Origin of the sequence: Parazoarcus communis, from assembly GCF_003111665.1 — a bacterium.
Classification (GTDB): domain Bacteria; phylum Pseudomonadota; class Gammaproteobacteria; order Burkholderiales; family Rhodocyclaceae; genus Parazoarcus; species Parazoarcus communis_B.
The window spans coordinates 1,933,703-2,395,075 of the sequence record NZ_CP022188.1 but is presented as its reverse complement, the minus strand read 5'-3'; the positions used below and the strand labels follow the sequence as shown (position 1 = coordinate 2,395,075).

417 protein-coding genes, 5 tRNA genes, 2 other RNA genes, 2 pseudogenes and 3 riboswitches (2 of these 429 only partly in view) are annotated in these 461,373 nt (G+C 62.7%); of the genes and pseudogenes, 210 read left to right on the top strand and 216 right to left on the bottom strand.

Features of this window, described 5'->3' with window-relative positions:
- Together CEW87_RS10930 and CEW87_RS10925 are read left to right on the top strand one after the other, a co-directional pair.
- On the top strand, window positions 1-449 hold the final stretch of the coding sequence (locus CEW87_RS10930; RefSeq protein ID WP_108972974.1) for a DUF294 nucleotidyltransferase-like domain-containing protein. Its footprint begins 1,429 nt before the window's first position; the window shows 449 of its 1,878 coding nt (coding positions 1,430-1,878); its start codon lies off the left edge, out of view; the stop codon is at window positions 447-449.
- A 10-nt stretch (window positions 450-459) separates the two neighbouring features.
- On the top strand, window positions 460-1,209 hold the full coding sequence (locus CEW87_RS10925; RefSeq protein ID WP_108972973.1) for a 3'-5' exonuclease: 750 nt from the start codon (window positions 460-462) through the stop codon (window positions 1,207-1,209).
- A gap of 28 nt (window positions 1,210-1,237) precedes the next feature.
- Here CEW87_RS10925 and nirD read toward each other — a convergent pair whose 3' ends face one another.
- Genes nirD through CEW87_RS10905 form a run of 4 tightly spaced genes read right to left on the bottom strand, consistent with a single transcriptional unit; the run spans window position 1,238 to window position 5,600 of the window.
- Entirely contained in the window at window positions 1,238-1,543 is a 306-nt protein-coding gene (gene nirD / locus CEW87_RS10920) for a nitrite reductase small subunit NirD (RefSeq protein WP_108972971.1), read from the bottom strand.
- Window positions 1,515-4,016, bottom strand: coding sequence for a nitrite reductase large subunit NirB (gene nirB / locus CEW87_RS10915; protein ID WP_108972970.1), 2,502 nt, complete (start codon window positions 4,014-4,016; stop codon window positions 1,515-1,517). Before nirB ends, nirD begins: the two co-directional genes overlap by 29 nt.
- Window positions 4,017-4,027: 11 nt before the next feature.
- Entirely contained in the window at window positions 4,028-4,792 is a 765-nt protein-coding gene (gene cobA / locus CEW87_RS10910; RefSeq protein WP_108972968.1) for a uroporphyrinogen-III C-methyltransferase, read from the bottom strand.
- Window positions 4,793-4,805: 13 nt separating this feature from the next.
- On the bottom strand, window positions 4,806-5,600 hold the full coding sequence (locus CEW87_RS10905; RefSeq protein ID WP_108972966.1) for an ABC transporter ATP-binding protein: 795 nt from the start codon (window positions 5,598-5,600) through the stop codon (window positions 4,806-4,808).
- Between the two features lie 102 nt (window positions 5,601-5,702).
- Between CEW87_RS10905 and CEW87_RS10900 the strand changes: the two genes are divergently transcribed.
- Window positions 5,703-6,788 (top strand): IS5 family transposase, encoded by a 1,086-nt coding sequence (locus CEW87_RS10900; RefSeq protein WP_075146924.1) that lies wholly within the window; start codon window positions 5,703-5,705, stop codon window positions 6,786-6,788.
- Window positions 6,789-7,001: 213 nt separating this feature from the next.
- Here CEW87_RS10900 and ntrB read toward each other — a convergent pair whose 3' ends face one another.
- From ntrB to rnr, 5 genes are all read right to left on the bottom strand, one after another.
- On the bottom strand, window positions 7,002-7,922 hold the full coding sequence (gene ntrB, locus CEW87_RS10895; protein WP_108977136.1) for a nitrate ABC transporter permease: 921 nt from the start codon (window positions 7,920-7,922) through the stop codon (window positions 7,002-7,004).
- 32 nt (window positions 7,923-7,954) lie between these two features.
- On the bottom strand, window positions 7,955-9,355 hold the full coding sequence (locus CEW87_RS10890) for a CmpA/NrtA family ABC transporter substrate-binding protein (RefSeq protein WP_108972964.1): 1,401 nt from the start codon (window positions 9,353-9,355) through the stop codon (window positions 7,955-7,957).
- 420 nt (window positions 9,356-9,775) lie between these two features.
- Window positions 9,776-11,065: a nitrate regulatory protein gene (locus CEW87_RS10885; RefSeq protein ID WP_108972962.1), complete on the bottom strand. Its 1,290-nt coding sequence runs from the start codon at window positions 11,063-11,065 to the stop codon at window positions 9,776-9,778.
- A gap of 78 nt (window positions 11,066-11,143) precedes the next feature.
- Complete coding sequence (gene rlmB / locus CEW87_RS10880; RefSeq protein WP_108977134.1) at window positions 11,144-11,866, bottom strand: 23S rRNA (guanosine(2251)-2'-O)-methyltransferase RlmB; 723 nt, start codon at window positions 11,864-11,866, stop codon at window positions 11,144-11,146.
- Window positions 11,867-12,038: 172 nt separating this feature from the next.
- Window positions 12,039-14,552: a ribonuclease R gene (gene rnr / locus CEW87_RS10875; RefSeq protein WP_108972960.1), complete on the bottom strand. Its 2,514-nt coding sequence runs from the start codon at window positions 14,550-14,552 to the stop codon at window positions 12,039-12,041.
- A gap of 38 nt (window positions 14,553-14,590) precedes the next feature.
- On the opposite strand from rnr, the gene CEW87_RS10870 reads away from it, so the two are divergent.
- Window positions 14,591-14,675 (top strand) — tRNA-Leu (locus tag CEW87_RS10870).
- A 192-nt stretch (window positions 14,676-14,867) separates the two neighbouring features.
- Window positions 14,868-14,952: transfer RNA gene (locus CEW87_RS10865), tRNA-Leu, on the top strand.
- Between the two features lie 104 nt (window positions 14,953-15,056).
- Here CEW87_RS10865 and CEW87_RS10860 read toward each other — a convergent pair.
- From CEW87_RS10860 to ndk, 16 genes are all read right to left on the bottom strand, one after another.
- Window positions 15,057-16,367, bottom strand: coding sequence for an adenylosuccinate synthase (locus CEW87_RS10860; RefSeq protein ID WP_108972958.1), 1,311 nt, complete (start codon window positions 16,365-16,367; stop codon window positions 15,057-15,059).
- 4 nt (window positions 16,368-16,371) lie between these two features.
- Window positions 16,372-17,526 (bottom strand): ATP phosphoribosyltransferase regulatory subunit, encoded by a 1,155-nt coding sequence (locus CEW87_RS10855; protein WP_108972956.1) that lies wholly within the window; start codon window positions 17,524-17,526, stop codon window positions 16,372-16,374.
- 7 nt (window positions 17,527-17,533) lie between these two features.
- Window positions 17,534-17,719, bottom strand: coding sequence for a DUF2065 domain-containing protein (locus tag CEW87_RS10850; protein WP_108972954.1), 186 nt, complete (start codon window positions 17,717-17,719; stop codon window positions 17,534-17,536).
- A gap of 6 nt (window positions 17,720-17,725) precedes the next feature.
- Window positions 17,726-18,607 (bottom strand): protease modulator HflC, encoded by an 882-nt coding sequence (gene hflC / locus CEW87_RS10845; protein ID WP_108972952.1) that lies wholly within the window; start codon window positions 18,605-18,607, stop codon window positions 17,726-17,728.
- Window positions 18,607-19,866, bottom strand: coding sequence for an FtsH protease activity modulator HflK (hflK, locus tag CEW87_RS10840; protein ID WP_108972950.1), 1,260 nt, complete (start codon window positions 19,864-19,866; stop codon window positions 18,607-18,609). Before hflK ends, hflC begins: the two co-directional genes overlap by 1 nt.
- Before the next feature lie 14 nt (window positions 19,867-19,880).
- Entirely contained in the window at window positions 19,881-21,026 is a 1,146-nt protein-coding gene (gene hflX, locus CEW87_RS10835) for a ribosome rescue GTPase HflX (protein ID WP_108977132.1), read from the bottom strand.
- 54 nt (window positions 21,027-21,080) lie between these two features.
- On the bottom strand, window positions 21,081-21,326 hold the full coding sequence (gene hfq, locus CEW87_RS10830) for an RNA chaperone Hfq (protein WP_108950774.1): 246 nt from the start codon (window positions 21,324-21,326) through the stop codon (window positions 21,081-21,083).
- Between the two features lie 108 nt (window positions 21,327-21,434).
- Window positions 21,435-22,763, bottom strand: coding sequence for a ribosome biogenesis GTPase Der (der, locus tag CEW87_RS10825; RefSeq protein WP_108972948.1), 1,329 nt, complete (start codon window positions 22,761-22,763; stop codon window positions 21,435-21,437).
- Between the two features lie 15 nt (window positions 22,764-22,778).
- On the bottom strand, window positions 22,779-23,921 hold the full coding sequence (gene bamB, locus CEW87_RS10820; RefSeq protein ID WP_108972946.1) for an outer membrane protein assembly factor BamB: 1,143 nt from the start codon (window positions 23,919-23,921) through the stop codon (window positions 22,779-22,781).
- A gap of 3 nt (window positions 23,922-23,924) precedes the next feature.
- Complete coding sequence (locus CEW87_RS10815) at window positions 23,925-24,569, bottom strand: YfgM family protein (protein ID WP_108972944.1); 645 nt, start codon at window positions 24,567-24,569, stop codon at window positions 23,925-23,927.
- Window positions 24,556-25,866, bottom strand: coding sequence for a histidine--tRNA ligase (gene hisS, locus CEW87_RS10810; protein WP_108972943.1), 1,311 nt, complete (start codon window positions 25,864-25,866; stop codon window positions 24,556-24,558). Before hisS ends, CEW87_RS10815 begins: the two co-directional genes overlap by 14 nt.
- Before the next feature lie 45 nt (window positions 25,867-25,911).
- Window positions 25,912-27,159 carry a flavodoxin-dependent (E)-4-hydroxy-3-methylbut-2-enyl-diphosphate synthase gene (ispG, locus tag CEW87_RS10805; RefSeq protein ID WP_108972941.1) on the bottom strand — a complete coding sequence of 416 codons (1,248 nt, stop codon included), beginning with the start codon at window positions 27,157-27,159 and terminating at the stop codon, window positions 25,912-25,914.
- A gap of 1 nt (window position 27,160) precedes the next feature.
- Complete coding sequence (locus CEW87_RS10800) at window positions 27,161-28,099, bottom strand: RodZ domain-containing protein (protein ID WP_234421727.1); 939 nt, start codon at window positions 28,097-28,099, stop codon at window positions 27,161-27,163.
- Window positions 28,096-28,905: a type IV pilus biogenesis/stability protein PilW gene (gene pilW / locus CEW87_RS10795; protein WP_108972939.1), complete on the bottom strand. Its 810-nt coding sequence runs from the start codon at window positions 28,903-28,905 to the stop codon at window positions 28,096-28,098. Before pilW ends, CEW87_RS10800 begins: the two co-directional genes overlap by 4 nt.
- Complete coding sequence (gene rlmN, locus CEW87_RS10790; protein WP_108972937.1) at window positions 28,905-30,035, bottom strand: 23S rRNA (adenine(2503)-C(2))-methyltransferase RlmN; 1,131 nt, start codon at window positions 30,033-30,035, stop codon at window positions 28,905-28,907. Before rlmN ends, pilW begins: the two co-directional genes overlap by 1 nt.
- An 86-nt stretch (window positions 30,036-30,121) precedes the next feature.
- Window positions 30,122-30,547 carry a nucleoside-diphosphate kinase gene (gene ndk, locus CEW87_RS10785; RefSeq protein ID WP_108950766.1) on the bottom strand — a complete coding sequence of 142 codons (426 nt, stop codon included), beginning with the start codon at window positions 30,545-30,547 and terminating at the stop codon, window positions 30,122-30,124.
- Window positions 30,548-30,800: 253 nt separating this feature from the next.
- Here ndk and mbhE point away from each other — a divergent pair, with 253 nt between their 5' ends.
- The 6 genes from mbhE to mnhG are packed head-to-tail and all read left to right on the top strand — an operon-like array spanning window position 30,801 to window position 36,584.
- Window positions 30,801-33,527 (top strand): hydrogen gas-evolving membrane-bound hydrogenase subunit E, encoded by a 2,727-nt coding sequence (mbhE, locus tag CEW87_RS10780; RefSeq protein WP_108972935.1) that lies wholly within the window; start codon window positions 30,801-30,803, stop codon window positions 33,525-33,527.
- Window position 33,528: 1 nt separating this feature from the next.
- On the top strand, window positions 33,529-33,906 hold the full coding sequence (locus CEW87_RS10775) for a sodium:proton antiporter (RefSeq protein WP_108972933.1): 378 nt from the start codon (window positions 33,529-33,531) through the stop codon (window positions 33,904-33,906).
- Window positions 33,903-35,408, top strand: coding sequence for a proton-conducting transporter membrane subunit (locus CEW87_RS10770; RefSeq protein ID WP_108972932.1), 1,506 nt, complete (start codon window positions 33,903-33,905; stop codon window positions 35,406-35,408). The genes CEW87_RS10775 and CEW87_RS10770 overlap by 4 nt, the downstream gene beginning before the upstream one ends.
- A 2-nt stretch (window positions 35,409-35,410) precedes the next feature.
- Window positions 35,411-35,902, top strand: a complete 492-nt coding sequence (locus tag CEW87_RS10765) for a Na+/H+ antiporter subunit E (protein WP_108972930.1) — start codon at window positions 35,411-35,413, stop codon at window positions 35,900-35,902.
- Complete coding sequence (locus CEW87_RS10760; RefSeq protein WP_108972928.1) at window positions 35,899-36,222, top strand: monovalent cation/H+ antiporter complex subunit F; 324 nt, start codon at window positions 35,899-35,901, stop codon at window positions 36,220-36,222. Before CEW87_RS10765 ends, CEW87_RS10760 begins: the two co-directional genes overlap by 4 nt.
- Window positions 36,219-36,584: a monovalent cation/H(+) antiporter subunit G gene (mnhG, locus tag CEW87_RS10755; RefSeq protein ID WP_108972926.1), complete on the top strand. Its 366-nt coding sequence runs from the start codon at window positions 36,219-36,221 to the stop codon at window positions 36,582-36,584. The genes CEW87_RS10760 and mnhG overlap by 4 nt, the downstream gene beginning before the upstream one ends.
- 1 nt (window position 36,585) lies before the next feature.
- On the opposite strand, the gene CEW87_RS10750 is transcribed toward mnhG, so the two are convergent.
- The 6 genes from CEW87_RS10750 to CEW87_RS10725 form a co-directional block, all read right to left on the bottom strand.
- Entirely contained in the window at window positions 36,586-36,978 is a 393-nt protein-coding gene (locus tag CEW87_RS10750; protein WP_108972924.1) for a Na+/H+ antiporter subunit G, read from the bottom strand.
- Window positions 36,979-36,992: 14 nt separating this feature from the next.
- Window positions 36,993-37,262 (bottom strand): K+/H+ antiporter subunit F, encoded by a 270-nt coding sequence (locus CEW87_RS10745; RefSeq protein ID WP_108950758.1) that lies wholly within the window; start codon window positions 37,260-37,262, stop codon window positions 36,993-36,995.
- On the bottom strand, window positions 37,259-37,720 hold the full coding sequence (locus CEW87_RS10740) for a Na+/H+ antiporter subunit E (RefSeq protein ID WP_234421726.1): 462 nt from the start codon (window positions 37,718-37,720) through the stop codon (window positions 37,259-37,261). Before CEW87_RS10740 ends, CEW87_RS10745 begins: the two co-directional genes overlap by 4 nt.
- 74 nt (window positions 37,721-37,794) lie before the next feature.
- Window positions 37,795-39,324, bottom strand: a complete 1,530-nt coding sequence (locus CEW87_RS10735; protein ID WP_108972922.1) for a monovalent cation/H+ antiporter subunit D — start codon at window positions 39,322-39,324, stop codon at window positions 37,795-37,797.
- A complete protein-coding gene (locus CEW87_RS10730; RefSeq protein ID WP_108972920.1) occupies window positions 39,321-39,707 on the bottom strand; it encodes a Na+/H+ antiporter subunit C in 387 nt (128 codons plus the stop codon). Before CEW87_RS10730 ends, CEW87_RS10735 begins: the two co-directional genes overlap by 4 nt.
- A gap of 1 nt (window position 39,708) precedes the next feature.
- Window positions 39,709-42,561 carry a monovalent cation/H+ antiporter subunit A gene (locus CEW87_RS10725; RefSeq protein ID WP_108972918.1) on the bottom strand — a complete coding sequence of 951 codons (2,853 nt, stop codon included), beginning with the start codon at window positions 42,559-42,561 and terminating at the stop codon, window positions 39,709-39,711.
- 443 nt (window positions 42,562-43,004) lie between these two features.
- Here CEW87_RS10725 and CEW87_RS10720 point away from each other — a divergent pair, with 443 nt between their 5' ends.
- Entirely contained in the window at window positions 43,005-43,799 is a 795-nt protein-coding gene (locus CEW87_RS10720) for an IclR family transcriptional regulator (protein WP_108972916.1), read from the top strand.
- 37 nt (window positions 43,800-43,836) lie between these two features.
- Here CEW87_RS10720 and pbpG read toward each other — a convergent pair whose 3' ends face one another.
- The 3 genes from pbpG to CEW87_RS10705 form a co-directional block, all read right to left on the bottom strand.
- Window positions 43,837-44,880 carry a D-alanyl-D-alanine endopeptidase gene (gene pbpG / locus CEW87_RS10715; RefSeq protein ID WP_108972914.1) on the bottom strand — a complete coding sequence of 348 codons (1,044 nt, stop codon included), beginning with the start codon at window positions 44,878-44,880 and terminating at the stop codon, window positions 43,837-43,839.
- A 181-nt stretch (window positions 44,881-45,061) separates the two neighbouring features.
- Complete coding sequence (locus CEW87_RS10710) at window positions 45,062-46,210, bottom strand: patatin-like phospholipase family protein (protein ID WP_108972912.1); 1,149 nt, start codon at window positions 46,208-46,210, stop codon at window positions 45,062-45,064.
- A 64-nt stretch (window positions 46,211-46,274) separates the two neighbouring features.
- Complete coding sequence (locus tag CEW87_RS10705; protein WP_108972910.1) at window positions 46,275-48,548, bottom strand: NADP-dependent malic enzyme; 2,274 nt, start codon at window positions 48,546-48,548, stop codon at window positions 46,275-46,277.
- Window positions 48,549-48,928: 380 nt separating this feature from the next.
- Between CEW87_RS10705 and CEW87_RS10700 the strand changes: the two genes are divergently transcribed.
- Both CEW87_RS10700 and CEW87_RS10695 read left to right on the top strand, forming a co-directional pair.
- Window positions 48,929-50,776, top strand: a complete 1,848-nt coding sequence (locus CEW87_RS10700; protein WP_108972908.1) for a phosphoenolpyruvate carboxykinase (GTP) — start codon at window positions 48,929-48,931, stop codon at window positions 50,774-50,776.
- Between the two features lie 79 nt (window positions 50,777-50,855).
- Window positions 50,856-52,031 carry a pyridoxal phosphate-dependent aminotransferase gene (locus CEW87_RS10695; RefSeq protein WP_108972907.1) on the top strand — a complete coding sequence of 392 codons (1,176 nt, stop codon included), beginning with the start codon at window positions 50,856-50,858 and terminating at the stop codon, window positions 52,029-52,031.
- Window positions 52,032-52,076: 45 nt separating this feature from the next.
- On the opposite strand, the gene CEW87_RS10690 is transcribed toward CEW87_RS10695, so the two are convergent.
- Together CEW87_RS10690 and ampD are read right to left on the bottom strand one after the other, a co-directional pair.
- Entirely contained in the window at window positions 52,077-52,790 is a 714-nt protein-coding gene (locus CEW87_RS10690; protein WP_199917170.1) for a transglycosylase SLT domain-containing protein, read from the bottom strand.
- A 285-nt stretch (window positions 52,791-53,075) separates the two neighbouring features.
- Complete coding sequence (ampD, locus tag CEW87_RS10685) at window positions 53,076-53,627, bottom strand: 1,6-anhydro-N-acetylmuramyl-L-alanine amidase AmpD (protein WP_108972904.1); 552 nt, start codon at window positions 53,625-53,627, stop codon at window positions 53,076-53,078.
- Between the two features lie 193 nt (window positions 53,628-53,820).
- Here ampD and rfaE2 point away from each other — a divergent pair, with 193 nt between their 5' ends.
- The 10 genes from rfaE2 to CEW87_RS10640 all read left to right on the top strand — a co-directional run bounded on the left by rfaE2 (window position 53,821) and on the right by CEW87_RS10640 (window position 62,088).
- Entirely contained in the window at window positions 53,821-54,312 is a 492-nt protein-coding gene (gene rfaE2, locus CEW87_RS10680) for a D-glycero-beta-D-manno-heptose 1-phosphate adenylyltransferase (RefSeq protein ID WP_108972902.1), read from the top strand.
- A gap of 70 nt (window positions 54,313-54,382) precedes the next feature.
- The gene (gene recQ / locus CEW87_RS10675; RefSeq protein ID WP_108972900.1) at window positions 54,383-56,203 is read left to right on the top strand and encodes a DNA helicase RecQ; all 1,821 of its coding nucleotides are present in this window, start codon (window positions 54,383-54,385) and stop codon (window positions 56,201-56,203) included.
- Window positions 56,204-56,358: 155 nt separating this feature from the next.
- On the top strand, window positions 56,359-58,035 hold the full coding sequence (locus CEW87_RS10670) for a response regulator (RefSeq protein WP_108972898.1): 1,677 nt from the start codon (window positions 56,359-56,361) through the stop codon (window positions 58,033-58,035).
- Window positions 58,032-58,406 (top strand): ribonuclease domain-containing protein, encoded by a 375-nt coding sequence (locus CEW87_RS10665; RefSeq protein WP_108972896.1) that lies wholly within the window; start codon window positions 58,032-58,034, stop codon window positions 58,404-58,406. The genes CEW87_RS10670 and CEW87_RS10665 overlap by 4 nt, the downstream gene beginning before the upstream one ends.
- Entirely contained in the window at window positions 58,403-58,837 is a 435-nt protein-coding gene (locus CEW87_RS10660; protein ID WP_108972894.1) for a barstar family protein, read from the top strand. Before CEW87_RS10665 ends, CEW87_RS10660 begins: the two co-directional genes overlap by 4 nt.
- A gap of 150 nt (window positions 58,838-58,987) precedes the next feature.
- Window positions 58,988-59,407: an Hsp20/alpha crystallin family protein gene (locus CEW87_RS10655; RefSeq protein WP_108950742.1), complete on the top strand. Its 420-nt coding sequence runs from the start codon at window positions 58,988-58,990 to the stop codon at window positions 59,405-59,407.
- A 103-nt stretch (window positions 59,408-59,510) separates the two neighbouring features.
- Entirely contained in the window at window positions 59,511-60,413 is a 903-nt protein-coding gene (argB, locus tag CEW87_RS10650) for an acetylglutamate kinase (protein WP_108950741.1), read from the top strand.
- Window positions 60,414-60,466: 53 nt separating this feature from the next.
- Window positions 60,467-60,769, top strand: a complete 303-nt coding sequence (locus CEW87_RS10645; RefSeq protein WP_108972892.1) for a nucleotidyltransferase domain-containing protein — start codon at window positions 60,467-60,469, stop codon at window positions 60,767-60,769.
- Window positions 60,763-60,906: a hypothetical protein gene (locus CEW87_RS22415; RefSeq protein WP_159098144.1), complete on the top strand. Its 144-nt coding sequence runs from the start codon at window positions 60,763-60,765 to the stop codon at window positions 60,904-60,906. Before CEW87_RS10645 ends, CEW87_RS22415 begins: the two co-directional genes overlap by 7 nt.
- Window positions 60,907-60,909: 3 nt before the next feature.
- A complete protein-coding gene (locus CEW87_RS10640) occupies window positions 60,910-62,088 on the top strand; it encodes a right-handed parallel beta-helix repeat-containing protein (protein WP_199917169.1) in 1,179 nt (392 codons plus the stop codon).
- On the opposite strand, the gene CEW87_RS10635 is transcribed toward CEW87_RS10640, so the two are convergent.
- Entirely contained in the window at window positions 62,067-64,430 is a 2,364-nt protein-coding gene (locus CEW87_RS10635) for a hypothetical protein (protein ID WP_159098143.1), read from the bottom strand. The two genes, CEW87_RS10640 and CEW87_RS10635, sit on opposite strands and share 22 nt — an antisense overlap.
- Before the next feature lie 195 nt (window positions 64,431-64,625).
- Here CEW87_RS10635 and CEW87_RS10630 point away from each other — a divergent pair, with 195 nt between their 5' ends.
- The 9 genes from CEW87_RS10630 (at window position 64,626) to CEW87_RS10590 (ending at window position 71,773) form a co-directional block, all read left to right on the top strand.
- Entirely contained in the window at window positions 64,626-66,206 is a 1,581-nt protein-coding gene (locus CEW87_RS10630) for an acyl-CoA ligase (AMP-forming), exosortase A system-associated (protein WP_108977125.1), read from the top strand.
- Window positions 66,207-66,317: 111 nt separating this feature from the next.
- Window positions 66,318-66,665, top strand: a complete 348-nt coding sequence (locus CEW87_RS10625) for a nucleotidyltransferase domain-containing protein (protein ID WP_108972888.1) — start codon at window positions 66,318-66,320, stop codon at window positions 66,663-66,665.
- Window positions 66,666-66,770: 105 nt separating this feature from the next.
- The gene (locus CEW87_RS23015) at window positions 66,771-67,070 is read left to right on the top strand and encodes a HEPN domain-containing protein (protein WP_108972886.1); all 300 of its coding nucleotides are present in this window, start codon (window positions 66,771-66,773) and stop codon (window positions 67,068-67,070) included.
- 190 nt (window positions 67,071-67,260) lie between these two features.
- Window positions 67,261-67,515, top strand: a complete 255-nt coding sequence (locus CEW87_RS10615) for an antitoxin (protein ID WP_108972884.1) — start codon at window positions 67,261-67,263, stop codon at window positions 67,513-67,515.
- Between the two features lie 5 nt (window positions 67,516-67,520).
- The gene (locus tag CEW87_RS10610) at window positions 67,521-67,946 is read left to right on the top strand and encodes a type II toxin-antitoxin system VapC family toxin (protein ID WP_234421725.1); all 426 of its coding nucleotides are present in this window, start codon (window positions 67,521-67,523) and stop codon (window positions 67,944-67,946) included.
- A 104-nt stretch (window positions 67,947-68,050) separates the two neighbouring features.
- Window positions 68,051-69,859 carry an asparagine synthetase B family protein gene (locus CEW87_RS10605; RefSeq protein ID WP_108972881.1) on the top strand — a complete coding sequence of 603 codons (1,809 nt, stop codon included), beginning with the start codon at window positions 68,051-68,053 and terminating at the stop codon, window positions 69,857-69,859.
- A 78-nt stretch (window positions 69,860-69,937) separates the two neighbouring features.
- On the top strand, window positions 69,938-70,186 hold the full coding sequence (locus tag CEW87_RS10600; protein ID WP_108972879.1) for a type II toxin-antitoxin system Phd/YefM family antitoxin: 249 nt from the start codon (window positions 69,938-69,940) through the stop codon (window positions 70,184-70,186).
- Complete coding sequence (locus CEW87_RS10595) at window positions 70,176-70,457, top strand: type II toxin-antitoxin system RelE family toxin (RefSeq protein WP_108972877.1); 282 nt, start codon at window positions 70,176-70,178, stop codon at window positions 70,455-70,457. Before CEW87_RS10600 ends, CEW87_RS10595 begins: the two co-directional genes overlap by 11 nt.
- A gap of 77 nt (window positions 70,458-70,534) precedes the next feature.
- A complete protein-coding gene (locus CEW87_RS10590) occupies window positions 70,535-71,773 on the top strand; it encodes a pyridoxal-dependent decarboxylase, exosortase A system-associated (RefSeq protein ID WP_420094135.1) in 1,239 nt (412 codons plus the stop codon).
- Window positions 71,774-71,786: 13 nt separating this feature from the next.
- Here the strand turns inward: CEW87_RS10590 and CEW87_RS10585 are convergent, their stop codons facing one another.
- Window positions 71,787-72,035 carry an acyl carrier protein gene (locus tag CEW87_RS10585; RefSeq protein WP_108972873.1) on the bottom strand — a complete coding sequence of 83 codons (249 nt, stop codon included), beginning with the start codon at window positions 72,033-72,035 and terminating at the stop codon, window positions 71,787-71,789.
- A gap of 160 nt (window positions 72,036-72,195) precedes the next feature.
- Here CEW87_RS10585 and CEW87_RS10580 point away from each other — a divergent pair, with 160 nt between their 5' ends.
- A complete protein-coding gene (locus CEW87_RS10580) occupies window positions 72,196-72,888 on the top strand; it encodes a GNAT family N-acetyltransferase (RefSeq protein ID WP_199917168.1) in 693 nt (230 codons plus the stop codon).
- Window positions 72,889-72,966: 78 nt separating this feature from the next.
- Here the strand turns inward: CEW87_RS10580 and CEW87_RS10575 are convergent, their stop codons facing one another.
- Window positions 72,967-73,614 carry a hypothetical protein gene (locus tag CEW87_RS10575; protein WP_199917167.1) on the bottom strand — a complete coding sequence of 216 codons (648 nt, stop codon included), beginning with the start codon at window positions 73,612-73,614 and terminating at the stop codon, window positions 72,967-72,969.
- A gap of 234 nt (window positions 73,615-73,848) precedes the next feature.
- Between CEW87_RS10575 and CEW87_RS10570 the strand changes: the two genes are divergently transcribed.
- Complete coding sequence (locus CEW87_RS10570; RefSeq protein ID WP_234421723.1) at window positions 73,849-74,871, top strand: polysaccharide deacetylase family protein; 1,023 nt, start codon at window positions 73,849-73,851, stop codon at window positions 74,869-74,871.
- Between the two features lie 5 nt (window positions 74,872-74,876).
- On the top strand, window positions 74,877-76,676 hold the full coding sequence (locus CEW87_RS10565; RefSeq protein WP_159098142.1) for a hypothetical protein: 1,800 nt from the start codon (window positions 74,877-74,879) through the stop codon (window positions 76,674-76,676).
- A 21-nt stretch (window positions 76,677-76,697) separates the two neighbouring features.
- Here the strand turns inward: CEW87_RS10565 and CEW87_RS10560 are convergent, their stop codons facing one another.
- The 4 genes from CEW87_RS10560 to CEW87_RS10545 are packed head-to-tail and all read right to left on the bottom strand — an operon-like array spanning window position 76,698 to window position 80,368.
- Window positions 76,698-77,657: a glycosyltransferase family 2 protein gene (locus CEW87_RS10560; protein ID WP_108972868.1), complete on the bottom strand. Its 960-nt coding sequence runs from the start codon at window positions 77,655-77,657 to the stop codon at window positions 76,698-76,700.
- 25 nt (window positions 77,658-77,682) lie between these two features.
- Entirely contained in the window at window positions 77,683-78,627 is a 945-nt protein-coding gene (locus CEW87_RS10555) for a glycosyltransferase family 2 protein (protein ID WP_108972866.1), read from the bottom strand.
- Between the two features lie 8 nt (window positions 78,628-78,635).
- The gene (locus CEW87_RS10550; RefSeq protein ID WP_108972865.1) at window positions 78,636-79,532 is read right to left on the bottom strand and encodes a hydrolase 1, exosortase A system-associated; all 897 of its coding nucleotides are present in this window, start codon (window positions 79,530-79,532) and stop codon (window positions 78,636-78,638) included.
- Window positions 79,529-80,368: a hydrolase 2, exosortase A system-associated gene (locus CEW87_RS10545; protein WP_159098141.1), complete on the bottom strand. Its 840-nt coding sequence runs from the start codon at window positions 80,366-80,368 to the stop codon at window positions 79,529-79,531. Before CEW87_RS10545 ends, CEW87_RS10550 begins: the two co-directional genes overlap by 4 nt.
- A 520-nt stretch (window positions 80,369-80,888) precedes the next feature.
- Here CEW87_RS10545 and CEW87_RS10540 point away from each other — a divergent pair.
- Entirely contained in the window at window positions 80,889-82,346 is a 1,458-nt protein-coding gene (locus CEW87_RS10540) for a lipopolysaccharide biosynthesis protein (RefSeq protein WP_108972861.1), read from the top strand.
- Window positions 82,347-82,553: 207 nt separating this feature from the next.
- Here CEW87_RS10540 and CEW87_RS10535 read toward each other — a convergent pair whose 3' ends face one another.
- From CEW87_RS10535 to CEW87_RS10520, 3 genes are all read right to left on the bottom strand, one after another.
- Window positions 82,554-83,321 carry a class I SAM-dependent methyltransferase gene (locus tag CEW87_RS10535; RefSeq protein WP_199917166.1) on the bottom strand — a complete coding sequence of 256 codons (768 nt, stop codon included), beginning with the start codon at window positions 83,319-83,321 and terminating at the stop codon, window positions 82,554-82,556.
- 174 nt (window positions 83,322-83,495) lie between these two features.
- Window positions 83,496-84,665: a glycosyltransferase gene (locus tag CEW87_RS10530; RefSeq protein ID WP_108972859.1), complete on the bottom strand. Its 1,170-nt coding sequence runs from the start codon at window positions 84,663-84,665 to the stop codon at window positions 83,496-83,498.
- A 729-nt stretch (window positions 84,666-85,394) separates the two neighbouring features.
- Window positions 85,395-86,588, bottom strand: coding sequence for a glycosyltransferase (locus CEW87_RS10520; protein ID WP_159098140.1), 1,194 nt, complete (start codon window positions 86,586-86,588; stop codon window positions 85,395-85,397).
- 368 nt (window positions 86,589-86,956) lie between these two features.
- On the opposite strand from CEW87_RS10520, the pseudogene CEW87_RS10515 reads away from it, so the two are divergent.
- A pseudogene (locus tag CEW87_RS10515) lies at window positions 86,957-87,757 on the top strand (integrase core domain-containing protein).
- 93 nt (window positions 87,758-87,850) lie between these two features.
- Window positions 87,851-89,176, top strand: a complete 1,326-nt coding sequence (locus CEW87_RS10510; RefSeq protein ID WP_159098139.1) for a glycosyltransferase — start codon at window positions 87,851-87,853, stop codon at window positions 89,174-89,176.
- 23 nt (window positions 89,177-89,199) lie between these two features.
- Here the strand turns inward: CEW87_RS10510 and CEW87_RS10505 are convergent, their stop codons facing one another.
- The 20 genes from CEW87_RS10505 to CEW87_RS10410 all read right to left on the bottom strand — a co-directional run bounded on the left by CEW87_RS10505 (window position 89,200) and on the right by CEW87_RS10410 (window position 115,635).
- The gene (locus tag CEW87_RS10505; protein ID WP_108972852.1) at window positions 89,200-90,225 is read right to left on the bottom strand and encodes a hypothetical protein; all 1,026 of its coding nucleotides are present in this window, start codon (window positions 90,223-90,225) and stop codon (window positions 89,200-89,202) included.
- A 223-nt stretch (window positions 90,226-90,448) separates the two neighbouring features.
- Complete coding sequence (locus CEW87_RS10500) at window positions 90,449-92,005, bottom strand: polysaccharide lyase (protein WP_332871712.1); 1,557 nt, start codon at window positions 92,003-92,005, stop codon at window positions 90,449-90,451.
- A gap of 132 nt (window positions 92,006-92,137) precedes the next feature.
- Window positions 92,138-93,451, bottom strand: coding sequence for a putative O-glycosylation ligase, exosortase A system-associated (locus CEW87_RS10495; protein WP_234421722.1), 1,314 nt, complete (start codon window positions 93,449-93,451; stop codon window positions 92,138-92,140).
- A 111-nt stretch (window positions 93,452-93,562) separates the two neighbouring features.
- The gene (locus CEW87_RS10490) at window positions 93,563-94,573 is read right to left on the bottom strand and encodes a transglutaminase (RefSeq protein ID WP_108972848.1); all 1,011 of its coding nucleotides are present in this window, start codon (window positions 94,571-94,573) and stop codon (window positions 93,563-93,565) included.
- A 194-nt stretch (window positions 94,574-94,767) separates the two neighbouring features.
- Window positions 94,768-96,099 carry a glycosyltransferase family 4 protein gene (locus tag CEW87_RS10485; RefSeq protein WP_108972846.1) on the bottom strand — a complete coding sequence of 444 codons (1,332 nt, stop codon included), beginning with the start codon at window positions 96,097-96,099 and terminating at the stop codon, window positions 94,768-94,770.
- Window positions 95,996-97,312 carry a nucleotide sugar dehydrogenase gene (locus CEW87_RS10480; RefSeq protein ID WP_108972844.1) on the bottom strand — a complete coding sequence of 439 codons (1,317 nt, stop codon included), beginning with the start codon at window positions 97,310-97,312 and terminating at the stop codon, window positions 95,996-95,998. Before CEW87_RS10480 ends, CEW87_RS10485 begins: the two co-directional genes overlap by 104 nt.
- Window positions 97,309-98,520, bottom strand: coding sequence for a TIGR03087 family PEP-CTERM/XrtA system glycosyltransferase (locus CEW87_RS10475; protein WP_108972842.1), 1,212 nt, complete (start codon window positions 98,518-98,520; stop codon window positions 97,309-97,311). Before CEW87_RS10475 ends, CEW87_RS10480 begins: the two co-directional genes overlap by 4 nt.
- Window positions 98,517-100,445, bottom strand: a complete 1,929-nt coding sequence (asnB, locus tag CEW87_RS10470) for an asparagine synthase (glutamine-hydrolyzing) (protein WP_108972840.1) — start codon at window positions 100,443-100,445, stop codon at window positions 98,517-98,519. The genes CEW87_RS10475 and asnB overlap by 4 nt, the downstream gene beginning before the upstream one ends.
- 3 nt (window positions 100,446-100,448) lie before the next feature.
- Window positions 100,449-101,666 (bottom strand): TIGR04063 family PEP-CTERM/XrtA system glycosyltransferase, encoded by a 1,218-nt coding sequence (locus CEW87_RS10465; RefSeq protein ID WP_108972838.1) that lies wholly within the window; start codon window positions 101,664-101,666, stop codon window positions 100,449-100,451.
- A 3-nt stretch (window positions 101,667-101,669) separates the two neighbouring features.
- On the bottom strand, window positions 101,670-103,598 hold the full coding sequence (locus CEW87_RS10460; protein ID WP_108972836.1) for an XrtA/PEP-CTERM system amidotransferase: 1,929 nt from the start codon (window positions 103,596-103,598) through the stop codon (window positions 101,670-101,672).
- Window positions 103,599-103,613: 15 nt separating this feature from the next.
- Window positions 103,614-104,783 carry a TIGR03088 family PEP-CTERM/XrtA system glycosyltransferase gene (locus CEW87_RS10455; protein ID WP_108972834.1) on the bottom strand — a complete coding sequence of 390 codons (1,170 nt, stop codon included), beginning with the start codon at window positions 104,781-104,783 and terminating at the stop codon, window positions 103,614-103,616.
- Complete coding sequence (xrtA, locus tag CEW87_RS10450) at window positions 104,773-106,302, bottom strand: exosortase A (RefSeq protein WP_234421721.1); 1,530 nt, start codon at window positions 106,300-106,302, stop codon at window positions 104,773-104,775. The genes CEW87_RS10455 and xrtA overlap by 11 nt, the downstream gene beginning before the upstream one ends.
- Before the next feature lie 417 nt (window positions 106,303-106,719).
- Window positions 106,720-107,769 carry a FemAB family XrtA/PEP-CTERM system-associated protein gene (locus tag CEW87_RS10445; RefSeq protein ID WP_108977119.1) on the bottom strand — a complete coding sequence of 350 codons (1,050 nt, stop codon included), beginning with the start codon at window positions 107,767-107,769 and terminating at the stop codon, window positions 106,720-106,722.
- Between the two features lie 19 nt (window positions 107,770-107,788).
- Complete coding sequence (locus tag CEW87_RS10440) at window positions 107,789-108,652, bottom strand: XrtA system polysaccharide deacetylase (protein ID WP_108972830.1); 864 nt, start codon at window positions 108,650-108,652, stop codon at window positions 107,789-107,791.
- Between the two features lie 12 nt (window positions 108,653-108,664).
- The gene (gene wecB, locus CEW87_RS10435) at window positions 108,665-109,834 is read right to left on the bottom strand and encodes a non-hydrolyzing UDP-N-acetylglucosamine 2-epimerase (protein WP_420094134.1); all 1,170 of its coding nucleotides are present in this window, start codon (window positions 109,832-109,834) and stop codon (window positions 108,665-108,667) included.
- Window positions 109,827-110,903 (bottom strand): XrtA/PEP-CTERM system-associated ATPase, encoded by a 1,077-nt coding sequence (locus CEW87_RS10430; protein ID WP_108972826.1) that lies wholly within the window; start codon window positions 110,901-110,903, stop codon window positions 109,827-109,829. Before CEW87_RS10430 ends, wecB begins: the two co-directional genes overlap by 8 nt.
- Before the next feature lie 11 nt (window positions 110,904-110,914).
- Window positions 110,915-112,468 carry a TIGR03016 family PEP-CTERM system-associated outer membrane protein gene (locus tag CEW87_RS10425; protein WP_234421720.1) on the bottom strand — a complete coding sequence of 518 codons (1,554 nt, stop codon included), beginning with the start codon at window positions 112,466-112,468 and terminating at the stop codon, window positions 110,915-110,917.
- Entirely contained in the window at window positions 112,431-113,372 is a 942-nt protein-coding gene (locus CEW87_RS10420) for an XrtA-associated tyrosine autokinase (protein ID WP_108972822.1), read from the bottom strand. Before CEW87_RS10420 ends, CEW87_RS10425 begins: the two co-directional genes overlap by 38 nt.
- A gap of 12 nt (window positions 113,373-113,384) precedes the next feature.
- A complete protein-coding gene (locus CEW87_RS10415; RefSeq protein WP_108972820.1) occupies window positions 113,385-114,929 on the bottom strand; it encodes an XrtA system polysaccharide chain length determinant in 1,545 nt (514 codons plus the stop codon).
- 76 nt (window positions 114,930-115,005) lie between these two features.
- Window positions 115,006-115,635 (bottom strand): XrtA/PEP-CTERM system exopolysaccharide export protein, encoded by a 630-nt coding sequence (locus CEW87_RS10410; protein ID WP_199917164.1) that lies wholly within the window; start codon window positions 115,633-115,635, stop codon window positions 115,006-115,008.
- Window positions 115,636-115,968: 333 nt separating this feature from the next.
- Between CEW87_RS10410 and CEW87_RS10405 the strand changes: the two genes are divergently transcribed.
- The gene (locus tag CEW87_RS10405; RefSeq protein WP_108972818.1) at window positions 115,969-116,616 is read left to right on the top strand and encodes an N-acyl amino acid synthase FeeM domain-containing protein; all 648 of its coding nucleotides are present in this window, start codon (window positions 115,969-115,971) and stop codon (window positions 116,614-116,616) included.
- 31 nt (window positions 116,617-116,647) lie between these two features.
- Here the strand turns inward: CEW87_RS10405 and CEW87_RS10400 are convergent, their stop codons facing one another.
- Window positions 116,648-117,961: a DUF1302 family protein gene (locus CEW87_RS10400; RefSeq protein ID WP_108972816.1), complete on the bottom strand. Its 1,314-nt coding sequence runs from the start codon at window positions 117,959-117,961 to the stop codon at window positions 116,648-116,650.
- Between the two features lie 9 nt (window positions 117,962-117,970).
- Window positions 117,971-118,720 carry an ABC transporter ATP-binding protein gene (locus tag CEW87_RS10395; RefSeq protein ID WP_108972814.1) on the bottom strand — a complete coding sequence of 250 codons (750 nt, stop codon included), beginning with the start codon at window positions 118,718-118,720 and terminating at the stop codon, window positions 117,971-117,973.
- 43 nt (window positions 118,721-118,763) lie between these two features.
- Between CEW87_RS10395 and CEW87_RS10390 the strand changes: the two genes are divergently transcribed.
- From CEW87_RS10390 to thiC, 3 genes are all read left to right on the top strand, one after another.
- Window positions 118,764-119,555, top strand: coding sequence for an outer membrane lipoprotein-sorting protein (locus CEW87_RS10390; protein WP_108972812.1), 792 nt, complete (start codon window positions 118,764-118,766; stop codon window positions 119,553-119,555).
- A gap of 170 nt (window positions 119,556-119,725) precedes the next feature.
- Window positions 119,726-119,825, top strand: a riboswitch (TPP riboswitch).
- Window positions 119,818-120,681, top strand: coding sequence for a bifunctional hydroxymethylpyrimidine kinase/phosphomethylpyrimidine kinase (gene thiD / locus CEW87_RS10385; RefSeq protein ID WP_108972811.1), 864 nt, complete (start codon window positions 119,818-119,820; stop codon window positions 120,679-120,681). (Overlaps the previous riboswitch by 8 nt.)
- A 106-nt stretch (window positions 120,682-120,787) precedes the next feature.
- Window positions 120,788-122,716, top strand: a complete 1,929-nt coding sequence (gene thiC, locus CEW87_RS10380) for a phosphomethylpyrimidine synthase ThiC (protein WP_108972809.1) — start codon at window positions 120,788-120,790, stop codon at window positions 122,714-122,716.
- Window positions 122,717-122,870: 154 nt separating this feature from the next.
- Here thiC and CEW87_RS10375 read toward each other — a convergent pair whose 3' ends face one another.
- Complete coding sequence (locus CEW87_RS10375; RefSeq protein WP_234421719.1) at window positions 122,871-124,862, bottom strand: sigma-54-dependent Fis family transcriptional regulator; 1,992 nt, start codon at window positions 124,860-124,862, stop codon at window positions 122,871-122,873.
- A gap of 435 nt (window positions 124,863-125,297) precedes the next feature.
- Between CEW87_RS10375 and CEW87_RS10370 the strand changes: the two genes are divergently transcribed.
- The 5 genes from CEW87_RS10370 to CEW87_RS10350 all read left to right on the top strand — a co-directional run bounded on the left by CEW87_RS10370 (window position 125,298) and on the right by CEW87_RS10350 (window position 135,445).
- Window positions 125,298-127,445: a hydantoinase/oxoprolinase family protein gene (locus CEW87_RS10370; protein ID WP_108972805.1), complete on the top strand. Its 2,148-nt coding sequence runs from the start codon at window positions 125,298-125,300 to the stop codon at window positions 127,443-127,445.
- Between the two features lie 11 nt (window positions 127,446-127,456).
- Complete coding sequence (locus CEW87_RS10365; protein WP_108972803.1) at window positions 127,457-129,781, top strand: hydantoinase B/oxoprolinase family protein; 2,325 nt, start codon at window positions 127,457-127,459, stop codon at window positions 129,779-129,781.
- A 39-nt stretch (window positions 129,782-129,820) separates the two neighbouring features.
- Window positions 129,821-130,327 carry an acetone carboxylase subunit gamma gene (locus tag CEW87_RS10360; RefSeq protein ID WP_108972801.1) on the top strand — a complete coding sequence of 169 codons (507 nt, stop codon included), beginning with the start codon at window positions 129,821-129,823 and terminating at the stop codon, window positions 130,325-130,327.
- A 77-nt stretch (window positions 130,328-130,404) separates the two neighbouring features.
- On the top strand, window positions 130,405-131,799 hold the full coding sequence (locus CEW87_RS23010; RefSeq protein WP_108972799.1) for a 3-oxoacid CoA-transferase: 1,395 nt from the start codon (window positions 130,405-130,407) through the stop codon (window positions 131,797-131,799).
- A 373-nt stretch (window positions 131,800-132,172) separates the two neighbouring features.
- A complete protein-coding gene (locus CEW87_RS10350) occupies window positions 132,173-135,445 on the top strand; it encodes a DEAD/DEAH box helicase (RefSeq protein ID WP_108972798.1) in 3,273 nt (1,090 codons plus the stop codon).
- An 88-nt stretch (window positions 135,446-135,533) separates the two neighbouring features.
- On the opposite strand, the gene CEW87_RS10345 is transcribed toward CEW87_RS10350, so the two are convergent.
- The 3 genes from CEW87_RS10345 to CEW87_RS10335 all read right to left on the bottom strand — a co-directional run bounded on the left by CEW87_RS10345 (window position 135,534) and on the right by CEW87_RS10335 (window position 137,862).
- Window positions 135,534-136,190: an OmpA family protein gene (locus CEW87_RS10345; protein WP_108972796.1), complete on the bottom strand. Its 657-nt coding sequence runs from the start codon at window positions 136,188-136,190 to the stop codon at window positions 135,534-135,536.
- A 126-nt stretch (window positions 136,191-136,316) separates the two neighbouring features.
- Complete coding sequence (crcB, locus tag CEW87_RS10340; protein WP_108950698.1) at window positions 136,317-136,700, bottom strand: fluoride efflux transporter CrcB; 384 nt, start codon at window positions 136,698-136,700, stop codon at window positions 136,317-136,319.
- 31 nt (window positions 136,701-136,731) lie between these two features.
- The gene (locus CEW87_RS10335; RefSeq protein ID WP_108972794.1) at window positions 136,732-137,862 is read right to left on the bottom strand and encodes a mechanosensitive ion channel family protein; all 1,131 of its coding nucleotides are present in this window, start codon (window positions 137,860-137,862) and stop codon (window positions 136,732-136,734) included.
- 159 nt (window positions 137,863-138,021) lie between these two features.
- Between CEW87_RS10335 and CEW87_RS10330 the strand changes: the two genes are divergently transcribed.
- From CEW87_RS10330 to CEW87_RS10310, 5 genes are all read left to right on the top strand, one after another.
- The gene (locus CEW87_RS10330; protein ID WP_108972792.1) at window positions 138,022-139,758 is read left to right on the top strand and encodes a glutamine--tRNA ligase/YqeY domain fusion protein; all 1,737 of its coding nucleotides are present in this window, start codon (window positions 138,022-138,024) and stop codon (window positions 139,756-139,758) included.
- Window positions 139,759-139,873: 115 nt separating this feature from the next.
- Window positions 139,874-141,028 (top strand): efflux RND transporter periplasmic adaptor subunit, encoded by a 1,155-nt coding sequence (locus CEW87_RS10325; protein WP_108972790.1) that lies wholly within the window; start codon window positions 139,874-139,876, stop codon window positions 141,026-141,028.
- Window positions 141,029-141,047: 19 nt separating this feature from the next.
- A complete protein-coding gene (locus CEW87_RS10320) occupies window positions 141,048-141,761 on the top strand; it encodes an ABC transporter ATP-binding protein (protein ID WP_108972788.1) in 714 nt (237 codons plus the stop codon).
- Window positions 141,758-142,966: an ABC transporter permease gene (locus CEW87_RS10315; protein WP_108972787.1), complete on the top strand. Its 1,209-nt coding sequence runs from the start codon at window positions 141,758-141,760 to the stop codon at window positions 142,964-142,966. Before CEW87_RS10320 ends, CEW87_RS10315 begins: the two co-directional genes overlap by 4 nt.
- An 8-nt stretch (window positions 142,967-142,974) precedes the next feature.
- Window positions 142,975-144,174 (top strand): ABC transporter permease, encoded by a 1,200-nt coding sequence (locus CEW87_RS10310; RefSeq protein ID WP_108972785.1) that lies wholly within the window; start codon window positions 142,975-142,977, stop codon window positions 144,172-144,174.
- 619 nt (window positions 144,175-144,793) lie between these two features.
- Here CEW87_RS10310 and CEW87_RS10295 read toward each other — a convergent pair.
- Window positions 144,794-145,756, bottom strand: coding sequence for a TerC family protein (locus CEW87_RS10295; protein WP_108972781.1), 963 nt, complete (start codon window positions 145,754-145,756; stop codon window positions 144,794-144,796).
- 620 nt (window positions 145,757-146,376) lie between these two features.
- Between CEW87_RS10295 and CEW87_RS10290 the strand changes: the two genes are divergently transcribed.
- Window positions 146,377-147,693, top strand: coding sequence for a hemolysin family protein (locus CEW87_RS10290; protein WP_108972779.1), 1,317 nt, complete (start codon window positions 146,377-146,379; stop codon window positions 147,691-147,693).
- Between the two features lie 96 nt (window positions 147,694-147,789).
- Here CEW87_RS10290 and CEW87_RS22760 read toward each other — a convergent pair whose 3' ends face one another.
- The 4 genes from CEW87_RS22760 to CEW87_RS10270 all read right to left on the bottom strand — a co-directional run bounded on the left by CEW87_RS22760 (window position 147,790) and on the right by CEW87_RS10270 (window position 152,188).
- A complete protein-coding gene (locus tag CEW87_RS22760; RefSeq protein WP_234421718.1) occupies window positions 147,790-148,899 on the bottom strand; it encodes a pseudouridine synthase in 1,110 nt (369 codons plus the stop codon).
- Window positions 148,900-149,107: 208 nt separating this feature from the next.
- Entirely contained in the window at window positions 149,108-150,394 is a 1,287-nt protein-coding gene (locus CEW87_RS10280; protein WP_108972777.1) for a TRAP transporter large permease, read from the bottom strand.
- Between the two features lie 15 nt (window positions 150,395-150,409).
- A complete protein-coding gene (locus CEW87_RS10275) occupies window positions 150,410-151,114 on the bottom strand; it encodes a TRAP transporter small permease (RefSeq protein ID WP_108972775.1) in 705 nt (234 codons plus the stop codon).
- 69 nt (window positions 151,115-151,183) lie between these two features.
- Window positions 151,184-152,188 carry a TRAP transporter substrate-binding protein gene (locus tag CEW87_RS10270; protein ID WP_108972774.1) on the bottom strand — a complete coding sequence of 335 codons (1,005 nt, stop codon included), beginning with the start codon at window positions 152,186-152,188 and terminating at the stop codon, window positions 151,184-151,186.
- 234 nt (window positions 152,189-152,422) lie between these two features.
- Here CEW87_RS10270 and CEW87_RS10265 point away from each other — a divergent pair, with 234 nt between their 5' ends.
- Window positions 152,423-154,399 (top strand): sensor histidine kinase, encoded by a 1,977-nt coding sequence (locus CEW87_RS10265; protein WP_199917210.1) that lies wholly within the window; start codon window positions 152,423-152,425, stop codon window positions 154,397-154,399.
- The gene (locus CEW87_RS10260) at window positions 154,396-155,001 is read left to right on the top strand and encodes a response regulator transcription factor (protein ID WP_108972772.1); all 606 of its coding nucleotides are present in this window, start codon (window positions 154,396-154,398) and stop codon (window positions 154,999-155,001) included. Before CEW87_RS10265 ends, CEW87_RS10260 begins: the two co-directional genes overlap by 4 nt.
- On the opposite strand, the gene tilS is transcribed toward CEW87_RS10260, so the two are convergent.
- The 4 genes from tilS to CEW87_RS10240 all read right to left on the bottom strand — a co-directional run bounded on the left by tilS (window position 154,991) and on the right by CEW87_RS10240 (window position 158,503).
- The gene (gene tilS / locus CEW87_RS10255; RefSeq protein WP_234421717.1) at window positions 154,991-156,253 is read right to left on the bottom strand and encodes a tRNA lysidine(34) synthetase TilS; all 1,263 of its coding nucleotides are present in this window, start codon (window positions 156,251-156,253) and stop codon (window positions 154,991-154,993) included. The genes CEW87_RS10260 and tilS overlap by 11 nt on opposite strands.
- Window positions 156,254-156,318: 65 nt before the next feature.
- Window positions 156,319-157,284: an acetyl-CoA carboxylase carboxyltransferase subunit alpha gene (locus CEW87_RS10250; RefSeq protein WP_108972770.1), complete on the bottom strand. Its 966-nt coding sequence runs from the start codon at window positions 157,282-157,284 to the stop codon at window positions 156,319-156,321.
- 127 nt (window positions 157,285-157,411) lie between these two features.
- A complete protein-coding gene (locus tag CEW87_RS10245; protein ID WP_108972768.1) occupies window positions 157,412-158,077 on the bottom strand; it encodes a Bax inhibitor-1/YccA family protein in 666 nt (221 codons plus the stop codon).
- Window positions 158,078-158,155: 78 nt separating this feature from the next.
- Window positions 158,156-158,503 carry an HPF/RaiA family ribosome-associated protein gene (locus CEW87_RS10240; RefSeq protein WP_108972766.1) on the bottom strand — a complete coding sequence of 116 codons (348 nt, stop codon included), beginning with the start codon at window positions 158,501-158,503 and terminating at the stop codon, window positions 158,156-158,158.
- 127 nt (window positions 158,504-158,630) lie between these two features.
- On the opposite strand from CEW87_RS10240, the gene nhaR reads away from it, so the two are divergent.
- On the top strand, window positions 158,631-159,539 hold the full coding sequence (nhaR, locus tag CEW87_RS10235) for a transcriptional activator NhaR (protein WP_108972764.1): 909 nt from the start codon (window positions 158,631-158,633) through the stop codon (window positions 159,537-159,539).
- A gap of 159 nt (window positions 159,540-159,698) precedes the next feature.
- Here the strand turns inward: nhaR and CEW87_RS10230 are convergent.
- Window positions 159,699-159,785 (bottom strand) — tRNA-Leu (locus tag CEW87_RS10230).
- Between the two features lie 61 nt (window positions 159,786-159,846).
- Between CEW87_RS10230 and queA the strand changes: the two genes are divergently transcribed.
- The 5 genes from queA to secF all read left to right on the top strand — a co-directional run bounded on the left by queA (window position 159,847) and on the right by secF (window position 165,350).
- Complete coding sequence (gene queA, locus CEW87_RS10225) at window positions 159,847-160,881, top strand: tRNA preQ1(34) S-adenosylmethionine ribosyltransferase-isomerase QueA (RefSeq protein WP_108972762.1); 1,035 nt, start codon at window positions 159,847-159,849, stop codon at window positions 160,879-160,881.
- The gene (gene tgt / locus CEW87_RS10220; RefSeq protein WP_108972760.1) at window positions 160,871-161,983 is read left to right on the top strand and encodes a tRNA guanosine(34) transglycosylase Tgt; all 1,113 of its coding nucleotides are present in this window, start codon (window positions 160,871-160,873) and stop codon (window positions 161,981-161,983) included. Before queA ends, tgt begins: the two co-directional genes overlap by 11 nt.
- A 68-nt stretch (window positions 161,984-162,051) precedes the next feature.
- A complete protein-coding gene (gene yajC, locus CEW87_RS10215; RefSeq protein ID WP_108950677.1) occupies window positions 162,052-162,375 on the top strand; it encodes a preprotein translocase subunit YajC in 324 nt (107 codons plus the stop codon).
- A 153-nt stretch (window positions 162,376-162,528) separates the two neighbouring features.
- Window positions 162,529-164,394: a protein translocase subunit SecD gene (secD, locus tag CEW87_RS10210; protein ID WP_108972758.1), complete on the top strand. Its 1,866-nt coding sequence runs from the start codon at window positions 162,529-162,531 to the stop codon at window positions 164,392-164,394.
- A 23-nt stretch (window positions 164,395-164,417) separates the two neighbouring features.
- Window positions 164,418-165,350: a protein translocase subunit SecF gene (gene secF, locus CEW87_RS10205; RefSeq protein WP_108972756.1), complete on the top strand. Its 933-nt coding sequence runs from the start codon at window positions 164,418-164,420 to the stop codon at window positions 165,348-165,350.
- Window positions 165,351-165,433: 83 nt separating this feature from the next.
- On the opposite strand, the gene CEW87_RS10200 is transcribed toward secF, so the two are convergent.
- Together CEW87_RS10200 and purB are read right to left on the bottom strand one after the other, a co-directional pair.
- Window positions 165,434-165,751 (bottom strand): DUF2322 family protein, encoded by a 318-nt coding sequence (locus CEW87_RS10200; protein WP_108972754.1) that lies wholly within the window; start codon window positions 165,749-165,751, stop codon window positions 165,434-165,436.
- Between the two features lie 97 nt (window positions 165,752-165,848).
- The gene (gene purB, locus CEW87_RS10195) at window positions 165,849-167,216 is read right to left on the bottom strand and encodes an adenylosuccinate lyase (protein ID WP_108972752.1); all 1,368 of its coding nucleotides are present in this window, start codon (window positions 167,214-167,216) and stop codon (window positions 165,849-165,851) included.
- A 145-nt stretch (window positions 167,217-167,361) separates the two neighbouring features.
- On the opposite strand from purB, the gene apaG reads away from it, so the two are divergent.
- From apaG to CEW87_RS10180, 3 genes are all read left to right on the top strand, one after another.
- On the top strand, window positions 167,362-167,745 hold the full coding sequence (gene apaG / locus CEW87_RS10190) for a Co2+/Mg2+ efflux protein ApaG (protein WP_108972750.1): 384 nt from the start codon (window positions 167,362-167,364) through the stop codon (window positions 167,743-167,745).
- 172 nt (window positions 167,746-167,917) lie between these two features.
- The gene (locus tag CEW87_RS10185) at window positions 167,918-168,652 is read left to right on the top strand and encodes a DUF6781 family protein (protein ID WP_234421716.1); all 735 of its coding nucleotides are present in this window, start codon (window positions 167,918-167,920) and stop codon (window positions 168,650-168,652) included.
- The gene (locus tag CEW87_RS10180) at window positions 168,652-170,334 is read left to right on the top strand and encodes an ABC1 kinase family protein (protein ID WP_108972748.1); all 1,683 of its coding nucleotides are present in this window, start codon (window positions 168,652-168,654) and stop codon (window positions 170,332-170,334) included. Before CEW87_RS10185 ends, CEW87_RS10180 begins: the two co-directional genes overlap by 1 nt.
- Window positions 170,335-170,376: 42 nt before the next feature.
- On the opposite strand, the gene CEW87_RS10175 is transcribed toward CEW87_RS10180, so the two are convergent.
- The 3 genes from CEW87_RS10175 to secA form a co-directional block, all read right to left on the bottom strand.
- A complete protein-coding gene (locus CEW87_RS10175; RefSeq protein ID WP_108972746.1) occupies window positions 170,377-172,362 on the bottom strand; it encodes a potassium transporter Kup in 1,986 nt (661 codons plus the stop codon).
- 159 nt (window positions 172,363-172,521) lie between these two features.
- Window positions 172,522-173,760, bottom strand: coding sequence for a bifunctional glutamate N-acetyltransferase/amino-acid acetyltransferase ArgJ (argJ, locus tag CEW87_RS10170; protein WP_108972744.1), 1,239 nt, complete (start codon window positions 173,758-173,760; stop codon window positions 172,522-172,524).
- A gap of 19 nt (window positions 173,761-173,779) precedes the next feature.
- Window positions 173,780-176,503: a preprotein translocase subunit SecA gene (gene secA, locus CEW87_RS10165; protein WP_108972742.1), complete on the bottom strand. Its 2,724-nt coding sequence runs from the start codon at window positions 176,501-176,503 to the stop codon at window positions 173,780-173,782.
- A 92-nt stretch (window positions 176,504-176,595) separates the two neighbouring features.
- On the opposite strand from secA, the gene CEW87_RS10160 reads away from it, so the two are divergent.
- On the top strand, window positions 176,596-177,030 hold the full coding sequence (locus CEW87_RS10160; RefSeq protein ID WP_108972741.1) for a DciA family protein: 435 nt from the start codon (window positions 176,596-176,598) through the stop codon (window positions 177,028-177,030).
- A gap of 5 nt (window positions 177,031-177,035) precedes the next feature.
- On the opposite strand, the gene CEW87_RS10155 is transcribed toward CEW87_RS10160, so the two are convergent.
- From CEW87_RS10155 to rsmI, 21 genes are all read right to left on the bottom strand, one after another.
- Window positions 177,036-177,224, bottom strand: coding sequence for a hypothetical protein (locus CEW87_RS10155; protein WP_108972739.1), 189 nt, complete (start codon window positions 177,222-177,224; stop codon window positions 177,036-177,038).
- 9 nt (window positions 177,225-177,233) lie between these two features.
- A complete protein-coding gene (lpxC, locus tag CEW87_RS10150; protein WP_108972737.1) occupies window positions 177,234-178,157 on the bottom strand; it encodes a UDP-3-O-acyl-N-acetylglucosamine deacetylase in 924 nt (307 codons plus the stop codon).
- Window positions 178,158-178,299: 142 nt separating this feature from the next.
- On the bottom strand, window positions 178,300-179,439 hold the full coding sequence (ftsZ, locus tag CEW87_RS10145; RefSeq protein ID WP_108972735.1) for a cell division protein FtsZ: 1,140 nt from the start codon (window positions 179,437-179,439) through the stop codon (window positions 178,300-178,302).
- Between the two features lie 143 nt (window positions 179,440-179,582).
- The gene (gene ftsA, locus CEW87_RS10140; RefSeq protein WP_108972734.1) at window positions 179,583-180,812 is read right to left on the bottom strand and encodes a cell division protein FtsA; all 1,230 of its coding nucleotides are present in this window, start codon (window positions 180,810-180,812) and stop codon (window positions 179,583-179,585) included.
- Entirely contained in the window at window positions 180,809-181,654 is an 846-nt protein-coding gene (locus CEW87_RS10135) for a cell division protein FtsQ/DivIB (RefSeq protein ID WP_420094133.1), read from the bottom strand. The genes ftsA and CEW87_RS10135 overlap by 4 nt, the downstream gene beginning before the upstream one ends.
- The gene (locus CEW87_RS10130) at window positions 181,647-182,561 is read right to left on the bottom strand and encodes a D-alanine--D-alanine ligase (RefSeq protein ID WP_108972732.1); all 915 of its coding nucleotides are present in this window, start codon (window positions 182,559-182,561) and stop codon (window positions 181,647-181,649) included. The genes CEW87_RS10135 and CEW87_RS10130 overlap by 8 nt, the downstream gene beginning before the upstream one ends.
- Complete coding sequence (gene murC / locus CEW87_RS10125) at window positions 182,558-183,958, bottom strand: UDP-N-acetylmuramate--L-alanine ligase (protein ID WP_108972730.1); 1,401 nt, start codon at window positions 183,956-183,958, stop codon at window positions 182,558-182,560. Before murC ends, CEW87_RS10130 begins: the two co-directional genes overlap by 4 nt.
- Window positions 183,955-185,025 carry an undecaprenyldiphospho-muramoylpentapeptide beta-N-acetylglucosaminyltransferase gene (gene murG / locus CEW87_RS10120; RefSeq protein ID WP_108972728.1) on the bottom strand — a complete coding sequence of 357 codons (1,071 nt, stop codon included), beginning with the start codon at window positions 185,023-185,025 and terminating at the stop codon, window positions 183,955-183,957. The genes murC and murG overlap by 4 nt, the downstream gene beginning before the upstream one ends.
- Window positions 185,022-186,254 carry a putative lipid II flippase FtsW gene (ftsW, locus tag CEW87_RS10115; RefSeq protein ID WP_199917163.1) on the bottom strand — a complete coding sequence of 411 codons (1,233 nt, stop codon included), beginning with the start codon at window positions 186,252-186,254 and terminating at the stop codon, window positions 185,022-185,024. Before ftsW ends, murG begins: the two co-directional genes overlap by 4 nt.
- Entirely contained in the window at window positions 186,251-187,651 is a 1,401-nt protein-coding gene (gene murD / locus CEW87_RS10110; protein ID WP_108972726.1) for a UDP-N-acetylmuramoyl-L-alanine--D-glutamate ligase, read from the bottom strand. Before murD ends, ftsW begins: the two co-directional genes overlap by 4 nt.
- On the bottom strand, window positions 187,648-188,736 hold the full coding sequence (gene mraY, locus CEW87_RS10105; RefSeq protein ID WP_108972724.1) for a phospho-N-acetylmuramoyl-pentapeptide-transferase: 1,089 nt from the start codon (window positions 188,734-188,736) through the stop codon (window positions 187,648-187,650). The genes murD and mraY overlap by 4 nt, the downstream gene beginning before the upstream one ends.
- Window position 188,737: 1 nt before the next feature.
- Window positions 188,738-190,150 (bottom strand): UDP-N-acetylmuramoyl-tripeptide--D-alanyl-D-alanine ligase, encoded by a 1,413-nt coding sequence (locus tag CEW87_RS10100; RefSeq protein WP_108972722.1) that lies wholly within the window; start codon window positions 190,148-190,150, stop codon window positions 188,738-188,740.
- Window positions 190,147-191,646, bottom strand: a complete 1,500-nt coding sequence (locus CEW87_RS10095) for a UDP-N-acetylmuramoyl-L-alanyl-D-glutamate--2,6-diaminopimelate ligase (protein ID WP_108972720.1) — start codon at window positions 191,644-191,646, stop codon at window positions 190,147-190,149. Before CEW87_RS10095 ends, CEW87_RS10100 begins: the two co-directional genes overlap by 4 nt.
- Window positions 191,643-193,400, bottom strand: coding sequence for a peptidoglycan D,D-transpeptidase FtsI family protein (locus CEW87_RS10090; protein ID WP_108977103.1), 1,758 nt, complete (start codon window positions 193,398-193,400; stop codon window positions 191,643-191,645). Before CEW87_RS10090 ends, CEW87_RS10095 begins: the two co-directional genes overlap by 4 nt.
- Window positions 193,400-193,663, bottom strand: a complete 264-nt coding sequence (ftsL, locus tag CEW87_RS10085; protein WP_108950654.1) for a cell division protein FtsL — start codon at window positions 193,661-193,663, stop codon at window positions 193,400-193,402. The genes CEW87_RS10090 and ftsL overlap by 1 nt, the downstream gene beginning before the upstream one ends.
- The gene (gene rsmH, locus CEW87_RS10080; RefSeq protein WP_108972719.1) at window positions 193,660-194,598 is read right to left on the bottom strand and encodes a 16S rRNA (cytosine(1402)-N(4))-methyltransferase RsmH; all 939 of its coding nucleotides are present in this window, start codon (window positions 194,596-194,598) and stop codon (window positions 193,660-193,662) included. Before rsmH ends, ftsL begins: the two co-directional genes overlap by 4 nt.
- A complete protein-coding gene (gene mraZ / locus CEW87_RS10075; RefSeq protein ID WP_108950652.1) occupies window positions 194,595-195,038 on the bottom strand; it encodes a division/cell wall cluster transcriptional repressor MraZ in 444 nt (147 codons plus the stop codon). The genes rsmH and mraZ overlap by 4 nt, the downstream gene beginning before the upstream one ends.
- A 350-nt stretch (window positions 195,039-195,388) precedes the next feature.
- Window positions 195,389-195,770, bottom strand: an RNA gene (gene rnpB / locus CEW87_RS10070) — RNase P RNA component class A.
- 135 nt (window positions 195,771-195,905) lie between these two features.
- Window positions 195,906-196,340 carry a hypothetical protein gene (locus CEW87_RS10065; protein ID WP_108972717.1) on the bottom strand — a complete coding sequence of 145 codons (435 nt, stop codon included), beginning with the start codon at window positions 196,338-196,340 and terminating at the stop codon, window positions 195,906-195,908.
- A 14-nt stretch (window positions 196,341-196,354) separates the two neighbouring features.
- The gene (gene pyrC, locus CEW87_RS10060) at window positions 196,355-197,392 is read right to left on the bottom strand and encodes a dihydroorotase (RefSeq protein WP_108972715.1); all 1,038 of its coding nucleotides are present in this window, start codon (window positions 197,390-197,392) and stop codon (window positions 196,355-196,357) included.
- A 46-nt stretch (window positions 197,393-197,438) separates the two neighbouring features.
- Window positions 197,439-198,305, bottom strand: coding sequence for a 16S rRNA (cytidine(1402)-2'-O)-methyltransferase (gene rsmI, locus CEW87_RS10055; RefSeq protein WP_108972713.1), 867 nt, complete (start codon window positions 198,303-198,305; stop codon window positions 197,439-197,441).
- Between rsmI and CEW87_RS10050 the strand changes: the two genes are divergently transcribed.
- The 3 genes from CEW87_RS10050 to CEW87_RS10040 all read left to right on the top strand — a co-directional run bounded on the left by CEW87_RS10050 (window position 198,304) and on the right by CEW87_RS10040 (window position 200,080).
- Window positions 198,304-198,717 (top strand): YraN family protein, encoded by a 414-nt coding sequence (locus tag CEW87_RS10050; RefSeq protein WP_108972711.1) that lies wholly within the window; start codon window positions 198,304-198,306, stop codon window positions 198,715-198,717. The two genes, rsmI and CEW87_RS10050, sit on opposite strands and share 2 nt — an antisense overlap.
- 128 nt (window positions 198,718-198,845) lie before the next feature.
- Window positions 198,846-199,439 (top strand): phosphoheptose isomerase, encoded by a 594-nt coding sequence (locus CEW87_RS10045; RefSeq protein WP_108972709.1) that lies wholly within the window; start codon window positions 198,846-198,848, stop codon window positions 199,437-199,439.
- A complete protein-coding gene (locus tag CEW87_RS10040) occupies window positions 199,439-200,080 on the top strand; it encodes a BON domain-containing protein (protein WP_108972708.1) in 642 nt (213 codons plus the stop codon). The genes CEW87_RS10045 and CEW87_RS10040 overlap by 1 nt, the downstream gene beginning before the upstream one ends.
- A 54-nt stretch (window positions 200,081-200,134) precedes the next feature.
- On the opposite strand, the gene mpl is transcribed toward CEW87_RS10040, so the two are convergent.
- Window positions 200,135-201,484 carry a UDP-N-acetylmuramate:L-alanyl-gamma-D-glutamyl-meso-diaminopimelate ligase gene (gene mpl, locus CEW87_RS10035; protein WP_108972706.1) on the bottom strand — a complete coding sequence of 450 codons (1,350 nt, stop codon included), beginning with the start codon at window positions 201,482-201,484 and terminating at the stop codon, window positions 200,135-200,137.
- Window positions 201,485-201,641: 157 nt separating this feature from the next.
- Here mpl and CEW87_RS10030 point away from each other — a divergent pair, with 157 nt between their 5' ends.
- The 8 genes from CEW87_RS10030 (at window position 201,642) to CEW87_RS09995 (ending at window position 208,045) form a co-directional block, all read left to right on the top strand.
- Window positions 201,642-202,175 carry a hypothetical protein gene (locus CEW87_RS10030; RefSeq protein WP_420094139.1) on the top strand — a complete coding sequence of 178 codons (534 nt, stop codon included), beginning with the start codon at window positions 201,642-201,644 and terminating at the stop codon, window positions 202,173-202,175.
- 4 nt (window positions 202,176-202,179) lie between these two features.
- A complete protein-coding gene (locus tag CEW87_RS10025; protein ID WP_108972704.1) occupies window positions 202,180-202,737 on the top strand; it encodes a TlpA family protein disulfide reductase in 558 nt (185 codons plus the stop codon).
- A gap of 54 nt (window positions 202,738-202,791) precedes the next feature.
- Window positions 202,792-203,289 carry a type II 3-dehydroquinate dehydratase gene (gene aroQ, locus CEW87_RS10020; RefSeq protein ID WP_108972702.1) on the top strand — a complete coding sequence of 166 codons (498 nt, stop codon included), beginning with the start codon at window positions 202,792-202,794 and terminating at the stop codon, window positions 203,287-203,289.
- A 52-nt stretch (window positions 203,290-203,341) separates the two neighbouring features.
- On the top strand, window positions 203,342-203,791 hold the full coding sequence (gene accB / locus CEW87_RS10015; protein ID WP_108972700.1) for an acetyl-CoA carboxylase biotin carboxyl carrier protein: 450 nt from the start codon (window positions 203,342-203,344) through the stop codon (window positions 203,789-203,791).
- Between the two features lie 5 nt (window positions 203,792-203,796).
- Window positions 203,797-205,158 carry an acetyl-CoA carboxylase biotin carboxylase subunit gene (gene accC / locus CEW87_RS10010; RefSeq protein ID WP_108972698.1) on the top strand — a complete coding sequence of 454 codons (1,362 nt, stop codon included), beginning with the start codon at window positions 203,797-203,799 and terminating at the stop codon, window positions 205,156-205,158.
- A gap of 14 nt (window positions 205,159-205,172) precedes the next feature.
- Entirely contained in the window at window positions 205,173-206,057 is an 885-nt protein-coding gene (prmA, locus tag CEW87_RS10005) for a 50S ribosomal protein L11 methyltransferase (RefSeq protein ID WP_108972696.1), read from the top strand.
- 10 nt (window positions 206,058-206,067) lie between these two features.
- On the top strand, window positions 206,068-207,561 hold the full coding sequence (locus CEW87_RS22755; protein WP_234421715.1) for a DUF3426 domain-containing protein: 1,494 nt from the start codon (window positions 206,068-206,070) through the stop codon (window positions 207,559-207,561).
- An 88-nt stretch (window positions 207,562-207,649) separates the two neighbouring features.
- Window positions 207,650-208,045 (top strand): diacylglycerol kinase, encoded by a 396-nt coding sequence (locus CEW87_RS09995; protein ID WP_108972694.1) that lies wholly within the window; start codon window positions 207,650-207,652, stop codon window positions 208,043-208,045.
- A 16-nt stretch (window positions 208,046-208,061) separates the two neighbouring features.
- Here the strand turns inward: CEW87_RS09995 and CEW87_RS09990 are convergent, their stop codons facing one another.
- The 3 genes from CEW87_RS09990 to CEW87_RS09980 form a co-directional block, all read right to left on the bottom strand.
- Complete coding sequence (locus tag CEW87_RS09990; protein ID WP_108972692.1) at window positions 208,062-208,535, bottom strand: glycine zipper 2TM domain-containing protein; 474 nt, start codon at window positions 208,533-208,535, stop codon at window positions 208,062-208,064.
- A complete protein-coding gene (locus CEW87_RS09985) occupies window positions 208,526-209,464 on the bottom strand; it encodes a carbohydrate kinase family protein (protein WP_108972690.1) in 939 nt (312 codons plus the stop codon). Before CEW87_RS09985 ends, CEW87_RS09990 begins: the two co-directional genes overlap by 10 nt.
- An 81-nt stretch (window positions 209,465-209,545) precedes the next feature.
- A complete protein-coding gene (locus tag CEW87_RS09980) occupies window positions 209,546-210,772 on the bottom strand; it encodes a glycosyltransferase family 4 protein (protein ID WP_108972688.1) in 1,227 nt (408 codons plus the stop codon).
- A 57-nt stretch (window positions 210,773-210,829) separates the two neighbouring features.
- On the opposite strand from CEW87_RS09980, the gene CEW87_RS09975 reads away from it, so the two are divergent.
- Together CEW87_RS09975 and CEW87_RS09970 are read left to right on the top strand one after the other, a co-directional pair.
- A complete protein-coding gene (locus CEW87_RS09975) occupies window positions 210,830-211,435 on the top strand; it encodes a FecR family protein (RefSeq protein WP_234421714.1) in 606 nt (201 codons plus the stop codon).
- Window positions 211,432-212,061: an OmpA family protein gene (locus CEW87_RS09970; protein WP_108972684.1), complete on the top strand. Its 630-nt coding sequence runs from the start codon at window positions 211,432-211,434 to the stop codon at window positions 212,059-212,061. Before CEW87_RS09975 ends, CEW87_RS09970 begins: the two co-directional genes overlap by 4 nt.
- 74 nt (window positions 212,062-212,135) lie before the next feature.
- On the opposite strand, the gene CEW87_RS09965 is transcribed toward CEW87_RS09970, so the two are convergent.
- A complete protein-coding gene (locus tag CEW87_RS09965) occupies window positions 212,136-214,247 on the bottom strand; it encodes a CHASE2 domain-containing protein (protein ID WP_108972682.1) in 2,112 nt (703 codons plus the stop codon).
- Window positions 214,248-214,398: 151 nt separating this feature from the next.
- On the opposite strand from CEW87_RS09965, the gene CEW87_RS09960 reads away from it, so the two are divergent.
- The 21 genes from CEW87_RS09960 to CEW87_RS09865 all read left to right on the top strand — a co-directional run bounded on the left by CEW87_RS09960 (window position 214,399) and on the right by CEW87_RS09865 (window position 236,442).
- Window positions 214,399-215,082, top strand: a complete 684-nt coding sequence (locus CEW87_RS09960) for a YceH family protein (RefSeq protein WP_108972680.1) — start codon at window positions 214,399-214,401, stop codon at window positions 215,080-215,082.
- 9 nt (window positions 215,083-215,091) lie between these two features.
- Window positions 215,092-215,892 (top strand): prolipoprotein diacylglyceryl transferase, encoded by an 801-nt coding sequence (gene lgt, locus CEW87_RS09955; protein ID WP_108972678.1) that lies wholly within the window; start codon window positions 215,092-215,094, stop codon window positions 215,890-215,892.
- Window positions 215,893-215,969: 77 nt separating this feature from the next.
- Window positions 215,970-217,352, top strand: coding sequence for a malonyl-CoA decarboxylase (locus CEW87_RS09950; RefSeq protein ID WP_108972677.1), 1,383 nt, complete (start codon window positions 215,970-215,972; stop codon window positions 217,350-217,352).
- A 29-nt stretch (window positions 217,353-217,381) separates the two neighbouring features.
- Entirely contained in the window at window positions 217,382-219,823 is a 2,442-nt protein-coding gene (locus CEW87_RS09945; RefSeq protein ID WP_108972675.1) for an EAL domain-containing protein, read from the top strand.
- A complete protein-coding gene (locus CEW87_RS09940) occupies window positions 219,820-221,028 on the top strand; it encodes a hypothetical protein (RefSeq protein WP_108972674.1) in 1,209 nt (402 codons plus the stop codon). The genes CEW87_RS09945 and CEW87_RS09940 overlap by 4 nt, the downstream gene beginning before the upstream one ends.
- Window positions 221,015-221,464, top strand: coding sequence for a hypothetical protein (locus CEW87_RS09935; RefSeq protein WP_234421713.1), 450 nt, complete (start codon window positions 221,015-221,017; stop codon window positions 221,462-221,464). Before CEW87_RS09940 ends, CEW87_RS09935 begins: the two co-directional genes overlap by 14 nt.
- Window positions 221,465-221,548: 84 nt before the next feature.
- Window positions 221,549-221,803, top strand: coding sequence for a hemin uptake protein HemP (hemP, locus tag CEW87_RS22965; RefSeq protein ID WP_332871707.1), 255 nt, complete (start codon window positions 221,549-221,551; stop codon window positions 221,801-221,803).
- Window positions 221,804-221,843: 40 nt separating this feature from the next.
- Window positions 221,844-222,083: a (2Fe-2S)-binding protein gene (locus CEW87_RS09925; RefSeq protein ID WP_108972672.1), complete on the top strand. Its 240-nt coding sequence runs from the start codon at window positions 221,844-221,846 to the stop codon at window positions 222,081-222,083.
- Window positions 222,080-222,559: a bacterioferritin gene (gene bfr / locus CEW87_RS09920; protein ID WP_108972670.1), complete on the top strand. Its 480-nt coding sequence runs from the start codon at window positions 222,080-222,082 to the stop codon at window positions 222,557-222,559. Before CEW87_RS09925 ends, bfr begins: the two co-directional genes overlap by 4 nt.
- Window positions 222,560-222,603: 44 nt before the next feature.
- Window positions 222,604-222,747 (top strand): hypothetical protein, encoded by a 144-nt coding sequence (locus CEW87_RS22410; protein WP_159098137.1) that lies wholly within the window; start codon window positions 222,604-222,606, stop codon window positions 222,745-222,747.
- 138 nt (window positions 222,748-222,885) lie between these two features.
- Entirely contained in the window at window positions 222,886-223,656 is a 771-nt protein-coding gene (locus CEW87_RS09915; RefSeq protein ID WP_108972668.1) for an energy transducer TonB, read from the top strand.
- A 2-nt stretch (window positions 223,657-223,658) separates the two neighbouring features.
- Window positions 223,659-224,408: a MotA/TolQ/ExbB proton channel family protein gene (locus CEW87_RS09910; protein WP_108972666.1), complete on the top strand. Its 750-nt coding sequence runs from the start codon at window positions 223,659-223,661 to the stop codon at window positions 224,406-224,408.
- Window positions 224,408-224,824 (top strand): ExbD/TolR family protein, encoded by a 417-nt coding sequence (locus CEW87_RS09905; protein WP_108972664.1) that lies wholly within the window; start codon window positions 224,408-224,410, stop codon window positions 224,822-224,824. Before CEW87_RS09910 ends, CEW87_RS09905 begins: the two co-directional genes overlap by 1 nt.
- A gap of 172 nt (window positions 224,825-224,996) precedes the next feature.
- Window positions 224,997-226,244: an efflux RND transporter periplasmic adaptor subunit gene (locus CEW87_RS09900; protein WP_108972663.1), complete on the top strand. Its 1,248-nt coding sequence runs from the start codon at window positions 224,997-224,999 to the stop codon at window positions 226,242-226,244.
- Window positions 226,241-228,211, top strand: a complete 1,971-nt coding sequence (locus CEW87_RS09895) for a MacB family efflux pump subunit (RefSeq protein ID WP_108972661.1) — start codon at window positions 226,241-226,243, stop codon at window positions 228,209-228,211. The genes CEW87_RS09900 and CEW87_RS09895 overlap by 4 nt, the downstream gene beginning before the upstream one ends.
- 4 nt (window positions 228,212-228,215) lie before the next feature.
- Complete coding sequence (locus CEW87_RS09890) at window positions 228,216-229,634, top strand: efflux transporter outer membrane subunit (RefSeq protein ID WP_108972659.1); 1,419 nt, start codon at window positions 228,216-228,218, stop codon at window positions 229,632-229,634.
- 332 nt (window positions 229,635-229,966) lie between these two features.
- A complete protein-coding gene (locus tag CEW87_RS09885; protein ID WP_108972657.1) occupies window positions 229,967-232,219 on the top strand; it encodes a TonB-dependent receptor in 2,253 nt (750 codons plus the stop codon).
- Window positions 232,220-232,281: 62 nt separating this feature from the next.
- Window positions 232,282-233,418, top strand: a complete 1,137-nt coding sequence (locus CEW87_RS09880) for an alpha-hydroxy acid oxidase (protein WP_108977095.1) — start codon at window positions 232,282-232,284, stop codon at window positions 233,416-233,418.
- Window positions 233,412-234,092, top strand: coding sequence for a Fe2+-dependent dioxygenase (locus CEW87_RS09875; RefSeq protein WP_108972655.1), 681 nt, complete (start codon window positions 233,412-233,414; stop codon window positions 234,090-234,092). Before CEW87_RS09880 ends, CEW87_RS09875 begins: the two co-directional genes overlap by 7 nt.
- Window positions 234,093-234,208: 116 nt before the next feature.
- On the top strand, window positions 234,209-236,185 hold the full coding sequence (gene feoB, locus CEW87_RS09870) for a ferrous iron transport protein B (RefSeq protein ID WP_108972654.1): 1,977 nt from the start codon (window positions 234,209-234,211) through the stop codon (window positions 236,183-236,185).
- Between the two features lie 11 nt (window positions 236,186-236,196).
- Window positions 236,197-236,442, top strand: a complete 246-nt coding sequence (locus CEW87_RS09865) for a ferrous iron transport protein A (protein WP_108972652.1) — start codon at window positions 236,197-236,199, stop codon at window positions 236,440-236,442.
- Window positions 236,443-236,458: 16 nt separating this feature from the next.
- On the opposite strand, the gene CEW87_RS09860 is transcribed toward CEW87_RS09865, so the two are convergent.
- Entirely contained in the window at window positions 236,459-236,785 is a 327-nt protein-coding gene (locus CEW87_RS09860; RefSeq protein WP_108972650.1) for an AzlD domain-containing protein, read from the bottom strand.
- Window positions 236,782-237,486 carry an AzlC family ABC transporter permease gene (locus CEW87_RS09855; protein WP_108972649.1) on the bottom strand — a complete coding sequence of 235 codons (705 nt, stop codon included), beginning with the start codon at window positions 237,484-237,486 and terminating at the stop codon, window positions 236,782-236,784. The genes CEW87_RS09860 and CEW87_RS09855 overlap by 4 nt, the downstream gene beginning before the upstream one ends.
- Window positions 237,487-237,676: 190 nt before the next feature.
- On the opposite strand from CEW87_RS09855, the gene CEW87_RS09850 reads away from it, so the two are divergent.
- Window positions 237,677-238,078, top strand: a complete 402-nt coding sequence (locus CEW87_RS09850) for an RNA-binding S4 domain-containing protein (RefSeq protein ID WP_108972647.1) — start codon at window positions 237,677-237,679, stop codon at window positions 238,076-238,078.
- A gap of 40 nt (window positions 238,079-238,118) precedes the next feature.
- The gene (locus CEW87_RS09845) at window positions 238,119-240,038 is read left to right on the top strand and encodes a diguanylate cyclase domain-containing protein (RefSeq protein ID WP_108972645.1); all 1,920 of its coding nucleotides are present in this window, start codon (window positions 238,119-238,121) and stop codon (window positions 240,036-240,038) included.
- 17 nt (window positions 240,039-240,055) lie between these two features.
- Here the strand turns inward: CEW87_RS09845 and CEW87_RS09840 are convergent, their stop codons facing one another.
- The 4 genes from CEW87_RS09840 to CEW87_RS09825 all read right to left on the bottom strand — a co-directional run bounded on the left by CEW87_RS09840 (window position 240,056) and on the right by CEW87_RS09825 (window position 244,223).
- Window positions 240,056-240,931: an AEC family transporter gene (locus tag CEW87_RS09840; protein WP_108972643.1), complete on the bottom strand. Its 876-nt coding sequence runs from the start codon at window positions 240,929-240,931 to the stop codon at window positions 240,056-240,058.
- A gap of 166 nt (window positions 240,932-241,097) precedes the next feature.
- Window positions 241,098-242,429 carry an ATP-dependent protease ATPase subunit HslU gene (hslU, locus tag CEW87_RS09835; RefSeq protein WP_108972641.1) on the bottom strand — a complete coding sequence of 444 codons (1,332 nt, stop codon included), beginning with the start codon at window positions 242,427-242,429 and terminating at the stop codon, window positions 241,098-241,100.
- Window positions 242,430-242,448: 19 nt separating this feature from the next.
- Complete coding sequence (hslV, locus tag CEW87_RS09830; RefSeq protein WP_108951514.1) at window positions 242,449-242,985, bottom strand: ATP-dependent protease subunit HslV; 537 nt, start codon at window positions 242,983-242,985, stop codon at window positions 242,449-242,451.
- Between the two features lie 71 nt (window positions 242,986-243,056).
- Window positions 243,057-244,223 carry an STAS domain-containing protein gene (locus tag CEW87_RS09825; RefSeq protein WP_199917161.1) on the bottom strand — a complete coding sequence of 389 codons (1,167 nt, stop codon included), beginning with the start codon at window positions 244,221-244,223 and terminating at the stop codon, window positions 243,057-243,059.
- A gap of 205 nt (window positions 244,224-244,428) precedes the next feature.
- Here CEW87_RS09825 and ybgC point away from each other — a divergent pair, with 205 nt between their 5' ends.
- The 10 genes from ybgC to CEW87_RS09775 are packed head-to-tail and all read left to right on the top strand — an operon-like array spanning window position 244,429 to window position 252,076.
- Window positions 244,429-244,875: a tol-pal system-associated acyl-CoA thioesterase gene (ybgC, locus tag CEW87_RS09820; RefSeq protein ID WP_108972638.1), complete on the top strand. Its 447-nt coding sequence runs from the start codon at window positions 244,429-244,431 to the stop codon at window positions 244,873-244,875.
- Entirely contained in the window at window positions 244,872-245,546 is a 675-nt protein-coding gene (tolQ, locus tag CEW87_RS09815) for a protein TolQ (RefSeq protein WP_108972636.1), read from the top strand. Before ybgC ends, tolQ begins: the two co-directional genes overlap by 4 nt.
- A gap of 18 nt (window positions 245,547-245,564) precedes the next feature.
- Complete coding sequence (locus tag CEW87_RS09810) at window positions 245,565-245,978, top strand: ExbD/TolR family protein (RefSeq protein WP_108972635.1); 414 nt, start codon at window positions 245,565-245,567, stop codon at window positions 245,976-245,978.
- Window positions 245,975-246,910, top strand: coding sequence for an energy transducer TonB (locus tag CEW87_RS09805; protein ID WP_108972633.1), 936 nt, complete (start codon window positions 245,975-245,977; stop codon window positions 246,908-246,910). The genes CEW87_RS09810 and CEW87_RS09805 overlap by 4 nt, the downstream gene beginning before the upstream one ends.
- A 45-nt stretch (window positions 246,911-246,955) precedes the next feature.
- Window positions 246,956-248,236 carry a Tol-Pal system beta propeller repeat protein TolB gene (gene tolB, locus CEW87_RS09800; RefSeq protein ID WP_108977091.1) on the top strand — a complete coding sequence of 427 codons (1,281 nt, stop codon included), beginning with the start codon at window positions 246,956-246,958 and terminating at the stop codon, window positions 248,234-248,236.
- Window positions 248,237-248,278: 42 nt separating this feature from the next.
- The gene (pal, locus tag CEW87_RS09795) at window positions 248,279-248,800 is read left to right on the top strand and encodes a peptidoglycan-associated lipoprotein Pal (RefSeq protein WP_108950600.1); all 522 of its coding nucleotides are present in this window, start codon (window positions 248,279-248,281) and stop codon (window positions 248,798-248,800) included.
- The gene (ybgF, locus tag CEW87_RS09790; RefSeq protein ID WP_108972631.1) at window positions 248,800-249,513 is read left to right on the top strand and encodes a tol-pal system protein YbgF; all 714 of its coding nucleotides are present in this window, start codon (window positions 248,800-248,802) and stop codon (window positions 249,511-249,513) included. Before pal ends, ybgF begins: the two co-directional genes overlap by 1 nt.
- A 3-nt stretch (window positions 249,514-249,516) precedes the next feature.
- A complete protein-coding gene (gene queE, locus CEW87_RS09785; RefSeq protein ID WP_108972629.1) occupies window positions 249,517-250,185 on the top strand; it encodes a 7-carboxy-7-deazaguanine synthase QueE in 669 nt (222 codons plus the stop codon).
- 47 nt (window positions 250,186-250,232) lie between these two features.
- On the top strand, window positions 250,233-250,925 hold the full coding sequence (gene queC / locus CEW87_RS09780) for a 7-cyano-7-deazaguanine synthase QueC (RefSeq protein WP_108972627.1): 693 nt from the start codon (window positions 250,233-250,235) through the stop codon (window positions 250,923-250,925).
- 44 nt (window positions 250,926-250,969) lie between these two features.
- On the top strand, window positions 250,970-252,076 hold the full coding sequence (locus CEW87_RS09775) for a YeeE/YedE family protein (RefSeq protein WP_108972625.1): 1,107 nt from the start codon (window positions 250,970-250,972) through the stop codon (window positions 252,074-252,076).
- 83 nt (window positions 252,077-252,159) lie between these two features.
- Here CEW87_RS09775 and CEW87_RS09770 read toward each other — a convergent pair whose 3' ends face one another.
- Complete coding sequence (locus CEW87_RS09770) at window positions 252,160-253,287, bottom strand: enoyl-CoA hydratase/isomerase family protein (protein ID WP_108972624.1); 1,128 nt, start codon at window positions 253,285-253,287, stop codon at window positions 252,160-252,162.
- A 169-nt stretch (window positions 253,288-253,456) separates the two neighbouring features.
- Entirely contained in the window at window positions 253,457-254,068 is a 612-nt protein-coding gene (locus CEW87_RS09765) for a PolC-type DNA polymerase III (RefSeq protein ID WP_108972622.1), read from the bottom strand.
- 206 nt (window positions 254,069-254,274) lie between these two features.
- Here CEW87_RS09765 and CEW87_RS09760 point away from each other — a divergent pair, with 206 nt between their 5' ends.
- From CEW87_RS09760 to CEW87_RS09720, 9 genes are all read left to right on the top strand, one after another.
- Window positions 254,275-255,213, top strand: coding sequence for an MBL fold metallo-hydrolase (locus CEW87_RS09760; RefSeq protein WP_108972620.1), 939 nt, complete (start codon window positions 254,275-254,277; stop codon window positions 255,211-255,213).
- Between the two features lie 113 nt (window positions 255,214-255,326).
- Window positions 255,327-255,402: transfer RNA gene (locus CEW87_RS09755), tRNA-Lys, on the top strand.
- 454 nt (window positions 255,403-255,856) lie between these two features.
- The gene (gene infA, locus CEW87_RS09750) at window positions 255,857-256,108 is read left to right on the top strand and encodes a translation initiation factor IF-1 (RefSeq protein ID WP_108950593.1); all 252 of its coding nucleotides are present in this window, start codon (window positions 255,857-255,859) and stop codon (window positions 256,106-256,108) included.
- 57 nt (window positions 256,109-256,165) lie between these two features.
- Window positions 256,166-256,636 (top strand): YaiI/YqxD family protein, encoded by a 471-nt coding sequence (locus tag CEW87_RS09745; protein ID WP_108972618.1) that lies wholly within the window; start codon window positions 256,166-256,168, stop codon window positions 256,634-256,636.
- Window positions 256,637-256,809: 173 nt separating this feature from the next.
- Entirely contained in the window at window positions 256,810-261,453 is a 4,644-nt protein-coding gene (locus CEW87_RS09740) for a PAS domain-containing hybrid sensor histidine kinase/response regulator (RefSeq protein WP_108972616.1), read from the top strand.
- A gap of 248 nt (window positions 261,454-261,701) precedes the next feature.
- A complete protein-coding gene (locus tag CEW87_RS09735; RefSeq protein WP_159098136.1) occupies window positions 261,702-263,888 on the top strand; it encodes an EAL domain-containing protein in 2,187 nt (728 codons plus the stop codon).
- A 420-nt stretch (window positions 263,889-264,308) separates the two neighbouring features.
- Window positions 264,309-265,358 carry an ABC transporter substrate-binding protein gene (locus tag CEW87_RS09730; RefSeq protein ID WP_108972613.1) on the top strand — a complete coding sequence of 350 codons (1,050 nt, stop codon included), beginning with the start codon at window positions 264,309-264,311 and terminating at the stop codon, window positions 265,356-265,358.
- A complete protein-coding gene (locus CEW87_RS09725; protein WP_108972611.1) occupies window positions 265,355-267,073 on the top strand; it encodes a diguanylate cyclase domain-containing protein in 1,719 nt (572 codons plus the stop codon). The genes CEW87_RS09730 and CEW87_RS09725 overlap by 4 nt, the downstream gene beginning before the upstream one ends.
- A 174-nt stretch (window positions 267,074-267,247) precedes the next feature.
- Window positions 267,248-269,917 (top strand): EAL domain-containing protein, encoded by a 2,670-nt coding sequence (locus CEW87_RS09720; RefSeq protein WP_108972609.1) that lies wholly within the window; start codon window positions 267,248-267,250, stop codon window positions 269,915-269,917.
- A gap of 50 nt (window positions 269,918-269,967) precedes the next feature.
- Here the strand turns inward: CEW87_RS09720 and CEW87_RS09715 are convergent, their stop codons facing one another.
- Window positions 269,968-270,468 (bottom strand): OmpA family protein, encoded by a 501-nt coding sequence (locus CEW87_RS09715; protein WP_108972607.1) that lies wholly within the window; start codon window positions 270,466-270,468, stop codon window positions 269,968-269,970.
- 208 nt (window positions 270,469-270,676) lie between these two features.
- Here CEW87_RS09715 and lysM point away from each other — a divergent pair, with 208 nt between their 5' ends.
- From lysM to CEW87_RS09695, 4 genes are all read left to right on the top strand, one after another.
- Window positions 270,677-271,180: a peptidoglycan-binding protein LysM gene (gene lysM, locus CEW87_RS09710; protein ID WP_108972605.1), complete on the top strand. Its 504-nt coding sequence runs from the start codon at window positions 270,677-270,679 to the stop codon at window positions 271,178-271,180.
- Window positions 271,181-271,332: 152 nt separating this feature from the next.
- Window positions 271,333-271,767: an acyl-CoA thioesterase gene (locus CEW87_RS09705; protein WP_108972604.1), complete on the top strand. Its 435-nt coding sequence runs from the start codon at window positions 271,333-271,335 to the stop codon at window positions 271,765-271,767.
- Between the two features lies 1 nt (window position 271,768).
- A complete protein-coding gene (locus CEW87_RS09700; protein ID WP_108972602.1) occupies window positions 271,769-273,049 on the top strand; it encodes a TIGR03862 family flavoprotein in 1,281 nt (426 codons plus the stop codon).
- A 46-nt stretch (window positions 273,050-273,095) separates the two neighbouring features.
- The gene (locus tag CEW87_RS09695) at window positions 273,096-273,788 is read left to right on the top strand and encodes a 2'-5' RNA ligase family protein (protein WP_159098135.1); all 693 of its coding nucleotides are present in this window, start codon (window positions 273,096-273,098) and stop codon (window positions 273,786-273,788) included.
- On the opposite strand, the gene CEW87_RS09690 is transcribed toward CEW87_RS09695, so the two are convergent.
- Window positions 273,785-274,636 (bottom strand): putative RNA methyltransferase, encoded by an 852-nt coding sequence (locus tag CEW87_RS09690; RefSeq protein ID WP_108972598.1) that lies wholly within the window; start codon window positions 274,634-274,636, stop codon window positions 273,785-273,787. The genes CEW87_RS09695 and CEW87_RS09690 overlap by 4 nt on opposite strands.
- A gap of 161 nt (window positions 274,637-274,797) precedes the next feature.
- Entirely contained in the window at window positions 274,798-276,000 is a 1,203-nt protein-coding gene (locus CEW87_RS09685) for an ammonium transporter (protein WP_108972596.1), read from the bottom strand.
- Between the two features lie 226 nt (window positions 276,001-276,226).
- On the opposite strand from CEW87_RS09685, the gene yegQ reads away from it, so the two are divergent.
- On the top strand, window positions 276,227-277,603 hold the full coding sequence (gene yegQ / locus CEW87_RS09680) for a tRNA 5-hydroxyuridine modification protein YegQ (RefSeq protein ID WP_108972594.1): 1,377 nt from the start codon (window positions 276,227-276,229) through the stop codon (window positions 277,601-277,603).
- 3 nt (window positions 277,604-277,606) lie between these two features.
- On the opposite strand, the gene CEW87_RS09675 is transcribed toward yegQ, so the two are convergent.
- On the bottom strand, window positions 277,607-278,191 hold the full coding sequence (locus CEW87_RS09675; protein WP_159098134.1) for a DUF3592 domain-containing protein: 585 nt from the start codon (window positions 278,189-278,191) through the stop codon (window positions 277,607-277,609).
- 233 nt (window positions 278,192-278,424) lie between these two features.
- Here CEW87_RS09675 and CEW87_RS09670 point away from each other — a divergent pair, with 233 nt between their 5' ends.
- Window positions 278,425-278,961, top strand: a complete 537-nt coding sequence (locus tag CEW87_RS09670) for a GNAT family N-acetyltransferase (RefSeq protein ID WP_234421712.1) — start codon at window positions 278,425-278,427, stop codon at window positions 278,959-278,961.
- 82 nt (window positions 278,962-279,043) lie between these two features.
- Complete coding sequence (locus CEW87_RS09665) at window positions 279,044-280,669, top strand: ABC-F family ATPase (RefSeq protein WP_108972591.1); 1,626 nt, start codon at window positions 279,044-279,046, stop codon at window positions 280,667-280,669.
- Window positions 280,670-280,688: 19 nt separating this feature from the next.
- Here CEW87_RS09665 and CEW87_RS22935 read toward each other — a convergent pair whose 3' ends face one another.
- The 6 genes from CEW87_RS22935 to CEW87_RS09635 all read right to left on the bottom strand — a co-directional run bounded on the left by CEW87_RS22935 (window position 280,689) and on the right by CEW87_RS09635 (window position 287,921).
- The gene (locus CEW87_RS22935) at window positions 280,689-283,235 is read right to left on the bottom strand and encodes an EAL and GGDEF domain-containing protein (protein ID WP_159098133.1); all 2,547 of its coding nucleotides are present in this window, start codon (window positions 283,233-283,235) and stop codon (window positions 280,689-280,691) included.
- 14 nt (window positions 283,236-283,249) lie between these two features.
- Window positions 283,250-284,665 (bottom strand): PAS domain S-box protein, encoded by a 1,416-nt coding sequence (locus tag CEW87_RS09655; protein WP_108972587.1) that lies wholly within the window; start codon window positions 284,663-284,665, stop codon window positions 283,250-283,252.
- A 157-nt stretch (window positions 284,666-284,822) separates the two neighbouring features.
- Entirely contained in the window at window positions 284,823-285,464 is a 642-nt protein-coding gene (locus CEW87_RS09650) for a DUF47 domain-containing protein (RefSeq protein WP_108972585.1), read from the bottom strand.
- A gap of 9 nt (window positions 285,465-285,473) precedes the next feature.
- Window positions 285,474-286,508 carry an inorganic phosphate transporter gene (locus CEW87_RS09645; RefSeq protein ID WP_234421711.1) on the bottom strand — a complete coding sequence of 345 codons (1,035 nt, stop codon included), beginning with the start codon at window positions 286,506-286,508 and terminating at the stop codon, window positions 285,474-285,476.
- Between the two features lie 166 nt (window positions 286,509-286,674).
- A complete protein-coding gene (locus CEW87_RS09640) occupies window positions 286,675-287,535 on the bottom strand; it encodes an OmpA family protein (protein WP_108972582.1) in 861 nt (286 codons plus the stop codon).
- Window positions 287,535-287,921 (bottom strand): DUF4398 domain-containing protein, encoded by a 387-nt coding sequence (locus CEW87_RS09635; protein ID WP_108972580.1) that lies wholly within the window; start codon window positions 287,919-287,921, stop codon window positions 287,535-287,537. Before CEW87_RS09635 ends, CEW87_RS09640 begins: the two co-directional genes overlap by 1 nt.
- 113 nt (window positions 287,922-288,034) lie before the next feature.
- Between CEW87_RS09635 and CEW87_RS09630 the strand changes: the two genes are divergently transcribed.
- The 8 genes from CEW87_RS09630 to CEW87_RS09595 all read left to right on the top strand — a co-directional run bounded on the left by CEW87_RS09630 (window position 288,035) and on the right by CEW87_RS09595 (window position 294,095).
- On the top strand, window positions 288,035-288,967 hold the full coding sequence (locus CEW87_RS09630) for a LysR family transcriptional regulator (protein WP_108972578.1): 933 nt from the start codon (window positions 288,035-288,037) through the stop codon (window positions 288,965-288,967).
- Window positions 288,968-288,990: 23 nt separating this feature from the next.
- Window positions 288,991-289,374 (top strand): PTS sugar transporter subunit IIA, encoded by a 384-nt coding sequence (locus CEW87_RS09625; RefSeq protein WP_108972576.1) that lies wholly within the window; start codon window positions 288,991-288,993, stop codon window positions 289,372-289,374.
- A 59-nt stretch (window positions 289,375-289,433) separates the two neighbouring features.
- The gene (locus CEW87_RS09620; RefSeq protein ID WP_108950571.1) at window positions 289,434-289,703 is read left to right on the top strand and encodes an HPr family phosphocarrier protein; all 270 of its coding nucleotides are present in this window, start codon (window positions 289,434-289,436) and stop codon (window positions 289,701-289,703) included.
- A 3-nt stretch (window positions 289,704-289,706) separates the two neighbouring features.
- A complete protein-coding gene (ptsP, locus tag CEW87_RS09615) occupies window positions 289,707-291,437 on the top strand; it encodes a phosphoenolpyruvate--protein phosphotransferase (protein ID WP_108972574.1) in 1,731 nt (576 codons plus the stop codon).
- Window positions 291,438-291,553: 116 nt separating this feature from the next.
- Window positions 291,554-291,627, top strand: a tRNA-Gly gene (locus tag CEW87_RS09610).
- A gap of 240 nt (window positions 291,628-291,867) precedes the next feature.
- A complete protein-coding gene (locus CEW87_RS09605; protein ID WP_108972573.1) occupies window positions 291,868-292,335 on the top strand; it encodes a YbjN domain-containing protein in 468 nt (155 codons plus the stop codon).
- Between the two features lie 250 nt (window positions 292,336-292,585).
- Window positions 292,586-292,879: an ArsR/SmtB family transcription factor gene (locus tag CEW87_RS09600; RefSeq protein ID WP_108972571.1), complete on the top strand. Its 294-nt coding sequence runs from the start codon at window positions 292,586-292,588 to the stop codon at window positions 292,877-292,879.
- A gap of 103 nt (window positions 292,880-292,982) precedes the next feature.
- Window positions 292,983-294,095, top strand: coding sequence for an alkene reductase (locus tag CEW87_RS09595; protein WP_108972569.1), 1,113 nt, complete (start codon window positions 292,983-292,985; stop codon window positions 294,093-294,095).
- Between the two features lie 40 nt (window positions 294,096-294,135).
- On the opposite strand, the gene CEW87_RS09590 is transcribed toward CEW87_RS09595, so the two are convergent.
- From CEW87_RS09590 to CEW87_RS09565, 6 genes are all read right to left on the bottom strand, one after another.
- A complete protein-coding gene (locus CEW87_RS09590) occupies window positions 294,136-295,452 on the bottom strand; it encodes a cobyrinate a,c-diamide synthase (protein ID WP_108977087.1) in 1,317 nt (438 codons plus the stop codon).
- A gap of 67 nt (window positions 295,453-295,519) precedes the next feature.
- Window positions 295,520-296,377, bottom strand: coding sequence for a uroporphyrinogen-III C-methyltransferase (gene cobA, locus CEW87_RS09585; RefSeq protein WP_108972567.1), 858 nt, complete (start codon window positions 296,375-296,377; stop codon window positions 295,520-295,522).
- A gap of 1 nt (window position 296,378) precedes the next feature.
- Window positions 296,379-296,987 carry a cob(I)yrinic acid a,c-diamide adenosyltransferase gene (gene cobO, locus CEW87_RS09580; protein WP_108972565.1) on the bottom strand — a complete coding sequence of 203 codons (609 nt, stop codon included), beginning with the start codon at window positions 296,985-296,987 and terminating at the stop codon, window positions 296,379-296,381.
- 115 nt (window positions 296,988-297,102) lie between these two features.
- Window positions 297,103-297,903, bottom strand: coding sequence for an ABC transporter ATP-binding protein (locus tag CEW87_RS09575; protein WP_108972563.1), 801 nt, complete (start codon window positions 297,901-297,903; stop codon window positions 297,103-297,105).
- Window position 297,904: 1 nt separating this feature from the next.
- Window positions 297,905-298,885 (bottom strand): FecCD family ABC transporter permease, encoded by a 981-nt coding sequence (locus tag CEW87_RS09570; protein WP_108977085.1) that lies wholly within the window; start codon window positions 298,883-298,885, stop codon window positions 297,905-297,907.
- Between the two features lie 45 nt (window positions 298,886-298,930).
- Window positions 298,931-300,778, bottom strand: coding sequence for a TonB-dependent receptor domain-containing protein (locus CEW87_RS09565; protein ID WP_108972562.1), 1,848 nt, complete (start codon window positions 300,776-300,778; stop codon window positions 298,931-298,933).
- A 127-nt stretch (window positions 300,779-300,905) separates the two neighbouring features.
- A riboswitch (cobalamin riboswitch) is annotated at window positions 300,906-301,139 on the bottom strand.
- A gap of 68 nt (window positions 301,140-301,207) precedes the next feature.
- Between CEW87_RS09565 and cobU the strand changes: the two genes are divergently transcribed.
- The 15 genes from cobU (at window position 301,208) to CEW87_RS09490 (ending at window position 316,612) form a co-directional block, all read left to right on the top strand.
- On the top strand, window positions 301,208-301,756 hold the full coding sequence (cobU, locus tag CEW87_RS09560) for a bifunctional adenosylcobinamide kinase/adenosylcobinamide-phosphate guanylyltransferase (RefSeq protein ID WP_108972560.1): 549 nt from the start codon (window positions 301,208-301,210) through the stop codon (window positions 301,754-301,756).
- Between the two features lie 53 nt (window positions 301,757-301,809).
- On the top strand, window positions 301,810-302,847 hold the full coding sequence (gene cobT / locus CEW87_RS09555; protein ID WP_108972558.1) for a nicotinate-nucleotide--dimethylbenzimidazole phosphoribosyltransferase: 1,038 nt from the start codon (window positions 301,810-301,812) through the stop codon (window positions 302,845-302,847).
- Window positions 302,848-302,856: 9 nt separating this feature from the next.
- Window positions 302,857-303,627 carry an adenosylcobinamide-GDP ribazoletransferase gene (locus CEW87_RS09550; protein WP_108972557.1) on the top strand — a complete coding sequence of 257 codons (771 nt, stop codon included), beginning with the start codon at window positions 302,857-302,859 and terminating at the stop codon, window positions 303,625-303,627.
- On the top strand, window positions 303,612-304,166 hold the full coding sequence (gene cobC, locus CEW87_RS09545) for an alpha-ribazole phosphatase family protein (protein ID WP_108972555.1): 555 nt from the start codon (window positions 303,612-303,614) through the stop codon (window positions 304,164-304,166). Before CEW87_RS09550 ends, cobC begins: the two co-directional genes overlap by 16 nt.
- Before the next feature lie 105 nt (window positions 304,167-304,271).
- The gene (gene rfaE1, locus CEW87_RS09540) at window positions 304,272-305,222 is read left to right on the top strand and encodes a D-glycero-beta-D-manno-heptose-7-phosphate kinase (protein WP_108972553.1); all 951 of its coding nucleotides are present in this window, start codon (window positions 304,272-304,274) and stop codon (window positions 305,220-305,222) included.
- A 13-nt stretch (window positions 305,223-305,235) separates the two neighbouring features.
- Window positions 305,236-306,198 carry an ADP-glyceromanno-heptose 6-epimerase gene (rfaD, locus tag CEW87_RS09535; RefSeq protein WP_108972551.1) on the top strand — a complete coding sequence of 321 codons (963 nt, stop codon included), beginning with the start codon at window positions 305,236-305,238 and terminating at the stop codon, window positions 306,196-306,198.
- 19 nt (window positions 306,199-306,217) lie between these two features.
- Window positions 306,218-307,252, top strand: coding sequence for a lipopolysaccharide heptosyltransferase II (waaF, locus tag CEW87_RS09530; RefSeq protein WP_108972549.1), 1,035 nt, complete (start codon window positions 306,218-306,220; stop codon window positions 307,250-307,252).
- A 7-nt stretch (window positions 307,253-307,259) separates the two neighbouring features.
- Window positions 307,260-308,387 (top strand): lipopolysaccharide heptosyltransferase I, encoded by a 1,128-nt coding sequence (gene waaC, locus CEW87_RS09525; protein WP_108972547.1) that lies wholly within the window; start codon window positions 307,260-307,262, stop codon window positions 308,385-308,387.
- Window positions 308,387-309,520, top strand: a complete 1,134-nt coding sequence (locus tag CEW87_RS09520; RefSeq protein ID WP_108972545.1) for a glycosyltransferase family 4 protein — start codon at window positions 308,387-308,389, stop codon at window positions 309,518-309,520. The genes waaC and CEW87_RS09520 overlap by 1 nt, the downstream gene beginning before the upstream one ends.
- Window positions 309,517-310,356, top strand: coding sequence for a lipopolysaccharide core heptose(I) kinase RfaP (gene rfaP, locus CEW87_RS09515; protein WP_108972543.1), 840 nt, complete (start codon window positions 309,517-309,519; stop codon window positions 310,354-310,356). Before CEW87_RS09520 ends, rfaP begins: the two co-directional genes overlap by 4 nt.
- Window positions 310,353-311,102 (top strand): lipopolysaccharide kinase InaA family protein, encoded by a 750-nt coding sequence (locus tag CEW87_RS09510; protein WP_108972541.1) that lies wholly within the window; start codon window positions 310,353-310,355, stop codon window positions 311,100-311,102. Before rfaP ends, CEW87_RS09510 begins: the two co-directional genes overlap by 4 nt.
- A 7-nt stretch (window positions 311,103-311,109) precedes the next feature.
- Entirely contained in the window at window positions 311,110-312,558 is a 1,449-nt protein-coding gene (locus CEW87_RS09505; RefSeq protein ID WP_108977083.1) for a lipopolysaccharide kinase InaA family protein, read from the top strand.
- Between the two features lie 153 nt (window positions 312,559-312,711).
- Complete coding sequence (locus tag CEW87_RS09500; RefSeq protein WP_108972540.1) at window positions 312,712-314,754, top strand: LTA synthase family protein; 2,043 nt, start codon at window positions 312,712-312,714, stop codon at window positions 314,752-314,754.
- A gap of 38 nt (window positions 314,755-314,792) precedes the next feature.
- Entirely contained in the window at window positions 314,793-315,404 is a 612-nt protein-coding gene (locus CEW87_RS09495) for a toluene tolerance protein (protein ID WP_199917159.1), read from the top strand.
- A complete protein-coding gene (locus CEW87_RS09490; protein WP_108972538.1) occupies window positions 315,401-316,612 on the top strand; it encodes an O-antigen ligase family protein in 1,212 nt (403 codons plus the stop codon). Before CEW87_RS09495 ends, CEW87_RS09490 begins: the two co-directional genes overlap by 4 nt.
- A 180-nt stretch (window positions 316,613-316,792) precedes the next feature.
- Here CEW87_RS09490 and CEW87_RS09485 read toward each other — a convergent pair whose 3' ends face one another.
- From CEW87_RS09485 to CEW87_RS09455, 7 genes are all read right to left on the bottom strand, one after another.
- Window positions 316,793-317,680 (bottom strand): glycosyltransferase family 2 protein, encoded by an 888-nt coding sequence (locus CEW87_RS09485; RefSeq protein WP_108972536.1) that lies wholly within the window; start codon window positions 317,678-317,680, stop codon window positions 316,793-316,795.
- Between the two features lie 348 nt (window positions 317,681-318,028).
- Window positions 318,029-319,114 (bottom strand): IS5 family transposase, encoded by a 1,086-nt coding sequence (locus CEW87_RS09480; protein WP_108972535.1) that lies wholly within the window; start codon window positions 319,112-319,114, stop codon window positions 318,029-318,031.
- 83 nt (window positions 319,115-319,197) lie between these two features.
- Window positions 319,198-320,154: a glycosyltransferase family protein gene (locus tag CEW87_RS09475; protein WP_108972533.1), complete on the bottom strand. Its 957-nt coding sequence runs from the start codon at window positions 320,152-320,154 to the stop codon at window positions 319,198-319,200.
- A complete protein-coding gene (locus tag CEW87_RS09470; protein ID WP_108972531.1) occupies window positions 320,151-321,074 on the bottom strand; it encodes a DUF6625 family protein in 924 nt (307 codons plus the stop codon). The genes CEW87_RS09475 and CEW87_RS09470 overlap by 4 nt, the downstream gene beginning before the upstream one ends.
- Window positions 321,071-322,198 (bottom strand): glycosyltransferase, encoded by a 1,128-nt coding sequence (locus CEW87_RS09465; protein ID WP_108972530.1) that lies wholly within the window; start codon window positions 322,196-322,198, stop codon window positions 321,071-321,073. The genes CEW87_RS09470 and CEW87_RS09465 overlap by 4 nt, the downstream gene beginning before the upstream one ends.
- Window positions 322,199-322,311: 113 nt before the next feature.
- A complete protein-coding gene (msbA, locus tag CEW87_RS09460; RefSeq protein WP_108972528.1) occupies window positions 322,312-324,105 on the bottom strand; it encodes a lipid A export permease/ATP-binding protein MsbA in 1,794 nt (597 codons plus the stop codon).
- Window positions 324,106-324,277: 172 nt separating this feature from the next.
- Window positions 324,278-325,336 carry a porin gene (locus tag CEW87_RS09455; protein WP_108972527.1) on the bottom strand — a complete coding sequence of 353 codons (1,059 nt, stop codon included), beginning with the start codon at window positions 325,334-325,336 and terminating at the stop codon, window positions 324,278-324,280.
- 531 nt (window positions 325,337-325,867) lie between these two features.
- Here CEW87_RS09455 and hypF point away from each other — a divergent pair.
- Both hypF and CEW87_RS09445 read left to right on the top strand, forming a co-directional pair.
- Window positions 325,868-328,234 (top strand): carbamoyltransferase HypF, encoded by a 2,367-nt coding sequence (hypF, locus tag CEW87_RS09450; RefSeq protein ID WP_108972525.1) that lies wholly within the window; start codon window positions 325,868-325,870, stop codon window positions 328,232-328,234.
- Window positions 328,235-328,358: 124 nt separating this feature from the next.
- Window positions 328,359-329,894, top strand: a complete 1,536-nt coding sequence (locus CEW87_RS09445) for a sensor domain-containing diguanylate cyclase (protein ID WP_159098132.1) — start codon at window positions 328,359-328,361, stop codon at window positions 329,892-329,894.
- Here CEW87_RS09445 and CEW87_RS09440 read toward each other — a convergent pair whose 3' ends face one another.
- Window positions 329,895-330,392 (bottom strand): flavin reductase family protein, encoded by a 498-nt coding sequence (locus CEW87_RS09440; protein ID WP_108972521.1) that lies wholly within the window; start codon window positions 330,390-330,392, stop codon window positions 329,895-329,897.
- Between the two features lie 143 nt (window positions 330,393-330,535).
- On the opposite strand from CEW87_RS09440, the gene mutY reads away from it, so the two are divergent.
- Entirely contained in the window at window positions 330,536-331,594 is a 1,059-nt protein-coding gene (mutY, locus tag CEW87_RS09435) for an A/G-specific adenine glycosylase (protein ID WP_108972519.1), read from the top strand.
- A gap of 112 nt (window positions 331,595-331,706) precedes the next feature.
- Here mutY and trxC read toward each other — a convergent pair whose 3' ends face one another.
- From trxC to CEW87_RS09400, 7 genes are all read right to left on the bottom strand, one after another.
- Window positions 331,707-332,144 (bottom strand): thioredoxin TrxC, encoded by a 438-nt coding sequence (gene trxC / locus CEW87_RS09430; RefSeq protein WP_108972517.1) that lies wholly within the window; start codon window positions 332,142-332,144, stop codon window positions 331,707-331,709.
- A 293-nt stretch (window positions 332,145-332,437) separates the two neighbouring features.
- A complete protein-coding gene (locus CEW87_RS09425) occupies window positions 332,438-333,028 on the bottom strand; it encodes an LON peptidase substrate-binding domain-containing protein (protein ID WP_108972515.1) in 591 nt (196 codons plus the stop codon).
- Entirely contained in the window at window positions 333,025-333,648 is a 624-nt protein-coding gene (locus tag CEW87_RS09420) for a flavin prenyltransferase UbiX (RefSeq protein ID WP_108972513.1), read from the bottom strand. Before CEW87_RS09420 ends, CEW87_RS09425 begins: the two co-directional genes overlap by 4 nt.
- A gap of 16 nt (window positions 333,649-333,664) precedes the next feature.
- Window positions 333,665-334,825 (bottom strand): ABC transporter substrate-binding protein, encoded by a 1,161-nt coding sequence (locus CEW87_RS09415; RefSeq protein WP_108972512.1) that lies wholly within the window; start codon window positions 334,823-334,825, stop codon window positions 333,665-333,667.
- 64 nt (window positions 334,826-334,889) lie between these two features.
- On the bottom strand, window positions 334,890-335,858 hold the full coding sequence (locus tag CEW87_RS09410; protein ID WP_234421744.1) for a branched-chain amino acid ABC transporter permease: 969 nt from the start codon (window positions 335,856-335,858) through the stop codon (window positions 334,890-334,892).
- A gap of 2 nt (window positions 335,859-335,860) precedes the next feature.
- On the bottom strand, window positions 335,861-336,730 hold the full coding sequence (locus CEW87_RS09405; protein ID WP_108972508.1) for a branched-chain amino acid ABC transporter permease: 870 nt from the start codon (window positions 336,728-336,730) through the stop codon (window positions 335,861-335,863).
- 275 nt (window positions 336,731-337,005) lie between these two features.
- Complete coding sequence (locus CEW87_RS09400; RefSeq protein WP_108972506.1) at window positions 337,006-337,980, bottom strand: NAD(P)H-dependent flavin oxidoreductase; 975 nt, start codon at window positions 337,978-337,980, stop codon at window positions 337,006-337,008.
- A 157-nt stretch (window positions 337,981-338,137) separates the two neighbouring features.
- Here CEW87_RS09400 and CEW87_RS09395 point away from each other — a divergent pair, with 157 nt between their 5' ends.
- Together CEW87_RS09395 and mscL are read left to right on the top strand one after the other, a co-directional pair.
- Entirely contained in the window at window positions 338,138-338,758 is a 621-nt protein-coding gene (locus CEW87_RS09395; RefSeq protein WP_108972504.1) for a trimeric intracellular cation channel family protein, read from the top strand.
- 148 nt (window positions 338,759-338,906) lie between these two features.
- Window positions 338,907-339,335 (top strand): large conductance mechanosensitive channel protein MscL, encoded by a 429-nt coding sequence (mscL, locus tag CEW87_RS09390; RefSeq protein ID WP_108950529.1) that lies wholly within the window; start codon window positions 338,907-338,909, stop codon window positions 339,333-339,335.
- An 80-nt stretch (window positions 339,336-339,415) separates the two neighbouring features.
- Here mscL and CEW87_RS09385 read toward each other — a convergent pair whose 3' ends face one another.
- Entirely contained in the window at window positions 339,416-340,057 is a 642-nt protein-coding gene (locus tag CEW87_RS09385) for an MBL fold metallo-hydrolase (protein ID WP_108950528.1), read from the bottom strand.
- A 97-nt stretch (window positions 340,058-340,154) separates the two neighbouring features.
- Entirely contained in the window at window positions 340,155-340,979 is an 825-nt protein-coding gene (locus tag CEW87_RS09380; protein ID WP_108972502.1) for an extracellular solute-binding protein, read from the bottom strand.
- Between the two features lie 100 nt (window positions 340,980-341,079).
- Between CEW87_RS09380 and CEW87_RS09375 the strand changes: the two genes are divergently transcribed.
- Window positions 341,080-342,189, top strand: coding sequence for a substrate-binding domain-containing protein (locus CEW87_RS09375; RefSeq protein ID WP_108972500.1), 1,110 nt, complete (start codon window positions 341,080-341,082; stop codon window positions 342,187-342,189).
- A gap of 16 nt (window positions 342,190-342,205) precedes the next feature.
- Here CEW87_RS09375 and rhtB read toward each other — a convergent pair whose 3' ends face one another.
- On the bottom strand, window positions 342,206-342,826 hold the full coding sequence (gene rhtB / locus CEW87_RS09370; RefSeq protein ID WP_108972498.1) for a homoserine/homoserine lactone efflux protein: 621 nt from the start codon (window positions 342,824-342,826) through the stop codon (window positions 342,206-342,208).
- Between the two features lie 15 nt (window positions 342,827-342,841).
- Entirely contained in the window at window positions 342,842-343,648 is an 807-nt protein-coding gene (locus CEW87_RS09365; protein ID WP_108950524.1) for a sulfite exporter TauE/SafE family protein, read from the bottom strand.
- A gap of 170 nt (window positions 343,649-343,818) precedes the next feature.
- Here CEW87_RS09365 and CEW87_RS09360 point away from each other — a divergent pair, with 170 nt between their 5' ends.
- Window positions 343,819-345,066, top strand: a complete 1,248-nt coding sequence (locus tag CEW87_RS09360; RefSeq protein WP_108972496.1) for a DUF4118 domain-containing protein — start codon at window positions 343,819-343,821, stop codon at window positions 345,064-345,066.
- On the top strand, window positions 345,063-345,761 hold the full coding sequence (locus CEW87_RS09355; RefSeq protein WP_108950522.1) for a response regulator: 699 nt from the start codon (window positions 345,063-345,065) through the stop codon (window positions 345,759-345,761). The genes CEW87_RS09360 and CEW87_RS09355 overlap by 4 nt, the downstream gene beginning before the upstream one ends.
- 12 nt (window positions 345,762-345,773) lie before the next feature.
- Here CEW87_RS09355 and CEW87_RS09350 read toward each other — a convergent pair whose 3' ends face one another.
- Window positions 345,774-347,231: a TrkH family potassium uptake protein gene (locus CEW87_RS09350; protein WP_108972494.1), complete on the bottom strand. Its 1,458-nt coding sequence runs from the start codon at window positions 347,229-347,231 to the stop codon at window positions 345,774-345,776.
- A 277-nt stretch (window positions 347,232-347,508) separates the two neighbouring features.
- Here CEW87_RS09350 and CEW87_RS09345 point away from each other — a divergent pair, with 277 nt between their 5' ends.
- The gene (locus CEW87_RS09345; protein WP_108972492.1) at window positions 347,509-348,465 is read left to right on the top strand and encodes a TAXI family TRAP transporter solute-binding subunit; all 957 of its coding nucleotides are present in this window, start codon (window positions 347,509-347,511) and stop codon (window positions 348,463-348,465) included.
- Window positions 348,466-348,549: 84 nt separating this feature from the next.
- Window positions 348,550-350,586 carry a TRAP transporter permease gene (locus tag CEW87_RS09340; protein ID WP_108972490.1) on the top strand — a complete coding sequence of 679 codons (2,037 nt, stop codon included), beginning with the start codon at window positions 348,550-348,552 and terminating at the stop codon, window positions 350,584-350,586.
- A gap of 76 nt (window positions 350,587-350,662) precedes the next feature.
- Here CEW87_RS09340 and ssrS read toward each other — a convergent pair.
- The 4 genes from ssrS to ilvD form a co-directional block, all read right to left on the bottom strand.
- Window positions 350,663-350,846, bottom strand: a non-coding RNA gene (gene ssrS, locus CEW87_RS09335) — 6S RNA.
- A gap of 23 nt (window positions 350,847-350,869) precedes the next feature.
- Window positions 350,870-351,166 (bottom strand): cell division protein ZapA, encoded by a 297-nt coding sequence (locus CEW87_RS09330; RefSeq protein WP_108950518.1) that lies wholly within the window; start codon window positions 351,164-351,166, stop codon window positions 350,870-350,872.
- Between the two features lie 10 nt (window positions 351,167-351,176).
- Complete coding sequence (zapB, locus tag CEW87_RS09325) at window positions 351,177-351,371, bottom strand: cell division protein ZapB (protein ID WP_108950517.1); 195 nt, start codon at window positions 351,369-351,371, stop codon at window positions 351,177-351,179.
- A 93-nt stretch (window positions 351,372-351,464) separates the two neighbouring features.
- A complete protein-coding gene (ilvD, locus tag CEW87_RS09320) occupies window positions 351,465-353,315 on the bottom strand; it encodes a dihydroxy-acid dehydratase (protein WP_108972488.1) in 1,851 nt (616 codons plus the stop codon).
- 214 nt (window positions 353,316-353,529) lie between these two features.
- Here ilvD and CEW87_RS09315 point away from each other — a divergent pair, with 214 nt between their 5' ends.
- Both CEW87_RS09315 and CEW87_RS09310 read left to right on the top strand, forming a co-directional pair.
- Complete coding sequence (locus CEW87_RS09315) at window positions 353,530-354,288, top strand: GNAT family N-acetyltransferase (RefSeq protein ID WP_108972486.1); 759 nt, start codon at window positions 353,530-353,532, stop codon at window positions 354,286-354,288.
- A gap of 83 nt (window positions 354,289-354,371) precedes the next feature.
- Window positions 354,372-355,142: a lysophospholipid acyltransferase family protein gene (locus CEW87_RS09310; protein WP_420094132.1), complete on the top strand. Its 771-nt coding sequence runs from the start codon at window positions 354,372-354,374 to the stop codon at window positions 355,140-355,142.
- 21 nt (window positions 355,143-355,163) lie between these two features.
- On the opposite strand, the gene CEW87_RS09305 is transcribed toward CEW87_RS09310, so the two are convergent.
- The 4 genes from CEW87_RS09305 to CEW87_RS09290 form a co-directional block, all read right to left on the bottom strand.
- Entirely contained in the window at window positions 355,164-355,961 is a 798-nt protein-coding gene (locus CEW87_RS09305) for a symmetrical bis(5'-nucleosyl)-tetraphosphatase (RefSeq protein WP_108972484.1), read from the bottom strand.
- A gap of 97 nt (window positions 355,962-356,058) precedes the next feature.
- Complete coding sequence (locus CEW87_RS09300) at window positions 356,059-357,129, bottom strand: glycosyltransferase (RefSeq protein ID WP_108972483.1); 1,071 nt, start codon at window positions 357,127-357,129, stop codon at window positions 356,059-356,061.
- The gene (locus CEW87_RS09295; RefSeq protein ID WP_108972481.1) at window positions 357,129-358,244 is read right to left on the bottom strand and encodes a glycosyltransferase family 4 protein; all 1,116 of its coding nucleotides are present in this window, start codon (window positions 358,242-358,244) and stop codon (window positions 357,129-357,131) included. Before CEW87_RS09295 ends, CEW87_RS09300 begins: the two co-directional genes overlap by 1 nt.
- Window positions 358,241-359,332, bottom strand: coding sequence for a glycosyltransferase family 9 protein (locus tag CEW87_RS09290; RefSeq protein ID WP_234421710.1), 1,092 nt, complete (start codon window positions 359,330-359,332; stop codon window positions 358,241-358,243). Before CEW87_RS09290 ends, CEW87_RS09295 begins: the two co-directional genes overlap by 4 nt.
- 166 nt (window positions 359,333-359,498) lie before the next feature.
- On the opposite strand from CEW87_RS09290, the gene CEW87_RS09285 reads away from it, so the two are divergent.
- The 11 genes from CEW87_RS09285 to CEW87_RS09235 all read left to right on the top strand — a co-directional run bounded on the left by CEW87_RS09285 (window position 359,499) and on the right by CEW87_RS09235 (window position 371,593).
- Complete coding sequence (locus CEW87_RS09285; protein ID WP_108972479.1) at window positions 359,499-360,980, top strand: ArnT family glycosyltransferase; 1,482 nt, start codon at window positions 359,499-359,501, stop codon at window positions 360,978-360,980.
- 10 nt (window positions 360,981-360,990) lie between these two features.
- Entirely contained in the window at window positions 360,991-361,653 is a 663-nt protein-coding gene (locus CEW87_RS09280; RefSeq protein WP_108972477.1) for a tyrosine-protein phosphatase, read from the top strand.
- Complete coding sequence (msbA, locus tag CEW87_RS09275; protein ID WP_108972475.1) at window positions 361,650-363,437, top strand: lipid A export permease/ATP-binding protein MsbA; 1,788 nt, start codon at window positions 361,650-361,652, stop codon at window positions 363,435-363,437. Before CEW87_RS09280 ends, msbA (CEW87_RS09275) begins: the two co-directional genes overlap by 4 nt.
- A gap of 10 nt (window positions 363,438-363,447) precedes the next feature.
- A complete protein-coding gene (locus CEW87_RS09270) occupies window positions 363,448-364,482 on the top strand; it encodes a polysialyltransferase family glycosyltransferase (protein ID WP_108972473.1) in 1,035 nt (344 codons plus the stop codon).
- Window positions 364,483-364,491: 9 nt separating this feature from the next.
- A complete protein-coding gene (locus CEW87_RS09265) occupies window positions 364,492-365,808 on the top strand; it encodes an O-antigen ligase family protein (RefSeq protein ID WP_108972471.1) in 1,317 nt (438 codons plus the stop codon).
- Window positions 365,805-366,416 carry a glycosyltransferase family 29 protein gene (locus CEW87_RS09260; RefSeq protein WP_159098131.1) on the top strand — a complete coding sequence of 204 codons (612 nt, stop codon included), beginning with the start codon at window positions 365,805-365,807 and terminating at the stop codon, window positions 366,414-366,416. Before CEW87_RS09265 ends, CEW87_RS09260 begins: the two co-directional genes overlap by 4 nt.
- A gap of 4 nt (window positions 366,417-366,420) precedes the next feature.
- Window positions 366,421-367,440 (top strand): polysaccharide pyruvyl transferase family protein, encoded by a 1,020-nt coding sequence (locus CEW87_RS09255; RefSeq protein ID WP_108972467.1) that lies wholly within the window; start codon window positions 366,421-366,423, stop codon window positions 367,438-367,440.
- A 70-nt stretch (window positions 367,441-367,510) separates the two neighbouring features.
- On the top strand, window positions 367,511-368,557 hold the full coding sequence (locus CEW87_RS09250; protein WP_108950503.1) for a glycosyltransferase family 9 protein: 1,047 nt from the start codon (window positions 367,511-367,513) through the stop codon (window positions 368,555-368,557).
- Complete coding sequence (locus CEW87_RS09245; protein WP_108972465.1) at window positions 368,554-369,672, top strand: glycosyltransferase family 4 protein; 1,119 nt, start codon at window positions 368,554-368,556, stop codon at window positions 369,670-369,672. Before CEW87_RS09250 ends, CEW87_RS09245 begins: the two co-directional genes overlap by 4 nt.
- Before the next feature lie 90 nt (window positions 369,673-369,762).
- Complete coding sequence (locus CEW87_RS09240) at window positions 369,763-370,833, top strand: glycosyltransferase (protein WP_108972463.1); 1,071 nt, start codon at window positions 369,763-369,765, stop codon at window positions 370,831-370,833.
- Window position 370,834: 1 nt separating this feature from the next.
- Window positions 370,835-371,593, top strand: coding sequence for a polysaccharide deacetylase family protein (locus tag CEW87_RS09235; RefSeq protein ID WP_108972461.1), 759 nt, complete (start codon window positions 370,835-370,837; stop codon window positions 371,591-371,593).
- A 30-nt stretch (window positions 371,594-371,623) separates the two neighbouring features.
- Here CEW87_RS09235 and murB read toward each other — a convergent pair whose 3' ends face one another.
- The 4 genes from murB to CEW87_RS09215 form a co-directional block, all read right to left on the bottom strand.
- A complete protein-coding gene (gene murB / locus CEW87_RS09230; RefSeq protein ID WP_108972459.1) occupies window positions 371,624-372,640 on the bottom strand; it encodes a UDP-N-acetylmuramate dehydrogenase in 1,017 nt (338 codons plus the stop codon).
- 25 nt (window positions 372,641-372,665) lie between these two features.
- Window positions 372,666-373,112: a PACE efflux transporter gene (locus CEW87_RS09225; protein WP_108950498.1), complete on the bottom strand. Its 447-nt coding sequence runs from the start codon at window positions 373,110-373,112 to the stop codon at window positions 372,666-372,668.
- Between the two features lie 176 nt (window positions 373,113-373,288).
- The gene (locus CEW87_RS09220) at window positions 373,289-374,569 is read right to left on the bottom strand and encodes a tryptophan--tRNA ligase (RefSeq protein ID WP_108972458.1); all 1,281 of its coding nucleotides are present in this window, start codon (window positions 374,567-374,569) and stop codon (window positions 373,289-373,291) included.
- 103 nt (window positions 374,570-374,672) lie between these two features.
- Window positions 374,673-375,038 carry a hypothetical protein gene (locus CEW87_RS09215; protein WP_159098129.1) on the bottom strand — a complete coding sequence of 122 codons (366 nt, stop codon included), beginning with the start codon at window positions 375,036-375,038 and terminating at the stop codon, window positions 374,673-374,675.
- A 278-nt stretch (window positions 375,039-375,316) separates the two neighbouring features.
- Here CEW87_RS09215 and CEW87_RS09210 point away from each other — a divergent pair, with 278 nt between their 5' ends.
- From CEW87_RS09210 to CEW87_RS09200, 3 genes are read left to right on the top strand one after another with little or no spacing between them, the layout of a single operon-like run.
- On the top strand, window positions 375,317-376,585 hold the full coding sequence (locus CEW87_RS09210; protein WP_108972454.1) for an MFS transporter: 1,269 nt from the start codon (window positions 375,317-375,319) through the stop codon (window positions 376,583-376,585).
- A gap of 55 nt (window positions 376,586-376,640) precedes the next feature.
- Window positions 376,641-378,929 carry a glucosylglycerol-phosphate synthase gene (gene ggpS, locus CEW87_RS09205; protein ID WP_108972452.1) on the top strand — a complete coding sequence of 763 codons (2,289 nt, stop codon included), beginning with the start codon at window positions 376,641-376,643 and terminating at the stop codon, window positions 378,927-378,929.
- Window positions 378,930-378,958: 29 nt separating this feature from the next.
- Window positions 378,959-379,777, top strand: a complete 819-nt coding sequence (locus CEW87_RS09200; protein WP_108972451.1) for a mechanosensitive ion channel family protein — start codon at window positions 378,959-378,961, stop codon at window positions 379,775-379,777.
- Between the two features lie 24 nt (window positions 379,778-379,801).
- Here CEW87_RS09200 and CEW87_RS09195 read toward each other — a convergent pair whose 3' ends face one another.
- Window positions 379,802-380,983, bottom strand: a complete 1,182-nt coding sequence (locus CEW87_RS09195) for an MFS transporter (protein ID WP_108972449.1) — start codon at window positions 380,981-380,983, stop codon at window positions 379,802-379,804.
- Between the two features lie 139 nt (window positions 380,984-381,122).
- Between CEW87_RS09195 and CEW87_RS09190 the strand changes: the two genes are divergently transcribed.
- The 4 genes from CEW87_RS09190 to CEW87_RS09175 are packed head-to-tail and all read left to right on the top strand — an operon-like array spanning window position 381,123 to window position 384,269.
- A complete protein-coding gene (locus tag CEW87_RS09190) occupies window positions 381,123-381,752 on the top strand; it encodes a DOMON-like domain-containing protein (protein ID WP_234421709.1) in 630 nt (209 codons plus the stop codon).
- Window positions 381,749-382,966, top strand: coding sequence for an exo-beta-N-acetylmuramidase NamZ domain-containing protein (locus CEW87_RS09185; protein ID WP_108972447.1), 1,218 nt, complete (start codon window positions 381,749-381,751; stop codon window positions 382,964-382,966). Before CEW87_RS09190 ends, CEW87_RS09185 begins: the two co-directional genes overlap by 4 nt.
- Before the next feature lie 22 nt (window positions 382,967-382,988).
- Window positions 382,989-383,930: a ribose-phosphate diphosphokinase gene (locus tag CEW87_RS09180; protein ID WP_108972445.1), complete on the top strand. Its 942-nt coding sequence runs from the start codon at window positions 382,989-382,991 to the stop codon at window positions 383,928-383,930.
- A gap of 33 nt (window positions 383,931-383,963) precedes the next feature.
- Window positions 383,964-384,269 carry an antibiotic biosynthesis monooxygenase family protein gene (locus CEW87_RS09175; RefSeq protein WP_108972443.1) on the top strand — a complete coding sequence of 102 codons (306 nt, stop codon included), beginning with the start codon at window positions 383,964-383,966 and terminating at the stop codon, window positions 384,267-384,269.
- A 50-nt stretch (window positions 384,270-384,319) separates the two neighbouring features.
- Here the strand turns inward: CEW87_RS09175 and CEW87_RS09170 are convergent, their stop codons facing one another.
- Both CEW87_RS09170 and CEW87_RS09165 read right to left on the bottom strand, forming a co-directional pair.
- The gene (locus tag CEW87_RS09170; RefSeq protein WP_108972441.1) at window positions 384,320-384,700 is read right to left on the bottom strand and encodes a thioredoxin family protein; all 381 of its coding nucleotides are present in this window, start codon (window positions 384,698-384,700) and stop codon (window positions 384,320-384,322) included.
- Between the two features lie 254 nt (window positions 384,701-384,954).
- Window positions 384,955-385,953 (bottom strand): LysR family transcriptional regulator, encoded by a 999-nt coding sequence (locus CEW87_RS09165; RefSeq protein WP_108972440.1) that lies wholly within the window; start codon window positions 385,951-385,953, stop codon window positions 384,955-384,957.
- Between the two features lie 125 nt (window positions 385,954-386,078).
- On the opposite strand from CEW87_RS09165, the gene CEW87_RS09160 reads away from it, so the two are divergent.
- On the top strand, window positions 386,079-386,324 hold the full coding sequence (locus CEW87_RS09160; protein ID WP_108972438.1) for a hypothetical protein: 246 nt from the start codon (window positions 386,079-386,081) through the stop codon (window positions 386,322-386,324).
- 73 nt (window positions 386,325-386,397) lie between these two features.
- Here CEW87_RS09160 and sugE read toward each other — a convergent pair whose 3' ends face one another.
- Both sugE and CEW87_RS09150 read right to left on the bottom strand, forming a co-directional pair.
- Complete coding sequence (gene sugE, locus CEW87_RS09155) at window positions 386,398-386,718, bottom strand: quaternary ammonium compound efflux SMR transporter SugE (protein WP_108972436.1); 321 nt, start codon at window positions 386,716-386,718, stop codon at window positions 386,398-386,400.
- 179 nt (window positions 386,719-386,897) lie between these two features.
- Window positions 386,898-387,416, bottom strand: a complete 519-nt coding sequence (locus CEW87_RS09150; protein WP_108977072.1) for a DUF523 domain-containing protein — start codon at window positions 387,414-387,416, stop codon at window positions 386,898-386,900.
- A gap of 149 nt (window positions 387,417-387,565) precedes the next feature.
- Here CEW87_RS09150 and CEW87_RS09145 point away from each other — a divergent pair, with 149 nt between their 5' ends.
- On the top strand, window positions 387,566-387,886 hold the full coding sequence (locus CEW87_RS09145; protein WP_108972434.1) for an EthD family reductase: 321 nt from the start codon (window positions 387,566-387,568) through the stop codon (window positions 387,884-387,886).
- 186 nt (window positions 387,887-388,072) lie between these two features.
- A complete protein-coding gene (locus CEW87_RS09140; RefSeq protein WP_108972432.1) occupies window positions 388,073-389,620 on the top strand; it encodes a sodium:solute symporter family transporter in 1,548 nt (515 codons plus the stop codon).
- Between the two features lie 161 nt (window positions 389,621-389,781).
- On the opposite strand, the gene CEW87_RS09135 is transcribed toward CEW87_RS09140, so the two are convergent.
- The 6 genes from CEW87_RS09135 to CEW87_RS09110 form a co-directional block, all read right to left on the bottom strand.
- Window positions 389,782-390,198, bottom strand: coding sequence for a hypothetical protein (locus CEW87_RS09135; RefSeq protein WP_108972430.1), 417 nt, complete (start codon window positions 390,196-390,198; stop codon window positions 389,782-389,784).
- A 38-nt stretch (window positions 390,199-390,236) separates the two neighbouring features.
- Entirely contained in the window at window positions 390,237-390,551 is a 315-nt protein-coding gene (locus CEW87_RS09130) for an antibiotic biosynthesis monooxygenase family protein (RefSeq protein ID WP_108972429.1), read from the bottom strand.
- Window positions 390,552-390,625: 74 nt separating this feature from the next.
- Window positions 390,626-391,156, bottom strand: coding sequence for an RBBP9/YdeN family alpha/beta hydrolase (locus CEW87_RS09125; protein ID WP_108972427.1), 531 nt, complete (start codon window positions 391,154-391,156; stop codon window positions 390,626-390,628).
- Between the two features lie 170 nt (window positions 391,157-391,326).
- A complete protein-coding gene (locus tag CEW87_RS09120) occupies window positions 391,327-391,983 on the bottom strand; it encodes a DUF6515 family protein (RefSeq protein WP_108972425.1) in 657 nt (218 codons plus the stop codon).
- Window positions 391,984-392,006: 23 nt separating this feature from the next.
- A complete protein-coding gene (locus CEW87_RS09115; RefSeq protein WP_159098128.1) occupies window positions 392,007-392,597 on the bottom strand; it encodes a glycine zipper 2TM domain-containing protein in 591 nt (196 codons plus the stop codon).
- A 220-nt stretch (window positions 392,598-392,817) separates the two neighbouring features.
- The gene (locus CEW87_RS09110; RefSeq protein WP_108972421.1) at window positions 392,818-393,222 is read right to left on the bottom strand and encodes a DUF2784 domain-containing protein; all 405 of its coding nucleotides are present in this window, start codon (window positions 393,220-393,222) and stop codon (window positions 392,818-392,820) included.
- A 661-nt stretch (window positions 393,223-393,883) separates the two neighbouring features.
- On the opposite strand from CEW87_RS09110, the gene CEW87_RS09100 reads away from it, so the two are divergent.
- From CEW87_RS09100 to CEW87_RS09080, 5 genes are all read left to right on the top strand, one after another.
- Complete coding sequence (locus tag CEW87_RS09100) at window positions 393,884-394,492, top strand: ubiquinol-cytochrome c reductase iron-sulfur subunit (protein ID WP_108972417.1); 609 nt, start codon at window positions 393,884-393,886, stop codon at window positions 394,490-394,492.
- Window positions 394,493-394,549: 57 nt separating this feature from the next.
- Entirely contained in the window at window positions 394,550-396,271 is a 1,722-nt protein-coding gene (locus CEW87_RS09095; protein WP_108972415.1) for a methanol/ethanol family PQQ-dependent dehydrogenase, read from the top strand.
- Between the two features lie 128 nt (window positions 396,272-396,399).
- The gene (locus tag CEW87_RS09090; protein WP_108972413.1) at window positions 396,400-396,867 is read left to right on the top strand and encodes a DUF1097 domain-containing protein; all 468 of its coding nucleotides are present in this window, start codon (window positions 396,400-396,402) and stop codon (window positions 396,865-396,867) included.
- An 85-nt stretch (window positions 396,868-396,952) separates the two neighbouring features.
- Window positions 396,953-398,392, top strand: a complete 1,440-nt coding sequence (aldA, locus tag CEW87_RS09085) for an aldehyde dehydrogenase (RefSeq protein ID WP_108972411.1) — start codon at window positions 396,953-396,955, stop codon at window positions 398,390-398,392.
- 213 nt (window positions 398,393-398,605) lie between these two features.
- Window positions 398,606-400,540: a sigma-54-dependent Fis family transcriptional regulator gene (locus tag CEW87_RS09080; RefSeq protein WP_108972410.1), complete on the top strand. Its 1,935-nt coding sequence runs from the start codon at window positions 398,606-398,608 to the stop codon at window positions 400,538-400,540.
- A 191-nt stretch (window positions 400,541-400,731) separates the two neighbouring features.
- On the opposite strand, the gene CEW87_RS09075 is transcribed toward CEW87_RS09080, so the two are convergent.
- The 5 genes from CEW87_RS09075 to CEW87_RS09055 all read right to left on the bottom strand — a co-directional run bounded on the left by CEW87_RS09075 (window position 400,732) and on the right by CEW87_RS09055 (window position 403,499).
- The gene (locus CEW87_RS09075; RefSeq protein ID WP_108977070.1) at window positions 400,732-401,376 is read right to left on the bottom strand and encodes an alanyl-tRNA editing protein; all 645 of its coding nucleotides are present in this window, start codon (window positions 401,374-401,376) and stop codon (window positions 400,732-400,734) included.
- Between the two features lie 115 nt (window positions 401,377-401,491).
- Entirely contained in the window at window positions 401,492-402,019 is a 528-nt protein-coding gene (locus CEW87_RS09070) for a hypothetical protein (protein ID WP_108972408.1), read from the bottom strand.
- A gap of 48 nt (window positions 402,020-402,067) precedes the next feature.
- Window positions 402,068-402,355: a putative quinol monooxygenase gene (locus CEW87_RS09065; RefSeq protein ID WP_108972406.1), complete on the bottom strand. Its 288-nt coding sequence runs from the start codon at window positions 402,353-402,355 to the stop codon at window positions 402,068-402,070.
- A 58-nt stretch (window positions 402,356-402,413) separates the two neighbouring features.
- A complete protein-coding gene (locus tag CEW87_RS09060; protein ID WP_108972404.1) occupies window positions 402,414-402,980 on the bottom strand; it encodes a sigma-70 family RNA polymerase sigma factor in 567 nt (188 codons plus the stop codon).
- A 12-nt stretch (window positions 402,981-402,992) separates the two neighbouring features.
- Window positions 402,993-403,499: an ArsI/CadI family heavy metal resistance metalloenzyme gene (locus CEW87_RS09055; protein ID WP_108972402.1), complete on the bottom strand. Its 507-nt coding sequence runs from the start codon at window positions 403,497-403,499 to the stop codon at window positions 402,993-402,995.
- Window positions 403,500-403,521: 22 nt separating this feature from the next.
- Between CEW87_RS09055 and CEW87_RS09050 the strand changes: the two genes are divergently transcribed.
- On the top strand, window positions 403,522-404,703 hold the full coding sequence (locus tag CEW87_RS09050) for a PhnD/SsuA/transferrin family substrate-binding protein (RefSeq protein WP_159098127.1): 1,182 nt from the start codon (window positions 403,522-403,524) through the stop codon (window positions 404,701-404,703).
- A gap of 11 nt (window positions 404,704-404,714) precedes the next feature.
- Here CEW87_RS09050 and CEW87_RS09045 read toward each other — a convergent pair whose 3' ends face one another.
- Complete coding sequence (locus tag CEW87_RS09045; protein ID WP_108972398.1) at window positions 404,715-405,356, bottom strand: PEBP family protein; 642 nt, start codon at window positions 405,354-405,356, stop codon at window positions 404,715-404,717.
- 198 nt (window positions 405,357-405,554) lie between these two features.
- Window positions 405,555-406,535 carry an NAD(P)-dependent alcohol dehydrogenase gene (locus CEW87_RS09040; RefSeq protein WP_108972396.1) on the bottom strand — a complete coding sequence of 327 codons (981 nt, stop codon included), beginning with the start codon at window positions 406,533-406,535 and terminating at the stop codon, window positions 405,555-405,557.
- An 870-nt stretch (window positions 406,536-407,405) separates the two neighbouring features.
- Here CEW87_RS09040 and CEW87_RS09035 point away from each other — a divergent pair.
- Window positions 407,406-408,491 carry an IS5 family transposase gene (locus tag CEW87_RS09035; protein ID WP_075146924.1) on the top strand — a complete coding sequence of 362 codons (1,086 nt, stop codon included), beginning with the start codon at window positions 407,406-407,408 and terminating at the stop codon, window positions 408,489-408,491.
- A gap of 202 nt (window positions 408,492-408,693) precedes the next feature.
- On the opposite strand, the gene CEW87_RS22405 is transcribed toward CEW87_RS09035, so the two are convergent.
- The 6 genes from CEW87_RS22405 to CEW87_RS09020 all read right to left on the bottom strand — a co-directional run bounded on the left by CEW87_RS22405 (window position 408,694) and on the right by CEW87_RS09020 (window position 413,087).
- A complete protein-coding gene (locus tag CEW87_RS22405; protein ID WP_159098126.1) occupies window positions 408,694-409,032 on the bottom strand; it encodes a hypothetical protein in 339 nt (112 codons plus the stop codon).
- 1 nt (window position 409,033) lies between these two features.
- A complete protein-coding gene (locus tag CEW87_RS09030; RefSeq protein ID WP_108972394.1) occupies window positions 409,034-410,002 on the bottom strand; it encodes a hypothetical protein in 969 nt (322 codons plus the stop codon).
- 86 nt (window positions 410,003-410,088) lie between these two features.
- On the bottom strand, window positions 410,089-410,682 hold the full coding sequence (locus CEW87_RS09025) for a hypothetical protein (protein ID WP_159098125.1): 594 nt from the start codon (window positions 410,680-410,682) through the stop codon (window positions 410,089-410,091).
- 231 nt (window positions 410,683-410,913) lie between these two features.
- Entirely contained in the window at window positions 410,914-411,507 is a 594-nt protein-coding gene (locus CEW87_RS22400) for a hypothetical protein (RefSeq protein ID WP_159098124.1), read from the bottom strand.
- 134 nt (window positions 411,508-411,641) lie between these two features.
- On the bottom strand, window positions 411,642-411,944 hold the full coding sequence (locus tag CEW87_RS22395) for a hypothetical protein (protein ID WP_159098123.1): 303 nt from the start codon (window positions 411,942-411,944) through the stop codon (window positions 411,642-411,644).
- A 34-nt stretch (window positions 411,945-411,978) separates the two neighbouring features.
- Window positions 411,979-413,087, bottom strand: a protein-coding gene (locus CEW87_RS09020; RefSeq protein ID WP_108972390.1) for an IS3 family transposase whose coding sequence is annotated in 2 segments (ribosomal slippage) — window positions 411,979-412,829 and window positions 412,829-413,087 — 1,110 coding nt in all. Because the reading frame shifts where the segments join, the coding sequence is not laid out codon by codon here.
- A gap of 243 nt (window positions 413,088-413,330) precedes the next feature.
- Here CEW87_RS09020 and CEW87_RS09015 point away from each other — a divergent pair.
- Both CEW87_RS09015 and CEW87_RS09010 read left to right on the top strand, forming a co-directional pair.
- The gene (locus CEW87_RS09015; protein WP_108972389.1) at window positions 413,331-413,777 is read left to right on the top strand and encodes a phage integrase N-terminal SAM-like domain-containing protein; all 447 of its coding nucleotides are present in this window, start codon (window positions 413,331-413,333) and stop codon (window positions 413,775-413,777) included.
- Window positions 413,758-414,075: a CopG family transcriptional regulator gene (locus CEW87_RS09010; RefSeq protein WP_159098122.1), complete on the top strand. Its 318-nt coding sequence runs from the start codon at window positions 413,758-413,760 to the stop codon at window positions 414,073-414,075. The genes CEW87_RS09015 and CEW87_RS09010 overlap by 20 nt, the downstream gene beginning before the upstream one ends.
- Before the next feature lie 85 nt (window positions 414,076-414,160).
- On the opposite strand, the gene metH is transcribed toward CEW87_RS09010, so the two are convergent.
- The 4 genes from metH to CEW87_RS08990 all read right to left on the bottom strand — a co-directional run bounded on the left by metH (window position 414,161) and on the right by CEW87_RS08990 (window position 420,351).
- Window positions 414,161-417,847 (bottom strand): methionine synthase, encoded by a 3,687-nt coding sequence (gene metH, locus CEW87_RS09005; protein WP_108972385.1) that lies wholly within the window; start codon window positions 417,845-417,847, stop codon window positions 414,161-414,163.
- Between the two features lie 77 nt (window positions 417,848-417,924).
- A riboswitch (S-adenosyl-L-homocysteine riboswitch) is annotated at window positions 417,925-417,997 on the bottom strand.
- Between the two features lie 44 nt (window positions 417,998-418,041).
- Entirely contained in the window at window positions 418,042-418,308 is a 267-nt protein-coding gene (locus CEW87_RS09000) for a PAAR domain-containing protein (protein ID WP_108972383.1), read from the bottom strand.
- A gap of 16 nt (window positions 418,309-418,324) precedes the next feature.
- Complete coding sequence (locus tag CEW87_RS22390; protein ID WP_159098121.1) at window positions 418,325-419,635, bottom strand: hypothetical protein; 1,311 nt, start codon at window positions 419,633-419,635, stop codon at window positions 418,325-418,327.
- Between the two features lie 74 nt (window positions 419,636-419,709).
- Window positions 419,710-420,351: a hypothetical protein gene (locus CEW87_RS08990; protein WP_199917157.1), complete on the bottom strand. Its 642-nt coding sequence runs from the start codon at window positions 420,349-420,351 to the stop codon at window positions 419,710-419,712.
- A 285-nt stretch (window positions 420,352-420,636) separates the two neighbouring features.
- Here CEW87_RS08990 and CEW87_RS08985 point away from each other — a divergent pair, with 285 nt between their 5' ends.
- A complete protein-coding gene (locus tag CEW87_RS08985; protein ID WP_075146924.1) occupies window positions 420,637-421,722 on the top strand; it encodes an IS5 family transposase in 1,086 nt (361 codons plus the stop codon).
- A 128-nt stretch (window positions 421,723-421,850) separates the two neighbouring features.
- Here the strand turns inward: CEW87_RS08985 and CEW87_RS22385 are convergent, their stop codons facing one another.
- The 7 genes from CEW87_RS22385 to bamE all read right to left on the bottom strand — a co-directional run bounded on the left by CEW87_RS22385 (window position 421,851) and on the right by bamE (window position 431,434).
- Window positions 421,851-422,489, bottom strand: coding sequence for a hypothetical protein (locus CEW87_RS22385; protein ID WP_159098120.1), 639 nt, complete (start codon window positions 422,487-422,489; stop codon window positions 421,851-421,853).
- The gene (locus CEW87_RS08980; protein WP_159098119.1) at window positions 422,486-423,658 is read right to left on the bottom strand and encodes a hypothetical protein; all 1,173 of its coding nucleotides are present in this window, start codon (window positions 423,656-423,658) and stop codon (window positions 422,486-422,488) included. The genes CEW87_RS22385 and CEW87_RS08980 overlap by 4 nt, the downstream gene beginning before the upstream one ends.
- 224 nt (window positions 423,659-423,882) lie before the next feature.
- Window positions 423,883-425,334: a hypothetical protein gene (locus tag CEW87_RS08975; RefSeq protein WP_199917156.1), complete on the bottom strand. Its 1,452-nt coding sequence runs from the start codon at window positions 425,332-425,334 to the stop codon at window positions 423,883-423,885.
- Window positions 425,335-425,363: 29 nt separating this feature from the next.
- A complete protein-coding gene (locus CEW87_RS08970) occupies window positions 425,364-427,526 on the bottom strand; it encodes a hypothetical protein (protein WP_108972374.1) in 2,163 nt (720 codons plus the stop codon).
- A 12-nt stretch (window positions 427,527-427,538) separates the two neighbouring features.
- Window positions 427,539-430,187, bottom strand: coding sequence for a type VI secretion system Vgr family protein (locus CEW87_RS08965; protein WP_108972372.1), 2,649 nt, complete (start codon window positions 430,185-430,187; stop codon window positions 427,539-427,541).
- A 136-nt stretch (window positions 430,188-430,323) separates the two neighbouring features.
- The gene (locus CEW87_RS08960) at window positions 430,324-430,941 is read right to left on the bottom strand and encodes a hypothetical protein (protein WP_108972371.1); all 618 of its coding nucleotides are present in this window, start codon (window positions 430,939-430,941) and stop codon (window positions 430,324-430,326) included.
- Window positions 430,942-430,945: 4 nt separating this feature from the next.
- A complete protein-coding gene (gene bamE, locus CEW87_RS08955; RefSeq protein WP_108972370.1) occupies window positions 430,946-431,434 on the bottom strand; it encodes an outer membrane protein assembly factor BamE domain-containing protein in 489 nt (162 codons plus the stop codon).
- Between the two features lie 111 nt (window positions 431,435-431,545).
- Here bamE and CEW87_RS08950 point away from each other — a divergent pair, with 111 nt between their 5' ends.
- From CEW87_RS08950 to CEW87_RS08920, 7 genes are all read left to right on the top strand, one after another.
- A complete protein-coding gene (locus tag CEW87_RS08950) occupies window positions 431,546-432,661 on the top strand; it encodes a branched-chain amino acid ABC transporter substrate-binding protein (RefSeq protein ID WP_108972369.1) in 1,116 nt (371 codons plus the stop codon).
- Window positions 432,662-433,161: 500 nt separating this feature from the next.
- Window positions 433,162-434,277 (top strand): branched-chain amino acid ABC transporter substrate-binding protein, encoded by a 1,116-nt coding sequence (locus CEW87_RS08945; protein ID WP_108972368.1) that lies wholly within the window; start codon window positions 433,162-433,164, stop codon window positions 434,275-434,277.
- Window positions 434,278-434,408: 131 nt separating this feature from the next.
- Window positions 434,409-435,341, top strand: a complete 933-nt coding sequence (locus CEW87_RS08940; RefSeq protein WP_108972367.1) for a branched-chain amino acid ABC transporter permease — start codon at window positions 434,409-434,411, stop codon at window positions 435,339-435,341.
- 15 nt (window positions 435,342-435,356) lie between these two features.
- Window positions 435,357-436,451, top strand: coding sequence for an ABC transporter permease subunit (locus tag CEW87_RS08935; protein ID WP_108950447.1), 1,095 nt, complete (start codon window positions 435,357-435,359; stop codon window positions 436,449-436,451).
- Window positions 436,448-437,221, top strand: coding sequence for an ABC transporter ATP-binding protein (locus CEW87_RS08930; RefSeq protein WP_108972366.1), 774 nt, complete (start codon window positions 436,448-436,450; stop codon window positions 437,219-437,221). The genes CEW87_RS08935 and CEW87_RS08930 overlap by 4 nt, the downstream gene beginning before the upstream one ends.
- Window positions 437,211-437,945 (top strand): ABC transporter ATP-binding protein, encoded by a 735-nt coding sequence (locus CEW87_RS08925; protein WP_108977068.1) that lies wholly within the window; start codon window positions 437,211-437,213, stop codon window positions 437,943-437,945. Before CEW87_RS08930 ends, CEW87_RS08925 begins: the two co-directional genes overlap by 11 nt.
- A 93-nt stretch (window positions 437,946-438,038) precedes the next feature.
- Entirely contained in the window at window positions 438,039-438,431 is a 393-nt protein-coding gene (locus CEW87_RS08920) for a rhodanese-like domain-containing protein (RefSeq protein ID WP_108950445.1), read from the top strand.
- 21 nt (window positions 438,432-438,452) lie between these two features.
- Here CEW87_RS08920 and CEW87_RS08915 read toward each other — a convergent pair whose 3' ends face one another.
- Window positions 438,453-439,985: a choice-of-anchor I family protein gene (locus CEW87_RS08915; protein ID WP_108972365.1), complete on the bottom strand. Its 1,533-nt coding sequence runs from the start codon at window positions 439,983-439,985 to the stop codon at window positions 438,453-438,455.
- Between the two features lie 81 nt (window positions 439,986-440,066).
- Window positions 440,067-441,254 carry a multidrug effflux MFS transporter gene (locus CEW87_RS08910; RefSeq protein ID WP_108972364.1) on the bottom strand — a complete coding sequence of 396 codons (1,188 nt, stop codon included), beginning with the start codon at window positions 441,252-441,254 and terminating at the stop codon, window positions 440,067-440,069.
- Window positions 441,255-441,417: 163 nt separating this feature from the next.
- Here CEW87_RS08910 and CEW87_RS22735 point away from each other — a divergent pair, with 163 nt between their 5' ends.
- On the top strand, window positions 441,418-441,750 hold the full coding sequence (locus tag CEW87_RS22735; RefSeq protein WP_234421708.1) for a hypothetical protein: 333 nt from the start codon (window positions 441,418-441,420) through the stop codon (window positions 441,748-441,750).
- A gap of 38 nt (window positions 441,751-441,788) precedes the next feature.
- Here CEW87_RS22735 and CEW87_RS08900 read toward each other — a convergent pair.
- A pseudogene (locus tag CEW87_RS08900) lies at window positions 441,789-442,445 on the bottom strand (ATP-binding protein); the annotation flags it as partial.
- 255 nt (window positions 442,446-442,700) lie between these two features.
- Here CEW87_RS08900 and CEW87_RS08895 point away from each other — a divergent pair.
- The 7 genes from CEW87_RS08895 to CEW87_RS08865 all read left to right on the top strand — a co-directional run bounded on the left by CEW87_RS08895 (window position 442,701) and on the right by CEW87_RS08865 (window position 450,263).
- Window positions 442,701-443,255 (top strand): TnsA endonuclease N-terminal domain-containing protein, encoded by a 555-nt coding sequence (locus CEW87_RS08895; RefSeq protein ID WP_199917155.1) that lies wholly within the window; start codon window positions 442,701-442,703, stop codon window positions 443,253-443,255.
- Window positions 443,256-443,332: 77 nt separating this feature from the next.
- Complete coding sequence (locus tag CEW87_RS08890) at window positions 443,333-445,261, top strand: Mu transposase C-terminal domain-containing protein (protein WP_108972361.1); 1,929 nt, start codon at window positions 443,333-443,335, stop codon at window positions 445,259-445,261.
- On the top strand, window positions 445,258-446,148 hold the full coding sequence (locus tag CEW87_RS08885) for a TniB family NTP-binding protein (RefSeq protein ID WP_108972360.1): 891 nt from the start codon (window positions 445,258-445,260) through the stop codon (window positions 446,146-446,148). The genes CEW87_RS08890 and CEW87_RS08885 overlap by 4 nt, the downstream gene beginning before the upstream one ends.
- Window positions 446,106-447,236, top strand: coding sequence for a TniQ family protein (locus CEW87_RS23005; RefSeq protein ID WP_108972359.1), 1,131 nt, complete (start codon window positions 446,106-446,108; stop codon window positions 447,234-447,236). The genes CEW87_RS08885 and CEW87_RS23005 overlap by 43 nt, the downstream gene beginning before the upstream one ends.
- A 515-nt stretch (window positions 447,237-447,751) precedes the next feature.
- The gene (locus CEW87_RS08875; RefSeq protein WP_108972358.1) at window positions 447,752-448,648 is read left to right on the top strand and encodes a hypothetical protein; all 897 of its coding nucleotides are present in this window, start codon (window positions 447,752-447,754) and stop codon (window positions 448,646-448,648) included.
- Between the two features lie 71 nt (window positions 448,649-448,719).
- Window positions 448,720-449,397 (top strand): DNA adenine methylase, encoded by a 678-nt coding sequence (locus CEW87_RS08870; protein WP_108977066.1) that lies wholly within the window; start codon window positions 448,720-448,722, stop codon window positions 449,395-449,397.
- Window positions 449,385-450,263 carry a hypothetical protein gene (locus tag CEW87_RS08865; RefSeq protein ID WP_199917154.1) on the top strand — a complete coding sequence of 293 codons (879 nt, stop codon included), beginning with the start codon at window positions 449,385-449,387 and terminating at the stop codon, window positions 450,261-450,263. Before CEW87_RS08870 ends, CEW87_RS08865 begins: the two co-directional genes overlap by 13 nt.
- Here the strand turns inward: CEW87_RS08865 and CEW87_RS23000 are convergent.
- The 7 genes from CEW87_RS23000 to CEW87_RS08830 all read right to left on the bottom strand — a co-directional run bounded on the left by CEW87_RS23000 (window position 450,201) and on the right by CEW87_RS08830 (window position 459,140).
- Window positions 450,201-450,692 (bottom strand): nitroreductase family protein, encoded by a 492-nt coding sequence (locus CEW87_RS23000; RefSeq protein WP_420094131.1) that lies wholly within the window; start codon window positions 450,690-450,692, stop codon window positions 450,201-450,203. The two genes, CEW87_RS08865 and CEW87_RS23000, sit on opposite strands and share 63 nt — an antisense overlap.
- Before the next feature lie 175 nt (window positions 450,693-450,867).
- A complete protein-coding gene (locus CEW87_RS08855; protein ID WP_199917152.1) occupies window positions 450,868-451,452 on the bottom strand; it encodes a 7-cyano-7-deazaguanine synthase in 585 nt (194 codons plus the stop codon).
- Between the two features lie 8 nt (window positions 451,453-451,460).
- A complete protein-coding gene (locus CEW87_RS08850) occupies window positions 451,461-452,696 on the bottom strand; it encodes a PfkB family carbohydrate kinase (protein ID WP_108972355.1) in 1,236 nt (411 codons plus the stop codon).
- Entirely contained in the window at window positions 452,693-453,019 is a 327-nt protein-coding gene (locus tag CEW87_RS08845) for a hypothetical protein (protein WP_108972354.1), read from the bottom strand. The genes CEW87_RS08850 and CEW87_RS08845 overlap by 4 nt, the downstream gene beginning before the upstream one ends.
- A 220-nt stretch (window positions 453,020-453,239) precedes the next feature.
- On the bottom strand, window positions 453,240-455,471 hold the full coding sequence (locus CEW87_RS08840) for a DEAD/DEAH box helicase (RefSeq protein ID WP_108972353.1): 2,232 nt from the start codon (window positions 455,469-455,471) through the stop codon (window positions 453,240-453,242).
- Window positions 455,440-456,735: an ATP-binding protein gene (locus CEW87_RS08835; protein WP_108972352.1), complete on the bottom strand. Its 1,296-nt coding sequence runs from the start codon at window positions 456,733-456,735 to the stop codon at window positions 455,440-455,442. The genes CEW87_RS08840 and CEW87_RS08835 overlap by 32 nt, the downstream gene beginning before the upstream one ends.
- The gene (locus CEW87_RS08830; RefSeq protein ID WP_108972351.1) at window positions 456,732-459,140 is read right to left on the bottom strand and encodes a TerB N-terminal domain-containing protein; all 2,409 of its coding nucleotides are present in this window, start codon (window positions 459,138-459,140) and stop codon (window positions 456,732-456,734) included. Before CEW87_RS08830 ends, CEW87_RS08835 begins: the two co-directional genes overlap by 4 nt.
- Before the next feature lie 263 nt (window positions 459,141-459,403).
- On the opposite strand from CEW87_RS08830, the gene CEW87_RS22380 reads away from it, so the two are divergent.
- Window positions 459,404-459,610 carry a hypothetical protein gene (locus tag CEW87_RS22380; RefSeq protein ID WP_159098117.1) on the top strand — a complete coding sequence of 69 codons (207 nt, stop codon included), beginning with the start codon at window positions 459,404-459,406 and terminating at the stop codon, window positions 459,608-459,610.
- Between the two features lie 121 nt (window positions 459,611-459,731).
- Here CEW87_RS22380 and CEW87_RS08820 read toward each other — a convergent pair whose 3' ends face one another.
- Window positions 459,732-461,006, bottom strand: a complete 1,275-nt coding sequence (locus CEW87_RS08820; RefSeq protein ID WP_108972349.1) for a three-Cys-motif partner protein TcmP — start codon at window positions 461,004-461,006, stop codon at window positions 459,732-459,734.
- 93 nt (window positions 461,007-461,099) lie between these two features.
- On the bottom strand, window positions 461,100-461,373 hold the 3' end of the coding sequence (locus tag CEW87_RS08815; protein ID WP_108972348.1) for a DUF5131 family protein. It continues 485 nt past the right edge of the window; only the last 274 of its 759 coding nucleotides appear in the window; the start codon falls outside the window, past its right edge — the gene reads right to left on this strand; it ends in the stop codon at window positions 461,100-461,102.

Sequence of the window (461,373 nt, the reverse complement as noted above, 5' to 3'; positions counted from 1 at the left end):
TTCTCGCGTGCATGGCACGCAATGCGCTCCTGCGCACCCCGCCGCTGGGCTTCTTCAAGGACTTCGTGGTGGAATCCGACGGACGGCACAGCCGCGCGATCAATCTCAAGCGACGCGGCACGGCCCCGCTCGCCGACCTGATTCGGGTGCATTCGCTGGCCGTGGGATCGGTTGCGCTGAACTCCTTTGAACGCCTGCGCGACATCATCGAAGCCGACATCCTGCCGCGCGGACGCGGACAGGACCTCCACGACGCACTGGAATTCGTATCCATGGTGCGCATCCGCAATCAGGCGGGCGACCTCGCCGTGGGCAACGAGCCCGACAACAGCATCGAACCGGAGAGCCTCTCCGACTTCGAGCGCAAGAGCCTGCGCGATGCCTTCCTCATCCTGAGCAACGCGCAGAAATACCTGAAATTCCGCTACCAGCCCGGCCGCAGCGCTTGAGGGGGCCATCGTGCTACATCTAGGCTCACTCCAGCAGAAACAGCCCAGCGCCACGCCTGGCACAACAGTGCAGGACTGGCCGCAGCACTTTGCCGAACTGGCAGCGGCCGCGCACGACGAGCGGCTGAAGCGCTTCTACACGGCGGGCGCGGTCGCCGGCGACACACCGCTGTCGGCGGTGCCGTTGATGGCGCTTGATGTCGAGACCACCGGCCTCGATCCGGTGCGCGACGGTATTGTCAGTATCGGCCTGGTACCGATGCGCCTCGACCGCATCCTCGCCAGCCAGTCACGGCACTGGATTCTGAAGCCCCGCACGGCACTGGGTGAGGAGTCGGTGACGATTCACGGCATCACCGACTCCCAGGTCGATACCGCGCCGGACCTGATCGAGATCCTCGACGAAGTGTTGCAGCACATGGCCGGCCATGTGCTGGTGGTGCATTGCAGTGCGATCGAGCGCCAGTTTCTCAACGGCGCGCTGCGACCACGCATCGGCGAAAGGATCGAGTTCCCGGTGATCGACACCATGGAGCTTGAGGCGCGCCTTCACCGCAAGAAACGCCCTGGCCTGTTCGCACGCCTGTTCGGTCACAAACAGCGCTCCATCCGGCTTGCCGCAAGCCGCAGCCGCTACGGACTGCCGCGCTACCGGCCACACCATGCACTGACCGACGCGCTCGCCTCCGCCGAGTTGCTGCAGGCGCAGATCGCCCACCGCTTCTCACCTGAGACCCCGGTCAGCGCACTCTGGTCCTGAGGTCCACGGCACGCTGACCGGCGCAGCATCAGGTCTCCAGCCACACCTCCCCGGCTTCGATCCGCACCGGATAGTTGCGCACACAGCCCTCGTCCGGCGCACACGCATGACCGGAATCGAGTTCGATGTTCCAGTTGTGCAGCGGGCAGGTCACCTTGTGCCCATGCACGATGCCCTGCGACAGGGGACCGCCCTTGTGCGGGCAGGCATCGGCAATCGCGTACACGTTGTCGCCTTCGGCACGGAACACCGCGATGTCGCCATCGGCATGCGCGACGACGCGCGCACCGAGTGCCGGGATTTCTTCAAGAGGACACAGTTTCTGCCAGGCCATGGCGATCTCCGTTGCTGTTGTTCAGGTCGATAGTCTGGTAGTTGCGCACCAGGGGCGCGGTACGCTGCTCGGCCCAGGGATCGGGCGCGTCCTTCAGTGCAAACAGCAGGCGCTCGTACAGCGCCTTGCGGTTGGCGGCGTCTTCGACGACGCGCTTCTTCGCATGCTCGAGACCGACACGCTCGATGTAGTGGCAGGTGCGCTCAAGGTAATAGGCCTCCTCGCGGTAAAGCTGCAGGAAGGCACCGCCGTACTCCATCACCTCCTCGTCGCTGCCGACCTTGCAGAAGAACTGCGCGACCTCGGTCTTGATGCCGCCGTTGCCGGCCACATAGAGCTCGTAGCCGGAATCGACCCCGATGATGCCGACGTCCTTGATCCCGGATTCGGCGCAGTTGCGCGGGCAGCCTGACACCGCCAGCTTCACCTTGTGCGGACTCCACATGCCAAACAGCATCTTCTCCAGCTTGACCCCGAGATCCATCGCCAGTTGCGTGCCGAAGCGGCAGTGCTCCATGCCGACGCAGGTCTTCACCGTGCGCAGGCTCTTGCCGTAGGCGTGACCGGAGACCATGCCGGCTGCGTTGAGGTCGGACCAGATCAGCGGCAGGTCGGCCTTCTTCACGCCGAGCAGGTCGATGCGCTGGCCACCGGTGACCTTGACCGTCGGCACCTTGTACTTCTCGGCCGCGTCTGCGATCGCACGCAGTTCGTCCGGCGTGGTCAGCCCGCCCCACATCCGCGGCACCACCGAGTAGGTCCCGTCCTTCTGGATGTTGGCATGGGCACGTTCGTTGATGAAGCGGCTCTGCGGGTCATCCTCGGCCTCGAACGGCCAGGTTGAGATCAGGTAGTAGTTGAGCGCCGGGCGGCAGGTTGCGCAGCCGTTCGGCGTGCTCCATTCCAGCGCCCGCATGGTGTCGGGAATGCTGAGCAGCTTGTGCTGACGGATCGCCTCGCGCACTTCTCCATGCGTATGCTCGGTGCACCCGCACACCGGCTTCGCGTACTTGTCGGTGGATTGATAGGCGCCGCCGACGGTCGAGGCGAGAATCTGCTCCACCAGTCCGGTGCATGAGCCGCAGGACGACGACGCCTTGGTGTGCTTCTTCACCTCTTCGAGCGTAAACAGGCCCTTCTCGCGGATCGTCTTGACGATGGTGCCCTTGCACACCCCGTTGCAGCCGCAGATCTCGGCCGTATCGGGGAGCAGCGCGGCCTGACTCTGGCCCTGGTGGCCGGCATCGCCAAGCTGTGACTGGGTAAAGCTCTGGCCGAACATCAGGTGGTCGCGCATCGCCGACACATCCTTGCCCTCGCGCACGAGCTGGAAATACCACGCACCGTCGGCGGTGTCGCCCACCATCACCGCACCGGCGAGCTTGTCGTCCTTGAGCACCAGCTTCTTGTAGACGCCACCGGCTCGGTCATGCAGCACGATCTCGTCACAGCCGGCACCACCCTGGAAGTCGCCAGCGGAGAACACATCCACGCCTGTGACCTTGAGCTTGGTCGAAGTCACCGAGCCTTCGTAGCGGCCGATACCGAAGCCCGCCAGGTGGTTCGCGCACACCTTGGCCTGATCGAACAAGGGGGCCACCAGCCCGTAAGCGGTGCCACGATGGTTTGCGCACTCGCCCACCGCATAGACACGCGGATCGGTGACTGTCTGCAAGGTGTCGGTGACGACGATGCCACGATCACAGAGCAGACGTGCCGATTCGGCCAGGCTGGTGCTGGGACGGATACCCGCAGCCATCACCACCAGGTCGGCTGCCAGCTCGGTGCCATCCTTGAGCCGCACCGCACCCACGCGGCCGCTGTCGGCCGCCACCAATTCCGCGGTCTGCGCCTGCAGGCAGAACTTCATGCCCTTCGCTTCGAGCGAGGCCTGCAACAGGTCGGCTGCGGACTTGTCGAGCTGGCGCTCCATGATCCAGCCACCAAGGTGCACCACGGTCACCTGCATGCCGCGCAGGATCAGACCATTGGCCGCCTCAAGGCCGAGCAGCCCGGCACCGATCACCACCGCGTGCTGGTGATGCTTTGCGGCTTCGATCATGGCCTCGGTATCGGCAATGTCACGATAGGCGATGACGCCCGGCAGATCCTTGCCCGGCACCGGCAGCATGAAGGGCACCGAGCCGGTGGCCAGCAGCAGGCGGTCATACGTGACCTCAGTGCCATCATCGGCCCGTACCGTGCGCCTTGCACGGTTGACCTCGACCACCTTGCGCCCGGCATGCAGGGTGATGCCGTTTTCGCGATACCAGTCGAGATCGTTGAGCATGATGTCGGGCAGGGTCATTTCCCCGGCCAGCACCGGCGACAGCAGGATGCGGTTGTAATTGCCGTGCGGCTCGGCGCCGAACACGGTGATGTCGAAGCAGTCGGGGGCGTGCTTGAGCAACTCCTCCAGGGTTTTCACCCCCGCCATGCCGTTACCAACCATGACCAGTTTCTGTTTCTTCATGATGTACTCCTTCAGGCCGCGAGGATGCGTGCCGAAATGTCCTGGGTAGAGGTCGTCGCCACCGCCAGCGCGGCGACTTCGCCGACGACGATGATCGCGGGCGAGGCCAGCCCTTCGGCGCACACCCGTGCCGGCAGGTCGGCGAGCGTGGCCTTGACGTGGCGCTGGCCGGGCAAGGTGCCCGATGCGATCGCAGCGGCAGGCGTGTCGGGGGGCAGGCCGGCGGCAATCAGCCGTGCCACGATATTGAGCAGGCGGGACAGCCCCATGTAGATCACCAGGGTCGTGCCGCCTTGCGCCAGCGCACGCCAGTTGGGCTCGTCGCAGCCCTCGCCGGAGGTACCGGTCACCAGCGTCACGCCCTGGGTGTAGGCGCGGTGCGTCACCGGGATGCCGACCGCGGCCGGGACCGAGATCCCTGCGGTCAGCCCCGGCACGACTTCGGCTTCGATGCCGGCAGCGGCAAGTGCTTCGACTTCTTCACCGCCACGCCCGAACACGAAGGGGTCTCCCCCCTTGAGCCGCAGCACGCACTTTCCGCGACGCGCATAGCGCACCATCAGCCGATGAATGAAACCCTGCGGCGTGGATGCCTTGCCGCCACGCTTGCCCACTTTCAGCACGCGCGCGTCGGGCCTCACCATGGCGAGGATCTCGTCGGAAACGAGGTCGTCGGCGAGCACGATTTCGGCCTTCTCCGCGAGCAGCCGGGCCGCACGCAGCGTGAGCAGGTCCGCGGCACCCGGTCCGGCACCGATCAGATACACTTTTGACATGTCCGTCTCCGGGTCAGGCTGCGCGTTTGAGCTGCTTGTTGTAGAGGAACTCCATGATCGCCGCGCGGCACTCGCCGAAGTGATGATCGTGGGCCAGGGCGAGCCGTTCGCGCGGGCGCTCGATGTTCACCTCTAAGATCTCGCCGATGGTCGCCGACGGGCCGTTGGTGAGCATGATCACGCGGTCGGACAGCAGCACGGCCTCGTCGACATCGTGCGTCACCATCACCATGGTCGCCCTGGTGGCCGCGAGGATCTTCATCAGTTCATCCTGCAGATTGGCGCGGGTCAGTGCGTCGAGTGCGCCGAAGGGCTCGTCCATCAGCAGGATTCTTGGCTGCATCGACAGCGCGCGGGCAATGCCGACACGCTGCTTCATGCCACCCGAGATCTCGTTCGGATACTTGTTCTCGGCGTGCGTCAGGCCGACCAGTTCAAGCGCCTCGTGGGTACGCTCCCTGAGCTTTGCCTTGCCTTCCCTGGCCGAAAACACGCGCTCGACCGCAAGGTAGACGTTGTCGAAGCAGGTCAACCACGGCAGCAGGGAGTGGTTCTGGAACACCACCGCCCGCTCCGGCCCGGGGCCTGCGATCTCGCGGCCGTCGCACAGCATCACGCCACTGCTGGGCAGGGTGAGTCCGGCGATGAGATTGAGCAGCGTCGATTTGCCGCAGCCGGAGTGACCGATCAGGGAGATGCTCTCGCCTTCGCGGATCTCCAGATTGACGTCGCGCAGTGCGACGAACGGCCCCTTCTTGGTGTCGAAGGACTGACCGACACTTTCGATCTGTACGATACGTTTCGTCATGACGATCTCCTTAGCAGGATGTTGATTTAATAGGTTTTCCAGCATCCATGCGGGTTGTGAGGCTGATATAATTACATCTGCATTAAGAAACTGATTATTCTCATGCGCGGCATCGACCATAAACAGAACGCCCTGTTCAGCTACGTCAATATCGAAGACCGCATTGACCGGGATCATCCGTTGCGCCGGATCAAAACGCTGGCCGATATGGTTCTGCGCACGATGTCGCCGCAATTCGATGCGTTGTATGCCGATGGTGGCCGCCCGTCGATTGCACCGGAACGCTTGTTGCGGGCGTCGCTGTTGCAATGTCTGTTTTCGATTCGCTCGGAGCGTGCGCTGGTCGAGCATATCGATTTCAACATGATGTTCCGGTGGTTCGTCGGCATGACGCTGGACGAGCCGGTCTGGGATCACTCGACGTTCAGCGCCAATCGCGAGCGGCTCCTCAAGGAGAGCGTGATGCGCGAGTTCTTCGGTGGCGTGGTGGCGATCGCCGAATGGGCCGAGCTGGTGTCGGACGAGCATTTCAGTGTCGACGGCTCGCTGTTGCGGGCGTGGGCCTCGCACAAGAGCATGATGGCCCGGGACGGCTCCGACGAGCCGCCCGGACCGGATCAGGGACGCAACCCCGAGGTGGACTTTCGCGGCAAGAAGCGCTCGAACAAGACGCACGTCTCGCGCACCGACCCGCAGGCCCTGCTCGCCAGCAAGGGCGGCGGCGTGGCGTACCTGAGCTACACCACGCATGCGTTGGCCGAGAATCGTCACGGTCTGATCGTCGATGTCCACACTACGACCGCCACCGGAACCGCTGAGCGTGAGGCGGCGTTGGTGATGGCCAGGCGCAGCATCAAGCCCGGCAATTCGGCGCACAAGCCGACGCTGGCGGCCGACCGGGGGTACGACACCGCCGAGTTCATCGCCGCGCTCGAGCCGCTGGGCATTGCCCCGCATGTCGCGGCCAAGGTCAAGGGCAGCGCCGTGCCCAATGAGGTGAAGTCGTCCCCCGGTTACGCGGTCAGCCTGCGCCGACGCAAGATGATCGAAGAGGCCTTTGGCTGGGCGAAGGATATCGGCACGCTGCGCCATGCGATGGCGCGTGGGCTGGATCGAATCCGTGCGCATGCGTTGCTCAATTTCTCGGCTTATAACCTGACGAGATTGGGCAATCTGCTGGCGCCGTAATTCGCGGGCGCCCTGGCGCCCTGCGGATGGGAAACGTTGTAGTCGAAAAACCATGTCTTTGCGGCGACAGGAGCGCTGCTGATTTGCGGTAGCACAATCGACGGAAAAGTCAGCTTGAATCGGCATGATCACGGGGAAAGCGGGCGATTTTCAAAGTCGATTTTTCCCAGGGGACTGGAAACCGAAGGTGAACCCGAGATTTTCAACACCCTGTTAGCGGCTTTCGTAGCTGAAATGGCGGGCCACCATCATCAGGGCCTGCTCGAGAATCAGGCCGACGATGCCGATGATGAAGATGGCGATGATGATGTGCTCGACCTTGAGGTTGTTCCATTCATCCCATACCCAGAAGCCGATGCCGACGCCGCCAGTGAGCATTTCCGCGGCGACGATCACCAGCCAGGCGGTACCGATGGCCAGGCGCACGCCGGTGAGGATGTTGGGCAGGACTGCGGGGAAGAGGATGCGGGTGACCACCTTCCATTCAGACAGGTTCAGTACCCGGGCAACGTTCAGGTAGTCCTGCGGCACCGAGCGCACGCCCGCCGCGGTGTTCATGATCATCGGCCAGATCGAGCAGATGAAGATCACCCAGATCGCGGCAAGGTTGGCCTCCTGAAACACCAGCAGACCGATCGGCAGCCAGGCTAGCGGCGACACCGGACGCAGCAGGCCGATGACGGGTTCGGTGGCCATGTTCATGAACTTGAAGCGACCAACAATGAACCCCAGCGGGATGCCGACCACGGCGGCGAGGCCAAAACCGACACCGACCCGCCCCAGCGAATACAGCACGTTCCAGCCGATGCCCATGTCGTTGGGGCCGTTGTCATAGAACGGGTCGGCCAGCAGCTCGACTGCCGCATCCCATGTCACCAGCGGCCCGGGGAAGATGTCGATCCGGCTCGACACCGCCCACCAGATCGCGAGCAGCAGCCCCATGCCGGCGGCCATGGCCACCAGGCTGCGCGCTAACCCGGACGCCATCGGGCGAAGTCGCTCCATCAGCCCGGGCGCTGCCGGCTCGGCGACAACCGGATGAACCACCGCACGAGCCGCGGCATCCGCAGTCCCTGCCCTGCTTTCGGTCAGCTCGGCAACAGGCCGGCCGACAGTCACTGAAATCGCAGTCATGTCCTTGTCCTTTTCAGTCGTCATGCACGGAATCAGGCGTTGGCTTTGGCAAGTGCATCAAGGCTGACCTTCATCGCATGCACCTTGAAGCCCTTGAGGTAATCCACCGGCCTGGACGGGTCGAAGCTCATGCCGTCGAAGAAGCGATCCGGCCCCATCGCGATCGGCGACGTGGCCTTGTCCAGCGTCCACCCCGCTGCGTGCGAGCCTTCGGTCTTGTAATCGATGGTCGGGATGGCGATGCCCAGATCCTTGGCGGCGTCGCGGTAGATGTCGCTGCGATAGACCTGTTCGGCCACTTTCCTGAAGTTGATCGCGCTCTCGATCTGGCCCCAGCGCACCATCTGCGTGAGGAACCACACTGCATGCGAACGCCACGGGAAGGTCGCCGCGTAGCGGTAGAAGACGTTGAAGTCCGGCATCTTCTGCGGGCCCTCGGCCTTGGTGTACATCCAGGTCCCGGTCATCGAGTTCTCAACCACCGACGCCGGCGCATTGACGTAGGACTTGGCGGAGATGATCTTCACCACCTCGTTGCGGTTCTCGGGCTTGTCCATCCACTGCGCGGCCTCGATCAGGGCGCGCACCGCAGCCTTGTGCGTGTTCGGGTTCCTGTCGGCCCATTCGCGGGTGACGCCGAAGACCTTCTCCGGATTGTTGTTCCAGATCTCGTAGTTGGTGATGATCGAGCGCCCAATGCCCATCTCCACTGCGCGCTGGTTCCACGGCTCGCCCACGCAGTAGCCGACGATGTTCTTCGACTGCAGGTTGGCCACCATCTGCGGCGGCGGAATCACGATCAGGCGCACGTCCTGATCGGGATCGATGCCGGCCGAGGCCATCCAGTAGCGGATCTCGTAGTTGTGGGTGGAGACCGGGAACACCATGGCGAAGGTCATCGGCTCCCTGCCCGCCTTCTTGTCCTCGTCGATGACCTTCTTCAGCGCCAGCGCCGAGGTCGGGCGGCCCTGCATCGCGGCCGGGTCGGCGGCGAGCATGCGCTCGTAGAGTTCATTCGATACGGTGATGCCGTTGCCGTTGAGGTCCATCGAAAAGGCGGTGACGGTTTCCTGCTGGTTGGCGCCGACCCCGAGCGTGGCCGCCAGCGGCATGCCGGCCAGCATATGGGCGCCGTCCAACTCGCCCAGCGAAACCTTGTCGCGGATGTTGGCCCAGGACGCCTCCTTCGACACCTCTACATCGAGGCCGTGTTTCTTGAAGAAGCCCTTTTCCCTGGCGATCACGATCGGCGCACAGTCGGTGAGCGGGATGATGCCGAACTTCAGCGTGGTCTTCTCCAGCCCTTCCGAGCCGGCAGCCCAGACGCCGCCGGGGAAAAGGCCGGACAGCATCGCTGCGGTACCTGCTGCGGCGCCGGCCTTGATGAAACCGCGACGGGTCAACTCGGGGGTTTTGATCGTCTGCTTGCTCATCGTGAACTCCTTGATTGAATTCTGAAATGCAAAAAGGCGTCCATTCCTGCTCGGCGCTTGCTGCGCGGAGGGAATGGACGCCTTTGTCCTGTGTTCGGGATTGTGTCGAGCGCCGGACCATCGTTGATCCAGCTTTGCAGTGCCTAATGCAGTAAGCGTGCCAGTTCCACGCATGAGGCCGCAGCCCGCTAAAACACTGAGATCGGGGAAGGATCGCGGTAGCAGGCGCAATGAACTTGACGCACTGCTGCAGTGCAATGCCACGGCATCTGCACAGGCTTAGTGCAGGCGTGCGCCGTCAGCGCCCCATCGACAGAGGGGCAATCAGCGCCGCGCGGGGCATGGAGAAATCAGTCTGAAAGCTGCTGTGAAGCGAGGGGGCTCACCACGTTTGTCGGGGCCGCCTCCCGCGGGTCATGCTCAGTCGGGCTTGAGGAACTCGGCGAGAGAGAGCGTCGCCTCAGCGACATCGACAAGGCGACGATGCTGATCCATTGCGGTTTGTCGCAACAGTTTGTAGGCCTCGTCTTCGCTCAGGCCACGCCTGGACATCAGCAGGCCCTTGGCGCGCTCGACCAGCTTGCGTTCATTGAGCGCTGCACGCGCCGTATTGAGTTCATCGCTCATGTCCTGCAGCCGCTGCGACTGCAGCTGCATGAGATCGAGCACCGAGCGCCCAAGCTTGGGACTGAGTCCGTCCGCCTCCACCAGCCCGGTTGCGTCGCCCTCAGGTGTCGGTGCCGAGGTGGCGGACTTGTCGAAGAAAACCGCCAGCGGCGCCGCACTTTGTCCCCCAAGCGCCGAAAGTGCATCGAGGAAGCGCTTGTGATCGTGAAGATCGGAGCGTGCCTCGAGCAGCTTGGCTTCACACAGATGCAGCAGCGCATTGGTCGCGCAGTCTTCGACCTGGCGCATCGCATCGATCCGTGAGGTCGTGCATTCGAACCAGCGCTCGCTGGCCTCGGCCGCCACGGGGGCAGTCGACGCAGCGCAGGCGATGCGACGCATTCGCTCCACCTCGGCAATCGCGGGTGAGGTATGGGCATTGCGCCAGATCGTGCGCAAGGTCGGATCGGCAAACTCGACAAAGATCTGGAAACAACGGTCCTGGGCATCAATCAGGTGCGTGAGCCGCTGCTGCTCCGTGGCTTCGAAATGTCCGGCCGCAAAACCTGCAGCGCCGGCCGCACGCTCCTGCCCGGCCAGTTCCTTGCCCTGCATGAAGTTGAACAGGGCGACCAGTGCCCGCGACACCGCCGGGTCTGCGGCGATATCTGCTGCCTCGAACACCACCGCCATGAGACCAGCGATCAGCTCGGTAAAGCTGCGGGTGGCCTCTTCGACACCGAGCGTGCGCCCCGCCACCCGGCTGCGCAATGCCGGAAGCGCATCGAGGCCGTGCAGCACGTAGGCGATGCGACTGAACAGTCGCACGCCACCCGCCATACGTCCGGAGTCAGTATCGAGCTGGAGGAAGCGTTCGCGCGCAGCAGCTTCTGCCGCCACGCTGGCCTCGACCCGCTCCAGCCGCTGCGCGGCAAACCGACGTCCGGCCGACGCCAGATAGACGTTGGACACGCCACGCTCTTTTTGCAGCATGTGCACGAGCTCACTCACGCCCTTCACGAGACCACTGGTGATCTCAAGCTGCTCCAGGCCATGAATCTCGCAGCGTTTGGCCGCCACCAGAAAACCCAGCGCAGACTTCATCCCATCTCCTCCACGGACGCCCTATTCGCCTGACCCCGCTACCACATGAAACACCGCGGAAACACCGCGCGAGCCGACTCAGGCACCGCGCTGACGCCTTGCCTCGAACAGACAGATGCCACTGGCCACCGAGACGTTGAGGCTCTCCACCGACCCCAGCATTGGGATTTTCGCCAGCACGTCGCAGGTATCGCGAGTCAGCCGGCGCAGTCCGTCGCCTTCTGCCCCCAGCACCCAGGCCACCGGTCCCTTCTGGTCGACATCGAACACCGATTGCTCGGCTTCGCCGGCCGCACCGATGATCCAGACCCCCGCTTCCTGCATTTCGCGCAGTGCGCGGGCAAGGTTGGTGACGGTGATATAGGGCACGGTATCGGCTGCGCCACTGGCGACCTTCACCGCAGTGGCATTGAGCCCGACTGCGCGATCCTTGGGCGCAATCACCGCATGCGCACCCACTGCGTCCGCAACCCGCAGGCAGGCGCCGAGATTGTGCGGATCCTGCACACCGTCGAGTACCAGCAGCAAGGCGGGCTCATCGAGCGACTCGAGCACGTCGGCCAGCTTGAGCTCGCGATGCCGCCCATCGATACGGGCGATGACGCCCTGATGGCGGCGGGTGCCAACCATGCCGTCGAGGCGGTCCGACTCGCTCGGAATCAGGCGCACACCCTGGGCTTCGGCGAGTTGCTGTACTTCACGCGCGCGAATGTCCTGGCGCTGACTCGACAGATAGAGCTCGAACACCGCTTCCGGGTCGCGCTTCAGCTTGCCGAGTACGGCATGAAATCCATAGATCAGACGCGACGCGGGACGCCCTGCATCGGCGCTGACGTCTGCTGCGACGGCGTCATCGACCGCTGCGGTTTCGTGACGTTTCGGCTTCGGCCTGTGCTCGCCGCGCACTGGCGGGCGTGCGGCGCGCGCGCCGTCCTCGGAGGGACGTGATCGGGAGCCGGAACGGGAGGGGGGTTTAGCCACGACGCTTGCCTTTCTTCTTTGATGTTGCAGCCGCTGCTGCGGCCTTCGGTTTTGATTTACGTGCTGCGGGTGCTTCGGTGCGGGCAGCTGCCTTGGGCTTGCTGCCACGCCCGGCACGCGAAGCCGGGGCGCGCTCGGCGCCCGGACGCGGCGCCGACTCGGAGGCACTGCGGCCCTTGCGCCGGGTCGGTGCTGCGGACCCGGCATCGGCCACAGCGGCATGGTCACGGGTGGTCTTGCCACTGCGCTCGGTCGGCCGGCTTACGCCTTCGATCAGGCGGAAGTCGATCTTGTTGGTTTCCAGATCCACCCGCACCAGCTGTACCCGCACCCTGTCCGACAGCCTGAAGCGCGCGTTGGTGCGCTCTCCCGCCAGTTCGTGACGTGTCTCGTCGAAGTGGAAGTAATCACTACCGAGATCCGAGATATGCACCAGGCCCTCGATGAAGATATCGTCCAGCGCGACGAAGAGGCCGAAGGGTACCACTGCCGATACGCTGCCGGAAAATTCCTCGCCGACGCGGTCCTGCATGTAATAGCACTTGAGCCAGGACACGACATCGCGGGTCGCCTCGTCGGCACGACGCTCGGTGCTCGAGCAGTGCGCACCGATCTCGTCCCACTCGCCGGGCTGATAGCTGTCGCTCTTGAGCGCGGCCTTGATGGCACGGTGCACCAGCAGGTCGGGATAGCGCCGGATGGGCGAGGTGAAGTGGGTGTAGGCGTCGTAGGCAAGACCAAAGTGACCGAGATTGTCCGGGCTGTACACCGCCTGGCGCAGCGAGCGCAGCATCACCGTCTGCAGCAGCTGAGCATCGGGCCGTTCCTTGACCTTGTCCAGCAGGGCTGCGTAATCCTTGGCGCGAGGTTCGTCTCCGCCACCGATGCCCATGCCGAACTCCTGCAGGAATCCGCGCAGCTTTTCGAGCTTTTCCGGTGTGGGTCCTTCATGCACCCGATACAGTGCGGCCTGATTGCGCTCCTGCAGAAAATCAGACGCGCAGACGTTGGCCGCGAGCATGCATTCCTCGATCAGGCGGTGGGCGTCGTTGCGCACCTCGGGCACGATGCGCTCGATCTTGCCGCCCTCGTCGAAGATCATCCGCGTCTCGGTGGTCTCGAAGTCGATCGCACCGCGCTTGGCACGCGCCTTGAGCAGCACACGGAACAGCTTGTCGAGGTTCTGCAACTGGGGCAGCAAGCCGCCAACCTCTTCCAGCGCCGCAGCGTCCTGGTCGTACAGCGCCGCAGCGACCTTGGTATAGGTCAGGCGCGCATGAGAGAACATCACGGCCGGGTAGAAGCGATAGGCCTTGACCACCCCGGTCATCGAGATGCTCATGTCCGCGACCATGCACAGGCGCTCGACCTGAGGGTTGAGCGAACACAGTCCGTTGGAAAGCTTCTCCGGCAGCATCGGGATGACGCGCCGCGGGAAGTAGACCGAGTTGCCGCGATCGTAGGCGTCCTTGTCGAGCGCGCTGCCTGACTCGACGTAGGCGGAAACGTCGGCAATCGCCACGATCAGCCGGAAGCCGCGCCCCTGACGTTCGCAATACACCGCGTCGTCGAAGTCGCGCGCAGTCTCGCCATCGATGGTGACCAACGGCAGGCCGGTGATGTCCTCCCTGCCAACCCAGTCCTTCTTGCGCACCTTGAGCGGCAGCTTGCGCGTTTCCGCCTTGGTCTCGGACGAGAATTCATAGGGCAGGTCGTGCTTGCGCAGCGCGATCTCGATCTCCATGCCGGGGTCGGCATAGTTTCCGAGCACCTCGACCACGCGACCGATGGGCTGCGCGAACTTGGTCGGCTGCTCGATCAGTTCAACGGTCACCACCTGGCCCGGCGTCGGCTTCTTGCCGCCTGGCGCCACCAGGATGTCCTGAGCAAGACGCTTGTTCTCCGGCACCACCAGCAGGACCCCATGCTCGTTCAGCACACGGCCGACGACGCGCGCGTTGGCACGCTCGAGGATCTCGACAATCTTGCCCTCTGGCCTGCCGCGGCGGTCCTGCCCGGCAATGCGGACAATCACGCGGTCGCCATGCAGCACCTCGCGCATGTCCTTAGGTCCGAGGAAGATGTCGGGGCCGCCGTCATCACGGCGCAGGAACCCGAATCCGTCCGGGTGCCCCTCCACCTTGCCGCGGATCAGGTCGGCCTTGTCCGGGATCAGATAGGCGTCACGCCGGTTGCGCACCAGCTGACCGTCACGCTGCATCGCACGCAGACGGCGGTCGAAGTGCTCCATCTCGTCGGCGGTGATGTCGAGCGCACGGGCGAGGTCGTCGAAAGACATCGGCACGCCCTGATCAACCAGGATCTGTTCGATGTATTCGCGGCTGGGCAAGGGGAGCTCGTATTTGAGCGATTCGCGCTCGAAGAACGGGTCGGCACGACGAATTGCGCTCGGCCCCTTGGCACGACTGCTTTTGCGTCGCCCGGCCTTGGGTGCTTCAACAGCGGCTTCGGGAACGGCATTGGTTTTTTTGGTGTTTCTGGTCATTGACTTTCTTCTTTAAGTGCTTATAATGCGCGGCTCTTGCCCAGATGGCGGAATTGGTAGACGCACTAGTTTCAGGTACTAGCGCTGCGAGGCGTGGAGGTTCGAGTCCTCTTCTGGGCACCAGTTTCGCAGGAAAGCCGCTCTTCGGAGCGGCTTTTTTGTTTGTATTGTACGCAAGCGCGTACGGGAAAATCGACTGACAGCTTTGCCAGTCCGCCTCGACGTGCAATCTTCTTCGCCGAATTCACGATCCAGGAAAAAATTTCAACACTGGCCTTCCATCCACGAAAAGACCCGGCTATAATGCGCCTCCCTGCCCAGATGGCGGAATTGGTAGACGCACTAGTTTCAGGTACTAGCGCTGCGAGGCGTGGAGGTTCGAGTCCTCTTCTGGGCACCAGTTTCAAAGAAAAGCCGACCTTGTGTCGGCTTTTTTCTTTTCTGCGCACCGGAAGCAAACATCCGGTGAAGCCGGCCTTGCGGCCAGCTTCACGTTCAGCGCTTTCAGGCGCCAAAGGGATGACGGCGCAGAATGGTCTCATCACGCTCGGGGCCGGTCGAAATCACGTCAATCGGCACTTCGCAGATCTCTTCGATGCGGTGCAGATAGGCACGTGCCTCCTGCGGCAGCGCATCCCAGCTCTGAGCACCAAAAGTCGTGCCACTCCACCCTGCCATGGTTTCGTAGATCGGCTCGCAGCTGGTCACCTCTTCGGAACCCATCGGCAGCAGATCGATACGCTTTCCGTCAAGCATGTAACCGGTACACAGCTTGAGCTCCGGCAGACCGTCGAGCACATCGAGCTTGGTGATGCACAGCCCCGTCACGCCGTTAATGATGATCGAACGCTTGAGGGCAGCCAGATCGAGCCAGCCGCAACGGCGCTTGCGCCCGGTCACGGTGCCGAATTCACGCCCCTTGGTCGACATCTGCTCACCCGGCACACCCTTGGTGTCGATATCGAGCTCGGTCGGGAACGGACCACCGCCGACGCGGGTGCAATAGGCCTTGGTAATACCCAGCACATAATGCAGACGGCCCGGACCCACGCCGGAACCCGCTGCAGCCTGGCCGGCCACGCAGTTGCTCGAGGTCACGAACGGGTAAGTCCCGTGATCGATGTCGAGCAGCGTACCCTGCGCCCCTTCGAACAGCAGGCTGCCACCATTCTTGTTGACCGCATACAGCTCGGCCGAGACGTCGGCAACCATCGGCAGGATCTTCTCTGCGTCGCGCATCGCTTCGTCGAAGACGGTCTGAAAATCGACCGCATCGGCGCCGAGATGCTGGGTCAGCACGAAGTTGTGATACTCGAGATTGCTCTTGAGCTTCTCGGCGAAACGCTCACGATCGAACAGGTCGTACACCCGCAGTGCGCGGCGCGCGACCTTGTCTTCATAGGTCGGTCCGATACCCTTGCCAGTCGTGCCGATCTTGTCGCAAGCCGATTTCTTCGCCTCACGGGCGCGATCCAGCGCCGAGTGATAGCCAAGAATCAGCGGGCATCCCGGGCTGATGCGCAGGCGCTCACGCACCTTGATGCCACCGGCCTCAAGCGTTGCGATCTCGGACAGCAGGTGATGAACGTCCAGCACCACACCATTGCCGATATAACAGGCCACGCCCTCGCGCACGATGCCCGACGGCACCAGGTTGAGCTTGTATTCCTTGTCACCGATCACCAAGGTGTGACCGGCGTTGTGCCCGCCCTGGAAGCGGACCACGCCCTGGGCGTGATCGGTCAGCCAGTCAACGATCTTGCCCTTGCCCTCGTCGCCCCACTGGGTACCGACAACCACCACGTTCTTCGACATCTATTTACTCTCCCTGAAGCGGCTCGACCGTCCACCGGCCTCCCCGCATCACAAGCTGCCGGTCGCATCCGGCTTCGTTCCAGGTTCCATCGTGACCCGGCAGTGTGGTCACGACGATTTCGCCCTGCTCTCGCAGGACGGCAATTTCGGTCAGCAGCGCCGCATCCTGCGCATGCGGCGCGAGAATGGCTCCGATCGCATCGGGGTCAGGCAGACGCAAGGCCAGCTCGCGCAGATCGAGGCTGAATCCGGTCGCCGGCCGGGCGCGCCCGAAGGCTTCCGCCACACGGTCATACCGCCCGCCCAGCGCCAGCGCTGCAGGCGAACCACCACCGTAGGCCGCGAACACGACACCGCTGTGGTAATGATAGCCACGCAAATCGGCCAGATCGAAACTGATCGGCAGATCGGCTAGCGCAACGGCCAGCTGACGCAGATCGTCGAGCGCGGCAGCAATCTCTGCGTCCTTGGGCAGACGCGTAGCAGCCAGCTCAATCACTTCCGGCCCGCCGTAGAGCTCGGGCAGCATCAGCAGTGCGCTACGAACCGGCTCGGCAACATCGACCAGCATCTCGCGCAACCCGGGGACGTCCTTGCTCTGCAGAAGATCGAACAGCATCTCCTCACGCCCCGGCACCAGTCCGGCACGCCCTGCAAGCGCATGGAACAGGCCTACATGTCCAATATCGATGCGCGTCGCAGGCACATCCGCCAGGCGCATCACCTCGGCCAGCAGGCGCAACACCTCGATGTCGGCTTCGATTCCGGCGTGACCGTATAGCTCGGCGCCGAGCTGCAGCGGCTCGCGGGTCGCGGTCAGCGTCGACGGCAAGGTGTGCAGCACGCTGCCGCAGTAACACAGGCGCGTCACCCCCTGGCGATTGAGCAGATGGGAGTCGATACGCGTAACCTGAGGCGTCATGTCCGCACGCACCCCCATCGTTCTGCCCGACAATTGATCGACCAGTTGATAGGTTCGCAGACGCAGGTCACGACCGGCGCCGGTGGTAAGCGAATCGAGATACTCAAGCAGCGGCGGCATGACCTGCTGGTAACCGCGCACGCGGAAAGCGTCGAGCAGCTTGCGGCGCAGGCCCTCTAGCTTGTCGGCTTCGGACGGCAAAGCGTCCTGTATGTGATCGGGCAATACCCAGCGCATGAAAGGCTCAACCAAAGACGTACAACAGGATCAGCCCCGCCAGCATCGACGACAGACCGAAAAAGCGGATCTGACCGTCAGCCATGCGGGCGAGACGTAAAAAGGTTTCGCGCCAGGTAGCTGGCGCGACGAAAGGGACGATGCCTTCGATGATCAACATCAGCGCGAAGGCCGTCAGCAGGGTAGCACCCATTGGAGATCAGTTCCGCCCGGTCCCCTTGGAGTTCTTCATGAACTTGAAGAAATCCGAACTCGGATCGACAACCATCACGTCATCCTTGCCCGAGAAGCTGGCGCGGTAGGCCTCCAGACTGCGGTAGAAGGAGTAGAACTCCGGACTCTGACCAAAGGCTTCGGCATAGATGGCCGTCGCCTTGGCGTCACCCGCACCCTTGGTTCGCTGTGCATCACGATAGGCTTCGGCGATGATCACCTCACGCTGACGGTCTGCATCTGCACGGATCTTCTCGGCTTCGGCTGCACCCTGCGAACGCAGTTCGTTGGCGACCCGCTTCCGCTCCGCTTCCATCCGGCGATACACCGACTCAGACACTTCCGACGGCAGATCGACCCGCTTCAGACGCACGTCGATGATCTGGGCGCCGATCTTGCGCGCATCCTGGTCAGCCTTGGCCCGCATGTCTTCCATGATCTGGTCACGCGCACCGGACACCACGTCGTGCACCGTGCGCTTACCGAACTCTTCACGCAGGCCGGCATTGACGGTCTGTGTCAGTCGAATGCGGGCACGTGCTTCGTCGCCCGCCACCGACTCGTAATAGAGCCGCGGATCGATGATGCGCCACTTCACGAAGTGATCGACCAGCACGTTCTTCTTCTCGGACGTAATGAAACGCTCGGGCTCGGGCGTATCCATGGTCAGGATGCGCTTGTCGAAGTAACGCACGTTCTGGATCAGCGGCAACTTCACGTTCAGGCCAGGCTCGCTGATGACGTCCTTCACTTCACCAAGCTGAAAAACGATCGCGAACTGACGCTGATCGACCGTAAAGAGCGACATCGAGGCAACGGCTGCCACAAACAGCAGCACGCCGCCAATCAGAGACATCTTGTCACGCATCAACGCTCTCCCCGCTCACGGCTGCGCAGCAGGTCGCGACTACGCGGGTCCAGGCTGCCGGCCGGTGCATTGGTTGCTGCAGGCAGGGTCACCTGCGGGTCATTCACAACAGCAGGCACGGCATTGCCTGCCTGCTGCATGATCTTGTCCAGCGGCAGGAACAGCATGTTCCCGTTGCCCTTGGCATCGATCATGACCTTGCTGGTACTGGCCAGCACCTGCTGCATCGTTTCGAGGTACATGCGCTCACGCGTCACTTCGGGCGCACGCTTGAACTCGGTAAACACCTGATCAAAGCGACTCGCCTCACCCTCGGCATTTGCGATCACACGCTCGCGGTAGGCATCCGCCTCTTCAAGCAAGCGCGAAGCAGTACCACGGGCACGCGGAATCACGTCGTTGGCGTAGGCCTCACCTTCGTTCTTCTGCCGCTCGCGGTCCTGACCGGCCTTGACGGCATCGTCGAACGAAGCCTGAACCTGCTCGGGCGGCTGGGCGTTCTGCATCGTCACACGGCTGATCTGAATGCCGGTCTCGTAGCGATCGAGAATGCCCTGCATCAGTTCCTGGGCCGTCGCAGCGATCTCTTCACGTCCCTCGTACAGCACGAAGTCCATGCGGCTCTTGCCGACGATCTCGCGCATGCCGGTTTCCGCGACCTGCGCAACGGCCTCGTCCGGGAACCGGTTATTGAAGACGTAGTTCTCGGGACTCTTGAGCACGTACTGGACCGCGAACTGAATGCTGATGATGTTTTCGTCATCGGTCAGCATCAGTGCTTCGCGCAGTGCCTTGTTACGTTCAGAGCCGCGATAACCGACTTCCACCGTACGCACACCCGTCAAGTCGACGATCTCGTGAGTCTCGATCGGTGCCGGCAAACGCCAGCGCAGTCCAGGCTCGGTGGTTTCCGTGAACTTGCCCAGACGCAGGACCACGCCGCGCTGGTTGGCATCGACAGTGTAGAAGCCGCTCGCAAGCCATACGACCACGACCAGCGCCAACAAGGCACCGATGCCGCCACCGAACTGCTTGAATGAAAAACTTGGGAGCTGAGGGCCATCACCGCCGCCGTCGCCGCCACCGCCCGAGCCATTATTGCGCCCGTTGCGTTTGCCGCCGAACATGCCGGAAAGACGTTGATTGAAATCGCGCCAGACTTCCTCTAGATCAGGAGGTCCCTGGTTACCGCCGCGATTGCCTTCGCCGCGATCACCGTCGTTTCCGCGGTTACCCCAGCGTGGATCGTTGAGTGACATGAGAATGCCTGTTATCACTGTTGCAATGGAAAGTTATTGACGGAGTCAGCTTGCTGTTCTAGTTCGGGTGCAACTGCCTCTTGCGCGGCCTCGGCCAGCGCAGCGCGAATCAGATCCAGCCCTTCGCCGGTTCTCGCGCTCAAAAAAAAACGCCTGATTCTATCACAGTCATCCCGCTCGACTGCCGCCCCGGCGTGGGTCAGGTCGATCTTGTTCCACACCAGAATCTGCGGCACTTCAGCAGCGCCGATCTCCGACAGCACGTCGTTTACTGCCGCAATCTGTGCGTCACGGTCTTCGCTCGCCGAATCGACCACATGAAGCAGAAGATCTGCCTGGGCCGTTTCCTCGAGCGTTGCCTTGAACGCAGCAACAAGCGCATGCGGCAGGTCACGGATGAATCCGACCGTATCCGACAGCACGACGTTCCCCGTACCGACAAAAAGTCTGCGCGAAGTGGTGTCGAGCGTGGCAAAAAGCTGGTCTGCGGCATAGCCGCCGGCCTTGGTCAATGCATTGAAAAGCGTGGATTTTCCCGCGTTCGTGTACCCCACCAGGGACACCGACAGCACATCCCTGCGATCGCGCGCACGACGACGGGTGCGGCGCTGCTTCTCGATCTGCTTCAGGCGCAGCTTGAGCATTTTCACGCGGGTGCCGAGCAGGCGACGGTCGGTTTCGAGCTGAGTCTCCCCCGGTCCGCGCAATCCGATACCGCCCTTCTGCCGCTCAAGGTGGGTCCAGCCTCGCACCAGACGGGTCGCAAGGTGGCTGAGTTGCGCGAGCTCGACCTGCAGCTTGCCTTCGTGACTGCGCGCACGCATGGCAAATATGTCGAGGATCAGCGCAGTGCGATCGACGACGCGATGCTGCAGCACACGCTCGAGGTTTCTTTGCTGACCAGGCGACAGGGCGTGATTGAAGATGACGAGATCCGCCTCGTTCGCGCGCAGCGCCTCGGCGATCTCCTCGACCTTGCCGCGCCCGGCAAACAGCGCCGGATCCGGTGCCGCACGGCGACCGGTCACGACCGCCTCCACGCTGGCGCCGGCACTCATGGCCAGCAGCTTCAGCTCGGACAGTCGCTCGTCAAACGCCCCCTGGCGCAGGTCGAGTTGAACGAGAACGGCCCGTTCGCCGCTGCCGGGGCGCTCAAACATCTTGCGCAACCCCTGCGGACAGTTTCAGGCCCTTCAGCAAAAACAAAAGGGAAATCAGTTGGCGCCCTCGCCCGGCTCCTGCTGCTGAATGGTCACCGGACGGGCAGGTACGACGGTGGAGATGGCGTGCTTGTAGACCATCTGCGTGACGGTATTCTTGAGCAGGACAACGTACTGGTCGAAGGATTCGATCTGGCCCTGCAGCTTGATGCCGTTCACGAGATAGATCGAAACCGGGACATGCTCACGGCGCAGGGTGTTCAGGAACGGGTCTTGTAGAAGTTGCCCTTTATTACTCATTGTGGAACCTCGTTATTTTGTGTTTATAAGAATGTATAGGATTTATTGCTGCACCGCCACATGACAGTATGCGACCAAATCCACGTGTGGATACAAGGATTTCGCCAATCAGGCCTTGGTCGCATACGGATTGTGCGCAGTACGGAACTGGATACGCAAGGGGGTACCCTGCAGCTTGAATGCCTCCATGAAGGCGCGCTCAAGGTAGCGCACATAGGACGTCGGCAGATTCTCCAGCGAATTTCCGTGGATCACGATGATCGGCGGGTTCATGCCGCCCTGGTGGGCATAGCGCAACTTGGGCCGCGAAGTACCATGTCGCGGCGGCGCCTGCTTGGCAATTGCAGCCTGCATGATTCTGGTCAGCTGCGGCGTGGACAGGTTGGACATCGCCGCGGCATAGGCCGCATCGACCGACTTCAGCAGCGCGCCCACGCCATCGGACCTGAGCGCAGAGATCTGGTGGAACCGGGCGAACGACAGGAAGCCCAGCTTGCGCGTGATCTCCTGCTTGAGCTGGTCGCGCTGATAATCGTCGACTGCGTCCCACTTGTTGATCGCAACCACGAGGGCACGTCCGGCTTCCAGCACGAAGCCGGCGATATGCGCGTCCTGATCCGAGATATCCAGCGATGCATCCAGCACCAGCACGGCGACGTTCGCCTCCTGGATGGCCTGCAAGGTCTTGATCACCGAGAACTTTTCCACCGCCTCGAACACGCGGCCACGGCGGCGCAGACCTGCGGTATCGATCAGGGTGTAGTTCTTGCCACCGCGTTCGAACGGGATCGAGATGGCATCACGTGTGGTACCGGGCAGGTCGAACGCGATCACACGCTCTTCACCGATCAGCGTATTGACCAGCGTGGATTTGCCGACATTGGGGCGGCCGACGATGGCGACCGCCGGTCCACTGTCCTCGCTCGACTGAGGCTCATCGTCGAGCGGAAAGGGCGCGAGCACGAGGTCGATGAGCTGCTTGATGCCATCGCCATGGGCCGCGGACACCGGCAAGGGCGCACCGAAGCCGAGCGCGTGAAAATCAGCCGACGCGAGCGAACGCTCCAGCCCTTCGGCCTTGTTGACCACGAGGTGCACCGGACGCCCGGAGCGGCGCAGGCGCGCCGCGATCTGCTCGTCGTGAGGCGTACGCCCTGCGCGACCGTCCACCAGAAACAGGAGCACGTCGGCCTCGGCGATTGCCTGCTCGGCCTGCCGTGCCATCTCGTGCATGATGCCGTCCTTGGCGACCGGGTCGAAACCGGCCGTATCCACGACGAGGTAGTCACGATCGCCGACGCGCCCGATGCCGTAGTGGCGATCGCGGGTGAGGCCGGGCTGATCGGCCACCAGCGCATCACGCGTGCGGGTCAGCCGGTTGAACAGGGTCGACTTGCCCACATTGGGACGGCCGACGAGGACGATGGTAGGTTTCACTGAGCGTATTCCGACTTAACGCACGTCATAGGCGACAACATCGCCATCGCGCGTCTGAACCACAAAACCACTGCCCAGCAGTCGCAGATCGGCGACCACCGGGCTGCTGTCGGCGCGATCACGGGCCACGAAGGCACCGTCCTCACGACTGAGCAGATGGATATATCCTTGGCCATCGCCGACTACGACATAGTCGCCGACGATGAGGGGGCGCGACACCGCCCGCCGAAGCAGCGCATCCTGCTTCCACATGCTTGCACCACTATAGACATCAAGCGCATTCACCGCATCGTGGTCATCCGTAATGATCGCGAAGCGGGCATCGCGATCCATGCCGACGCTGCTGGAGAACTCACGCGACCACAGGGCGTTGCCGTTGCTGCCGTCAAAGCAGGCGGCCCGCCCCTGATAGGTTACTGCGCACACTTCACGCCGGCCGATGACCGGCGTTCCAGCCACGTCCGCAACCCGCTCGAGCTCGGTTGCGCCACGCGGTGATGCCACGCTCAGCTCCCACAGCGCGCCACCATTGGAGAGATTAACCGCCACCATCTTGCCGCCCGGGAAGCCGGCGAGCGCCACGCCGCCCTCAAGCACCACGCCTGCGTAGGAGCGCAGAGCAAGTGGGGGGTTGTTGCGCTGATAGACCCAGCGCTTGCTGCCGTCACGCGCATTGAGGGCGATCAGGCGATGATCGGAACCGCGCAACACCACCACATCGTCATTTACCGCGGGCGGCGCCAGAACTTCGGCACCAATCGGTGCGCGCCAGCGCTCCGAACCATTGGTCGCATCGTAGGCAATTGCCACGCCCGAAACCGTCACCACGACGGCAAGCTTGCCGTCGCTGCCGACGCCAGCAGACAGGTCGGTGTCGGCATCTGCACGCCACACTGCCCGCCCCGCCTCGAAGCGGGCAACATCACCGTCGGTGGCGGCTGCATAGACGCTGTCGCCCACGACGGCTGGATGGAACACATAGGGACCGGACTCGCCAATGCTCGCCTGCCAGACGACACGCAGGCCGGCGGTCGGCTTGAAGTCAACGAGTTCTGCGGGCTTGGGCGCGCTGCTTGCAAACGGATTCAGCGAAGAACAACCGGCCAGCAACGCAAATGCGCCCAACAGCGGCAAGGTGCGCAGGGATGAAAATTTCATGGCTCAACCTTCCAGCGATTCAAGTTTGATGCGCACCACCTCGCGCAGGGTCACCGCCTCTTCACCAGCGGAGGCCAGCGCATCGATCGCGGCCTGATAGGCGACGCGGGCCTCGGCCGGCTTGCCCTGTGCTGCAAGCGCGTCACCGCGGAGATCTTCGAAACGGGCCTTGTATGCACTGTCGGGAACCGGCTGCAGGCGCGCCAGGGCCTTGTCGGCCGCGTCCTGCTGCAACAGCACGGCTGCGAGGCGCAGACGCGCCAGCTCGCGCAATGCGGGGTCCTTGCCTTCGTCCGCTGCCCACTCGAGCTGCGATCGGGCATTGTCCAGATCGCCCTTGGCAAACTGCACCGAGGCAGAGAGCAAGGCACCGAGCTGCGCGTAGGCGGTGCTGCCATAGTCGCCGATCAGACGCCCGGCGGCATCACGTGCCTTCTGCGCATCCTGCTCGGCCGCAGCCTGCTGCAGGCTGTAATAGACGGCTCCGGCCTCGGCCGCAGTCTTGTTGGAATACCACTGCCAGGCCTGCCAGCCGACCGACGCCAGCGCAGCCACCACCGCAATCGTCGTTACCAGCTTGCCGTACTGCGCCCACCAGGCCTTCAGTTCGGAAATCTGTTCCTGCTCTTCCAGGTCATACACTGCCATTGTCAGCCCCTTCGTCGCCATCTTCGTTAAACAGGACCTCTGCCACTGTTTCAGCCAGCAGGTCCAGTGCTACGCGCTGCTGCGCGCCGTGTCCGCGCAAGGGCTTCACACCCACTTCACCCGCCGCAGCTTCGTCCTCGCCGATCACGAGTGCAATCGCAGCACCACTGCCATCGGCCTTCTTCATCTGCGACTTGAAACTGCCACCGCCGCAGTGCAGCGTCGCCGCAAAGCCGTGACCACGCAGCGCCTCTGCAGCCCGGAAAGCCAGGCGCCGGGCTGCGTCGCCCATGTGCACGACATAGACGTCGGGCACCACGCGCTCGGCCTCGCCGCCACATTCCTTCCACAAGGCGAGCAGGCGCTCGACCCCCATGGCGAAACCGGCCGCAGGCTGGGGTTTCCCCCCAAGCTGGCTGACCAGTCCGTCGTAGCGGCCGCCGGCACAAATGGTGCCCTGCGCGCCCAGTCGGGTGGTGACCCACTCGAACACGGTGCGATTGTAGTAATCCAAGCCCCGTACCAGCCGATGATTGATCCGGTACGGAATACCGGCATCCTTGAGCAGCACCTGCACGGCGTCGAAGTGCTCGCGCGACTCGTCGCCGAGATAATCTGCCAGCTTCGGCGCGGCCTCGACGATATCTTGCAGGTCGGGATTCTTCGTATCGAGGATACGCAGCGGATTGGAGTACAGGCGGCGCTTGCCATCCTCGTCCAGGCGATCCTGATGCTGCTCGAGGTAAGTGATCAGCGCCGCACGGTGCAGGGCCCGCTCTTCGGCCGAGCCCAGCGAGTTGATCTCGAGGCTGACGTCTTCCAGCCCGAGGTCGTCCCACAACCGGGCGCACATGATGATGTGCTCGGCATCAATATCCGGACCGGCGAAGCCCAGTGCCTCGATACCGATCTGGTGGAACTGCCGGTAACGCCCTTTCTGCGGACGTTCGTGACGGAACATCGGGCCGTGGTAGTACAGGCGCTGCGGTCCGCCGGCAGCCACCAGGTTGTGCTGGATCGCAGCGCGCACGCACGATGCGGTGCCCTCGGGGCGCAGCGTCAGGTGCTCACCATTGAGCGCGTCCTCGAACGAATACATTTCCTTCTCGACGATATCGGTCACCTCGCCGATCGCGCGCTTGAACAGCGGCGTCGGCTCGACGATCGGCATGCGGATCGGGCGGTAGCCGTAGCTGCGCAACCAGTCGCGCACGATGTCTTCGAAGTTTTCCCAGATTTCGGCCTCGTCGGGCAGGATGTCGTTCATCCCGCGTACGGCCTGCAAGGTCTGACTCATTGATGATTCTGCTTGTCGTTGTCTTGTTCTTGTCGGGGCCGGTGTTCAACCGGCCTTGCGGGTATAGCGGGTGGAGACGTAATCGTCCACGATCGCCTTGAATTCGGCAGCGATATTGTCGCCACGCAGGGTGACCGTCTTCTGCCCGTCAACAAAGACCGGGGCAGCCGGCGTTTCACCGGTACCGGGCAGCGAGATGCCGATGTTGGCATGCTTGCTCTCGCCCGGACCATTGACTACGCAGCCCATCACCGCAAGGGTCATGTTCTCGACGCCGTCGTACTGGTCACGCCAGGTCGGCATCTGCTCGCGCACGTAGTTCTGAATGCCCGATGCCAGCTCCTGGAAGAAGGTGCTGGTCGTGCGTCCGCAGCCGGGACAGGCCGTGACCATCGGCGTAAAGGCACGCAGGCCCATGGTCTGCAGGATCTCCTGAGCCACCACGACTTCCTGAGTGCGGCTGCCGCCGGGCTCGGGTGTGAGCGAGATGCGGATGGTGTCACCAATACCTTCCTGCAGCAGCACGGCCAGCGCGGCAGTGGAGCCGACGATGCCCTTGCTCCCCATGCCGGCCTCGGTCAGCCCGAGGTGCAGCGGATAGTCGCAGCGGACGGCCATGTCACGGTACACCGCAATCAGGTCCTGCACGCTCGACACCTTGGCCGACAGAATGATGCGATCCCCGGCCAGCCCATACTCCTCGGCCTTGGCGGCAGATTCGAGCGCAGACACCACGAGCGCCTCGCGCATGACCGCGCCGGCGTCGCGCGGTTCGGCACGCGTCGCGTTCTCGTCCATGATCCGCGCCAGCACCGACTGGTCGAGACTGCCCCAGTTGACGCCGATACGCACCGGCTTGTCGTACTTGCACGCAATCTCGACGATGGCAGCGAACTGCGGATCGCGCTTGCTGCCCGCACCGACGTTGCCGGGGTTGATGCGCAGCTTGGCCAGCGCCTCGGCGCAGGCAGGGTACTTCGAAAGCAGCGTATGCCCGTTGTAGTGGAAATCGCCCACCAGCGGCACATCCATGTTCAGTGCCAGCAGACGGTCACGGATATGCGGTACCGCCCGCGCCGCCTCTTCGTTATTCACCGTAATGCGGACCATCTCGGAGCCCGCGCGGGCGAGTTCGGCCACCTGCATCGCCGTACCGAGAATGTCGGCGGTGTCGGTGTTGGTCATCGACTGCACCACCACCGGCGCCCCTGCGCCCACGGCAACCTGCCCGATACGGACCAGGCGCGTATTGCGGCGTGGAGAGGGTGCGGAAATCAAACTGGATTGCGTCATGTCATTGAACCGTGAGACGGGCGACCGAAACCTTGGTGTGAGGCACGAGGTCGACCGGTTTTCCGTTGAATTCGAGCCGGACGCTGCGCGCATTGCCGATCACGAGCGCAAACGGCGGCGCCCCCTGAACCGTCCGCGAGCTTCCGGAGACCCCGATGCCCGAGAACAGGATCGCGCCGGAGGCGTCCTTCACTTCGACCCAGGATTCACCGGAAAAAACGAAGCGCAAGGGCGGCGGCACATCGGCTGCAGGCGCAGCGGCATCGACCGGTACAAGCGGAGCAGCAGCAGACACCGCAGGCGCTGCAGCAGGCGGTGCCACCGGCACAGCCAGGGCACCAGACGCCAAAGGCGTTGCGGATTCAGGCACAGGTGCAACGGTGGCTGCAGGCTCGGCAAGCGGTGGATCGACCTCGACCGCGACGGGCGCCGACGAAGCCAGCACCTCTTCAGCCTCGCTCTGCGTCATGGGCGCCATGCCAGGCTCGATGACTTCAACATCGGACTGCGTCGGCGTCTCGAACCAGCCGAAATACCCGCCGGCCGAAATCAGCACCAGCAGCAGGCCTGCAACCACCGCCGCCGGCACGACATTGAACTTGAACCCGCGATTGGCTGGCATGTCGCCTTCGGCATTCGAAACCGGCGTCAGGTCAACGGCGGCAGACGCTTCGGCGCCCACTGCGGCCAGCACCGCCTCCGGGTCCAGCCCCAGATGCCGGGCGTAGTTGCGCACGAATCCGCGCACGAATGCCGGCCCTGGCAGGATCTCGTAGTGTCCGCTCTCGATCGCAACCAACTGCCGCATTGAAAGCTTCAATGCCTGAGCGACCTCTTCAAGCGACTCGCCGCGCACTTCACGCGCCTTGCGCAGCATGGTGCCGGCAGGCGTCTGTGCGGTTTCCGTCATCGTGACGGCATCGGACTGCGTGCTACTCACTCGTACTTCCCTTGCATCATCAAGACATGTTCAGCGGAGTCGGCAAAACGGCTACGCAACTGCTCGGCATAACTGGCCTCTGCATTGCGCTCGCCAAGCTTGCGCGCGGTGCGCAAACCGAGCCAGACCGATGCAGCGCTCGACCTGAGTTGCTGGTGCAACCGGTTGAGCTGCTCGTGCGCAGCCTGATAATTGCCACGCCGATAGGCAATGGCAGCCAGCTGATAGAGCGCCTCGGCATTGGCCGGATCAGCCTGGATCGCAAGCATGAACTGCTGCTCCGCCTCCGCGTCCTTGTTCAGCCGCAGCTGGCACAGGCCTGCATTGGTGTACGGACGCGTCGGATAACGGTAGTACGGATTGCGGGCAGCGCGGGCAAATCGCTCCATCCCTTCGGCCTCACGCCCCTGCAGGCAAAGAAACCAGCCATAGCTGTTGTTGAAGTCGGGGTCGCCTGGCGCGGCATTGAGGGCCCGGGAAAAGTACTCTCCAGCCGAGCCGTTCTCGTCGATCATCATGTAGGTCAGCCCCATGAGATGAAAGGCGGGCGCATAAGCCGGGCTTTCAGCCAGAGCGAGCCTGCCCTCGTCGAGCGCGACATCATAGCGCCCGATCTCGAAATAGGCTTGACCGAGATCCACATGTACGCGAGCTCGGGCATCAGGCCCGGCAGCCGGCTGAACATCCGACATCGGACGCGACACCCCGACCGCATCGCCACTGACGCCGGAAGTCGGCGCCGTGACGCAGCCCCCGAGCCCCAGCGCCGAAACCAGCAATACCAGCGGCAACATCCTGACCGTCATCAGCGAACCTCCGTCGACTGCTTCAGGCGCACCACTGTGCGCCGGGTTTTGTCCTGAACCTGACCGGCCAACTGGCCGCAGGCAGCATCGACATCGTCACCGCGCGTCTTGCGCGTGGTGGTCACGATACCGGCATCGATCAGGATACCTGCAAAGCGCCGAATGCGGTCCGCCGGGGAGCGCAGAAAACCCGAATTGGGGAAGGGATTGAAGGGAATCAGGTTGAACTTGCATGGCACGTCACGCACCAGCGCAACAAGTTCATGTGCATGCGCATCACTGTCATTCACGCCGTCGAGCATCACGTACTCGAAGGTGACGAAGTCGCGCGGCGCACGGTCGAGATAGCGCACGCAAGCCGCCATCAGCTCGCGCAGAGGATACTTCTGGTTGATCGGCACCAGACGGTCGCGCAGCGCGTCATTGGATGCGTGCAGCGACACCGCTAGCGCAACGGGACACTCGTCGCGCAAGCGGTCCATTGCGGGCACGATACCCGAGGTCGACACCGTCACCCGCCTGCGCGAGAGGCCGTAGGCATGGTCGTCGAGCATCAGGCGCAGTGCAGTCACCACGTTATCGAAATTGGCGAGCGGTTCGCCCATGCCCATCATCACCACGTTGCTGATGATGCGGCCATTGTCCTTCTCGCCCGACTCGAGGTCGGCCGCTTCGTCGCGCGCAGCCCCGAGCAACTTGTTTGCAAGCCACAGCTGACCGATGATCTCGGCCGCGCTCAGGTTGCGGTTGAAGCCCTGCTTGCCCGTGGAGCAGAAGGCGCAATCGAGCGCACAGCCTGCCTGCGAGGAAATGCACAACGTGCCGCGGCTGGTTTCGGGAATGAACACCGTCTCCACCGCATTGGCGTTACCGACATCAAGCAACCACTTGCGCGTACCGTCGGTCGACACCGAATCGCGCACCGGCACTGGCGGCTGGATCAAGGCTACATCCTTGAGCTTGGCCCGCAGCGATTTCGCCACATCGGTCATCGCATCGAAGTCGTCGCAGCCTTCGTGATGCATCCAGCGCATCACCTGCCGCGCGCGAAACGGCTTCTCGCCCATCCCGGCAAACCAGGCGACGAGACCATCGACATCGAAATCGAGCAGATTGACCGGCTTATTCATCATTACCTCCAATGCAAACGGCCCGCCCGCGCGGTTCGCGGTGCATCACCGCGAAGCGGGCGAAGCGGGCCACAGGCATGGACCGCTTAGCGGGAGTAAACGTTCATGCCCGGGAAGAAGAAGGCGATTTCGTTCGCAGCCGTTTCCGGAGCGTCGGAACCGTGCACGGCATTGGCGTCGATCGAATCGGCGAAATCTGCACGGATGGTGCCCTTGTCGGCCTTCTTCGGGTCGGTGGCGCCCATCAGCTCACGGTTCTTGGCAATGGCGTTCTCGCCTTCCAGGGCCTGGATCATCACCGGGCCGGAAACCATGAAGGACACCAGATCCTTGAAGAAAGGACGCTCTTTGTGGACAGCGTAGAACTGGCCGGCTTCGAGCTCGGACAGGTGAACCATCTTTGCTGCGACAATCTTCAGGCCAGCTTCTTCGAAGCGGGCGTAAATCTGGCCGATCACGTTCTTGGCAACTGCGTCGGGCTTGATAATGGAAAGGGTGCGTTCGATGGCCATGGGGACAGCTCCGGTCTATGTTGAAAAAAGCCTCGCATTTTAGCAGGTTTTGCGGAACCGCCGCATGAGAGCCCGCCCACACTGCAAGCAGATGTGACGCCTGCCCAAAGGCCCGGTGACACATCCCTCCCGATAGCGGGAACCTCTCGCGATCGTCTTGGGTCATTCACCAACACTACAATCAACGGCGTGACCTGCGGCCCACCGACGACGTCGCGCCCGATGCAGAAGACTGCCCACTCATGGAGCCTCAATGCTCACCGCGCTTGCCCTGATCGGTCTGACTGCGCTTCTTGCCCCCTGGCTGGGCAAGGTGCTTGGCACGCGCGCCGGCTGGCTGCTGGCGCTTGCGCCGCTTTACGGATTCGGCTGGCTGCTGAGCCAGATCGCGGCAGTCTCCAGCGGCAATTCCGTGCTCGCATCCGTCGCCTGGATCCCTGCGCTCGACGTCACCCTGTCCTTCCGTCTCGATGGCCTGTCGATGCTGTTCGGCCTGCTGGTAACCGGGATCGGCACGCTGATTGTTCTTTATGCTGGCAGCTACCTGTCCGACCACCATCACCTCGGCCGCTTCTACGCTTTCCTGCTTGCGTTCATGGCGGCCATGCTCGGCCTGGTGCTGGCCGACGACCTGATCGCGATGTTCGTGTTCTGGGAGCTCACCAGCGTCAGCTCCTACCTGCTGATCAGCTTTCAGCACGAACGTGCAGCCTCTCGCCGCGCCGCGCTGCAGGCGCTGCTGATTACCGGCGGCGGAGGGCTCGCGCTGCTCGCCGGATTGATCCTGCTCGGCCTCGCAGCAGACGCCTGGCAGTTCTCGGCCCTGTCGGCGGCGGCGATCGAGGGGCATGCGTTCTACCCGGCCATCCTGGTGCTGGTGTTGCTGGGCTGTTTCACCAAATCCGCTCAAGTCCCCTTCCACCTGTGGCTTCCGAACGCGATGGAGGCGCCGACACCCGTTTCTGCCTACCTGCATTCAGCCACCATGGTCAAAGCAGGCGTGTATCTGCTCGCACGACTGAACCCGGTGATGGGCGGCGAGGACGGCTGGGGCACCATCCTGGTCGTGGTCGGCGCTGCCACCTCCATCGTCGGTGCCGTACTTGCGCTGCGCCAGACCGACCTCAAGCGCATCCTCGCCTACACCACGGTCACGGTCCTCGGTCAGCTCACCATGCTGATCGGCACCAATACCACCTACGGCCTTCAGGCATTCGCCATCTACCTGCTGGCGCATTCGCTTTACAAGGGGGCCCTGTTCATGGCGGTCGGTGCCGTCGACCATGCAACGGGCACCCGCGAACTGGGGCGCCTGGGCGGACTGATCAGGTTCATGCCGCTGACCGGCGCCGCGGTCGCACTGGCCGCCTTCTCCAACGCCGGCCTGCCGCCCTTTTTCGGCTTCATCGCAAAAGAGTTCAAATACACCGGGTTGATCGAGATGGGCCCGCTGGGCTGGGCAAGCACAGCAGTGATGATTGTCAGCAATGCGCTGCTGCTGGCCGCCGCGGGCCTGGTGTTCATCCGCACCTTCCTTGGCCGCCAGGGCGCTTATCCTCGCGCCCCGCACGAGGTCAGCCTGCTGATGTGGCTGGGCCCGATGCTGCTGGCGGTTGGCGGTTTCCTGCTCGGCGCCTTCAACGGTATCGCAGAGGTGTGGCTGATCGACAGTGCAGTACAGGCGGTGGCCCGCGACGCGGTTCCGGTCAAGCTGTACTTGTGGGGCGGTATCACCCCGGCGGTCGTCGCCAGCGTGATCACGGTCTCCCTCGGCGCCTTCATCTATCTGCAGCGTCGCCTGGTTCGTCACTGGCTGGCGCGCTGGCGACGTGTGTGGCTGATCAGTGGCGATCTGCTGTGGGATCGCCTGCTGAAGCGCATTTTCATCATCGCCGGAAAAGTCGCCGACCGCTTCCAGCATGGTTCATTGCGTCAACACATTGCACTTCTGGCCTTGGTGACTGCAGTGTTCGCCCTGCTCGGCACCGTGCTCGCCAGCGACCACGGTGCGCGCCTGCCTGCCACAAGCGAACTGTCCTGGCTGGCGACTGCCGGCTGCCTGCTGGCAGCGCTCGGCGCAGCAGGCGCCGCGGTGATGCGCGACCGCATCGCGCTGATCACTGCGCTCGGCGCCAGCGGGCTGGGTATCGGACTGTTCTTTCTGGCGGTTGGCGCGCCGGACGTTGCGATCACCCAGATCATGGTGGAAACACTGACCGTGATTTTTCTGGCGCTGGTGCTGAACGGTCTGCCAGCAGTGCAGATCATCGGCTGGCGCAATTCACGGCGCCGCCGCCTGCACCTGATCGTCGCCGCAGGCTTCGGCATCGCAGTGACGCTGGTCATCCTGACCGCCATCAGCCAGCCACTGCCCGAAGGCCTTGCCGCCTGGTACCTTGCAAACAGCCTGCCAAGTGGTCACGGCGCCAACGTCGTAAACGTCATCCTGGTCGATTTTCGCGCCTTCGACACGCTGGGTGAAATCCTCGTGGTTGCGCTCGCTGCGCTGGCTGCCGCACTGCTGCTGCGCCCTGACAACGATGTGCAGCGCGGCGGCGACGAGGGCAACCCGGAGTTCGGCAGCGTGATGCTGCGCCAGGGACTGCGCCCGCTCGCGGGCCTGCTGCTGCTGATTTCACTCGTGCTGCTGTGGCGCGGCCACAACCTGCCCGGCGGCGGCTTCATCGGCGGTCTGGTTGCCGTCTGTGCCGCCGTCCTCCTCGCCCTGGGTTACGGGGTCGGTTGCACGCGCCGCCTGCTGCACGTTCAGCCCAGCGTCATCACCGGATCCGGCCTGGCGCTTGCCGCGGGCGCCGGCCTGTTCGGTCTCGCCGACGGCCGGCCCTTCCTTGGCAGCGCCTGGCTGTTCCCGGGCGGACTTCCTCTGGGCAGTCCGCTGCTGTTCGATGTCGGCGTATTCCTCACGGTATTCGGCGCAGTCACCCACATGCTGTTCAGACTGATGGAAAAGGAGGTTTGAGATGGAAATCGTCGCTGCGATCACCGCCGGCCTGCTCGCCGCCATTGGTGTGTGGCTGTTGCTCGACCGCAATCTGGTCCGGGTCGTCCTGGGTATCGTGCTGCTCGGCAACAGCATCAATATTGCCGTGCTGACCGCAGGCCGGCTTGGCAACCGTACCGCAGCTTTTGTCTCTTCCAACGGCGTGCCCGAACTGGCCGCCAATCCGCTGCCCCAGGCCCTGGTGCTGACCGCGATCGTCATCGGCTTTGCCCTCTTTGTCTTCGCCCTCGCAGTGCTGCGGCGCACCTGGGAGCTGCATGGCAGCACCGCGACTGACCGCGTTACCGAGGTCGCCGAAGCCCCCTCGCCCGACCTGGACGAGAAGGCGTCGCGATGAACCCGTCTCCTCACCTGCTCCTTGTTGCCCCCCTGCTCCTGCCGCTGGGCACGCTGATCGCCTGTCTGCTGACCCGTGGCAACCACCGCGCCTGCGCCGGGCTGAGTCTGCTCGGTGCGGCCGGACTGATGGCGGTCGGACTGGCACTGGTCACATACGCCGGCCGGGGCGACATCCTGGTCAGTCAGATGGGCGGCTGGGCAGCCCCTTATGGCATCACGCTGGTGGTGGACCGACTGTCGGCAGCGATGGTTGCGATCACCGGGGTGATCGCGACGGCCACCGTGCTCTATTCGCTGGCTCATGACACCGACCCTGCACGCGGCCGTGACTTTCACCTGCTGACACATGGCCTGCTGGTCGGTGTCTGCGGCGCCTTCATTACCGGAGATGTGTTCAACCTTTACGTCTGGTTTGAGGTGCTGTTGGTCGGCTCGTTTGCGCTGATCGCCCTGGGTGGTGACAGACGTCGATTGGCGGGCACCGTGGTCTACGTGGTTCTCAACCTGATCGCCACCCTGATGTTCCTGCTCGCTGCCGGCCTTGTATATGGCAGCGCCGGCACCCTCAACATGGCCGAACTGGCGGCATTGTTCGCGGCGGGCGACACCCCACCAGGCGTGCAGGCGCCCTTGGTGCTGATGCTGCTCGCTTTTTCCATCAAGGCCGCGCTGTTTCCGGTCTTCGGCTGGTTGCCCGCGTCCTACCATGTTGCGTGGACGCCGGTATCGGCGCTCTTTGCCGGGCTGCTGACCAAGGTCGGCGTGTATGCGCTGATTCGGCTGGTCACCCTGTTGTGGCCGGACGCCGGGCTGGTGCATGAGGTGCTGCTGTGGGTGGCATGTGCAACCATGCTGATCGGAGTGCTCGGCGCTGCGGCCCAGACCGAGGTCAGGCGCATCCTTTCCTTTCACATCGTCAGCCAGGTCGGCTACATGGTGCTCGGCCTGGCGCTGGCTACACCGTTGGCGCTGGCCGGCGCGGTGTTTTACCTGATCCATCACATCGTCGTGAAGGCAAACCTGTTCTTCATCGGCGGCATCGCCGCGCGCATGACAGGCTCCGAACGCCTCCCTGCAATGGGCGGGCTCTATGCCCGCGCACCATGGCTGGCTCTGATGTTTGCCATCCCCGCACTCTCGCTAGCAGGTATTCCGCCGCTGTCGGGCTTCTGGGCAAAGTTCGTCCTGGTGCGGGCGGGTCTCGAAACCGGCGTCTGGATCGCGGTTGGCATCGCGCTGCTGACGGGCATCTTCACCCTGTTGTCGATGAGCAAGATCTGGAACGAGGCCTTCCTCAAGGCACATCCGCTGGGCGCGGCAGGCAGCCGCGCGCTTAGCGGACAGGCGCCGGCATGGTGGGCAACGGGTGGCCTGGCTGCGATCACGGTCGGTATCGGCATCGGCGCGGGACCGGTGATGGACTTCGCCAGCGCCGCCGCAGAACAACTTGCCCACCCCGCACACTACATCAGCGCCGTGCTCGGCGCGCCAGGGAGGTGATCATGGCGCTTCTTCACCTTGCCCTCGCCTTCGGGCTGGCAGCCTTCGCCGACATGCTGAGCCCGCTCGGGGTACTGGCCACCTTCATGATCGTGTTCGGCGTACTGCGACTCTCCGGCGACCTCTTTGGCATCCGTCGTTACGCTCTTCGAGTCGAGTACGGCGTCCGTTTCGTCGTCTGGTTCATCGGCGAGATATTCAAGGCCAGTTTCGATGTTGCTCGCCTTGTATTGCGCCGAAGGATGAACACCAGGCCAGCCGTGGTGGCGATCAGACTGAAGCGTGCTGACGACGGCATCGCCACACTGATAGGCGCATTGCTGACCCTGACGCCCGGCACCCTTGCGCTCGACTACGACCGCGACAGCCAGCTCATGTACGTACATGCGCTCGACGCCGATTCGCAGGACGCGGTCGAGCGAGGCGTGCGCAGGATCGAATTCCGGCTGCTGAGATGGATCGATGCGGGATCAACGACGGAGGATGGAGCATGAGCTTTGAGCTGGCCGGTGCAGCCTGGGTGATTCCACTCGCATTCGCCCTGCAGGGCGTCAGCGCTGCGCTGATACTGGCACGCCTGCTGCGAGGCCCTACCGGCCCCGACCGCGTGGTGGCAATCGATGCGCTGACCCTGCTCGGCACCGCCGCGCTTGGGCTGTTCGCGCTCCACTCGCGCCAGACGGTAATACTTGACGCCGCCGTCGTTCTGGCGCTGGTGTCCTTCATCAGCACCACTGCCTTCATGCTGATGTTCAGGACACGCGAAGCCGAGTCGCCACCAGCAGCATCGATCAAGGAGGAGCGCGACCAATGACTCAGACACTGCTCGGCATTCTGGCGAGCGGCCTCATCCTGGCCGGCGCGCTGCTTTGCCTGATCGGCGCGATTGGCCTGGTGAGGCTTCCCGACTGCTACAGCCGCATGCATTCTGCAAGCAAGGCGGGATCACTGGGGGCCGCCCTGGTACTCGTGGGCGTCGCGGCAGCCAGCAGCGGAGAGATGGCGCTCGAGGCAGTGTTCGCGGTACTGGTGCTGCTTGCCACTGCGCCACTGGCAGCACATGCCGTCTCCAGGTCTGCCCACCGTGCTGGCCACAAACCAAAGTCTGGCCCGCTTGGGGACGCCCTGGCCGATCACCAGGCAGGGCGCAGCACACCTCCGGCAACCGGGGATTGACTCAGGAGGGCTCTCGCGCGGACGCGTCAGCGGATTCCGCTGCATCGGACTTGTCGTAGGTGCTCCAGCCCTTGCCCTCAGGTTTCGGCAACAGGGCAGCACTCAGCCGGCTATGCATGTGTGCCTTGGCCAGAAAATGAGCGGTAATCGGTGCAGACAGAAAAAGGAACATCGAAATCAGCAACTCGTGTACCGAAAAACGCCCCTCTGCAGCCAGAAAATAAGCGATCGATGCCAGCAGGGCGCCGCCCACACCAAGCGTGGTGGCCTTGGTCGGCGCATGCAGACGGGTCATCAGTTCAGGCATGCGAATCATGCCCCACGACCCCACAAGCAGAAACACTGCGCCGATGACGATCAGCGCAGAAATAACGACTTCAGCCAAAATGGGCATCTCGCTGTCACTCCTTATTCGATGATGTTGCCGCGCAAGACGAACTTGGCGTAGGCAACCGTGGATACGAAGCCGTACATGGCAAAGATCAGCGCCGCCTCGAAATACACCGGGGTCGTTTCACTGATGCCATACAGAATGATCAGGGCGATGACGTTGATCACCATGGTGTCGACCACCAGCACGCGGTCCAGAATGCTGGGTCCGCGCACGACCGACCAAAGGTTCATCAGCAGCGCGAGCGAAATTGCACCGAACGCAAAGGTCAAGGCATGCTCGATCATTCGAATATCTCCAACAGCCGCGCCTCATAGCGCGTCTTGATACGCTGCACGGCAGCGTCCGGATCAGGTTCGTCCAGACAATGAACCAGAAGGTGGCGACCATCTGCGGACAAGTCGCAACTGACGGTACCTGGCGTCATCGTGACGGTGCCGGCCAGCAGCGTGATCGCCTCCGGCTGGGTCAGCTCCAAGGGCACAGAGATCCAGCGCGGCCGCAGTGACGACACCTTGGCAAACACGATCAGGCGCGCGACCTCGATATTGGCGACCACGATGTCGCCCATCACGATCAAAAAATAGCCGGCGGCCTTTCGATAATTGCGCACACGTGGCCGGTCAGGCCAGAACCCGGACGTCAGCAGCGGAAACAACACCCCAAGGAATACGCCGAGCACCACATTGCCAAGGCTGAGGCTGTTTTGCAGCAACACCCAGATCAGGATCAGCAGCAAGGTCATCAACGGGTGCGGAAGCCAGTTGAACGCTTTCGCCTGATGCGTCTGAGCCTGGTGAGCCTCCGTATCATGTTCCATCATTCGTAACCTCCAGCCTCACCCATCACCGCATCAATGTAGTACGCGGGATGATAGATCTGCTCTGCAGCCTGTTCGATCCAGGTCATCATAGGCCCGGCGAATGCGGTCAACAGCACCAGCGCCGCCAGCAGGGTGCCAATCGACACCAGTGGCAGCACCGATCGACGCTCCGCGAGCGGCGAATCCTCCGCCAGCACCTGCGCACCCGGCGCGTTCTTCCAGAACACCGCGCTGCCTGCACGTCCGAAGCCGATGATGCACAGCAGGGAAGACACCAGGATCACCGCCCAGATCAACACTGCATTGGGTGCCGCGCGTGCGCTGTCGAGGATCATCAGCTTGCCGATGAAGCCGGACAGCGGCGGCATGCCACACAGCGCGATTGCCGCGATGAAGAAGAACACCGCCAACACCCCCCGATCGGCGAACTCGGCACCGGGCGACAACCTGTCGGCACAGGCACGCCGCACCGCGACCTCTCCCGCAATCAGAAACAGCACCGCTGCGGCGAGCGTCGAGTGCATCAGGTAATACAAGGCCGCGCCGGTGGCCTGTGGCGAAAACAGCCCCACCGCAGTCATCAGGGTTCCGGTGGAGCCGATCACCGCGAAGCTGGCAAGCTGGGTCAGGCTGCGCGCCGCCAGCACACCGATCATGCCCAAAGCCAGTGTGATCAGCGCCGCCGGCAGCAGCCAGGGTTCGGCAAGCCCGGACGACAGCCCCGCCCCGTCGCCGAAGGCCAGCGGAAACAGCCGCAGGATGGAGTACGCCCCCACCTTGGTCATGATCGCAAACAAGGCCGCGACCGGCGCTGGCGCGTTGGAGTAGGCACCGGGCAGCCAGAAGTGCAGTGGCACCAGCGCAGCCTTGATGCCGAACACCATGAGCAGGAGCAGCGCGCCCGTATTGAGAATCGCGCGATCGCCCTGTGCAAGCTCCGGCACCTTGAGCGCGAGGTCCGCCATATTCAGCGTACCGGTCACGCTGTAAATGAGGCCCACGGAAATCAGGAACAGCGTCGATCCGACCAGGTTGACAACCACATACTGCACCCCGGCGCTCATGCGGTCACGGCCGCCGCCATGGACCATGAGGCCGTAAGAAGCGATCAGCAGGATCTCGAAGAATACGAAAAGATTGAAGAAGTCGCCGGTCAGGAATGCGCCGTTGATCCCCATGACCTGAAACTGCCACAGCGCATGGAAATGACGCCCCTTCGAATCCCAGCCGCCGATCGCATACAGCAGCACCAGCAGCGACAGCAGCGCAGTCAGGAGCAGCATCAGCGCGGACAGGCGATCGAGCACAAGCACGATGCCAAAAGGCGCAGGCCAGTCACCGAGCGCGTACATCTGCGGCGGCTCGGAGGACGCCGAGAGCATCAGCGCGACTGCCAGCGCAAGCTGGAGGGTGCAGGTAGCCACCGACAAGACACGCGCCAGCACAATGTCGTAGCGCGCAACCAGTACGAGCAGCGGCCCCATCAGGGCCGGCAGCAAGATGGCGAAGACGATCCACTGGCTCACCGTCCGCCCTCCGACACTTCCACCGGCGGCACCGCAGACTCACCCTGGCTTGCATGGGCCAGAGCCGCACCATCGATATGATCAGAATCATTCTCGAGATAACTGCACAGCGCCATTACCACCAGAACCGCCGTCATCCCAAATGAAATGACGATGGCAGTCAGCACCAGCGCCTGAGGCAAGGGGTCCGTGTATGACACGGCCAGACTCGAAATCACCGGGGGTGCGTTGGGCGCAAGACGCCCCATCGCGAACAGGAACACGTTGGTCGCATACGACAACAGCGCGATACCGAGCACGACAGAAAACGTGCGCGCCCGCAACAGCAGATAAACGCCAGCAGAGGTCAGGCCACCAATGGCACTCGCCACAAGAAATTCCATTTCAGTGCTCTCCAGTGGCAGGCATGACGCGCGAAGGATCGACGTCCATCGGCTCGCGATTGACCAGCAAGTGTTCGGCATGACGGCCCACGCGCGAGAGATTGGCGAGCGCGAGCATGGTTGCACCTACGACAACCAGAAACACCCCGGTATCGAAGAACATGGCAGAGGCAATGTGCAGCTCACCAAGCAGGGGCAGATCCAGGTGCCACGCCGTGCTGGTCAGGAACGGGTAGCCCACCACCAGCGAGCCCAGGCCCGTTGCCGCCGCGATCAGCACCCCAACCCCGATCAGTGCGTGATAGTCCACCTTCATGCGTTGCGCAGCCCAGCCAAAACCACTGGCCATGTACTGCACGATCAGCGCCACCGCGACCACCAGGCCGGCAATGAAGCCACCGCCAGGCACATTGTGCCCGCGCAGGAAGACATAGAAGCCGACCATCAGCGCCAGTGGGAGCATCACCCGCGTCGCGACCGCAAGCATCATCGGATGCCGGTCCGCGGCGCGCGCCTGATCGGGCTGCCAGGCCTGCAGGCGATGACCTGCAGCGCTGGTCATCAAGCCATCAAGCAGGGCAAAGATCGCGAGCGCGGCAATACCCAGCACGATGATTTCGCCAAAGGTATCGAAGCCACGGAAATCCACCAGGATGACGTTCACCACGTTGGTTCCACCGCCACCGGGGACCGCTTGCTCAAGATAGTAGCCCGACAGGGTCTCCGCATCGCGCGTGAGCACGGCCCATGCGGCCCCGCCCACACCGCCACCGGCAGCCAGCGCGAGCAGCGCATCACGCCAGCGCCTGGGCGCCGCCGACTCGCGTGGCGAACGCTTGGGCAGGAAGTTCAGGGCCAGCAACATCAGGATGACCGTCACCACTTCAACTGAAATCTGCGTGAGCGCGAGGTCGGGAGCGGAAAGATAGACGAAGCCGATCGACACGATGAGCCCGATCACGCCCACGACCACAAGCGCCTGCAGTCGCCGCTGGTGCATCACCACGACGGCCGCACACGAACCCATCAGCAGGATCCAGCCAACGACCGCGACCGGCGTTGCCGGCACCAGAACACGCTCACCAAGCGCATGGCTACTGCCGTGGAAGACGGCGAAACCGACAAGCAGCATCGCGGCCAGCATCAGGGCCAGATAGCGCTGCATGGAACCGTTGTGCAAGCCGTGCGTGATGCCTTGTGCCAGGCCGACGATGGCGGCGATGAGTTCGTCAAACACGCGCTTGGCCTGCGGATGCGGGCCCGCCTTCCACAAGGCGCGCACCTTCGGGTAGGCGCGGATCATCAGCGTGCCGACACCGATCGCAATCACGCTCATTCCCAGCGCAGCAGTAAAGCCATGCCATTGAGCGAGATGGTAATCGAGCACCTGCCCACCCGTGACCGCCCGGGACACCAGCGCCACGATCGGGCCTGCCAGCGTGTCTGGGAATAGCCCTATGAGGATGACAAGCGCAACCAGCACGGCGGGGGGCAGCCACATGCCGACAGGCGGGTCGTGCGGGCGATGGGGATAGTCATCACGAACCTTGCCCCAGAATACATGGGCAACATAGCGGAACGAATACGCGACCGAGAAACAAGCTGCCAGGGTCGCAACACTTGCCAGCACCCAGCCCTGCCCGGCCCATTCAGTGTTCGCGGCCTCGTGCAACATCATTTCCTTGGACAGGAAGCCATTGAGCAAGGGCAGACCGGCCATCGATGCGGATGCAATCATGGCCAGCGTCGCCGTGACTGGCATCAGGTTCATCAGCCCGCCAAGACGACGAATATCGCGGGTACCGGCCTCATGGTCCACAATGCCGGCGTTCATGAACAACGCAGCCTTGAAGGTGGCGTGGTTGAGGATGTGAAACACTGCCGCGGTAGCGGCCATCGGTGTGCCGAAGCCAAACAGCATCGTCACCAGTCCGAGGTGACTGACGGTCGAATACGCCAGCAGCCCCTTGAGGTCATCCTTGAATAAGGCGATGAACGCGCCCAGCAGCATCGTCACCAGCCCCGTTGTCGCAACGATGTAGAACCACTCGTCCGTACCGGACAGCACCGGCCACAAGCGTGCCATCAGGAACAGGCCGGCCTTCACCATCGTTGCCGAATGCAGATAGGCCGACACCGGCGTGGGCGCAGCCATGGCATGCGGTAGCCAGAAATGGAACGGAAACTGGGCCGACTTCGTAAAGCAACCTACCAGAATCAGCACCAGCGCCGCCAGATAGTAAGGTGATGCCTGAATCTCCTCGCTACTCTGGAGAATCACCGTCAGGTCGTAAGACCCCGCGATATCGCCGAGGATCAGCATCCCGGCAATCATCGCCAGACCACCCCCGCCCGTCACCGTCAGGGCCATCCGCGCGCCCTGCCGCCCCTCGGGCAGATGCTTCCAGTACCCGATCAGCAGGAAGGACGACAGGCTGGTCAGCTCCCAGAAGATGAGCAGGAGCAGGATGTTGTCGGACAGCACGATCCCCACCATTGCCCCCTGAAAGAGCAGCAGGTAGGTATAGAAACTGCCCATCGGATCGTCTTTCGACAGGTAGTAACGCGCATAGACGATGATCAGCATGCCAATGCCGAGAATCAGCCCGGCAAAGAAGAAGCCCAGCCCGTCGAGAAAGAAATTGACGTTGAGTCCGAGCCCGGGAAGCCACTCCCAGCCGGCATGGATCACCTCGCCGCGAAACAGCGCAGGCGCGTGCGACATGAGCCCCACGAAGGCGAGCAGGGTGGTGACAAAGGTTCCCGTCGCACAGGCATTGCGCCCGGCGCGGATCATCAGCGCAGGCAGCAGCGCGCCGATGAAGGGCAAGAGCACGATCAGGAGAAGACTCATTCCGGTTCCAGGAAAATCACTTCGGTTCCACTGCAGGGCGGATGGCGAGAGCAAAAAACAACCCGGTCCGGCCGGGCATTATTGAGCAAAAGTATATCTGCAGGTAAACGCTGCTTCCATATGGCAGCAGCGCAAATGACCACCGGACGTGCGTTGCGGTTCCCCGGCGAACCACAGATCGTGTGCGAAATGCGCCTCATCATGCCCTGTCCCCGCCTTCTCACCGGACCCTGCGGGGCCAGTTTGCAACGCAAACTTCGCTCCCGCGCGCTCCGCGGGAGCTTCCGCACCCGCCTCGGCTCGCGCGATCGAGTCGCAGCAACAGCCCGTCGCCCGGCATCACTCGTGAAGCCCCTGTTTATCAGCTTTTGCTGTTTCATTTCACTAGGCGAAATCGAGTCCCGCAGTTACCATTCACGCGTTACGCAACTCTGCAGGTCAACGTGTCCGCCAGAAAAATCGACGAAGCCCCCGCACCGGCGGAGGCCAAGAACCCCATCCAGGTGATCGAGCGCATGATGAAATTGCTCGACACGCTTGCCGAGCACGCCGATCCCGTGCCGCTCAAGTTGCTTGCACTGGAAACTGGCCTGCATCCGTCGACGGCACACCGCATCCTGGGTGCAATGACGCAAAGCGGATTCGTCGATCGCTCCGATCCCGGTGTCTATCGTCTCGGGATTCGCCTGCTGGAACTGGGCAGCCTGGTCAAGTCGCGGATTTCGCTGCGTGATACCGCCATGCCTGCAATGCTCAAGCTGCATGCAGCAACCGGCGAGAGCGTTAACCTCGGCATCCGCGCAGGTGACGAGATCGTCTATGTGGAACGCACTTCGAGCGGCCGTTCCTCGGTGCGCGTGGTGCACATCGTCGGAGCCCGTGCACCGCTGCACACTACCGCCACCGGCAAGCTCTTCCTGGTCGAAGACGGGATCGACAAGGTACGCGATTATGCGCGTCGCACCGGCCTGCCCCCGTCCACACCCGAGTCGCTGACAACGACACCGGCGCTCGAGAAGGAACTCGACAAGGTACGCCGCCATGCGGTGGCATTCGACCTCGACGAAGTCGAAGCCGGCGTGCGCTGCATCGCTGCAGGCATTCGCGACGACAGTGGCGAACTCATCGCCGGCCTGTCGCTATCGACCCCCTCGGAGCGCTTCAACCCGGACTGGGCCCCGCTGGTGCGTGAAACCGCCAACGAGATTTCCAGGTCGCTGGGCTACATCGCAAAGTAAGCATGTGCCCGCCGGAGGCTCAGGCGGGCTGCCGGCCTTACCCCTGTTTCGCCTTGGGCGCAGCAGCAACGCGCTCTGCGGCCCGGCTATCTATCCATTTGCGCACACGCTGCGCATCAGCCGTGCGGGTATAGCGCCCGACCGAATCCATCAGCACGATGACCACCGGCTGCTGGTTGATCCAGGCCTGCATGACCAGACAGCGCCCGGCCTCGGAGATATATCCCGTTTTTGAAACACTGATCTCCCAGTCGGGGTTTTTAACCAGCGAGTTGGTGTTGCCGAAACGCAGCTGACGCCCGCGCACCTCGACATAGCGCTCTGCGGTCGTCGAGAACTCACGGATCAGGGGATAGCGTGACGCAGCCGCAACCAGGCGTGCCAGGTCTCGCGGACTGGAGACGTTGGCCGGGTTCAGCCCGGTGCTGTCGTGAAACCGGGTATCGGTCATGCTCAGCAGACGCGCCTTGATGTTCATCGCGTTAACGAAGGCCGGCAGCCCGCCCGGATAGTGCCGTGCGAGCGTCGACGCTGCCCGGTTTTCCGACGACATCAGGGCGAGGCGAAGCAGCTCCTCGCGCGTCATGCGCGTACCGAGCGACAGGCGTGAGCCCGTTCCCTTGAGCTGATCGATATCTTCCTCATCGATGCTCAGCTCTTCGGACAGGCTCGGGCTGGCCTCAAGGACGACCATGGCGGTCATCAGCTTGGTGATCGACGCAATCGGCAGCACCGCGCCACCATTCTTTTCCAGCAGCACCTCACCGGTCGCCTGGTTTGCCACGTAGAAGGCGGAAGACTTGAGCAGCGGATTGCCCTTGCTGTCCAGCGCCAGCTCCGCAGACTCCTCTGCCGCCGGCGCGCTGCGTTTCGCCACAACCTTCTTGGTCGCGCGTTTCGCTGTCGACTGCTTCGCCTTGCGGGTCGACGTTTTCGCGACCGCTTTCTTCTGACTGGCCTTGCTCGACGTGACCGAGGTCGTCTTCGAAGCTGTCTTCGATGACGCGGCCAGCGCCGGACTCAGTCCGCCATGAACCAGCACCAGTGACAGTAACGCGGCAAAGAGAATTCTGGGCTTCATCGTGGGGCTCTGAACGAAAACGACGTGTACGTTAATTCTTAACGAAAATAGGGAGATATCAAGCTTTTTTGAAGTGTCTTGTGAAAAAAGCCTGATTAATTGTTACATCAACGCTCGAACACCGCGTTGAGATGACGCAATCTGAGCGTGAATTGTCGCCGTCCCGCCAAAAAGGATGTGTTCAATCCGTGACGTCCAGGCGCAGGAATGCTGCGACTTCATCGCGTCGCGCCAGTGTGTCCTGATAGCCAAGGTCCATCAGCGCGCGGGTGAAGCTCTGCTCGAACAGCAGGTAGCTCAGCAGGGTCGAACCCTCGCGCCGCATGGCCCCAAGCCCGCGCAGGACGGCACGCAACAGCGGCGGAAGGGACTCGCGATGGTGCCCGGCAATCGCATCGAGGCGCTGCGAGGGCGAGATCACCAGGGTTTCGATCGGTCTCAGACTGATGCCTGCTGCGGCGCGCTGCGCTGCATCCAATCCGCCGAGCGTCTCGTTGATGCGCTCCATCCGCTCCAGATCGACTGCAAGCCCATCGAGAAAGATGCTCGACAAGGCATGCCCGGCGATCTGCGCCGGGGACGGATAGCTCTCGGTCCGCTGCCGTCCCTCCTCCGCCAGACGCCCGGACCCGATCACCAGTATTCGGTCGGCTCCGAGGTGGATCGCCGGACTGACCGGCGCCAACTGGCGCATCGAACCATCGCCGAAATACTCGCGATTGATCTTGGCTGCGGGAAAAACAAAGGGTATGGCGCTCGACGCCAGCAGATGATCCACCCCGAGGCGCGTGCGCGTGCCGATACGTTGCGCGCGGCGCCAGGGTTGAATGGACGGATGCCCCGAGAAGAACGCCAGGCTCTCGCCTGAGGTATAACCGGAAACGGTCACACTTACGGCGTGCAGGTGCCCGGCGTCGATGGCCTGATCGATGGCGCTGAAATCGAGCGTGCGCTCCAGCAGTGCGCGCAAGGGGCTGTTGTCGAGAAGGGATCGCGGCGTCTGCCTGACCGCCCAGCCGGCAAAAAGCGCCGAGCCCCACCGTACGCCTGAGCCCAGCAGCGCTGCCGCGTCGGTACGATAGACCTGACTCGCACAGAAATTGCGCCAGATCCACGAGAGCTTGCGTACTGCAGCGTTGAAATCGGCCGAATACACGGCCAGCGCCGTCGCGTTGATGCCGCCGGCCGAGGTGCCGCAGAGGATCGGAAAGGGGTTTCCGGGACGCGCGCCGCGAATGTGACGAATGGCCTGCAGCACGCCGACCTGATAGGCCGCACGTGCGCCGCCACCCGTCAATACGAGCGCTGCCCGCCCTGTTTTCTCATCCATGCACGACCTCCCCTGAATCCATCATGGCACAGGCGCGAAGACGAGAAAACAGGCCCGGGCGGCGTCAGTCCTCCTGACCCGCTTCGACCACGGTAAGCGCAGTCATGTTGATGATCCGGCGTACGGTCGCCGATGGCGTCAGGATATGTACCGGCTTCGCCGCGCCGAGCAGGATGGGGCCGACCGTCATGCCTTCGCCAGCCGAACTCTTGAGCAGGTTGAAGGCAATGTTGGCCGCATCGAGCGTGGGGAAGATCAGCAGGTTGGCATCTTCACGCATGCGCGCGTTGGGGAAGACCTGCAGACGATGCTTGGCGTCGAGCGCCGAGTCACCGTGCATCTCGCCCTCGACCTGCAGCTCGGGGTGCTGTTCATGCAGCATGCGCAGCGCAATGCGCATCTTCTCGGCCGTCGGCGAGTCGGCGGAACCGAAGGAAGAGTGCGACAGCAGGGCAATGCGCGGCTCGACACCGAAACGCACCATTTCTTCCGCCGCCAGGCGCGTCATCTCGACCACCTGTTCGGGCGTCGGATCGTAATTGACGTAGGTATCGGCCAGGAACAGCGTACGACCGGGCAGGCTCAGCAGGTTGAGTGTGTAGCAGTGCTTGGCATCCGCGCGGCGCCCAAGCACGGTCTCGACGAAGTCGAGGTGCAGGCGATGCATGCCGTAAGTGCCACAGATCAAACCGTCGCCATAACCGAACTTGAGCAGCAGGGAGCCGATCAGGGTGGTGCGGCGACGCACTTCCTTCTTCGCGTACTCGACCGACACGCCCTTGCGCTCCATCAGCGCGTGGTAGTGCTCCCACAACTCATGGAAGCGCGGATCGGAGTCGGGGTTGACCAGCTCAAAGTCACGCTCGGCTTCGATACGCAGACCAAAGCGCTTGATGTTGTTCGTCACCACCTCCGGACGACCGATCAGGATCGGGCGTGCGAGCCCCTCATCGACCACGGTCTGCACCGCACGCAGCACCTTCTCGGACTCACCCTCGGAGAAGATGATGCGCTTGGGCGCACGCTTGGCCGCGGCGAACACGGGCTTCATGATCAGGCCGGAGTGCCATACGAAGTTGTTCAGCTGGGCGCGATAGGCGTCCCAGTCGGTGATCGGGCGGGTTGCCACGCCGGACGCCATTGCGGCTTCGGCCACGGCCGGCGCGATCTTGACGATCAGCCGGGGGTCGAACGGACGCGGAATGATGTACTCGGTGCCAAAGCCCGACACCTTCTCGCCATAGGCCGCCGCAACGATGTCGCTTTGCTCGGCACGCGCCAGTTCGGCGATCGCCTTCACCGCCGCGAGCTTCATCTCGTCGGTGATGGTGGTCGCACCAACGTCGAGCGCACCGCGGAAGATGAAGGGGAAGCACAGCACGTTGTTGACCTGGTTCGGGTAGTCCGAACGGCCGGTAGCGATGATGGCGTCATCACGCACTGCCAGCACTTCTTCGGGCAGAATCTCGGGGGTCGGATTGGCGAGCGCCAGGATCAGCGGCTTCGGCGCCATCTTCGCCACCATCTCGCGCTTGATCACGCCGCCGGCCGACAGGCCGAGCACAACGTCCGCCCCCTCGATGATCTCCGCCAGCTTGCGCGCGTCGGTCTTCTTGGCGTAACGCGCCTTGATCGGGTCCATCAGCGTGGTGCGGCCTTCATACACCACGCCCTCGATGTCGGTCACCCAGATGTTCTCGACCGGGATGCCCAGCATCACCAGCAGATCGAGGCAGGCGAGCGCAGCTGCGCCCGCACCGGAGGTGACGAGCTTGACCTTGTCGAGCGCCTTGCCCTGCATCTTGAGGCCGTTGAGGATGGCCGCACCGACGACGATTGCGGTGCCGTGCTGGTCATCGTGAAAGACCGGGATCTTCATCCGCTCGCGCAGCTTGCTCTCGATGTAGAAACACTCCGGCGCCTTGATGTCCTCGAGGTTGATGCCGCCGAAGGTGGGCTCGAGCGCTGCGATCATGTCGATCAGCTTGTCGGCGTCGGGCTCGTTGACCTCGAGGTCGAACACGTCGATCCCGGCGAATTTCTTGAACAGCACGCCCTTGCCTTCCATTACTGGCTTGGCGGCGAGCGGGCCGATGTTCCCCAGACCGAGGACGGCAGTCCCGTTGGTGATGACGCCGATCAGGTTGCTGCGCGAGGTCAGATTGGCCGCTTCGGCCGGATCCTCGACGATGGCATCGCAGGCGGCCGCTACGCCGGGCGAATACGCCAACGAGAGGTCGCGCTGGTTGGACAGCACCTTGGTGGGCGTAACCGAGATTTTTCCGGGACGCGGGTAGCGATGGTAATCAAGCGCCGCAGCGCGAATCAGTTCATCCATGATGTGTCTTCCGTCTCGTCTGTTTTGTGGTTCTTGTGGATTCTCGCGTGCAGCATCCGTCGCCGGAAAAACCCCAGCTTCGGTCACTGCGCGGGCCGCAAGCTTTCAAGCATACACCTGTGAAACGCGTTTTCACATTGCGAAAAGCATTTTCAACCGCTGGCATTTTCCGGAAAATGGGACCCGTGGCATAATGTTAGGCTTTCATCGGCTGCGGACTATCCTAGTATTTTCCGCAAGTCGTTTTGCAGGATGCATAGTGCGGCCAACCTTGACCCCTGTGCAGGCCTGACGCCCGCCGGCCGCAAGGCCTTTCGAGACCGATCGGGCTCGACCGACGGGGAACGGTTTCGCTTCAGCAAACTGGAGAGCTTTTCGCCATGAGTCAACGCTTCGCCGACGCAGCCCTGGCTGCAGCACCCGATTATGTCCGTCACGAAGGCCTGAAGAAGTGGGTCGCGGAGATCGCCACCCTCACCGAACCTGACCAGGTCGTGTGGTGCGACGGCTCCCAGGAAGAATACGACCGCCTCTGCGCTGAAATGGTCGAGTCGGGCATGCTGATCAAGCTCAACCCCGAAAAGCGCAAGAATTCATACCTCGCATTTTCCGATCCTTCGGACGTGGCACGCGTCGAAGACCGCACCTTCATCTGCTCGAAGGACAAGGGCGATGCCGGCCCCACCAACAACTGGGAAGAGCCGGCCAAGATGCGCGGCACCCTGAACGATCTGTTCAAGGGCTCGATGCACGGCCGCACCATGTACGTGGTGCCGTTCTCGATGGGGCCGCTGGGCTCGCCGATCGCCCACATTGGCATTGAGATCACCGACAGCCCTTACGTCGTGACCAACATGCGCACCATGACGCGCATGGGCAAGGGCGTTTTCGACGTACTCGGCACCAGCGGCGAGTTCGTGCCCTGCGTGCACTCGGTCGGCGCACCGATCGCCCACGGCGAGAAAGACAGCCGCTGGCCGTGCAACCCGACCACCAAGTACATCGTCCACTTCCCGGAAACCCGCGAAATCTGGTCCTACGGTTCGGGCTACGGCGGCAACGCCCTGCTGGGCAAGAAGTGCTTCGCCCTCCGCATTGCCTCGACCATGGCGCGCGACGAAGGCTGGCTGGCCGAACACATGCTGATCCTCGGCGTGGAGAGCCCCGAAGGCGAGAAGACCTATGTTGCAGCGGCCTTCCCGTCGGCCTGTGGCAAGACCAACTTTGCCATGCTGATCCCGCCCAAGAGCTTCAACGGCTGGAAGATCACCACCGTCGGCGACGATATCGCCTGGATCAAGCCCGGCAAGGATGGCAAGTTCTACGCCATCAACCCCGAAGCCGGCTTCTTCGGCGTTGCCCCAGGCACGTCCGAGAAGACCAACTTCAACGCCATGGCAACCCTGAAGGAAAACATCATCTTCACCAACGTCGCACTGACCGACGACGGTGACGTGTGGTGGGAAGGCATGAGCAAGGAAGCGCCCTCGCACCTGATCGACTGGCAGGGCAAGGACTGGACGCCGGAAATCGCCAAGGAAACCGGTCGCAAGGCCGCACACCCGAACTCGCGCTTCACCGCGCCGGCCGGTCAGTGCCCCTCGATCGACGACAACTGGGAGAACCCTGAGGGCGTGCCGATCTCGGCATTCATCTTCGGCGGCCGTCGCGCCACCACGGTGCCGCTGGTGTACCAGGCCTTCAACTGGAACTTCGGCGTGTACATGGCCGCGACCCTCGGCTCCGAAACCACCGCTGCCGCCTTCGGCGCCCAGGGCGTGGTGCGTCGCGACCCCTTCGCCATGCTGCCGTTCTGCGGTTACCACATGGGCGACTACTTCAACCACTGGCTGAAGATGGGTCACACTGTGGAGAACACGCCGAAGATCTTCTGCGTGAACTGGTTCCGCATGAACGAGAAGGGCGAATTCATGTGGCCCGGCTTCGGCGAGAACATGCGCGTACTGAAGTGGATCGTCGACCGCTGCAAGGGTCGCATCGCCGCCAAGGAGACCGCGCTGGGCTGGATGCCGCGCTTCGAGGACCTCGACTGGACCGATGCCGACGTCAGCAAGGCCGAGTTCGACGCCCTGACCGAAGTGGACACCGCCGCGTGGAAGCAGGAACTTGCGCTGCACAAGGAGTGGTTCGACAAACTCGAGGATCGCCTGCCGAAGCAGTTCATGCTCAAGCGCGAACTGTTTGAACTCGCGATGAACGCAGACTGATTCCATCCCGGCCGTCACGGCCGGCACGGACGACAAAGCGCCGATCCGTCGGCGCTTTTTTCTTTTCAAGGAACGAACGATGACGCCCCCGCAACTCGCCCGCCGAATGTCCGACATCCAGCCCTTCCATGTCATGGAGTTGCTGCGCCGCGCACGCGAACTGGAAGCTGCGGGACGGGACATCATCCACATGGAGGTCGGCGAGCCCGACTTCCCCACCCCTCAACCGATCATTGACGCGGCCAGTCGATTCATTGCCGGCGGCGACGTGCACTACACGGCCAGCCTCGGACAGCCCCGCCTGCGGGAAGCCATTTCCAGCTTCTACCGCACTCAGTTCAATGCAGAGGTCCCGCCCGCGCGCATCATCATCACCGCAGGCGCCTCAGGCGCCCTGATGCTGGCGCTGGCAGCAACAACCGACCCCGGCGACGAATGGCTGCTGCCGGACCCCGGCTACCCGTCGAACCGCCACCTGGTGAGAGCGTTCGAGGGCGTGGCAACGAGCTTGCCGGTCGATGCCGCCACCCGCTATCAGCCGACGCCCGAACAGATCAATACTGCCTGGGGACCCCGTAGCCGAGGGCTGATGGTTGCGAGCCCGTCCAACCCCACCGGCACCCTGCTGACCGGCGAAGAACTGGTGGCGCTTCATCGCAGCACCACGGCGCACGGCGGCCTGCTGCTGGTCGACGAGATCTACCAGGGGCTGACCTACGGCGTCGACAGTTCAACCGCGCTGGCACAGGCGGAACTGGCCGAGGCGGACAACGTGTTCGTGGTGAACAGCTTTTCGAAGTATTTCGGGATGACGGGCTGGCGTCTGGGCTGGATGGTGGCACCGCAGGCCTATGTGCGGGAGATCGAGAAGCTCGCGCAGCATTTCTTCATCTCGGCCTCGACCCCGGCACAGCACGCTGCACTGGCGGCATTCGAACCCGCGACACTGGAAATTCTGGAGGCGCGCCGGCTTGAATTCGGACGTCGTCGCGACGCCCTGGTGCCCGCTTTGCGGGAACTCGGCTTCAATATCGCCACCGAGCCGCAGGGGGCCTTCTACATCTATGCGGACGTATCCGCGCTGTCCTCGGACAGCGAGCAACTGGCCCGCCGCCTGATTGAAGAGGCCGGCGTGGCAGCGACGCCGGGACTGGACTTCGGCCATCACCGCCCGCGCCAGCACCTGCGCATCGCCTATACAACGCGAAGCGAGCGACTGCTTGAGGCAGTCGCTCGCATGCGTACGGTTCTTTAAGCGGCCAAGACCGCAGCCTCAGGCGGGGCGAACCCGCCTGCAGACTCAGGCAGCGCCGTCGGACTTGCGGCCAGCAGCAGTGGTAAGACGCTGCTGCATGGCCATGACCTTGCGGGCATAGGCAGCAGCGGGATCACTCAGGGCGCCACCGTAGTACTGCAGCGCGGACTTCATGCTGCCGTAGCGGCGCAGACCTTCCTGCAGCACCAGGGTGCCGACACGCACGTTCAGCTCGGGATCGAACAGCGCATCCTCGCCCCGCTCGTCACCGATCTTGTCCATGTGGAAGCGCGGGATGACCTGCATCAGGCCCTGCGCGCCCATGGAGCTCTCGGCAAAGGGGTTGAAGCTTGACTCAATCGCCATGACCGCCACGATCAGCAGCGGATCGATGCCGACATGCCGCCCCGACTCCTCTGCCGCCAGCAGCACGGGCTCGAGGGCGACGGTCGACACCTTGTAGCGCCGCGAAACCCAGTCACGTACGCGGGCCATTTCCCGCGACAGCGTGACGTCTTCTTCGACGACCTTGACGCTGACCTTCTTGGCGGCAGGCGCTGCGGCTACAACGGGGGTTTCTGCTGCGTTGGCTTCGGAAACCAATGCGTTGAAGGAAGTGGCCTGTTCGCCGTCGAGACGGCCGGAACCGATGAATACGACTGCTACCAGACCGAGCGCCAGCAAGCTGCCGTGCGCCATACGAAACAGACTTGCACTGGCAGAGCGCCAGACGCGTTCAAAAGACGTTGCGTGATTCATGGTGTCCTCCGTGCTGTGGCCGGAACACATCGCTGCCAGACTCAGGTAGGAGCCATGACGAAACCGGGAAGGTCACCCGGTGTGGGGGCGGCTTGATGGCCGGTAAGCCAGGAAGCCGTGCGAGATGTTCGGTCGCCAGTAGGTGTAAGACTAGAGCCGCAACCAGACTCCGGTCCCGCGGTGCGCACGTCCATGACTGAAGTGCCGTGTCGCATTAGCGAGCCCCGGCAACGCACCGAAAATTGATTGATTTATAACAATGCTGCAATGCAATGAGCGCGGAGTCTATTGATCTGATTGACTTTTGTCAAAACTGACCTGTTGCAGGGGCGCCACAATTCCGGCCCGAACCCAGTCAAAGCAAGGCCCCGGGTCGGTCTTGCGCCCCGGAGCGATGTCCGAATGGCCGGCAATTTCAACCCCGGGATAACGCCGCCGCAGGCGCTTCAGCAGCGCAGCAAGCACATCGTATTGCACGCTTTCGAACGCCTGGTTGTCGCAACCCTCAAGCTCGATTCCGATCGAAAAATCGTTGCAGCGTTCTCGTCCGCGCCAGTTGGACACCCCCGCGTGCCAGGCCCTGGCCTCGGTGGGAACGAACTGGATCAGCTCGCCGTCACGGCGGATGAAAAAATGCGCCGACACCCGCAAGTGACTGATCGTCGCGTAATACGGGTCTTCGTCCGGATCCAGTGAATTGGTAAACAGTTGAACCACGCCGGGGCCACCGAAACGCTCGGGCGGCAGGCTGATGGCGTGGATGACGACCAGGGAAACCCGCTCCCCCGCCGGGCGGGCGTCGAAATTGGGGGACGCGATCCGTCTCACCCCGCGCATCCAGCCTTTCACTCTGCTCACTCCCTTGTCCGCAAACACCTTGGCAGGACCGCAGGCCGCGGTCCCGGGCACAGAATTCTAGTCGATCGGCGCGCGCCGGGCGGCCCCTCCTCCACCTGACCTGGTCACCGGGTCCGTCCGGGCTGCGTCAATCGCTTACAATCGACATCCTGCTTCCCCACGTCAGACACCCATGAGCTACAGCCGCCCCGCTTTCGAATCCAAACTGTGCCCGCCCGACGCACTGGCATCGCGCTGCGCGCAGTTGCCGCAACCGCTGGTCTTTACCAACGGCTGCTTCGACATCCTGCACCGCGGCCACGTGACCTATCTTGCACAGGCGCGCGCACTGGGTGCAGCGATGGTGGTGGCACTCAACACCGACGCTTCCGTCAAGCGCCTGGGCAAGGGCGATGACCGCCCGCTCAACCCGCTGGAAGACAGGATGGCCGTCATGGCCGCACTCGAGAGCGTCGATCTCGTCACCTGGTTCGACGAGGACACGCCGATCGAGCGCATCCTTGCGGCGCACCCCGCCATTCTGGTCAAGGGTGGGGACTGGGCGCCCGCGGCCATCGTCGGCGCCCCCGAGGTGCTTGCCTGGGGCGGCAAGGTGCATTCGATTCCATTCGAAGTTGATCGCTCCACGACGGCGCTAATCGGTCGCATCCGCGACGGCGGGTGAGCCGGATGCCCGCTGCAGGCGCCAAACTGACGCCGCACTACGCCCCCCCTTGCAGCTAAAATGCCTCCCGATGCCCGCTAAATCCGCCTCCGCACTCCACATCCTCGAACACGTTTTCGGCTATACCGCCTTCCGCGGCGAACAGGAAGCCATCGTCGAGCAAGTGGCCGGCGGTGGCGACGCACTGGTGCTGATGCCCACTGGCGGCGGCAAGTCGCTGTGCTACCAGGTGCCGGCCCTGATGCGCGAAGGCACGGCCATCGTGGTGTCGCCGCTGATCGCGCTGATGCACGACCAGGTGAGTGCGCTGGTGGAGGCAGGTGTTAATGCGGCCTTCCTCAACTCCAGCCTTGACGCCGAGTCGGCGCGCGCGGTGGAGCGGGCGCTCTACGACGGCAGCCTCGATCTGCTCTACGTGGCGCCAGAGCGTCTGATGACGCCGCGCTTTCTCGATCAGCTCGACCACCTGCGCGACACCAACCGGCTTGCCCTGTTTGCCATCGACGAAGCCCATTGCGTGTCGCAGTGGGGGCATGACTTCCGCCCGGAATACCTGCAGCTCTCCATTCTGCCCGAGCGCTACCCGTCGATTCCGCGCATCGCCCTCACCGCGACCGCCGACCGTCAGACGCGCGAGGAGATCGCCACCCGGCTGCGACTGGGCGAGGCACGGCGCTTCATCTCGAGCTTCGACCGACCCAACATCCGCTACACCATCGTCGAGAAAGACGATCCGCGCCGCCAGCTGATCGGCTTCATCCGCGAGGAATACCCGTCGGACGCCGGCATCATCTACTGCCTGTCGCGGCGCAAGGTGGAGGAAACCGCAGCCTGGCTGCAGGAACAGGGCATCAACGCCCTGCCCTACCACGCTGGCCTGCCGCAGGAAGTGCGTGCCGAACACCAGAACCGCTTCCTGCGCGAAGACAGCATCGTGATGGTGGCCACGATCGCCTTCGGCATGGGCATCGACAAGCCCGACGTGCGCTTCGTCGCCCACCTCGATCTGCCACGCTCGATCGAAGGCTATTACCAGGAAACCGGACGCGCCGGGCGCGACGGCCTGCCGGCGCAGGCATGGATGGCCTGGGGTGCGCAGGACGTGGTGCAGCAGCGCCGCATGATCGACGAATCCGAGGGCAGCGAAGAGTTCAAGCGCCTGGGGCGCAACCGGCTCGAGGTGCTGGTCGGGCTGGTCGAAGCCACCACCTGCCGCCGCCAGCACCTGCTGGCCTACTTTGGCGAAAGCTCGGCCCCCTGCGGCAACTGCGACAACTGCATCAGCCCGCCCCAGACCTGGGACGCCACCGACGCCGCGCGCAAGGCCTTGTCCTGCGTCTATCGCACCGGCCAGCGCTACGGCGCCGGTCACCTGATCGACGTGCTGCGTGGCGAGAGCACCGAGAAAGTGGTGGAGCGCGGCCACGCCGACATCAGCACCTTCGGCATCGGCAGCGACCTCGACGAAAAACGCTGGCGCACTGTGTTCCGCCAACTGGTTGCGCGCGAACTGGTCGCGGTGGATCACGAGCGCTACAACGCCCTGACCCTGACCGACCTTGCCCGACCGCTGCTGCGCGGCGAGGCCGAGTTCCTGCTGCGGGTGTCGACCGAGAAAACCCGCAGCCGCAGCCGACGCAGCGCCGCCCGCCTCGACATCCCGGGCGGCATCCCGACCACCCTGTTCGACAGCCTGCGGGCGTGGCGCGCAGCGCTGGCCAAAGAACGCAACGTGCCCGCCTACGTGATCTTCCACGATGCGACCTTGCGTGAGATCGCCCTCGCCCGGCCCGACAGCATGGCCGCTCTGGGTGGCATCACCGGTATTGGCGACCGCAAGCTCGAAGCCTACGGTGAAGACATCCTGAAGGTCGTCAGCGAGACCGGTTGAAGACGCACGACGCACATCGTCGCCACCGTCGGGACGGGCGCTACGGTCTGATCAAGGTCAGTTCCGACGCAATTCGCTCAAGCTTTTGCGCCGGAATGCCGTAAGATTTCCAAGCGCATATCAACGGACCCGGGGCGCAACACGCCCCGCCATTCATGGCCTCACTGGATCAACTCAGCGTACTCGTCATCGAAAGCCAGCCCACCATGCGTGCGCAGCTCAGGACCATGCTGTCCTCGATCGGCCTTGCCGAGGTGCAGTTCGCGGTTTCAGCAGGCATGGCGGTGCGGCGCCTGCGCGAGCATCGCTACGACCTGATCCTGTGCGAATACAACCTGGGGGACGGCCAGGACGGGCAGCACCTGCTGGAAGACCTGCGCACCCACGAGATCATTCCGCTCGATACGCTGTTCGTCATGATCACGGGCGAACGCAACTACGAGCGGGTGGTGAGCACTGCCGAGCTGTCGCCCAACGACTACATCCTCAAGCCGCTTGCAGCCGAGGCCCTGCGCGCACGGCTGATGCGTGCGCTCGACAAACGTGACGCCTTCCTCCCGGCGTGGCGCCTGATGGCCATCGGCGATACGCCGGACGCGATCGCGTATTGCAAGGAGGCCGTCGACAGCTATCCGCAGCACATTGTCGACTTCATGCGCCTGCAGGCTGAGCTGCATGTGTCCTCGGGCCAGATGGCCGAGGCCGAGGCCATCTATCGCGAGATTCTCAGCGGAAAGTACATTCCCTGGGCGCGCCTCGGTCTGGCGCGCACGCTGTTCCTGAGCAAGCAATACGAGGAAGCGGACCGGATCCTGACCGAACTCATCGCCGAGAACGATCGCTTCATTGCCGCGTATGACCTGCTGGCGCGGGTACGCGAAGATACCGGCCGCCCGGAAGCTGCGCTCGACGTACTGCGCACCGCAAGCGAGCACTCGCCCTACCGGGTAACCCGTTTGCGTCACGTCGGTGCACTGGCGCTGGCGGTCAACGACCCTGCAGCAGCCGAAGAGGCCCTGGCGGAGGTCGTGCGCAAGGGCAAGTACTCGGACTTTCGCGACCCCGAAGACCACGTCCGCCTCGTGCAGGCGCAGCTTGCGCTGAACCGGGTGGACGCGGCGAGCGCAACCATCACCGACCTCGACCGCAGCATGGGCGGACAACCCAAGGCGGATCTGTGCAAGGCATTGTCGACCGCCATGCTGCACAGCCACACCGGCGACGCGGCACGCGCCCGTGAAGCCCTGCTCGGCGCGGCCAAGGCCGCCCCCGGTGCGGCAAACATGTCGGTCGGCCTGAAGCAGGAGCTCATCAAGGCCTGCTTCGATCATCAGCTCGGCGATGCAGGCGGTGAGATGGTGATGAATATCCTGCGCACCTCGGCCGACGAGCGCACGGTGGAAACCACCCGCACGCTGATGAAATCCCGAGGGCTTGAGAAGCTGTCGAAGGAAATCGAGCAACGCATTCAGACCGAAGTGAAGGAGTTGATTTCGGTCGGAGCAGAGAAGGCCCACGCCGGTGACTTCGACGGTGCTGTGGCAGAGATGATGAACGCGGCACGCAAGATGCCCGGCAACCCGCATGTGCTGTTCAACGCAGCGCTCGCCCTGCTGCGCCATATCGAGCACCGGGGCTGGAACGAGGCCTTCGCCAGGCAGGCGCGGGCACTGATCGAGCGCGCACGCAAGCTCGCGCCCACCAGCAACCGCCTGTCTGCGATCACCGAGTTCATGCACGGACTGATCAAGCGCTATGGCATCCGGCCGGAACGGGTCATGGACAGCGCCGACAAGGCGGCCCTTTTCCGCAGAGCCAACGCCCGCAAATGACGCTTACCCCATTCCTGAGCACACTGCAGCGTGCCGCGCGCATCCTGCCACTGCTGTTTCTGCTCGCAGCCTGCACGCCTACCGGGTCGAACACCGACGCGTCGGGGCTCCCGCCCGAAGCCATCACCACCCTGAGTCTCATCCAGAATGGCGGCCCCTTCCCCTACCGCAAGGACGGCACGGTCTTCCAGAACCGCGAGCGCCTGCTGCCCGATCGCCCCCGCGGCTACTATCGTGAATACACCGTTCCCACTCCGGGCGCGCGAGACCGGGGCGCCAGACGCATTGTGACCGGCGGCAAGCCACCCGAAGTGTTCTACTACACCGCAGACCATTACCGCAGCTTCCGCCGCATCGAGCCCCGCCCATGAGCACGTCCACCGCCCGGCCCCTGAACACACTCCTCGCAGACCTCTCCCGCGCCGGCGTGCGCCCCTTGCCACCGGGCAGCGCCGAACGCCTTGCCGCCGCCGCATCGCAGATCGGTTTCAATTGCGCACGCATCAATCTGGGTGACTGCGAAGACAAGGCCGCGCTGCTGACCCGCATCGCCACTGTGCTCGATTTTCCGCGCTGGTTCGGTCACAACTGGGACGCCCTTGCCGACTGCCTCGGCGACCTCGGCTGGCGCCCCGCAAAGGGCCATGTCCTGTTGCTGGAGCACGCCGGCAGTTTTCGCGAGCGTCACACCGAAGACTTCGAAACCCTGCTCTCCATCCTGCGCGAAAGCGCCGCCTTCTGGGCCGGCGAACAGATTGCCTTCTGGACCTTCGTCGACCTCTCAGGCCCGGAAGCCGCCTGAACCCGCGAGCGGCCCAGGTGTTTGCCATCCCATTGATCCGGATCGCTTTCGATCACGGCCGACACGGGACTTGAAACTGTTCGCCTCGACCCTATATTTGTTTTGAAGCCGGAGGATTCACCGGCAAACATCAAGACAAGGAGAGCGAACATGAGCAACCTTTCCCGCCGTGACCCCCTCGACGATCTTTTCCGCGGCTTCTTCGTCCGCCCGGTGGATTTCGGCAATGTCGCCAACACCGAAGCGCCGCAGATGCGCGTCGACGTCAAGGAGAACACCGAAGGCTACGAGGTCCACGCAGAACTCCCGGGCATGAAGAAGGAAGACATCCACGTCCATATCGATGGCCCGGTGGTGTCAATCAGCGCCGAGCGCAAGCAGGAAAAAGAGGTCAAGGATGGCGAGCGCGTCCTTCGCACGGAACGTTACTTCGGCAAGGTTTCGCGCAGCTTCCAGCTCGGCCAGGATGTCGATGAGGCCAAGGCCGTGGCCAAGTTCAACGATGGCGTGCTGGAACTCACGCTGCCGAAGAAGCTTGCCGCGCAGGCCAAGCGTCTGACGATCGACTGATTTACGGACCCGATCGCCTTACACAAGCGGAAGACCACGGTCTTCCGCTTTTTGTTTACACCTGCGGCCACTACAATCGGGGCATCGTTTCCGGAGAAACCCGATGTCCGCTGCCAGCATCACCGCATCCACCCCTCCCGCCCTCAAGGCCGAGATCCTTGCCGAAGCGCTGCCTTACATCAAGCGCTTCTTCGACAAGACGATCGTCATCAAATACGGCGGCAACGCCATGACCGACCCAAAGCTGAAGGACTGCTTCGCGCGCGATGTCGTCCTGCTCAAGCTCGTCGGCCTGAACCCGGTCGTGGTGCACGGCGGCGGCCCGCAGATCGAGAACCTGCTGGCCCGCGTCGGCAAGAAAGGCGAGTTCATCCAGGGCATGCGCGTCACCGACGCCGAAACCATGGAAGTGGTCGAAATGGTGCTCGGCGGTCAGGTCAACAAGGAAATCGTCAACCTGATCAACAAGCACGGCGGCAAGGCCGTCGGCCTCACGGGCAAGGACGCCAGCTTCATCCGCGCCAAGAAGCTGATGATGCAAAAGCTCGACGCCCCGCTCGGCGACCTCGTTGACGTCGGTCAGGTCGGCGAAATCACCAGCATCGACCCCAGCCTGATCTCCTTCCTCGACAAGGGCGACTTCATCCCGGTGATCGCCCCCATCGGCGTCGGTGAAGAAGGCGAAACCTACAACATCAACGCCGACGTCGTCGCCGGCAAGCTCGCCGAGATCCTGAAGGCCGAGAAGCTGATGCTTCTAACCAACACCCCGGGCGTTCTCGACAAGGCGGGCAACCTCCTCACTGGCCTCACCCCGCGCCAGATCGACGACCTCGTCGCCGACGGCACCCTGTCGGGCGGCATGCTGCCCAAGATCGGCTCGGCGCTGGACGCCGCACGCAACGGCGTGAAGTCGGTACACATCATCGACGGCCGCGTCGAACACTGCCTGCTGCTGGAAATCCTCACCGATCACGGGGTGGGGACGATGATCAAGAGCAAGTAATTGCGACTGACCACCGGGGCCAGGTCAATGCATCCCTAACAGACGACAAGACCATGCGCATTTCTTCATTGGAAACCCGGGTGATCCTGCAAACCGCCCACCAGCAGTTCGGAACAGGAGCGAGCGTCTGGCTGTTCGGGTCGAGGATTGACGACGCACGTCGCGGAGGCGACCTCGACCTGATGATCGTGGTCGACCATCCGCTCGAACACAAGTCCGCGATGGCAGCGCGATTTGCAGCCGAACTGCAGTGGCAACTTGGCGACCAGAAAATCGATGTCGTTATTGATGACGGTAACGGTTACATGCCCATTCATCAGGCTGCCAGGCAAACCGGGAAACGACTTCAATGTTGAACTACGCCCCGGAAGCCCTGCCCGCCTTTAGCCAAACTACAGCGGGCGAGTTCTCCTCCAAGTTGCTTGCGGTCGTCACCGCGATCGAGATCTGGCTCTTGGACCTGGGCGTCAACAGTGCAGAGCTCGGCGACTAATCCGTGAGCACCTCCCTGCACCCCCTCCCAGCCCTGCTTCTACCAACCCTGCTCCTGCTGAGCACTTCGCTTTGTGCCGCCGTCATCACCGTCGGCCCAAACGAGCCCATCACCCGCATCGCCGATGCCGCCCGCCTTGCCCGCGATGGCGATACGGTGCTGATCAGGGCCGGCACCTACAGCGGCGACGTGGCGGTATGGACGCAGAAGCGCCTCGAGATTCGGGGTATTGATGGGCGGCCGGTGCTGGAGGCTGACGGAAAGAGTGCCGAGGGCAAGGCGATCTGGGTGTTTCGCAACGGCGACTACCGCGTCGACAACATCGAGTTTCGTGGCACGCGGGTCGCCGATGGCAATGGTGCCGGAATCCGTTTCGAGCGCGGCACGCTGACGGTGGACAACTGCATCTTCGACGACAACCAGAACGGCATCCTTACCTCCAACTTTGACGATGCCGAACTCCACATCCGCAGCAGCGTCTTCAGCAACGCCCCCCGGGGCGGCACCAGACTCGCACACTTACTGTATGTCGGACGAATCACCCGCGTCACCATCGAAGGCAGCCGCTTTCACAACGGCTTCGAGGGGCATCTGATAAAGTCCCGCGCGCGCCACAGCGAGTTTCGCTACAACCTCATTTACGACGGCCCCGCCGGCGAAGCTTCCTACGAAATCGACCTACCCAACGCTGGCGATGCAGTGCTAATCGGCAACATCATCGGACAGAGCGCCGGCAGCCAGAATCCGGTCGTGGTGGCCTTTGGCGCCGAAGGCCCGAGCTGGCCCAATAGCCGCCTGCAGCTCTCGCACAATACTCTGATCAACGAGGGCTGGCGTCCCGCCTGGTTTGTGCGTAGCTGGCAGGACAAGCTGCCCGAAGGCACCGAAATCATCACCCGCAACAACCTCACCGTGGGCCTGGGCCCATTCACCACGGTGCTGTCCGGCGATCACCGCGGCAACTTCCCTTTGTTACCGGGCGCGCTCGACCCCGCCGTGCTTGACCTCACGCTGGGGCCATCTTCCGTGTTACGCGGCCGCGTCGAAGTCGCAGTACCGCCCCACCTTGCACCCGGTGCGGAGTTCGCTTTTCCGCGCGGCATGCGGCACTTGCCACCGCCAGAAAAATGGACTCCCGGCGCCTTTCAAAGCACCGAAACTCAGGTCGATGGCCCTATGTGACGAGCTCTTCGCAGCCCGAGCGCAAGAAACATCATCAGGAACGCGAGCAGCGTCAGACGCGGTGCGTCGAGCAAACTATCAAACGCCCCAACGGCAAAAAAGCCGGCCAGCGCACCGGCAACGGGAGGAGCCAGCACATGCATGGATGCCTGCCCAACCGTTACCCGGTAGAACGCCGCTAAGCACAGCAGACTGAAGGCCACAGCACCCAGCACGCCCTGCTCCACAAGATAATGCAGCCAGAGGTTTTTGGCATGCCACGGCAGGTGATGGCGGTCGCTACTGAAGAACCAGAAATTACTGGCCGCGGAAAAGTCACCGTTGTCGAGCAGGGACAACCCCTGAGCATCGAACATGCTGATGTCGTCCACCTCCACAACCCGACCACGACCAGCATTTGCCACCGAGAATACCGTCATCCGCGGTAGCCAACTCCCTCTACCGCCGAGCCGTTCTCCGTCGAGGGCGAGATCCAGTCGATGCCAGTCCGGCCCGACTGGAACCTTCAAGTCCTCTCCGGTGCATTCATGAGTGTAAAGAAGGTGCTTGCGACACACCTCGACATGCAGGCGGCCATCCCCATTCAGAGCGCGCGCACGCAAAGACAACATCAATGGCGCCGCCAGCCCGGGAGAAACCCGCTGGGACGCGCGGTACAACTCACCAAAGCCAAGCGTGTGCCGTGGCCCGCCCATGCGTAGAAATCGATTGCCCCCCTCGTCGACGATGTGGTGGCTGCCCGGATACATCCCGTCCGGTACCCGCCAGAAGTAGCGCTCTGCGAACTGCCCGACACCGACCCCCAGCCATTGCTCCTCCGCACTTTGCGGCAAAGAGGCTGACAAGGCCCAATGTTTCAGACGTCCGACCAGATCCTCCGACACGGTCTCGAACCGCTTGCTCGCGTAATAGCTGTTGAAAGTTACGACCACCGTGGCCAGACAACCCAGCACCAGCAATACCACCACCCATGCCTGAACCGTGGGGCGCCAGCACGCAGCAGGCCTGCCCCGGACCATGCCCAGCGGCAGCAGCAGCGCACCCGCCGCCAGCAGGGCCGGCCACAAGCCCTGCCCCTCCGACCAGTACAATGTCACCAGCACCGCATTCGCCACCAGCCACAAAAGGCAGGCTACTGCCAGGCCGCCCGCCAGTGCCAGCAAGCGCCCGACCGGCTCTGCCCTCAACATCCAGAGTAAACAAACGCCGCTCAAACCATAGGCCAGATACACGCCTTTCGGAATCCACCACATCGCCGCCACGCTGACCGTCACCCCCAGCAACGCAATCAACGCTGCATGCCCCAACGAACGCCGAGGCAGGCTCGCCACTACCGGCGCCACTGCAAATACCGCCAGGGCCACACCGAGCATCGCGCCAAGGCCGCGGTAGCCGCCAGTCTGGAACACGCCCGCAAGCAACCAGCCCACAGGCAGCAGAAAGGCGCCCCATGCCAGCATCACCAGCACGGAGACCCGAGCGCCCCCATGCTGCGCAGTGTGGCGCGCTGTCTGCAGCGCCGTCACCACAGCACCGAAAGCCAGGCCAAGATACAGCCCGCGGGAAAACGTGGTGAAACAGACGTATCCGGCCAGCAGCAGCACCGCCAGCAGCAGCGGCAACTGCGCCCGGTCCCGAACCTGCAGCACCGCCCACAGCGCAAACGGCACTGTCAACGCAAGCCAGCCATCCAGGGTTGCGCCCCCTACGTTCATCTCCCAGAACAGGGCGGTAGTGCGGTAATCGCTGGCAAAGTCGGTCAAGCCCGTAAAAACCATCCGCTCCCACACCGCAGCAAGCGACACCAGCACCAACCCCAGCAGCATGCCCGCCACAAGCGCGCGCGTTGCCTGCTCTGGCCGCGCGCGCAGAGCAAATGCAAGCAGGGGCAGGAACAGCAGCGCCCACACGAATCCCTTGGTGAGGCGTAACCCATTGAGCGGTGTTGAGTACCCTGCAAGCAATCCGGGGTCCGACGCCACCGCCAGTAAGGGTTGCCAGGCAGTCGACAGTGCGTAGCTGATCGACATCAGCCCGAGTAGCGCGTACTGCACCACGCCAAACCGCCAGACCCCGCCGCGGGGCAACACACTCGGTTTCGTGGCCTCGCGCAGGCCGCCCACCGCAAGCGCACTCAGAACCAAGGCATCGCTCTCGGTAAAGTGAATCGCGCCCGTCCACCCGGCCAGATCGGCCACCGGCAGGAGTGCAGGTACGAAGACGAGCCAAGCATCGCGTCGCACCGACATCAAGGCAAGCAGAACCAGCGCGAATGCCAGTCCAACAAGCAGGCCCAGTGGGTGGGTGACTGCAAACAGGCCCAGCGCAACAAGGGCGGCCATCGCGAGCCCTCCCCATGCACTGCGCACAGCCAGCCCCTGACCGGTGGCCGCCACGCGTTTGCCTGGGTTCATTCCGGGCCTCTCGACTGAGCAAACTTCATCATTGTTCCTGCACAAATATGTCTCAAACCGGGGCGCAACTTTGGGCTAGACTCGACCACCAGTATATTCAATCAGCACTTAATGGCACACGGCATGAACGCGACCCACCTCCTGCACCAGCTCGTTCTGGCTTCAACCCAACGCGCGCCCGACGCACCGGCCCTCACCCATGGCGCCGACACACTCAGCTTTACCCAGGTGGAAGCACGCGTCACACAATGTGCCCGCGGGCTGATTTCGCTTGGGCTAAGCCGCGCCGAACGCGTCGCTATCTACCTCGACAAGCGCATCGAAACCGTCGTCGCCACCTTCGGCATCAGTGCAGCAGGTGGCGTGTTCGTGCCGGTCAACCCGATCCTGAAGCCCGAGCAAGTGGGCTACATCATGCAAGACTGCAATGTGCGTGTGCTGGTGACCAGCCCGGAGCGCTTTGCCGCGCTCAAGGATACACTCGCCACCTGCCACGACCTCCGCCACGTCGTCCTCACCAGTGCCCCGGCCGCAATGCCCACCCTGCCTGGCGCCACGGTAACCCTCTGGTCCGAGGTAATGGCCGCACCGCCCGCTGCCGGCCACCGCGTCATCGACACCGACATGGCCGCCATTCTGTACACTTCGGGCAGCACAGGCCGACCCAAAGGCGTGGTGCTATCCCATCGCAACATGGTTGCTGGCGCCAAAAGCGTAGCCCAATACCTCGAAAACCGTCCCGGCGACACCCTGCTCGCCGCGCTGCCACTGTCTTTCGATGCGGGTTTCTCGCAACTCACCACCGCCTTCCACGCCGGCGCCCGCGTGGTGCTGCTCAACTACCTGATGCCGCGTGACGTGCTCAAGGCACTGGACAAGGAAAAGGTCACCGGCCTGACCGCGGTACCACCGCTGTGGATCCAGTTGTCGCAACTGCAATGGCCCGAGACCATTACCGAGCACCTGCGCTACATCGCCAACACCGGCGGGCGCATGCCGCTGGACACGCTCGGCAAGCTGCGCGCCGCGTTGCCGCGCACCAAACCGTTCTTGATGTATGGCCTCACCGAAGCATTTCGCGCGACCTACTTGCCCCCCGAAGAAGTGGACCGTCGCCCTGACTCCATCGGCAAGGCCATCCCCAACGCCGAAGTGCTGGTACTGCGCGAAGACGGCACCGAATGCACCGCCAACGAACCCGGCGAACTGGTACAGCGTGGTGCCCTGGTCGGCATGGGCTACTGGAACGATCCCGAGAAAACCGCCGAGCGCTACAAGCCCCTGCCCCCCGGCGTGGGCGGGCGCGAGGTCGGCCTCGTCATCCCCGAACTGGCGGTGTTCTCGGGCGACAACGTGCGCCGCGACGAAGAAGGCTTTCTGTATTTCATCGGCCGCCGTGACGAGATGATGAAAACCTCCGGCTACCGGGTCAGCCCGACCGAAGTCGAAGAGATCCTGTACGCCACGCAAATGGTCGGCGAATGCGCTGCTTTTGGCATACCCCACGACACTTTGGGCCAGGCCATTGTCGTCATCGTCAGCCCCCCGCCCGGCCGCACGATGGACCTCGTCGCCCTGCAAGCCGAATGCCGCACCCGCATGCCGGCCTACATGGTGCCTGCACGCATCGAAGTCCGCGATGGCCCGCTGCCACGCAACCCCAACGGCAAAATCGACCGCAAGACATTGGCAAGCGAGCTGTAGGGCGGGTTTCAACCCGCCGTCACGGGTGATGCGGGCACCGGTGCCCATTCCAGCGACCTGCGGCCGAATGAGCAGCCCTTCGAGAAGTAGCTTGGTCGCACCAGTGATACGATGAAATCCTCACTGAATATCGGAGTAGGCAGCATGTTGGCAAGCGAAGTCCTCGGCGAAATCTCAAAGCGCATTTCCTCCCAACTCAACCCCCACCAGATCATCCTTTTCGGCTCGCACGCCTGGGGAACACCCACGGCTGAAAGCGACATTGACCTCCTTGTCATCGTGCCAACCTCCTCCGAGACTCCGCACAGACGCGCCGTGCAGGTACATCGGGCGCTTCGCGGGTTACCGGTCGCCTGTGACGTCATCGTTCGCACGCGGGCCAAGATTGACCAGCTGAATTCCGTCAGATCATCGCTACTGTACAGGGCGCTCACAGAGGGGAAGAAGCTCAATGCCTGACCCTCGAAAGCTGGAGGCAGACGCGTGGCTGGCCCGTGCGCGCGACGACTTGGGCGCGGCGGGCAAACTCATCTCCGGCCATGACCCGTACACGGCTACCGCTTCATATCACTGCCACAAGCAGCGGAGAAAGCGCTGAAGGCGATCCTCGCGTCAAATGGAGAGACGATCCCGAAAACTCACGACCTGCGCCTTCTCATCGAACGCTGCGTTGCCTTGGATAGGTCAATGGAGCCTCTACGTAACGCCTGTGACGAACTGCCACCTTACGCCACAGAGTTTCGCTACCCAACCGACATCCCAGATCCGCCAATTTCAGAGGTCGAGAATGCCATCGCATTGGCCCGAGAGATTGTCAGCTCGGCAAGCATGGCACTGACTAACCGGTTCCCGGACCAGCGATAGGGCATGTCACTGGCTGCCACGAGCCTGAGGTACCGTCCCGGCGACCTGCGGCCGAATGAGCGGCCCTACAAGAAGCGCCGCAGATCGGGGCGTCGATAATCCGGGTAAAGGGTGAATCGGGGCCGTTGCATGGCTGCCAATATTCGTCTACCGTACATACATTAAAGTACATACAGAAAAGGAGGCAGACATGCGCACCTTGATCAGCCGAGTTTTCACCAATGGCAACAGCCAAGCGGTCCGTATTCCACTGGAGCTACGCCTCGAGTCGCGCAAAGTCGAGATCACGCGCACGCCTAACGGCGATCTGCTGATCCATCCAATCCCGTCGGATCGGGGTCAAGCCTTGCTGGAAGCACTTGACGGCTTCGACGTCGACTTCATCGCCGCACTCGAAGCCGACCGCAACGATCAACCGGAGATGCAGGACAGGGAACCGCTGTGAAGTACATGCTCGACACCAACATTCTGATCTACCTCATCAAGAACAAACCCCCGGAGGTAGCGGAGCGAGTCGACGCACTTAATGAGAGCGACGCCTTGTGCATGTCCTTTGTGACCTTCGCTGAGTTGCTCAAGGGCGCTGAACGCAGCACGCGCAAGCAAGAATCCCTTCGCAAGCTCGAACAACTCAGTCGCGAGGTCCCCGTGCAATATGAAACGAATCGCGCCCTCTCCGAACACTACGCGATTTGGTTCACCGCGCTCAAGGCTGCAGGAACGCCGATCGGGGGCAACGACCTATGGATTGCGTGTCATGCGCTCGCCGAGAATGCGACCCTGGTTACCAACAACACGCGTGAATTCGAACGTATCGCAGGCCTGCGGATCGAGAACTGGGCCGAACCCGTAGCAAAATCGGCGGCGGCCGACTGAAATCGGCCCAAGCGTTCCACCTCGCGAAAACGGAGTGCACAGTCAAGTCATGCGCCTGCCCGCCCATTCCCCTATCATGATGCCGACCCCGGCCCACCTGCCCCATGGAGTTCATTGTGCTTGAGCAGTTCAGCGGCATTCTTTGCAGCGCCCCCGACGCGCTGGCCACAGCCACTCTGTCGCCTCACCTTGCCCGCCTGAACATCCCGCTCGGCACGGTAGGCTGCAACCCCAAATTAAGCGTATTCAATGAAAGCGGCGACGTATGCCTGGCGCTTGGCGAACCCCGCTTCAGCGACCCCGCTCTGCAGGACGTCAACACCCTGCGCGGCCCGTCCGCTGCCTGGATGCAGGCATTTTGCACCCAGGGCGAGGCTGCCTTGCAGCAGGTCAGGGGCCGTTTCTGCGTAGTGCTGATCCGCAACGACGGCAGTGACGCGTTGCTGGCCACCGACCGCTTCGGCACGTGGCCGATTTGCTATGCAGCGCAAGCTGGTGCCCTGCACTTCTCCGACCGTGCCGACACCATCCCCGGCGTGACCCGGCAAGTCTCGTCGCAGGCCGTGTTCGAATACCTATTTTTTCACATGATTCCGGCCCCCACAACCATCTTCGAAGGCGTGTCGCGCTTGCCAGCCGGCCACCTGCTCAAGTGGGAGGCGGGCAGTGCACAGTGCATCTGCTGGTGGCAGCCCACCTTCGACGAGCAGCATGCACCGGACTTCACCGAAGCCAAACAGCAATTCCTGCAAATCATCCAGGACGGCGTCACCCGTGAAGCGGCCGGCCACAACGTCGGCACCTTCCTGTCTGGAGGTACCGACAGCTCAACCGTGACCGGCATGCTGTGCAAGACGCTCGGGGCGCCCGCGCACAGCTACTCTATTGGCTTTGACGCCAGCGGCTACGACGAAATGGAATACGCCCGGATCGCGGCCAAACACTTCGGCGCCGAGCACCACGAATACTACGTCACCCCCGACGACCTGCTCGACGGCATCCCCCGTGTAGCCACCCACTACGACCAACCCTTTGGCAATTCCTCAGCAGTGCCCGCGTGGATCTGCGCCTCCCGTGCGCGCGAAGACGGCATTGACAAGATTCTCGCTGGCGATGGTGGTGATGAGCTTTTTGGTGGTAACACCCGCTACGCCAAACAACGTGTGTTCGGATGGTACGACAGCGTTCCGGGCCTGCTCCGCCGTGGGCTGCTGGAGCCCGGCCTTGCCCTTCCCGGCATGGACCGCATTCCGCTCGTCAAGAAGGGGGTCAGCTATGTCGAGCAGGCTCGCGTGCCAATGCCAGACCGCATTCATATGTACAACATGCTTGTGCGACTCGGCATGGATAACGTCTTCGAACCCGACTTTCTTGCCCGGATAGACACCGACCGGCCGCAACGCGAACAGCGCGAAGTCTGGCAGGCGACCAATGCCAAGTCGCACATCAACCGCATGCTGGCTTACGACTGGAAATACACCCTTGCCGACAACGACCTGCCCAAAGTCATCGGCACCACCCAGCTTGCCGGCCTTGACGTCGACTTCCCGCTGTTGAGCGACGAACTGCTGGCGTTTTCCGCCACCCTGCCGCCGGAATGGAAGCTAAAACGCCTGACCCTGCGCTGGTTCTTCAAGGAAGCCCTGCGTGGCTTCCTGCCCGACGAAATCATCTCCAAAAAGAAGCACGGCTTCGGCCTACCCTTTGGCGTGTGGGCGTGCCAGCACGCCGGGCTCAAGGCCCTGGCCTCTGACGCCCTGAGCAGTTTTCGCGGTCGCGGCATCGTGAAGGCGGCCTTCATCGACGACCTGCTCAACATCCACCTACCCGCCCACCCCGGCTACTACGGCGAGATGGTGTGGATCCTGATGATGATGGAGTTCTGGATGCGCGAACATGAAACAAACAGGTAAACGTTCACACCGCGGCCCTCCTGTGTGATTCTTTATGAGTGCTACTATTAGCACCAGTAAAGGCATCCGGAAAAGATCATGGCGCACATTATTCTGTCACAGACTACAGCAAGTATTTCTGAGCTAAAGCGCAACCCCATGGGTACCGTCGCGGCCGGCGAAGGCTTTCCGGTCGCCATTCTCAACCGGAACGAGCCCGCCTTTTACTGCGTGCCGGCGGCAACCTACGAGGCCTTGCTCGACCGCATCGAGGACCTCGAGCTGAACGCCCTTGCCGACAGCCGGGCCGCCCAGGATGAGATCAGGGTAAGCCTGGATGAGCTATGAACTCAGCTTCAAGCGCGAAGCACTGAAAGAATGGCAAAAGCTCGATGCAACCGTCCGCGAACAGTTCAAGAGCAAGCTGGCCGAGCGGCTTGATTGCCCACGAGTGCCCAGTGCTCGCTTGCATGGACACCCCGATCGCTACAAGATCAAGCTACGTAGCGCCGGGTATCGGTTGGTGTACGAAGTACGCGACATCGAAGTCGTCGTGGTTGTTGTAGCCGTAGGCAAACGCGAGCGCGACGCAGTCTATCGGGCCGCGGCCTCCCGATAGCAGATAGCGCAACACAGGCACGCAAATGACGAGTCGCCCCAACACCCAATAATCGAAACCAGAGACCTGCCCCGCCCATGGAAACTCGCAAGCCCCCGGCCCACACCCCAATGACGCAATTCGCCTCACATGAAGGCGAACTCGTCGTTGGCGGCATTCCCCTTACCCGCCTCGCCGCACGCGTAGGCCGCACCCCCTTCTATGCGTACGACCGCAGCCTGCTAACGGCGCGTGTGCAGCAGCTGCGCGCCGCGCTGCCGCCGGCAGTAAAGCTGCACTACGCGATGAAGGCCAACCCGATGCCGGCGCTGGTGGGCCACATGGCGACCCTGGTCGATGGCATCGACGTCGCCTCCGCCGGCGAGCTGATGGTAGCGCTGGACGCGGGCGCCGATCCGCAGGAGATCAGCTTTGCCGGCCCCGGCAAGACCGAAACCGAACTGCGCCAGGCCGTCGCCGCCGGCATCCTGATCAACGTCGAATCCTTCCGCGAAGTGCCACTGCTGGCCGCCGCGGCCAAGGAGCTGGGCATGCCCGCGCGCGTCGCGGTGCGCGTGAACCCCGACTTCGAGCTCAAGTCCTCCGGCATGAAGATGGGCGGCGGGCCCAAGCAGTTTGGCGTCGATGCCGAACAGGTGCCCGAGCTGCTGGCCGCAATCGGCAAGGCCGGTCTCGTATTCGAAGGCTTCCACCTGTTTGCCGGCTCGCAGAACCTCAAGCCAGAATCCATCGTCGAAGCCCAGCAGAAGAGCTTCGCCCTGGCGTGCAAACTGGCCGAACACGCCCCCTCCCCGGTCAAGTTCCTCAACCTCGGCGGCGGCTTCGGTATTCCCTACTTCCCCGGCGAGCAGATCCTCGACCTCGCCCCGATCGGCGCCAACCTCGCCGACATCGTGGACCAGGCCCACACTGCCCTGCCGCAGGCCGAGATCGTGATCGAGCTCGGCCGTTATCTGGTGGGCGAAGCCGGGCTATACGTGAGCAGAGTGATCGACAAGAAAGTGTCGCGCGGCCAGACCTACCTCGTCACCGACGGCGGCCTGCACCACCACCTGTCAGCCTCGGGCAACTTCGGCCAGGTCATCCGCAAGAACTATCCGGCCGCCGTGGGCAACCGGATGGAAGCGGCAGACACCGAAAACGTCTCGGTGGTCGGGCCGCTGTGCACCCCGCTCGACCTGCTTGCCGACAAAATGACTTTGCCCGCCGCCGAGCCGGGCGATCTAGTGGTGATCTATCAGTCGGGCGCGTACGGGGCCAGTGCCAGTCCGCAGGGATTTCTCGGGCATCCGGCGGTAATGGAAGTGCTGGTCTGAGCCCTAGATCCGATTAAACGATTTTCCCTTCAACGAACGCCACCAGAGTCCCCACTGTGGCGAACGAGGAGCCGTCAATTTCGTCATCATCGATCACAAAACCGAAACGCTCTTCCAGCATATTTATGAGGCCCACCACCGCCATCGAATCAAGCTCGGGCACAGCGCCGAGCAGCGGGGTGTCCAGAGTGAACGCTTTAGCACGTCCGCCCAGGCTCAGCACCTCATCAATAATCGCCAGCACTTCGTTCTTGATTTCCAAAATACGCTCCTGTTCTCACTTTGTTTGCCGGACGTTCTGTCGTCCCAGGCCAGGCTAAGGGGATTCCGCCAGTATTATATGCGCCGCGGGACGAATGGCTCCTGCCGGCGTCCCATCATCTTAATGAGAACTCAGTGATCCGTGCAGGCGACACACAACCATGCCCTTAGATCGACTAAAAAACGTTTACCGCGAACTCGGCATGATTGAAGGCACGCTTTATCTTGCAACGAACGTCCTGAGGCGGGTAAGTGCCGGCCGTGCCTACATCATCCGATATCATCTGGTAGCCCAGCCCGTACCCCAAGGCAGCACCACCCTGGCGAACGCAAGCGCGAAGAGTGTTATCCGGCATGTCACCAAAGACGATCCGATCGTCGCCACCTTCCCGCGTCCGCCCGCCGTCATTGCGAAGCGTTTTGCAGACGGGGCCACCTGCCTGGTCGCCGAGGTAGGCGGGCGTTTTGCCGGATTCCTTTGGCTCGCTCACAAAGCCTACGAAGAAGACGAAGTGCGCTGCCGCTATGAACTCGTACCGCCGGAGCAATGCGCTTGGGACTACGACGTCTACGTCGAGCCCGACTTCCGGATCGGTAGGACCTTTTCGCGTCTCTGGACCGCGGCCAACACCCATCTTGCCGAACAAGGCGTGCGCTGGAGCATTTCCCGCATCTCGGCATTCAACCCCACTTCGCTCGCCGCCCATAAGCGCCTTGGGATTCGCCGTATCGACAGCGCCACCTTCATAGCGCTAGGCCGCTGGCAGATTTCACTGCTCGGGCAGCCACCCTTCTTGCACGTCAGCGGTAGTTCGCGTCGCCCGATCCTTCAGCTTCGTCCGCCAACTTCCTAGCCCAATGAGGACGGTCGTGCCCGACTCCCTAAGCGCGACTCCTGCCGATTCGATTCGTCGAGCAGCGCAAGGGAGCGGCTAGGGTTCGCGCCAGGCTCCGACGCGCTCGAGCTTGTTCTTCAGTCCGGGCAGCGGGAAGCCAAGCCTGTAAGCGGCGTGCGCGCTACTGAGTGCCTTGTCATACTGCTTCAGATCAGCGTAAGCCAAACCGAGGTTGTAGTGAACATTGGCATCTTCGCCCGCCTGTGCGAGTGCCAACTCAAGTTGTTCGACGGCCTCCTTTGGCTGGTTGCGCTTGAGCAAATATAGGCCATGTATGGTCTTGACCATCGCATCATCAGGAGCGAATCTCGCGGCGCGCTCAAACCAACATTCGACGGTAACCTCTCCACCTGGCGGTGGGTTCCGCTTAACCTTGAGCGACCAGTCACCCATCGTCTTCAGCGCCCGATGGTGGTTGGGGAAATGCCGTAACGTGTAGGCAATGTCTGCAGCTAGAACGCTCGTCGACTTGCCCCGTCGCATCATCTCCACGTCGGGGGTGAAATGAAAGCCCTCGACCGTCCTGAGCTGAACAGGGGTAGCGGTACGGTAATCAAATGGTCCAAAACTAGGCCGACTGGTAATGGGGCCACAACCCGAGCCTTGGGCGCTCGCCGTATTGACGGCGACGAGAAGGGCCGAGAAAACGAACCCCGAAAGCATGCGCCGGATACTCATCTTCATCGTCTGATCCATTCTGAGTTCAACACCAATTGCAGCGGGGATGGGTGGGTACCCGCAGAATCTTCCGGTCATCATACAATAGACGCGCACGCTTCCCAGGCACTGGCAGATAGCCGTTATCCTGATGACCCCTGCGACGGCTGACATCGAATACATTCAGAAACCTATCCCCGTCCCTCGCCGAGAACCGCATGCTTCCGTTGCGCAAACGATGCAGTGACCGGGAGGTCCGGGGTGATCACCTTGACGGACCGTTCGAAACAACGCCCAACCTTAGGTACAGTCATGACATTTTCAGGGTTTAAGACCGCCCTCTCCGTTGCGTCCCCGGGCGGCAAGCACGGCAAGCTCTCCATCCTGATCTACCACCGCGTCCTGCCGGCACCAGACCCGCTGCGCCGCGGCGATCCGGACATTGCCACCTTCCGCTGGCACACCGACCTGTTGCACCGATATTTCAACGTTCTGCCGCTACGTGAAGCGGCAAGCCGTCTAAAGGAAGGCAGCCTTCCCCCTCGTGCCGCATGTATCACGTTCGACGACGGCTATGCAGACAACTACACCCTGGCACTACCGATTCTCAAAGCTGCCGGATTGCCGGCAACTTTCTTCATAGCCACTGCCTACCTGAACGGCGGCTGCATGTTCAATGACGTCTTGATCGAAGTGGCGCGGCGCGTCCCGGCGGGCAGTTGCGATCTGTCATCCCTCGGCCTCGGCATCCGGCAGCTCCGGACGAACACCGACCGCCTGACACTCGTGAGCGACCTGATCGGGCGATTCAAGTACCAGTCGTCGGCGACACGCCTGCCCGGCGCCGAGCGCCTTGCTGCCGATATGGGCGTAGCGCTGCCCACCGACCTGATGATGACGCGAGCCCAACTACGTGCCCTTCACGCCGCAGGAATGGAGATCGGAGGGCACACGCACACCCACCCGATCCTTGCACAGCAGACGCAGGCGGACGCGGAAGCTGAAATCCGCACCGGCAAACACCAGCTTGAAACCCTGCTCGAGGCTCCAATCAGCGTCTTCGCATACCCCAACGGTCGGCCTATCAAGGATTACGCTGCCGAGCATGTCGACATGGTTTCGCGCGCCGGCTTCGAGGTCGCCGTATCAACCCGACCGGCTGCTGCCGATCGTCGGAGCGGTCTCCACGAATTGCCGCGTTTCACGCCATGGGACAGAACCCCTTCGCGTTTCGCATTACGTCTTCTGCGCAGCCTGGTCTTCCCCCACAGCGCAGGCGGATGAAGCCCATGAACACCGCGCTCGAAACACTGCTTACCGGCCTGAACGCCGCCCTTCGCAACCAGATTCGTGCAAACGATGGCCTCTTCGACCCGCTGGAGAACAAGCCCAGCCCATCAGACCATTATGGCCATGTCTGTGCAGCGCTTGCACTTGCATGCGGCGATGAAGACGATTGGAACATCGGCCGCCAAGCGCTGCTCGCCTGGCTCACGCTCGACGCGAGCAGCCTGGGGCACCTGCCCTTCAACCGGTTTGCACTGCTACTACTGCGAACCGTGCGCCAGTCGCGCGGGCTTGCTCCCGCGGACGAAGCACTGATCGATGCAGGGATTAACCGCTGCACCCTGCGTCGCAGCTACCCTTCGAACAACTGGTCGCTACTAGCTCAAGCTTGCCGACTTATCGAAGCGCCACCGGCGCGAAAAGCAACCGAAAGTCGGCGCCTTTGCACTCTGCTCGACCGCTGGACCACTCCCAAGGGCTGCTTCATCGACTTTCCCGCAAACCCGGGCAGCCGATTCTCCACCCCACTCGCATACCACCACAAAGCCCTGTTCCTTACTGCACTTGCGTGCTGGTATCACGACGATGCCGAACTGGCGCGGCACGCACGGCGCCTGCTCGACTGGCTGGTGCACTGCTGGGACCCTGCAGGCTACGCAGGTGGATTCGGCCGCAGCACGCATTCGCTGTTTGGGGATGCCTGCCTCATCGCCGGCATGATTCTGATGGGCATTGAGGATAGCGAAGAGGATCAACCCATTGCAGCACTATGTCGGCGGCTGATACGCCAGCGACGCGCGGACGGGCTCCTGTGGCTCAACCCCGCGGGAGCCGCGTCCGGGCGTGCGAGTTGGGACGCTTACATGTATTTGTCGGTTTACAACGCGTGGGCTGCAGCGGTTATCGCGATAGCGCTTCACCTACGCACTAACCGGCCATTGCCAGTCCAACTGCAACCTGCCATGTGGTCTGCCACTCGCACAGGGCTCTTTCACGACGAAGCAGCCGGTCTCGCATACCTGCGCACAAAAGACGATCTTAACGTCCTGATCTCGACGCGGGGACAGCCGCCGCAGTCGTATAACGCAGACGACGCAGAGTTCCGGTACGCTGGCGGCGTGATCGTGCATCTACGCGCGAGCGATGACCAACCGGTTGCTCAGCCAGGCATACGAATCTCGCGCCAGGAACTCCTTGAGCAACCTGCACTGGCGGGATCGATCCCTCTACTGGTCATCGAAGGCGCCTGCTTCGTACTCGACGAATTTGATGCGTGTGAACTTACGCCCCACGAGAACGGCGTCCGAATTGTGCTAACAGGGCAACCCAAAGCCCTGTTCAAACAGAATCGACAAGATATTGCGAACAAACTTCTCGCGGCCCTGGATTGGCGACTCCTCGATGGAAGGCTGGGGCGTAACGCAGTACTTCACCGAGAACAGCTGTCGACAGTCGACGCCCGGGTGCAAATCGAGTTGTCTATGATCCCTGGCGGAACAATCACGACAAGTCACCAACTCGAAATACACACACGGATTCAAATCGAGCATCTGAACCCTCACGGCCAAGCAGGTCATCGAGACTGCGGCTTGGAGCAGTATCCCGCCGCCGATATGTCCGCAAAATCAGAAGAAAAGGCGTTCCCATCGAGCATTGGTCTCGGTTCGACATTCGCGGGCGGGGCCTTCATGATCAAAGCCGGCACCCCTTACAGTGTCACCTCTATAGCGCTGTTTCCGACGCCAGAGCGGCCAAATGACAATGATTTCCTTGACCGAACTGCTTCACGAAATACCCGGTAGCGAGATCCGGTCGTACCCGACTTAGCTCCGTCTTCCACGTCGCGCTGCACTCAGTGCGCCGGTAACGCTAAAGAGCAGTAGAGGATCCGCCCGACAGATTTGGAAAAACTGCGAAAGAGGAAAATCACCGCGCCTTAAGTTTGCGATTGCGCTGCGGCAAAGCTCGACTCTCGCGCTCCTGACGGCCTGCTCAACTTTGGCCTTCGCAACAGGAAAGCTCTCCACAACTGGCCTCATGAGCAGTCTGGACCTGAGAAAATAGATCGCTCTCATCGTCGCTTCTCGACTACCCCAATCCCCTTCGCTGAAGATGTTCACGCCCTCACCAAGCAGTGCATCCACTCGGCTGGAAACCAATGTACGGGGTGACTTCGCTGCAAGCATCGTTCGGAACAACCCGTCCTCGCCGGCCGTGCGCAACGCTTTGTCGAAACGCGTCGTTCCGATCACGTCATTTCGCACCACAAATGTACTCGATGTAGAAAATGGGCCTGCCACCGTGAAATTGATGATGGGCTCCATCAGTTCGCCTGCCCACGAAGCGAACCCCGCGGGTTTGAGGGGCAACCCCTCCTTGAAAAAGTTTGCTAAATACCTGAATCCAGACCCAGCCTCTTCCGTCTCGGCCGTGTAATAGTCGAACCCATTCTCAAAAGCCGTGAGCGCAGAACCTAGGTGATAAGGCGCCCACGAATCGTCTGAATCCAGAAAAGCAATGTAGTCGGCCGCAGCAAGTGCGTCGATCCCTCTATTTCGCGCCGCCCCCGGCCCTGCGTTCTCTTGGCGAATGATCTGAACACTGAAATTACCAGGAAACTCGACCTTCTCGACCTCCGTCTCGGCCGCAATTGGCGAGGCGTCGTCGACGATTACAACAGTGACGGGCACGCCCACATCCTGCCGGGCGACCGAGTTCAGCGCGGCCGCGAGGACGCCGGCGCGTCGCTGATAGTATGGAATGACAACACCGAATACGGGCATGTTGGGCTCCCGGGTCAGGCTCGGGTCACTGGAAGATCGCCCGGGCGCCCGTCAATAGAGCATATGCCCACGATTTCAGGTGCAGGGGTTTGTCGCGTACGGCATGCTTGAACTCGTTGAATGCAGTTGCCGCGTTGCCTCGCTGCCAGAACACGTAGCCGCACATGAAATGGATCTTGTGCAGTCGGTCCTGGAACTCCCTGGGCGAAATGCACTCTCCATTGGGACTGGCCAAGCCCCACTTCGCACGCGCGCCTTCGATCACGCGAGCCGCATAGTTGTAATCGATACCGCGAGCAGTCGCACTACCGGCATGCTGCCGATAGAGTGCGTAAACGCGCGACAGGCGATGCACAACGGTTTCGTGTGAAGCACGTAGGAAATACTCGTAGTCTTGCCCCAGACGAAAGCTCTCGTCATACAAGCCGATCTTGTCGATCAGGGAACGCCGCATCACCACGGTTGTTGTCCACACAAAGTTGTCCAGTAGCAGTTTGTGGTAGACCCAGCCCGAAAGCTCTTGATCGATAGCGCCTGCGGCCATACCCCCCTGATCTGGAATCTCCAAAAGAGGGTCCGGGAATACGCCCCGGTCGTCCGATACCCAGCGAGCGAAATCCGTGCAGTTCATCCCGACTTCAGCGTACGCATTGAGATGGTCAATCTGAGCCCGAAGCTTCCCTGGCAGCCATATATCGTCAGCATCCAGAAACGCGATGAATTCACCTTGTGCTGCGCGAATGCCTGCATTCCGCGCGGTTGCTGCTCCGCCGTTCGCCTTCCGTATCAGCGTGACCTGGGGATAACGGGTCTCAACCACATCAGCTGTGTCATCCTTGGAGCCATCGTCGACAACGACAAGCTCCATCTCGGAGTAGTCCTGTGCCAGAACGCTGTCGATCGCTTCCGAAATATGCGCCCCAACGTTGTATGCGGGGATGACAACACTTACCAGACCTTTGACGCTCATACCGACCTCTAAGCTTGCAATTCAGTTATTTCCTTCTGCGCCTCTCCACCGGAAATCGACGACGCCTGCGCGCGCAGCCACTCCAGGGTCAAGAACTCAACACTGCGCTTCCACTCGCGTCTCGAAAATGTGTGGTCCGCTGCAGGTAATTCGACGAAATTCGGCCCCGGCATCACCGCCTCGTGCCACACGGGTTGAGTACGGCATAAATCGGCAAACTCCCTTGCTGTAAGGTCATTGCCACTAAGGATGACAAGGACCCGCCCCCGCATCCTGAGCCACCCGTTCCCCATCCGGTCAATGAAAGTTTGGGCCAACGTGGCTACTGATTGCCCTCCACGTCGCGGCCTGAACCGCTTCACTAACACCGAGGTCAGGCCTGCGATCGATTGACCGATCCGAATCTCACCACCGAGCAGTCGTCGCCAGAAATTGAGGGACAGTAGCTGCCCCTTGTAGTAGTGGCTCAGTTGGGCCGCTGCCAGCGAGGCCTCACTTCTCACCCAAGGATTGACCGCGATAACGCCGGAGACCCTTGCATCCCGTGGCGCATATATCAGTGCGGCTGAAGCGCCATCGCATAAACCCCACAGCACGACGTGATCCACAGTAGGGACGGCGTCGATCAAGGCGTCAATTGCGGCGCGAACGTCGTCGTCAACGCCCTCAAAACTGCGCATCGGCGCAACGCTGTCGCCGATGCCCCGGTAGTCGAAGCGCAGACATGCAAAACCTCCTTCCTGTAACGCACGCCCCAGGGAGACGAACTGGCGATGACTGCCAACACGGTACTGGGGGCCACCGACTACGACGACGACACCGACCCTGGATGGACAGTCTGGCAGATGGGCCACACCGATGAGCTGGTCGGAACCGCAGGCGAACACGACCGGACGCACACTCACAACGACACCCCCGGCTTCCGTCTCAGCGCTTGTCGAGACTGCATTAGCAGATCAGGTGCCAACTCGATCTCTTGTGTCTGCCAAAAAGATGGGCCAACGGCCGAATGAACCTGGAGACCTACGCCGGCAGCTTGCCATTCCGTCTGGAGCCGCTCCAACACCGGCGACGAGGGCATTGCCCCAGTAGGTGACACGTGAAACCAATGCACGCCCTTCGACGTTCCCGTTACGCGAAACTGCGCCGCTTCCAAACCTTGCGCAAGTCCGGGCGCAATCTCGTAGCCGGCGACCTCCACCGGTTCGCCCCTCGCCAGCCGCTTCAGAGGGGAGGTCTCTTCCGCAACGCCGGCTTTACCCACTATCTGAGCTCCCGTCCACAGCCGGAGAAACTGATGCAGGTGCTGTTTGCCGCTTGTGACCGGCTGCCAAAGCAGTAAGCCGCAGTCAAGACCGAATCGCTGTGCGGCCTCGCTGGCAAGCAGCGCCCCAAGCCGCAAACCCCATAGCCATACGGGGCCTTGACCGTGACCCTGTGCCCACTGATGAGCGCACCGAACGTCGTCAAGCCAGCCATCCCATCTCGCATCCGCAAGATCGCCCTCACTGTCGCCGCACCCACCGAGGTCAATCTGCAACACCGTCCATCCATCCTGCGCCCAGGCGTCTGCGGCCAAAGCAATCATGCGTCGCGACTTGTTCAACTCTTCAGCGAACGCAGGAACGTGAATGATCGTGCCGCAGCTACGATCGCCGCCCGCGGGGCGCCGTAGAACACAGAAGCGGAAACCCAACGGTGTTTGCAGGTGAAATGCCTCGATCTTGGTGAGCAATGCCACCTCAGCCTCCTCGGCAGACAGAAAAAGTACCCACTACAAGGTGAAGCGATGGCATACGCCCGCCTTTCTGCCCGCCCGGGGCGCGCGCTCCGCCTGCTTGCTCCAAAACGCCCGATACCTCTTGAGTGCCCAACGCTTGCTCCAAAAATAGAAAAACGCCGCCGAAGCGTCCACGTCGATTATATGTGAATGTAATCGCACGTCCCGTGACAAAGTTCGCCACAAGCTCGCAGGTCCAGCCTTGCATCTTGGGAGACGCCAAAAATCTGCTCCACATTGTCATGCACATGAACGTATATCACAGCGGAGCGGCGCCCTGCTCGGACTTGCCAACAGCAATCGCTCATGCGGTCAACACATCGACGCTTTCGCGTGCGAAACTCCGCGCAAGTGATCCCCCGGCGCCCGGCACCATCACACCAACGCAGATTTCCATCGTCGCTTCATCCCGGTACTGCCTCACAACTCCCAAGTGAACCGACTTCAGCCCTCGGTCAGAACGAGAAGCCTCTTACAACCAATGACGATCAGACGCTCCCTAGGATTCAGTGGTGCAACCCAAGCGATAAACTTTCTGCTTAGCTTCGGCAGTGTTGTCATCGTCTCTCGCCTGCTCACCCCAGAAGACATAGGGGTATTCTCAGTTTCCGTGGCCTTGCTCGGTTTCGCCCACATATTGCGGGAATTTGGAGTAACCCAATACCTGATCCAAGCGCAGGAAGTCAGCCGCGAACGGATTCGGGCAGCCTTTTCCGTCACACTTTTCAGTTCGTGGGCACTCGCCACCCTCCTTTTCGCCACCAGGAATTCAATCGCCTCGTTCTACGAACAGGATGGCGTGACTGACGTCATTGGATTGATCGCCCTTAACTTCGTCATTCTTCCATTCGGGTCGCCAGTAATGGCCCTTTTGCGCAGGGAAATGCAGTTCGGCAAGCTCGCGATCATTTCGACAGCGAATACCGCAATTCAAACTATCGTGACGGTTATGACCGCACTTAACGGCTTTGGCTATATGAGCATGGCCTGGGGCTCGATCGCGGGCATGATCAGTAACGTAATCATTGTGAGCCTAATCCGGCGAGGAGATATCATGATCTTGCCGACCCTAAAGGGCACCAAGGAAATAGTCAGCTTTGGATACAAATCCGTCGCGACGTCGCTGATCGGAGAGGTCGGATCAAGCGCTCCCGACCTCATACTCGGCCGAACTCTTGGATTTGCTGCAGTCGCTTATTACAGCCGCGCAAACAGCCTGATACAAATGGCGTTAAGCCAACTACTAAGAATAGTTCAGAGCGTTTTTCTCCCTGCGTTCGCGATGAACTTACGAAAAGGCGAGAACCCGGGATCTATGTACATCCTGGCAACAGTGCATGTAACTGGAATTACGGCACCGCTAATTGCGTTCTTAGCGCTCATGGCAGAACCGTTAATTCTGTTCGTCTTCGGTAAACAATGGGAACAGTCCGCGCACCTATCGACGCTATTCTGTTTGTACGCCCTTTTCCAAACCCCCTTCTCCTTGGCGAGCGACGCATTGATTGGCAGCGGCCGAATAGACGTCGTCCTGCGCGCTCAAACAATATTACTACCCATACGAGTCGTGGTGCTTTGCACGTCAATCTGGCTCCCGCTTGACGAAGTCGTATCACTACTGCTCGTACCGACAATTGCTTCGATAGCCATATATGCAAAAGCTCTCTCTGACGTATTCGGATTATCTTTTCGAAAGCTCTGCAAAGATCTCTCCCCAAGCTATCTTTTGATTCCAATGACTCTCGCAGCGCCGGCCATCGCCCGGCTTGCTGACGTATACATGGGTACAGGGCTATCCGAGCTTACGATACTCTTGGCGGGAGGCGCTCTTTTTGCGGCATCATGGATCATGTCTATTCGTCTTACGCGACATCCATTACAAAATGAAATCTCAAGAGCAATTTTCACCTATACGAAAAGAAAGGGCTCGAATGGTTAACCATACGAGACGTCAAGTGTCTACACACATAGTCGTAAACTTAGGGGTAACGGAACCCCTGATCGATTGACGTTTTGAGCACGATCACGCAATGCGGTCTCGGAACACCGCCCGATCATCCTCATGCAGGGCACTGCAAACGGGTAGATCAGAGCTTCCTTAGTCGCTTGCACATTCCCAGATATTGGGAGGCGCCTAGGCTTCGAGTCAGCTCATATGTAGAATGGCGCAGCCCTTTTCACAGTGTGGTCGTCTTTCGGTAGATTGTGGAACGAAGGACTTCCAGCGCTTAACAATTTCGATTTCGTCGTCTCGGTCTGCGTCATCCATTATTACGACGGCGTTAGCTGACATTCGGTGGAGCAGTCTAGCTAATGCTGGGAGACGGGCGAGAGGTGCAGTGTTCTGCGGCGGGCCGTCAACGACCAGGATATCAATCGGTTCGAGACTCGCGGGAATGGCGTCTTCCGCATACCATGGCGTGTCGGTCCGACGGGTTTCCAGTGGTGCATGTATAACGGTAGCCCATTCCTGAAGCCCATAGCTGTGAATCAAATCACGCGTTTTCGCAGCATAAGGGGCGTCGTGCTCCAGGCTATAAACGTGTCCTTTGCCGTTGAGCTGTAGGCAGCGAGCAACAACAATTGTTGAAACGCCAGAGCTGCATTCCATCACGACCGCTGGCTTACTGCGCAATACCTCGTTCGCTACAACGAGGAGGAAGTCCGGAGAACCTGCCCAGCCCCTCATTGGTGGTAGCGCGTGCGGGAGCGCCAGTGTGCGCTCGAGTGCGAGCAAGGCATGAATCTGCCCGAACAGCGATTCAGTCTCCCTCCGTGTGGCTGCAAGGTCCTGCAGTAGTGGAAACGTCGCGAGGTGAACCTTGCGCGTCTTGTACAGGATCAAGGCACTCACCGCTAGAACGACCAGCGAAAGCAGAGTAAGTAGCGACAGCCATAGGGTGAGGTGGTCCACGCAGCATCCTCCTGAATGTCAGGTTCTTGAGGCACCGGAAAGGTCGGGCAAGTGTTAGACGGACGCCAGAAGCGTAACAGAAGACCATGGACCGGATGGCATCGCGTCTCAAGTGCTTGTTCGACGCCAGCGTTGGTCCTTGGGGGCCAAGCCATCGTTGTTTGACGCAAGTGATCAAGCGCGGTACACGATCTCAGTGAGCTCGGCCACCTTGCCCCAGGGCGTCCCATCTGCAAGCACCCTGGCCGATCGACCCATCAAGCCGAGTCCTTCCTTGTCGAGCGTGCGAAGCGTACCTGCCAGGGTTTCATCGGAGCCGTAGAAGAGCACGCAATCTTCGGTTACGGCGTCGAGCACTCGCGCCTCATCAGGCAGTAGCAGGGGTTTCCCCATAGTGAGGGCGAGGGTGACAGAGCCCGAGGTCAGGGTGTTCTCGAAAGGCAGGGCCACAACATCGGCCAGCGAGAACAGGGCTGCGACGTCCTCGCTTGCGACGAAATCAAGGAGCAAGGAGATCCGCTGGTCGTCTTGAGCCAGAGACGTGATCTCGTCCCCAAACTGCTTCGAATTCGGGCGGCCGGCCACAATTAGGCGGAGATTCCGAGTGGAGATTTGACGGAATGCCTTGATCAGTTGCGGCACTCCCTTATAGGGGCGAATTGCGCCAAAGAACAGAACTACGACGCTCTGCTCGTCGATATCGAGCTGTTGCAGAAAAGCTGCGCGACGCTCAAGCGAGAAGGGATAGCACCCGTCGTAGTTCCCGTGCGGGATGATCGTGCTTTTTTCCGGCAGTTTGACCCGGTAGGCGGCCTCCACCCGCTGTCGCGCTCGTTCGCTGTGCAGGATGACGTGACTGCAGGTCCGTGCCAACACGCCCCTGGCGCGCAGTTCAGTGTTGCGGTTGGGCGTTTCGTGCGCAACAAGGTTATGGATCGTCCAGATCACGGCTATGCCCCGCAAACGGACAACCAATACATCCGCGGCCAGAAGTGCGAGTTTTGCCAAGAGCGCAAACCTGCCCTTGCTCCAGAAAATCGGCGCGATTAGCTCGTTGATCCAGTGCAAGTGCAGCACCCGTATTTTCCCTGCCCTGTTCACTGCGCTATTCAAGGCGAAATGGCCCGAGGGAAAGTCTGCAAGCTCGAGGTGAGCCCCCCGTCGCTGGAGCGATTCGACGAGCAGGTTTTGATACGGATTGCCCTCGCTCCAGTCCGGCAGGACGAGGACCTTTAGACGCCGGCGCCGGGTCGTTTCATTGGGGGCTGCCAGCTCGGCTGCTGGTTCGACTGCGGAGCACCCCGCGCAAGTTTCGGACATTCGCTTCAAGCTATCCATGTTCATTTGAATACGAGCGCTCCACTAAGGCCTTGGCTTGAGGATGAAACCGATGGTTCGCCTGACGATGGGGTCGCAAGCGAGCGTATGTTTGGACACGATTATTGCAGAAATCCAGCTGATGGCGCACAGGAGCGCCACCAAGCCGAGTAGTGCGATGTTCTGTGTCAGGGAGCCATCTGCGCGATACTGCGTGACCAGGAGCGGGCCGCCATTGCCCATCTGCTAACCTGCAGGCTCTTCCGCAACACCTTGAACTGCGCCGCAAAGTGGGTCGGCTGGCATTTCGACTTGATGTGATAGAAGCAAGGCACGGAGAGCACGAAAATCATCGCGACCTTGATCGCGAAGCTCTCGACGCCTGGAAGATCATTGCAGCTGCAACCAGCACCACTGTACGTATCGGCTGAACTATCAGCTCCGCATGGGTGGCCGAGGCTACGCGCCCACGGGCGATCAGCGTGGGCAGCACGAGACTGCAGGTTGGCGCCGAGCCCCCCCCAAGGCGGAACCGCGGCACCAGCCGAGACGCCGCATCCCATTGGGGGCCGACAGCAAGACGCAATTCAAGAGAATTGAGCGAAGCAAAGGCATAGAAGGGCCAAGCGAAGGCAGCGATCGCGCCGACCGCGTAAACGTGCCGAGCTTCCGGGGCGACGTCTTCCCGGCGTGCCTTAGCGAAGGCCGGGTAGGCGACGTTGCATGTCGCGGCCTTCGAGTCGTCAAATCATCGGGTCAGTGACGCTTGGCGACCAAATTATCGAGCTCCTCGATGAGTCGGTCTGCGAGAACACTCCGTTCATGACGCTTCAACCAGTCCTTTCGCTCGCTCTCATCTGTCGCCAGCGGCCTTGAAGAAAGACCTGACAGTGCTTCCCGTAGACGATCGATGTCGTTCTCAGGCACGACTGCACCTGCATCAAGCTCACGTACGATCGAGGCGACCTCCCCCCCTTCTCCATACACGAGAATCGGGCGACCCGAGGCAATGTAGTCAAACAGCTTTCCAGGAATATAGCGCCTGAGGGATATGGGATTAAACGCGATGAGCGCACTCGAGTCACGCATAATCTCCATCGCTTCTGGCTTGGAAACCTGATCCCGCAAGCTGATTATGTCGCTTAGATCGCTGTCGGCTATCATACGGTCGACGCTACGGTGCCGTTCCCCGACAAACTGTATCCGCAGCCGTTCCCGCCAGTTGGGATGCACCGCCAGCATTCGTCTTACAGCGGCAAGAAATCCGTCTGGCGGCGTATGCGGTCCCAACGCACCAAGGAAGGATAGCAATACGTAGTGCGGATGAACGGCCTGCGTTGCATTGGGTGCAACCTGTTTAAGGTCATCGAAGTCGAATCCGTTCGGAATGTGAACGAACTTTCGCGTGTCCGCCTCGGGAAACGCGATTTGGGCCTGCTCAATAAAGGAACGCGTGGTGAACACCACACTTGAAGCTTGCTCAAGACATTTCCTCTCCCAAAAGAAATCGCTGTTTCCCTGGCCGACGAAGTCAAAAGGACACTGAGTCCACTCGTCCCGGTAATCGAGGACTAATGGTCTCTTAAGGCGGCGCGACAAGTGCCAACCGACGACAAAATTATGAAACGGGGGGCCGGAGGCGAAAATGAGCGACGGCGTGGAGATATCATCAGCGATCGCGCGCTCCAAGGTGTCGATTACGTTTCCGAAGCCGCCATCGATATATGGGAAAAAGCGGTAACTCGGTCTCAGCGTACTCTCAGATATGCGCACCACCCGAACCGATGACGGCAGACGGTCCAGCAGGTAACGCCCAGCATGGGAGGGAACATCGGGCTCAGGTCCCGCAATGACCGTAACCTGCCAGCCGAGATCAGCTGCTCGACGGGCAAATGAAAGAGGGCGATAGACCCCCCCGGAAACAGTCGGAGGAAAAAGCCAGGCAAGCAAGAGCAGATGTCGGTTTCCTTGTTGGCCGCCTGAGGACCCAGCGCCCAGACCAGAAATCCTGAGACGTGCATATCGCGAATAGCCAGACAACGTGTCGCGTACAGTCCTGAAATGTGACAATGTAAAAAGTTTAAGTCTGGACATTTATGACGACCTTCATCCTGTTGCGTAATACTGACTAACGAGCCTCTCGCGAAAGGCGCTCTGCACGAGAATTCTCCCGGGCATGAGCCAAGGCGGCGATTGCGGGCGACCGCATCTGGCATGCGACCTAGGCCAAAAATTATACCGCTAGCCGATGGATGCTGCCCAACACGAGTTGATCCTGACCTGCTCCGGGCTTTTCGGTCCAGCTGAAACTTGCGAGGATAGCTTCCGAGAAGAAGAGGAATCCATGCGCAAGAACCGTTTTTGCAGAAGAACAGTTGGCGAAGATCCTGCGGGAGGCTGATCGTTCGCCGGTCACGGAGGTCTCGAAGAAGCACGACGTGAGCGGGCGGACAATTTACACCTGGCGAAAGCGCTTCGGCGGCATGAACTCGGACGAGGTCGAGCGACTGCGGCAGTTGGAGGCCGAGAACTCGTGACTCAAGAAGAGGCTGGCCGAGCGGGATCTGGAGATCGACGTGATGAAGGAGATCACGGCAAAGAAAAATCGGTGAGCACCTTCGCGCTCCGAGCGCAGGTGCTTTACGTGGTGAAGCCTGCCAACGGCCAGCAACTCAAGCCTGACCCTGATCCATGAGCACACCCGCGCGGCGCTGGCGATCGACGTCGTGGGCAGCATCCGCTCGGGGCGCGGCATCGAGGTCTTGAGCCGCTTGATCAGCGAGCGCGGAGCGCCGAAGGCATTCCGCTCGGACAACGGCCCGGAGTTCGTCTCGACGCGGTTGCTCCAGTGGGCGACCGATGAGCGATTGCAGATGGCGCTGTCGCAGCCGGGCGAGCCTTGGCATTACGGCGCCGACGAGAGAGTCAACGGCAGGTTTCGCGAGGAATGCCTGTGCATGAAATTCTCTCGCAACCGCCTTTAGGCGCGCGCCGCCATTAAGAAGTGGCACCGTCAATCGAATGAGGTACGACTGCATTTCGCGCTGGGCTACCTGGCCCCGGTGCAGCATGTACAGATCCAGTCAGGCAACGACCGACCGGCCATTCGGCTCAGGTAACTCGTGGTTGGAAGAATCGGGGGTGAGTCACAAATCCGGGACGATTCAAACTGGGTGCTCGGATTGCAATGACATCCGAAGATCTTCAACGCCTTGCCTGATATCATGCAAGTCCATCGCAGCCAGGAAAGTAAGATCGACTACAGCATGCATACCTTCTTGCTATTTTGTGCAACTTTGCCATTGGCCAACGGCGCTGGAATTCAGAAGCGCGCATGGTCACATCTGGAGGCACTTTCCGCGGCAGGGCAGGTTGATCTGGTGCTGCTCCTGACGCCGGCCCAGATAAGGCGAATCGAGACGTTCGACGCTATTCGCATGCACTGTCGTTCCCTGCTAGTCGTTCCGGTCGATCCGAGCAGTCGGGCCCACACGTCGAAACTGCCTGGTCTTACCTTTGCGAAGCGGTTACTTTCACTTGGCCGCCCTATGGTAACCCTGCGGAACTGCCCCGATCGCGAAAAGCTCCGCAGCCTGATTTCCAGCCATAAGTACGACCTCATTTTCTGCTTTAGACTTCGAAATTTCGAGCTGTTGATGGCATTGCTCAATGCTGAGCGAAGTAAGACTTTAAGAATTTTCGTCGACTTCGATGATATCGAATCAGTCGCACAGGAGCGTGAGCTTGCTGCAATGGGCGCCGCGGTGGGCTTCGAACAACGCTTACTTATGAAGATGGACATCGCCGAGACTGCCGCCACGGAGATGCGCGCGCTCGAGGTTGCCGCTGGCGTTAGCGTTTGCTCGACCCTCGATGCGGAGCGTCTCGGCAGCCGAGACCCCACGGCGAGAATCTGTGTTGTCCCCAACTCCTTACCTGAGCTGCGCACACTGCCTCCTCGAGGCGCATCCGGACAAATCAACCTGCTTTTCCTAGGAACGATGACGTATCAACCGAACGAGGATGCGGCTCAATTCTTTTGCGCAGAAGTCCTACCGTTGGTGCGAGCCCGCGCGCACAACAGCACCTCATTTCATCTGGAGATCGTGGGGCGCGGACCATCATCTGCAGTACAGGCCCTTGCGGACGCGCCCGACGTGACCGTGACGGGGGACGTGGATTCGGTCGAGTCCAGTTACGAGCGAGCCGATATTGTCATTGCTCCTATCCGATTTGGCGGCGGCACCCGGATCAAGATTCTCGAAGCGCTGGCATATGGCCGTCCCGTAGTATCGACTACAGTCGGAGCTGAGGGGCTGGACTTGATTCCTGAGCGAGATATTCTGATTGCCGACACTCCGGAGGCATTCGCGGATGCGTGTCTTCGATTAGCAGCAGACGAAACATTGCGAATCCGGCTTGCGCAGTCCGGGCGGAGACGATTCGAGAACCTTTACGAAGCCCGGTGCGTGCAGGAGAAGATGGTTTGCGACCTGAAGAAGCTGATCGTCACAGACTCACGCAGCACGCTTGTGTAGGGTGGCGCCCCTGGCACCCCACTTTACCCGCCTGGCAGCGCCTTTGACTTTGGAACTCTTGGTCCTCCGGACATGTTCTTGTAGAAGAAAACATTCGACTTGACACCGTTGATCAAGATGAAAACGTTATAGTTCGGTAAATAACGCCAGCGACCAAAGGTCCCTTTAAGTATCTGTGCTTCGGGCGCACCGGCCGCACTTCCAGTGCGCCACTTTTTAGATTTCAGATCGAGGATCCGTGGTGCCCCCCCCGTCCAAGCGACGAACTGATCCGCCTTGCTGTCGTACGCGAATCCCGGTGCAGGGGAATCGTAAACGTTGCCGCCGCCCGACTCGAACAACTGGTCTATGGATCGCCTGACTCTCTGTACATTGGTGTACTGGCCGCCACCTGTCGTAATCCAATCGCCAGTAACGAGTCGCCCCTGGTCGATATCCCAGACAAGCAGATCATTGCTGCCCACCGACCAGAAAAGTCGGCGGCGCGTGTCAATTTCGCCCGTCTTGCTGCGGCTCACCTCATACCGTGGCCAAAGAGGACGAAAGCTGAAGTCTATCAAGCGTGTCCATTCGTTCGTATCGACCTGATAGTGCCACAATGCCTTCGTGCTACGCGCAAGGACCGAGCCACTCGCCTGGTCATAGGCACTAGCAATGCCGTATCCCTCCGGACGCCCTTTGCTTCCGGTGTTTTGCCAGCCCCGCGTTTCAGCATTAAAAAGCCACGTGACGGAATTGCCCTGACCTCCAGGCGAGATTGCTCCACCCTGCGCAAACATATGACCCGAGTGATCGATGAACTCAAGGCCGTCATACGTGTGACGGGAGTTTGGCTGGCCATCAGGAAGGGGATCGACTCCTGACGCCTTAACCAGATCGCCTGGCGACGGATCGGTTAGTCTAGCCCAGCGGCCGTCTCTCACTTCGAAACTGTAGACCTCGTTTCCCCAGTAGTCGTTATGCCCCCCCCCCCATACATACATCGCACGTTCATTGGTGGAATATGCCGCACTGCCCCACGCCTCGATGATGCCGGCGCATCCCATCATACCGCGCACTCCGAAACGATCGGGAGCGCAAACGTCTATCATTCGAGTATTTGGAACTTCGAGCCAGGAGTCTGCAGGCATGGTGACGAGTTGCCGCTCAAACTGAGTTAAACCCACATCAGTCGTCGAAGTGTGGGAGGGTGGCTGCCCGCAGGCAACTGAAGCCAGAGCGCCAATGCCCCACAAAAGCGCACACCCAACCCTCTTAACGACCAGCCTCACGTCAGCGCGATCCCGAAAGTGGTCCAATATATTCACGCGCAATGACCAAATTATCGATGAAGAGCGCCAGGTCCTCATTCGGCGGTCTGGTACCACCGTGATACACATTCATCCATAGCATTTCGATTTTCAGGTCGGCCAGGTCTCGATAACGTAGATCCACTTTCTCGAAGGCAAGGATCCCGTCGACCCACGCACGCATCACCCCATCGTTCTTTCCCGGCGTATTCAAACGTACATACTGTTCGACACTGTACCAACGGTTCTTCTCGAGGATACCCGTCGGCCCCCTATTCCATCCCCAGATGCTGCCATAATCTTCCGGCGTATCCACGTGGTAGATATACGAGCCAATGCTTCTATGGGCAGGTCCCACAGCATCAGTCTGATGAAGACGGAAAAAAGCCCCGCGCGCTGACCATCCGTTGACACCACTGGCTTTTCGTCCTCCCCACCCTCCCCTACCGTAAGTACCGGCGAACCCGGGAAGCTTTCCACCCTCGAGCGTTGGATTCCAACTCTCACCGAAACGCAGGTAGTAACGGAAATACATTGCATCCGGTTCACCGCCGGGCTGCTGGTCAAATCGATATAGCGAGTTCAAGCCAAGAACACTGCCCTTGCGCACCGTGACCTTCAACGCCCTGGCATCAAGCGGCTCGAAACGGTTGGCCTCGTCGCGACTTATGATCTCTGCAGTGCCGTTCTTACTATGGCTCGACCACCGTGACGCCCAGTTGGCGGACTCGAAGCGTTCTGCGAAAACCACGGCCGGATGGCTTTCGATTCCTCTATCCTGGGGATAACCCGAAGCGAGCCCATTCGTTACCTTCTCAGCCTCACCGGGCAAGGTCGGTCGATAAACCCCAATAGATGTGCTGCGGTCATAGACCTTGTCAGTAGTTAGGCGCAACTCCGCCCTTATGATTCGTCGCTTATCGTTGGGGTCAAAACCAAAGATCAAGATTGCCGTGGTCGCGCCCCCTACTTGGAAAACCGGCCTCTGCCCTACACCTGCGTGCGTTGAGCAAGGAAGATGTGCGTCGGCGAGCGCATGTGTCCGGATAGTTCCACCGCCCTCACGCTCAATAACCAGTTCAGGATGCGCCGACGCGTCTCCGTTCTCACGACTGTTGAAGTTAACGGCCCCCGATAACGTTCCTGGGACGGCTCTCAACAGAATTGCTCCGGAAGGCCCTGAACCGGTTTGCCATGCCTGTGCAAGAGCGGTCACATTCCAATATGCGGCTTGACGCCCTTGCACCAGAGCCAAGCTTGCCGTCGAATAGGGTGCGTCGCCATAAGGCTTGCCATGCGCATCGGCCCAGTCCCCCCCCTTTTGCTGCCACGCCATCCGGCTGTCCGTGGCGAAGTGGCGACACGTCATGCCGCCGATCCCATCCGTCAATGGGGGTGAGCCAGAGGCCACCGAGATCAGCAAGGCGGCGCATGACATCGCTGTCCCGCGCAAAGCTCTACCTGCATCGCTTCGGTTCTCACTTACGTAGCAGCCTATCAAAGTCTGATATCTTGATTTCCACTTGGCACCGAGATTCATGAGTTGCACGGTGCACTCCATTCTAGCGTTGTCGAACCTCGAACTTCGCGTAACGCGGTGCTGTAGAACCCGACTGGCACCGACACTACGCCCGGTTCTGCATTCTTGGTGCGGTTACGGATGCGCTAAGCGCTATCTTGCAAGCTTGTCCCCAAAAAACAGAGGGAGACCTAGCACCCGCCTCGGCGAATGAAACTCCCGTTCTGACTCCCAACCTCGGCAATGCATCCAAGCCTTTGCAGCAACAGTGAGGGCCATTACGTTATAGCTCAAATCGAAGTAGGCAAGACTGAGAAACGCTCCTCCGACTGCAAACCCCACAAGTGACACCTGAACCATCGATCCCAATTCCACGCACCACTCTGTCTCTGCCTGACGTCGTCCGTGCTTTCGAAGGGCGCTCGCGGCAAACCATGTGGAGATCCACAGGCCGAGGTAAATGAACAGGCCGACGAAACCATGCTCACCAAGCATATGAAAATAAATGCTATGCGCCGATACGACGTGAGTTGGGTCCGGAGCATACATCCCATAAACATAGCTATTGTAGATACTGAAGCCACCCCCAAAGAAATTCTCCTTGGCGATATTGAAGGCCATTATCCAAGCATTGAGTCGCCCCATTGCAGATTGGTCCTCATGGGTCGATATCGTGTCCATACGCGCCCACCAATGCTCCGGCATGAACGAGAGCGCTGCCGAACCGGCGATCAGCACTATGATTCCGGTGAGTACCTTGTTTCGGCCCCGCCACCAGAGGACTGCGACCATTGCAGTAATCGCGAGCAGTCCCCCGCGGGAATGCGAGCCAAGTACAGACATGCCGCACAGGACCATTGCAACGGTCATGGCATGCTTCTGCCACACGGACGTCAGTGTCGTCTGCAGGAACCGCAGCAGCGGAATCACGACGATCAACGCCACTGCCAGCGCGTTGTTCTCTTCGATATACGACCCCAGGGGGCCATATACCCTTGAGCCGCCACCTGAGAGTAGCGTGAATATTCCGCCCTTGATGCCATAGAACGCGATCGAAAGTGCAATTACCCAAGCGAAAGCCATCATCTCGCGCTTCGTACGCACAAGCATCAAAGTGACGAGGACCATGAGGTCGATCTTCAGCACTCGTTCAAGCTGAATCATGCTGTCGGCGGGGTCGAACGCGAAAGCTGTTGTCACGCACATCCAAAGTACAAGCAGCACCAACCACCAGGCGGGTGCCCCCACGAAGGGGCTTCGCTTCTCCCGTGAGAGTAGCAAGCCCACCAGTGTGCAGCCGCCAATGAACATCGCTACGGGCGCGTAGTACATGAAGCCCCACGTCAGACGATGAGGGTTCATCATGCTGATCCACGTCCACATCATGATGCCGACGAAGGGGTGGCGAAGCGCGAGCAAGCCCCCTGGAACAACGATCAGAAGCATCAGTAAGTCACGCATCAGCATTGCCTTCCCCGGGGCCGCCCGGGACAATCTTGGTGTGGAGGCATATTGAGTTGCCTGCTCCCTCCGCGCGAGAGTCGCGAACCGGGAAGTCGGAGCTGCGGAATGGCGAGCTCATGCAAAGGCTCGAGTAGCGCGACGCCGACTCCACATCCAGAGCAGCAGCAAGACGAAACTCACCGCGCCAGAGAAAAGTATCGCGATCAGTCGCAGGCGGAGTCGCTCCATCGCCTCCCGTTGCGGCTGGTTGTCCCGATAAGCGAGTATGCGGATCTGCGGATGTACCCCGGCAACCACCCCACCAAGCTGCTCCAGCGCGCGATGTGTGTTACCTAACACCCGGACCAATGTCGAGTCGTCGTATTCGAAGACGTTGTTGCCCCACCACATGTACCACTCGGGCAATCCTCGACGGTAGTACTCAAGCGCTTTGGGTTCAAACTTGAAGCCAGGGGGAGCATCCGGGTTGACGGCCACGAGCTTCAGGTCTGGCGTGTCGCGCTGCAGTGCCTCCCGGAGCATCAGTGCCGAGAGAGGTTCCCCTGCGGCATCAGTGACGTAAAAGTTGTTGAAGACGTCGATCATGATCCAGCGGGAACGCTGGCTGTCCCAGATCTCGTTGAAAATGTGTCCACGCCCACCGAAACCGTCGAACGAAAACGCCCAGGGACGGGAGAACAGACCGGCCGCATTGGCCAGACCGGTAAAGCTGTCTGCATAGTCACCACAATAGCCCTCGCTGCTAGCCATGATTCGGCGGTAGGTGTCGGCCAGATCGGACTGAATCGGACGCCCCCGAGGCCCCGCAGAAGCGAGCAAGTGCCTGCCGATGTTTAGCGCCGTAGCCCAGTCATCATTGCTTACCCGCAGCGCGTTGACGGACACGGCTTCGTCATACAGGGGAAGCGGTGGCGCGGTCTCAAGCGCAAAACCCTGCGGTATCGTGGCAGGCGTCCAGTCGTACACAGCGGACTCGGACTGCAGCAATAGGGCATTGCGCATGCGCACCAATTCAGCAGAGTCCTTGAAATGCGGGGCAAGCGAACCGGCGAGAATCACAGTTAGGAATGCGCTGGCCCAGAAGAGGTGCTTCCACACGCGCGTGTATTTCGATTTGAAGTCCATTTTCACCCTACCCGAGTTCATGTTCGGTATCTCGCCAGCCTCCGCAGCCGGTTTGGAAGGGGGCGGCAACGATCGCCAGGCACTGCAGCCGACATGCGAACCGGTTCTTGGTGATCGCTGGAACGGGCAATAGGTCAATGAAAGCACCTTTTCAAATCCCCGATCAGAACGATTCCCGGCATATCTTAAACCCCTTACGCGTTGGCGCTTAACGCCGCGGTGAACACTTCGAGCTGCCCCCGCGTCGTTGCCCCCCAATCGAACCTCTCTGCGTAGGCGCGAGTGCGCTGGCGATCAATGTGCGAGCACAACAGCCGGCGAACCCCATCTGCCAATGCAGCGGCACTGCGCTCGTCAACCAGAACGCCTGCCTCCGGCGCGCCTACGATTTCGGGTACTCCCCAGACACGCGTCGCCACTACCGGCGTGCCACAGGCCATTGCTTCAAGCAATACGTTGGGCCAGCCCTCACGGCTGGACGCCAGGATCAATAAATCGGCCGCCGTGTAGTACTTTCGGAGCTCGGACTGCCGGATTACCCCGACAAAGCGTACCCGCGATTCCAGCAGGTAGTGCCTTACGAGCCCTTTCAGGCGCTCCTCCTCAGGCCCGTCGCCAATAATGATCAGACTCACGTCGGGCAGGTATTGCAGGGCCTCGATCGCCAGATGGTGCCCTTTCAACTCTATAAGGTTGCCTACAGACACCGCTACAGTGCCACTCAACCCCAAGCTGTTCCGGACCGATTCGCGAGGCTCCTCATGGAACAACTCGGTATCAACTCCGTTCCGCAGAACGGCGGCCGCCCCACCAGAGAATCCGAGCTGCTTCATTTCGTCCGCCAGCGCCGCGCTGACGGCTGCGTTTCTCGCAGCTTGCCGCGACGCCCAGAGAATCATCTTGCGGGGCAGATACTGGCTTGGCCAGTACGTAATGTCACTGCCACGGGCGGTGATCACCAAGGGCTTTCCCAGCCACTGTGCCAGCAGAGCAGCCGCCACCCCGTCAGGATAATAGTAGTGCGCATCGATAACGTCGAAATCAAAGCCGGAAGCGATGATGTGTCGCATCAGTGGCAAAGCCACCAGAGCCATCGACAACGGCGTCAACCGTGCCGCTGGCCCCGGTAATGCAACAAAGCGGGGGTGGTAGACGTGCACACCCCCCGAATCCTCCTCCCGGGGGATGCGCGCATACCGAGCAAGACGTCCAAACTGGCGGGAGCGAAAAGGGAACCATGGCACGGGCGCCACGACCCGCGCTTCGACCTCGCCGCTCTCAAGGAGCTTCGTCAGACGGGTCCGAATGAATATTCCGTGCCGTGGCTGCTCCTGATTTGGGAAGAGCGACGTAAAGGTCAGGACGCGTTGCACAGCAAGTTCCCTCCGCACACTTCCGTCGAGGTCTGTCCTGGAGAACCGGCTACCAGCACAGTCCTTCGACCTTCGCCCGCAGCGCGTCCGAATCCGGCAACCTGACCAGATCAAGCACTTTCTGGTCCGCCCGCGCGTGGGTGACGAGCGCATCGAAAATGGCCGAGCTGGAGACGCCGACGATGAGCATTTCGGCGCCGCCGATGAGGGCGTCGAGTTCGGCGGTGAGCAGGTCGCCGATATGCGGCAACTGGGTTTCGATGAAGCGGCGGTTGGCCCCGAGCAGGCGCGACAGTTGCACGTCGGGATCATAGATGGCCAATTGCACGCCCTTGCCGATGAGCTGCTCGGCCAGCACCACCAGAGGGCTTTCGCGCAGATCGTCGGTACCGGTCTTGAACGACAAGCCGAGCATGCCGACCTTGCGGCAGCCAGATTCAAGCACTTTGGCAATGGCACGGTCGATGTGCTGGCGGTTGGACTGCAGGATGCCGTTGAGCATGGGCAGTTCGACGTCGTGCGTCTTGGCCAAATAGCTGGTTGCGCGCAGATCCTTGGGCAGGCAGGAACCGCCAAAGGCGAATCCCGGCTTGAGGTAGGCCGGCGAAATGTTGAGCTGGGTGTCCTGACAGACCAGATCCATGACCTCGAACGCATCGACGCCGAGGGCGTCGCACAGACGCGCGGTTTCGTTCGCAAACGTGATTTTGAGGGCGTGGAAGTTATTGCAGCAGTACTTCATCATCTCGGCTGCGCGAACTGAGGTTTGCAGGAACTTGCACGGCAGATGGCCGAAAAGTTCGCGCAGGCGCTCGGCCGGATAAGGATGATTTGCGCCCACAACGGTGAATGGCGGCTTGTCGTAGTCGCGAATCGACGAGCCTTCGCGCAGGAACTCGGGCTGGAAACACAGGTGGAAGCCCTCGCCATCGCGCTTGCCGGACTCGGCCTCGATGATGGGCTTGAGTACGTCTTCGACCGTGCCGGGCACCAGGGTGGAGCGAAACACCAGGACATGCGGAGCGGTCTTGTCGGCGATCGCAAGGCCAAGATCCTTTGCCAGACGAAGTACCGCGCCCTGGTCCTGACTGCCATTGGTGGCTGAGGGGGTGCCGACACAAATCAGCGAAATGTCGCTGTCGAGCACGGCCTGACGAACATCGGTCGTCACACTGACTCGGCCGCTTGCAGCTACGCTGAGCATGAGATCAACCATGCCTTCTTCGACAACCGGCGTGGTACCCGCCTTGATGAGCGCAAGCTTGGCGGCATCGATATCAACGCCAATGACCTGATGCCCATCACGTGCAAGACAGGCGAGCGACACTGCACCAACATAGCCCAAACCGAAAATACTGATCTTCATTGACTGGTTTCCTTGTTGCCGCGAAATTCGGTCAGGCAGCGCTCAATGATGCCGTCAAGGCGTTCCATCGAACGCGGCCATGCGTGGTGCGAAAGCATGCGCTCACGCCCCGCCCGGGACAGCCGCTCGCGCTCGGCAGGCTGCTCAACCAGGCGAAGAATGGCATCAGCGTACTGCATCGGCGTGTCGGCGACGAGGAAATGCTCCTCACCCTGGGCATCAACCCCGCCAGCTGCGATGCTGCTCGACACCACGGGCACGCCCATCGCCATTGCTTCAAGAATCTTGTTCTGGGTGCCGCGCGCGATATTGAGCGGCGCGACCATCGCTGCAGAGCGCAGGATGTAGGGACGCACGTCAGGCACGGATCCGGTCACGGTGACACCGGGCAACTCACCCAGCTTGATGACTGCGGGGATGGGGTCGGCGCCCACGATCAGCAGCTTCATTTCGGGCCGTTTGGCACGAAGCAGCGGCCAGATCTGTTCGCAGAAGCGGAACATGGCCTCCTGATTCGGGTAGTAGTCCATGCGCCCGATGAAGCTGATGGTGTCCGAGTCATAGCCCTCACCATCGGGCTTGAAGAAGTCGGCATCGACGCCGTTGGGGAACCAGTCGGACGACACCCCGGTGGAGTAGGACTCCAGCGTCTCCCACTCGGCACGCGTGGTGGCGGTGCAGAGGTTGAAGAGACGGGCCAGGCGCTTCTCCTCGCGCTCCATCTTGCTGCCTTCAAGCCAGTAACCGGCCTTGAGCGGAAAAGGCTTGTAATTGACGTACTCAAGCCATTTCTGCGAATCCATGTCGCCGAAATCCAGAATCTTGGGAATGTCACGAACGTGGCTGACGTACTGCGCCACAGACGAACAATGCACGAAAATCAGGTCGAATTGCTCGGATGCAAGCAGGGCATTGACCTTGGCCGCAAGGTCGGGCGAATAGAAATAGCCCATCGACGAGGGCTCCATCGTCGGCAAGCGCGCCACCATGCGCAGCATCTGGATCGGGTTCGACACCACCCCCATTTCGAACCGCTCACAGTGGGGTGCGATCCCCCTGCCCTCTTCAGCTTCAGCCTCGGAACGCGCCAGCGAGCACACCGTTACCTGATGATTCTGCGACAGATGCCGGATCATGTTGAAGGGGCGGATCTTTCCACCGCGCTTGGGCGGAAACGGAAAGCGGTGACAGACGTAGAGAATTTTCATGCGAGATGGCTTTTGAGCTCTGCCGTGACGTCATCAACCGAATGACCATCAAGGTAGAGACGACTCCAGATTTCCAGGTTCATCAGGGCAAGCAGCGCGTCGGTGCCATCGATACGGGCAGACTCATGATCGGCCATGAGGCGGGACACCACCGCAGGATCGAACAAGCCACGGTCTCTCACGACATCGGTTGCGAGCAGCCTGCGCAGCACTGGGGCAAGCTCACGCTTGAGCCAGGCTCCCATCGGCGTGCCGAAGCCCCGCTTCTTGCGGTCGAGAATGTCCGGCGGCAGCACATCGGAGAGCGCATCCTTCATCAGATGCTTGAGACGGCCGTTCTTTACCTTCAGGGACTCGGGGATGGCTGCTGCCAACTCAACCAGCTCGCGATCGAGCAGCGGCACGCGGCATTCGAGCGATACAGCCATGCTCATCTTGTCTGTAAGCATCAACAGATCGTCAGGCAACTGGGTTTCGGCGTCGACTGCAAACATCCGGTTGAGTGCATCCTCGTCACCTGCAGCAGCGAACGCAGCAGCGAGTGCATCGCTGGACCCGTTGCGACCGCCGGTCAGCGCCGACACAGTCTCGTGGTCGAGCACCTGCAGGTAGTGACGGTAACGCTCATCCGGCGAAAGCTCGGCCGAGGCGAGAAAGCCCCGGGCCAGACGCAGGGTATTCAGCACCTTCGAATGACGGTCACTGGGCATGAGCTCGGCTGCACGCGACATCAGCCTTCTCGACCAGCGCGGCAAGCGTTCCAGTTTGCGCACATAGTGACCACCAAGATAGCGTCGGTAGCCGCCGAACAGTTCGTCGCCGCCAACCCCCGAAAGAATCACCTTGACGTCCTGACGGGCAAACTCAGACACCAGAAAGGTGGTGATGAACGCGGAATCGGAGACCGGTTCATCCATGTGCCACAGCAGCTTTGGCAGCAGACCGACCACATCCGGCTTAACGACGATCTCGCGGTGCTCGGTACCAAAGAGCCTTGCCACCTGACGGGCATAGGGCAGCTCGTTGTAGAGCTGCTCAGCCTCACCGCCCTCGAAGCCAATCGCATAAGTTCGGATCGGGTGCGAGGAATGCTTGGCCATATAGGCAACCACCGCGCTGGAATCGACGCCGCCTGACAGAAACGCGCCGATTGGCACATCGCTGACCATCTGCCGATGTACCGCAGACTCCATTCCGCTTCGGATGCGATCCACCCACTCGGCCTCGGAGACGCTGCGATCGATCGTCGCGGGCAGGCGCCAGTAACGCCACTCGCGCACCTCACCGTTCTCCACCGCCAGCAAGGTGGCCGGCGGCAGCTTGCGGATGCCGCTGAACATCGAGTGCGGCGCAGGCACGTAACCCAGGTGCAGGTAATCGCCGAGCACATCGCGATTGAGTTCGGTACGCATGCCCGGCAACTGCAGCAGGGCCTTGGCCTCGGTAGCGAAACCCAGCACGGTCGCAGACTGATGAACGTAGAGCGGCTTTACGCCGAGATGGTCACGTCCGATCAGCAAACGCTTGCGACGGGCATCCCACAGCGCGAAGTTGAACATGCCATCGAGCCGATGAACGAAGTCGTCCCCCATCTCGTCATAGAGATGCAGCAACACTTCGCTATCCGACCCGGTCTTGAAGCGATAGCCGCGGTCCTGCAGTTCGGCACGGAGCTCGCGGAAATTGTAGATCTCGCCATTGCACACGACCCAAAGCGTGTCATCCGCATTGGAGATCGGTTGGTGCCCGCCGGCAAGATCGATGATGGACAGGCGTCGCATGGCAATGCCACAGCGCCCATTGCGGTCGATATGCTGTCCTTCGTCATCGGGGCCACGATGGCGGGTAACGTCCCCCATGGCCGTGAGTTGGGCAGGATCGACGCGCTCACCGTCAAAACGATAGAAACCGTGAATGCCGCACATGGCCTATTTCACCTCGGCAAGTACAGACTCGCGGCCACGCGTTGCCAACGCCTTGCGGTAAACCTCGCGATACCGCGCCACACTGTTGGCCCAGGTCCGCTCGCGTTCGACAAAGGCGCGCGCCTGGGCACGAACAGCGGGCCACACATCCCGATGATCGAGCAAGTGCGCAATCGACTCCGCCAACGCCTCGACGCTGCCGGCCTTGAACAGGAAGCCGGTTTCACCGTGCTTCACCAGCTCACGATGACCACCGACGTCTGAGGCGACAAACATCCGTCCCTGCGCCATCGCCTCCAGCGGCTTGAGCGGCGTTACCAGCTCCGTGAGCCGAATCGGCAGGCGTGGATACGCGAGAACGTCGATGAGCTCGTAGTATTTCTGCACGCGGTTATGCGGCACCCGTCCGGTGAAGATGACGCGATCGGCCACGCCTTCACGCGCTGCCTGCTCGCGCAGGGCCTGCTCCTGTACACCACCACCGACCAGCAGCAAGCGGATGTCCGGATATCGCTCAACCAGGCTGGCAAGTGCGGAAACCAGCAGATCAAGCCCTTCGTAGCCGTAAAACGAGCCCGCAAAACCGAGTACGGTTTTCCCTTCAAGCCCGAGTTCGGCGCGCAGAGATGGATCTGCTTCAGCGCCAAACTGGAAGGCGTCGGCATCGACGGCATTGGGGATGACAGTGATGGCTTCCGGCGCCAGCCCTCGGGCCATGATGTCGCCACGCAAGCCCTCGCAGATGGTGGTGACATGGCTGGCGCGGCGCAGCGCGAAACTCTCCAGCGCCCGCGAGACGCGATAGCGCAGGCTACCCTCCGTAGTCGTGCCATGGTCCACCGCTGCGTCTTCCCACGAAGCGCGCATTTCGTACACGACCGGCAATTGTCGCTGCCGCCCGACCCAAAGGCTGGGCAGGGCATTGAGCACCGGAGAATGGGCGTGAATGAGGTCCGGGCGAAGCGCGCCCACGAGTTCGTCGATACGCGCTGCGGTAAGTCGCATCTGGACCACGAGTCCGGCGCCTTCGGGCGCCGCTGTTCTGTAAAACCGCAGCCCGTCGGCCTCTTCCTCAGCAGCCGTGGTTTGCCCCTGCTTCGGCGTCGTGAGATGAAACGTCTCCCAGCCGAGCGCATGCTGTTCGCGCAGGATGGCGGCCGTGCGAAAGGTATATCCACTATGCAGTGGAAGCGAGTGATCGAGAATGTGAAGGATGCGCATGAATCAACCCACTGCTTCGGTCGCGAGTGAGCCGGAGGCGACAATGCCCGTATTCCGCAAGAAAGCTTCGAACATCAGGATCGTCCACAGCGATGCACTGTAGTCACGCGCGCCAGACTGATGTGCGTCAACAAGATGCTGCAGGTAGCTGCGATTGAAGATGCCGGTGGCGGCAAGCGTGTCACCAAGCACCGCATCCCGCACGCGCTGTTTCAGCGGGCCTCTGAACCACCGCGCCAGCGGTACCGAAAAACCCATCTTTGGTCGATAGAGCACATCATTGGGCAACAGCGGCTCCATCGCCTTCTTGAACACGTACTTACCCTCCTGCCCTTTGATCTTGAGACCGGAAGGCAATGACCCGAGCCACTCGACCAGCTTGTGATCCATCAAGGGTTCGCGCACTTCGAGTGAATGCGCCATGCTCGCGCGGTCGACCTTGGTATTGATATCACCTACAAGATACGTTTTGGTGTCGATGTACTGGATAAGTGCCAGCGGGTCGTCAGTTTGCGCGGCATCGGCGTGGCGACGAAAGACCTCTATCGCATTGTAACCACCCAGTTTTCGCTGAAAATCCGTCGAAAACAGGCTCGCGCGCATCTCATCCCGCAGGATCGAGACGGAATGGAAGTATGCCTGCACCGAGTCACGCGCCAGCGCCTGAAAGGTCGTCTTGGCACGAAACACCCTCGGAGCCCAATCAGCCTTGGGATACATCCGCCCCAGCAGTCCGAACACCGGTTTGCGCACGCCGTGAGGCATCGCCGCGCGCATTTTTTCTTCCATCATGTGCATGCGGTAGCGGCGATAACCGCCCATGCTCTCGTCGCCGCCGTCACCGGAAAGCGCCACCGTAACGTGCTTACGTGCAAGCTGACATACCCGGTAAGTCGGGATGGCCGAGCTGTCGGCATAGGGCTCATCATAGAGCGCTGCCAAGGTATCTATCAGATCGAAATCGTCCGACTTCACAGTTTCAACGTGGTGATTGGTGTGATATCGGTCCGCGACCATTTTTGCGAAGGCGGACTCGTTGAATGCCGGATCGTCGAAGGCAATCGAACAGGTATTGACGGGCTCGTTCGACAACCCGGCCATGGTTGCGACAACCGCGCTGGAGTCGACGCCACCCGAGAGAAAGGCGCCAAGCGGTACCTCGGAAATCATGCGCAGCCGCACGGACTCACGCAGGCGCTCGGTGAGTTCGAGACTGGCTTCCTCAAGGGATAAAGGATTGTCGAGCGAGAAACGGACATCCCAGTAAACCTTGGGCGCAGGAACGGGCTGACCACGCCGGATGCACAGGCTTTCAGCCGGTTGCAGCTTGCGGGCACCCTTGAAGATCGTGCGCGGCTCGGCCACATATCCGAGCGCAAAATATTCCTCGACGGCATGCGGGTCGATGCTGCGGTCGAGCCCCGGATGCTGCATCAGCACTTTGAGCTCTGAGCCAAACACCAAAGTGCCATCATCCAGAATCGCGTAGTGGAGCGGCTTTACCCCAAGGCGATCGCGCGCCATGAAGAAGCACTGATGGTTGCGGTCCCACAGCCCGAAGGCAAACATGCCACGAAAGCGCTGCACGCAGTCCTCGCCCCACGCCTCCCAGGCATGAACGATGACTTCAGTATCGCTGCGGGTGTGAAACACATGCCCGAGCGACTCCAACTCAGGCACCAGCTCCTGGTAGTTGTAGATCTCGCCGTTAAACACGACCGCGACCGAGCCATCTTCATTGAAGAGTGGCTGCTGACCAGATGCCAGATCGATGATCGACAGACGACGGTGGCCGAGCGCAACACCAGGCTCGAGATAGAGGTCTCCCTCGTCAGGGCCTCGGTGATACTGAATGTCGTTCATCTGCTGCATGAGCGTACGATCAAAATCACGTTTGCCGCGGATGTCAAAGAGGCCAGCTATTCCGCACATCGTTAAATTCCTTTTTCAGACAGCCGCGCGACGCGCACAAGCTGCCTCAAGCTGAGACTGATAGAGCGATGCATACCGCTCCACCATGCCGTCAAGACTGAACTCAGATTCAACGCGCAGACGTCCTGCCAGACCATGCTCACGCCGCAGTGCGCCGTCCGCCGCGTACTGTGCAATGGCCTCGGACATCGCTGCAGGATCTCCCGCAGGCACCAGCGCCCCAGTCTCACCCGGCAGCACCAGTTCGGCATTGCCCCCCACATTGGTTGCAATCACCGCCAGACCGGTGGCCATGGCTTCAAGTATGGTATTGGAGATTCCTTCGGCACGCGAAGGTAGCACAAACAGATCAAGCCCCCTCATGACATCTGGCACATCGCCTCGCGTCCCTGCCAGCCAGACCTGACTCCCCACGCCTGCTCGCACGATCTCTTCCTCGACCTCTCTTCGCAGCGGTCCGTCCCCGGCAATGCATAAGCGCAATTTGTCGCTCGCCGCACCAGCTAACGAGCGACTTAGCGCAAAGGCGCGCACAAGGGTGACCTGATCCTTCACCGCCTGCAAGCGACCAACAGTACCTACAACGGTGAGATCCGAGGCATTGAAAGGGGAGCCCTCAAGCAACTCCCTGCCCTCCGTCGCTGCGTGAAAGCGTGTGGTGTCCACACCATTGCAGATCCGGGTCAGCCGGGACTCAGGCACGTGCACATGCTCAACAAGATAATCCGCAAGATGAGCCGAGAGCGCGACATAGTGACTGACGAATGGCCGGTACAGACGGCGCATCAAACGGTAACGCACCCGGGTCCCACCTGGGTCCGACACGTCCCAGCCGTGCTCTCCGTGTATCCGGACAGGAACACCTGCCGCACGCGCAGGCACGACAGCCTCAAGCGCCGCAAGATTCCGCGAGTGCACGATCGACGGCCGGTACTGCTTGAACAGACTGTAGAGCTTTGGATAGAGCTTGACCCCATGTCCCGGCGCCTTCTCCAGCGAGATGAACTCGACATCATCTCGCTGGACCCTGCTGCAGAAGCCAGGCGAACAATGTGAAAGCGCAACGACCATGTGACGAAAAAGCGCAGGATCCATGCGGTTGATCAGGTTGACGATGCCGTTCTCCAGTCCGCCCACATCGAAGCTGAACACCAGATGCATTACCAAGGGACGTTCATCGACCATCAGCGACCTTTGTCTCCACATTGGCAAACACGCGCTTAAGTGACTCACCATACGTGCTGACGAATGCCCTCAGCCGGCGAACGCCCTCCTCCTCGTCAGAGGCGGGCGTGGCAAGTACAAAAACCATGGTGGCATCCGGCCGCCCGAGCAGGCGATCCCCTGCAAGTCGGAGCTTGAGCTCCCAGTCACGCGTGACCACTTTGTCATTCACGATATACCAGTGAGCAACCAATACGCGCTCTCCCTCACCGATGATCTGTGCATTGTTCAGCACCCCGAAAGGTGTAATCAAGCCACGCATGGAGATCACATTCAGTCGATTGTTGCCGGGTGAAACAAGCCCGTTCCCCCAGGCAACCATCTCTGCGCCTTCACGCTGGTCGGCAAACAACGCCGAGTACAGCATTACCATGCCTCCCTCAGCGTCACGATAGGCGGACTCTTTCTGAGCGCGGAAACCACTGTAGTGTGGGCGGTATGCCAAAGTGGAAAGGTCACCCTCGACCCATCCATCAAGCGGCGCCGGCAACGCGTAGGAAACTTCGATTTGATCGCTGGGGGCATCGACCCGGGCACCGACAAGCGAGGTGATGGCAATCACTGCGGCGACCGGCAACAACCTCAGCCAGTAAGCCGGCATCTTTGGTGAGGCTGCGCCCTCCCCTCTCTTCGTAAGGCTCTCAGGGTCACTCCAGCGCTGCCCTATCCAGAACATCATCATAATTACAACGCCAAAGAACACCCACCCATAGATCAGATGATCAACGCCCGCAGCAAGCTCGTTGTTGGAGAGATAGCCCAGCATGACAATCATGTAGGCGCGAATCCAGTTCGCAACAATAGGCACCAGTATTGCCACCAGCATGAATAACAGCCGCTTGCGCAGCTTGGTGTAATTCAGATAAGCGTAGAGAGAGCCGACCATGAGAGAAGCGATCAGGTAACGGATGCCGCTGCACGCCTCAACCACCGACCATCGGCCGTTCGGCACAACAAAGTGCAAGCCTTCCTGATACACCGGAACACCACTCAGCCGAAGCGCCCACACGGTAAATTCGGCGGTAAAGTCCATGAGTGTCGGCAAAAGGAAATCCCCGATGGGAATGCCGAACAACAGAAAAGCGAGCGGAAACAGGAGCACACGTGACAACTGCCATCCCAGCGCGGCGACCATTCCGATGACAAGCATAAGAACGAAGCCGGCATGAGCGGCGGCGGCCACCGACACCAACTTCCCAAGCAGCCACAAGAAGCCGGCAAGCGCAGCTGGTGCAGCGAGCAATGGTATTGCCTGAGGAGTGAGGCTACCAACTCTGTCGCGCTTGCCCCACACCAGCCAGACAAACACGGGGAGCACGATCAGGCCGTGGGCATAGGTCTCGGAACGCCACCAGATCGAAGCAATTTCGACCGCTGTCGGAAAATACCAAGCCACACACCAAGTAAAGACCACTGCCAAGGTCAACGCAACGCGGACAAAAGCGGCGCGATCCTTCATGAAGGAGGTGGCAATATTCACGTTTTTACCATTTTCCACAGCTGCTCGCGCCATAAATATGCCGGAAAATAAAGGATCGGATCAGGGGCAGGGGCGAAATGCCGGCATTGTGTGCCAAGCTCCTGGATCAGAAGAAACCCAAAGCGGGCATCTGCAGAGGAACACATCGTAAGCATCGCAAAACATAACGACGCGCTCCAACACGGACGCTCGAATATATCCGAATCAGATGCATCCTGACCGTGGGCAATCTCACAGCATGGCCGCAATTCAAGGATTCGCCAAACACACCCTTCGGTCTTGATTTTGGCAGCTCAAGCCTCCGCCGCCAGAAAGATCCGCTTTACGATAAAACGCACCGGCGCAGCGTGCACGCTCTCGGCATCCGGACAACGGCTTCGCGACATACATTGCTACGATTTAATCTAACATCCAAAGTCATCCCAGATTGCGCACAATATGCGGCCCGATCGCATTCGCTACGCCAACCGGCAGACGCTTCCACATGGCGATGAAAAGCCGATACTTTGGATTCATCGGGTTGTTCTGCGGCACGCTGTCGCGCTTGTACAACTGGTATTCGTAAGATAGGGGCTGCGGCTCGAAACCCCAGTTTTTCTTGAAGCTGTAGGGGCCTGTACCCACCTTGCTGCGGCCATAGTCGAAAACCTTGTACCCACGCTCACAGGCCCGCCGCATGAGCTCCCAGTATTTGAAATCATTGGCGGCGACGTCGCGCGCGGCAAGGGCGTCTCCCGCGTAGTAGGGCAAGACCTCATCGCGGAAGTAGAAGCTGAGCACGCTCGACAGCACCTTGCCGGACCCGTCGGTGACGGTCAGGACTTCGCAATCGTCACCGAAAGTGTTCTTCAGGCACTGAAAGAAGCGCCTGGGCAGTGCCGGCGTACCGTGCCTTAGCACGTTGTCAGCATAGACAGCAAAAAAGCGCTCAACGTCCGTGTCTACATGACTGACCAGACCGTTCTTGATGCCCTTGCGCACCATCGCCCGCTGTTTGCGCGGGATCGCGAGCATGTTGTCCTCGACCTCGGGCAGGATGGCCTTGCGGAAGGTGACGTACAACTCCTGGTGCGGCCAGTCGGGGTGCCTCGGGTTCAGGTTACGGTATTCAAGATGTTGCACGCCAAGCTTGCGGGCCAGCGCATCTGCCTCGGCTTCGAGTGCGGCAAGCGCCTCGGCCTCCGAATCCGCGCTGGCAGCCACGCCACCATAGACGCAAAATGGGAGCGAGGTGAGTGCATGGCCGAAGAGCCTGCTCTTGACCTCTGCGAGCGGCAACACGCCCACGATTTCCCCAGCGCGCTCCGCGTAAAGGAAAAAACTGCGGTGCCTGAAGATCTGCTCGGTAATCTGCTGCCACGCCGACAGATGAAAGAACGTCGCCTGCGGGCAGGCCCGCACGAAGGCGTCCCAGCGCGGCGCATCTTCCGGTGCAAGCGTTTTGACGGTGATGGCTAGCCTGTCCACAATGATCACTCCCGATGACTCAGGCGGCATTGCGGAAAACCTCGTCCGCCCGTCCCCAGTTGAAGTCGCCCAGCAGTCGCTTGAGACGGTTTTCGGTTCGCGAAAGGTTTACGTAGTGTCGGAACCTCGTTTTTGCTGATGCTTCGGCCACCCGCGGCTGCTCTGGATCAACTTCCCATGGATGAAAATAGAAAATCGCAGGGCGCTTGTCATCACGATTTACGCGCGCAATCTGCCAGCGCGATACCGCGTAGGGCAAAAGACGGAAATAACCGCCGCCGCCGGCGGGCCAGTTGCGACCCAGTAAGCGCATCGTCGTAACCGGAACTTCCATCAGGCCTGACGCAAGCAGATACGGGAAGCGCGGTGCATCCGGGATCCCGTAGTGATCGTGCTTGACCGGGTACACACTGGAGCTATAGACGTAGCCGGCCTCCGCGATCGTGTCATGCGCCCAGAGATTCTGCATGCCAATCGAGAAACTGGGCGCGCGATAACCGGTAACCTTTTTTCCGGCAATGTCTTCCAGCACGGCCTTGGCAAGCGCGATATCCGCAAGAAAGGCCTTTGGCGTCATTGCACTGGCGCGCTCATGGCTGTAACCATGGCTTGCAACCTCATGCCCCCCCTCGGCAATACGCCGCACCAACTGGGGGTAGCGCTCTGCGACCCAACCCAGGGTAAAGAAGGTGGCCTTCGCACCACGCTGATCGAGCAGATCAAGAATCAGGTCGACGTTCCGCTCTACACGACAGGGCACCGCGTCCCAGTTTTTGCGCGGGAAATGCGGCGCCAGCGCCGAAACCTGAAAGTAGTCCTCAACGTCGATGGTCAGCGCATTGACAATGGCCTTTTCCGAAGCGGTGCGTGAATTCTCGCTCATACGCCCCCTTGCTCAGACCGCGGCGGGCTGAGCCGCCTCGTGCTGTTCCAGCCAGGACGACAGATGACTCGCGATTCGCTCGGCCGTATTCCCGTCCCAATGCTCCGGTACCCGGCCAGCCTTCCCGCCGCCCTTCAGAATGGCCTCAGCCGCCATGATGAGGGCTTGCGGATCAATCCCGACCAGTGTGTTCGTGCCCTGCTCGACAGTGATCGGGCGCTCAGTGTTCTCACGAATCGTCAGGCACGGGACGCCCAGCGCCGTGGTCTCTTCCTGAATGCCGCCGGAGTCGGTCAGCACCATGCGCGCACCGGACATCAAGCCGAGCATTTCGAGATAGCCCTGCGGCGGCAGGATAAGAAAACCCGGCGTATCAAGCAGGCCAAGCATGCCGAAACGCTCAAGGTTGGTGCGTGTGCGCGGATGCAATGCGAACACCAGCGGCAGTTGTTCACTGATCTTGCGCAGCGCGCCGATAATCGGGCCAAGCGTATCGGCCTGGTCGACGTTGGACGGGCGATGGAGCGTCACCACACCATAGCCATTTTCGATGCGTGCCGGATCAAGCCCCGCAGCAGCGAGCAGATCGGCAGCAGGAATCGCCTTGGGCAGGCTGGCACGCAGGCTGTCGATCATGACATTACCGACAAACACCGCCCGCTCTTCCGGGATGCCTTCACGCGCAAGGTTGGCATGCGCACTGCGCTCGGTGGTGTACAGCAGGTCCGAGATCTGGTCGGTGAGAATACGGTTGATTTCTTCCGGCATGCGCCGGTCGTTGCTGCGCAGACCCGACTCAACGTGAATCACCGGAATGTGGCGCTTCGCTGCAACCAGCGCACAGGCAAGAGTGGAGTTGACGTCGCCCACCACAAGCACGGCACGCGCACCGTACTGGTCGATGATTGGCTCGAACCGCTTCATGACCTCGGCAGTTTGAACTGCATGGGTACCTGAACCCACTGCCAGATTGACATCCGGGTCGGGCAGTTCAAGGTCGGTGAACAAACGGTCCTTCATCGCGGGATCGTAATGCTGGCCGGTGTGCACCAGCAGGGTACGAAGGACGGGTGAACCCGCCGCAAAGGCGCGAATGATCGGCGCCACCTTCATGTAGTTCGGACGGGCCCCCACCACGCAGATCACCGGTGCATCCGCCCCTGCAGACATTTGACTACTCATGTTCCTTGCCTCCTGCAGGCGGATCGCGACGGACCGCATGCAGTAATTGATTGAGAACGCCGAGCGTTGCAGCAACAGACTGCTCCAGGCCGACAAGCCTCGCCTCGAGGCGCTGAATATCGGCGTTGCTACTGAGGCTCGCGGCATGCGCGAGCAATTCGTCGCTCACCTGCAGACGATCCACTGCCAGTGTCGCCACCCCAGCCTCTCCAGCGCCACTTGGCCCCGCAGGAAGTGCAGCGGACCGTTGCGGAGTCGCAAACTCCAGTTTTAACTCTTCGATGACCTCACGGACGTCTTCCTCGCCGATACTGTGTCGCTCGGCCAGAAATGCGCCCAGCAACAGGCGGTCGCACAAGGTATTGATGCGCCTTGGAATGCCGCCCGTGTAGCCGTAAATGACATTGAAGGCATCGGCCTCGAAGATCGGGTCGTCCGTCCAGCCAACATGACGTAGCCGGTGCTCGATATACGAACGGGTTTCTTCCGAGTCGAGAGGACCAAGGTGGTACGACGCGATCACGCGCTGGCGCAACTGCTGCATCTCGGCGCTTTGCATGATGTCGCGAAACTCCGGCTGCCCGACCAGGAAGCTCTGCAGGAGTGCATGGTCCTCCAGCTGGAAATTGGACAGCATGCGCAGCTCTTCCACCGCCGACGGCGTGAGGTTCTGCGCCTCGTCGACGATCAGCAGTGCGCGCTTGCCCGCAGCGGTGGTCTGCACCAGAAAGGTCTCTAGCGCGAGCAGCAGGCCGGCCTTGTCTAGCGTGCGATTCGGAAGACCAAACGCAGTGGCGACCATGCGCAGAATTTCGCTGGCATCAATCTGGGTACTGACCAGATTGGCGGCTACGACCTTCTCTGGATCAAGATGCTCGAGCAGACTGCGCACGATCGTGGTCTTGCCTGCGCCGATCTCGCCGGTGATCACGATAAAGCCTTCGCTCTGGTGCATCCCGTACTCGAGATACGCCATCGCGCGGCGGTGCCCGCGACTGCCGAAAAAGAAGGCCGGATCGGGATTGAGCTGGAAGGGCTTGTTGCGAAATTTGAAGTAGGACTCGTACATCAGTGGGCCGATCAGAAGGTCATGCCGAGGTTGGCCGTCAGCGCATTCTCGGTGAAATCGCTCGACGCAGAACTGCCATCCGAACGCTGGTAGCGGTATGTCAGCCCGGCATTGGTCTGGGGCCCCAGTTTGGTGGTCAGCCCGACGGTCGCCGTCAAGCGCTTAGTATCAAGCCCGGTACCTGACGCACCTTGAGAGCGCGAGTGCGTTACTGCAGTATTGAGTGACGAGATACCAGAGAGCTTGTGATTGAAGGACACCGTAAGCGACGTCGTCTTGACGGTATCGGACAGGGCAAAGTCGTCCTGGGCGGACAAACCCGTAATCGAGCTCAGACGTGAACGGTCGGACTGCTGGGCCGAAACCGTAAGCGTGTTTCGAACCCCCACCAACGAAAAGGCTGCGCGCCAGGTTTTCGATACGAAGTGAGCGTTCGAGACGATGTCGCCGGTGCCGCCGGTCGCAGGGTAACCCAGCAGAATGCGCACGAAAGCCTCGCGCTGCACATCGTCGGGAATCGCCGCCACCAGCGTCGCGTCATTGAAAAACGCAAGGAATTGAGGGTCCTGATAGATGCCGCCACCCAGCGTCTGCAGCGAAGACGAAATATCCTTCACATAGCTCAGGTCCCAGGTCGAACGCTGTGCGCGATGCTTCAGGCTGAAATTGTAGCCTCGCCCGAAAACACGCTCTTCGGTCGTTCCGGAGATAGCCGTGCGCTCGGTCGGGTTCCAATCGAAGCCGGCACCATAAATGCTGCCTTTCTCATCCTCGGTGCTGGCGTAATCGTTCTTCTCGTATCCACCAATGGCGCGCAGGCGCAACTGTGGTGTCACATTGATGTAAAGCGTCGCGCGACCAATATCCTCGGTCACATCGCGACTGGTCGACGCGTCATACTCGGACTCACTGCGGCTGTAACTCAACCCCCAGCCGAACAGCCTGACTGCCGCGGGGTCACTCGCCTGCGCGGTGAGCTGATTTAACCGCTGCCCACCGACGGTCGTCCCACCGGAATCCAGCCAACTCGCCTTGTACCCTACGGAGCCTGTTGCCGTATCGCCAAGCCGAAACTCCAGTCTGGGGCCGATCGACCAGGTTCGCGTCTCGTTGCTGCTGTCGACGCTCAAGTCGTCAGTGCTGCTGCGTCCTGAAAACGCTGAAAGATTATTACGGCTGATATTGGCATTCAGGTCGACGAAAAACAGATTCTCGACGGCCTCAATCTGCCCACTGCCTTGCAAGGCAAGGTAGGAGGTGTTTCGACTGCTGTCATTCGCATAGCCCACATTCCGCAACTGCGCGCTGAGAAGGCCATTGAACCGGCCACTCTTGCGCGAAACGGTAATGCCGGGAGAGATCTCTGCGATCCAGTCGGACTCCTTGTCACTGGAAGCGCCGACGTTGTCGGTCCAGGTCAGGCGACTCTGCACAGACGGCGTCAACGTAACCGTCTGTGAAAACGCACTCGATGCACCAATTGCACCCAGCGCAAGCACCAGCAAGCGCACAGCACCTGCCGGTCGATCAGGCCGCTTCAGAACGGGGTTCTGCACCATAGCCATACCCATATCCATAGTAGGAACCCGCGGCATTCTCACGGGACTTGTTCAGCACCATCAATTTGACCGGACAGTTCTCGATCGTCGCCAGCGCCTGCTTGACCGTGGCGTGCGTGGTGCGCCCGGCTTCGACCACGATTACGACCTGCCCCATATGCGTTGCCAGCACACGGGCCTCGGTGGTGACCAGCAAGGGCGGCGAATCAAACACGATAATCCGGTCTGCATAGCGATTCGCAATCTGCTCCAGCAGACGGTTCATGGACTCTGACGCCAGCATCTCGGTCGCCCGGGGGTGAGGCATGCCGGCAGGCAGAATCGAGAGCTTTTCGATGTTGGTGCGAAGCAGGACATCGCCAAGGTCGGAAACCTCGCCCGACAGGACGTCCATCAAACCTCTTTCCGGCGGCAGACCAAGGCGGTTAAGCACCGAGGGGCGGGACACGTCGGCATCCACCAGCAATACGGTGTAGTCGAGTTCCATCGCCATGGATATCGCAAGGTTGATGGCGGTGAATGACTTTCCCTCCCCCGGCATCGCACTTGTCACCATGATCAGACTGCCATTCTCGATCTCAGCGGGCCCGCTGACCGTAGCGTTGCGCAGAAGAGGCCGCTTGATGAGACGAAACTCCTCGGCGATCGCTGCGCGCGGCACATCCGGGGTCACCATCCCCATTGCCCCAAGTCGCTGGAGATCAATCCGAACGTCACGGGACACGCTCGGGTTCGGCGTCGGCACAGGATCCGCAAGGGGAACCGACGACGATGTCCGACCAGCATCGGCCACCGGATCATGCGCCACCTCGGTCACGACTCGTTCTGCCGTCGGGGCGACCTGTTCCTCCACCCCGCTGGCCTGCTTGAGTGCATCGAGACGCTGTACTGCTTTTTCGATAAGGCTCATCAGTTCTTCCGCTTATCCCTGAATGATGTTCAGAACCACAGTGGCAATACCGATAGCTCCGACGAAGCCAGCCAGTCCGCCACCAAACGCGAACAGGCCACGCAGCCTTGCGCGCCGGCGCTCTGGGGTCGAAAGCATGGATACCGTTCCCAGCACCGGCAAGCCGGTCACCTCGCGCAAGCCACGGCCATCGACGAACGAGGGCTTGAGCTGACTCAGCAGGAAGGTAAGCGCGAGCCCGATTGCCAACCCGGCAACACCAGCAACCGGCATCAACAACAGACGGTTAGGCGCCGAAGGCTTTACCGGCAAGCTGGGCGGGTCAATCAGGCGAAACTCGGCAATACCCGACTGATTATCCATTTCCACTGCAATGTTGGCGGACTCGCGCCGCGCCACCAGGCTGTCGTAGTTCGTTTTATGAACCGCATAGTCCCGGTTGAGCTGAGTCATCTCAGCTTCTAGCTCAGGCAACATCTTGGCCGAACTCTCCAATTGGGCAAGACGGGATTCGTACTCGCTGACGCGCGCCCGCATCGACGCCACACGCGACTCGGACTCGGCCAGCGAGAGCTTCATCTGCTGGAAGACCGGGTTCGAGTTGAGAGACCCGAACTGCCCCGGCCCGGCCTTACGACGCGCTTCGACTTCTTCGAGCTTCTGCTTTTCGAGCTGTTCGATGACACGACGCGCGCCAATCACATCAGGATGCTTGTCCGTGTAGCGCTGCATCATGTCGTCAAGATTGCGCTTGAGCGCGTCAATCCGGCCGTCGATCTCCGGAATTGACACATTCGAGGCATTCGGCGTCTGCGGCAAGAGCACCGGCTCTTCCCCAACCAACTGACGCTGCATGGCATCACGGGAGTTCTCTGCCTCGCGTAACTCCAGCTTCGCCTGAGCAAGCTGCCCATTCAACTGAGCGATCTGGGTGACATAGTCACGCGCACCATCACCGAGCAGTGCCATATTCTTGAGGCGAAACTCCTTGAGGCGGTTCTCTGCATCGACGAGTTTCTGCTCGTAATTCCTGATCTGCTCCTCGATGAAGCGGCGAGCCGTATCGGAATCCTGTCGTTTCCCCCCCAGACCAGACTCGACAAACAGTGAAACCAGCGCCTGAACGATGCGTTGCGCGCGCGCTGCCTCGACATCCGCATAAGCCAGCGTAAACAGGTTGTCGCGGCCTGTACCCCGGATCTGCAGGCCTTTGGACAGCGTCGAGATCAAGGCCTCACGCTGCGCAGCATCCTTCACCCCGAGATCAAGGTCGGCCATGGTGATCAGCTTCTCGACGTTGGGCCGACTGATCAGCGTCCGGCTCAGAATCGCAATCTGCTGATCGACATTGGGCTGCACCGCGAGACCCGACATCAGGGGACGCAAGATAGACTGGGTGTCGACAAACACGCGAGCCGAGGATTCGTATTTATCGGGCATCGTGTAGATCACGACGCCGCCCACTGCACCAACGATCCAGGCCAGCGCCAACCCCCACCAGCGGAAACGCCACATGTCGCGCAGGTAACCGATAATCTGTCTTACGAGTTCTTCCATGTGTCAGTCTTGGTCACGCCCACGCCCTGCCTCCCAACAAAGGAAGGCAGGCGAGGCTGGTTGAAGGGGAAAATGATCAGAACCAGCTTTGCGGAATAATCAACACATCGCCGGGGCGCATCTCGACGTTGGCCGAGACATCGCCACGCTTGATCAAGTCCTTGATCCGCACGCTGTACTGCTTGTTGCCTTCACCGGTGCGCAGGATCGTCGCACCATTGCCGTCGGCGAACTCGGTGATTCCGCCCACGGCGATCATGACGTCGAGCAGGGTCATTTTCTGCTGGTAAGGCAGAATCTGCGGCTTGCCCGCTTCGCCCACCACACGAATCTGTTCGCTGTAGGGACCAACAAAGCCGGTAACGATGACCGTCACGACGGGTTCGCGAATGAACTTGGACAGTTCCTTCTCGATATCCCGCGCCAGCGTCGTTGCGTCCTTACCCAGCGCAGGCAGATCCTCGACCAGCGGCGTCGTGATCTTGCCGTCCGGACGCACAGGCACCGACATCGACAGCTCCGGATTGCGCCACACCACGATGTTGACTGAATCACCCGCGCCGATCACGTAATTGTAATCAGCGTCCGCAGCGGCCATCGGCGCTGGCGGAAACGAGGATGCGCACCCACCCAGCAGGCCGGCAAGCAGCGACAGACCCAGGAAACGACGGAACCCCGCCCACACGTTCGAAGCTTGTTTACTCATGGTCACCCTACCCCTATTTCTGAACGACGCCTATGATACGCCCTGAGATTTACCCACATGCTACGAAGATACGTCAGTCAGCCCGAAGGAACAATTACACAATCGCTTACAGCCTGTGATCCTGAGGACCGATAAAGTCGCTCGCATTTGCAGAAACACATCCATTCCAAATCTTTCCCCTTGCAGGGAAGCGCCGCGAATCCAAGCATGAACGCTCGTTGCAGACTGCCCTCGGAAGCAAAAACTCGTGATTCGGTGCGCTCGCCTTCCGGGCACGCAACGCAATTGGAGCGTTTGCCAAAACCGGATGATGACACAAGCGTGGAGTTCGCCATGATCCGCGACGGATATCATATCCGTTGTGCAAACGGCTTCACCGGGCTTCAGCACCACATCTCTGCGCTGATTGAGCGCATGTATTCGACGCGCGGCCTGCAGATCTACCACCCGGAACTCGCGCAGACCGAACACCAGACCACGATCGTGGCCTGCCGCGGCGACCACCTCTTTGCCACCCTCACGGTTGGCATCGATTCCGAGAACGGGTTGATGGCCGATACGCTCTACCGCCCGGAAATAGATGCTGCGCGCGCTCGCGGCGGCAGGGTCTGCGAGGTCACCCGGATGGCGATGGACCCCGAGCACAATTCCGCCGACGTCATGGCCGACCTGTTCCAGCTGGTCTACGTATTGACCCGCCGAATCTACCGGATGACCGACCTTTTCATCGAGGTTCATCCACGGCATGCGGGCTTTTACCGCCGAATGCTGGGTTATCGGGTGGTCGGAGAAGAGCGAGTCTGCCCTCGGGTTGGCGCACCCGCGGTGCTGATGCACATGTCCCAGCATGAGGTCGACGAACTCATCGCACAACATGCCGGAAAGGAAACAAGCTCGACCCGCAGTCTTTACCGGCTATTTGCACCGCCGGCTGAAATGCTCGCGCTACAGCGACAACTGACAGCGCAACTGCTGCGCTGATCTCACCGGGACGCGGCGAGATCAGCCTCGATCAGAACCAGCGACGAACTTCGAAATAGACCCTGTCGCTGTCATCAAACCGGCCAAACAGGGCGGTCGGCCGCCCTTCGAAGTGATCGACCCCCATCAATGCACGCCACTCGGGCGCGAACTTCCAGGTCAGTTTGGGGCGCAGCATGTAGTCGTTTCGGATCAGGCTCGATGCGGCCAGAAACTCGACCTCAAAATCGCTTCCGATCGTCCGCACCACCTGCAGGGTCACACCAGGCTCTTCGCGCTCAGCAAACATGCCCTTCGCGTGATCAAAATGAACCCGCGCGAAGTACTGGGCATTCACGCGCCATTCACTGCCAAACGGCACGTCGACACCGATCGCATAGTCCAGTGTAGGCGACGACTTCAGGCCATAAGTCGCTGCGGGGTCCAGCGTGTTGAAGCGCCGACCCCGGGTATAGACCGCCTCACCCTTGAGCACGAACTGCCCCATGTCCTTGCTGAACGTGCCGCCTGTCTGGTGAATGCGGTCATGCCGCAGTTCGTAGGTCGGAGTCACTGAGGTGCGATACAGCGTCGGCTCTACGTTCAGGCTGTCATAGTAGAACGCCGACAGATCCCAGCCGTCGATCAGACGCGAAGCCCGCAAACCCCAGTTGCCGTTGCGTGCGTCGTGCGCGGGGGTCTTCTCCGTCACATGCGTGCCGGACGGCACGAAGGGATAGGGATAGAAATCCGTGCCCGGTTTGCCAACGCGGTCGTAACTGGCAACAGGCACCCAAAGAAACTCGAAATGGGTCTCGCCACCGAAATACTCCGCACGCGCAGCCCACTGGGGGATCCGTATCGATTCAAATTCGGGCAGCAGGAACTCACGCATGTCCCGGGCGGAAACCACGTCAGCAAAGAAGAAACCGACCATTTCCCCCCAGATGACCTGCTGCCGGCCAAGCCGGAACTCCCAGTCGCCCACCGGCACATCAAGATAGGCCTCGCGCAGGGTCGCATCGGTACGCTGATCTCGTCTGACCGCGCCGGAGTAGTAGTTGCGCTCCAGATCGGGCGCGCCATCCGCATCGACCCGACCGGAAACCTTCCAGCGCAGACCGCTTCCGAGATTTCCACTTGCAGCCAGCTCCATGCGAGCACGCAGCTTTGACCAGTGGCCCTCGTCCGCCGAGGTATATGCGCCGCCGAACTCGGCATAGCCGCCCAGGCGGATGCCGCTCCCCTCATCCTCTTTTGGCGTTCCGACGTTGAGCAAGGCATCAAGATCGAGATCATCCGCAGCCATCACCGCCGAACTGCCGGCACACGCCGCTACAAGCAGCATTCCCTTCAACAATCGCATTCCAGGCTCCTAGACTTCGGGATCTTCTTCGCCCTGCGGGCGCTTGTCCTGCACGAATACCCACCGCCCTTCTGCACGCATGCCGAGTGCGACGATCTGACCATCAGCGATCCGGACGAGGCGGTCGGCCATGTTCATGACCTTGCGGTCGTGGGTGGAAAATACAAAGGTCGTACCGTATTTTCGGTTGATGTCCTTCATCAGCTTCAGAATGCTCGCCCCGGTCTTGCTGTCGAGGTTGGCCGTTGGCTCGTCGGCCAGCACCATCTTCGAATGCGTGGCCAGTGCGCGCGCAATCGCCACCCGCTGTCGCTGTCCGCCAGAGAGCTGATTCGGCCGATGCCCCGCGTATTTGGTGAGGCCAACCATGGCCAGATAGTGCTTCACCCGTTCCTGCCGCTCGGCCTTGCTGAGTTCAGGAAGCTGCAACAGCGGATACTCGACGTTTTCTTCTGCAGACAGCACCGGCAACAGGTTGAAGGTCTGAAAAATGAAACCGAGGGTGCGCGCACGAACGTCCGCCAGTTGATCTGGCGTCTGGCCGGAGACATCCTGCCCGTTTATGATGACCTTCCCGGTGCTCGGCGTATCGATGCAACCAATGATGTTGAGCAGGGTCGACTTGCCACTGCCCGACGGACCGGCGATGGCAAGAAAGACACCCGGCTCGATGGCCAGCGAGATGTCGGTCAAGGCCTGAACATCCTGCTCGCCGAGGCGATAGTGCTTGCTTACGTTTTCGACACGAACGAGCGGCATGGCAGGGCCACACAGTTATGAAAACGCCAAAAGGATACCACTCATGACCGATCACTTCCGATCCCGCCGGAAATTCCTCGGCATGTTCGCCAGCAGCCTGATTGCGCCTGCAATCGCACCCGCAGCATGGGCTGCCGAAGACGCGCCCGAAGCCCCTGTTGATGAGGCCGCGGTGCGCATCGTGACCAAGGCGGACGAAATCCGCTTCCCACGCGACAGTTTCCAGACCGAAATCGAAGTGCAGAACTTCAGCGACGGAGAGCCGGGCGAAACACGCAAGTTCCGCATTCTCTCGCGGGGTAATGAGAACACCATCGTACTCACGCTCGAACCCGTGTCGGAACGCGGTCAGGCCCTGCTCATGCGTGGCCGCGACCTGTGGATCTTCATGCCCAGCGTGTCGCAGCCCGTAAGGCTCTCGCTCGCGCAGCGCCTGACCGGACAGGTGGCAAACGGCGACCTGGCGCGCGCGAACTTCGCCGGCGACTACACACCGACACTCGTTGGCACGGAGAAGCTCGACGGCATCAACGCCCAGGTCCTCGACCTCACAGCGGTAGATCGTGGCGTCACCTATGCCAAGGTCAAATACTGGGTCAGCGAAAAGGACGGACGCCCGCTGAAGGCCGAGTTCTTCGCGCTTTCCGGGCGCCTGCTCAAGTCCTGCCGCTACGAGGAGTTCCGCGAACTCGCGGGCCGCGTCCGCCCAACACGACTGGTGATGGAAGACGCCCTCAAGAAAGGGGAAATCTCGGTCTTGAGCTATTCGAACATGGTTCTTCAGGATCTGCCCGAACGCCTGTTCACCCGCGAGTATCTGCGTCGTCTGAGCTAAGCGCCAAAGCCGCCGGGCTGCACGGTCGCTGGCAGCGACCTTCGCCCTTCCTCCCGGGAGAAGCCCGACACAGGCGGGTCCCCGCCCGGGGGCAGCCATTGGACTGGCTCATCTAGCCTGTCCGCCCATAGCTCATCCCTTGTCACGCCCGCCGCCATCCAGTATCGTCCGTCTGCCGTTGGGGGTGCCCGCACATTCGGTGCGTGCTGAGAGAAACCCTTCGAACCTGACCCGGCTTGTACCGGCGTAGGGAAACGCAAGCATGAAATCATCACCTGTCCGCTCCAGTTCCATTCCGAATGTCGTTTCTATCGCTGGCGTCGATCCGTCCGGCGGTGCGGGCGTGTTCGCCGACCTCAAGACATTTTCGGCGCTTGGCGCCTACGGCTGTGGTGTCGTTGCCGCGCTCACTGCACAGAACACCCAGGCCGTGACCGGCGTGCACGTGCCGCCCACCGACTTTCTGCGTCTGCAGATCGACACCCTGTTCAGTGATGTCAGCCTGCACGCCACCAAGATCGGCATGCTCGGCAGTGCTGAAGTCACTGCAACGGTTGCCGACCGTCTTGGTCATTGGCACGCAGCCAACGTGGTGCTGGATCCGGTCATGGTCGCCAAGAGCGGCGATTCGCTGCTGGCCAAGAGCGCAATCAACATGATGCGCGATGCGCTCTTTCCACAAGCCTTCATGATCACGCCCAATCTGCCCGAAGCCGGCGTGCTGCTCGAGCAGCGTGCCCCCGAATCGGTCAAGGAAATGTACCGCGCTGCCGAGCGCCTGCGCGAACTGCTGCCCTTGTCGAGCGAGCGCTGGGTGATGCTCAAGGGCGGCCACCTGCCAGGCAACGATCTGGTCGACTTGCTGTTCGATGGCGACCGGATGATTGAACTGCCTGCCCCACGCATTGAAACGAAGAACACCCACGGTACCGGCTGCACCCTGTCATCGGCAATCGCCGCCCTGCTGCCACGTCACACCGGCGGTTTCAGGCCGGTGGAGGCCGCGGTGCGACAGGCACGGCAGTGGCTGCTCGGCGCCATCGCCCATTCGGGCGAGCTCGCAGTCGGCCATGGACATGGCCCGGTACATCATTTCCACGCCATGTGGCCCAGGCCCGGCGCGTAATTCACGGGCAAACGGCAAGGACGCCGGCACGCCACACACATACAACAACCTGCCGGACACGTACTGACTCACCGGCCAACGAACCCGCCCCATCAGGAGACAAACAATGAACGCCAGCGAAAAATTCATCGCCTCGAGCGCCCACGTCGACGAAGCCGCCATCGCGCCGCTGCCAAACTCGCGCAAGGTCTACATCGCCGGCACCCGTGCCGACATTCAGGTGCCGATGCGTGAAATCAGCCAGAGCGACACGCCGGCTTCGTTTGGCGCTGAGCCGAACCCGCCGATCTACGTCTACGACTGCTCCGGCCCCTACTCTGACCCGGCAGCGAAGATCGACATCCGCTCCGGCCTGCCCGCCCTGCGCGCCGGCTGGATCGAAGAGCGTGGCGACACCGAGGTGCTGGCCGACCTGTCGTCCGAGTTCGGCCGCGTCCGCGCCGCCGACGCAAAGCTCGACGAACTGCGCTTCCCCGGCCTGCACCGCAAGCCGCGTCGCGCCAAGACGGGTGCCAATCTCAGTGGCAACGTAACGCAGATGCACTACGCCCGCCGCGGCATCATCACGCCCGAGATGGAATACATCGCCATCCGCGAGAACCTCAACCGCAAGGCCTACATCGAATCGCTCAAGGCCGCCGGCCCCACCGGCAACAAGATGGCCGCACTGCTCGGCCGGCAGCATCCGGGCCAGCACTTCGGCGCCTCGATCCCGGAAGAGATCACCCCCGAGTTCGTGCGCGACGAAGTCGCCCGCGGCCGCGCCATCATCCCCAACAACATCAACCACCCCGAGTCCGAGCCGATGATCATCGGCCGCAACTTCCTGGTGAAGATCAACGCCAACATCGGCAACTCGGCGCTGGGCTCGTCCATCTCGGAAGAAGTCGACAAGATGACCTGGGCCATCCGCTGGGGCGGCGACACGGTGATGGATCTGTCGACCGGCAAGAACATCCACGAAACCCGCGAGTGGATCATCCGCAACTCGCCGGTGCCGATCGGCACCGTGCCGATCTACCAGGCACTGGAAAAGGTCGACGGCAAGGCCGAGGACCTGACCTGGGAGATCTTCCGCGACACCCTCATCGAGCAGGCCGAACAGGGCGTGGACTACTTCACCATCCACGCCGGCGTGCTGCTGCGCTACATCCCGCTCACCGCCAACCGCATGACTGGCATCGTGTCCCGCGGCGGCTCGATCATGGCCAAGTGGTGCCTGGCGCATCACCAGGAGAGCTTCCTCTATACGCACTTCGAGGAAATCTGCGAAATCATGAAGGCCTACGACGTGGCCTTCAGCCTCGGCGACGGCCTGCGTCCGGGCTCGATCTACGACGCCAACGACGAAGCCCAGCTCGGCGAGCTCAAGACCCTGGGCGAACTCACCCAGATCGCGTGGAAGCACGACGTGCAGGTGATGATCGAAGGCCCCGGCCATGTGCCGATGCACATGATCAAGGAAAACATGGACCTGCAACTCGAGCAGTGCCATGAAGCGCCCTTCTACACCCTCGGACCGCTGACCACCGACATCGCCCCCGGCTACGACCACATCACCAGCGGCATCGGTGCGGCCACCATCGGCTGGTACGGCACCGCGATGCTGTGCTACGTGACGCCCAAGGAGCACCTCGGCCTGCCCAACAAGCAGGACGTGAAGGAAGGCATCATCACCTACAAGCTGGCCGCCCACGCCGCCGACCTCGCCAAGGGCCATCCGGGTTCGCAGATCCGCGACAACGCATTGAGCAAGGCGCGCTTCGAGTTCCGCTGGGAAGACCAGTTCAACCTCGGCCTCGACCCTGACAAGGCCAAGGAATTCCACGACGAAACCCTGCCCAAGGATTCAGCCAAGGTCGCCCATTTCTGCTCGATGTGCGGCCCCCACTTCTGCTCGATGAAGATCACTCAGGACGTGCGCGACTTCGCGGCCCAGCAGGGCATCAGCGAAATCGACGCGCTGAAGAAGGGCATGGAAGTGAAGGCAGTGGAGTTCGTGAAGAGCGGTGCAGAGGTCTATCGGAACGTGTAAGGCACGGGCTGCCACTGGCAGCTGACAGCAGCACACGAGCGGGCCCGATGCGGCCCGCTCTTTTTTTGCCTGTCATTTACCCGTTATTTCTGGCGGAGTCGGCGGGCATTCGGGCATGCCGCAGCCGCTCGCCCAAGCCGCGACGTGCCCCGCCTCAGTGCCGATGCGCCAGCCCGTCGGCTCGCCCGCGCAAAATGCCCAGTTTGACGTACAAGGTACTGCGCGAAATACCGAGCGCCCTTGCCGCCTGGGAGATGTTCCCCTTGGCATTGGATACGGCCGAAAGAATCGCCTGTTGCTCGAGATCCTCCAGGCGAGCACCATTCAGCCCCGCAGCGGGCAAGGCCGCCGGCGATGATGCTTCCCGTCCGGCCGACACCAGTTCTTCAGGCAATACGCTGCGGTCGATCAATCCGTTGTCACTCAGCGCGAACAGGCCCTCGAACACGTTCTGCAACTCGCGGACGTTCCCGGGCCAAGCGTAATGCAACAAGGCGTCGACAACATCCGGCGTGATGCGCTTGGCCGGACAGGCATACTTCTGTGCCAGACGCGCGTTCAGATGATCAACGATGCGGCTGATGTCATCCGGCCGCTCGCGCAACGCGGGAAGGCGAATGCTCGTCACGCACAGGCGGTGAAACAGGTCTTCGCGGAATCGTCCCGCCGCAACCTCACCACGCAGATCACGGTTGGTGGCCGCAATGATCCGGACGCTCACGCGACGCTCGCGCGTATCGCCGAGGCGCACGACAACGCCATCCTGCAGGACGCGCAGCAGATGGGGCTGCATGTCGAGCGGCATCTCACCAATCTCATCGAGAAACAGTATCCCACCGTCGGCGAGCTCGAACTTGCCCGGCAATCCATTGCGACGTGCGCCGGTAAAGGCCCCCTCAACGTAGCCGAACAACTCACTGGCGAGCAGTTCGCGGGTCAGCGCACCACAATTTACGGCAACAAACGGCGCGTCGGGCTTCACGCCCGCCTTGTGGATCGCCCGCGCAAACACCTCCTTGCCGACCCCGGTTTCGCCAAGCAGCATGACGGGCAGATCCAGGGGTGCCAGACGTTGCGCACGGGCCTTCGCGGCCACCAGGGCCTCGGATACGCCGATGATTTCGGCAAACGGATCTGCCTTTGGGCATGAAGCCGGTTCGCGCACCTCGCGTGCTGCCGCACTTGGCGCCTGCACACCCGCGCCATGACCAAGCGGGATGATGAGCATGGTCCCCAGCTCGCCGCTCGGCGTGCGAACGACTTGCAGCCACTCCCCGTTCAGCCAGAGCGGCATACGGACCGCACGTTCGTCGGGCGAAATATCGAGATCGAGCGCATCGACCTGGCTCCCGGTGATGGACGGCAACTGCACACCGTATTGCTCGCGTGCGAGGTGCTGCCGTCCATTGCTCTTGAGCAGCCTCCCGCGACGATCGAACACCATGACGCAGTCGCCGCCATAGCGCACAAAGCTGTCCATCGAATGCTCAAGCAGTCGGGCGTGGAGATCCCGTTCGCGACTCGCAAGAACCGCCTCGATCTGTTTTGCCGCGGCCATGACCAGACCGAGGCTGTGACCATGAAAGGTCTCCTTCACGCCCGACACGTCGACCACGCCCAGTAAGGCCGTGCCGGTCAGGTCGAGAATGGGGGCAGCCGCGCAAGTCCAGCGTTTGACGTCAAGGCAGTAATGCTCGCTGGCGTAGATCTGCACGGGCTTCAGTGCAGCGATCGCCGTGCCGATGGCGTTGGTGCCCATGACGTTCTCGACCCAGCGCCCGCCCTGCGCCAGATTGACCACCTCACCCGCATTGCGCGCCCGCGTGTCGCCATGAAGATCGATGATGGTACCGCTGGGGTCGGTCAGCATGATGATGCTGCCCGACTCGTGCAGGACCTCCTTCATCGCATCCAGCACCGGGCATGCAGCCTCATGCAGCGAACGGTGCTTCTCCCGCAACGCCCTGATCCGCGCATCGTCCGCAGCAGGCGCCCGATCTCGCGCGGGATCGACCGCTTCCGACCGGCAGCGTCGCCAGGATTCAAGAACGACATCGCGCACCGGTGCATTCTCGAGCGGATCGTTATGCACGAAGCGCTCCCAGGAGTCGGCGACCGCGCTTTCATTACCTGCACGCGGAATCATCGGATGTGATGAATGCATATTCAACGTGTTATGGCCCTGTCGTCGATGCGGGATTGGAATCTGGATAAAACTAATACCTCCACCTCAGCACGTCAAGAAAAAAACCAATGTTATCAATAATCTGTGCACCGCAACATGGCGTACGCCGAACTGTCTGAAGTCTGGACAGAAGTGTCTGACTGTCCGGAATCCGGACACTCCGGCATGCACCTCGACACACCACCCCAAGCGCCATAAAAATATTTAACCCGTTGATTTGTTTTTCTATTGAGCAGCCCCGCGTCATTTCCGGGCGCACCTGGAACGGCCCTTGCGATGTCTGGCTCAGGGGAACACCCCGGGGGCGATTGAGATGCCTTGCCGGCGAATCGAATCACCAGGCAAGGGCCGTCGGCAAAAGTCTCAAAGCCCGACATATCAATGACAGGAGGCGACATGCAAGTTCAGGACTCAACCGTACAGGTGATGGGCATCGATGCCGGTGGCACGATGACTGACACCTTCTTCGTCCGCGCCGATGGGCGCTTTGTGGTGGGCAAGGCCCAGAGCAACCCGGGGGACGAATCGCTGGCCATCTTCAACTCGTCCGAAGACGCCCTGGCCCACTGGAACCGCACGGTGGACGACGTCTATCCGGAACTTGCGACCTGCGTCTACTCCGGCACCGCAATGCTCAACCGCATCCTGATGCGCAAGGGGCTCGACGTCGGTCTGATCTGCAACCGCGGCTTTGAACAGATCCACTCCATGGGCCGGGCCCTCCAAAGCTACCTCGGCTACGCGCTGGAAGATCGCATCCACCTCAACACTCACCGCTACGACGAGCCGCTGGTACCCGTGTCCCGCACCCGCGGCGTCACCGAGCGCACCGACGTGCAGGGCAAGATCGTCATTCCGCTGCGTGAGGAAGAGGTCCGTCAGGCCACACGCGAACTGGTTGAGGCCGGCTCCCAGGCCATCGTGATCTGTCTGCTGCAGTCGCACAAGAACGAGATCAGCGAGCAGCGTGCACGCGACCTTGCCAAGGATGAGCTGCAGAAGCTCAAGGTGGACATTCCGGTTTTCGCCTCGGTGGATTACTACCCGTCGCGCAAGGAAAGCCACCGCATGAACACCACCATTCTGGAAGCTTACGGCGCCGAACCCTCGCGCCAGACGCTGAAGAAGGTGAGCGACCGCTTCAAGAAGCATGGCGCCAAGTTCGACCTGCGGGTGATGGCCACACACGGCGGCACGATCAGCTGGAAGGCCAAGGAGCTCGCCCGCACCATCGTGTCCGGCCCGATCGGCGGCGTCATCGGCTCCAAGCTGCTGGGCGAATACCTCGGTGACGAGAACATCGCCTGCTCCGACATCGGCGGCACGAGCTTCGACGTGGCGCTGATCACCAAGGGCAACTTCGCCATCAAGTCCGACCCCGACATGGCCCGCCTCGTGCTGTCGCTGCCGCTGGTCGCCATGGACTCGGTCGGTGCCGGCGCCGGCAGCTTCGTGCGTCTGGACCCGTACAGCAAATCGATCAAGCTCGGGCCCGACAGCGCCGGCTATCGCGTCGGCACCTGCTGGGCCGACAGCGGGCTGGATACGGTATCGGTGTCCGACTGCCACGTCGTACTCGGCTACCTCAACCCCGAAAACTTCCTCGGCGGTGCGATCAAGCTCGACGTGCAGCGTGCCCGCGACCACATCAAGGCGCAGATTGCCGACCCGCTCGGCCTGTCGGTCGAAGATGCGGCAGCCGGCGTCATCGAACTGCTCGACCTCACCCTGTCCGAGTACCTGCGCGCCAACATCAGCGCCAAGGGCTACAACCCGGCCGAGTTCACCTGCTTCTCCTACGGCGGCGCCGGCCCGGTGCACACCTACGGCTATACCGAAGGCGTCGGATTCAAGGATGTCGTGGTGCCCGCCTGGGCCGCCGGCTTCTCGGCCTTCGGTTGCGCCTGCGCCGACTTCGAGTACCGCTACGACAAATCGGTGGACCTCGGCGTGGCGCAGTTCGCCAGCGATACGGAAAAGGCTGCAGCCTGCGCCAGCCTGCAGGACGCCTGGGGCGAACTGGCGGTCAAGGTCATCGAGGAGTTCGTGATCAACGGCTACAAGGCCGAAGACGTGATGCTGATCCCCGGCTACAAGATGCAGTACATGGGCCAGCTCAACGACCTCGAGATCGTCTCCCCGGTCACCAGCGCAGCCACCGCAGATGACTGGAACAAGATCATCGAGACCTTCGAGACCACCTACGGCCGCGTCTATGCCAACTCCGCGCGCTCGCCTGAACTGGGCTTCTCCATCACCGGCGCGATTCTGCGCGGCATGGTTATGACGCAGAAGCCGGTGCTCCCGGAAGACCCGGATGCCGGCCCCACCCCACCGCAGGAGGCCTATCTCGGCACGCGCCCCTTCTACCGTCACAAGAAGTGGGTCGAAGCATCACTGTGGAAGATGGAATCGCTCAAGGCCGGTAACTACATCATGGGCCCCGCCATCATCGAATCCGATGCCACGACCTTCGTCGTGCCCGACGGCTTCGAAACGACGATCGACAAGCATCGCCTGTTCCACCTCAAAGAAGTCAAGTAAGGAGACAGATCATGAATATGATGAGCCACAAGGAAATCGGTGTCGGCAACCTGCTCAAGAGCGGCCTGACGCTCAAGCAGAACCGCGACGCAATCATTGCCCGCACCAAGGAGACCGGCTACTACGACGGTCTGGAGAAGCTCGAACTGCGCGACAGCGACCCGATCGGCTACGAGAAGCTGTTCTCCAAGCTGCGCGGAGGCCTGGTCCACGCCCGTGAAACCGCCAAGAAGATCGCTGCCAGCCCGATCGTCGAGCAGGAAGGCGAGCTCTGCTTCACGCTGTACAACGCCGCCGGCGACTGCATCCTGACCTCGACCGGGATCATCATCCACGTCGGGACGATGGGCGCCGCGATCAAGTACATGATCGAGAACAACTGGGAAGCCAACCCGACGATCAACCCCGGTGACATGTTCACCACCAATGACTGCGCCATCGGCAACGTGCATCCCTGCGACATCGCCACCATCGTGCCGATCTTCTGGGAAGGCAAGCTGATCGGCTGGGTGGGCGGCGTCACCCACGTCATCGACACCGGCGCGGTCACACCGGGCTCGATGTCCACCGGCCAGACCCAGCGCTTCGGCGACGGCTACATGATCACCTGTCGCAAGACCGGTGTGAATGACGAGCCGCTGCGCGACTGGCTGCATGAATCGCAGCGCTCGGTGCGCACGCCCAAGTACTGGATCCTCGACGAAAAGACCCGCATCGCCGGTTGTCACATGATCCGCGAACTGGTCGAAGACGTGATCCGCGCCGACGGACTCGACGCCTACGAGAAGTTCTCGCAGGAGGTCATCGAGGAGGGTCGCCGCGGGCTGATGAGCCGCGTCAAGGCGATGACGCTCCCGGGCAAGTATCGCAAGGTGTCCTTTGTCGATGTGCCTTTCAACCACGACGACGTCCAGGTCTCCAACGCCTTTGCCAAGCTCGACTCGATCATGCACTCGCCCTGCGAGATGACGATCAAGCCGGACGGCAAGTGGCGCCTCGACTTCGAGGGTGCGAGCCGCTGGGGCTGGCACACCTTCAATGCCCACCAGGTGGCCTTCACCTCGGGCATCTGGGTGATGATGTGTCAGACCCTGGTACCGACCCAGCGCATCAATGACGGCGCCTACTACGCCACCGAGTTCCACCTGCCCAAGGGCACCTGGTGCAACCCGGACGACCGCCGCACCGGGCACGCCTACGCCTGGCACTTCCTGGTCTCGGGCTGGGCAGCATTGTGGCGCGGCCTCGGCCAGTCCTACTTCAGCCGCGGCTATCTGGAAGAGGTCAACGCCGGCAACGCCAACACCTCCAACTGGCTGCAGGGCGGCGGCATCAACCAGGACGGCGAGATCCACGCGGTCAACAGCTTCGAGGCCTCGTCCTGCGGCACCGGCGCCTGCGCCATCAAGGACGGCCTGAACCACGCCGCCGCCATCTGGAACCCCGAAGGCGACATGGGCGACATCGAGATCTGGGAAATGGCCGAGCCATTGCTCTACCTCGGACGCAACGTCAAGGCCAACTCCGGTGGCTATGGCAAGTACCGCGGCGGTTGCGGCTTCGAGACCCTGCGCATGGTGTGGAACGCCCAGGACTGGACGATGTTCTTCATGGGCAACGGCTACATGAACAGCGACTGGGGCATGATGGGGGGCTACCCCTCGGCCACCGGCTACCGCTTCGAAGCGCACAAGACCGGGCTTGAGCAGCGCATCACCGTCGGTGACACCCTGCCGCTGGGCGGCGATATCGATCCGAGCAATCCGGACTACGAGCGCCACATCGATGCCACCGCAGTGGTCAAGCGCGACAAGCAGTGCGTCACCACCGAAGACTGCTACGACAACCACGACCTTTACCTCAACTACCTGCGTGGCGGCCCCGGCTTTGGCGATCCGATCGATCGCGAGCCCAAGGCCATCGAGAGCGACCTCAACCAGAAGTTCCTGCTCCCCGAGTACGCACAAAAGGTCTATGGCGTGGTGTTCTCGCAGGATGCCAAGGGCGTATTCACGGTCGATGCCGCAGCCACTCAGGCACGCCGTGCCGAGATGCGCAAGGAACGCCTTGCGCGTGCCCTGCCGACCCGCGAGTGGATGAAGGAAGAGCGCGAACGCATCCTCAACAAGCATGCGTCGGTGCAGGTACAGCACATGTTCGCTACCAGCTTTGCGCTGTCGGAGAAGTTCACCAAGCAGTTCAAGGACTTCTGGACCTTGCCGGCCGACTGGCAGTTGGTGGAAGACGAACTCGACGTACCGACCTACGGCTCCAAGCATCGCATGGACCTCTCACTGATGCCGGACGTCAAGACCGTTGTCCAGGTCGAAGAGTGACCTCCCAAGCAAACGACCACGATAATCAAGGAGCAATCAATGTCTACCTACACGAATGAACAGGTTTCGCACCTGGTCGACGGCTCGCTGGACTGGGAAACCACCTTCCGCATGCTGTCCATGCCCAAGGACAACAGCCGTTTCAAGCAGTACGTCGATGCCTTGCAGAAGAAGGTCACGTTCAAGGACCGCATCGTCCTGCCGCTCGGCCCGCACATGTACATCGTGCAGTCCGCCAAGAGCAAGAAGTGGCTCATCAAGTGTGATTGCGGCCACGAGTTCTGCGACTACCGCGAGAACTGGAAGATGCATGCCTCGATCTACGTGCGCGACACCGAAGAGGCCATGACCGAGGTGTATCCGAAGCTGATGGCGCCTGACACGCAGTGGCAGGTCTATCGCGAGTACTACTGCCCGACCTGCGGCGCGATGCACGACGTCGAAGCGCCCACCCCCTGGTATCCGGTGATCCACGACTTCGAGCCGGATATCGAGTCCTTCTACAAGGACTGGATCGGTTTGCCGGTACCGGAACGCGCTGACTGAGCGCTGTTCCGCGCGGGGCAGGCCACGGCCTGCCCCGTTTTTTGCCAGAGACAGGATCTGAGGGGAGTCGGAAAGACATGAACAAGGTGTATACGGATGGCGCAGCAGCCCTCGACGGACTGCTGTTCGATGGCATGACCCTGGCGTCGGGCGGCTTCGGCCTGTGCGGCATTCCAGAGAATCTCATCGACGCGGTGCTGCAGGCCGGCACCCGGGAACTGACCATTGTCGGCAACAATGCGGGCGTCGACGATTTCGGCATGGGGCCGCTGCTCAAGACGCGTCAGGTGAAAAAGGTGGTCGCGTCCTACGTCGGCGAGAACAAGGAGTTCGAACGCCAGGTGCTTGCCGGCGAACTGGAACTCGAGCTCGTTCCCCAGGGCACGCTGGCCGAACGCCTGCGCGCGGGCGGCGCCGGCATCCCGGGCTTCTACACCCGCACCGCGTACGGCACGCTCCTCGCAAAGGACAAGGAAACACGCGCCTTCGACGGACGCGAATACGTGCTCGAACCCGCCATCCAGGCCGACGTTTCCATCGTCAAGGCGTGGAAGGGCGATCGTGCCGGCAACCTGGTCTTCCGCAAAACCGCCCGCAACTTCAACCCGATGATCGCCACCTGCGGTCGCATCACCGTCGCCGAGGTCGAAGAGCTGGTCGAGCCGGGGGTGCTGGATGCGGACCAGATCCATACCCCGGGCATCTATGTCGACCGCATCATCCAGGGGCGCGACTACCAGAAGCGCATCGAATTCCGCACCACGGCCGGCGCCGCCGCACCCGGCAAGCACGACCCTGTACGCGACCGCATGGCACAGCGCGCCGCCCAGGAGTTGCGTAACGGGTTCTACGTCAATCTCGGCATCGGCATCCCGACCCTGGTCGCCAACTACATCCCTGACGGCATGCAGGTGACGCTGCAGTCGGAGAACGGCCTGCTCGGCATCGGCCCCTTCCCCGCCGCCGAGGCGCTGGACCCCGACCTGATCAACGCCGGCAAGCAGACCATCACCAGCCTGCCGGGCAGCAGCTTCTTCTCCAGCGCAGACTCCTTCGCGATGATTCGCGGCGGGCATGTAGACCTTTCCATTCTGGGCGGGCTCGAAGTGTCGGAAAACGGCGACCTGGCCAACTGGATGGTACCGGGCAAGATGGTCAAGGGCCCCGGAGGTGCAATGGACCTGGTCTCCGGCGTCGGTCGGGTAATCGTGCTGATGGAACACACGGCGCGGGACGGCTCGCCCAAGATCCTGCCCCAGTGCAGTCTGCCGCTGACCGGAAAAGGCGTGGTGGACATGATCATCACCGACTTGTGCGTCTTCCTCGTCAATCAGGCAGGCGGACTGACGCTGACCGAACTGCATCCGGGCGTGACACTCGATGAAGTGCGGGCCAAGACCGGCTGCGGGTTCGCGGTACAGACCGCGCCGGCATGGCGCCTCTCCCCCGACCTGATGGCCTGCAACGACTGAACCGCCAGGGCCGGAGCGCATCGAGCACACGCCCGATCGCTCTGACCCGTCACACCGCGTACCCCACCCCATCCGGGACAGGCCGCCCCCACAGGCGCACAGCGCAGATTTCAACCGAGGCGTGCAGTCCCGCGCAGAAGGAGCGCCGCTCCTCAAGCCCCCCTCTCCGCAGCATGCACGCCCGTCTTCGAGGCAAGGAACTGGCCCCGACACCCCGGGCCTGCGGCGCTGCAGACTCCATCGCGCGCAAATCAGCACAGCAATCACACGGCGCGGCGCCATTTACGGGTAAACTTCCGCCTTTCGCCAACGTGTCCCGGACACCTTCGACTGCCGTGCAGCCCAACCTGTCCCGCTCCCCGCAAATCGCCGCATGACCGTGTTCGATACTTTCTCTGAAGCCGACATCATCACCTGGCTCGGACAGCGCGAACTGGACAAGGGGCGTGCCTGCCTGCGTGCGACGAGCAACCTGCAACTCGAGGGCGACCTGCTTTCGGCACAGGTTCAGGGCTCTGCGCGCCAGCCCTACCGGGTGGCGATCCGGTTCAACCCGCACCCGCTGGCCGCACGCGCCTTGATGTCCACCTGCAGCTGCCCTGTGGGCGGCAGTTGCAAACACGTCGCGGCCACCCTGCTGGCGTGGCTGAACCGCCGCCAGGACCCGAATCGTCCGCGCGAGCAGGTGCTGGCCTGGGTCGAGTCCTTCCGCGCCGCCGCCGGGGTGCCCGCTGCCCCGACCGAACGACAGGCATCGACCACCCACGGCCTGCGCTACCTGGTCCGCTTCGACCCCGAAACCCGCCAGTACGCACTGAACTGTTTCAAGGTCAGACTGGACCGTCAGGGCCAGATCCGCAGTTCGGAGAACTGGAGCAACTACGAGCGGGCGCTCGATGCACCGCCCTCGTTCATCGACGACACGGATCTCGACATCCTGCGTCTGCTGTGGGCCCAGCGCCCGCGCGGCCCGCTTTTCGACAACCCGCTGCCGCTCGCCGGGCGCAACTCGCAGGCGCTGGTCGAGGCACTGGTCGAAAGCGGGCGATGCCACTTCGAAGACCTCATGAACCCGGCACTGAAGCCGGGCGCTGCCCGCCCCGGCCGCCTCGAATGGCTGACCACCACGGATGGCCGGCGTGCCCCTGCCCTGCGCGTCGAACCGCAAGCCGAACTGGTCATGCCACTGGTGCCGCCCTGGTACGTGGAGCGCAAGACCAACGAAGCCGGGCTCATCACGCTCGACGCAGCGCCCGAGCAGGTCGTCCGCCTGCTCTTGCTGCCCCCGCTCACTCCGTCGGAGTCCGAACTCGTTGCCGACACCCTGCGCGAAGTCGCGCCCGAGCTCCCCGGTCCGGCCAGCAGCGATGCCCCGGCGGTACGCGTAGGCGGTCCCGCCATCCCGGTACTGCGCATCGGCACCCTTGATGTGGCGGGCGTGAGCTTTCGCAGCTATCCGCGCTACGGCCTCGAGCACTTCGATTACGCCACCCTTGCCTTCCGCTACGGCGAACTCACCATCGACGCGCATGACAGCGCACTGCTGCACGCGCTGCCGGACGGCCGCACCGCCCGCCTCGAGCGCGATGCCGAGATCGAAGCCGCCGCAGCACGCCGCCTGGTCCGCAGCGGTCTGGCCAAGGTCCCGCCGGGCAAGGTTCATGGTGGCTACGACCTTGTGCCCGCGCACATGCTCGGGCTCTCGGACGAAGACGAGTGGGCGCAGTTCACCGCCAGCGAGCTGCCGCAACTGCGGGCCGAAGGCTGGATCATCGAGATGCCGGCGGACTTCCGTCATCACGCAGTCGATATCGACACGCTGATCCTCGACGTCGACGAAGCCGAAAGCGGCTGGCTCGACATTTCGCCGGGAATCGAGGTCGATGGCCGCCCGGTCGCGCTGGCGCCCTTGCTAACGACGCTGTTCGCGCAGGACGGACGCTGGCTGTCGGGGGCGCTGGACCAGATCGGCGACGACGAATCCATTTTCCTGCACCACGAGGAACTCGGCCGGCTGCGCATTCCGGCCCGCCGCCTCAAGCCGCTGGTGCGCGCACTGGTCGACCTCTTCGACAGCCCGGGTGAGCCCATGCGCCTGCCCGCTTTCGATGCCGGACGGCTGGCCGAACTGGAACTCCCCGGTCGCGGCGCAGAAACCCTGCTTGCACTGTCGGCACGCATGCGCAACGCCGAAGGCATCAAGAGCGTACGCGCACCGCGAGGCTTCAAGGCCGAGCTGCGCCCCTACCAGCTCGAAGGCCTGGCCTGGCTGCAGCATCTCGTGCGACACGATCTCGCGGGCATTCTTGCCGACGACATGGGTCTGGGCAAGACGGCACAGGCGCTCGCCCACCTGCTCACCGAGAAGCAGGCGGGCCGCCTCGACCAGCCCGCCCTGGTCATCCTGCCGACCTCGCTGGTGTTCAACTGGCAGGCCGAGGCCAAACGCTTTGCCCCCCGGCTCAAGGTGCTGAACCTGCACGGCGCCGATCGTCATGCACGCTTCGACGAACTCGACGGCGTCGACGTGGCACTCACGACCTATCCTTTGCTGTGGCGCGACGCCGAGGCGCTGCAGGCCCGCGAATGGAGCCTGCTGATCCTCGACGAGGCACAGACAGTCAAGAACGCAGCAAGCAAGGGCGCGCAGGTCATTCGCCAGATCCGCGCCCGGCATCGGCTCGGCCTCACCGGCACGCCGCTGGAGAACCACCTGGGTGAGTTGTGGGCGCAATTCGACTTCCTGTTGCCGGGTTTTCTCGGCGACATCAAGCAGTTCACCCGCATCTGGCGCACTCCGATCGAAAAGCACGGTGATACGGTGCGGCGCGACCTCCTCGCCGCCCGCCTGAAGCCTTTCATCCTGCGCCGGCGCAAGGAGGACGTCGCCACCGAGCTGCCGCCCAAGACCATCATCGTACGCAGCGTCGCCTTTGAAGGCGCACAGCGCGATCTGTACGAGACCGTGCGCGCAGCGATGAACGAAAAGATTCGCGGCGAGATTGCCAGCAAGGGCTTCGCCCGCAGCCAGATCGTGATTCTCGACGCCTTGCTGAAACTGCGTCAGGTCTGCTGCGACCCGCGGCTGCTGAAGTCCCCGGCCGCATCGCGCGTCACCGAGCGGGCGAAGCTCGACATGCTGATGGACATGCTGCCCGAACTCATCGATGAGGGACGACGGATTCTGGTGTTCTCGCAATTCACCCAGATGCTGTCGCTGATCGCAGCCGAGCTCGACGAGGCACAGATCGGCTGGGTCAGCCTCACCGGCGACACCCGCGATCGTCGCATCCCGGTGGAAGACTTCCAGAAGGGCCGCGCACCGGTGTTCCTGATCAGCCTGAAGGCAGGCGGCGTCGGTCTGAACCTGACCGCGGCCGACACCGTGATCCATTACGACCCGTGGTGGAACCCCGCCGCCGAAAACCAGGCAACCGACCGCGCCCACCGCATCGGACAGGACAAGCCCGTATTCGTTTTCAAGCTCATCTGTGCCGGCAGCATCGAGGAGCGCATTCTCGCCCTGCAGGACAAGAAAGCCGCGCTGGCCGCCGGCGTGCTGTCGGAAGACGGCAACGCGCTGGCCAAGTTTGGCGAGTCCGATATCGCCGCCCTGCTCGCGCCACTGCCAGCGGTCAAGGGCTAGGCCAAGGCAGCGACCAGCAAAAAGGGCCCGCCCGCAGCGACTGCGGACGGGCCCTTTGCCATTCGGTCAGACCGATGGCGGGTTACTTCTATTTCGCGGGTTCAGCGATGAAAATCTCGACCCGACGGTTCATCGCCCGGCCGGACGACGTATTGTTGTCTGCCACCGGCTCGCGCGATCCGCGGCCCTCAATGGCGATACGACTCGGCGCCACGCCACGCGCCGTCAGGTAGTCACGCGTCGCCGCGGCACGATTGACCGACAGCGGGTTGTTCACCGCATCCGAGCCCGTGCTGTCGGTGTGGCCGATGATGGTCACCGTCGTCACCGTGTACTGAGTGAGATTGGATGCCAGCCGGTCGAGCACAGGACGCAGATTGGGCTTGATGTCGTAGCGGCCGGTATCGAAGGAGATGTCACTCGGGATATCAAGCTTGAGGCGATTGTCCGAGGTCTGCATCACGCCGACGCCGGTTCCCTGACTGGCCTGCTCCATGGCCGCCTTCTGCTCCTGCATGCGCTGCGACCACAGATAGCCACCGCCCGCACCGATTGCGGCACCCGCCGCTGCGCCGATGGCAGTCGCCTCTCCGCGATTTCCCTTGCCCGAAGTTGCAGCCCCCAGCACAGCGCCGGCAACAGCACCGATGGCCGCACCGGTACCCGTGTCACGCTGGGTTTCATTCATGCCTGCGCAACCACTGACAAGTGCCACGCAAACAACGGAAGAAATAATGGTCTTCATGGTGATCGAGCCTCCTTTCTTGTTGGCGAATACTTATTGGACCACGATTCATGCCCAACAATTCTGCAGTCTTGCACGCCTGAGCACACAGACCGGAATGCAACAAAGCGTTAGCGCGACTGCAAATCAGGCCCTGATGGCGTTGAACAGACTGTAGCCCGCCCAGGTCATCAGCACCGATCCCGCGACGTGAGCGCCCAGATGCACGCCGAACCACAGCCAGGCACCCCGCTGAACCAGGTGAAAGGCCTCAGCGGAGAACGTCGAGAAGGTGGTGAGACCGCCCAGCAGGCCCGTCGTCAGCATCAACTTCACGGTCGGAGACAATGAAGGCAAGGCATGCACCATCGCAAGCGCAAGCCCCATCAGAAATCCGCCGGTGAGGTTTGCCACCAGCGTTCCCAGCGGGATTTTTGCAGACACCGGATTGAGCCACACACCCAAGCCCCACCGCAGCCACGCACCACACGCTGCACCCACACCGACTGCGGCAAACGCTGAGAAGTTCATATCGAAACCCGAAATTCGTAGTGGAAGTCCATCAACCCGCAACCGGCGCCGACGATGGCACCGACACCGTATCGACGGCCCCCTCCACATGCAGCGTGCGGGTCGGGAACGCGATCTCGGCGCCATGACGCTCGACGATTTCGGCGATTTTCAGCATCACATCCTGCTTGACCTCGTGATACGCCACCCAGGCCGTCGTCACGGTGAAGGTGTACACCATGATGTCGAGCGAAGACGCGGCAAACTGGGTGAAATTCACGATCATGGTAGGCGCCTGGTCGATGTCCGGATGCGCGCGCAGCATGGCCTTGATGTCTCTCACGATCGGCGCCACCTTGTCGATGTCGGCGTAGCGCAGCCCAACCGTTTCCTTGATGCGGCGATTGCTCATCCGCGACGGGTTTTCCACCGTGATCTGGGTAAACACCGAGTTGGGCACATACAGCGGGCGCTTGTCGAAGGTGCGGATGCGGGTCAGGCGCCAGCCGATCTCCTCCACCGTGCCTTCGATCTCCTTGTCCGGAGAGCGAATCCACTCTCCCACCACGAAGGGCCGGTCGAGATACACCATCAGTCCGCCGAAGAAGTTGGCCAGCAGATCCTTGGCTGCAAAGCCGACCGCAATGCCGCCGACACCGCCGAACGCCAGCACCCCGGATATCGAGAAGCCCAGACTCTGCAGCCCGACCAGCACGGCGGTAATCAGCACCGAGATGCGCAACAGCTTTCCGATTGCGTCCACCGTGGTGCGATCGACCGACTCGCCCTGCGCCAGGCGCTGTGCCATCACGCCGTCCTGCACATTGGAGATGAAGCGCACGAGGAACCAGGTGATGCAGCCGATGACGCCGATGGTGCGCACCGGGGCAATCGCTTCGAACAGTGCGGCGTCCGCGTGAGCCTGGACGATGCGCGCGGCAAAGGTGATGCCGACGATCCACGCCAACAGCGTGAGCGGCTTGCGCGCCGCCGAGACCAGGGCAAAGTCCCACGGCGTGGTGGTCAGGCGGGTGCGCTCTTCAAGCCGGGCCAGCACCCTGCGCAGAAAGAAGTTAGCCACCACGACCACCAGCACGACAAGGAAGACCTGCAGCACCAGTGCAAGCAGCGCATCGCCACCGGTAATCTGCTTCAGCCAGCTTTCAAGCGAATCGAGATTCATGAGTCACATACCAGGCGAAAACAGGCTCCATTGTACCCAAGCCTGATGTCACGCTCGGGACGCGATCAGGCGCCAAGGGCGGCGCATCGGCTACAATTTCGCCCAAGCCAGTAACCAACCCGGCGCATTGCGCGCCGCAACCCGGACCCGCCCCACCCGATGAATCCGAACGACACCAAGGCTGCACCCGCTCCTGCCACCAATTTCGTGCGCAACATCATCGATGAAGACATGCGCAGCGGCAAATGGGCCGGCCGCGTGGAAACCCGCTTCCCGCCCGAACCGAACGGCTACCTGCACTATGGCCACGCCAAATCGATCTGCCTGAACTTCGGCATTGCCGAAGCCTACGATGGCGCCTGCCATCTGCGCTTCGATGACACCAACCCCGAGAAGGAAGAGCAGGAGTACGTCGACTCGATCATCGAGGCCGTGCAGTGGCTCGGTTTCAAGTGGGGCGAGCATCTGTACTTTGCCTCAGACTACTTCGACATCATGTACGCCTGTGCGGAGTCGCTGATCAAGGCCGGCAAGGCCTACGTCGATTCGCAGTCAGCCGACGAGATGCGCGCCAACCGCGGCACACTCACCAAACCGGGCACCAACAGTCCGTGGCGTGACCGCAGTGTGGCAGAGAACCTCGACCTCTTCAGCCGCATGCGTGCCGGAGAGTTTGCCGAGGGCAGCCAGATCCTGCGCGCAAAGATCGACATGGCGAGCCCCAACATCAACCTGCGCGACCCGGCGATCTACCGCATCCGCAAGGCAACCCACCACCGCACGGGCGACAACTGGTGCATCTACCCGATGTACACCTTTGCCCACCCGATCGAGGACGCGATCGAAAGCGTCACCCACTCGATCTGCACCCTCGAGTTCGCCGATCAGCGCCCGTTCTATGACTGGCTGCTCGACGCACTGGCCACGGCCGGTCACTTCCCGCGTCCGCTGCCGCAGCAGATCGAGTTTGCCCGCCTCAATCTGACCTACGTCGTGCTGTCCAAGCGCAAGTTGATCCAGCTCGTAGACGAGGGTCATGTCGACGGCTGGGACGACCCGCGCCTGCCGACCCTGGTCGGTGCCCGTCGCCGCGGCTTCACCCCTGAGGGCTTCCGCCTGTTTGCCGAGCGTATCGGCGTCTCCAAGGGTGACGCATGGATCGACATGAGTGTGCTCGAGGAGTGCATGCGCGAACATCTCAACGACTCAGCCCCGCGCCGGGTCGCCGTGCTCGACCCGCTCAGGCTCGAGCTGAGCAACTACCCCGCCGGCCAGAGCGAACAGTGCCACGCCCCGAACCACCCGCTGAAGCCCGAACTGGGCAAGCGCGAGATGCCGTTTTCGCGCGAGCTGTGGATCGAGCGCGAAGATTTCATGGAAGAGCCGGTCAAGGGCTTCCACCGCCTCTACCCGGGCAACATGGTGCGGCTGCGCTATGGCTACGTCGTCAAATGCACGGGCTGCGAGAAGGATGCCGACGGCAATGTCGTCAAGGTGCTGGCCGAGTACATGCCGGACTCCAAGTCCGGCACACCGGGCGCCGACAATTACAAGGTCAAGGGCAACCTGCACTGGGTGTCTGCCGCCCACGGTTACCCGACCGAAGTCCGCATCTACGACCGCCTTTTTGCGCATCCCCATCCCGGACAGCGTCGCGAAGGCGACGCGGAGGATCTGGAGCGGAACTTCCTTGACGACATCAACCCCGACTCCAAACAGGTCATCACCGCCTGGCTCGAACCGGCGCTGCGCGGAGCACATCCTGAAGACCACTTCCAGTTCGAGCGCCACGGTTATTTCGTCGCCGACCGTCGCGACTCTGCGGATGGTGCGCCCGTGTTCAACCGCACGGTCACGCTCAAGGATTCGTGGGCCAAGGCGAACAAGAAGGGCTGACGGCCAGCACGCGGGCGCCCCGCCGGGGCGGCCGCGTGCCCATCCGTCAATTGCAGCAAGGACGGAATAACGTGCGACGCCACATGGATCATCAAGCACTGATAGACTCACTGCCATGACGCTCGCACGCCGCCTGTTCTATTTCGTCCTCGTCCTCGCGCTGCTTGGCGGCGCCATCTGGTGGCTGACGCGACCGCAACCTGTTGCCGTTGTGGTGCACGAAGTCGGTCGCGGAAAGGTCGAAGCCAGCATTGCCAATACCCGTGCCGGCGAGGTCGAGGCCTGCCAGCGCACCAAAATGTCGACCATCATTGGCGGGCGGATAGAAGACCTCCCAGTCAGGGAAGGCGATCACGTCAAGGCAGGGCAAGTGCTGATGCGCCTGTGGAACCAGGACATCGACGCCCGCCTCAGCGTCAATCGGACCCAGTTGATCACCGCAGGGCGCCGCGTCCAGGAAGCCTGCGCGCTTGCGGACAATGCCGAGCGCGAAGCAGAACGGCAGGCTGCGCTGGTCAAGCGCGGCTTCGTCTCCGCCAGCGTCGAAGACAAGGCCCGAACCGAGGCCCGGGCGCGTCGCTCGGCCTGCGCTACGGCAAGCGCCGACGTTGCCACGGTCGAGGCACAAATGGCCGCGACCGAGATCGATCGCCAGCGTACGGTGCTGATCGCCCCGTTTGACGGCACCGTCGCCAAGATCACGGGCGAACTCGGCGAGTACGCCACCCCTTCGCCCCCGGGCGTGCCCACACCACCGGCCATCGACCTCATCGACGAATCCTGCCTCTACGTCAAGGCGCCGATGGACGAAATCGACGCGCCCAAGATCCAGCCCGGGCAGGTCGTCCGCATCAGTTTCGAAGCGCTACCGGACAGAACCTTTGCCGGCAAGGTCAAGCGCATCGCGCCCTACATCACGGCAGTGGAAAAACAGGCTCGCACGGTTGAGGTCGACGTTGCCTTCGACCACCCGGAAGAAGCCCGCGGACTGCTCGTGGGCTACAGCGCCGATGTCGAGATCGTGCTCGACACCCGCGAGGACACCCTCCGCATCCCGACCGCAGCCCTGCGCGAAGGCCAGCGCGTGCTGGTCCTGGGCGACGACGGCGTGCTGAGCGAGCGGGCGCTCAAGACCGGGCTCGCCAACTGGGAGCAGACCGAGGTGCTCGAAGGGCTCGCGGCTGGCGAGCGTATCGTCACCTCGCTGGAGCGTGAGGGCGTAAAGGCGGGCGTGCAGGCTGTCGTCGACGACGATGGCAGCACCCGCTGACCACGCCGGAGGCAAAGTGATGGCGCAGATCGAGCTTGAAGGTATCGAGCGCGTCTTTACCCTGGGCGACAGTGAAGTGCATGCACTGAGCGCGGTGTCGCTCACCATCGAGGCGGGCGAGTACGTCGCGGTGATGGGGCCGTCGGGGTCGGGAAAATCCACGCTGCTGAACCTGCTCGGCCTGCTCGATCGCCCTGATGCCGGACACTACCGGCTGGAGGGGCGCGACGTCACCACCTTATCGGCAGACGAGCAGGCGACCGTGCGCCGCAACCGCATCGGCTTCGTGTTCCAGAGCTTCCACCTCGTTCCCCGCCTGACCGCAGCCGAAAACATTGCCTTGCCGCTGATGCTTGCGGGCATGCCGGCATCCGAACGCTCGACCCGCGTAGCGCGCGCGCTGAAGGATTTCGGACTTCAGCCCCGCGCCGACCACCGCCCGGAAGAGCTCTCGGGCGGCCAGCGCCAGCGCGTCGCAATCGCGCGCGCGACCATCATGCAACCGGCTGTGCTGCTGGCCGACGAGCCTACGGGCAACCTCGACCGGCATACCGGACAAGAGGTTACGGCCCTGCTCGAGGCGCTGAACGCCAGTGGCACCACGCTGATCGTTGTCACCCACGACCCCTCGATGGGCGAACGTGCGCGCCGCCGCCTGATGATGGAGGACGGCGCCGTGTGCCAGGATCTGAGCGGAGGCACTGGCATCGACCACGGGACAGAACAAGCGTGACCCCCGCCGATACCCTGCGCTTTGCCACCCGCGCGGCACTGGGCTATCCACTGCGCACCTCGCTGATGGTGCTGGCCATGGCGATCGGCGTCGCGGCAGTCGTCGTGCTGACCGCGCTTGGCGATGGCGCACGGCGTTATGTCGTGGGCGAGTTTGCCTCGCTCGGCGCCAATCTCATTATCGTCCTGCCCGGTCGCAACGAGACCGGCGGCGTCAACGCAGGCAGCTTCGTCACCAGCACCCCGCGCGACCTCACGGTAAATGACGCCGCAGCGCTGCTGCGCGCCCCGCTGGTCAGTCGCATCGCCCCACTGTCGGTCGGCAACTCCGAGATTTCGGTGGGCGGAAAGCTGCGCGACGTGATGGTGCTCGGCACCAGCGCCGACTACCTCGACATCCGCCAGTACAGTGTCGCCCAGGGTCGCTTCCTGCCCCGCGAAGACCTCGGGCGCGCGAGCGCAGTGGCTGTGATCGGAGACAAGATCCGGCGCGAACTGTTCGGCGCCGAAGCGGCGGTGGGGCGCATGGTGCGCGTCGGCGACACGCGCCTGCGCGTGATCGGCGTCATGGCCCCGGCCGGCCAGGGCCTGGGCATGACCACCGACGAACTGGTGATGGTGCCTGTCGCCACCGCGCAGGCCATGTTCAATACCAACACCCTGTTCCGCATCATGGTCGAGGCCCGCAATCGCGACGCCCTTGCCCCCGCACAGAAGCAACTCGAGGACATTCTGCGCGCCCGCCGCGACGGCGAACTCGACGTCACGCTGATTACTCAGGACGCGGTGCTCGGCACCTTCGACCGCATTCTCGGCGCCCTCACAATGGGCGTCGCCGGCATCGCCGCGATCAGCCTTGCAGTTGCCGGCATCCTGGTGATGAACGTGATGCTGGTGGCTGTCACGCAGCGCACCGGCGAAATCGGCCTGCTCAAGGCGCTAGGCGCCACCGGTCGTGACATCCGCTTTGCCTTCCTCACCGAAGCGGCACTGCTGTCGATTGCCGGTGCGCTGGTCGGCTACGGCCTCGGCCACCTCGGCGCCTGGGGCATCCGCCTGGCCTACCCGGTGCTGCCGGCGTGGCCGCCCGACTGGGCCGTCGCGGCCGGCCTCGGCACGGCGCTCAGCACCGGGCTGCTGTTCGGCGTATTGCCGGCAAAGCGGGCTGCACGCCTCGACCCCGTGCAGGCCCTGGCCAAGCGTTAGGACAGGCCATGCTCTGGCGAGACTTCTTCCAGCTCTCACTCCGTGCCCTGATTGCGCACCGCATGCGCAGCTTCCTGACCCTGCTCGGCATCGGCGTCGGCATTGCCGCAGTGATCCTGCTGACCTCGATCGGCGAGGGGCTGCATCAGTTCGTGCTCAAGGAGTTCACCCAGTTCGGCACAAATCTCATCCAGGTCACGCCGGGCCGCCAGGGCGCGCGCGGCGGACCGCCCGGCCTGCCCTCCACCACCAGGGAGCTGACGCTCGAGGATGCGGCCGCGCTCGAGCGTGCGCCCTTCGTCACCGGCGTCACCCCCAATGTGTCGGGAAACTCTGAAGTCCGCGCCAACGGCCGCGTTCGCCGCACCTACATCATGGGTGTGGGCGCAGACATGCAGAACGTGTTCTCGATGCGGGTCAAGAGCGGTCAGTTCCTGCCCCCTGACGATGCGGCCAACGCCCGTGCCTTCATCGTGCTCGGCTCCACGCTCAAGCGCGAACTCTTCGGCACCGCCAATCCGCTCGGCGAACGGGTGCAGATCGGTGGCGAACGTTACCGCGTCATCGGTGTCATGGAGAGCAAGGGACAGTTTCTCGGCATCGATCTCGACGACACGGCCTACATCCCCACGGCACGCGCGCTGTCGCTGTACAACCGTGACGGCCTGATGGAAATCAACATCACCTACGACGAAGGGGTTGCCGCGTCGCGGGTCGCCGCCGCGGTGAAGAAGATCCTGGTCACGCGCCATGGGCGTGATGACTTCACCCTCACCACCCAGGAGGACATGCTGGCCAGCCTCTCGAACATCCTCGACATCCTCACCGCAGCCGTCGGTGCCTTGGGCGGCATTTCGCTGCTGGTGGGCGGCGTTGGCATCATCACCATCATGACCATCGCAGTGGCCGAACGCACCAACGAAATCGGCCTGCTGGTTGCGCTTGGCGCGCGGCGCAGAACCATTCTCGGGCTGTTCCTTGGCGAGGCCGTGGCGCTTGCGGCGATCGGCGGCCTGTTCGGCCTCGTCATCGGCGCCGGCATTGCCCAGCTGATCGGACTTTTTGTCCCTGCCTTGCCGGTGACCACGCCCTGGCACTTTGTTTTCGTCGCCGAATCCGTGGCCGTGCTTATTGGCCTGGCCGCCGGGGTCATGCCCGCACGCCGTGCCGCAGGCATGAACGCGGTCGAAGCCCTGCGCGCGGAGTAAGCCATGCCCTCACGCCGCCTCCGCACCCTGACCGTTCTGCTCTGCCTTCTGCCAGGCACCTCGTCGATTGCCGCGCCCGCTGCCTGGCATTGGTGGCAAAGCAAGCTGGACGGACGCCTGTTTTGTGCCCAGGCCTCGCCCGGCCCGGGCTGGAACAAACTCTCGCGCCCCTATCTGGACGTGAACTGCAAGAAGCCTGCCCCGCAGCCCCCGGGCACATCGCGCCCCCGGTTTGAGCCAGGTCAACCCGAGGCGGATTCGCCGCACAGAGTTCACACCCAACGCCTAGAATGACATTGACAAAGCAGGTAGCAACTGATCCATAGAATCTAGCGCAGGAGACAATCATGAGCATATTCGACTCCCCCATCGGCCGCTGTGACGCGGTGAAGGAAATGGTCTTGCTGGATGAAACCCAAGCCGAGTGTGCATGCGAACATGAGTGCCCGCCGGGCAGGGAATGCCCGCTCGACGGTCACTTCACACCCGTAAGCGGACTATCCGAAGAAGACGCTGTGCTTCTCGCGCAGAAACCGGCAAGCCGGAAAGCCCGGACAAACTGAATCACGATGGAGCATCGCGCCGGCGCATGCGAATGAGCGAATAGCCCGCAGACCGTTCAATGGGCATGCGCTCGTTCGCGCGCCGAGTGCCACAGGCTGGCACCCACCGCCAACGCAAGCAGCACGGCGACGACCCCAAGCGACACCATTACCGGAATCTTCACCCACTCGACAATCAGCATCTTGGTGCCGATAAATATCAGGATTGCTGCCAGACCGTATTTGAGCAGCGAGAAGCGATCGCCCAGATCGGCCAGCAGGAAGTACATCGCCCGCAAACCGAGGATCGCGAACAGGTTTGAGGTCAGCACGATGAAGGGATCGGTGGTGATCGCAAAGATCGCGGGGATGCTGTCGACCGCAAAGATCACGTCGGAGATTTCCACCAGCACCAGCGCAAGCAGTAACGGGGTCGCCATGCGAACCCCATCGCGCATCACGAAGAAGCGCTCGCCCTCAAGCCGCTCGGTGATCGGGTAGTGATTGCGAATCCAGCGGATGAAGGGGTTTTTCTCCAGGTTCGGATCGTGCTCGGCGAACCACACCATTTTGATCCCGGTGATGACCAGGAAGGCGCCGAACACGTAGAGCAGCCAGTGAAACTCGGTCACGAGCCAACTACCGGCAAAAATCAGGATCGTACGCAACGCGATTGCCCCCACGATGCCATACAACAACACCCTGCGCTGCAATTCGAGCGGCACGGCGAAATAGCTGAAGATCATCATCCAGACGAAGACGTTGTCGACCGCCAGCGACTTCTCGACCAGGTAGCCGGTCAGAAATGCCACCGCCTTCTCGTTGGCAACAAGCCGACCGAGGCTGACATCGAGGTACCACCACAGCCCCGCCGCGAACAGCATTGCCGCCGACACCCAGGCGACCGACCACGCGGCAGCCTCCCTGAGTGACACACGGTGCTGTTGTCCGCCCTTGAACAGAAAGAGGTCTGCCGCCAGCATCGCCAGCACGATGACTGCAAACGCCACCCACATCCACCACGTACCGATCGATTCCACCGCTGACTCCGCACAGAAAACAAAAAGGGCCTGTTCCCGAAGGACACAGACCCTGGATGCACGCTATCCATGCACGGACCTTGCCCTCGGGCAAGGTCTCGCCTGCGACGGTATTCCGTCGCCCGAAGCACCGGGAGGCCGTCGCGAGACGAACCAGCCGTGATGACGATGCTGCGGCGTTGAAAAGCTACTCCCCTTGATTCCACGCAGTCTATATCGCGTTACGCCGAAGTCAAGGTGCCGAAGGATGGGGCAACCACATTCTTCAGGGCCGTGACAAGGATGCAGACTTGCGGCATGATCGCCGCTTCTCAACAGATCAGGGCTTGCGCGGGGTTTGACAACTCCGCACTATGAGTTGCTTCTGCCCTTCCCGTGGCCTCGTCCCCCAGTCGTCAAATAATGGCGCACCCGACGCATCCGGCCAGTGGTCCACGTCAGCCCACCCGCGCGGGGATCCTGTCCGCCCTGATGCGTCCTTCCGCGCCCCTGCGGCGCAGGCACCGACGCAGCGCTTGATGGCGACCGGCCCTGCCCTTCGCTCCACCCCATCACGAATCTTTCAGCATGCCTGCGGGCAGGGCTGCACACGTCACGACTCAGGAAACTGAAAACCTTCCATGGAAATACTCCTGCTTACCGCCCTCATCGTCGTGAACGGCCTTTTCGCAATGTCCGAAATTGCCCTGGTGACTGCACGCCGGGCGCGCCTCGCGCGTCTGGCCGAAGACGGTGACGGTTCCGCTGCCGTCGCAATGAAACTCGGCGAAGAGCCGACGCGCTTTCTGTCGACCATCCAGATCGGCATCACCTCCATCGGCATCCTCAATGGCATCGTCGGCGAAGCAGCGCTCGCGGGCCCGCTGGCAATCTGGCTGCAAACGCTCGGGATGGAGCAGCGCATGAGCGAAATCGGCTCTACCGTGCTGGTCGTGGTGGTCATTACCTATGTCTCGATCGTGGTCGGCGAGCTGGTGCCGAAACGCATCGGTCAGATCAATCCGGAGGGTATTGCCCGTCTCGTGGCGCGTCCGATGTACCTGTTGTCGATCGCCTCCCGCCCTTTCGTCCACCTGCTGGCCGGCTCCACCGCGCTGCTGCTGAGACTGATGGGACAGCGCGAGTCCGGCGGCCCCAGTGTCACGGAGGAGGAGATCCACGCAATGCTCGACGAAGGGTCGGAAGCAGGCGTGATCGAGAAAAGCGAACACGAGATGGTGCGCAACGTCTTTCGACTGGATGATCGCCAGATCGCTTCGTTGATGGTGCCGCGCTCGGACATGGTCTGGCTCGACGTTAACCGCCCGCCCGAGGAGAACATGACCCTGATGGCAGAGTCCTGCTACTCACGCTTCCCGGTGTGCCGCGGGGGCCTCGATGACATCCTCGGCATCGTCAGCTCGAAGCAGCTCTTCAACCAGATGCTGCGTGGCGCCCGGGTCGACCTCACCCATGACTTGCAGCCCCCGGTGTATGTGCCTGAGTCGCTCACCGGCATGGAACTGCTTGATCAGCTCCGCGCCTCCGGCGCGCATACGGTGTTCGTGATCGACGAATACGGCGAAGTTCAGGGCATGGTCACCCTGCATGACGTAATTGAATCGGTAACCGGAGAGTTCACGCCTCAAAACAAGGAAGAAGCCTGGGCCATGCAACGCGAGGACGGTTCCTGGCTGCTCGACGGCCTGATTCCGATTGTGGAGCTGAAGGATCGACTCGGCTTCAAGACCGTGCCAGAGGAAGAAAAGGGGCGTTATCACACCCTGTCCGGCATGGTCATGTGGCTGCTCGGACGCCTGCCCAACACAGGGGATATCGCCACCTGGGAAGGCTGGCGCCTGGAAGTGATCGACCTCGACGGCAAGCGGATCGACAAGGTACTTGCCACCGCCCTGCCAATGACCTCGCCCGACCCGAACTCGAACGAGGGCGGCTGAGCACGCTGCTCGTTCAAACAGTCAGGGACGGCAGCGGCGCCACAAGCCCGGGCGAGGCCGCCAATGCCAGCAGCCCCTCCAATCCGTGATTGCGACTCAGGCGAATGATTCGTCGTCGGACAGGTAACGCCACTGCCCGAGGGGCAGGTCGCGCAGGGCGACCTTGCCGATCCGCACCCGCTTGAGGCCCACCACATTCAGTCCCACCAGTTCGCACATGCGGCGGATCTGGCGCTTGCGCCCCTCGCGCAGCACGAATCGCAACTGGTCATCGTTGATCCACTCGACCTTCGCCTCGCGCAGCGGACGATCGTCCAGCCACAAACCATGGTTGAGCAGTGCCAGACCATTTTCGGCCAGCTGTCCCTCAACCCGCACGATGTACTCTTTTTCCACCGAAGAGTTGTCGCCGATCAGCTGACGGGCGATGCGGCCATCCTGAGTAAACACCAGCAAGCCGGTCGAGTCGATATCGAGCCGGCCGGCCGGCGCCAGCCCCTTGAACTGCGAGGGGTGAAAGCGTTGCGAAGTTTCGTGGTCATACTGGGTGTCACTGCCAATCAGTGCCATTGCCGGCTGATACCCCGGCTCGGGCTGGCCGGACACGTAGCCAACGGGCTTGTGCAGCAGAATGGTCACGCGTTGCGCTTGTTCCTGCTTGGCCTCCGGGGCCAGCGCAATGCGTGCATCAGGATCGATCCGGGTCCCGAGTTCGGACACCCGCTTGCCATCGACGAACACCCAGCCGCGCTCGATCAGCTCGTCAGCTTCACGACGCGAACAGATACCACGATCCGCCATGACCTTCGACAGGCGCAGTCCTTCTGCGGTGGACGTGCGCGGCGTCAGCGGCGGGCCGGGCGGGATGGCACGGTGCTCACGGGACGGGGTGCGATTATCGGAACGGGCACCGCTGCGACCATCATTGCGGCCATCACTTCGCGCATCGGTGCGCCCACCGCTGCGCCCTGCATCACGCGCTTCGGGCTTGCCCGCACGTCGGGGCGGATTCGCGTCCTTTGCGCGTCTGTCATCCGGGCGCGAATCGCGACCGCCACGCCCACCCTGCTCGCCTTCCTTCTTCGGCTTGCGCCGCACATCTGCGGCGTCGGCGGGTGGCGCCTCGGGTGCGGGACGATTGACCTTGAGCGTACCTGCAATGCGGGACGGGGCCGGCTGCGGCGGATTCTTGCGGACAGTATTCAAAACAGACCTCGGGCGTCGGACGACGTTTTCAGAGAAACAGGCGCAATTATGCGCCGAAGTGGGACGCAAGGCGCACGAAACGCTTCTGCGCGCTGCGATGCGGCCGTTGCGTCGGCGAGTTCGCACTGCTGCATTCAGCACGACAGCCGAACAAAAAACAAAACCCGGCACGAGGCCGGGTTCTGCAGTTTGCTTCGAACAGCACCGGTTACATCATGCCCAGTGCCTTGGGCAGGAAGGTCGAGATGCTCGGTATGTAGGTGATCATCATCAGGAACACCAGCATGGTGTACAACCACGGCATTACGGCCTTGCTCATCTCGGTCAGGCCAGCATTGGTAATGCCGCTGGCCACGAACAGGTTGAGTCCGACCGGTGGCGTAATCATGCCGATTTCCATGTTCACCGTGATCATCACGCCAAAGTGGATCGGGTCGATGCCAAGCGCCACGGCCACCGGGAACAGGATCGGCGCCAGGATCAGGATGATCGAGGACGGCTCCATCAGCGCGCCGGCTACGATCAGCAGAATGTTCACCACGATCAGGAAGCCGATCTGCCCCATGCCACTGGCAACGATCGCATCCGCCATACGCTGCGGAATCTGCTCGGAGGTGAGAATGAAAGAGAACAGGATCGCACTGGCAATGATGAACAGCAGCATCGCGCTCATGTTTGCCGAGTCGAGCAGCACCCGGGGAATCTGCTTGAAGGTCAGATCCTTGTACACGAACACCGCAATGAAGAAGGCGTACACCGCGCTCATCGCTGCCGCTTCGGTCGGAGTAAACATGCCGGAATAGATCCCCCCCATCACCACGACGATCAGCATCAGGCCCCAGAAGGCATCCTTGAAGTAGCGCAACTTCAACTTCCACGGTGCGCGGGGCAGCGTCGGGTAGTTGTTCTTCTTGGCCACATACCAGGTGCATAGACCAAGCATGAATGCCAGCAACAGACCTGGGATCACCCCCGCCATGAACAGCGCGCCGACCGACGAGTTGGTCGTCACCGCGTACATCACCATGACGATGGATGGCGGAATCAGGATACCCAGACCGCCCGCCGAAGCCACCACGCCCGCGCCGAAGCGAATCGGATAGCCCTGCTTGACCATTGCCGGAATCAGGATTGAGCCGATTGCCACCACGGTTGCCGGACTGGAGCCCGACACCGCCGCGAACAGCGCGCATGCCAATACCGCCGACATGCCCAGACCGCCGCGCAGGTGACCGACCATTGCCGTGGCAAAGTTGATCATGCGTCGTGCCACGCCGCCGTGGGTCAGGAAGTTGCCAGCGAGGATGAAGAACGGGATCGCCATGATCTCGAACTTCTCGATACCGGTGAACATTTTCAACGCCACCGCTTCGAGCGGTACATCGGTAAAGATGAACATGAAGCTCAGCACGGTGAGGCCAAGCGCCACGCCTACAGGCATGCCGATCGCCATCAGTACGACGAGCAGGCCGAAAATCGCAAGTGTATTAGTCATTCCTGCATGCTCCTGTTAGCGCTTGTCGTCGGTGTCGGGACGATCTGAACGGGGCTTGCCAGCCTGCCCGTGCTCGATATCCTCATACATCGAGATTGCTTCACCCTCGAGCAGCACGCTCTCATCCTGTTCTTCGTCCAGTCCTTCGACATGGCCGTGGTCGTGACGGGGCAGTTCGCCGGTCTGGGCAAAGCTGACCATCACCTGCAGGAAACGGAAGCACATCAGGAAGGAACCCAGCGGAACCGCGGCGTACACGATCCAGGTCGGCCATTCAAGGTCCGGGGTAGTCGGGCCTTCGTAGAAATTGCCAACATCGCTGCCGAACAGGGAGAGGGTCTCGTAGGCCATGCCGTTCTCCCAGATGAACAGCGCGCCAAACACGCCGATCAGTCCGGTAAAGATGACGCCGCACACGAGGCCGAGCTGGATCATGGCCGCACGGGGCTTGTCCGACAGCTTGTTGACGAGGATATCGACACCCACGTGGATGCCGGTGCGTACGCCATAGGCCGCACCGAACTTGGCCATCCACACGAAAAGGATGATGCAGAACTCCTGCGCCCAGCCAAAGTTCATCGACAGCAACCAGTCCTGCAGATACGGAATCTCGTAGCCGGACATGTAGCGATGAACAACCGAAATGAAGATCACCACCGTTGCCACCGCCATCAGCGACGCAATGATGATCTCTTCGAGACGATCGAGAATTTTATTCATGGGGGGTCTCCCTGCAAAAAACGCCCGTCAGGTGACGGCCTGACGGGCGCTTCCGGGTACAGAAACGAATTACAGCTTGGACGGATCGAATCCCGTTTCCTTGTAGATGGACTGGATCAGGTCAGCCCCGATACGCGACTCCATCTTCTTGTGTACCGGCGCCAGCGCCTTCTTGAAAGCCAGCTTTTCAGCCGGGGTCAGCTGATACACCTCGGTCTTGCCCGAAGCACGGACGGCAGCCAGAGCCTTGTCGTTCTCTTCCTTGGCAATCGTGTTGGCGTATTCGGTCGACTCGACCATGGCCTTCTCGAGTTCGGTGCGAACAGCAGACGGCAGCCCATCCCAGAACTTCTTGTTGGTGATCACGGCGTAACCTAGGTAACCGTGCTCGGTCAGGGTCACGTTCTTCTGCACTTCGTGCATCTTCTGCGTGTACAGGTTGGAGTGCGGGTTCTCGGTGCCATCAACCACGCCGGTCTGCAGCGCCTGATAGACCTCGGAGAATGCCATCACCTGCGGCAGCGACTTCAGTTCGCGCATCTGCTCTTCGAGCACCTTGGACGACTGAATGCGCATCTTCTTGCCCTTCAGGTCATCGGGCGTCTTGATCGGGGTGTTGGCCGAGAACGACTTGAAGCCGTTGTCCCAGAATGCCAGGCCCTTGATGCCCTTGGCCTCAAGCTTGGACAGCATCATCTGACCGACCGGGCCCGTCGTCACCTTGTGCAGGTCGGCGTAGCCGTCGAAGATGTAGGGCAGATCGAAGGCTTCGAATTCACGCACGCCGAGCGGACCGAATTTGGCCAGCGACGGGGCAAGCAGCTGGACGGCGCCAAGCTGCAGCGCTTCCATCTCTTCCTTGTCCTTGTACAGGGTGCTGTTCGCGTAAACTTCGACCTTCACTGCACCGCTGGTGTATTTTTCGGCCAGTTCCTTGAATTTCTCGGCGGCCTTGCCCTTGGGGGTATCCGTTGCCACGACGTGGCTGAACTTGATTACGATAGGATCGGCAGCAACAGCAGTTGCGGTGATGCCGGCAGCAATAAGACCCAGTAGAAGCGCACGAATTTTCATTACCCATCTCCTCCAATTGAGAAACTGACGCACTGAATGCGTTTTCGACTCGATAACGGCATGTCTTACACACCGGCATACGAGACTTCAAGGACGGCCAAACCCGCCGTAAAGTGTGAGCATACTGGTCGATCGGAAATATGATCGCAATTGTGGAATACCGCAAATCCGATGGATGCGGGCATAAACATCGTCAATGCAGCCGATTTCAAGCCAAGGTCCAACATCCGCGTAATGCTCCCCCCCTCCGACCCCCAGAACACCACGCGCAACCGCTGGATCGGTCGCCTTCCGTATTTTTTCCTCACCCTGTTCCTCGCAACCATTGTGCTGCTGGTCTGGCTCACACGGCAGTACGACGCCGAGGAGCAGCAGACGACGCTGCTCACCGATGTCCTGTGGATGGAGCAGAACCTGCGCTTTCAGCTCGATCGTAACGAGGCCCTGCTGTTGCAGATCGGCCCGGAGCTCCTGCTCAGCGCCGGGCGACCGTCGGGTCAGACCGAGGCACAATTGCGCCAGCTGATGAGCCAGGATCGCGGCATCGTCCGCGTGCTGTGGCTCGACAAGGATGGCGAGCTCAAGGGGTCCCTGCCCCCTGCTCAGGACCGCGGCCTGGTTGGCGAGGCCGACGGCGCAGTTCCCTCGGAATCGGGCATGACCCTTGCACGCGGGCTCGGACGGCCGGTCTATGGCCCGGCCTACCCGGTGGTCAACGACAGGTACCACTTCGAAGTACATGTTCCCGCGTGGTCGGACGATGCGTTTCTGGGCGTGGTCGTGGCGGTCTACTCACTCTCCGATCTTGTTTCCCGCGAATTGCCGTGGTGGTTCTCGGAGCGATACCGCGTTGCGGTGCTCGATCCGGACGGACAGGAAATTGCAGCAAAGTCCAAGATTGCACCGCTTGCTTCCCACCTGAGCTACACCACCCCCTTCGACCCCCCGGGGCGCGGCCTGATGCTGCAGATCACGGCCTACAAGGGCGAAACCCGGTGGGTGCTGGTCCTGCTGATTGCCTCCATCGTGCTCTTTGGAACCGTCATCGTATGGAGCACCTGGCAATTGCGACGCCAGCTTGCGCGCCGTCAGGCCGCCGAACAGGCATTGAGGCGGGAATCCGCGTTTCGCAAGGCCATGGAGGACTCGGTCATCACCGGACTGAGGGCGCGCGACCATGAAGGCCGCATCACCCACGTCAATCCGGCCTTCTGCCGCATGACCGGATACAGCGCCGACGAGCTGATCGGCGCCACGCCACCCATGCCTTACTGGGACCCGGACCAGATCGACCGCACACTGGAAGTTCACGACAACGTGATGTCGGCCGGCACGCCGGTGGACGGCCTCGAGGTCTCGCTGCGGCGCAAGAACGGGGAGCGCTTCGACGCCCTGATCTTCGAAGCGCCCCTGATCGATGCGGAAGGACGCGACAACGGCTGGATGGGCTCGGTACTGGACATCACCGAGCAGAAGCGGGCGCGCGAACTTGCACGCCAGCAGGAAGAACGCCTGCAGGCCACCTCGCGCCTGGTCACCATGGGTGAAATGGCCTCCACGCTGGCACACGAACTGAACCAGCCGCTGGCCGCCATTGCCAGCTACAACAGCGGCTGCATCAACCGTCTCGATGCGAGCGAGATTGATCCTGCCGAGTTGCGCGAGATCCACGAGAAGATTGGCCGCCAGGCGCGTCGTGCGGGCGAGATCATCCGCCGCGTGCATGACTTCGTGCGCCGCTCCGAACCGAAGCGTGAAACCGTCGACCTTAACGCCATCATCGTCGAGGCGGTCGGCCTCATCGAGGCTGATGCGCGCAAACGCCGGATGCGCATCACCACCGAGCTGCGACCGAACCCGCCCATGGTGACGGCAGACCCGGTCATGATCGAGCAGATCCTCGTGAACCTCGTGCGTAACGGCATGGATGCGATGCGCAGTACGCCTGCCGCATTGCGGGAAGTGCGCATCCGCACCCACAGCACCGGGAGCATGATGGAAGTACAGGTCTGCGACCGCGGTGCCGGCATTGATGCAGAGTCTGCAGCCCGCCTCTTCCAGCCCTTTTTCACCACCAAGGAGGAAGGCATGGGCATGGGACTCAACATCTGTCGCTCGATTGCCGAACTCCACCATGGCCGCCTGACGTTTGAGCCAAACCCTTCAGGCGGTACCATCTTCATCCTTTCGCTACCGGTAGAACGCCAATGACCCAGGCTTGCGCCCACATCATCGACGACGACGAAGCCATTCGCGATGCCCTGCAGTGGCAGTTCCGGACCCGCGGCGTGGCATGCCGGATATGGCCCGGCGCTGAAGCGTTTCTCGCAGCCTGGCAGCCCGAATGGCGCGGCTGCATCGTGCTCGACATCCGCATGGAGGGCATGAGCGGCCTGGAGTGCTTCGACGTGCTCATCGAACGCAACTGCACCTTGCCGGTGATCTTCATCACCGGTCACGGCGACGTACCCATGGCGGTGAGCGCACTCAAGAAAGGCGCCTTCGACTTCATCGAAAAACCGTTCAACGACAACGACCTGATCGAGCATGTGCAGCGCGCGTTCGACCGCGACGCCGCCAGCCAGCAGGCCGCAGCCGATCGCGACACGGTCGAGGCCAGACTGGCCACGCTGACGGCACGCGAACGTGAGGTCATGGAGCTGATTCTGGAAGGGAAATTCAACAAGGTCATTGCCGACGACCTATCGATCTCGATGCGCACCGTCGAGGCACACCGGTCACGGGTGTTCGACAAGATGCAGGTGCGCTCTGCGGTCGAACTGGCGCAGATGCTGACTACGCTCAGGAGCTGACCGGCACCCACTCAGGCACGAAACCCTCATCCCCGGGCGGGCAGGCAAAAGCCGCGTCGATGCCGATACCGCCGATCCAGGCCACGCTGCCGTCGACCTCCAGCACAGGCAGACGGTCGCGCATCCACGCCGGGATGCCGGCCTCCTGGCACAGATTCTTGAACGTGCGACTGGGCCGTTCCGGCGCCAGGCGCATGCGCAGGCCCGCCGAGCGCGTCACCAGACTCAGCTTCGCTGCCTGATCCAGCGCAGCACGGGCAATGCCGCGACCCTTTGCCGCGCTGAACACCACCCTGCCATCGCCCCACGGCTTCTCGACAGCCGCCGTTCCGCCCCAGTGACAAGGCGCCGGCAGGCCGCCCCCCACGGACTCCAGCCAGACCTCACCGCGGTAGGCACAGCAGGCCAGATCGCCGAGCGGAAAATAAAGCGGTCGCACTGCAGGCGCAGCACGCAGTTGGCGCAAAGCCTCCAGCAGGCGCGCACGGGAGGGGGCTGGCATGCCGCAGCGGCGGGCCTGCCAGCGCAACAGATTGGCGACCCGCGCATCAGACAGCGCAAGCACGCCATCCCGCCTCAGCATGCGGCCGCCGCAGGCGTGCTCATCGCTGGCGGCAAGCTCGTCGAGCAGATCGCTGGCTTCTCTGAAATGCGCCGCAGCCCGTGCAATCGAGGCTGAAGCTGAGGGATAGGCGGTTTCGATCGCCGGCAGAATACGATGGCGAATGTCGTTGCGCGCAAAGCGACAGTCGGTATTGCTGTCGTCCTCGACCCAGGTCAGTGCGTGCGCATGAGCCCAGTCGCGGATGTCCGCACGGCCGAAGCCCAGCATCGGGCGCAGACGCCCTGCACGACCTTCCGCTCCGGGCTCGACGGCCACCATGGCGCTCGCGCCACGCAAGCCGGTTCCACGAAAAAGGCGAAACAGAACCGTTTCAGCCTGATCGTCGCGGTGATGGCCAAACACCAGCCAGTCACACTCCACCGTCTCCAGAACGGCGTGTCGGGCCTTGCGCGCCGCAGACTCCAGCCCCTCGTGGTCGTCGCGTGCGACATCGACCGTAAACGCAATGAAGGGAATACCGCGGTGACTGCACAGTGCTGTGCAGTGTGCCTGCCAGGCGCTGGCTGCAGGGTTCAGACCATGGTTCACATGCGCCGCACACAGCGCATGGCCAAAGCGCGACTGCAAGCCCGCCAGCAGGTCCAGCAGAACGATCGAATCAACCCCGCCGGAGAGCGCACAGCACAAGCGGCTACGCGCCCCGACGCCAGCCGCCTCAAGGACGGCCGCTGCTGCCTGTAGCGGGGATGTACTCAGGCTGCCTGTTCCTTGTAGCGGCCGTAACCCATCAGCTTCTCGATCCGCTGCGCCACCAGATCGGCAGGCGTCATCGAATCGACCTGACGCAAGGCATCGGTCAGCGCGCGCTTCAGGCTCTGCGCCATCGCACGATGATCGCGGTGCGCACCACCCACGGGCTCGTTGACGATCTTGTCGATCAGGCCCAGCGACTTCAGGCGAGCAGCCGTAATACCCATGGTTTCTGCCGCTTCCGACGCCTTGTCCGCGCTCTTCCACAAGATGGAGGCGCAGCCTTCGGGGGAGATCACCGAGTAGGTGGAATACTGCAGCATCATCACCTGGTCGCCGACGGCAATCGCCAGCGCGCCACCCGAGCCGCCTTCGCCGATGATCGTGCAGATCAGCGGCACCTTGAGCTCGGCCATCACGTAGAGGTTGTGGCCGATGGCCTCGGACTGCCCACGCTCCTCGGCACCGATGCCCGGATAGGCGCCCGGTGTATCGACGAAAGTGAACACCGGCAGGCCGAATTTCTCCGCCAGCTTCATCAGCCGCATGGCCTTGCGGTAACCCTCGGGCCGCGGCATGCCGAAGTTGCGCACGATCTTTTCTTTGGTATCGCGCCCTTTCTGGTGGCCGATGACCACGCAACTCTGGCCATTGAAGCGCGCCAGACCACCCACGATTGCCTTGTCGTCGGCAAAGGCGCGATCGCCGTGCAGCTCTTCGAAATCGGTGAAGATATGCTGGACATAGTCCAGCGTGTAAGGACGCTGCGGATGGCGTGCGACCTGCGCGATCTGCCACGGCGTGAGCTTGCCGTAGAGATCCTTGGTCATCGTGTGGCTCTTGGCCTCGAGTCGGCCGATCTCCTCGGAGATGTCCACCGCAGAGTCGTCCTGCACGAAACGCAACTGTTCGATCTTGCCTTCAAGCTCGGCAATCGACTGTTCGAAGTCCAGAAAGGTGGTCTTCATGGGACCTTTCCCGTTGAAAAAAAGTCATCCATTGTAACCGCTCGCGCAGCTCTCGGCCGCAGCAAGCACAAATGCAAAGGGGCGACCCCTTTGCGGAAGTCGCCCCGGTTTGCAGTCAGCAGGCGCGTCAGTCGTTGTTCATGAAACCCAGCAGATGCAGAAGGCTGGTGAAGAGGTTGTAGATCGTCACGTACAGCGTGACCGTCGCCATCACGTAGTTGGTTTCGCCACCATGGATGATGTTGCTGGTCTCGTACAGGATCAGGCCCGACATCAGCATCACGAACATCGCCGACACGGCAAGCGACAGGCCGGGCATTTCAAAGAACACCGCGCCCAGACCCGCAAGGAAGGCAACCAGGATGCCAACCATCAGGAAGCCGCCCATGAAGGAGAAGTCCTTGCGCGTAGTCAGCGCATAGCCCGACAGGCCAAGGAAAATCGCCGCCGTGCCCCCCATCGCCTGCATCACGACCTGACTGCCGTTGGGCATGGACAGGTAGTGCGAGATGATCGGGCCAAGGGTGTAACCCATGAACCCGGTCAGCGCGAAGACGAACAGAATGCCCAGACTGCTGTTACGGAACTTGGTTGTCAGGAACAGCAGGCCGAAATAGCCGACCAGCGTCAGGATCAGGCCCGGATGCGGCAGCCCGAACGCCATCGAGGCGCCTGCAGTCACCGCCGAAAACGCCAGCGTCAGCGACAGCAGCATGTAGGTGTTGCGGATGACCTTGTTGGTCGACAGCACCGAGGCTTCCGACCGGTTCATCGAGGCAATGCGATTTTCCATCTGTGATTCTCCTTGAAACAAGCGGCAATGCCGTAGTCTAGTTTTGATTTGTTCGAAATATAAACGCTAAAAGCGTGCTCAAACGGGCGCTTCGATCAGCGCGGCGCAGCGGGTGTGATCCACGCGCCGGTTACGTCGCAGGCGCTGGGCGAGTACGCGCGAAACCCTGTCCGCCGCCTCATCGACCGCCGCCCTGACATCGAGCTGGGTGATCGCGAATACCACGTCCGGCAGGTTGCGCAAGCGCAACTGGACCACACAGCGCTTGTCCGCGCCACCCCGCGGTCCATTCACGTCGGCCACCTTGATCCGGGCCCACTGGATGTGATCCCTGAATTTGCCGACAGCAAAGCGCATCCTCCGCGCCACGTAGTCCTGCAAACCGGGAGCCGCTTCAACGCCGTCACAATGCAGATCGATTCGCATGTCTGAGTCTCCTTTGTCTGGTGCAATGACCGCCCTGCAATACACAGTTCGGATGCTAAGGCTCAGACTGTTCGATAAACTCCGGGTTCAACTGAATTTTCATCTGGTTTTATCGAACAATATACACATGATCAACTTCAAGCAGCTTCACCATTTCTGGAGCGTGGCACGTGCCGGCGGCGTGGTCAGGGCCAGCGAGCGCACCGGCCTCGCACCGCAGACGCTGTCAGGCCAGATTGCTGCCCTTGAGACCACACTCGGCGTCAACCTGTTTCGCCGCCAGGGGCGACGCCTGGTGCTGACCGAAACCGGTGACATGGTGCTCGACTACGCAGAGGAAATCTTCCGCCTCGGCACCGAACTCGAAGACGCCCTCAGCACGCGCTCGGCCGGCCGCGCACTGCCCTTCCGTGTCGGGGTCTCCGACGTTGTGCCCAAGGCAATTGCCTATGTCCTGCTCGCCCCCTCGATCGCCCTGCCCGAACCGATGCGCATCGTGTGCCGCGAAAACAAGCTCGACCAGTTGCTTGGCGAACTGGCCGTCCACAAGCTGGACGTGGTGCTGGCCGACAGCCCGCTGCCACCAAATATGGACGTGCGCGGCTACAGCCACAAGCTGGGCGAGTCGCCGGTCAGCTTCTTTGCCACGCCGGCCCTCTCGGCCAGTCTCAAAGGCCCCTTCCCCGCCTGCCTGCATGGCGCGCCCATGTTGCTGCCGGGCGCCGATGCCGCGGTACGGCGCCCCTTGTTGCGCTGGCTCGAAGATCACAAGGTGCATCCGCGAATCGTCGGAGAGTTCGACGACAGCGCACTGATGAAGGCTTTCGGGGAGGCCGGTGTCGGCATCTTTCCCTCGGCCGACCTGATTTCCGACGAGGTATGCAGGCAGCACGGCGTACAACGCCTGGGCACGGCCGACAGCGTCAGGGAATCCTTCTATGCGATTTCCGTGGAGCGCCGGCTGACGCATCCCGCAGTCCGTGCGATCAGCAATGCAGGGCCGATGCAATCGGACTCCGCCGACACGACGTCGTGAACATTCGACACGTCCCGACAGGATCATGCGCCCGCATGCGGTGTCAACCGGGGCGAACCATGCTGGAGAAGGGGGCAACGCGGGGGGAAAGGTGGCAGAGGCCAAGCCCGCCTGCGAAAGCTGCTAGAATCCGCCGCTTTCGATGCGTGCTGCCTTGCCTGGTGCCGGGAGAGGGACTCGAACCCTCACACTGTTACCAGCGGCGGATTTTGAATCCGCTGCGTCTACCGATTCCGCCATCCCGGCAGGGAAGGGCACGCATTATCACTGAACAAGACCGATTGCGGCAAGCCGTTACGGTGAATTGATGCCTCTGACCCTCAACGATTTCGATTATGAACTCCCGCCCGAGCTGATTGCGCAGGCGCCGCTGGCCGAACGCAGTGCCAGCCGCCTGCTGATCGTGGGTGAAACACTGGACGACAGGCAGTTCTCCGACCTGCCGGATTACGTGCGCCCGGGCGATCTGCTGGTGTTCAACGACACCCGCGTGCTCCACGCCCGTCTGCACGGAATAAAGGCCTCTGGCGGCCAGATCGAGGTGCTGATCGAACGCCCGATCGGCCCCCACGAGGCGCTCGCGCAGATCCGCTCGTCCAAGTCGCCCAAACCCGGCTCCACACTGCGCTTGGCAGATGCGTTCGACGTCACCGTTCTCGGACGAGTCGGCGAGTTCTTTCATCTGCGCTTCCCGGAACATGAGGATCTGGTCCAGTTGCTCGAGCGCCACGGCAAGCTTCCGCTGCCGCCGTATATTCAGCGCGCAGCCGGCGATGCCGACGAGAGTCGCTATCAGACGGTGTATGCACGTGCGCCCGGTTCGGTCGCCGCGCCCACGGCGGGGCTGCACTTCGACCAGTCCGTGCTCGATCGCGTCGCAGCGCGGGGCGCCAGTTGCGCCTGGCTGACATTGCACGTCGGTGCGGGCACTTTCCAGCCGGTCAGGGTGGACGACCTCGGGGAGCATCGCATGCACTGCGAGCGCTACGTGATTCCGCAGGAAACGGTAGATGCGATCGCCGCCACCCGCGCCGCCGGCGGGCGGGTGATCGCAGTCGGCACCACCAGCATGCGCGCGCTTGAAGCCGCTGCGCAGGAGGGCCCGCTCGCGGCAGGCAGCGGCGAGACCGAGATTTTCATCCTGCCCGGCTTCCGCTTCCGTGTCGTCGACGCCCTCGTCACCAACTTTCACCTGCCCAAATCCACCCTGCTGATGCTGGTGTCCGCCTTTGCCGGCATGGACACCATGCGGCAGGCTTATCGCCACGCGATCGCTCAAGGCTATCGCTTCTTCAGCTACGGCGATGCCATGCTTCTGACCCGGAACGACAATGCAGTTTGAACTCCTCACCACCAGCGGCAGTGCCCGCCGCGGCCGCCTGACCCTGGCTCACGGCGTAGTCGAAACCCCGGTATTCATGCCGGTCGGCACCTATGGCACGGTCAAGGCCATGACGCCGGACATGCTCAAGGACATCGGCGCGCAGATCTGCCTCGGCAACACTTTCCACCTGTGGCTGCGCCCCGGGCTGGACGTCATTGCCGCGCACGGCGGCCTGCATGGCTTCATGGGCTGGGACAAGCCCATCCTTACCGATTCAGGCGGTTTCCAGGTTTTCAGCCTCGGCGCCCTGCGCAAGATCACCGAAGAAGGCGTGAAGTTCGCCAGCCCGATCGACGGTGCCAAGCTCTTCCTCACGCCCGAGATCTCCATGCAGATCCAGCACACGCTGAACTCGGACGTGGTGATGATCTTCGACGAGTGCACGCCCTACCCCGCCACCCGCGACGAAGCCGCGAAATCGATGCGCATGTCGCAGCGCTGGGCCCGGCGCTCGCGCGACGAATTCGACCGTCTGGAGAACACCAACGCACTGTTCGGCATCGTCCAGGGCGGGATGTACGAAGACCTGCGCGACGAGTCGCTGGCCGCACTGGATGAAATCGGCTTCCACGGTTTTGCCATTGGCGGCCTGTCGGTGGGCGAGCCCAAAGAGGACATGCGCCGCATCCTCGCCCATACGGCGCCGCGCCTGCCATCCGGCAAGCCGCGCTACCTGATGGGCGTGGGCACACCGGAAGACATCGTGGAAGGCGTCGCTGCCGGCATCGACATGTTCGACTGCGTGATGCCGACCCGCAACGCCCGCAATGGCTGGCTATTCACCCGTTTTGGCGACATCAAGATCAAGAATGCCACGCACAAGCTTGATACCCGGCCACTCGACCCCACTTGCGACTGCTATACCTGCCGGAACTTCAGCAGGGCTTACCTTCACCATCTGCACCGCACCGGGGAAATTCTGGGCAGCATGCTCAACACGATTCACAATCTGCGCTATTACCAGACGCTCACCGCCGAACTCCGTGACGCCATTGCGGTCGATGGCTTCGCTGCGTTTGTCGAGCGCTTCCAACGCGATCGCAATACAGGCACCGTCTGATCCTCACCAAGGCAGCGCATGCTTCGCTGCTATAATTCAACGCTTTTTGCCAACTTTGGAGTAACAACGTGCTGATTTCCAACGCATACGCTCAGGCCGCAGGCGCCGATCCTACCGGTGGCCTGATGGGCATGCTGCCGCTGATCCTGATGTTCGTGGTGCTGTGGTTCCTGATGATTCGGCCGCAGATGAAGAAGGCCAAGGAACACAAGGCCATGGTTGAAGCGCTGGGCAAGGGTGATGAAGTCGTCACTGGCGGCGGTATCGCAGGCCGCGTCACCGAAGTGAACGACAGCTTCGTGCAGGTCGAGGTCGCGCCCAACACCGTTGTCGCCGTGCAGAAGAATGCCGTTGCCACGGTGCTGCCCAAGGGCACGCTGAAGGCACTCTGAGCATTGCCTTAGCGGAGGCGGCGCTCTGCCGCCTCCGTACCGACACTCCCGCGCTGCCGAGGCGCAGGGGATGCCTTTTACGTTGTCCGAAAGGCGGGCGCATGACCGGCCCTGATTCCGGACAGCCTCATCCTCAACGCACTGCCCTCCACAATGAATCGCTATCCACTCTGGAAGAACATCCTCATCGGGCTCGTCCTGCTATGGGGCCTGATCTACACATTGCCGAACTTCTACGGTGAGGTGCCCGCGGTTCAGGTGTCGAGCGGAAAGGCCACGCTCAAGCTTGATCCCGCCACCGTCACCGACCGCGTTGCCGAGGTGCTGCGTAGCGCCGGCATCGAGCACAACGGAATTTTCTCGGATATCTCGGGCGTTCGCGCCCGCTTTGCCAGCACCGACGTCCAGATCCGGGCCAAGGACGCCATCGAGCGCGCCTTCAACCCCGATCCGCAGGATCCGTCCTACGTTGTCGCCCTCAACCTGTTGTCGGCCTCGCCGGCCTGGCTGACCTCGATCCACGCCTTGCCGATGTATCTGGGCCTCGACCTGCGAGGCGGCGTGCACTTTCTGCTTCAGGTAGACATGCCCGGGGCACTCACCAAGCGCCTCGACTCCACCACCGGTGACCTGCGTACCCTGATGCGCGACAAGAACGTGCGCCATGCCGGCATCACCCGCGAAGGCAACACGATCCACATCCGCTTCCGCGACAGCGCGCAGCGCGACGCCGGCCGCAGCGCCATCCAGGGCAGCACGACCGACCTGCAGCTGTCCGACCGCGACGACGGCAGCGATGACCTCAAGCTGGTGGCCACGCTGACGCCTCAGGCACAGCAGACCATGCGCGACTTCGCGATCAAACAGAACATCACCACCCTGCACAACCGGATCAACGAGCTGGGCGTCGCCGAGCCGGTGATCCAGCAGCAGGGCGCAGAACGCATCGTCGTCCAGCTGCCCGGCGTGCAGGACGTGGCCAAAGCCAAAGACATCCTCGGCCGTACTGCCACCCTCGAGGTGCGCATGGTCGACGACACCCCTGGCGCGGTAGAGGACGCCATTGCCGGCAAGGTACCCTTCGGCACCGAGCTCTACACCGAGCGTGGCGGCTTGCCCCTGCTGGTGAAAAAGCAGGTGGTACTGACCGGCGACCGCCTCACCGACGCCCAGCCCGGCTTCGACGGCCAGACCAACGAAGCGGCCGTGCATCTGACACTGGATGCCGCCGGCGCCCGTATCTTCCGCGATGTCACCCGCGAAAGCATCGGCAAGCGCATGGCCATCCTGCTGATCGAAAAGGGCAAGGGCGAAGTGGTAACCGCACCGGTCATCCGCAGCGAGATTGGCGGCGGCCGGGTGCAGATTTCCGGCCGCATGACCACGGCCGAAGCCAACGACGTCGCCCTGCTGCTGCGGGCCGGCTCGCTGGCTGCACCGATGGAAATCATCGAAGAGCGCACCGTCGGCCCCAGCCTCGGCGCAGAGAACATCGCCAAGGGCTTCAACTCGACACTGTGGGGCTTCCTCGCGATTGCCGTGTTCATGTGCGCGTACTACGCACTGTTCGGCGTGGTTTCGACGATTGCGCTGGCATCCAACCTCTTGCTGCTGGTGGCCTTGCTGTCGCTGCTGCAGGCCACGCTGACCCTGCCCGGTATCGCCGCCATGGCGCTCACCCTGGGTATGGCCATCGACGCCAACGTGCTGATCAACGAGCGTATCCGCGAGGAACTGCGCAACGGCTCAAGCCCGCAGGCGGCCATTGCCGCCGGCTACGACCGCGCCTTCGACACCATTCTGGACTCCAACATCACCACCCTGATCGCCGGTATCGCACTGCTGGTATTCGGTTCCGGAGCGGTGCGCGGCTTCGCCGTGGTGCACTGTCTGGGCATCCTGACCTCGATGTTCAGCGCGGTGCTGGTGTCGCGGATGATGATCAACCTGATCTACGGTCGTCAGCGCAAGGTGGAAAAGCTGGCAATCGGCCAGGTCTGGAAGCCGGGCAATAACTGAGCGGAAGACAAGGACAAGCAATCATGGAATTTTTCCGCATCAAGAAAGACATCCCCTTCATGCGCCATGCGCTGGTGTTCAACATCATCTCGTTGATCACCTTCGTGCTGGCCGTGTTCTTTCTCGCCACCCGCGGCCTGCATCTGTCGGTCGAGTTCACCGGCGGTACGCTGATCGAGGTCAGCTACACCGAGGCGGCCCAGCTCGATCCCATCCGCCAGGCGCTGGGCAACGAGGGCTACCCGGATGCCCAGGTACAGAACTTCGGCAGTGCGCGCGACGTGCTGATTCGCATGCCAAACCGCGAAGACCTCGACACCAACCGCGTGTCGGAACGGGTCATGAGCACGCTGGCAAGCATCGACGGCCCCAAAGGCGAACTGCGCCGTGTCGAGTTCGTCGGCCCCCAGGTCGGCAAGGAACTCGCCACCGACGGTGCCATGGCGCTGCTGCTGGTGATCATCGGCATCATGCTCTACCTCGCGGCCCGCTTCGAATGGCGCTTCGCGGTGTCGGCCATCATCGCCAACCTGCACGACGTGATCATCATTCTGGGGTTCTTCGCCTTCTTCCAGTGGGAGTTCTCCCTGCCGGTGCTGGCTGCGGTGCTCGCGGTGCTGGGCTACTCGGTGAACGAATCCGTCGTGGTCTTCGACCGTGTGCGTGAAACCTTCAAGAAGAAGCGCAGCATGAGCACGCCCGACGTGCTCAACCACGCTATCACCAGCACCATCTCGCGTACCGTGATCACCCACGGCAGCACCCAGATGATGGTGCTGGCCATGCTGATATTCGGCGGCGAAACCCTGTACTACTTCGCCCTCGCGCTGACCATCGGCATCCTGTTCGGCATCTACTCCTCGGTGCTGGTCGCCAGCCCGCTGGTGATGTGGCTCGGCGTCTCGCGCGAGCAGTTCATCAAGCCGAAGAAGGAAAAGGAAGAAGCCGTCGTCTGACGCTTCCTGCAGCACACGTGACAAGGGCGCCAATTGGCGCCCTTTTTCATGCAACCGGCCCGGCAGTACCGGGCTGCGCTGCATTACACGGCAAAAACCTGCTTCACCCGCAGCGTCTCGCCGCGCTCGATCAGCCCGATCAGGCGGTCAATGTTCGGGTGCTTGCCGGGGTTCAGGCGCGCGTCCTCGGTATGCTCCGCATACAGTTCCAAGCCTTTCGCAGCGGCTTCCGGGCTGATTGCGCCGTGGATCTGCGCCAGATGGTTGTACACCGTCAGCGAGCCGCCTTGGCCGGGTTTGTTCTCGATCGTTCCAACGACTGCGTCCGCAGCGTCGATCAGATTGATTGCTGCCAGGTGGGACACCTTGGGCAACTGCTTGAGGTTGTCGGCAAAGGCCATGTTCACGCTCCCTGTTTGATGGAAAACGCCACCGTGAAGGTGGCGTTGAATGATTCTTGTCGTACCGGGGCTCAAGACCCCGGCACTTCGGCAACGCTCAGATGGCGCGGGCCAGTTCCGCGGCCTTGCCGATGTAGCTCGCCGGCGTCATCGCCAGCAGACGGTCACGCTCGCTCTGCGGAATCGCCAGCGTGGCGATGAAGGACTGCAGCGCCTCGCGGGTGATGCCCTTGCCGCGGGTCATGGCCTTGAGCTGTTCGTACGGGTTCTCGATCGCAAAACGGCGCATGACGGTCTGCACCGGCTCGGCCAGCACTTCCCAGCAGTCGTCGAGGTCGGCCGCCAAGCGGGCCGGTTCGGCTTCGAGCTTGCCCAGACCGCGCAGCGCACTGTCGATTGCCAGCACCGTATGGCCGAAGCCCACGCCCATGTTGCGCAGCACGGTGGAGTCGGTCAGGTCGCGCTGCATGCGCGAGACCGGCAGCTTCTCCGAGAAGTGACGCAGCACCGCATTGGCGATACCGAGGTTGCCCTCTGCGTTCTCGAAATCGATCGGATTGACCTTGTGCGGCATGGTTGACGAACCCACTTCGCCGTCCTTCAGACGCTGCTTGAAATAACCCAGCGAGATGTACATCCAGATGTCGCGGCAGGCGTCGATCAGGATGGTGTTCATGCGGCCGGTGGCGTCATACAGCTCGGCCATCGCGTCATGCGGCTCGATCTGGATGGTGTAGGGGTTGAACTCCAGACCCAGCGACTCGATGAAGCGGCGGTTGAAGCCCTCCCAGTCGAACTCGGGCCAGGCGGACAGGTGAGCATTGTAGTTACCCACCGCACCGTTGAACTTGGCGGTCAGCGACACCGCAGCGATCTGCGCGCGCGCGCGCATCAGCCGCGCGGCGATGTTGGCCATCTCCTTGCCCAGCGTCGTCGGGCTGGCCGGCTGGCCGTGAGTGCGCGACAGCATCGGCAGATCTGCCAGTTGATGCGCGAGCGCGCGGAAACGGGCGATCACCTTGTCGACCGCCGGCAGCAGCACCTCGTCGCGACCGGCCTTGAGCATCAGCGCATGCGAGGTGTTGTTGATGTCTTCGGAGGTGCAGGCAAAGTGGATGAACTCCGACACCTTCATCACCTCGGCGTTATGACCGAGGCGCTTCTTGAGCCAGTACTCCATGGCCTTGACGTCGTGATTGGTGGTGGCCTCGATGGCCTTCACCGCCTCGCTGTCGTCGGGGGAGAAGCCCGCCACGACGGCATCGAGTTCAGCCACGGTTGCGGCAGAGAACGGCGCGATCTCGGCGAGACCGGCATCGGCCGCCAGCGCCTTGAGCCACTCCACCTCCACCCTTACCCGATTGCGGATCAGGCCGTGTTCGGAAAAATGGTCGCGCAAGCCCCCAACCTTGCCGTGATAACGGCCATCGAGCGGGGACAGGGCAGTAAGGGCAGAAACGGACATGACAGATTTTCCGGACAAAATGTTATTTTACAGCTCTGACTCCCGTCTTGGCCCGCTTTCGGGACAAGAAAGCCGACACCATCCACCGGCGACCCGTGGCGCCTGCGCTACCTTAGCCGATGATCATTCCAGGAGAATCACGCGCGTGAGCACTTCAGACGCCTATCGTATCGCCGTCGAAGCTGTCGCCGAATTCATTCCGGCACAGTCCAATCCGGACGAGGACCACTTTGTCTTCGCCTATCACATCACCATTCGCAACACCGGCACCGTGGCAGCACGGCTGGTCAGCCGCCACTGGATCATCACCGACGGCACCGGCAAGGTTCAGGAGGTCCACGGTCAGGGCGTGATCGGCGAACAGCCGCTACTCGAACCAGGCGAAGTGTTTCGCTATTCGAGCGGATCGGTGCTCGAAACGGCCGTAGGCACGATGCACGGCAGCTACCAGATGGAAGCCACCGACGGACATCGTTTCGAAGCCGAGATCCCACCCTTCATGCTGGCGATGCCGCGCGTACTGCACTGATTCGAAAGGTGCAGACCGTGCCGCCGGGCACGATGCTCAGTACAATGGAGTCGACGCATGAACGGCCTCCGGCTTTCTGCCGCAGGCTATCAGCGGTTTGCAGCAAGGCGCCGGACAGCGCGCGGAACCTTCCGCTTCGTGGTGCCGGGCGCCCAGCAAAGGAGTCGTCACCATGAGCAAGCAATCTTCCCACACTGGCAGTGCTTCGCATTCGACTGGAGACGCGCAGGCCCCAAGACCGGCCGCCGATGAAATCGAGCGGCAGGCCCGCAGTGCGGCAGGGGGCACGCCCGCCGAAATCTCCGAACGGGTGCGCGGCATCACCCTTCAGGCCCTTGCCGATGGACATCTGGACCGCGATGCAATTCGCGCCGTGATGGATGCAGTGGTAAAGGGCGCCCAGCAAGGTGCAGCCAGCCGCGGCAGCGAAGAGGCGCAGGCGCTCCGGCAGGCCATGCAAGGGCTCGACGAGGCGCTGGCTTCTGCCGCCGAAGCCACCCAGCTTGCGCTGCAGGAAGCGGGAAAGCGCGGCGAAGCGTTCTCCCACGAGGTCCTCAAACAGACGCGCGACGAACTCTCCGCGCTGGAATCACTGTTCATCGAAACCCTGGGCAATGCGGCCCGGAGTGCCAACGGCATTGCGCGCGCGACCTTGCAGGATCTGAACGACCATGCGCGCAGCAGTGGCACCGCGGTGGGCGGGCGCATCCGCTCTGCCCTGTCCGAACTCACCCAAAGTCTGGCCGACACCGCGCGCGGACAGGTTGAAGACGGTGCGCGGATCGTGCGCAACGAAGCCGCTGTTCTCGCCGGGCTGGCGGCCGGCCTGCTGCGCGGCATTGCCGACCGCCTGCATCCGCCGACGGACAAGGGCAGCACGCCCCCTCCGCCTGACCAGAACGACTGATGTGGTCGGACGCCGTCAGCGCCGTTCGCGACCTTGGCCGCCTGCATGACATTGCAAGTGTCCTGATTCGCTACGGCTTCGGCGATCTGGTGCGTCGCATCGGCATGGCCGGCGCACTCGAGCGCGCGGGCAAGGTATTGCACTGGCGCGCCCCGGATGAACTCGCCCAGCTCGAACCGCCCGCCAGGGTGCGTCGAGCGCTCGAGGATCTTGGCCCGACCTTCGTCAAGCTCGGCCAGATCCTCGCGACCCGCGTCGACCTGTTTTCGGCTGAGTGGACGACCGAGTTCAGCAAGCTGCAGGACGCCGCCCCCGCCCTGCCCTATGCCGACATCCATGCACAACTGACCGAAGCCTTCGGTGAGGCGCCCGAGAACATCTTCCCGCGACTCGAGACCTCCCCACTGGCCGCCGCCTCCCTGGCCCAGGTGCATCGGGCCTTGCTCGCGGACGGTACGCCGGTGGTGCTTAAGGTGCGCCGTCCGGGCATCCGCCCGGTCGTGGAAGCCGATCTGCGCCTGCTGGCCCGCCTCGCCGAGATTATCGAAGCCGACGCCCCCGACCTGCGACGCTACCGGCCGCGCGATGTTGTGCGCCAGTTCACCCGCTCGCTGCGCCGCGAGATGGATTTTTCCGCCGAGGGCCGCAGCGCCGAGCGCATCGCCGCCCGCTTCGCAGACCGCCCGGAGATCGTGCTGCCGCGCATCCACTGGCAATGGACCAGCGAACAGGTCAATGTGCAGGACTGCATCGAAGGCATTCCGGGGCGCAACCTCGCCGCAGTCGATGCCACAGGGCTTGACCGCAAGCTGCTCGCCTGCCGCGGTGCCAATGCGGTGCTGCAGATGATCCTGAAGGACGGCTTCTTCCACGCCGACCCGCACCCGGGCAATCTGTTCTACCTGCGGGGAAACCGCATCGCCTTCATCGACTTCGGCATGGTTGGCAGGCTCACCGAAGAGCGTCGCTACCAGGTCGCGCGCCTGCTGCACGGCCTCGTTCGCCACGAAGCCGCTGCCGTGGCCGACATCCTGATCGACTGGAGTGGCGGCATGGAGGGCGACAGCGCACCGCTGATGGACGAGATCGACGCCTTTGTCGATCAGTACCATGGCGTGCCGCTGAAAGCGCTCGATTTCAGCGCAATGCTCAGCGACCTGATCACCATCCTGCGCGATCACGAACTGGCCCTGCCCCCGGATCTCGCGCTGCTCGTGAAGACCTTCATCACCCTCGAAGGGCTCGGTCGCCAGCTCGACCCCGAGTTCGACATGGCAGGCGAGGCCAGCCCATTTCTGGAGCAGGTGCTGATCGCACATGCGGCACCGCTCGCGCTGGCCAGGCGCGGCTGGCGCACGCTCAACGGCGCCCTTGACCTGATTGCCGGGCTTCCTCAGGACCTGCGCCAACTGCTGCGGGCATCGCGCACCGGCCGGCTGAAGGTTCAGGTCGAGGTCGTTCCGCTCAAGCAGTTCGGTGAACGGCTGGACCGCGCAATCAGCCGTCTGGCACTGAGCATCGTGACCGCGGCACTGATCATCGGCTCGGCCATCATCCTGACGGTCGATAACGATGCCGCCCTGCCCGGCGGCCTCTCGTTTGGCTGGCTCGGCTTCGGCGCGGCCGTGCTGGGCGGTGTGTGGGTCCTGATCTCGATCTGGCGCAGCGGTGGCCGACACTGAGGCCTCGTCGTCGCAGTCCGACCGCGCCCCACCGCAGCACGCTCAGAACTCGACCTGCGCCCCGAGCTCCACCACCCGGTTGGGCGGAATGCCGAAATAATCGGCCGCACTGCCGGCATTGCGAAACAGCACAATGAACAGCTTCTCCCGCCATCCGGCCATGCCCGAACTTGCGCGCGATACGAGTTTCTCGTGCCCGAGGAAAAACGAGGTGCTCATCAGATCGAATTCGAGCCCCTGCTGAGCACTCAGCGCCAGCGCCGCCGGAATGTCCGGCTCCTCCTTGAAGCCGTAGCGCACCAGCACGCGCCAGAAGCCGTAATCGAGCTGCTCCACCTCCAGGCGCCGCTCATCGGGCACCCACGGCGTGTCCGCGGTTTCCACTTTCAACAGCACCACCCGCTCGTGCAGGACCTTGTTGTGATAGAGGTTGTGCAACAGGGTTCGTGGCACGCTCTCGAGCCAGTGCGTCAGAAACACGGCCGTCCCTGGCACCCTGGGCGGCGGGTCGTTGAACAGGGACGGAATGAAGATCTCCAGACGCATCGTATCCGCACGTGAGCGCTCCTCAAGCACGGCACGACCGCGCTTCCAGGTTCTGAGCACGACGAAGATCAGCGCGCCGATCAGCAGCGGAAACCATCCACCGGCGACGATCTTGACCGCGGTGGCGGAGAAGAATGCGATGTCGACCGTGATGAATACGCCAATGAAGGCGAGCGATGTCGCGACGTTCCATCGCCACAGGGCGCGCACGACGACGAAGGCCAGGATGGTGTCGATCAGCATCGTCAGCGTGACCGCGATGCCGTAGGCGGACGCCAGCGCACTCGACGAGCGGAAGCCAACCACGAGGGCGATCACCGCACCGAGCAGCATCCAGTTGATGCCCGGCACGTAGATCTGGCCGATCTCCCGCTCCGAGGTGTGCACCATCAGCATCCGAGGCGCGTAGCCAAGCTGTATCGCCTGCCGGGTGAGCGAGAACGCCCCCGAGATCACCGCCTGACTGGCAATGATCGTTGCCAGCGCAGACAGCGCCACCATCGGATACAGCAGCTGATCGGGCACCAGCAGAAAGAAGGGATTCCGGACGTTGTCGGGATGATCGAGAATCAGCGCTCCCTGCCCCAGATAGTTCAGGTACAGGGCGGGAAAGACGACAAAGAACCAGCTCAACTTTATCGGCCGGCGGCCGAAGTGCCCCATGTCGGCATACAGGGCCTCACCACCGGTAATCGCCAGCACGACCGCGCCCAGCGCGAGCCACGCGATCAGTGGCTGAGTGGCGAAGAAGTGCGCCGCCCACCACGGACTGATGGCGCCGAGAATCTCTGGATGCAGACGAATTCCGTTGATGCCGAGCACGGCCAGCACCGCAAACCAGCACAGCATGACCGGGCCGAAAATGGCCCCGACGCTGCCGGTTCCGCGGCGCTGCATCATGAACAGCCCAATCAGCAGGACGAGTGCGATCGGGAGCACGAAGGGGCGGAACGCCGGCGTGGCAATCTCCAGCCCCTCCACTGCGGAGAGCACTGAAATGGCCGGCGTGATCATGCCGTCGCCGTAGAACAGCGCGGCACCGAACACCCCGAGCACCGACAGCCACCATGCCTTGCGCCCCGGCTTCACCGCACGCAGCGCGAGCGAAGTCAGCGCCATGATGCCGCCCTCGCCATCGTTGTCGGCACGCATGATGAAAAGCACGTACTTCGCCGAGACCACCAGCATCAGCGCCCAGAACACGAGAGACAGAATGCCGTAGACGTTTTCGGGCGTCACCGGCACGGCATGTTCGCCGTTGAAGACTTCCTTCAACGTATAGAGCGGGCTGGTGCCGATGTCACCGTAGACGATGCCGATGGCCGACACTGCAAGACCGGCGATACCCGCTCTGGGCCCATGATTTGCAGTTACAGGAGGGTGACTCTGATCTTGTGCCGACACCGTCGATCTCCGCGCGCTGCGCAATAGGCTGCTGGGGCGTGCTGTCCCGGCCTGCACGGACCACGGCAGGCGCTTCATGCACCGCAGCATTCTGCACCAAGGCGGCGGCGAGTGCGAACGTGCGCGCCTGAAGTCTGCTCTCACGTCCGCCATGGGCGGCACGCCCATGAGACATGAAAAAACCGGACAGCGCGCTCGACGCGGTGTCCGGTTTGTGTGCTGCCGATCAGGGCAGGATCAGCTGCGGTAGTCGGCGTTGATCTTTACGTAGTCGTAGGAGAAATCGCAGGTCCACACCGTGGCAGCCGCATCACCGCGGGCGAGATCGATGCGCACGATCAGTTCCGCTTCTTTCATGATCCGGGTGCCGGCTTCTTCAACATAGCTCTCAGCCCGGCCACCGTGTTCGGCGACCAGCACGGACTCTTCCGTGTTGCCGAGCCAGACGCGAAGCCTGGAGACATCGAGGTCGTCGATGCCCGCATAACCGATCGCAGCTAGAATCCGCCCGAGGTTGGGATCGGACGCAAAGAACGCGGTCTTGACCAGCGGCGAGTGCCCCACCGCATAGGCTACCTTGCGGCACTCTTCACGGCTGGCGCCGCCTTCGACGACGATGCTCATGAACTTGGTCGCGCCCTCGCCGTCGCGAACGATGGCCTGCGCAAGCCGGATCGACACGTCGACGATTGCATCGCGCAGTGCCGCGAAATCCGCCGTACTGGCGTCGGTGATCTCTGCGTTACCGGCCTGCCCCGTCGCGATCACGATGAAGGAGTCGTTGGTCGAGGTATCACCATCGATGGTGATGCTGTTGAAGGACAGATCCGCCGCTTCACGCGTCACGGTCTCCAGCAGCGGCTGACTGATCGCAGCATCGCAGGCCAGAAAGCCGAGCATGGTCGCCATATTGGGCTTGATCATGCCCGCGCCCTTGCTGATGCCGGTGAGGGTAATGGTGCGCCCGCCCACGACAACCTGCTTTGAGATGCCCTTCGCCAGGGTGTCGGTGGTCATGATGGCGTGCGCGGCATCGAACCAGCCGTCTGCGCGAAGGTCGGCCACGGCCTTCGGCAGGCCTGCCACGAGGCGGTCAACCGGCAGCGGCTCGAGAATGACTCCGGTCGAAAACGGGAGCACCTGTTCCGCACCGATATCCAGCCGCGCCGCCACCGCTTCGCACGTCGTGCGCGCGTTGGCCAGGCCCGACTCGCCGGTACCGGCATTGGCCACACCGGTGTTGATCACCAATGCACGAATGTCGCCGAGCGGCAGATGCGTCTTGCACAGCTGGACCGGCGCTGCGCAGAAACGGTTCAGCGTGAACACGCCTGCAACACGGCTGCCCGGTGCAAGTTCGATCACGGTCAGGTCGCGCCGGTTGGCCTTGCGGATACCCGCTTCGGCAACACCCAGACGCACGCCGGCGACAGCGTTCAGCTCAGCCGGGTTCGGAGTCGTCAGATTTACAGCCATGGTGTTCTCCTGGACCGGCTCAGCTCAGCTTGCCGTGACAGTGTTTGTACTTCTTGCCCGATCCGCAGGGGCATGCATCGTTGCGCCCGACCTTGGGCCCGGCCGTGGCCGGCTGCGCGGCATCGCCGCCCGCAGCGGCCTTGCCCAGTGCCTCGTCGTAATCGGCGTGGTGATACTGCACGTTCTCGACGTCTGACTGCGGTTCGGCCTCATCGAGCTGCGATTCGGTACGAATCTGCACCGTCATCAGCAGCTTGCTGACATCGGCACGGACCGCATCGAGCAGGGTCTCGAACAGCTCGAACGCTTCGCGCTTGTATTCCTGCTTGGGGTTCTTCTGTGCGTAACCGCGCAGATGGATGCCCTGACGCAGGTGATCCAGCGCCGCAAGGTGCTCCCGCCAGTGGGTATCGAGGCTTTGCAGCATCACATTGCGCTCGAACTGCTGCCACGCCACCGGATCGACCGTCGCGGTCTTGGCGGCATAGGCGGCTTCAGCCGCTTCGAGAATGCGCTTCTGAATCGCATCGTCGTCCAGGCTCGGCTCGGCCTTGATCCACTCTGCCACGTCCAGCTTGAGCTGGAAGTCGGCCGCGAGTGCCTGCTCCAGTGCGGGCACGTCCCACTGCTCTTCCACGGTGTCCAGCGGCACGTAGAGGCGGAAGGTGTCATGCACAACGCCCTGGCGCATCGCGGTGATCGTGTCGGAGATGCTCTCGCTCTCGAGCAGCTCGTTGCGCTGCTGGTAGATCACCTTGCGCTGATCGTTGGAGACGTCGTCGTACTCGAGCAGCTGCTTGCGGATATCGAAGTTGCGCTGCTCGACCTTGCGCTGCGCAGACTCCAGCGAGCGGGTGACCATCGCATGCTCGATGGCCTCGCCTTCAGGCATCTTCAGGCGGACCATGATCGCGTTCAGGCGCTCGCCGGCGAAGATCTTCATCAGCGGATCTTCAAGCGAGAGGTAGAAACGGCTCGAACCCGGGTCGCCCTGACGGCCCGAACGGCCGCGCAGCTGATTGTCGATACGACGCGACTCGTGGCGCTCGGTACCGATGATGTGAAGACCGCCCGCGGCACAGACCTGCTCATGCACCTTCTGCCACTCCGCACGCAAGGTGGCGATGCGGCCCTCCTTCTCGCTTTCCGGAATGCTCTCGTCTTCACGCAGCAAGGACACCGGCTTCTCGATATTGCCACCCAGCACGATGTCGGTACCGCGACCGGCCATGTTGGTGGCAATCGTCACCACACCGGGACGGCCGGCCTGAGCGACGATCTGGGCTTCGCTGTCGTGCTGCTTGGCATTGAGCAGCTGATGCGCAATCTTGGCCTTGTTCAGCAGGCCGGACAGGTACTCGTTGGTCTCGATCGAGGTCGTACCCACCAGCACCGGTTGCCCGCGAGTGACGCAGCCTTCGATATCGGCGATCACCGCATCCCACTTTTCCTTGGCGGTGCGATAAACCTTGTCGTTCTCGTCGCGCCGTGCGGCCGGGCGATTGGTCGGAATGACGACCGTCTCGAGACCGTAGATGGAGTGGAATTCGAAGGCTTCGGTGTCGGCCGTACCCGTCATGCCGGCGAGCTTGCCGTACATGCGGAAGTAGTTCTGGAAGGTGATCGAGGCCAGGGTCTGGTTCTCGGCCTGGATGCGCGCGCCTTCCTTAGCCTCGACGGCCTGGTGCAGACCGTCGGACCAGCGCCGGCCCGCCATCAGGCGCCCGGTGAACTCGTCGACGATGACCACTTCGCCGTTCTGGACGACGTAGTGCTGATCCTTGTGATACAGCGCGTGGGCACGCAGCGAGGCGTAGAGATGGTGCACCAGCAGGATGTTGCCCGGCTCATAGAGGCCGCTGCCTTCCGGAAGCAGGCCCGTGCGCACCAGCAGCTGCTCGGCCGTCTCGTGCCCCTGCTCGGTCAACAGCACCTGATGGGCCTTGAGGTCGACCGTGTAGTCGCCCGGCACGGTCACATCGTCGCCTTCGCCTTCCTGCTTTTTCAGCAGCGGCGCAACCTGGTTCATCTTCAGGTACAGCTCGGTGTGATCTTCGGCCTGGCCGGAGATGATCAGCGGCGTGCGCGCTTCGTCGATGAGGATGGAGTCCACTTCGTCGACAATGGCGAAGTTCAGTTTGCGCTGAACACGTTCGCCGGTGTTGTACACCATGTTGTCGCGCAGGTAGTCGAACCCGAATTCGTTATTGGTGCCGTAGGTAATATCGGACGCATAGGCCGCCTGCTTTTCCTGGTGCGACATGCGCGACAGGTTGCAGCCAGTGGTCAGCCCGAGGAAACCGAAGATCCGGCCCATCCAGTCGGCGTCGCGGCTGGCCAGGTAATCGTTGACGGTGATGACGTGCACGCCCTTGTCGGCGAGCGCATTCAGGTAGGCCGGCAGCGTGGCGACCAGAGTCTTGCCCTCGCCGGTACGCATTTCGGCAATCCTGCCGTCGTGCAGCACCATGCCGCCAATGAGCTGCACGTCGAAGTGGCGCATGCCGTGCACCCGCTTGCCCGCTTCGCGCACCACGGCGAAAGCCTCGGGAAGCAGTGCGTCGAGCGTTTCGCCGTTTGCAACGCGCTGCCTGAACTCGGCAGTCTTGCCTTTGAGTGCTTCGTCCGAAAGCGCCGAGATCTCGGGCTCCAGAGCATTGATCCGACGAACGGTCTGCGAATACTGGCGGATCAGACGGTCGTTACGTGTACCGAATAATTTCTTGAGAAGGCCGGAGAACATGAGATGGGGTCGACGTCGATTCGGCAAAGCGGCGAGTTTATCATGTCGGACTGTCCTCCCATATTTCTCCCTCATTAAGCGACCCAAAACTCATGAGCAAGCTCCTGCAACGCTACCTTGGCGCCGGCAACGCACTTGCCCGCCTGCAGGACCATGCAGCCCGGCTGCGCCGCTTGCAGACCGTCCTCGACGGCGGCCTGCCCGCCCAGTTCGCAAAAGCCTGCAGCGTGGTCAATCTGAAGGATGACGTGCTGGTGATTGCCACCCGCGGCAGCGCCCTCGCAGTGCGACTCAAGCAGATGACCCCTTCCCTGATGGATCACTTCCTGCACGCGGGCTACCCGCTGCAGTCGATCAGGATCAAGGTATCCACACCCGAGGAGACCGTCGTGCAACGCGCACCGACCGTGCGCACGGTGTCGCCGGCGGCCAAGACTCAGTTGCGGGAATTTGCTGCGACGCTGCCCGAAGACTCACCGCTGCGCGATGCGCTCGAACGGCTTGCGCGCCTCAGCAGGGAAAGCTGACAGCGTCAGATCATCGGCGCCAGAAGGCGCTCGAGGGCAAACAGGGACAGAAAGACGAAGAGCACGACCAGGCCGGCACGAAAGATCTTCCATGCCCACTGCCGATAGCGGCGATTGCCGGTAAGCAGCCACAGCAGGATGGAGCCGGCGATCCCGAGCACCAGCAGCAAACCGACGATGCGCAGCACAAGCATCGCGGCGACTCAGCTCACCAGCGCGGCATCGGCAAACTGATGCACGACCGCCGCGGGTGCTGCGGCCACTTTTTCGAAGGTCACGATTTCCCACGCCGACGCGTCTTCGAGCAGAACGCGCAGCACCTGGTTGTTCAGTGCATGCCCGGCCTTGTGCGCCGAATAGGCCGCCAGCAGCGGATGACCACACAAATAGAGGTCGCCAATGGCGTCGAGGACCTTGTGCTTGACGAACTCGTCGGCGTAGCGCAGCCCTTCGGCATTGAGCACGCGGTACTCGTCCATCACGATGGCGTTGTCCAGGCTGCCGCCAAGTGCCAGGCCATTTGCCCGCATGAATTCGACATCCTGCATGAAACCGAAGGTACGCGCCCGCGCGACATCGCGAATGTAGGAATGCTCGGCAAAGTCGATATTCACCGAAGTCGACGTGCTGTCGATCGCCGGGTGGTTGAACACAATGGAGAATTGCAGCTTGAAGCCATCGTAGGGCTCGAGGCGCACCCATTTGTCGCCTTCGCGATACTCCACGGCCTTTTTCACCCGCATGAATTTCTTGGGTGCAGCCTGCTCCTCGATGCCTGCCGACTGCAGCAGGAACACGAAAGGCCCCGAACTGCCATCGAGAATCGGAATCTCGGGCGCATCGACATCGACATGCAGGTTATCGATTCCGAGGCCGGCCAGCGCCGACATCAGGTGTTCGACCGTACCCACTTTCTCGCCGCCCTGCTCCAGCCCGGAACACATCCGGGTGTCGCACACGGCATAGGGATCGGCAGGCAGATCGAGCGGCGGGTTCAGATCGACGCGATGAAAGACGATACCGGTGTCCGGCGCTGCAGGGCGCAGCACCAGATTGACCTTGCGTCCGCCGTGGAGGCCGACGCCGGTTGCCTTGACGATCGATTTGAGAGTTCGCTGCCTGATCATGTATTTCATTCCCGTTTCACACCCGCAGTTTAGCACGCCCCAAAATCTTAGTTGCAGTGCACCAAAAGAGACGGGCACCCGCGCCCGAACCGGAGGCGGCGGTTCGCGCGTGAGTGCCCGTGCGGGCCCGCAGGAAGCGGGATCAGTCTGCCTGGCGACGCAGGAAGGCCGGGATGTCGTAGGTGCCGACACCGTTGTTGCTCATCGCATCAACGGTCGTACGACGGCCACTGCGCATCACGGCTGGTACGTCGAGATTGTTCATGTCGACACCGCTGGACGGGCCATACGTACCCGTACCCTGCACCACCTGCATCACCGGCTGACGTGCGGTAGCACGCGGCGTACCAAGACCGGTGGCGACCACGGTAATGCGGATGCGGTCTTCCATGGTCTCTTCGAACACGGTTCCGTACTTGACGAAGGCTTCCGGCGCGGCAAAGGCCTGGACCGTTTTCACCGCATCGCGCACTTCGGACATCTTGAGCGACTTGCTGGCGGTGATGTTGATCAGCACGCAACGCGCACCCGACAGCTCCGTACCTTCAAGCAGCGGCGACACGGCAGCCTGTTCGGCCGCAATTCGCGCACGATCCATCCCGGCGGCTTCTGCGGAACCCATCATCGCACGGCCCATCTCGGCCATCGCGGTGCGTACGTCCTGGAAGTCGACGTTGACCAGGCCAGGCACGTTGATGATCTCGGCGATACCGCCAACAGCCGAACGCAGCACGTTGTCAGCCGAGCGGAAGCACTCTTCGAAGCCGGCGTCGTCACCGAAGACGTCGAGCAGCTTGTCGTTGAGTACGACGATCAGCGAATCCACATGGCGGGTCAGCTCCTCGACACCGCTCTCGGCCACGCGAATGCGGTTTTCGAAATCGAAGGGTTTGGTCACCACGGCAACGGCCAGGATGCCCATTTCCTTGGCGATCTCAGCCACGACAGGCGCAGCGCCGGTACCCGTACCACCACCCATGCCGCCAGTGATGAAGCACATGTGCGCACCTTCCAGTGCGGCGGCGATTGCTTCACGCGATTCCTGTGCGGCAGCGCGCCCGGCTTCAGGCTTGGATCCTGCGCCCAGACCGGTGACACCGAGCTGGATCTTGGTCGGTGCCAAACAGCGCGACAGCGCCTGCGCATCGGTGTTTGCGGAGATGAAATCCACCCCCTTCACACCTTCACGGATCATGTGGTCGACCGCGTTACCGCCAGCGCCACCCACACCGACCACCTTGATGATCGTCCCAACCGGCTCTTTCTCAATGATTTCAAACATTTGCCTCGCCTCCTTGATAAACGGCCCTGCTGCACTCAGAACGTCCGTTTAACCCGCATTTAGTATTAACCGTAAAGTGTAATACTAAATCTAGGTATCAAAACAGACACTCATTCAAAATGACTGACTGCACCTGCAGCCGGTCAGAAATTCCGCTCGAACCATGACTTCATGCGTCCGAAAAACTGTTTCACGCCGCGCGTATCGCGCGCCTGCAAACCTCTCCTGCGCTGCGCTGCGCCTTCGATTACCAGCCCCATCGCAGCTGCATAACGTGGCTGACACACCACGTCCGCCAGACCGCCGTCGTACTGCGGCGCGCCGACCCTCACCGGCATGTGGAATACATCCTCGCCCAGCTCGACCATGCCATCCATGACGGCCGAACCACCGGTGAGGACGATGCCCGACGACAGCAGCTCTTCGTAGCCGCTGCGGCGCAGCTCTGCCTGCACGAGTTCGAAGAGTTCGGACACCCGGGGCTCGATCACGTCTGCCAGACGCTGACGCGACAGCGGGCGCGGCGGACGATCACCCACACCGGGCACTTCGATCATTTCCTCCGGGTCAGCGAGGGTGTGCATCGCCACCCCGTGGCGGATCTTGATTTCCTCGGCCTCCGAAGTCGGCGTACGCAGCGCCATTGCGATGTCGTTGGTGATCTGGTCGCCCGCGACGGGAATCACCGCCGTATGGCGGATCGCACCCTGGGTAAATACGGCGATGTCGGTCGTACCACCGCCGATATCGACCATGCACACGCCGAGTTCCTTCTCATCCTCGGTCAGCACCGCGTAGCTCGACGCCAGGGGCTGCAGGATGAGGTCCATGACCTCGAGCCCACAGCGACGTACGCACTTGACGACGTTCTGCGCGGCGGACACGGCACCGGTGACGATATGCACCTTGACCTCGAGCTTGACCCCGCTCATGCCGATCGGCTCGCGCACACCACCCTGGCCGTCGATGATGAATTCCTGGGTGAGGATATGCAGGATCTGCTGTTCGGCCGGAATCGGCATCGCACGTGCGACCTCGATCACCCGCTCCACATCCATCGGCGTCACTTCCTTGTCCTTGATCGCGACCATGCCATTGGAGTTGAAGCTCTTGATATGGCTCCCGGCGATACCGGTGTAGAGGTCGTGGATCTTGCACTCAGCCATCAGCTCGACCTCCTGGATCACCCGGGAGATCGCATCGACGGTGGCTTCGATATTGACCACCACGCCGCGCTTGAGGCCGTTGGTCGGCTGCGTGCCGAGGCCGACGACGTTGAGCCGTCCGTCTGGGCGCACCTCGGCCACCATGCAGGTGATCTTGGAGGTGCCGATATCGAGACCGACGATCAGTTCTTTGAAGTCCTTGCTCATTTCTTGCCTTTCGTTGCCTGGTTCCGGCCGACCGGCACGGCATCAATGGGAGTCAATGCAAAACCGCCCGGGTAGCGGAGATCCGCCACGGCGACCTGTAATCCAATGGAGTCCCGCACTTCGGGCCAGGCGGCGACAAAGCGCTTCAGCCTGGCCTCGAGCGGTGCGCGCTCCTGTTCGCGCCCGAGCACGATGAGCACGCCGTTATCAAGCTTGAGCTGCCATGCCTCACGCGCCGACAGCATCAACCCCTTCAGCGACGCGCCCATCGGCTTCAGCATGCCGGAGTAGGTCTCGTAGCGCGCCAGCAGCGTCGCAGCCGAACCTTGCGGGCCCGAGAACGCGGGCATGCGGGCATCGCTCGATGCGGTAAACACCTCACCCTGACGGTTGACCAGACGCGTGTCACCGCTTTCGGTCGACGTCCAGTACGCAACCGCCTGGTGCTCTTCAAGGCGCAGCTCGATGCCATCGGGCCAGCGCCGGCGCACTTCGGCACGCCGCACCCAGGGCAGCTTTTCAAACGCCGAACGCACCGAATCGAGCTCGATGGTGAAGAAGTTGCCGCGAATGGCCGTGCGCGCCACGTATTGCAGCTGCGCTTCGGTCACCTGTCCCGGCGGGGTCAGCACCACCAGTTCACGCAGCGGAAACAGCGGCCGCGACAGAAACCATGTCACCAGGGCCCAGCCCAGACCGATGGCTGCGAACAGCATCAACAGGTCGGAAAGCAGGTCGAGCAATGCCGGACGATTCCACAAGCCCCTGTCGTCGCGCGCGTTGGTCCGCTGCCCGGCCTTGCGGGCAGGTGCTGCAGCGGATCGCATGCGCGCTTCAGCCAAGGCGGGCTCCCTTCAGCAGTTCAAGGCACAGAGCCTCGAAGGAAAGGCCCGCGACACGGGCCGACATCGGCACCAGCGAGTGCCCCGTCATGCCGGGCGAGGTATTCATTTCGAGCAGGAAGGGCTTGCCGTCTTCGGTCAGGATGAGGTCGGCCCGGCCCCAGCCACGACAGCCGAGCACGCGGGCGCTCTTCATCACCAGCGCCTGGAGTGCCTGCTCCTCGGCTTCGGGCAGGCCGCAGGGGCAGTCGTAGCGGGTGACGTCGGTAAAATACTTGTTCTGATAGTCGTAGTTGCCGTCGGGCGCAACGATGCGCACCAGCGGCAGGACGCGATCCTCGAGGAAGGGCGCGGTCAGTTCCTCGCCGGAAACGAACTCTTCCGCGATCACCAGGTTGTCGTAGCGCGCGGCCAGCTCCCAGGCGGCCTTGAGCTGATCGGCTGCAACCACCTTGGTGGCGCCCATGCTCGACCCCTCATGCGCCGGCTTGACGAAGATCGGCAGCCCCAGGTCGGCGACCACCGCCGACCAGTCGGTATCTGCATCGAGAATCGCGTAGCGCGGGGTGGGCAGGCCGGCGGCCAGCCACACCATCTTGGTGCGCCACTTGTCCATCGAGATCGCGGATGCCATGACGCCGCTGCCGGTGTAGGGGATGCCCATGAGTTCGAGCGCGCCCTGAACCGTGCCATCCTCGCCCCCGCGTCCGTGCAGGGCGATGAACACGCGGTCGAAGCCTTCTTCCTTGAGGATGTGCAGATCGCGCTCGGCCGGGTCAAAAGCGTGCGCATCGACCCCGGCGGCCTGCAGCGCTGCAAGCACGGCTGCGCCCGACATCAGCGAAACCTCGCGCTCGGCGGACGAACCGCCGAACAGGACTGCAACCTTTCCGAAGCGCGCCTTCACGACTGATCCTCGCTGTTGCAAAGCTTGCCGGGTACGGCACCGATGCTGCCGGCACCCATGGTGATCACCACATCGCCGTCCTGCGCCAGATCGAGCATGGCCTGCGGCATGTCGGCGATATCCTCGATGAACACCGGCTCCACTTTTCCGGCCACACGCAGGGCACGGGCCAGACTACGCCCGTCGGCAGCCACGACCGGCGCTTCGCCCGCCGCATAGACTTCGCTCAACAGGAGCGCATCGACCGTCGATAGCACCTTCACGAAATCCTCGAAACAGTCGCGGGTGCGGGTAAAGCGATGAGGCTGGAACGCCAGCACCAGGCGCCGGTCGGGAAACGCACCACGTGCCGCAGCAATGGTTGCAGCCATCTCGACCGGGTGGTGGCCGTAGTCGTCGATGAGCGTGAAGCTGCCGCCGCTTGCGAGCGCGACTTCGCCGTAGCGCTGAAAACGGCGCCCGACGCCACGAAACTCAGAAAGCGCCTTGATGATGGACGCGTCCGGCACCTGCACTTCGGTTGCAACCGCAATCGCGGCAAGCGCGTTGAGCACGTTGTGCAAACCCGGCAGATTGAGCTCGATCGGCAGGCGCGAAGTCGTGCCGTTGACCCGAACCGCGTCGAACAGCATCCGTCCGTTCTCGGCGCGGATGTTTTCGGCGCGGATGTTGGCCGTCTCCGACAGACCGTAGCGCACCACCTGCTTCGAAACCAGCGGCATGATCGAGCGCACGTGTGGGTCGTCCTCGCACAGCACAGCCACGCCGTAGAAGGGCAGGCGCTGGAGAAAATCCACGAAGGCCTGCTTCAGGCGGGCGAAGTCATGGCCGTAGGTATCCATGTGATCGGCATCGATGTTGGTCACCACCGAGATCACCGGACTCAGCATCAGGAAGGACGCGTCCGACTCGTCGGCCTCGGCCACGAGAAAGTCACCCTTGCCCAGTCGTGCATTGGCACCTGCAGCGTTGAGGCGACCGCCGATGACGAAGGTCGGATCCATCTCGCCTTCGGCAAGAATGCTGGCAACCAGCGAGGTCGTCGTGGTCTTGCCATGCGTACCCGCAATCGCAATGCCGCTCTTGAGCCGCATCAGTTCCGCCAGCATCTGGGCACGCGGCACGACCGGAATGTGGCGCGCACGCGCAGCGATCACTTCCGGATTGTCGTTCTTGACCGCAGTGGACACGACCACCGCATCGGCCACCTCGACATTGGCCGCGTCGTGACCGAGCACGACGCGGGCCCCCGCGGCCTTCAGGCGGCGGGTGGCGGCGCTTTCGCTCAGATCCGAGCCGCTGACCCGGAACCCGAGGTTAACCAGCACTTCGGCAATGCCGCTCATGCCCGAGCCGCCAATGCCGACGAAATGAATGTTCTTTACCTTGTGCTTCATTTTTCTTCTCCGCCTGCCAGTTCCTCGCAGATACGGACTACCGCCTCGGTGGCGCGCGGCTTGGCCAGCGCCCGGGCATATTCCGCCATCTGCAGCAGGCGCGTTCGATCAAGACTGACGAGAATGCCGGCCAGTCGTTCGGCGTTGAGTTCAGTTTGCGGCAGCAGGTAGGCCGCGCCGTTCTCGGCGAGGAATCCTGCATTGCCGGTCTGGTGGTCATCGACCGCGTGCGGAAAGGGCACAAGCAGGCTCGCCGCCCCGACCGCAGCAAGTTCGGCCACGGTGAGCGCACCCGAGCGGCAGATGACCAGGTCGGCGGCAGCATATTCCTCGGCCATGTCCTGAATGAATGGACGCAGATCACCTTCGACGCCTGCGCCCGCATAGGCGGCACGCAAGGCCTCGAGCTGCTTTTCACCCGCCTGGTGCACCACGGTGGGCCGGACTGCGGCGGGAATCCGGGCAAGGGCCTGCGGCAGCGTCTCGTTGAGCACGGCAGCGCCGAGGCTGCCGCCGACCACCAGCAGGCGCAGCGCCCCTTCGCGTCCGGCAAAGCGCTCGGCAGGCGGCGCGACCGCGCTGATCTCCGTACGTACGGGGTTGCCGACCCAGCCGGCCTTCTTGAGGGCATGCGGAAAGCCTGACAGCACCTTGTCTGCGACCATTGCCAGCACCCGGTTTGCAAGACCTGCCACCGAGTTCTGTTCGTGGAGTACCAGCGGCCGTCCGAGCAGCACCGCCATCATGCCGCCGGGAAAAGTGATGTAGCCGCCCATGCCGACTACGACGTCGGGCCGGACGCGGCGCAATTCGCGCAGCGCCTGCCAGAATCCCGACAGCAGGTTAAGCGGCAGCATCAGCTTGCGCATCAGCCCCTTGCCGCGCAGCGCACCAAAACGGACCCAGGCCGTGTCGTAGCCGTAGGTCGGCACGATGCGGGCCTCCATACCGTCAGGATTACCCATCCATACGATGCGCCAGCCCTTCGCTTTCAGCGCCTCGGCCACCGCCACCCCGGGAAAAATATGTCCGCCCGTGCCGCCTGCCATCATCAACAGGGTTTTCATGACCCGCCCCCCCGTTTCATTTGCCTGACTTCCCAGTCGACCCGAAGCAGAATGGCGAGCGCCAGGCAGTTGGCTACGATGCCCGAACCACCGAAGCTCATCAGCGGCAGGGTCAGCCCCTTGGTCGGCAGCAGCCCCGTGTTCACACCCATGTTGATGAACGACTGAACGCCCATCCACAGGCCAATGCCCTGCGCCACCAGTCCGGAGAAATAGCGTTCGAGCTTGATCGCTTCGCGACCGATGACGAAAGCACGCTGAATCAGAACCGCAAACATGCCGACGACCACGACGACGCCGACAAATCCGAGCTCTTCGGCAATCACGGAGAGCAGGAAGTCGGTATGTGCTTCGGGCAGGTAGAAGAGTTTCTCGACGCTCGCGCCGAGACCGACGCCGAACCATTCGCCGCGCCCGAAGGCGATCAGCGCATGCGAAAGTTGATAGCCCTTGCCGAACGCGTCCTGCCATGGGTCCATGAAGCCGAAAATGCGCTCACGCCGATAGGGTGAAGTCCAGATCAGGATCACGAAACCGATCAGTGCCACGACGCCAAGCAGCGCGAACACACGAATATTCACCCCGCCGAGGAAGAGCACACCGAATGCAATCGCGGTGATCACCACGAAGGCGCCGAAGTCGGGCTCGCGCAGCAGCAGGAAACCGACGAACAGGATGACCATCATCATCGGCAGGAAGCCGCGCTTGAAGCTGCCCATGGCGTCGAGCTTGCGCACCGTGTAGTCCGCGGCATAGATCGCGGCAAACACCTTCATCAGCTCTGAGGGCTGCAGATTCACCGGCCCAAGCGACAGCCAGCGCTGCGCGCCATTGACCTCACGCCCAAGCCCCGGGATCAAGACCACGATCAACAGCACGACGCCACCGACGAACAGGGCGGGCGCAAGCCGCTGCCACTGCGTCATCGGCAACTGAAACGCCACCAGTCCGACACCGACGCCGACCGCAAGGAAGACCGCATGGCGCATCAGGAAGTAATGCGACTGATTGCCGGTAAACCGGCTGCCCTCGGCAATCGCGATCGAGGATGAATACACCATGACCAGGCCGAGCAGCAGCAAGCCGACAGCGGACCAGATCAGCAGCAGGTCAAGCTCGCGTGCCGGCGCCGACGGCCGCATCATGCGCGCAACCGTGCGCGCCCCTGCACTGCTGGTGCGCGGCGTGCGGGATGCGAACATTCCGGCGAGTGCGGCGGCAATCTTCATCGTGCGCTGACCCCCGGCAGTCTGCGCACGGCAGCGACGAAAACGTCGGCGCGATGCGCGTAGTTGCGGAACATGTCGAGGCTGGAGCAGGCAGGCGAGAGCAGCACGACATCACCGGGCTGCGCCAGTTGCGCCGCACGCTCGACCGCCGCATCGAGGCTGGCGGCATGCTCGAGCGCCACGCCGCATCCGGCAACGTCGCTCTCGATGCGTACTGCGTCACGTCCAATCAGCACGGCAGCGCGGACATGACGCGCAAACGGATCAGCGAGCGGCGAAAAGTCCTGCCCCTTGCCGTCACCGCCGGCGATCAGCACGACCCTGCCGGCGAGACCGTCGAGGGCGGCAACCGTGGCACCAACGTTGGTGCCCTTGGAGTCATCATAGAAACGCACGCCGTCCTCGCGTTCGGCGACCAGTTCAACCCGGTGCGGCAGGCCGCGGAAGGCGCGCAGTGCGGGCAGCAGCGCCTCAGGAGCGAGCCCGAGGCCCGCCTCGCACAAGGCCAGCGCGGCGAGCGCATTGGCCGCATTGTGACGGCCTGCAATCGGGAGCGAAGCCAGGGGCAGAAGACGCTCGTCACCGCGTACGAGCCAACATTCGCCGGCCTGCTCGAGCAGACCGTAATCGTCGGCGGACTGGGGCGCAGCAGTCGAAAAACCAATCACCCGTCGGCCAGCACGTGCCATCGCCAGCACGCGTTCGTCGTCCCGGTTGAGCACCTGGACACCCTTGCCCTCGAAGATTCTCGCCTTGGTTTCGGCGTAGGCGTCGAGGTCTGCGTAGCGGTCGAGATGGTCATCGGTCACATTGAGCACGGTCGCCGCATCCGGTTCGAGCCCCTCCATGGTCTCGATCTGGAAGCTCGACAGTTCGAGCACCCAGCATGCAGGCAGATCTTCGCCACGGTCGAGACGGTCCATCAGGACATCGAGCGCAGCCGGACTGATGTTGCCCGCTGCGACGGCATCCATGCCCGAAGCCGCTGCAAGCGCGGCAGTGAGTGCAGTCGTGGTGGTTTTGCCATTGGTCCCGGTAATGGCAAGGATGCGGGTCTCGCCCCTCACCCCGAGGTCGCGCAAGGCAGCAGCGAGCAGGCTCATCTCGCCAGTGACAGGCAGGCCGCGCCGGTAGGCTTCGGCAATGACTCCCTCGCGCGGGTCGAGCCCGGGACTGATCGCGAGCAGATCGACACCGTCGAGCACTTCGTTACCAAATGTCGCGGTGACGATCTCGGCCAGCGGCACGTCCTGCAGCAAGGCATCAAGGCCAGGCGGTCGCTCGCGGCTGTCGGCAACGCGCAGGCGTGCGCCCTGGCGCCCGCACCAGCGTGCCATCGCGAGGCCGGATTCGCCCAGCCCGAGTACCAGAACGTGCTTACCTGCGAACGTGCTCATCTCAGTTTCAGTGTCGACAAACCAAACAGCACCAGCATGATGGTGATGATCCAGAAGCGGACCACCACCTGCGTTTCCTTCCATCCACCCAGCTCGTAGTGGTGATGCAGCGGCGCCATGCGGAAGATCCGCTTGCCACCGCTGATCTTGAAGTACAGCACCTGCACCATCACCGACAGGGTTTCAGCAACGAACAGCCCGCCCATGATGAAGAGCACGATTTCCTGACGCACGATGACGGCGATGGTCCCGAGCGCCGCGCCCAGCGCCAGCGCACCGACGTCGCCCATGAACACTTCGGCCGGATAGGCGTTGAACCACAGGAAGCCGAGCCCGGCACCGCAGATCGCGCCGCAGAACACCGCGAGCTCGCCTGCACCGGCGACATAGGGCACACCGAGATACTTCGAGAAGCCGACATGCCCGGCAACATAGGCAAAGATTGCGAGTGCGCCGGCCACCATCACCGTCGGCATGATTGCGAGGCCGTCGAGGCCGTCGGTCAGGTTGACCGCGTGGCTGGTGCCATTGATGACGAAATAGGTCAGCGCGATGAAGCCGAAGATGCCCAGCGGATACGTCACGGCCTTGAAGAAGGGAACGATCAGTTCGGTTTCGGCCGGCGTGCTCGCGGTCACACCGAGAAAGATCGCCGCAGCCAGCGCAATCAGCGAGGTCCAAAGGTACTTCCAGCGACTCGCCAGCCCCTTGGGGTCACGGTGCACCACCTTGCGCCAGTCATCCACCCAGCCCACGGCGCCAAAGCCGAGCGTCACGAACAGCGTCACCCAGATGTAGCCATTGCTGAGATCGCCCCAAAGAAAGACAGTAATCGCGATCGACAGCAGGATGAGGGCGCCGCCCATTGTCGGCGTGCCGGTTTTGGTCAGGTGAGACTTGGGACCATCGTCCCGCACCGCTTGACCGATCTTCTTCGCTGCCAGCCAGCGGATCACGCCCGGCCCCGCCATCAGGGAAAGCACGAGCGCGGTCAATGCCGCCAGTACCGTGCGCAGCGTGATGTAGCCGAAGACATTGAAGCCGCGGATATCCTGACTGAGCCAGAGCGCGAGTTCGTGCAACATATTAGGAACCTGTTTCCGTACGAGGGGCGGTATTCTGCAGTGCAGCGAGCGCATCCGCCACACGTTCCATGCGCATGAAGCGCGAGCCCTTCACCAACACCACCGAATCGGCATCGAGTTGTCCAGCAAGCGCTTCGACCAGGGCCTCGACGCTGCCGAAATGGGCGCCGCCTTCGCCGAAGTTGCGCGCGGCCACCGCGCTCACATCGCCCAGTGCGTACAACCCATCGACACCTTTGCTCTTGGCATAGCCGCCGATTTCGTCGTGCACCTGAGCGCTGGTCTCGCCGATCTCGCCCATGTCACCCAGCGCCAGAAACGTATGCCCCGGCGTCAGCGCCAGGACGTCGATTCCCGCTCGCACGGAATCGGGATTGGCGTTATAGCTGTCATCCAGAATCACCGAACCGCGCGGTCCCGTGCGACGCTGCAGGCGACCTTTGGTCCCGGCAAATTCGGTCAGCCCTTCGACCACCGCATCCAGCGCTGCACCGGCCGCCAGGCAGGCCGCCGCCGCAGCAACGGCATTGCGTGCGTTGTGAAGACCCGGCACCTGCAGCGCGATCCCGACCCGCCCCTGCTGAGTATCGAGTTCGAGCTGCGATCCGAGGCCGTGGAGGGTACACCGGCCGCGCACGTCCGCTGCCTCGTCGATACCGAATGTCACAATCCTGTGACCGGCGTTGAGCTCCCGCCAGTAGTCCGCATGCGCGTCGTCGGCGTTGATGATCGCCACGCCATCGGACCTGAGCCCCTGATAGATGCTGCCTTTCTCGCGCGCAACCTCTGTCAGCGAGCCCATGCCCTGCAGGTGCGCCCGCTGTGCGTTGTTCACCACGGCCACGGTCGGACGTGCCAGGCCGGTCAGATAGGCAATCTCGCCCGGACGGTTCATCCCCATCTCGATCACGGCCGCACGATGGTGGTCACGCAGTTCAAGCAGGGTCAGCGGCAGGCCGATGTCGTTGTTCAGATTGCCCCGCGTCGCCAGCACGGCATCGCCACCCGCGCCATTCAGGGCGGCGTCGGCGCGCATGATGGCAGCACACATTTCCTTTACCGTGGTCTTGCCATTGCTGCCGGTCACACCAATCAGTGGCAGGTCGAATCCTGCACGCCAGGCGGCAGCAAGCGTGCCGAGTGCAAGCCGGGTGTCGTCCACCACCACCAGTGGCAAGGGGGCGCCCGGGTGCATTTCCGCCCAGCGCGAATCGACCAGTGCAGCGGCAGCGCCTGCGGCAGCGGCGACATCGATGAAATCGTGCCCGTCGAAGCGGTCACCGCGCAGGGCAACGAAAAGCTGCCCGACCTGCAGATTCCGGGTATCCGTTCCAACCGACTCGAAGCGCGCAGCACCGATGACCCGGGCATCCCGGGTAGCGAGGGCGCGCACCGCGTCCAGCAGTGTCATCATGTGTTGCTCCCCCCGTTCCATTCGCGCAAGGCCGCACGGGCATGTTCAAGATCGAGGAAGGGCAGGCGCGTGCCATGGACTTCCTGATAGGGTTCGTGTCCCTTTCCCGCAAGAAGGATCACATCGTCCGCGCCCGCGTCGGCGACCGCGGTCCGGATTGCCAGGGCGCGGTCAACGATGCTTTCCGCACCGGCACCTGCGCCCTCCATGATGGCGTCGATGATCTGCTGTGGATCTTCGCTACGCGGATTGTCACTGGTTACGACGACACGGTCGGCAAGCTCGCGCACCACCTCTCCCATCATCGGTCGCTTTCCGGGATCACGATCACCGCCACAGCCGAACACACAGATCAGACGCCCTCCCCGGGTACGCACCGTCCCGCGCAAGGCCTCGAGAACCTTTGCCAGTGCATCCGGCGAGTGAGCATAGTCGATCACGACCAGCGGCTCGGCCACGCCGCCGACGAGCTGCATCCGGCCCTCGGGCGGCGTCAGCCTGGCAGCCACGTGCAGCGCCTCGTCCAGCGCCACGCCGCGGGCAATCAGGGCGCCAATGACGGCAAGCAGGTTGGACACGTTGAAGGGCGCCACCATGCGCACCTGAAGGTCGAACTTGCGCCCTTCCCAGAGCACGGTGAAGCGCAGGCCGGACGCAGTGGTTTCAAGCCGGTCGCCGACGAGCACACGGGCGCCCGGCACAGCATCCGCATTCGATGCGATCCGGGTGTAGCCCAGCACACGCCGCCCCGCATCCAGCAGACGGCGCGCCTGCATCAGGCCGAAGGCGTCGTCCAGATTGATCACCGCTTCGCCAACACCTGGCAGATCGAACATGCGCGCCTTGGCAGCCGCGTAGGCATCCATCGTGCGGTGATAATCGAGATGGTCCCGCGACAGGTTGGTGAAGATTGCAACGTCGAAGCAGGCGCCATTCGCCCGCCCCTGATCGAGCCCGATCGAGGACACTTCCATGGCGGCCGCACCGGCGCCAGCCGACACGAAGCCTGCCAGCAGGCGATGCAGATCAAGCGCGTCCGGCGTCGTATTGGCACTTGCCGAAAGCTGATCGACGAAACCGCAACCCAGGGTACCGACAATGCCGCAGCGGCAGCCGAGTTCATCCAGCGCCCGCGCCAGCCACTGGCTGACCGTGGTCTTGCCATTGGTGCCCGTCACGCCGGCGAGCCAGAGTTTCTCCGAGGGACGCTCGTAGATCTCGTGCGCCAGATGTCCGGCCAGTTCGCGCAGGCCATTGACCGCGATGAGCGGGCGGGCACCCGTGGCGCACTGAAAGCCGTCACTGCCTTCGTAAAGCACAGCAGCAGCACCCGCGGCGACGGCAGAATCGATGAAACGACGTCCATCGGTCGCATAGCCCGGCCACGCGGCAAAGACATCGCCCGCGCCGACACGGCGCGAATCAGCGGTGATGCCCGTGGGCGTGACGCCCTGCTTACGCAGTTGTTCGAGGATCGTTTGGGCCTGCTCGCTCACATGCTCTCCCGCACCGCAGTCACAGCTTCGGCACCTTGCTTGCGAGCAAGCTGCAGTGGCGTGATGGGTGCGTCGGGTGCCACACCCAACGCGCGCAGAGAGCCTTCGACGATACGGGCAAAGACCGGGGCTGCAACTGCGCCACCGTAATGCGCACCGGTGGGCTCATCGATCATCACCGCGACGACCAGTCGCGGACGGGACACGGGCGCAAGGCCGACGAACGAGGAGATGTACTTCTTGACGTACTGCCCCCCCTCCAGCTTGTATGCGGTGCCGGTCTTGCCTGCAACGCGATAGCCCGGCACCTGGGCCTGGGGCGCGGTCCCTCCTGGCCCGGCAGCCAACTCGAGCATGGCCCGGACTTCTCTTGCCACCTGGGGCGAGAAAACCCGTTTCGGGGCCGCTTTGGGTGTATCGACCCGGGTCAGTGACAGCGGAAGCAGATCACCATCGCGCGCGAAAGCGAGATATGCGTGAGCAATCTGAATCAGACTGACCGAAATCCCGTGCCCATAGGACATCGTGGCCTGCTCGATCGGACGCCACGACTTGGCTGGACGCAGGCGGCCGGTCGCTTCGCCCGGAAATCCGAGGCTGAGCTGCGAGCCGAAACCCAGCCCGTCGAGCAGGCGCCACATCTCATCCGGGCTGAACTGCAGCGCCATCTTGACCGTACCGACGTTCGAAGACTTCTGGATGACCTCGGCAACCGTCAGGACGCCATGAGGATGCGCATCGCCAATCGTCGCGGTGCCGATCGTCATGCGCCCCGGGCTGGTGTCGATCTTGGTCGCGGCCTTGAACTTGCCACTCTCGAGCGCAAGCGCGGCGACGAAGGGCTTCATGACCGAACCCGGCTCGAAGGTATCGGTGAATGCCCGGTTCCGCAGCTGCGCGCCGGTCAGGTTGGCGCGATTATTCGGATTGAAGGTGGGCGCATTGGCCAGCGCCAGCACTTCGCCGGTCTGCACATCCACGACCACAACGGCACCCGCCTTGGCACGGAATTTCTGCATTGCTTCGCGCAAGGCCGAGTAGGCGAGATACTGGATCTTGCCATCCATCGCGAGCACGACGTCCTCGCCATCACGCGGCGGCCGGATGGACTCGACGTCTTCGACGACCTGCCCCCGACGATCCTTGATCACCCGCCGCGAGCCGGGCTGACCGGCGAGCTGCGCTTCGTACGCGAGTTCGATGCCTTCCTGACCGCGATCTTCGACGCTGGTGAAGCCCAGCATGTGCGCCGTCACCTCGCCTCCAGGATAGAAACGACGGTATTCACGCTGCTGATGGATACCCGAGAGCTTGAGCTCCGCAATACGCTCGGCCACATCGGGTGAGAGCTGGCGTTTCAGATAGGCGAAGTCACGCCCCGACGCCAGCTTGGCATTGAGTTCGGCAACATCCATCTCGAGCAGCTTTGCCAGCTGCCTCGCCTCGCCCGGCTCGAGATTGACGTCGGTCGGGATTGCCCACACGGAGCGCACCGGCGTACTCACGGCGAACATGTCGCCATTGCGATCTGTGATCCGCCCCCGGGTTGCCGGCACTTCAAGCACACGGGCGTAGCGCATCTCGCCCTTGGCCTGGAGGAATTCGTTGTTGATGCCTTGCAGGAAAAGCGCCCGCCCGACCAGCACCAGCATGCAGCCAAGCAGAACCATCAGCACAAAACGTGAACGCCACACGGGCAACTCGCGCTTGAGCAAGGGATTGTGATTAAAGGTGACAGTGCGCTGTTTTTGCATCATTGCGCCTCCAGCACGACAACCTGCCCCTGAACCGGCGGCCGCAGTCCGAGCCGCTCGCGCGCCAGTTTCTCCACACGCCCATGCGCCGCCCAGGTGCTCTGCTCAAGCTGCAGCTGCCCCCACTCGACCTCAAGTCCGTGCGCACGGGTCTGCTCCCGCTCAAGTGCGGAGAACAGCTTTCTGGCCTGGTGCTGCGCGGCAACGACGCCAAGCGCACTGGCCACCACGAGCGCGACGAGGAGTGCATCGAGGCGGATCACGCTGCGGCCTCCGTACGCTCGGCCACGCGCATCACCGCGCTGCGGGAGCGCGGGTTATGTGCAACCTCTTCATCCCCCGGGTGCACCGCCTTGCCGACCAGCACCAGCGGCGGCTTCGGCATGTCGGCAGCACGCACCGGCAGGCGCGCCGGCAGCTGGGGCGGACGCGAGCCGTCGCGCATGAAGCGCTTGACGATGCGGTCCTCGAGCGAATGGAAACTGATCACAGCCAGCCTGCCACCGGTCCGCAGTCGACGGACACAGACAGGCAGCACCTGCGTCAGCTCCTCAAGCTCCTGATTGATGAAAATCCGTAGAGCCTGGAAACTGCGCGTCGCTGGGTGCTTCCCCGGCTCGCGCGTGCGGACCGTTTTTTCCACGATCGCGGCAAGTTGTCCAGTGGTTTCGACAGCCCCCCCTGTCCGAGCAGCTGCAATCGCCTTTGCAATCGCATAAGCAAACCGTTCTTCTCCATAATCTCTGAGTACCTCCGTGATTTGGGCGACGGAAGCATCCGCCAGCCAGTCTGCTACGGTCTGTCCGCGACTTGTGTCCATGCGCATGTCGAGCGGCGCATCAAAGCGAAAGCTCATCCCTCGCGCGCCATCATCGAGTTGTGGAGACGACACCCCCAGGTCCATCAGCACGCCATCGACGAGCTCGATGCCGAGCTGTTCAAGCTCGACATCCAGATCGCTGAACGGGGCATGAACCAGCGTCAGTCGGTCGTCATTCATCTCCCGTCCGGCCGCAATGGCAACGAGGTCACGATCGAAGGCGATCAGGCGTCCAGCCGGGCCAAGCCGCGCAAGGATCTCGCGACTGTGCCCACCACGCCCGAAGGTGCAGTCCACGTAAATGCCGTCAGGCCGGATCGCCAGTGCATCGACGCCCTCCTGCAGCAATACGGTGATGTGCAGCGCTTTCTCGCTCATAGCGCAAGACTCTCGAAACCAGGCGGCAGCCCGGTGCCCGCCAGCGCCATCATGGCTTCCTGCTGTTTCTGCCAGCCGGCGTCGGACCAGAGTTCGAAGTGGCTGCCCTGCCCCACCAGCCAGACCTGTTTTTCGAGACGGGCGAACTGCCGCAGGGAAGGCGCAATCAGCACGCGCCCGGCGCTGTCGAGCGCCTCGTCCTGGGCAAAGCCGACGAGGAGTCGCTTCAGCTGGGCCGAGACCGGGTCGAGGCTGGGTGCACTCAAGACCTTGTCACGGATCGGCTCCCACGCAGGAACCGGGTAAACGATCAGGCAGCCGTGAGGATGGGCGGTGATGACCACCTGCCCATTCTCTACAGCAAGCGCGTCACGATGCCGCGAGGGAATCGCAAGGCGACCCTTCGCATCGAGACTCAGCGCTGCGGCTCCCTGAAACATCGCGCCCCCTGAACGGTTCGGGCGAAGCATCAAAATGACACTCCACCCCACTTTTCTCCACTTATCCCCACTGTAGAGTAAAGGCACAACCCGGTCAAGCCGACGAACGAGGGAAACTCTTTGCTACACAATGACTTAAGTCAAAGCAGGCAAGCTCAAATAAACCCTGTTAAATCAAGGCAAATAGCGCAACTTCATGCAGGAGTGCATGAACTGCGAAAGTGGGTCTGGGCAGAGTGGGGCGAAGTGGGGAAAGCCGCAGGACGCGGACGAAAAATGACCGCCGGATGACGGCATGTCGCCACTTCGGGACCGCGGCGCGTCAGCACCGGGATCGAAACATAAGGGAATTGGGAAGTTCGCCGATAAGCCGGGTTCTGTCGAACGATCCAGCGCAAACCGGATCATCGGGCAGTCATTCCTCTGGGCGACACGTTACCGTGAAGCTCTAGCAGCCTACCCGGGAGCGACGCGAGCCACGCCATTACTCCCCTATTTGGCCTTGCCCCGGATGGGGTTTACCGTGCCAGTCCTGTTGCCAGTCCTGCGGTGGGCTCTTACCCCACCCTTTCACCCTTACCTGATCTTTCTTGCGAAAGCCATCGGCGGTCTGCTCTCTGTTGCACTTTCCGTCGCCTCACGACGCCCGGCCGTTAGCCGGCATCCTGCTCTGCGGGGCCCGGACTTTCCTCCACACACCCGAAGGTGCACAGCGACTGCCTGGCGAACTTCCCGGGCGGATTATACGTGAACACCCCGCCTCGGGCGCGCCATCGGCAAAACAAGCTGCCCGACAACCCCCGGCAGGTCCGGCGCACCGGCAAGCAGCAGGCAAATTACGACGAAAGCCGTAAGCCCGCAGCCGCCTCACCCTCCAGCGGAGGGTACGGGTACAGCCTCGAACTCAGGCGCGCCATCCTTCAGGCGGAAGCGCCCCACGAGCGCACCGGGCGGCGCATCGCCGGCGTTGTCCCAATCCTGCACCTGGCACGACTCCGTGCTGGCCAGATACCACCGGGCGCCCTGATGGAGCGCCCACATCTGGTAACCCGCATCGAAGACTTCGATATCGGCCATCGTGGTACGCCCGGGATGAATGCGCACCTTCTTCTGGCATTGCGGCAGACGCGCCGCAACGATGTACTGCGTGACCTCGTCGCTCCAGAAATAGGGCTGCTCGCGCAACAAGGTCAGCGCGTGCTCCTTGCCTTCGATCGAATAGGCAACGGCACTGTTCTCGCAAGCCGCCAACAAGGGAGCCAAGGCAAGCAGGGCAATGCAGCGCAGACGTGGGAAGGACATCGGGCCAGACCTCCTCAGGGCACCAGCTTCCACGCCACGGACTCGCCCGCGCGCAGCGGAACCAGCGGGTCCGCACCAAGATAGCCATAGGACTCAGGCACCTGCCAGGTCTCGCGCTGCAGGGTGATGCGCTCGGGGTTCGGCTTGAGGCCGTAGAACGCAGGCCCATTCAGACTCGCGAAAGCCTCGAGCCGATCGAGCGCACCGGCAGCCTCAAAGACTTCCGCGTACAGTTCGATGCCCGCATGAGCCGTGTAACAGCCGGCGCACCCACACGCCGACTCCTTGGCACTGCGCGCGTGCGGCGCGGAGTCGGTGCCGAGGAAAAAGCGCGGATTACCTGAAGTCACCGCCTCGACAAGCGCCTGACGATGCGTTTCGCGCTTGAGTATCGGAAGACAATAGTGATGCGGACGGATGCCGCCGGCAAAGATGGCGTTCCGGTTGAGCAACAGGTGATGTGCGGTCACGGTCGCGCCGACATGCGCCCCGGCTGCACGCACGAACTGCGCAGCCTCGGCCGTCGTGATGTGCTCGAACACCACCTTCAACCCGGGGAAACGCCGCACCACCGGCGACAGGACGCGCTCGATGAAAACCCGCTCGCGATCGAAGACATCGACATCGCCGGCAGTCACCTCGCCATGCACGCACAACACCATGCCGCACGCTTCCATGCGCTCGAGTACCGAATAAACCTTGTCGATCGACGTCACGCCGGCATCGGAGTTGGTGGTCGCACCCGCCGGATAGAGCTTGGCCGCCACGATCGCACCACTGGCCTTGGCCCTGTCGATCTCGTCTGGCGGCATGTTGTCGGTGAGATACAGGCTCATCAGGGGCTCGAAACGCACACCTTGCGGCACTGCAGCCAGAATGCGCTCACGATAGGCCAGCGCCTGCTCCGTCGTTGTCACCGGCGGACGCAGATTGGGCATGATCAGTGCGCGGCCGAAGCGTTGCGCAGTGTGCGGCACGACGGTGGCAAGTGCATCGCCGTCGCGGACATGCAGATGCCAGTCATCCGGGCGGGTCAGGGTAATCGTGTGCATCGCTTCGCTCTGTGATCGTTTGTGAGGATTATAAGCGGGCAGAGCCTCAGCCGGCGTCCTTGAGTGCCAGCGCCCGTGCATAAAGCGCATTCTTCGGTGCGCCGGTGATCTCGGCTGCGATCCGCGCCGCCGTCTTGACCGGCAATTCGCCAAGCAGCAGGTCGAGCACGCGCTCGGCCTCCACCCCCAGGCCCTCCTGCTCAGGCGCGCCATCGACCACCAGCACGAACTCGCCGCGCACCCGGTTGCTGTCCGCCTCGAACCAGGCGACGGCCTCGCCCAGCGGCATGCGCACGATCTCCTCGTGCAGCTTCGTCATTTCACGCGCCACCAGAATCTCGCGTGCAGGCCCGAACACTGCGGCCATGTCGGTGACACACTCAAGCACCCGATGGGGCGCCTCGTAGAACACCAGCGCATCGCGATCTTCCACCAGCGCCGCCATTGATGCGCGCCGGGCGCCCGATTTGGGCGACAGGAAACCGACGAAGCGAAAACCGCCCTCCGCAAACCCGGACACCGACAGCGCCGCGATTGCGGCACAGGCCCCCGGCACCGGCACCACCGGATACCCCGCCTCCCGCACCCGGGCCACTGCCTTTGCCCCCGGATCCGACACCGCAGGCGTGCCCGCATCGGTGATGAGCGCCACATGCTGCCCGGCCGCCAGCCACTCCACCAACTGCCCGGCCGCGCGCTGCTCGTTGTGCTGATGCAGGGCAACCAACCGGGTACGGACGCCGCACGCCTCCATCAAACGCTGGCTGTGGCGCGTGTCCTCGGCCGCAATGACATCGACCGCCGCCAGGATGCCCTGAGCCCGCGCAGATATGTCACTCAGATTTCCCAGCGGGGTCGCCACTACATATAATGACGGCGTCCTGGACAGGAGCCTTGCAGAAGAGTCGGTCATGAAGAAGTCAGCAGAAGGGGGCAGGACATCGATTGTCGGTGCGCGGACGACTCCGGCGCAAGCGCGCGGGCAAATTGCCGAAGATCTCGCAGCAGCACACCTCGAACGCAACGGCCTGCAGATCCTCGCGCGCAACGTGCGCTGCCGCGGCGGCGAGGTCGACCTGATCGGACTCGAGCGCAACACGCTTGTCTTCGTCGAAGTGCGCCTGCGCGGCAACTCACGCTTCGGCGGCGCCGCAGCGAGCATTACTGCGGAGAAGCAAAGGCGCATCGTGCATGCCGCACGCTGGTGGCTGAGCGGAGGCGGCCGCAGCCATGCCAACCGCCCGTGCCGCTTTGACGCCATCCTGTTCGACGCCCCCGACGCCAACCACCTCGACTGGATCAGGGCGGCCTTCGACGCAGACTGACCCAGGCGCGCGGTAAGCCCATGTAAAAGCAGGTGCACAAAGGCGCGTTTCCCGCCATGCTAGGCAGCAGTCGGCACCCGAACGTGCGTGCTAGACTTCAACCCCCAAGGCATGACCCCGATCGAGACATGGACCTGATTGACAGAATTTCCCGCCACTTCGAGGACAGCGCGCAAACCAAGCTCGCCTCGATCGAGTGGATGGCTGCACCCATTGCGCAGGCCGTGGAGGCCATGACCGGCTGCCTGATCAACAACGGCAAGATCCTCGCCTGCGGCAACGGCGGATCGGCAGCGGATGCCCAACACTTCGCCGCCGAGCTGGTCAACCGTTTCGAGATGGAGCGCCCGCCATTGGCAGCGGTAGCACTGACCACCGACAGCTCGACCCTGACCTCGATCGGTAACGATTACGACTTCGTACAGATTTTTTCCAAGCAGGTTCGCGCACTGGGGCAGCCGGGCGACGTTCTGCTGGCGATTTCGACCAGCGGCAATTCGCCGAACGTCATCGATGCCATCAACGCCGCACATGAACGCGAAATGCGCGTCATCGCGCTGACAGGCAAGGGCGGCGGCTCGATTGCCGACCTGCTCGGTGACGACGACATTCACCTCTGCGTGCCGGCCGATCGCACCGCACGCATCCAGGAAGTCCACCTGCTCGTCCTGCACTGCCTGTGCGACGGCATCGATTGTCTGCTATTAGGAGTGGAAGACTGATGAACCCATCCCGTACCCGCCGCAAACTGCTTCTCGGCCTTTGCGCCGCCGGCACCCTGCCCTTGCTGCAAGGCTGCTTCCCGGTGGTGGCCACCGGCGTCGGCGCCGGCGCCATGATGATCGCCGACCGTCGCAGCTCCGGTGTCTACGTAGAAGACGAAGGCATCGAGTGGAAGGCAGCCAGCCGCCTGCGCGAGCAGTTCGGCACCATCAACCACATCAATGTCACGTCCTACAACCGCAACGTACTGCTCACCGGAGAGGTGCAGAACGAAACCGTACGTGCGGAAGCCGAGCGCATCATCGCTGGCGTGGAGAACGTGCGCGGCATCATCAACGAACTCGCGATCGGCCCGGCGTCGTCAATGAGCGCTCGAGCCAACGACAGCCTCATCACCTCCAACGTTAAGGCACGGTTCGTGGATGGCCAGAGCTTCTCGGCCAACCACGTCAAGGTCGTCACCGAAGCCAACGTCGTCTTCCTGATGGGCCTCGTGAAACGCAGCGAGGCCGACGCGGCCAGCGCCATCGCGAGCACCAGCCAGGGCGTGCGCAAGGTTGTGCGGGTGTTCGACTACATCAGCGACGACGAGGCTCGCCGTCTGGACGCGCCCGCGGGCAGCAAACAGAAACCGCAATAAACAGTCGCCACACACTGGACGGCTCCGCCGGAGTCGTCCAGCCGCCTGCGCATATCAATCGCGCGCAAGCCCTGTGAGCAACTTCTGGTGCACACCACCAAATCCGCCATTGCTCATGACCAGCACGTGGTCACCGGGCTGTGCTGCACGCACCACTTCAGCCACCAGTGCATCCAGGTCCTCGTGACAGGCCGCCACTTCGCCCAGCGGCGCCAGGGCGCCGGCGGCATCCCAGCCCAGGCCCTTGGTATAGCAGAACACACGGTCAGCATGCGCCAGGCTGCGCGGCAACTGATCCTTCATCACCCCCAGCTTCATCGTGTTCGAGCGCGGCTCAAGGACGGCGAGAATGCGCCCTTCGGGGTGACGCCGCCGCAGGCCTTCGACGGTCAGCGCGATCGCCGTCGGATGATGCGCAAAGTCGTCATACACGGTGACGCCTTCCACCACACCACGAACCTCGAGCCGACGCTTGATGCCCGCAAACTTCGCCAGACTGGCGATTGACTGCGCCGGCGTCACCCCGACATGGCGGGCCGCGGCTATGGCCGCAAGGGCGTTGTCGCGGTTGTGGCTGCCCGCCAGAGGCAGTTCAACCCGCCCGAGCTCGCGCCCTGCCAGCGAGAACACTGCCTCGGCGTCGGACGCGCCGACACCCGCAGACCAGCCCTCTGCGGTATTGAACCATTCAAGCTCCGACCAGCAACCACGTTCGATCACCCTGTGCAGTGCCGCCTCAGCGCCATTGGCAATGATCCGGCCGCTTGCCGGCAGTGTGCGGACCAGGTGATGAAACTGCGTTTCGATCGCAGGCAGATCGGCAAAGATGTCAGCGTGATCGAACTCGAGATTGTTGAGGATCACGGTCCGCGGGCGGTAGTGCACAAACTTGGAACGCTTGTCGCAAAAGGCGGTGTCGTATTCGTCAGCCTCGATCACGAAGAAGGGCGATTCGGTCAGCCGCGCTGACAGCCCGAAGTTCTGCGGCACCCCGCCGACCAGAAAGCCGGGGTTGAGCCCGGCATCCTCGAGGATCCATGCCAGCAGCGAGGTCGTGGTCGTCTTCCCATGCGTACCCGCCACACCGAGCACCCAGCGCCCCGCGAGCACATGCTCTGCCAGCCACTGCGGCCCCGACACATAGGGCAGGCCACGATCGAGAATCGCCTCAAGCAGCGGATTGCCGCGCGAAATGGCGTTACCGACCACGAACACGTCAGGTTCGAGCGCGAGTTGCGCCGGATCAAAGCCCTCGGTGAGTTCAATGCCCTGCTCTTCGAGCTGAGTGCTCATCGGCGGATAGACGTTGGCATCGCAACCGGTGACCCGATGACCGGCGGCACGGGCCAGCAGCGCCACCCCACCCATGAAGGTGCCGCAGATGCCGAGAATATGGATATGCATGAAGACTCCGGAAGAGCGCGAAACGAATGAAACCCGCCCGTGTAGAATGGGCCGCATTCTACCCGATGGCACCGAGCCCACAGCATCCATGCCAGCAAACGCCAACTTCCCGAAAATCGGCACCCTGCGCCGAGAAATCGCCGCACTGGCTGCCCGCATGATGGCCGAGGACGGGATCAGCGACTACGGCTTCGCCAAGCGCAAGGCTGCCAAGCAGCTCGGCGCAAGCGTTTCCGAGTCGCTCCCGAACAACGCGGAGATCGAGGCCGAACTGCGCATCTGGCAGGCGCTGTATCAGGACGATGAGCAGGCCGAGCGACTTGTAGCGATGCGCTCGGCAGCGGTGGAGATCATGCAGTTGCTGGCTGAGTTCCGCCCCTATCTGACCGGCGGCGCCCTGGACGGCACCGCAGGCCGCTACTCCGAACTGGAAATCGAGCTCTACCCCGAGAGCGCAAAGGAAGTCGAGATCTTCTTCCTCAACCAGGACCTCGCCTACGAGCACCGCGAACCGCGGCGCCCCGCCCCCGGTGCGCCAGAAGTCGTTCTCATCCTCGACTGGGACGACGTGCCGGTCAGGCTCTCAGTCTACGGCGCCGGCGCCGAGCGCAACGGTCGCCGCCCGCACCAGGAACGCGCCCGGCTGGCGCAGGTCGAAGCCCTCCTGAACAACGCTGCCGCTGCAGAATAAGGCCATGAACAGATACATCCAGTACGCCCTGATCGCTGTCGTTGCAGGCATTGCCGGTACCGCAGGCTACTTCACCAGTCGAATCGGCGACACGACCGAGACCGCCAGCACGACGGCCGCCACCGCCAGCGCCACCGAAGCGCTGCTGGCGCTGGCGCTCCCCGACACCGACGGTCACATGCAAGCGCTGGCGCAGTGGCGCGGCAAGGTCATCGTGGCCAACTTCTGGGCAACCTGGTGCCCACCCTGCCGCCGGGAAATCCCGGACTTCTCGGCAGCCAGCCGCGACTTCAGTGATGCGCCAGTGCAGTTCGTCGGACTCAGTATCGACGCGCTCGACAAGGTGAAGGCCTTCAAGGCCGAATTTGATGTGCCCTACCCGCTGCTGATCGCCTCGGCAGACGTGCTGGCACTGGGCCCAGGATTCGGCAACGCAGCACAGGGCTTGCCATTCACGGTGATCATCGACCGCAAGGGCGTCGCGCGCCATATCAAAGTCGGGACCTTGAATCAGGACGAACTCGAGCGCAAAATCCGTCCCCTGATCGACGACGAGTCCTGATCCGGCGCAGACCGCGCTGGACAAGTTGTCGTCAATTACGGCAAACTTGCCGCCATGACGCGCTCAAAACGCAGCCAAAAAGCCGAATCGCCCCCGCCGCCGCAAGCTCGAATACTGGTCCTTCATGGTCCGAATCTGAACCTGCTCGGCAGTCGCGAACCCGATATCTACGGCAAAACCACCCTGTCCGACATCCATGCAGCCATGGAGTCGCGCGCTCGTGCGGACGGCGTACTGCTCGAATCCTTCCAGAGCAATCACGAAGGTCAGCTGATCGACCGGGTGCAGGCTGCGGCAAGCGAAGGCGTCGCCTTCATCGTCATCAACCCGGCCGCTTACACACACACCAGTGTCGCACTGCGCGACGCACTGGCTGCGGTACAGATTCCCTACGTGGAAGTTCATCTATCCAACGTCCACGCTCGCGAACCGTTCCGCCAGCACTCGTATTTTTCGGACCGGGCAGTCGGAGTCGTCTGCGGCCTGGGCGCCTACGGCTACCTCGCCGCACTCGAATTCGCACTCACCCGTCTGCGGGAACACAACAACTAGCCATCCACGACGGCGTCCGCCAGCCGCGGCGTCGTTACGTACGGAGAACAGCATGGATCTGCGCAAGCTCAAGAAACTGATCGACCTCGTCCAGGAATCGGGCATTTCGGAACTCGAAGTCACCGAGGGCGAGGAAAAGGTGCGTATCGCAAAGCACCTCGCAGCCGCCCCACAGGTCGCCTACATGCAGGCGCCGACCCAGGCCGCAGCCGCAGCCCCTGTGGCTGTCGCGGTCGCAAGCGAACCGGACGCAGACGCCCTGCCCGATGGCCACGTGATCAAGTCGCCGATGGTCGGCACTTTCTACCGCGCATCGGCCCCCGGCGCCAAGCCCCTGGCTGAGGTCGGTCAGAGCATCAATGAAGGCGACCGTCTGTGCATCATCGAAGCGATGAAGCTGATGAACGAGATCGAGTGTGAAGTGAGCGGCACCGTCAAGGCGGTGCTGGTCGAGAACGGCCAGCCGGTCGAGTACGGCCAGCCCCTGTTCGTGATCGGCTGAACGCCATGTTCGAGAAGATCCTGATCGCGAACCGCGGCGAGATCGCACTGCGGGTGCTGCGCGCCTGCCGCGAACTCGGCGTCAAGACCGTCGCAGTCCACTCCGAGGCCGACACCGAAGCCAAGTACGTCAAGCTGGCGGACGAATCGGTCTGCATCGGCCCGGCGCCGTCCGGCCTGAGCTACCTCAACGTGCCGGCCATCATCTCCGCAGCGGAAGTCACCGACTCCGAAGCCATCCACCCCGGCTATGGCTTCCTGTCCGAGAACGCCGACTTTGCCGAACGCGTCGAGCAGTCGGGCTTTGTCTTCATCGGCCCACGCCCGGAGACCATCCGCCTGATGGGCGACAAGGTCTCTGCCAAGGATGCGATGAAGGTCGCTGGCGTACCGTGCGTTCCCGGCTCGGACGGTGCGCTGCCGGAAGACCCCAAGGAAATCGTCAAGATCGGCCGTGCGGTCGGCTACCCGGTCATCATCAAGGCTGCGGGCGGCGGCGGCGGTCGCGGCATGCGCGTCGTGCATACCGAGGCGGCACTGCTCAACGCGGTCACGACGACGCGCGCCGAAGCCCAGGCTGCGTTCAGCAACCCGGTGGTCTACATGGAGAAGTTCCTCGAGAACCCGCGCCATGTGGAAATCCAGATCATGGCTGACCAGCACGGTAATGCGGTCTACCTGGGTGAGCGCGACTGCTCGATGCAGCGCCGTCACCAGAAGGTGATCGAAGAAGCACCGGCGCCGGGCATCGATCGCAAGCTGATCGCCAAGATCGGCGAGCGTTGCGCCGAAGCCTGCCGCAAGATCGGCTATCGCGGCGCCGGCACGTTCGAGTTCCTGTACGAGAACGGCGAGTTCTACTTCATCGAGATGAACACCCGCGTCCAGGTCGAGCATCCGGTCACCGAGATGATTACCGGCGTGGATATCGTGCAGGCCCAGATCCGTGTCGCTGCCGGCGAGAAACTCTGGTTCCGTCAGCGTGACATCGAGTTCCGCGGCCACTCGATCGAATGCCGCATCAACGCCGAAGACCCGTTCAAGTTCACCCCTTCGCCGGGCAAGATCACGAACTGGCACACCCCCGGCGGCCCCGGCATCCGCGTCGATTCGCATGTCTACAACGGCTACACCGTTCCCTCGCACTACGACTCGATGATCGGCAAGCTGATCTCATACGGCGACACCCGCGAGCAGGCGATTCGCCGCATGCGTATCGCGCTGTCGGAGATGGCGGTCGGCGGCATCAAGACCAATATCGCGCTGCACCAGGAACTGATGCTCGATGCACGCTTCGTCGAAGGCGGCACCAGCATCCATTACCTTGAGCACAAACTCGCCGACCGTGGCGAAGTCAAATCCAGCTGAGCACGACATAAACAATGTGGACCTCGGTTACCCTGCAGGCAGATGCCAACAAGGCAGAAGCACTCTCCGACGCCCTGATGGAGGCCGGCGCCCTGTCGGTTTCCATCGAGGACGCGGATGCCGGCACTGAGGCTGAGACGCCCCAGTTCGGCGAACCCGGACACCTGCCCACCAGCTTGTGGGATCACAGCCGGGTGATTGCCCTGTTCGACCGCGATGCCGCGTTCGAGACCGTGCTCGCCGAAGCATCGAAGGCCGTCGGACTGGACGCCGTTCCACCCTATACGACGGAAGCCGTGGAAGAGCAGAACTGGGTGCAGCTGACCCAGAGCCAGTTCGACCCGATCCGGATCACCGAGCGCCTGTGGATCGTCCCTTCCTGGCACACCGCACCGGACACCGACGCAATCAACATCGAGCTCGATCCTGGCATGGCCTTCGGCACGGGCTCACACCCGACGACCCGGCTCTGCCTCGAGTGGCTGTGCGATGCAGTACAGCCCGGGCAGTCCGTACTCGACTATGGTTGTGGTTCAGGCATCCTCGGCATCGCCGCCGTTCGGCTGGGCGCAGCGGACGTACTGGGCGTAGACATTGACGAAAAGGCGGTCGAGGCTGCTCGCGACAACGCGCAGCGCAATGCGGTCGCCATGCGGCTGCAGCACTCCGGCATCGCCCTGAGTGAAACCTTCGACATCGTCGTCGCCAATATCCTGACCAACCCCCTGTGCGTCCTCGCGCCCGCCATCGCGGCGCGGGTCGCGCCGGGCGGCCGGGTTGCGCTGTCGGGTGTACTTGAGCAACAGTCAGAGCAGGTCATCGACGCCTGGGCACCGTACATCGCCCTTGAGGTAGGCGCCACCAGCGATGGCTGGGTCAGACTGGAAGGCCGGCGCTAAGCGCCCGACGATGATGCTGACCCGCTGCCCGGCGTGCCAGACCGTTTTCCGGCTGCGTGCCGAGCAACTGCGCGCGCGCCACGGCGAAGTGCGATGCGGACACTGCTTCAACCCGTTCAACTCGCTTGACCAACTCATCGCAGACCCCGGCGCGCCCCAGCCGGCACCCGCTGCAGAAGCGGCAACTGAAGACGAGCCGCCGTTCACGCCGACGCCCCATGCGCCCGCAGCAGAAGCTGAGCACCCCACAGCGGACGAGCCGGAAACGCTCGCGCCTGCGAGCGCGAATCCCGAACCCGTCGAGCTTCCGCCAGAAGACGCCGAGCCCGCGACCGTAGACGAGCCATTCACAAGCGAGTCGGGAACGGCCCCGGATGACTCAGCCGGCGACGATGCGGGCACCGGGATCCGCGCCGGGACGCCCGACACACAGCCCGCCGAGGCATCGCCGTGGAGCGATCCGGCTTTGCTCAGCAACCTCGATTTCGATATCCCTGACGACATCGTTGGTGCGGACCAGCCCCCCCGGCCGCAGGAGCGCGCTGAGCCGCGCCTCGACGAGATCGACTTCTCGAGCTTCTTCGAACCCGACAGCAACAGCCTGCAACTGCCGCCGCACGCGGACGAGCCCCGTGCAACATCCGGCCCAGGCATGGCTGCCTTTCCAGCGCTTGAACCTCATTCCGACGGCGATGAGCACAAACCGGGCTCGAACGTCGATTGGGCGGAAACCCCGGAAACAGGCGTCACATCTGGCATCGAGCCCCCCGCCACCGCTTTCACGCTTCCCGATGTGATTCGTGCCGAGCGCCGCTCGAGCGCCGACACTCGCGTCGAACCCGGAATGTCGGAACACCCCGATGCCCCCCTCACCAAACAGCCGGATCTCGATGAGCACGTCCCGCTCACCGAGTTCGAGCGCCATCGTGTCGACAACGAAGTCGACACCGATCCGGACGTGCCGGACACCCCTGCGCTCGACAACCAGCACCTCGACGCAATTTATGGCAAGCCGCCGCAGGCAAGCGGCCTCAGGCGAACACTTTGGGGGCTGGCTGTCGGCTTGCTTGCGGGCATCCTCGCAGTGCAGGCGATCTACCTGTTTCGACAGGACCTGGCACGCGCGCTCCCCGGGCTGAGACCACTGCTGGTCACGGCCTGCGAGCGCCTCGGCTGCACAATGCCCCTGCCACGCGAAGCAGCACAGATCTCGATCGACACCTCAGACCTGCAATCCGAACCCGGCCGCCCCGGCCGCTTCGTGCTGCATGCGACGGTGAAGAACCGGGCCGACTTCCTGCAGGCCTGGCCACATCTTGAACTCACCCTCACCGACGCGAATGACTCGGCACTGGTGCGCAAGGTGTTCAGCCCGGCTGAATGGGTCGCCAGCGGCCGCATCGAAGCCGGGTTTGCGCCGCGCGGCGACGCCGTGGTGAGGCTGGCCTTCGACGTGACGGCGGTCGCACCGACGGGCTACCGCGTGTATGTCTTCTATCCCTGATCCCGGCGACGCCGCTTGACCAAGTCACGGCGCAGTCATCACGCCGTGCCACACTGCCATCGCCCCCGATGCTTCCCGAAGCGAGACCATGAGCGCCCCTGAAAACACACCGCACGCCGAAAGCCCCTTCAAGGGCAAGACCGGCCTGATCCGAATCTGGAACGCACTGCGCTATTCACTCGCAGGCCTGCGCGCCGCGATCCTGCATGAAGACGCCTTTCGCCAGGAGTGCCTGCTGGCAGCCATCCTGATTCCGGCCGCATTCTTCGTGCCCACGAATGGCATCGGCAAAGCGCTGCTCATTGGCAGCACCTTGCTGGTGCTGGTGGTAGAGCTGCTGAATTCGGCGATCGAAGCAACCGTGGACCGGGTGTCTCTGGAGCGTCACCAGCTCGCAAAGCGGGCAAAGGACATTGGCAGCGCCGCCGTCCTCATCGCACTGGTCAACCTCGCAGCGGTCTGGGCGCTGGTGCTTCTCGGCTGAACCGCCGCGGGCAAGGTCAGCGGGTTACCCGGGTCGTCCCGCCATCACGCAGGATGCGCACGCGCTGACCGGGCATGAAGTTCTCGCCCTGGTCTTCCTGCACAACGGCAAGGTACTGGCCGTTATCGAGACGCACCGTCACTTCCACGCCTTGTTCGCGCGTCACGCCTTCCTCGAGCGCAGAACCGGCCAGACCGCCGGCCACCGCGCCGAGGACGGTTGCGATCGAGGCACCCCGGCCGCCACCGACCGAGCTGCCGGCAATGCCGCCCACCGCAGCACCCGCCACGGTGCCGACCGGGCTCTTGGTGCCCTCAAGCTGCACGGCGCGCACCGACTCCACAGAGCCGAACTGCACGACCATGGTGCGCCGCGCTTCGCCGCGGGAATACGTCCCGCCGCCGAGCCCCGACGCGCAGCCAGTAATCAGCAGCCCTGCGAGCAGTGCGCCGCAGACCGCACGCAGCTTCCTTCCGTTGGTCAAGTCCATAAAGTCTCTCCAAAAGCCGCCTTGTACATCGCGGCAATTTCATTGCGCGACGGGCTGTGGTTCTGCCCCCCGCGATGACCGATCTTGATCGCGCCCATGACCGCGGCAAGACGTCCCGTCCGGCTCCAGGCCCAGCCCTGGGACAAGCCATAGAGCAGCCCTGCGCGATAGGCATCGCCGCACCCGGTGGGATCCACAATGTCATTCACCTTGACCACCGGAATCCGGATGCACTCGCCGCCGGCATGAATCTCCGAACCGTCCGCACCCAGGGTCACCACCAGTGCATCCACCTCGGCGGCAAGCTGCTCGAGCGTGCGCCCGGTCTTGTCACACATCAGGCGGGCCTCATAGTCGTTGACCGTGCAATAGCGCGCCAGTTTCAGACAATGCAGCAACTCGTCGCCGGAAAGGATGGGCAAGGCCTGGCCGGGATCGAAGATGAAGGGCACACCCGCCTCGGCGAACCCATTGACGTGACGCAGCATGCCGTCACGGCCGTCAGGCGCCACAATGCCCAGCGTCGCGTCCGTGGCATCCTGCACCCGGTTGAGGTGCGAGTGCATCATCGCGCCGGGATGGAAGGCGGTGATCTGGTTGTCGTCGGTGTCGGTGGTAATGAAGGCCTGCGCGGTATAGGTACCCGGCACGTGGAGCACGTGATCCTGTCGCATTCCGAGCGACTCGAGGCGCTGCCGATAGGCCGCCACATCGTCGCCAACCGTGGCCATGATCAGCGGATCGTCACCGAGCAGGCGGAGGTTGTAAGCGATATTGCCGGCACAGCCACCGAACTCGCGACGCAGATCCGGCACCAGGAAGGACACGTTCAGGATGTGGATCTGCTCGGGCAGGATGTGGTTCTTGAAACGGTCATGAAACACCATGATGGTGTCGTAAGCCATCGAACCGCAGACGAGGATGGACATGGCAAGCCTGTAATTGAGTAAAGACCACAATTATAGGCTGCCCCCCGGAAAGCGGGCACAGCAGCACTCCGCGAGCGGTGATCAGCCAGCCAGACCGGCAACCTTCGCATCAGGCGCCATGCGTGCCTCATGCGCCACCACCACCTCTTCCATGACCGCTGCCAGCTGGCACGCGATCGCGCCCCAGTCCGCATCGATCACGCTCGCGCGTGCGTTCGCCGCCAGGCGCCGCCGAAGCCCCCCATCGCCAGCAACCCGGAGCACCGCTTCCACAAAAGCCGGCTCGTCGCCCAGCGCGGCCAGCCAGCCATTATGCCCCGTCTGCACGCGCTCGGCCGCAGCGGCATAGTCGAAACCGATGACCGGCAAGCCGCTGGCGAGCGCTTCGGTCGTCACGTTGCCGAAAGTCTCCGTCACGCTCGGCATCAGGAACAGGTCGGCCGATGCATAGTGGGCCGCCAGATCCTCGCCGGTCCGCATGCCCGCAAACACCAGGCCATCATCCCCCGACTGCAGCCCGGCGCGCGCCGGGCCGTCGCCCACGAACAGCAGGCGCACATCGGACACGCTGCCGCGCAGTGCCTCGAATGCACGCACGGCCAGCCCGAGGTTCTTTTCTGGCGCAACCCGCCCCACCACGACCAGCACCAGCGTCGTATCGCTCGCCCCCCACGCAGCCCGCAATGCGGGATCGCGGCGCAGAGGCGCAAAAAGGCGGGTGTCGACCCCGCGCGCCACGACATCCACACGACGGATGCCGCGATTCATCAACTGTCCGGCCAGCTCTGCCGTCGGGGCCAGGCAACGCTCTCCCTTGTTGTGGAAACGTCGCAGGTAGGCCTCGACCGGCTGCTTCAGCCAGCCCATGCCGTAATAGCGGCTATAACTGTGGAAGTTGGTGTGAAACTCGGTAATCACCGGCAGCCGGAGCTTGCGCGCGGCCGCGACCGCCGACCACCCCAGCGGACCTTCCGTGACCACCTGGACCACGTCCGGTCGCCGCAGCGACCACATGCGCAGCAAGGCGCTGCGGGCTGGGAGCCCCATCTTGAGGTGGTTGTATCTGGGAATCGGCAAGCCTCGCGACAACACCTCCTCAAAGCCCTCGCCGCTTACTGCATGGTCGCCGACACCCTGGCGGGGCCGGACCAGTTGCACGCGATGCCCAAGACGAAGGAGGCCATCGACCACCCGGCCTGTCGTCATCGCCACCCCATTGACTTCGGGCGGGTAGGTTTCGGTCACGACCGCAATACGCAACTGGCGTGCGGCGTGGGCAAGATGCTGGAGGGAGAGCGGCGCGTCCATGAGCGCGAATGCTGACCGTCGCAGACGACAGATGCGTGACCGCGGGATGAAGACTGGATGACCGTCCGCTCAGCGCCGCATTTCACGGCAGCACACGACACGTCATGCGGGCACATCCTGCTCATGACGAAAGGCATACAATTCAGCATCTGCATGTTGCACCGCAAACCCATAAGCGGTAAAACCAGTACCTATCCTGAAGCTATGAGCGCCATCTTGAAAACGTTCGGCCATATCCTTCTGACACTGCTCTGCCTGCTCAGTCTCAATGTTCAGGCTGACGAAGGCCCTGTCGTCGGCTACGTCAAGACGAGCTCCGGCGCCGTGGTCCTGATGAGCGCGGGACAACCTGCTACTGTCGCAGCCGGTACCCCGGTGCGGGTCGGCGACCACCTTCGCACGGCAGCGGACGGCAGCGTCGGCCTCACGCTCAAGGACAACACCATGCTTTCCCTTGGCCCCAACAGCGAACTCAGCATCGACGCATATCTTTTCGAACCTGCCCGAGAAGAGCTGCGTCTCGCCGCGCGCCTGCTGCACGGCACGCTGCACTTCATTTCCGGGGTCATTGCGAAGCTCAAGCCGGAGGCTGTGAGCATCGAAACCCCCTCCGCCACGATCGGCGTGCGCGGTACCCGTTTTGTGGTCAAGGCCGGCGAATGACAAAAGCAGAATCCATCACCAGGAACTCAAGCGCACTGCGGCTGCGCCGCATTGGCCTGAACCTCGCCTGTATCCTGCTGGCCACCGGCTGCGCCCCCAAGGCCTATATTGTCCTGCTGGAGCAGGAAGACGGCCGCACCGGCAGTGTCGTCGTCACCCATGCAGGTCGCAGCGCCAGCCTGGACAAGGCCGGGTCAGGCCTCGCCCTGAATGCAGACGGCCCAAGCCCGATAGACGTGGATCCGGCCCGGATCCAGTCCGACTTCGGCGCGGCAATGGCCGCACAGCCTTTGCCACCGCAAACCTTCGTGCTCTACTTCGACGGCGTCGGCGTCGCCTTGACGCCGGAGTCGCAGGCGAAGATCAACGATATCCGCAAGATCATGAGTACCCGGCCGGCACCCGACATCTCCATCGTCGGTCACACCGACCGCGCCGGCGATGATGCCGCCAACGAGGCCCTCGGGCTGACCCGGGCACGGGCGGTGCGCGACATGCTGTCCAGGGAGATCACCGCGGCGGTTTCGGTCGAAGTCGCCTCTCACGGCGAGCGCAATCCGCTTCTGCAGACCGCCGACGGCGTCGCCGAACCGAGAAACCGCAGGGTCGAACTGACCATCCGCTGAGCACCTCGGAGCAAGCCTCTGGCCCCTTTGCAGGCCCGACAGGCATGCAGGCGTTCATGTCCAGGCCACGCGCCTCACTTTTCCGTCAGCACAATCAGATCACCACGCTCACCATTGCGCAAGCGCCCGAGATGAAGCGCAACCAGCGGGTCGTCCGGGCGCTGCAGGTAAAGACGTTCGAATGCGGCCAGTGCGCCGTCGGCACCGACTGCGAGCAAGGCATAGGCCGCCTCGTACTCGGCATCACGCCCTCCATCGGCCGGCGATGCCGCAAACAGCGGCTCGCTCACTGCGGTCGCGCCGGAGCGCCCCTTGAGCACCAACCTTGCCGCTGGCCGGGCATGCGCTGCAGGACATTCGTCGAGGGTCGCCTGCGAAACGCAGACCAGGGTGCCGAGGTACTTGTTCGCCCCCTCAAGGCGAGAGGCCGTATTGACCGCGTCGCCCAGCGCCGAATAATCGAAAATGGTGGCGCCACCGAAGTTGCCCACGATGACTTCACCGGTATGCACCCCGATTCGCGTCTGCCCCCACTCCAGACCTTCCGCGCTGCGGGCGCGCGCAAACTCACTGGCAAAGGCCTGCATTTCGCCCGCGCAAGCAAGCGCGCGTGCGGCGTGATCGACCTGCACCAGGGGTGCCGAAAACATCACGACCACGGCATCGCCCACAATGCGGTCGAGTGTGCCCTGGTGCGCGAATGCAATCCGGATCAGGCCATCGAGATAGGCATTGATCAGGCTCACCACCTGCGCCGGATCATGGCTCTCCACCAGCGTGGTGTAATCGGCAAGATCGGTGAACACGAAGCTGCAGACCCGTCGCACACCGCCGAGCTCGAGCTCTTCCGGGTGTGAAACCAGGTAGTCGACAAGGTTGGGCGACACGTAGCGCTCGAATGCCTGCCTCACCCAGCGCTGGCGACGCTCGGTGGCGATGTGGCGCGCCACACTGGTACTGACGAAGATCAGCGCGATCAGCAATCCCGGGACCGCCGGATCAAGCAGAAGCCCATGTGCCGCATACGCATGCCAACCACCCCAGGCAAGCGCAAGCAACAGCAGCGCGGTAATCGTCGCGGACATCAGCGCACGCGCCTTGAGGGCAAGCCCACCGACCAGCCCCCCCACCACGCAAAGGGCCAGCACTTCGATCGCCATCGCATTCGCAGGCCGTTGAAGCCAGTGCCCGGCCAGTACCTGCTCGAGCGACTGGGCGTGGACTTCGACGCCGGGCACGACCTCCCCCAGGGGGCTGAAGCGAAGATCCATCAATGCCTGCGCCGAGGCCCCGATCAGCACAGGGCGCCCGCGCAAGGCCGCCAGATCGATCTCGCCATTAAGAACCTTCCATGCAGGCAGATATCGGTCGGGACGCAACTGGCCGTAATGAATCCAGAACTCCCCGGCCTCGGACACCGGGATCCGCAACAGCCCGATGCGCAGCAGCCGCCCCGCGAGCGCATCCTCCCGCAGCACAAAGCCCGACGCGCCCTGCGCCAGACGCAGCATCTCGCTGACCAGTGACGGCACCTGCCGATCGCCGAGGGCAAGCACCAGCGGCAAGCGTCGGACCACACCATCGGCATCGGGAACGAAGTTGATCGCCCCCAGCCCAGCACTCAGGCTGAGTTCCGGCAGCGGAAACAGCCCCCCGGAAAAGCGGTGGAGCCCGTCAAACACCCCGGGCCGCTCACCCGCAAAGAGCGACGGCCGGCCATCGGGCAACGTGCTCGCACCGCGCGGCCCGAGCGCGAATCCGAGCACGCTCGGTACACTGCCGAGACTGTGGGCAAAAACCTGGTCGGATGCGGTCGTGCGCGGCGCGGGCAGCTGGCCGTCGTCACCGCTCAAAGCCGTGCGGTCGGGCTCGGCAAACAGCACGTCGAAGCCGATCACGCTCGCTCCGGCTTCGCTCAGGCGCTGGGTGAGCCTGGCGAGCACCGTGCGCGACCATGGCCATTGCCCGATCCGCGCAAGGCTTTCATCGTCGATGTCGATCACCTGCACGGGCTCTGCCGGCGCCACGGCCGGATGCAGGCGCTGGTAGTGATCGAACACCGCATGGCGCAGGGACACCAGCACCGCGGGCTCGCTTACCATCAGGACAAGCCCGGCAAGCAGAACCACGAACGGGAGCAAAGCGGCAGATTTCGGCAGAATTGGGCGCAAGTCGACGGCACGCATGCGGGAAGATTCCGCATGATAGCCGGGTGCGGCGTGCCCCCGCCATGAGGCATGCCCTGCGGGCGATCAGCATGCGCTCGCACGCACGACAGGCGAGCACGTCTTGCCCCCGTCCTTTATGATCGCCCCTCCCGCCTTATACGGAGCACGCATGGACAACTCGCCGACCGCAACCGAAGCAGGCTTCGATCTTGACCCGATCGAGATCCGCGTCCTCGGAGTCCTGATTGAAAAGGCCTTCGTGACCCCCGACGCCTATCCGCTTTCGCTCAATGCGCTGCTGAGTGGCTGCAACCAGCTCACCGCACGAGAGCCGGTGATGTCACTGAGCGAGGCCGAGGTGCAGCGCGCCATCGACAGCCTCATGGAGCGTCGCCTGGTGACGCGCCGCGACCAGGCCAGCGCCAGAGTGCCAAAGTACGAGCATCAGGTCCGCCTGCGCCACTCGCTGCCACCGCCGGAACAGGCGGTCCTTGCCACGCTGTTGCTGCGCGGGGCACAGACGGCCGGCGAAGTCCGTACGCGCTGCGAGCGCCTGCATCATTTCGACGACATTTCCACCGTCGAGGCCGCGCTGGAACATCTGGCCGAGAAATACCCGGCCATGGCGGCCAGCCTGCCCAGGGCCCCCGGCACCAAGGAAACCCGTCACATGCATCTGCTTGGCGGCGACGCCCTGCTGCAGGCGGCCATCGAAGCCCAGGCCTCCGGAACGCTGAGCGCCGGCAGCTCACGAGGACGGTCTGCGGAACTTGAGGACGAGGTTCGCCGTCTGCGGGAAGAGCTCGATGCGCTCAAGCTAGAATTCTCAGACTTCCGCCGCCAGTTCGAATAAGCCCTGCCCATGCTCATCCACCCCCAGTTCGACCCGATCGCCTTCTCTCTCGGTCCCCTCAGCGTGCGCTGGTACGGATTGATGTACCTCGTATCCTTCGTGCTGTTCGTGGCCCTGGGACGAATTCATGCACGGCGACGCCCGGAGCTGGGCTGGAACGCCCAGGCCATCGACGACCTTCTGTTCTACGGCGTGCTCGGCGTCATCATCGGGGGGCGCCTGGGCGAGGTCGTCTTCTTTCAGCCCGGCTACTACCTCGCCAACCCCGCGGAGATTCTCGCGGTGTGGAAGGGCGGCATGAGTTTTCACGGGGGCTTCCTGGGCGTCCTGGTAGCCATGCTGGTGTACGGTCGCAAGCACGGCAAGGGCTTCTGGCAGGTCACCGACTTCATCGCACCGCTCGTCCCCACCGGGCTGGCGGCAGGTCGAATCGGCAACTTCATCAATGGCGAACTCTGGGGCCGGCCAATGGATGGCGAGTGGGCGTGGGGCATGGTTTTTCCCTGGGTCGACGCGCTGCCGCGGCATCCGAGCCAGCTCTACCAGGCCGCGGGCGAGGGCCTGCTGCTGTTCGTGATCCTGTGGCTCTACGCCGCAAAACCACGGCCCATGCGAGCGGTGTCTGCCGTTTTCCTGATCGGCTACGGCTGCCTGCGCTTCCTGGCCGAATTTTTCCGCACGCCAGATCCGGGCATCTTCGGTACACTCACACTTGGCATATCGACTGCTCAATGGTTGTGTCTGCCGATGATCGCGCTGGGCGCGGGACTCCTGATCCATATACGGGCAGGCAAACCGGCCCAATCGTGAGGAACTGCAGACACAGCGATCAAGCGAACGCGATATGATCCCTGCAAGAGACACCCCGGCCGGAACAAGAGAACGTCATGTCAGCGACCAGTCTGGTATCGAAAAGCCTGTCGAAAATGCGCGAAATGGTTGCCCAGGCAACCGGCAAGACGCGCGAGCCCTCCGAGAAGGTTCTCGAGCGCATTCGCCAGCAACTTGAAGAGTGTGCCGCCGGACTGGGCGGCGAGATCTCCACCCGGCAACGCGCCGCCCGGCTGGCCGAGACCTACCTCAAGCTGGACGACAGCGGCCGCATGGCCATGCTGCACATGATCGCGCTCGACTTCGGCCCCGATCCTACGGCAATTGCGGAGGCCCACGCGGCCTACCAGAAAGCCGTCGGCAGCAAGGATCAGTGGGAGGCAGAAGCGCGTCTGCGCGGTGCCATGCGCTCGCGTCGCATCCGTATCCTGACCCAGTTCAACGCCATCCCGCAGGGAGTCAAGTTTCTCGTCGACCTGCGCGCCGACCTGCTGCGCTTCCTGCCTGACAACCCGCTGCTCAAACCGCTCGACCGCGAACTCGAAGCCCGTCTGGGTGCCTGGTTCGATGTCGGCTTCCTTGAGCTCGCGCGCATCACGTGGAACTCGCCCGCAGCGCTGCTCGAGAAACTGGTCGAATACGAGGCGGTTCATGAAATCAAGTCGTGGCTCGACCTGAAGAACCGGCTCGACTCCGACCGCCGCTGTTACGGATTTTTCCATCCACGCATGCCGCTCGAGCCGCTGATCTTCGTTCAGGTCGCGCTCACCGAAGGGCTCGCCGACGACGTCCAGCAATTGCTCGACATCAACGCACCGCTGGCCGACGCCAGCAAAGCCAATACCGCGATCTTCTATTCGATCAGTGCGACCCAGGCCGGCCTGCGTGGTGTCTCTTTCGGCAACTTCCTGCTCAAGCGCGTGGTGGAAGACTTGCAGCGCGATTTTCCGAAGCTGCAACAGTTCGCCACCCTGTCGCCTGTTCCCGGCCTGGTCAAATGGGTGAACCGCAATCCCCAGGCGCTTGGCGAGGCAATCACGGCAGCAGACTGGAAACGGCTCACGGCCGCTGGGGTAGAGGATGAGAACGCGCCCGTGCTGCGCGCGCTGCTCGAAGACGGTGGCGACTGGGCCAGCAACGAACCTCTTTGTGCCGCGCTGCGCGACCCGCTGCTGCGCCTTGCCGCGCGCTACCTGTGCGAGGCACGCCGCGGTGATAAACCGGTAGACCCCGTCGCGCGCTTCCACCTTGGCAACGGTGCCCGCATCGAACGTCTCAACTGGCTCGCCGACACCGCGCCAAAGGGCCTGTCGCAGTCCTGGGGAATCATGGTGAACTATCTCTACGACCCCGATCGCATCGAATCCAACCTCGAGGCGTTTGCACGTGAAGGGCGAATCGACGCATCGGCGGCTGTCCGACGCCTGGCGAAACGCTGAAGACGCGGCCCCGGGGACACTACGTGCGCATGCCTTTCCGAAACAGTTCGATACGCACCCGGCTGCTCCTTGCGAGCACCGCGGTTCAGGTCGTCCTGTTGAGCCTGTTGCTGGCAAACAGCGTGCGCCTGATGAATGACGCCACCACCGCCAGTCTCGACACACTAGTCAGCCAGAACGCCAGCATGCTACACGCCATGGCGACAGCGTACGGTGAACAGCCCAGTTACGGGCCTTTGCAGGACACGCTAGGCGAATTGCTGGCAGACTCGGACAAGGGGCTGATCTACGTCCGCATCGGTGACTCCACCGGCAGGATACTGCTGAGCGCGGGACAGACCGGAATGCGTCTCCTGCCGCCGGCCACTGCAGCCCCGGGCGTTGGAATCGGCGAGATGCTCGACCATCCGGTGATTCACGTCCGGCGCCCACTCCTGCTTGCCCGCAACGAGGTCGGCTTCCTTCAGTTCGGCGTATCGGTATCGGTTCTGGCGAAGGCGAGACAGTCGATCATCCAGCAAGGCGCCCTGATCGCACTGGTAGAAATCGTCATCACCTTCGTCCTGCTGTCGGGCATCGGCTACCTGCTCAGCAACAAGCTGGCCCGCCTGCTCGCCGGCAGCAAGGCCATTACGGACGGATACCTCGATCATCGCCTCCCTGACGATGGCGGCGACGAGCTGGCGCGGCTCGCCAAGCATTTCAACATCATGGCCTCCACGCTGCAGCAGCGGGTGTCCGAACTGCAACAGGCGGCCGAGCGGCTGAAAACGAGCGAGCAGCGATACGCCCTGGCCATGCGCGGCGCAAACGACGGACTGTGGGACTGGGACATCAATACCAACCGCACCTATTTCGCCCCGCGCTTCTGCGAACTGATCGGCATCCCCGAAGATGACGCGGCGACCAATCCAGAACCCTTCGTATCCCGGCTGCATCCGGATGAAGTCGCCGGATACCGCGCGCGCATGATCGACCACCTGCGGGGCGACAACCCTCAGTTCATGCTCGAGCATCGCATTCGCCAGCCCGACGGCAGCTATCGCTGGATCATGACCCGCGGCGTAGCCCTGAGGGACTCGAGCGGGCGGGCAATCCGCATGGCCGGATCGATCAGCGACGTACATTTGCGCAAGCGGGCCGAAGAGCAGCTGATGCACGATGCATTGCATGATGGTCTCACCGGCCTGCCCAATCGGGCCCTGTTCATTGAGCATGTTCGGCTTGCCTTGGGGCAGCAGCGTCGCGACGAGAGCTACCGCTTCGCCGTGCTCGCGATCAACCTCGAGCGCTTCCACCTGGTCAATGACAGCTATGGCCACGCCACCGGCGATCTCCTGTTGCGCGAGGTTGCCCATCGACTGCACGACCTGCTCAGGGCAGGAGACCTGCTGGCAAGGGTTGGCGGGGATCAGTTCGCAGTGTTGCTCAACGGGCTGGAGGGCAGCACGGAAGCGCTTGAGATTGCAAAAACGATGGTCGAACTCCCCGGCTTCGACGCCCCCGGCGCAGATCGCACCCTGCATCCGAAGTGCCGCATCGGCCTGGCCATGAGCGACAACGAGCGCACCGACGGCGAAGCCCTGTTGCGCGACGCCGACAATGCCTTGCAGATCGCCAGACAAAGTGACGACTGCTCGATCAAGGTCTTCCACGCCTCGATGCACGCGCTGGCGCTCAATACGCTGCAACTGGAAACCGATCTGCGCAACGCACTGACCGCCGGGACGCTGTCAGTGCATTACCAGCCGATCATGCGCCTGATGGACCGCCGGATCAGCAGTTTCGAAGCCCTGGTGCGGTGGGAGCATCCGGTGCACGGCATGATCCCACCCTCGCAGTTCATTCCGCTCGCGGAGGCGCTCGACATGATCCACGAACTGGGCCTCCTCGTCCTGCGCCGGACCTGCGAAGACATCCTCCGCTGGCAGGTTCAAACCGGCAGTGACCAGATTCCGCCGGTAAGCGTTAACCTGTCGGCACGCCAGCTCTCGCGCAGCAATCTCGCAGACGAACTCATCGCCATCATCAAGGCCAGCAAGCTGGAACCGGAGCGGATTCGCTTCGAGGTCACCGAGAGCATTCTCGCGCGCGCCGACGGCCCGGCCAGCAACACCTTGCGCCAACTGCGAAGCGCCGGCATCAAGGTCCTGATCGACGATTTCGGCACCGGTTTCTCGGCACTCAGCTACCTGCATACGATCCCGTGCGACCTCATCAAGCTGGACGGCTCCTTCGTCGGCGCGATCACAAACGACTCACGCCTGCGTGCCATCGTCCGCCGCAGCATCGAACTTGCCCACGACCTGAACATCGGTGTCGTCGCCGAGTGCATTGAAAGCGGGGAGCAGGCCACCACGCTCAACGGCATGGGCTGCGACTTCGGTCAGGGCTACCTGTTCTCGCGCCCACTGCCTGCAGAGGAAGCCTCACGCTTCCTGACACCCGCATCCAAGGAAACCCCGCCATGACCCGACGCCTTGCGGCACTCGGTTCCGCACTCCTGCTGACGCTATCCGCGACCTTCGCTCACGCCGAGCTTCCTGGGCTTCAGCTATCGGGTTTCGGCACCCTGGGGATGGTGTTCACAGGTCAGTCCGACCTGCGTTTCACCAACTTCGGGATCGACCAGCCAGGCTCGGACAATCCGGATTTTGCCCCCGACAGCGTGCTCGGCGTGCAGGCAAACATGGTGTTTTCGCCGAGCACATCCGCCGTCCTCCAGCTGGTCAGCAGAGAGAACCCGAGGGGGAATTACGACCCGCGAGCCACCCTTGCCTTTCTGAGCCACAGCATCTCGCAGGATGCCACCGTCCGCCTCGGCCGAATGCGCATTCCCTTTTTCATGCTGTCCGATTCACTCAACATCAACATCTCCAATCCGTGGATACGCCCGCCGGCAGAAGTGTATGGCCTCAACCCATTCACAGACCTCAACGGCATTGACCTGCTGTATCGAACCCGCGTGGGTTCTGCCGACCTTGAGATCCACCCATATATGGGCCAGAGCTCAATCACGATTTACAGCAGCGGAAGTGCGCGCCTGACACGTCTGATGGGGGTCAACCTGACCCTGAGCACCGAGCAGCTGACGGTCTTCGTAGGGCATGGCGAATCGCAACTGACGCTGCACTGGGGCGATGACAATTTCACCGTCCTCGAGTCGCTGATGCCGCCCGAGGTCAACGCAAAACTCTCTGGCAACGATGGCTACACCACCTTCAGCTCCGCCGGTTTTCAGTGGGATGACAGTGAGTGGCTGCTGATCGGCGAATACGCGAAACGCACGGCCAGCCGCTACGTGAATAGCGGCCACGGCTGGCACCTGACGCTCGGCAGGCGCTTCGGCAACATCATGCCTTACGTGACCATCGCGCGTCAGACGCAAGACCGTGCTGTCGCTCAGGCCACATTCACCGACCCCTTCATTGGCCCCTATCAGACCGCGGCACTCGAGGGTTTTCTGATTTCGCGCAACGGGGCGCAGCGCAGCATCACCGTGGGCTCACGCTGGGACTTCCGCCGTGACACAGCCCTGAAGGTCGAGTTCAGCCACATTCAATCGACCGGAAACAGCTGGGGTAACAGCTTCTTCCCGCGCGGAGATCCGGCGCTTACGGAGCTCAGAAACCGTTCGGTCAACATGCTGGGTGTAGCGCTCGATGTTACGTTCTAGACGACTCCTGCTCAAACTCCTTCCGGTACTCTTCACCCTTGCGTGGACGGGCGGATCGGCATCTGCGGCAAACGCGGCCGAAATTCACCTTGTTGCAGCTCGGGGAGGACAGATTGAAAATCTCACCATCGACGAAGCCGAGCAACTCTATCTTGGACGCAAGACGACCCTCTCGAATGGCACGCCGGTCAAACTCGTCGACCTGCCCGCGGGCACGGCACGCGACCGCCTGTATCTGCTGCTGACCGGAAAGAACCCGATTCAAACCCGTGCCTACTGGTCGCGACAAGTGTTCACCGGACGCGCCCTCCCCCCGCGTGAAGCCGAGAGCCAGCAGCAGGCACGCGACTGGCTGGCGACAACGCCAGACGCGATCGGCTATCTGCCTGCGGACGTCACCGACAGCCGGTTGAGAATTCTGCTGCGCCTGCCCTGAGCAGGCTTGCCGGGCTGCGGCACGGCAGTCCCTTGCAAGCCTGCACGAAATACACCTTGACGCTGCGCTCGGTGCAATGATTTAATGCAAATCATTCTTATTTCTAAAATCAGACTCATGAACGCACGGAGTCCCTCCCGAGACGACCCTGATACAGCCAGCTTCGGCGACACGCAGGCGATGCGTGATGGCCCGGCCAGTGTCGGGAAGCCCCTGGCGCCACGGTCGATTTCGAGCAGCGAACTCCTGGGTGGGCAACTCAGCGTCACGATAGACCACGAGGGCATGTGCTACGTCCTGCGTGCAACCCGCGCAGGCAAACTGATCCTGACCAAATAGATCGCCTCGGGGCGATAGGATCCATAAACGGGGCTAGACTATGTATGTCTGTGTCTGTAACGCTGTAACTGAAAGTCATATCGAAGAGGCAGTCCGCAAGGGTGCAACGACCCTGCGACACCTGCGCCTCGAACTGGGCGTCAGCGCGGAGTGCGGGCGCTGTGCCACCTGCGCACGTGACTGCCTGCGTACGGCGCTTGACGAAACGACTGCTCAGCGCGCAGCACAAGGCACCCTTCTGCAGCGAAGCATCTTTCCATCAGCCTTGGAGGCCGTATGAAAGGCGACAAGAAAGTCATCCAGTTTCTGAACAGGCAGCTGAGCATCGAGCTCACCGCGATCAATCAGTACTTCCTGCATGCCCGGATGTACAAGAACTGGGGCCTGGGCAGGCTCGGCAAGCACGAGTACGAAGAGTCGATCGAGGAGATGAAGCATGCCGACATGCTGATCGAGCGCGTCCTCTTCCTCGAAGGACTGCCCAATATGCAGAACCTCGACAAGCTGCTGATCGGCGAAAACGTGCCCGAGTGCCTCAAGGGCGACCTCACGCTGGAATCAGGCGGGCGCGCCAACCTGATTGAAGCCATCGCCTACTGCGAATCCTGTCGGGACTATGTGTCACGCGAGATCTTCGAGCACATCCTTGAAGATACCGAAGAGCACATCGACTACCTCGAAACCCAGATCGAACTGATCGACAAGGTGGGCGTGCAGAACTATCTGCAATCCCAGATGGATCACGCTTCATCCTGAGCCTCCCGGGAACGGCCCGGGCACGTCACAAAGGAAACAACACCATGCAGTTCCTTCCGCCCCCGCACGTTCCCGAGCACGCCCCTCGCCGCAACGTGCTGCCATCGTTTCCCGCCGGTCGTTTCACGCTCTATCTGGTGGTCGCTGCTGCGCTGCTGTACTTCATGATCAGCCCCGGAATGGCTTGAACCCGCACCTCAGCCCTCAAGCGCTGTTCTCACATGCCCTAATCGGCATCAAGCCAAACGCTCCGACGTATAATGACTGCCGCATCCATCGCACTATCGCAGCCCTCCACTCCGTCTATGGCAAGACCGTCCCCGGACATGTCCCACGCAGACCGCAGACAGTCTTCAGGACACACCGTTAAACACCCGCGCGTGAGTCGCCGCGAGCGTCGTGGCCTTGCCGCCCTCGTCATTGCACTGCACGTAGGCGGCGTTCTGACGCTGGTGCGACTTGCGAGCGTGCCGCCCAAGGCGCCGGAAATTCAAAGCATAGAGATCGCCCTTATTCAGGCGCAAACACCTGCGCCGGTGCAGATTCAGCCCCCCGCACCACCGCCTCCGGCAAAAGTGACGCAGCCAGCAGAAGCACCGCCACGACCGGCACCCAGGCCTGCAGTCAAGCCCGCCCCGAAACCGGCAATCAAGCCGTCGCCCACGGCCATCGAGACGGCACCGCCCGAACCTGCGCCGCCCCCTGCCCCAACACCAGCCCCCGAAGCACTTTCGCCCCAGCCCGCAGCAGCGCCAAGCACCGCCCCCGTGAAGGCTGCCGCGCCCGCAGCAACGCCGGCTCCGGCACCGGTGACGTTGGCGCGCTTCGATGCCGACTACCTCAACAACCCTGCGCCTGCGTATCCACAGCTTTCGCGACGCATGCGCGAAGAAGGCAAGGTGCTGCTACGGGTCGTGGTGTCGGCTGACGGCACGCCCAGGCTTGTAGAGATTTCACAAGGCTCGGGCTCCGAGCGGCTGGACAAGGCGGCCCGCAGCGCAGTGGAGCGCTGGCGCTTCGTTCCCGCTCGACAGGGCGAACGTGCCATTGAGGCAGCGGTACTGGTTCCGATCATATTCAAACTCGAAGGAAACTGAGCATGGAAACCCAAGTTTTCGGACTTGCCCACCTGTGGACGCAGTCCGATCTCGCCATCCGGGCCGTTGCGGCGATCCTGTTGCTGATGTCGATCACCAGCTGGTACCTGATTCTGACCCGCGGATTACGACAGCTCCGTGCCCGCCGCAGCGAGGGCGCAGTGGATGCGTTCTGGGCGGCAGCCAACCTCAAGGCAGGTCTGCAACGCCTTGGTGAGCAGGCACCCGACTCACCGTTCGAAGCCCTCGCGCAGCAAGGCGCAGCCGCGGCAGAGCATCTGCGTCAGCACAGCCACCGGGAAACCCTCGGCGGAACGATGAACACCGACGAATTCATCACCCGCGCGCTGCGCAAGTCGATTTCGATGTCCACCTCCAGCCTTGAGTCCGGCCAGACCATGCTCGCCTCGATTGGCTCCACTGCGCCCTTCATCGGCCTGTTTGGCACGGTCTGGGGCATCTACCACGCCCTGGTCAATATTTCAGTGTCGGGCATGGCCACGCTGGACAAGGTCGCCGGCCCGGTGGGCGAAGCGCTGATCATGACGGCCTTCGGCCTCTTCGTTGCGATCCCCGCCGTCCTCGCCTACAACGCCTTCACGCGCGCCAACCGTGTCGAGCTGTCCGAGCTCGACGCCTTCGCACACGACCTGCACGCGTGGTTCTGCACCGGCGCCCGCATCGCGCCGGTCAATGGGCGCGCCCAGCCCAGAGCCGAGGCTGCACGGCTGCCATCGACGGAGGCCGCGTAATGGCCTTCGGCAGCTTCGATCAAGGTAACGAACGGATGCCGACCAGCGAGATCAACATGGTTCCGCTGATCGACGTAATGCTCGTCCTGCTGATCGTATTCATGATCACCGCACCGCTGCTGACCCACTCGGTCAAGATCGACCTGCCTCAGGCGTCCAGTGCGCCGAATACGGAGAAGCCGGACACCGTCACCCTCGCGCTTGACGCCAACGGCGGCCTGTTCTGGAACGACGAGCCTTTGCCGGACGCTGACCTGGCCCTGCGCCTGCAGGCGGCAGCTGCGCAAAGCCCTCAGCCCGAACTGCACCTGCGCGCGGATCAGAACACACGCTATCAGGTACTGGCCGAAGTGATGTCGGCAGCGCGCGAGGCCGGCATCGAGAAAATGGGTTTCATCACCGTACCGCCCAAGTAGAGGCGTGGCGCGGGCCCGCCCGCTGCTGCCGAGCCAGTCGGAGCACCGGGCCAACAGGCCGAACTGCATGCAATACAATATGGGCACAAAGGACCACATCGATGATCCTGCTCGGTGACCTTTTTGCACGCAATGCGGTCTGTTCCAGGCGAATGCCGTTTCCGGGAGTTTCATGTCAGCCTCTACCGCCCCCCGTCCCCGCAACGCGAGGGGACGGCGTACCGTGCTTCTGGCACTGCTCTGCGCCCTTGTCGCAGCCTCGATCTGGCTGTTCTGGCCGCGCCTGTTCGGCAACACCGACCCCGCGGCCGGCTATCAGTTCACGACCGTGCAGCGTGGCGACGTCGAGGATGTGGTCACCGCCACCGGCACCCTGCAGCCACGCGAATACGTGGATGTCGGCGCACAGGTCTCGGGACAGCTGAAGAAGATTCATGTCGAGGTCGGCACGGCGGTCAAGGCGGGCGACCTGCTCGCCGAAATTGACCCCACCGTCTATCTTTCGCGCGTGGATGCGGCCCGTGCCCAGTTGCGCAACCTGCGTGCCCAGCTCAAGGACCGCGAGGCCCAGCTCACGCTGGCGCAGATCCAGTTCAGGCGCCAGACGGCGCTGATGACCGAGGACGCCACCACCACCGAAGCCCTGCAGATCGCGGAAGCGTCGCTGAAGTCGAGTGCAGCGCAGCTCGAAGCCCTCCGTGCGCAGATCGAGCAGAACGAATCCACGCTGCGCGGCGACGAAGCCAACCTGCAGTACGCCCGCATCCTGTCGCCCATGACGGGAACTGTGGTGTCGATCACCGCTCGTCAGGGACAGACGCTCAATACCAACCAGTCCGCACCGGTCATCCTGCGGGTCGCCGATCTGTCGACAATGACCGTGCAGACCCAGGTTTCGGAAGCCGATATCGGCCGCCTGAAAATCGGCATGGACGCCTATTTCACAACACTGGGCAGTCAGGGCAAACGCTGGCAGGGCACGCTTGCCAGCATCGAGCCGACACCGACCGTCACCAACAACGTCGTGCTCTACAACGCCTTGTTCGACGTCCCCAACACCGATGGCCTGCTGATGACGCAGATGACCGCACAGGTGTTCTTCGTGGTCGCGCGCGCAACAGACGTGCTGCAATTGCCAATGGGCGCACTGACGCTGGACACCCCGCAGCGGCGACCATCACGCAAGGAGGCCCGGGCGGGCGGCGAGACGCCTGACACGGAAGCACAGCCGCGACGAAGCGCCACCGTACAGGTGCTCAAGGCCGACAACTCGCTGGAAGCGCGCAGCATCGAGATCGGCCTGTCCAGCCGCGTCCAGGCCCAGGTTGTCTCCGGCCTTAACGAAGGCGACAAGGTCGTTTCGGGCGCGGGAGCCGGCGCCAGCGATAGTCGCCGCCCCAGCCGCACGCCCCGTCTATGAAGCGGGAGCCCCTCGCAGCAAACGACTCGGGTGCCCGCACGGCGCAGCCCCTGATCGAGCTTGGCGGCATCACCCGCAGTTTCGTCAATGGCGAGGTCGAGACCCAGGTGCTGCACGGCATCGATCTGCAGATCTACCCCGGTGAATTCGTCGCCATCATGGGGGCATCGGGCTCGGGCAAGTCGACGCTGATGAACCTGCTCGGCTGCCTCGACCGCCCCAGCAGCGGAACCTATCGTTTCATGGGCCAGGACGTGGCCGACCTCGACCGCGACGAACTCGCCCGCCTGCGACGCGAGGCCTTCGGCTTCGTGTTCCAGAGCTACAACCTGATCGGCGGCTCATCGGCGCGCGAAAACATCGAAGTCCCAGCCATCTACTCCGGCATGCCCCCGCAGGAGCGACATGAACGGGCAGAAGCGCTGCTCACCACTCTCGGACTTGAAGGCCGCGGCCACCATCGCCCCAACCAGCTCTCGGGCGGCCAGCAGCAACGCGTATCGATCGCCCGGGCCCTGATGAACGGCGGCCGGATCATCCTCGCCGACGAACCGACCGGTGCGCTCGACAGCAAGAGCGGAGAAGAAGTGATGAAGCTCCTGCGCACGCTGTCCGCCGAGGGCCATACCATCATCCTGATCACCCACGCGCCTGAGGTTGCCGCGCTGGCCCAGCGCGTGATCGAGATCCGTGACGGACGCATCGTGTCCGACCCCGGCCCGGTGCTGCCTGCCGGCCCCGAACCCGACTTCGCCCCACATGTCGATCGCACCTCGTCAATGACCGACGTGCTCGAAGCCACCCGCACCGCCTTGCGCGCGCTGCGCAGCAACCTGTTCCGCTCTGCGCTGACCCTGCTCGGCATCGTCATCGGGGTCGCCTCGGTGATTGCCATGCTCGCCATCGGCGATGGCGCCAAGGCCAAGGTGGTGAACCAGATCAGCGCGATGGGCACCAACCTGCTCAACATCCGCCCCGGCGCACCCAATCAGCGCGGGCGGGACACTACGGCCACGCTGGTGATCGAGGATGTCCGTGCGATTTCCGACTTGCCGAATGTGCTCGCCTCGGTGCCTGAGCAGAGCACCGGCATTACCTTGCGCACTGGCAACCTAGACCATCGCACCAGCGCCAACGCCACCTCCTGGGATTACAGTTATGCCCGTAAATGGCCGGTCGCCAGCGGCACCTTCTTCAGCGCCGACGATGAAGCGCGCTACGCCGCCGTGGCCGTCATCGGCCAGACCGTGGCCAATGCCGTGTTTCCCCGCACCGACCCGGTAGGCGAATACCTGCTGGTCAATAACATCCCCTTCCAGGTCGTCGGGGTGATGACTGCGAAGGGGGCAACATCCTGGGGTGCGGATCAGGATGACATCGTGTTCGTTCCGTTCACGACCGGCAGCCTGCGCCTCACGGGCCAGCGCCACCTGCGCAACATCACCGTGGCGGTCGACGATGTCGGCGCAATCGACCAGACCCAGGCTGCGGTGCACAACCTGTTGCTCACCCGCCATGGCGTCGAGGATTTCCAGATTCGCAACATGGCCTCGATCATCGAAACCGTCTCCGCCACCCAGAACACGCTCACCATCCTGCTCGGCACCGTGGCCGCCATCTCCCTGCTGGTGGGCGGCATCGGCGTGATGAACATCATGCTGGTGTCGGTCACCGAGCGCACGCGCGAGATCGGCATCCGCATGGCCACCGGCGCACGCATGAAGAACATCCTGCAGCAGTTCCTGATCGAAGCGCTGGTCGTGTCCTCGCTCGGCGGCGCCATCGGCGTTGGTGTCGGGCTTGGCTCGGCTGCCATCATTGCGCTTTTCGACACGCCGATCGAGTACTCGCTCGCGCCGGTCGTGCTGGCCTTCGGCTGTGCCTTTGCCACCGGCCTGATCTTTGGCTACCTGCCCGCACGCAAGGCCGCGCGCCTCGACCCCGTGGTCGCGCTGGCGTCGGAATGAAACCATGACTATCACCGCCCGAATCAGGCCACTCGTCCTTGCCCTTGCCTTCGGGCTGAGCGGCTGCGCGGTCACAGAACCCGTCGTCCATCCTGACATCGCCCTGCCCGACACCTGGACCGAACCAGCGCCTGCCGCCGAGACAGCGCAAGACATCTCGAGCGACTGGTGGCTCGGCTTCGATTCGGCCCCGCTCGATGCGCTCGTGCGTGAGGCCCTGGCGGCAAGCCCGGATCTGAAAATCCAGGGCGAACGCGTCATCCAGGCCGAACTCGCGCTGCGCAGCACCGGCGCAGCCCTCTTTCCCAGCCTCGGGCTGAACGGCGGAACGGACTGGCGCCGCAGCGACAGCGGCGACCGTGGTGGCAGTGCAGTGAACGAGTCCAGGTCGTCCTCGCTCGGACTGTCGGCAAGCTACGAGATCGACCTCTGGGGCCGTGTCGCCGCCACCATCGGCAGCGCAGACGCCAGCCTTACCGCCACCCGTTACGAACTCGATGCGCTGCACCTGAGCATGGGGGCCAGTGTCGCGACCACCTACTTCCAGCTGCTTGCCACGCAGTCGCGGCTTGATATCGCACGCGCCAACCTTGCGACCGCCGAGCGCGTGCTCAAGGTCGTCGAAGCGCGCTATCGATACGGTGCCGCCTCGGCACTCGATGTCAGCCGGCAGCGCACCACGGTACTCACACAATCCGCGACCATAGGCCCGCTCGAGGTCCAGGCGCGGCAGACGGGCTCGGCACTTGCGCTCCTGCTCGGACGCACGCCGCTGAGTCTCGAGCTTGAACCCGAGTCGCTCACGACCCTGCGCATTCCGTCTGTCGCTGCGGGCCTGCCCGCCGATCTGCTGCTGCGCCGTCCCGATCTTGCAGCAGCGGAAGCCACACTGCGGGGCGCAGCCGCCGACATCGCAGCCGCCCGCGCGGCCCTGCTCCCGGCATTCAGCCTGTCGGCGGCGGGCGGACTGGCGAGCGACTTTCTGCTGTCGCTGGCCGACCCGTCCTCCACCGCCGCACTCTCCGCTTCACTGGTGCACACGGTCTTTGACGGCGGAAGGCTGCAGGCGCAGGTCGACAGCACCCGCTCGCGACAGCGCGAACTGCTCGAGCAGTACCGCAAGGCCATCCTCACGTCGCTCAAGGAGGTGGAGGATGCGCTTGGCAACACCGCCCGCGATGCCCGCCAGGAAGAAATCCAGGCGCGGATTGCTGCCGAGGCAGAACGCTCGCTGCGACTGGCCGAGTTGCGCTACCGCGAGGGCGCAGATGATCTGCTGAGCGTACTCGACGCACAGCGCACCCTGTTTTCAAGCCAGGACAGACTCGTCCAGTTGCGTCAGGCCAGGCTCACCAACGCGGTGGACCTCTACAGGGCGCTGGGCGGCGGCTGGCAGGCGCCCGAGCTGGCCAGCACGCGCTGAAGCCACTTAAAGCCTTCGACAGCCGCGAGGACTGTCGCAAAAAAACATCATAATTACATCAACAATGATAACCAGTCTCATTTGTATTGACTGATACAGTCGTTACATTGAGAATCAATCTCATCTGCACCCGCCGGTTGCCTGAGAGCCCTCAGCCACCGCGCCCGCAGAACAGCCAGCCAGTCCTCCAAGCGGATCAGCCAGCCAAACGGCCCACACGCATGCGTCAGGACGTCAGCTTTCAGGACGTCTCCGATTCATGCGATCACGCAGCCCGCCACTCAGCGCCGGCATGCGTTTCCCGCTCAGAGAAACCGAGGACAAGGCTCACGATGAAAAGCAACAGCGCGAAATTCCCCCACAGCTTCCGCAAGCCCCTGAGTTCCACAACCGGAATGACCCGCATCGCACTGGGCATCTCTACCGCGATGCTGATGCCAATGCCGTCATTCGCAGCCGATGACGCTGCGCAAAATAAAGAAGCCGAAATGCAGGCAGTACAGGTCGTCGATACCGCGATCGACCCCAACCCCAACGCGGAACCCGATGTGCCCTACAAGGCCCGGACCTCAGGCGACAAACGCCACGTCAAGCCGCTGGCAGAAACCCCGCAGACGATCACCGTGCTGACGGCGAAGCAACTGGAGGACACCGGCCGCACCGACCTGCGCGACGTGCTGCAGGCGCAGCCCGGCATTACGCTCGGCACCGGCGAGAACGGCAACGCCTTCGGCGACCGCTACATCATCCGTGGTCAGGAAGCGCGCAGCGATGTCTTCGTCGATGGCTTGCGCGATCCCGGCATGACGGTGCGCGAGAGCTTCGCCACCGAGCAGGTCGAGATCACCAAAGGCCCGAGCTCGACCTTCGCCGGTCGCGGTGCAACGGGGGGTGCGGTCAACTCGGTCACCAAGCAGGCCACGACCGACCTCGACTTCGCCAAGTTGTCCGGCGGCATCGGCACCGATGAGTATCACCGTCTCACCTTCGACGGCAACCGCGTGCTCACCGACACCATGGCCATCCGGGTGAACGTGCTCGACGCCTACCAGAAGGTGCCCGATCGCGACCCGGCAGACCGCGACCGTTCCGGCGCCGCGATCTCCTTCCTGTGGAAGCCGACCGACCAGTTCAACCTGACCGCAGACTACTATCACGCCGAAGCCAATGACTCGCCCGATCTCGGCGCCTACATTGATCGCACGACAGGCAAGGTGATCGACGACGTACCGGTCTATCTGCAGGACGAGGACTTCCTGAAATCCACGATCGACACGTACACGCTGCGGGCGAGCTATCAGGCCAGCACCGATCTGCGCATCGAGAACCTGACCCGCTATGGCACCACGGAAAACGGCTATCTCGCCACCGGCTACAACGGCACCCGTCTGAGTACCCACCAGGGCTGGCAGGACGTCGAATACTTCGCCAACAGCCTCAACATGTATCTCGATCAACAGATCGCGGGCATGAAGCACCAGTTCGTGTTCGGAGTCGAGTACTCGGACCACAGCGTCAAGAACGGGACCTACACGACGACGCCGACGACTTACACGGTTACCGGCAGCGAGACCGACTGGCAGAGCCTGATGAATCGCAGCGTGGTCAAGGGTGGCAAGGACTCGGACTGGAACGTCAGGACGGTTTCGCTCAGCGCGATGGACACCGTCGATCTGACAGACAAATGGACGGTGTTCGGCGGCCTGCGCTACGACCGCTTCGACTACAACAACACGGTGGTCGACCGAACCCTGGGCCCGATCGAGTACGAACTTGAGGACGGTCTGTGGAACGGGCACTTCGGCGTGAGCTACAAGTTCCTGCCCTACGCCAATGTGTACTTCAACTACAGCACCTCGAGCGACTTCAATGGCGGCGAGTCCGATGTCGGCGCGAGCTGCGGCTATGGCGGCATCTGCGTGCCGAGTGGCACCACGACAGAAGAGCGTCGCAACATGTTCGCCAACAGCAAGCCCGAGCTGTCGCAGAACTTCGAACTCGGCACCAAGTGGGACCTGATGGATCGCAAGCTGCTCGCCACCGCTGCCGTGTTTCGTACCGTCAAGAGCGACGTCATGGAGAACACCACGGGTAATGCGTACTCAGCCACCGGCAGCATCAACACCGGCAAGTACCGCATCCAGGGGGTCGAACTGGGGCTGACCGGCAAGTTGACCGACAAGCTCACCACCCAGTTTGGTGTTGCGGTCATGAGTTCGAAGATCCTTGAATCAGCGACTGCTGCGAACGTCGGCGAAGGCCTGAGCAACTTCCCGGAGAAGACGGCTTCGCTGCTGCTGAGCTATGCGCTCACGCCGAAATTCACCTTCGGTGGCGGCGCCACTTATTCCAGCGAGAAGTATTCAGGCGAACCGGAGTCCGTGGCGGCCACCTCGCTCGAGGTGCCGGAGTACACCGTGTATGACCTCTTCGCCAACTACAAGGTCAGCAAGCAGTTGAGCGCGCGCGTCAATATCGGCAACGTCACCGACGAGAAGTACTACACCGCAGTGTATCGATCGGGTTCGTTTGCCTACATGGGCGACCGGCGCAACGTGCGTCTGACGCTCGACTACAGCTTCTGATTCCGGGCTGATACATGGGGGAGGCCTGGTTCCTGCCGGGCTTCTCCCTTGCACACATCGCAATGAACGACACAACAGATCCGCAGGCTGCACTGAATCACATTCCCGCCGACATCCATTGCGCGCAGGACTATGAGCGCCTCGCACGCAAGCACATCGACCCGCGCGCACTGGCCTATATCGACGGCGGCAGCGGCACGGAAACAACGCTGCGCAGCAACCTCGACGCATTCTCCGGCCTCAGCCTGCGACCGCGCCTGCTGCGCGACCTGAGCGCGGGCCATACGCGACTGCGCCTGCTCGGCCGCACGCTGCTGCATCCGGTCATGCTCGCGCCGGTCGCATTTCACAGGCTTGCCCACCCCGAAGGCGAACTCGCGAGCGCAAGCGGCGCGGCCGCCATGGATGCCTGCATGGTGTGCTCCACCTTGTCCTCCGTCCGCCTGGAAGACGTCGCCGAACGGGCGGGCGCGCAGAAATGGTTTCAGCTGTATTTTCAGCCGCGGCGGGAAGTCACCCTCGATCTCGTCCGGCGCGCTGAAAGGGCTGGCTTCAGCGCGCTGATCGTCACGCTGGACGCATCGATCCAGAGCGCCAGCATCCGCGCACGCCGCGCGGGCTTCGTCATGCCGTCCGCGATTCAGCCGGTCAACCTTGCCGCTTACCCGGCGCCCCCGCAGGTTCGGTTGAACCGGGATCAAAGCATCATCTTTCAGGGCATGATGAGCGAAGCCCCGACCTGGGACGATCTGGCCTGGCTGCTCACGCACACCGCCCTGCCCGTTGTGGTCAAGGGTGTGCTCCACCCCGCGGACGCCGTTGAGCTCCGCCGCAAGGGAGTGGCTGCGCTGGTCGTCTCGAACCACGGCGGCCGCAGTCTCGATGGCGTGCCGGCCAGCCTCGTTGCCCTGCCGGAGATCCGCCGGGCGGTGGGTGAGGACTATCCCTTGTTGCTCGACAGCGGCATTCGCAGCGGCACCGACATCTTCAAGGCACTCGCACTTGGCGCCGACGCAGTGATGATCGGCCGTCTGCAGCTTCATGCGCTGGCCGTCGCCGGCGCGCTCGGCGTGGCCCACCTGATCAGGACGCTGCGCGAGGAACTCGAGGTCTGCATGGCCCTTGCCGGCTGCGCGACCCTGGACGATATCGGCCCGGACATGATTCAAGAACAGAAAGGGGCGCACCACACATGCTGATTCCGATCGAAAATGTCCTGAGCAAGGACGAAGTACTGCACTTCAGGCAGCAACTCGCCGCTGCAGACTGGCAGGATGGGGTCAAGACCGCGGGCACCCTGGCGCGCTCGGCAAAGACCAACCTCCAGCTCGAAGACGGCTCGGCACTCGCCGTTGCGCTGGGCAACCACATCCTGCGCAAGCTGGGCAACCACCCTGCCTTCATCTCCGCGGCACTCCCCCACCGCATCTTTCCACCGAAGTTCAACTGCTACCGCAACGGCGGCGCTTACGGGCTACACGTCGATAGCGCGCTGATGGCGATCGGTGGCACGGGACTCACCGTGCGCTCGGACCTGTCCGCCACGCTGTTCCTGTCCGAACCGGACGAATACGATGGCGGCGAACTGCAGATCGACGGCCCCTTCGGCGTACAGGCGGTCAAACTCGGCGCCGGCGACATGGTGCTCTATCCGTCGAGCAGCCTGCACCAGGTGACCCCGGTCACCCGCGGGGAGCGCATCGCATCCTTCTTCTGGATACAGAGCATGGTGCAGCAGCAGGACGACCGGGCCCTGCTTTACGATCTCGACCAGGCCATCCAGGGACTCACGCCACACAGTGCGACCAGTCCCGACCTGATCACGCTGACGCAGGTCTATCACAACCTGCTCCGGCGCTGGGCTGTGACCTGATACGCCAAGGGCGATAGCCATACTGCGTGCATGGATACAACAACGGTTGAGCCAGATCAAGCATTTATTAATGCGATGCATTATCATTTCCATGAACTTTCATCGCCGAGCTTCCAATGAACCAGGCCACGCTGACTGAACACGCAAGTCTTGTCGCTACCGAGTCGGGCACCACAACCCTCGCACTGGTCGGACACCCGAACGTAGGCAAATCGGTGTTGTTTCATCGGCTTACCGGCACGTACGTAAACGTCTCCAACTACCCCGGCACAACCGTCGAGGTTGCCCGCGCATCGGCCCGCTTCGATCGCGAGATGTCCTTGCTCGACACCCCCGGGGTGCTCGCCCTGCCCTCGCGCAGTGACGATGAACGAGCCACCGTGCGCGCCCTGCTGCATGAAGACCTGCGCCTGATCGTGCAGGTGGGCGACGCCAAGAACCTGCGCCGCACCCTGAACCTCACCGCCCTGCTCGCAGAACTGGGCGTGCCGATGGTGATGGCGCTGAACATGACCGACGAGGCCAGCGCACGCGGCGTGACGGTAGATGCGCCCGCACTCGCCGAGGCGCTGGGCGTACCCGTCGTGGCCACTGTCGCAACGGGCGGCGAAGGCATCGCCCCGCTCACCGAAGCACTGGTCCACGCGCGCCATCCTGCAGCCATGCTGCGTTACGACCCGGAGATCGAGGCCGTTATCGATCAGGTCACGGCCATGATCGCCACGCGCTCACCTCACCCGAGACTGGCAGCCCGCGGCCTGGCCATCCTGCTGCTAGGACACGATGCAGAAGTGCAAGCCTGGCTCGCCACCCGCCCCGAGGGAGCTGCACTGCTGGCGGAGATCGCAGCCCTCGCGCCGGCTATCGGTCGTGACTCCCTGCCGGCCCGACTCGCGCGCGAGCGCGGCCGCGCAGCTGAAGCGCTGTCACGCACCGTGTCGCAACAGGCCGCGGGCAAGGACCGCAGCCTGTCCCTGCTGATCGGACAAGTGGCCGTGCACCGGATCTGGGGCTGGCCAATGCTGCTGGCCGTGCTCTACGTGGTCTATCTGTTTGTCGGTGATTTTGGTGCCAGCACCCTGGTCGGTCTGCTCGAAGAGGACTTCTTCGGCGGCATCCTCAACCCGGCGGTCACCACCCTGGTGCAGGCCCACGTCACCATTCCGTGGGTCGCCGACCTGCTCGTGGGCGAATACGGCTTGTGGACGATGGGCATGACCTACGCGCTGGCGCTGATTCTGCCCATCGTGACCACCTTCTTCCTTGCCTTCGGCCTGCTCGAAGACTCCGGCTACTTCACCCGCCTGTCGGTCATCGCCAACCGCACCTTCGCAGCCATCGGCCTCAATGGCCGCGCAGTGCTGCCGATGGTGCTGGGCCTGGGCTGCGTGACCATGGCGACCCTGACCACCCGCATCCTGCACACGCCGCGCGAACGCCTGATCACCATCTTCCTGATGGCGCTGGCCATTCCGTGTTCGGCTCAGCTTGGCGTGGTGCTCGGTCTGCTGGGTGGCATCTCCTTCACCGCAACCGTGATCTGGGCAGGTGCGATGGTGCTGGTGCTGCTCAGCGCCGGCTGGCTTGCGGGCAAACTGGTAAAGGGCCGCCGCGTACCGCTCGTTACCGAGCTGCCGCCGATGCGCATGCCGGTGCTGGGCAATGTGCTGAAGAAAACCGGCGGCCGCCTCAAGTGGTACCTGATCGAGGTCATCCCGCTCTTTCTGCTCGGCACGCTGATCATGTTCGTGCTCGACCGCACCGGCGCCCTGCCGTGGATCATCGAGGCCGGCAAACCGCTGGTCACCGGCTGGCTCGGACTGCCACCGGAAGCCAGCGCGGCCTTCGTCATGGGCTTCCTGCGCCGCGACTTCGGCGCCACCGGCCTGTTTGCACTGAGTCACCAGCTGGACATGGTGCAGGCCGTCGTCGGCATGGTCACCATCACCCTGTTCGTGCCCTGCATCGCCAGCGTGATGATGATCGTCAAGGAGCAAGGCGTTCGCACCACCGCACTGATGCTGGCGATGATCATGCCCACCGCCTTCTTCGTCGGCGGCGTGCTCAACCACTTCCTGCGCCTCTTCTTCTGAACGAGATCGACATGAGCCCATCCCCCTCGGAGCGTATCCGCCTCACCGGCACCCCAGTTGGCCGCAAGGTCCGCGTTGCGGAATACGGCAAGGAGATCGACCCGTTGCAGGTCGAGCAGCTGCACGCTTATGGCATGTCACCGCCCCACATCATTCGCGTGACGCAGCAGCAGCCGATGACCGTGGTGTTGTGCGACCACATGGAGCTTGCGCTCGAACATGATGTCGCACGCCACGTCTGGGTCGAGGAAGCCTGAGCCTTCCCCGTTCCAGCTACCAGCCCAAGCCCTTGCGCATCAGAATCAGCAAGCCCATGCCGAAGATGAAGGGCAGCCAGGGATTACGCGAGCGCAAGGCAAAGAAGAGTACCACCAGCGCCGCGGCAAACTTCGGGTTGAAGGGCTGCAGCGCCCCTTCGTCCAGGAGGATGTCAGGTGCCACCAGTGCTGACAGCGCTGCAGCCGGCGCGTAGCGCAATGCACGATGCAATGCCTTGGGCAGGCGGGCCTTTTCCCCGAGCATGATGAAGCTGCCGCGGGTCAGAACGGTGGTGCTGCCGATGGCGATGAATGTCAGCCACAGCCAGATGCCTTCGCTCATGCGCCCGCCCTCCGCTGCTGCCAGTGCTCGGCAACGAAGCCCGATGCGATGCCGATCGCGATGCCGGCAAACAGGCCCAGCCGCAGCGGAAGCTCGCGCAGAAGCACGGCCGAAACGCCGCCAGCGAGCGCAGCAACCAGCATCGGCCGGGAACGCGCCATCGGGATCATCATCAGCATCAGGGCGATGGTCACCATGAACTCGAGCGACCAGTCGGTCGGGATCACTTCTGCGCCAAGCGTGCCCAGCAGCACAAAGGTCTGCCACAGGGACCAGGCCCATGCCGACGGCGCAATGAAATAGCCCCAGCGCCACTCGGGATCCTCACTCGCAAGCATCTTCTCCGAACCGACGGCGAATACACCATCGACCAGCAGATAGCTCGCACGCGCCCGCCGCGACCAGGCATGACCATGAAACGCGGGCGCGAGCGCGGCGCTGAAAATCACGAAGCGCAGATTGAGCACCATCGCGGTCAGAAAGATCAGCCACAGCGGCGCACCAGTTGCGATCAGGGGCAAGGTACCCAGCTGCGCCGTGCCTGCATAGACGAGCAGATTCATGCCCATTGCCTCGACCGGCGACAGGCCGATCGAACGCATCGCAATGCCGGTGACGACCGCCCACGGCACAAGGCCGAGCGACATCGGCAGAAAATCGCGCCAGCCTTCACGGGCACCAAGACGGAAAGCGGTGTTCATGTCCACATCCGGAGGAAAAGGCGCACTAGGTTAGCAGTGCCCGCCAAAGCAACCATAGACGCTTGTGCACGAATCGACCATCACACCTTGAGTAATTGCGTTTGCATGAGCGCGGGTTTGCCCTGCTTCTGTGTGCGATACTTTGCTGAGATGATCTGAACACCTGAACACCTTTTCCAAGATGCTTAACATGTCAGGCCAACCCGTCTCCGACCCCGACCGCACCCGCCTCGACAAGTGGCTGTGGGCAGCCCGCTTCTTCAAGCACCGAAGTGCTGCAACCGAAGCGGTGGAAGGCGGCAAGGTAAAATTGAACGGCGCGTCGGCCAAACCGGCCCGTGCAGTGAAGCCGGGCGACCGGATAGACATCACTCAGGCCGAAGCCACCATCTCGGTGCGTGTATGCGGCATCGCCGAAAAACGCGGCCCTGCCGAGCAGGCCCGCCTGCTGTACGAAGAGAGCGCGGAGAGCATTGCTCGCCGCGAAACCGAACGCGAGGCTCGCCGCCTCGCAGCGACACCCGGAGCAGGCCTGCACGGTCGCCCGACCAAACGGGACCGCAGGCAGATCGAGCGCTTTCAGCGCGAGTAGCAACGCTGCCCGCACAAGGAGCAGGAAGGAGCAAGGCAGCATGGCCCCCCCGTCGCCCACCGCCCGTTCGTGCGTATCGGCAATGAGCTTGCCGGCACGGCGTCGTTCCGCCCTGATCACGGCGGCCGTCGTCGCGGCGGTCATCGCCTTGCAGTGGCTGGCCCTGCAGCAGTATCAGGAGGTGGAAGCCTCACGGTCCGAACGCGCCTTCGCGCGCACGGTCGATCAGGCCACGGTTTCATTGATACAGCAGACTGTGCTCTATCAGAACGCTGTCCTGGGCCTGCGTGCCCATTACCTCGGCAGCGACGAAGTCACCGTTGCAGAGTTTGCGCGATATGCACGCGCGCTGGAGATTGAACAGGCCGTGCCCGGGTTGCGCGCATTTGCCTTCAACCGGGAAGTGAGCGAGGACGATCGCGAAGCGTATGTGAAATGGGTCAGAAAGACCCTTTCCGATTATGACCCGGCGTACGCAAGTTTTGACATCTACCCTGTCGAACCCGGCCATACGCACCACGTCGTCGAGACCATCCATCCGCCACTGGGCAATCAGCGTTCCCTGGGGTACGACCTCATGAGCAGCGACGTCCGTCGCCTCGCGATCGCCCGTGCGCGCAGCCACGGCTTCGCCGCCACGCCGCCGATCCGTCTGCAGCAGGCACCCAACGCCGTTGCAGTGCTCATACTGGCGCCGGTCAGCACACCGGGCTGGAACGGTCATTTCTCGAACCAGCAGACCGTCGCTGCATCCTTCCTCGTCAACGATCTCATCAACACCGCCATTGCACCGGCGCTGCGCCGCCGCTTCCACCTGCAGATCGTCGACCTGGGCGCCGAAGAAGGCCTGGACACCTATCCCGCGGTACTGTTCGAAGACGACGCGATCGACAACGAATCCCTGCCCTACCGGCAAACACTGCACCGGACCCACATCTACGGCGGCCGCCGCTGGGATATCCGTTTCACCCCCCGCAACGTCGAACTCAACCTGATCCCGATGCCTGTCATCGTGCTCCTCATGCTCGGAGGCGCCCTGATGGCCGGAACGATCACCCATCTTGGCCAGCAGCGCATCCGCCGCGCTGCGCGAAATCAGGCTCTCGCCGACCAGGCGCTGGACTGTGTGCTCGAGATCGATGCCGACGGCCTCGTGCGCAGTGCCGATGCGTCGACCGCCCGTATCACCGGCCTGCCGCGAGCGCAGTGGGAAGGCAGGCCGCTGTGGAACAACGTTGTCGAAGAAGACGCAGATGCGGTCAGGACAGGCTTTGGCAAGGTGGTCACGGAAGGCGCCCCGGTTGCGCTCGAGTGCCGCCTCCTGCGCCCGAACGACGAAGCACGCTGGGTCGAAATGCGCCTCGGCAACCAACTCGCCAAACGCACAATCGGTGCCGTGCTGGCGCAGGTATCGGATATCAATGCACGCAAGCAGGCCGAGGCCGAAATCGAGCGCCTGGCATTCTTCGACCCGCTGACAAAGTTGCCCAACCGGCGCCTGCTGGAACAGCGCGCCGAAATGACCTTCAGTGCGGCGCGCCGCCATCGCGGGCGTGCCGCACTGCTCGTCATCGATCTCGACGGCTTCAAGCAGATCAACGACAACGCGGGGCACGCCACGGGCGACACGGTTCTCGCCACCGTGGCGACCCGCCTGCAACTGGCCCTGCGTGACAGCGACACCGTGGCACGACTCGGGGGGGACGAATTCGTGATCCTGCTCGGTCAACCCGCAAACGAGGTGGACGTCCGTGCCGCTGCGGGTCGGCTCACGCGCGACCTGGCTCTGCCCCTGAACGTAGACGGCCGCAACTGGTTCGTCCGCGCCAGCATCGGCATGGCGATGTTCCCCGACCATGGCACGAGCTTTGCCGAACTGCTCAGTCGGGCAGACGCTGCAATGTACCGCAGCAAACGCAGCGGAAGCGGGCTCAACACCATGGCTGGCCCCATCCCCTGAGAACCGGGCTCAGGCGCTCAGACCAGCGCCAGGGCGAGAGCAACCGGCAGAAACAGCATCGAGAAGAGATTGCCGATCAGTACCATGGACGCCACTTTCTCCGGCTCCTGATGGTAGCGCTCGGCGAAGATGTAGTTCAGGACCGCCGGCGGCAGGGCGCCAAAGACCAGCAGTAGCGCCTGTTCGCGAGGCGGCAGGTCGATGAGCAGCATCACCCCCCACGCCAGCAGCATGCCGGTCACCGGCCGCACAACCGCAGCGAACACACCCAGACCGACCGAGGTGATCCGGGAATCGTTCAGCCGCACGCCAAGCGCGAACAGCATCAGCGGAATAGCGATATCGCCCAGCATCTTGATTGCCAGCATCAGCGGCGACCACACTTCGAATCCGGAAACGGCAACCGCCAGGCCGGCCATCGTCGCCAGCACGGACGGCACCCGCCAGACCGTGGCAATCCGGATGTTGTGGTCGAGAAGCCAGGCGCCAAACGAGAAGTGCAGCAGGTTCGACACCATGAACATCACCACCGCAGGTGCCAGCGCCTCGTCGCCAAAAGCCAGCACGGCAAGTGGCAGCCCCAGGTTGCCGCAGTTGTTGAACATCTGTGGCGGCACGAAGGTCTTGGCATCCACCTTTGCAATGCGGGCAGTCACCCAGCCCATCACCCCAGCGCCCAGCACCATGATCAGGGTGGCGCCGAGCAGCGGCATGTACTCGGAGATGTGAAATTCCTTGTTCGCGAGCGCGGCAAACACCAGCGCCGGCACAAACACGTCCATGTTGAGCTTGTTGGCATGGGACATGTCGGGCTTCAGCCGCTTGCCGACGAAATAACCCAGCGCGGTGATCGCAAACAGGGGGAACAGGATCGAGACGATGCGAATGAGCATGATGGCTACCGAAATTGCAGCGCGACATGCACGCCGTGTACAAACGCAGAGCCGGTCACACCCGGCCCTGAAAGATCATGATTCTGCGTCAGAACTCCGCGCCCGACACGGGTGAATGGCGACGCCATCATTCAGCATGGCTGGCGCCGGCATTCGCCGAGCGCGCTCAAAGAACGTAACGCGCGAGATCCTCCCGCTCGGCCAGAACCTCGAGTCGGGTATCGACGTAAGACGCATCAACGACCAGCGCCGTGAGCCCGATCTTGCCGGCGTCGAAGGAAACCTCTTCGAGCAGCTTTTCCATCACGGTATAGAGCCGTCGGGCACCGATGTTTTCGGTTTTTTCGTTCACCTGATAGGCAATCTCGGCCAGGCGGCGAATGCCGTCTGGCCTGAATTCAAGCGTCACTCCGTCGGTCGCGAGCAGTGCTTCGTACTGTCGGGTGAGGCAGGCATCGGTGCTGGTCAGAATGCACTCGAAGTCCTCGACCGACAACGCATCCAGTTCGACCCGGATCGGGAAGCGCCCCTGCAACTCGGGGATCAGGTCGCTCGGCCGCGACAGATGAAACGCACCGCTGGCGATGAAGAGCACATGGTCGGTCTTGACCATGCCGTACTTGGTCGAAATCGTCGTCCCTTCCACCAGGGGCAGCAAGTCGCGCTGCACACCCTGGCGCGAAACGTCCGCCCCCTGCGAGTCGGAGCGCGCGGCGATCTTGTCGATCTCATCGAGAAAGACGATGCCGTTCTGCTCGACCGCCTTCACTGCAGCGGTCTTCACCTCCTCGTCATTGACCAGGCGGGCGGCCTCTTCCTCGACCAGCAACTTGAGCGCCTCGACGATCTTGAGCTTGCGCTGCTTGCGCTTGCCGTTGCCCATGTTCTGGAACATGCCCTGAATCTGCTGGGTCAGCTCCTCCATGCCCGGCGGGGCGAAGATCTCCGCGTGCATCGGTGACGCTGCCAGTTCGATCTCGATTTCCTTGTCATCGAGCTCGCCTTCGCGCAGCTTCTTGCGGAATTTCTGCCGCGTGGTCGAATCTTGCGTTTCGGGCTCGGCATTGAATCCGGCACCGCGTGCGGGCGGCAGCAGGGCATCGAGCACCCGGTCCTCGGCGGCGTCGAGCGCACGGTCACGCACCACTCGCATCGCTTCCTCGCGTCCATCCTTGATCGCGATCTCGACCAGATCCCGGATGATCGTCTCCACGTCACGCCCGACATAGCCCACCTCGGTGAACTTGGTGGCCTCGATCTTGATGAAGGGCGCGTTGGCCAGCCGCGCCAGGCGGCGGGCGATCTCGGTCTTGCCGACGCCGGTCGGGCCGATCATGAGAATGTTCTTCGGCGTGATCTCGCTGCGCAGCGGCTCGGCCACCTGGGCGCGACGCCAGCGGTTGCGCAGTGCAATTGCCACCGACTTCTTGGCTCGATTCTGGCCGACGATGTGCTTGTCGAGTTCGGAAACGATCTCGGGTGGGGTCATCTGGGTCATGAGGGCACTCGAAAGGAGGTCAGTCCAGCACTTCGATGGTGTGGCACTGGTTGGTATAGATGCACAGGTCTCCAGCGATGGCGAGTGACTTCGCCACCACTTCCTGCGGTGTGAGTTCGGTATTTTCGATCAGACCACGCGCGGCGGCCTGCGCGTAGGCGCCGCCGCTGCCGATGGCGACGATACCCTGTTCGGGCTCAAGCACGTCACCATTGCCGGTAATCACCAGCGAATGGTCGCGGTCGGCCACCGCGAGCATGGCTTCGAGGCGGCGCAGCATGCGATCGGTGCGCCAGTCCTTGGCCAGTTCGACAGCGCTGCGCAGCAGGTTGCCCTGGTGCTTTTCCAGCTTTGCCTCGAAACGCTCGAACAATGTAAAGGCGTCTGCCGTACCGCCCGCGAAGCCCGCCAGAATGCGGCCCTGATACAGGGTACGCACCTTGCGTGCCGAGGCCTTGATGACGATATTGCCAAGGGTGACCTGGCCATCGCCGCCGAGCGCGACGCGGTTTCCGCGACGCACCGAAAGAATGGTTGTGCCGTGATACTGTTCCATCATGAATCCTTGCCGGAATTGGTGTAGGGCTTGAAGCCTGGCTGGCGAGCGTTTGCAGCCAATGGCATTGCTCAGGGGCGCAGAGTCACCTGAGCAACCTGATCGACGCTCATGACACGCAGCAGGGCACCAACCATGGCGTTCACATTCTGCATGACCACGAGTTTACCCTGAGACTGCAAGGTGGCAAGAACGTTGAACAAGGTACCGGCACCGACGAAATCGATGCGTTTGAGACGACTGCAATCCACCGTCACCACCTGAAGTCCGGACGCGTGCGCGGCGAGCTTGCGGATGGGCTCGTTCGAGGCACCCGTCAATTCGCCTTCGAAACGGAAAGCGTCCCCGCCGCGGGCTGCGGTATCGAGCACCGCAGTATCTTCCGCTGCTTTCTGCTGGGACTTGAACTCCCAGGATGGCGGCGACTCCTCAAAGGTGACGGCATAGTCGACGGCGAGATCCTCGAAACGCGCGTGCTCGCCCGTGTATTGCAGCAGCTCGAGCATCAGCAACCAGATCTCGCGATTGTCGCCGCGCCCAGGCGCCACCTGTCCCTGCAACATATTGACCAGCTGCGCTGCGTTGAGCACCGACACCCGCACCCGGTCGCTTGCCAGTTGCGTCAGGGCCTTGCTCAGCAGACCGCAGCCGGTATCGTCAACAGCGCGCAGGCGCCCGAGATCGATCCTGATCGCCCCGCTCTTGCGGCCGATCACGCAGATCTGCTGAAACTGCGGTGCGGCCTGACCAGAGAGATTGCCGGAGAGGTTGATCAGCGGCGCAACATCGCCACGCCGCGCACCCGGCTGACAGGAAAGATCCACCCACGGCGGAGGTGAACGCTCGAAGCGGGTAGCGTAATCAAGGACGCGCGACTCGAAGCGTTCGCGTTGCCCGGTGAGCCGGTACAGATCGAGCAGCATCATCCACAGGCCTTCGCCCGCCGAATTGGTGGAGTCCTCGATCACGAAGTCGAGCACGCGCTCGGCTTCAGCCACGTTACCGTTTGCGTAGAGCACCGCCGCCTCTTCATAGATGGCGCCGATGCCCGCACCCACTTCCTGCACTTCCACCATGCCAGCGCATTGCGCCAGGGCACGATTGACGTCACCACCCGAGAAATCGAGCGTAGACAGTTCGGTACGCGGAGACTGCGAGCGCCGGGCGTCCGAAGTAGCCGGCGCATGTTGCTCGCCGGGCGCGGAATTGGGTTTCTTGCCGAAAAAGGGAAGCGCCACGCCTGAATCAACCAGAATGATTGCGGGGATGCCAGTATTGACTGGCCTGAAAGCATATCACTTCAGCACAGGTGCTTGCGCAGCAGAATCTCACACCCGCCGCGGGCCCGTCCCGCCTCGCGCAGGAAACGAATGCTTACCTTTTGCAAACACCTTGCCACCAATGAACCACAATCCAGTCTGGCTGCTCGGCTAGAATGCTGCAATGCAAACGAATCATACGCCCGGCGACCCGGCGTTCCCGCCCGGTTTCGTCCTGCCTGTTCGTGTCTATTACGAAGACACCGACGCGGCAGGCGTCGTTTACTACGCCAATTACCTGCGCTTCTGTGAGCGTGCGCGCACCGAGTGGCTGCGTGCAATCGGTTTTGAACAGCAGCGCATGCTCGCTGAAGACGGTCTCGCCTTCGTCGTACGTTCGGTCAGGGCCGATTACCGCTCGCCCGCCCGACTCGACGACGCACTTACCGTTGTCAGCACAATAGATCAGCTTCGCCGCGCCAGCATCACCTTCGGGCAGAAAGTGATGCGAGGCGACACCCTCCTGTTCGATGCAGACATCCAGATTGCCTGTGTCGACTGGAACCGCAACAGGCCGGCACCGATTCCGGATGCCGTCCGCACCCAACTCGAAAAACTCCAAACAGCATGACTGTCTCCCACGACCTTTCCATTCTCAGCCTGATCAGTCAGGCCAGCGTACTCGTGCAACTGGTGATGGCGCTGCTCGCCACCGTCTCGCTGGTGTCCTGGTACTGGATTTTTCGCAAGTGGTTCCAGATCCGGGCTGCTCGCACGAAAACGGCCGAGTTCGAGCGCGACTTCTGGAGCGGCGGTGACCTCAACGGTCTGTTCCAGTCGGCTTCGGCCGGCCGCCATCACAGCGGCGGCATGGAACGCATCTTTGAATCCGGCTACCGTGAATTCACCAAGCTGCGCGCCAAGAGCCACGACCAGACAGCGACCATCGATGGCGCTCGCCGCGCGATGCGGGCAACCTACCAGCGCGAAGTCGATGACCTCGAAGCCCATCTGGCCTTTCTGGCATCTGTTGGCTCGGTGTCACCCTACATCGGCCTGCTGGGCACCGTCTGGGGCATCATGAACGCCTTCCGCGGCCTCGCCAACGTCGGCGCAGCAACGCTCACACAGGTCGCCCCCGGCATTGCCGAAGCGCTTGTCGCAACCGCGATCGGCCTGTTTGCGGCCATCCCCGCCGTCGTGGCGTACAACCGCTTCGTCCATGACATCGACCGGATCAGCATCCGTTTCGAGAGTTTCATGGAAGAGTTCTCGAACATCCTGCAGCGGCACCTGCGCTAAGCGGTCGGGAGGCAAGACATGCGCCAACGCCGCCTCATGAACCAGATCAACGTCGTGCCCTACATCGACGTGATGCTGGTGCTGCTCGTCATCTTCATGGTGACTGCGCCGATGGTACAGCCGGGCAATATCGACGTACCCTCGTCCGGCCCCCTCGCCTCGCCTCCGGCCGAGGCCATGGTGATCGAGGTCAGCAAGGATGGTTCGCTCGCACTGCGTGCAAGCAGCAGCGCGAGCTCGAAGAAGCTATCCAGCCTCGAGTTCCAGCGTGAGCTGAAGCAGGCCATCGCCAGCAATCCGGAGCAGCCCTTTCTGGTCGCAGCAAGCAGCGAACTTCAGTACCAGAAGGTGATCGACATTCTCGAAACCGCTCGCGAACTGGGCGTGAAGAAGATCAGCCTGCAGACCCAATCGGGCAACCGGGGCCAATGAACGAAGAACGTCACAGCCCGCAGGAGCAACCCGGGAAACTCGCATCGCTCACGCTGACCGTCGTGGTTCACGTGGGTCTGGCGCTGTTCCTGTTCTTCGGCATCAACTGGCAGAGCAAGCCGCCGGCATCGCTCGAGGTCGAGCTCGTCTCGGCCCCGCCCAGCCGTCCCGCGCCGCAGATCGAGCCTGCGCCGGAACCCAAGCCCGAGCCCCCGAAACCCGAACCCAAGCCCGAACCAAAACCAGAGCCAAAGCCGGTACCCAAGCCGGTGCCGCCGCCCGAGCCACCCAAACCGGTGGTCAAGCCCGAGATTGCGACCAAGGCGCCGGAAAAGAAGCCGGAGCCACCCAAACCCGAGCCCAAACCCGAACCGAAGAAGCCGGAGCCAAAGAAGCCCGAACCCAAGCCCGAGCCCAAGAAACCGGAACCGCCGAAACCCGAGCCCAAACCGGAACCGAAAAAACCCGAGCCCAAGCCAGAGCCCAAAAAGCCCGAACCCAAGGTCGAGCCGAAGAAGCCCGAGCCCCCGAAGCCGGTCGCTCCGCCAAAGGACGACTACATGGCCAAGCTGCTGGAACAGGAAAGTGACCGCGCCAAGGTCGAAGGCATGATGCGCGGAGAAGCTGCGCGCGCTGCGTCGGCGCGCACCAAGGGCGAAATCGACGCCTACCAGAACGCGATTCGCACCAAGGTCCGCGGCAATCTGCTGAGCCCACCCGGGCTGAGCGGCAACCCCGAAGCGGTATTCGAGGTGGATCAACTGCCAAGCGGCGAAGTCCTGGTCATCCGGCTGAAGCGTTCATCAGGTATTCCTGCGCTCGACGATGCGATCGAACGCGCAATCCGGCGCTCCAGTCCGCTGCCACTGCCCGCCCAAAGGGAACTTTTTCAGCGTACGCTGGAACTGAAGTTCCGTCCTCTGGATGAATAAGGTCACCCTATGGCTATAATCGACAACATTGTTGTGCACCACGTTATGACCAAAATTCTCGCCTCCTTCCGTCTGCTGCTCGCCGGAGCGCTCGCCTGCATCGCACTCGGCGCCCATGCGCAGCTCTCCATCGAGATCACCGGCGCCGGCGCTTCGCGCTTCCCGGTCATCATCCCGGTGTTCGAAAATGAAAGCAGCCTGCCGCGCGGCATCTCGGACGTCGTCCGGGCCGACCTCGAGCGCAGTGGGCTCTTCAGTCTGGTCGATATCGGCCCCCTGCCCCTGCCGGAATCACGTGTACCCGACCTTGCCGCCATGCGTGGACGGGGTGCCGATGCAGTGCTGAGCGCATCGCTGCTACCACAGTCCGACGGCCGCTACGAAGTCCGTTTCCGCCTGTTCGACACCCAGAAGCAGGTTGAACTGGGCGCGATGTCGCTGCGGATGGCGCCAGCACAGAACCGGCTCACCGGCCACCGCATCGCGGATTTCGTCTACGAGAAGCTCACCGGCCTGCCCGGTTACTTCGCCACCCGCATCGCCTACGTGGTGAAGAGCGGTGCGCGCTACGAACTGCAGATCGCCGACGCCGACGGCATGAATGCGCAGGCTGCGCTTGTGTCCCGCGAGCCCATCATCTCGCCCGCATGGTCGCCCGATGGGCAGCGTCTGGCCTACGTCTCCTTTGAGGCCAAGAAGCCCATCATCTACATCCATACCCTGGCAACCGGCCAGCGTCAGGTGGTCGCCAACTTCAAGGGCTCCAACTCCGCGCCAACCTGGTCACCCGATGGTGGTCAGCTCGCAGTCGTGCTGACCAAGGACGGACAGTCGCAGCTCTACGTGCTCAATGCCGACGGTTCGGGCGTGCGTCGCCTGGCCAGCTCGGCCGGCATCGATACAGAGCCGGCCTGGTCGCCCGACGGGCAGTGGATTTATTTCACCTCCGACCGCGGCGGCAGCCCCCAGATCTATCGCATTCCGACCGGCGGCGGCAACGCCCAGCGGGTGACCTTCGAAGGCAGCTACAACGTCACGCCGCGCCCCTCGGCCGACGGCAAGCTGCTCGCCTTCATCACCCGCAGCAACGGCAAATTTCAGGTGGCTGTGAATGACCTCGCCAGCCGCCAGACAACGATCCTCACCGATTCGGCGCGTGACGAATCTCCAAGCTTCGCGCCAAATGGCCGCATGATCCTTTACGCCACCGAAACCGGTGGGCGTGGAGTGCTTGCGGCCGTATCGTCCGATGGCCGGGTGAAGCAACGCCTTTCGGTGCAGGCCGCTGATGTGAGGGAGCCCGCATGGGGTCCCTTGCAAAGGTAACAACGCTGCTGTCCCTTGCATAATCAAATTGGAGATACATCCATGAAAAAACTGCTGTTGCCCGCTCTGCTGTCCGCCCTCCTTGCCGCCTGCTCCAGCACCGGCACCGATGCGACCGGCGCCAAGGTTGAAGATCGTACCGGCGCGGGCGCCGGTGTCGCCACCGTAACCGCACCGGGCATGTCCGGCTCCGGCATCGCTGCGCTGACCGATCCCAACAACATCCTGTCCAAGCGCAGCGTGTACTTCGACTACGACAGCTTCGTCATCAAGAGTGAAGGCAAGGCGCTGATCGAAGCGCACGCCCGCTTCCTGGTGCAGAACCCGCAGATGAAGGTGCTCCTGCAGGGCAACACCGACGAACGCGGCAGCCGTGAGTACAACCTTGCACTCGGCCAGAAGCGTGCCGACGCCGTGCGTCAGGCCCTGAGCCTGCTCGGCGCCAAGGAATCGCAGATCGAGTCCGTCAGCCTGGGCGAAGAGAAGCCGCGTTGCACCGACGCGTCGGAAGCCTGCTACGCGCAGAACCGCCGTGGCGACATCCTGTACTCGGGTGAGTTCTGATGATTCGCCTCCTGCCACTGGCGGCGCTTGTCGCACTGTCTATGGCCGGGCCCGCGCAAGCGGGCTTGTTCGACGACACTGACGCGCGTCGCCAGATCACCGAGATGCGGCAGGATCTGGAAGGCCGGATCGAAACGTCCAATCGTGGGCAGCTCGAACTGGCCAACCAGAACGAAAAGCTGCGCGCAGAAGTCGCCAAGCTGCGTGGCCAGCTCGAAGTCGTGCTCAATGAAGTCGAGTCGCTCAAGCAGCGTCAACGCGATTTCTACGTCGACCTCGATGCCCGCATGCGCGCGCTCGAAACCGCGGGCCAGACCGCACCGCAAGCAGGTGGAAACGCAGCAGAAGAAGCTGCCGAATATGAAGCCGCACTGAACCTTCTCAAGGAAGGCAAGGCGCGCGAAGCCATGACGGCTTTCGAGAGTTTCGTCGTTCGCTACCCCGACAACGCCAGCACCCCCAGTGCGCACTTCTGGGCGGGCAATGCAGCCTTGCAGAACAAGGATGCAGCAGCAGCCAGCCGGCACTTCAATACTGTGCTCGGCAAGTGGCCCAACGATGTGGTGGCGCCTGACGCCATGCTCGGCCTTGCCAACAGCCAGCAAGCCATGGGCGATCCGAAAACGTCCCAGCGCACGCTGCAGACCCTGATTGAACGTTACCCGTCGTCTAACGCCGCGCAGGCTGCGAAGCAACGGCTGGCAAAGCGCTAAGCCATGGCAGATCAGGAAAACGTCAGTCGCAGCACGACTTTGCGGCTGTCGGAAATTTTTGCTTCACTGCAGGGCGAGTCGACCCGCGTCGGCCTGCCCACTGTTTTTGTCCGCCTGACCGGTTGCCCCTTGCGCTGCACCTGGTGCGATACCGCCTATGCCTTCAAGGGCGGCGAGACCGTCAGTCTTGAATCGGTGCTCGAAGATGTGGCCAGCCACGGCCTGCACTCGGTGTGCGTCACCGGTGGCGAACCGCTGGCACAGACCGCCTGCCTTGCGCTGCTCACCGCACTGTGCGATGCCGGGCACTCGGTATCGCTTGAGACCAGCGGCGCGCTCGACATCAGCGCCGTCGACCCTCGCGTTTCGCGCATCATGGACCTCAAGGCGCCCGGCTCCGGCGAGTCTGCGAGAAACCGTTTCGAAAACATCGCACTGCTCAACGCACACGACGAGATCAAGATCGTGCTGGCCGACGAGGCCGACTACGAGTGGGCCAAGGGCAGAATTGCCGAGTACGATCTCGCCGCTCGCTGTACCGTTCTGCTCTCGCCGGTTGCCGGCAAGCTCGACCCGGCCCGGCTCGCCGAGTGGATCGTACGCGACCGCCTGCCCGTGCGCTTCCAGCTGCAACTGCACAAGGTGCTATGGCAGGACGCCCGCGGGCGCTGAACCAACGCGCCCCCGTGCGCCCCCTCTGACTAGCCCGGAGCTATTCCATGACTTCAACGCCCCGCGCCATCGTCCTGCTGTCTGGCGGGCTGGATTCCGCCACCTGCCTGGCCATCGCCCGCGAGCAGGGTTTTGAAACCTACGCCCTGTCCGTCGCCTACGGCCAGCGCCATGTCGCCGAGCTGACGGCATCGAAACGCGTCGCCGAAGCCCTTGGCGCCAGGGAGCACCGCCTCGCCCGCGTCGAACTCGGCCAGTTCGGCGGCTCGGCCCTGACCGACCCCGGCATCGCCGTGCCCGAAGACGTCGAGGCGGACGGCATCCCGGTCACCTACGTACCGGCCCGCAATACCGTCATGCTGTCGATCGCAATGGCCTGGGCCGAAGTACTCGGTGCACGCGATGTCTTCGTCGGCGTCAATGCAGTGGATTACTCCGGCTACCCGGATTGTCGTCCTGCCTTCATCGAAGCCTTTCAGGCCATGGCCAACCTCGCCACCAAGGCCGGCATCGAAGGCCATGGCCTGCGCATTCATGCCCCGCTGATGACGCTATCCAAAGCCGACATCATCCGACGCGGGACCGCGCTGGGCGTTAACTACGGGCTGACGGTGTCATGCTATCAGGCGGCAGACGACGGCCGCGCCTGCGGACGCTGCGACGCCTGCCGCCTGCGCCGTGCCGGCTTCGAAGCTGCCGGCGTTGACGACCCCACACCTTATCAACACCGAAATGGCTGATTTCAAATAGAATCGCAGCTCGTTTCCGTTCCGGTATCTGCGCCATGGAAGAAGCACCAATCGCCGTATCGACCATCGCCCTGCTCGCCTTCGCCATCGGCATCGTGTTCGGGTTCGTTGGCAACAAGACCAATTTCTGCACCCTCGGCGCAGTATCGGACATCGTCAACATGGGCGACTGGAACCGCATGCGCATGTGGATGCTGTCAATCGCGGTTGCCGTGCTCGGCACGGCAGCGCTCGGGCTGGGCGGGCTGATAGACGTATCGAAGTCGATCTACACCGGCAGTCGCCTGATCTGGCTGTCGCACATCTTCGGGGGCATCTGTTTCGGCATCGGCATGACGCTCGCGTCAGGATGCGGCAGCAAGACCCTGATCCGTATCGGCGCCGGCAACCTGAAGTCCCTTGTGGTGTTCTTCTTCGTCGCCATCGGCGCCTACATGACGCTGCGCGGGCTGTTTGGCGTATGGCGGGTGAACTTCATCGACGTGGTGGCCATCGACCTGGCGCACGCCCAGGACCTCCCTTCCTTTCTCTCCAGCGCAGGCTTCGCACCGGATGTCGCGGTCCTGCTCGCTGCCGGCGTCATCGGAGGCGGCCTGCTGCTGGCCGCACTCGCCCGGCGCGAGGCATGGCGCAGCGACGTCCTTCTCGGCGGCATTGTGATCGGTGGCCTGATCCTCGCCGGCTGGTACGTTTCCGCCCACGTCGGCTACATTGCCGAGCACCCCGAAACGCTTGAAGAAGCATTCATCGGCACCAACAGCGGCCGCGCGGAATCGCTGTCCTTTGTTGCGCCGCTCGCCTACACACTGGAGTTGCTGATGCTGTGGAGCGACACCAGCCGGGTGGTGACTTTCGGTATTGCCTGCGCGCTCGGCGTCATCGCCGGCTCCATGCTGTACGCGCTGAGCACCCGCAGTTTCCGCCTTGAAGGCTTTCGCACACCGGACGATCTCATCCGCCACCTCATCGGCGGCATTCTGATGGGCTTCGGCGGGGTCACGGCGATGGGCTGCACCATCGGCCAGGGCATCACCGGCCTGTCCACGCTGGCCATCGGCTCTTTCCTTGCGACTGCGGCCATCATTGCCGGCGCCGCGGCGACCATGAAAGTGCAGTACTGGCTGATGATGCGCGAGGCCTGATCCTCTGCCACCCTGCCTGCGCACAAGACGTGGCAGCAGGGTGCGAGCAGACGGGCAGATAGCGGCCCGTCCCGTGGCTTGCATCAAGCGAGATCGGACAGCGGATGTTCGCCCTGAAAACGGGGTCGCAGGAGCGCAGCGATTTCTTCGGCGTCGACGTCCGCGATTGAAGCGTTCTGCCAATGGGGATTCCGGTCCTTGTCCACCAGCAAGGCGCGCACACCTTCGGAGAAGTCGGGCTGCATCGTCGCCGCCAACGAGACCTGATACTCAAGACGAAACACGTCGGCGAGCGACAGATGCAAGGCGCGCTCCCACAAGGTAAAGGAAAGCACGGCCGAACTCGGTGCCCCCCGGCTGAAGGTGGCTGCGGCAGCGGCGAGCCACGGCTCGGAATCCTGACCGAGCGCCTGCAGGCGTGCCACGATCGGCGCCAGGCCGTCGTGTCCGATGAGGGCGTCGATGCGGTCGAAGTGACGACGCAACATCGACTCCGGCTTCGCCGCCCGACGACCGGACTCTTCGAGCAGATGGCTCAGTCTGCGGTGGTTCACAGCGGCATCGTCGCTCCAGCTGGTCTCACCGAAGGCGGTCAGCACCCCTGACTTGTCTTCGTGCTCGAGCATGAAGTCGGCGAGGCCGGCGAAACGTGCGTCGGCCGCATTGATCTGGGCGCCGGTCAGTGCGAGAAAGAGCCCGCTCCGCCCGGGCATGCGCCGCAGGAACCAGCTCCCGCCCACATCCGGATAGAGCCCGATGCTGATCTCAGGCATCGCCATCCTGGTCTGCATCGTCGCGACCCGGTGCGAAGCGCCCGCCATCAGCCCGATCCCGCCCCCCATGACGATGCCGTGCCCCCAGCACAGCACCGGTTTCGGACAGGTGTGAATGCGATAGTCGAGGCGATACTCGCGCTCGAAGAAGGCCGGAACGATGGCGGGCGTCTCGTGGCTGCCGGTCGCACGGGCCTCGCGGATCGCGTGATAGAGCGCCCGCACATCACCACCGGCACAGAAAGCCTTGTCACCGGCACCGTCGAGCACAATGCCGACGATCTGCGGATCGGCCACCCAGGCATCGAACTGGGGCGCGAGGCGGTCGATCATCTCGAGCGACAACGCATTGAGGGTGCCTGGCGCGTTCAGCGTGGCATGGCCGAAACGTCGGCCACAGGCAGTCGGAATTTCGCGCAGGATCACGCATTCGCTCATGTCACTACTCCGGAGTCAGGGTTGCGGCCAATCACCGGTCTTGGCCGGATGTGGCTGAAATCAACCCGTGACTATGCCACCCGACAGCGCACGATCCAAGCGCAACGCGCCCCAGACGGTCATTCGGGCGGGTCCGGAGCGCGCGGCGGATACGCGACAGCCCCTGTGCTCAGCGAGCTTGATGGCGTTCCACGCAGCGCTCCAACCCGCCACGCGCAACCTTCTGGACTGCCAGCAGGAGCGCATGATCGACCCCGGAAAGGCTGAACCGCGACTGCAACTCGTCACGCAAACGCAGGAAGAGATGCGCGGTCGCCTCCGCATCGGCCAGAGCGCGGTGATAACGGCCGGTCGCGGGCAATTGCAGCGTGCGCACGAGGGTGCCGAGCTTGTGGTTCGGCGCATCCGGGAACAGTCGCCGCGACAGCAACAGCGAGCACACGAAGTCGCCTCCGCGCTGCCGCCCCAGTTGCGCAAGTTCGGCATCCCAGAACTTGCGGTCGAAGGCCGCATTATGCGCAACCAGCGAACACTCACCGACAAAGTCAGCGACCTCACTCATCACCTGTTCCACCCGTGGCGCAGCGCGGACCATGGCATTGGTGATGCCAGTGAGGGCCTGAATCTCGTAGGGGACGTGCGCACCAGCATTCATGAGGCTCTGGTAACGATCGACGATGGCCCCGTCGCGCACGAGGACTGCGGCAATCTCGGTCGGCCGTGCTCCCAGTCCGGGAGACATGCCCGTGGTCTCGAAGTCGATGACGGCATACGTGCTCAAAGGGATCTTCCTGCTTCGGTTCATCAAAGGAGTGCATCATGCAGTGCGGCACGATACCCGCTTAGCGCTGGCGACAAAAGGCAAGCCGGTCCGCCTCCGTCACATTCACCGTCAGTGCCATCCATGCGGCGTCATGCTGCACCGCAGATCGACGCCTGTAACGCAATTCGTTAGTGTATGCAGATATTCAAATATTAGGAGCGGACATGCGCCGACTCATCACGATTCTGATCGGGACCCTGTGCCTGCTCTCAGCGCATGTCGTGCACGCCATCGACATGCGTGCAGTCAAGGTCGGCCCCCACAGCTGGTATGTCATGGGCAAGGCCGGCATGGCCTCGGCAGTCAACGAAGGCTTCATGTCCAACGCGGGCTTTGTCATCACCCCCGACGGCGTGGTGGTGTTCGATGCCCTCGGAACGCCGGCGCTGGGTGAAAGACTGATCGGCGAAATCCGCAAGCTTACCGACAAGCCGATCCGGCGCGTGGTCATCAGCCACTATCATGCCGACCACTACTACGGCCTGCAGGCATTCAAGGCCGTCGGCGCCGAGGTCTGGTCCCATCGCCGCGGCCTTGAAGCGCTCAATTCGGATGGCGCCCAGGCACGACTCGCCCAGCGTCGCGCCGACCTCTTTCCCTTCGTCGATGACAAGACCCGCCTGATCCCTGCCGATCTCTGGCTGGACGGGGACACCGCATTCGAGATGGGCGGCCTCCACTTCCGCATCACTTACGTGGGGCCTGCACATGCGCCCGACGACGTGGTGATGGAAGTCGTCGAAGACAAGATCATGTTCGCAGGCGACATGCTGTTCCGCGGACGCGTGCCTTTCGTCGGTGACGCGGACACCGCGCAGTGGTTGCGCGCACTCGATCTCCTGATCGCTGCGCGGCCTGACGCGCTGGTGCCCGGCCACGGCCCCGCTTCCACCAACCCGCAGGCCGATCTGGCGCTCACGCGCGACTACCTGATCTACCTGCGCGAATCCATGGGCAAGGCGGTGGCTGACCTCAAGTCCTTCGACGAAGCCTACGCAAGTACGGACTGGCACCAGTGGCAAAAGCTGCCAGCCTTCCGCGAGGCAAATCGCGCCAACGCCTACAACGTCTTCCTGCAGATGGAGAAAGGCTCGCTGCGCTGACGAGCTGCAAGTGCGCACCCGGATTTCTCGCACATCCCGGCCCGTCGGGGCATTTTTTCACACGTAAACTTGACTCGGAATAAACTCGCCCCTAGAATTGTTGGCTGTTCCGGGGGTCGTTAGCTCAGCTGGTAGAGCAGCGGACTTTTAATCCGTTGGTCGCGTGTTCGATCCACGCACGGCCTACCAAGTGAACCAAGGGGATAGCCGGACTGAGGTCTGGCTATTTTCTTTTCAATCCGTTGTTCGCTCCGAATGTCGGTCCATTTCTGGCGCCGGCACCATCCGCAGGACACATCATTCGCGGGGGACCGAAGCCTACTCGGACCCGGCGCCTGTGCTGCTCATCGAGCAGTCGGGCACTGCATCGCGATCATGCACATCACGGTCGCCTTTCGTGCGGCGCGCACACCGAAGTACCCAGCGCGCCGACCACCTCTGCCGCCAGGTGCGCCCGGGGTGCCAACGCAACACAAGACATTCGGCCCGCCAATCATCGTGCCGACTTTTGACAGTATGCCGCCTGCGGGACGACCCGTGGCGGCCAAGCACTGAATTGAAAGCTTGCCAAGGCGGTGGCGAGCGTGGCCAGCATCACCCGCAGCGCGGAGTGAGGTTAGCCGCACCCACTAGGAGCCTGAATATGGCCAAAGAAGAACTGATTGAAATGCACGGCACCGTCGACGAAGTCCTCCCTGACGCCCGCTACCGCGTCACGCTGGACAATGGTCACAAGCTCATCGCCTACTCGGGCGGCAAGCTGCGCAAGCACCACATCCGCATTATTGCCGGCGACAAGGTTTCGCTCGAAATGTCGCCCTATGACCTGAGCAAGGGTCGCATCACCTTCCGCCACATGCCCGGCCGTCAGCCGATGGCACCGGCGACGCGCTAAGCCGCATGCCCTGCCGGCAACGGCAGGGCCGCAACGCACGCGCCTCGCGCGCACTCCATGCATATCTGGGTCGATGCAGACGCCTGCCCGGGCGTCGTCAAGGACATTCTGTTCCGCGCCGCCGAACGCACCGGACAAGCGCTGACGCTGGTAGCCAATCAATACTTGCGCACGCCGCCATCGGCACACATTGCCATGGTTCAGGTGCCGCCCGGCTTCGATGAAGCCGACAAGTACATCGCGACCCGCGTCGAGCCTTCAGACCTCGTCATCACCGCCGACATTCCACTGGCCGCAGAAGTCGTCGCCAAGGGCGCACGCGCACTCAGTCCGCGCGGTGAGCTCTACAGCAAGGACAACATCCGCGAACTACTGGACCTGCGCAACTTCATGGACACCCTGCGCAGCACCGGCGTCGACACTGGCGGCCCCGCCGCCTTTGGTCCATCCGACCGCCAGGCCTTTGCCAACCGGCTCGACCGCATTCTCCGCGCCAAACCTGGCATGTCGACGACTCCACTCTCCTGAACGCTGAACCGCCGCCCCGGCTTTCGACACCCGGCCCGCAAAGCCAGTCACGCGTACCCCTGCCTGAACCGGGCTCCGCGCTCGCGCGCCCGCCCGGGCATTCGGCAATGGTGTCGATGTGACATTGTCCTGATACAGTTCGGGCATCCCCCCGGCATGAGACAGGCACCCGGATGTCACAGGAAACCGACAGCAATGCCCCCACCGCGCCAGGCCCGAGGCGGCAGGGCGTCTGGCCGCAGTTCCTCTCGCTCTTCCTGCCGCTGGCGCTGATCGTCGTTGTTGCCGGCGCAGCCATCGGCCTGTCCCGCCTGGATGCGGAATTCACCCGAATTCATGAAACCGAGAACCTGAATATCGGCATCGGTAGCAAGCGTCTCGAATCCTCGCTCGAGGTACCCGTCCTGCACCTGATCGGGCTAACCAGCGAACCGGCTGTGGCGCCCATTCTGGACGCCCCCACGAGCACAGATTTCAGCGCCATCGAACGCAGCTTTGTCTCTCTGATCTACCGCAACGCGGGTTACGACCAGGTGCGCTGGATCGGCCCGGACGGCGAAGAGCGCGTCAGGGTCAATGCGGAGAACGGCGGGGCCCGCATCACACCGCGCGGCGAATTGCAGAGCAAACGCGAGCTCAACTACTTCCAGGAGGCAATGCGTCTGGCCGGAGGCAACATCTACATCTCGGCGCTCGACCTCAATGTGGAACACGACGAAGTGGAGGTCCCCTACAAACCGACGCTGCGGATGGCCATCCGCCTTGCGCGCAAAAGTGGCGTCGACCAGGGAATCTTCATCATCAACATCCAGGCCCAGCTCATGCTCAATGCACTTCTGGAGAGCGTGGGCGCCGGGCGCGACCATCTGATGCTGCTCAACAGCGATGCCCACTGGCTGATCAGCCCCGACCAGGCCGACGAATGGAGCTTCATGTTCGGCCGCCAGCGGACCCTGGCCGACCGCTCACCCGACGCCTGGCAGCACATCAGTGCGGCGCTGCAAGGACAGTTCGAGAATGCAGACGGCCTGTGGACATGGGAGACCATTTCGGCAAACCGGAAGCAACCGGTCCCTGTCTTCAGTCATGAAACCTGGAAACTCGTCAGCCTGGTGCCGGCAACCCAGCTCGCAAGCCTGCGCATTCAGACCTGGACAGCGGTGTCGGCGTCGGCCCTTGTGCTGCTGAGCCTGTTCGCGTGGATGTACCTGCGCCTGCTGACAACCCAGCAGCGCCATCGGCTGGCCGAGCGCGACCTCGAGAACGCACGCTTCGAAGCCAGAAGTCAGCGCCGCTGGCGCACTCTTGCCGAATCCATGCCGCAACTGGTGTGGCGCTGCGACGCCGACGGGCTGTGCGATTACCTGAGCACCCAATGGCTGAGCTACACCGGCATCGACGAGCAAAGCCAGCTTGGAAATGGCTGGCTCAACCAGATACATCCGGACGACCGCCCGGCATTCGCCAAGGCCTGGGAAGCGTCGATGCGCACCTTACGCCCGCTCGACATCGAGTACCGCATCCGTCGCCACGACGGCACATACCGGTGGTTCACGACCCACGCCACCCCCATTGTCGATGACGACGGGCAGCTGAGCCGCTGGTACGGTTCAAACACCGACATCGAGGACATCAAGCAGTCCGAAAACCGTGCCCGCACCGACCGCAACCGCCTGCAGACGCTCTACGACACCACACCAGTCGCCTGGCGGGAAGAGGACTGGAACGCCGCGCTCGCCCACCTGGACATGCTCGCCGGGAATGGCGTCACCGACTTTCAGGCGCACTTCGAGGCGCATCCATCGTCGATCAGCCACCTGCTCGCCCAGACTCGCATCCTGAACTTCAATCAGGCAACCATGACGCTGCTGGGGGCCGACAAAACAGCCACCCTGCGCGGTCCAAGCACCGTGCTGTATGCCAGCCCCGAGGCTCGACGCGGCTTCGTGACCCTGCTGCTCGCGCTGCACCGGGGCGAGACGCTGTCCAGCCACCAGACCCAGATCACCACACTCGCCGGCACGCCGCTGGATGTGCTGGTTTCAGCATCGCAATTCGACAGCAAGGGCACGCCCGGGCGGGTATTCATCGCAACGGTAGACCTGCGCGACAGGGTGCGACTGCGCAAGGAACTCGAGCGCTATCGTGATCATCTCGAGGAGGTCGTTGCCGAGCGCACGCGTCAGCTGGCCGATGCGAACCGCTTCCTGCACACGCTTGCGGACTCGCTGCCCGGCCTGGTGGCCTACTGGGACCGGGATCTGCACTGCAGCTTTGCCAACACGGCCTTCAAGACCTGGTTCGAAGTCGACCCCGACGCAGCGCTCGGAAAGAGCATGCGCGAGGTGATGGGTGAGGCCTTCTTCGACAAGCACGAGGCGCAGGTCAGGGCCGCGCTGAAAGGTGACATCCAGCAGTTCGAACACGTCCTGCCCAAGGGCTCGGAAGACGATGTCCGTTACGCGATGACACACTACATCCCCGACCTTGCCGATGGTGTCGTGCGCGGGCTGGTGGTACTGGTCACCGACATCACGCAGATGAAGCTGACCCAGGTCGAGTTGCAACAGCTCAATGTCGCACTGGCCGAGCGCACGCGGCAGGCGGAGGATGCCAGCCACGCGAAATCGGACTTCGTCGCCAACATGAGCCATGAAGTCCGCACCCCGATGAATGCGATTCTCGGGCTCTCGCAACTGCTCGACGACACCGAGCTCAGCGCCCATCAGCGCAACTATCTGGACAAGATCCGAAGTGCGTCTCACGGCCTGATGAACGTGCTCAACGACATCCTCGACTTTTCCAAGCTCGAGGCGAGCAGGATCGAGATCGAGCACGAGCCTTTCCGCCTGGACGACGTGCTGGAGCGGGTGTCGGATCTGTTTGCAGTACCCGCATCGGAGAAAGGCCTGGAAATGGTTTTCGACGTCGCGCCTGACGTACCGGCGATGCTCGAAGGCGATGCGATGCGCCTGACCCAGGTCCTGAACAATCTGGTCGGAAACGCGATCAAGTTCACGACGAGCGGCCTCATCAGGATCCGTATCGAATGCACGATGCACAGCGACGGCAAACTCGTGCTGCGGTTCTCGGTGCAGGACACGGGAATCGGCATGACACCCGAGCAATGCGCGCAGATCTTTGCGCCCTTTACCCAGGCCGACACGTCCACCACCCGGCGCTTTGGCGGCACCGGTCTCGGGCTGTCGATCTGCAAGCGCCTGGTCGAGCTCATGGGTGGAACGATCGGCGTCGACAGCACGCAGGGCGAAGGCAGCACCTTTCATTTCACCGCGGCGCTATCCAGATCGACACGCCCTGCAGATGCCCGGCACATTCATCTGCACTGCGAACGGGTACTGGTGGTAGACGACAGCGAGAGCGTCCGCAGTGTACTGAGCGGATACCTTTCCGAATGGCAGCTTGAACCAGATACCGCAGCCAATGCTGAAACGGCGCTGCGCAAGGTGCTGGCCGCCGGCGCGGACGGGCACCCGTTCAGGCTTGCCCTGATCGACTGGAAGATGCCGGACATGGACGGTCTCGCCCTCGCGCAGGCCATCAGGCAGGCAGGCAGCGACGGAAGATTGCCGTTTACGCCAATCATCATCATGGTGACCGCCCACGACCATCCGTCCATGCCGCAAGCCACCGCAGCCGAATACACCGATGCGGTTCTGACCAAGCCCGTGACCGCGTCCCGGCTTTTCGACGTGCTTGCGAATGTCCAGATGCACGGCTTCTCCACCCCCCGCCCCTTTCCGGATACGCTGCCGGGCAGCAGCCTGTTCGAGCAGGCAGGCCCGATTCACGGCGCGCGGATTCTGGTGGCAGAAGACAACCTCACCAACCAGGAGGTTGCCGAGGCCGTTCTGTCCAAAATGGGTTTGGAGGTCACACTCGCGAACAACGGGCGCGAGGCCATCGAAAAAGGACAAAGCGGGCACTTCGATGCCATCCTGATGGACATCCAGATGCCTGAAATGGATGGCCTCGAAGCCACCCGGCAGATCCGCGCAAGCGACTGGGGCCGAACGCTGCCCATCATCGCCATGACCGCAGCGGCCTTCGACCACGACCGCAAGGCAAGCGAACAGTCAGGCATGAACGCACACATCAGCAAACCGATCGACACGCTCGTGTTGCTCAAGGTCCTGCTGCAGTGGGTCCCTGCCCGCCCGCCCGCTACCGCAGCGGCGGCCGCGCCTGCGCAAACGCCTGCAGCAACGGCCGCGCTGCCCATGCACATGGACGGCTTCGATTTCAAGGCAGCGCTGAACCGGCTGGCCCACGACAGGGCGCTGCTCGTGCGTCTGATCCGGGGCTTTTCACGCGACTTTGCGGACTGGGCGCAGCGTTTTCGCGCGGCACTCGCCGACGGTGATCTGTCAACGGCAGTGCGCCTTGCGCACACACTCAAAGGCGCGGCCGGCAACGTCGGCGCCACGCAGCTCCAGACGACCGCTGGGCAGCTCGAGGTGGCGCTGGCACAAGGCGACGCCGATGCCGCCGACAGGACGATCGACATGCTGACAAAGCTGCTGGCCACCATCGACGGCACGCTCCCGGCTCAGCACGCCCCGCAGCAGGTGGCTTGCGCCAATCCGGAGAAGGCGCTGTCCGATCTCGACCACATCGATGAGCTGCTCCGGCGCAACCGGCTGGTGCCCGAACCCCTGCTGAAGACGCTCGCATCACATCTCGGCCATGACGCGCACCACGCCCTGCTGTCCGGCCTGTTACGGCAGATCGACAACTTCGACATCGCCGCCGCACTCATCACGACGAGCGAACTCCGGGCCAGACTGACCGGATAAGCGAAGCGCCCGGCAATCAGCACATTCGAATACCAAATGTTCGCATATTTTTCGCACCAACCCACTCGATCGGCATGACGCTGAGGCAGGGCTGAAGTAACATGCAGACTGATGGATTCATGCATGCGGAATCCGTTATCCGTATCGCAGAGCAAAGCCGGACCGGGCCAAACACAATGGGCGAAACCTCGTCGAATTCCACTCTCGCAACAAAAGACTCTGCTGATACGCAGAGACCGCGCAAACCCTTGCGTCCGCTCGTCCTGCTGGTCGATGACGAAAGCAGCAACCTGCACCTCCTCATCGAGGCCTTGCGCTCCGACTACGAAGTTGCCGTTGCCAACAGCGGAAAAGCGGCGCTGCAGTTCCTCAGGGAGGGCGAGAGGCCCGCCATCATTCTGCTCGACATCATGATGCCGGAGATGGACGGCTACGAAGTTTGCCTGCACCTCAAGAGCAACCCTGAAACCCGCAGCATCCCGGTCATCTTCATCACAGCGCTGACCGACGTCGCCTCCGAAGAACACGGCTTCGAACTCGGTGCGGTGGACTACATCCACAAGCCACTTAAAGTCGCGCTGGTGCGCGCCCGGGTTCGCACCCACATGACCATGCGGGGCATGCTGGATCAGCTGTTCAACACCAATACCAGACTGAACGAGAAGATCTCCGATCTCGATCGCACCAACCGCGCGCTGGACCAGACGGCAACCGAACTGCAGTTCGCACGAAGCCGTCAGGAGCTGTTTGCCCGCATCTTCGCGAGTACGGCTGAAGGCATCATCGTGGCGAACGCCGATGGTCAGGTCGAAGCCGTCAATCGTGCGTTCATCCGCATCACGGGCTATTCATCCGAAGAAGCCGTGAATCAGGACCATTATTTCCTGAAATCCGGCCTTCACGCCGCCGACTTCTATCGCGAAATCTCGAGGCGTCTGCATGACAGCGGTCACTGGAGCGGTGAGATGCTCGACCGCCGCAAGAACGGCGAAATCTACCCTGAGCTGCGCACCATCAGTGCCGTCTACGATGACGAAGGGCGCGTCTCCCACTTCGTGTCGGTATTCAGCGATATCTCCGGCATCAAGCAGACACAGGAGCGGATCGACTTCCTCACCTGGCACGACTCGCTAACGCAGTTGCCGAACCGCATGCTGTACCTCGATCGTCTCGACATCGCCCTGCGCTCCTGCCGCAGCAGCACGACCCATACGGCGGCTATGGTGCTCGATATCGACGGTTTCAAGGCGATCAATGATGCGCAGGGGCTGCAAACCGGCGACAGCGTCTTGTGCGAGGTCGGAAGACGCATCGCAAGCGTGCTGCGTTCCGACGATACCGTAGCGCGCCTGGCCGCAGATGAGTTCGCCATTCTGCTTTTCCCGCGACAGCAGTCACTGGACGATGTCACCCGTCATTCGCTGTTAATCGCTGAAGAGCTTCGAAGCGCACTTGCGCAAGCGCTGGAATGCGGGGGCCAGACCTTCCTTCTCACCTGCAGCATCGGCATCCATATCTTTCCGGCCAACACGGACGAAACTCCGCTGCAGGTGCTGCAAAGCGCGGACACCGCCCGCCACCGCGCCATGCTCGACGGCGGGAACAGGGCAGTGTTCTTCGAAGAGTCCATGGCCCAGCAGGCACGACAGCGCTTCGAACTTGCGCAGGCCCTGCAGCTGGCGATCGAGCAGAATCAGCTGCGCCTCTACCTGCAGCCCCAGGTCAATAGCGATAGTGTCGTGGTTGGCGCCGAAGCCCTGGTGCGCTGGGAGCACCCCCAGCGCGGCCTGGTTCTCCCCGCGGAATTCATTTCGGTCGCAGAAGAGTCCCCTCTCATCGTCGCGCTCGACCGGTGGATGCTTCGCCGCACCTGTGAACTCATCGGCGAGATGCAACGCAACGCGTGCCCCCTGCGCATTTCGGTCAATATCAGTCCGCGCCATTTCATCGAGGCCAGCTTCGTCGACGATATCCGGAGGCTTCTCGAGAGCAGTACCATCAACCCGAATCTGCTGATGCTGGAAGTGACCGAAAGCCTGATGATCCGCAACATGGACGACGTCGTGGCAAAGATGAAGGCCATCAGCGCCATGGGCGTGTGCTTTTCGATCGATGACTTCGGCACCGGCTACTCGAGCCTGGCCTATCTCAAGCGCCTTCCGATTCACGAACTCAAGATCGACCAGAGCTTCATCAGGGATGCGCCCGCAGATGCCAACGATGCGCTGCTTGTTGAAATGATTCAGTCGATCGCCGGCATCCTGAATATAGAGACGGTGGCCGAAGGCGTCGAAACCCGGGAGCACAGCGAGTTTCTGACGCGCTTCCCCGGACTGATCCAGCAAGGCTATCTGCACGGACGCCCCCAGCCCGGTGCCGCCTGGGTGAAGAGCCGCCTGGAACAATCCCGCGCGACCAGCCAGACCCGGCACTGAACCCCTGCGTCCCGCGCCACACGCCGATGATGTCGCGCAGGCACCGACGCACCTTCAGCTCGCCTGGGGATACAGGACGCGCCCGATCCGAAGACGATTGGCGATACCGGCCATCTGGTCGGAGATTCCCCGGGTCGTGTCCGCCACAGCCGGGTTCTGATCCGCCGCAGCGCTCGCCCGCCCGGCTGCGCGATCGCTGCGATCAGAAGCTGGAATCCAAGATTGCGGCGAATACTCATTTTCAGGAGCTCGGACCGCCAGGGTTGTGACACGCATTGGAGGCATTCGATGGCGCTCCCGTGACTGATTTTTGGCAGGCTTGCTCGCATACACCTGCAAGACCGGCTCAGGACGGGGCGTCAGCGCGGGTGTTCTGCGCTACACTCGTTTGCGCATATCACTAAGGGCGGAATCACTCGGATGCACCGGTTTCACTGCAGCCTGCGGCAACTCGCATTGATGCTGGCCATGGTGGTCACCTCGCCCGGCATGGCAGCTGACGTGTTGCGGGTGCTCGCCTGGCCGGGCTATGCCGACCCAGACGTCGTGGAAGTTTTCGAGCGACGCACGGACAGCAGGGTCGAGGTGACCGTCATCGACTCCGACGAATCCCTGTGGCGACGGGCGAACGGGGACGGCCCAACATCTTTCGACGTCTTTGCAGTCAATACCGCTGAGTTGCAGCGCTATATCCGCCAGGGCCTCGTCCTGCCGATCGACACTGCCGCTCTCTCCAACCGCTCACGCCAGCTGCCCCGCTTTCGCGATCTCGACAACATTCCGGGCATCGTCCATGACGGCAAGGCGTATGCCATTCCATATACCTATGCCGAGATGGGGCTGATCTACGACCGCAGGCAGTTCGAAACGGCGCCGGACTCGATCAACGTCCTGTGGGATCCGCGCTACCGCGGGAGAATCCTCACCTATGACGGCGGCGCTCACAGTTTCTCCCTTGCCGCACAGTCGCTCGGGCTGCCTTCACTCTTTCAGCTCCGGGAGCAGGACTGGCCTGCTGCTGTCGAGCGCCTGATCGCCCTGCGCCGGAACGTATTGAGTTTCTACACGCAACCTCAGGAGTCGGCGGACATGTTCATCCGCCTGCGGGCAGCCCTGCTGTTTGCAAACTTCGGATCGCAGCAGCTTCAGCTGTTGCGCGCCGCAGGTGCGGACGTCGGCTACGCAATCCCGCGTGAGGGCGCACTCGCATGGCTCGACTGCTGGGCAATTCATCGCAACAGCAAAAACAGGGGGCTCGCCACGGCATGGATCAACTATCTGCTAGAGGAAGGCCCGGGCGCCGTACTCAACAATCGCCAGGGGCTTTCCAGTACGACCCGGCCCGCCAGCAGTTCCGGCAATGAGGATCGGCTGATCTGGCTCGAACCCGTCGAGAGCGCGGAGCTGCGCAATCAGCTGTGGGGGCGAATCATGTCGGGAGACCGTGCATCGAGGGTGCTCGCGCCATGAGGTTTGGCATCGCGGCACGCCTCGCCCTGCTCCTGGCGCTGGTCGGCATGCTGGCAGCGGGGCTGACCGGCTTCTATGCACACAATGCCAGCCGGGATCTCCTGATCCAGTCGGCCAAGGACGAACTTCTGACCTCGACGCAGGTACTCGCAAGCAGAATCATCGTCGCCCGTCAGGAAATCTCGCGCAACCTCAAGGTGCTGAGTACCCACCCTTCGGCCCTCGGCGCGCTCGACCCCAACGACACCGAGTCGGCCGACCAGCTGGCCACCCTGTTCAAACTCCTGATGAAGGCCAACCCGGACTACTTCCAGATCCGGCTTATTTCTGCCGCAGATTTCGGCGCGGAACGCGTCCGCATCGACCGTAGCGGCGACAGCCTGCTACGCATCGACGGCGACGACCTGCAGGAAAAAGGCCACTACGCATACGTCTTCGAATCGCTGAAGGGAGGCCCGGGCGAGACCTACCTCTCGCGCTTCGTCATCAATCACGAGCGTGGCTCACATGCGGGTCAGGAGGAGCCCACTGCCCAGCTTGCAATGCCGGTTGTAGATGCCGGCAAGGTCGCACTCGGGGTGATCGTGATCAATGTCGATCTGAACGGCGTCTTTGCACAGCTTGCTGCCGGACTGCCACCGGAGTTTCAGCTCTTTCTCGCGAACGGTCAGGGCGACTTCCTCATCCACCCCGACCGCAGCCAGACCTTCGGCTTCGACAGGGGGAGGCGCATCCTCGTACAGGACACGTTTGCGCTGACAGCCGACCTCGTTGCAGGCAAATCCGATCACGTACTCATCGAAGCCACACAGGGCAACTACGCCGACTACCCGATGGTTGCCGCCTTCATACAACAGGGCGTCGCCATCCGCTCGGACGAGCGCAATCTCATCCTGGGCCTGGCGCAGCCGCTGGCCTCGGTCCTGCACAAGGCAGACGCGCTGGGCGTCGTCATCCTGCAGATCGTGCTGGGACTTTGCCTGGTCTGCGCGCTGCTTGCAGTCCTTGTGGCGCGTGCCGTCACCCGTCCGATCAATTTGATGAGCGCAGCGGTTCAAGGCTTTTCCGACGAGCGGCAGGCGCACGGGCTCCCGCTGGAGCGGGAGGACGAAATCGGCGTGCTCGCCCGCAGCTTCAAGCAACTGCGCGATCAGATCCGCCAGCAGCTGTCAGAGCTGCACCAGAGCAGGCAGGACCTCGAGCATCTTGCGCAGCACGACCCGCTGACCGGCCTTCCCAACCGTGCGCTGTTCGCCGATCGCATGGCGCTTGCCCTTGCCGCGGTCCGCCGGGATCAGACCCGGCTGGCACTGATGTTCATCGACCTCGACGACTTCAAGCCAGTGAACGACGCACATGGACACGCCGTCGGCGACCAGTTGCTGAAAGAGATCGGCGCGCGCCTGCGCAAGTCCATCCGCGAGTCCGACACCGCCGCGCGCATCGGCGGAGACGAATTCGTTGTCCTGCTGCGGAACATTCAGAGCGCCGAGGATGCCATGGCGGTCGGAGAAAAGATCCGCATCGCAGTCGGTGCGCCATTCATCATCAACCACGCATCGATCAGCATCTCCGCCAGCATCGGCATCGCCCTCTGCCCGGAAAGCGGGCAGGACCTGATCGAACTGTCCAAGAACGCGGACAACGCCATGTACCGCGCAAAGAAGGAGGGGCGCAATACGGTGATCATCCACACCGCATCGGCCCCGGCATGAGCACCTGCAGCGCCTGCGCCTTCGATGCCCGCAGCGGGAGATTACCCATACTGCCATAGTGTGATATTTTCCCGTTCCGCACCCTAGCGCCTTCGCTATAGTGAGCCCCCTCTGCCGTCAATTGGCCCGCCACTTTTCGAGCGCCCGCCCTGCAAGCGCCCCCAAAGGCCCCCAATGATCCTAGAGCTCGTCAAAACGGCGGTTCTCCTGCTCTCACTCTGCCTGTTACAGGGCATCAACACGCGCCTGCTCGGACACCATCCGCACGCTGCACGCATCAGTGCCGGCGTCATCTATGGCGGGATCTGCGTGATCGGCATGATGACGCCCATCAACTTCAGTCCAGGGGTGATCGTCGACGGCCGCTCCGCCGTGCTCGCCATGGCGGGATTCTTCGGCGGGCCACTGGTGGGCTCGGTGGCCATGCTGATTGCCGCCGCCTATCGCACTCTTCTGGGCGGTACGGGTGCGCTGACCGGCGTCAGCATCATCTGCAGTTCAATGCTGCTCGGACTGGCCTATCGTGCCGCAGCAAGCAAGGGATGGGTATCACGCGGCCCTTCACAGTTCCTGATTTTCGGCGTCATCGTGCACCTCGTCGCATTGCTCCTGTTCGCGGGGCTGCCGGCCGAGCAGAGAAGCGCCTTCTTCGAGGCGCTTGCGCTGCCCTACCTGCTGGTACTGGCACCCGCTACGGCATTGCTGGGGATGCTGCTTCAGGATCTGGATAACCGCATTCAAACCGAACGGGCACTTGCCGGGAGCGAGGCCAGGCTGCGTGCAATCGCGCACGCCATGCCTGATCTCGTGCTGGTGCTGGATGAAGACGGTCGCTATGTTGAAGTCATCTCGCAGAATGAGCGCTTGCTCGTCGCCGATATCAACGGGCTGATCGGGAAGCGCATGCATGACGTCCTGCCGGCACAGGACGCAGACCGCTTCCTCGAACTCATCCGGCGCACACTGGATGAGGATTCGCCTAAAAGCATCGAGTACAACCTGCAAACACTTGCCGGACCGCGTACTTTCGAAGGACGCTGCCAGGTTCTCGAAACCCGACCGGAGGACAGGCCGGCAGTTCTCTTTCTCGCCCGGGACATCTCGGAGCGCGTGGCGGCCGAGCAGGAGCGTCGCATTGCGGCCATCGCCTTCGAATCGCAACAGGGCATGATCATTACCGATGCCGATACCGTCATGCTGCGCGTCAACAACGCATTCACCGACATCACCGGTTACCGCGAAGCCGAAGTAATCGGCAAGAAAACGCGCATGCTGGGTTCGGGCCGGCACAGCCTGGCCTTTTACCAGGCCATGTGGGATGAGCTGCTGGGCACGGGCACCTGGCAGGGTGAGGTCTGGAACCGGCGCAAGAATGGCGAGACCTACCCACAGGCGCTGTCAATCAATGCCGTACGCGACGAACGCGGCCAGGTAACGCATTACGTCGCGGCGCTGACCGATATCTCGCTGCGCAAGTCCACCGAAGAAGAGATCCGCACCCTTGCCTTCTTCGACCATCTCACGCAACTGCCCAACCGCAGACTGCTGATGGACAGGCTCGGGCAGGCCCTTGCCCTGAGTGCCCGCTCTTCGCGCTATGGCGCCCTGATGTTCATCGATCTCGATGACTTCCGGAACATCAACGATCTGCTCGGGCACCACAATGGCGACGTCCTGCTGCAACAGGCGGCAAAACGGCTGTGTGGCGTGGCGGGCGAGTCCAACACGGTGGCGCGCTTCGGGGGCGACGAATTCGTCGTTCTGGTGGACGAGCTCGACGGCGATGAGGATGCTGCGCGCCAGGTCGCGGAGAACATCGGCATGCGCGCACTGGCTGCGCTCAAGGCGCCCTATACGCTCGAGGGACACACCCAGCAAAGCAGCGCGAGCGTTGGCATCGCCTTGTTCCGTGACCATGAGCGCTCGGTCGAAGAGCTGATGAAACAGGCCGACCTTTCCATGAACGAAGCAAAGCACCGGGGCAAGAACCGGCTCTGCTTCTACGATCCGGTAATGCAGGAAACCGTCACCGCCCGCCTGCGTCTCGAGGAGGAGATTCGTCTCGGCACTGAAGCAGGCGAGTTTCTGGTGCTGTACCAGCCTCAGTACGACCAGCGCGGAACAATGCTCGGCGTGGAGGCGCTGGTGCGCTGGCAACACCCGAAGCGCGGATTCGTTTCGCCGGACCAGTTCATCCACGTCGCCGAGCGCGCGGGCCTGATGCCTGCACTCGGCCTGCATGTGCTGAACATTGCCTGCGATCAGCTGGCGAAGTGGGCCCGACGCCCCTCCACGCAGACGCTGAGCATTGCGGTAAACATCAGCGCCCAGCAGCTTTACAGCGATGCGTTCGTCGAGCAGGTGCTGGACGCCCTCACCCGCAGCGGCGCGCCGGCCGACCGCCTGACCCTGGAGCTCACCGAATCCCTGCTGCTCGACGACATGGAGGAAGCCATCGAGCGCATGAGCCGGCTTCGGGCCCGCGGCATCCGTTTCTCGATCGACGACTTCGGCACCGGCTATTCCTCACTGTCCTATCTGCAGCGCCTGCCGCTCGATCAGCTCAAGATCGACCGCTCGTTCGTGAAGAACCTGCCTGACAGCACCAGCGGACTTGCGATCGTAAAGGCGGTCATCGCGCTTGCCCATGCGCTGGATCTGAAGGTCATCGCAGAAGGCGTGGAGCTTGAGGCGCAAAGGGGCGTTCTGAACGACAACGGCTGTCATCATTTTCAGGGGTTTCTGTTCGCACGCCCGATGCAGATCGAGGCGGTGGAAGCGCTGTTGCAGGTGCGGGATGCGGAGGCTGCAGGCAGCAACACTGCCGCAATCATCGGGGCATAAAAAAGGGCGCCCCGAAAACAGGCGCCCTGCCCGCTTACCGCACGGCTGTATTACTGAACCCGAACCTCGACGCGACGCGCCTCGTCTGCATCACTGCCGCCGAGCGCGACAGTCGGACGACGCATCAGCACCCGCTCGGCCGGCACACCAGCCGCCAGCAGCGCCTCACGCACACCCAGTGCGCGATTCTTTGCCACTTCGGCGTTCACGTCGGCAGCGCCGGTTTCATCGTGAAACCCCGACAGCAGCACCAGCGCATCCGTGCGTGCTTCGAGTTCGCCCAGCACGGGGGCCAGCGCCTCGATAGCCTCGGCAGGCAGATCGGTCACGCCAGACTCAAAGTAAACCTTGAGCATGGGCTCACCGATTTCCTCGACCTCGGCATAAATCACTTCCATCCCGCCCTCAGACGCCTCGACAGTCGTCGGCGCAGCCCCGCTGCGGCTCATCGAATGCACGCCAAGGCCGATCACAAAGGCGATCACCAGCGCGATGACGCCGAAAAGCACCCCCATGACAACATTCAGTTCGCCGTCTTCCTGATCAAACATGCTTTACTCCCGCTCAAGTCATTGTGTTGTTTGGCAATCCGCGCGCAAGTCTAACCGATACGCGTGATCTTGCGATTCGATTTGCGCACTGCAACAGTCGAACAGTGCACAGACCGAAACATCGTTTTGTGAGAATATTTACCCGACACACATGAGGCAACTGACTTCATGTAGGGTTTGCATTTTCAATTCGCACAAGGAGATTGGCATGGGTTTGTTCAGCTTTATCAAGGATGCAGGGGAAAAGCTCTTCGGTACCGGCGAAGCCAAGGCCGCCCAGGAAGCCGCCGCGGCCGCCCCCAGCCCTGAAGCCAACGCGCTTGCCAACACCAAGGCAGCCGAGGCCATCAGCCACTACATCGACACGCTCAAGCTGCTCACGCCCGAGATTGCCATCAGCTTCGACGGCGCAAGCGCCACGGTGACGGTCAGTGGCACCACGCCGGACCAGGCAAGCAAGGAGCGCATCCTGCTGGCCGCAGGCAACGTTTCGGGCGTCGCCGAAGTCGAAGACAAGCTCACCGTGCTCAATCCCGAGCCCGAGGGCCGCTTCCATACGGTGGTGCGCGGTGACACCCTGTCCGGCATCGCCAAGACCTACTACGGCAATGCAAACAAGTACATGGTGATCTTCGAGGCCAACAAGCCGATGCTCGGCCACCCCGACAAGATCTACCCGGGTCAGATGCTGCGCATTCCGCCGCAGGCCTGAGCATTTCCACGGCCCGACGGCGGTGCTCAGCAACCGTCGGGCCGCACACCGAAGCCCGCGCCATCCCCTGCCGGGCTTGAATTGCTGCACCGCGGGCGCTACTGTCGACGACCGCCAATTTCTGCGCCCGCCTTCTGCGGAGCGAATACGACATGCCCCGCATTCAGATCGACCTCCCGGACACGCTGCCCTTTTCCTGCGAGATTCAGCTCTACCTGAGTCACATGAACTATGGCGGCCACCTCGACAACGCCCTGCTGCTCACCGTCGTCAGCGAAGCGAGGGTGCGTTACCTGAAGTCGATGGACTACACCGAACTCAGCGTCGAGGGGCTCGGCATCATCGTTGCCGACGCGGCGCTGCAGTACAAATCCGAAGCTTTCCATGGGGAAACGATGGTGGTGTCCATGGGCGCGGCCGATTTCAGCAAGTACGGCTGTGATCTGCAATGGCGCATGACCGACCTCGCCTCGGGGCGGGAGGTTGCGCGCGGCAAGACCGGCATCGTGTTCTTCGACTACACCGCGCGCAAGATTTCCCCGGTACCTGACGGCTTCCGCCGCCGCTTCCCGTCGGACCAGACCTGACATGATCAAGGCTGAAGCGCTCGTCGCCGTCATTGGTGGCGGGCCGGCCGGACTGATGGCTGCCGAGGTGCTCGCCACGCATGGCATTGCCGTCACCGTCTTCGATGCGATGCCGTCGGTGGGACGCAAGTTTCTGCTGGCCGGACGCGGCGGCCTCAACCTCACGCACAGCGAAGCCAGCGCCGACTTTCTGTCGCGTTACGGCGCGCGCTCGGGCGAACTGGCACCGATGATCGACGCCTTTGGCCCCACCGCGCTTCGCGACTGGGCCGCTGCACTCGGCATCGAAACCTTCGTCGGCAGCTCGGGACGGGTTTTCCCAAAGGAAATGAAGGCAGCGCCCCTGCTTCGCGCCTGGTTGGCCAGACTGCGCGCGAACGGGGTGAGGTTTGCCGTACGGCATCGCTGGCTCGGCTGGGGGCAGTCCCCGGACGCGTCCGCTCAGGTATTGCGCTTCGCCACACCCGACGGCGAGCGCAGTGTTACGGCCACTGCGGTCGTGCTCGCACTCGGGGGCGGCAGCTGGGCGAAGCTTGGCTCGGACGGCGCGTGGGTCGAAACCCTGCGCACACAGGGCATCGATGTGGCCGAGTTGCGGCCCGCCAACTGTGGATTCGATGTCTCCTGCGGCGACGGGCAAACTCCGGGCTGGAGCACGCACTTCCTCGAACGCTTCGGCGGAGCCCCCGTGAAGTCGCTCGCGGCGCAGTGCACCGACCCACTGGGGCGGACGCACACCCACAGCGGCGAGTGCATGATCAGCGCCACAGGTATCGAAGGCGGGCTGGTCTACGCCTTGTCGGCCCCGCTGCGCGACACGCTTGCAGCACAGGGCGAAGCCACGCTCTATCTTGACCTTGCGCCCGGACGCAGCCTGGCGCGACTGACGACCGATCTTGCCCGTCCGCGCGGCAGCCGTTCGATGGCGAGTCACCTGCAAGGTCAGGCGGGCATCAAGGGTGTCAAGGCCGGCCTGCTGCGCGAGTGCCTTTCCGCCGCCGCGTTCGCCGATCCGGCCCAGCTTGCCGCCGGCATCAAGGCGCTGCCACTGCGGCTCAGTGCAACCCGCCCCATCGACGAAGCCATCAGCACTGCGGGCGGCGTCCGCTTCGAGGGCACCGAGTCCGGCCTGATGCTGCAAGCCATGCCGGGCGTGTTCTGCGCCGGCGAGATGCTCGACTGGGAGGCGCCCACCGGTGGCTATCTGCTGACCGCCTGCTTCGCCAGCGGCAGGGCTGCCGGCCGGGGCGTCGTCGACTGGCTTGCCGGTTGCGGGCAATGAGGGGCGACGTGCACCGCGAGCATCTTTTGTCGAGCCGCCGTCCGCAGTGAACGCCCCGGCCTTTTCAGGCGCCAGCCAGACCATCCGCAATGTCAGGCGCGATTTCTCCGAGTGGCATCTTGGCCGGCCGCGCTATCTCCTGTGGGCGCTCGATGTGGATACGCCCCCGGTGCGCCAGCGCGTGCTCTCAGCACAGCGCCAGCTTTCCGGGCTTCTCCTTGACGACTACGCCCGTCAGCCGCACATCACGCTGAGCCTGTGCGGTTTCCCCAGCACCAACCCCTGCCACGCAGACGACTTTGGCGCCGAAGCCCTGCACAGGCAAATCGCCGGTCTGCAACGCATACGTCCCCGCCCTTTCGGGATCCGGATCGGGTCATTGAGCAGTTTCACCTCCGCGCCCTACCTCGAAGTCGATGACGCAGGCACGCACATTGCCAGCCTGCGCACCTGCCTGGCAGGCGGCGAGCTCAAGCATCCCGACGGCAGCTACACCCCGCACGTGACCGTCGGCCTCTATGCCGACGCGTGGCCCACCGCGCAGGTTCATGAACGACTCAGCCGCTTCGCCGACAACGCGCCCCTCGATCTGCGCATCGAGCGCATCAGCCTGTTCGGCTACCAATCGGCGGATATCGGCGGCGCATTGACGCGCATCGCTGACTATGACTTCGAGCGCGGCGTAATGCAGTGGCACGAAGCGCCTCCGTTTCAAGCCCGGACAGCGAAGCGCGCTTAGGCCGATGCGGGCCGTCGCATGAAGGCGTTGAGGCGCACATCCACCGTAACCGAGAGCGCCGTCAGCGCCGCAGCCTTTGCACGCCCTTCAGCACTCGCGCGATACAGGTGCGGCGTCATCGCCAGCAGATCGCCAATCTGCTCGCTACCCGAGAGATCCAGCCGGTAGCGGACGGTCTCGGAAGACTGTCTGACAAAGCCTTCAGGCGTCGGCATTTCGCCCGTGCGCTCAGGCTTGAGCGTCGGATAGATGATCTCGCGCAACTCCCGCAGATGGTCCGGCCCCGAATCGACCTGCAGCAGCATGCCAGCCGGCTTGAGCACACGTGCGAACTCCGGGTAGACCGGAAAACCGAACATGCACAGCACCCGGTCCAGCGTGCCCGAGAACACAGGCAGGTTGGCATTGCTGCCCACAACCCAGTTGGGCCGCTTGTCCTGCTTTGCGGCAGACAGCACCGCCCACTTTGAAATATCCAGCCCGAGCAAAGCCAGCGTCTGCCCTTCGCCGCCTGCAGCGGCCAACTGCCGCAGGTAGTAGCCTTCGCCACAGCCGGCATCGAGGCAGCTGAGCTCTGCGTTGGCAGCCACGCCCTCCAGCGCCACCCGGGCGACCGCTGCGGCGATGGGCTGATAGGGGCCGGCATTGAGAAAGCGTCGCCGCGCGGCCACCATCTCCTTGCTGTCGCCCGGATCGCGCGAACGCTTCTGCTGTACCGGCAACAAGTGCGTATAGCCCTGGCTGGCAACGTCGAAAGTGTGCCCGGCGGCGCAACGCCATGCGGAACCGTTACGGTGCAGACGGGCCCCGTCGAGCGGGCAGACCAAAGCCTGAAATGGGATGATCATGAACTGAGGCGCCCTGCGCCCGAATCTTGAGACAGGGCGCAATTCTGCTGCAAACACCGCGCCCTGTCTTCATGACATGGTTCATGGCGGGGTGCACCGGGGGCGCAACGAAACCTGTTTCGCGCCATCGACTCCGGCCCGTCGCCCCTGGCCCCCGGCCCTTACCAGTTTGACTCGCGCTCCGCCGTCGAAGTGATGCGGTGGATTGCAAGGTCTGCCCCCATGTATTCGTCCTCCTGATCCAGGCGCAACCCGAGCGTGAGCTTTAGCACGCCGTACACCAGAACGCCCCCGCCGACGGCAACCGCAATGGCGAATACCGTCATCACCAACTGCGACATGAAAGACACGCCACCGAGGCCACCGAGCGCCGTGCTGCCGAAAATACCCGCAGCGAGCCCGCCCCAGGTACCGCACAAGCCATGAAGCGGCCACACACCGAGCACGTCATCGATCTTCCAGCGATTCTGGGTGAGGGTGAACATCACCACGAACAGGGCACCGGCCACCCCGCCGACTACCAACGCACCAAGCGGGTGCATGAGGTCAGAACCCGCACAGACCGCAACCAGACCTGCAAGCGGCCCGTTGTGCACGAAACCAGGGTCGTTCCTGCCCATCAGCAGGGCTGCCAGCGTGCCGCCGACCATCGCCATCAGTGAGTTGATCGCGACCAAGCCGGTGATCTTCTCCAGGGTCTGGGCAGACATCACGTTGAAGCCGAACCAGCCCACGATCAGAATCCAGGCGCCCAGCGCCAGAAAGGGGATGGAGGACGGCGGATGCGCAGAGATGTCGCCGGTGCGCGAGTAACGGCCATGACGCGCACCCAGCAGCAGCACCGCCGGAAGCGCGATCCACCCACCCATCGCGTGCACCACCACCGAGCCGGCGAAGTCGTGAAACTCCGCACCGAAGCTTGCGGAGAGCCAAGCCTGCACACCGTACGCCTGATTCCACGCGACACCTTCGAAGAAGGGGTAGATGAAACCGACGATCAGAAAGGTGGCTGCGAGCTGCGGGTAGAACTTCGCGCGCTCCGCGATGCCGCCCGAGATGATCGCGGGAATCGCTGCGGCAAAGGTCAGCAGAAAGAAGAAGCGGGTGAGCTCGAATCCGCTTTTCTCCAGCAGGGTTTCGGCGCTGGTAAAGAAATGGACCCCGTATGCGATGCCATAGCCAATCAGGAAATAGGCCAGCGTAGATACGGCAAAGTCAGTCAGAATTTTTACCAGGGCATTGACCTGATTCTTCTTGCGCACCGTGCCTACCTCAAGGAAGGCAAACCCTGCGTGCATCGCCAACACCATGATGGCGCCCAACAAAATGAACAGGACATCGCTGCTTGATTTGAAAGCTTCCATGATCCCTCCAGACGGAATAGCGGATCGAAAGCAAGCACCGTTCCAGTGCAAACACCCCAGACACGGCGGTGCATGCGCCCCAAAACAGGTACGGAAGCCGCACACTGACCGTGCATTTCACTGCCAGACCGCCCGATTACGGTGCATCGGCGACGGCAAATCGCCTGCGGGGATGCGCCAGCAAGGGCCGATGCGTAAAATACCGCTTTGCCCTGCACCTCCAGCCATGACTGCCTCCCGCCGCCCGACCGAACTGCTTGCGCCCGCAGGCTCCCTCGACATGATGCGCACCGCCTTCGCCTATGGCGCCGATGCGGTGTATGCCGGCCAGCCGCGCTACTCGCTGCGGGTGCGCAACAACAGCTTCGACAAGCTCGATGCACTCGCGGCCGGTATTGACGAAGCACACGCTGCGGGCAAGGGCTTCTATCTGGTTGCCAACATCTATCCCCACAACGCCAAGGTTCGCACTTTCGAGCGCGACATCGCGCCCGTGATCGGCATGAAGCCCGACGCGCTGATCATGGCCGACCCCGGCCTGATGATGATGGTGCGCGAGCGCTGGCCTGACATGGCGATCCACCTCTCGGTACAGGCCAACACCACAAACTACGCGAGCGTGCGTTTCTGGCAGTCGATGGGGGTGAAGCGCATCATCCTGTCGCGCGAGCTGTCGCTGGACGAAGTCGCCGAGATTCGCGATGCCTGCCCCGAAATGGAGCTCGAAGTCTTTGTGCACGGCGCGCTGTGCATCGCCTACTCCGGCCGCTGCCTGCTGTCGGGCTATTTCAACCATCGCGACCCCAACCAGGGCAGCTGCACCAACTCCTGCCGCTGGGACTACAAGGTGCACGCGGGCACCGAGACCGCAAGCGGTGACATTCAGACCTGCAGCAGCGCCCCTGCAATGGGCAATCCGCGTGATTTCGGCACGGTGGGCACGGCACTTGGCGGCGGGCCGCGACACGCCGAGGCAAACCGGACATGGCTGCTGGAAGAGGGATCCCGCCCGGGCGAGCTGATGCCGATCGAAGAAGACGAGCACGGCACTTACATCATGAACTCGCGCGACCTGCGCGCCATCGAGCATGTACAGCGACTGGTGGACATCGGCGTCGACTCGCTCAAGATCGAAGGCCGCACCAAGAGCCCCTACTACGTTGCGCGCACCAGCCAGGGCTACCGACGTGCCATTGACGATGCCCTTGCCGGCCGGCCCTTCGACCTGCGATTGCTCGGCGAACTCGAAGGCCTTGCCAACCGCGGCTATACGGATGGCTTCTATCAGCGCCACCACACACCCGAACACCAGAATTACCTGCGGGGTCATTCGGAATCGGGACGCAGCCTGCTGGTTGGCGAAATGGTCGGTTTCGATAGCGCGCGCGGGCTGGCCGAAGTCGAGGTGAAAAACCGTTTCGGCGTCGGCGATACGCTGGAATTCGTGCAGCCTGACGGCAATTTCACCGCCACCTGCACGCACATGGAAGATGCCGATGGTGCTGCACTCGACATGGTGCCGGGCAGCGGGCGCCGCATCCGGCTCGCGCTGCCAGCCGGCGCCAATCCGGCCCAGCCCTGCTTCGTCGCGCGTTTCGTCTGATTCCTACGTCCTGGACGACCGGGCGCGTCGGGGCTTGGCCTCCTGCGCCGAACTGCCCCCGGGACTGCCCAGCGGCCGCGCCTGATTCCAGGCCACCATGCCACCGAGCAACAAAAAGCCGCCGAGCAGTGCAATCGCGACAAAGGGCAAGGCCATCGCAAGCAGCGTCCAGTTGAGCGAGCGCACAAGCACAACCTTGCCCGGATCGGCCGGATCGATCCAGGCGGTAACCGCCTGACCGACGACCATCTCTTGCAACACAGCCTTGAGCGCCCTGTGGTAACCCACCCCCTGGTGCAGGTCATAACGGGAACCGACAAAGTCTTCGGCGTCGACCGTGTAGCGATAGCGCACTTTCAGCGCCGGCAGCGGCCTGTTGTGGAGGAAGTCAGCGGACTCGATCGACGCGACTTCGAGCGTGGCAGGCACCGGCATCCACTGCCGCGTCTGCATTGCCTCGTACAGCGGCTGCACCCCGAACGAGATCGCACCGAAAATACCTGCCACCAGCAAGGCGACGCCAAACAGCGGAAAGATGAGCCTGATCCCGCCTTCGACAAGATACAACTTAAGTGAGGTTCGAGACATGTAGGCGCAGGCCGTAAGAGATTCCATATTCTATGGCCCAACGCACGATACTGAAAATGGCATATGAGCCTCGCAAGCATGCAATACGGACACAATGCTCGACAAGCTGCAGCCAGAGAGCGAGAATTTCCCGACGCAGCGCCCGCCCCTGGTCCATCGGTCGCGAGCTGCACGACCCACCTGCACCAGCGCTCACATCCGGGGCCGGCGCCCTGACGAAAAACACATACCCAATGATGCCCCGCACTCAAAACACAAGCGCTGCGACTGCACTCCATATTACCGAACTGGACCTCGCACACGCCCCCCATGCCCACGCCTTCATCGACCTGCTCGATCACTATGCGCGGGACCCGATGGGCGGCGGCAAGCCGCTGGCTGAATCGGTTCGCACCACGCTCGCCGAACGCCTGCTGCAGCGCAACGACTTCGTCGCTTTTGTTGCCTTCAGCGGCAACACGCCCTGCGGCCTGATCAACTGTTTCGAGGGCTTCTCGACCTTCACCGCAGCACCGCTGCTGAACGTGCACGACCTGGTCGTGCATGCGGACTTTCGCCGCCGCGGTGTGGGCCAGGCCCTGCTCGGCGCGGCGGAGAAGGCGGCCCGCAATCGCGGCTGCTGCAAGCTCACGCTGGAAGTGCTGTCGAACAATCACACGGCGCTTGCCACCTACGAGCGCGCAGGCTTTCGCCCCTACGTCCTCGACCCTGCGGCCGGGCATGCCCAGCTTCTGCAGAAGTGGCTCGACCCTGATACCTCATCGCCTTAGTCCGCCCCGATCCTTCGCTGCAGTGCAACCTGCCTTGCGCTATAATGCAAGGCTTTGTTTTATCTGAAAAACAGGATTTACCGTGCTCGTCGCCGCCAATATCACCATGCAGTTCGGGGCCAAGCCCCTGTTCGAGAACGTCTCCGTCAAGTTCGGCGACGGCAACCGTTACGGCCTGATCGGCGCCAACGGCGCGGGCAAGTCGACTTTCATGAAGATCCTGTGCAACGCACTCGAGCCTTCTGCCGGCAACGTGTCGAAGGATCCGCACGAGCGCATGGCCTATCTGCGCCAGGACCAGTTCGGTTATGAAGACCTGCGCGTACTCGACGTGGTGCTGATGGGGCACGAGCAGATGTGGGCGTGCATGGCCGAGAAGGATGCGATCTACGCCAACCCCGAGGCCACCGAAGACGACTACATGCGCGCCGCCGAGCTCGAAGGCAAGTTCGGCGAGTACGACGGCTACACTGCCGAAGCGCGCGCGGGCGAACTCCTGCTTGGCGTCGGCATCGGCACCGAACTGCACAACGGCCCGATGAAGAACGTCGCGCCGGGCTGGAAGCTGCGCGTGCTGCTGTGCCAGGCCCTGTTCGCCAACCCCGAGATCCTGCTGCTCGACGAACCGACCAACAACCTCGACATCAACACCATCCGCTGGCTCGAAGACGTGCTCAACAATCGTGACTGCACGATGGTGATCATCTCCCACGACCGCCACTTCCTGAACCAGGTCTGTACCCACATGGCCGACCTGGACTACGGCACCATCACCGTGTACGCCGGCAACTACGACGACTACATGGAAGCGGCGACGATCGCCCGCGAGCGTCAGTCCTCGGCCAACTCGCGCGCCAAGGACAAGATCTCCGAACTGCAGCAGTTCGTGCGCCGCTTCTCGGCCAACAAGTCCAAGGCCAAGCAGGCCACCAGCCGCCTGAAGCTGATCGACAAGCTCAAGCCCGAAGACGTCAAGCCCTCGTCGCGCCAGTACCCGTGGATCCGCTTCGACTACGACGAGAAGGACAAGCTGCACCGCCTCGCCTGCGAGGTCGACAACATCAGCTTCGCCTACGATGGCATGGACAAGCCGCTGATCAACCGCTTCTCGCTGGCGATCGATGCCGGTGACAAGGTCGGCATCATCGGCGAGAACGGCGTCGGCAAGACCACGCTGATGAAGCTGCTGATCGGTGAACTCACTCCGCAGAAGGGTGCGGTGAAATGGGCTGAGAAGGCCAAGCCCGGTTACTACGCCCAGGATCACTCGTCCGACTTTGCCAAGGACAGCAGCCTGACCGACTGGATTGCCGACTACGCCCGCATCACCGCAGACGCTGTCGGCGGCGATGTCGAGACCCTGATCCGCGGCACCCTCGGCCGCCTGCTGTTCTCCGGTGACGAAGTCAAGAAATCGGTCAAGGTGATCTCCGGTGGCGAGCAGGGGCGGATGCTGTTCGGAAAGCTGATGCTGTCGCGTCCCAACGTGCTGCTGATGGACGAACCGACCAACCACCTCGACATGGAATCGATCGAGTCGCTCAACACCGGCCTGGACAAGTTCCCCGGCACCCTGGTGTTCATCTCGCACGACCGCGAGTTCGTGTCCTCGCTGGCAACCCGCATCATCGAGGTCAAGCTCGACGGCACCATCATCGACTATCGCGGCACCTACGAAGAGTATCTGTCCAGCCAGGGCGTCGAGTAATCGCCGGGGCCGGACTCCCTTAGTCCGCCACCTTCCTGCCCTGCCCCCAGCCTGCGCGCAGGCTGGGGGCGGGCAAGGGCCTGTCATACAGATAGCCTTGCCCGATGTCGCAGCCCTCGGTTCGCAGAAATTCGCTCTGGCTTTGAGTTTCGACCCCTTCGGCAACCGTACGGAGACCGAGGTTGCGCGCCAGTGCAATCACCGCGCGAATGATCGCCTCACCGTTGGCATCGCGACCGATATCGTTCACGAACGACTGATCGACCTTCAACCGGTTGAGCGGTAGTCGCCTGAGATAAGCCAGGCTTGAATAGCCGGTTCCAAAGTCGTCAATCGCCAGCGCGACGCCCAGCGCACGAAGCCCCTCAAGAACACCCAGCGCCCGCTCGGGCTCGCGCATGATCATCGACTCGGTGACCTCGAGCTCAAGACGGTCGGCAGCAAGACCGCTGCGCCGCAGGGCGCTGTCGGTAATCTGTACGATCTGATCACGATCGATCTGACGCGCCGACAGATTGACCGCGATCAGCGGAACTTCAAATCCCTCTGTGTCCCAGGCCACCATCTGCCGGCAAGCCTCGTTCAGGACCCACTCGCCGATCTCGCCGATGATGCCCATTTCCTCGGCAAGCGGGATGAACCTGCCCGGCGAGACCAGCCCCAGCTCGGGGTGCTGCCACCGCACCAGCGCTTCGACCCCGGCCAGGCCGCCACCGGTAAAATCGATCTGTGGCTGGTAGTGCAGAACCAGTTCCTTGCGCACCACCGCCCCGCGCAAGGCGTTCTCCATGACCAGGCGCTCAAGCGCCCCGCTGGTCAGATCCTGCGAGAAGAACTGGTAAGTGTTGCGGCCCTGCGACTTGGCCTCGTACATCGCCAGGTCGGCATGCTTCAACAGCGTGTCGGCATCTTCCCCATCGTCAGGGTAGCGTGCGATGCCGATGCTTGCGGTCACGGTCAGCGCATGCCCGCCGACCGTGCGCGGTGAGGAGAAGATGTCGAGCATCTTGCGCGCGACGGTTGTCACCTGCCGCACGTCTGTCTCGTCTTCCATCAACAGTACGAACTCGTCCCCCCCCAGACGCGCAAGCGTGTCACTGGACCGGATCAGGCGGCTGATACGACTCCCGACATCAATCAGCAACTCATCGCCGACCGTATGCCCCAGCGTGTCGTTCACGCTCTTGAAACGATCGAGATCGAAGAACAGCAGGGCGAGCCCGCCATCGTCGCGCCGCGCCCGCATCAATGCATGCTCGAGCCGGTCACGCAACAGAATGCGGTTGGGCAAGCGGGTAAGCGAATCGTGGTAAGCGAGAAAGTCGATCTTCTCCTGCGCCACCTTGAGCGTGGAGATGTCGCTAAACACCGCCACATAGTGCGTAATCAGTTCGTCGCTGTCGCGCACCACGCTGATGGTCAGCCACTGCGGGTAGATTTCGCCGCTCTTGCGCCGGTTCCACAATTCGCCACGCCACTGACCGGTGGCATTCACGCTGCGCCAGATGTCGCGATAGAACTCCGCATGGTGCCTGCCGGACTTGAGAATGCGCGGATTGCCGCCGAGGACCTCATCCTTGCGATAGCCGGTAATCGTTTCGAAAGCGGGGTTCACGGTCAGGATGCAGCCCTTTGCGTCCGTCACCAGAACGCCCTCGACCGTGCTGTTGAATACGCGGTCAGCCAGGCGAAGTTCTTCGTCGGCGCGGCGACGATCCGAGATATCGCGCGCAAAACCCACCGTACCAAGCAACCCGCCGTTGCGGTCGCGCACCGGCGCCTTGTAGGTTTCAATCCAGCGCCGTTCTCCTCGGCTCGTAATCTGCTCCTCGACCGACAGGCACTTGCCACTCTCCATTACTACGCGGTCAGCATCGACATACTGCCGGGCGAGTTCTGTCGGCCACAGATCTGCATCAGTCTTGCCCTTGACCGCCTTCGGATCCGGCTCACCACATGCTTCGGCAATCTGGCGATTGACTGCCAGAAAACGACCATCACGATCCTTGAGCCAGACCAGGAACGGAAAATTGTCGATCAGCGCCTGCTGGTAGTGCAGTTGCTGCTCCAGGTTCGTGTTGAGCTCCAGAATTCTGTCATCTGCCCGCCGCTGATCCTCCAGCACGCTCAGCAACACCTTACGCGCCTGATCCGCATCCAGCAGCATCTGCGCCATTTCACCTTTTGCCTGACGCGCAGCAAGCTCGGCTTCGAGGCGCTGGGTCACGTCCAGGCATACGCCTGCCACCGCCGGAGCGCCTTCGAACTCCGCCCGGCTACCATGCACCTCCACCTGAACCTCGACGCCATCGCGACGTAGTCCGGCAAACGTGTAGTGCGATGTCTGAACCTCACCGGACAAGCGCTGCGCAACCTTGCTGAGTACCAGTCCGCGATCGCGCTCGGAGACCAGTGCGCTCATCTCTGCACCATCCATCACATCTGTGGGCGAGTCGTAACCGAACATCGCGGCAAAGGCCTGATTGACATAGCGAAAGCGCCCATCCTGGATCACGTAGATCGCAACCAGCGACTGCGCTACAACCGAACGAAACAGTGAGTCCAAATCGACATGCTTCACTATGGCTCACTCCCGTATCGTGGCGGCTCCCCAAGGCGACGCAGCAGGGCGTTGACCTCGTCCTTCAATTCGAGCACTCGTGACTCCCGCCCCAGTGTGACCGCATACCAACGCCGCATCTCCTCGACACTCGCAGCAAGCCTCGACGATTCGCGGTGGCGCTCCAGCGCAATCGAAAGCAGCTGGCTGATGCTGTCGAACTGCTGGCGTTCGTGCTCGGCCGCCTCGCGCGGCGTGCGGTAATAGGCCGCAAAAGTGCCCAGCACGCGACCATCGGTGGCAAGCAGCGGCACCGACCAGCACGCACGCAGACCGTGAGCAAGCGCAATTTCTGCGTAGTCCACCCACAGCGGACTGTGCTCGATGTCGCTGACAAATACGGATTTCGCGGTGAAGGCGGCCGTACCGCAAGAGCCTGCCGCAGGACCGATGCGCGCGCCATTGATGACCTCGCAATAAGCGTCGGGCAAGCTCGGACCAGCCCCTGTCTGCAGATGCATCCCGTCCTCGTCCATGAGCAGGATGGAGCACAGCATGTCCGGGTTTTGCTCCTCGAGCAGTGTCGTCACGTACAGCAATGTGTCACTCAGCGCTTCCCCGCGCGCAACGCGCTCCAGCGTGCTGTTTGCAAGTTCGAGCATGCGCTGTGACCGCGCGCTCGCGGTAATGTCGCTCCACACCGTGGACACGCAGCGGCGCCCGCGCAGCGCCAAGGCGCGCGCACTCACCCGTACATCGCGCAGCTCACCGCTGCGATTCCGGTACTGCGTGGTGAACACGCTCTCCCCCTGAGCGATGACCTGCCGGATATGTCTCACAAGCCGTGCCTGATCGAGAGCCGCCCCAAAATCGCTCAGATTGAGCTTGTCGAACACCTCGCGGCCATAGCCGAAATTACGATGTGCGGCTTCGTTGAACTCGAGCACGGCACCGCTATCGGCATCGAACAGCAGGATCGAATCCAAAGCCTGATTGACGATGGCACCATAGACCTCCTCACGCTCGGCGAGCCGCTCCTGAGCCTGATGCAGCGCGGTCACGTCACGTGCAACGCCCAGCACACCGAGCAGTTCCCCATCGGCACTGAACATCGGCGTCTTGACCGTTTCCAGCAGTTCGCGATGTCCGTCAGCGAAGTCGATCCAGTCACGGTGCCGCGCAGGCTCACCGCTCTGAATCACGGCGCGATCCTCGGCACGGATGGACTCGGCGAGTTCAGGACGAAGCAGGTCGTAATCGCACTTGCCGAGCACCTCTGCTTCAGGGAGCCCGAAAACCGATGCGACGCGGGCATTGCAGGCAAGGAACACCCCTTCCCTGTCCTTGAGGAAGACAAGGTCGGATGCACCCGCCAGCGAAGTCGCTAGATGTAATGCGTTGATGGGATCACCTTCGGGTGGCGCAGTGGTGTTCATGATGATTCAGGGGCCCTTCGGAGGCCATTCGGGACATCCCGGCCGCTCACCCGAGTTCGCCATAAGGCCTGATCGTGTCGTCAGCCAATTATGAAGCAATCCGCTCCAGCGTTTGTGCTCCCCGTCACGGCTGGCACTGCCCGGCCTCGAACGCAGCTCAACAAGTCTTGACGACAATGTCGTGCAGCGTGTTCGAACAATGCGCCATGCGGTCCGCCGCGTTCGAAAGGTGGCGGTAGATTTCACGCCGTTTGAACATGTTCAGGTAGTCCTCACCCTGAAATAGTTCCGCGAGCGCCTTGCGGTAGAGCTTTTCAACCTTGCGCTCAGCCTTGCGCCCGACGTCGGCGCACTCCGCACTCAGTGCGGGCTGTTTGGCCAGCACTGAGAAGCCTGTCGCCAGCGCCTTCACCCCCTGCTGCAAGGCCCGCGCCATCTCCATCGTGTAAGGGTCAGGCCCGACGCCGAGCACGTCCATCTCGTTGACGGTGCTCTTGCAGTAATTCACCACCTCGTCGAGATCCATGATCGCGCGGTAAATGTCCTCCCGGTCGAACGGCGTGGAGAACGCTTCGTTCAGGGTATGCAGATTGTGAATCTTGAGGCGGTCGGCAGCATGCTCATCGGCCTTGATCTGTTTGGCGACCGCGGGGGTCGCCTGCTCCATGAACTGCACCAGCAGGGTGACGGTATGTACCACCTGCAGCGCCTGTTCGGTGAGCAGCCGATGAAAGTCCGGCGCCTTTGGAAAGATGCGGTCGAGCACCCGAAAAACGATGGAGCGTGTCGGTTCTGTCATGTCCTGACCTCAATAAAGCAAGGGGCGCAGCAGCAGCAGCACCATGGCACCGGCTGCCGCCGAGGCCGGAATCGTGATCACCCAGGTCGCGACGATCTCGCCCGCCTTGCCCCAGCGCACGCTGCGCGGACGTTCGGACGCGCCGATCCCCATGATCGAACTGGCCACGACATGGCTTGTCGATACCGGCGCCCCCACAAGCGAGGCGGAGAGGATGACCGCGGCCGAGGTGAGTTGCGAATCGAGCGCATGCAGCGGTCGCACCTTGTACACCGCGAACCCGAGCGTGCGCACGATGCGCCAGCCGCCCGTCAGCACGCCTGCCGTCATCGCGATGGCGCACACGAGCATGACCCAGAGCGGCACGTCGAAGCTCGGAATGAAACCGCCGAGCAAGAGTACCAGCGTGAGAATGCCCATGCTCTTCTGCGCATCGTTCGCCCCGTGCGCAAACGCCAGTCCGGCGGTGGTCACATACTGGGACAGCCGCAGATGGCGGTTGAGGGTCGGTCGTGCCGCGCGGAACAGCAAGGACAGAAAACGGTGTATCAGGTAGCCAACAAAAAAACCAAGCAGTGGAGACAGGACCAGCGCCAGCAAGACCTTGGTCACCCCCGAAAGATGGCCCTCAGCCAGCGCCGAAAACCCCCACACCACGTGATCGACACCCGCCGAGCTCACAACCGCACCGACAAGCCCGCCAACCAGCGCATGGGACGAAGAAGACGGGATGCCTTTCCACCAGGTCAGCAGGTTCCACCCAATGGCGCCGATCAAGCCGGCCAGCAAGACCCCAAGAGACAACATGACCGGCACGCCCGCAAGATCAACGAAACCGCCAATCGTGTTGGCCACTGCCGTCCCCCCGAGCAGGGGTCCGAGAAACTCGAAGACTGCGACCACCGATACGGCCTGCGCCGGGCTCATCGCACGCGAGGCAATGACGGTGGCGACGACGTTTGCAGCATCATGAAAGCCATTCGTGTAGTCGAACAGCAGGACGGTCGCAACGGCGCACACGGTAATAACGAGGACAAGGTCCACCGGCACACACTCCGCGGCAAAGAGACAACAATCCGCGATGATAGGCGGATACCGGGGACAAAGCATGCGGCATTGCGCAAGGGCGGCGCTCTTAGCCCCTTGAACGCAGAAAAGCCCGACACAGCCTAATCAGGCATGTGTCGGGCTGAAGGAAAGGCTCGTGGTGTTAGCGAGCGCGTTCCGAGATGCGACCGGACTCGTCGGAGATGATGACCTCAACCCGGCGGTTGGTCTGACGCCCTTCTGCAGTGGCGTTATTCGCAATCGGGTAATCGAGACCCAGGCCACGAACCACAATCCGCGTGCTTGCAATGCCACGGTTCAACAAGGCGTAACGGACTGAATCTGCACGCTGCTCGGAAAGCTTGCGGTTATAGGCCGCCGAACCCACGCTGTCCGTATGCCCCTCGACCAGCACCGTGCGTGCCGGATGCCTGTTCATGAAGGCGGCAAGCTGATCGATGGTGCGCATCGCACCCGGCTTGAGCTCGGCCTTGCCGGTATCGAACAACACGTCGCCCAGGGTCAGCACCATGCCGCGATCGGTCGGCTTTGCCTTCAGTTCCGCCAACTGCTGCTCAAGTTCGCGGGCACGGACCCGTGCGGCCTCGGCTTCGTCCGTTCTGGCCCCAATCACCGCATCGCTGCGGACACGCTGAGCGGCGGCGACTTCTTCATCAGCCTTCGCCTGCAGTCCTTTCTCGAGCGCAATATTGACGCGCTGGCGGGCGAGATAGGCCTGGTGCTCGACCATGTCGAGCTCTCCGCCCTGGCTCATGATGCTCTCGGCCTCGCGCAGCGACTGCTCCGCACTCTTGAGCTCGACCGCTGCGCTGCGCACAACCCGCGGGTCAGCGCTTGCGCTGCGATACGCCTCGCGTGCATCGGTCAGCATGGCGTTTTCCTTGGGCATGCCGGCACAGCCAGCGACGAGCAGGAGCCCTGCAATCACACTCAGACTGCGTCGTGAGAACACCGTCGGCAGACGCGGGGCACTGTTGTTGGTCTTGTTCAGCTCAATTTTCATTATTTCGGCCTCCGATCCAGTTCGCCACGCAGGGTCTCGATGCTCTCCTGCACTTCAGTGACTGCACGCTGCGAGCGCACCGTGCGGGCTCTGGCCTCTGCCAGACGCGCATCGACAGCGGCCTGCTCTGCTAGTACCTTGGCACGCTCAAAGTCTTCGCTGCGCATGGCCGCTTCGGCCTGCGAGAGTTTTTCGCGGGCAGTCAGCAACTCCAGCGGCGCATGCGTGCGCGCACCGGCAGACTCGGCCTGCGAAAGCGATGATTGTGCGGAGGACAGCTCGGCAACCGGCGGTCCCATCTTGCTTGCACACCCGGTCACAAAGAGAACGGCCAGAACACTGGCAGCCACGGTCAGCGGGCGGTACTTCGAAACGCTCAAGCTCATAGCAACTCCTTCGCTGTTGAACGGTGAAGAACAAATTCAGCCATCATCGTATAGGGCGACAACCAACAAATAAAACGATATATTTTTGTCACTTCAACAAATAATTTTGATCAATGGACATCGACCTCCTCCGCACCTTCGTGGAAGTTCATCGTCTGCGGCACTTCGGTGCGGCGGCGGAATCGCTGCACGTCACCCAGGCCGCAGTCAGTGCACGTATCAAACAGCTTGAGGCGTTGCTTGGCGCACGTCTGTTCGATCGCACACGTCGCGACGTGCGCATCACGCCTGAAGGCCATCGCTTCCTGCATTCGGCCGACCTGATCATCTCCGAGTGGCGTCGTGCGCGTCATATCGTCGGCAAGGATGGCGTCGAAACCCCGCAACTTTCCATCGCCGGCAGCCTGCGCCTGTGGGACATCTTTCTGCAGGATGGCTGGCTGCATGCGCTGCGCCGGGCGCGTCCCGACATCGCACTGACGGTTGAAACGGGTGCGCCCGAAATCCTGATCTCGCGGCTGTTCGACGGCTTGCTCGACGTTGTGGTCATGCTCGAACCCCCGCGCATCGAACTGATGACCGAAACCCGGCTGACACAAATTGATCTTTTTCTGGTGTCCACAAGTCCAGGGCAGACCGCCACCGAGGCCCTCGGCAAGGGTTACGTGATGATCGACTGGGGGCAGGCCTTCGAGGTCGAGCACCGTGAGCGCTTTCCCGAAGCACCGGCGCCAATGACCACCGTTTCGAACTCCGCCATGGCGCTGGCCTACCTGAAAGCCATCGGAGGCGCAGCCTTCCTGCCCGGCCGTGTCATCCAGCCCGAGGTCGACGCCGGCAACCTGTTTGTCGTTAAGGACACGGTGCCGATCAGCCGCGGCGTGTATGGCATCTATCTCAACCGCAACCCCAAACTGCCTGTCATTCTTGAGGCACTGGACGTTCTGAACGCAGGCCAGAGAATCTCGGTCGCCGGCTTCGGCACCGCGGACGAAATTCTCGAAGACGCGTCGCAGGGCCACAAGCCGTCGTCTCGGATAGAATAAGGGCCGGTCAACCGGATTTCGACATGATCGGTATCTTTCTCATCACTCATGCCACGCTGGGCGAATCGCTCATTCAGTGTGCCTGCCATGTGCTCAACAAGCGCCCTGCCAATATCATTCAGCTGGGCGTGTCCGCGCAGGACGACCCGCTCGACCTGCTGCCGACCGCGCGGCAGATGGTGTCCTGGGCGGACAGCGGTCGTGGCGTGGTGATACTGACCGACATCTACGGCGCAACGCCGTCCAATATCGCGACCAAGCTCCTGAAACCCGGCGTGGTCGAGGGCGTCGCGGGCGTGAATCTGCCCATGTTGCTGCGCGTCCTGACATACCGGGAAAAAGACCTTTCCACCCTCATACAGCGTGCCATCTCGGGCGGCTGCGAGGGGGTGATGCACATGAAGTAAAGCAGCAAGTCCTGACCTCACACTACAAACCAGAAACCGGAAGTCGAGCGAGACGCAAGATGCCCAAAGCGGACGTGGAAATCATCAACAAACTTGGCCTGCATGCGCGCGCATCGGCCAAACTGACCCAACTGGCAAGCGGCTTCGGCGCCGAGGTCTGGCTGGAGCGGAACGGCCGCAGGGTCAATGCAAAGAGCATCATGGGCGTCATGATGCTCGCCGCTGCGCGGGGCGCGACGATCAGTGTCGAGACCGCCGGAGTCGACGCCGAGAACGCACTCGAACAGATCAAGGCACTGATTGCAGACCGCTTCGGCGAAGAGGAATAGACGATGGCGTTTACGCTGCACGGACTGCCCGTCTCGCAAGGTATCGCCATCGGCCAGGTGCACCTCGTGTCTCACGCGCTGCTCGAGGTCAACCACTACCACGTTCCGCCAAAACACCTGGCCGACGAACTGGCACGTCTGGACGATGCGCTTGCCACCGTGCAGGGTGAACTCATCGGACTCAAGGCCTCGGCCAGCTCGGGGGCCAGTCACAACGAAGTGGGCGCTTTTGTCGATCTGCAGCTGATGATGCTGGCCGACCCGATGCTGATCGATGCCGCACGCAAGCTGATCGAGTCGCGACGCTGCAACACCGAGTGGGCGCTGGTCCAGCAGATGGAGCTGGTCGTCGAGCAGTTCCGCCAGATCGAGGACCCCTATCTGCGCGAGCGCCAGGCCGATGTCGTACAGGTGGTCGAACGCCTGGTTAAAGTCCTGCTCGGCCACCCCGGCCACCTGCCGCCCAAACGCCGCGACGGACTGGGCACCGTGGTCGTGGCGCACGACTTGTCTCCAGCCGACACGATCGGCTTCCGCGACCACAACATCTCGGGATTCGTCACCGATGTGGGCGGCCCGACCAGCCACACCGCGATTGTCGCGCGCAGCCTGTCCATTCCCGCAGTCGTTGGCCTGCACCATATTCGCGACCTCGTGGAAGACGGCGAGCTCATCATCGTCGATGGCACCCGTGGCGTCGCCATCGTCGGTCCCGACGAAACGGTCGTGCAGGAGTACCGCCTGCGCCGCTCCGAGCTCGAACTGGAAAAATCCAAGCTCAACCGGCTCAAGGACACGCGCGCCACGACGCTCGACGGCGAAGACGTCAATCTGCTTGCCAACATCGAAGGCCCGAAGGACCTGCCACAGGTGAAGGCTGTGGGCGCCGACGGCGTCGGCCTGTATCGAACGGAGTTTCTCTTCATCGGCCGCGACACCCTGCCCGACGAGGACGAGCAGTACGAAGCCTATCGCGCCGTACTCAAGGCCATGCCCAGCAAGCCGGTGACCATCCGCACCTTCGACGTCGGCGCCGACAAGGCGCTCAATGGCAGCCACGGCCGCAACGAACCCAACCCTGCCCTGGGCCTGCGCGCGGTGCGCTACTCGCTGGCCGAGCCGAAGATGTTCCTGACCCAGTTGCGTGCGCTGCTGCGCGCTTCCGCGCACGGCAAACTGAAGATCATGGTGCCGATGCTGGCGCATGCGCACGAAATCGACCAGTGCCTGACCCTGATCGAGAAGGCCAAGACCGAGCTGCGCGCCGAAAAGGTCAAGTTCAACGAAGCCGTGCCCATCGGCGGCATGATCGAGGTGCCCGCTGCCGCACTGTCGCTTGGCATGTTCATCCGCCGCCTGTCGTTTCTCTCGATCGGCACCAACGACCTCATCCAGTACACGCTCGCCATCGACCGCTCGGACGAGTCCGTCGTCCATCTCTACGACCCCCTGCATCCGGCAGTGCTCAAGCTCATCAGCGGCACGATACAGGCCGGAGTTCGCTTCGGCATGCCGGTCTCGGTGTGTGGCGAGATGGCAGGCGACCCGGCCTATACCGAACTGCTGCTCGGCATGGGACTGCGCAACTTCTCGATGCACCCGGCGCATATCCTCGGGGTCAAGCAGCAAGTGCTGCGGGCCGATGTGGGCGAGCTCGCACCGCGAGTTCAGCGCATTCTCAAGATGGACGAACCGGCGCGCGTACGCGAGGCCGTGGAGCGCCTCGGGAGCTGACCGGGCGGCCAACTCCCCTGCATTTGCACACGCTTTCATCAGCACGATTGCGCACGGTGACGCCCGCCATTAGAATGGCGGCCTGTCCAGTGAAGGCCTCTCAGGCTTTCCTCAGCGCGGGCGTCGTATAACGGCATTACCTGAGCTTCCCAAGCTCATGACGAGGGTTCGACTCCCTTCGCCCGCTCCATCTGCAATACGTCCAGAGCACAACAGAAGCCCCCCCTGCCCGCTTTTCTGCGCAGTGAGCCAGGCATCTTCACGCATCCGTGATCGAATCCATTTCATGAGCGTGGTTATACGCCTAATATCGCTCGCGCTCTGCGCATGGGCCACCGCATGACGCGGTTGAGCCTCGTGCGCGTTTGAATGAGCGCATTCAGCACTGTGCTCGAATGCCATTGGATTTTTTGCTGAGGGAGTCACCACAATGAAGAACGTCGCGGCGCAGACACTGGCGTTTTCAAGCTTGCTCCTCGCCTGCGCAAGCCCATCGCTCGCCGCAATGATCGATGCAACCGATCCATCTCGCATCTATGAGATCGCCAGAGGTTTCGGCTCGGCCGAACTCGGCAGGGACGGGCAAGGCGACCCGCGCATCGTGGGGCGGATTGATGGCACCAAGTACGGCATCTATTTCTATGGGTGCAGGAAGGGCAAGGACTGCGACGATATCCAGTTCTCGGCGGGCTGGAGTGGCACCAAGGTGTCGCTCGAAAAGATCAACCGCTGGAACCTCGAGAAACGCTACGGCAAGGCCTATCTTGACCGCGATGGCGATCCGCGACTGGAGATGGTCGTGAATATCGACTACGGCGTCAGCACCAGAAATCTCGAAGACTCATTCAACTGGTGGACGAAGGCGATGGAGAGCTTCAAGGAAGAAGTACTCCAGTAATGCCGTCCGACTGACGCAAGGATCAGGCCGCTGGGGCGGAGCACCCGGGGCCTGAACACAAGACCCTGAGGTGCGTCGCGGATGCGGATGCGCCCACTCCTCGACGTCATCCGTCAATTCAAGCACGTGGAGAGCGCTTCACTTCTCACGCGCTTTTATATCGCAAATTCTCGATATATACTTCGAGCTTTCCAGATATAAAATTCGAGAAGATTCGATATTGGATCCAGCCTGGCGCCAAGCCCCCAACATGAACATCGACGTCATCATCAAGGCACTCGCACACCCTGTGCGGCGCGAAATCCTGCAGTGGCTGAAGGCGCCCGAAAAACACTTCGCCGAGCAAGCCCACCCCCTCGAAGTCGGGGTGTGTGCGGGCATGTTCGAGCGCTGCGGCTTGTCGCAATCCACGGTATCCACCCACCTCGCCACCCTGCAGAACGCCGGTCTGGTCAGCACGCGGCGCATCGGCCAGTGGGTGTTCTACAAACGCAACGAAGAAACGATCAGCACTTTCCTGCGCCAGATCAGCGACGAGCTCTAGGGCTTCGCCTGCTCCCAGGCCCCTGTGGCACAGCACTGAACACGCGCCCGATCATCAGCACCAGGCTCCAGAAACGCCCTTCACTACAGGACACAGACCTCCCATGCCTACCCTGTTCGACCCATTTACCGCCGGCGACATCGCGCTTTCCAACCGTATCGTCATGGCCCCGCTGACCCGCAACCGCTCACCCGGCGCAGTTCCCGGCACGATGACCGCCACCTACTACGCACAGCGCGCCAGCGCCGGCCTGCTCATCACCGAGGCGACAGCCATCACGCAGCAGGGCCAGGGCTATGCCGATGTGCCCGGCCTGTATGCGCCCGATCAGCTGGCCGGCTGGCGTCGCGTCACCGATGCGGTCCATGCCGAAGGCGGAAAAATCGTGGTGCAGATGTGGCACGTCGGACGCATTTCCCACGCCTCGCTGCAGCCCGCTGGCGGTGCGCCGGTCGCCCCCTCTGCGATCACGGCCAAAGCCAAGACCTATATCGTGAATGCGGATGGCAGCGGCGAGTTCGTTGCCACCTCTCAACCACGGGCGCTGGCGCTGGACGAGCTGGCTGGCATCGTTGAAGACTATCGGCGCGCGGCCCGCGCTGCGATCGATGCCGGCTTTGACGGAGTCGAGGTGCATGCTGCGAACGGCTATCTCATCGATCAGTTCCTGCGTTCCGGCAGCAATCAGCGCACCGACGCTTACGGCGGCAGCATCGAGAACCGCGCACGCCTGCTGGTTGAAGTCATGGAAGCGATCACCACCGAAATCGGCGCCGGCCGCACGGCCATTCGCATCTCGCCGGTCACGCCCGCCAACGACGCATCGGATCCCGATCCTCAGCCGCTGTTCGACTATGTGGTGCGACAGCTCGCAAGATGGCCGCTGTCCTACATTCACGTGATCGAGGGCGCCACCGGTGGCGCGCGTGATTTCCAGCAAGGCGACACGCCCTTCGACTACGCGGCCCTGCGCGAATCCTATGCCGAGGCTGGTGGCGCTGGCGCATGGATGGTGAATAACGGTTACGACGGCACGCTGGCAGAAACGGTCGTGGCCGATGGCCGCGCCGATCTGGTCGCCTTCGGCAAGCCCTTCATCGCCAACCCCGACCTTGTGCGCCGCCTGCGCGAACGCGCGCAGCTCAACACGCCGGACACGAAGACCTTCTATGGCGGTGGGGAAAAAGGCTACCTGGACTACCCGACGCTGCCCTGATCCCAGCACGCAGCCCGCATGGCGAACGCCTCCGGCATTCTTAGCGGAGGCCGTCAGCGCGGGCGAACAGACGCCCGACCGCCGCCGGGTTGGACGGGAAGTACAGATGCACGTACGAGGCGGTCAGCCGGGCACGACGGTAGATCGCCTCGCCCTCGCGCCCGTCCGGCGTGTGCGCACGAATCAGGGGCTGCAGCGGGGTTTCGCTCTTTGAATAGTGGAAGGTGTGCCCGGCCAGCCTGCCCTCGGGCAATTCGGCAATCTGCAGGCCGAGTGCGGCAAGCCGTTTCTGCATCACGGCGCGCCCCGGCAGCAGCCCACCGAAGGCGTGCGCCTCCTCCGCCTTGTCGACCACGGTTTCGAACAGACTCATCATGCCACCGCACTCGGCCAGCACCGGGCGGCCGGCATCGACATGTGCGTGCAGCGCCTGCCAGAACCCTCGATTGGCCGCGAGGCGCTCGCCATGCAGTTCCGGGTATCCACCCGGCAGCCACACAGCATCGCAGGCAGGTAGCCCGTCGCCCGCGAGCGGAGAAAAGAAGGCGAGCTCGGCACCCAGCGCGCGCAAGCTATCCAGATTGGCCGAATAGATGAAACCGTAGGCCGCATCGCGCGCGATCGCGACCGTATGCCCGGCAAGGACCGGCGCCACGGGGGCTGAGGGCGCAGCGGTGAAGGCGACGGCAGGCGGCAGGTCCGCTGCGCCAGTCTGCGCCAGGCTGTCGGCCAGACGATCCAATCGGGCATCGAGATCTTCGATCTCCGCCGCCTGCATCAGTCCGAGGTGGCGCTCGGGCAGGGCCGCATCGGCATCGCGCATGAGCGCGCCGAACCAGCGCATGCCCCCGGGCAAGGACGCCTCAAGCATTCCGGCGTGGCGCGGGCTGCCGACATGGTTGGCGAGTACGCCGGCAAATGGCAGGCCTGCGCGGTAGGTCGCCAGCCCATGCGCCAGCGCGCCAAAGGTCTGCGCCATCGCGCGGGCATCGATCACGGCCATGACGGGCAGTCCGAAGCGGCAGGCAATGTCCGCACCCGAGGGCGAGCCGTCGTACAGCCCCATGACGCCCTCGACCAGGATCAGATCGGCCTCACCCGCCGCGTCGTACAAACGCCGTGCGATGTCGTCCTCGCCGCACATGCCGAGATCGACGTTGTACACAGCCGCAGCGCTGGCCACGGCATGAATCTGCGGATCAAGGAAGTCAGGCCCCGACTTGAACACCCGTACCTTGCGCCCAAGGCGGCTGTGCATGCGCGCAAGCGCCGCCGTGACAGTGGTCTTGCCCTGGCCGGAGGCCGGGGCAGCGATGAATAGCGCCGGACAATGGCGGGACGTAATGGTATCGGTCATGTCGATGAACGCCACGAATGGGCGTCTGGAAGGGCTGAAAAAGATGCGCGCCGGCGTAGGCCGGGCGCTAGCGCTCGCCGTCGGGCGTTGCGGGATGCACCACCGCGCAGCCTGCGTGCGGGGGATGGGGTGTATCCGCTGCACCCTGCGGGGTGAACCATGCCAGACGCGGGTAGAGCCCGACCACTCCGCCGACCACGGTCAGCGCTGGCGGGCGGATGCCGGCCGCCTGCACCCGCTCGGTCAGCGTCGCAAGATCGGCCGTTACCACGCGCTGGGCATCGGTCGTGCCGCGCTCTATCACCCCGGCTGGCGTGTCCGCCTGCAGGCCATGAGCGACGAGCTGGTCACAGATCTCGGCCAGGCGCGAGATGCCCATGTAGATCACCAGCGTCTGCCCCGGGCGCGCAAGCATCGGCCAGTCCAGATCGAGCGCGCCATTCTTGAGAAAACCGGTGGTGAAGATCACCGATTGCGCATGATCGCGGTGGGTCAGCGGAATACCTGCATACGCCGCAATGCCGGCAGCAGCCGTGACGCCCGGCACCACCTCGACGGTAATGCCGGCCTCGACCAGCACCTCCATCTCTTCACCGCCGCGCCCGAAGATGAAGGGGTCACCGCCCTTCAGCCGCACCACCCGCTTTCCCGCCTGAGCCAGCGTCACCAGCAAGCGGTTGATTTCGTCCTGCGGCAGGGTGTGATCGGCGGCCTTCTTGCCGACATAGATGCGCTCTGCCGCCGCAGGCGCCAGAGCGACGATTGCGGGGCTGACAAGGTTGTCGAAGACCACCACATCGGCGCCCCCGACCAGGCGCGCACCGCGCAGCGTCAGCAGTTCCGGGTCACCGGGACCGGCCCCGACCAGATACACATGGCCGGGCTGGGCGCCGGCTCTCGCGCCAGGCATGACGGGCACACTCATCTCACCACTCCATGCCGGCCATCGCCTTGATGCCGGCCGCAAACGCATGCTTGACCACGGTCATGTCCGTCACCGTGTCGGCGACCGCCACCAGTTCAGGCGGCGCTGCACGGCCGGTCACCACCACGTGCTGATCGACCGGCCGGGCCATGAGGTCGGCCACCACGCTATCCACTTCAAGATAGCCGTACTTCAGCGCGATGTTGAGCTCATCGAGCACGACAAGTCCAGTCTCCGGGTCGCGCAGAAAGCGGCGAGCCTGCTCCCAGGCGGCGTGTGCCGCTGCCACGTCGCGGGCGCGATCCTGTGTTTCCCAGGTAAAACCCTCGCCCATCACATGCCAGCTCACACCCGGCTGCTGGCGGTAAAAGGCTTCCTCGCCGGTATCCGAGCGGCCCTTGATGAACTGCACCACGCCGACCTTCTGTCCATGGCCGAGCGCACGCGCAACCAGCCCGAATCCGGCGCTGGACTTGCCCTTGCCGTTGCCGGTATTGACCAGCAACACCCCGCGTTCGATCTGTGCTGCGGCGATGTGGCTGTCGACCACGTCCTTCTTGCGCGCCATGCGGGCGTTGTGGCGCGCGTCCTTGTCCTGATTCTCGCTCATCGTGTTCTCTCTCGTTCAGGGGTTCGCTGGCGTGACGGACTGCGACACGCCCATGACCTTGCCAACTGCAAAAACTGCCTCTGGCGGGCAGCATACGAATACGGCGTTCATGGCTTCAATCAGGCAGAAAGGTTACCCGCCCATCGAACTCGAAGCGCCGCAGCGGATGCCCGAAGGCATGGCTCAGGCATTCGGCCTGCAGCACGGTGTCGCGGTCGCCGGCAATCACGCCACCCTGACCATCGAGCAGGATGATGTGGTCGGCAAAGCGGGCGGCAAGATTGATGTCATGCAAGACCATGACCACCCCTCGACCCTGGTTCGCGAGCTGGCGGAACAGGGCCAGCACCGCAATCTGGTAGCGCAGGTCGAGGTGGTTGAGCGGCTCGTCGAGCAGGAACAGTTGCGGCGCCTGCGCCAGCAGTGCGGCAACGGCTACCCGCTGACGCTCCCCCCCCGACAGGGTGAGGATGTCGCGCCACTCGAAGCCGGCCAGCCCGACATCGGCAAGCGCCGCACGTGCGATGCGTTCGTCGTCCGTGCCTTCCCAGCCCCAGCGCCCGAGGTGCGGGTGACGGCCGATGAGCACGGACTCCAGGACGGACGCGGCAAAGTGGTCGGGTTGCTGCTGTGGCAGCACGCCGCGGAACCGCGCTGCATCGAGCGCGGACCACCCCGCGTAGGGCGCGCCGCCAAGGCGCACCGAGCCGACGCTGGGCTCGCGCAGTCCAGCCAAGGTATGCAGCAGCGTGGTCTTGCCCGCGCCATTGGGTCCGAGCAGCACCAGACATTCGCCCATCGCCAGCTTGAGGCTGAACTCGCAACACAGCCAGCGTTCGCCCGCCTTCAGCGCGAGCCGGTCGGCCTCGAGCAAGGGGGAGTCGAAAGCGGGCGCGGGCGCGACTGAAGTCTTCATGTCAGCGCGGATGACGTGCAAGCAGGAACAGGAACACCGGCACACCGATGAGTGCAGTCAGCACGCCCACCGGCAGTTGCTGCGGCGCCATCACCGTGCGCGCCAGCGTATCGGCCACGGTCAGCAGAATGCCCCCCGCCACTGCCGCGGTCGGCAACAGTACGCGCTGGTCGTTGCCCAGCGCGAGCCGCACCAGATGCGGCACGATCAGCCCGACGAAACCCACCGAGCCCACCTGCGTCACCGCCACCGCGGTCAGCAGCGAAGCCAGCACGTACAGCCCGAGGCGCAGGCGTTTGACGCTCACACCGAGCGCATGTGCAGTCATCTCGCCTCGTGCCAGCACGTTGAGATCACGCGCAAACGGCAGCACCGCGAGCAGGCCGATCAGCAGCACGCCCAGTGCCGGCCACGGGTTGGACGCGCCACTGGCATCGCCCATCAACCAGAACAGCATCGACTGCACCCGTGTGTCCGGTGCCAGCGCCAGCATCAGCGTTACCGCCGCGCCACAGCCTGCGGCCACGATCACACCGGTCAGCAGCAGGCGCGTCTGCGTCCAGCTGCCGTCGCCGTGCGCAAGTCCGAACACCAGCAACATGGCAATCAGGGCGCCGGCAAACGCGCCGCCATCAATCCAGATGGATGCCGCCCCCAGCGAAATGCCGGTCAGCGCACCAACCGCAGCGCCGCCGGAAATGCCGAGGATGTAGGGGTCGGCCAGGGGATTGCGCAGCAAGACCTGCATCAGCGCCCCCGCCAGCGCGAGCAGGCCGCCACACACAAAGGTGGCCACTGCGCGCGGCAGACGGAGTTCGCGAACGACGCTGGCGGACATGCCGTCGGCACCGCCCAGCGCCGCAAGCACCTCGGCGGGCGCGATGGGCAAACTGCCCGCGATCAGCGCCCACGCCAGCGTCAGCGCCGCGACCAGCACCAGCAGCGCCGCGACGACAAGCAGGCGGCGGCGCCTGCCCGTCATCAGGCAGTCCCCGCCCTTGTGCAATGCCGCGGCCACCATGCGCTGTCAGTGCAGTGCGTAGCGCAGCGAAACGAAGGCATTCGCGCCCTTCGTCCCGTAGCCCTGCGCCAGTTCGTAGTCCCTGTCGAGGATGTTGTTTGCACGCAGCTCCACACTCCAGTCGCGCGCCAGCGCGTAGTGAACATAGGCATTGAGCAAGGAATATCCGGCCAGCCGTTTGGCCGATGTGTTGCTCGCCGTTGTGTCGAAACGTCGTCCCTGCCCGGTCAGCTCCATCCCCCAGGTCCAGGCGCCCGTGCTGCGATCGATGGCAAGCGAAGCGCTTTCCTTGGCGCGGCGCCCGAGGTAATTGCCGCTATCCTTGTCCTTGGCCTCGAGAAAGTCCACGTTTGCACGCAGGCGGTAGCCGTACACCATCGTCGTCAGTCCCAGCTCCACCCCTTCCAGCGTTGCGGTGGCGACGTTGTCCGCGATGCCGGAGCTCCAGTCGATCAGGTTCTTCACCCGGTTGTTGAAATAGGTCGCGCGCACCGCGGTCGCACCACGCTCCCAGACCAGTCCGAACTCGCGATTGAGCGCCTCTTCCGGCTTGAGGTCGGCGTTTCCGCCAAAGCAGCCGTAAGAACCGAAACATGCCAGCGGGTAGTACAGATCGTTGAAGGTCGGTGCCTTGAACGCGGTGCCGATACTGCCATGCACACGCCATTCGGGCAGGAACTGATAGCCATATGCCGCCGACCCGGTGGTCTCCCCGCCGAATTGCGAATCATCGTCGTGACGGACATTGAACTGGACGCTGTGCTTGTCGAACTGACCGCCCCAGCCGAGCACCAGCGAATTGGTGTTGCGCTGCGTCTTGGCATACGCGGTGGTCGTGCTCACGTTCTGCTCGAGATACTCGTATGCGGCCAGCAGCGACCCGCCGGCCAGCGCGACATCGTTTTGCCAGGTGAACTGCGTCTGCGCCGTATCGAACTCGGATGTTGAGGTCGCGGTGGAGTGGTCATGCGAGGTGTCCGCGCTGTAGCCGACCTTGACCGTGCTGGCCCAATCGCCAGTGATCTGGTTGCGCATGTAAACGCTCGCGGTATCGGTCTGCTTATCCAGGTAGGAGTCGTAGGTCTTGCCGGCGTCGTACCAGCTGCGGCCATCGGTATGAAACACTGACAGGCCGATCTCGTCGCGCTCGCGCAAGCCCACCGTCAGCGATCCATTGACGTAATTGTTGCGGAAACCATCGTCGTCCTGATCCCTGCCTGCATAAGAGGTGGGCCTGGCATTGATACCGTCGGTGCGGTCCTCACCGACGACCAGACTGTAACGCAGGCGATCCACGCCGCCTGCGACCGTGGCCTCCAGGGAACGACTGTTTTCGGTGCCGAAGCCGATGCGAGCCGACGGCTGGAAGCCTTCCTTGCCCTTGCGGGTAAAGATCTGGATCACACCGCCGATTGCGTCCGAGCCGTACAGCGCACTTGCCGGCCCGCGCAGGATTTCGACACGATCGATCAGGGCCAGGGGAATCGTTTCCAGCGAGGGCGAACCATTGGTCGCAGACCCCACCCGCATGCCGTCGATCAGAACCAGCGTGTGACCGGAATTGGCACCGCGAATGTAGATGCTGCTGCTCGCGCCGGCGCCGCCGTTACTCACGACCTGGATGCCGGATCGCGCCGAGAGCAGCTCGACCAGGCTCGAATTACCTGCCGCGGAGATTTCCTCACGACCGATCACCTCAACGCTGGCCAGTGCTTCTGAGGCACTGACGGGCTGACGGGTGGCCGTAACAACGACCTGATCGAGTTCGGATTCGCCATGCGCGGTCTGCGCCTGGCCGAGTACGGGGTAAACGAGCGCGCACGCCGACGCGATGATGGAAAGCTGGATTTTCACTGGAAAGACTCCCTGCGCCACGGCCCGCGTCCCCGCATGCCGTAGCTGACTCGAACAAGAACATGCCGGAGAGAGAGTCGAAGAGAGCCGAAAACCGCCGCACCCGTCGCTGCCACCCCGCAGCACATTCGCCATTTCGCATTCGGGCCGGTATCCGGGCTCATGAGCTGTCTGGAGCAACATCCTCCTGACCCGACGCATCGCCTTCCCGGGCATGACCCAGTGGCTTTTCGAGGCGTCTTGCACTCACTTACCGTTGCGGGGGCAGCACAGGCATTGCACGCTTGCGGCGTGCGCACCTGTTTCCCGTTTAACCCTGTGGCGAGAGTCGCCGTCGGGCACCACGAACGCGTTGCCCCTTTCGGAGCAGAGGGGGCGGATGATACCGTGTCCAGCCATCTCGTGCACTGCAAAAAGCGAAGCATTCCAATGACCTGCGAATTCATTCTTGGCGGCGCCCGCTCGGGGAAAAGCCGTCACGCCGAGCAACGCGCCCACGACACCGGCCTGCCGGTCACCGTGATTGCCACGGCGGAAGCCGGAGACGAGGAGATGGCAGCACGCATCCGCCGCCACCAGCTCGACCGCCCGCCGCACTTCCACACCGTCGAAGCGCCCGTCCGACTGGCCGAAACGCTGAAGCACGAGGCTGCCCCCGACCGCTGCATCATCGTCGACTGCCTCACGCTGTGGCTGTCGAACCTGCTCATGGAGGCGGACACGCTTGCATCTGCGCACAGCGCAGACACCCTGCCGCTGTTCAGCCGCGAACGCGACGCGCTGCTCGCCACCCTGCCCGAGCTTCCCGGCACCATCGTGCTGGTCGCCAACGAGGTCGGTCTCGGTCTGGTGCCGGAGCACCCGCTCGGGCGCCTGTTCCGCGACGAGGCAGGACGGCTCAACCAGGCCGTTGCCGAGCGCTGCCAGCGCGTCGTCTTCGTCGCCGCCGGCTTGCCGCTGGTACTGAAGGGTGGCTGAACCGGCGTGCTAACATCCGCCGCGCTCATCCACACCCTGTTGCGAAAACACCCATGAACTTCACCATCAGCGCGCCGGATCAGACGCTCGCGCCCCGGCTGCAGCAACGCATCGACACCAAGACCAAGCCCCTCGGCGCACTCGGCCGCCTGGAAGCGCTGGCGCTGCAGATTGGCCTTGTACAGCAGACCGAAACCCCCGCCCTGAACCAGCCGCACATCATGGTTTTTGCCGGCGATCACGGCGCGGCGCGCGCAGGCGTTTCGGCCTACCCGCAGGATGTGACCTGGCAGATGGTGGAAAACTTCCTCGCCGGTGGCGCTGCAATCAACGTCTTCAGCCGGCAGATGGGGCTCGGGCTGACCGTGATCGACGCCGGCGTGAATCACGATTTCGGCAAGCGTCCCGGACTGATCGACGCCAAGATTGCGCCCGGCACCGACAATTACATCGAGCGCCCGGCGATGTCTGCTGCACAGTGCGAAGCCGCCCTGGTAAAAGGCCGTGAGCTCGCCCATGCGCTGGCCGCGAACGGCTGCAACTGCGTAGGTTTCGGCGAAATGGGCATCGGCAACACCGCCGCTGCATCACTGCTGACCCACTGCCTTGTCGCCGGCAGCGATCTTGCCACGGTGACCGGGCGCGGCACCGGACTCGACGACGCAGGCCTTGCGCGCAAACAGGTGCTGCTCAAGCAGGCACTCACCCGCGGCGGCCGCCAGCGCGACCCGCTGGTCGCCCTGGTGCAATACGGCGGCTTCGAGATCGCGATGATGGTCGGGGCGATGCTTGGCGCGGCCGAGAAGCGCATGGTGCTGCTGATCGACGGCTTCATCGTGACCTCGGCGCTGCTCGTGGCCCATGCGATTGCGCCCGCGGTCCTGCCCTACTGCGTGTTCGCCCACCGCTCGAAAGAACCCGGCCATACGCTGCAGCTCGAACACCTCGGTGTCGAACCGCTGATGGAGCTTGATCTGCGCCTGGGCGAAGGCACCGGCGCTGCGCTGGCCTACCCACTGGTGCAGGCGGCAGTGAATTTCCTCGACGAGATGGCGAGCTTCGAGTCGGCAGGCGTCAGCGCGCAGGACTGACGCCCGGCGATGCGCTACCAGCTCGAACTCTTCTTCACCGCACTCGGCTTCTTCACGCGCCTGCCGGTCCCTGCCTGGGTACCGTGGTCCACCGAGCGCCTGAATCATGCGGCGCGCTACTTCCCTCTGGTGGGCTGGGTCGTGGGCCTGATCGGGGCAGGCAGCTATCTGATCTTCGCCCTGGCGCTCCCACCCGTGCTGGCCGTGATTCTGTCGATGGCCGTCACGGTTCGTGCCACCGGCGCCTTTCACGAGGACGGCTGGGCCGACACCTGCGACGGACTTGGCGGCGGCTGGGAGAAGGCGCAGGTGCTGACGATCATGAAGGATTCGCGCATCGGCAGCTACGGCACCGTCGGCGTGGTGCTGATGCTGCTCGCCAAGGCCGCCGCCCTGTTCGAGCTCGGTGCCCATGGCGCGTCGGGTGTCGCTGCGGCCATTCTCGTCGCACACCCGCTGTCGCGCCTGTGCGCGACCAGCCTGATCCACCGCCTGCCCTACGTGCGCGAGGACGAGAGCGCGAAGTCGAAACCGCTTGCGCGCCGCATGAACGGTGCGGAGCTTCTGATCGCAGCCAGCTTCGGCCTGCTTCCGCTGATACTCCTTGGCCCGCTCGAGGCCCTGTGCGCCGTGGCTGCGGTCACGCTCGTCACCGTGTGGGCCGCACGCATGTTCGTGCGCCGACTCGGCGGCTATACCGGCGACCTCCTCGGCGCCACCCAGCAAGCCACCGAGCTTGCCTGCTACCTTGGCATTCTGAGCGCATGGAACTTCACCTGATCCGCCACCCCCGGCCCGACGTCGCGCCCGGCGTGTGCTACGGCCGGACCGACGTCGGTTTGGCCGAATCCGCCGTCGATGTCGCGACCCGGTTGCGCCCGCTCCTGCCCGAGCGCTTCGCGCTGCACGCCAGTCCGCTCAGTCGCGCCCGCCTGCTCGCCGAAGCGCTCGGCACACCGCAGATCGATGCCCGCCTGCAGGAAATGAGCTTCGGCGAATGGGAGGGGCGCCGTTTCGACGAACTCGGCACCGCCATCGACGCCTGGGCGGACGATCCGCTCGGTTTTCGCGCACCGGGCGGCGAGTCTGCCCGTGACCTGAGCTCACGTGTCCTGCCCTGGCTGGAAGAGGTGCGCAGCGCTGCGGCTGACGACCTGCCGGTGGTGACCGTCGCACATGGCGGACCGCTGCGGGTCATTGCCGGCCATCTGCTGGGCCTGCCCCCCGAACGCTGGCTGGCGCTGGACTTTGCCTGTGGCCAGGTCACGCGAATCGACGTTGAGTCGTGGGGCACGACCCTGAAGTGGTTCAATCGCTAGCCCGCGACAGCCACCCCTAAAACGAGGGGGGTGCGCGCTCGCAGTCGTCGCCTTCCGCCCTTCGTGGGATAATCCCCGTCTTTCCAACGTCTTGCCTTGCGCTTAATGCCGAACATCCTGCCCGACTTTTCCGCTGGTCGCCTCCTCGTCATCGGTGACGTCATGCTAGACCGCTACTGGCACGGCTCGACCACCCGTATCTCGCCCGAGGCGCCGGTGCCCGTGGTCAAGGTCGAAACCGACGAGTTCCGTGCCGGCGGAGCGGGCAACGTGGCCCTTAACGCGGCCTCGCTTGGCGCCTGCGCAGAACTGGTAGGCTTGGTCGGACGCGACGAACCTGCCCGCCTGCTGCGCGAGCGGCTTGAGCACGGCGGGGTGCTGTGCCGGCTGCTCGAGGCACCGCAGCACCCAACCATTACCAAGCTGCGCATCATCAGTCGCCACCAGCAACTGATCCGGCTCGACTTCGAGGACAATTTCGCAGTACTCGAATCCGCCGGTATCGAACAGGCCTTCGAGGCTGCCCTGCCGGACGCGCACGCTGTCGTGCTGTCGGACTACGGCAAAGGCACGCTTGCCCAGGTCAGCAGCCTGATTCGGCTCGCTCGCGAACGTGGGCTGCCGGTCGTGGTCGACCCCAAGGGCGCGGATTTCGGCCGCTACAGCGGTGCCACCGTAATCACGCCCAACATGACCGAGTTTGAAGCGGTGGTCGGGCACTGCAGCGACGAAGCCGCGGTGCGCAGTCGCGGTGAAGCGCTGATCGAGGCGCTCGGCCTGGAAGCCCTGCTGATCACCCGCTCCGAACGCGGCATGACGCTGCTGCAAAAAGGCCAGGCTGCGCTCGACCTGCCGACCCGTGCGCGAGACGTATTCGACGTGACCGGCGCAGGCGACACCGTGGTCGCCGTGCTCGGCACCGGCCTCGCCTGCGGACTGTCGATGGCGGACGCCACCGCACTGGCCAATACTGCTGCCGGCGTCGTCGTCGGCAAGCTCGGCACCGCCACCGTGAGTCTCGCAGAGCTCACCGCGGCGCTGACCGCAACACATTGAACTAGGAGTTCGCATGATTATCGTCACCGGCGGCGCCGGCTTCATCGGCAGCAATCTCGTTCAGGGTCTGAACGCACGGGGTATTTTCGACATCCTCGTGGTGGATGACCTCAGCGACGGTCACAAGTGTCTCAACCTCGCGGATGCCGACATCCGCGACTACATGGACAAGGACGATTTCCTCGCGCGCATCGAGGCCGGGGAGAATTTCGGCTCCATCGAGGCCGTCTTCCATGAAGGCGCCTGCTCGGCCACGACCGAGTGGGATGGCCGCTTCGTGATGAAGGTGAACTACGAATACACCAAGGCCTTGCTGGCCTGGTGCCTGGCACGCAAGATTCCACTGATCTATGCCTCGTCCGCATCGGTGTACGGCATGGGTCCCAACTTTCGCGAGGCGCGCGAGTTCGAGCAGCCTCTCAACATGTACGCCTACTCGAAGTTCCTGTTCGACTGCCACCTGCGCCCCCAGCTCGACGGTCTTGAGAGCCAGGTGGTCGGCCTGCGCTACTTCAACGTCTACGGGCCGCGCGAGCAGCACAAGGGCAGCATGGCGAGCGTGGCCTGGCACTTCAACAATCAGCTCAACGATTCCGGCCGCGTGCGACTGTTCGAGGGCTCCGACGGCTATGGCCCGGGCGAACAGCGCCGCGACTTCATTCACGTGGATGACATCGTCGCCGTCAATCTCTGGCTGCTCGACAACCCGCAGGTCTCGGGCATCTACAACCTTGGCACCGGGCGTGCGCAGAGCTTCAACGAAGTGGCACGCGCGGCCATCAAGTGGGCCCGGGCGAACGGCAGCGAAGGCGGCGGCATCGACTACATTCCCTTCCCTGAGCACCTGAAGGGCCGCTACCAGAGCTTCACCGAAGCCGACATGAGCGCACTGCGCACAGCCGGCTACGACCGCCCCTTCATGGATGTCGAGACCGGCGTGCCGCGTTACCTCGACTGGCTCGCCCGCAACGGCTGACCCGGTGAAGGCAGCAGGAATGCACAGAATTCTCGTCGTGGGTCCCTCCTGGGTGGGTGACATGGTGATGGCCCAGAGCCTGTTCGTGACGCTCAAGCGCGGCGGCCCATGCGAGATCGACGTGCTCGCCCCGGGCTGGTCGCTCCCCATTCTTGCGCGCATGCCCGAGGTGCGCCGCGGGGTGGCAATGCCGCTCGGTCATGGCGAATTCGGTCTCGGCAAGCGCTGGGCGCTGGGTCGCGAACTGGCCGCCGAAGGCTATGATCAGGCCATCCTGCTGCCCAATTCGCTGAAGTCGGCGCTGGTCCCGTTCTTTGCCCGCATCCCGCTGCGCACGGGGTTTCGCGGCGAAATGCGCTACGGTCTGCTCAATGACCTGCGCCTGCTCGACGAGACCGCGCTGCCGATGACCGTGCAGCGCTTCGTCGCCCTCGGCCGGCCGGCGGACGCTGCCGTGCCGCCCACCTTTCACAATCCGCGCCTGCTTGCCGACGCGGCCAACCAGGCCACACTGCACAGCCGGCTCGGACTCGCCGACGACCGGCCCGGCATCGCGTTCATGCCAGGCGCGGAGTACGGCCCTGCCAAGCAGTGGCCGCTGCCCCACTACGCCGCACTCGCCCGCGAACTGGTTGGCCGTGGCTACCAGGTCTGGATTCTCGGTTCGGCCAAGGATCACCCTGCCGCAGAGGAGATCGCAGCCGACACGGTCATGGTCCATAACCTGGCCGGTCGCACACAGCTGGGTGACGCAGTCGACCTCCTCGCGCTGGCCGAGGCCGCAGTAACCAACGACTCCGGCCTGATGCATGTCGCTGCGGCACTCGACGTACCGCTTGTGGCGATTTACGGTTCTTCCAGCCCCGAGCACACACCGCCCCTGTCGGCGAAGGTCTCGATCCGCAGCCTGGGGCTCGAGTGCTCGCCCTGTTTCAAGCGTGTCTGCCCGCTCGGTCACACCCGCTGCCTCGTCGACATCAGCCCGGCAAGCGTGCTGCAGGCACTCGAAACACTGGGCGCAGGTGGCGCACGCATGGCCGTCGCGGCAGACTGAGCAGCCCATGCGAATCCTGATCATCAAGACCTCTTCGCTGGGTGACATCATCCACACGCTGCCCGCGATCACCGATGCCGCCCGTGTTTTTCCGGGCATCCGCTTCGACTGGGTCGTGGAAGAATCCTTTGCCGAGATTCCGGCCTGGCACCCTGCGGTCGACCGCGTGATTCCTGTGGCGCTGCGACGCTGGCGCAAGCATCCGCTGAAAGCGCGCCAGAGCGGTGAATGGCGCGCATTTCGCCAGGCAATGTCGGTCGTCGAATACGACGCAGTAATCGACGCGCAGGGGCTGCTCAAGAGCGCCTGGCTCAGTTGCTACGCCCGTAGCCCGGTGCACGGACTGGACCGGCACTCCGCACGCGAGCCGCTCGCCAGCCTGCTCTACCGTCATCGCCATGCGGTGCCCTGGGGGCGGCATGCGGTGTTGCGCGTGCGCGAACTGTTCGCCGATGTACTTGGCTACAGCCTGCCGGCAGAGGCATACAGCGACCGCGACGGTGCCGAACCTGCGGGCGCCTCCGCCTATGGACTCGATCATGAGCGCGTGCTCGCAACGGCCACCCATCGACCGGACACAAACAAGCCCTACCTCGTCTTCCTGCACGGCACGACCTGGGCCACCAAGCACTGGCCCGAAACCTACTGGCGCCAGCTTGTTGAGCGCGCGAGCACGCATGACTGGCAGGTTCGGCTTCCCTGGGGCAGCATCACCGAACACGAGCGCGCAGACCGCATCGTTGCCGGCATTGCCGGCGCGAGCGTGCTGCCGCGACTCACGCTGACCGACCTCGCCGCCGAACTCGCCGAAGCGACCGCCTGTGTTGCGGTCGATACCGGCCTGGGCCATCTGGCTGCGGCGCTCGACGTACCCACCCTGTCACTTTTCGGCCCCACCAATCCCGGCTACACGGGGGCCTGGGGCCGCAGCCAGGTTCATATGGCCGCCGACTTCGACTGCGCTCCCTGCCTGCAGAAGGAATGCAGCTACAAACCAACAGCCGAAGACCGCAGTCGCTTCGACCTCAAAACCGAGCACCCCCTGTGTTTCACCCGGCTTGCGCCGGCGCAGGTATGGTCTGCGCTCGAAACGCTGCTCGAGCAGCGACTCGACCCCTCCAAGGACTCTGCCTGATGCAGCTTGCATTCTGTCTGTACAAATATTTCCCCTTCGGCGGCCTGCAGCGCGACTTCCTGCGCATCGCCCTTGCCTGCCAGTCCCGTGGTCACGACATCCGCGTGTACGTTCTCGAATGGGAGGGCGAAGTGCCGCCCGGATTCGACCTGATCAAGGTGCCGGTCAGCGCGATGCTCAACCACCGCCTGTACGCAAAGTTCACGCGCTGGGTCGAGGCCGATCTCGCTCGCAGGCCGGTGGACCGCGTGGTGGGATTCAACAAGATGCCGGGGCTCGACGTGTATTACGCCGCCGACCCGTGCTACGAGGAGAAGGCGCGCACCATGCGCAAGGCGCTGTATCGCTACAGCCCGCGCTACCGCCACTTCTCGGCCTATGAACGCGCGGTGTTCGCGCCCGAGAGCCACACCGAGATCCTGATGATCTCGACCACGCAGCAACCGTTGTTCAAGAAGCATTACGGCACGCCGTCCAAGCGCTTTCATCTGCTGCCACCGGGCATTGCGCCTGACCGCCGCGCGCCGGCCAACGCCAGCGAGTTGCGCGTTGCCGCGCGCGCGCGCTTCGCCTCCGAGTTCAAGCTTCAAAGCGGCGACCTGCTGCTGGTGCAGATCGGCTCGGATTTCATGCGCAAGGGACTGGATCGCAGTATCGAAGCCATGGCCTCATTGCCCGAGCCGCTCAAACGTCGCACCCGGCTGGTTGCGCTCGGCGCCGACGACCCTGCGCCGTTCATGAGCCAGGCCGCACGCCTCGGTGTCGGCGAAAGGGTGTTCATGCCCGGCGGGCGCAAGGATGTGCCCGACTTTCTGCTCGCAGCCGACCTTCTGCTCCACCCTGCCCGCCACGAGAATACCGGCACGGTGCTGCTCGAGGCGCTCGTCGCCGGCCTGCCGGTACTGGCCTCAGCCGCCTGCGGCTATGCGCACTACATCACCGATGCCGACGCCGGCAGCGTGGTCGGAGAGCCTTTCCATCAAAGCACGATGAACGACACCCTGGCGGCCATGCTGTCGACCCCGGACGCGCTCACCTGCTGGCAACACAACGCCCTCGTCTTTGCAAACAGCGCCGACCTGTACAGCCTGCCGGAACGCGCCACCGATGTCATCGTAGGCAAGCGCGGATGAATCGGCAGGAACTGCGCCCCCCGCTGACGACGCTATGGTCCGGCCGCGACCCCTTCGCGGCCGCGGCCACACTCGCGCGGGAGGCTGCAAGCGGCGACCTCGTGCGCGACGTCGAGGGCCGGCGCACGCTGCGTTTCGAAATCGACAGTCGCGGCTATTATCTGAAACTGCAGAACGGCGTCAGCTGGGGACGCATCGCCGAGGAGCTCATCCATCTGCGGCGCCCGGTGCTCGGTGCAGGAAACGAATGGGACGCGATCCGGCGTTGCCATGAGCTCGGCGTACCCACAATGACGGCCGTCGGCTTCGGCGAGCGTGGTTCAGGGCCTGCGCGGCGAGACTCGTTCATCGTCACCGAGGCGATCGAACCCGCCGTCGACCTCGATGAATTCACCCGCAACTGGCGCGAACAGGCACCACCGCCCGCCCTGAAGCACGCGCTGATCCGGGCGGTCGCGTCGATCGCACGGCGCATGCATGAAGGCGGTGTAAACCACCGCGACTTCTACCTGTGCCACTTCCTCATGCGTACCGTCCCCGAACCGTCTGCGGGCGCCCTCCAGCTCGCGCTGATCGATCTCCATCGCGCACAGCTGCGCAGCCATACACCGCGACGCTGGCGCGACAAGGACCTCGCCGGCCTGTACTTCTCGGCACTCGACATCGGGCTCACCCGCCGCGACAAGCTGCGCTTTCTGCGCGCCTATTTCCCGACGTCCCTGCGCGAAACGCTGCAGTCCGAGCGCACGTTGCTGACACAGCTCGAGCGTGAAGCAGCTCGGCTCAAGCTGCGCTTTGAGCGCAAGTTCGCTAATCGTCCGGCGTTGCAACGATGATTCGCTGGTCCCTGAACGCCGGCGCCCTCGATGCAAGCGCAGAACGCGCCTTTGCCTCGCTCGACAGCGTCTTCGCACTCGAAGGCGAGCAGGTGGCGGCCGACCCGCTCAGCCAGGTATTGCGTGTTACCGCAGGGCTCCGTCGCTACTACGTCAAGCGTTACCACGGCGCCGGCAAGAACCCGCTACGCCGCTGGCTCGGCCGCCCCAGGGTGCAAGCCGAGTGGCAGAACCTGCGCCATTTCGCCGAGTGGGGCATCCCCACCGCCACCCTGGTCGGCTGGGGCCTGGAGCGACGCAGCGGCGAGTTCCTGCGCGGTGCGCTGATTACCGCCGAACTGCCGGACACCACCGATCTCAATCAGCTCGCGCTGCGCAAGGATGCACGCCTGACCAACCCGCGCTGGGTCGCGGCGGTATCGCGTCAGCTGGCGAAGATGACGCGCACCATGCATGCCCACCGCTTCACCCACAACGATCTGAAGTGGCGCAACCTGCTGGTGGACGATGCAGCCGCACCGCGGCTGTACCTGATCGACTGCCCGTCTGGCGAGTTCTGGTGGGGCCCATTCCTGCGCTACCGGATCGTCAAGGACCTGGCCTGCCTCGACAAGGTGGCGAAGTACCACCTGACCCGCACCCAGCGCCTGCGCTTCTATCTGGACTACGCTCAGAAGGCACGACTGGATGCCGGCGACAGGAAGCGGGTGCGCCACATCCTGCGCTTCTTCGATGGCCGCGAATGAGGCTGGCATGACGGACACCCGCCCCGAGGGCACGACGCCCCTGCTCGACGCTGCCGCTCTGCAGACGGCGGGCCGCCAGCCCCCCGCTGCATTCCGCGTTCGCCTCAAGGACGGACGCGAGTTGCAGCTCATTCGCCTGCTGCGCGTGCTGCCGGGCAAACGCGTGGTGGGTGAAGCCGTGCTGGACGGCGAACATGTGCTCGCCAAGCTCTTTGTCGACAAGCGCAGCGCCCGCTACTGGTCGCGCGAGCATGCCGGCATTGCCACCCTGACCAAGGCCGGTATCCCGACGCCCGCAGCGCTGCTTGCCGAAGCGCTGCCGGAGGGCGGCCACGTTCTGCTCACCCGCTTCCTGGCTGACGCCCGCAGCCTCCTCGAAGTCTGGCAGACCCTGCCGGACATCCGCCCCGCTGCGCCGGACGCAACCGAAGTGCTCTCCCCAGCCTTTGCACTGCTGGGGCAATTGCATGCGGCCGGCCTGACGCACTCGGACCTTCATTTCGGCAACTTCCTGCAACACGAGAACCGCCTGTTGCTGATCGACGGCGATGCCGTACAGGCGCACGGCGAGCCTCCACTTCCCTCCGCCACCGCAGCGCGCGACCTTGCCATGCTGATTGCACAACTCCCGCGCACCTGGGACGGAGCGCTCGCCCCCCTGATGGAGGCTTACCGCCACAACAACCCGCACATGCCCTCGACCGCCGAGCAGGCCGGGGCACTGAAGACGGCACTGGCGTGGCGCTTGCGCGACTACCTCGACAAGACGGGGCGCGATTGTTCGCTGTTCAGTGTCACGTCCCGGTTCAGGCGCTTCGAGGCCGTGCTGCGCAGCGAGCGCAATCGCCTCGCACCGCTGCTCGACGACATCGACGCATCCATCGAAGCCGGCTCCCTGCTCAAGCGCGGCAACACCTGCACCGTTGCCAGCGTGCTGGCCCGGGCTCAGCCGGTCGTGGTAAAACGCTACAACCTCAAGAACCTGCGCCACGCCCTGTCGCGGCTGTGGCGCCCGAGCCGCGGCTGGCATTCATGGCGCGAAGGCCACCGCCTGCGCCTGTTCGGCATTCCGACCCCCACCCCGCTGGCACTCGTCGAGGAGCGCTGGGGGCCGTTGCGCGGACGCGCATGGCTGATCACCGAACACTGCCCCGGCATCGACCTGCTGACCCACCTCGACCCGGATTCCGCACCACCGCCAGCCGAAGCCAGCGCACTGCAGATCCTGTTTGCCACCCTGTACCGCGAGCGCATCAGCCACGGCGACCTCAAGGCAACGAATCTGCTGTGGGACGGCAAGGATGTTCAACTGATCGATCTCGACGCAATGCAACAGCACCGCAGCGATGCAGCCCACCAGCGCGCCTGGCAGCGTGACCGCAAGCGACTGTTGCGCAACTGGCCGCCTGACTGTGTCCTGTCTGAATGGCTTGACGCTCACCTTCCCGCAGGCTGAAGCGGGCCGCTCAGTCCGCGTCGAATGCCAGCCACGGCGCGCGCAGATGACTGCATCTCAGTACCGTCACCACACCGACGGACGCACCACGTGATCCTGTTCGGCGCGAACCGGTATTGCGCGCATGCAATGACAATTTTATAAGGCTATTCCATGTCCTGGCTTCACTCCCGGCGCATCCGCTTTCTCTTCGCAGGCGTCACGCTTTTCTTCATCCTGTTCGCCGCCCTGCGACTCGGCTTCCTCATCGCCTCCGCGGATCATGCGGCGCTGGCCGGCGAAAGTGCCGGAGTCATCCTTCAGACAATCTCGATTGGACTCCGCTTCGATCTTCGGCTCGCACTGCTGATCATGCTGCCGGTTGCATTCGCCGCATCCCTGCCGCGGGTCAATCTGGTGCGAAGCAGGTTCACCCGGGCACTGACCGGGCTCTACCTCGCACTGGCGACCCTGCTGGTGCTGCTGGTCTATGTGCTCGACTTCGGCCACTACTCCTATCTTGGCCAGCGGCTGAGCGCGACGGTCTTCCGTTTCGCCGGAAACGCGGACATCTCGACGCGCATGCTGTGGGAGAGCTACCCAGTGGTCTGGATCAGCCTCGGATGGCTCGCGCTGACAGCAGCTTTCGTCAGTCTTCTCTTCAGGGCGGCGCGCGTCACGCTGGACCGCCCACGCCGGCAACCGATCCGCCCGCTCCCCGCAATCGCCGGAATTGTCCTGGTTGCCGCACTCGGCCTTCTCGGGATGCTTGGCCGGGTAGACAACATCAACCCGGAGAACCCGGTACCGCTGCGCTGGAGCGATGCATTCTTCTCCGGCAATGCTGCAGTCGGCGCTCTCGGTCTCAACCCGGTGACCTTCATTTACGACACCCACCGGATCCCGCCCGAGAAATACGATTTGGCCGAACTCCGCCGACACTACGACACCGTCGCCCACTACCTGTCGGTCGACTCGCCAGATCCCGCGACACTGTCGATGCAGCGCACGGTCAAACCGCATGTGCACCGCCTGCCGGTCGCACAAGCACCCAACGTAGTGTTCATCATGCTCGAATCGCTTGGCGCGAGTCGCTCCGGCCTGTTCGGCAACCCGCTTGATCCCACCCCCGAGCTGGACGCCCTCGCCCGCGAAGGCTGGCTGTTCCGCAATCTCCATGTTCCGGTTACCGGCACAGCCAAGACCGTCTGGGCCAGCATCACCGGCATCCCCGATGCGGCGCGCAGCGAAAGCGCCACGCGTAACCCCTTCATCAGTTCCCAGCACTCGGTGATCAATGCCCTGAAGGGATACGAAAAGATCTATGCGGTCGGCGGCAGCGCCGGATGGGCCAACATGAACGCACTCGTCCTCGGCAGCATCGACAAGGTCAGGCTCTATGAGGAGGGCCACTGGCGCGCGCCCAACGATGACGTATGGGGCATCTCCGATCTGAACCTGTTTCGCGAAACCGATGCCATCCTGCGCGAGCAGGCGAAGAAAGGGCCGTTTTTCGCCTACATACAGACCGCAGGCAACCACAGGCCATTCACCATTCCCGAAGACAATGACGGGTTCGTTGCAAGCTCCATTCCCGATGCCGAGGCGCAGAAGGCCGGCTTCCAGAACACGGCCCAGTTCAATGCGGTCAGGCTGCTCGACCATAACGTTGGCCGCTTCATCGAGATGGCGCGCGCGAGCGGTTACTACGACAACACGATCTTCGTGCTCTTCGGTGACCATAACGGCCGCATCTCCACCCTGCCCTTCATGCCTCCTGCGTTCGAACTGCTGGGGCTGGAAAGCACGCATGTGCACGCAATGATCCATGCGCCAAAACTGATTCAGCCACGCCTCGTCGACGAGGCCGCAAGCCTCGTCGACCTGATGCCGACGGTCGCCGGCATGCTTGGACTCGAATACGGCACGGCAACCATGGGACGCGACCTTCAGTACCCGGCGCCCGAAGGCGAGCGCGCGGTACCCGTGATCCTGCGCGAAGGCGCATTCCCGGTCATCGGTGCGGTGACCCGCAAGCACCTGGTGCGGATGAACGCGGACGGGAGCAAGGCAAGCATGCACGACCTCGCCGCCGAGGCGCCCCTGAAGGATGTCTCGGCCAGCCATCCAGAGGAATTCGCGCGTCTGTCCAGACTTGCACGTGGGCTGCACGAGAGCGCACGCTTCATGATGTACGACAATGTGGTCGGCAAATGAAGCCCGGCCAAAGGCGTTCCAAGCTAACATTTCACCCCATGAGAAACCGGATTCCGCTGCAATTGCTTGGCCACGACAAGTATCTTGAGATGCGTGCCGGCGCACGCGTTGTCGAACAGGACGAGCATGGGGAAAAAGTGCTCCTGCTGCCCGACGGCACCTACTTCAAGCTCTTCAGGCGCAAGCGCGTGCTGACCTCTGCGGCGTGGAAGCCCTACGCGCAGCGTTTCGTCGAAAATGCAGCGGCACTTCACAGGCTGGGCATTCCCTGTCCGCAGGTGCTGCAACACTACCGCATCCCAGCGATCAGCCGCGATGCCGTACATTACCTTCCGCTTGAAGGCGAGACCATCAGACAGGTCATCGCAGGCGGCCTCGGCGAGGCGAGAGCCGACGCGTTAAGGCATCAGTTGCTGGAATTCATCCATCACATCCACTCGCTCGGGATATTCTTCCGCTCGGCACACCTCGGCAACATCGTGCTGACACCCGAGAACACGCTCGGCCTGATCGATATCTCGGACCTGAAGATCAGCTGGTTCGCGCTCGGCCCCTTCAGGCGCCGGCGCAACCTCCGCCATGTGCTCCGCTGTCGTGAAGATCGCGAATGGCTTCGCAAGAGTACCGATTGGGCAGAACTCGACAAATGAAAACTGAAGAAGCACGCAAGACGGCCGGCCACGCCGCATGGCGCGGCCGCATCAATGGACATCTGACCAACTGGGTACTCCCCCTTGGAATTCTGTTCCTGCTCACCAGCATGATGTGGGCAGGGGACAAGAAGCTGTTCCAGCAATTGTTCTATGTATTTCTTGCAGCCCCGGCCCTCATCCTGGCACTGAATGACCGCAGTCTCTTGACTGCGCTGCTCCGCAGCCCGGTGTTCATTGCATTTCTCTGCTTCGCAACCTATTTTTCCATCAGCATCAGCTGGTCCGGGACAGACGAAAGCGCGCTTTCGCTCCTGAAGCGGCCGCTCTATGTTCTGGGTCTGTTTTTCGGCTGCGCGGGCGTGGCGATTCACCGCCCGGCCCGATTCAAGGCCGTAATTCAACTGTCTGCCGTCATCGCAGTGATCGCAGCTGCGGTACAGATCTCAATATTCGTCATATCGGATCACGGAAGCCGCCTGCCCGGTTACGGCGCACTGTACAACCCGCTTCTGACCTCACATGTGTTCGGCTTTTTCCTGGTGCTCTGGATTGCATACTGGATTCAGAGCAAACAATTCATCCTGCCATCCGCGCTCATCGCTGTCGCTGTCATCGGCGGATTGATCCTGGCGACCGGATCCCGCACCCCCCTGCTCGCGCTCACTGCGACGATTCTGTGGCTAGCATTGCTGGGTGGCCGCCGGGGTGCATACGCCTGTGGAATTCTCATCCTGACTGGCGCAGTAATTGTCATGCTATGGCCGGAGATCGTGACTCAACGCGGCCTATCCTACAGACCTCAGATATGGGCAGAAGCCGCCCGCCAGGCACTCGAATCCCCAATGTTCGGACACGGATTCGATCATCCCTTGAGCATTATCATCAAAGGCCTCGATACAAGCTTCCGGGAGCCTCATAACATCACTTTGTCGGTTTTCTATCACGGCGGTGCGTTGGGGCTGATATTCTGGACCGCACTCTTTCTGTCAGCCCTGGCAGTGAGCTGGAAGAAGCGAAAGGAGCCTTTGGTATTCGCGCTCTCCGCGACCATCGTATATGGCCTTGCGGCCAGCATGACCGAAGGTGGCTCTTTCCTTCCGAGACCAAAGGAGCACTGGTATCTACTCTGGATTCCTTTTGCGCTGCTGACTGCAGCCACGCTAAAGAAGCGTAGCTCCATGAGCGCGCAGCGGAATGCCGTCTGAACCTCGGCGGACGCGTCGGCCGAGCAAGCGGTCTCGCGCCGCTGCCACGCCGTGGTGGTCGCGAACAGATGTGGTGCTCGGCAACGTCATTGCGGCATGTGCGCCGTGGACGCCATCGCACCTCTCATCTGCGGCGCGAATCTATCGACACATGCAAAGTCATGGGTCAAGCGCAAAAGGCTAGCGTCGCCTCTTCGGTAACACAAGACGGATGATTCCGCGCACGGTCTTTCCGTTCCATCGCCGCAGCGGCAGCTGTTTCAGCAGCTTCCACGCCAAACTTCGATCACGATTTGAACTTTTAAGAAACATCGAATTAATGAAATCGGATCGCACTTCTTCGTACAGGGGATGAGCCGAGTAGGCTTCGTATATTTTCAGAACACTCGACGTCATGAATCCAAGGTTCTTGTATGTATTGGTCTCATGTTTGCGGTAGCGGGCCAGGGGCACGCCCAAAGCGTCAATAAAATACCCCGCATGCGTAATCCTGAGTTTTATATACACATCTTCGAGGCGAATTTCCGGATCGAATCCACCGACTTCCCGAAGGACCTCGGTTCGGAACAGCAAGGTTGGCGCAGGCGTATAAGGCTTGCGCCCGAGAAACAGGTCGTCAAAGTCGAGGCGCCGGAACGGAACATCGAGTTGTTGCCGCGAAGCCGGGTAGGAACGGCCATCTGCAGACATTAACTCAATATTCCCCGCGCAGATGCCGACCTTCGGCTTCCCCTCCATATACTCAACCTGCAATGCGATTCTCTCCGGCAGCATGATGTCATCCGAACCGAATGGCGCGAAATAACAGCCTTTGGCCCGTGCGAGCGCGTCGTTGAGCGTTCGAGTCAGACCCTGATTCTGCTGCACCCGGAAGTCAAACCCGTATTCGGCCTGAAGCGCCCGTATTCTGGTGACGCTGTCATCACTCGATCCATCATCAATCACCAGCAACTCGATGAAGGGATAGGTCTGAGTCAAAACGCTCCGGATGGAATCCTCGATATATGGACCGTGGTTATACGATGAAATCACCACAGTCACGAGGGGCGCGGTCGAATGGCCCTTCATCGTGCACACCCCCTGCCTGACCGCAATTCAACCAAATGGGCTACAGCCATGCAGCCCTGCATCAATAATTGCCATGTGTCCATTACGCACTCAGATCTGTAAACCTTTGGAAGGAAGAACATCCCGGGTCATCAAACAAGCCATTTTCCCGGACGATCGTCCTCGTCCGGGAAATCTGCCTAGCAGGCCGTTGAAAAACGCATGCTGAAACCGGACTTCGCCCGCGTTTTTCGTTGCACGTCGATGTTTTTTAGGTCGGCGAGGTCAAATGCGACCGCTTTGCAGCCGAATTCGGGGCCTTTTGGTGCCCCACGCTCGCCTTTCGGCGAGCTCCGGGCGGATTTCGGCCTACACATGCTTGGCATCCCACCAACCCGTGAGGCTGCCGATGCGAACCAAGTTGTAGGTGGCGAAGCACAGCAGCGCCTGGCCGGCGAGTTTCTCGCGACCAATCAGTTTCGTTTTGCGCAGACCACCGACGGTTTTCAGCCAGCCGAAGGCTTCCTCGATGCGCTTGCGCACTTTGAGCGAGCTCTTGTAGCCGGCGTGGCGTGTCGTGCGGCCATCAAGTGCCGAGCCGGTGCGCTTGGCCGCGACGTGCGGCGTGACGCCCGCCTTGCGGCAACCGGCAACGAAGTCGTGCGTGTCGTACCCCTTGTCGGCGCCGACTGTTGCGCCGCGCCGGCACTGGCGGCGAATCATTCGCAGCGCCGCTTCGCGCTCGGCGGTGCCGTTGGCGGGCGTCGTGTCGACATCGACGACGAGGCCGTTGCGGTTCTCCATCAGGACGTGGCTCATGTGGGCGAGTCGCGCCTCGGCGCCGTGCGACTTGCGAAACAGCTGCGCGTCCGGATCGGTGCTCGACGCGTGGGTGTCGTTGATTCGCCGCTGCCCCTTGAAGTCGGCCTCCGGATTGCGTCCCGGCCCGACCGGCGGTCCGCTGCCGTCCCTCGGCTTGAAACTCTTGTGCGACGCCCACGCCTCGATCAGCGTGCCGTCGACGCTGAAGTGCTCGCTGCTGGTGAGCCTGCCCCACTGCGCAAGCGCCTTCACACGCTCGAAGAAGATCCGCGCCAAACCTTCGTTGAAGAGGCGGTCGCGGTTCTGGCTGAAGGTCGAGTGGTCCCAGATGTCGTCATCAATACCGAGACCGACGAACCAGCGATACAGCAAGTTGTAGTCGAGGCTCTCGACCAGCAGTCGCTCCGAGCGAATCGAGAACAGAATCTGCAACAACAGCGCCTTGAGCAGTCGCTCCGGCGGCACCGACGGGCGCCCGACGCGTGCGTAGATCGCATCGAACTCGTCATCCATCGAAGCGAGCACCGAATCGACCAGCATCCGCAGCTTGCGCAGCGGGTGCGAGGCCGGAACGCGCTCCTCAAGGCTCACGTAGGAGAACATCGCACTTTGCGGACTTGCTTGACCTCGCATCGGTATCAGCTGCCTCGATATGTCAGATGCCTGAATTCTACCGTCCCGCCCCTGGGTAGCGGGCGGGGTTTTTCAACGGCCTGCTAGACCCGTAGAAAAGCCCGTAAGCGCTCGAGCCGACTCATCTCCGGCTGTGCCCTCAAAGGAGCTTGCAGTGCCGCCACAACGCGAGCCCCAACACTGGAGAACGCATATTGTTGTTCAGCCAACTGCTGACCGGCATGAGCGATTCGACGTGAAAGCGCTGCATCACGCGTGAGAACAGCCAGTTTCTTCGAGAGCTCTTCCGCGGAGGTATAGAGCACGACATTTTTCATATCTTCGAGGCCTAACGCGCGATTTTCAGCTTCGCCTTGATCATATGCAAACAGAACACATCCACATGCCATTGCCTCGAAGTTCTTGATCATGTATTCGCCAATTCCGACATCAGCGCTGACGAAGTAGCGAATTCTGTTCAGCATCTGAAGATAGGCGTCGCCTGACTCTGTTCTGGTGATCAATAATTTTTCGCGACCAGCTATGCTCTGGAGCATTTCACGACGACCGTGATATACCGAACTCTTGGTGCTTCCAACAAAAGCAAGATTAATGTCTCTTTCGATGTTCAGGTTTCGCAAAACAGTCTGATCGTAGCCCTTCGAAACAAAGACAACATCATACCCTTCGTCTCGAAGACGTCTCGATACGCAATAACCAGACGTCAGCACACGCACCCATGGCATACGAGAGTAGTGTCGTGAAAATGCGCCCTGATATTTCCCGTCGAAATAGTTCTGACACGCATCATGTTCGAGAATAACGAGATTTCTGACTGTGCTTATGAACGAGGCCTGGCGTATCTCAAGCTTGAATCTAAGAAAGAAAATGATTCGATCGTACTGGGTCTGATCAACGCTGTTACGAAAGTATTTTCTCAGATTCGCCTGTTCCGACCTGTTCAGCCAGCGTACTTCACAATCGCTATGCGCCGCGATACCGTCGTAAAGCCGATCGAGAATTACTCGCTGCTCCTTTTGAACCAGCAACAGAATTTTCACTCTGAACCTCCAGTGTCGTCGGCCGACGCACTGCCTGCTGAATGGAACCCATGCAAGTCGATCATCCAGCACTTCGCTGAAGCAATCTCAGCACATGATTCGTTCGATACGCCTTCACAAATGTTCCGCATACTGTTCTTCCAAACAACAAAATGAAAGTATGGAAACGTACGCCCCACATCACGGTCATTGCTCAAGACACCGTGATCCCAGAACCAGCGTTGCGGAAATTCGAAACCACCATCGATCCACGGCACCTTCGCATTTGGGGTACTGAAAGCCTCGACGAACTCTGCCCGTCGATACCATGGGTTTGCCTGCGCGGCGAGGCGAAACAGCCAGTCGGGCCAGTTCTTGTGGCGGATGAAGATGCGGCTGAATGCGCCCTCGTCAAGCGCATGATGTTTCTGATCTGAGAACAGCGTCCGCCAGTCCCGGATGCGGAAAAAGGCCTCGCGCATGCGCTTCGTATTTCTCAGCAGACAACAATGCCCCGATACCCGACGCCGGTGGGTAGACAGCAGGTCCTTATGCGCCAGTCGCTCCGGCGTGAAGTAGGCCCGCAGGTCGCCGAACACCAGGTCGAGATCGCCGAATGCCCAGAAGTCGTAGCGACGCAGTTCCTCTTCATGGATGTAGCCAAGCGCGGGCTTCAGGTCGCAGAGCTTGTAGGGATTCTGCGGTGCAAACTCGATTCCAAGCGCGCGGGTGACCCGCGCGCAATACGCGTCGTAGCCGATATCGACGATGCGCACGTTGGGCGGACAGTGCTCGACCTGACCACAGTCGGAGAACAGTAGCCAGTCAATGCTCGGGTTCGCGCGGCAGCTCTCCAGAAAGAACGGCATCCAGAATGGCCACCGGCCAAAATAGGGGATGACGAAACACAGACTTGGCGGTGCCTGAAGCGCGGCGCTCATCCGCACACATCCCCGAGCACATCGCGCACCATGGGCAAGGCGAAAAAGCGCCGCCTAGCGGCCTCGTCCGAGAATGCTTCACGCAGGCGGGTCAGACTGGCGTGGGCGCACGCTTCCTTGCGCGACACCGACCAGCCAGCATGTTCGACCAGCAGTCGTGCGAGTTCCGCATCGTCGCCCAGCGGGAACAGGCTGCCGACCTCACCGACCACTTCCGGCGCACCGCCGCAGTTGGTGGCAATCACCGGCACACCGGCAGCCATGGCTTCAAGGAGAACCATGCCGAAAGGCTCGTGGTCCGAACTGAGCGCAAACACGTCGAAGGCGGCGAAAGCCTGCCAGGCCTGCGGCACCTGCCCCATGAAACGAACCTTGCCTGCGATGCCGAGCGATTCGACCTGCGCGCGCAAGGTCTTCTCCAGCCGTCCCTTGCCCAGGATGACGAGCTGCGCCTCCGCCGGCAGTTGCGGCAAGGCGCGGGCGAAGGCTCGCAGCAACGTGGCCTGATCCTTGTCCGGATGGAGGCGGCCGACATTGCCGACGACGAATGCATCCGCGGGCAGATCGAGGCGCTCGCGCGCAGCCTCACGCGTGATCTGCCCTGCCTGCACCGTCTCGACATCAATGCGGTTGTGCAGGGTCTCGATCCTGCTCTCGGGCCAACTCGGCACTCCACGGCGAATATCATCGCGAATCGCATCCGACACGCCAAGCAATCCGAGCCGTTTGCCAAACCAGCGTGCAAAGAGCTGGTGTGACAGGCGCTCATAATCCCCAAAGGCGTGATGCACGCCGATGACGGGGAGCTTCGTCGCCCAGCACGAAATGTAAATCGGCTTGAAACGGTGTGCGATGACCAGACGAATGTCGCGCTCCGCCACGATCTGTCGCAGGCGCCGCATCGCGTCGAGTTTCAGCCCGCGCACATCCTTGCCGTCGTAATCGAGAAAAATGACTTCGTCCGACGCCGAACCGGCCTCCACCTCGGCACTTGGGGGGTCGGTCAGATAGACGGTCGTCACTTTGTAGGGCGTGTCGCGAAACAGCGTGGCGTACTGCCGGGCCACATCCCGAAACGGACCATAATGGCAGTGACAGAACTGCAGGATTCGGGCTTCAGTCAAAACGTCTCCAGACGGCCGGCACTTGAGCGCATGAAAAATAAGGCCAGGCCGATGCGGCCCGAGCACAGCCCCGAATTATAGCCGGACGCCGGAAAAGGAATGGTCGGCGGAGGTCAGTCCCCGGCTTCATCCCTGAACTGCATCGAATGCAAGCGTGCATAGTGGCCGCCCGCCGCAAGCAGTTCGGCATGGGTGCCACGCTCCACCAGATGACCCTGGTCCATCACCAGGATCATGTCCGCACGCTCGATCGTGGACAGGCGATGTGCGATCACCAGCGTCGTCCTCCCGCGGGTGGCGTGATCGAGGGCGGCCTGAATATGACGCTCCGACTCAGTGTCGAGTGCAGAGGTTGCCTCATCCAGAATCAGGATGGGCGCATCCTTGAGCAAGGCCCTTGCAATCGCCAGGCGTTGTCGCTGGCCACCCGAGAGCGAGACGCCGTTCTCACCGATCTCGGTATCGAACCCCAAGGGCAGGCGGTCGATGAACTCGCGCGCATACGCCGCTTCAGCCGCCCTCTCCACTGCATCGCGCGGCGCGCCGGCCAGATCGCCATAGGCAATGTTGTTCGCAACCGTATCGTTGAACAGCGTGACGTGTTGTGTGACGAGCGCAATCTGCTGGCGCAGGTTACGCAATGCAAAGTTCTGCACCGCCACCCCGTCTATCAGGATGTCGCCCTCGTCATGCACGTAGAAGCGTGGAATCAGGTTGGCCAGCGTCGACTTGCCGCTGCCCGAGCGGCCCACCAGCGCCACCATCTGCCCCGGCTCGACCTCGAAGCTGATGTTGTCCAGCACCTTGCGCTCGGTGCCGGGGTAGCTGAAGCTGAGATGTTTCACGGACAGCCGCCCCTCGACCCGTGGACGGGTGAGCGTGCCCTGATCCAGCTCAGGCGCCTCATCGAGCTGACTGAAGATGCTTTCCGCCCCCGCCAGGCCCTTCTGGATCGTTGAACTGACCTCGGACAACTGCCGGATCGGCTTCGGCAGCAGACCGGCTGCGGTGATGTAGGCGACCAGCTCGCCCGCGGTGGAATCGCCGCGCAGCCACAGCACCAGGAACAGCAGCACTGCCATCGCGGAATACGTGACCAGCTGCAAGGTCGGCGTATAGGTGGCGCCAGTCTTGACCATGCGCAACTGCTTGCGGGTGTTGTCTTCGCTTGCGGCGCGGAACCGCGCCGACTCGTAGGCCTCGCCACCAAAGCTGCGCACCACCCGGTAGCCCTGAATGGTTTCCGAGGCGACATGGGTGACGTCGCCCATCGCAGCCTGAATCTTCTTCGCCTGTTTGCGGAATTTCTTGCTCGCGCTGCCGACCAGCACACCAATCACGGGCAGGATCGCCACCATCACCAGCGTGAGCTTCCAGTTCATCCACAGCAGGTAGCCGAACAGGAAGACGATGGTCAGCCCTTCGCGGATCACCACCTTGATCGCGTCAGTTGCTGCGCCTGTCACCATGGTCACGTTGAAGGTGATGCGCGAGATCAGGTGACCGGAATTGTTGCTGTCGAAATAGCGGTTGGGCAGGCGCAGCAGACTGTCGAACAAGGCCAGTCTCAGGTCATGCACCAGGCCAAGCGAAACCTGGGCGATGAAATAGTTACCAAGATAGGAGCCCAGACCCTGCCAGGCTGCGATGGCCACGATCAGCGCCGGCACGGCCTGCATCAGCGCGAGATCGCCGAGCAGCGGGATGCCGGAAAAGACGGCGAGCGCGGGGTCGTTCAAGCCATCGACAAAATACTTCAACACGCCCGCCAGCATCGGTTGCGACGAAGCGAAGATGACGAAGCCGACAATACTGATCGCAAACAAGCCGACATAAGGCCGGACATAGGTCAGCAGACGCAGGTAGATCTTAAGGCTGGAGCTTGATGTGGCGTCGGTTTGCGACATGCGGGTTCGGTCAAATCGGAGCCGTCGATGGTAGCACGATGGTCTGTCGGCATCGAAAAAGAGCAGCTTTCAAACGACTCTGACCCCTTTGATTCTGACCCCTTTGATTCTTTCGTTGACGAAAAAACGGGCGCCGAGGCGCCCGTTTTCGCTAACTCGTCGGGAGACGAGATTAGAACTTGTGCAGCAAACCAACACCAAGAGCGCGCTCGTACATGGCGCCGTTGTAGCCCGTATTGCGGCTGTTGGAGTCAATATCCATGCTGCCGTATTGAGCATAAGCCATGGTGCGCTTCGACAGATCATGCGTATAGCCAACGGCCCAGCGGGAGTCTTCAGCGTTACTACGATCATCGTCGTCCGAACGACCATACACCAAGCCAACCTTGCCAGCCGTGCTAACAGGGATCGAAGCGCCAACGAACCACTGACGAACATCGCCACCGTTGTTATCGAGCTTGTCACCACCATACGCGGCGCTGAGCTTCACAACACCGAAATCATATGCGGCAGCCACATCCCATACCTTTTCCGTCAGACCATCGACAGCCGCAACCGTCGACTGCATTTCTACTCGGTGGTAGTTCAGGCCAACGGTCAGCGGACCATTGCTATACACCGGCGAAATTGCCCAGATGCGTGCATCGCCAGCGGCGCTTTCGTTGCCGTTCGACTCTTCGCCGATACCGTTACCGGTGTAAGCCACTGTCACCTTGAAGCCACCAAAGCTAGGCGAGATGTATGCCAGGACGTTATCCAGACGGGTAACGTTCGCCCCCAGAAGGTTAGCACCTTGATTGTAGGTCAGCTGGTAGCCGGCCATCACGGACGAGCCCATCGGATCGACGCTACCAAGCAGACTATCCTGCGGCGTGGTCAGACGACCTGCAGCAACAGTACCGAAACCACCAGCAACGTAAAGATACGCATCACGGCGCGAACCGGAGGAAACTTGGTCACGTTGCTCATTACGGTCGATGTTCAGGCGGGTCTGGAAATCAAAACCGACTTTCAGGCCGTTACCCAGATCCTCAACGCCCTTGAAACCAAGGTAGCTAGGTGCATAGAGGCCTGAATCAATAGCATTGCGGCTATCAACACCACTGGTCTTCGAATCACCAAAATTGACGTAACCCATATCGATACGACCGTAGACCGTAACGTTGGACTGAGCGAAGACCGGAGCAGCCATCAGGCCAGCAACAGCCAGCGCGATCAGTTTCTTTTGCATGTGTTTCTCCTCTAGTTGAAGTTGAGAATGCAGCTTTGCTGGATCCCGACTTACCTCTCATGCGAGAAGTTGGAGTGATTTTGCGCATTGGCTGTCAGGTCACGCAAGCGTCAGCATCAAAAACCGGCGCCGGAAGCGTTTTCTTGTTGCGCAGGAGCAACACCCGGTTTTCGTGCCGGGCTGCGAAGCCTTGAAAACACTGTACTCGGGGGCTTGCGAGCCGGTGTGGTATTGAGCGCAACGCAATGTCACGGCCATGCGCCCGAATGACGATCCGATGCCCTTCAGACCTTGAGCGCCCCCGGAACCACCGCACTGCCCGTGCGGGAGCCCATCGTCGCTCCGGCATTGTCGCTCGCACATGCAGAGCCCGAGCCCTAGAATAGGACTTTCGGACGACGCGCCCCGCCGCTGTATTGCTGCCCTTTTCGTCCGGATGCAGGATTAGAATCGGGCGCATCGACGGACCGCGCACAGACTTGCGCACCAGCAGGCTTGCACCAATTGAAGCACCTTCCGGGAGTGCATGCGATGCATGAGGAGTACGGCACTTCACCACGCAACCGGCCACAACTCGAGCGGCGGCGCCTTACTGTGCGTGGCGTCGTGCAGGGTGTGGGCTTTCGCCCTTTTGTTTATCGCCTGGCACAGGAACTCGATTTGAGCGGCTGGGTGCGCAACGACGGCAGCGGCGTCGAGCTCGAGGCACAGGGGACGGCAGGCAACCTTTCGGCCCTTGTCGCTCGCCTGCATGGCGAAGCGCCGCCGCTGGCGAGCATCGAGAGACTCGACAGCAGCCTGTGCGAACTCGACCCGAATGACCGCGGCTTCACCATCAGCGCATCCCAGGGGGGCAGCGTCACGACATCGATCGCCCACGACAGCGCAGTATGCGATGAATGCCTGCATGAGCTTTTCGACCCCACCGGCCGGCGCTGGCGCCACCCTTTCATCAACTGCACCCAGTGCGGACCACGCTACACGATCACCCGCGGCCTGCCTTACGACCGCGTCAGCACCAGCATGGCTGCATTTGCGCAATGTCCGGAGTGTGCCGACGAGTACCGCAACCCGCTTCACCGGCGCTTTCATGCAGAGCCCAACGCCTGTCCCGCCTGCGGTCCCAGACTGAGCCTGCTCGAAGCCTATGGGGTTACGGTCGCAAGCCACGACCCGATCGCCGACACCTTGCTGCGCCTGCTGTGCGGCGAGATCGTTGCGGTGAAGGGCCTCGGCGGCTATCACCTGATGTGCGACGCCCGCAACCCGGAGGCAGTCGACCGGCTGCGTCAGCGCAAATCGCGCGACGACAAGCCCTTTGCGATCATGGTGGCCAATACGGCCTCGGCCCGCCACTGGGCGCAGCTCGGGGCGGTCGATGAATCGCTGCTCGGCAGTCCCGAGCGCCCTGTGGTGCTGTGCGACAAGCGCGACACAGTGGATGCAGAGCTTCACGGCGTGGCGCCGGGACTCGCCTGGATCGGCCTGATGCTGCCGTACACGCCGCTCCACTACCTGCTGTTCCACGACTTCGCTGGCCGCCCTGCGGGCACAGGCTGGCTTCGCACCGCGCAGGAACTGGCACTGGTATGCACCTCAGCCAACCCCGGCGGCGAACCCCTGGTGACAGGCGACCGCGAGGCGACGCGGCGCCTGATGGGGATCGCCGACGCCTACCTGTTCCACGACCGCGAGATCGTCGTGCGCTGCGATGACTCGGTTGTACGCAGCCTGCCCGCAGCGCGCGCGGGCGATCTCAGGATGCAGTTCGTACGCCGCTCACGCGGCTACACCCCGCGCGCCCTGAGGCTGGCGGACAAGGGCGAGCCGGTCATGGCCTTCGGCGGATTGCTCAAGAACACCTTGTGCATGACCCGCGGCGACGAGGCCTTTCTGTCGCAGCACGTCGGCGACCTCTCGTCTGCGGGCGCCTGCCAGGCCCTGGACGAAGTCGCCAGCCACCTGCAGCACATCCTCACGCTCACACCGGTGGCGGTCGCCCACGACCTCAACCCGGACTTCCCGTCGACGCTGGCCGCCGAAGCCCTGGCCGAGCGTCTGGGGATTCCGGCCTTCCCGGTACAGCATCACCATGCACATATCGCTGCGGTTCAGGCCGAACACCGCCACCAGGGCCCCATCCTCGGGCTCGCCCTGGACGGATCCGGCCTCGGCACGGACGGCAAGGCCTGGGGCGGCGAACTGCTTCAGGTCGATGGCGCGCACTTCAATCGTCTCGGCCACCTCGCCCCGTTGCGCCAGCCCGATGCCGGAAAATCGGAGCGTGAGCCCTGGCGCATGGCCTCGTCCGTGCTGCACAGACTGGGACGAGGCGACGAGATTGCCGATCGCTTTCACAACGAAGCGGCCTCCTGGCGCATGCATGAGCTGCTTGAGGCCGGCACCGGCTGCCCGCCGACAACCAGCCTCGGACGCTGGTTCGACGCTGCAGCCGGCCTGCTCGGTGTATGCGAGCGCATGGGCTATGAAGGCGAAGCCGCGATGCGGCTGGAAAGCCTTGCCACCCGCTTCGGCGGGGTGCTGCCGATGCACCAGGGCTGGCAACTGACCGACAGCGGCGATCTCGACCTGCTACCGCTGCTGTCCGCGCTGGCCGACGAGCACAACCCGGCGCGGGGCGCTTCGCTGTTCCATGCCACCCTCGCAACCGCGCTTGAGTCCTGGGTTCTGCAGGCTGTCGACACGACGGGCATTCGCAGCGTGGCCTTGTCGGGCGGATGCTTTCTCAATCGCCTGCTGTCGCGTGATCTCTCACGGCGTCTTTCGGCGCGCGGCCTGGATGTACTGGAGGCCCGCCAGGTTCCCCCCAACGACGGCGGCCTCGCACTCGGTCAGGCCCACGTCGCCCGCCACATTCTGCATCACTGCAACAGCTGACAGCCTGCGGCCGGGATCGAATCGTGCGGGGCAAACTGATCGTGACCGATCTCCTTGGCGGGCTTACTACCTGCATGTAAGGTCGTCGACCGCTTGGCATCAGCACGAGATTCAGGAGAAACACTTGGCCGTCGGTCTTTTGCGTTCGAACGCGGTACGCTGGGTATTGGGCGGTGTGGCACTACTGCTGCTTGCCGACCTGCTGCTGGTATCCGTGCTGCTGAACGACCGCGAACAGGCCCTGAACAGGGGGCGGGAAACAGCCCGAACATCTGCCTCGATCATCCTGCGTCGCGCCGAGGCCCTGTTCGATTCACTCGACCGCACGCTGTCGGGAGTTGCCGAAGTCATGACCGCGCGCGATTTGCCGCCGGCGCGGGACGACCTTTACATCCATCGGCTGCTGCTGCGGCGTCACGCCATTACCCCCGCACTGAGCTGGCTGCTGATCACGGACACCGGCGGCCTGACGGTTGCAAGCTCGCGCAGCTTCCCTGCGCCCCCGCTGCAGATCTCGGATCGGGAGTACATCCGCGCACAACACGATGACTGGTCGCTCGGAATGTACATCGGACTGCCAGTGGTTTCCCGCGCCATCGGCACCCCGGTGGTCCCGATCAGCCGCCGGCTGGAAACCGACGGCGGGCGCTTCATCGGCATCGTCGCTGCCGGACTGAAAAGCGAGTTTCTGCAAAGCCTTGTGGACGACCCTGGCCCACCCGAAGGCCTCGTCATCGGCATTTTTCGCAGTGACGGCCATGCCCTGGCCTGCCTGCCATCTCGAAGCGCCTGCCCCGACGCCCCACTGAACGTGATCAACGATGCGGACGACGAACCCGCATACAGCGCACTCGTCAGCAACATCCGCCTGATTGGCACTGGCGCCGGCGTCAGTGCCTTGCACGCTTCGCGCCTGTACGATTTCTTTGTGGTTACCGATTATCCGGCCGAGGTCCTGCTCGCCGCCTGGCGACATAACCTGCCGGCGTTTCTTGCACTCGGTCTGGGGGGCAACCTGGCCCTGATCGCGATCGGCCTGTACGCCTGGCGCCAGGTCACGCACCGCCAGCGCGCAATGGCCGAACTTGCCCACAGCAATCTGGTACTGGAAGACCGGGTCCGTGAGCGTACTGAGGCGCTTGCACGCATGGCCAATACCGACGTGCTGACCGGCCTGCCCAACCGCAGGCTGTTCATGAGCGAAGGCACCCGCCTGCTTGCCCTCGCCCGCCGCCACCATCACCCGCTCTCACTGATGATTCTGGATGCGGACCACTTCAAGCTGATCAACGACCGTCATGGTCATGCCGCCGGCGATGCCGCACTCCGCACCCTTGGCGCAGCACCCTCGGATGTGCTGCGCAGCTCCGACATCTTTGCAAGACTGGGTGGCGAAGAGTTCGCCGTCCTGCTGCCGGAAACCGGACACGAGGGCGCGCTTGAAGTGGGAGAGCGGCTACTGGATGCGTTTCGCAACAGTGTCACCGAACACGGGGGGGAACACCTGCATTTCACCGTATCCATCGGACTGGCCGAGCTTGTGCCCGGCGATACCGACCTCGAGGCCCTGCTTCATCGTGCAGACACCGCGCTGTACCGCGCCAAGCAGGAAGGACGCGACCGCCTCGTCAGCGATCGACTGACAAACAGCAGCGAATGATCAGGGGGTAAGGTGGCGATAGGCGCCACCGAAGTAGACCAGCGGGTCGGCGTCGCTGCGGTCGAAGCTCACCACCTCGCTGACGAAGATCACATGATCCCCACCCGCGTGCCGGGTGGTGTTGCGGCAGACGAAACGGGCGCAGCAGCCATGCAACAGCGGTGCACCACCCAGACCATGATCGAAGCCCAGTCCGGCGAAGCGATCCGCCATGCGGCTGGCAAAACGCTGAGACACGGCCTCCTGGTCGGCGGCCAGCACGTTGATCGCGTAGTATTCGCAGTCTTCAAACAGCTTCAGACTCGGCAGATTGCTGGACAGACTCCAGACCACCAGCGGCGGATCCAGGGACACCGAATTGAACGAGTTGACCGTAAGCCCGATCAACTCACCCGTCGGCGTGCGCATGGTCACCACGGTGATGCCGGTAGCGAAGCGGCCGAGGGCGTTGCGGAAACTGCGCGAGAAATCCTCGGCGACGGGAGCGTTCTGGGACATGGGACAGCCTCTGGCGCGGCGCCAGCCACACCCGAAAGATAGTATTCAGGCGGCGGATTATGGCCGCGCAAGCGGTATACGTCGAGTACTGCAGCGCGACATGAAACTCGATTACAACATTAAAACCGGAATTTGCACCCCACATGAGTGATTTTGCCCGTCGCCTGATCGAGTGGCAGCGCCACCACGGCCGCCATGACCTGCCCTGGCAGGGCGGACGCGACCCGTACCGCATCTGGCTGTCGGAAATCATGCTGCAACAGACCCAGGTCAGCACCGTGATTCCGTACTACACCCGATTCGTCGAGCGCTTTCCCGATGTGGCCGCGCTGGCTGCGGCACCGGTGGACGACGTCATGGCACTGTGGAGCGGCCTCGGCTACTACGCCCGCGCGCGCAACCTGCACCGGGCGGCGCAGCTGGTCATGAGCGATCACGGTGGCGTGTTCCCGCGGACCGCAGCACAAATCGTCACCCTGCCCGGCATCGGTCGTTCCACCGCGGCGGCCATTGCTGCGTTCTCAAGCGACGAGCGCGCTCCGATTCTCGACGGCAACGTCAAGCGGGTGCTGTGCCGCGTGTTCGGCATCGAGGGTTTCCCCGGCGAGAAAGCGGTCGAATCGCGCCTGTGGGCACTGGCCGAATCGCTGCTGCCGCAGGACGGCATCGGCAGCTACATCCAGGCTCAGATGGACCTCGGCGCCACCGTTTGCACTCGAGGCAAACCCGCCTGCACGCGCTGCCCGCTCGCTGACGAATGCATCGCGCGCCTCGGCAACCGGGTTGCGTCGCTGCCAACACCGAGACCCAGAAAGCAGATCCCGCGACGCAGCGTGCGCGTGGCGGTGATTGTCGACCGTGGCGCGGTCCTGCTCGAACGCCGCCCGCCCGCCGGAATATGGGGCGGTCTGCTGAGCCTGCCGGAAGTGCCCGAGCACGAGACAGAGGTCGACTGCTGGGTACGCGACCGGCTTGGCATCGACATCGGCACTGGCGTTCTGCTTGCGCCACTGACACACACGTTTACCCACTTCGTGCTCGACATTCAGCCGTGGCGGTTCGATGTCGCCGCACAAAATGTCCGTGCTGAAGAAGGCGGCAGCACGCAGTGGCTACCGCTTGCAGACACTTCCGATGCGGCCTTGCCGACACCGGTGCGCAGCATCCTGATGCAGATGGCGGCGCCGGACCTGTTTGCTTAGGAAGGCTGCGCTGGGCTCGGGGTGTGGCGCTGTTCCGATGCGAGGGTCTGGGTCACGCGGAGGCGCGGAGGCGTTTCCTGAATGAGGAAACGCCTCGCACCTGGCCCGTGGGTCATCCTGCGTGGGTGCGTGCCCAGCGCACGATGTCGGCGGCGCCCATGGCGCCTGCCTGCCGGGCGATTTCCTTGCCGTTGCTGAATAGCGCGAGCGTGGGGATGCTGCGGATATTGTATTGGGCGCCGATGGCCTGATTGGCCTCGGTATCGAGCTTCGCTACGCGGAAATCCGGTTCCAACGTTCGCGCCGCCTCGGCGTAAGCCGGCGCCATCGAACGACATGGCCCGCACCACGGCGCCCAGAAATCCACCAGCACCGGAACGTCGTTGCGCTGTATATGGCGGGAAAAGCTCGACGCGTTGAGCTCCAGAGGTGCAGCAACAAACATCGGCTTGTGGCACTGCCCACAACTCGGCTGCTCGGTCAGCCGCGCAGCAGGGACGCGGTTTACAGCGTTGCAATGGGGACAGACGAGGTGCATGGAATCTGACATGGCGATGACCCGGTGACTGGCAATGATTTCAAGGTGGAGCCAGCTATCCCAAACTTCAAGAGCCGTCAGCCCGCTCCATCCTGCGCGCCGCAAGTCTCAAGACCTGCCATCCGCAAAGTACTCTGCCGGGGCAAGTCACGCCATGAGCGCCGCCGACATCACGCTGTTGACATGTACCCACGCAGGATGCCCACATTCCAGGCGCAAGGAATCTGCCCAGCCAGTCGATTCCTCCGCGCCCTCCGCGTCTCCGCGTGCCCCAGAACCCCAACCCCGATAACCCGGACCACGGCTCAAGCCTTGCCCAGCAAGCCATGCTGCCGCAAGAACTGCTGCATGATCTCGAGCCGGCTCTGCACATCGTCGAGTTCAAGCAGACGCTGGCGCGCAAGCGCCGGGATGGGGAGCAACTCGGCGTAACGCGCCCCCACCCAAGCCGCGTCTTCGAAGTGGTGCGGTGGCGGCATGCGGTCACCCGCTTCCGCTGCCAGTACCCTGAGCAGCGGCAGTATTTCGGCCTGAGCCTCGGGCACCGGATGCACCGGCGGTTCGTCCAGCCACACCACCTCGCCATTGAGCAGACCGTCGTGCTCGACCTCGTGATCGACCACACGAAACCGCCGCGCGCCGCGCACCATGATCGACAGCACGCCCGGTTCGGCCATGTCCCAGCTTTCAATACGCGCCTCGGTGCCGACCTCGTGCGGCAGCGCGGCCTCGCCGACCTCCTGCCCCGCTGCGATCAGACAGACGCCGAAGCTGCTGCCCTCGCGCATGCAGCGGGTCACCATGTCCATGTAGCGCGCTTCGAAAATCCGCAATGGCAGCAGGCCATCGGGGAAGAGCACCGTATTGAGCGGAAACAGCGGCAGACGCTCACTCATCGGCCTTCCTCCTCTTCCCCCCAGCGCGCCATCAGGGTGTGGGCGACGCCAAGCTGATCGAGCACCCGCGCCACAACGAAATCGACCAGATCCTCAACCGTCCTGGGGTGATGATAGAAGCCCGGATTGGGCGGCAGGATGCACACACCCAGCCTTGCCAGCTTGAGCATGTTCTCAAGATGGATTGCCGAATACGGCGTCTCGCGCGGCACCAGCACCAGCTTGCGCTGCTCCTTGATGACCACATCGGCCGCGCGCTCGATCAGGCTCTGACTGAGCCCGGCTGCGATCGATGCCAGCGTCGCCATGGTGCACGGGCAGACCACCATGGCATCCGGCGGATTGGAGCCCGAGGCGGGCGGCGCAAACCACTCTTCCCTGCCAAACACCCGCAACTGCCCGGGTGCAGCGCCGAAGCGCGCGGAGAGTTCCGCTTCGACCTCGGCCGCGCGACCGGGCAGATGCCAGTCCATTTCCTGGCGCGCAACGATCTGCGCCACCTGGGAATACAGCAGCCACACCCGGCAGCCCGATTGCAGCAGGCACTCCACCAGACGCAGGCCGTACGGCATGCCGGAGGCGCCGGTGAAGGCGACGGTGATGGTGCGCGGGTTGCTCATCGAATCTGTTTCCTTGTCACTTCAGGTAGTCGCTCAGGATGACCCAGCGTCCGTCGCGGATCTGGGCCAGCCGGCCGTAGCGGTTCCCAAGGTGATCGTCGTGGCTGAAGCGATACTCGGGGCTGCCGAAGAAATCGCGCGTGGTTTTGAGTTGCTCCAGAGCAGTGACGAAGCCTTCGACCGTGAGTTCCCGCCCGGCCGCCTTTGCGCCCTGCACGAAGAGATCGGCAATGCTGTAACCCATCGCACTCCACACGTTCGGATCGACACCAAAGCGCTTGCGATAGCGCGTGATCCAGTTGCCCAGCGCACTGTTGGCACCCTCGGCATAGGGGTGCGGCAGCACGCTCACACCGTACAAGCCATCGACGGCGGCGCCACCGAGTTCGTGCGTCTGCGCCGAATAGCCGGATGCGGTCACCAGCATGTCGACCATCCAGCCGGTCTTGCGCGCTTCGCTCATGGCGGCGATGGTCTCGCGCACGACGGTTGCAAGCACCACGAAGTCGCAATCTGCACCACGCAGGCGGGCGATCTGGCTGGAGAAATCGGTGGCGCCGCGCTTGTAGCTGGTCTTCTCGACCAGGCTCTGGCCGATGCGGGCGAGCCCTGCCTCGACCCCCTTGAGGACTTCAAGACCATAGTCGTCGTCCTGATAGAGCAGGCAGGTTCGCTTGTAGCCGCGGCTTTGCACCATGTGACGCGTGGCCGCATCCATGTAGCTCTGATACGGCGCGAAGATCTGGAACTTGAGCGGATGCAGCGGGCTGTAGGTTGCCTCATGGGGCGAGAACGGGAACAGGTGCGGGCGACCGGCATCGACGATCAGCGGCATGGTGGCCATCACGACCGGCGTACCGAAGTTGGCGAGAAAGGCGAAGGCCTGATCGCGGTCGAGCAGCTTGCGCGTGGCCAGCACGGCGCGCTTGGGATCGTAGCCGGTGTCCTCGACCACCATCCGCAGCTTGCGCCCATGCACCCCGCCCGCCGCGTTGGCTTCCTCGAGGCGCAGCAGCATGCCGTCGCGCACCGGTGAGCCGAGCATCGCAGCGGGACCGGACAGATCCTGAATACTGCCAAGGACGATCTCGCGATCACTGACGCCAGGCGTGGCAGCAACGGCAAACGCGGCGGACAAGGCCAGCGCACAACCAAGAACGAAACGGGAAACAGTCATGGGCGGACCCTGAACGAAGAAGTCGGATCGCGATTATCCTTCAAGCCGGCGATAACCGCAGCCGTCAGTCTTCAGTGCCCTTGCGCACAGACGCCTGGGCGCCGCCGGAAGCCGATGCCAGACCCTGCGGCCGCAGCAGCACCATTGCCACGATCACCGCGCCAAAGAGCACGGTCTCGAGCCCGGCACTGCGGCTCCATTCGCCCGGCAGCACGTCGCGCAGCAAGGCAATCAGCTGCGGCAGACTGACGATGACGAGCGCCCCCCACAACGCACCGGACAGGTGGCGGGCGCCGCCGATGAAGACCAGCATCAGCAGTTCGAAGGAGAACATCAGCCCGAACTGCTCGGGACTGATGAAGCCGATCCAGTGCGCGTAGAGCGCGCCCGCCAGTCCGGCCAGCGCACCGCCCAGCACGAAGGCGCGCAACTTGGTCGCCGCCACGTCGATGCCGCAGGCCTCGGCCGCCGCAATCTCGTCCTCGCGCACCGCCCGCCACGCACGACCGCTGCGCCCTGCGAGCAGACGCCTGCACGCGAGCCAGGCCAGCATCAGCGCCGCGAGGCTGACCAGCATCTGCGCCAGTGGCGTATCCACCCTCATCCCGCCCCAGGCCAGGGTCGGCACGCTGAGTCCGGCGCCGCCGCGGGTGAGCGAGGTCCAGCGCACGAGCATCTCTTCCACGATGAGCGCAAAGGCCAGTGTGCTCATCGCAAAGTACAAGCCGCCGAGGCGCCGGGCGGGAAGGCTGGCCAGTGCCCCGCCGGCCGCACCAAGCGCCACCGCGGCCGGCACGGAGAGCACTGGCGGCACACCACGCATGGCGAGCAGGGTCTCCGCGTAGGCACCGAGCGCCACCAGGGCACCCTGCCCCAGCGTGATCTGCCCCGCCTGCCCGACGATGATCACCAGCCCGAGACCGGCGATCGCATAGGTTGCAACCAGCGTGGCTTGCCCGGCGGCGTAGTCGGCACCGAGCACGCTGAGCCCGAGCGCAAGAATGACTGCGATCAACAGCAATGGGCGCAGCATACTCACCGGCGCCTCCGCCATCCTGCAGCCATGCCATCGGGAAAGAGGAGCAGGGCGAGCATCAGCAGCACATAGGGCACGACATCCTTGACGCCCTCAGGGAGCACCAGACCGGCGAGCGACTCGGCCACGCCGAGAAAGACGCCCCCCACCAAGGCCCCCGGCAAGCTGGTCAGCCCGCCGAGCACCGCGGCTGGAAAGGCCTTGAGTGCAATCAGGCCCATGTTCAGATGGATGAAGGTAATCGGCGCCAGCAACAGCCCCGCAACGGCGGCAAGCGCAGCGCCAAGCGCCCAGGCCAGGGTGTGCATCGAGGCGACCGGCACCCCCATCAGCGCTGCGACGCGCGCGTTCTCCGAGCACGCGCGCAATGCCAGTCCGGCCCGGGTGTAGCGAAAGAAGATCGCCAGCACCCCAGCCAGCACCACGGTAGCCACAATCACCAGCACATGGCTCAGGGACAGCGCGAGCGCCCCGATCTGCAGCACGCTGTCAGCGAACGGAAGACGGTAGATGTCGTGACTTGCCGCCGGAACCGACGTGACCCCGCCGCGCAGCATCATGCCGAGGCCAAAGGTCAGCAGCACCGCCACCAGATGTGGCTGGCCGATCGCCCGGCGCAGGGCGAAACGCTCCAGCACCGCACCCAGCAGTGCGAGCCCCGCCACGGCAACGACCGCCGCCAGCCACAAGGGCCAGCCGGCGCCGGTGTTCAGCGCCACGGCGGCAAACGCCCCCACCATGAGCAGTTCGCCCTGCATGAAGCTCACCGTTTCGGTGGCCTTGTAGATGAGGACGAAGGAGAGCGCCACCAGTCCATACACGCAACCGATGGCAATTCCGCTGGTGAGAACCTGGATCAGGGAAAGCATGGGCGCGAAGGATAGACTATTGGGGGTGAGGCCGTACGCGTTCGCTCAACCAAAGCCGAGAATATGGCAGGCGTCGGGGTGGCCCCTTGGCGGGCTGTCGAGAGCGCCGTCGGATAAGGCACTGGGGCGGAAACACGGCGGCGCATGTCTGAGGGCGCGCAGCGACCGAGTTTGCGCCGACGCCGCCACAGTGCCTTATCCGACGGGGAGCCGAAGGCCGCGAACGTCTGCCCGCCAAGGGGCCACCCCGACGCCCCACCAGGCCAGGGAGCCTGTTACCCGCTGCAGAGTGCGTCGCTCGGTGGCTTACTGCAGGCCTCGCGATACTCGGCCGCCAGGCGTTCAACCAGCTCCGCCACAGTCGGAATGTCGTGAATGTTGGCCACCCCGTGGCCCGCACTCCAGACATCGCGCCAGGCACGCGCCTCGTCCGACAGATCGTGCAGCTTGCCCTTGCCATGCCCCGGCACCAGCTCGCTGCGCTCGAAACCCGCCTTCTCAAGACTTGGCCACAGGAAATTGGCATTGGTGCCCGAAATCACATCGGTATAGACCACCTCCGACGGCCCGCAATCCACCACCATCTGCTTGTAAGCCTCCTGCGCCAGCGCCTCGCGGGTCGCGATGAAACGCGTCCCCATGTAGGCGAAATCGGCTCCCAGCACCTCGACCGCACGGATCGAAGCGCCATCCGAAATGCTGCCGGCCGCGATCAGCACGCCATCCCAGAACTCACGGATCTCGCGGATCAGGCTCACCACGCTCTGGGTGCCGGCATGACCGCCCGCTCCGCCGGCCACCGCGATGATGCCGTCGACACCGGCCGCCGCAGCCTTCTTCGCATGGTAGGCATGCACGATGTCGGAAAACACCAGCCCGCCATAGGCGTGAACCGCCTTCACCACCTCGCCGGGATGGCCCAGGCTGGTGATCACAAAGGGCACACGGTGACGCACGATGGTCGCCAGATCCTCCTCCAGGCGCTTGTTGGACGCATGCAGGATGAGATTCACCCCGTAGGGCGCGCATGGCGCATCCGGATTATCCGCACGATGCCCGGCAAGCGCCGCATCGATCTCAGTCAGCCAGGCTTCAAGCTGCGCGGCCGGCCGAGCGTTGAGTGCGGGGAAAGTGCCGGCCACCCCGGCCTTGCAGGTCGCGATGACCAGCTCAGGGCCGGATACGAGAAACATCGGCGCGGCAATCGCGGGCACACTCATGGTGCCGCGGAAGGATGCGGGAAGTGTCATGCTGTCTCCTCATTGTTGTTGCGAGCGGGCAATCAATGCCCTTGCATGAAGCGCACTCTAGCATGTGAAGCGCGCACTTCAAACGACCGTTTGAACATGTCTGCCATCCGGCGTCCGATGGCATCCGCCGACAGGATCAGGTGCTATCCTCGGCGCCATGCAAGGTATTGAATCCCTTCTCTACGGCATCGGCATTGCCGGCGTGGCGGTCAACGCGGCCGCCGGTGTGCTCGATGCCGGGCGCAAGCCCTTCGACCTTTTCGGCATGGTCGTGGTGGCGCTGGCCGCCTCCCTGGGTGGCGGCACCTTGCGCGACGTGCTGCTCGATCGCACGGTGTTCTGGATTGCAGACCAGAGCAATCTGATCGCGGCCATCGTCGCCGGCCTCGCGACATTTCTCGTGGTGCGGGTGGTGCGCCTGCCGCCGCGCCTGTTCCTGATACCGGACGCCCTTGGCCTCGCACTCTTCACCGTCTCGGGCACCCAGGCCGCCATCACGATGGGGGCGCCATGGCTGGTGGCCAGCCTGATGGGCGTGATCACTGGCGTTTTCGGGGGCATCGTGCGCGACGTGCTGTGCAACGAAGTCCCTCTGGTATTTACCGCCGAACTGTATGCCACCGCATCGTGGGTCGGCGCCCTGCTGCTGCTCGCCCTGCTCGAAGCCGGCGTCAGCCCCGGGTGGGCTGCTCTGGCCGGCGCGACGCTGGTGCTGGTGATTCGTCTGGGTGCCATCCGCTTCAAATGGCGGTTACCAGTGTTCATTGCGAGAAGTTGAATCGCAGCGTGAAATTCGCCGCGCATCAGTAGATACCCTTCTGGCGTGCGCACGATGATCCTATTATCGTACGGGCCCAAGCCGGCTCACCGGTACATCAAGTAACAGAGCCCGGCTACGAACGGCTCGACCTGACAGGAGTTCATCCATGAGCATGATGAAGGAATTCAAGGAATTCGCCATGCGCGGCAACGTCATCGATCTCGCCGTTGGCGTGATCATTGGCGGCGCCTTCGGCAAGATCGTCGATTCGCTGGTCAAGGACATCGTGATGCCGGTCGTTGGCCGCATCGTCGGCGGCGTCGATTTCCGCCAGTTGTACATCAACCTTGGCAGCGACGTCTTCGAGACCCTGGAAGCCGCCGAAAAGGCGGGGGCACCGCTGATCAAGTACGGTAACTTCATCAACACCGCGATTGACTTCCTGATCATCGCCTTCGCCATCTTCATGGCGATCAAGGCCATCAACAAGCTCAAGCGTGCAGAGCCGCCGGCACCGCCCGCCGAGCCCGCACCCGAGCCGGAAGACATCAAGCTGCTGCGCGAGATCCGCGACTCGCTCAAGCAACGCAGCTGATCGCTGCAACATGAAAGAAGCCCCTCGTTGCGCCATGCAGGACGGCGCCACGAGGGGCTTCTTGCGTTCAGTTCAGTCGTTCAGCCGTAGGCACCGACGAACGGGTTGCTTTCGCGCTCTTCGCCAAAGGTCGAGGTTGGCCCGTGCCCCGGAACGAAAGTGATGTCGTCACCGAGCGGGAAGAGCTTGTTGCGGATGGAGCTGACCAGCGTCTGATGGTCGCCGCGCGGAAAGTCGGTGCGCCCGATCGAACCCGCGAACAGCACATCGCCGACCAGTGCGAGCTTTGATTCCGGATGCACGAACACCACGTGGCCCGGCGTGTGGCCCGGCGTGTGGATCACCTGCAGCGTCTGCTCCCCCACCGTCACGGTGTCGCCATCGTGCAGCCAGCGATCAGGCGTGAAGGTTTCAACATCGGGAAAGCCGAACATCTTGCTCTGCTGAGCCATGCCGTCGATCCAGAAGCGGTCTTCCTCCTGCGGCCCTTCGATGGGCACGCCCAGTTCGCGCGCCAGTTTTGCGGTACCGCCGGCATGATCGATATGCCCGTGCGTGATCAGGATCTTCTCGATGGTGACGCCAAGTGCGTCGGCAGCGGCATGGATGCGGTCGAGATCGCCACCGGGGTCGACCACCGCTGCCTTGCGCGTCTTGTCGCACCAGATAATGCTGCAGTTCTGCTCGAAGGGCGTTACGGGAACAATGCGGACGTCGATCATGTGGGCTGGAACATCAGTAAGAAACCGGGGCCCAATGATAACCCGTCCACTCCGCAGGGGCCGCCACGACGGGCGCGGCCGTGCGCAGAATGCGTGCTTATTGACCGGCGTTGGGGAAGAACAGCTGCTCACCCCCGATCTTGTAGCCTGCGATCTCGGCCTGACCCGCCGGCGAAACCACCCAGTCCACGAACTGCTGGGCTTCGGCAGCCTTCACGTGCGGATGCTTGGCCGGGTTGATCACCATCACCCCGTACTGGTTAAAGAGGCGGGTGTCGCCTTCGACCAGCACCTTGAGATCGGCGCGGTTCTTGAAATTGAGCCAGGTGCCACGGTCGGCCAGCACATAAGCGCCGGACGAAGCCGCCATGTTCAGCGCCGGGCCCATGCCACAGCCACACTCCTTGTAGCCGGTGCCCTTGTTCGAATCGCTGTCGGCGTCCTTCCAGTAGCGCAGTTCGGCCGCGTGGGTACCGCTCTTGTCACCGCGCGACACAAAACTGCCGTTGGCGGCAGCCAGCTTCTTCAGCGCGGCGACGATGTCCTTGCCGCGCACGCCCGCCGGATCAGCCTCCGGCCCGATCAGCACGAAGTCGTTGTACATCACCGGATAACGCTTTACGCCATAGCCTTCGGCAACGAATTTTTCCTCTGCGATCTGGTTATGCACGAACAACACGTCGGCATCGCCACGGCGCCCGGTATCGAGCGCCTGACCCGTGCCCTGGGCGACAACCTTGACCTCGATGCCGCTGGCCTTGGTGAAGGCCGGCAGCAGGTGAGAGAAAAGGCCGGACTGCTCGGTCGAGGTCGTGGAGGCCATCACGATCGACTCCGCCGAAGCGGTCGAGAATACGGACAGCAGCGCAACCAGGACACATGCCTTGCGGGTAGCGCGAAAGTTCTCGACTGATGCGTTCATACAAACTCCTCTGAGTGGGTGTTGGATCACCGGAACCGGCGACTCTTCGAGATTTCGGGTAACGTAAGCGCCCGCATGACTTCGATCAATATGAAGCGCTGTGCATAGGATCAACTTTCACTACACCCTCGGCGATGACGCCAGCCCCGCCCGCGTCCACAATCCGCTGATCGACCTCTTGCAGGCTGTGGCCGAAAGCGGCTCGATCTCGGGCGCGGCCAAACGTCTTGGTCTGTCGTACCGGCATGTCTGGGGCGAGCTCCGACGCTGGGAGGAGAGCCTCGGACACAGCATGATCGTGTGGGAGAAGGGACAGCCCGCGCGACTGACCGAATTCGGCACCAAGCTGATGTGGGCCGAACGCCAGGCCCAGGCCAGGCTGTTGCCGCAGATCGAGGCCCTGCGCGCCGATCTCGAGCGCGTCTATGCCGTGGCCTTCGACGACAGCGTCCATGTGCTGACCATGTATGCCAGCCATGACGAGGCACTTGCCGCACTGCAGGAGCAGGCACGCCAGCCCGCGCACCGACTGCATCTCGACATCCGCTTCAGCGGCAGTGTGGATGCCATTCGCGCCCTCAATGAGGGGCGCTGCCTGATGGCCGGCTTCCACACGCTGGAAGGCGCCGACACCGACAGCCTGACACGCCGCACCTACAAGCCCCTGCTGCGCCCGGGCCTGCACAAGATCATCGGTTTTGCGCGGCGGACCCAGGGCCTGATCGTCGCCCGCGGCAATCCACTGAATCTGCACTCGCTGGCCGACGTGCGCCAAAGCCGGGCCCGCTTTGCCAACCGTGCGCTAGGCACTGGCACCCGCGTGCTGCTGGACGAGCTTCTGCTACAGGCGGGTATCCCCGTGCAGGACATCAACGGCTACGACCATACCGAGCACTCCCATGCTGCGGTGGCCCAGGCCGTTGCCTCCGGCCAGGCCGACGTCGGCCTCGGCATCAAGGCCACGGCGCGTGGGCGCGGGCTGGACTTCGTGCCGCTGGCCAACGAACGCTACCACCTTGCCTGCCTCAAATCGGCACTCGATACACCGGCGGTCGCCGCACTGCTCGATCTGCTCAAGGGCAATGCATGGCAGGCCGGCCTTGGCAGGCTGGCCGGCTACCAGCCGGCACAGTCAGGTGAGGTGTTGTCGATGCGCCAGGTGCTGCCATGGTGGTCCTACCGCAGCCCGAGGCCCTCCGCCCAGGACTGAGAACGCACCCTGCGCACTAGCGACTGGACGCAGCCAGAAAGGCGCCCGCACCGACAAAGAGCCCGCCGAACACACGGTTCTGGATCCTGAGCGCGTTCGGGTTGCGCAGCAAGGGACGAAAGCGGGTCGCCAGCAGCGCATAGCAGGACATCACCACCGTATCGACCACGACCATGGTGGTGGCGATGACCAGAATCTGCGGCCACTGCGGTGCGGTGGCCACCATGAACTGCGGCACCAGCGCCGCCATGAAGACGATGGCCTTGGGATTGGTCAGGTTCACCAGCATGCCCTGCATGAACAGACCGCCCCGGGGCCGGCCGGCTGCACTGCCGGCCTCATCGAGCGCCTCCACCCTGGCGCGCCACTTGGCGACACCAAGCCACACCAGGTACACCGCCCCCAGCACCTTGACGACGAGAAAAGCCGTGCCCGATGTCGCCAGCAGGGCGCCGAGCCCAAGCGTCACCACCGCAAGCTGCAGCAGCAATGCCGCCTGCAATCCGGCGATGGACCGCAGCGCGGCGCCATACCCGTGACGCAGGCCGGTTGCCATGGACAACACCGCCCCCGGCCCGGGCGACACCGAGATCACGAGATTCGCCACCAGAAAGGGCAGCCACAGATTCCAGCTCATACCGTCACACTCCGCTCAGGCAAACAGCGAATAAAGCATCTTGGCACACAGCAGCATCAGCACGCCGGCGAAGATCTTCTTGAGCGTCGCCACCGGCAAACGGTGCGCAAATGAAGCGCCGACCGGCGCCATGAAGATGCTGACGATGCCAACCAGCACCAGTGCCGGGAGGTAGATATAGCCGAAAGACAGCGACGGCGTACCGGCGACCGACCAGCCATTGACCAGGTAACCCACCGTTCCGGCCACCGCAATCGGGAGACCGATCGCGGCCGAGGTGCCGATGGCGTGCTGAACCTTGACGTTGCACCAGGTCATGAAGGGCACCGACAGCGAACCGCCGCCGATCGCCACCAGCGCCGACACGCCGCCAATGCCCATGCCGACCGCGGTCATCCCTGCGGTACCGGGCAGATTGCGCGAGGGCTTGGGCTTGACGTTGAGCAGCATCTGGATGGACACGTAGGCCATGAAGCAGACGAAGAAGATCGCCAGCGGCACCGTATCCACCCGCGACGCGATGAAGGTACCGCCAAAAGTCCCCAGCAGGATGCCAGGGGTGATACTGCGAACGATATTCCAGTGCACTGCCCCACGCGCATGATGGGCCCGCAGGCTGGACACCGAGGTCAGCACGATGGTCGCCATCGACGTACCCAGCGCCATGTGCAGAACCTGCTCATGCGGGAAGCCCTGGGCCACGAAGAAGGTCGTCAGCATCGGCACCATGATGCCGCCGCCGCCCACGCCGAGCAGACCGGCAAAAAAACCGACAATCGCCCCCAGGCCCAGGTAGGCCACCAACCACAGATCGAATTCCATTGCACCAGACGCCCTCGCTGCGCGCGACGACGTCCGTCGCGACAAGGGCCGAATGGTGGCCAGTTAGGCGCCGGGACGCAAGAGCCACACATGCCGGACGCAAACACGCGGGGATCGGCGAGCGCGCCGCATGCACACCGGACGACCCTGCTTCGCGCTAGAGTTCGCACATGGATCAGCCCCCGCCAACCGCCCTTGCCACACCACTGCGCTGGAAGGATTATCTCTATGCCGCGATCACGGTCGGCGCGGTTGCCGGTATCGGCGCCCCCTTGCTCGGCGCATTCGACCTGGCCAACATCGCCATGCTGTTTCCGCTGGCGGTGATGTTTTCAGCGGTTCGCTTCGGCCGCGGCCCGGCGGTTCTCGCCGCCTTTCTCTCGGTGGCCTTGTTCGATTTCTTCTTCGTCCACCCGCACTTCACCCTGGCGGTGAGCGACTTGCAGTACCTGCTGACCTTCGCCGTGCTGCTGGCTGTCGCCTTGACCACCGCCGCCCTGGCCACCCGCCTCGGCCGCGAGCGCGATGATGCCGAGGCGCGGGAGCGCGAATCCCGACAGCTCTACGAAATCGCCCAGGCCCTGTCCGCTGCGGTCAATGCCGAACAGATCGGCGCCCTGCGCGCCCGCAGCATGGATGGACTGGGCCCCGACACACCGGCCTCGCTGCGGGAGACCTACGCCACGCTCTTTTCCACCGCGATCGAGCGCGAGCACTACCTCGCCGAGGCCGAGCGCAACCGGATCGAGATCGAGGCCGAGCGCATGCGCAGCGCCCTGCTGGCGACGCTGTCGCACGACCTGCGTACGCCGCTGACCGCGCTCGCCGGGCTGGCCGAAGCCCTGCCGCTGGCCGGGCCGCCGCTGCCCCCGGCACAGGCCGAGCTCGCGGACGCGATCCGCGCCGAAGCGCTGCGCACGCACGCACTCGCCCGCGACCTGCTCGACCTCGCCCGACTGCAGTCGGGTGCGGTCACCTTGCGCCGCGAGTGGCTGCCGCTGGAGGAAGTGGTCGGTGCGGCGATGCAGGCCCGCAGCAGCCTGCTGAACACGCACAGGATCGCCATCGACCTGCCCGACACCCTGCCGCTGATCGATGTTGACCCGGTCCTGATGGAGCGGGTGCTGTGCAATCTGCTGGAGAACGCCGCCCACCACACGCCGCCGGCGGGCCGGATCGACATCGCGGCCAGCGCCGATGCCGGCATGCTGAGCCTCAGCGTAAGCGACGACGGGCCCGGACTGCCGGCGGCGGGAAGCCCGCCTTCAGGCACCGGCCTTGGCCTCGCCATCGTGCGCGCGATCGTCGGCGCCCATGGCGGCCGGGTCGAGATCGACAGCCCGCCCGGTGGTGGCGCACGCGTCACGATGCGCCTGCCCCTTTCAACCCCACCTCAGCCCCCGGACAGCGAAGCGTGAAAGACGCCCTCACCCACCCGCCTGCCGTCGTGATCGTGGACGACGAGCCCGGCATTCGCCGCTTTGTACGCACCGCACTGGAGTCGGCCGGCTGCGTGGTCAGCGAAGCCGGCACCGCGGCGCGTGCGCGCATCGAACTGAACTCGCGCAAACCTGATCTGCTCATCCTCGATCTCGGCCTGCCGGACGAGGACGGGCTTGCGGTGCTCGCCGCGTTGCGGGCGTGGTCGGGCATGCCGGTGCTGGTGCTGTCCGCGCGCAGCGACGAACACGACAAGGTTGCCGCACTCGACGCAGGAGCGGACGACTACCTCACCAAACCATTCGGCATCGCCGAGCTGCTGGCCAGGGTCAGGGCCCTGCTCCGACGGTCGCTGCGCCCGTCAGAGGGCTTGTCGACCGTGAGCTTCGGCGAGATCGAGGTCGACCTCGCCCAGCGCAGCGTCACCCGCAATGGCGAGCCGGTGCGCCTGACGCCGATCGAATTCAAGCTCCTCGGCCACCTGATTGCCAACGCAGGCCGCGTCCTCACCCACCGTCAGCTGCTGGCCGCCGTATGGGGGCCGAACCATGTCGAACACAACCACTACCTGCGGGTGTACATGGGCGGATTGCGGCGCAAGCTGGAGCCGAACCCCGGCTTCCCCGCCCACATCCTGACCGAATCCGGTGTCGGTTATCGCCTGGTGCTGTAGGCAGACCGGCAGTCACCTGCGCCAGAAGGTCGGCGTCATCACCACCAGCAGGGTGAAGATCTCCAGCCGCCCGAGGATCATCGAGAAACTCAGAATCCAGGTCTGCAGGTCGCTCAGCCCCTGGTAGTTGGACGCCGGCCCCACCTCTCCCAGGCCGGGGCCTGCATTATTGAGGCAGGCCACCACGCCGGAGAATGCGGTGATGAGATCGAGGCCGGTTGCCGCAAGCAGCAGGGTGAGGCTGACGATGGTCACCATGTACATGAAGCTGAAGGCCAGCACCGCATGGAGCACCCCTTCCGAGACGGCCTGGCGCCCGAGCCGGAGCGGAAGCACCGCGCTCGGGTGCAGCGAACGCACGATCTCGCGATAGGACTGCTTGTACAGGATGATCGCCCGCATCATCTTGATGCCGCCCCCGGTCGAGCCCGAACAGGCGGCGAAGCTGCACAGAAAAAGGACGCAGATCTGCGCGAACATCGGCCACAAGGTGTAGTCGTAAGTGGCCAGACCGAGCGAAGTGGCCAGTGATATCGCATGGAAGGAGACATAGCGCAGGGTGGTGGGCATGTCCTCGTACACGTGGAACTGCATCAGATAGACCGTCAGAGCGCCGATCATGACTGCAAGCGTGCCGAAGAACCACGGCACCTCGGGGTCCTGAAGGTAGGCACCGGGACTGCGCCGCACCAGCGCAAGGTAGTGAGTGGCGAAATTCACGCCTGACAGCAGCGCAAAGCCCATGGTAACCAGCTCGATGGGCAGGCTGTCGAAGCCCCCGAGACTGGCATCACGATCGGAGAAGCCCCCCAGGCCCATGATCGAGAACGCATGGATCACCGCCTCCCACGGCTTCATGCCGGCCCACCACAGGGATAGACCGCAGGCCAGGGTCAGCAGCGCGTAGACCGTCCACAGCCCTTTTGCCGTTTCGGCAATGCGCGGCGTCAGCCCCGATTCCTTCATCGGTCCCGGCGTTTCCGCCTTGAACACCTGCCGCCCGCCGATGCCCAGCAGCGGCAGCACCGCCACCATCAGGACGATCACCCCCATGCCACCAACCCAGTGCATGAAGGTACGCCACAGGTTGATCGAGATCGGCAGGTATTCGAGCCCGGTCAGCACGGTTGCACCGGTCGTGGTCAGGCCCGAGGCGGCCTCGAAATAGGCATCGGTGAACGAGAGCGCCGGCATGTAGAGCATCAGCGGCATGGCGCCGAACACCGGCACCACGATCCATGTTGCAGCAACGAGCAGAAAACCGTCATGCACCCGGAGATCGCGTCGCCGCCTGCGGGTCGTGAGCCAGGCCAGCAGACCGCAGGCAAAGGTCACCAGCAGCGCTTCGTCGTAAGCCGTTACCGCGCCGTCACTCAGAAAATACGAGACCGCCAGCGGGAACGCCATGACCAGCCCGAACAGCATCAGGACGAGGCCAAGCGCGCCGATCACGGGAAAATAGCTGCGCATCTGATCAGTCCGGCACGCGCATGCACCCGCCAGAACACCCGAGAAAGGGTGTGAATGCTAGGGAGAAAGGCGTAAAGATGGTGTAAAGATTCCGCACCGCAACACCCACGCCGGGCGCACGCCAGGCCCCTTCAACTCCGTGTCTGTATTCGGGCAAACACGGATAGCCTCGCCTACGCATTCGAGGGCACAGTGGGCCATTGATCTCGACCCGGCGCCAGAACGGGCGACTTCGATGCATCCTTTGACATACAACAATCAAGGTAGGAGACATTCGATGAGACTGATTCGCACCCTCGGCTTGGCGGCCGGCATGATGCTTGGCGCCTCTGTTGGCGCACAAACTGCGCACGCCCAGCAATTCGTCAATGTGCTGACCGGCGGCACCAGTGGCGTGTACTACCCGCTCGGCGTCGCCCTGTCCCAGCTCTACGGCAATGCCTTGCCGAATGCAAAGGTCAGCGTGCAGTCCACCAAGGCCAGCGCGGAAAACCTCAACCTGCTCCAGGCCGGGCGCGGCGAGATTGCCTTCGCCCTCGGCGACGCAGTTTCCGATGCATGGAACGGCGTCGAGGAGGCAGGCTTCAAGACCAAGCTCAGCAAGCTGCGCGGCGTGGCTGCGATCTACCCCAACTACATCCAGATCGTCGCCGCCAGCGACTCCGGCATCAAGACCCTGGCCGACCTGAAGGGCAAGCGGGTCTCGGTCGGCGCCGCACGCTCGGGCACCGAGCTCAACGCACGTGCGATCTTCAAGGGCGCGGGCATGACGTACGACGACCTCGGCAAGGTGGAGTACCTTCCGTTCGGCGAATCGGTCGAGCTGATCAAGAACCGCCAGCTCGATGCCACGCTGCAATCGGCCGGCCTCGGCGTCGCCTCGCTGCGCGACCTCGCCAATGCGCTGCAGATCACGGTGGTCCCGGTACCGGCGGAGGTGGTCGCCAAGATCGGCGATGCAGCCTATCAGGCCAGCGTCATTCCGGCCAACACCTACCAGGGACAGACCGCTGACGTACCGACCGTGCGTATCCGCAACATCCTGGTCACCCACTCGGGCGTATCCGACGATGCCGCGTATGCAATGACGAAGACCATGTTCGAAAACCTCGACCAGCTCGTCAATGCGCACGCCGCCGCAAAGGGCATCACCAAGGAAGACGCTGCCGTCGTGCCGCTGCCGCTGCACCCGGGTGCCGAGCGTTACTACCGCGAAGTCGGCCTGCTGAAGTAATCGTCTTCGGGCTGAACCCAGCCCCGACCCTGCAGTCTGCCCGCCCCGGCGGTGCAGACTGTATCCGTCTGACCGGAGTTTCACATGTCCGAAAACAGCTCGCTCACACCCTTCGGCTGGGAGCGCGAAAAGGGCCTCCAGGCACGTGCGCTGTTCCTGATCGCAGTAGCCTTTTCGGCCTATCAGATCGTCATCGCGGCCTATCATCCACTGTCGTCCCAGGTCGTACGGGCGATACACGTCGGCTTTCTGCTGCTGATGACCTTCGCCTCGTTTCCGGTGTGGCTGCCCCGCAGGCGCAGCGTACCGTCACTGGCGTGGCTGATCGGCGCAACCGGATTCGTGCTGGCGTTCTACCACTGGATCTACGAGGGCGACCTGATCCAGCGCGCGGGAGACCCGACGCAGACCGACCTCGTGGTCGGCACAATCACCCTGATCATGGTGTTCGAAGGTGCACGGCGCATGATGGGGGCGGCACTACCGCTCATCTGCGCAACCTTCCTGGCCTATGCAGCCTTCGGCCAGTACCTCCCGGGCGACCTCGCACACAGGGGCTACGATTTCTCGCAACTGATCGAACACCTCACTTTCGGTACCGAGGGCATCTACGGCGTCCCCACCTACGTCAGCTCGACCTACATCTTCCTGTTCATCCTGTTCGGCGCCTTTCTCGAACAGGCCGGCATGATCCAGCTCTTCACCAACTTCGCGCTGGGCACCGTCGGTCACACCCGCGGCGGACCGGCCAAGGTGTCGGTGATTTCCTCCGGGCTGATGGGCACGATCAACGGCTCCGGCGTGGCCAACGTCGTCACCACCGGACAATTCACCATCCCACTGATGAAGCGCTTCGGCTACCGCCCGGAGTTTGCCGGCGGGGTGGAAGCCACTTCCAGCATGGGGGGGCAGATCATGCCGCCGGTGATGGGTGCGGTGGCCTTCATCATGGCAGAGACCATTGGCGTGGCCTATGTCGAGATTGTCACGGCCGCCATCATTCCTGCGGTGCTCTATTTCGTCACTGCCTTCTGGATGGTGCACCTGGAAGCCGGTCGCGCCGGCCTGCACGGGCTAGCGAAGAGCGAATGCCCGAACGCGTGGGAGGCCATCCGGCGCGGCTGGTATCTGCTGCTGCCGCTGGGCATTCTGGTGTGGCTGCTGTTCTCCGGATACACCCCGCTGTTTTCCGGCACCGTCGGCCTGGCGCTCACCGCAGTGCTGATTTTCGGCGCCGCGATTGCGCTCCGGCTCAAGGGCAACGCCCTGCGGGTGGCATTCTGGATCGCGCTCGGCATCGCCTGCTCCGGCTTTCTGAAGTGGGGCATCGATGCCTTTTTCGTGCTGATCGCGCTGCTGGTCCTTGTCTGCGCCTTTATCCATGGCGGACGCGAGACATTGCGACTGGCAGTGAATGCGCTGGCCGACGGCGCGCGTCATGCGCTGCCGGTAGGCGTGGCCTGCGCCCTGGTGGGCGTGATCATCGGCGTGCTGACCCTGACCGGCGCCGCAACCTCGTTTGCCAACATGATCATCACCCTCGGCGAAAACAACATGCTGTTGTCGCTGGTACTGACCATGCTGGTCTGCCTGTTGCTGGGCATGGGCATCCCGACCATCCCCAACTACATCATCACCTCGTCACTGGCCGCACCGGCCCTGCTCGAGCTGGGCGTGCCGCTGATCGTCAGCCACATGTTCGTGTTCTACTTCGGCATTCTCGCGGACCTGACGCCGCCGGTCGCACTGGCCGCGTTTGCAGCGGCGCCGATCGCTGGCGTGTCCGGCATGAAGATCGGCGTGCAGGCGGTGCGTATTGCCATGGCCGGCTTCATCATCCCCTACATGGCGGTCTACGCGCCCGAGCTGATGCTGCAGGGCGACCCGACTGTTCTGGCGGTGGTGTGGATCGTGTTCAAGGCTGTGCTGGCGATTGGCCTGTGGGGCGTCGCCTCGGTAGGCTATCTGTGGCAACCGGTGAGCTGGCCGGAGAGAGTCGGTGCGCTGCTTGCTGCAATCTGCCTTGTTGCCGCACTGCCGATCACCGACGAGATCGGCGTTGGGGCTGCTGCGCTCCTGCTCGGCCTGCAGGTCTGGCGTCGTCGCCAGCTGGCGCACTGATGGCCGGCAGGAGATGACTGACGAAAGTCATAATCTACAGACGAAAAAAGCGCAGCTTACGCTGCGCTTTTTTGTTTGGCCCCCCGCCTGTGCCGTTTCCGCCGGGCATCCTGAACCTAGGGTTCAGGGAGGTCACTTTCCTTCCGCTTCAGGCTCACCCGGCAAGGGGCGTGCACACCAGCGGCATCTATGGTCAGCAACCAAGTCTCTCGACTATTGGTTCAAGGAATCTACGACTTCAACGAACACGGCAGGGGATTGATTTTACACGCTTTTTCAAAGCTCAAAAGAGCTTGTCCTGCTGGGCCAGTACCCCGTCAAGGCGTGCTTGCATGAGTCCGATTCTACGCTTCGCGGCCGGCATGTCAAACCCGTTTCCACGTTGATGCTGAATGAACTCGTGGGCGATGTTGAGCGCGGTCATAACGGCCAGCTTTTCACCCGACGCGCTGGTCTTTCCGACCAGCTCCTTCAGTTTGCCATCGACATAGGCGACCGCTTCAACCAGACCGTCCCTGGTCTCGGCCGTGCAGGCCACGCGGTATTCCTTGCCCAGCAAGGTGATGTCCAGGGATTCCATACGGTATTCCTCAGGCTTCCGGCAGCTTTGCCAGCAGGGCTTCGAGTTTCTCGGTCGCCAGCTGCACCTTTGCCGCCAATTGATGGTTCTCGGCTTCCAGCTTGCCCACACGCGTGCGCAACTCGCGGTTCTCGCCCTTGAGTCCGCTGTACTGGCTGATGAGTTGCTCGAGTTGGGTCTCGAGCCGGGTGAGTTCTGCGTCCATGGCGTGGATGGTAGCGGGGGGAGAATGACGCGGTCAATAAGCCGGGCGAACCCGGTGCGATGAGCCCCCGAAGGGGCCCGGTTCAACGATTGCTCAACGCTGTACCTGCGTCACGTCACGCACCGCGCCGGTATCGGCCGAGGTGGTGAGCGCCGCGTAGGCCTGGAGGGCTGCGGAGACGTAACGCTCGCGGCTGACTGGTTTCCATGCCGCGCTTCCCTTCGCCTCCATTGCGGCACGGCGGGCGGCGAGGTCTTCGTCGCTGATCGCCAGTCGGATGCTGCGATTCGGGATGTCGATCTCGATCACGTCGCCGTCCTCGACCAGCGCAATCGCGCCGCCACAAGCCGCTTCGGGCGACGCGTGGCCGATCGACAGGCCCGAGGTGCCGCCCGAGAAGCGGCCGTCGGTGAGCAATGCGCATTCCTTACCGAGCCCGCGGCTCTTCAGGTAGGAGGTCGGATACAGCATCTCCTGCATGCCCGGCCCACCCTTTGGCCCCTCGTAGCGGATGATGACCACATCGCCCGCCTGCACCACTTCGCCAAGAATAGCCTCCACCGAGGCTTCCTGGCTCTCGAACACGCGGGCGCGACCGGAGAACTTCCAGATCGACTCGTCCACCCCGGCGGTCTTCACGATGCAGCCCTTCTCGGCAATGTTGCCGTAGAGCACGGCCAGTCCACCATCCTGGCTGAAAGCATTGGCCTTGCTGCGGATCACACCCTTGACGCGGTCCATGTCGAGCTCGTTCCAGCGCCGGTTCTGGCTGAAGGCGACCTGGGTCGGCACGCCGCCGGGCGCAGCGAGGAAGAAGTCGAACACCGCCTTGTCGTGAGCCTGCATGATGTCCCAGCGCGCCAGAGCATCGCCCAGTGTCTTGCTGTGAACAGTGGGCACATCGCGATGCAGCAGGCCGGCACGATCGAGTTCGCCGAGAATGCTCATGATGCCGCCGGCACGGTGCACATCCTCGATATGCACGTCCGGCACGGCGGGCGCCACCTTGCACAGGCAGGGCACGCGGCGCGAGATGCGGTCGATGTCCTTCATGGTGAAATCGATACCGGCTTCATTTGCAGCAGCCAGCAGGTGGAGGACGGTATTGGTCGACCCACCCATGGAGACATCGAGGGTGATCGCGTTTTCGAACGCCTCGAAGCTGGCGATCGAGCGCGGCAGTGCGGTGACGTCGTCCTGCTCGTAATAGCGACGGGCCAGATCGACGATGCGATGGCCGGCATCCTTGAACAGCTTTTCGCGGTCGGCGTGGGTTGCCAGCGTGGTGCCGTTCCCCGGCAGCGACAGGCCCAGCGCTTCGGTCAGGCAGTTCATCGAGTTGGCGGTAAACATGCCGGAGCACGAACCGCAGGTCGGACATGCCGAGCGCTCGATGGCGTCGACTTCTTCGTCGGAGCAGTTCTTGTCGGCCGCCTTAACCATCGCATCGACCAGGTCGAGCGAGATGACCTTGGCCTCCCACTTCACCTTGCCGGCTTCCATCGGGCCACCGGACACGAAGATGGTCGGGATGTTCAGGCGCAATGCGGCCATCAGCATGCCCGGGGTGATCTTGTCGCAGTTCGAGATGCACACGAGCGCGTCTGCGGTGTGGGCGTTGCACATGTATTCGACGCTGTCGGCGATGAGGTCGCGCGACGGCAGCGAATAGAGCATGCCGCCATGACCCATGGCGATGCCGTCATCGACCGCGATGGTATTGAATTCCTTGGCTACGCCGCCGGCCTTCTCGATCTCGCGTGCGACCAGTTGCCCCATGTCCTTCAGGTGCACATGCCCCGGCACGAACTGGGTAAAACTGTTGGCAATGGCGATGATCGGCTTTTCAAAGTCACCGTCCTTCATGCCAGTCGCGCGCCAGAGCGCGCGGGCGCCCGCCATGTTGCGGCCGGCGGTGGAGGTACGGGAACGATACTGGGGCATGACGGCGCTCCGGAAATTCTGCAGGAAAGCCGGTGATTCTAACCCCGCAATGGGCACTCCGGAACATTGCGATTGCCTGCCCGCAAGCATCCCTGCGCAAACGCCCGGCGGACAGCGGCAGAAAAGCGTCATCGCACCGTAACCCCGACGTCACTGTGTCGCAACGCAGAGTTTCGAGAATGGCAACACCCCAAACCGGAAAGGGACGCATCTCATGCTCCAGACCCGCCAGCAAGTCGCAAACCGCCCCGGGCGCAATTTTCACGTCGGGCTCGCCACCTGCGACACCGAGATTCTCGAAGCACAGAAGCTTCGCTACCGCGTATTCGCCGAAGAGATGGGCGCCCGCCTTTCCACCCGCACGCCGGGTGTTGACCGCGACATCTATGACCCCTTCTGCGAACACCTCATCGTGCGCGACGAAGACGCCGGGCGCATCGTCGGCACTTATCGCATCCTGTCGCCGTCTGCCGCGTGCAAGGTCGGCGGCTACTATTCGGAAAACGAGTTCGACCTCACCCGCCTGCAGCACCTGCGCAACCGCATCGTCGAGATCGGCCGCTCCTGCATCGACCCCGACTATCGCAGCGGCGCCGTCATCACCCTGCTGTGGTCCGGGCTCGCCCGCTACATGAAGGAGAACGGCTACGGCTATCTGATCGGCTGCGCCTCGATCAGCATGGCCGACGGCGGCCACACTGCAGCCAGTCTGTATAATCGTCTGCGTGAAACGCATCTGGCACCGCTTGAATACCGCGTATTCCCGCGGCTTGCCTTGCCGCTCGACATGCTGCGCGGCGACCTGCCGGCCGAGACGCCCCCGCTGATCAAGGGCTACCTGCGTGCAGGTGCCTGGGTGTGCGGTGACCCCGCGTGGGATCCGGACTTCAACACGGCCGACCTGCCACTGCTGATTCCGATGGACAAGGTGTCGGACAAATACGCCAAGCACTTCCTGGGACGCAAAGACTGAACACCAATATCGCCAGCGCGCCGCGCACCCCACCCGGCCACGCCGCCAGCCCAGCGCTGCTGCGTGGCTGGCGCCGTTTGCGCGTGGGCCTGCATCTGGCCCGCGGCGTGCTCACGGTCGCACTGGTCTATCCGCTCAGCCGCGACGCCACCCGTTTGCGCCTGCGTCAGCGCTGGTCGCGGCAACTGCTGAACATTCTCGGCATGAAGCTTCAGCCCGGCGGCTGCGACATCGCACCGGGCAGCATGCTGGTGGCCAACCACGTGTCGTGGATCGATATCTTCGTCATCAACGCCCTTGCGCCCTCGGCCTTCATCTCCAAGCATGAAGTCCGCGCCTGGCCGGTCATTGGCTGGCTGGCGGCAAAAAGCGAAACCGTCTTCCTGCGTCGCGGCAGCCGTGGCCACGCGAAGATCGTCAACGCAGAGATTGCGTCGCTGCTTGGCGCTGGCCGCAACGTGGCGGTGTTTCCGGAAGGCACGACGACCGACGGCAGCCATGTCCTGCACTTCCACGCTGCCCTGCTGCAACCGGCCATCGAGGCCGGACAGCCACTGCAAACGCTCGCGTTGTCCTATCACCTGGAAGACGGCAGCCCGAGCCGGGCCCCGGCCTATGACGGCGACCTCAGCCTGGGCGAATGTCTGGACAACATCCTCGCGCATCGCCACCTGGTCGCGCGCATCGCAGTCGACACGCCCCTGACGACCACCCCGGACAGCAGTCGTCGCGAACTTGCACACCAGACCCGCGAGATGATTGCGGCAAGGATCGGCGCGGACGCACAGCACGCGCCAGACGGGCAGAAAGCAGTGGTCCGCCCAAGCACATCGATGCAACCGAAAACCGCCTGACGCTCCACCGCCCCGACATACTCAGGCGGTAACCTGAAACACCTCGTCGTCGTCGAGTCGCACTGCGGTGAGCTTGCCACCCCAGACACAGCCGGAGTCGAGTGCAAGCAAGCCTTCCGTGCGGTAGAACCCGAGCGCCGACCAGTGGCCGCAGACGATTGTGTGGGTACGGTTGAAGCGCTCAGGCGCAGCAAACCACGGCACGGTACCGGCTGGCGCCTTGTGCGGAGGCCCCTTGCCACGCAGCGCCATGCGCCCGTCGGGCGTGCAGAAGCGCATGCGCGTCATCGCATTGACGATCACGCGCAGGCGCGGCCACCCCTTCAGTGACTCGTCCCAGCGGTCGGGGCGGTCACCTGCAAGGTGCAGCAGGAACTGCCTTGCATCGGGCCCCGTCAGCGCCGCACTCACTTCGGCTGCCAGCGCCTGTGCCTTGGAGACGGTCCATTGCGGCAGCAAGCCCGCATGCAGCATCGCATGATCGCCCTCGACGTGTATCAGCGGCAGGCCTGAAAGCCAGTGCAGCAACTCGTCACGGTCGGGCGCCTCGAGCACCTGGTACAGCGTATCGTCCTTGTCCCGGCGCTTGTCGCCGGCGCCGACCATCAACAGGTAGAGATCATGATTGCCAAGCACGACCGTTGCCGAGTCGCCCATCTCGCGCAAAGCGCGCAGAACCTGCACCGACTGCGGCCCGCGATTGACCAGATCGCCGACGATCCACAGGCGGTCTGCCGCGGGGTCGAACGAAATCTTCGCCAGCAAGCGCTGAAACGCGTCGTGACAGCCCTGAATATCGCCTATTGCGTACGTTGCCATCGCCCGGTGGGAGGGGGAAAAAGAGATTGGGCGAGGAGTCTACCCGACTAATGTGACAAAACTGAACTCGTTACACCGATTTAGCCCCCGCCGAAGATCAGCCCGCCCCGGTCAGCCCCGAGTAGAGCGCGCGGTACTGGTCGATAACGGCCGCCTCCGAGAAATCCCTCTGCACCCGCACAAGTCCTGCCTGCACCAGGCGCTGTCGCAGCCCCGTGTCACGGATCAATTGCTCGATACCGGCAGCCAGTGCCGCGCTGTCGTCGCAAGGCACGACCCAGGCATCCTCACCGTGGCGCGCAATCTCGCGCGCGCCCCTGAATGCAGTCGTGAGCAGGGGCTTGCCGTGGCTCCAGGCCTCGAGGATGACATTCCCGAGCGTCTCCTCGTCGCGCGACGGAAAGACCACCAGATCGGCAGCCTGATACCAGGGCGCGGGGTCGTGCTGCCACCCCGCCCAGTGGATCCGCTCGGCCACGCCGGCCTCAGCCGCCTGCTGCTGCAGGGAAAGCAGGCGTTCGCCGTCGCCCAGGATCACGAGGCGCACACGTCGCCCCGCGACCTCAGCCGGCGCGCGCCTGAGCGCATCGATCAGGAAGCGGTGGCCCTTGACCTCGACCAGGCGTCCTGCCGTCACCATCATGCAGTCGCTGTCGCTCAGGCCGATCTGCTCACGCAGCGCAATCCGCTCGGCTGCGCCCGACTCCTTCACCGGCTCGGCAAAGTTGGTGATGTGAAACACCCGGTTCGCCGGCAGCCCGCCCTTGACCATCCAGTCGCACAGCCCTCGGGTATTGCCGATCCAGGCATGCGCGTGGCGAAACGGGTCGAGCCGGTAGTAACCGCCAAGCCGCGCCACATGCACCCTGCCCCGGCCCGGCCGGATATGCGTCAGGCGGGTTGCCCGCCCCATGTAGGTCTGCACGATACGCGCGTCGCTGCCTGCAATGAGGCGCGACACCTCAACCCGGGACACGGGATCCCACACCGTGCGCAGCGGCAGTTCGTAAAAAGGCACCCCGGTCAGATGGCGCCGGGCGAGCGCCGAACCGGTGCGCACCACCGCTTCCACTTTCTCCTGGCGTCGCGTCATTGCACCAAGAAATCGCGCAAACCAGCGCTCCGCGCCGCCCATCCCGGCACTGCCGATCAGATGCAGCGTTTTCATCAAGCCGGCATGCCTGCGGGACGAAGCACCTGCTGCGAAGCCAGCACCTTGCGATAGACCGCCAGATTTCCCTCGCACATCACATCGACCGAGAACTCGCGCACCATCAGCGCGCGACCGGCCGCACCCATATGCACGCGCAGTGCCGGATCGACGAGCAGGCGGTTGATTGCCGCCGCCAGCGCCGTCACATCGCCGGACTCGATCAGCAGCCCGTTGAGGCCGTGACGCACCGCCTCGGGCACGCCGCCAGCGCGACAGGCAACAATCGGCACCGCAGCCGCCGCAGCCTGGAGCAAGGACACCCCGAGCCCTTCGAGATCGGCCGGGTGCACCAGCAAGTCAAGGCAGCCGATCACTGCCGGCAGGTTATCGACAAAGCCCATCAGGCGGACATTGCGCTGCAGACCACGCGCTGCGATCAGCTGATGCAGTTCGGCCTCGAGCGGTCCGCGACCGTAGATCAACACCTGCGCACCGGGATGGCGCACCAGCACGTCATCGAGCGCCTGCAGCAGGTGGCGATGGCCTTTGCGCGGGATCAGTTGGGCGACCATGCCGATAAGCAGCGCATCCGCTGGCAGCCCGAGTCCGGCGCGAAACGCGGCTTTGTCGTAGTCGCCCAGATAGGGGCGAGGATCGACCGCGCTGCGCACGCAACTCACCCTGCCTTCGCTCAGGCCTTCATCGATCAGCACCTTGCGAATCCCGTCCGAGATCGCAATCACATGCTCGTACATCGAATACTTGGCGTGCACCAGCCATTGCGGCTCGGGGTTATCCACCCTGCGCGACAGCACCACCGGCACCCGTCCGAGCATGGCGGCGACACCGCCCCACAGGTCGGCTCCGCGCCGGCTGTGAATATGGACGATGTCGGGCGCCTGGGCTGCGATCAGGCGCCGCAGTCGCAGCGCCATGCCGACATCGGCATCGCCCTTCATCTTCATCTCGAACACCTCCGCGTGCGGACGTGCCAGCGTTGCGATGTGCGCGCCTGTGGGACAGGCCAGCAGGTTTTCCACCCCGTGGCGCTTGAGGCCTTCCATGATGTGCAGCACCTGTTTCGCCCCGCCATACAGGTGGCGGCCGGATTCGACGTGCAGGACTTTCATGATGGAATCTCCGCATTCAGGACAATGCGCGCCTCGTCGAGAACGCGCGCGGGATCGATGTCCCGCATACAGGGAAAGGCGCCGCCGCAGGAAGGCGTGCGGCGGCAGGGAGAACACCCGAGCCCCAGCCAGATCACGCGCACATTGGCGCGACCGGCATCGAGGTAGGGGCGGGTGGAACCAAACAGGGTGACAAGCGGCCGCTTGAAGGCCACGGCCATGTGGGTCAGACCGGTATCCACGCCGATCACCAGCGCCGCGTGCTCGACAATAGCGGCGGCCTCTGCCAGCGTGGTTTCGCCGGCGAGTGCGAGCGCACCGGTGTCCTTGCCCGCAATCCGTTGCGCCGCGTCACGATCGCCCGGGCCGCCCAGCACGACCGGCCGCAACCCGAGATCCCGCTGCGCCCGACGCGCAAGCGCGTGCCATGCTTCTTCGGTCCAGTGCTTCTGCGCTCTGGTCGTAAAGGGTGCGAACACGACGTAGCACCCGGGAGCCACGCCGTGGTGCGCGAGCTTGTCCAGCGCGCGGCGCTGCACAGCCGGAGACAAGCGCAGGCGGGGATGAAAGCCGGCGGTATCGAGCCCGAGTACCTGCGCCAGATGACGATATTCCGAGCTGATCTGCCCCGGCATGCCGCCACCCGGCACCACCCGGGTCATCAGGTACTGGCTGCCTTCGCGCGAGCCCAGGCCGATGCGCTGAGGGGCGCCCGAGAGCCAGGTCAGCCAGCCGCTCTTGAGCAGACTCTGGAGGTCGATCGCGGTGTCGAACCGACCGTCCTTGAGCATGCGGGAGAACGCACGGACGCGCGCCGCCAGCGCACGGTACTGTCCGGCCTGCCAAAGACGCTTCCACTCTGTCTTGGGCCACAGGATGACTTCATCGACGCAGGGATCGGCTTCGAGCAATCCGGCCATGCCGGGCTCGACCAGCCAGGCGATGTGCGCTTCCGGGTAACGCTGACGCAAGGCGGCCAGAAAGGGGGAGGCAAAGACGATGTCGCCGATCGCCGAGGTACGCACCAGCAGGATGCGGGACATGCCGCGGCTGACCACGCTTTCCGGCAGGGCCTCGGGTGCGCTCATGGGCAGGGACGACAATCGCAGGCGGTGTACATTCCGGCGATGCTGAAGTCCCGGGATTGCAGGAAGATGGCAGTCGCGTGACGTTTCGATGCACGCCATCCCGAGCCCTCATTCCGGCCCGCACATCAACTTCGGCGCCCCTGCATTCGCGTAGAATCCCCGCCCTATGAAACCCGATCGGTATGCCGGCGCAACCCCGCAGCGCGCGTCGCTGATGTCATTCATTGCGATCGCGCTGGCGCTCAGCCTGTATCGCGTGGGCGTGATCATTCACCTCGGCCTCGACCCCTACGTCGACGAGGCTTACTACTGGGGATGGGCGCAATCACTGGACTGGGGCTATTACTCCAAGCCCCCCATGATCGCCGCGCTGATCGCCGGCTCGATCCAGCTTTTCGGCGATCACCTGCTGGCGATCAAGGCCCCGTCGCTGATCCTCTACCCGGCCACCGCAGTGGTCATTCGCCAGCTCGGCTGCACGTTGTTCGACAATCGCGTCGGCTTCTGGTCCGGGCTTGCCTTCCTGACCATGCCGCTCACCGCCACCCTGGGCCTGTTCGTCAGCACCGACGCACCGCTGCTGTTCTTCTGGGCGCTCGGCATGCTGCTGCTGTGGCGCACACTGCAGCGGGGCACGGTGCAGCAATGGGTGGGGCTCGGGGTCGTGTGCGGCCTTGGCCTGATGTCGAAATACACCATGCTCGCCTTCGTCGGCTCGGCTTTTCTCGTCCTGCTGGCCGATGCCGACGGGCGTCGTCAGCTGACGCGACCCGGCCCCTGGATTGGCGCCCTGGTCGCGCTGGCGATTCTGACTCCCAACCTGTGGTGGAACTGGCAGCACGACTTCCCGACCCTCCGCCACACGGCGGAAATCACCCGCATCGGTGTCGGCGGGCGCGGCTTGAATCTGGATGAATTCGTCGAGTTCGCCGGCGCGCAGTGGATCTCCTTCGGGCCGCTGCTGATGGCCGGCCTGCTATGGGCCTTTCTTCGCCCGCAGCCCGGCTGGGTCGAGCCACGTTTCCGCTTCCTGCTGCTGTTTTCCCTGCCACTGCTGGTGATCGTCAGCCTGCAGGCGCTCACCGGCCGTGCCAACGGCAACTGGTCGGCCCCGGTGTATGTTTCCGCCAGCGTCCTGGTGATCGCCTTTCTCGCGCAGCGGGCCAGATGGAAGCTGGCGATCATTGCAGTCGCACTCAACGCGGTGCTGGGCATCGCCGTCTATCACTGGCCGGACATCGTTCAGCTCGCGGGCAAGACGCTCAATGGCCGTAACGATCCCTACAAACGGGCGCGCGGCTGGAATGAGCTGGTCGGGCAGGTGCGCCCGCAGCTCGCAGCCCACCCCGACGCGGTGCTGGTCGGCGACGATCGCGAACTCCTGGCGCAGCTGATCTACGGCCTGCGCCCGAGCCGCTACGCACGCTGGCAGGCGGACCCGCACATCATCGACCACTACGGCCTCACCGTGCCGCTGGGCACCACATCGGGCGACCCGGTGCTGTTCGTTTCGATCAGGCCGGACATCGGTGATACCGGCGCCTGTTTCGAATCAGTTGAAAAAATCGCGGACGTCGACGTCGCGGTTTATCAGAATTTTCACAGGAGGGTGTCAATATGGCTGCTTAAGGGCTTCAAGGGCTATTGAAAAGCAGCACATGCACAACGCACTCTCAACACCTTCGCGCCGGTTCCGTACCTGGCTGGACATGCATCTGGTCGACCACGGCTGCGTACGCGCGATCTACAACAATTTCTATCCGCTCGGCGGCGACATGTATCGCTGCAGCCAGCCCAGCCCGCGCCAGATCCGCAAGTACCGCGACCGTTACGGCATCCGCAGCATCATCAACCTGCGCGGCGTGCACGACTACGGCTCGTACTTCTATGAAGAAGAAGCCTGCACGCAACTCGGCATCAGGCTGATCAGCGTCAAGCTGTATTCCCGCACCCCGCCCTCGGTGGCCGAGATACACCGCATGCGCGACATCTTTGCCGGCCTCGAGTATCCGGCCCTGATCCACTGCAAATCGGGCGCCGACCGCGCCGGGCTCGGCGCCGTGCTGTACCGCGTACTGCACCTCGGTCACCCGGTGAGCGATGCCATCAGCGAACTGTCGTGGAAGTACGGCCATTCGAAACGGGCCAAGACCGGGATCCTGGATTTCTTCTTTGCCACCTATCTGGCGTACAACGCGACCCGGCCCATCGCCTTCATCGACTGGGTTGACACCGTGTATGACGAACAGGCGCTCAAGGTGAGCTTTCGCGATGAGGGCTTTTCCAGCCTGATCGTGGACAAGGTCCTGCACCGCGAATGAAAGACTCGCTTTCGCTCTACCGCCGCCTGCTCGGCACGCTGCGCCCGTATCGCAAGGTTGTGGTGCTGTCGGTGCTGGCCATGATTGCGGCCGCCTCGCTCGAACCGGTGCTGCCCGCCCTGCTCAAGCCGCTGATCGACGAGAGCCTGATCGGCAAGAACCACACGGCACAGTGGCAGATCCCGCTGTTCCTGATGCTGGCCTTCCTCGGCAAGGGCATCGCCGAGTATGTCGCCAACGTCTCCAGCCAGTGGATCGCCAACAAGGCCATCACCGACCTGCGTCAGGCGGTGTTCCGCCACCAGCTTCACCTGCCGCTGTCCGTGCACCAGGCCGAGTCGGGCGGGCGCATGCTGTCGCGCATCCTGTACGACATCCCGCAGGTGGGTGCAGCCCTGTCGAACGCGTGGATCATCGTCATCCGCGACAGTTTCGTGATCCTCGGCCTCACCGCGTATCTGGTCTATACCGCCTGGGAGCTCACGCTGCTGATCCTGGCCATTGCACCGGTCGTGGCGTGGTTGATCCGGGTGGCGAGCCGCAAGCTGCGCGGCTCGAACCGCGACATGCAGCTGACCACCGGCAGTGTCACCGGCGCGGTGGAGGCCTCGCTGTCGGGTATCCGCGAGGTCAAGCTGTTCGGCACCCACGACTACGAGGACGAGCGCTTCGCCAGCCTTGCCGAGCGACTGCGCAAACAGACCATGCATACCGTGCGGGTGTCATCGGCCAACGCGCCGCTGGTGCAGGTCCTCGCCGCAGCGGCCGTGTCGGCGGTGATCTGGACCGCGTCTGCGCTCTCGGCGGAAAACAGGTTGAGTCCGGGCGAGTTCGTCTCCTTCGTCACCGCGATGTCGATGCTGTTCGAGCCGATCCGGCGCCTGACCAACATCAACGCGGTGATCCAGCGCGGGCTCGCCGGCGCGCAGAGCATTTTCGAACTGCTCGATACCGCCGTCGAAACAGACACGATCGACACCACCGGCGCCACGCGCCCCCGCGCACGCGGCGAACTGTGTTTCGAGCAGGTCGGGTTCGGCTACCCGGGGCAGAACGGGCTGGCCCTGGACGGCTTCGACCTGCGCGTGCATCCGGGCGAAACGATTGCGCTGGTCGGCGCATCGGGCAGCGGAAAGAGCACGCTGATCAATCTCATCGCACGCTTCTTCTCACCGCAGCACGGCCGCATCCTGCTCGACGGCGAGGCGCTCGACACGCTGCCGCTGGGCTGGCTGCGCGCGCAACTGGGCTGGGTCGGCCAGCATGTCGTGCTGTTCGACGACAGCGTCGCCGCCAACATCGCCTACGGCCAGCCGCAGACCGCGATTGCTCAGATCGAGGCCGCCGCGCGCGCAGCCCATGCGTGGGACTTCATCCAGGCCCTGCCCGAAGGTCTCGCCACCCGTATCGGCCCCAACGGCAGTCAGCTCTCGGGCGGCCAGCGCCAGCGCATCGCGATCGCCCGCGCCTTTCTGCGCAACGCCCCCATCCTGTTGCTCGACGAGGCCACCTCGGCGCTCGACAATGCGTCGGAGCGCGCGGTCAAGAACGCGCTCGACACGCTGCGCAAGGATCGCACCGTGCTCGTCGTCGCCCACCGTCTGTCGACGATTCGCGATGCGGACCGCATCGTGGTGATGGAGCACGGCAGGATCGTGGAGTCGGGCACGCACGAAGCACTGGCCGCAGCCAACGGAAGCTACGCCCGCCTGCTCGCCAGCGGTACTGACATCGCCCCCGCCACCACCGCCGAACCTGCAGCGGCACCGCAGCCGGCGCCCTGAACAGAACGCCATGCCGGGCACCACCGCACTCTACTTCGTCGCCTCACCGCTGCAATACCTGGCCGCGCGCCGCATCGCTGCCACGGCGGAAGCCGGTAGCCGCCAGGTGCTGGTCTGGTACAAGCACGGCGTCGCGTCGATCATCCAACCCGGGGAATGGGACGCGGCAAGCTACATGTCCTGGCCGCGCTGGGAGCCCCTGCCGGGCGTGTTCGGACGGCACCGCCGGCTGCGCGCCAACATCGGCCTCGTCGCCGGGCTCGTCGGCCAGTGCGACACCCTGCACATCCACAGCGCGGTGTTCGACACCGAGGCCATCAACTACTTCCTGCGGGCGCTCCCCAGGGCCTGCGGCGCACGGACGATGCGCGCACGCATCCTGCCCGACGGCATCATCAGCACCCGCCGCTACCCGCTGAGCGCAGGCAAGCGGCTGGCCCAGTACGCACGCAAACTGCGTCGACTGATCGCCCCCGAGCTCGACTACTGGTGCTTCGACGGCGACCGCATCGGTTCAGACGCGGCCTTCTGTGACCGCATCTACGTGCTGCCGGGGCTTCCGCACGAATACCCGGCGCAAAAGGTGCATGTATTGCCGCCACTGGTCGAACCGGCCGCAGGGCAATCCGGCCCGGCCGGCACTGGCCGACGTGCGCTGGTGATCGGGCAGCCGCTCACCGGCTTCGAACTCATGTCGCCGGCCGATCTCGCCGCGGTAACGGGCGAGATCCGCGCCTGGCTCGCAGACCATGGATTCGACGCCATCGATTACAAGGGGCACCCCAAGGATGCACAACGGGAACTCGCCCATCCCGACTACCGCGTCATCACCCCCGAGCAGACCCTGGAAATGTTCATGGCCGGCACGCATTACGATGCGGTTGTCGGCGTGCGCTCCTCGGCACTGCTGTTCGCCCGCCAGCTCTACCCGGCAACAACGCTGGTCGAGGCCTTCGGCTGGTCGCGTATCCGCTTCAAATCCACCGCAGAGAAGCAGGACATGGAGCGCACCTTCGCCGCGCTCGGCGTCGCCACGCATCCCTGAACATCGATCATGAACGCAGTCCTGACCCCGACGTCCCCGCGCTCTGCCGATACGCACCGAGCCCTGCGCGTGTTCTGCGATTTTGCAGTCTGGCTCACTTTTGCAGGTCTCGTCAGCCTGCGCGGTGCAGGCAGTCCGGGCACGATGGCCGCCCTGCTGGCAATCGTCGGCCTCGCGCTGCTCGTGTACCGGAAGGATGCGGACCGCAGCGATCTGAAGATGGCAGCACTGTTCCTGGTGCTGCCAGTGCACGATGTGCTCAACATGGCGCTGACCGGCTGGGACCCCGGCATGCTCGACAAGTCGGGCAGACTGGTGCTCGGCTTCCTCGTCTACTTCGCCATCAGCCGGACAGGCATCCATGCACGATCACTGCGATGGGGGGTCATCGTCGGCTGCGTCGCCGCTGCGGCGCTGGCCGCATACCAGGCGCAGGTGCTCGGCCTGGAGCGGGTCAGCGGCTTCATGAACGCCATCCCGTTCGGCAACGACGCCCTCCTTCTCGGATTTCTGGCCCTTGCCGCGTGGGTCGTGACCCCGACGGCCGAAAGAACGCCGCTGTTCCAGACCTGCACCCTGATCGCGCTCGGCTGCGGCATCTATGCCTCGTACGCGTCCGGCACCCGCGGCGGATGGGTCGTGGCGCCGGTGCTGATCTGGATTCTGAGCCTGGGTGCGAGAGACATGCGGCGCAGCCTTCGTACAGGGGTGACGATCGGCATCCTGTCGCTGCTGATCATCGGTCTGGGCCTGCTACCGGTACTGAACGAGCGCACCGCGGACGAGCTCAACAACGTCATGGCCGTCCTCACGACAACCAAAGAGGACGCGGCGTCGATGACGCTGTCGTCGATCGGCACCCGGCTCCACCTCTATCGTGTTGGCTTCGACGCCTTCATGTCCCGGCCGGTGCTCGGCATCGGCGTCGCCAACCTCGGTGATTACCTTGCAGCAAGCGCGCAGACGGGCACACTCAACCCCGCCGCCGCGCACTTCACTCACCTGCACTCAGGCATCGTGGATACCCTCGCCCGCGGAGGCCTGCTCGGGCTGGCCGCGCTGGCGTATTTCGTGATCGGTCTGGCCCGGCATTTCCACCGGGCACTCGTCACCTCGGGCGATGACCATGTGCGCTACTTTGCGCTGACCGGACTGCTGTGCATTTCTGCGGCATTCCTGTTCTCGCTGTCGAACGTGTTTTTCCCCGCCATCGTCGGCACCAACATCCTGATCATGACGCTGGCCGTACCCGCGGGCGCACTCGCCTTTCGCACCCGCCAGCTCCGATGCACAGACCGTCCGGGTGCAAAGAAAGGATCCGTATGAACACACGCGAACAGGACGGGTTTTCCGGCCTCAGGCACTACCTGGATGGCAAACGGGTGGTGGTGATCGGAAACAGCGAAAGCCAGTTCTCCCAGCACCTCGGTGCGCGCATCGACGCCTATGACGCAGTCGTGCGCATGAACCTCGGGTCGATTCGCGCCCCCGAGCATCAGGGCAGTCGCACCGATGTGGTGTTCACGTCGTCGGAGAAACTCAGCGCGGCGATGATCGACGACTGGTTCAAACCGTCCTGGGTGGTGTGGGCCACGCCAAAGCGCGACAAGATGCCCGACCTGAGCGCGCTGGGCGAGCGCCTGGTGCTGCATCCGGTGGAGATCTGGGAAGCACTTCACGCCCGCATCGAGCCCGCCCGTCCATCGACAGGGCTGATTGCACTGAACTTCCTGTTCAATCACTGCAAGTGTGCAGAGCTGGCCTTTGCCGGCTTTGACTTCTTCGCCAGCGGGACCTTCTACAACCGCAAGTTTTTCGGCCTCATCAAGCATCCGCGCAAGGCGTCGAAACCCCATGACGGCGCGGAAGAGCAACGCGTCGTCGCCGACATGATCGCCAGCGGCCGCGTGCGCAACCTCGCCCAGGCAGACTGAAACCATGACCCGCAGCTACCGCGTGGCAATCTTCAATGACACCCGCCGCACCTCGCATTACGGCTGCGAGATCGTCATGGAAACGCTGATTTCAAACTTGCGCGAGCGTGGCATCGAGCCGACGTTCTTCTGGCCGATGGGCGAGGACTGGCGCGGACGGGAAGAGGTCGCCGCCGCGCTGCGGACGGTGGATGCCGTCATCGTCAATGGCGAGGGCTCGATCCATCACAGCGCGCGCCGCGATCGCGCCCACTATCTCACCGAGATCGCAGCCTTCGCGCGCACAACGGCGAATATCCCGTCCTTCCTCATCAACAGTTCATTGTTCGAACTCGAGCCCGCAATCATCGACAATCTGCGTCACTTCGACGCCATCTATCTGCGCGAGAGTCGCTCGCTCGCTGCACTCGAGGGCAGTGGCATCGAGGCCGCAATCGTCCCCGACCTGACGCTTCTCACCCCATGCCCGAAGCCGACCGGCCCGCGCACGGGCATGCTCGGCACCGATTCGGTCAAGGCCGACCTGGCCACCCGCCTCAAACGCCTCAGCAAGGCCAGGGGATGGGATTACAGCAGGCTGACCCACGCGGCCTTCCCGAGTCGCGCCGAGCATGGCCTGCGCGAATATCTGCGCCGCTGTGCAAAGTGGCTGCACGCGGTGCTGACCGGGCGCAATACGCGCAACCGCAAGCGCTTCGTCGCCTGGCTCGCCACGCATCAACTGCTGTGCACCGGGCGCTTCCATGCCGTGACCCTGGCGCTGGCCACGCACACCCCCTTCCTCGCGCTTGCATCCAACACCCCCAAGATCTCCGGCCTGCTCGAAGATGTGTTCGGGCACGACAGCCGGGTCATTTCGCTGAGCACGCTGGAAGCCGTGTCCGACCCGTCCGCGCACATCTTCAGCGCCACGGAAGAGGTCGCACTGACGACCTTCCTCGAATCAGCCCGGATCCGCGCCGCCGCCATGTTCGACGCGATCCACAGCCGGCTCGACAGCGCTCGCGCCAGCCAGGCGCACTGACCAACAGTCCGCCCACGATAATTCAACGCCATCTTCACATTCGTGCGTGCACATTGAGTTCATGGACTCAATGGATCGCATTCTTCTCATTCGCAGCTCGGCCATCGGCGACATCGTGTTCGCCTCGCCCTTTGTTGCCGCCTTGCGCCGACGCTATCCCGCCGCACACATCGCCTGGCTGGTCGAACCGGGCCTGGACGGACTGCTCGCTGCCGACCCCTGTATCGACGAACTGATCCTGTGGCCGAAAGCCGAGTGGAAGCAGCTGTGGCGTGAGCGTCGTTTCGGCGAACTGTTTCGCCGCGTGCGTGCCTTCACCAAGGCACTCAGGGCGCGCAAGTTCGATACCGCAATCGACCTGCAGAGCCTGCTCAAGAGCGGGCTGCTGGCGTGGATGTCGGGCGCCGGACGGCGTATCGGGCTGGCCTCGCGCGAAGGCAGTCAATGGCTGATGACCGAGGTGCTGGCCGCTGGCGGGACGCCAGGCCGGGTGAGCTCGGAGTACCTGCATCTGGCGCAGCACCTGAAGCTGGACACCCGCGACTTCTTCCCGCGCCTGTTCGTCGCCACGGAGACCGAAGACAAGGCTGGCACCCTGCTCGCCACGCATGGCCTGCATGCAGGCCGCTACGCCGTCTTCGCCCCCTTCACCACCCGCCCGCAGAAACACTGGTTCGAGGATGCCTGGCTGGCGCTTGCCGCACGGGTCCGTGACGAGCTCGGCCTGACTCCGGTCATTCTCGGCGGCCCGGCCGAACGCGACGCCGCCCAACGCATGGCCGCGGCCATGCCGGGTGCCGTTTCGCTGGCGGGCATGACACGCCTTCCGGAAGCGGCGGCAATCGTCGCCCATGCGGGCCTGGTGGTCGGCGTCGACACCGGCCTCACCCACATGGGTCCGGCTTTCAACACCCCCACGGTCGCCCTGTTCGGCTCCACCCGCCCCTACCTCGACGCCGGTCGCAGCAATTCGCGGGTGATCTGGCTCGGCCTGCCGTGCTCGCCGTGTCGGCGCAACCCAAGCTGCAATGCGCGCTTCGACTGCCTGCGCGCGATCTCTCCCGAACGTGTGATGCACGAAGCCCGCTCCGTCCTTCACGAGGCGATCGCCGCATGAAAATCCTGCACATCGAAGCCGGGCGTCACCTTTACGGCGGCGCAACCCAGGTGCTCTATCTCATGGAGGGGCTCGCACGCCGCGGCGTCGAGAGCCTGCTGGCCTGCCCAACCGGCGCCGGCATCGCAACACCGGCCCGGGCCTTCGGCAAGGTGTTCGAGATGCCGATGAAGGGCGACGTGGACATCGGCCTCGTTCTGCGCCTGCGTCGCCTGATCGCAGCCGAAAAGCCCGACCTCGTGCATATTCACAGCCGACGCGGGGCCGACGTCTGGGGCGGACTCGCAGCCCTTCTCTGCGGCGTACCCTGCGTACTCTCGCGTAGGGTGGACAACCCCGAATCGCCCTGGCTTGTCGCCGCGCGCTACCCGCTGTACGACCATGTCGTCACCATCTCCGAAGGGATCCGCCAGGTCCTGCTGGCAGAGGGACTGCCCGACGCCAAGACCAGTTGCGTGCGCAGCGCAGTCAACGTCCGCCCCTATCTGCGCGACTACGACAAGGCCGCCTTTCGCGCCAGCCTCGGACTCGCCCCCGACACACCTGTACTCGGCACTGTTGCCCAGCTCATCCCGCGCAAGGGTCACCGCCACCTGCTCTCGGCCCTGCACGACGTTCTGCCCCGACATCCCGATCTGCAGGTGCTGATCTTCGGCCGCGGCCCGATGGAGAACGAATTGCGGCAGGCGATCGCCGATCAGGGGCTGGCGCGGAACGTGCGCATGATGGGCTTCGTCGACGATCTGCCAGCCGTCCTCGGCTGCCTCGATGTCCTCGCCCACCCGGCCGACATGGAAGGCCTCGGCGTCTCTTTGCTTCAGGCCTCTGCCGCGCGGGTGCCGATCGTCGCCAGCCGCGTCGGCGGCATTCCCGAAGCCGTGCGCGACGGCGAGAACGGCCTTCTGATCGCGCCGGGAGACATCTCAGAACTGGGCGTCGCGCTGAACCGTCTGCTTGACGACGCCACCCTGCGGCAGCGCATGGGCGAAGCCGGACAGGCCATGATGCTGCGGGAGTTTTCGGTGGACGCGATGTGCGACGGCAACCTGAGCGTGTATCGTTCCGTCCTCAGCCCGCAGCTCTACGGTGCCGGGTCCCGCCACCATCCAGGCTGAGCCCTGCCGCGCCATCGCTTGCGGTGCGCCAGCCTGGGCTGGCGGGCACGGGCTGATCTCGCCGCCGCCCCACCCGAGTCCGGACTTGCAATGAAATCCCTCCACATTATCGGCAGCAAGCAGATGGGCGGCGCCGAGCGCTGGTTCTCCCGCTTTCTGCCCGCCATGAGTCGTCAGGGCGAGGACGTTGCAGCCATCGTGCGCAAGGGCTCCGAGCTGGCGCAGCATCACATGGGCGCCATTCCCTTCTCCACGCTGCCGCTGCGAACGGTATGGGACCCGCTGTCGCGGATGGAGCTTGCGCGTGCCATCGAGCGCAGCGATGCACCCATCGTGCAGACCTACATGGGCCGCGCCACCCGCCTCACCCACCTTGAGCCGGGCCGGGGCAAGGTTCATGTGTCGCGCCTGGGCGGCTACTACAAGCTCGGGCCTTTCCGTCACGCCCACGCCTGGATCGGCAACACCCGCGGGCTGTGCGACTGGATGATTCAGGGCGGCCTGCCGGCGAACAGGGTATTCCACATCACAAACTTCGCCGACCCTGCGCGCGCGGTGCCCGTCACCGAGCTCGACGCGCTGCGCCGGCGCCTGGACTTGCGCAGCGACGACTGGCTGATGCTCACTGCCGGACGTCTGATCGACGTCAAGGGCCAGCGTTTTCTGCTGGAGGCAATGGCGAAGCTGCCAGCGCAGATCGAAGACCGGCGCCTGCGCCTCGTGGTGCTGGGCGACGGCGACCTGCGCGCGCCCCTCGAGCAGCAGGCCCGCCAACTCGGCATCGCCGACCGCATCATCTGGGCGGGCTGGCAGCACGACCCTGCGCCGTGGTTTCATCTCGCTGACATGGTGGTCTTCCCGTCTCGCGACGCCGAGACCCTGGGCAACGTCATCCTCGAAGCCTGGGCCTATGCCAGACCGCTCGTGGCCACGGCCTTCCGCGGCGCGCGCGAGATTGCCCGCCACGGCGAAGACGCCTGGGTCGTACCCTGTGACGACAGCGGCGCGATCGCGCACGGCATCGAGACCGTGATGCATGACGCGGGGCTGCGCGAGCAGATGGTGACGAAGGGGCTTGCCCGCATTCGCGACGACTTTTCCGAAACTGCAATCATTGCGCAGTATCGTTCGCTGTACGCCCAGTTGCTGGACAATCGCTGACATGCAGCCGCACATCAATATCCTCATGTACCACCAGGTCGGCGACTTTGCGCCGATGAAGGCGCATCAGTCCACCTACTGCAACCACCGCCGCTTTGCCGCACAGATGGCTTGGCTTTCGCGCTTCGGCTATACAGTGCTGTCGATGGACCAGGTCCTCGCATGCCTGCGCGGCGACACACCGACCCCGCCCAGAGCGGTGGCCCTGACCTTCGACGACGGCTACGAGAATTTCTACGAATACGCCTTTCCCGTGCTGCAGCGTTACGGGTTTCCGGCCATGGTGTACCTGATCGCCGACCTGCTCGGCCAGCCCTCGTCGTGGTTTGCTGCCGATGGTCGCGACACCCCGCCGCTGATGAGTGCCGCCCGCATCCTGCAACTGCGCAAGGCGGGCATCGATTTCGGCTCGCATTCCGCGACGCATCAGAAACTCGCAAAATGCGAGGACCAACGCATCATGGAAGAGGTCACGCGCTCGAAGGCGAAGCTGGAAGACCTGCTCGGCGAGTCGGTGAGGCACTTCTGCTACCCCTACGGCAGCCATGACCTGCGCGCGGTCAATGCCGTCGCGGCAGCGGGCTACCTGACGGCAACCACTTGCGCACGCGCCCCTGCCACACCGACCGACGACCCGCTGACCCTGCCGCGCAAAGCGATCTCGCACGGCGACAACCTGCTCGGCTTCCTGTGGCGGCTGCACGTCAAGAACACACCGCGCACCCCGTCAATCCGCCGCCCCGGATTCGCAAACGCATAAGTCGCAGCCCGGTCAGGCTGACGCCATCGTTCACACGAAAACCGGCTCGGGCTCCAGCATGACGCCGAAACGCGCCTGCACATCGGCCTGGATGGCCACGGCGATCCTTGCCACATCGTCCCCCCTGGCACCGCCGCGATTGACCAGCACCAGCGCCTGGCGCTCGTAACAGCCGACCGGACCTAGGTCGCGCCCCTTCCACCCGGCCTGTTCGATCAGCCAGCCGGCGGCGAGCTTGATACGGCCGTCGGCCTGCGGATAGTGCGGCAGCGTGGGATGAGCTGCGAGCAGGCGGGCGCAGCAGTCGGCCTCGACCACCGGATTTTTGAAAAAGCTGCCGGCATTGCCGATCTCGACTGGGTCGGGCAGCTTGCGCCGACGGATGGCGATCACCGCATCGGAAATATCCATTGCAGTGGGATTATCTATCCCCTTGTCGGCGAGCTCGCGCTCGACATCGGCATAACGCGTCAGTGGCGCCCAGTCACGCGCCAGGCGGAATCGGACCCGCGTCACCAGCCAGCGCCCCGGCTGCTGCTTGAACACGCTGTCGCGATAACCGAAGCGGCAGTCCGCCGCGGCGAATACGCGTTCACTTCCGTCGTCGAGGTCGATCGCATCCAGCGACTCGAAACGGTCGGCCATTTCCAGCCCATAGGCACCGATGTTCTGGATCGGTGCAGCGCCGACCGTGCCGGGAATCAGCGACAGGTTCTCCAGCCCCGGCCAGCCCTGCTCCAGCGTCCAGCGCACGAAGTCGTGCCACGGCTCGCCAGCGCCGGCTTCGACGATCCAGTGCGTCGCGTCCTCACGCACCAGTCGACGGCCGCCAATCTCCATTCGCATCACCGTGCCGGCAAAGTCGCCACGCAGGATCAGGTTGCTGCCACCGCCAAGCACCAGCCGGGGCTGTTGCGACCAACCGGGACCTGCCAGCAGTTCGCGTGCATCTTCGATCGAGCGCACGCGCACCAGACATGCAGCGCGTGCGATCAGCCCGAAGGTATTGAGTGCCGACAGATCGGCCCCGAGTGTGCGATTCGGCATTTCAGTGCTCAGGCTTCACGATTGTTCATTTATCCAGAGCGGCGGCCGGGCGCACACCGCTGATCGGAAACAGGCGGTCGTAGCCAAGATTGAAGACAAAGGCATAAACGGTGTAAGCCAGCGCGACCGCGACATCGGCAAGCAGCGCCGGCCACCATTCCAGCCCGGTCCACAGCATGAGCACCGGCAGGGTAAGCATCAACAGCCCCCCCTCGAACAGCACCGCATGCAGGCAGCGCTGGGCGAAGGGCCGGCGGTCCGCGGTGCGCCCGGTCAGGCGCCCTTCGATCCAGTCGTACGTGGTGTTGAATCCGCCATTCCAGAGTGCGGCCACGAGCGCGAGCACGGCCAGCAAGCCGGCCGAGTCGATCAGCGGCACACCGCTCGCCCACGCAAAGGGGGGGGTGACCAGCAGCAGGCCTCCGAGCTCGAAGAGCAGGATCTGCCGCAGCCGATCGCGGAACGAGCGCATTTTTGGAGGAGACACCGACACGCCGAGGCCTTTATGGAAGAGGCATGGAAGATAGGCCGCTCGCAGACGGATTGCAAACCGGCCCCGGCCTCTCCCACGTGTGGTGACACCGGGGTGACGTGTCCCCCGCAGCCGTCCTGCGCGCGCCTGCCCTCAAGTTGCGCAGCGCCGGCAACTCACTCTGCTGCGAAAGCCGCAAGCGCCTGTCCGAGTTCCTCGGCAGAAACGCCCTCGCCGAGCGCAGCCACCTCGCTCGCATCGCCGCCTTGCTTGAGGCCGGCAATGCACTGCCCTGCTTCCCGGGGCGACTCGAAGGCACGGCTCTGCAGCAGCAAGCGGCCATCGGCACTCATCAGCTTGAAGTAGAACTTTCCATCCGCCTCGCGGTACTGCTTGAACTGGGGCAGCGCCTGGGCTTTCGGACGCGCGGTGGTGGCCGCAGTGCTGACGACATCGAGCCGGCGCAAGCCGACCGCATGGCGGATCTCGGCAAGAAACGGCGTGGCGATGGCGCGGGCCTTGGCCGCCCCCTCATGCAGTTTCTCCTCGATCAGCGCCGGCTGGGCAATGAGGGTTTCGTAGCGCTCGCGCATCGGCGCCACCGCCGCTTCGATGCGCTCGAACAGCGCCTGCTTGGCTTCGCCCCAGGCAATGCCTGCGGCGAATGCGTCGCGCATGGCTGCGGCCTCGGCCGGCGTGGAAAATGCCTGATAGAGCTGGAACAGTGCCGAGCCTTCGGTTTCCTTCGGCGCGCCCGGCGCACGCGAATCGGTCACGATGGAGGCGATTGCCTTCTTCATCACCGCAGACGAGGCGAACAGCGGAATGGTGTTGTCGTAGCTCTTGCTCATCTTGCGCCCGTCGAGTCCGGGCAGCGTGGCCACCGACTCATCGATGGCGGCCTCGGGCAGCGTGAAGTGCTCGCCATACTGGTGGTTGAAGCGGGCGGCAATGTCGCGCGCCATCTCGATGTGCTGGATCTGGTCACGGCCAACCGGCACCGAGTGGGCCTTGAACATCAGGATGTCGGCAGCCATCAGCACCGGATACATGAACAGGCCCATATTGACGCCGGCGTCCGGGTCCTCGCCTTCGGCCATGTTCTTGTCGACCGCGGCCTTGTAGGCATGCGCCCGGTTGAGCAGGCCCTTGCCCGCATTGCAGGTCAGGAGCCAGGTGAGTTCGGGAATTTCCGGGATGTCCGACTGGCGGTAGAACCACACACGTTCGGTATCGAGCCCGGCAGCAAGCCAGGTGGCCGCGATCTCGAGTGTGGACCGCTGCACGCGCTCGGGGTCGGAAGTCTTGATCAGCGAATGGTAGTCGGCCAGAAAATAGAAGCTCTCGGAGCCGGGCTGGCGGCTGGCCTCGATCGCCGGACGAATCGCGCCCGCGTAGTTGCCCAGATGTGGCGTTCCGGAAGTGGTGATTCCGGTAAGGATCCGTTTTACGGCCATGATGCAGTCCGGCAAGTCAAAGGCGGGGAGTTTAGCGCCTTGGCAGCCCGGGCGGGAGACGGCATGCGTTCCAATCGCAGCCGGGCGTGGTCGGGGAGGCTGTCTATCTGCCGGGATCGGCCTCGGGCTCACCTTTGATGCCACGCACCAAAGCCTTGCTCCCGTCGCGCGCCGCATGGCCGACGGAGCGCGCGCCCTTGCCCACGGTGCTGGCCGCATCACGCGCGGCGGAACCCACGCCGCGTCCAAACTCGGCGGCGCCGTGCCCGATCTCGCGCCCGACTTCGCGCGCTTCCTGACCCACCTCGCGCAGCGTCGATCCAACGGCGTGGCCCACCTCCTCACTGGTGCTGGCCGCACCCGCAGTCGCGAACACACATCCGGCAGCCAGCATCATCGCAGCCCCCGCAAGCGCGTGCATCGCGCCCGTCAACACATTCGTGTCATCGCACTGTTTCATCATATTCATGCTCCATCTGCATGCATTGGGTCTATGCTTCGTTCACGGAGAAGCTCCCGCCACGCAGGTCCGGCTCAACGCAGCACTTTGTGGTCGAACCGGCATTGTTCAAGACTAGCGCAATGCGATCATGTTGACGGTAATCAGGCGTAAGCGTGCTCCAAGGCGTCAGGTCGCGATTTGGGCTGGCTCGTTTTGTGCAGTACAATATTTGCTCAAATTATATTTGCGCAGTCGCGCTCCTCTCCGCTTCGAAGCATGGACAGGCTTCGCGACTGCCCGCCGCGATGCTCCCTCACCTGTTACCGATTGGCTCACTGCTTGCCGGTACCGCGCTGCTGTTGCTCGGCACCGGCCTTCTCAATACCGTCATCGCACTGCGTGGCAGCCTCGAAGGCTTCTCGGATGCCACCCTGGGCCTGATTGGCTCGGCCTACTTCGTCGGCTTCTTTGTCGGCACTTTCGCTGCGCCGCCCGTCATCCGCCAGCTCGGACACATCCGGGCCTTCGCCTTCTTCTCTGCGGCCACCGCAGTGTGCGTGCTGCTGCACGCACTGCTGGTGTCTGCACCGGTGTGGATGCTGCTGCGCGTCGTCACCGGCATCACCCTGGTCGGGCTGTACATGGTGATCGAGAGCTGGCTCAACAGTCAGTCCTCCCCGGAGCAGCGCGGGAAGATCTTTGCCGTCTACATGGCGGTCAACCTCGGCGCGCTCGCCCTGGCGCAGCAGTTGTTGCGCCTTGGCTCGCCGGCCGAGTTCGGGCTGTTCGCCATCGCGTCGATCTTCGTCGTGCTGTCCTTGATGCCGGTCACCGCCACCCGTTTTTCGCCGCCCGCGCTGAAGCCGACACCGCGGCTCGGTCTTGGCCGGCTGTGGAAGGCTGCACCGGTCGCCTTTGCCGGCGCCGTGCAATCCGGGCTGGCCATGGGGGCCTTCTGGGGCATGAGCGCGGTGTACGGCGGCCGTATCGGACTCGATTCCGCCGGCGTCGCCCTGCTGATCACGGTGTCCATTCTTGGCGGTGCGCTGCTGCAGTGGCCCATCGGCCATTACTCGGACCGTGGCGACCGTCGCATCGCGCTCGCCTTGGTCGCTGCCGCGGCGAGTGCCGCCGGCGTGCTGTGGGCCGCACTGGGACAGTTTGGCGAAATGGTGCTGATCGGCGGCTTTCTGTTCGGCGCGGCCTCGTTCGCGATCTACCCGATCGTGATTGCCCACCTCATCGATCACCTCTCGCACGACGACATCCTTTCCGGCAACGCAGCCCTGCTTCTGCTGCACGGGGCCGGCGCCGCAGCGGGTCCGACCGTGGCCGGTGTGCTGATGGGCTGGCTCGGCCCGATCGCCTTGCCACTGCATTTCATCCTGATGCTCGCCCCGCTCGCGCTGTTCGCCTGGTGGCACGCACGTCATGGCAAGGACGTCATTGTCGAAGAAGCCGCGCATTTCATGCCAATGATGCGCACCTCGCCTACAGTACTGGAAATGATGACCCCGGCCGATGCGCCAGAACATGTTGCACCGGCCACAGACGAAACCACACAATCCGCATAAACCAGATCAACCAGTCGGCACCCGTGTCGGCGTTCACCCAAAAGGAGAACCGCACATGCTGCTCGCAACCGATCTCGATGGCACCTTTCTCGCTGGCCATCCCGAGAACCGTCAGCGCCTGTACCAACTGATTGCCGCCCACCCGGAGATCAAGCTTGCCTTTGTCACCGGCCGCGGCCTGGAAGTCGTGCTTCCCATTCTGTCCGACCCCACCATCCCGGTGCCGGACTACATCATCTGCGACGTCGGCGGCACCATCGTCGATGGTCACACCCGTCAGCCGGTGCAGCCGCTGCAGTCAGACATCGATTCGCGCTGGCCGGGCGAACGCGCGGTGGCCGAGGCCATGGCGCACTTCGACGGGCTCGAGCGCCAGGAAGTCCCGCAGCAGCGCCGCTGCTCCTATTTCTGCGACAGCAACGAGGTCACGACCGACATCCAGCGCATTGCCGCCCAGCTTGGCTGCCAGGTGCTGTATTCGGCCGATCGCTACCTCGACATCCTGCCGCGCGGCGTCAACAAGGGCAGCACCCTGTCGTCCCTGGTACAACACCTCGGCATCGACCGCGACGAAGTCCTGGTTGCCGGCGACACCCTGAACGACCTGTCGATGTACGAAGCGGGCTTCATCGGCGTGTGCGTTGGCGAGTCCGAACCAGCCCTGCTCGACGCCACCCGCGACCGCGCCCGGGTCATGCACGCGCATCACACCGGCTGTGGCGGCATCCTCGAAGCCATGGCGCATTTCGGTTTCCTCGGCGCCGGCGGCATCGATGCCGAAGTCGGGGCGATGGACGCTCCCGGCAAGGCAGATCTGGTCATGGTCTATCACCGCCTGCCCTACGAAGAAGTATTCGAGAACGGCAAGGCCATCCGCCGCCGCCCGACCTCGCCCAACGGCATCATCCCCACCCTGCTGTCCTTCTTCAATGGACGCAAGGGCTCGTGGGTCGCCTGGTCGGTTCATGACCGGAAGAAGGGCATTCCCTTCGAAACCCATACCGAAGTCGACCGCGAACGCTACCCCGACCTGCTCGCGGCACGCGTGGCCCTGACCAAGGACGAAGTCGATACCTTCTACAAGCGCTTCTCCAAGGAAGCCTTCTGGCCGACGCTGCACACGTTCTGGGAGCGCGCGATTTTCCGCGAGGAAGACTGGATCGTGTTCATGAAGGTCAACCGCCTGTTCGCCGAGCGCACTGCGGCCGAAGCCGCCGAGGGCGCCGTGGTCTGGATCCACGACTACAACCTGTGGATGGTGCCGGCCTACCTGCGCGAACTGCGTCCCGACCTGAAGATTGCCTTCTTCCACCACACCTATTTCCCCTCGGCCGACGTCTTCAACGTGTTGCCGTGGCGACGGGAGATCATCGGCAGCCTTCTGCAGTGTGACTACATCGGCTTTCACATCCCGCGCCAGGTCGAGAACTTCGTCGACGTGGCGCGCGGCGTGGCCCCGCTCAAGGTGCTCGAAACCAAGGCCTGCGCGCCGCGCTACCTGACATACGGCTGCGCGGTCGGACTCGATGAGGTCACCACCCAGATCGAAGTCCATGGACGCCGCATCGGCCTTGGCGCCCATCCTGTGGGGCTCGACATCGGTCGCGTGAGGGCCGCACTCGATGCCCCGGGTGCCGCCGCACGCATGGCGGCCCTGCGTCGTGACCTCTCTGGCACCCGCGTCATCCTGTCGGTGGAGCGCCTCGACTACACCAAGGGCACGCTGGAGAAGCTGGTTGCCTTCGAACGCCTGCTCGAAGAGCATCCGGAGCTGCACGGCAAAGTCTCGCTGCTCGCGGTGTGCGTACCGGCAGCCAAGGAGATGACGGTCTATGACGAGCTGCAGACTCGCATCGAGCAGGCTGTCGGCAAGGTGAACGGCCGCTTCGCCCGCGTCGGCTGGACGCCGGTGCAGTTCTTCTTCCGTCCGCTCCCCTTCGAAGAGGTGGTGAGCTGGTACGCGATGGCCGACGTGATGTGGATCACCCCCCTGCGCGACGGCCTCAACCTCGTGGCCAAGGAGTACGTCGCGGCCCAGGGGCTGACCGGTGGGCATGGCGTACTCGTGCTGTCGGAGTTCGCGGGTGCCGCAGCCGAGCTGCATGGCGCAGTGCTGACCAATCCGCACGACATCCACGACCTCATCGGCAAGCTCTACTTCGGCATTGCGATGAACCGCGCCGAGGCCGAGTCACGTCTGCGCGAACTCTTCGACATCGTTCAGCACAACGACATCCAGCGCTGGGGGCAGGACTTCCTCGACGCCGTCGTCGCGCAGCAAACGACCCAGCCACTGGACACGGACTCAGTCCTGGCCGACGATTCCGAGCCGGCTGCCGCCTGAGTTGCGGCCAGCCCTTTACAGGAGAACTCATGCTTGAAAAGTTTGCTTCGCTTGACTGGATGAACCAGTACGCCCTGCCCTGGGGCATCAACATTGCGCTCGCACTCGGCATCTTCATTGTCGGTCGCTGGATCGCACACGGCATCGTGTCGCTGGCCCGTCGCCTGCTCGGGCGCGCCGGGCTGGACGACATTCTGGTGAACTTCATCGGCTCGATCCTCAACGGTGCGCTGCTGCTGGTCGTCGTGGTCGCGTCGCTCGACCGTCTCGGCGTGGACACCACCTCGCTGATCGCACTGATTGGTGCAGCCGGCCTCGCGATTGGTCTGGCCCTGCAGGACTCGCTGAAGAACTTCGCCGCCGGCGTGATGCTGATCGTGTTCCGCCCGTTCAAGGCCGGCGATTTCGTCGAAGCCGCGGGCACCCAGGGCGTGGTGGAGAAAATCAGCATCTTCAGCTCGATCTTTCGCACCCCCGACAACCGCGAGATCATCGTGCCCAACGGCTCGATCTACGCTGACGTCATCACCAACTATTCGGCACGCGGAACGCGCCGCATCGACCTGGTGTTCGGCATCGGCTACGGCGACGACATCCGCAAGGCGCGCAGCGTGATCGAAGGCGTGCTCGCCGCAGATACGCGCCTGCTCGCCGAGCCGGCGCCCTTCATCGGCGTCGCCGAACTCGGCGCCAGCAGCGTGGACCTGCATGTCAGGCCCTGGGTCAATACTTCGGACTACTTCGCCACGATGTGCGAACTGAAGGAAAAGATAAAGATCGCCTTCGACGAGAACGGCATCTCGATTCCCTACCCGCAGATGGACGTTCACGCCCACACCGTAAGCTGACTCCTGCCACCCGGCCGCCCCCACTCAGTTCGCGGCCGGCCGGGTGCGCCACAAGGGCCGCAGCGCCAGCAGGCCGAGCACCGGCCCTGGCAGCAGCAGCCATGCAACATGCTCGCCCCACGCGGGCCACAGCCGGGTGCCGAGATCGATCGACACCATGGTCACCGCAAAGCCGATGGCGTTCTGCAAGGCCAGCGCACTGCCGACAATTGTCTGCGGACAGGCGCGCGCAGACAGCGCGGAAAAATGCGGCGAATCCGCCACCACACTCGCCCCCCACAGCAGCATCAGCGCCGCCAGCAGCAGCGGCGACGCGTTGACCGCGAACGGATAGATTGCGCAGCACGCGGCCGACAGCGCCATCGCTGCCGCGGCCACTCGCGCACTCCCCACCCGGCGGCTCACGAAGCCGCCAAATACGCAGCCGAGCGCGCCGATACCGATCACGGCAAAGGATGCGGCCGAGATCGCAGCCGGCGCCCAGCCCGCGGTGGCAGGCAGTGCCGCAAGCATCAGCGGCACGAGCGTCCAGAAAGCGTAGAGCTCCCACTGGTGGCCGAAGTAGCCCAGCGCCGACGCGCGGAAAGCCGGCTCGCGCAGCGCCATCAGCACTTCGCCAAGATGCAGCGCCGGCATCCCGGTGCGACGCACCAGGTGCGGACCGTCGCCCAGCCGCAGAATCAGCCCCGCAGCCACGACCGCGAGTACCGACGACACCAGAATCGTGGCCTGCCATCCCCAGCCCGCATCGAGCATGCGAACGCCGTGCGGCAAGGATGTGCCCAGAGTCAGCATGCCGACCAGCCACGCCAGCGCAGCCCCGGCCTGCTGCGGCACCCAGCTCACCACCAGCTTCATGCCCAGCGGATAGACGCCCGCCAGGGCCAGGCCGACGACGAAACGCAGGGCCATGCCACTGCTCATGCCCTCGGCGAACATGGCAAAACCGGCGTTGGCGAGCGCACCGATCAGTGCACAGGCGGCGAAGATCCGGCTGGCGGGAAAGCGGTCGGCAAAACCGGTGAGCGCGAAGCTCAGGGTGCCGATGATGAAGCCGAGCTGGACGGCATTGGTCAGGTGACCGATATCCGCACTGCTCAGCCCCCAGGCACGCATCAGATCGTCACCGGCACTGTTGGCTGAAAACCACAGTGAGGTGCCGAACAACTGGGCGAGAACGATGATCGCGATCGGTTTGGGGCGCATGGACGCCGAGTTTGAAGCCAGCCGCACGGCAACTCAAGCACGCATTGAGGGCGCGGGCAGTCCGCGAACGGGATACCATTACGCCTTCGACGCTTAAACGCGTGAATGGCAACCTCACCGCCCCGCACCAGACGCCCTTGTGACCAGCAAATCAAGCAGCCCTGCCCGCATCCCGACAATCACCGTCGGCCTGCGCCCCTTCCCCGGCACGCCCGCCGCCTCTTCAAACGCTGACGACGACACACCGCTGCCAGTCCGCGCCCTGCTCTGCACCATGCATGCATCGCCCGACGGCGGTGCGCGCTTCGTGTTCGAGCTCGATGCCGACCCTGCGCACGTGCGCATCCCGGCGCCAGCCGAAAGCGGCCCGGCGGACGAACTCTGGCAACACACCTGCTTCGAGGTTTTCGTTGCCGCACCCGGTGACGACGCCTACCGCGAATTTAACCTGTCGCCATCGCGGCAGTGGGCGAACTACGCCTTCACTGCTTACCGCGAACGCGACAATGCCTTCAGCCCGCCCGCCGCACCTCGTATCCAATACACGGCGCGGGCCGACGGTCTCACGCTCGAAGCCGAACTGCCGGCGTCAAGTCTGCCGGGAATCACCACCGGCACCGATCTGCGCATCGCCCTTGCCGCCGTCATCGAACTCGAAACAGGCGAACTCGAATACTGGGCACTGAAGCATCCGGCGCCAACGCCCGACTTTCACGACCGCGGCGGATTCGTGCTGACGCTGAACATGGCGGCACCGGAGGCCGCATGAACGCGGTGAAATTCGGCCTGGACCGTGTGCTCGAAGATGCCGGTCTGCGCCGCCCCCTCGCCGGTCGCCGCGTCGCACTGCTTGCTCACCCTGCCTCGGTCACCCGTGACCTCAGCCATTCGCTCGACGCCCTCGCCACCCTGCCCGACCTGAACATCACGGCCGCCTTCGGCCCCCAGCACGGTCTGCGCGGTGACAAGCAGGACAACATGGTCGAGTCGCCGGACTTCATCGATCCGGTGCATCGCATCCCGGTCTTCAGCCTCTATGGCGAAGTGCGCCGCCCCACTGCGGCAATGATGGACAGCTTCGATGTGCTGCTGGTCGACCTGCAGGATCTCGGCTGCCGCATCTACACCTTCATCACCACGCTGCGCTACGTGCTCGAAGAAGCCGCCCGCCACGGCAAGGCGGTGTGGGTGCTCGACCGCCCCAACCCTGCCGGACGACCGGTGGAAGGCACGCTGCTGCATGAGGGCTGGGAGAGCTTCGTTGGTGCCGGCCCGCTGCCGATGCGCCACGGCCTCACCATGGGCGAGATGGCGCGCTGGTTCATCGCCACGCTCGGCCTCGATGTGGAATGCGAAGTCATCACCATGCAGGGCTGGCAGCCTGAGTCCGCGCCCGGCTACGGCTGGCCGCTTGGCGAACGCAGCTGGATCAATCCCAGCCCCAACGCCCCCAACCTGTCGATGGCGCGCGCCTACGCCGGCACGGTGATGCTTGAAGGCACGACCCTGTCAGAAGGTCGCGGCACCACACGCCCGCTGGAGCTCTTTGGCGCCCCGGACATCGACGCCCGCGGCCTCATTGCGGAGATGCGCAGCTTCGCGCCCGAATGGCTGGCCGGCTGCGTGCTGCGCGAGTGCTGGTTCGAACCCACCTTCCACAAACATGCCGGCAAGCTGTGCGCCGGTGTGCAGATCCACGTCGAAGACCCCGCACATTACGATCACGCCTCCTTCCGTCCGTGGCGCGTGCAGGCGCTCGCATTCAAGGCCTTGCGCCGGTTGCAGCCCGACTACCCGCTATGGCGCGACTTTGCCTACGAATACGAGCATGACCGCCTTGCCATCGACCTGATCAATGGCAGCCCGCTGCTGCGTGAATGGGTGGACGCCCCGGCCGCTCGCGCCGAAGACCTCGACGCCCTCGCCACGGCCGACGAAGCGCGCTGGCTCGACGCCCGCGCGCCCTTCCTCCTCTACCCCTGATTACCCCTTCGGAGCCCTCGCGATGAAACACGCCCTCAAGATCTTCGCCTGCAACTCCAACGACGGCCTTGCCAGCGAGATCTGCAGCCGCCTTGGCGTGCGCCCCAGCCAGCTCGAGATTTCGCGCTTCTCCAATGACAACCTGCATGTGCAGATCCAGGAGAACGTGCGCGAGCGCGACGTGTTCGTGGTGCAGTCCTTCACCGAGCCGGTGAGCGACCACATCATGGAAATGCTGATCACGATCGACGCCCTGCGCAGCGCCTCGGCCCAGCGCATCACGGCGATCATCCCGTACTACTCGTACGCTCGTTCGGACAAGAAGGACAAGCCGCGGATCTCGATCACCGGCCGCCTGATTGCCGACATGCTGGTCACCGCCGGCGCGAACCGCGTGCTGACCATGGACCTGCACGCGGACCAGGTGCACGGCTTCTTCCGAGTACCGGTGGATCACCTCACCGCCATTCCGACCATCGCCGATCACTTCCGCCAGAACTACGATCTGGCCAACATGGTGGCGGTGGCAACCGATGCCGGCGGCGCCAAGCGCGTGGGCCGCTTCTCCGAGCGTCTGGGCATTCCGATGGCCATCATCGACAAGCGCCGCGTCAGCGACACCGACGTCAAGCAGGGCGAAGTGGTGGGCGATGTGCGTGGCCGTGACGCGGTGATCTTCGAGGACGAAATCTCCACCGGCGGCACGCTGATCTCGACCATCAACACCCTGCGCGCCGCCGGCGCCCGCAGCATTCATGCCGGTGCAGTTCATGGCGTGCTCTGTGGCCCCGCGATCGAGCGCCTGCGCGAAGCCGCGATCGACTCCATCGTGGTCACCAATACGGTCTATGTCGCGCCCGAGAAGCAACTCGACAAGCTCACCGTGCTGACCGTCGCCCCGCTGTTCGCGTCCGCCATCGAGCGCATTCACAGCGGCGAGAGCGTCGGCGCACTGTTTGAATAAATCCAGGACGGATTCGTTTCAGGAGAGCGCCCCATGTTCATTGCCATGAATCGTTTCAGGATCAAACACGGCCATGAGGAGACTTTCGTCGAGCACTGGCGGCAGCGCGAAAGCTACCTGGAAGAAGTCCCCGGCTTCGTCCGCTTCAACCTGATGCGCGGCCCGCAAACCGAGGAATACACACTGTTCGCTTCGCACACCGAGTGGGCAAGCGAGCAGGCGTTTGCGGACTGGACGCAGTCCGAGGCCTTCGCCAAGGCGCACGCCAACGCCGGCAAGAGCCCGCGCGAAATCTACATGGGGCCGCCGCAACTGGAGTTGTTCGAAGCGGTACTCTGAATGGGCGAGACAGACACCAGACCAAGCAGGGGTCTGTCTCGGCCGAAGCATCAGCCGGGCTGAGCGCCGGCTTCCTGCTGGGCAGCGATCTCGGCCCGGACCTTGTCCATGTCCAGCCCGCGCACACCGTCGATGACCTGCTGCAGGCCAGCTGCGGGCAGTGCGCCCGACTCGCGGAATACCATGACGTTGTCGCGAATCACGGCGATGGTCGGAATCGAGCGGATCTGAAAGGTCGCAGCCAGCTCCTGCTGGGCTTCAGTGTCGATCTTGCCAAACACGATGTCCGGGTTCGCCGCCGCAGCGGTTTCGTACACAGGCGCAAACCCACGACAGGGACCGCACCACTCTGCCCAGAAATCGAGGAACACGATCTCGTTGTTGGCGATGGTGTCGTTGAAGTTGTCGGCGGTAATTTCGACGCTGCTCATGCTCGTGCTCCTTTTAGTCAGGCAGGCAGGGTACATCAATGGCGAGGTGGGTGAAACGCACGGCGCATAAGGATTCGCCTATATAGCCGGTAGGCTGAATCTATTGCGCTCTGGTCCGCAGCATGATGCCCCCGAGCCATACGAACCCGAACGATCTGCCCCAGCCCCCAAAGGCACCCCGCTCACCAAGCCCCCGAACCAGCGTCAGCACGCCCGCGCAGCCCTCCAGCATGCCGAGATGATGCGATGCCCGGCTATGCGCGCGCGTCTTCCAGATGGGTTCGCATCGCCGCAAAGCTCTCCTGCCAGTAATCCAGGCACGCGCGCACCTTGGGCAGGCGGTGGCGCTCCTGCAGCATCACGGCATAGAAGGGGATGCGCTCCTGCTCGGTGTAGTCGGCAAGCACCTGTGTAAGCTGTCCCGTCCGCACCAGAGGTGAAACCAGCAGTTCGTTCAGGTGGGCGATGCCGATCCCCTGGAGCGCCAGCGCAAGCACTGTGGCCGTGCTGTCCGCCCGGGTGTGGCCCTTGACCAGCAATGTATCGACCTTGCTGTGGTCTGCGGCGCGCGTGCCCTTTTTACTGGCTTGCCAGGCAGCCCCCGTGCCGGTCCAGTCGGACGACACCAGAGATGATTTCCTGAACGGCCAGCGGTTCAGCGACTGGCTCGCGCTGTTGGCGATCAGGCGATGCGCCGCCAGGTCGGCTGGTGTGTGCGGGACGCCGAACTTCTCCAGATACGCCGGGGCTGCATAGAGATTGCGGCCGAGCTCGCCAATCTGCCGCACAACGAGACTCTCGGCATTGTCCACACCGGCGCGCATGGCGATATCGACGCCGTCGCGCACGAGGTCCGATACACGGTCATCCGTCATGATTTCGATCTGCAGACCGGGATGGCGCTCGTACAGCCCCGGCAGGCTGGGCACGATGGCCATCTGGGCAAGAATCGGGCTGACGTTGATCCTGACCAGGCCGCTCGGGCCTGCCAGCTTGCCGCTGAGTTCGCTTTCCATTTCGGCCGCGATGTCCAGCATGCGCCGTGCATGGGCAAGAAAGGTGTCGCCTTCGTCCGTCAGCGACAGACCATGCGTACTGCGGCGCAGCAGGCGCAAGGACAGCGCCGACTCCATGCGGGCGATCGCGCGCGAGACCTGGCTGACCGGCTCGTTACGCTCGCGCGCAGCGGCAGACAGCGTGCCAAGCTCGGCGACACGGACAAAGAGGGCGGCATCGTTCAGGTTGAGTTGCATGACGCGCAGTATGCATCAGCGCAGCCGGTGTTGCAGAAACTGCAATACCAATCTGCAATTCACGGGGTTTCCGTGCATCCGTTAGCACCATAAAGTGCAACTCATCCCACAAGGAGGTGCTTTCGATGAACCACACTGACGACACGATTGAAATGCTGTGGCCGGACCAGGATGCAAAACATCATGTCCACATCTACGAGCAAGTTCGCATTGAGGCAGAACGGCTCCGCCGTAAAGCGATCAACGACTTCATGAGAGTCCTGTTCGCAGCGCTCGCCGCAGGCCCGAGACAACTGGTGCGCGCCGTGCGCAACATTACGACGCGGCCCGCCGCTCGGGACGCCGGGGACACGACAGCTTGCAGGTGCTGAACCCCGGCGCCGGCGCACTCAACGCAGCATTGCGACGCAAGGCGACGCCGGGCTGAAGGCAGAATGCCAGCCTTCAGCCCGGCGTCGCCAGCTTCAAACCGATGACCCCGGCGACGATCAGCCCCAGGCTTAGCAGCCTTCCGGCACTCGCCGACTCGCCAAACAGGACGATGCCGAAAATCGCCGTGCCCACCGCACCCACGCCCACCCACACCGCGTAGGCGGTGCCAATCGGCAGCGTTTTCATCGCAATCCCAAGCATCCCCAGGCTGAGCGCGATCGCGACCAGCGTACCCACCGTCGGCCAGAAGCGCGTGAAACCCTCGGTATACTTGAGGCCAATCGCCCAGCCAATCTCGAACAATCCCGCCAGAATCAGAATCGACCACGTCATCACAAACACCTGCCATGTAGCGGGGTCGTCCCCATCACAGGATAGGGAAATGAGGTCGTCCACATTTCCATTGAAGCCTGACGCTTCGGTTCAGGTGCCGGAAAAACGGCGCCCCGAACAGATTGCACTGCAGCAATTATGTCACGCGGACGGCGTCCTGGGCCGAACACACCCTGAGCTCAGGGTTCGCCCTTCTCACCGACCCCCCGCTCAAGCTGCTCGAGCATGCGGGCTGCGTCCGCAAGCTGATGTTCGCTGAAAACGCACACGCCGGCCTGCGCCAGGCACGCCGTGGTCACGCCGACACCCGCCACCTTTGTGCCGGAGAAGTTGCCATCGTAGATCGCCCCCGAACCGCAGGACGGACTCCCCTCTTTCAGAACGGCCACCCGTATTCCCATTTCCCGAGCGTGCGCCAGCGCCCGCTCCGCGCCACGAATGAACTGCTCAGTCACGTCGCGGCCATCGACCGCAACGACGCGCGCCTCACCGTCGACCACGGCCCGCCCGCCTCCGCCACGCGTTATCTCGGCTGGCGGGCGCGGCGTCGACAACCCGCCGGCCACCTCGGGGCATACCGGCACGACACGCCCTTCATCGACCCAGCGTTTCAGCAGCGCATGGTCGCAACGGTTGTCCCCGCCGTTGTAGCGGACCGCTTCACCGAGCAGACAGGCACTGACGAGAATGAATTGCATGATCTCCAGCCCATGCCTGAAGCAGAAACGGGCAATGGCCACACGATTGGACGCCAGGAACTTTATCGTACACGATCAGTTTCCCAGCCCCCGCGGCCCAACAGAACAGAACAGAACAGAACAGAACAGAACAGAACAGAGACAAGAAGATGATCAAGGTAAGCGTGATGTACCCGAACACCCCCGGCGCCCGTTTCGACCACACGTATTACCGTGACAACCACCTGCCGCTGGTGAAATCCCTCATGGGCGAGGCGTGCAAGTTCTACACCATCGACAAGGGCCTGGCAGGCGGCGCACCGGACGAACCCGCGACCTACACCGGGATGTGCCACCTCTACTGCGATTCGGTCGAATCCTTCCAGGCCGGATTCGGTCCTCATGCCGAGCAGATCATGGCCGACATCCCGAACTACACCGATCTGACGCCAGTTCTCCAGATCAGTGAGGTCGTGGTCGGCCAGCCCTGATCGCAGTTGCCCCCTGCCCGCGCTTTCCGTAAAGCGCGGCGCGACCTGCATGGCGCTCAGCCATGCGGCTTGAGCGGGCATGTCGAATCAATGCAAGTCAGTGCGCTGGCTTGCGCGTCCGTCCGCGTTCATGGTTTCCTAAAAAAGGGCTGTCACCCCTGGCGACCACGACAACGGAATACGCGGATGAACGTCCTTCATACGACTGACTACGTGATCGTGGCGGTCTACCTCCTGGTAGTCGTCGCGGTTTGCGTGCGCGTCACGCGCAAGAACCCCGACGCAGACGAACTGTTTCTTGCCGGACGCACGCTGGGCGCAGGCGTCATCGGCCTTTCCCTGTTCGCATCGAATATCTCGTCAACAACGCTCATCGGCCTGCCGGGTGCCGCCTGGTCGACCGGCATCTCCGTGGCCAATTACGAATGGATGGCGGCGCTGGTCCTCGTGTTTACGGCGGTCTTCGTCGCGCCGGTGCTTATCGGCCGCCGCATCACGACGGTGCCCGAGCTTCTCGAACAGCGCTTCGACGCGCGCTTGCGCCGCTACCTTTCCGCCACCAGCCTGATCCTGAGTGTGCTGCTCGATACCGCGGGCAGCCTTTACGCCGGGGCGCTGGTCGTGATGCTGTTCGTGCCCGGTCTGGCGCTCGGTCCCACCTGCGCCGCCCTCGCTGTATTTGCCGGTCTCTATACGGCGGCCGGTGGTTTGCGTGCGGTGGCATACACGGACGTCCTGCAGTCGCTGGTGCTGCTGATCGGCTCGGTGATCCTGTTCGCGCTGGTTTTCGCCGAGTTCGACTATTCCTGGGCCGAGGTCACCGCGCGCGTTCCCGCCGAGAAGCTCTCCCTGATCCGCCCGCTGGACGACCCCGCCCTGCCCTGGCTTGGAACACTGCTGGGCCTGCCAATCCTGGGCTTCTACTACTGGACCATGAACCAGTACGTTTGCCAGCGCCTGCTGGGTGCGCGCGACATTGGCGTCGCCGGTCGCGGCGCGCTCATCGCGGCCGCACTCAAGCTGCTGCCGCTGTTTCTCATGGTCTTGCCCGGCGTCATGGCCGTGGCGCTGTTTGCGGACCTCGAGCGCCCGGACACCGTATTCCCGCGCCTGATCGCCGAGTTTGCGCCACCGGGACTGGCCGGACTGATGCTTGCGGGGCTGCTGGCGGCAATCATGTCGAGTGTCGACTCGGCACTCAACTCGGCCTCGACCCTGGTGATCTGCGACTTCGTGCAACCGCGCCGCCCCAAACTGGACACCAAGGCGCTCGCACGTCTGGGCCGCTACACGACCCTGGGCCTGATGATCATCGCCGCGCTGTGGGCGCCGGCCATCGATAACTTCCCGGGCCTGTTCGCCTATCTTCAGCAGGCCTTTGCCTACGTCACCCCGCCGCTCGTCGCCGTCTTTGCCGCTGGCATGCTGTCCACGCGACTTTCGGCCAATGCCGCACTGGCCGGCCTGCTCAGCGGACACGGCGTGAGTGCGGTGTGGTTCCTTGCCACCCAGCTGGGCTGGCTGGATGTGCATTTCACCATCGTCGCCTTTGTTCTGCTCGTCGTCACCCTTGTGGCATGCGCCCTGTGGCAGCTCATCCTGGGCGGCACGGTTACAGCCGGGCAGCTTGCATCGGTAGACGCCTCGCGCGTGGAACCGGCGCCGCGCATCGTACGGTGGGGCGCCGTTGCACTGACCGCAATGACCGCGCTTCTGGTCATTGCGTTCTGGTGAGCACCTGCCCGAACCGGAAGCGGGCTTTCGGTGTTTCATCTTAGGTGCTCGGTCTGCGAACGGGTAGGCGATTCCTGTGCGCGGTCAGGCGTGGCCGGAACACGTCATGTCGCGGCAGCGCAGCGCTCGCGAGCGCGCGGCACAAGCCCGGTACGCATGCTTCAGACCGGACGGCGAAGGCGGAAAAACACATAGGGTGCCACCGCGATCCAGAGCAGCAGAAAGACCCAGACCCGACCTTCAAGGACATTGTAGTTGGCGAGCAGCGCCGCCCAGGAATGCCCACCGACGTAGTGAAAGAAGATGAACTCGAACGCAATCGTCAGCGTTGCCCAGAACAGGCCAATGGCAATGGCCTCGCGAGCGCAGGAGGGTGGCGCCAGGCGGTCGACGATGCGGATCACGAGACCAAGCAGTAGCATGCCGCACGCCGTCGACACCTGATGCGCGGCGAGCGCGCTCATGTGCGTGCCATAGGTGAGATCACGGACCACGCCATTCGCAATGGACACGAGCAGCATCACGAACCAGGCGGCGAGATACTTCCAGATGTGCAGCGATGCAAGAATGGCAGGCATGATCGGAGTACGGTCAGCTCACACACGGCCCAGCCCGGTCAGATGCCGTAGTCCCGCTCGACCCTGGCCACGCGAACCTTGAACGCCGAATACCAGCGCTCGCGTCCGAGGCGCTGCGCGTCGAGATGCTCGGCGTTCTGCTTCCATTTCCGGATGGCTTCGAGGCTGCTCCAGTACGAGACGGTGATTCCGAGCCCTTCCCGCGCGCCCTCTGCGCCAAGAAACCCTTCCTGCTCCGCCGCCAGATCGAGCATCCGCTCGGCCATCGCACCATAGCCGTTGTCTCCTTCGGTCCGAAGGGAACTGAAAATGACTGCGTAGTACGGCGGGCTTGGTGTATCTGCAATTGCCATGACATCTCCCAGAGGTTGGAGCGATCGCTGGGGTGCGCGGCCCGACCTGCACCGCAGCGCCAGCCAAAACAGGCCTAGTCGCGCAGTTGGCGGAGCAGTTCGAAGCCCGCCGCCCAGTCACCGAGGCCACTTTCCGCGTTGATGTGACCGCAACTGCCGATGCGAACTGCGCTGCTGCCCCATGCCTGTGCAAGCTGTGCGGAATAGGCCGGCGTGCCATAGGGGTCATCGTCGCTGATGACCACGGTGCTGCTGAAGGCAAACGGCCTTGCCGGCGGCTCGCCGAAGCCCGACGCCTGTGCCGGAAAATCCGGGCCTTCCGGATCGGGCACCGCAACCAGCAAAGCGCCCCGGATCGGCGAATGCGGCGTCGCAGCCCAGTGCGCGATTGCAAGACAGCCGAGGCTGTGGGCGACCAGTACCACATCGGGCCCCGCGCTGCGCACAGCGTTTTCGATGGCTGCAACCCAGTCATCACAAACCGGCGCATCCCAGTCGCGCTGCTGCACACGGACAAAAGCGGGATTCGCCTGCTCCCAGCGCGACTGCCAGTGCAGCGCCCCCGAGTTTCCGTAACCGGGCAGGATGAGGACTTTTGCGGACACCACGGACTCCTTTGCCGAGCAGCTGACTTCTGACGTCGCCGAATCTATGTAAACGAATGTGCAGCGCGGGCCGGCCGCGGCCGGCCACCCCGTCAGGCCACGTTACATGGAAACGCCCCCGCAGCGGATTCTAACGCCGGAGACATCAGGCCCGCTGCGGTCCGCAGTCGCTAACGCACCGTATAGCCTCTCGCCTCCAGGCAGGCCGTCATCGCCCGTAGGTAGTCGGCGCGCAGGCTTTCTGCCTGTTCCGGCCCGACACCGCCATAGCTCAGCGTCGGATCGTAGCCGGTCTGGACACTGCCCCACTCGTGGCATTCGTAGCGGTCTGTCGCCTGCACCTTCTCTGACTGATTCATCTTCGGATACACGAACAGCCGGTCCTCCCCACCCGCGGCACGCCGCGCGTCATCCTGCCGGGGCGGCTCGACCACGACATAGCCACGGTCATGACGCGCATAGTAGGTATCGTCGTAGCGGTAGAGCGAGCGCCCGCCAATGGTCACGCTCACGAAACCATTCGGCAACACCGGCACAACGAGACCGATGGGCGGTGCGACAACCACGAAGCGCGCCCCCATCGGCCTGAACCAGTGGCCAGACGCGTAATAGAAATCGATATCACGGTGGCGAACGATGCGGTGCCCCTGCGGCAGCTTCGGCACCACGACGCCGCGCGCAAAGCGGGGATCCACCCAGCCGCCGCGACGATCGCCGTCTCCACCCCGGTGCGAAGGCTCGGCCTGCGCGATGCCGGCACCAAAAAGCAGGCCGGCGCAGATCACAGCACCCAAGAGTCGGGAAACACCTGTCAGTCTGGAAGACATGATCACTCCTTTTCCTGAACGAATTATCTGACCTGGTAGCCGCGGCCATCCAGACACGCTTCAATCGCGCGCCGATAGCGGCTTTCCTTTTCGGTATAGACCTGGTCACGCGCTGCGGCACGTTGCGCATACGGATCCTGGACGCGCTCCGCCTGCGCCTGCCGTGCCGAATCGCTGGCGGCTCCGGCGATTGCACCGACAACCGCGCCAACGACGGCGCCCTCGCCCCCATGGCGCGGCCCGGAAACCACCGCCCCCAGCACCGCGCCGGTCACTGTGCCCTGAACAACACCCGCACCGGCAGGCGGCGAAGGCTCGACCAGCGGCACCTCTGTCGGCGTCTGACTCATGGTTGCCGGATCGAAGCCCGACTGATCTACCGCCCATTGATGGCACTCATAGCGATCCCGCCGCTGCTGATCCTGGCTCTGCCCCCGCAAGGGGTAGATCACCAGATCCGTAGCCTGCCGGCGTGCAACCTGCGGCAGCGGCTCATCACCGCCAATACGATGCCCGGGCGGAGGTGCGGCACAACCACCGACCAGACCCGCCACAAGCAGCAGAAGCAAGCCGGAGCGACGAACGCCCGATCGAGTTTCAGATTTGAAAGACATCACAATTCCCCCGAAATAAGTCGCTGCGGGGAAGGTCTCTGCGGGAACTGCACGCACCTGTCTCCGACAGCGCAAGCGCTCAGATCGCACGATGACCGGCCATTGCGGACCACTCACCATCACTGCGCTGGCACTGAAGCAAGTGTCCCCCCGCGCCGCGCCGGGCGGATGTCCCCGTGTAATCACTTCGTAAGGGAATGTGTTTGAGGGATCAAAGGGGTCAGAGTCGTTTGATCTCACTTGCCGCTTGCGGCGGGTAGCGCCGCCACGCCCACGCGACAAGAAGACCAAAGCCCGTGTAGATCAAGGCGAAGACCCACAGCGGCGCCTCGTAGTACAGCACGCGCTGCACCCAGTGTTCGACGAAGCTGCGCGAGTACGCAGACTGGCCGTCTTGGGTGCGAAGCCAGGACTCAAGGATCGTCAGCGGGCAGTATTGCCCGAGCCAGGCCTGCAGGGCGACGACCACGATGGCGAGCAAGTGCGACAGGCGTAACCAGAACCCGTTTACCCACGACCACCCCGCCCTGTTCCCGATGATGATGGCCGGCAGGCCCAGCACCACGAACAGGACGACGCCGAAGTGCAGCAGAAGGACCGCGTCCGCGAGGGCTTTGTATGGCAACGGCTACTCCTGATCTGGGTCCATCGCAATGATCAGGCGAACGGCCCGACACCTCTCTCGTCCGGCTGCGGCGCCGCCTGAATGGACGGCGCCGGGCAGAGTCTTGCGATTTCGTGCAAGCGTTCTTCCTGACGCTTCTGCGGCGCCGATGCCGCGCCATTGTCGGCCCTGACGCACAGAAAGCTGTCCGTCACGGCCCAGATTGAACGCACCATTCTCATCGGGATCCCTCCGAACCGTGACCGTACGCATTGGCGATGCACCCACCGTTCAAGCGCAGCGACTGCCTGCCCACACACCACGGAGAATAGTCCCGGCTGCGTTGTGGGGCCAGACGGATTGACACGCGGTTGAAGAACCAATCGACGCTGACGTCATTGAGCTGGCCCCATTGATTCCTGCCAATGCGCCCTCGTCATCCACGATGTGTCGCACACCTGTTCCACGTCCTGTCCTGCCCCAGTTGATTGGAGCACTTTGCTGCGCTGCGTGCTGATTGGTCAAAGAGCTTGACGCAGAAAAGACGCCTTGAGCCAGAACCCTCGTGGCTGAAGGATTCCGGGCACGCCATGCACAAGTCCATTCGCATTTTCTCCGAGAGTGGCCCGTCGATTGCTATGGATGGGAAAACAAGAGCACTTTTCCACCCGAGGAGACATTGATGGAGCATGGTCAAAAGGACGGCACGGCCAGTTGCGGTGCCATGTGCAACAAGACAAGACGCACGGCACTCAAGCTGTGTGCCGGTGCAGTGGTGGGCTGGGTGACCGCGCCCCGGAACAATGCGATGGCCGATACGCCGGACAGCGATCAACTGCAGATCGGTGACCGCCTGGTGGTCGCGGATGCCGAAACCGGCGCGCACAAACCCCTCGCACTCAGCGAGCTGACGGTCGGCGGCAAGCCGGTCATTGCCTACCCCTTCGATGCGGCCAGCGGCACGATCAGGGACGGGTCGCGACTGAACCGCGTGCTGCTGCTGCGGCTCGATCCGAGTTCGCTCGATGAGCGCACCCGGGCCATGTCTGCAGACGGCGTGCTTGCCTACTCCGCCGTGTGCACCCACCAGGGGTGTGACCTGGCCGAGTACAACCCGACCGAAAACGTCCTGTTCTGCTTTTGCCATTTCTCGACCTTCCGGCCGACGCACCGCGGAGAAGTTGTCTCAGGCCCCGCGCCGCGCAATCTGCCGATGCTGCCGCTGCGCCTTGAAGGCGGTCAGCTGGTCGTCGCCGACGCCTTCACGTCACGACCCGGCGCGACGCTCTAACGCAAGCCCCCCGCTTTTTTCAGCACGATCCACCGCAAGGACTGGAGGAGACACCACATGTACAAGAACCTGAAACCCCTCGCTTTCGCACTGGCATTGGCGCCCGCAGTGGCCATGGCCGCGCTGCCGCCCTACGCGTCCGTGAGCGACAAGAGACTGGAGCAGCCCGAGGCCAATAACTGGCTGTCGTATCGGGGCAACTACGCAGGCTGGGGCTTCAGCCCCCTCAAGCAGATCACTTCGGAAAACATCAGCAAGCTGACGCTGGCCTGGTCGTATTCCACCGGGATGACCGAGGGACACCAGTCACCGCCGATGGTCAACAACGGCTATATGTACGTGACCACGCCGAACAATCAGGTCATTGCCTTCGAGGCGGCCACGGGCAAGGAGCTGTGGCGCTACAAGAAGTCGATTCCCGAGGAACTGCAGCAGCTGCACCCGACCAACCGTGGCGTGGCGCTCTATGGCGACCGGCTCTACCTGGCCACCACCGATGCCAACCTGATTGCACTCGATGCCAAGACCGGCAAGGAGATCTGGCGCACCCAGGTGGCCGACTGGAAGGCCGGCTACTACATGACGCTCGCACCGCTGGCGGCCAAGGGCAAGATCATGGTCGGCTCCTCCGGTGGCGAATACGGCATCCGGGGTTTTGTCGCGGCCTTCGATGCCGAGACCGGCAAGGAAGCCTGGCGGACCTTTACCGTGCCGGCACCGGGCGAACCCGGCGGTGAAACCTGGCCTGAGGGGACGTACAAGCATGGCGGCGGATCGGTGTGGATCACCGGCTCCTACGACAGCGACACCAACATCGCCTACTGGGGCGTGGGCAATGCCGGACCGTGGATGCCCGACACCCGGGCAGGCGACAACCTCTATGTTAACTCGACCATCGCGCTCGACGTCGATACCGGCAAGCTCAAGGGCCACCACCAGTATCACTGGAACGATGCCTGGGACTGGGACGAGGTGTCCGCACCGCTGCTGATCGACATCGATTACAAGGGACGCAAGGTGAAGTCCCTGGTCCATGCCGCACGCAACGGTTACCTGTGGCTGCTCGACCGCGAGAAAGGCGGCAAGATCGGCTTCGTCGATGCGTGGCCGTTTGTGGATCAGAACGTGTTCAAGAGCATCGATCCGAAGACGGGCCGCCCCACCTATGCAGAAGAGCACCGGCCGGGCACGGGCAAGACGGTGAGCTTCTGTCCGTCGCTGTGGGGTGGCAAGGACTGGCCGCCCGAGGCCTACAACCCGGACACCGGGCTGCTCTACATCCCCGCCAACAACCACCTGTGCTCCGAACTCACTGGAGAGCCGACCAAGTACCAGAAAGGCCAGCTCTATCTGGGCGTGTCCTTGCAGAACGTGCTCACCAACGTGCGCATGACAGAGGAGTCGCGGCAGTCGGTGGGTGAAGTCCAGGCCTGGGACCTGAAGACTGGCAAGAAGGTCTGGACCCACACTTACCCCGAGATGAACTGGGGGCCGCTGCTGACCACGGCCGGCAACCTCGTCTTCGGTGGCGGCACCAACGACCGCATGTTCCGCGCCTTCGACGCGAGCAACGGCAAGATGCTGTGGCAGTACCCGGCTCCGTCGGGTGTCACCGGCGTGCCGTCCAGCTTCGAGGTCGACGGCGAGCAGTACATCGCCGTGCAGGCCGGCTGGGGCGTCGATGCCCAGCGCATGCAGGGCGCCTTCGACGCCGTGCTGCCGCACAAGACCGTCGTTCCCCAGGGCGGCGTCGTGATGGTGTTCAAACTCGCCAAATAAGCCGCACCCCGTTCTGACGGGTACTCCCGGCCCGCCCACCCGGCGGGTCGAGAGGTCCTGTTGCCCAGACTCTGATCGAGACGGACCGGTTCGCCGGCCCGTTGCAGAACACAACAAAGGAAACAGTCATGAAACTGCTACATGCCCTTGCCCTGAGCATTGCACTGCTGGTGGCCGTGTGGGTCTACCTGAGCGTCGGTAACCCCGAGTTCCGTTTCGTCCCCTGGATCGGCTTCGTTGCCTGGGCGGCCTTCTTCGCGGCCGGCGGCGGTGCCGACGGGGTGCGCAAATCGGTCGCGGCGGGCCTGGCGGGTGCGGTGCTGACAGCGCTCACGCTGTTCGGCGTCGACGCGCTCGGTGGCGGACTGCCAACGCTGATCGTGCTGGTGGCCATCCTGGCTTTCCTGCTGGTGGCGATGGCCGACATCACCGCGCTGGCCTACACCCCCGCCGCCTTCATGGGCGCCGCGTGCTTCTTTGGCTCGGGTGCCAAGCTCGACACCAGCGCACTCTTTGTTTGCCTCACCTGGTGCCTCGGCGTCTTCTTCGGACTTGCCTCGGAGCAGGTCGGCAAGCGCCTGGCACGAGCGGCCTGAGTCCGGCCTGCATCCGGCCCGTATCCGCCCCCACCCAAGCATTCATGTAAGCCGACATGCCACACCCATTTCTCTGGAGACACAAATGACAAGACAACTCGAAAACTTCATCGACGGCCGCTTCGTCAGCGGCGACGGTCTGGAACACATCGACGTGCGCAATCCCGCCAACAACGAGCTGCTGGCCCGCGTCCCGCTGTCCGACCAGGCCGTCGTGGACGAGGCACTGCTGGCGGCGAAACGCGCACAGCCGTCCTGGGAGGCGCTGCCCGCGATCCAGCGCGCGGGCTACCTGCGCAAGATCGCCACCCTCATCCGCGCCAACGCCGCCGCCCTGGCCGACACCATCACCCGCGAACAGGGCAAGGTGCTCGGACTGGCGCAGGTGGAAGTCGCCTTCACCGCCGACTACATCGACTACATGGCCGAGTGGGCGCGCCGCATCGAGGGCGAGGTGATCCCCAGTGACCGCGCCGGCGAAAGCATCTTCCTGATGCGGCGCGCGATCGGCGTGACTGCCGGCATCCTGCCCTGGAACTTCCCCTTCTTCCTCATTGCGCGAAAGATGGCACCGGCGCTCATCACCGGCAACACCATCGTGATCAAGCCCAGCGAAGAGACGCCGATCAACGCCTACGACTTCGCCCGCCTGGTCGCGCAGGCCGAGCTGCCGCCGGGCGTGTTCAACCTGGTCGGCGGAAATGGCGCAGGCGCCGGCGCGCACCTGTCCGAGTCGCCCATGGTCAACATGATCAGCTTCACCGGCAGCGTCGCCACCGGCAAGCGCATCATGGCGGCAGCCGCCCCGAACCTGACGCGCCTCAACCTCGAGCTGGGTGGCAAGGCCCCGGCCATCGTGACCGCCCAGGCGGATCTCGACATGGCGGCCAAGGCCATCTGCGACTCGCGAGTGATCAACACCGGGCAGGTGTGCAATTGCGCGGAGCGGGTTTATGTGGAGCGCGCGGTAGCGAACGCGTTCATCGAGAAGGTGACGGCACGCATGGCAGAAGTGCGTTACGGCGACCCCCTGGCAGACCCGACGGTTCATATGGGGCCGCTGGTCAACCGCCAGGGGCTGGACAAGGTCGCGGCAATGGTCGAGCGCGCACGCGGCGCCGGCGCTGAAGTGATCCTCGGCGGCAGCGTCGCGCCGGGCGACCAGGGTTATCACTATTTGCCGACGGTGATGATCAACTGCCGTCATGACATGGAGATCATGCGTGCGGAGATCTTTGGTCCGGTGCTGCCGATCCAGGTTGTCGACAGCCTCGACGAGGCGATCGCTCTGTCCAACGACTCCGAGTTCGGCCTGACCTCGTCGATCTTCACCAGAGATCTGAAGGAAGCCATGGCCGCGTGCAACGGGCTGCGTTTCGGTGAAACCTACGTCAATCGAGAGCACTTCGAAGCCATGCAGGGCTTCCACGCAGGACGGCGGCATTCTGGCGTCGGCGGAGCTGATGGCAAACATGGCCTGCTCGAATACACCGAAACGCAGGTGGTGTACATGCAGCACGGCTAAGGCCCGAGCAGATCAAGGACCGAAGTCTCACTGAAACATCCCTTGGCGGCCGTGTACGCACGGTCGCCCTTTTTCCGTCGGACGCGATGAAGGTGCGCCATGAAGAATCACAACTTGCGACGACTGAGGGTGCTACCTAATATACCGAGCGATAATTCAAAACAAACATAACGGTCCTGGCCAAGATCCAGCGACCGAAGCGGGGAGACAAGAATGACGAACGCGTTTTCTGGCGCAGTCTGGGATGGCCGTGACTTCGCAAGTCCGGCACCTGCCAATCTGATGGCGCGGCTGGCCCGGTCACGACGGCGATCGCTCGAGAGCTATCGACTCGACGCACGGAGTCGTGCTGCTGACAATGTTCTTTCCGGTTCGCAGCTGTCCCGACTCAAGGAACGCAACGAGGCGTTGTTAAGGGTGGCGGTGCCGGGCGTCGATTGGTTGCATCGCCAGCTGGGCGATCTGGGCTACTGCCTGCTGCTGACCGATGCGAGCGGAGCCACGCTCGAGGTGCGTGCCACGGGACAGCGCGCGGTCGAATTCACCTCCGCCGGGCTACGCGCAGGGGCCTGCTGGTCCGAGGACACTCAGGGCACCTGCGGCGTGGGCACAGCCCTGGCCGATGGCGAACCCGTACTTGTTCACGGCGATCAGCACTTTCTGGTCCGGAACCATGGCATCAGCTGCTCCGCCGTGCCCTTGTTCGGCCCCGAACAGCAATTGCTCGGTGTGCTCAATGCAACTGCCTGCACCGAGGACGCGCAGAAACTCGGCCAATCCCTGGCCTACCGGCTTACCCTGCAGACTGCGGCGCGGATTGAACAATCCATGTTCATGTCGCATTTCGCCGACCACTGGATCGTCAGCGTGAAACGGCAACTCGACGACTGGGGCGCCGACCCCGACGATCTGATCGCCTTTGACGAAGGCGGACGCGTCGTCGGCGTGAGCCGCCGCTTGAAACATCGCCTCGGCAACGGGGCGTACTTCGTGGACGAAATCCTTCATCGCTCCGTGGACGGCCTGGTGGATTTCGCGCGGGCCCATCCCGGCACGCCTATGAGTCTGGATGTGGGCAGCAAGAATGAGCGGCTTACCGCACTGATCAGAGCCCCCAGAAAAGCACCAGTCCACCGGTCATTACTGGCCGCAGCCAGGCCGGACACCCGGTCGAGAGCGGATAACGACGAGATGGGCATTGAGGGGGAGCATCGGCTCGAGCTGCTCGTCAATGGCAAGGTCCCGATCCTGTTGCTCGGCGAGACCGGCTCTGGAAAGGAATTCACAGCGAAGAAAATTCATTCACGCAGCCAGCGACATGATCAGCCCTTTGTCGCCATCAACTGCGCTGCGATTCCCGAAACCCTGATCGAGAGCGAGCTCTTCGGTTACCGGGGGGGCGCTTTTACCGGCGCACACTCAAAGGGTTGCGTCGGAAAGATTGCACAAGCCGACGGCGGCATGCTGTTTCTGGATGAAATCGGCGACATGCCGCTGGCGCTGCAGACGCGCCTGCTGCGGGTGCTGGCCGAAGGCGAGGTGCTGGCGCTGGGCGCCTCCAAGCCGCAGATGGTGGATATCTCGGTAATCTGCGCGACCCACCGTGATCTGGGCGCAATGGTGCGCGAGGGGCGCTTCCGCGAAGACCTCTACTATCGCCTGAACGCAGCGACCGTCAAACTGCCACCCCTGAGGGAGCGCAAGGATATCGCCGAACTGATTCGCGGTGTGTTTGCCGAAGAATGCAAAACAGCGGGCCGTCACTTGACCATGTCGTCGGATGTGCTGGCCGGTTTGGTCGAGCACCGGTGGCCGGGCAACATCCGCGAGTTGCGCAATGTGCTGCGTTACGCGATTGCAGTCTGCCCGCAGGCAGAAATGATATGGGCGCACCTGCCAGAGAGCTTCCAGAACGAGGTATCCGACGGCGTGCCAGATCGGCGGCGGGCTCAGCTCCACGGGCATGTCGTCACCGGTCAGAGCTCCGAACGGGACGTCATCCTCAACGCAATGCAACGCACCAGCTGGTGCGTCAGCGCCGCCAGCCGCTTTCTCGGCATCTCACGCTCCACACTCTATCGTCGCCTCAGCGAGCACGGCATAGACGTCACATTCCGCCCAGGGCCATCGAATACGGCAATCTCGTAAGCCCGCCCCAGGCCCCGTTTCCTTTGCGCAGGAGAAACACCGCATCCCCAGGGGCGTCGGAAAGCAACGGCATCTGCCGTAAGACGCCCAGCCCTGGAGTCAAGCCCCGCTCTTGGGTGCGGGTTTGAACGAACGGACGGGGCACACTCCGATTGAATAGAGGACATCAAACAACAGCACCGATGAACTCTTCACGGCTCGCACAGAAAGATCTCCACCCGCTCTTTTCCCTTGCCAATGTTATTTCGCCTGAGTCTGATCTGGCCGACCTCTCCTGTTGATCGAACGTGAGTGCCGCCACACGGGACGCGGGAGAAGCCCTGGATCTCCCAGTACCTTCTTTCATTCGGAACATCATCGAAGCCGGTCGCGATCTCCCGGTTCGACGAGATGATCCGGTTCGCCATGTCGGAAAAATCGGGAAGGCGTGGAGCGATGTTCTCAGGCCACGCAAAATCGATCCGGGCTTTATCCGGCGCGATGTGAGCCCCCACCTTGCCCACGCCATCCAGCGCTCTGTAGAACAGCTCAAGAACCAGCTCTGCTGCAAAATGCAGGCGCATCAGTCGATAGCGCCGTTCCCATTCGATCTCGACGTGCACGGGCTGACCAACCTGCAGCCCGTGAGACGGCGGCAGCGTATAGACAATCCGCGCCCCCTCCTTCCGTGCCGCGAGCACCGGGTGACCTGCAATCAAACCGTGGTCGCTCTCTTGCCCACCCGAAAAGGCAAAGAAGATTGTCGACGCCAGTTCGATATCACCGCCCTTCACCGACGACACACAGGTTTGATGCGAGACCGCGTACGGGTCATCCCAGAAGACTTTCCTTGTCATACCTTCTCTGAATCGTGCTGCGTCCTGACCCCAGCGAATCAAGGAATCCACAGGGTCGATCAATGCGATCAGACCCCACTGATCGACGTTGGAACCCGCCCGCCAGAACACGAACTCATTGAGGCTTCACCCGAAGCGAGGACATGATCGCCTTGCCCGTGGGCAGCCACTTCTTCGAGTAATCCGTGGTCGTATTGAACGCGACCATCAGCATTCGGCCGCTGACCGACGTCGCGTACATGATGTTGTGAATCTTCGTGTCGATTGCCGGCGTAATCATCTCGAAGACAATGAATACGCTTCCGTTCTGCTCGATGACTTCATCCCTGATCCACTCCGCCGAGGGGTAGAGGTTGTGAAAGGATTGCGAGAGCACGACATGCGCCTCTTTCAACTCGTGCGGCTGCAAGGCGTTGTTCGTATGGTTGAACGCCAGCGTCACCCGCCCGGTGTCGTCACTCAGCACCTCGGTCGGTCGTCTTGAGCTCGGATACTTCAGTTCCAGCAGCTTCGCCGGCATCGGACCGAAATTCTCCGGCGCAAGAATCGACACCCTGCCGTTCAGCGCATCCCTGTGAACCAGGCCCGCAGCAAAAGACAGCGACGAACACCACAACGCAAAACACAGCGCAAGAAGTCTCATCGCATCGTCCTGTACACGATTTGTCACCTGCTTTGATCGGGTCGCGGCTCAGCCCCTGCCATCTGCGTCGGCGACGACGAACTCCCTTACACGAACCTCGACGATCGAATCCATGAGGGCCGCGTCGGGCCCTGATTCGCGGAACCGGGTCAGATCGTCCCGTGTTTCCCATTCTTCATAGACGTTGATTCGATTCGGGTCAATGAGGTCTGCAGACACCGCGAAATCGCGACATCCGGTCGCACATCGCGCCAGTCGGACAGCGGGCTCCGAGGCCGCGAGAAACCGATCCCGGGCCCCGTTTTTCAGGATGAGATGGCCTGCAACGATCACCATTTGCGCATCTCCTTATGTGCCCATTCAACGCAGGCACGCGAAGGGCCGGGCCCGGTGCTCACGTGCATTTCCCGCCGCAGCTCGACGACGAAATACGATGGTAATCACTGACCGTGGCGTCGGTGATCTCGACATGACAGCATGCCAGCACCTTGTCCTTGAGCATCGCACGCGCACGCGCAACCCGGCTCTTGATCGCAGACACCGACACGCCCTGCCTCTCGGCGACCGAGCGCATCGTTTCACCCTCGAAGTCGGTCGCGATCAGCGCCTCCCGGTAGCGCGGCGCAAGCTGATCCACGAAAGGGCGCAGGCAGGCCGAAAGCGCCTGATGCATTCGCATGTCGTCGAGCTCGGCACTGGGCATCTCGTCGTCGAGCGCCTCCATCGAAACGCCTGCGCTGCGGTAGTGGTCTGCAACCGCCGTTCGAGCGGCGGCATAGAGCCATCCCGTCAGGTTGTCGATGTGACGTCCGGCCTGCTGTGACGCGAGTGCCTTCACGAAAACATCCTGCAGCAAGTCCTCTGCCTGCGCGGGGTCGGGAACACGCCGGCGCAGATAGCTGCGCAGGCTTTGCCGCAAGCGGGCAAAAGCCGCGCCGAGGTCGTCATCTGCCGCTTGCATGGTTCTGCGCTCTCAGCGGCAACACGAATCCTGATTCCGCCCCGCCACACCCGGCACGCAGCAGGCAGCAGACGCTTGCGTTGCGGCGGCATCCGGCGCATCCGAGGGGGCACAGCACGCGCCCACTTGCACTGCAGCGTCTTCGCCATAGGTCGCGATGTCACCCATCGTGAAAAAGTGCTCCCACGCCACCCCCTGAGGGTCGACCGTCCAGTGCTTCTCGCTCCTGGCGTAGCAGCAGTTCGCCTCGCCCTGATCCAGCGTCATGCCGCCAGAGGCATCGTCGGCCAGCGCCTTGAGGCCCGCCAGTTCTTCCGGGGAATCGGTTTGCATGCCAAAGTGGTTAAGGCCGGTCGCGTGCCCCCGCGCAGAGATGGCGAAGTTCAGGCGTGGATCATCGAGCATCCACTTCGCGTAGTCCTGCTGCTGCTTCGACGGGCTTTGCCCGAAAAGCCTGCTGTAGAAGGCGATGCTTGTCGCGAGATCGTCGACCGCAAGGTGTACGTGAAAGCGTTTCATTTGAGACTCCCGTCAAGGTTGAGTGACGCATCGTGCCCGATGCTCCTGTATAGACGGAAAACCGGGCAAATGGTCGCAACAGGCACTGGGCACGCGCAATCAATCGACGCTGCCCCCTTGGATCCAGAATGCGATAACGTATGATGACCAGCGCATCGACTGCCGCTTTCCCGAGTCCCTCAACGGTATCAGCGCGCCGCAGCCGGACGCGGAACACATCGATGAACATGAACACCCAGGGCTTCCCGAAGCATCAGATGCTGCCCGGCTCCGCGGGAGGGTCGTCAAAAGCATGGGGCACGACGCGAAAGTGACAGACATGATCAGCTTGAATACATGCAGACGCTGGCTTGGCGTCCTCTTCCTGTGCATCGCACCGACTGTCGCGCACGCAGCACCACCCTTGCTGGCAACCGGTGTGTACATGCAGGCAATCCGCGACATTCCGCGCAAGGACGTCGAGATTACCGTGCGTTTCTGGGTCGAAGAGATTGCAAACAAGGCGGGCGTAACGATCAAACCCATCCAGCTCTACGACGACCTGAGCGACTTGAAACGTGACGTTGTCGCGGGCAAGGTCAATTACATCGTCGGCACGCCAATGGGGCTCGTGCAACACTTCTCCGACGAGGATCTGGCGGGTGGTTTTACCGGCGCAGGCGCACCAAACGACGCCCTCATCCTGGTGGTCCGGCGCGATGCCGGAATCAAGACCCCGAGAGACCTGGCGGGGCGACGCGTGCAGTTGCGCGAGCGCGACGAGCTGAGCGAAATCTACCTCAACACCCTGCTCAGGAGCAGCGGTGTTTCCCCGTCGCAGCTTGAAGCCCTATCAACACAGAAAAACGCCAACGCGCTGGTGCTGAAGCTGTTCTTCAATCAATGCGATGCCGCGCTGATCACGCGCAATGCGTTCGAGGTCGCCGCCGAGCTGAACCCGCAGATCAGGACGCACCTGCAAGTGCTCGATGCTTATTCCTTTGAAGATTACAGGGACAACATCGGCCTGTTCAGCTCAAGCGTAAGCACCGAAAACCGGGAGGCGCTGATCGCAGCTGCATTGAAGGTGGAAAACACCCCCCGCGGCCGCCAGCTCCTCGAAATATACCGGACTGACAGGCTGATACTGTCCCACGCTTCCGATCTCCACAGCTATCGTGCCCTGCTGGCCACGCACAACAAGCTCGCGAGCAACGGCCGCTGACCTCACCAGTTTCACTCGACCACCAGGCGGCAGAGCACCGTGTTGCTTTGCTCAAGATCGGGCCCCCAGATCAGCCTGGCCTCGCTTACCCAGTCGATTCGGTCATAGCCGTCCTTCGGCCTGACGTCGCTTTCGGAATAGACGCTCGCCTGCGGCCAGCCCGATGCGTCAAAGCCGGCTCGATCCCAGCCATCGGGCACCCCTTTCACCTCAAAAGCGCACGCCCCTTCGCCCGCAACGGGGTTTGCCTCGCGTGCGCAGGACTTGTCCAGTGGTGCGCTGTGAACAACCAGACAGCGCCACGCCGCGTTGCTGACTGCGACCGTCGCCCCCGAAGCATCCTTGATCTGCACGATAACGCCCCCGTCCCCCATCTGCTGCCGCCGGGTGCCGATATATTCCAGACCGGAGTCGTTCTCCTTGAAGTCCTTGGCCACAAGGCCGATGACGAAAGGCCGCGTGGCAACGAACTCAAAGCGCTCGGCATTGAACGAGCGCTCGGTCGTAATGGGCACGCTGTCCTCCGCGACTTGCACCCCGTTGATCCGCATCTCAAACCAGTTGTCGGCCCAGACGTCTGCGCGAAAGGTCTCGGCAGAGAGGGCTACTGGGGAAAGGCAGAGCAATGCGAGGGAGGCGATGGCGCGTTTCATTGGGGAATCCTTATTGAGGGTTCTCGAAGTCTAGCGTCAGTGGGGAAAACTTTCCGATGCGTAGTGCGAGTGATGTTCCGTCGGGAACAAGCGCGGACCTGTCGCGAACGAGGCCGTGCTAATGCGATCCGGCCGCCTCAGGTGAGCTGTCGTTCTCCGCAATCGAACGACTCTGACCCCTTTGATCCGCTCTAGGGTTCAATCGTCATGCTCCAGAGTGATGACGACATTTCCCTTCTTGCGTCCGGTATCGACGTAGCGGTGGGCCTCGGCGATCTGCTCGAACGGATAGCGCCGATCAATAACCGGTTTGAATTCTCCCGCCTGGGCCAACCCCGCGAGAAAACGCAAATCTTCCGTACGTACAGAGACTGGCCCGGCAAGGACCTTCTTGCTGCTCGTCATCGACACCCATGGAGCTCGAAGCATTTCGGGCAGTCCAGCCAATACCAAAAGAAGGCGTCCTCCTTCTTTCAACGAAGCCTTGCTGCGGGAGAATGGCGCCGTGCCGACGGTATCGACAATGACATCATAGGCCTCACCATTCTCCGTGAAATCCTCTTTGGTGTAGTCAACAACATGGCTGGCGCCCAGCGATCTGACCAACGCCATGTTCGCGGTGCTGCACACCCCGGTCACCTCTGCGCCGAAGTGCCTGGCAAGCTGTACCACAGCGGTGCCTACGCCTCCGGAAGCACCATTGACCAGTATTCTTTCCCCGCGTTGAAGCTCTCCTCTTCGCAAGAAATCCAACGCCGTCGTTCCGCCAAAAGACAGCGCGGCGGCTTCGTCGTAGGACAAGCTGGGCGGCTTGAGTACCACAGCACCGTCTTGCGGCATGCATTTGTACTCGGCATGACACCCCATGGCGGCATCGCTGAATGCAAACACCTCGTCGCCGATCTTGAAGTTCCTCACGTCCTTGCCGACCGACTCAATGACCCCGGCCAACTCCGACCCAAGTATCGGCTGTCTGGGTTTCGACACACCAAATACCAAACGCATGATGAGCCCGAAGCCGGCAGGCACATTGAGGCTTCGCACCCTCCAATCGCCTGATGTGACCGTGGTCGCATGAATCTTTATCAGGACTTCGTTGTTCTTGGGCGCGGGTTTTTCGACCTCCCTCAACTGAAGAACGTCGGGCGGCCCATATCGTTCATACACGATTGCTCTCATACCTTATCGCCCTCGATGGATGCCTTGAGCAGAGGTCTATCGCGTGGTCCAACGTTTGGTTAAGGGGCGGGCTTTAGCCCGTCCCGAGTGAGCGAAGCGAGCGGCCTTGAACCACTAGTTAGGCATTTGCGATATTTCATGTATAGGTAGCTAAGTACTGCAATGGCCGTGGAGAGCAATATAGATGCAACAATGTCTACCGCCTCATCTCTGCTGCCAGCAAGAGGTGAAAATTCATAGGCAGTGGCTTGTAACAAAGGCATGTAATTCAAGCCTGTCATTAGCAAACAATACACTAGGGATAGCAATGTAAAAATAATCCTTAATTTCTTTTGAATCACAAGTGAAAGCAGTATCCAGAGAAAGGCCCCGAATATTGTTGAGACAAAGGTCGGTAAAATTACATTAAAGAAATGCTCAAAGGCTACTCCGAGTACGGCCCCTAAAGGGATCTGCCAAATCCAAATTAAAATTGAAAGAAGGGCTGAGGTTAGAGATAAATATGCACCAGACCAGTAGAGCTCCTTTGAGATTACTGAGTTCAATGCATTCTTTGCGCCAGACGGGGCGCATACGACAAGACTGAAAAGCGCAATTGTAGTAACCAATAGCCAAGTGAACGATACGCCTGTCATCTTATGATCTCGGGAAAGTAGGTTGCCTAACGCCCGGCACACCGGCCGCGCGTAGCGCGGTCCGCGTGCTGCCGGTTGTTAGTTTTCGTCTCTTCTTTCTTTTGGAACATAATCCCAGTGCCTCTCCTTATAGAGAGCCCCCATTAACAGGATGTTGATTTAATAGGTTTTCCAGCATCCATGCGGGTTGTGAGGCTGATATAATTACATCTGCATTAAGAAACTGATTATTCTCATGCGCGGCATCGACCATAAACAGAACGCCCTGTTCAGCTACGTCAATATCGAAGACCGCATTGACCGGGATCATCCGTTGCGCCGGATCAAAACGCTGGCCGATATGGTTCTGCGCACGATGTCGCCGCAATTCGATGCGTTGTATGCCGATGGTGGCCGCCCGTCGATTGCACCGGAACGCTTGTTGCGGGCGTCGCTGTTGCAATGTCTGTTTTCGATTCGCTCGGAGCGTGCGCTGGTCGAGCATATCGATTTCAACATGATGTTCCGGTGGTTCGTCGGCATGACGCTGGACGAGCCGGTCTGGGATCACTCGACGTTCAGCGCCAATCGCGAGCGGCTCCTCAAGGAGAGCGTGATGCGCGAGTTCTTCGGTGGCGTGGTGGCGATCGCCGAATGGGCCGAGCTGGTGTCGGACGAGCATTTCAGTGTCGACGGCTCGCTGTTGCGGGCGTGGGCCTCGCACAAGAGCATGATGGCCCGGGACGGCTCCGACGAGCCGCCCGGACCGGATCAGGGACGCAACCCCGAGGTGGACTTTCGCGGCAAGAAGCGCTCGAACAAGACGCACGTCTCGCGCACCGACCCGCAGGCCCTGCTCGCCAGCAAGGGCGGCGGCGTGGCGTACCTGAGCTACACCACGCATGCGTTGGCCGAGAATCGTCACGGTCTGATCGTCGATGTCCACACTACGACCGCCACCGGAACCGCTGAGCGTGAGGCGGCGTTGGTGATGGCCAGGCGCAGCATCAAGCCCGGCAATTCGGCGCACAAGCCGACGCTGGCGGCCGACCGGGGGTACGACACCGCCGAGTTCATCGCCGCGCTCGAGCCGCTGGGCATTGCCCCGCATGTCGCGGCCAAGGTCAAGGGCAGCGCCGTGCCCAATGAGGTGAAGTCGTCCCCCGGTTACGCGGTCAGCCTGCGCCGACGCAAGATGATCGAAGAGGCCTTTGGCTGGGCGAAGGATATCGGCACGCTGCGCCATGCGATGGCGCGTGGGCTGGATCGAATCCGTGCGCATGCGTTGCTCAATTTCTCGGCTTATAACCTGACGAGATTGGGCAATCTGCTGGCGCCGTAATTCGCGGGCGCCCTGGCGCCCTGCGGATGGGAAACGTTGTAGTCGAAAAACCATGTCTTTGCGGCGACAGGAGCGCTGCTGATTTGCGGTAGCACAATCGACGGAAAAGTCAGCTTGAATCGGCATGATCACGGGGAAAGCGGGCGATTTTCAAAGTCGATTTTTCCCAGGGGACTGGAAACCGAAGGTGAACCCGAGATTTTCAACACCCTGTTAAGGCCCCAAACTTACCGATGCTCACTTGATCCTGTTGCGCTACTTCGACGATTGAATCGTCATAAACAGCTTCAGGTCGAGCAACCAAAATAAATGCTCCTTCCCTGATGCTGTCGGGCTTTTGAAAATAATCATCTAGGGAGTATTCATATTCGTCAGACAAATGAACAATCACTTGGCTAAACCCACCCGATCTCCTGATCAAATAGATGTAGTGTTCATCTGTTTGACTGTTATCAATGCGCTCCCAGGACAGCACTTTGGCATGTTTGTTGAGTGCACTCTCAAGATATTGGGGTATTGTGTAATGCAGATTTCTACCCAAGCTAGATCACCTTTTCGGATTTGTATATTTTCTCTAAAAACCTACCAAAGCTCTGAGCCTCTCGCTCCGAGAACACCTTTAAGTGCAACGAGAGGGAAAAATCCTTCTCAAAGGCATTTTTCAGTTCCTTTGATATTTCAGCAAACAACCTTATTTCTTCAATATCAACAAGATTGTTTTTTATGATCACATCTACGTCAGTCTTTTCTTGTCCATAGAGCGCGCTTCCAAAGATGTATACAGATTCAACTTTATCTAGATATTGAGAAAGAGATTTCTTCAGCCATTCCACATATTTTTCCATGTTATTATCATTTGAATTGGAATATTTGAAAATCAAATCCGCAAAGCTCAATGGGAACTGATCATTGCTGTAGTCAAAGTTTGGGTTGGAACAGTGATTTTTAAATGCTGCAATATGTGATTTCATCTTGCTTACAATCGGTGCTTCATTCTTCGTAAGCACTTTCACTCTGTTCAATATATTCAGTATCTCATCGTTGTTAGGTACAATCTGATCCCTTTTTAGCTGCTCCCATACTTCATAGTCTTGCCTTAAATCATCTACATTCCCGCTTTCAGAATTAGGCCCAAATGCGGTAAATACTCGGCGATTGTCGTCCATCAGAGGCCTAAGATCTTTTGCTGCGTGTCGCAAAGACTTATGCTTTTTAACAGTGCCAGGCTGACTATTTATCATTCTTATAATGAATATGATGATCGATGAAAAGATCATCACTGAACCGATGGCAATGAAAACAGCATCGGCACCCGAACTAAGGGACAACTTCACATAAGTTCCACCTGAAACCACTTCTATGGTGGAGCATAGCTGTATGATTCGCTGATACCCGGCAAGAAGCACTCCACCAGAGAGCAAAGCCCAAATAAATTTGGAATCAAAATTCTGGTTCAATATCCGATTGAGCTTTTCAAGTGCAATACCTTTGAGCGTTAATTCTTGGCCCATATGCTTCCTAAAAAACTAACGTGAAGTTGAGGCGCCTGCGCGGCTTTTCGCGCAGGTCGCCTCGAACGCAGGGTTAGACAGCGCCTTCATTCGGTGAGGCCCAAATACGAGAAGTCCGCTCCGAACTCGCTAGCTCCTGCAATCTCACGCTTGAACTCCTCGAAGACGGCAAGCATATGCACGTCTCCAATTTGAATCCTTGACGGAAGGATTCCATGCAACTGCTCAGACGTGGATTTCATCAACTCCACAAAAAGGTAGCGGAAGAATTCAGCAATCGCCCGTAGAGTCGTCTGAGAGTTAGCGTTGGACCAGAACATTGCCTTCTTCGGGATTTGTAGGCCCGACCAATGTTCACCGTCGATCGAGAACGGTACATGCCATTCATGTCCGGCGTCTTTCGGTTCCTCTACTACCGCCCCGATCGCTGCTACCTTAGGGTGGACATACTCATTTCGAGCGGTAATCAGCTCCTTCATTCTTTGAACCTCTACCCGGCCTCGATCAAGAGCGCCAAACTCGGAAAGCTGGAGATAGGTTTCGACCTTCGCCAGGGGTGAAAGCTTGTCAAGTTCTGTGCGAAGGGTTGCAGACAACTCAAGAGAATGAATTAGGCAGTTGGCTGCGCACTCAACACTAAGCGCAGCTGCAATGACAGACGCTCTTGCATAGCGGTTCATCCGAAAGGAGTCCGACTCGGCCGTAGCGCACCGATGCTGAAATGCTGCGTCAGCGAGCAGGTCGTAGAACGCTATGTAGTGAAAGGTGGCGGGAGCCCGAAGATCGCTGGTCATGTGTTGAGATGGTGTACGGGGGGGGGGGGAGCAACCTGCGCTGTCTAACGTTAAAGGTAAGGGGCGCGCCGCGTGCGGCGCGTCCAGCGACCGAAGGGAGCAACCTTGACCGCCATGTTAGGCTTTAACAACACTGACAAACGTTTTATAGATGGCATTTTGCCTTTCAGCGCCGGCTGCATAGTGCGGCAGTTCGGCCAACAGACCATCAACAAGATGAGTTGGCTCTGATAGAGGGCGGAATGCAATACCCTCCCAGGCCCGCATGCTTAAAGGTGCCATAGCCTGTAGCTGGTACTCCAAGGAGGTAAGGCTTGCAAAATATGGCTCTGCTAATGAATTACGAGGAATGGTCACGTAGCTCGCCCTGCAGTACCTGCGAATGAAGGCATTTCTCAGCTTCTTTGCCGCATCTGCATCAGCAGGGTGCTGCTCGTTGGCAGCGGCTGGATCGTCAAGCTTCTTGCAGTAGCGCCACATGCGCCCGGTGCAATAGGCTTGTGTGAACTTATGGCTCCGCCCCTCACTACCAGTAGCATGCTTGCTATAAATCCTTGTGCGAAATCCTTCGGTAGCCTTTGGTGTGCTACCAATATATCGGATCTGCCCTTCATGATCCCAAAGCGCATAAACACCAAACTCTTCCGGAAGATCAGAAAGGTTGACAGGCTTAGATTTTGTCAGCGCCTCAAAAACACTTTGAGTATCCACGATATTTCCTGGTTGCCTAACGTGGAGGCAAGCGGCCTCCGGAGCGCGCAGCGCGGAGGGAACCAAGAGCGAAGCTTTTGGCGGTCCGCTTGACCATAGTGTTAGGCGATTTTTGACGCAATATGTTTTGCACTTCAGCGTTGATACTTAGCTGACGTACCGTTTTCCCAATTAACCGAACCAGACTCAATGGGAAATACGTTGAATATTTCTTTTAGAGCCGCAGCACCTTGCAGGTGCCGTTGGTTAAAGCAAAAATCAACGGCGTCGTTGAATTTTTCAAATAACTCTTTCATATCCCACTCTTTTTGAGCCGCTTGGAGCAGCCAGTAAAGGAGGTCGGTTTCGCAGTTGACCTTCCTTAAATCAATTTCCCAATTAGGGTTTACAAGACTACGAATTTTTAAAGCTTCTGAATCGAATTGCCATTGGCTCATTATGTTGACCTGCCCCGATTCTTCGGACCACGAGTTACTTGAGACGGATGGCCTCGTGGTCGTTGCCTGACTGGTTCTGAACGTACTGCGCCGGGGTCAGGTATCCCAGCGCAGAATGCGGTCGTACTTCGTTGTAATGACGGCGCCACTGCTCGATGACGACGCGCGCCTCAAGGCGGTTGCGAAAGTATTCCATGGATAGGCACTCGTCGCGGAACTTGCCGTTGAAGCTCTCGTCGGTGCCGTTTTGCCATGGCTTGCCCGGCTGCGACAGCGCCATTTGCAATCCCTCATCGGTCGCCCACTGGAGCAACCGCGTCGAGACGAACTCCGGGCCGTTGTCCGAGCGCAATGCTTTCGGCGCTCCGCGTTCGCTGATCAAGCGGCTCAAGACATCGATGACGCGCTCCGAGCGGATGCTGCCCGCGACGTCGATCGCCAGCGCCTCGCGGGTGTGCTCGTCGATGACCGTTAGACATTTGAGCTGCTGGCCGTTCGCGCAGGTATCGAACACGAAGTCGTAAGCCCAAATCCCGTTCGCCTCCGATGCGCGCTCGACCTGATCGCGCTGACTGGCCACCCGGCGGCGCGGTCGCTTGCGCGGTACCTGCAAGCCCGCTTTGAGCCACAGCCGCCAGGTGCGGCCGATGCTCAGCCGGTGCCCGGCGCGACGAAGAAAGATGCGGATGCGTCGGTAGCCGTAGCGCGGGTACTGCGCTGCCAATCGCCGCATCTCGCCGATCAGCGGACGATCACGCTCATCGAGCCGCGACGCATAGCCAAGTGCCGAGCGCGACACGCACAACAATGCGCACGCTCGACGCTGCGAAATGCCTCGCTTCACTGCGTAAAGCACCTGCGCTCGGCGCGCGCAGGTGCTCACCATTTTTTTGCCGTGATCTCCTTCATCACGTCGATCTCCAGATCCCGCTCGGCCAGCATCTTCTTGAGTCGCGCGTTCTCGGCCTCCAGCTGCCGCAGTCGCTTGACCTCGTCCGAGCTCATGGCGCCGAAGCGCTTGCGCCACGTGTAGATCGTCTGCTCGCTCACTCCGTGCTTCTTTGAGACCTCCGCGACCGGCAAACGGTCGGCCTCCCGCAGAATCTTGACCATCTGTTCTTCTGTAAAACGGCTCTTGCGCATGGCTTCCTCTTCCTCTTGGAAGCCATCCTCTCAAGTTTCAGCTGGCCCGAAAAGCCCGGAGCAGGTCAATGTTCCCTTTTTTCTAAAGAATTGCTCAACGTGTTGTAGAGAGCAAATCTGCTGTGTAAGTTGAAAAGCGCTGTGTAAGGCCAGCGATCCGTCATGCTCATTTGTCATTTAAATCATCACCTTCCTTGCTATGCTGTTATCGCATACAGCACTTACACAGCAGACAAAGCCGTCATGCAGTCCAACAACGTATCGGCACCCCCGCCCCGTTTGCTCGATCAACTGCACGAACGCATCCGCTACAAGCACTACAGCATACGAACCGAACAGGCTTATGTCTATTGGGTTCGTGAATTCATTCGTCACCATGGGCTGCGCCATCCGGGTGAACTGGGGGCAGTCGAGGTTGAGCACTCTCTTGCATGGCTGGCCAACGACCGGCAGGTTGCTCCATCGACCCATACCCAGGCATTGTCCGCGCTGCATTTTCTTTACCGGGAAGTGCTCCGTATTGATCTACCCTGGCTGAAGGAGATTGGCCGTCCGAAGCAGCGCGAGCGCGTTCCTGTGGTGCTGTCGCAGACCGAGGTGACGCGCTTGCAATACGGTAACTGGATGCGCCTGATGGTGACACTGCGGCTGCGGGTGTTGGATCTTGCTTTTGACCGACGCCAAATTTAGCGGGAGAGCGCAGATGGGCACAACTTCACTGAAATTGCCCGACGACATAAAACAGCTTGCCGTATCCGCTGCAATGCATCAGTGGATCACGCCACACGCATTCATGGTTGAGGCGATCCGGGCCACCGCACTGGCCGCAGTGAAGCGGGCTGGGTTTGTTGCCGATGCACTTGCGCCGAGAGCCAAAACACTGGCGTCCGGCAAGGGCTGCGCTGCGGACGAGGTCAATGCCTACATCCGGGCACGCGCAGGCAAAAAGGCCCGTTCCCGTCCAGAGGCCAAGTCTTGGCGCGACTGATTCTCGCGATTCGCCACCAGCGCGAGGCTGGCTACGCCCCGCCTTAGGGCTGACGGCGCATCCAGCCTGGATGCGCCGTCTCGCTTCAAAGCAGCGGTGCCAGCCAGCGCTCCGCTTCCGTCAGGCTCATGCCGGTGCGCTTTGCCCAGTCGGCGACCTGATCGGAGCCGATCTTGCTGATCGCGAAGTAGTGGCTTTCGGGGTGGGCGAAGTAGAAGCCGGACACGGCTGCCGCGGGGGTCATGGCCATGGACTCGGTGAGCCCCATGCCGGTGTTCGCGGGCACGTCGAGCAGCTGGAACACGGCCGCCTTGACGGTGTGATCCGGACACGCGGGGTAGCCGGGCGCGGGGCGGATGCCGCGGTATTGCTCCTTGACCAGCGCGGCATTGTCCAGCGCTTCGTCGGGGGCGTAGCCCCAGTATTCCTTGCGCACACGCTCGTGCAGCCATTCGGCAGTGGCTTCGGCCAGACGGTCGGCCAGGCTCTTGAGCATGATGGCGCGGTAGTCGTCGTGGGCGGCCTCGAACTCGGCCAGCTTGTGCTCGATACCCAGACCGGCCGTGACCGCGAAGGCGCCGCACCAGTCGCGCACGCCGCTGGCCTTGGGGGCGACAAAGTCGGCCAGACACCAGTGCGGCTTGCCGGCGGGGCGTTCGTGCTGCTGGCGCAGGCCGAACCAGGTCATCATCGCTGCGTCGCGGGATTCGTCGGCATAGAGTTCGATGTCGTCACCCACGCTGTTGGCGGGGAAAAGGCCGAACACGGCCCGCGCCTGCACCCACTGACCGGCGATGATGTCTTCCAGCATGGCCTGGCCGTCCGCAAACACTTCGCGCGCGGTTTCGCCCACGATCTCGTCATCGAGAATCTTCGGGAAGCTGCCCGCCAGATCCCAGGTCTGGAAGAAGGGCGCCCAGTCGATGTACTCGCGCAGTTCGGCCAGATCGACGTCGAGCGCCACCACGCCCAGCGTGTTGGGCTCGGCCGGCACGTAGGCGGCGTCGGCCAGCGGGTTGAAGGCGTTGGCGCGCGCTGCTTCGAGGCTGACCAGTTGCACACCCTTCTTGTTAGCGTGCTGGGCGCGCAGCTTGTCGTAGTCGGCCGCGAGCTGAGACTTGAACTCGGCCGCGCCGCCTTCGGACAGCAGCGCGGTGACCACGCCGACCGCGCGCGAGGCGTCGGGCACATAGACCACCGGCTGACCGTAGTGCGGCGCGATCTTGATGGCAGTGTGAGCGCGGCTGGTGGTGGCGCCACCGATGAGCAGCGGCACGTCGAAGCCCTGACGCTGCATTTCGGCAGCGACGTGGCTCATCTCCTCCAGCGACGGGGTGATGAGGCCGGACAGGCCGATGGCCTGGGCGCCGTGTTCGCGCGCGGCGTTGAGGATCTTCTCGGTCGGCACCATTACGCCGAGGTCGATCACTTCATAGCCGTTGCAGCCGAGCACCACGCCGACGATGTTCTTGCCGATGTCGTGCACATCGCCCTTCACCGTGGCGATGACGATGCGGCCCTTGCTGGTGGAGCCGGTGCGCAGCTTTTCCGCTTCGATGTAGGGGATGAGGTGGGCGACGGCCTGCTTCATGACGCGGGCGGATTTCACCACCTGCGGCAGGAACATCTTGCCCGCGCCGAAGAGGTCGCCCACCACGTCCATGCCGGCCATCAGCGGGCCTTCGATCACGGCCAGCGGCGGCTTGCCTGCGGCTTCGAGCTTGGCGCGCACCTCTTCGGTGTCGGCCACGACGAACTCGGTGATGCCCTTGACCAGCGCGTGCGACAGGCGCTTTTCCACATCCCATTCGCGCCAGGCGAGATCCGGCCCCTTGTCCTTGACCTGGCCTTTGACCGACTGCGCGATCTCGACCAGCGCCTCGCCCGCACCGGGCTTGCGGTTGAGCACCACGTCCTCGACCGTTTCGCGCAGGGCGGGGTCGAGGTCGTCGTACACACCGAGCATGCCGGCATTGACGATACCCATCGTCAGCCCCGCCTTGACCGCGTGATACAGGAAGACGGTGTGGATGGCCTCGCGCACCGGGTCGTTGCCGCGGAAGGAGAAGGACACGTTGGAGACGCCGCCCGAGGTCTTGGCGTGCGGCAGGTTCTGTTTGATCCAGGCCACGCTCTGGATGAAGTCGACCGCGTAGTTGTCGTGCTCTTCGATACCGGTGGCGATGGCGAAGATGTTAGGGTCGAAGACGATGTCTTCCGGCGGGAAGCCGATGCCCGTGAGCAGTTTGTAGGCGCGTTCGCAGATCTCGATCTTGCGCGCGTAGGTGTCGGCCTGGCCCTTCTCGTCGAAGGCCATCACGATCACGGCGGCGCCGTAACGGCGGGCCAGCTTGGCCTGGCGCAGGAAGCTCTCCTCGCCTTCCTTCATCGAGATGGAGTTGACCACGCCCTTGCCCTGGATGCACTTCAGGCCGGCCTCGATCACGTCCCACTTGGACGAGTCGAGCATGATGGGCACGCGCGAGATGTCCGGCTCGGTGGCGATGAGCTTGAGGAAGCGCTCCATGGCGGCCATCGAATCGAGCATGGCTTCGTCCATGTTGATGTCGATGATCTGGGCACCGTTCTCCACCTGCTGGCGTGCAACCGCGAGCGCGTCGTCGAAGCGGCCTTCGAGGATCATGCGGGCGAAGGCCTTGGAGCCAGTCACGTTGGTGCGCTCGCCGACGTTCACGAACAGGCTGTCGGCGCTGACATTGAAGGGCTCGAGGCCCGACAGGCGCATCTTCTTCTCGATTTCGGGCACGACGCGCGGCGGCAGCTTGGCCACGGCCTGGGCGATGGCGGCGATGTGCGCGGGCGTGGTGCCGCAGCAGCCGCCGAGGATGTTGACCAGCCCCGACTGTGCCCACTCGACCACCGCGGTGGCGAGTTGCTCGGGCGTTTCATCGTAACCGGTGGGCGCGAGCGGGTTGGGCAGGCCGGCGTTGGGGTGGGCGGAGACGAAGGTGTCGCACACGGTGGACAGCTCATCGACGTAGGCCCGCAGCTCCTTGGCGCCGAGCGCGCAGTTGAGGCCAAATGAGATCGGCAGCGCGTGCGACAGGGAGTTCCAGAACGCTTCGGCGGTCTGCCCCGACAGGGTGCGGCCGGAGGCGTCGGTAATGGTGCCGGAGATCATCACCGGCAGACGGCGGTCGAGGTCTTCGAAGAGCTTTTCGATGGCAAAGACCGCAGCCTTGGCGTTAAGCGTGTCGAAGATGGTTTCGATCAGCAGCAGGTCGGCGCCGCCTTCCATCTGCGCTTTGGCGGCGTCATAGTAGTCGTCGACCAGGGCGTCGAAGCTGATGTTGCGGTAGCCGGGGTCGTTGACGTCGGGCGAGATCGACAGCGTGCGCGAGGTCGGCCCCAGCACGCCGGCGCAGTAACGCGGCTTAGCCGGGTTCTTCGCAGTGAATTCGTCGCACAGTTCGCGCACCAGGCGGGCGCTGGCGAAGTTGATCTCGTAGGCCAGATCGGCAAGGCCGTATTCCGCCTGCGACACCTTGGTGGCGTTGAACGAGCAGGTCTCGATGATGTCGGCGCCGGCGTCGAGATAGGCGCGGTGGATTTCGCTGACCACGTCCGGGCGCGTGAGCACCAGCAGGTCGTTGTTGCCCTTGAGGTCGCGCGGATGATCGAGGAAGCGCGTGCCGCGGTAATCCGCCTCGCCCAGCTTGTATTGCTGGATCATCGTGCCCATGGCGCCATCCAGAATCAGGATGCGTTGGGCGAGTTGCTGGCGAATTTCGTCGGAGCGGTCGGCTTGCATGGTTCTACCTCGATCTGCGGTTAATGCACAGCGGGTAGCACGGCCAAAAATAAACGGCGCGGCAAACCCGGCTGATTGGTTTGCGAGCGCCGTTGTTCAGTTGCCAAGCCTGGCCCGGCTAGATTCCGGGTCGCAACGCTCCTTGGCAAGGGGCGGATTTTACTGGGTTTTTGTCGCAGCTGTCGAGCCGGAAATCAGCCCCCTCGCCCACTGGCCGGCACCGTCGACATCAACTGCGCACCGCAACTTGTGCGGTGCCCGTCGAAAGCCACCGGCTTTCCGTCCAGCAGCACGTCCGGATCGCCCTCGGCAATCACGCAGTTGCCATGCCCCTTGCGCGGACACACACAGCGGTCGCCAAGCACCGCCACCGTGCGCCCCATGACCACTGATCTCGCGCCAGTACTTACCACCCGGCCGCCGTGGCTGGTCGGATCGCCCAGCCGAATCACACCGCGCATGTTCGCGCTCCTTTCTTCATTCCGAATACCCCTGCCTGTAGCGCGACCAATCCACATCACGCCGCAACCCCCACCACGGCAGATAGGCATTGCGCTCACCGCGGGCGCGGAACCAGTCTTTGGCGGGATCGAAGACACGGGCGCGGGCGGGTGGCGTGACGACAACAGCCGCAGCGGTATCTGGCTCCGTCGTCCCCGCCACCAGCACCGGCGTGCCCTTGTGGTGTGCGTAGGCGATGGCCAGCGCGACATTGGTCAGCGCCGTGCCGGCCCCCGTGTCGCCCATCAGCGCGGTGTTGTTGAAGCCTTGTTTGAGGATGTCGAATTCGGGCAACGGCTCGCCCAGCGCCTGCCCCAGCGTTGTGAGTCGCTTGCCGGCGGCGTCGCTCGCCTTGCCTGCATCGTGGATCAGGTAGCCGACATCGGTCAGTGGCCGACCGGCGTTGCTGGCGGCCTCGTCGACTGCTGCCCGCCACGCCTGCACCAGTCGGGGCTGACCGGCCTGGACTTCGAAGTCCTTCGCGTTGCGTGTTGCGGGGCGGCCGATCCAGGCAAGGGGCTCGCGCTCGGTGTCGAAGGTCGGGCCTGCGAGGATCAAAATCGCAATGTTTTCGCTCATCCGTTCGTCGCGGGGGTGCTCTGGCGCATCCCAGGTCATAGCCCAGACGGTTTCACTTGGGTGAGACTGGAGATAGTCGAGCGCCGCAGAAAGGGAAGTAAAACCAATGTTTGAGTTGCCTGCCGAGACACGAACATCGGGCGGAGTACTGCGACTGGAGATGGAGGGCCGCCCGCCGATCCCGAACTGGGAAATGATGGCTTTCTGCACAATGCTGGCAGCCTCTACCGGGTTCAGATCCTGTCGAGCCGGGATCGCAAGCTCAATGTGTATGCCGGCCAGTTCTCGCCAAAGCTTTTGTGACTCGGGCTGCACCGTGTAGAAATAGGTCGGGCTTGCTGCGTAGCGGTGGCGGAACGGGAGTAGTACTTCACGAACGTACCCGCCCAGGAAGCGCGTGAAAGTGACTCGACCATCCCACGTTGAAACGATTGAAGCAACGGGCTGAACGGTGGTGAATTTCTGGGACTTCGTCTTGACCTTATAGTCATCCCCGTTCGGTGCGGCTAACCGTAAAGTCCATAGCAGCTGCCACTCGGTTGGGTAGTCACGACGGACCAACGGATTTAACCACTGCACACCGACGACTTGAGCACGAAATGGTTGCGTTACCGCATCAACACTTTCAAGAGTGCTTCCCGAGGCCTTCGTAGCGTTCGTAGAGCAGGCGGCGAGACTAAGAAGCGCAACGCAGATGGTCGCAAGCATTCCCAATCGCTGTATCACAAGACCCCGCAATACCGAGGGTGCGAACGCCGTTCGATGAATTCTGGCGACGGCACTCATTCCGAATACCCCTGCCTGTAGCGCGACCAATCTACATCCCGCCTCAACCCCCACCACGGCAGATAGGCATTGCGCTCACCGCGCGCACGGAACCAGTCGTTGGCGGGGTCGAACACGCGAGCACGGGCGGGTGGCGTTACGACAACAGCCGCAGCGGTATCTGCCTCCGTCGTCCCCGCCACCAGCACCGGCGTGCCCTTGTGGTGTGCGTACGCGATGGCCAGCGCGACATTGGTCAGTGCGGTGCCAGCACCGGTATCTCCCATCAACGCGGTGTTGTTGAAGCCTTGTTTGAGGATGTCGAATTCGGGCAACGGTTCGCCCAGTGCCTGGCCCAGGGTTGCGATTCGCTTGCCGGCGGCATCGCTCGCCTTGCCTGCATCGTGGATCAGGTAGCCGACATCGGTGAGTGGCCGACCGGCGTTGTAGGCGGCCTCGTCGATTGCTGCTCGCCACGCCTGTACCAGTCGGGGCTGACCGGACTGTACTTCGAAGTCGTTCGCGTTGCGTGTTGCGGGGCGGCCGACCCAGGCAAGGGGCTCGCGCTCGGTGTCGTAGTTCGGGCCTGCGAGGATCAGCAGGGCGAAGTTCTCGCTCATGCGCTCGTCGAGCGGAAACTCGGGCGCATCCCAGTTCATTGCCCAGACGGACCCAGTCGGATGCGACTCAAGATAGTCGAGCGCAGCAGAGAGCGAAGTAAACCCCGCGTTCGCGTTTCCTGCTGTTATACGAATATCGGGCGGAGTACTACGACTGGAGAGTGACGGAGCCCCCCCGATCTCGAATTGGGAGGTGATTGTCTCCCGCATGATCGAACTTGCACTATCCGGATTAACAGGATGTTGATTTAATAGGTTTTCCAGCATCCATGCGGGTTGTGAGGCTGATATAATTACATCTGCATTAAGAAACTGATTATTCTCATGCGCGGCATCGACCATAAACAGAACGCCCTGTTCAGCTACGTCAATATCGAAGACCGCATTGACCGGGATCATCCGTTGCGCCGGATCAAAACGCTGGCCGATATGGTTCTGCGCACGATGTCGCCGCAATTCGATGCGTTGTATGCCGATGGTGGCCGCCCGTCGATTGCACCGGAACGCTTGTTGCGGGCGTCGCTGTTGCAATGTCTGTTTTCGATTCGCTCGGAGCGTGCGCTGGTCGAGCATATCGATTTCAACATGATGTTCCGGTGGTTCGTCGGCATGACGCTGGACGAGCCGGTCTGGGATCACTCGACGTTCAGCGCCAATCGCGAGCGGCTCCTCAAGGAGAGCGTGATGCGCGAGTTCTTCGGTGGCGTGGTGGCGATCGCCGAATGGGCCGAGCTGGTGTCGGACGAGCATTTCAGTGTCGACGGCTCGCTGTTGCGGGCGTGGGCCTCGCACAAGAGCATGATGGCCCGGGACGGCTCCGACGAGCCGCCCGGACCGGATCAGGGACGCAACCCCGAGGTGGACTTTCGCGGCAAGAAGCGCTCGAACAAGACGCACGTCTCGCGCACCGACCCGCAGGCCCTGCTCGCCAGCAAGGGCGGCGGCGTGGCGTACCTGAGCTACACCACGCATGCGTTGGCCGAGAATCGTCACGGTCTGATCGTCGATGTCCACACTACGACCGCCACCGGAACCGCTGAGCGTGAGGCGGCGTTGGTGATGGCCAGGCGCAGCATCAAGCCCGGCAATTCGGCGCACAAGCCGACGCTGGCGGCCGACCGGGGGTACGACACCGCCGAGTTCATCGCCGCGCTCGAGCCGCTGGGCATTGCCCCGCATGTCGCGGCCAAGGTCAAGGGCAGCGCCGTGCCCAATGAGGTGAAGTCGTCCCCCGGTTACGCGGTCAGCCTGCGCCGACGCAAGATGATCGAAGAGGCCTTTGGCTGGGCGAAGGATATCGGCACGCTGCGCCATGCGATGGCGCGTGGGCTGGATCGAATCCGTGCGCATGCGTTGCTCAATTTCTCGGCTTATAACCTGACGAGATTGGGCAATCTGCTGGCGCCGTAATTCGCGGGCGCCCTGGCGCCCTGCGGATGGGAAACGTTGTAGTCGAAAAACCATGTCTTTGCGGCGACAGGAGCGCTGCTGATTTGCGGTAGCACAATCGACGGAAAAGTCAGCTTGAATCGGCATGATCACGGGGAAAGCGGGCGATTTTCAAAGTCGATTTTTCCCAGGGGACTGGAAACCGAAGGTGAACCCGAGATTTTCAACACCCTGTTAAGATCTGGCCTATCTGGCAAAGCCAACTCGATATGAATTCCCGCCAGCTCCCTCCATTGCTTCGGTGACCTTGGCTGAACCGTATAGAAATAGGTGGGATTGCTCGCATATCGATTTCTGAAAGGGAGAAAGATTTCTTCTGTGTAAAAGAAATAGAAATCTTCAAAGGTCTTACGTTGAGGTGAATTCGACACGATTGCAGCGACAGGTTGAACCGTAGTAAATGACTTGGGCTCGGTCCTAACCATGTCGTCGTTCCTGTTCGGCGAGGCTAATTCTAAAGTCCAGAGCAACTGCCATTCGGTCGTGTAATCGCGACGAACCAGTGGATTCAGCCACTGAACGCCTACAACCTGGGCACGAAAGGGGTGGTCAAGCACCGAAGAGCCAGCAGTCGCTGCGGCAACCCGTGTCGGTCCGCCGAACGAACACCCCGTGACTAACAGAGACGTTACACCGGTCAACACAAACGACAGCCCCCATCGCCTCACCAGGTCGCGGCCCCGGACAACTTCACGTGCTGCTTGATGGATGACCTCTCCCACACTCATTCCGAATACCCCTGCCTGTAGCGCGACCAATCTACATCCCGCCTCAGCCCCCACCACGGCAGGTAGGCGTCGCGTCCGCCCCGCGCGCGGAACCAGTCTTTCGAGGGGTCGAACACGCGGGTGCGGGCGGGTGGCGTGACGACAACAGCCGCAGCGGTATCTGCCTCCGCCGTCCCGGCCACCAGCACCGACGTGCCCTTGTGGTGTGCGTACGCGACGGCCAGCGCGACATTGGTCAGCGCGGTGCCAGCACCGGTATTTCCCATCAGCGCGGTGTTGTTGAAGCCTTGTTTGAGGATGTCGAATTCGGGCAACGGTTCGCCCAGTGCCTGGCCCAGGGTTGCGATTCGCTTGCCGGCGGCATCGCTCGCCTTGCCTGCATCGTGGATCAGGTAGCCGACATCGGTGAGTGGCCGACCCGCGTTGCTGGCGGCCTCGTCGATTGCTGCCCGCCACGCCTGTACCAGTCGGGGCTGACCGGGCAGGACTTCGAAGTCCTTCACGCTGCGTTTTGCGGGGCGGCCGATCCAGGCGAGGGGCTCGCGTTCGGTGTCGAAGTTCGGGCCTGCGAGGATCAGAAGGGCAAAGTTCTCGCTCATGCGCTCGTCGAGCGGAAACTCGGGCGCATCCCAGTTCATTGCCCAGACGGACTCAGTCGGATGCGACTCAAGATAGTCGAGCGCTGCAGAGAGGGACGTGAAACCCGCGTTTGCGTTTCCTGCCGTGATCCGAACATCGGGAGGCGTATTTCGACTGGAAACCGTGGGGCGCCCTCCGATTGCGAACTGCGAAATGATGGCCTTTTGGACAATTTCCTTTGCAACCTCAGCGTTCAGGTCGGGCCGGTCTGGCAAAGCCATTTCGACATGAATGCCCGCCAACTCTCTCCACAGCTTCTGTGACTTTGGCTGGACGGTATAAAAGTAATTAGGGTTACTCGCGTATCGATTTCTGAACGGGCGAAAGATCTCATCCACATAGGAGAAGAAGAAGTCTTCAATCGTCTTATCTTTAAACATGTTTGACGCGATTGACGCTACAGGTTGAACCGTCGTGAATGACTGGGGATCGGTTCTAACCATATCGTCATTTTTGTTTGGTGACGTTACAGCCAAGGTCCATAGCAACTGCCATTCAGTCGGATAGTCACGACGGACCAAAGGATTCATCCATTGAACGCCTACGAGCTGAGCACGGAATGGTTGTGGTTGTGGTTGCGTTTCCGCCTCGGCGCTCTCAAGGGCGCTTCCCGAGGCCTTCGTAGCGTTCGTAGAGCAGGCGGCGAGACTAAGCAGCGCAACGCAGATGGTCGCAAGCATTCCCAATCGCTGTATCACAAGACCCCGCAATACCGAGGGTGCGAACGCCGTTCGATGAATTCTGGCGACGGCACTCATTCCGAATACCCCTGCCTGTAGCGCGACCAATCTACATCCCGCCTCAACCCCCACCACGGCAGATAGGCGTTGCGCTCACCCCGTGCGCGGAACCAGTCCTTGGCGGAATCGAACACGCGGGCGCGGGCGGGCGGCGTTATGACGACCGCCGCAGCGGTATCTGCCTCCGCCGTCCCCGCCACCAGCACCGGCGTGCCCTTGTGGTGTGCGTACGCGATGGCCAGCGCGACATTTGTCAGCGCCGTGCCGGCACCCGTGTCGCCCATCAGCGCGGTGTTGTTGAAGCCTTGTTTGAGGATGTCGAACTCGGGCAGCGGTTCGCCCAGCGCCTGCCCCAGGGTTGCGAGTCGCTTGCCGGCGGCGTCGCTCGCCTTGCCTGCATCGTGGATCAGGTAGCCGACATCGGTCAGTGGCCGACCGGCGTTGCTGGCGGCCTCGTCGATTGCTGCCCGCCACGCCTGTACCAGTCGGGGCTGACCGGACTGGACTTCGAAGTCCTTCGCGTTGCGTGTTGCGGGGCGGCCGATCCAGGCAAGGGGCTCGCGCTCGGTGTCGAAGGTCGGGCCTGCGAGGATCAGGAGCGCGAAGTTCTCGCTCATACGCTCGTCGAGCGGAAACTCGGGCACATCCCAGTTCATTGCCCAGACGCTCTCGTTCGGGTGAGACTCAAGGTAGGTGAGCGCGGCGTCCAGCGTATTGAAACCCACGTTCGGCCCACCTGCTGAAACACGAACATCGGGCGGGGTGTTGCGACTGGAAACGGACGGGGCGCCACCAATACTGAAGAGAGAAATTATGACGTTCCGCATGACCTCCTCCGCGTCCTTCGGCTTGAGGTCTTGACGGTCTGGCAGTCCTAGCTCGACATGAATGCCCGCCAACTCCCGCCATTTCTTCGGAGACTTGGGCTGAACCGTATAGAAATAGGTCGCGTTACTGGCGTACCGGTTGCGAAAGGGACGAACAATCTCCTCGGTATATTGCAGAAAGACACTGCGGAAGCTTTTCCTTTGTCCTATGTTTGAAACGATTGAAGCAACGGGTTGAACCGTAGTGAATGACTCGGGCTCGGTCCTTACCATGTCATCGTTCTTGTTCGGAGCAGCCGCACCCAGGGTCCATAGCAACTGCCATTCCGTAGAGTAGTCACGACGAACCAAAGGATTCATCCACTGAACGCCCACAACTTGGGCGCGGAAGGACTTGGCTGTATCCACAGCGCTTTCAGGCACCATTCCCGACTCATGCGGCCCACTGGTTGAGCACCCGGACAGGTAGAAGAACGCGCTTGCAATTAATACAGGTATCGTTATCAGGCGCACAAGAATCTCCAGTTCTGAAAGATGAGAAAAGAGTCCCGTGTCGTACTTGGTCTCGGCGTGCAAGGCGCCCCAGGTAAAGAACATGGAACAGAGAACGAAAACGGCCAGACTTTGCGCAAGCCTCATGGGCCATCGACGAACAGTCACTGCCATCGCTATCGTGGCTCCAGTGGGTCATATGCTGGATGAGTGCGCTGATCGACAATCTGTGCAGGTCTGCCGCCCTCACCTGTCTTGATCCACCTGTCGAGCCCTTCACCCTTCATTTGTCCGCTAAGAAAGTACTCAGACAGCGAACGGCTCGGATGCTCAGGATCGAGCCTGTTGGCATACCGCCAGTCGGCCTCAATGCGGAGGTCCTTCCAGTCCTCCTGCGTCAGCCGACACACCCCCACAGCCACGTCATAGGCCAGCGCCTTCTCCGCATGCATCGGGTGGGTCATGGTGGTGGAGTGGTCAGTGGCGTTCTGGTCGATCGTTTCCGTCAGGAACTGACTGATCCTTTCGGCGCGCCACTTGCGGTAGCCGTCGGACACCTCATTGGGTTCGCCAGCGTCGGGGCCGGCTTCACCGGGCACGCTGCCGTCGTCGGCCGCGCGCTTCTCGCGCCTCGCTTCCATGCGCAATCGGGCACGGTGCGCGTAGCGCAACTCGGCTTCGGTCTGCTCGGACCCACGGGGCACTACCTTCGCCTGTCCGTTTTCGTCGAGAGGCGCAGAGAAGCGATCGTAAGGGTCGTCCGGACTGAGGGGCGCCTTGGATGAATTGCGTGCAGCAGCTTCGGGATCGTGTTCTTCGTCAAAGGCATCCGAGTCCTCACCGTAACGCCGCGATTGTGGGATGAATGGTTCGGGCAGCGGGGGCGCTTCTACGGGGATTGTCCATGGACGGGGTGGATCGGCATTGATGGGCGGGTCTGCCATGCTGGTTACAAGCCATGCCAGTGGGGCACCGGCCACGGTGCCGACTTTGCCGGCCACGCTCTGGCTTGATCTAAGCCCGGATTCAACGGAGTAGCGGGCGGTCTTGGAGGCGGGAAACCAGAACCCGGCACCGGACGCGTTGCGTTCAGCATTGAGCTCCTTTCGATGTCCCCAATAGTCGTAGGTGCCCAGCTCACCCACCTTCCAACCCTGTGCAAACACCCGCTGGCTGAACACGCCGGCTCCGCCGGTCTGCGCAATCTGCTCACTGCTCAACCCCAGCCAGCCGATGCCTTTGACGGTGCTCGCCGAGATGACCTGGTCGTGGGGGTTGCAGTAGAGGGTAACCCGACCGTACGTGCTGCCGTTCAGCCCATAGCAGACGAGGTCCGTCTCGGCGGTGAAGCCCGCGCTACCGTCCTGAGGTGTCTCGTTGGCCATGGACCGATCGATGGTCTCGGGTGGCTGCTTGCACGTCTGACGGCTACGGATGATGTCAAAGAAAGACTTGAGCGTCTGGACGCGCGCCTTGCCAGTCTGGCGCCCGTACTCGCCTTTGGCATTTTGCGTGTAGCGCTGGCTGAAGTCGTCAAACCCGTTGAATGCCTCCAGGCTGTAAGGTGGGTTGGCCAGCACATAGGTGTCAGCCACCGCCCCCGTCGATTCACCCAGAAACGCCGCCGCCATGCCGATCATGTTGCCCTGGCTGTGGCAGACCACCGTGACCGGGCAATCCGGTTGTTTTCTGCGGATCGAGGCGATGAGCTTGGTCAGACGCAATGCTGCATGCACGTAGTAGGCACGATGCGGACAGCTGTAGGCATCGCGCCCCGGCACCGGATTGAGGTGTTGCGCCGTGATCCAGAAGAAAAGCCGGTCGTACAGCCCCTCGCTCCACAGGTCTGCGAGCGAGGTGCAGCCGTTGGCAAAGGGCCCGCCGCCCCAGTAGTCATGCTCGTTGAGCCAGACCTTGTCGCCCCATTCCTTGACCGACTCCATGTCGGCCTTGTAGCCCCACCGGAAACGGATGACCGGGGAGTAGTGTGGTTCGGGAGCGATGAATGTTTTGTCGCTCCGCTTGGGATGCACAAATCCCTCGCTCGTCAGCTCCGGACTGTAGAGAACCGGCTTGAGCGCGCCCGCCTCAACCCCGTCGTATTTCATCTGCGCGCTGTTTCGCGCAAGACGGTTGTTGAGCCCCTTGCACAGCCCCTCTTCTGCAGCGTCAAACCACTCGCCATCGGAGTTCACGCCATGAACGAAGATGACGACGCCCGGCAGAGGCAACTGCGTCAGAAACTCACGAACCGATTGGTCAGGCAGTGTGATGCACTCACCGATACAAAGCGGGAAGCGGGTATCGGACAGGACTGATGTGGGTGGATGGAAACTCATGAGCGCCGGCACTCAACTCGGATCGGAAGGGAAGAAGCGGGTGACGAGACGTTCGAAGCTGCTGCCATTGACGGTGGCAGTGCGCCCCTGGCTGTCGGTTGTGCCCTTGAGGACCGAGCCATCCGGTCGCTCGATCTCGAAGTGCTGCCCCTCGACCGGCGCGCCGTCGGTTGGGCGGACCAGGACGGGGGTGCGGCCAAGGTCTTCGGCGCCGAAGCGTGGGAGATCACTGGACATCGACGCCGGGCCGGACCAGTCGTGACTGGCGGCACGCACGCGCACGGTACCGGGCGCGCCGATCTCGACATTTCCGCCGGCGAGCTTGATGTAGGCACCACCCGCCACAGAAAACAGGATTTCGTCTGCCGCCATGCCGTGCAGCTGACCGCCGCTGGCTGCGAGCTTGAGATCCTTCGCCGCACTGATCCGGGTGTCGTCGTGCTGCGACTGCAAGTCCAGTTTGCCCTGGTGCGCAATAAGCTTGATGCCGCCCGACTGCGCGAACAGCGACATGCCCTGCCCTGCGTTGAGCGTGGTGCGCTCGCCGCTGGCGAACTGCAGGTGCTGGAGCGCGACGGTGTCGACGGTGCTGCCTGCATGGGTGACGACGCTGCGGGGCGAACTGACATGCACGCCCGCCGGCGCCGTGACCGCAATCAGCGGCGAACCGCCCCCGGCCCCGCCGGTCGCGGTATTTGAGCCGTTTTCCCACTGCTTGAAGTCGTCGTTCAGCTTTGCGTGCGGGCCGGGCTCGCTTGCCCCGGCCTCGTGACGTTGCGCATAGTCGCCAAGCTGACGGAACAGCTGCAGGCATTCGTCCATCAGGCTTGCGGTTTCTTCGCGCGAGAGCTGGGCACCGCTCGCGCGCAGGCGGCCAAACGCTGTGAGCAACAGCCCCTTGGCACCTCGCACCGAACCCGCGGCGTCGGAGCGAAGTTCGAAGCCCTCGCCACGCGGTTCGGCCTGGCCCTCGGCGCGCGGCGTGCACAGCCAGCCCTGATTGAGTTGCGTGCTCGCGTGTTCGGACGAGAGCTTGGTGCGGAGTTGTCCGCCCGTATCGTCAAACAGCAGTTCGCCATACCCACGCCCGCCGCCGAACTCCCGTGTCTGGATGCCTGACAAGGCGTGATTGGCGGGCAGGCTGCCTTCACCGGAGAAGCGAGGCGGCATGTGGCGCCCGTTATGGACGGCACCGATGACCATGGGACGGTCGATGTCGCCTTCGATGAAATCGACCAGCACCTCCTGCCCCACCCGTGGCAGGGTCTGCATGCCCCAGCCACTGCCGGACAGGGCGTTGGCGACCCGCAGGCGGCAGGTGTTGCGCTGCTCGCGATCCCAGTGAAACTGCACCAGTACCCGGCCATACTCGTCGACGTCGATCTCGCGCCCCTCGGCGCCGACCACCTGAGCTGTCTGCAATCCGCGCGCGACGGGTTTCGCGTGATGTGTGCTGTCGAACGCGGGGCGCCACACGACCGACTGACGCATCGCGGTAAAGCCGTTGCGGTAACCCGGTTCGAGCCCGCTCACGGCAGGCTCGCCGGCTAAATCGGACGGAAGGTTATTGCAGGCGTCGTGATCGACCGACAGCAGCAGATAGCAGCGCGCATCCTTCGAGCCGGCATCGGCATCGTCGAAATGGCCGTCGATCTCGGTCGCCGTACCTGGGACAAAAGACCTGACCGAGCCGGCCCCGTCGAAGACCTTCGCCTGCGCTTCGAACGCCTCGATACGCAATCGCGCATAACGCTCGAAATCGGCTGCCCCTGCGCCGTAGTACTGCGATTGCGGCGCGAAATCCTCGAGCGTGGAGGCCAGTGCGCTTGCGGCACCGTGCTGGTGGGTGGTCGGCACAGTTGCTGCGAGCACCCGCGTGTCCTTGTACTCCCAGCTCGTCATCGCGGTGGCACCCGGGACGATGACGCGCGCGCTCGCCCAGCGGTCGATCGCCCCCTCTTCGCCCATGGTATCGGCCGCATGAAAGCGGGTGAGCGTCTGTGGGTTCATCGGCAAGGACGACGAGTCGTCGAAAAAGACGAGGATCGTGGTGCCGACGGGCGCGTCTTCAGGCGATGGATGTTCGAAGCGGTAGCCGATGCCCTCCTCGGCGCAGAGCCGTTCGATGAACGCAAGCGGAGACTCGGCATAGAGCGCGGTGTAGCTGCGAACGGGATAGGTACTGAGCAGATCGAAACGCCACTGGAGATCGGCCATGCCGGCCTGCCAGCGCGAAAGCTCGGCGTCGATGATGTCGGGCACGCTGCGTTCGAGGTGAATCCAGGCGCTACGCGCCACGTCCAGCAAGGCAAATGCGGGGCGCAAGGTGAGGCGGTAACGGCGCCGCCCGCCATCGGCTTCACCCGGTGCGACCGCGGTCACGATGCCGTTGAACCAGCGTGCTGCGCCAAAGCCCACGCCCTCGCTCAGGCGCACGCTGGCCCGGCGCCCCAGCAGCGCCTTGGCCTCGATGTTCGCATTCAGGGCCAGACAGTCCAGATCAAATGCAGGACATTCGGAGAGCGCCTCGCGGCCGCGCAGACGCTGCACGACAAGCTGGTCGCCGGCCGGGTCGCCGTCATCGAGTTGCAGGGAAAGCAGGCGTGCGTGATCCGAATAGGGAAACAGCGCAGCAAGCACACCCGACAGCGAGGAGGTCATGACCGAAAAATACCGATGGCATTAGTTCGGGCCGATTGTAACAAAGGCGAGGCGGCCGGCAAACCCATTTTGCATATACACAGACGTGCGTCTGCCAGTTGTGTGCAGCGGCAGAATCAGGCGCTGCGGCGGGCGGTCAGCGCTTGAGTGGCGGCAGGGGCGGCGGGAGGCGCCGGCGCGGTGGCGGAAAGCCGCGATAGAACGGATCGGCGAAGGGATAGCCGAAGGGACGCACGCCCCAGGGGGCGAATACGCCGTACTCGGGTGGATACACATAGGACTGGCTGGTGCGCAGCACCTTGCCATCCATGAAATGCACATTGAACAGCGTGGCGATGCCCGGGCCGTAGTTGCGGATGTTCCAGTCCCAGACGGTTTCGCCCGACAGCGGGAAGGTCTGCTCCGAGCGATGCTGACCGAGCAGGCGCGAGACCTCGTCCGGACTCATGCCCTTGCGCACACGCGCCAGGTTGTCGTCGCTCAGCGCATCCCATTGGCGCAACACGATGCCGCCCGGGTCCACCTGAATCATCAAACAACTGTGCCCATAGGGCTGAGTGGCGTATTCCAGCGTGGTTGTGGTGTCGTCGTTCTGCCACCGCCGGCTCGGCTCGCCGCGCGCCGCCAGCGCCTCCGCCTCGGTCGTGAACGGACGTGGCGGCTCGAACGCCGCGCAGCCCGCCAGAAACACCATGCCGACCAGCAGCAGGGCACGAACCGCTTTGCGCACGATGGAGGACAGCCCGGAGTCCATGGCGTCAGCGCTTGGGTTTGGAATAGCGCCCGGTCTCGACGACCCGGCCTTCATTATTGAAGGAAACGGTGAAATAGGCCGCTTCATTGACGGTGGTGCTGCGCTCCATGAGCCACTCCCAGACGGTATGCTGCTTCAGCTGGAAGAACTGGCTGGATGCCGGCCTGCCCAGCAGCCGTCGAACGTCGTCGCCGGTCATGCCACGCTCGATGCGGGCAAAGGTCTGCTCGTTGATGCGCTGATCGATCTCACGCAGGATGCTGTCAGTGCCGATGGTGATCATGTAGCACTCCGCCCCTTCCGGCTGACGCGAGTACTCCCAGGTCACCGAACCATCGTCGTTATGCCACTCCTGCTGCGGCGGGCCAAAGCGCTCGCGCACCTCTGCCGCGGTGGACACACCGGGCTTGAGTTCGCGCACGTTCAGATAGTCACAGGCAGTAATACCGAGACTTGCCAGCAGCGCACACAGCATCGACAAAAAGCGCTTCATCCGTCCTCCCCGATCGTGCCCCAATTTTGGGCATGGGCTAGAATCACTGTTCCCGGTGCGTTTTGCAACGCCCGGACAGTGTCGATTTGCAACACTTCGGAGAATACCAATATGAAGCATACCCTTCTCGTCCTCGCGCTGGCCGGCCTCGGCATGGGTGCCGCGCAAGCACAGACAGTGGTCAAGATCGGTCACGCCGGGCCGCTGACCGGTCCGATCGCTCACATCGGCAAGGATGGCGAGTTTGGTGCGCGCCTTGCCGTGGAAGATGCCAACGCCAAGGGCGTCATGATTGGCGGCAAGAAGGTCACGTTCGAACTGGTCAGCGAAGACGACCAGGCCGATCCCCGTACCGCCACCACCGTCGCGCAACGCCTGACCGACAATGACGTCAAGGGCGTGGTCGGCCATGTCACCTCCGGCGCCTCGATTCCGGCTTCCCGCGTCTATGAGCAGGCCGGTGTACCGGTGATCACGCCTTCATCGACCAGCCCCAAGCTGACTCAGCAAGGCTACAAGGTCACCTTCCGCGTCATCGCCAATGACCTGCAGCAGGGCGCCGCAATGGCCCGCTACGCGTCCGAGATCCTCAAGGCGAAGAAGGTCGCGATCATCGATGACCGCACCGCCTATGGTCAGGGCCTGGCCGACGCCTTCACCGAAAGCCTCAAGAAATACGGCATCGAGGTGGTCGGGCGCGAGTTCACCACGGACAAGTCCACCGACTTCATGGCCATTCTTACCAAGATCAAGGGCAAGACGCCGGACGCCGTGTTCTATGGCGGCATGGACGCCCAGGGCGCACCGATGCTGCGCCAGATGCGCCAGCTCGGCATCGAAGCCAAGTACCTCGGTGGCGACGGTGTGTGCACCAGCGAGATGCTCAAGCTCGCCGGCGATGCCATGGCCGACAACGTGTATTGCAGCCAGGCCGGTATTCCGCTGGAGCAGATGCCCGGTGGCGCCGACTTCCTGAAGCGCTTCAAGGCCCGCTTCAACACCGACGTTCAGCTTTACGCGCCGTACAGCTACGACGCGGCGATGGCCATGATCGAAGCCATGAAGACGGCCGGTTCGAGCGACCCCGCAAAGTACCTGCCCGCACTGCAAAAGACCGCATTCAAGGGTGTAACCGGCGACATCGCCTTCGACAAGAACGGCGACATCAAGGACGGCGGTGTCAGCATGTACCGCTTCCAGGCCGGGAAGTGGGAAGCGCTCAAGTAAGCAGGCGAAACCCGGTGCACCTTTCCGGTGCATCGGGCGCACATGACGGAGACACAACGGGGCGCACAGGCGTCCCGTTGTGCCTCCGTCACCCATATATCTTCAAAGTGCAGACATCACTCCAGCGCGGCATGAGGGTTATCCACAATATGGCATGAATTGTGCGACGCACCAGCACCAGATCGGCTTCGCTACGCCCCATAACCACGCTAAACAGCCATTCGCCATCGGTCATCCTGACTTATGAACCGCCAGAAACCCGGCAATGCTGCAATGCACGACGCAAAATGCATCAACAGGGCAACAGCGCAAAGACGCCAGATGCGTATTTTTGTGCAGAATACGCACAGCCTGGGGCTGCCAAAGGTAATACCAGTCGTTTCCGCTACCCTTGGCAGTGCAGGTACGGCGTCGCACGCAAGCCCCGAGATGAGACCCGGAGCGCAGCACACCGATCGGACAATGTCTCGTAAACCATTGCTTTCGCTGGAGGATCAAGAATGAAGAAGACCATCGTTGCACTCGCGGTAATGGGCCTCGGCATCACGGGCGCCCACGCCCAGGAAATGGTTGTGAAACTCGGCAGCGTCGCACCGCTGACCGGCACCATTTCCCACCTCGGCAAGGACAACGAAAACGGCGCCCGTCTGGCGGTTGAAGACGCCAACGCCAAGGGCATCACGATCGGTGGCAAGAAGGTCAAGTTCGAGCTCATCGGCGAAGACGACCAGGCCGACCCGCGCACCGGCACCACGGTTGCACAGCGCCTGGTCGATGCCGGCGTGAAGGGCGTCGTGGGTCACCTGAACTCGGGCACCACGATTCCGGCCTCGCGCATTTACGACCAGGGCGGCATCCCGATGATTTCGCCGTCTGCGACCAACCCCAAGCTCACCCAGCAAGGCTACAAGGGCATCTTCCGCACCATCGCCAACGATGTGCAGCAGGGCTCGGCGCTGGGCAAGTTCATGGTCGGCCCCCTGGGCGCGAAGAAAATCGCAATTATCGATGACCGCACTGCTTATGGTCAGGGTCTGGCCGACGAAACCGAGAAGGCAGCGAAAGCCGGCGGCGCCCAGATCGTTGCGCGCGAGTTCACCACCGACAAGGCCACCGACTTCAATGCCATCCTGACCAAGATCCGCGCCACCAACCCGGACGTGATCTTCTTCGGCGGCATGGATGCGCAGGGCGGCCCGATGCTGCGCCAGCTCAAGCAGCTCGGCGTAACGGCCAAGTTCGTCACCGGAGACGGTGGCTGCAGCCCGGAGATGATCAAGCTTGCGGGTGAGGCCATCGGCAGCTCGGCCTATTGCTCGATGGCGGGCCTGCCGCTCGACAAGATGCCTGGCGGCGCCGAGTTCCGCGATCGCTTCAAGAAGCGCTTCGGCGCCGATGTGCAGATCTACTCGCCGTATGCCTACGATGCGGCCACTGCCATGATCACGGCCATGCAGAAGGCCGATTCGGTCGAGCCGAGCAAGTACCTGCCCGCGCTCAAGGCCTCGTCTGTTCCGGGCGTAACCGGCAATGTCGCGTTCGACGAGAAGGGCGACATCAAGGAAGGCGCCATCACCCTGTATCAGTTCAAGGACGGCAACTGGGTCGCGATGTAATCCCGTTCCGGGGGCGAAAGCCCCCGGTTTTCGAGGTGTAAGGCCTGCAGAGCCGCGCTGCCAGCGTTCACAGCCGCCCCGGCCTTTCAGCCCTTACCCCTTCTCTTGTCTCACCCTTCCAAAAGACCACGATGGAAACTCTCATCCAGCAAGTTCTGAATGGCCTGGTGATCGGAAGCGTCTACGCACTGATCGCGCTTGGCTACACGATGGTTTACGGCATTCTCGGCCTGATCAACTTTGCCCACGGCGACGTGCTCATGGTTGGCGCCCTGACCGCCCTGCAGACCATGATGTTCCTGATGGGCGTAGCCCCGGGCATGTCTCCGATCACGATGCTGACGATCTCGCTGATGGTGGCGATACCGGTGTGCATGATGATCGGCTACGCCATGGAACGTCTGGCCTACCGACGACTGCGCAACGCCCCGCGCCTGGCACCGCTGATCACCGCCATCGGCATGTCCTTCCTGCTGCAGACCCTGGCCATGATCATCTGGGGACGCAACTACCACACCTTCCCGCAGCTGATCTCGACCACCCCGATGCAGCCCATCGAAGGCGTGTTTGTGACCCCGGTGCAGATCTTCATCATCATCTCGTCGGCGCTGATCATGATCGGTCTCAGCCTGCTGGTGAATAAAACCCGCATCGGCCGTGCCATGCGCGCCACCGCAGAGAACCACCGCGTCGCCAGCCTGATGGGTGTCGACACCAACACCGTGATCGCGTTCACCTTCGTCATCGGTGCCGCACTGGCCGCCGTCGCCGGCGTGATGTTCGCCAGCAACTACGGCATTGCCCACTACGGCATGGGCTTCATGCCCGGCCTCAAGGCCTTTACCGCAGCTGTGCTCGGCGGCATCGGCAACCTCGGCGGCGCCATGCTCGGCGGCATTGTGCTGGGGCTGGTCGAGTCGCTCGGCGCGGGCTACATCGAGCACCTGACCTTCGGCTTCCTCAACTCGTCCTACCAGGACATCTTCGCCTTCATCATTCTGGGCCTGGTGCTGATCTTCAAGCCCACCGGCCTGCTCGGCGAACGCGTGTCGGACCGGGCATAAGGGAGGCATGCAAACATGAACGAACTCGTCTCCGCGGTGCCCTGGCTGGGCAAACGCAACCCGATGGCCGCACGCTGGCTCATCATCATCATCGCCATCGCCGCCCCCATCATCGCCATGCAGTTCGGCCGCAGCTGGGTACGCATTCTCGACTTCGCCCTGCTCTACATGATGCTGGCGCTCGGCCTCAACCTGGTGGTGGGTTTTGCCGGCCTGCTCGACCTCGGCTACATCGCGTTCTATGCGGTCGGCGCCTATACCTTTGCCTTCCTTGCCTCGCCGCACTTCGATCTGCACCTGCCGTTCTGGATCGTGCTGCCGCTGGGCGCGGCCTTTGCGGGGATGGCGGGCATCATGCTGGGCTTTCCGGTTTTGCGATTACGAGGAGACTATCTCGCCATCGTCACGCTCGGCTTCGGCGAGATCATCCGCATCTTCATGAACAACCTGAACTACCCGATCAACATCACCAACGGGCCGCAAGGCATCAACGGGCTTGATTCGATCAACCTGTTCGGCTGGGATCTGGCCCGCAACCTGCAGGTCACCGAAGACATTTCCATCCACTCGCTCTACCTCTACTACTACTTCTTCCTCGCCTGCGTGGTGGGCTCGATCATCTTCGTCCAGCGCCTGCAGATTTCGCGCGTCGGTCGTGCCTGGGCTGCGATGCGCGATGACGAGCTCGCGGCCAAGGCCATCGGCATCAACACCCGCAACATGAAGCTGCTCGCCTTCTCGCTTGGCGCCACCTTCGGCGGTGTGGCCGGCTGTCTGTTCGGTGCTTTCCAGGGCTTCGTGTCGCCGGAGTCCTTCTCGCTGATGGAATCCATCGCGGTGCTGACCATGGTGGTGTTCGGCGGCATGGGCAACATTGCCGGCGCCATCGTCGGCGCCTTCGCGCTCGCCCTGCTGCCCGAGATCCTGCGTGACGTCGCCGTGCCGCTGCAGCAGACGCTGTTCGGCCACGTCCTGCTCGACCCTGAAGTCCTTCGCATGCTGCTGCTTTCCCTTGCCATGATCCTGATGATGCTGCTGCGCCCGTCCGGTCTGATTCCGGCCCGCGCACGTTACGCCCACCCCGAAAACCTGCACCGGGACACCCAATGATTACGCTGCTAGACGCCCGCAATGTGGGCAAGCGCTTTGGCGGTCTGCAGGCGCTCACCGATGTTTCGCTGACCATCCGCAAGGGTGAGGTCTACGGCCTGATCGGCCCCAACGGTGCGGGCAAGACCACCTTCTTCAACGTGCTGACCGGCTCATACATTCCCGATGGCGGCGAATTCGTGTTCAACGGCAGCGAACTGCCTTCGGGCAAGCCGCACAAGATCGTCGGCCGCGGCATTGCCCGCACCTTTCAGAACATTCGCCTGTTCCGCGATCTCACCGCACTCGAGAACGTCATGGCCGGCCACCACATCCGCACCAAGGCGGGCGTGTGGGGCATCCTGACGCAGAACCGCTTCACCCGCGAGGAAGAGCGCCTCACCACCGAGCGTGCCTACGAGATGCTCAAGTACGTCGGCATCGAGCGCTTTTCGCAAACCGTGTCAAAGAACCTCTCTTACGGCGACCAGCGCCGACTCGAGATTGCCCGCGCCCTGGCCACCGAGCCGCAACTGCTGGCGCTGGACGAACCCGCGGCAGGCATGAACGCCACCGAAACCGCGCAGCTCAAGGTGCTGATCGAGCAGATCCGCCATGACGGGGTCACCGTGATGCTGATCGAACACGACGTGAAGCTGGTGATGGGGCTGTGCGACCGTGTCGCGGTGCTCGACTTCGGACGCAAGATCGCCGAAGACGTGCCTGCCGAAGTACAAAGGAACGAAGCCGTGATCAACGCCTACCTGGGGGGTGGCAAGCATGCAGCATAAGCCCTCCTCACCCCTGCTCCAGCTGAAGAACCTGCAGATTGCCTACGGCGGAATTCACGCGGTAAAAGGCATCGATCTCGAGCTGGCCAAGGGCGAACTGGTGTGCCTGATCGGTGCCAACGGCGCCGGCAAGACCACCACCCTGAACGCAATTGCCGGTCTGCTCCCGCTTGAAGGCGGCGACATCCTGTACAACGACGCGTCAATCAATTCCCTGCCTGCGCACAAGCGCCTGCGCCAGGGCATCGCGCTGGTGCCCGAGGGCCGTGGCATCTTCACCCGCCTGACGGTGGAAGAGAATCTGCGCATGGGCGCCTACAGCCGCAAGGACAACGACGGCATCGAGGCCGACCTGGAAAAGGTCTACACCATGCTGCCGCGGGTCAAGGAGCGCCTGGAGCAGGTCGCGGGCACGCTGTCCGGTGGCGAGCAGCAGATGGTGGCCATCGGCCGCGCCCTGCTGTCGCGCCCAAAGCTGCTGCTGCTCGACGAACCCTCGATGGGTCTCGCGCCGCTGGTGGTGGAAAAGATCTTCGAAGTCGTGCAGTCGGTCGCCAAGGAAGGCGTCACCATCCTGCTGGTGGAGCAGAACGCCAACCTGGCGCTCGAGTTTTCACAGCGCGGATACGTGATGGAATCGGGCAAGATCACCCTTACCGGCAGCGGTGACGAACTGCTGGCCGACCCCAAGGTGCGCGCAGCCTATCTCGGCGAAGCCGCCTGACGGACGCTGCGGGACGTGCAGGACACGTCCCGCTCGCCACCCGCTTCATTCGAACAACCGAATATAATTCTCCGCTAAAGGAGACAGATTCGAATGAAACACCTCAGCCCCAAAGAAGCCTTCGCCCTGCTGCAGGCCGACCCGCAAGCGCTGCTGATCGATGTGCGCAGCGAGATCGAATTCCTCTTCGTCGGTCATCCGGTGGGTGCCATCCATGTCTCGTGGAATGATGGTCCCGACTGGGAGATCAACCCGCACTTTGTCGGCGAGGTAAAGAAGCTTGCCGGACATGGCGGAGAACGCCCGGTCGTGCTGATCTGCCGCAGCGGAAACCGTTCGGAGGCGGCAGGCAACGCGCTGATCGAGGCCGGCTTTTCCAATGTATTCAATGTCAGCCACGGTTTCGAGGGCGAACTCGACGACAGCCATCACCGCAACGCGGTGAACGGCTGGCGTTTCGACGGCCTGCCCTGGCAGCAGTGCTGAGGGGGACGCAGCGCGCAGGCTTCAGCGCTTGCGCCGAATCACCCCGAGCAGGCCCAGCGCAGTCAGCACCAGCGCGACGCCGCCCGGCTCCGGCACCAGATTGATGCGGAACAACGAGGTGGTATCCGAGCCTTCACTCGACACCGCCAGGAAATAGCCGCCATCGCGGCTGAAGGCGACCAGCCCTTCCGGCGCCAGGTCGCCCGGACTGACGATGAAGTCAAGGAACCGGGACTGCAGCGGGTCGGTGATGTCGTAGATCGCAATCACTGCGGTTGCCAGCTTTTCCAGCGTACGTTCAAAGCCGATGAAGGCCAGCATCCGGCCGCCAATATCCATCAAGGCCAGCCCTTCGGGCTCCGGGCCCTTGTTGTCGCTGCGACCGTCGTCGAAGATGTCCGGAAAACGCTCGCCGAGCAGACGCTCGAAATCGTCACCACTGTCGAACACCAGATTGCCATTGGCGTCGCGGATCGAGAACGAGCGACTGCCGTATGAGTACAGCGCTTCATGCTCGCCGTTGGCGTTGAGCCCGTCGAACGGCGAGATGGTGAGACGACCGAGGTTCTCGTCCTTCTTCAGCTCGGCCGCATCCGGAAAAATGGTGGGGTCGAGCTTCACACTCTTGTCCTTGATGCGCACGTCCTCGTCACGCGTGTCGCCCTCGTTCGCCGTCACCAGATAGGTCTGCCCGCCCGCGACATAAGTGGCAATGGTGTCGGGCATGTACATGCCCTTGACCGGCACGTTGCGCACCGCGATGCTGCCGTCCTTGTCCGAGGGGTCGATCCCCTGGCCCGGCAGGCTGTAATCCTTGGTGCCGAGGCTCTTGACCTCGGTGAAGGTGTTCGTTGCAAGATCGAGAATGCCCACCGCGTTGGCTTCCTGCAGGCTCACATAGGCCTTGCTGCCATCGGCCGAAACCGCGATGTACTCGGGCTCGAGATCGACGGCGGCCGTCTTGCCGGGAAACAGCCGCACGCTGTCACTGCCAGCCACACCCGCGAAGCCCGCAGTGGCGACGACCGTGCGGCTGCTCATGTCGACGACGCTCACGCTGCCGGCCGGGTCTGCCGAGCTCGGGTCGGTCATCACTGCGCGCTCACCCTCGTTGGCGACAAGGAGACGCGAGCCGTCAGGGGTGAAGGTCACCATGTCAGGCAGCGCGCCGACCTGAATACGCTCGGCGGCGGCAAAGGTGTTGCTGTTGAAGAGTTGCACGACGCCGGGCTGGGTGTGATCGGGCGCGGCAATCGCGACCGCAGCCACGCCATTCCTGATCGCCACGCTATTGACGTCGCCCAGCGCGGAGAGATCGATGTGCTGGATCAGGCTACCGGTGCGGGCGTTGAGTACATCGACACCGGTAACACCTGCCACCCACAAGGTATCGTTGAGCGGGTCATAGGCCGGAATCTCGGCCTTCTGCCCTGCGGCATTGCCAGCCGCATGATCGTAGGACCAGACCTTTTCCCACAATACGGCCGGCGCCGCCAGCGCGGGCATGGATACGAGGCCGGCGCACAGCAGCGCGGCACGAATTGATGTACGCATTCGAATCTCCCTGTCGTTTCTGTCACCGCACTCGCAGTCAGCCTGCGAGTATCGTCACGGCGCATTACAGGGAGATAACAGTCACACAGACAGCGACCGGCGGCGCCAGGTCAGAAAGCCGATCAGGGCCAGTGCAGCGAACATGCACATGCCGGCGGCCAGCGTCACCGGTGACTTCCACAGCAGCGGCCCAAGCACCCCTGCCGTGCACGCATTCATGCCGACCTGTACGAAGCTCTGGCAGCTGGAGGCCATCCCGCGCCGTTGCGGAAACAGGTCGAGCGCAAGAATGCTCATGCTGGGCATCGCCAGTGCCATGCCCACGCCATAGATCGAAATGGGAAGAACCAGCAACAGGCGCTGCGCGGGTTCGCTTGCGGCAAGCAGCACGCTGCCCGCAGCCGCGCCGAGCATGATGGCGAAACCGACCGCAATCGCGCGCGTGGGCGACCAGTGCCCGGCCACCCGCCCGGACAGGCCGGAGCCGAACATCATCCCTACGACCACGGGCACGAAGAGCCAGGCGAAGTCCTGCGGTCCGAGCCCGAGGTGCGTCATCACGAACACCGGCGCCGACAGCACGTAAATGAAGAAACCGTTGAACATCAGCGCCACCGAAAATACGAGCAGCAGGAAGTCAGTATTGCTCAGCACGCCACGATAGGCGCGAACGAGCGAAGCCGGATGCAGCGGTTGGCGCGCCTCCTCGGACAGGGTTTCGGGCAGATAGCGCAAAGTGAGCACACTCAGCGCCACACCGAAGAAGGCGAGGAAGACGAAGATGGCGCGCCAGTCGGCCACCGCGAGCAGGAGACCACCAATCAATGGTGCAATTGCGGGCGCGATGCCGAAGATCATCATCACCTGCGACATCAGGCGCTGAGCCTGCGGGCCTTCGTGAATATCGCGAATCACCGCCCGCCCCACGACCATGCCGGCGCCACCGCACAGCCCCTGAACCGCGCGCCCTGCCCACAGCCACTCGATGCTCGGGGCGACGGCACACAACAGCGACGCGACCGCAAACAGGGCTGTCGCCCAGATCAGTACCCGCCGCCGCCCGAAGCGGTCCGCCAGCGCGCCGTGCCACAACACCATGAAGGCGAAGGTGGCCATGTAGGCGGTCAAGGTCTGCTGGACCTGGACCTGCGTCGCACCGAGCGACTCCGCCATCTGCGGGAAGGCCGGAAGGTAGGTGTCGATGGCAAACGGGCCGATCGCGGCAAGTGCGGCCAGTACCCAGGCCAGCCAGGGGGAGCTTGAGGGCATTGAGATTGTCGTTATTCGATGATCGGCCAATCGCAGGGCTCAGGGGCAGGCAGAACGGAACGCCTGCGCAACGCCCTTTCAGCACACGGGGCACCGTACGGGAAGGCGTCATGATACGCGGGGACTACCCTCTTCGCGTCAGATTGATCTGGTCTCACCCATCGTGCTCGACATCGGCAGCGACGACACCCGGCTGGTCGCGCGCGTCTCGGGCGACACTCATGTACCGCTCGAAGTCGGCCCGCCCGAACTCGACCTGGTGCTGCGCTTCCGCGCCCATGCGCTGATGCAGGCCATCGAAGTCGAAGTCTGGGAGCTGCCTGCTGCAGAACTGGGCACCTTCCTGGCGGGCATCCCCGCCCCGCTCGGACTCGGCAAGGTCACGCTCGCCGACGGTCGTCAGGAAACCGGCTTCATCTGTGAGCCCAGCGGCATCGAGGGCGCAACCGACATCAGCCATTTCGGCAGCTGGCGCCGTTATCTGGAGAACCGATAGAAACGCGGCGCCGGGTCCCGGGCGGACAGCCTCCGCGCTCAGTGCGAAGCCAGCCCCCGCCGGTACTGAATGGCTTCTGCCATGTGCGCGGCGCCGGGCTGCGCGACTTCATTCAGGTCGGCGAGCGTGCGCGCAACCCGCAGTACCCGGTGATAGGCACGTGCCGACAGATTGAGCCGGCTCATGGCCTGTGCCAGCAGGGCCGCCCCCGCCGCGTCAGGCACGCAACAGGCGTCCACCTGCGCCGGCGCAAGCGCGGCGTTCGGCATGCCCTGGCGCTCGACTTGCAACGCTCGTGCCCGAAGCACCCGGGCGCGGACAGCTGCACTCGACTCGCCGCGGGCGCCTTCGGCAAGGTCCTCGTAGGACACCGCCGGCACCTCGACCACCAGATCGATACGATCGAGCAGCGGACCGGAAAGGCGCGCGCGGTAGCGGGAGATCTGCGTCGGCGTGCAGGTGCAGGCCCGGGTCGGATGGCCTGAATAACCGCAGGGACAGGGGTTCATTGCCGCGACGAGCTGGAAGCGTGCGGGAAATTCGGCCCGCCGGCGCGCGCGCGAGACCGTGACATGTCCGGTTTCGAGCGGCTCGCGCAGCGACTCGAGCACCCTGCGATCGAACTCGGGCAGTTCGTCGAGAAACAGCACACCGTGATGCGCCAGGGACACCTCGCCGGGTTGCGGAATCGCGCCTCTGTAAGATATAGAAATATGTGCGACGATCCCAGCCGTGCTCCAATAAGTTTGCCGGTTTAGGTAACAATTATTGCGACGGAAATACTAGTAATAACTGCGACGAGGTTCATTTTGTCAACCAATAGCTGCGACATACTTCTACCCCGCCAAACACGCAAGATTCGACCGACTCGCCGTAGCGTTTCTGGGCACTACGCTTTTCGCGGTGAGTCGTCTGTAGCGTTTGAATCCACGCTTGAGCGTGACTTCCTGATGCGCACCGAATTTTTCTTGTCAGTGCTGGACGTGATCCCGCAACCCGTTGAGGTTCCCTTCACTGCGGCAAACGGCAATCGCTACACCTATACGCCAGACTTCCTCGTTTACTACCGACTTGGGGATCGTTCCTATAACCAATACCCCAAGCCGGTTCTGGTCGAAGTCAAACCAGCCGTTGCTTGGCGCAAGCACTGGCGTGAGTGGCTTCCTAAATGGAAGGCCGCATGGCGCTACGCTCAAGAACAGGGGTGGGAATTCCACATCCGCGACGAATCAAGGATCCGTGATCAGGCGCTCGACAACATCCGATTCCTTGAGCCCTACAAACGCATGCAATTTCCACCTCAAGAGAGTCAGTGGATCATTGATAACCTGCGTGAGATGGGAGCTTCGACTATCGACTATCTCATTGCTCGGCATTTCATGGGACTTTACCGAGCTGAAGGGCTAGCGCATCTCTGGCACTTGCTTGCCGTCCGGAAACTGGACTGCGATATCAACCGACCGCTCAACAACTTCACAGAGGTCTGGCTTCCTGATATCGACTAAACCATAGGCCACTTTTGGTTTGGTGAGCACGGTAAAGACGCGAAAAATCGACAGATCACTGCACTTCAGGAACAAAAATGGACGAATGTGACGACTTTGAACTACCCAACGAGGCGTTCGCTCCCAACCGAAAATCGGTCAATATTGAGGTAGGCGCATTCGTACAACGGGGCGAAACGATCTACCGTGTCACCCAGGTGCTGGACTTTGAGTCTGTCATTGGCGTGGAAGTGGAAACGGGGCGCAGCGTCCCTCTGCTGATCGGCGATCTGCGCTGCCTGCAAGACGATGCCGACCCCAAACTGGCCGTAAATCAAGATCTAGCGGAAATCGCCGATGATGACTGGCGAATCGCTCAGCAACGATTCGCTGCGATCAGTCCGCTAGTTGGCAAAACCCTATGGGGGCGTGACGAAGTTGAGCGACAAGCGAAGGCCTGCAACATCGACCCGTCGACGCTCTATCGCTGGTTGAAGCGTTACAACGCCTACGGTTCGGTCACCGCACTGATCCCAAAAAAGCGTGGCTGGCTAGAAGGAAAAAGCCGGATACCACCCCATGCTGAACAGGTCATCGAAGAGACGATCAGGGACTACTATCTCACGGTCCAGCGCCCCACTGCGAAAAAGACCATACAAGAAGTTCAGCGTCGATGTGCCGAAAGAGGTATCCAAGCACCGAATCACATGACGATTCGTTCACGCATCACGAAGCTGTCTGAAAAGGAGCGACTAAGAGGTAGAGGATTCAAAGAGAAGGCCAAAAACAAGTTTTTGCCAGCGGCCGGACGCTTTCCGAACGCCGACTATCCACTGGCAGTCGTGCAGATTGACCACACTCCCGCCGACATCATCCTAGTGGATGACGTGTTCCGCAAGCCCATCGGTCGCCCGTGGATTACGCTGGCGATGGACATAAACACGCGCATTGTGACCGGATATTACCTCTCGTTTGACCCACCCTCTGAGACATCCGTCGCCATGTGCGTCGCCCACTCAATGCTACCCAAGGATGACTGGCTGCTACTTCATACGGTCGACGCTCAGTGGCCTGTTTGGGGTAAACCGCGCACCATTCATGTCGACAATGGTGCAGATTTCCGGTCGAACAATTTTCAGCAGTCTTGCCTTGCCTACGGAATCAACCTGGAGTTTCGTCCGGTCAAGCAACCGCAGTACGGTGGCCACATCGAGCGAATGCTCGGGACGCTACTACGCGAGATTCATGGCCTTCCGGGCACCACATTCTCTTCGATCAAAGAGCGCGACGGCTACGATGCGGAGAAGCATGCAGCCATGACGAAGTCCGAGTTCGAGACTTGGCTGGTGACACTAATAAGCAAGTTTTATCATCAACGCCTACATTCCGCCATAGGGATGACGCCACTGAAAAAATGGGAAATAGGCATTTTTGGCAACGCCGAGGTACAGGGTATCGGGGTGCCACCCAAACCTACCGACCGGCTGACGGTCCTCTTGGACTTTCTTCCTGCCTTTCGTCGCACAGTGCAAACCTTCGGCGTCACGATTGACGGGGTGACCTACTACGCCGAAGCTTTACGGCCATGGATCAATTCCACGGACTCAGAAACCGGAAAGAAATTGGACCTCGTGTTTCGCCGCGATCCCAGGGACATCAGCACAATCTGGTTTTTTGATCCAACGCTCAAGCAGTATTTCAAGATCCCGTTCAGTGATCAGGCGCTGCCCGCCATGAGTATCTGGGAGTACGAGCAGGCACGAGAGAAGCTCAAGCGTGAAGGGCTGAAGAGCATCAATGAATTTGCTCTCCTGCGCGCAATCACGGAGCTGCGCTCCCAAGTGGAAGACGCCAAGGAGAAAACTAAACGGGCTCGGCGCCAGGCCCAACGGCGCAAGGAGCACGAGAAGAACATCTCACCTGCCGTGCCTCTGCCCCCGAAACAACCTTCACCAACGCAGTCTTCAGTACAGGCGTTTGCCGGTCTCGTGGATGGCGACATTGACACCTTCGGAGATATTGCATGAGCGATTACGATCACATCCACTCGGATTTTCGTCACATCATGTCGCTTTCCGATGCTGAGCGGATCGCCTTTCTGGATGAGCCTCGCTGGATAGGATACAAGAGCGCACAGCAAGTGCTTGAAACGCTTCAAGGCCTTCTGCATAAACCTGTCCGTCCCCGGATGCCTAATCTGCTACTTGTCGGCGATCCAAACAACGGAAAAACTACGGTCGTTCGTCGTTTCCAGGATGTGTGCGGACAGGGCTACGTCAATGAAGACGCTGAACCAGTGAAACCCATCATTCTTGCCGAAGCGCCGCCGAGCGCGGACGAAAAGGGCCTCTACATCTCCATCCTAGAACGCTTCTTTACGCACTACCGGGCAACTGATCCGGTGTCCAAGTTGCGCTACCAGGTCATACACTTGTTCCGGGCGTGTCATGTCAAGATGCTCATCATTGATGAGTTTCACTCATTGCTGACGGGTTCGGCAATCAAGCAACGGGAGGTCATGAATTCCATCAAGCTCCTTTGTAACGAACTTGCCATCCCCATCGTTGGGGTTGGCACTCGTGAAGCTGTTCGCGTTCTACACACTGACCCACAGCATGCGAGCCGTTTCGACGTGATCAGCCTGCCGGTATGGGAACTCAACCAAGATTTCCAACGACTTCTCGCCGGTTTCGAGAAGGTATGCCCTCTGAAAAATCCGTCGCGATTGCATCAGCCTGAACTTGCTGCCCTTCTGCATGCCATCTCTGAGGGTAACATCGGTAATCTGCATCGCCTTCTTGTTGAATGCGCTCAGGATGCGATCAAAACAGGGAGGGAGATCATTGACAAGCCCGTAATCCAAGGCAAAGCGTGGGTACGCCCCACCCGCGGCATACGAGAAATGCTCTCGTGAACGAGGGGTGGGCGCTGCCTGTTGCCTTGCAGCCAGACGAACTGTTGTCGTCTTGGCTGGCAAGGGCCGCACTCACCCAAGGCTGCGATCCGCTGGTGTTGACCGGGAGTATTTGGCCGAGCTGGCGTGTATGGGCGAGAGATCCTGATCGTGGCTTAAGCAAAGCCCAGGTTGACGCATTGGCAAGCGTATCCGGTATTGATACTTCGACGCTGCATACCACCAGCCTTCGCACAACTGCTGCAACAATCGCACGAGGGCCGCTTGAATCTTATGCAATTTGGCCGTGGATACTCGCACAAGGCACGAGAAACCGCATGCGTCACGGTGGCCTTCAATACTGCCCCATCTGCCTGAAGGAAGACGGGAAGCCATACTTCCGGCGACAGTGGCGCTTGGCATGGCACACAGGCTGCGTTAAACACGGCGTGCTTTTAGCGGACAGGTGCACTCATTGCCACGCACCACTCGAACCCCATCGGTTATCAGCCGAAGACGGGCACCTTGCCCGCTGTGCGACTTGCGTTTCGGATTTGCGCCAGGTCGATACACTCCCGGTCGTGGAGAGCGCACTCACTTTTCAGAATACCGCTGATGACGTTTTGACAACAGGGGTAGGAGTCTACGGCACCACCCAGCTTTCACCGGCTGACTGGTTTGAGCTATCACGCTATTTTTTAACGATTCTGCGTAAGGCAAGTCTCACGCAATCCGGCAAGCTACGCGCTCTCATACGTGAGCTTGGGATCAACTCCGTGCAGCTGAATCCGCCGGCAACCGGATTACCACTGGAGCTTCTGCCGGTAGGCGAACGAATGCAACTCCTCTCTGCGTTGTGGAGGCTTCTTTCAGCAGGACCAGAAGGTTTCCGTGCAGCGACACATGCAGCACTGCTCACGAGAGGCTACCTCCATCACACCAAGCAGCCCGTTCCTGCCTCAGTATTAACGCTGCTCGAATCATTGCCCGGGCAGATCGGCATCGGCAGCTATCCAGCCCGAGACAAATCTGGTGCTCCACGGTCGAAGCAGACAGTCATGAGGATGCATGCTCGCTTGCTACGTAGAATGAACGCAGCCTCTCGATGAGTACAGATCACCCACTCCAGTGCTGCGACGAATGCGGTCGGGCAATGTCGAAGGCCAGCCGTGTCCGCAACGGCCATCGTTACTGCTCTACATGCTACGCACGAGTTTTCAAGAAACGAATTTGCCCCGCTTGCGGCTTCATTGCTCGACTTCCAACTAACGACTCCCAAGCCGTTTGCCATAAATGTGAATGGGCCAAGCCCTGCGTCCGCTGCGGTAAGTCTGACTACCGAACAGGGAAGCTGACACAGTACGGCCCGGTTTGTAACACATGTGCTCCGCATTTCCGGGAGGTTGAGCCGTGCGAGGCATGCGGAGCCGGATCGCCAAGGCTAACTAGAGTGACGCGCTTTGGCCACGGGAAGCGGCTCTGCCCCCGATGTGCCGTGGCTGACTATGGGACCTGTTCAGCATGCCGCCGTCACCGTCGCCTTCAGGAGGGAGCTGACGGACGCCGGCTATGTGCAATTTGCCTAAACCAAGGCGAGGTTCCCTGTCCCGAATGCGGCGAGGTCATGCCTGCGGGACGACGAAATCGGTGCGAACGTTGCTACTGGACAAGCACGGCCCTTAAACGCATCGAGATCGATGCGGCCGCCTTCTCTTCGCCAGCCACGGCAGCGGCCTTTCGCGATTTTGGTCTGTGGCTCATCAACGCGACCGGACCGCACAAGGCCGCTCAAAAAATACACCGATACCTGCAGTTCTTTCTGAATATCAATGACCAATGGCCTTCGTGTGCCAACTATCATGCACTCTTGGATATCTTCGGTGCAGAAGGTTTGCATCTTGCGCGCCTGCCGATGCGCTGGCTTAGGGAAACGCGCGGCATCGTGGCCGACCCGGCGCTGCGAGAAGCCGATTCCGAGCGTCGCCGAATTGACGCGATTCACGCTTCTTTGCCGAAAGGAAGCAAGGGCTCCAATGCACTCGTGGCGTTCGCGAACACACTGAGGACAAGGCACGCTGAGGGGAAAACGTCACTACGCTCAATCCGACTTGCTCTGAGTCCTGCCGCATCGTTACTGAGACGCTGTGATCAAGACGGGCGAAAACTGCCCAGTCAAGCCGAATTGGATGTTTTCCTTTCGGCTTCACCGGGGCAGCTGGCAGCCATTACCGGGTTCGCTAACTTCGTGAACAACGCCTTTGGTGGCAAGCTCATACCTCGCGTTGATCAGTTGCAGATTGTCAAGGCGCGACGCTCAGCGCTGGAGGGGAAGCTAACAAACCTTCTCCGACAGGATCTTGGCACGGATGACGTGCTGAAGCGCTGGATACCTTGCGCAATGGAGTATTTCCATAATGTTCCGGCACGAGCCGTACTGACGCTGACAGAGCGCGATGTCACCCTCGATGACGCCGGTGCTGTCGTCACCTTGAAGGGCATCAAATACTGGGTACCGATATGAAATGCATCTTACTCAGAGTTCGTGTCGTTTAACGCTTGCAATCATCGTCAGAACCGACGATGATTCACGACATGAGCTATCCCGGCGGAAAAGGCAAGTGCTATCAACGGCTGATTAACTTGATGCCCCCCCATGAAACCTACATCGAGACTCACCTCGGTAGCGGCGCCGTGTTGAGGAACAAGCGACCGGCCAATACCACGATCGGCATTGACGCTGACGAGCGTGTTGTTTCAACGTGGTCGCAAAGCACCCCTATGGGGTGCAAGGTGGTTCAGGCAGATGCGGTCACTTTCCTTGAACAGTACACATTCCTTGGAAACGAACTGGTCTACGCAGATCCACCCTACGTGGCGGCCACGCGTCGTCGGACGAAGATCTACCGATACGAGTACTCGGACTTAGATCACTTTCGCCTTCTGGATGTACTCGCTACGCTGCCGTGCATGGTGATGATCTCGGGCTACGAGAGTGCTCTCTACGAACAACGACTTCGCGGGTGGCGAAGGGTGTCGTTTTCTGCCAATACGCAAAGAGGACTTCGCCAAGAATGTGTCTGGATGAATTTTCCTGAGCCCACGCAATTACACGATGCGTCTTTTTTGGGGGCGACGTTCCGCGAGCGCCAAGCCGTCAAACGACGGCACGAGAGGCTGTTTGAGCGCTTCGGTCGGATGGACCCTGTCGAGCGCGAGCACATCTTGCAGGTGCTTAACAACCGCTACAACGAAAGGGCATGTACAACATGATGCAAACTGCCGCGGTATTCACAGGCGCAGCAATCATCAAGGTCGATCTTCCCCCGCCCGATGCCGAGACACTACCTGGCGTGCCATGGGGCGCGGTCGAAGCCTTCCCTACACCCGCGTACTGGACATACCAGGTGATCGCGCGGCGGATCTGCGGCACCCCAATTCGATATCGTTTGGGAAGCACCCTTGCCGAAGAGGTAGCAGCTTGCCTACTTGGCGGGCATGGCATCCCAGCAGCGGTCGGCGTCGCCGCTTTCCAGAAGCTGAGATCGTGCGGTGCCCTTCAAGGAACACCCACCGAAGCACAGATCGGGGAGTTGCTATCGGAGCCACTCGATATCGATGGCCGCCACATTCGATATCGCTTTGTGCGGCAAAAGACGCGGTACCTGAGCGCCGCCCTTGCGCGCCTTTCAGTCGAACAGCCGCCGCTGACGAGCGGCCGGGCTCTGCGCGATTGGCTGATTCAGCTACCAGGCATCGGGTTCAAAACCGCCTCGTGGGTCGCGCGCAACTGGCTCGACGCCGACGACGTCGCCATCCTCGATATTCACATCCTCCGTGCCGGAGCACTCGCACGCTTCTTCGACGAGGACCTGAGTGTCGAGCGGAACTATCTTGAGCTGGAAGAACGCTTTCTGCGGTTCTCCAAGGCAATCGGCGTCCGCGCGTCCGAGCTAGATGCTGTGATGTGGCACGAAATGATGTCCTCTCCCCGGACGATCACTCAGCTCATGGGCGGGAAGCGAAAAGGGGTGCGCCCAAGTGAGACGACCATGGCGCCTGTATCTGATCTTCCGCTAGTCCGGCCGCGCGCCCACAAAGGCCGCTCCGACCCCCGCCAAGCCAGGCTGATCGAGTAGCCGTCCCACCCAGGGCTCGCCCGTTACGCCCAAAGGACAGTAGTTCAAGCCTATAGCCTCCGCGGCGACCGCAAGAAAACCCAGCAATACCCCTGCATCCCGCCAGACAAGACTTTCCGCAGCTTCGTATTTTGCAGCGGTCTTGCCAGGCTCTGCCGCCAAAATGAGAAGCGTTGCAGATGTTGCCGGGACGACACTGTGCATCTCGGCCAATACCCCGCTTGGCTCAAGTTGGGTAATCACCTCGTCCAAGCCGTGAGTCACTGGGTCATACCTGAGCCACCGCCCGGCCTGCGGATCGATCACCAGCAGGTGAATGGGATGAATGGCTCCTGCAGACGGGCAGGGACGATGCGACAAAGTAAATCCAAGCTCATCACCTCCTGTCCCCTGCACCTGGCAGGTCAGCCAGGTCAGTTTGCTCAACATCTCCAAGCTTAGTCGCGAGAACTCGCGCTTTGTGCGCCTCTGAAGCAATAGCTCTGCGCATGAACGACTCGATCCAGAGGAAAACACAGGGACGGGCAGAGCCATACGGGCCCCTAGCGGCCACTTCAAGGGCGCGTAGCGCTGTGGAGTTTCTCGCAGTCGGGGGCTTCCCAGATCAACCCAGTCGTCCATCAAGCTCATTGAGTACCTCGAAGTACTTGTTGCAGCCACGGCAATTGGCACAAGCAACATTCGCTTTATGGCAACTATGTGCCCAAGCGAGGAGCTCACGGGGCACGCCCGCTTCACGAACGAGTTCAACAGTCCCAAGGTGGATGGCCGGCGCGTCGACCCGTATACCTCCTTCCTGCAGCGCAACCAGGGCGTTCATCGCTTCGACAAAGTCCGAGGTGCCGTCGCGGTGGGCTGAGTCCGATTTGACCGTGCCGATCATGAGCCTCCCCACGCCAAGTGACAGCGATCTCGCCGCCGCGAACGTAATCAGGATCTGGTTCCGGTACGGCCACCAATCACTTGCTGGGGCATGGCAGTCGGCATCGGCGCCTGCCATGTCGCCGGAACCCAGCGCACGGCAGTCGATCCGCACGACATGGTGCTCAATTCCCAGTCGTCTACAGATCAACTGCGATGCGGTGATTTCGGCTTGGGCAGCCAACTGGCCATAGTCGATCGTTATCCCGATCTCGGGCCTCTTCCACCAGGCGATCGAGAGCGAGTCCATGCCGCCCGACAGGAGCAAGGCTGATCTCATAGCCTGCAAGCCGTCCAGAGCGTCTGATAGATCGAACTCACGTAGTCATCGCAGAGCAGGCAGTCCGAGCCGCCCATCATTTTCTTGTTCTCGTCGGACTCGTTCTCACAGTAGACGATGACAGGCTTGCCTTTCGCCCGCGCGTAACCGATCTCATAGACCGTGCCTGGATCCATTCCATCACCGACCGCGAAGATCAAATCGGCATCGTTGATCCCCTCAAGATCAAGGGGAACGACATCCTCGGCGCTTCCGTGTCCGACGTCATGGTAAGGCGAGAACACCTTCAACCCTGCGGCCAACAGGTCGCTTCTGGCCTGCTCGATCAGCCATAGCTGAGCAAGACTGAAAAACGGGCCGGCAAGATAAACCTTCGGGCGGTGACCTCGAGAAAACGCCTCGGATGGAACGATCGGGCTCAGAGTGAACGACTCCAGCACCGGGGGGGTCGCAAACCCACGGGTCTGGCAGTAATAGGCGGTCGCACGCGAGGCAAGGTCCGCGCTCTCTGCAGCGCTTCGTCCTTCGTGCAACCACCGATAAGCAAAGTGAGCCGCGAAGTTATCCCCGGAGCCAATCTTCCAAACCTTCTGCGACTGGTAGGCGGGAACGGTCGCCACGCCGTGTTGATCACGGACCAGAGCACCCATCGCACCGCGTTTGATCACCACGACGGCTGCACGCTGCTGTTGCATAAGATCGCCGGCCATCGTCTCTGCGGAAGCGTCCCTTGCTCCTGTTAGCAAGGCAGCCTCATGCTGGTTCAGCACAAGCGCGAGTTCGTCAGCAGTTGAGCCATTTGCGTGGAAGGATTCCGGGGCATAAGCATCTTGGGGGTCGTAGACCACCTTTTGGCCATGAACGATTGCATCTCCGTCCATCATTCCGAAACGAAGCACTCGTGAAGCAGACACCCGCAAGGCCGCCCCAACCACTCCGCGCCCCAGAATTCTCGGCGTTGCAAGGCCATGGTCGTAGTCGAAGGCTATTTCTTGAACTGAATCGTTTCTGGCGACGTGAAATCCTTCGAATGCACCCCTCGAAGCAAGCACCTCGGCAGCTGCCGGATCAAGATACGAGTGCAGCGACACCGACGCCCCCATCGATGCTATTGCGGAGGCCGCCCTGCCGGCCGATCCGTAAATCTCGCGCCAGGCTGGGCGCATGCAACGCTCCCGGTACACTCCCCCGACGACGGCGATGTCGGCGCCAGTGCCGCCTTCGCCACTCATCGTGCGCTTACCCGGACAGTCACTTGGCCGTCACTCTTCCCGATCACTGTTGCAACGTAGTTCGTGCCGTCAGCTATGCACTCTCGAAGTTTCTGAACGTCTGGCGACGCAATACCACCCGCGAGCTCACCATCGTGCATCGCAACGACTGTCGTGGTGCTCCCCACCTGCATCGTCCTCACATCCAGTTCATCGCCAACGTCAATTCTCTCCACCACCGCGGGCTTCGGAGAGTTTAACTGCGTCGTGATAACCAAGGAGTCGCAGCTACTCGCCCCGCTCGAGAAACCGATACCGCCAGAACTGCCGCTGGAACCAGACATGGGAGACTCCTTTCGCTGTTTGCTATGCCCTGGAGCATAAAGAATGCGATTAAGATATTTACATGTCAATAGAAACTAGGAGAATCTGAACTATTCAGAGCCGGAAACAATACTGAGGGCATAGACCGCGCTGCCACCACAAAGCGAGGAGCGCAAACGACAATCATCAGAGTCGGTTTAAATGGCTGACTTGGACAACCGTGCTCAGAACATCAACTGATCAGGGGCTACTTAAGGCTTGCGCGACGGTTTGTGCGCCAATAAGGTCCAAGTGCAGCGAAGCAAAGGCCCCCCGCAATAGTGGTTCGGGTAAAGCCCAGTCCCATTTCTCGCGGAGAAGGTTCTTCGCCTCCGCGAGAACCTGTATCGGGTCTGGTGCAGGCAACTCGGCAATATCCGCCAAGGCGTCCGATAGTCGGTCGGACGATATACCCGACACCGTCAATGCAACCCCCTCATTGGTAGCAGACAGCCCAACATGGGCAAGGAGCATGACAAGGCCATCGTTCACCCAATCGCCCCGCCAAGTTAGCAGCACCACGTCGTTGCCCTTGTTGAACAGCCAGTTGTTGCTGAGGTCGGCGAGTTGGTAGAACTCGCGAGCCTCATTCAATAGTGCTGCAGCACCAGCATCCAGGAATGGCACCGGGTCCGCTTCCATCAGAACCTGGCGCATTTCCTGTCGTACGACGTCATGCACCATGCATGCGCCACCATCGAATGCCGGAGGAGCTCCGCCTTTGTCCGGTGCTACGACGATTATCTTCTTCTCAGAATCGACATCGATGACACGCCAGCGTCTGCCGCCAAAGATGATGCGTTGGCTGGGTACAAGGGGATGGGAAACGGGGAGCGAGCCCAGCATCCTTCCGTCGCAGACGATGCGAAACTCCTCGTCAGAGGCGAAGGCAGCATAGAACTCGTAGTGGTTCGCCAGTTTCTCGCCGAGTTCGCCGTGTAACAAGAGACCCGAACTGTCTTGGATGAGTAGCTGCTTGTCGCCCAAATGACAAAGCAACAGAACGAAGTCGTCGCGGGTGATGTTTGAAAACGCACCATCCTTGACTAAGGTTGCCCACAGTTCTGCCGCTGTGGCGCCTCCGCGCTCAGCAATGACTGACAAAATCTGTTGAACAAGGGTCGACGCGTGCAGCCCGTCGACCCTTGGTGGCTCGAACCAGCCTCTGATGAGCAGTCGGACCATCGCTATTGATTGAACCAAGCCCTCGCGCAGGCAATCAGACAGCCCGGATTTTGACGTCAGCTCTGGTTCGATGCAGTAACCACGCAGTATGGCTGGTTCGCCTTTGCGACGTCCCGAACGGCCGAGACGTTGGCGCAGACTCGCTACGGAGGGCGGTGGACCAATCTGACAGACGCTCTTCACTGAACCGATGTCAATGCCGAGTTCGAGCGTGGTCGTACAGATGGCAGTTGCTGGCTTCGTCCCGTCCTTCAGTGCCCGTTCGGCTTCCTCGCGAAACTCCTTCGATAGGCTGCCGTGATGCGGCCAGAATTCGTTTGGGATGTTGTTTCGCTCGCAGGCCCGCCTTAGCAAGTCGGCGTAGATCTCGACCTGCCTGCGGCTGTTCGGAAACACAAGGTTGTTAGAGCCACGCAGCGCCTTATAGAGCTGTTCGGCCACCTCCAGCGTGCATCCTTTGACAAGGTCCTCCATCTCGGGATCTTCGATATTTGGATCTTCCTCGACCCGCGGTGGCTTCTCTACATAGCCCTTGATGAGCACCTTCAGCTCCTGCCCACCGCTTTTGGCAACAATCAACTCGACCGAATCTACTCCGTCGGGCCGAAGGAAGCTGGCAGCAAGCCCCATATCCCCCAGAGTCGCGGACAGGCCAACCAGAGGGAGCCGTCGCCCAACGGTTCGTTCAAGGCGGTGAAGCAACGATTGAAGCTGCTTGCCTCGCTCGGAACCGATGAAGGCGTGCAACTCGTCGATAACGACGTATCGAAGGCGGGACATCAGGCCTGGCATGGCGGAGCCCCGTCGAACGAACAGGGCCTCGAGGGACTCTGGAGTGATGAGGAGCACGCCGCGGGAGTCTTTGACGAACCTGTGCTTTTTGCTGGCCGCTATATCGCCATGCCAGGCAACAACAGGGATGTCCAACGACTCGCACAAGTCAGACAACCGGCCCCACTGGTCATTGATGAGCGCCTTAAGCGGCCCGATATAGAGCACCGAGCCAATATCTGGCTCGTGACGGAGCATATGGGTCAGGATGGGGAAGAAGGCAGCTTCGGTCTTCCCCGCTGCGGTTGCGGCAGCCACGATGACGTCGCGGTCGGCATCGATAAGAGCCGGAATCGCCTTCTCCTGCGCATCGCGCAAGGCAGTCCATCCCTCTCTCCAGATCCACCGCTGGATGCGCGCATCCAACAACTGGAAGGCCTGGGAGTCAGAGCTTGAAGCTGGCGAGTTCGTCGTCATCCTCAACCGCCGTGTCCGCGGCTCCACCCATGTCCTTCTCGACAGCGACGTGCCCAAGTAGCTCCGTCCAGTCCGCGGAGGGATTCTGCTCAAGGATGGCCAGAAGATTGATGAAGGCGGTGATGGTTGTCCGCGGCGTTCTGAAGTAAGCATCCCCAAGGCGTTGAGCGCAGTGCGCCATAAAGGCGGGAATGGCTTCATCCGGAACCAGATACTTGGCTCTGTCACCACTGGCATAGAGATGACGCAGCTTGTTGAGGAGCACGTAGAAGTCCTCGGGCGTAAGGCTCGCAAGCCGAAGAACGGGGCCCGAATAGTCCACCATGCCGGCCTTGGCGAAGGTGTTTTCTGCCAGCCGAGACTGCAGGGCAGTGTAGCTATACAGGCCACGACGCGTGTCCATCAGGAAATCGGGTGTGCCTCCAAGCACTATCCCGAGCCCTTCTGCGGAGCCCTGCAAAGAGTCGTTCAGGATGCGAAGGATCTGCTCGTAGTTGGCGTTACGCGCCTGTGTGTTGGAGAGTTTGTAGAGGTTCACCAACTCATCCAGACAGACCATCAGGCCGCTATAACCCGCAAGCCGGATAAAGCGGGCGAGCAGTTTCAGCTGGTCGTATATCGAGGCGTCGTCGATGATGGTGCGTACGCCCAATGCAGCGCGGGCGTCCGTTTTTGTGGTGAACTCCCCGCGTAGCCAACGGATAGCGTCTGACTTGAGCTGTTCGTTACCTTCGTCAAAACCTCGGCAGTACGCTGCGATGACCTCGGCGAAGTCGTAACCGTTCACCATCTCTGACAGGTGGTCTAGGCGCTCGCGCACTATCGCTTCGCTGGGTTTCCCGCTCGTCTTCGCTTCGGACTTGGCCTGCGCGATGAATTTCTCGACGATGCCGGGGAGGGCTCCCCCATCCGGTTTTGTGCGCGTGGAAACGTTCTTGGCCAATTCCGCATAGAGCGAGCGGGCTTGCCCGCCGGTCGCATGGAGTCGACGGTCTGGATTAAGATCCGCATGCATCGTGACGAGCTTCTTCTCCATCGCGATGGCACGAACAAGGTTCAAGAAGAACGTCTTTCCCGAGCCGTACTCACCTATGACGACTCTGAATCCGGAGCCAGCGTCAGCGATGCGCTCCACATCCTTCATCAGCGCCTCGAGCTCTTTCACTCGCCCGACTTGAATCAGATGTTGGCCGACCCGCGGGACGACGCCCGCGCGTAGCGATTGAATGACCGCATCACGGTCCTTCGCGCGAATTGTGCTCATACTGGTAGCGCCTCCAAGACTTCCTTGTTGATTTCAATCGGGTCGTCACCTTCTGTCAGGGGCGCATCCAGCGCATCCAGTACTGCCTCGTTGATGTGCTCTAGCGCACCATCGAGCATCAATTCCATGTCAGCCGCAGCATCTGCGAGCTCGCCACGGAGCCAAGAGGTCCTTGAGACAAGAATGCGAACAAAGGCCGAATGGTCTGCATCGAGACCAAGAATTCCGGGAGCTGCCGTGAGCTCTTCCTCTGGCGCCGCCTCCATAATCTGGGCGGGCTCGTGCGCTTCTTCATCCACAAACACCTTCGCGAGCAGTTCCGAGACTTCGGCGGTTTCCTTTTCCAGTTGTGCGATGCGAGCGGGGTCCAGGGCGAAGCCCGCTGTCGCACCGATGGCGGTCACAACAGGTGTGGCTTGCGTGGTGGATGTGGTGGGGACGACATTTGGCGCGGGGCTCGCATGCAGGTCCGAGTAAACGAGCTTGGTGTCCAGCGCCAAGGCTTTGTAGGTGCGCTCAAGAAACTTCACTTCGGCGGGGCTCACGACGCCGTCAGCTTGCGTGAGATGCGCGAGTAGGCGGCAGATTGAGCGGCGCGCGTCTTCCGACAAGGGCTCCAGCTTTTTCTTCAGGCTGGCTAGCGTCGCGGGTTGGTCGATGCCCAGGCGCAGGTGTGCTTTGAGTCGCTTCCGTTGGGTGTCGCTCAAATGAGCCCAGGCATTGATCTGCTTGGTCAGCGACATCAGTTCGTGGGCAGACGCCTCGCCATCTGCATGAACGGCCATGCAGGCCAGATCGAGGGTGACCGCCGCCGCGCGATACGCGTGTCCGGCCCGTGCGGTGCTGTCCTCCGGCAGGGTGGCGAAGAGCGCAACCCTGTCCTCGGCCTTGGGTGTGCGACTACCGGCAAGAACGTCGGGCTCCAGGCCGATGTGCAGGGATTCAAGTGCGCGGGCTAGGCCAATCACCTTGTCGCGAGACAGTGCCCCAGCGCTCTTGAGGCGGCCGGACAGCTCCCCAAACGCCATCAAGAGCATGCCGTCGCCGACGCGGCTCTTGAGGTCATCCAGTTCAGCACGAACTGGGGCAGGCCAAAGCTCGACCGGTAATTGAAGCAAGCCTTCGAGGGCTTGCGCCTTGTCGGGATTTCGTCCGATGAAGCGACTGTAGGACTCCAGGGACGTCGTGCAAGCGTCCACCAACGCCTGCAGCTTCTGGATGGGGCCCTTGACCGCCGTGACGTCTGGCAGATCGCCCACTTTTCGACGCATCTCTTGTCTTCCGAGAGCACCTGATGACGGTTGGTAGGTAACCTGGAGCTTCGTCTTATTGAGCCGGAGCACGAATCCATCGCCGAAGTCTTCAGCGTACTTGCGGTTGAAGAGAGCCTTGAACTCCGCCTCACACCGCGATACGGGGGTACGCCGGTAGATGTTGGGGTCGTTCAGCGCCCATGCTAAGGCCCATGACGCCGGAACGGGCTTCTGTGCAACCGCTAGGTGCCCGAGGCCTAGCTTCAGGCTCAGGGGCAGCTCGTAGCCGTGCTCGAGCGTCGAATTGACTGCGGGCGGGTCGGGAGTGAAGGCTTGAGTACTGTAGGTGTCGGCCTCGATGAAAGCCAGGAAATGGCTCGCATACCTGCGGAAGGAGTTGTTGTCGCCATAGATGCCAAGTAAGTGGCGCACCTCGTTCCTGATGACCTCAATCTCACCCCCCTCACTTGAACCTGAACCGAGATCGACAAGGACTCTGCGCTCTAGACCGTAGAAGAACAGGAAGACGTATCCGATGTTCGCGTCCGGCGCGCGTCGACCATCAGCCAGCCACTGAAGGTATGCACGACGAGCATCGGGAGAGATTGAAGAGTAAGAGGGCCAGTAGTCAGTGAGGCGAACCGACCAGTCGACGGGGCTACCGGTCACACCGAGTTTTGGATTAATGGCCGAAGGCTCGGTGTAACCGTAGTCATCGTGAGGGCCACTTCCGATGTAAACCATGCCTCCGGGTAGATCGAACCCTGCAACGTTCGCTTTCTCGCCGGCCGGCACCCAACGCAGGCTACTGCTGGAGACGGATGATGCCGGGACTCGGAACTCATCACTGTCGGCAGCTCCATCCATGCGGAAGCTAGCGAACCCCTCTTCCGGCCTACCGCGGATCGTCTTGAGGTCTCCTGTCGCCTGCGCCGACTCGCGCGCCCGTTGAGCAGTTCGAGACTGCGCCGTCGGCGACTCGGCTGTCGCCTTGGTCTTGTCTCCGAGTAGTTTCTTGGCGAGCCAGGCTACTAGCACAACACCTCCAATAATAAAGAGGAAGACCCAGACGTCCTTGGGTACGGACGCGATAGCCCCGATGATGATGGCTGCCATGATGAGCAGAGGACTTGACCCTGATTTCTTTGCCATGCGCGCGATGTCCCAGGCTTTTTCGATGTGCCGACCTTCCCCTGCAACCGAGCCGACGTACTATGATATTTCGGTAGCGGTGGGCGAGCAAGCAAGCAATCTGCTGGCAGATTACACACTCGGCATCGTGGTGACGCTCATTACGGAACACAGCTTGCTGTCATCTCGAACTGGAACTGCAGCAATAGGCACCATGCCGGGCAACTCAAAGAGCTGTATCCGAAAGCCATGCTCAGGATGAACGGGCCCTCATTGAGAAAATCATGCCAGAGACTCTCGATCAACCTTTCGGCATGCATCTCTTCATGTCGCTTGATCAAGGTTTCCAGAGTCACAAGCTCGATGTCGTTCCGCAGCTTTGCGAGCTTTTCAGGCTGATTCTTTGCAATTTCATTGGCATGAAGACTCAACGTACCGACAACCGCGTTCTGATCCTCCTCCGACAGTTCGCTTCTCCCCTGCGCGACTGAGGTGACCAATTTTCGATAGGGGTGTCGACCTGTGTTCGGGTCCAGTTTTGTGCGCCAAGTCGATCGGCAGAATGTTGTGTGCTGTCCCGCTCTGGACCATGTTGTCGGATGCTCAGTGCCATTATCGAGACGGAAAGAAAAAAGATCGCTGCATCGGCAAGCGCAGGACGTGGTCCGGCTTTAGTGCGGCACGGACGTTGCGCACGCCACCATCCGCCCCCACGATCTCGATCTCATTTTCGCGCACGAGTTGGAGGATCGTGCTCTCCACCATCTCCTTGGTCGCCGGTGTCGTATTGATCCTCGCGAGAAAGAAATGCTCGAAACAGATGCCACCCGGATGTTGGCCGAGCGCCTGCGGGATTTGGGTAAGCATGTCGTTTTGGCTTGCCGCCGAAGCGATGTCGTCGAACTCAAAGGCCGCCTGGGGACGCGCCTCGTTATCGATGCGTGCGGCGTAACCGGTGCTGAGCATGTCAAAACCAGCAGCACCGTAATGTATGAAATGGTTATGGTGCTGCCAATGTGCGCCGGTCATCACGTCCCTGGCCTTCCAGTGCTGTGACAAGTGCAATAGCCAGAAGTCGCCATGCCCGCGTTCTGGACGAACAAAGAAGGGGGTGAAGTAACTAGCACCCGAGCCCGACGTGATGCTCTGGTACAAGTTTGCCTGCACGTTAAGGCGCCAGTAGGGGCTACGTGCTTCCTTGTCCAGATCTGCGGCGGTTGCTGTGCCCATGATCCCTGTCTTTCGTTCGAAGTCGAGGAGGTTCTTCTCACAGAGGAAATTGAGCAGCGAATCAACATTGAAGGTCAGGATGACCTCGGCACGCTTCAGCTTGGAGAAGATCTGATGCAGCGTACTGAGTGGCACCTTGTCGTACCCGTATTGGTCGAGAACAAAGATGGCGCGGCCGGCCCTCGGCGAGCGGCGGCCCGCTTCCGCGATCACCTTGTCCGCCAGATAGACGAAATCGCCAATGAGCGTCTGCACCGATCCGCTACGCAGCTTGTCGCGGTAGCCTTGGTCCTCGAGTACGTAGCGCAAGTACTCGATTGCCGACGATGAATCGTCAATGCAGATTAACTCGATGTCGAACTCGATGGGCTTACGCCTCTGCTGTTCGTGAAGCAGGCGAGCCTGCGCTTCTTGAACGGCCTCGAGGATCACGACCGGCGACCCCGGAACCTCGTCGCCCGCCTCGTCTATGTAGCGGCCGCCGCCGCAGAAGCCGTCGACCACGGTCAGCTGAACACGATCCTGATGGGGCGTAGAAACGAGCGTCAGGAAGTAGTCGACGAGATAATCGCGCAGTAACGCGTGCTTGACCGCGCTGTGGCGAAGAAGCTTTGGCGGCGTCCGCCCCAAGATCCAGTCGTAATGGCTAGTCGTCATCGAGTTGTAGGCGCGGCCGCGAAGGGCCGCAACTGGCTTGACCGGGCCTCAACTGTGCATGACAAAAGCACTCTAATGCAACGGTGGGGGCAACTACCGCGCAGCAACCCGTTGGGTTATCTCCAACGGCATCTCATCCCACGTGCGACCGTTTAGCACTCGACCGTTAGCTGCTTTCGCACGCCTTCTCCCGTCAGCGCCCCAGCCGCCCCACTGCTTGAAGAAGAAAGCAACATCCTGCGCTTCGCACTGTCGCTGAATGGTTTGTACCCATTCGCTTTTCATCGGGCGAGCACGCGGACCGGACTCGCCGCCGACGATCACCCAGTGAATGTCCTTGAGATCCATCGATCCGATATCCTCGAGG

Excerpts from the sequence above, each read along its gene's own strand:
- nirD (WP_108972971.1), bottom strand. The coding sequence starts at position 1,543 with ATGGCCTGGCAGAAACTGTGTCCTCTTGAAGAAATCCCGGCACTCGGT.
- nirB (WP_108972970.1), bottom strand. The coding sequence starts at position 4,016 with ATGAAGAAACAGAAACTGGTCATGGTTGGTAACGGCATGGCGGGGGTG.
- cobA (WP_108972968.1), bottom strand. The coding sequence starts at position 4,792 with ATGTCAAAAGTGTATCTGATCGGTGCCGGACCGGGTGCCGCGGACCTG.
- CEW87_RS10905 (WP_108972966.1), bottom strand. The coding sequence starts at position 5,600 with ATGACGAAACGTATCGTACAGATCGAAAGTGTCGGTCAGTCCTTCGAC.
- CEW87_RS10900 (WP_075146924.1), top strand. The coding sequence starts at position 5,703 with ATGCGCGGCATCGACCATAAACAGAACGCCCTGTTCAGCTACGTCAAT.
- ntrB (WP_108977136.1), bottom strand. The coding sequence starts at position 7,922 with ATGACTGCGATTTCAGTGACTGTCGGCCGGCCTGTTGCCGAGCTGACC.
- CEW87_RS10890 (WP_108972964.1), bottom strand. The coding sequence starts at position 9,355 with ATGAGCAAGCAGACGATCAAAACCCCCGAGTTGACCCGTCGCGGTTTC.
- CEW87_RS10885 (WP_108972962.1), bottom strand. The coding sequence starts at position 11,065 with ATGAAGTCTGCGCTGGGTTTTCTGGTGGCGGCCAAACGCTGCGAGATT.
- rnr (WP_108972960.1), bottom strand. The coding sequence starts at position 14,552 with ATGACCAGAAACACCAAAAAAACCAATGCCGTTCCCGAAGCCGCTGTT.
- CEW87_RS10860 (WP_108972958.1), bottom strand. The coding sequence starts at position 16,367 with ATGTCGAAGAACGTGGTGGTTGTCGGTACCCAGTGGGGCGACGAGGGC.
- CEW87_RS10855 (WP_108972956.1), bottom strand. The coding sequence starts at position 17,526 with ATGCGCTGGGTATTGCCCGATCACATACAGGACGCTTTGCCGTCCGAA.
- CEW87_RS10850 (WP_108972954.1), bottom strand. The coding sequence starts at position 17,719 with ATGGGTGCTACCCTGCTGACGGCCTTCGCGCTGATGTTGATCATCGAA.
- hflC (WP_108972952.1), bottom strand. The coding sequence starts at position 18,607 with ATGCGTGACAAGATGTCTCTGATTGGCGGCGTGCTGCTGTTTGTGGCA.
- hflK (WP_108972950.1), bottom strand. The coding sequence starts at position 19,866 with ATGTCACTCAACGATCCACGCTGGGGTAACCGCGGAAACGACGGTGAT.
- hflX (WP_108977132.1), bottom strand. The coding sequence starts at position 21,026 with ATGTTTGAGCGCCCCGGCAGCGGCGAACGGGCCGTTCTCGTTCAACTC.
- hfq (WP_108950774.1), bottom strand. The coding sequence starts at position 21,326 with ATGAGTAATAAAGGGCAACTTCTACAAGACCCGTTCCTGAACACCCTG.
- bamB (WP_108972946.1), bottom strand. The coding sequence starts at position 23,921 with ATGAAATTTTCATCCCTGCGCACCTTGCCGCTGTTGGGCGCATTTGCG.
- CEW87_RS10815 (WP_108972944.1), bottom strand. The coding sequence starts at position 24,569 with ATGGCAGTGTATGACCTGGAAGAGCAGGAACAGATTTCCGAACTGAAG.
- hisS (WP_108972943.1), bottom strand. The coding sequence starts at position 25,866 with ATGAGTCAGACCTTGCAGGCCGTACGCGGGATGAACGACATCCTGCCC.
- ispG (WP_108972941.1), bottom strand. The coding sequence starts at position 27,159 with ATGACGCAATCCAGTTTGATTTCCGCACCCTCTCCACGCCGCAATACG.
- pilW (WP_108972939.1), bottom strand. The coding sequence starts at position 28,905 with ATGACGGTCAGGATGTTGCCGCTGGTATTGCTGGTTTCGGCGCTGGGG.
- rlmN (WP_108972937.1), bottom strand. The coding sequence starts at position 30,035 with ATGAATAAGCCGGTCAATCTGCTCGATTTCGATGTCGATGGTCTCGTC.
- ndk (WP_108950766.1), bottom strand. The coding sequence starts at position 30,547 with ATGGCCATCGAACGCACCCTTTCCATTATCAAGCCCGACGCAGTTGCC.
- mbhE (WP_108972935.1), top strand. The coding sequence starts at position 30,801 with ATGCTCACCGCGCTTGCCCTGATCGGTCTGACTGCGCTTCTTGCCCCC.
- CEW87_RS10775 (WP_108972933.1), top strand. The coding sequence starts at position 33,529 with ATGGAAATCGTCGCTGCGATCACCGCCGGCCTGCTCGCCGCCATTGGT.
- CEW87_RS10770 (WP_108972932.1), top strand. The coding sequence starts at position 33,903 with ATGAACCCGTCTCCTCACCTGCTCCTTGTTGCCCCCCTGCTCCTGCCG.
- CEW87_RS10765 (WP_108972930.1), top strand. The coding sequence starts at position 35,411 with ATGGCGCTTCTTCACCTTGCCCTCGCCTTCGGGCTGGCAGCCTTCGCC.
- CEW87_RS10760 (WP_108972928.1), top strand. The coding sequence starts at position 35,899 with ATGAGCTTTGAGCTGGCCGGTGCAGCCTGGGTGATTCCACTCGCATTC.
- mnhG (WP_108972926.1), top strand. The coding sequence starts at position 36,219 with ATGACTCAGACACTGCTCGGCATTCTGGCGAGCGGCCTCATCCTGGCC.
- CEW87_RS10750 (WP_108972924.1), bottom strand. The coding sequence starts at position 36,978 with ATGCCCATTTTGGCTGAAGTCGTTATTTCTGCGCTGATCGTCATCGGC.
- CEW87_RS10745 (WP_108950758.1), bottom strand. The coding sequence starts at position 37,262 with ATGATCGAGCATGCCTTGACCTTTGCGTTCGGTGCAATTTCGCTCGCG.
- CEW87_RS10740 (WP_234421726.1), bottom strand. The coding sequence starts at position 37,720 with ATGACCTTGCTGCTGATCCTGATCTGGGTGTTGCTGCAAAACAGCCTC.
- CEW87_RS10730 (WP_108972920.1), bottom strand. The coding sequence starts at position 39,707 with ATGGAATTTCTTGTGGCGAGTGCCATTGGTGGCCTGACCTCTGCTGGC.
- CEW87_RS10725 (WP_108972918.1), bottom strand. The coding sequence starts at position 42,561 with ATGAGTCTTCTCCTGATCGTGCTCTTGCCCTTCATCGGCGCGCTGCTG.
- pbpG (WP_108972914.1), bottom strand. The coding sequence starts at position 44,880 with ATGAAGCCCAGAATTCTCTTTGCCGCGTTACTGTCACTGGTGCTGGTT.
- CEW87_RS10710 (WP_108972912.1), bottom strand. The coding sequence starts at position 46,210 with ATGGATGAGAAAACAGGGCGGGCAGCGCTCGTATTGACGGGTGGCGGC.
- CEW87_RS10705 (WP_108972910.1), bottom strand. The coding sequence starts at position 48,548 with ATGGATGAACTGATTCGCGCTGCGGCGCTTGATTACCATCGCTACCCG.
- CEW87_RS10700 (WP_108972908.1), top strand. The coding sequence starts at position 48,929 with ATGAGTCAACGCTTCGCCGACGCAGCCCTGGCTGCAGCACCCGATTAT.
- CEW87_RS10695 (WP_108972907.1), top strand. The coding sequence starts at position 50,856 with ATGACGCCCCCGCAACTCGCCCGCCGAATGTCCGACATCCAGCCCTTC.
- CEW87_RS10690 (WP_199917170.1), bottom strand. The coding sequence starts at position 52,790 with ATGAATCACGCAACGTCTTTTGAACGCGTCTGGCGCTCTGCCAGTGCA.
- ampD (WP_108972904.1), bottom strand. The coding sequence starts at position 53,627 with ATGCGCGGGGTGAGACGGATCGCGTCCCCCAATTTCGACGCCCGCCCG.
- rfaE2 (WP_108972902.1), top strand. The coding sequence starts at position 53,821 with ATGAGCTACAGCCGCCCCGCTTTCGAATCCAAACTGTGCCCGCCCGAC.
- recQ (WP_108972900.1), top strand. The coding sequence starts at position 54,383 with ATGCCCGCTAAATCCGCCTCCGCACTCCACATCCTCGAACACGTTTTC.
- CEW87_RS10670 (WP_108972898.1), top strand. The coding sequence starts at position 56,359 with ATGGCCTCACTGGATCAACTCAGCGTACTCGTCATCGAAAGCCAGCCC.
- CEW87_RS10665 (WP_108972896.1), top strand. The coding sequence starts at position 58,032 with ATGACGCTTACCCCATTCCTGAGCACACTGCAGCGTGCCGCGCGCATC.
- CEW87_RS10660 (WP_108972894.1), top strand. The coding sequence starts at position 58,403 with ATGAGCACGTCCACCGCCCGGCCCCTGAACACACTCCTCGCAGACCTC.
- CEW87_RS10655 (WP_108950742.1), top strand. The coding sequence starts at position 58,988 with ATGAGCAACCTTTCCCGCCGTGACCCCCTCGACGATCTTTTCCGCGGC.
- argB (WP_108950741.1), top strand. The coding sequence starts at position 59,511 with ATGTCCGCTGCCAGCATCACCGCATCCACCCCTCCCGCCCTCAAGGCC.
- CEW87_RS10645 (WP_108972892.1), top strand. The coding sequence starts at position 60,467 with ATGCGCATTTCTTCATTGGAAACCCGGGTGATCCTGCAAACCGCCCAC.
- CEW87_RS22415 (WP_159098144.1), top strand. The coding sequence starts at position 60,763 with ATGTTGAACTACGCCCCGGAAGCCCTGCCCGCCTTTAGCCAAACTACA.
- CEW87_RS10635 (WP_159098143.1), bottom strand. The coding sequence starts at position 64,430 with ATGGCCGCCCTTGTTGCGCTGGGCCTGTTTGCAGTCACCCACCCACTG.
- CEW87_RS10630 (WP_108977125.1), top strand. The coding sequence starts at position 64,626 with ATGAACGCGACCCACCTCCTGCACCAGCTCGTTCTGGCTTCAACCCAA.
- CEW87_RS10625 (WP_108972888.1), top strand. The coding sequence starts at position 66,318 with ATGAAATCCTCACTGAATATCGGAGTAGGCAGCATGTTGGCAAGCGAA.
- CEW87_RS10615 (WP_108972884.1), top strand. The coding sequence starts at position 67,261 with ATGCGCACCTTGATCAGCCGAGTTTTCACCAATGGCAACAGCCAAGCG.
- CEW87_RS10610 (WP_234421725.1), top strand. The coding sequence starts at position 67,521 with ATGCTCGACACCAACATTCTGATCTACCTCATCAAGAACAAACCCCCG.
- CEW87_RS10605 (WP_108972881.1), top strand. The coding sequence starts at position 68,051 with ATGGAGTTCATTGTGCTTGAGCAGTTCAGCGGCATTCTTTGCAGCGCC.
- CEW87_RS10600 (WP_108972879.1), top strand. The coding sequence starts at position 69,938 with ATGGCGCACATTATTCTGTCACAGACTACAGCAAGTATTTCTGAGCTA.
- CEW87_RS10595 (WP_108972877.1), top strand. The coding sequence starts at position 70,176 with ATGAGCTATGAACTCAGCTTCAAGCGCGAAGCACTGAAAGAATGGCAA.
- CEW87_RS10590 (WP_420094135.1), top strand. The coding sequence starts at position 70,535 with ATGGAAACTCGCAAGCCCCCGGCCCACACCCCAATGACGCAATTCGCC.
- CEW87_RS10580 (WP_199917168.1), top strand. The coding sequence starts at position 72,196 with ATGCCCTTAGATCGACTAAAAAACGTTTACCGCGAACTCGGCATGATT.
- CEW87_RS10575 (WP_199917167.1), bottom strand. The coding sequence starts at position 73,614 with ATGAAGATGAGTATCCGGCGCATGCTTTCGGGGTTCGTTTTCTCGGCC.
- CEW87_RS10565 (WP_159098142.1), top strand. The coding sequence starts at position 74,877 with ATGAACACCGCGCTCGAAACACTGCTTACCGGCCTGAACGCCGCCCTT.
- CEW87_RS10560 (WP_108972868.1), bottom strand. The coding sequence starts at position 77,657 with ATGCCCGTATTCGGTGTTGTCATTCCATACTATCAGCGACGCGCCGGC.
- CEW87_RS10555 (WP_108972866.1), bottom strand. The coding sequence starts at position 78,627 with ATGAGCGTCAAAGGTCTGGTAAGTGTTGTCATCCCCGCATACAACGTT.
- CEW87_RS10540 (WP_108972861.1), top strand. The coding sequence starts at position 80,889 with ATGACGATCAGACGCTCCCTAGGATTCAGTGGTGCAACCCAAGCGATA.
- CEW87_RS10530 (WP_108972859.1), bottom strand. The coding sequence starts at position 84,665 with ATGAACATGGATAGCTTGAAGCGAATGTCCGAAACTTGCGCGGGGTGC.
- CEW87_RS10505 (WP_108972852.1), bottom strand. The coding sequence starts at position 90,225 with ATGATGGGATGCGCCGGCATCATCGAGGCGTGGGGCAGTGCGGCATAT.
- CEW87_RS10500 (WP_332871712.1), bottom strand. The coding sequence starts at position 92,005 with ATGAATCTCGGTGCCAAGTGGAAATCAAGATATCAGACTTTGATAGGC.
- CEW87_RS10495 (WP_234421722.1), bottom strand. The coding sequence starts at position 93,451 with ATGCTGATGCGTGACTTACTGATGCTTCTGATCGTTGTTCCAGGGGGC.
- CEW87_RS10490 (WP_108972848.1), bottom strand. The coding sequence starts at position 94,573 with ATGGACTTCAAATCGAAATACACGCGCGTGTGGAAGCACCTCTTCTGG.
- CEW87_RS10485 (WP_108972846.1), bottom strand. The coding sequence starts at position 96,099 with ATGCGCTCGTCACCCACGCGCGGGCGGACCAGAAAGTGCTTGATCTGG.
- CEW87_RS10480 (WP_108972844.1), bottom strand. The coding sequence starts at position 97,312 with ATGAAGATCAGTATTTTCGGTTTGGGCTATGTTGGTGCAGTGTCGCTC.
- CEW87_RS10475 (WP_108972842.1), bottom strand. The coding sequence starts at position 98,520 with ATGAAAATTCTCTACGTCTGTCACCGCTTTCCGTTTCCGCCCAAGCGC.
- asnB (WP_108972840.1), bottom strand. The coding sequence starts at position 100,445 with ATGTGCGGCATTCACGGTTTCTATCGTTTTGACGGTGAGCGCGTCGAT.
- CEW87_RS10465 (WP_108972838.1), bottom strand. The coding sequence starts at position 101,666 with ATGCGCATCCTTCACATTCTCGATCACTCGCTTCCACTGCATAGTGGA.
- CEW87_RS10460 (WP_108972836.1), bottom strand. The coding sequence starts at position 103,598 with ATGTGCGGAATAGCTGGCCTCTTTGACATCCGCGGCAAACGTGATTTT.
- CEW87_RS10455 (WP_108972834.1), bottom strand. The coding sequence starts at position 104,783 with ATGGTCGATGAACGTCCCTTGGTAATGCATCTGGTGTTCAGCTTCGAT.
- CEW87_RS10440 (WP_108972830.1), bottom strand. The coding sequence starts at position 108,652 with ATGAGCGAGAATTCACGCACCGCTTCGGAAAAGGCCATTGTCAATGCG.
- wecB (WP_420094134.1), bottom strand. The coding sequence starts at position 109,834 with ATGAGTAGTCAAATGTCTGCAGGGGCGGATGCACCGGTGATCTGCGTG.
- CEW87_RS10430 (WP_108972826.1), bottom strand. The coding sequence starts at position 110,903 with ATGTACGAGTCCTACTTCAAATTTCGCAACAAGCCCTTCCAGCTCAAT.
- CEW87_RS10425 (WP_234421720.1), bottom strand. The coding sequence starts at position 112,468 with ATGGCTATGGTGCAGAACCCCGTTCTGAAGCGGCCTGATCGACCGGCA.
- CEW87_RS10420 (WP_108972822.1), bottom strand. The coding sequence starts at position 113,372 with ATGAGCCTTATCGAAAAAGCAGTACAGCGTCTCGATGCACTCAAGCAG.
- CEW87_RS10415 (WP_108972820.1), bottom strand. The coding sequence starts at position 114,929 with ATGGAAGAACTCGTAAGACAGATTATCGGTTACCTGCGCGACATGTGG.
- CEW87_RS10410 (WP_199917164.1), bottom strand. The coding sequence starts at position 115,635 with ATGAGTAAACAAGCTTCGAACGTGTGGGCGGGGTTCCGTCGTTTCCTG.
- CEW87_RS10405 (WP_108972818.1), top strand. The coding sequence starts at position 115,969 with ATGATCCGCGACGGATATCATATCCGTTGTGCAAACGGCTTCACCGGG.
- CEW87_RS10400 (WP_108972816.1), bottom strand. The coding sequence starts at position 117,961 with ATGCGATTGTTGAAGGGAATGCTGCTTGTAGCGGCGTGTGCCGGCAGT.
- CEW87_RS10395 (WP_108972814.1), bottom strand. The coding sequence starts at position 118,720 with ATGCCGCTCGTTCGTGTCGAAAACGTAAGCAAGCACTATCGCCTCGGC.
- CEW87_RS10390 (WP_108972812.1), top strand. The coding sequence starts at position 118,764 with ATGACCGATCACTTCCGATCCCGCCGGAAATTCCTCGGCATGTTCGCC.
- thiD (WP_108972811.1), top strand. The coding sequence starts at position 119,818 with ATGAAATCATCACCTGTCCGCTCCAGTTCCATTCCGAATGTCGTTTCT.
- thiC (WP_108972809.1), top strand. The coding sequence starts at position 120,788 with ATGAACGCCAGCGAAAAATTCATCGCCTCGAGCGCCCACGTCGACGAA.
- CEW87_RS10375 (WP_234421719.1), bottom strand. The coding sequence starts at position 124,862 with ATGATTCCGCGTGCAGGTAATGAAAGCGCGGTCGCCGACTCCTGGGAG.
- CEW87_RS10370 (WP_108972805.1), top strand. The coding sequence starts at position 125,298 with ATGCAAGTTCAGGACTCAACCGTACAGGTGATGGGCATCGATGCCGGT.
- CEW87_RS10365 (WP_108972803.1), top strand. The coding sequence starts at position 127,457 with ATGAATATGATGAGCCACAAGGAAATCGGTGTCGGCAACCTGCTCAAG.
- CEW87_RS10360 (WP_108972801.1), top strand. The coding sequence starts at position 129,821 with ATGTCTACCTACACGAATGAACAGGTTTCGCACCTGGTCGACGGCTCG.
- CEW87_RS23010 (WP_108972799.1), top strand. The coding sequence starts at position 130,405 with ATGAACAAGGTGTATACGGATGGCGCAGCAGCCCTCGACGGACTGCTG.
- CEW87_RS10350 (WP_108972798.1), top strand. The coding sequence starts at position 132,173 with ATGACCGTGTTCGATACTTTCTCTGAAGCCGACATCATCACCTGGCTC.
- CEW87_RS10345 (WP_108972796.1), bottom strand. The coding sequence starts at position 136,190 with ATGAAGACCATTATTTCTTCCGTTGTTTGCGTGGCACTTGTCAGTGGT.
- crcB (WP_108950698.1), bottom strand. The coding sequence starts at position 136,700 with ATGAACTTCTCAGCGTTTGCCGCAGTCGGTGTGGGTGCAGCGTGTGGT.
- CEW87_RS10335 (WP_108972794.1), bottom strand. The coding sequence starts at position 137,862 with ATGAATCTCGATTCGCTTGAAAGCTGGCTGAAGCAGATTACCGGTGGC.
- CEW87_RS10330 (WP_108972792.1), top strand. The coding sequence starts at position 138,022 with ATGAATCCGAACGACACCAAGGCTGCACCCGCTCCTGCCACCAATTTC.
- CEW87_RS10325 (WP_108972790.1), top strand. The coding sequence starts at position 139,874 with ATGACGCTCGCACGCCGCCTGTTCTATTTCGTCCTCGTCCTCGCGCTG.
- CEW87_RS10320 (WP_108972788.1), top strand. The coding sequence starts at position 141,048 with ATGGCGCAGATCGAGCTTGAAGGTATCGAGCGCGTCTTTACCCTGGGC.
- CEW87_RS10310 (WP_108972785.1), top strand. The coding sequence starts at position 142,975 with ATGCTCTGGCGAGACTTCTTCCAGCTCTCACTCCGTGCCCTGATTGCG.
- CEW87_RS10290 (WP_108972779.1), top strand. The coding sequence starts at position 146,377 with ATGGAAATACTCCTGCTTACCGCCCTCATCGTCGTGAACGGCCTTTTC.
- CEW87_RS10280 (WP_108972777.1), bottom strand. The coding sequence starts at position 150,394 with ATGACTAATACACTTGCGATTTTCGGCCTGCTCGTCGTACTGATGGCG.
- CEW87_RS10275 (WP_108972775.1), bottom strand. The coding sequence starts at position 151,114 with ATGAATAAAATTCTCGATCGTCTCGAAGAGATCATCATTGCGTCGCTG.
- CEW87_RS10270 (WP_108972774.1), bottom strand. The coding sequence starts at position 152,188 with ATGAAAATTCGTGCGCTTCTACTGGGTCTTATTGCTGCCGGCATCACC.
- CEW87_RS10265 (WP_199917210.1), top strand. The coding sequence starts at position 152,423 with ATGCTCCCCCCCTCCGACCCCCAGAACACCACGCGCAACCGCTGGATC.
- CEW87_RS10260 (WP_108972772.1), top strand. The coding sequence starts at position 154,396 with ATGACCCAGGCTTGCGCCCACATCATCGACGACGACGAAGCCATTCGC.
- CEW87_RS10250 (WP_108972770.1), bottom strand. The coding sequence starts at position 157,284 with ATGAAGACCACCTTTCTGGACTTCGAACAGTCGATTGCCGAGCTTGAA.
- CEW87_RS10245 (WP_108972768.1), bottom strand. The coding sequence starts at position 158,077 with ATGGAAAATCGCATTGCCTCGATGAACCGGTCGGAAGCCTCGGTGCTG.
- CEW87_RS10240 (WP_108972766.1), bottom strand. The coding sequence starts at position 158,503 with ATGCGAATCGATCTGCATTGTGACGGCGTTGAAGCGGCTCCCGGTTTG.
- nhaR (WP_108972764.1), top strand. The coding sequence starts at position 158,631 with ATGATCAACTTCAAGCAGCTTCACCATTTCTGGAGCGTGGCACGTGCC.
- queA (WP_108972762.1), top strand. The coding sequence starts at position 159,847 with ATGCCTCTGACCCTCAACGATTTCGATTATGAACTCCCGCCCGAGCTG.
- tgt (WP_108972760.1), top strand. The coding sequence starts at position 160,871 with ATGCAGTTTGAACTCCTCACCACCAGCGGCAGTGCCCGCCGCGGCCGC.
- secD (WP_108972758.1), top strand. The coding sequence starts at position 162,529 with ATGAATCGCTATCCACTCTGGAAGAACATCCTCATCGGGCTCGTCCTG.
- secF (WP_108972756.1), top strand. The coding sequence starts at position 164,418 with ATGGAATTTTTCCGCATCAAGAAAGACATCCCCTTCATGCGCCATGCG.
- CEW87_RS10200 (WP_108972754.1), bottom strand. The coding sequence starts at position 165,751 with ATGGCCTTTGCCGACAACCTCAAGCAGTTGCCCAAGGTGTCCCACCTG.
- purB (WP_108972752.1), bottom strand. The coding sequence starts at position 167,216 with ATGTCCGTTTCTGCCCTTACTGCCCTGTCCCCGCTCGATGGCCGTTAT.
- CEW87_RS10185 (WP_234421716.1), top strand. The coding sequence starts at position 167,918 with ATGAGCAAGCAATCTTCCCACACTGGCAGTGCTTCGCATTCGACTGGA.
- CEW87_RS10180 (WP_108972748.1), top strand. The coding sequence starts at position 168,652 with ATGTGGTCGGACGCCGTCAGCGCCGTTCGCGACCTTGGCCGCCTGCAT.
- CEW87_RS10175 (WP_108972746.1), bottom strand. The coding sequence starts at position 172,362 with ATGAAGCGCCTGCCGTGGTCCGTGCAGGCCGGGACAGCACGCCCCAGC.
- argJ (WP_108972744.1), bottom strand. The coding sequence starts at position 173,760 with ATGGCTGTAAATCTGACGACTCCGAACCCGGCTGAGCTGAACGCTGTC.
- secA (WP_108972742.1), bottom strand. The coding sequence starts at position 176,503 with ATGTTCTCCGGCCTTCTCAAGAAATTATTCGGTACACGTAACGACCGT.
- CEW87_RS10160 (WP_108972741.1), top strand. The coding sequence starts at position 176,596 with ATGAGCAAGCTCCTGCAACGCTACCTTGGCGCCGGCAACGCACTTGCC.
- CEW87_RS10155 (WP_108972739.1), bottom strand. The coding sequence starts at position 177,224 with ATGCTTGTGCTGCGCATCGTCGGTTTGCTGCTGGTGCTCGGGATCGCC.
- lpxC (WP_108972737.1), bottom strand. The coding sequence starts at position 178,157 with ATGATCAGGCAGCGAACTCTCAAATCGATCGTCAAGGCAACCGGCGTC.
- ftsZ (WP_108972735.1), bottom strand. The coding sequence starts at position 179,439 with ATGTTTGAAATCATTGAGAAAGAGCCGGTTGGGACGATCATCAAGGTG.
- ftsA (WP_108972734.1), bottom strand. The coding sequence starts at position 180,812 with ATGAGCAAGGACTTCAAAGAACTGATCGTCGGTCTCGATATCGGCACC.
- murC (WP_108972730.1), bottom strand. The coding sequence starts at position 183,958 with ATGAAGCACAAGGTAAAGAACATTCATTTCGTCGGCATTGGCGGCTCG.
- murG (WP_108972728.1), bottom strand. The coding sequence starts at position 185,025 with ATGAAAACCCTGTTGATGATGGCAGGCGGCACGGGCGGACATATTTTT.
- ftsW (WP_199917163.1), bottom strand. The coding sequence starts at position 186,254 with ATGAAGATTGCCGCCGCACTCGCCGGAATGTTCGCATCCCGCACGCCG.
- murD (WP_108972726.1), bottom strand. The coding sequence starts at position 187,651 with ATGAGCACGTTCGCAGGTAAGCACGTTCTGGTACTCGGGCTGGGCGAA.
- mraY (WP_108972724.1), bottom strand. The coding sequence starts at position 188,736 with ATGTTGCACGAACTCGCGCTCTGGCTCAGTCAGGATATCCGCGGCTTC.
- CEW87_RS10100 (WP_108972722.1), bottom strand. The coding sequence starts at position 190,150 with ATGATGACACTGCTGGACGCGGTGCGCGCCCTCGCTACCCGGGATGCC.
- CEW87_RS10090 (WP_108977103.1), bottom strand. The coding sequence starts at position 193,400 with ATGCAAAAACAGCGCACTGTCACCTTTAATCACAATCCCTTGCTCAAG.
- rsmH (WP_108972719.1), bottom strand. The coding sequence starts at position 194,598 with ATGAGCGAGAAAGCGCTGCACATCACCGTATTGCTGCAGGAGGGCGTC.
- mraZ (WP_108950652.1), bottom strand. The coding sequence starts at position 195,038 with ATGTTTCAGGGAGCCGCAGCGCTGAGTCTCGATGCGAAGGGTCGCCTT.
- CEW87_RS10065 (WP_108972717.1), bottom strand. The coding sequence starts at position 196,340 with ATGTCCTTCCCACGTCTGCGCTGCATTGCCCTGCTTGCCTTGGCTCCC.
- pyrC (WP_108972715.1), bottom strand. The coding sequence starts at position 197,392 with ATGCACACGATTACCCTGACCCGCCCGGATGACTGGCATCTGCATGTC.
- CEW87_RS10050 (WP_108972711.1), top strand. The coding sequence starts at position 198,304 with ATGAAGAAGTCAGCAGAAGGGGGCAGGACATCGATTGTCGGTGCGCGG.
- rsmI (WP_108972713.1), bottom strand. The coding sequence starts at position 198,305 with ATGACCGACTCTTCTGCAAGGCTCCTGTCCAGGACGCCGTCATTATAT.
- CEW87_RS10045 (WP_108972709.1), top strand. The coding sequence starts at position 198,846 with ATGGACCTGATTGACAGAATTTCCCGCCACTTCGAGGACAGCGCGCAA.
- CEW87_RS10040 (WP_108972708.1), top strand. The coding sequence starts at position 199,439 with ATGAACCCATCCCGTACCCGCCGCAAACTGCTTCTCGGCCTTTGCGCC.
- mpl (WP_108972706.1), bottom strand. The coding sequence starts at position 201,484 with ATGCATATCCATATTCTCGGCATCTGCGGCACCTTCATGGGTGGGGTG.
- CEW87_RS10030 (WP_420094139.1), top strand. The coding sequence starts at position 201,642 with ATGATGGCCGAGGACGGGATCAGCGACTACGGCTTCGCCAAGCGCAAG.
- CEW87_RS10025 (WP_108972704.1), top strand. The coding sequence starts at position 202,180 with ATGAACAGATACATCCAGTACGCCCTGATCGCTGTCGTTGCAGGCATT.
- aroQ (WP_108972702.1), top strand. The coding sequence starts at position 202,792 with ATGACGCGCTCAAAACGCAGCCAAAAAGCCGAATCGCCCCCGCCGCCG.
- accB (WP_108972700.1), top strand. The coding sequence starts at position 203,342 with ATGGATCTGCGCAAGCTCAAGAAACTGATCGACCTCGTCCAGGAATCG.
- accC (WP_108972698.1), top strand. The coding sequence starts at position 203,797 with ATGTTCGAGAAGATCCTGATCGCGAACCGCGGCGAGATCGCACTGCGG.
- prmA (WP_108972696.1), top strand. The coding sequence starts at position 205,173 with ATGTGGACCTCGGTTACCCTGCAGGCAGATGCCAACAAGGCAGAAGCA.
- CEW87_RS22755 (WP_234421715.1), top strand. The coding sequence starts at position 206,068 with ATGATGCTGACCCGCTGCCCGGCGTGCCAGACCGTTTTCCGGCTGCGT.
- CEW87_RS09995 (WP_108972694.1), top strand. The coding sequence starts at position 207,650 with ATGAGCGCCCCTGAAAACACACCGCACGCCGAAAGCCCCTTCAAGGGC.
- CEW87_RS09990 (WP_108972692.1), bottom strand. The coding sequence starts at position 208,535 with ATGGACTTGACCAACGGAAGGAAGCTGCGTGCGGTCTGCGGCGCACTG.
- CEW87_RS09985 (WP_108972690.1), bottom strand. The coding sequence starts at position 209,464 with ATGTCCATCCTCGTCTGCGGTTCGATGGCTTACGACACCATCATGGTG.
- CEW87_RS09980 (WP_108972688.1), bottom strand. The coding sequence starts at position 210,772 with ATGGACGCGCCGCTCTCCCTCCAGCATCTTGCCCACGCCGCACGCCAG.
- CEW87_RS09975 (WP_234421714.1), top strand. The coding sequence starts at position 210,830 with ATGACCGTCCGCTCAGCGCCGCATTTCACGGCAGCACACGACACGTCA.
- CEW87_RS09970 (WP_108972684.1), top strand. The coding sequence starts at position 211,432 with ATGACAAAAGCAGAATCCATCACCAGGAACTCAAGCGCACTGCGGCTG.
- CEW87_RS09965 (WP_108972682.1), bottom strand. The coding sequence starts at position 214,247 with ATGCGTGCCGTCGACTTGCGCCCAATTCTGCCGAAATCTGCCGCTTTG.
- CEW87_RS09960 (WP_108972680.1), top strand. The coding sequence starts at position 214,399 with ATGGACAACTCGCCGACCGCAACCGAAGCAGGCTTCGATCTTGACCCG.
- lgt (WP_108972678.1), top strand. The coding sequence starts at position 215,092 with ATGCTCATCCACCCCCAGTTCGACCCGATCGCCTTCTCTCTCGGTCCC.
- CEW87_RS09950 (WP_108972677.1), top strand. The coding sequence starts at position 215,970 with ATGTCAGCGACCAGTCTGGTATCGAAAAGCCTGTCGAAAATGCGCGAA.
- CEW87_RS09945 (WP_108972675.1), top strand. The coding sequence starts at position 217,382 with ATGCCTTTCCGAAACAGTTCGATACGCACCCGGCTGCTCCTTGCGAGC.
- CEW87_RS09940 (WP_108972674.1), top strand. The coding sequence starts at position 219,820 with ATGACCCGACGCCTTGCGGCACTCGGTTCCGCACTCCTGCTGACGCTA.
- CEW87_RS09935 (WP_234421713.1), top strand. The coding sequence starts at position 221,015 with ATGTTACGTTCTAGACGACTCCTGCTCAAACTCCTTCCGGTACTCTTC.
- hemP (WP_332871707.1), top strand. The coding sequence starts at position 221,549 with ATGCAAATCATTCTTATTTCTAAAATCAGACTCATGAACGCACGGAGT.
- CEW87_RS09925 (WP_108972672.1), top strand. The coding sequence starts at position 221,844 with ATGTATGTCTGTGTCTGTAACGCTGTAACTGAAAGTCATATCGAAGAG.
- bfr (WP_108972670.1), top strand. The coding sequence starts at position 222,080 with ATGAAAGGCGACAAGAAAGTCATCCAGTTTCTGAACAGGCAGCTGAGC.
- CEW87_RS22410 (WP_159098137.1), top strand. The coding sequence starts at position 222,604 with ATGCAGTTCCTTCCGCCCCCGCACGTTCCCGAGCACGCCCCTCGCCGC.
- CEW87_RS09915 (WP_108972668.1), top strand. The coding sequence starts at position 222,886 with ATGTCCCACGCAGACCGCAGACAGTCTTCAGGACACACCGTTAAACAC.
- CEW87_RS09910 (WP_108972666.1), top strand. The coding sequence starts at position 223,659 with ATGGAAACCCAAGTTTTCGGACTTGCCCACCTGTGGACGCAGTCCGAT.
- CEW87_RS09905 (WP_108972664.1), top strand. The coding sequence starts at position 224,408 with ATGGCCTTCGGCAGCTTCGATCAAGGTAACGAACGGATGCCGACCAGC.
- CEW87_RS09900 (WP_108972663.1), top strand. The coding sequence starts at position 224,997 with ATGTCAGCCTCTACCGCCCCCCGTCCCCGCAACGCGAGGGGACGGCGT.
- CEW87_RS09895 (WP_108972661.1), top strand. The coding sequence starts at position 226,241 with ATGAAGCGGGAGCCCCTCGCAGCAAACGACTCGGGTGCCCGCACGGCG.
- CEW87_RS09890 (WP_108972659.1), top strand. The coding sequence starts at position 228,216 with ATGACTATCACCGCCCGAATCAGGCCACTCGTCCTTGCCCTTGCCTTC.
- CEW87_RS09885 (WP_108972657.1), top strand. The coding sequence starts at position 229,967 with ATGAAAAGCAACAGCGCGAAATTCCCCCACAGCTTCCGCAAGCCCCTG.
- CEW87_RS09880 (WP_108977095.1), top strand. The coding sequence starts at position 232,282 with ATGAACGACACAACAGATCCGCAGGCTGCACTGAATCACATTCCCGCC.
- CEW87_RS09875 (WP_108972655.1), top strand. The coding sequence starts at position 233,412 with ATGCTGATTCCGATCGAAAATGTCCTGAGCAAGGACGAAGTACTGCAC.
- feoB (WP_108972654.1), top strand. The coding sequence starts at position 234,209 with ATGAACCAGGCCACGCTGACTGAACACGCAAGTCTTGTCGCTACCGAG.
- CEW87_RS09865 (WP_108972652.1), top strand. The coding sequence starts at position 236,197 with ATGAGCCCATCCCCCTCGGAGCGTATCCGCCTCACCGGCACCCCAGTT.
- CEW87_RS09860 (WP_108972650.1), bottom strand. The coding sequence starts at position 236,785 with ATGAGCGAAGGCATCTGGCTGTGGCTGACATTCATCGCCATCGGCAGC.
- CEW87_RS09855 (WP_108972649.1), bottom strand. The coding sequence starts at position 237,486 with ATGAACACCGCTTTCCGTCTTGGTGCCCGTGAAGGCTGGCGCGATTTT.
- CEW87_RS09850 (WP_108972647.1), top strand. The coding sequence starts at position 237,677 with ATGTCAGGCCAACCCGTCTCCGACCCCGACCGCACCCGCCTCGACAAG.
- CEW87_RS09845 (WP_108972645.1), top strand. The coding sequence starts at position 238,119 with ATGGCCCCCCCGTCGCCCACCGCCCGTTCGTGCGTATCGGCAATGAGC.
- CEW87_RS09840 (WP_108972643.1), bottom strand. The coding sequence starts at position 240,931 with ATGCTCATTCGCATCGTCTCGATCCTGTTCCCCCTGTTTGCGATCACC.
- hslU (WP_108972641.1), bottom strand. The coding sequence starts at position 242,429 with ATGACCCAGATGACCCCACCCGAGATCGTTTCCGAACTCGACAAGCAC.
- hslV (WP_108951514.1), bottom strand. The coding sequence starts at position 242,985 with ATGGAACAGTATCACGGCACAACCATTCTTTCGGTGCGTCGCGGAAAC.
- ybgC (WP_108972638.1), top strand. The coding sequence starts at position 244,429 with ATGCAAACGAATCATACGCCCGGCGACCCGGCGTTCCCGCCCGGTTTC.
- tolQ (WP_108972636.1), top strand. The coding sequence starts at position 244,872 with ATGACTGTCTCCCACGACCTTTCCATTCTCAGCCTGATCAGTCAGGCC.
- CEW87_RS09810 (WP_108972635.1), top strand. The coding sequence starts at position 245,565 with ATGCGCCAACGCCGCCTCATGAACCAGATCAACGTCGTGCCCTACATC.
- CEW87_RS09805 (WP_108972633.1), top strand. The coding sequence starts at position 245,975 with ATGAACGAAGAACGTCACAGCCCGCAGGAGCAACCCGGGAAACTCGCA.
- tolB (WP_108977091.1), top strand. The coding sequence starts at position 246,956 with ATGACCAAAATTCTCGCCTCCTTCCGTCTGCTGCTCGCCGGAGCGCTC.
- pal (WP_108950600.1), top strand. The coding sequence starts at position 248,279 with ATGAAAAAACTGCTGTTGCCCGCTCTGCTGTCCGCCCTCCTTGCCGCC.
- ybgF (WP_108972631.1), top strand. The coding sequence starts at position 248,800 with ATGATTCGCCTCCTGCCACTGGCGGCGCTTGTCGCACTGTCTATGGCC.
- queE (WP_108972629.1), top strand. The coding sequence starts at position 249,517 with ATGGCAGATCAGGAAAACGTCAGTCGCAGCACGACTTTGCGGCTGTCG.
- queC (WP_108972627.1), top strand. The coding sequence starts at position 250,233 with ATGACTTCAACGCCCCGCGCCATCGTCCTGCTGTCTGGCGGGCTGGAT.
- CEW87_RS09775 (WP_108972625.1), top strand. The coding sequence starts at position 250,970 with ATGGAAGAAGCACCAATCGCCGTATCGACCATCGCCCTGCTCGCCTTC.
- CEW87_RS09770 (WP_108972624.1), bottom strand. The coding sequence starts at position 253,287 with ATGAGCGAATGCGTGATCCTGCGCGAAATTCCGACTGCCTGTGGCCGA.
- CEW87_RS09760 (WP_108972620.1), top strand. The coding sequence starts at position 254,275 with ATGCGCCGACTCATCACGATTCTGATCGGGACCCTGTGCCTGCTCTCA.
- infA (WP_108950593.1), top strand. The coding sequence starts at position 255,857 with ATGGCCAAAGAAGAACTGATTGAAATGCACGGCACCGTCGACGAAGTC.
- CEW87_RS09745 (WP_108972618.1), top strand. The coding sequence starts at position 256,166 with ATGCATATCTGGGTCGATGCAGACGCCTGCCCGGGCGTCGTCAAGGAC.
- CEW87_RS09740 (WP_108972616.1), top strand. The coding sequence starts at position 256,810 with ATGTCACAGGAAACCGACAGCAATGCCCCCACCGCGCCAGGCCCGAGG.
- CEW87_RS09730 (WP_108972613.1), top strand. The coding sequence starts at position 264,309 with ATGCACCGGTTTCACTGCAGCCTGCGGCAACTCGCATTGATGCTGGCC.
- CEW87_RS09725 (WP_108972611.1), top strand. The coding sequence starts at position 265,355 with ATGAGGTTTGGCATCGCGGCACGCCTCGCCCTGCTCCTGGCGCTGGTC.
- CEW87_RS09720 (WP_108972609.1), top strand. The coding sequence starts at position 267,248 with ATGATCCTAGAGCTCGTCAAAACGGCGGTTCTCCTGCTCTCACTCTGC.
- CEW87_RS09715 (WP_108972607.1), bottom strand. The coding sequence starts at position 270,468 with ATGTTTGATCAGGAAGACGGCGAACTGAATGTTGTCATGGGGGTGCTT.
- lysM (WP_108972605.1), top strand. The coding sequence starts at position 270,677 with ATGGGTTTGTTCAGCTTTATCAAGGATGCAGGGGAAAAGCTCTTCGGT.
- CEW87_RS09705 (WP_108972604.1), top strand. The coding sequence starts at position 271,333 with ATGCCCCGCATTCAGATCGACCTCCCGGACACGCTGCCCTTTTCCTGC.
- CEW87_RS09700 (WP_108972602.1), top strand. The coding sequence starts at position 271,769 with ATGATCAAGGCTGAAGCGCTCGTCGCCGTCATTGGTGGCGGGCCGGCC.
- CEW87_RS09690 (WP_108972598.1), bottom strand. The coding sequence starts at position 274,636 with ATGATCATCCCATTTCAGGCTTTGGTCTGCCCGCTCGACGGGGCCCGT.
- CEW87_RS09685 (WP_108972596.1), bottom strand. The coding sequence starts at position 276,000 with ATGGAAGCTTTCAAATCAAGCAGCGATGTCCTGTTCATTTTGTTGGGC.
- yegQ (WP_108972594.1), top strand. The coding sequence starts at position 276,227 with ATGACTGCCTCCCGCCGCCCGACCGAACTGCTTGCGCCCGCAGGCTCC.
- CEW87_RS09675 (WP_159098134.1), bottom strand. The coding sequence starts at position 278,191 with ATGTCTCGAACCTCACTTAAGTTGTATCTTGTCGAAGGCGGGATCAGG.
- CEW87_RS09670 (WP_234421712.1), top strand. The coding sequence starts at position 278,425 with ATGATGCCCCGCACTCAAAACACAAGCGCTGCGACTGCACTCCATATT.
- CEW87_RS09655 (WP_108972587.1), bottom strand. The coding sequence starts at position 284,665 with ATGAACACCACTGCGCCACCCGAAGGTGATCCCATCAACGCATTACAT.
- CEW87_RS09650 (WP_108972585.1), bottom strand. The coding sequence starts at position 285,464 with ATGACAGAACCGACACGCTCCATCGTTTTTCGGGTGCTCGACCGCATC.
- CEW87_RS09640 (WP_108972582.1), bottom strand. The coding sequence starts at position 287,535 with ATGAAAATTGAGCTGAACAAGACCAACAACAGTGCCCCGCGTCTGCCG.
- CEW87_RS09635 (WP_108972580.1), bottom strand. The coding sequence starts at position 287,921 with ATGAGCTTGAGCGTTTCGAAGTACCGCCCGCTGACCGTGGCTGCCAGT.
- CEW87_RS09630 (WP_108972578.1), top strand. The coding sequence starts at position 288,035 with ATGGACATCGACCTCCTCCGCACCTTCGTGGAAGTTCATCGTCTGCGG.
- CEW87_RS09625 (WP_108972576.1), top strand. The coding sequence starts at position 288,991 with ATGATCGGTATCTTTCTCATCACTCATGCCACGCTGGGCGAATCGCTC.
- CEW87_RS09620 (WP_108950571.1), top strand. The coding sequence starts at position 289,434 with ATGCCCAAAGCGGACGTGGAAATCATCAACAAACTTGGCCTGCATGCG.
- ptsP (WP_108972574.1), top strand. The coding sequence starts at position 289,707 with ATGGCGTTTACGCTGCACGGACTGCCCGTCTCGCAAGGTATCGCCATC.
- CEW87_RS09605 (WP_108972573.1), top strand. The coding sequence starts at position 291,868 with ATGAAGAACGTCGCGGCGCAGACACTGGCGTTTTCAAGCTTGCTCCTC.
- CEW87_RS09600 (WP_108972571.1), top strand. The coding sequence starts at position 292,586 with ATGAACATCGACGTCATCATCAAGGCACTCGCACACCCTGTGCGGCGC.
- CEW87_RS09595 (WP_108972569.1), top strand. The coding sequence starts at position 292,983 with ATGCCTACCCTGTTCGACCCATTTACCGCCGGCGACATCGCGCTTTCC.
- CEW87_RS09590 (WP_108977087.1), bottom strand. The coding sequence starts at position 295,452 with ATGACCGATACCATTACGTCCCGCCATTGTCCGGCGCTATTCATCGCT.
- cobA (WP_108972567.1), bottom strand. The coding sequence starts at position 296,377 with ATGAGTGTGCCCGTCATGCCTGGCGCGAGAGCCGGCGCCCAGCCCGGC.
- cobO (WP_108972565.1), bottom strand. The coding sequence starts at position 296,987 with ATGAGCGAGAATCAGGACAAGGACGCGCGCCACAACGCCCGCATGGCG.
- CEW87_RS09575 (WP_108972563.1), bottom strand. The coding sequence starts at position 297,903 with ATGAAGACTTCAGTCGCGCCCGCGCCCGCTTTCGACTCCCCCTTGCTC.
- CEW87_RS09570 (WP_108977085.1), bottom strand. The coding sequence starts at position 298,885 with ATGACGGGCAGGCGCCGCCGCCTGCTTGTCGTCGCGGCGCTGCTGGTG.
- cobU (WP_108972560.1), top strand. The coding sequence starts at position 301,208 with ATGACCTGCGAATTCATTCTTGGCGGCGCCCGCTCGGGGAAAAGCCGT.
- cobT (WP_108972558.1), top strand. The coding sequence starts at position 301,810 with ATGAACTTCACCATCAGCGCGCCGGATCAGACGCTCGCGCCCCGGCTG.
- CEW87_RS09550 (WP_108972557.1), top strand. The coding sequence starts at position 302,857 with ATGCGCTACCAGCTCGAACTCTTCTTCACCGCACTCGGCTTCTTCACG.
- cobC (WP_108972555.1), top strand. The coding sequence starts at position 303,612 with ATGGAACTTCACCTGATCCGCCACCCCCGGCCCGACGTCGCGCCCGGC.
- rfaE1 (WP_108972553.1), top strand. The coding sequence starts at position 304,272 with ATGCCGAACATCCTGCCCGACTTTTCCGCTGGTCGCCTCCTCGTCATC.
- rfaD (WP_108972551.1), top strand. The coding sequence starts at position 305,236 with ATGATTATCGTCACCGGCGGCGCCGGCTTCATCGGCAGCAATCTCGTT.
- waaF (WP_108972549.1), top strand. The coding sequence starts at position 306,218 with ATGCACAGAATTCTCGTCGTGGGTCCCTCCTGGGTGGGTGACATGGTG.
- waaC (WP_108972547.1), top strand. The coding sequence starts at position 307,260 with ATGCGAATCCTGATCATCAAGACCTCTTCGCTGGGTGACATCATCCAC.
- CEW87_RS09520 (WP_108972545.1), top strand. The coding sequence starts at position 308,387 with ATGCAGCTTGCATTCTGTCTGTACAAATATTTCCCCTTCGGCGGCCTG.
- rfaP (WP_108972543.1), top strand. The coding sequence starts at position 309,517 with ATGAATCGGCAGGAACTGCGCCCCCCGCTGACGACGCTATGGTCCGGC.
- CEW87_RS09510 (WP_108972541.1), top strand. The coding sequence starts at position 310,353 with ATGATTCGCTGGTCCCTGAACGCCGGCGCCCTCGATGCAAGCGCAGAA.
- CEW87_RS09505 (WP_108977083.1), top strand. The coding sequence starts at position 311,110 with ATGACGGACACCCGCCCCGAGGGCACGACGCCCCTGCTCGACGCTGCC.
- CEW87_RS09500 (WP_108972540.1), top strand. The coding sequence starts at position 312,712 with ATGTCCTGGCTTCACTCCCGGCGCATCCGCTTTCTCTTCGCAGGCGTC.
- CEW87_RS09495 (WP_199917159.1), top strand. The coding sequence starts at position 314,793 with ATGAGAAACCGGATTCCGCTGCAATTGCTTGGCCACGACAAGTATCTT.
- CEW87_RS09490 (WP_108972538.1), top strand. The coding sequence starts at position 315,401 with ATGAAAACTGAAGAAGCACGCAAGACGGCCGGCCACGCCGCATGGCGC.
- CEW87_RS09485 (WP_108972536.1), bottom strand. The coding sequence starts at position 317,680 with ATGAAGGGCCATTCGACCGCGCCCCTCGTGACTGTGGTGATTTCATCG.
- CEW87_RS09480 (WP_108972535.1), bottom strand. The coding sequence starts at position 319,114 with ATGCGAGGTCAAGCAAGTCCGCAAAGTGCGATGTTCTCCTACGTGAGC.
- CEW87_RS09470 (WP_108972531.1), bottom strand. The coding sequence starts at position 321,074 with ATGAGCGCCGCGCTTCAGGCACCGCCAAGTCTGTGTTTCGTCATCCCC.
- msbA (WP_108972528.1), bottom strand. The coding sequence starts at position 324,105 with ATGTCGCAAACCGACGCCACATCAAGCTCCAGCCTTAAGATCTACCTG.
- CEW87_RS09455 (WP_108972527.1), bottom strand. The coding sequence starts at position 325,336 with ATGCAAAAGAAACTGATCGCGCTGGCTGTTGCTGGCCTGATGGCTGCT.
- hypF (WP_108972525.1), top strand. The coding sequence starts at position 325,868 with ATGCATGAGGAGTACGGCACTTCACCACGCAACCGGCCACAACTCGAG.
- CEW87_RS09440 (WP_108972521.1), bottom strand. The coding sequence starts at position 330,392 with ATGTCCCAGAACGCTCCCGTCGCCGAGGATTTCTCGCGCAGTTTCCGC.
- mutY (WP_108972519.1), top strand. The coding sequence starts at position 330,536 with ATGAGTGATTTTGCCCGTCGCCTGATCGAGTGGCAGCGCCACCACGGC.
- trxC (WP_108972517.1), bottom strand. The coding sequence starts at position 332,144 with ATGTCAGATTCCATGCACCTCGTCTGTCCCCATTGCAACGCTGTAAAC.
- CEW87_RS09425 (WP_108972515.1), bottom strand. The coding sequence starts at position 333,028 with ATGAGTGAGCGTCTGCCGCTGTTTCCGCTCAATACGGTGCTCTTCCCC.
- CEW87_RS09420 (WP_108972513.1), bottom strand. The coding sequence starts at position 333,648 with ATGAGCAACCCGCGCACCATCACCGTCGCCTTCACCGGCGCCTCCGGC.
- CEW87_RS09415 (WP_108972512.1), bottom strand. The coding sequence starts at position 334,825 with ATGACTGTTTCCCGTTTCGTTCTTGGTTGTGCGCTGGCCTTGTCCGCC.
- CEW87_RS09410 (WP_234421744.1), bottom strand. The coding sequence starts at position 335,858 with ATGCTGCGCCCATTGCTGTTGATCGCAGTCATTCTTGCGCTCGGGCTC.
- CEW87_RS09405 (WP_108972508.1), bottom strand. The coding sequence starts at position 336,730 with ATGCTTTCCCTGATCCAGGTTCTCACCAGCGGAATTGCCATCGGTTGC.
- CEW87_RS09400 (WP_108972506.1), bottom strand. The coding sequence starts at position 337,980 with ATGACACTTCCCGCATCCTTCCGCGGCACCATGAGTGTGCCCGCGATT.
- CEW87_RS09395 (WP_108972504.1), top strand. The coding sequence starts at position 338,138 with ATGCAAGGTATTGAATCCCTTCTCTACGGCATCGGCATTGCCGGCGTG.
- mscL (WP_108950529.1), top strand. The coding sequence starts at position 338,907 with ATGAGCATGATGAAGGAATTCAAGGAATTCGCCATGCGCGGCAACGTC.
- CEW87_RS09385 (WP_108950528.1), bottom strand. The coding sequence starts at position 340,057 with ATGATCGACGTCCGCATTGTTCCCGTAACGCCCTTCGAGCAGAACTGC.
- CEW87_RS09380 (WP_108972502.1), bottom strand. The coding sequence starts at position 340,979 with ATGAACGCATCAGTCGAGAACTTTCGCGCTACCCGCAAGGCATGTGTC.
- rhtB (WP_108972498.1), bottom strand. The coding sequence starts at position 342,826 with ATGAGCTGGAATCTGTGGCTGCCCTTTCTGGTGGCGAATCTCGTGATC.
- CEW87_RS09365 (WP_108950524.1), bottom strand. The coding sequence starts at position 343,648 with ATGGAATTCGATCTGTGGTTGGTGGCCTACCTGGGCCTGGGGGCGATT.
- CEW87_RS09360 (WP_108972496.1), top strand. The coding sequence starts at position 343,819 with ATGGATCAGCCCCCGCCAACCGCCCTTGCCACACCACTGCGCTGGAAG.
- CEW87_RS09350 (WP_108972494.1), bottom strand. The coding sequence starts at position 347,231 with ATGCGCAGCTATTTTCCCGTGATCGGCGCGCTTGGCCTCGTCCTGATG.
- CEW87_RS09345 (WP_108972492.1), top strand. The coding sequence starts at position 347,509 with ATGAGACTGATTCGCACCCTCGGCTTGGCGGCCGGCATGATGCTTGGC.
- CEW87_RS09340 (WP_108972490.1), top strand. The coding sequence starts at position 348,550 with ATGTCCGAAAACAGCTCGCTCACACCCTTCGGCTGGGAGCGCGAAAAG.
- CEW87_RS09330 (WP_108950518.1), bottom strand. The coding sequence starts at position 351,166 with ATGGAATCCCTGGACATCACCTTGCTGGGCAAGGAATACCGCGTGGCC.
- zapB (WP_108950517.1), bottom strand. The coding sequence starts at position 351,371 with ATGGACGCAGAACTCACCCGGCTCGAGACCCAACTCGAGCAACTCATC.
- ilvD (WP_108972488.1), bottom strand. The coding sequence starts at position 353,315 with ATGCCCCAGTATCGTTCCCGTACCTCCACCGCCGGCCGCAACATGGCG.
- CEW87_RS09315 (WP_108972486.1), top strand. The coding sequence starts at position 353,530 with ATGCTCCAGACCCGCCAGCAAGTCGCAAACCGCCCCGGGCGCAATTTT.
- CEW87_RS09305 (WP_108972484.1), bottom strand. The coding sequence starts at position 355,961 with ATGGCAACGTACGCAATAGGCGATATTCAGGGCTGTCACGACGCGTTT.
- CEW87_RS09300 (WP_108972483.1), bottom strand. The coding sequence starts at position 357,129 with ATGAAAACGCTGCATCTGATCGGCAGTGCCGGGATGGGCGGCGCGGAG.
- CEW87_RS09295 (WP_108972481.1), bottom strand. The coding sequence starts at position 358,244 with ATGAAAGTCCTGCACGTCGAATCCGGCCGCCACCTGTATGGCGGGGCG.
- CEW87_RS09290 (WP_234421710.1), bottom strand. The coding sequence starts at position 359,332 with ATGAGCGCACCCGAGGCCCTGCCGGAAAGCGTGGTCAGCCGCGGCATG.
- CEW87_RS09285 (WP_108972479.1), top strand. The coding sequence starts at position 359,499 with ATGAAACCCGATCGGTATGCCGGCGCAACCCCGCAGCGCGCGTCGCTG.
- CEW87_RS09280 (WP_108972477.1), top strand. The coding sequence starts at position 360,991 with ATGCACAACGCACTCTCAACACCTTCGCGCCGGTTCCGTACCTGGCTG.
- msbA (WP_108972475.1), top strand. The coding sequence starts at position 361,650 with ATGAAAGACTCGCTTTCGCTCTACCGCCGCCTGCTCGGCACGCTGCGC.
- CEW87_RS09270 (WP_108972473.1), top strand. The coding sequence starts at position 363,448 with ATGCCGGGCACCACCGCACTCTACTTCGTCGCCTCACCGCTGCAATAC.
- CEW87_RS09265 (WP_108972471.1), top strand. The coding sequence starts at position 364,492 with ATGAACGCAGTCCTGACCCCGACGTCCCCGCGCTCTGCCGATACGCAC.
- CEW87_RS09260 (WP_159098131.1), top strand. The coding sequence starts at position 365,805 with ATGAACACACGCGAACAGGACGGGTTTTCCGGCCTCAGGCACTACCTG.
- CEW87_RS09255 (WP_108972467.1), top strand. The coding sequence starts at position 366,421 with ATGACCCGCAGCTACCGCGTGGCAATCTTCAATGACACCCGCCGCACC.
- CEW87_RS09250 (WP_108950503.1), top strand. The coding sequence starts at position 367,511 with ATGGATCGCATTCTTCTCATTCGCAGCTCGGCCATCGGCGACATCGTG.
- CEW87_RS09245 (WP_108972465.1), top strand. The coding sequence starts at position 368,554 with ATGAAAATCCTGCACATCGAAGCCGGGCGTCACCTTTACGGCGGCGCA.
- CEW87_RS09240 (WP_108972463.1), top strand. The coding sequence starts at position 369,763 with ATGAAATCCCTCCACATTATCGGCAGCAAGCAGATGGGCGGCGCCGAG.
- CEW87_RS09235 (WP_108972461.1), top strand. The coding sequence starts at position 370,835 with ATGCAGCCGCACATCAATATCCTCATGTACCACCAGGTCGGCGACTTT.
- murB (WP_108972459.1), bottom strand. The coding sequence starts at position 372,640 with ATGCCGAATCGCACACTCGGGGCCGATCTGTCGGCACTCAATACCTTC.
- CEW87_RS09225 (WP_108950498.1), bottom strand. The coding sequence starts at position 373,112 with ATGCGCTCGTTCCGCGATCGGCTGCGGCAGATCCTGCTCTTCGAGCTC.
- CEW87_RS09220 (WP_108972458.1), bottom strand. The coding sequence starts at position 374,569 with ATGGCCGTAAAACGGATCCTTACCGGAATCACCACTTCCGGAACGCCA.
- CEW87_RS09215 (WP_159098129.1), bottom strand. The coding sequence starts at position 375,038 with ATGAATATGATGAAACAGTGCGATGACACGAATGTGTTGACGGGCGCG.
- CEW87_RS09210 (WP_108972454.1), top strand. The coding sequence starts at position 375,317 with ATGCTCCCTCACCTGTTACCGATTGGCTCACTGCTTGCCGGTACCGCG.
- ggpS (WP_108972452.1), top strand. The coding sequence starts at position 376,641 with ATGCTGCTCGCAACCGATCTCGATGGCACCTTTCTCGCTGGCCATCCC.
- CEW87_RS09200 (WP_108972451.1), top strand. The coding sequence starts at position 378,959 with ATGCTTGAAAAGTTTGCTTCGCTTGACTGGATGAACCAGTACGCCCTG.
- CEW87_RS09195 (WP_108972449.1), bottom strand. The coding sequence starts at position 380,983 with ATGCGCCCCAAACCGATCGCGATCATCGTTCTCGCCCAGTTGTTCGGC.
- CEW87_RS09185 (WP_108972447.1), top strand. The coding sequence starts at position 381,749 with ATGAACGCGGTGAAATTCGGCCTGGACCGTGTGCTCGAAGATGCCGGT.
- CEW87_RS09180 (WP_108972445.1), top strand. The coding sequence starts at position 382,989 with ATGAAACACGCCCTCAAGATCTTCGCCTGCAACTCCAACGACGGCCTT.
- CEW87_RS09175 (WP_108972443.1), top strand. The coding sequence starts at position 383,964 with ATGTTCATTGCCATGAATCGTTTCAGGATCAAACACGGCCATGAGGAG.
- CEW87_RS09170 (WP_108972441.1), bottom strand. The coding sequence starts at position 384,700 with ATGAGCAGCGTCGAAATTACCGCCGACAACTTCAACGACACCATCGCC.
- CEW87_RS09165 (WP_108972440.1), bottom strand. The coding sequence starts at position 385,953 with ATGCAACTCAACCTGAACGATGCCGCCCTCTTTGTCCGTGTCGCCGAG.
- CEW87_RS09160 (WP_108972438.1), top strand. The coding sequence starts at position 386,079 with ATGAACCACACTGACGACACGATTGAAATGCTGTGGCCGGACCAGGAT.
- sugE (WP_108972436.1), bottom strand. The coding sequence starts at position 386,718 with ATGACGTGGTCGATTCTGATTCTGGCGGGATTGTTCGAGATTGGCTGG.
- CEW87_RS09150 (WP_108977072.1), bottom strand. The coding sequence starts at position 387,416 with ATGCAATTCATTCTCGTCAGTGCCTGTCTGCTCGGTGAAGCGGTCCGC.
- CEW87_RS09145 (WP_108972434.1), top strand. The coding sequence starts at position 387,566 with ATGATCAAGGTAAGCGTGATGTACCCGAACACCCCCGGCGCCCGTTTC.
- CEW87_RS09140 (WP_108972432.1), top strand. The coding sequence starts at position 388,073 with ATGAACGTCCTTCATACGACTGACTACGTGATCGTGGCGGTCTACCTC.
- CEW87_RS09135 (WP_108972430.1), bottom strand. The coding sequence starts at position 390,198 with ATGCCTGCCATTCTTGCATCGCTGCACATCTGGAAGTATCTCGCCGCC.
- CEW87_RS09130 (WP_108972429.1), bottom strand. The coding sequence starts at position 390,551 with ATGGCAATTGCAGATACACCAAGCCCGCCGTACTACGCAGTCATTTTC.
- CEW87_RS09120 (WP_108972425.1), bottom strand. The coding sequence starts at position 391,983 with ATGTCTTCCAGACTGACAGGTGTTTCCCGACTCTTGGGTGCTGTGATC.
- CEW87_RS09115 (WP_159098128.1), bottom strand. The coding sequence starts at position 392,597 with ATGTCTTTCAAATCTGAAACTCGATCGGGCGTTCGTCGCTCCGGCTTG.
- CEW87_RS09100 (WP_108972417.1), top strand. The coding sequence starts at position 393,884 with ATGGAGCATGGTCAAAAGGACGGCACGGCCAGTTGCGGTGCCATGTGC.
- CEW87_RS09095 (WP_108972415.1), top strand. The coding sequence starts at position 394,550 with ATGTACAAGAACCTGAAACCCCTCGCTTTCGCACTGGCATTGGCGCCC.
- CEW87_RS09090 (WP_108972413.1), top strand. The coding sequence starts at position 396,400 with ATGAAACTGCTACATGCCCTTGCCCTGAGCATTGCACTGCTGGTGGCC.
- aldA (WP_108972411.1), top strand. The coding sequence starts at position 396,953 with ATGACAAGACAACTCGAAAACTTCATCGACGGCCGCTTCGTCAGCGGC.
- CEW87_RS09080 (WP_108972410.1), top strand. The coding sequence starts at position 398,606 with ATGACGAACGCGTTTTCTGGCGCAGTCTGGGATGGCCGTGACTTCGCA.
- CEW87_RS09075 (WP_108977070.1), bottom strand. The coding sequence starts at position 401,376 with ATGACAAGGAAAGTCTTCTGGGATGACCCGTACGCGGTCTCGCATCAA.
- CEW87_RS09070 (WP_108972408.1), bottom strand. The coding sequence starts at position 402,019 with ATGAGACTTCTTGCGCTGTGTTTTGCGTTGTGGTGTTCGTCGCTGTCT.
- CEW87_RS09065 (WP_108972406.1), bottom strand. The coding sequence starts at position 402,355 with ATGGTGATCGTTGCAGGCCATCTCATCCTGAAAAACGGGGCCCGGGAT.
- CEW87_RS09060 (WP_108972404.1), bottom strand. The coding sequence starts at position 402,980 with ATGCAAGCGGCAGATGACGACCTCGGCGCGGCTTTTGCCCGCTTGCGG.
- CEW87_RS09055 (WP_108972402.1), bottom strand. The coding sequence starts at position 403,499 with ATGAAACGCTTTCACGTACACCTTGCGGTCGACGATCTCGCGACAAGC.
- CEW87_RS09045 (WP_108972398.1), bottom strand. The coding sequence starts at position 405,356 with ATGAAACGCGCCATCGCCTCCCTCGCATTGCTCTGCCTTTCCCCAGTA.
- CEW87_RS09040 (WP_108972396.1), bottom strand. The coding sequence starts at position 406,535 with ATGAGAGCAATCGTGTATGAACGATATGGGCCGCCCGACGTTCTTCAG.
- CEW87_RS09035 (WP_075146924.1), top strand. The coding sequence starts at position 407,406 with ATGCGCGGCATCGACCATAAACAGAACGCCCTGTTCAGCTACGTCAAT.
- CEW87_RS09030 (WP_108972394.1), bottom strand. The coding sequence starts at position 410,002 with ATGGGCCAAGAATTAACGCTCAAAGGTATTGCACTTGAAAAGCTCAAT.
- CEW87_RS09025 (WP_159098125.1), bottom strand. The coding sequence starts at position 410,682 with ATGAACCGCTATGCAAGAGCGTCTGTCATTGCAGCTGCGCTTAGTGTT.
- CEW87_RS22395 (WP_159098123.1), bottom strand. The coding sequence starts at position 411,944 with ATGAGCCAATGGCAATTCGATTCAGAAGCTTTAAAAATTCGTAGTCTT.
- CEW87_RS09015 (WP_108972389.1), top strand. The coding sequence starts at position 413,331 with ATGCAGTCCAACAACGTATCGGCACCCCCGCCCCGTTTGCTCGATCAA.
- metH (WP_108972385.1), bottom strand. The coding sequence starts at position 417,847 with ATGCAAGCCGACCGCTCCGACGAAATTCGCCAGCAACTCGCCCAACGC.
- CEW87_RS09000 (WP_108972383.1), bottom strand. The coding sequence starts at position 418,308 with ATGCGCGGTGTGATTCGGCTGGGCGATCCGACCAGCCACGGCGGCCGG.
- CEW87_RS22390 (WP_159098121.1), bottom strand. The coding sequence starts at position 419,635 with ATGCTTGCGACCATCTGCGTTGCGCTTCTTAGTCTCGCCGCCTGCTCT.
- CEW87_RS08990 (WP_199917157.1), bottom strand. The coding sequence starts at position 420,351 with ATGAACTGGGATGCGCCCGAGTTTCCGCTCGACGAGCGCATGAGCGAG.
- CEW87_RS08985 (WP_075146924.1), top strand. The coding sequence starts at position 420,637 with ATGCGCGGCATCGACCATAAACAGAACGCCCTGTTCAGCTACGTCAAT.
- CEW87_RS22385 (WP_159098120.1), bottom strand. The coding sequence starts at position 422,489 with ATGAGTGTGGGAGAGGTCATCCATCAAGCAGCACGTGAAGTTGTCCGG.
- CEW87_RS08980 (WP_159098119.1), bottom strand. The coding sequence starts at position 423,658 with ATGAATCCTTTGGTCCGTCGTGACTATCCGACTGAATGGCAGTTGCTA.
- CEW87_RS08975 (WP_199917156.1), bottom strand. The coding sequence starts at position 425,334 with ATGAGGCTTGCGCAAAGTCTGGCCGTTTTCGTTCTCTGTTCCATGTTC.
- CEW87_RS08970 (WP_108972374.1), bottom strand. The coding sequence starts at position 427,526 with ATGAGTTTCCATCCACCCACATCAGTCCTGTCCGATACCCGCTTCCCG.
- CEW87_RS08965 (WP_108972372.1), bottom strand. The coding sequence starts at position 430,187 with ATGACCTCCTCGCTGTCGGGTGTGCTTGCTGCGCTGTTTCCCTATTCG.
- CEW87_RS08960 (WP_108972371.1), bottom strand. The coding sequence starts at position 430,941 with ATGGACTCCGGGCTGTCCTCCATCGTGCGCAAAGCGGTTCGTGCCCTG.
- bamE (WP_108972370.1), bottom strand. The coding sequence starts at position 431,434 with ATGAAGCGCTTTTTGTCGATGCTGTGTGCGCTGCTGGCAAGTCTCGGT.
- CEW87_RS08950 (WP_108972369.1), top strand. The coding sequence starts at position 431,546 with ATGAAGCATACCCTTCTCGTCCTCGCGCTGGCCGGCCTCGGCATGGGT.
- CEW87_RS08945 (WP_108972368.1), top strand. The coding sequence starts at position 433,162 with ATGAAGAAGACCATCGTTGCACTCGCGGTAATGGGCCTCGGCATCACG.
- CEW87_RS08940 (WP_108972367.1), top strand. The coding sequence starts at position 434,409 with ATGGAAACTCTCATCCAGCAAGTTCTGAATGGCCTGGTGATCGGAAGC.
- CEW87_RS08935 (WP_108950447.1), top strand. The coding sequence starts at position 435,357 with ATGAACGAACTCGTCTCCGCGGTGCCCTGGCTGGGCAAACGCAACCCG.
- CEW87_RS08930 (WP_108972366.1), top strand. The coding sequence starts at position 436,448 with ATGATTACGCTGCTAGACGCCCGCAATGTGGGCAAGCGCTTTGGCGGT.
- CEW87_RS08925 (WP_108977068.1), top strand. The coding sequence starts at position 437,211 with ATGCAGCATAAGCCCTCCTCACCCCTGCTCCAGCTGAAGAACCTGCAG.
- CEW87_RS08920 (WP_108950445.1), top strand. The coding sequence starts at position 438,039 with ATGAAACACCTCAGCCCCAAAGAAGCCTTCGCCCTGCTGCAGGCCGAC.
- CEW87_RS08915 (WP_108972365.1), bottom strand. The coding sequence starts at position 439,985 with ATGCGTACATCAATTCGTGCCGCGCTGCTGTGCGCCGGCCTCGTATCC.
- CEW87_RS08910 (WP_108972364.1), bottom strand. The coding sequence starts at position 441,254 with ATGCCCTCAAGCTCCCCCTGGCTGGCCTGGGTACTGGCCGCACTTGCC.
- CEW87_RS08895 (WP_199917155.1), top strand. The coding sequence starts at position 442,701 with ATGCGCACCGAATTTTTCTTGTCAGTGCTGGACGTGATCCCGCAACCC.
- CEW87_RS08890 (WP_108972361.1), top strand. The coding sequence starts at position 443,333 with ATGGACGAATGTGACGACTTTGAACTACCCAACGAGGCGTTCGCTCCC.
- CEW87_RS08885 (WP_108972360.1), top strand. The coding sequence starts at position 445,258 with ATGAGCGATTACGATCACATCCACTCGGATTTTCGTCACATCATGTCG.
- CEW87_RS08875 (WP_108972358.1), top strand. The coding sequence starts at position 447,752 with ATGCCTGCGGGACGACGAAATCGGTGCGAACGTTGCTACTGGACAAGC.
- CEW87_RS08870 (WP_108977066.1), top strand. The coding sequence starts at position 448,720 with ATGAGCTATCCCGGCGGAAAAGGCAAGTGCTATCAACGGCTGATTAAC.
- CEW87_RS08865 (WP_199917154.1), top strand. The coding sequence starts at position 449,385 with ATGTACAACATGATGCAAACTGCCGCGGTATTCACAGGCGCAGCAATC.
- CEW87_RS23000 (WP_420094131.1), bottom strand. The coding sequence starts at position 450,692 with ATGTTGAGCAAACTGACCTGGCTGACCTGCCAGGTGCAGGGGACAGGA.
- CEW87_RS08850 (WP_108972355.1), bottom strand. The coding sequence starts at position 452,696 with ATGAGTGGCGAAGGCGGCACTGGCGCCGACATCGCCGTCGTCGGGGGA.
- CEW87_RS08845 (WP_108972354.1), bottom strand. The coding sequence starts at position 453,019 with ATGTCTGGTTCCAGCGGCAGTTCTGGCGGTATCGGTTTCTCGAGCGGG.
- CEW87_RS08840 (WP_108972353.1), bottom strand. The coding sequence starts at position 455,471 with ATGACGACGAACTCGCCAGCTTCAAGCTCTGACTCCCAGGCCTTCCAG.
- CEW87_RS08835 (WP_108972352.1), bottom strand. The coding sequence starts at position 456,735 with ATGAGCACAATTCGCGCGAAGGACCGTGATGCGGTCATTCAATCGCTA.
- CEW87_RS08830 (WP_108972351.1), bottom strand. The coding sequence starts at position 459,140 with ATGGCAAAGAAATCAGGGTCAAGTCCTCTGCTCATCATGGCAGCCATC.
- CEW87_RS22380 (WP_159098117.1), top strand. The coding sequence starts at position 459,404 with ATGCCAGAGACTCTCGATCAACCTTTCGGCATGCATCTCTTCATGTCG.
- CEW87_RS08820 (WP_108972349.1), bottom strand. The coding sequence starts at position 461,006 with ATGACGACTAGCCATTACGACTGGATCTTGGGGCGGACGCCGCCAAAG.